Here is a 461,373-nt window from a genome sequence, read left to right as displayed (position 1 = left end):
CGCCCAGCGCCTGCATGAAGTCGTCGTAGATGCCCTTTTGCACCAGTAGCCGGCTGCCCGCAGTGCAGGTCTGGCCGGTGTTGTGGACGATGCCCTTGACGATGGCCGGAATGGCGAGCTTGTAGTTGGCGTCGTCAAAAACGATGTGCGCCGACTTGCCGCCCAGCTCCAGCACGCACTTGACCGCGTTCAGTGCAGCGGCCTGCTGAACCAGCACGCCTACTTCGTTGGAGCCGGTGAAGGTGATGAAGTTGATGCCCGGATGGCGCGACAGCGCGGCGCCGGCCTCTTCGCCCAGGCCCGAAACAATGTTCAGCGCGCCCGGCGGAAAGCCGACTTCCAGCGCCAGTTCGGCCACGCGGATGATCGACAGGCAGGCGTCTTCGGCGGGCTTGACCACTGCCGCGTTGCCCATGGCCAGCGCCGGCGCCACGCTGCGGCCGAACATCTGCGCGGGGTAGTTCCACGGAATGATGTGCGCGGTGACGCCCAGCGGTTCGCGGATGAGCTGCACCGAATAGTCTTTCTGGAACGGGATGGTCTGGCCGTGCACCTTATCCGCCGCGCCGCCGTAGAACTCGAAGTAGCGGGCCAGCACGGTGATGTCGCCGCGCGCGGTGGACATGGGCTTACCGGTATCGCGCGATTCCAGTTGCGCCAGTTCCTCGTGGTGCGCCAGCACGCTTTCGCCCAGGCGCATCAGCAGCCGGCCGCGTTCCAGCGCCGTCATGTCGCCCCATTCGCCTTCCAGCGCGTCGCGCGCGGCCTGCACCGCCGCGTTCACGTCGGCTTGCTGGCCGCGCGGGATGGTGGTGAACACCTGGCCGTCTACGGGGGAAACGACCTCGATCGTGCGCCCGTCCTGGGCGTCGACCTGGCGGCCGCCGATAATCATCTGCGTCATGGGAATGTCTCCGTGGGGTATCAGTTCAGCGTGATCGAGCCGCGCTCGATCGTCCATATCTGGTCGGGAATGTCGCCCAGCAGCTTCACGTTGGATTCGGTGATGACCACGCACAGGTCGGGCTGCATTTCCTTGAGCCGGCCCAGCGCCTCGGTGTAGTCGCGCGCCAGCTTGGGCGCGAGCCCCTGGAAGGGTTCATCCAGCATCAGGAGCCGCGTGCCGACCATGACGGCGCGCGCCAGCGCCACCATCTTGCCCTGCCCGCCCGACAGCGCGGAGCCGGACCGCTTGAGCATGGGCTCCAGCTGCGGCACCACCTTCAGCACGGTGTCCATGCGGGCCTGGATCTCGGCCTTGGACTGGCCCTGCACTTCGCACGGCAGGTGCAGGTTTTCCTCGACGGTCATGGTCGGGAAGATGACGCGGTCTTCGGGCGCGTAGCCCACTTTCATCGCGGCGCGCTTGTGACCGGGCAGCGCGGTGAGGTCGGTGCCATCGAACGCGATCCTGCCGGAGCGGATGCGCGTCAGGCCCATGATGGTGCGCAAGAGCGTGGTCTTGCCCGCGCCGTTGCGCCCGACGATGCCGATGGTGCGGGACGCTTCGAAGTTGGCGCTGACGTCGCGCAGGATGCGATTGCCCGCCAGGTCGACGTTGATGGCCGATAGATTCAACATGGTTCAGGCCCCCAGCACTTCGCTTCTGATCTGCGGATTGTTCAAGACTTCCTCGGGCGAGCCATCGGCGGCCACCTTGCCGGCGATCCACGCCGCCACGCGGGTGGCGTAGCGCGACACGATGTCCACATCGTGCTCGACGAACCAGCTCGTCACGCGGCGCTCGTCCAGCGCGTGCATCACGGTCTCCATCAGCGCGAACTTGTCTTCCGACGCGACGCCGCTGGTGGGCTCGTCCATGATCAGCAGCTTGGGCTGCAATGCCAGCGCCATCGCCACGTCCAGCAGCTTGCGCTTGCCTTCGGGCAGCTCGATGCAGGCTTCGTCGGCATCGGGCAAGAGGCCCACCAGGTCCAGCGTGGCGTCCACCTCGCGCGCGTCGATGGTGCTTTCCAGCGACCGGAACCAGCTCAGTTCCTTGTTGCGGCGCGCGGCCGCGATCTGCACGCACTGGCGCACAGTGTGCTCGGTGAACAGCTGCGGCAGCTGGAACGAGCGCCCCATGCCCAGCCGCACGATCTTGCGCGGGGCCATGGCGGTGACGTCTTTGCCGTCGAAATAGACCTTGCCCTTGGCGGGCGTCAGGTATCCCGTGCAGATGTTGATGAAGGTGGTCTTGCCCGCGCCGTTCTGGCCGATCACTGCCAGGCGTTCGCCCTCGTGCAGCTTGAAGTTGATGTTGTCGGCGGCCACCACGCCGCCAAAGGCCAGGTACAGGTCGGTGGTTTGAATCAGGGGTTTCATGTCAGTTCCTTGCCGCGACCTGCACGGGCGCCTGCGCGCGCCGCTGCGCACGTTCACGCGATTTGATGCGCTTGGTGATCTGGCCCACGAAGCCCGTGGGGAACATGAAGATGACCAGGATCAGCGTGAGGCCCAACAGGAACTGCCAGAGCCCGGGAAAGTAGGCGGCGGACACCAGCTTCACGGATTCGAAGCCCACGGCGCCCAGGAAAGCGCCGGCCGCGTGGCCCGCCCCGCCCAGGATGGTGATGAAGACGAATTCGCCCGAGCGCAGCCACGAGCCGATTTCCGGCGTGACCAGCCCCTGCATCAGCGCAAGGATCGCGCCCGAAAAGCCCACCACCACCGCCGACAGCAGATAGCCCTTCCACATGATGAAGTACGCGGAAAAGCCTAGGTATTCGATGCGCGTTTCGTTAGTCTTGATGGCCGACAGCGCCTGGCCGCTGCCCGAGCGGAAGTAACGCTGCACCCACCACGCCAGCACCAGCGACAGGACCAGCGTCAGCACCAGCAGCGCGCGTTCGAAGGATTCGCGCTCCATCACGATGCCGGCCATGGTCGGGCGCACGATGCGCATGCCATCGGAGCCGCCGGTCAGCGTGTAGAGCTTGCCCAGCAGCGCGAACAGCACCATGCTGAGCGCCAGGTTCAACATGCCGAAGAAGATGCCGCGGTAACGCACCACGAACAGGCCAATGACCACGGCGGCGACGAAGCTGGCGACGACGCCGGCCAGGATCAGCACCAGCGCATCCAGACCGGGCATGGCTTTGGCCAGGAACGCCACGGTGTACGCCGAGATGCAGGCAAACATGGCGTGGCCGAACGAAATCTGGCCGGCGCGCGCCATCACCGACACGCCCAGCGCGGCAATCGCGTAGGTCAGGCCGATGACGATGGGCGTGATGGTCCAGGAATAGGTGTAGCCAAGGAACAGCGTGAACAACGCGGCCAGCAGGCTGAGGACAGGGACTTTCATCAGATCGTCCTCGCTTGAGCAACGGTGAACAGGCCGTGCGGGCGGATGATCAGCACCAGCACCATGATGATGTAGGGCACGGCGACTTCCAGCTCCGGCGCCGCATACACGGCGATGGCGCGGATGATGCCGATGAGCAGCGCGGCGATCAGCGCGCCGGTGATCTGGCCCAGCCCGGCGGTGGCGACCACCGCGAACGACAGCACCGTCATGTCCGTGCCGGCGCCCGGCACCAGCGAGGTCGTCGGCGAAGCCAGCGCGCCGCCCAGCGCGCCCAGGATGGTCGCGATCACGAAGGTGACGTAGCCGATCTTCTTGGCGTTGATGCCGAGCGACGTGGCGACCTCGCGGTGGTGCGTGGTGGCCACGGTTTGTTTGCCGAGCTTGGTGTGGCGCAGGAAGAACTCCAGGCACACGTAGGCCAGCAGCGCCGTGGCGGGGACCACGACAAGCTGATATGTCGTGTAGGTGATGTCGCCGATCTCGATGTTTCCCAGCCGGTTGACGACTTCGCTGGCGCTGTAGGGTTGCGCACCCCACAGCATGCGCTGGATGTCTTCCAGCATCAGGAACGCGCCGAAAGTGAGCAGCAGCTTGAGGATGGGATCGTAGTTCTGGGCGCGCCGGATCAGGACGAATTCCATGATGCTGCCCAGCAGCAGCCCGACGGCGATGGCCGCCACGAACAGCGCCGCGAAAAGAAGAATGGGGGAGTCGGTCTTGGGCGCCACGAACATGACGAGGCTGGCCGCGGCATAGCCGCCAAAGGCGTAGAACGCGCCGTGGGCAACGTTCAGTATCCCCATCACACCGAACACCAGGGTTAACCCCATCGACACCAGGAATAGCAGACTGGCGTATGCCACGCCGTCCACCAAGGCGAGAGGCAGTAGATCCAAGGTCAAGCGTCTTCTCCCAATACGCTGAGCACGGACGCGACGAGCCGTCAGGATCGCGCGGCGTGCGGGCTTGCGCCCCGGGCGCGCCCGGCGCGCCCTTGTCTCGTTATCAACCTTTCCGTGCTGTCCTGCGCAGGCTGCGCAAGACGCTGGAAGGCACTTTTATGGCTGGCTTACAGGCCCGTCCCGCAACGGCTTGGGCCGGTCCGCCGTCCTATGTTTGCGAAGTATAGGTAGGGGTTCATCGGCGACCTATTTATCTTTGTGCAAGGCGGGTTTAACAAGCGATGGAGTGGCGGCTGGCGCCCCCAGCGCCGCCAGCGGCGCCCGGGTTTGATAGTCCGGGATAATCCGGATCTGCGCCTCATCCGGCAGGCGTACATAACGGCCTAATCCATCCGGCGCCAGCGCGCCGACATCCAGCGTTGCCAAGGTCGCGCCCGCGGCATCGCGCACGTCGATGCGCAGTTGCGGCGGCGCAAGGCCATAGGTTTCTCCGTCCTGCGGGGTCAGCGTGCGGTCGCTGCGGGTCTGCGAGAACAGCGCGATGAAGTCGGCCACGTCAAAGCCTGCTGCGGCGCCCGGCGGCGTGGCGGTCCAGCCCTGCGGGCCGCGCGCCAATCGAACCGATCCGTCGGGACCCGCCAGCGTCACCTGCGCAGCCATGCCGGGTTCCCAGGCGTAAAGCCGCGCGGGCTTGCCGCGATCGTCGTGCAGATGCGTGTGGCCGTCGTGATGCGCCGGCGATTCGGCGGCCTCGTGCCATTGCCACGCCGACAGCACGATGCCTGCCACCAGCAGCGCCGGCCACAGCACCGCGCGCGCGTTCACCGCCGCCTCCACCACAGCAGCAGCCCCGTCAGCAGCGCAAGCAGCGGCAAGGCCACCGTGCTGGTCCAGAACACCGCGCGCATCTGCCGGTTGGTCAGTTCCACGCGGCGGTTTTCGTAATGCCGGGGCCGAATGGTCAACAGCGCGTCCTCGCCCGCCAGCAGGGTGACGGCGTTGGTGAACAGCGCGCCGTTGCCCAGCGTGGCGAAATGCCGGTTGATGGCGAAATCGCTGTCGCCCGCAACCAGCAGCGTGGGATGCGCGGCCCCGTCCGCGTTGGCCGCCTGCGCGTTGCGCGTGGCCAGCGCCATCAGCGTGTAGCGCGAGGGCGGCTGGCCGGGCACCTGGGCATCGGCAGAGGTCTGCGCCAGCGGCGTCACCACCACGCCGGGGGGCAAGGCGTCGCCCGCCGGTTCCAGACCGGCCGCACCCGGAAAGAAACTGAGGGGCAAGCCGCGCGTCATCTTGTGGCGCGTGTAGTCGCTGACGGCCGGACTGCCGGGATCGTTGCGGTAGTGACTGCCCGCATCGGCCAGCGCGCCAGGCGCCAGCGCGATGCCGAAGTCCGACAGCAGACCGTCCAGGCCGTGCCGGGTATCGGGTTCCAGCAGCAACAGCGTCTTGCCGCCCGCGCCGGTCCAGCGGCGCAGCGCCTGGGCGTCGTCCTCGCCAAACGGCGTACGCGGACCGGCAGCCACCACGACGGCGCAGCGCGGCAACGCCTGCGCCAGACTGCCCGCGCCCACCGCGCGCGTCGAAAACCCCAGCGTCTGCAAGGCGTTGCGCGCCATCGCCATGCCGTGCTGTTCATGCACCTCGACACGCGCCACCAGGTTCTCGTCGTGGTCGTGGTCTTCCAGGTCGTCCAGCGACGTCAGGCTGTCCAGAGGCGCTTCGCGATGGCCCTGCGTGAAGCAGACCGTCTGCGCGCCGTTCTGGCTGATGCGGATGATCGCGTTGGTGAAGTCGGTTTCGGTGCCGCCGTTGATGGTGGTGCGACGCTCGCCCGAGGCCAGCACCGCGCTGCCCGCGAACTGGATGCCGGCAGCGCGCGCCTCGGCCGGGCGCAGCGCCGGGTCGACGCCGCGCACGCGGATCAGCGGGTTCTCGCGTTCGTACTGGCGCAGCAGTTCCAGCGCGTCGACCATGCTCTTGTTGCGCAGGTCGTAGAACCACGTCACCTCGACCGGCTGACGCACCTGCCGCGCGACTTCCAGGCTTTCAGGGGCCAGGCTGTACACGCGCTGCGCGGTCAGGTCGATACGGCCCAGATGGCGCGACGCCCACAGGTTCAGCGCCAGCAGCAGCGCGGCCACGGCCAGCACCGGCAGCCACAGCGACAGCCGCCGACCGGCGCGGCGCACGGCGGGGCTCATCGCAGCCTCCAGCGCTTCAGGTTGACGGCGGCCACCATCAACGCCAGCACGGCCACGCTGGCGAGCGTGACGGTGGCGGGTCCGGGCAGCACGCCCCGGATGAAGTCCACGTGCTGCGCCGACAGCGACAGGGCCTGGAAGAACGGCGACAGCGCCGGAAACGCATCCAGCGCCGCCGGATAGTCGATGAACCACAACAGCACGAGGATGCCCCACGTGGCGCTGGCGGCGACGATCTGGTTCGAGCAGGCGCTGGACACGGCAATGCCGATCGCCAGGAACAGCGCGCCGTACAGGAACACGCCGATGTACCCGCCCACGATGGGACCGTAGTCCGGTTGGCCGTACCAGGCCAGCGGCAGCACCGCCGACATCGTGCCGGCCAGCATCAGCGCCAGCATGGTCAGCCCGGCCGCAAACTTGGCCGCGACCAGCGTGAAGTCCGACAGCGGCAGCGTCAGCAGCAGCTCCAGCGTGCCCTGCCGCGCCTCTTCGGCAAAGGCGCGCATGCTGACCAGCGGCATCACCAGCATCAGCAGGATGGTCATGTTGTGAAACGCCGTCACCATCTGCCCGGTGCTGACGAAGAACAGGTTGAAGCTGAACAGATAGCCCGACAAAGCCCAGAACACCGCCACGACGGCCAGCGCCACGGGCGAGCCGAAGTCGGTGCGCAGTTCCTTGCGGTATAGCGCCGCGAAACCCTTCATGCGCGTCTCCGTAACGGGGGATCGTTAGGCGCCAGCGCCGCCAGCAGGCGGGCTTCGACCGCTTCCTGCGCGGGCAGCACGGCGCGCAGTTCCGCGTGCGCCAGCGCGGTGCGCAGGACCGCGTCGCAGGCGGCTGCGCTGGTCGGGTTGTTGGCGGCGTTGTTGGCGGCGTTTGAAGTCGCACTGGCGATATGGCGGCCGGTCACGCTTGCACCCGGGGCGTCCCACGTGACGCGCCACTTGCTGGTGCCGGCATCGAGCAGCGTGATGTCCACCGCCTTCACGCCCGGACACGCGGACAACGCCGCGTGCAATGCGGCATGCCCGGCAGCGGGCAACGCCAGCAGCAATTGCAGCGCCGACCGCGATTCGCCAAGCGGCTGGTCCTCGACCAACCGGCCCTGCCGCAGGATCGCAATGCGCGAGCACAGCGCCTCGATTTCCTGCATCAGGTGGCTGCTGAACACCACCGCGCGGCCTTCGGCGCAGCGGCGGATCATCGCGCGCGCTTCCACGATCTGCACGGGATCCAGGCCGTTGGTGGCTTCGTCCAGCAGCAGGACGGGCGGGTCGTTCAGCACCGCCTGCGCCAGCCCCACGCGCTGACGCTGCCCCTTGGACAGACGTCCGATCACCGAGCGCGCCACGCCCTGCAGATCGAAGCCGTCGATGGCGCGTTCGATGGCCAGGCGGCGCGCGCTGGCGCCGCCCTGCACTTTGACGCCCGCGCCGAACTCCAGATACTGCGCGACGGTCAGCGCGTCATAGAGCGGCGCGCGTTCGGGCAGATAGCCGATGTCGGCGTTGCCGCGGCCCGGCGCGGGCTCACGTCCGCGAATCGTGATGCGCCCGCTGTCGGGCGTGTAAAAGCCCGCCATCAGGCGCAGCGTGGTGGTCTTGCCGCTGCCGTTCGGCCCGAGCAGGCCCAGGATCTCCCCCGGCCTGACGGACAGGCTGAGGGATTCCAGAACCTGGCGGGATCCGAACGACTTGCAGACCTGGTGCAAGGCGACGGCGGGCTCCATGGCGCGCCTTTTAGTCGAAGACTTTGGTCTTGGCGTTCTGCGCGTGCTGCTCCGCGTCGTGGCTGTACCAGAGCTGGCCCTGGCGCGCATCGCGGATCTGCTTGAGACGGTCGATGGCCTGCATGGACGCCGCCGTGTTCCAGGTGATGCCGGGAATGACGCCGGCCTCGTTTTCACCCGTGTAGATGGCATCGGCCGCCAGCAGCACGACGCCGGTCTTGGGCAGCTTGACCTGCAGCGACTGGTGGCCTTGCGTGTGGCCCTTGGTGTCCAGCAGCACGATGGTGCCGTCGCCGAACAGATCGAAGTCACCCTCGACCTGGATGAAGTCGTAGTCCCGCGTGGTGTCGAAGTCCTTCATGACGTAGGCCGCGCGCTGGAATTTCTCGGGCCACCAGGCGGCGCGCAGCTCGGCCTTCTGCACCACGTGCTTGGCCTTGGGGAACATCTTGATGTTGCCGGCGTGATCCAGGTGGAAGTGCGAGTACACGACGTATTTCACGTCGCTCACGTCAAAGCCGGCGGCCTTGAGCTGGCGGTCGATGACCTCGTCGCGGCCCTGGATGGAATTGAACGCGCCGCACAGACCCTGGCCCCAATAATTGGCGCAATTGCCGTCGGCCGTGGCCTGGTTCATGCCGGTGTCGAACAGCACCAGGCCGCGCGGGTGCTGGATCACGTAGGCCGGCACCGGAATCTTGATCTTGGTGCCCACGTCGACCATCGCGGTCATGAAACCCTTGTCCAGCTCGATCTTGCCCACCGACAGCTGCATCAGTTTTACGTCCACCGGCGGCGCGTCGGCAGCATGTGCCCATCCGCCTGCCATGACCGCCACCGCCCCAACCATTGCCTTCCAGCTCTTGCTCATTGTTGTCTCCTCGGACCAACAGGGGTAAGCCGCAGCCCGGACGGCGCGGCCGATCAGCAAGCTCCCGGTGTGTCCCGGGTTCACATCGTCGACAGGGTGTTTTTTTCCGTGCGAAGGCGCCTTGCGGCGGGCCGCGATATCCATGCGCGCGGCCGGAAACGGCATCTGGCGGCCGTTTTCTCTGATGCGCACTCTGACGCAGCCCGGTTTGGCTGCCAATTAAGGATTTGTGAAGCTGGGCTTCGCGGCGCGCGAAGTGGGGGGAACCCTAGTGATCCGGACCGTCCGGCATGGCTACGCGCCGTATCGCACCTGCAACTCGGCGAACGACGCCAGTTGCCCTGCCAGCGCGCTCGCCATGACCGTTGGCGGACTGGCAAGCCACACGCTGCCGGGGCCGGATCGGCCCGGAAAATTCCGGTTGATGGCGCTGATCGTCACCTGAGACGCCTCGGTGGACGACCCCGGCCCGCAGTTCGCACACGCGCCGCACGACGGCTGCAGGATGCGCGCGCCCACGGCGGCAAACGTCTTGTCATAGCCCTGCGCCACGCAGTAATCGCGCACGGCCGTGGTGCCGTACTGCAGATACAGCGTCACGCCGTCCGGCAGCCGCAGTCCGCGCGCCACCGCCCACGCCAGCACCTGATGGTAGTAGTCGAAATCCTCGCGCTTGCCGGCGGTACAGGAGCCGCCGTACGCAATGTCGATGCGCGGCCGCGCGGTCAGGCTGGACAGCGGCACGCCGTTGCCCGGATCGCCGGGCGCCGCCACTAGCGGCGACAACGCCGCGCAGTCCACGCGCAGGACGGCGGCGTAGTCGGCGCCTGGATCGCTGCGCATCCACGGTTCCATGCCGGCATCCACGCCGCGGCGTTCGCGCAGAAAGCGCGCCGTCTCGGCATCGGGTGCGACGATGCCCGTCAGTCCGCCCAGTTCAGCAGTCATGTTGGTCAGCGTGGCCCGCTCGTCGATGGACAGGCTGGCGATGGCCTCGCCGGCAAACTCGAACACCTTGCCTACGCCCGCGCCCGCGCGGATTTCAGGCAGGGCCAGCAGATGCAGCACGATGTCCTTGGCGGTGACGCCGGGCGCAGGCGCACCGTCCAGTTCGATGCGCAGCGAGGCCGGCAGCGTCAACCGCACTGCGCCCGTGACGAACGCGTTCGCCATGTCGGTGGTGCCCACACCAAAGGCCACGCAGCCCAGCGCGCCGCTGTGCGGCGTGTGCGAGTCGGTGCCCACGACGACCTGCCCCGGCAGTGCGTAGTGTTCAGCCATCATGGCGTGCGAGATGCCGGCCACGTTGGCGCCGGTGTCGCGTGCTGCCTCGGCTTCCGTCAGCGTGCGGTGCTGGCGCAGGCCGTAGGCGTCGGCGAAGTCGCGTTGCGCCTGGCACATGGCGCGCACGTTGGGCACGATGCCCGCGCGCACGTGGTTGGGGCTTTCCTCGACGTAGGAGGTGTGGTCCTCGAACACCACGATGCGTTCGGGGTCTACCAATCGCAGGGGCCGGCCAAACCGCGCATGCAGCATATGGGCGGCCATGCCGGTGTAGTACTCATGGATGAAGCGCCAGTCCGCGCGCAGGAAGACGCCGTCGCCCTGCTGCGGGTTGGGCGCGGTCGCAGCGGTCTTCAAGAGATGGCGCCGGACGATCTTCTCGAAGAGCGTGAGCGGCGGCCCGACAGAAGGCGCGGCCGAATCGGCGGTGGAATCACTGACACCCGACACGCCGGCTTCCGGCGCGCCAGTCCCCGGACCGTCCTCCTCCAGACGTTCACCCGCCGCCGACACATCCCGCAACTGCGCCTGCCCGAAAGCCAGCAGCCCGCCCGCCTTGACGATCGCCGCCGCCAGCGCGTCGCGCCCCGCCACGATCTCATCGATCGTGATGCGCTCGCCCCCTTGCAGCCGCGCCACCAGCCCCATGTCGGTGCTGGTGTAGAGCCCGATGTTGTCGGCGTTCTGGCGGTAGATGCGCTCGAAGCTCTCGGCAATCACCAGCCGCACGCCGGCGGACTTCTCGGCCATCGGACTGTGCTCGCGCGACGAGCCCTTGCCGTACCGCTTGCCCGCGACGACTACGTTGATGCCGGCGTGCCGGATCGCATCGATGCCGATGGGCTGGGTGTCGCCTGCCCGAAAACCCGTGTACGGATACCGGCCCAGCTTCTCGTCGAAGTGGGTCAGGATCGGCACGGGTGTGATCTCGTCGGTGGAGATGTCGTCGCGCAGCGGCGCGGCCTGGGGCAGCGTCAGCGCCGCGCCGCCCAGTTGCGCGGTCACGCGGGCCGGATCCTGCGTCAGAAACAGCAGGCGGGCCGGGGCGTCGAGTACAGATACGGCAGTCATGGCAATCCGGTCATTCGATGGTGACGCCCGCCGCCTTGACGAGCGTCTGGCTCTTGGTGATCTCGGCGGCCAGCGTCTGCGCCGCCTGTTCCGCCGTGGTGCCTTGCGCCACAAAACCCTGCGGCGACAGCGCCTTGAGCACCGCCGGCTCCTGCATGGTCTTGTGCGTGGCGGCTTGCAGCTTTTGCACGACATCGGCGGGCAGCCCGGCCGGTCCGATCAGCGAGATCCAGGCATCGTACGAATAGCCTTTCACGCCGGCTTCATCCAAGGTGGGCACGTTAGGCAGGATGGCCAGGCGCTCGGGCGTGCTGACCGCCAATGCGCGCAGCTTGCCTGCCTGCACCTGCGCCAGCACGGACGGCGTGGCCAGGAAGGCGACCTGGATCTGTCCCGACATCACGTCGGTGATCAGCGCGTTGCCGCCCTTGTACGGGATATGCATCATGTCCACGCCCGCCTTGGACTTGAGCAGCTCGCCAGCCAGGTGCAGCACGCTGCCCGTGCCGGACGAGCCGTAATTGATCTTGCCCGGCTGCGCGCGGGCGGCCTTCAGCAGGTCGTCCATCGTCTTGTACGGCGAGTTCTCCGCCACCACGACCACCAGCGGCGTCGTGCCGATGACGGAAATCGGCGTGATGTCCTTGACCGTGTCGTAGGGCAGGCTTTTGTACAGGCTGGGGTTGATGGCGTGGTTGGACGACACGATGCCCAGGGTGTAGCCGTCGGGCTTGGCCGACACCAATTGGCGTGTGCCGGGGATGCCCGCCGCGCCGGCCAGGTTTTCCACGATCATCGGCTGGGCCAGCGTCTTGCCCAGGTTATCGGCCACGACGCGCGCCACCACGTCGGCGGTCGAGCCGGGCGACGTGGGCACGATCAGGCGGATGGGATGGTCCGGGTAGCCGGCGGCGGATGCGGCCGCAGCCGCGCACATGGCGCCAAGCGCGAGCGCACAGCTCGCGAGCAATCTGGTGGGGGTCATGATGTCTCCGTATAGGACGCAGCGGGGTCTGGATGCCCCGTACCGGCGATGAACGCGCTTTGACTATACGAAGACGGCCGTCAACCGCGAAGTGTCATATCGGCAGCCCCGCCATCGCGAATGGCGACGACGGGTTCCGGCGGCGGGTTCCGGCGGCGGGTTCCGACGACGGGAGGCGCCGCCGCCAACCGTCAGCCCTGCTGCGCCAGAAACCTGACCAGTTTGCCCGCCGTCGCCGACAACTGCGCCTGGTTCGGAAACACGATGCAAAGCTGGCGACGTGCCCACGCATCGGAAAGGGGCCGCACCACCACGTCCAGCGCCTGCAGATACAACTCCGCGACCTGCTGCGGCATCACGGCGATGCCCAGACCGGCGTGTGTCATCCTGCACAGCGCGTCCAGGCTGGCCACGCGGATCTTCACCGACAACGTCTTGCCCAGCGCCGCGGCTCGCGCCGCCAGCAGCTGCGTCAACGCGCTGTTCTCGCGCAGGCCGACGAAGGTCTCGTCGGCAATGTCCTGCAGGCTGAGCTGGCGCGCCGACGCCTTGGGGTGCGTGGACGGCAGCATGACGGCAAGCCGGTCGCGGCGGTAAGGCAGCTGTTCCAGCCCAACGGCGCCCGCCATCTGGTTGCAGATCCCGAAGTCGGCCGCCCGCTCGCGCACCAGGCGCAGGACATCCGGGCTGTGCTGTTCTTCCAGGTCGATGTCCACATCGGGAAACAGGCGCTGAAACGCCGCCACGTCCTCGGGCAGGAACTGCACGATGGCCGACAGGTTGGCCACCACCCGCACGTGCCCTTTCACGCCCTCATAGAAGCGCGACAGCTCCGCCCCCATCGCCTCGACGTCGCCGATGATCTGCCGCGCATGGCGCAGGACGGTCTGCCCGGCCGGCGTCACGGACACGCCGCGGGTGTGCCGGGCGATCAGCGGCAGGCCGATCAGCGCTTCCATGTCGGCGATGCGCCGGCTGACGGCGGAAGGCGCGATGAACTCGCGCTCGGCCGCCCGCGCGATGCTGTTCTCCTGGCAGACCGCCACAAAGAGGCGCAGCGAAGTCAGGTCGAGTTTGCGGAGGATGCTTTCCATGGCGAATCCAGCGGGCGGCGGGGACGGGCCCCCGCATTGACGGGGGATCGTACACCACGCTCCCGCAGCGCCAGCATGGCCGGGCGGCTCACGGCGCGGGGCCAGGTCGTCTCGCCAGCGCGGTCAGGCCGCAGCTGCGCGCGGTCGACCCATCCGCCAGCTCAGGCCGCCAACCGCGCTTTGCCTGCGCGATACCGCTCCCACAGCGCCGCCTGTTTGCCGCGCGCCTGCTCCACGCTCTTTTCCTTCACATGCCCATACCCGCGGATCGCATCCGGCACGTTGGCCAGTTCCAGCGCCGCGTCGCGGTTGCCGTCGTCCAGCGTGCGGGCGAACTCCTCGGCCAGCGCCAGATAATCCGCCGCAAGCTGACGCTCCATGCGGCGCTCGGCCGTCCTGCCGAATACGTCCAGCCACGTGCCGCGCACGCGCTTCATCGGCGCGAGCAATCGGAACGCCGTTTCCATCCACGCCCCATACGCGCGCTTCTGCGGACGGCCCCGCGCATCGCGGCGCGCCAACGCCGGCGGCGCCAGGTAGTAGCGCAGCGTGTAGTCGCGGCCCGGCTCACCTTCGAACTGCGCGCGCAGCCGGTCCTTGAACGCGGGGTCGGCATGCAACCGCGCCACCTCGTACTCGTCCTTGTAGGTCATGAGCTTGGCCAGATTGCGGGCGACGGCGCGCGTGACCTCGTGACGCTTGTCGCCCAGCGCGGTTTCGCGGGTGCGCACCGCCGCCACGGCCGCCAGATAGCGCTGCGCGTACGCGTCGTCCTGATAACCGCGCACGTGCGCCGCCAGCCGGTTGACCAGCGCATCCAGGGTTTCAGGCAGCGCCACCACCCGCTCGGCCGCCGCCGGGCGCAGCGCGTCGGCGCCGCGATGCGCGGCCTGACGGCCCAGTTCGAAGGCGGCCAGGTTCTTGTCCACCGACACGCCGTTGATCTCGATCGCGCGCCGCAGGCTGTCCAGCGACAGCGGCAGGCCGCCCTTCTGCCACGCATAGCCCAACAGCAGCGGATTGGCGTAGATGCTGTCGCCCAGCAGGGCTTCGGCCAGCGGGCCGGCCTCCAGGAAGTCGACATGGCCACCGGTGCTCTGCGTCAGCGCGGCCTGCGCCTGCGCCCCCGGAAAACGCCAGGCCGGCTGCGACAGGAACGCGGCGGTCGGCGCGGCGCTGCTGTTGACCACCGCGCGGCCATGATCGGGCCGCAGGCGCGACAGCACCTCGGGCGACGCCGACACCAGCGCATCGCAACCGATGACCAGATCCGCCTCGCCCAGCGCGACGCGCGTGGCGTGCAGGTCTTCGGGCCGGTTGGCCAGCTGGACGTGGCTGAGCACCGCGCCGCCCTTCTGCGCCAGCCCGGCCATGTCCAGCACGGTCACGCCCTTGCCCTCGATGTGCGCGGCCGCGCCGATCAGCGCGCCAACCGTCACCACACCCGTGCCGCCCACGCCCGCGACCACCACGCGATACGCGGCGCCCGGCGCAATATCGGCGCGCTCGGGCAGCGGGGCCTCGGCCAGCGCGGGCGCGCCGCCCTGCTTGCCGGGCTTGCGCGGCACCGCGCCTTCGGCCGTCACGAAGCTGGGGCAGAAGCCCTCGACGCACGAGAAGTCCTTGTTGCACGACGACTGGATGATGCGCCGCTTCGTGCCCAGCGGCGTATCCAGCGGTTCGACCGACAGGCAGTTCGACTGCACCGAGCAATCGCCGCAGCCTTCGCAGACCGCTTCGTTGATGAAGGCGCGCTTGGCCGGGTCGGGATAGTCCCCGCGCTTGCGGCGGCGGCGCTTTTCGGTCGCGCAGGTCTGGTCGTAGATCAGCACGGTGGCGCCGTCGATGTCGCGCAGCGCGCGCTGCACCTCGTCCAGCGCCTTCCGGTGGTGGACCTCGATGCCGGCCGGCAAGGTCAACGCGCCCGTGTATTTATCGGGCTCGTCCGTCACCACCACCGTCTTGACGATGCCTTCGGCCAGCATCTGCGCCGCAATCTGCGGCACGGTCAGCACGCCGTCCACGGGCTGCCCGCCCGTCATGGCGACGGCGTCGTTGTAGAGGATCTTGTAGGTGATGCGCGCACGCGCCGCGATGGCCGCGCGAATGGCCAGCAGGCCCGAATGAAAATACGTGCCGTCGCCCAGGTTGGCGAAGATGTGGCGCTCGGACGTGAAGTCCTTCTGGCCCAGCCACGCCACGCCCTCCCCGCCCATCTGGCTGAAGGTGTCGGTATTGCGGTCCATCCACATCGCCATGTAGTGGCAGCCGATGCCGGCGACCGCGCGCGACCCTTCCGGCACGCGGGTCGAGGTGTTGTGCGGACAGCCGGAACAGAACCAGGGCTTGCGCTCTTCGACCAGCGTGGGGCGGCTGGCCTCGCGTTCTTTCGCGTCGATCACGGCCAGGCGCGCCGCGATGCGGGCGCGCAGTGCGTCGGACAGATCGGCTTTTTCGAGGCGCGCGGCGATGGCGCGGGCGATCAGCGCGGGCGACAGCTCGTAGCGCGCCGGCAGCAGCCATCCGCCGCGCGGCGTAGACCATTCGCCGCCGCCGTTCTCGCGTTCGTCGAACTTGCCGAACACGCGCGGGCGCACGTCGTCGCGCCAGTTGTAGAGTTCTTCCTTCAGCGCGTACTCCAGGATCTGGCGCTTTTCCTCGACAACCAGAATTTCCTTGAGCCCGGTGGCGAACTCGCGCGCGTCCTGCGCGTCCAGCGGCCAGATGCAACCCACCTTCAGCACGCGGATGCCGGCCTGCGCACAGGCCGCCTCGTCCAGCCCCAGGTCGTTCAGCGCCTGTCGTACGTCCAGATACGCCTTGCCGGCCGTCATGATGCCGAAGTGGGCATTGGGCGAATCCAGCACCACGCGGTTCAGCTTGTTGGCGCGCACATAGGCCAGCGCCGCGTACCACTTGTGGTCCAGCAGACGCGCTTCCTGCGCCAGCGGCGAATCGGGCCAGCGGATGTTCAAACCGCCCGGCGGCATGCCGTCTTCGGGCAGCACGATCTGCACGCGCGACGGGTCCACGTCGACCGAGGCGCTGGATTCCACCACATCCGTCACGCACTTCATTGCCACCCACAGACCGGTGTGCCGGCTCATGGCCCAGCCGTGCAGGCCGTAGTCCAGATACTCCTGCACGTTGGAGGGGTACAGCACCGGAATGCCGCTGGCGATCAGCACGTGTTCCGACTGGTGCGCCACCGACGACGACTTGGCGGCGTGGTCGTCGCCCGCCAGCATCAGCACCCCGCCGTGCGCGGACGTGCCGGCCGAATTGGCGTGCTTGAGCACGTCCACCGACCTGTCCACACCCGGCCCCTTGCCGTACCACATGCCAAAGACGCCATCGCGCTGCGCGCCGGGAAACAGATTGAGCTGCTGCGATCCCCAGACTGCAGTTGCCGCCAGGTCTTCGTTCAGGCCGGGCTGAAACACCACGTCGTTCGCCTTCAGATGGCGCTTGGCCTTCCACAGCGCCTGGTCCAGACCGCCCAGCGGCGAGCCCCGGTAACCGGACACATAGCCCGCCGTGTTCAGGCCGGCCTGCTGGTCGCGCTGCTTCTGCATCAGCGGCAGGCGCACCAGCGCCTGCGTGCCGCTCAGGTAGACGCGGCCGGTGGGCTGCGCGTATTTGTCGTCCAGCGACAGGCCATGGGTATCGGCCACGCCGGGGGGTAGAGGGGCGTTCATCGGGGTTGTCTCCTGCAATCTGCGGTGCGGGCATTTACGTGTTTTCCGCAGTGTAGGAACGCGCGCAGCCATCGTATATTCATATATTCGACTAGCTGGTATGTGAAAAACACATGGCTAATGAAGTCACGCTCCGCCAACTCCGGTACTTCGCCGCCGCCGCCCGCACCGGTCGGTTTTCCATGGCAGCGGCCGACGAACATGTGTCCCAATCGGCGGTCACCAATGCCGTGCTGGCGCTGGAGGCGCAACTGGGCGTGCGCCTGTTCGACCGACACGCGCACGGGGTGACGCTGACGCCCGAGGGCCACAACTTCCACCAGCGCGCGCGCGACGTGCTCGATTCGCTGGATGACGCACTGCGCGAGCCGGGGTTTCAGCGCTATGCGCTGCGCGGTTCGGTGCGCATCGCGGCGTCGTATACGGTGCTGGGCTACTTTCTGCCCGATTTACTGGCGCGCTTTCGGCGGCGCTATCCCGACGTGGTGCTGGACCTGGTCGACCTGGACCGCCCCGAGATCGAACAGGCCGTGGCCAGCGGCGACGTGGAGCTGGGCGTGGCGCTGCTGTCCAACATCGACAAACGCGAGCGCTTCGGCCATCACGTGCTGGTGCGATCGCGGCGCCAGTTGTGGACGGCGGCGGGCCATCCCCTGACGCAGGCGGCCGCGCCCGCGCTAGCCGACATTGCGCGCTATCCGTACATCCTGCTGGAAATGGACGAGGGCGAACGTTCCACGCTGGGTTATTGGCGCAGCCACGGCCTGCAGCCGGACATTGCTTTCAGGACGCGGTCGATGGAAGCACTGCGGGGGCTGGTCGCGCACGGCTTTGGCATCACGATGCTGTCGGATATGGTCTACCGCCCCTGGTCGCTTGAAGGCCGCAAGATCGAGGCGGTGCCCATCACCGACGCCGTGCCGCCGATGGAAGCCGGTCTTTTGTGGCATCCGCGCGCGGCCATGGCCAAGCCGGCCGAGGCCTTCCGGCAATTCATGATCTATGCGTGCGGAGGGTGACGCCGGCCCGCAGCCCGGCTGACCGCTTTCCGCCTACACCAGCACCGCGCCCTTGCGGCGCGTGAACTGCGCCAGCGACCGCAGCGCCAGCGCGTGCATCGCAGCCACCGACGGCAGCAGCGTCTCTTCCTTGCGTGTCAGCACGCCGACGATGCGCTCGACCACGGGCTCCACCAGCGGCACGAAAGCCAGCCCGCTGCCCGCCGCGGGCCGCGCCAGCACCGGCAGCACCGTCACGCCCAGGCCGCCTACCACGCTGGCCAACAGCGACGCGCGGTTGGACACCACGATCGCCGGGTCGTCGATGCCGCTGCCGAGTTGACGGTTCTTCAGCGTTTCGAAGGTGGCGTTGCCGATCAGGCGTTCATCCGCCAGCGCCGCCCACGACACGGGTCCCCGCCGCCGCGCGAGCGGGTGGCTCTTCTTGCAGACCAGCCCAAAGGCGTCGCGCGCCACCGGGGTGAAGGCCACCTCGGCCGTGCGAGGGGATTGTCCAGCCACGCCCACCTGCACCTCTCCCGACAGCACCAGCCGGTGCACCTCGGGCGACGTTTCGTCCAGTGCGCGGATGCGGACATCGGGATGGCTGCGCGCATAGCGTTCCAGCAGACGGGGCAGCCATTCGTCGGCCAGCGATGGCATGACGGCCAGCGCCACGGGCCCCTGGCTGCCCATGCCGAACTGCCGCGCCGCATCCAGCACGCGGTCATGCGTGGCCAGCAGCTCGCGGAACAGCGGCGCCACCGCCTGGCCCAGCGCGGTCAGCTCGGCACGCTTGCCGGGTTCGAAGAGCGGCGCGCCCAGCTGTTGCTCCAAGTCCTGCATGGCGGCGGACACGGCCGCCTGCGACCGGAACGTGCCCTGCGCGGCGACACGAAAACTGCCGTGGTCGGCGGCCAACAGGAACTGGCGCAGGTGCTGGATTTTCAGGGGGGTGGGCATGACGGACGCCGGACTGAATTCGGATTTTCTGAAGTTAGCTCACGTTAATTTGGATTGTCAAAAACGCGCTTCGAGCCGAACAATGGACTCGTCATTCATCCCCAGCTTTTGGAGCAGCGCGTATGTCACTGCAAGTGCGCAAGGTAGTCAGCTACGTCGAGAAAACCCTCATCGAAGGCGGCCGCGCAGCCGAACGCCCGCTGGTGATGATCGTGGCCGCCGCCGTGATCCGCAATCCGTGGGCCGGCCTGCCGTTCCAGGAAGACCTGCGGCCCGGCATCCTGGAAGCCGCGCCGCCGCTGGGCGAACTCTTGGTCAGCGAGATCCTGCGCCAAGCCGGATCGGCGGACAACATCGAGGCCTACGGCAAGGCCGCCGTGGTGGGCACCGCCGGCGAGGTCGAACACGCGTCCGCGCTGATTCACACGCTGCGTTTCGGCAACTTCTACCGCAACGCGGTGGGCGGCACCAGCTATCTCAGCTTCACCAACATGCGCGGCGGCCCCGGCTGCGTGATCTCGGTGCCGCTGATGCACAAGCTGGACGAAGGCCTGCGCTCGCACTATCTGACGGTACAGACCACCATCAATGACGCGCCGGCGCCGGACGAGATCGTGATCGCGCTGGGCGCGGCCACCTCGGGCCGTCCGCATCACCGCATCGGCAACCGCTATTCGGACCTGAAGGAACTGGAACAGGAAGCGCAGGAGGCGCGCGCAAAATGAATACGCAACGGCGGCGCACCGGCCGCGGCGAACCTTTGGTCCTGCTGCACGGCGTCGGCCTGGACCACACGCTGTGGGACGATCTGGCGCCTTTGCTGGAGCCGGATTTCGACGTGCTGCGCTATGACCTGCTGGGCCACGGCGCCGCGCCCGCGTTGCGCGGCCAGGCGGACATTCAGGACTTCATTGCGCAACTGGACGCGGAACTGGACGCCGTGGGCTGGCAACAGGCGACCGTGCTGGGTTATTCCATGGGCGGCCTCATCGCGGGCGCCTATGCGGCGGCCCGCCCCGATCGCGTCAGCCGGCTGGTGCTGCTGAGCACCGTGTTTCGCCGCACGCAAGAAGAAGCCGCGGCGGTGCGCGCCCGGCTGGCGTCGGCCGCCACGCAGGATCCGAAGGAGGCCGCCAAGGTGTCCTTGACGCGCTGGTTCACGCCGGCGTTTCAAGCGGCGCGGCCCGCGCGCGTGGCGCAGATCGAACAGCGCCTGCTGGACAACGACCGCGAGAGCTTCCTGTCCGCCTACGCGCTGTTCGCGCTGGGCGATCCGCTGCTGGCGCAGGCCGCGCCGGACATCGAATGTCCTGTGCTGGTCATGACGGGCGAGAACGATGTCGGCTCCAACCCGCGCATGACGCGGGAGCTGGCGCGCGCGCTGCCTCGGGCGTGCGCTCGCGTGGCGCCCGAACAGCGTCATATGCTGCCGGTAGAGGAACCCGGCACGGTGGCGGCCGCGCTGCGCAGCTTTGTGTCGGCGCATCCGGCGCAGGCGCAATCCACGCAGACGCAAACCACGCTGACGAATTCAACGCAGGCGAACTCGGCGCAACCGGGTTCAGCGCCGACGCATTCTGCAAAGGCCTAGCTGACGACACCGCATCAACCGCATTCCCCAGAACCCGAAATCGTCCGCCCTGACAGAGACGATGCGCGACACCCCGCCACGATGCGGGGACGGAGACAAAACACATGGACCGCAGAACCCTCATCAAGACCCTCGCGGCAATGTCGCTGGCCCCGCTGGGCGCCACCGCCACCCGCCTGGCCGTCGCGCGCGAACAGCCCCTGCGCGTGATCGTGCCCTTCCCGCCGGGCGGCGGCACCGACGTGCTGGGCCGCGTCATCGCGGCATCGCTGGAAGGCGCGCTGGAGCGCTCGGTCATCGTCGAGAACAAACCCGGCGCCAGCGGCATGCTGGGCGCGGACTACACGGCCAATGGCGCCAAGGACGGCAGCATGCTGCTGTTTGCCGGCCTGGTCCCGTCGGTGCGCTACTACGCCCGGCCGCCCGAAGATGTGCTGAAACAGTTGGCCCCCGTCTGCCCCATCGCGCGGTCGCCTTACATGGTGGCGGTCAACAGCGACCTGCCGGCCAAGACGATCGCCGAACTGGTGGCGCAGGCGCGGCGCGAGCCCAAGGGGCTGACCTTCGGCACCCCGGGCAACGCGACGCCTCAGCACCTGGCCACCGAACTGCTGCAGGCCGCGTGCGGCATCGAGATGCTGCACGTGCCGTATCGCGGCACCGGCCCGATGATGACCGACCTGCTGGGCGGCCAGATCCAGGTGGTGGTGGCCACCGTCGCCGCGGTCGAGCCTTACCTGAAGAGCGGCCGCCTGCGCGTGCTGGCCGTGACCAGCCCGCAGCGCCTGCCCAAATACCCGGACATTCCCACCGTTGCCGAAAGCGGCTTTGCGGGATTTTCGGCGCAGATCCAGTTCGGCACTTACTGCGCGGCGGGAACGCCCGAGGCGACGGTTGCGGCCTTGAACCAGGGCATCAACCGCGCCCTGAAGACCGAGTCCGTGCACGCCAAGCTGGCTGAGCAAGGTTTCGAGCCTACCGGTGGCACGCCCGCGCAGTTGCAGGACGCGTTGCTGGCAGAGATCCGGGATGTCGCCGGGCTGGTGCAGTCGGGCAAGGTGCGGGTGGATCTGTAGGCCGTAGCAAGCCGACTTAAGGGGGATTCGGGGCCGGAACGCGGGGCCAGATTGCTGGGCCGGATTGCTGGGCCGGATTTGGCCCCCCGGGATGCCGGCTGCCAGGGCCGCGCGACTGCTGGATAACCAGCATTTACAGCGGCGTCTCCGCTTGGGCATGCTGCCCGTTGATCCGGCGCAGATCGGGCAAACCTGGAGACGACATGCCCAGTCAGGAATCCCTGCACTCCGCCCATATCCGCGAAATCGAACAGGTCGGCCAGGGCCTGCCCACGCAGCGAGACGCGCATGTCGTGCGCAGCTGGTTGCGCTGCCTGGATCAGTACCGCCTCGACCCGGCCCACGCCTGCGAGGCCTACATCGTCCCGGACGGCCGCCTGCGTGAACACCGCCAGCAATCCGAAGCCCTGATCGCCATCGCCCGCAGCGGGCTGGATCACCTGTTCCGGCAGGTGGCCGGCCAGAACTACGTGCTGCTGCTGGCCGACCGGCAAGGCGTCACCGTGGAATTCCTGGGCGATGCCCAGCAGACCGCCCAACTGCGCAAGGCCGGGCTGTATCTGGGGTCGGAATGGTCCGAGCAGCGCGCCGGCACCTGCGCCGTCGGCGCATGCCTGGAAACGGGCGAAGCGCTCACCATCCACCAGACCGATCACTTCGACAACACGCACACGCCCTTGTCCTGCACCGCCGCACCCATCTACAGCGCCGACGGCGAGCTGGCCGCCGTGCTGGACATCTCGCTGCTCAGTTCGCCCAGCCTGAAGGCCAGCCAGAACCTGGCGCTGCATCTGGTCAACAGCACCACGCGGCGCATCGAGCTGGCCAACCTGATGGCGCGCACGCGCAACGAATGGGTGCTGCGCTTTGCCCGCTCGCCGGAATTCCTGGATGTGGATCCGGAAGCCGCGATTTCGCTGGACGGGGCCGGCCGCGTGCTCGGCATGACGCATAGCGGCGCCAAGCTGCTGGCACGCGCCGCCGGGCTGGACTGGCGCAATCCGCATGACCTGATCGGCCTGCCGGTGACGCGCTTTTTCGACGTGCAGCTGGACGATCTGCCGCAGTACACGCGCGGCCGCGCGCCGCAGGACCGGCTGATCGTCGCGCGTGACGGCGACGCCCTCTTTGCCCACGCCATCGAACCCAACCGCCGGCCGCGCGGCGCCACCGTGGCGGTGCGCGAGGCGCCCTCGGCGCTGCGCGGCCTGGACGGCGGCGACGACCGCATGGCCGCGCTGCTGGTGCGCGCCGCCAAGCTGGCGCGGCAGGGCCTGCCCATGCTGCTGCAGGGCGAAACCGGCGTCGGCAAGGAATACCTTGCGCGCGCCATCCACGATGAAAGCCGCCGCGCTGGCCGCTTCGTCGCCGTCAATTGCGCCGCCATCCCCGAATCACTGATCGAAAGCGAGTTGTTCGGTTACCTGCCGGGCGCCTACACCGGCGCCGCCCCCAAGGGCCGCAAGGGTCTCATCGAGGAGGCCGACGGCGGCACCCTCTTTCTGGACGAGATCGGCGACATGCCGCTGGCGCTGCAAAGCCGCCTGCTGCGCGTGTTGGCGGAATCCGAGGTCACGCCGATCGGCGCCAATGCGCCGCGCGCGCTGCGCCTGTCGCTGGTGTCGGCGTCGCACCGCGACCTGGGCGCGCTGGTGCGCGAGGGGCGCTTTCGTGAAGACCTGTACTACCGCATCAACGCCGCCGCGCTCACCGTGCCGCCGCTGCGCGAACGCCAGGACCTGGACTGGCTGATCGCGCGCATGCTGGCGCGGCACCAGGACGAATCCGGCGCGCCCGCGCTGTCGCCTGCCGCGTTGATTGCGCTGAAAGCCCACGCGTGGCCAGGCAACATTCGTGAACTGGCCAACGTCATTGCGGTGGCTGCCGCGCTATGCGAACACGGCGTCATCCAGCCGCACGACCTGCCCGACACACTGGCGCTGGCGGCAGCGCCAGCGGCTCGCAGCCCCGAGGAAGCCGCGCTGCGCGCCACGCTGGCCAGCTGCGCGGGCAACGTATCGGAAGCGGCGCGTCGCATGGGCGTGGACCGTTCCACCGTGCATCGCCAGATGCGGCGCTACGGATTGGCCTCGCGCCGCTGACGCCGCAGCGTTGCGCGGATCGCGCGGGGTTGCGTCATAGGGTTGCGCCATAGGGTTGCGCGACAGCGTTGCGCCACAGGTGTGGCATCGCGCCACACCCCCACTCCCGCCTCGACCCGCGCGCGCCGGGGCTTCCCCCGTCCGACTCACCTGGCATGGCATTTGCATGTTCCTGATCGGCGACCACCTTCCGACACAGGACGGGGCCGCCGCCGGATCGCCGGATCGCCGGACCGCCGGACCGCCGGCCGCCGGACCGTGCGTCCGCCACGACAACGACCGCCCACCACGGGCAAGGAGACATGACATGCCGATCGACCACGCCGCCGACGCCGCCTTGGACGCGTTGCTCACGCAGCTGAACACTGCGCTGGGCAACAAGGACATCGACGCCGTTGCCCGGATGTTCCAGGACGAATGCTATTGGCGCGACCTGGTGCTGTTTTCCTGGAACCTGCGCACGCTCGAAGGCCAGGACCAGATCCGCGACATGCTGGAACATCAGTTGCAACAGGTCGAGCCGGTGCGCTTCACCCGCGACGAGGCCGAGGCGACCACCGAAGAAGGCGGCCTGCTGCAGGGCTGGTTTCGCGTCGATACGAATCTCGCGCGCGGCTACGGCCACATCCGGGTCAAGGACGGCAAGATCTGGACGCTGCTCACCACCATGTCGGAACTGAAGGGCCACGAAGAACCGAGCGGCGTGCGCCGGCCCATGGGCGCCCAGCACGGCCACAGCCGCGAACGCCAGACCTGGCTCGAAAAACGCGAGCGCGAAGCCGCCGAGCTGGGCTACGAGACGCAGCCCTACGTGCTGATCATCGGCGGCGGACAGGGCGGCATCGCGCTGGGCGCGCGTCTGCGCCAGCTCGACGTGCCCACGCTCATCCTCGAAAAGAACGAGCGCGCCGGCGACAGCTGGAGGAAGCGCTACAAGTCGCTGTGCCTGCACGACCCGGTCTGGTACGACCACCTGCCCTACATCCCCTTCCCCGAAAACTGGCCCGTCTTCGCGCCCAAGGACAAGATCGGCGACTGGCTGGAGATGTACACGAAGGTGATGGAGCTGAACTACTGGACCTCCACCGTCTGCGAGTCGGCACGCTACGACGAGGACAAAGAGGAATGGGAGGTCCACGTCGTGCGCGAGGGCAAGCCCGTGGTGCTGCGACCCAAGCAGCTCGTGCTGGCCACCGGCATGTCGGGCAAGCCCAACGTGCCCAGCTTTCCGGGGCAGGATGAATTCCAGGGCGAGCAGCAGCATTCCTCGCGCCACCCCGGCCCGGACGCCTACCGCGGCAAGAACGTCGTCGTCATCGGCGCCAACAATTCGGCCCACGACATCTGCGCGGCGTTGTGGGAAGGCGGCGCCAACGTCACGATGGTGCAGCGATCGTCCACACACATCGTGCGCTCCGAGACGCTGATGGACATCGGGCTGGGCGGGCTGTATTCCGAGCAGGCGCTGGCCAATGGCATGACCACGCGCAAGGCCGACCTGACCTTCGCGTCGGTGCCCTACAAGATCCTGGCGCAATTCCAGATCCCGCTCTACGAACAGATGCGCGAGCGCGACGCCGAGTTCTACCAGAAGCTGGAAGCCGCAGGCTTCATGCTGGATTGGGGCGACGACGGCTCGGGCCTCTTCATGAAATACCTGCGGCGCGGCTCGGGCTATTACATCGACGTGGGCGCATGCGATCTCATCATCGACGGCAGCATCAAGCTGCAATCGCGCACCGACGTCAGCCGCCTCACGCGCGACGCCGTCGTGCTGACCAACGGCGTCACCCTGCCCGCCGACCTGGTGGTCTACGCCACCGGGTACGGCTCGATGAACGGCTGGGCGGCGGACCTGATCAGTCCCGAGGTCGCGGACAAGGTTGGCAAGTGCTGGGGACTGGGGTCGGCCACCACCAAGGACCCGGGACCGTGGGAAGGCGAACAGCGCAACATGTGGAAGCCCACGCAGCAGGAGGGCCTGTGGTTTCACGGCGGCAACCTGCACCAGTCGCGCCATTACTCGCAGTATCTGTCCCTGCAATTGAAGGCCCGCCACGCCGGCCTCCCCGTGCAGGTATACGGAATGCAGGAGGTGCACCACAAGCGGTAGGCGCACGGGCAACGGGGCGCGCAGGGGCCGACGGCCCTTGCGCCCGCCCCCGTCCGGGAGTAAATTGTTGACACTTCGTCGCGTTACCCACGCGTTTTTCCGCTTATCACCCCAAAAACGGAACGAATTGTCGACACCATGAGCAAAGTGCTCACCCTGCCGGGCACGCCGCCCCCCGATGGCGAAACCCTGTCGGACCACATCTTCCGCAAGATCCAGTCCGCCATCGTCAAGGGCGAGATCGCCCCGGGCAGCAAGATCTCCGAACCCGAACTGGCGCGCATACACGGGGTCAGCCGCGGTCCGCTGCGCGAGGCCCTGCACCGGCTGGAAGGCCAGAAGCTGTTGGTGCGCGTGCCGCACGCCGGCGCGCGCGTCGTGTCCCTGTTGATCCAGGAACTGGTCGAACTCTACGAAATCCGCGAATCGCTGGAAGGCACCGCCTGCCGCCTGGCCGCCGACCGCATGCCGCCGTCGGAAATCGACGAGCTGCGCGGCGTGCTGGAAGCGCACGAACGCGACGAAGCCTTCCAGGCCGGACTGGGCTACTACCAGCAGGAAGGGGACTACGATTTCCACTACCGCATCGTCAAAGGCAGCGGCAATCAGATGCTGTTCCGCATGCTGTGCGACGAGCTCTATCAATTGGCGCGCATGTACCGCATCCAGTACTCGACGACGCCCAACCGCCCGCGGCAGGCCTATGCCGAGCACCACCGCATTCTGGATGCCATCGCCGACGGCGATGGCGAACTGGCAGAACTTCTGATGCGCCGGCACATCCGCGCATCCCGCATCAACATCGAACAACAGATCGCGCAAAGCACCCAACAGCGCACGGAGGCATGATGAACAAGTCGTACCGCAAGAACCTGCCCGGCACCCGCCTGGACTACTTCGACGCCCGCGCGGCCGTCGAGGCCATCGCACCCGGCGCATATGACGGCCTGCCATACACGTCCCGTGTCCTGGCCGAAAACCTGGTGCGCCGGTGCGACCCCGCGCTGCTGACCGACGCGCTCAAGCAGCTGATCGAACGCCGCCGCGACCTGGATTTTCCGTGGTTTCCCGCGCGCGTGGTCTGTCATGACATCCTGGGTCAGACCGCGCTGGTGGACCTGGCGGGCCTGCGCGACGCCATCGCCGACAAGGGCGGCGACCCGGCCAAGGTCAACCCCGTGGTGCCGGTGCAGTTGATCGTGGACCACTCGCTGGCGGTGGAATACGACGGCAACGACCCGGACGCCTTCGCCAAGAACCGCGCGGTGGAAGACCGCCGCAACGAAGACCGCTTCCATTTCATCGACTGGACCAAGCAGGCCTTCGAGAACATCGAGGTCGTGCCGCCGGGCAACGGCATCATGCACCAGATCAACCTGGAACGGATGTCGCCGGTGATCTACACGCAGGACGGCGTGGCCTTCCCCGACACGCTGGTCGGCACCGACAGCCACACGCCGCACGTGGACGCGCTGGGCGTCATCGCCATCGGCGTGGGCGGCCTGGAAGCCGAGAACGTCATGCTGGGCCGCGCGTCGTGGATGCGCCTGCCCGACATCGTCGGCGTCGAACTGTCCGGCCGCGCGCAGCCCGGCATCACCGCCACCGACATCGTGCTGACCCTGACCGAATTCCTGCGCAAGGAAAAGGTGGTGGGCGCGTACCTGGAGTTCTACGGCGAAGGCGCGTCCAGCCTGACGCTGGGCGATCGCGCCACCATCTCGAACATGGCGCCGGAATATGGCGCCACCGCGGCGATGTTCTCCATCGATCAGCAGACCATCGACTACCTGCGCCTGACCGGCCGCGAGGACGACCAGATCGCGCTGGTGGAAAACTACGCCAAGACCGCGGGCCTGTGGTCCGACAGCCTGAAGACGGCGCAGTACGAGCGCGTGCTGCGCTTTGACCTGTCGACCGTCGTGCGCACGCTGGCCGGCCCGTCCAACCCGCATCGCCGCCTGCCGGTGTCCGACCTGGCCGAGCGCGGCATCGCTGGCGTGGTCGAGAACCAGCCGGGCCTGATGCCCGACGGCGCCGTCATCATTGCCGCCATCACCAGCTGCACCAACACCAGCAACCCGCGCAACGTGATCGCCGCGGGCCTGTTGGCGCGCAACGCCAACCGCGCGGGCCTTGTGCGCAAGCCGTGGGTCAAGAGCTCGCTGGCGCCGGGATCCAAGGCCGTGCAGCTCTATCTGGAAGAAGCCGGCCTCACGCACGAACTGGAACAACTGGGCTTTGGCGTCGTGGCGTTTGCCTGTACCACGTGCAACGGCATGTCCGGCGCGCTGGACCCGAAGATCCAGCAGGAAATCATCGACCGCGATCTGTATGCGACCGCCGTGCTCTCCGGCAACCGCAACTTCGACGGCCGCATCCACCCGTACGCCAAGCAGGCCTTCCTGGCCTCGCCGCCGCTGGTTGTGGCCTACGCCATTGCCGGCACCATCCGCTTCGACATCGAGCGCGACGTCCTGGGCGTGGCCGCCGATGGTCGCGAGATCCGCCTGAAGGACATCTGGCCCAGCGACGAAGAGATCGACGCCATGGTCAAGTCGGCGGTCAAGCCCGAGCAGTTCCGCAAGGTCTACGCCCCCATGTTCGGCATCAAAGACGACCGCCAAACGGCCGTCAGCCCGCTGTACGACTGGCGCCCGCAAAGCACGTACATCCGCCGCCCGCCGTACTGGGAAGGCGCGCTGGCCGGCGAGCGCACGCTGCGCGGCATGCTGCCGCTGGCCGTTCTGGGCGACAACATCACCACCGACCACCTGTCGCCGTCCAACGCCATCCTGATGGACAGCGCCGCGGGCGAATACCTGCACAAAATGGGCCTGCCCGAAGAAGACTTCAACTCGTACGCCACGCACCGCGGCGACCACCTGACCGCGCAGCGCGCCACGTTCGCCAACCCCAAGCTCTTCAACGAGATGGTCAAGAACGCCGACGGCTCGGTGCAGCAAGGTTCGCTGGCGCGCGTGGAACCGGAAGGCCAGGTCATGCGCATGTGGGAGGCCATCGAGACCTACATGGACCGCAAGCAGCCGCTCATCATCGTGGCCGGCGCCGATTACGGCCAAGGCTCGTCGCGCGACTGGGCCGCCAAGGGCGTGCGCCTGGCCGGCGTGGAAGCCATCGTGGCCGAAGGCTTCGAGCGCATCCACCGCACCAACCTGATCGGCATGGGCGTGCTGCCGCTGGAATTCAAGCCGGGCGTCGACCGCAAGACGCTGGCTCTTGACGGCACCGAAAGCTACGACGTCATCGGCGAGCGCAAGCCGCGCGCGGACCTGACGCTGGTGATTCACCGCCGCAACGGCAGCACCGAACAGGTGCCGGTGACCTGCCGCCTGGACACCGCCGAAGAAGTGTCCATCTTCGAAGCCGGCGGCGTGCTGCAGCGCTTTGCCCAGGATTTCCTGGAAGCCGCCTCGGCGACGGACGCCGGCAAGCTGGCCTGACCGGCCGTTGTACCGAACGGCGGGCGTGTGCAGCGCCCGCCGCCCTACTCCGATATCTCAGGACCGATATCTCAGGACCGATATTTCAGGATCGACACATGGCACATGCTCCCCAAACCAAGATCGCCGCCACCTACATGCGCGGCGGCACCAGCAAAGGCGTGTTCTTCAAGCTGGACGACCTGCCGGAATCCGCCCGCGTGCCGGGCGCCGCGCGCGACGCGCTGCTCCTGCGCGTGATTGGCAGCCCCGATCCCTACGGCAAGCAGATCGACGGCATGGGCGCCGCCACGTCCAGCACCAGCAAGACCGTCATCGTCGCCAAAAGCACGCGACCCGACCATGACGTGGACTACCTCTTCGGCCAGGTCTCGATCGACCAGCCTTTCGTGGACTGGAGCGGCAACTGCGGCAACCTGTCCGCCGCGGTCGGCCCCTTTGCCATCACCAACGGCCTGATCGACCCCGCCCGCGTTCCGCAGGACGGCGTTGCGGTCGTGCGCATCTGGCAGGCCAACATCCAGAAGACCATCGTCGCGCACGTGCCCATCACCGGCGGCGCGGTGCAGGAAACCGGCGACTTCGAACTGGACGGCGTCACCTTCCCCGCCGCCGAACTGCGTTTGGAATTCATGGACCCCGCCGAGGAAGGCGACGGCGGCTCCATGTTCCCCACCGGCAACCTGGTCGACAACCTGGAAGTGCCCGGCGTGGGCACGTTCAAGGCCACGATGATCAATTCCGGCATCCCGACGATCTTCCTGGAGGCCGACGCCCTGGGCTACAGCGGCACGGAACTGCAGGATGCGATCAACGGCGACACCGCCGCGCTGTCGCGCTTTGAGACCATCCGCGCCCACGGCGCGCTGCGCATGGGCCTCATCAAGGACCTCGCCGAGGCCGCCAGCCGCCAGCACACCCCCAAGATCGCCTTCGTCGCCCCGCCCAAGGAATACATTTCCTCCAGCGGCAAGAAGATCGGCACGAGCGACATTGATGTGCTGGTGCGCGCGTTGTCCATGGGCAAGCTGCATCACGCCATGATGGGCACGGCGTCGGTCGCCATCGCCACCGCGGCTGCGGTGCCGGGCACGCTGGTGAACCTGGCGGCCGGCGGCGGCGAACGCGACAACGTGTGCTTTGGTCACCCGTCGGGCACCCTGCGTGTCGGCGCGCAGGCGCAGCTGGTGGATGGCGACTGGAAAGTGACCAAAGCCATCATGAGCCGCAGCGCGCGCGTGCTGATGGAAGGCCGCGTGCACGTGCCGCGTGAGGGGTTCTGATCCCGCTATTCGCACATTCCAGAACCGCAAACGGGGCAGATTCTGCCCCGTTCACATTTCTGCAATGAAAGCGGTCCGACAGCGCCGCGTTTGATATCGCTCGATGTTCTGATTCGACCCCCTAAAGTCGCCGCATCCGCCTGCCGTTAGCGGATTGCGGCCGGGGATTTCCCGGCCGACTAGCAACCCGCCGACTTTCCACGTCGGCGTATCCAGTACACGAGCATGAAGATAACGTCGCTGCGCAACCGCATTTTGCTTATTACCTGCTTTACGGTGGTGGGAGCGCTCACGCTCTCGGGCCTCATCACCTACCAGATCGTGCGCGACAACATGATGTCCACCATCGCCGCGACCCTGAACGCCGTGGCCTCCGGCAACGCCAGCGCCATCGAGCGCTGGTCGGCCGACAAGGCGCAGGCTGTCGACGCCACGGCGAAGGTGGTCGAGAAAGGCGATCCCCGGGGCCTGACCAAGCTCATGGGCGAGACCAACGGCTTTCCCATCACCACCATCGGCTGGTCCGACAAGACCTTCTTTTCCACCACCAAGACCGCGGCGGATTACGATCCGACCGCCCGGCCCTGGTACAAGAGCGCCGTGGCCGCCGGCAAGCTGACGATCACCAAGCCCTACGGTGATTCCAGCACCGGCGTGCTGTACGTGGCGTTTACTGCGCCGATGATCCGCAACGGCCAGACGACCGGCGTGCTGAGCGGCGCCGTGCCGCTCGACGGCGTGAAGGACATCATCAAGGCCATCCATCCCACCCCGTCCAGCAGCGCGTTCGTGCTGGGCACGGACGGCCAGGTGATTTCGCACCTGAACGACAAGCTGGCGCTCAAGCCGTCGACCGACATCTCGCCGGCCCTGACCGCCGAGGCGATTGCCGCCATGGCCCGCGACGGCGCAGCGCCCGTCGAGATTGCGCTGGACGGCGCGCAGAAGCTGTTGAAGGCGCGCCGCATTCCCGGCACCGACTGGTATCTGGTCGTGGCGCTGGACAAGACCGAGGCCACGGTCGGCCTGACGCAGGTGTTGAATGCCACCCTGATCTCGCTGGTGGTCCTGACGCTGGTGGCCGTGGGCATCGCCAGCGTGATCACGTCGCGCGCCTTCAAGCGTCTGTCCGCCGTGCGCGACGCCATGGACACCATCGGTTCCGGCGACGGCGACATGACGCACCGTCTGGCCGTGGTCGGTCATGACGAGGTCGCGCAGATTTCGGCCTCGTTCAACGCGTTCGTGGAGAAGATCACCCACGTCATGCGCGAGGTGCGCAGCGGCGTGCACTCGATGAGCGCCGCCACGCGCGAGATCGACATGGGCAACCGCGATCTGTCGCAGCGCACGGAAACGTCGGCCGCCTCGCTTGAGGAAACGTCGTCGGCGCTGACCGAGCTTGCGTCCAGCGTGCGTCAGACCGAGGAAACCGCCGAGCACGCGACGCGCCTGGCCGACGAAGCCAGCGCGGTCGCCGCACGCGGCGGGCAGGTGGTCAAGGACGCTGTCACCACCATGGACGAGATTTCGCAATCGTCGCGGCGCATCACCGAGATCATCCGCGTGATCGACGGCATCGCTTTCCAGACAAACATACTGGCGCTGAACGCGGCGGTCGAGGCTGCGCGTGCCGGCGAACAGGGCCGCGGTTTCGCGGTGGTGGCGGGTGAAGTGCGCACGCTCGCACAACGCAGCGCGGCTTCCGCGCAAGAGATCAAGACGCTGATCGAGGCGTCGGTGCAGAACGTGAAGAGCGGCACGGAACGCGTGCAGGCCGCCGGTTCGACCATGACCGAGATCGTCGACGGCATCAACCGCGTGCAGCGGATGGTGAGCGAGATCCACGGCGCCATGGCCGAGCAGAGCACGGGGTTGGGGCAGATCGACCGCTCTGTCGCCGACATGGACCAGGCCACGCAGCAGAACGCGGCGCTCGTCGAACAATCGACGGCGGCGTCGGGGATGTTGAGCGATCAGGCGCGCGTGTTGGCAGACGCCGTTGCGCGGTTCAAGCTGCGCGAGGAAGAAGCGGCCAGCGCCGGCCGGCTGATCGCACTGCCGCAGGGCTGATACGGAACCGCCGGCGGGGAGCTACTCCGCCGGCGTGCCTGCGGCTGGTTCGCCTGCCGCAGGCGAACCAGCCGCAGATTCTCCCCCCGTTTTCCGGGGCGGGCCGACCTGCTTGAGCACGGCAACCGCCGTCGCGACGACCTCCCCGTCCGCGCTCAATTCCCCCTGCATGAACACCAGCGACGACGTGGCCCGCGCCACGCGGCCGCGCACTTGCAGAAACTGTCCTTCGCGCGCCGCCGCCAGAAAATGCGTGTCCAGTTGCACCGTCACGCAGGCGCGCCGGCCCAGCGCTTCCCACGCAATCGCGCTGATGCCGTGGTCCAGCAGCGCGGTCAGCAATCCGCCGTGCACCACGCCTGCGGGATTCAGATGGTCGGCGGTGGTCAACAGGCCATAAGCCCAACCATCGTCCTCCTTGCGCACCCACAACGGCCCGATCAGGCCCGCAAACCCGGGCAGCGCGCGTTTGCGCCAACCGGGAGGAACGGCGGAATCGTCGGCGGAATGCGTGTCCATAGGTCTAGCTCCTGGCCGCCATCAGTTGCGACAACGCGCGCGCCTCCCCCTGCAGTTCCGCCGCCAGCGATTCCACGCGCGCCGCATCGAGTTGCTCGGCCAACCCCGCAGCCACCAATGCATGCGTCAGCCGCTGATGACTGTCGAACACCGGCACCGCGATCACGACGACGCCGTTGATGTAGTTGTTGCGGTCCACGCTGTAGCCCTGCCGCCGCACGGCGTCCACGTCGGCCTTCCACGCCGCGAACTCGGGCGCCTGATCCCAGCGCAGGGCCTTGAAGCGCCGCTCCAGTTCCTTCTCGGACAGATCCGCAAAAGCGGCGACCAACCGGCCCGTTGCGCTGATCAGCGCCGGAAAGCGGCTTCCCACGTCCACATGCAGGCGGAACGGCGCGTTGGACCGTGACAGCGCCAGCACCACCATGTGATCGCTGCCGGACACCTCGACGCCGATCGCGGTGACGCTGGCCGCGTTGGCGATGCGATCCAGCACGGGCTGCGCCAGCGCGGGGAACGGGTTGCTTTCGATCACGCTGCGCGCCAGCGTCAGCATGCCCACGCCCAGGCTGTAACGCTTGGCGCCGGGGTCGACCTTCACCAGGCCTTCTTCCACCAGGACGCGAAGAATGTGCAGGCACGTGCTGGTCACCATGCCCAGTTCCTGCGAGATGGCCTTCAGCGTCATGGGCTCGCCGCCCCGGCCCAGAAGGCGCAGGATCGCGATCGATCGCGTCACGGCCGGCACAGGCCGCACGCGCGGGCCGCCGGCGCTGGCAATTTCCGGGGTACCGGTTTCACTCATCGGGTTCTCCATTTTTATTGCGGCAAGCATACCGTGCGGCGCCCCCCTCGCGGGGCCGCCTCCACGCCCTTTTAATTGTCTATATACAATCAATAAACGTCATTGACAATTTATTTGGTGGCGCGCATAGTGGGTTCCACAGGTTGCCGACCCACACAGGTACGACGAAATGACGAAGCTGACCGATACCCTTTCCTACGCGGACGCCCAGGCGCTCTGTTCCTCGGACAAGCTCTGGGAGCTGTTCGATGGCAACCGCGAACACATGAACATCGCGCACGAATGCATCGACCGGCATGCGGACAAGGCCGAGCCGGCGATCATCCTGGTGCGCGCCGCCGGCGGGGACGAGACCTACTCGTTCCGCCAGATCGCCGAGGAATCCTCGCGTTTCGCGCACTACCTGGTTGAGCAGGGCATCCGCGCCGGCGACCGCGTCGCCGTCATGCTGGAACCGTCGCTGCCGTTCTACGTGGCCATGTTCGGCGCGATGAAAATGGGCGCCATCGCCGTGCCGCTCTTCACGCTGTTCGGCCCCGACGGCATCCGGTTGCGTGTTCAGGACTGCCAGCCGCGCATGCTGGTGACCAACGCCGAAAAGGCCCCGTTTGCCGCCGGCGGCGAGGACATGCGCGTGGTCATCGCCGACGACGCCTTTCTCGGCACACTGGCCGCCTACCCGCCCCATTACGAATGCCGCACGCGCGCCGACGATCTGGCCATCTTCCAGTACACGTCGGGCACGACGCGCGAGCTGCCCGACGCCGTCAAGCACACGCACCGCGCCCTGGTCACGCTGATGCTGGCCGCGCTGTACGGCACCGGCATCCGGCCCGGCGACCGCTACATGTGCCCGTCGTCGCCCGCCTGGGGACACGGCCTGTGGCACGGCACGCTGGCGCCGCTGGCGCTGGGCGTCACCATCGGCGCGTATGCCGGCAAGTTCAATGCCGAACGTCTGCTGCAGGCCTTGCAGGACCACCGTTTCACCAACATCTCCGCCGCCGCCACCCACTACCGGATGATGCGCAACAGCGGCGCGGCGGCACGCTACCGCTATCACCTGGACAAGGTGTCCTTCACCGGCGAACCCATCGACAGCGAAACCGCCGCCTTCGTCGAAGCCACCTTCGGCCGGCCCGTCTGCAGCATGTACGGCACGACGGAAATCGGCGTCTGCCTGGTCAACTATCCCGGCGCGCCGGACTTCACGGTCAAGGCCGGCTCGCTGGGCAAACCCGTACCGGGCTTGCGCGTCGAAGTGCAGGACGCCAACGGCCAGCCCTGCGCGCCCGGCGAAACCGGCGAGCTCAAGCTGTGGCGCCGCGACGCGTGGGTCGCCACCAAGGATCTCGGGCGCGTGGACGAAGACGGCTACTTCTGGCATGGGGGCCGCGCCGACGACGTCATCATCTCGGCCGGCTGGACCATGAGCGCCGTCGAGATCGAAGACGCCATCCTCAAGCACCGCGACGTAACGGAGGCCGCCGCCATCGGCGTGCCCGACCCGCTGCGCGGCCAGGTCGTCAAGGCCTTCGTGGTGTCGGCGCGCCCCGGCGACGACGCCTTCGTGCAGGAAATCCAGGACGCGGTGCGCAGCCGCCTGGCGCAGCACGAGTATCCGCGGCAGGTCGTGTTTGTGGCTGAACTGCCCAAGACGCCCGCCGGAAAGATCCATCGCAGGAAATTGCGGGAGCAAGAGCTTGCGACCGCCGACACCACGCCCGCCGGCGCCGCCCACGCCTAGGGCTACCCGGCACAGGCCACCTCTCAAACCCAGGAGACATCATGCTGACCCAGACCAAGACCGAACGCAGCTTTCCCAAGATCACCGAACGCGGGCTGGACGAGCTGCGCGAACGCATCGGCGTGAAGATCGGCGCCACCGCCGAGCCGTGGTGCTATGAAGCCACGCGCGACAACATCCGCCATTACGCCCACGGCATCGGCGACGACAACCCGCTGTGGTCGGACCCGGAGTACGCAGCCAAGACCCAGCACGGCGGCATCATCGCGCTGCCCAGCTTCCTGTTTGCCACCAGCCGCATCGTGTCCGGCTACGTGGGCGGGCTGCCCGGCGTGCACGCCATGTGGTCGGGCGCGGACTGGACCTGGCACAAGACGGTCAAGCGCAACGACATCATTTCCACCGAAGCGCACCTGAAGAACCTGATCGAACACCAGACCCGCTTTGCCGGCCGCGCCGTGCAGCAGATCTATCACGTGGACTTCTTCAACCAGGACGGCGACAAGGTCGCCGAGGCCGACAGCTGGTGCTTCCGCACCGAACGCGACCATGCGCGCGAACAGGGCAGCAAATACGCGGAAGTCCGCGCCCGCGAGCCGCGCCGCTACAGCCCCGAGGAAATCAAGGAAGCCTACAAGCTCTACGCCCAGGAAGAAGTGCGCGGCGCCACGCCGCGCTACTGGGAAGACGTGAAGGAAGGCGAGGAACTGCCCGTGATGTTCAAGGGCCCGATGACGGTCACCGGCTTCATCGCCTTCGCGCAGGGCTGGGGCGGCTTGTACATCCGGGCCAACAAGCTCGCGTGGCAGCTCATCGACGCGCATCCGGGCGTGGGCATCACCAACCGCTTCGGCATTCCCGATGTGCCCGAGCGCGTCCATTGGGAAGAAGACTTCGCGCTGGAAGTCGGCGCGCCGGGCGCCTACGACTACGGTCCCGAGCGCAACTCGTGGCTGACCCATCACCTCACCAACTGGATGGGCGACGCCGGGTTCCTGCGCAAGTCCACGTGCAAGATCCGCCGTCACAACCCCGAGGGCGACATGCTGTTCTTCAAGGGCAAGGTGGTGCGCAAGTACGTGGAAGACGGCCGTCACCTGGTCGAGATCGAACAGGAAGCGCGCAACCAGGACGACGAGCTTTCCGTCCTGGGTACCGGTGTGGTCGAATTGCCTACCCGCGCCTGACCGGCGGCAACCCCCAAGACGAGGTGGGCGATGTCTGATTCATCGGAACATGCTGCACCAAGCCCCGAGGCCCGTCCGCGGGGCGCGCTGGACGGCCTGCGCGTCATCGACCTGTCGCGCGTCCTGGCCGGTCCGCTGTGCACGCAGATGCTGGCGGACCAGGGCGCGGATGTCATCAAGGTCGAGCCGCCCGGCGGCGACGAAACGCGCACGCTGGGCCCGCCGGTCAACGCCGACGGCGACGCCGCCTACTTCACCGCCGTCAACCGCGGCAAGCGCGCCATCGGGCTGGACCTGTCCAAGCCCGCCGGCCGCGACGTGCTGCTGGCGTTGCTGGCCGACGCCGACGTGCTGATCGAGAACTTCATCCCCGGCACGATGGCCAAGTGGGGCCTGGACTACGAGGCGGACCTGAAGCCCCGCTTTCCCCAGCTCATCCACTGCGCCATCACGGGCTTCGGCGAAGACGGGCCGCTGGGCGGCCTGCCCGGCTACGACGCGGTGCTGCAGGCCATGTGCGGCTTGATGAGCATCAACGGCGAGTCCGCCGGCGGACCGACCCGCGTCGGCGTGCCCATCGTTGACCACCTGACCGGCTACACCGCGCAGTCCGGCATCCTGCTGGCGCTTTACCACCGGGCGCGCACGGGCCTTGGCCAGCGGGTCGAGGTCACCCTGTTCGACACCGCGCTCAGCCTGCTGGTGCCGCATGCCGCCAACTGGATGCACACCGACCAGACGCCGGGCCTCCTGGGCAGCGCGCATCCCAACATCGCGCCGTATGACCGCTACGCCTGCCGCGATGGCGAGATATTCCTGGGCGTCGTCAACGACCGCCAGTTCCGCCGCTTCTGCGACTACGCGGGCCTGCCATCGTTGCCGGACGATCCGCGCTTTGCCACCAACCGGGCGCGGCTGTCGCACCGCGACGCGTTGCGGGACGCCATCGAAAGCGCCCTGGCGTCGCGTGCGCGCGATGCGCTGTGCGCGGAACTGATGAAGCTTGGCGTGCCGGCTGGCCCGGTCAACAGCGTGCCCGAAGCCTTTGCGCAGGCGCATACCGCGCATCGCGGCATGCGCGTCGATCGCGATGGCTATCACGGCATCGGTCCCGCAGTCCGGCTGTCGCAAGCGCCCGCGCGCGTGGACCGGCTGCCGCCCGCCTATGCACAGCACACCGTCGAAGTCCTCCGGGAGGCCGGCTTCGGCGATTCACAGATCGCGGCGTTGCAGGAACAGGGCATCCTGCCGCGATGGCCGCCTCCCAAGCCCTAGCCGCAATCCGATGCAGCCATATATAAAAACGAGGAGACCACCATGAAGACCTTACGCCTGATCGCCGCGCTAGCGGCGCCGCTGCTGTTCGCGCAGCCCGCCGCGGCCGCCGACAGCTATCCCTCCAAACCCGTCAAGATCATCGTCCCCTACCAGGCCGGCCAGGGCACCGACGTCGCCGCCCGCTATCTGGCCGAATACCTGGCCCGCGACCTGGGCCAACCCTTCATCGTGGAGAACCGCCCCGGCGCGGGCGGCAACATCGGCGCGTCCGAAGCCGCGCGCGCCGCGCCCGACGGCTACACGCTGCTGATGGGCACCAACGGCACGCACGTGCTGAACCAGTACATGTACGCGTCCACCAACTTCGACCCGGAGAAGGACTTCGCGCCCGTCATGCTGGTCAGTTCGTTTCCCATGGTGCTGCTGACGACGCCGTCCTCGCCCTACGCCAGCCTGGCCGACTTGCGCAACAGCGCCAAGGCCAAGCCCGACAGCGTCAACGTCGGCATGCCCAGCACCACCGCGCGCCTGGTGTACGAACTGCTCAAGCAGCAGGGCGTCAACAGCGTTCGCGGCATTCCCTACAAGGGCTCGGCCACCGCCACGACGGACCTCTTGGGCGGCCAGGTGCAGGTCGGCATCGACACCGTCAGCGCCGCGCGCTCGTTCATCACCAGCGGCAAGCTGCGCCCGTTGGCGGTGACGTCGTTGAAGGAGTCGGCCCTGCTGCCCGGCGTGCCGTCGGTGGCGGGACAGGGGCTGGATGGGTTTCAGGTGATCGCGTGGAACGGCCTGTATGCGCCGAAGGGCACGCCGCCGGCGGCGATCAAGCGATTGAACGAGGACCTGGCCAAGATCCTGGCGCGGCCGGAAGTGAAGCAGAAGCTGCTGGATCTGGGGCATGAACCGGGCGGCGGCACGCCCGAGGAACTGGCCGCGTTTGCACGCAGCGAACGGCAGAAGTGGCAGCCGCTGATCGTGCAGGCGGGGTTGAAGGCGGAGTGACTTCGGCGTAACCGTCAGCGTTGAGCGGCAACGCGGCGCAGGTCGTTCCACTGCGCCGCGGGTGCGACCGGCAACCGCATGAGCCAAAGCCGCCTTACGACCGGCCCGCAGCAAGCCTCAACCCACCAACCGCCACCGCTGCCATCGCAAGCGCGCACAACACGGCGGCCATCACAAACGTCGTGTGCAACCCGGCCGACAGTTGAGCGGGCGCGGCATCAACCAGCGCCGTCGCCCCGGCGCCAACGGCAAACACCGCGCCCATCGCCGACGCACCGGTAATCAACCCTAAGTTGCGAGACAGGTTCAACATGCCAGACACGGCGCCGCGATCGCTGCTGCCCGCCCCGGCCATGACCGCGGTGTTGTTGGCTGCCTGAAACAGCGCATACCCGGCCGTCAGCATGCACAACGCGACAACATACCCCGTCACTCCGAACGCTTCCGACGCCACGGGCAGCATCGCCGATGCGCCCGTCATTGTCATCAGCGCGGCGAGCGTCATAGGCCGGGCGCCATACCGGTCCACGCAGCGGCCGGCAGGTACGCCCGCCAGGGCAGCAACGAGTGAGCCGCAAGACATCGCCATTCCGACGCGCATCGCGTCCAGGCCCAAAGCCCCTGCCAGAAAGAACGGCCCAACCACCAAGGTGGCCATCATCACCGTCGCGACCAGCGCGTTGGCCGCGAACCCGCCCGCCAGCACGGGACTGGCCATCATCGCCGGCCGCACCAGCGGGTTTGCCGTCCGCGACTGCACCCACGCAAACAGGCCCGCGCCGCCCGCCGCCGCCGCAATCAGAACACCGTTGATCTTGCCGAAGCTGCCGCGTCCGAGCGTCATGGCCAGCGCGTAGACCGCCAGCGTCAGCGACAGCAGCACACTGCCCAGCCAATCAAAACGCATCTTCCGCGCCGCAGCGCGTTGCGGATCGCGGGGCAGATGCCGCCACGCCAGCCAGAACGCCAGCAGACCGAGCGGCAGATTGACGAGAAAGATCGCCCGCCATCCCGGACCCGCGATCAGCGCGCCGCCCAGCGTCGGCCCGAGTGCGGTGCCGGCCGCCGACATCGTGCCCAACAGACCCATGGCGCTGCCCGCCCTTCCCTTCTGCGTTGCCTCGCCGGCAAAGGCCATGGCCAGCGTCATCAGCACAGCCGCGCCCAGGCCCTGCGCGGCGCGCGCGGCCACCAGGGTCCACAGTCCGGGCGCGGCTGCGCACGTCACGGAAGCGACCGTAAACCAGGCGATCCCGGCCAGCATCAGGCGCCGGCGACCGATCAGGTCGCCCAGCCGTCCGGCGCTGACCACGGCGGTCGTGATGGCCAGCAGGTAGGCCAGCACCACCCATTGCACCGCCTGAAACGACGCGCCAAATGCGTGGGTGAACGCGGGCAGGCCCACGTTGGCGATGCTGGTGCCCAGGGACGCCAGCAGCATCGACAGGGACAGGCAGGCCAATAGCGAGAGGCGGGAGGGGGATGACGATACGGGCGAAGCGGCGAGCGACATGATGGCGACGTGCAAAGGGAAAATGGAATCCCAGCGTATGCCTCTCCCATGCCTGGCGGAAGACGCAGCATTTGCAGCAAATACCTGCATGTGACGCCATGCCAAATTCAGGCGCGGATTTCGCCGGCGTGCTACGTTTGCCGCATGTCCGCGCCCGACCTCAACCTTCTCATCACCCTGGATGCGCTGCTCTCCGAGGGCAGCGTGGCCGGCGCCGCCCGGCGTCTGCGCCTGAGTCCTTCCGCCATGAGCCGCGCGTTGGCGCGGCTGCGCGACACCACGGGCGATCCGCTGCTGGTGCGCGCCGGACGAGGTCTGGTTCCAACGCCCCGGGCGCTGGCGCTGCGCGAGCAGGTCGGCGGGCTGGTCAGGGATGCGCAAGCCGTGCTGCGTCCCTCGCAAGACCTTGATCTCGCATCGCTCGTTCGCACCTTCACGCTGCGCGTCACGGATGGCTTCGTAGAGAACTTTGGCGCGCGTCTGCTCGCGCTGATTGACGACGAAGCGCCGGGGGTGCGGTTGCGCTTCATGCAGAAACTGGACAAGAACAGCGCGCCGCTGCGCGAAGGCGCTGTGGACCTGGAAACCGGGGTGGTGGGCGAGTCGGCCAGTCCTGAACTGCGCACGCGGGCGCTGTTTCAGGATCGGTACATCGGCGTCATGCGCGCCGCCCATCCGCTGGCGCGCGGCAACGTCACGCTGACGCGTTATTTGGCAGCGCGCCACATTCTGATATCGCGCCGCGGACGGGAATCAGGCCCCATGGATGAAACCCTGGCGCAGGCCGGCCGCGCGCGCCAGATCGCCACGATTGCGGGCAGCTATTCAACGGCGCTGGCGCTGGCCCGCGAAACCGACATGATCGCCACGGTGCCCGATCGGCACACCGCCGTGATGCGCGAGGGCATGCGCAGCTTTGCGCTGCCGTTCGCGATGGCGCCCTTTACGGTGTCGATGCTGTGGCATCCGCGAATGGACGGCGATGCCGCCCATCGCTGGCTGCGCGGCATCGTGCTTCAGGCTTGCGGGACGGGCGCTCTCCGATAGGTCCGCTCAGAAAGGAGCGCGCCGGCGGCGCGCACAAATTCCGCCGGCGGGCGTTATTGCTTGGGCGCGCTGGCCACCAGTGCGTCGAACTGCTTGTCCAGTTCCGCCAGCGAATCGCGGATATGCGCGCGGCGCGCCTTGATCCACTTGTCCTGCGCGGCCAGCTGTTCGCGCGCGGCCTGAATCATGCGATCCATTTCCTTGGGCTGCGGACCGCCGATGGTGGCGCGGTTCTTCACGATGGCCACAGGGTCCAGCGTCGAGCGGAACTCGGCTTCGCTCATCGGCAGGTCGGTGCCGTACTTCGAGTCCTTCATTGCGTCGGCATAGATGCGGCGCGCCTGTTCATACGGAAAATCCAGCGGCTTGATGTTGTTCGCCTTGGCGTACGACACGACCTCGGACGCAAAGTGATGGCCCGCACGGAACGGCAGCTTGTACTTGTGCATCAGCACGTCCGCCAGCTCCTGCGAGGCCGTCCAGTCGCTGTTCAGCTCTTCCAGCGCACGGTCGGGGCTGATGACCATGGCCTTGAGCACGCGATCCCAGCGCTTGAGCGCCGAAATGCCGCTATCGACCATCGCGGAATTCTGCTTCACGTCCTTGGGATCGCTCATGCCCGGCGTGATGTTGTGCGTCTGCAGGACCGGCCCCATCGCCAAGGTCACTGCGGTGGATGCGTCGCTGCGCGTGTCGTTGAGCAGGCCCGGATTGCGCTTTTGCGGCATGGCGCTGGACACGTACGTGTTGCCGCCCCCTTCTTCCAGCAGGATCCACGGGCGCGACTGGGCGTATTGGGTCATGACGTCCTCGACGAAATTACCCGTGCGCAGCGCAATGCTGGTGACGATGGAGGCGACCTCGACGGGCTGGTCCATGGACGAGATCTGCGAGGCGTCGTAGGCGTTGTCGACCAGCGCCTCGAAGCCCAGGTATTGGGCCATGCGCTTGCGGTCCAGCGGCCAGCTCGTGCCGTTCAGCACGGTGGTGCCCATGGGCGACCGGTCGATGCGGACATAGGCTTCGCGGATGCGTTGCGCGTCCCGCGCCAGACCTGCGGCCTGACCCAGCAGATAGTGTCCGTAACTGTTGGGCTGCGCGGCCACGCCGTTGGTGTAGTTGGGCACGATGGTGCCCGCGTGCTTGGCCGCCAGCTCCACCAGCGTGGTGGACGTGGCGTTCAACTGATCCGCCAGATCCAGCAGCTTGTCGCGCAGGATGGCGCTGCGATAGGTGGCGTGCATGTCCTGGCTGGAACGGCCGGCGTGCAGCAGGGTGATGTCTTCGCCCGCGGCCTTGATCAGCAGCGGTTCAAAGGTGATGACGGTGGCCGGCCGTTTGGCCCCGGGCTGGTTGCCGTCGTGGATGACTTTTGCGACGCCAGCCGCCAGCCGTGGCGCCATGGACTTGTCGAGCAGGCCTTCGTCGGCGTTGATCACCGTGGTGGCCTTGTTGATTTCTCCCAACCAGAAGAAGGGGTCGCGCGGCGGAGATTGCTGCGCGGTGGCCGCATTGCCGGCCAGCGTTAGCACCAGGGCGGCGCCCAGGGTGGGAAGAAACTGTCTCATGGCGTTCTCGTTATAGGGGTGACCGGACAGTGTATCGGAGCGCGTTTTCGCCGGACACCCGGTATTGCACGGAGGCGCGGGAGCCTGACAACGGGCTGAGCGAAGATAGGCCGCCGACGCAAAAAAAGCCGGCCTCCGAAGAGGCCGGCCTTTCGCATCCGCCGAGACGGAATGCCTTAGAAGCGCCAGCTCACGTTGACGGTGCCGGTGTTCTGACGGTTGCCGTCGCCGAATTGACCCGAGTAAGCCAGGCCCAGCGTGGCGTTCTTGCTCATTGCCAGGTCCACGCCCACTTCCATCACAGCCGCGTCACGCGCCAGCGGGTTGCCCGCCACGGTGAACGGCTGGCTGCCGTCGAACGACATCGTGGCTTCCGGATTGACGTCGCCGTAGGCATGGCGCCAGCCCAGCATGCCGCGCAGACGGCCCGCGGTGTCCTTCACGTCAAACGTGGTCTGCGCGCGCAGGCCCAGCGTGGTGGTGCCCACGTTGTTGGTGCTGCTGCGACCGCTCAGCGCGGCGTCACCGCCCGACTCCGAGAAGCCGCGGGTGCGCAGGTCGCTGAAGTCGGCGCCAAAGAACGGTTCCAGCGTGACACGGTCGTTCAGCGGGATCGCGTAGCCGACGTCGGTGAAGACCTGGCCGGTGCTGGCGCTGTAGTCAGCCTTCAGTTCCTGGTACTGGCCTGCCGCGTTGATGTTGCGCTTGCTGTCGATGTCATGCCACGTGTAGGCCAGGCCAGCGGTGAAGTTGATCTTGCCCGAGCCGGCTTCGAACGACTTGCCGCCGTACAGGATCGCGCTGTAGCTGTTCACGTCGGACTTGGCCGAACGGTCGTCCACGGTGATGCGGCTGTCGGTGTAACCGAACGCGCCACCCAGGCGCCAACCGTTGCCCACGCCGTGGTCGCCGCCAACGAAGATGCCGACATCGCGTTCACGGGACTTGGCGACGTTACCGTTGCCGTCCATCGAGCGCCAGTTGCCGAAGGCCTGCGCCCACAGCGGCTGCGCGTTCGAACGCGGCAGCATGGAGGCGTCGCCGCGGCCGACTTGCGCCGTGGGCGGGCCGGGGATGAAGCCGGCGTTCATGTTGGCGCGCAGTTGTGCCGTGGGCAGGCTGGCGACGTTGTTGCTGACGTTCTGCATCGCCGACACGCTGCTGCCGAACGATTCGCCGGACAGGTCGGCGAACACGCCGGCCGGGGCGCCGTTGGGCAGGTTCAGGACGCGGGTGTACAGGCTGCTGTTCTTGGGCAGGCTTTGCACGGCATTCGCCGCCGAACGCTGGTTGCTGGTCACGGCCAGGTCAGCAAATTCGATGGGACGGGTCTCTCCGCCATTGTTGCCGCCGGTGTTGCCGCCGTTGTCGATGGGCTTGCTGTCCGGTTCGGTCGACACCTGCTTCAGATCGACAGTCAGCACGACGTCGTTACCCTGGTGGCTCAGCGTCGGCTGCAGATAGGCCAGGTTGCTGGACAGGCTGTCGAATTGCCCGTTCAGATTGCCGGCGGACAGGATGGTGTAGCTGGTCGAGGGCGCATACGTGCCGCCCTCGCCGACGTGCACCACGGAACCCGCCAGATTCGCCGTGCCGGTGACGTTCACGCGGTCGCTCTTGCCATCGGGCGTGGCGTCGACGCGATAGGTCGAACCCGGCTTGAACGTCAGGTCGCCATTGACCGTCAGGGTGCCGATCTGCGCCCCGGTGGGGTTGACCGACATGTTGGCGCCGGGCGCGGCCATTATCATCACGTGGTTCGACGACGCGGCGGTGCCCGGCGACAGGGTCGCGCCGGATTCCAGCGTGGTCATGCCGACGTTGCCGGTGCCGGCCAGCGTGCCCTTCACCGTGAGCAGACCGTTCAATTTCTTGTCGGACAGCGTCAGCGTCTTGCCCTCGGCAACGTTCACGGCGCCGACCGTAATGGAGCCTTGCGGTGCGTAGTCGGTGTTGATGTTCACCGTGCTGCTGCCGCCGCCGCTGCTGGCCATGAGGCTGTGCTGATTGTCGTCGCCGATGATGGCGCCGTAGATGTTGCCGCCATCGATGTTCAGCGTGGAGCCACCGAGGCGCACGTCGCCCACGATGGAGCCGGTGTTCGTGATGACCATCGGCGTATAGGCGCCCTCCACATCGACCGCGACGCCGTTGGACAGCGTGGAAGTGCCCAGGGCATTGATGTAGCCGGCGTTGACGATGCCGCCCTGCACTACCGAACCGCCGCTCACTACGACGCCGCCCCAGATGTTGCCGTTATTCTCGATGCGGCCGCCGACCAAGCTGCCGTTGGAGACTTCAATCCCGTTGCCGCTCGACTGGTAAATGGGGCTGATGCTGGTGGTGAAGATATCGCCGTTGTTGACAATGTTGCCAATGACCGTGCTGTTGTCGGTAATCGTCAAACTGGAACCGATATTCACCGTGCCACCTGCGCGGCCGAAAATGATCTGCCGAGTGTTCATTTCGCCGTTGTTGACCATGTTGCCGACCGTGCTACCCGATACCAGTACTGCGTAGACCGTGCCGTCGGCTTCATTGCGGATCGCGCCGTTCAGGGTCGAGCCCGACTCAATCGTGATGGCGGCTTCGTGGTATCCCCCTTCCAGCAACGTGCGGTTGATGAAGTCGCCGTTACGCTTCGCGACGTTCTCCATGCGCATGAAAGGATAGTTCGTCGAGGACGTGTTCACGAGATCGCCGTTGTACTCGGGGATCACCTGGCCGTCGTGCCAGTTGGGGCCCGTCTGCGCCAATGCGAACGGCGCGGCGAGCGGAGAAACACTGAGGCTCAGCAATACGGCAATGCGGGTAAGCGGAAAGCGACCAGACATTTTGTGTTGACCAGGTAGGTTTCGTGTTTGAACCGGCCTCCGAAGAGGCCGGCCTTTTCTTGCGTCGAGGCGGATCGCCTTAGAAGCGCCAGCTCACGTTGACGGTGCCGGTGTTCTGACGGTTGCCGTCGCCGAACTGACCCGAGTAAGCCAGGCCCAGCGTGGCGTTCTTGCTCATCGCCAGGTCCACGCCCACCTCCATCACGGCTGCGTCACGCGCCAGCGGGTTGCCCGCCACTGTGAACGGCTGGCTGCCGTCGAACGACATCGTGGCTTCCGGATTGACGTCGCCGTAGGCATGGCGCCAGCCCAGCATGCCGCGCAGACGGCCCGCGGTTTCCTTCACGTCAAACGTGGTTTGCGCGCGCAGGCCCAGCGTGGTGGTGCCCACGTTGTTGGTGCTGCTGCGACCGCTCAGCGCGGCGTCGCCGCCCGACTCCGAGAAGCCGCGGGTGCGCAGATCGCTGAAGTCGGCGCCGAAGAACGGTTCCAGCGTGACGCGGTCGTTCAGCGGAATCGCGTAGCCGACGTCGGTGAAGACCTGGCCGGTGCTGGCGCTGTAGTCCGCCTTCAGCTCCTGGTACTGGCCCGCCGCGTTGATGTTGCGCTTGCTGTCGATGTCGTGCCACGTGTACGCCACGCCGGCCGTGAAGTTGATCTTGCCCGAACCGGCTTGGAACGACTTGCCGCCGTACAGGATCGCGCTGTAGCTGTTCACGTCGGACTTGGCCGAACGGTCGTCCACGGTGATGCGGCTGTCGGTGTAGCCGAACGCGCCGCCCAAACGCCAACCGTTGCCCACGCCGTGGTCGCCGCCGACGAAGATGCCGACGTCGCGTTCACGCGACTTGGCCACGTTGCCGTTGCCGTCCATCGTGCGCCAGTTGCCGAAGGCCTGTGCCCACAGCGGCTGCGCGTTCGAACGCGGCAGCATGGAGGCGTCGCCGCGGCCGACCTGCGCCGTGGGCGGACCGGCCACGAAGCCGGCGTTCATGTTGGCGCGCAGTTGTGCCGTGGGCAGGCTGGCGACGTTGTTGCTGACGTTCTGCATCGCCGACACGCTGCTGCCGAACGATTCGCCCGACAGGTCGGCGAACACGCCGGCCGGGGCGCCATTGGGCAGGTTCAGGACGCGCGTGTACAGGGTGCTGGTCTTGGGCAGGCTTTGCACGGCATTCGCGGCGGAGCGCTGGTTGCCGGTCACGGCCAGATCGGCGAATTCGATGGGGCGGGTGCCGCTGTCAGTGTTGCCGCCGCCATTACCGGTGTTGCCGCCGCCATTACCGGTGTTGCCGGTGTTGCTGCCGTTATCAACGGGCTTGCCCGGAATCGGCTTGCTGTCCGGCTCGGTCGGCACCTGCTTCTTGTCGAGCGTCAGCACGACCTGGTTGCCTTGATGGCTGAGCGACGGTTGCAGGAAGGCCATGTCGCTGGTCGCGCTGTCGAAGTGGCCGTTCAGGGTGTTGGCCGACAGGATGGTGTAGGCCGTCGATTCGGCATACGTGCCGCCCGAACCCACGTGCACCACGGAGCCCGCCAGATTGGCCGTGCCGGTGACCTTAACGCGGTCGCTCTGGCCCTCGGCGGTGGCGTCGACGCGATAGGTCGAGCCCGGCTTGAAGGTCAGGTCGCCATTCACCGTGATGGTGCCGATCGGCGACGGAGGGGTGACGACAACCGGCGACACCGACATCATGAAGATGTGGTTCGACTGCGCGGCGGCGTTGGGCGACAGGGTCGATCCCGACTCCAAGGTCGTCGGGCCGACTTCGCCGGAACCCGCCAGCGTGCCCTTCACGTTCACCAGGCCCTTCATGGTGTTGCCGTTCAGCGTCAGCGTCGCGGCCGGCGCGACGTTGATCTGGCCGACGCTGATCTTGGAGGTTGCCCCGAAGTCGCCATTGATGTTCATGATGGCGTCGGGGCCCACGACGCCGCCCGTAATGGTGCCGCCGGTGATGTCCAGGGTGGACGTGCCAAGCATCACGTCGCCGGCGATCGTGCCGCCGTTGACGATCGTCATCGGCGCGCTGGCGCCGGCGACGTCAAGGGCAATGCCATCCATCTTGGCATTGATGACGCCGTTGTTGACGATGCCGCCGGTGACCGTGCCGTCCGAGACAACGATGCCCGCGTCAATGCTTCCGTTGTTGATGATCTTGCCCAGGACCGTGCCCGAGGTGATCACTTCGATGCCGACGCCCGAACTGTACTCGCCCGAAATCCGATATTCGTTGATGATGTCGCCCTTGACCATGGAACCGGCCGAGATGCTGATGCCGGCGCGATTGCTGGTCAGTTGCCGGGCGGCCTGGTTGATGATCGAGCCATTCACGGTCGATCCCTGTACCTTGATGCCGCCATTGGGGCTGAAGCGCATCGGCCACATCAAGCCATCGTTCACGACGTCGCCGTCCACGATCGTGCCGCCGACCAGGCTGATCGAGGTGTAATCCCCAACGTTGACAACGGTGGGCGCATTACCCGCATGGAGGATGTAGTCGGTGGGCTGTGCAAGCGCCGACGGGGCGGAAAACGGCAAGCTCAGGCTAAGCAAAGCGGCGAGGCGAGTAAGCGGAAAGCGGCGAGACATTTTGTAGTGACCATGTAAATTTCGTGTCTGAAATGTACCGATCATTGCAAAACGGAATCTGAGCGAATCTGAGCAACTTGTAATAGGTGCAGCCGCCTCTCGTCGAATAGGCGCAAATAGGCCCAAAAAACGGCGCTTTTCCCCGATTTGCACGGTCCGCGGCCCGCGAGGGCTGGCGCGGAATGGATGCATCTACGCAACAATTGCCCCGCACTTCGCAATATTCGCGGAAGCGCCGCAGCCTTCAGTCGGCTCGCAGGTGAGGCAACGTAATGCAAAAGCGCACCGGCTCGACGCCCCCGGCCGCTTCCAGTGCCACCGAACCACCCAGCCGCGCTGCGATGGAACTGACCAGATACAGCCCCAGTCCCGCCCCCGGATGCCGGGTGGCATTCTGCCCCCGATAGTATTTCTGAAACAGCCGTTCTTGCTCTCCGGCCGGAATGGCGCTGCCGGGATTGGAAACCGTAATGCGCAGCTGGTCCCCGTCCTCGCGCACCGACACGCTGACCGTCCCGCCCTCGGCGCAATGCCGATCGGCATTGGCCAGCAGGTTGCGCAGCGCGATCCGCAGCAGGCCCGCGTCGCAGTCAAGCGTCCGGGTCTGCGTTTCGTAGGCGCATTGCACCCTGCCCGGCGGATACTCGCTTGCCAGATCCTGCAGCAGCGCGGGCAGGTCGCACCGGGTCAAGCGCAGTTCGGCGCGCGGCTCGCGCATGCGGTCATCGGTCAGGTATTCGTCCACCAGCGCCAGCAGGCGCGTGGCCGCATTGCGGATGTTGGCGCAACGCGCCAGGCTTTTTTCCAGCGGCGCGGCAAGGTTGCGGCCAAGCTGCTGCGCCGACGTCGTGATGATCGCCAGCGGGGTGCGGAATTCGTGCGACACCATCGCCACGAATTCGCGCTGCTCCGTGAACATCTGCCGTTCCTTTTCCAGCGACGTGCGCAGCTCGCCCTCCAGCGCCACTCGCCGTTCGATCTCGCCTTGCATTTCGGCCGTGCGCAGCGCAACTTCGCGTTCCAGCCAGTGGCTGTGCTGGCGTGCCAGATCGGCCGCCAGGTTGGCCTGCTGCAGTTCGCGGACGCGGCGGCGGCGTTCGTAACGGCCAACAATGAACAGACTGAGCAGCAGCATGTGCAGCATCGTGCCCAGCGTGGAAACGTATTCGGTGAAGGCGTTGACCGGAAACACCCCGAGGTTGCGCAGGAAAGCGATCAGCACGCCCAGGTAGAACACCCCGAACGCCAACGCGAAAAAGCGCGCCGGCCGCCAGCCGCGCTTGAGCAGATAAGCCGCCAGCGTGGTGAAGCCCACGATCACCAACAGCGCCAGCGCCTGAATCGGCTGCATGCCGGCGCCGTAGTGCCCCGTCACGATCAGCGCGGAGCAGATCGCGGCGATGCCCCAGAACAGCCAGTCCAGCCAGCGCACGGCGCGCGGATACAAAGCTTCCAGGTTCAATTGGCGGCACGCAACGCGCAGCGCCACCGGCAGGCTGACGGCGATGCCAACGCCCAGCAGCCTATCGCTCCAGGCTACCGGCAGGCCGGTCAACTGCTGCACCAGCCCCAGCGACAGGACCTCGTTGAAAACGCAATTGCCGATGTAGGCCAGGAACAATCCGCTCATCGGCGCACGCGTGACCAGCCAGAACGCCGCGTGCGCGCAGATCAGCAGCAGATAGAAGCCGAAATACAGCCCGAACAGCAGGCCCTCGCGGCGCGACTGGTTGTCGAACGCCAGCCGCTGCCAGACTTCCAGCCGCGTCGCCATGGCGTTCTTGCTTTGCAACCGCACCAGGATGACGTACTCGCCTGGCTTGGACGGATTGAACTGGATCACGGGGCTGCGATAGTCCACCGGCCATTTGCGCCGCGCCAGATCCTCGCCGCTGCGTCCCAGCATCGTCCAGCCGCCGCCATGGCCCACGTAGATGCGCGCGTCGTCCAGCAGTGCGTTGGTCAGGCGCAGCATCCAGCCGCCGTGCATGACCTTATCGACCTGCACGGGCAGGCGCAGCCAGATCGTCGCGGGCGTGAAGCCGGCGCTCAGGCTGCCCGGCAGCGGCGTCCAGCCGTTCGCGCTGGCGGCATTTCCCACGTCGAGCTCGCCATCGGGATCGATCAGGCGCTCAAGATGCCCGGCCGCGTCCTGGACGCTATGGAAGCCATCCAGGCGCAGCGGCTCGGCGCGCGCCGGTGCGGCCGCGGCCAGGCCCGCGAACAGGCAGGCCAGCAGCGTCAGCCACAGCGTGGCCCTGGAGTAACATTCCCGTTTCATCAATCGCAATCTACGCAGCATTTCCGTGCAACCCGGCAGATTACACCAGCCCCTCACGCTGCATTCCTCAGGCGCTTCATGCCTGAAGTGATCCTGCTCGAAGATGAACCCGTGCTGCGTCAGGAGCTCGGCGAATTCCTCGAAGAGCTGGGATACGCCCCCTCGTGCGTGTCCAGCCTGCAGGAATTCGACCAGCGTTTCGACCCCGCCCGCCATCATCTGGCCGTCATCGACATCGGTCTCCCGGATGGCTGCGGCCTGGACCTGATTCAGCGTCTGCGCCACGAAGGCCAGCAAGTGGGCATCGTGGTGTTCAGCGCGCGACAGACCGGTCCTGACCGGATTTCGGGCCTGGGCATGGGCGCCGACCATTATCTGGGCAAGGGTTGCGACCTGGACGAACTGGCTGCGACGCTGGCCGCGCTGGTGCGCCGGCTGGGGCTGCCTCAGCCGGGCCGGGATCAGCCGCCTTTGAGCTGGCTGCTTGAAATCGGCCCCCGCCGCCTGCACATTCCTGGCGCGGCGGCCATGCCGCTGTCGCAGCAGGACCTGACCGTGCTGCATTGCCTGATGAGCCAGCCCGGCGAAAACATCAGCCGCCGGCAGATCGTCGAAGCCCTCGGCGCCGATTACCTGGACTACGACCAACGCCGGCTCGATACGCAGATGCGCCGGCTGCGCCGCCGCGTCGAAGCCCTGAGCGGCCAGACGCTGCCCGTCAAGACACTGCGCAGCAGCGGCTACTGCTTCTATCAGGCTGCAAAGGTCAAGGACTGATCGCGGCCGCGCCGCGCATCAGGCTTCGGCCGCCCGGCAGAACGTGATCTGGAAACGACCCGGCAGTTCAAACGCCACGTGATGCCGCACGCCGGGTTCGATCACCACCTGCTGGCCCGCGGTCAGCACGGCTTCGGTATGCGGGGCCTCGTCCAGCACAAAACGCAGCACGCCCGCGTGCACCTTCAACAGTCCCCACGTGCCGGCCTTGGTGGAATGCGCCGCCTTCAGCGCGTCCGGCAGGTTGTCCGGCGTGAACACGGGACTGTCCTTATAGGGCTGCACGCCGGGCGGCAAGCGGTCGGGCAGGCTGGCGATGTGCGCCCGCGCCTGCCAGACGGCCCACAGCTTGGCCGCGATGCGATCGGCCATTGCGTCCGCCGTCGTCTGCAGCTGCGCGTGTCCCAGCGCCGCCGTCGTGGCGTGAAAGAGCGCCAGCCAACGTTCAAAGAGCGGCCACGACAGATCTGGAATGCGCGCATGCGCCGGGATCGGCGCTCCCTTGAAGCGGCGCGTGCCCAGCACCAGCGACGACCAGAAATCGCAGAGCAGCGACAGATGATGGTCCCAGTCCTTCACGCGCGCATTGAAGATCGGACCCAGCACCTCGTCTTCGCGCACCTTGGCGTAGAAGGTGTGGACCAGCCTGCGGATGTCGTCTTCGGTGGGGGCTGGCGTCGGGCTAGCGGGTTCGGATTGCGGCGTGAAAGGCATGAAAGGCGGGAAGCGCTTGGACGTGAGAACGCCTGCCATTCTCCGCACGCCGCGCGTCCGGTCACATGACGAAGGTCATTGGCGCGCGCGCCTTTTCACGTCACGCGACCGCATAAAAAGCGCGCCCGATCCCGGCGCACGCGTGCGTTTGAGCGTGTCAGAACGGCCGTTTGGCCGTCATCGACAGGCTGGCCAGATGGGCCGGATCAGTCACCACCCACTGGCTACGCTTACCGCTGATATAGCCCTGCGCCTGCCAGTCGTTCAGCAGCCGGCTCAGCGTTTCAGCGCGTATGCCCAAATGCGCCGCAAGCTGGCGCTGGTTCAGCGGCAGCGTCAGCGTGGCGCCCTGCCGTTCCTGCAGCCCCGTCAGGTAGTTCGCCAGCCGTTCCGCAGCGGAACTGGACGTCATCCAGTCGACCTTGTTCACCTGGTCATAAACCGCCTGGCTCATACCGGCCAGCAGCTTGAGCGCCAGATCGGGCCAGCGCCGGCACGCGTCGTGCAGCTTCGTGCGGGCCAGGCGCCAGCACTGTACATCCGTCCGTGCGCGCGCCTGCATCGGATAGCGGCCGTGCGGCATGAACATCGCGGCCTCGGCCATCAGCTGCCCTGGCTCGAAAACCCGGAACACGCGCTCGTCGCCGTTGTAGCTGTAGCGCATGACCTCGGCTTGCCCGGTTTCAACCAGCAGGTAGTGGCGCGCCTCGTCGCCTTCGCCGAACAGGATCTGCCCGGCCGGCGCCCGCAGCACACTCGCATCGAGCAGAAGATCGTCGGCCACGCCCGCCGGTAATCCGGCCAGCAGCGGATGCTGTGCAAGCAGGCGGACGGCCGCCGCGCGCGGCTCGAGCACATTGATATTTGTCATTCTGGGTCTTTCGGCTTGAGTGTGAGAATAAAACGATAATAGTTCCTATTTAGAATAATGACCTCACCTCAGCACACCCGCCGCCGCTTCTGCGCCGCGGCGTTGGGCGCCGCCCTCCTGCCGCGCCTTGCAACTGTCCGGGCCGCCACGCTCGAACGCCGGGCCCAACTGACCCTCGCGGGACCGGGCGCCGTGGTCAGCTATCCGCTGATGCACATGGCGGCCACCGGCGCGCTGGCCGATCACACCGACAAGCTGCGCTTCCGCTTGTGGCAGACGCCGGACCAGTTGCGCACGCTGCTGGTGAACCGCGACGTCGAGTTCAGCGCGGCGCCCAGCACCCTGCCCGCCCTGCTGCACAACCGCGGCATGCCGGTGCGCCTGTTGAATATCTCGGTCTGGGGCATTCTGTGGCTCGTCAGCCGCAATCCCGACATCAAGACCTTCGCCGACCTGGCGGGACGCGAACTGGTCGCGCCCTTCCAGCGCGATCTGCCCGCCGTGCTGCTGGACACGCTGCTGCAGGCCCAGGCCGACAAAGGCCTGGCGCCGGTTACGCTGCGCCGCACCCGCGACGGCCAGGACGCCATCGCCCTCATGCTGAGTGGTCAGGCGGAAAGCGTGTTGCTCGTCGAACCCATGGCCTCGCTGCTGCTGTGGCGCGCGCAACAGGCCGGCGGCATGGCGCTGCACCGCGGCCAGAGCCTGGAAGCCGCGTGGCGCGGCAGCTTTCCCGAACAGCCTTCATTGCCGCAAGCCGGCGTCATGGCCGGCGCAGGCGTGGCGGACGATACCGCGCTGTGCCGCGCGGTGGACGCCGCCTACGCCGCGTCGGCGCGCTGGTGCGCGGCCAATCCCGAGGCCTGCGCCGACCTCGTGCGCGAACACCTTCCGCACCTGCCCGCGCCGGCTGTCGTGACTGCGATTCGCGGCACGCGGCTGGACAGCCGCAGCGCCCACGATGCCCGTCCCGAGCTGGAAGCGCTGTACCGCCTGCTGGCCAGCCGCTTTCCGCAGGCCATCGGCGGCGAGCTGCCCCCTGTCGGCTTCTACGGACCATGAGCGCCCCCGCCGCAAGTCCCGCGCGCACGTCGCGCGGCTGGAGCGTGGCCGGCGTCCTGCTGTTGCTGCTGGCATGGCACCTGACCGCCCGCCATCTCGGCCCGCTGCTCATGGCCACGCCCTGGGACGCGCTGCGCGCCATCGGCCCCCTCGTGCGCAGCGAACAGTTCTTCGCCAACGCGGGCGTCAGCCTGATGCGCATCGGCGTCGGCGTGCTGGCCGGCGCCTCCATCGGCTTCACGCTCGGCGTGCTGGCCGGGCACAGCGCGCGCCTGCGTGGCCTCATCGAACCTGTGCGCTGGCTGCTGATGGCCGTGCCGCCCGTGGTGATGGTGGTGCTGGCCATGCTGTGGTTCGGCATGGGATCGCCCATGGTCATCTTCATCACGACGCTGATGATGGCCCCCGGCATGTACGTCAACACCGTCAAGGGCATGCTGCACGTGGACCGGCGGCTGATGGAGATGACGCACGTCTATCGCTACGGCCCGTGGCTGCGCCTGCGCCACCTCTACCTGCCGGCGCTCAGCGCGCCGCTCCTGGCTGCGTTGCTCATCGCCCTGTGCGGCGGCGTGCGGCTGGTGGTGATGGCCGAAGTGCTGGGCGCGGAAAACGGCATCGGCTATGCGCTCGCCAATGCCCGCAGCACGTTCGACACCGCCGAACTCTTTGCGTGGGTGCTGCTGATCTTCGGCCTGGTCGCGCTGCTTGAATTTGCACTGCTGCAGCCGTTGCAGCGCCGCCTGGGACGCTGGATGGAGCCGAGCCATGCTTGACATGCAAAACCTCGTGCTGCGCTTTGGCGCCCAGCCGGTGCTGGCCCGCATCGACCTGCAACTGGCTGCCGGAGAGCGGCTGGGCCTTGCCGGCCCCAGCGGCGCGGGCAAGAGCTCGCTGCTGCGTCTGGCGGCGGGACTGCTCGCGCCCACGGCAGGCACGCTGCGCAACACGTTCCGGCATCCGGTGCTGATGTTCCAGGAGCCGCGCCTCTTGCCCTGGCGCAATGCGCGCGACAACGTGGCGCTACCGCTGCGCGCCACCGGCCTGCGCATGGCCGACGCCCGCGCGAAAGCGGATGAATGGCTGGCCCGGGTCGGGCTGGTGGGCGCGGGCAATGCCTGGCCGGGAGAGCTGTCGGGCGGCATGGCGCAGCGGGTCTCGCTGGCCCGCGCGCTGGCGCTGGAGCCCGACCTCCTATTGCTCGACGAACCCTTCAGCGCGCTCGACCCCGCGCTGCGCCGCCAGCTCTCCGCGTGCTGCAACGAAGAAGTCGCGCGCCTGGGCGCGGCCCTCATCTGCATCAGCCACGACCCGCAGGAACTGCTGGGCCTGGTCGACCGCTGCGTCATGGTCGGCAACGGCCGCCTCGAGCCCGTCTCGCTCAGCGGGTCTATTGGCAGCCCGCAGCGCGCCGCCGACGCCGAACGCCTGCACGCCCTGCTGCTCGACTCAAGGAAGCAACCATGACCTACCTCGCCCTGCACATCGTGCATCTGTTCGCCGCGCTGATCTTCATCGGCACCGTGATCTTCGAAGTGCTGTTCCTCGAACCCGTCGCCAGACGCCTGCCCGCCGACGTGCGCCGCGCGCTGTCGCAGCAACTGGCGCCGCGCGTGCGGCGTGTGATGCCCTGGGTCCTGGTCGTGCTCTACGCCTGCGGGCTGGGCATGGCTTGGCACTACCGCGCCGTGCTCGCCAGCCCTGGCAGCTCGGCCTTCGCCGCCTTGCTGCTCTTGAAGATGGCGCTGGCCGGCAGCGTGCTGCTGCACGTCATCACGGCCATGACGCTGGCGCGCCGCCAACGCCTGCACGCCGCGCTCCGTTCACGCGTGCATCTGAGCGTGTTCTGTCACATGGCCGGCATCGTATTGCTGGCCAAGACCATGTTTCACATTTCCTGGTAACGCCCAGGCCCGTCCTTCGTGGAATCCATCTGATGTCTACCCCTGTCCTGCGCCAGCTTGCATCCACCCTCACCCTGAGCGCCCTCGGGCTGTCCGTCGCCGCGGCGCAGGATGCGCCGTCGCTGGCCCCCGTCGTCGTTTCCGGGACCACCATCCCCAATGCACTGGAACCCAGCGTGCAACGCACGCAAGCCGAACTGCAGGCCGTGCCCGGCGGCACCAACCTGATCCAGCCGCAGCAGGCGGTGCGCCTGATCACGCTGCGCGACGCGCTGGAATACCAGCCCGGCGTCATCGTGCAGGAATTCTTTGGCGGCCTGGACCAGCCGCGCCTGAACATCCGCGGTTCCGGCATCCAGAGCAACCCGCTGTCGCGCGGCATCCTGCTGATGCAGGACGGTCTGCCGCTCAACGACGCGGACGGTTCCTTCATCATCAGCCTGCTCGAACCACGCAATGCCGGCATCATCGCCGTGCGGCGCGGGGCCAATGCGCTGGCCCCCGGCGCCAGCACGCTGGGCGGCGAGGTCGACTTCCAGTCGCTCACCGGCACGCAGGGCGACTTCATCCGGCTGGGCGGCGGCAGCTTCGGCACCCGCAACGTGACGCTGGCCAAGGGCTTTCAGGACGAACGCTTCGACGGCCGCTTCGCCTTCGGCTACGACAAGTCGGACGGCTATCGCCACCACTCGTCGTCCGAACGCACCAGCTTCCAGGGCAACGTCGGCTTCCGCCGCGGCCTGTTTGAAAACCGCACCTATCTTTCGTACACCGACCTGAAGTTCGACATTCCCCAGCCAATCCCGAAGGCGCGTATGTACGAGGACCCGCGCAGCGTGCTGGGCGACGGCAATTCGCCGCAGGATATTTCCAACAACGTCTACAACCGCGACCCGCACCGCGACACCAACCAGTTCCGCCTGGCCAACCGCAGCTTCTGGGGCACCGAGGCCTTCAACCAGACCGCCGGCGTCTACTGGCAGCACACGAACGACGACTTCACCAATCCCCAGGTCGCCAACGTGACCGACAGCGACACCTATGGCATTGCCTGGCAACTGAACGGCAAGATCGGCACGGTGGACTACCGCGCCGGCCTGGATTGGCAGCGCAGCAACATGGACCGCGACCTGTACGCCATCCGCCCGTCCGATGGCCAGCGCCTGCAACGCTTTGGCAACTACGACCTGCGCGCCGAGAACCGCAGCGCGATGGTGGGCGTGGACTGGCACCTGACGCCGCAGTTCAGCGTGGTGGGTGACGTCAAATACACCGTCGCGGTGCGTGACGCGCACGAGCGCAACAGCGGCAAGACGCTGGATCAGGATTGGCGCTACGCCACGCCGAAGCTGGGCGTGATCTGGCAACCGGCCGCATCGCAGCGCTGGTACGCCAATGTCAGCCGCAGCAACGAAGTGCCGACCTTCTGGGAAATCGTCAACGGCGAAGTCGCCGCGCCGATGAACCCGGCCACGGCCAGCACCTCCATGAGCAAGCTGGACCTGCAACGCGCGCTCACGTATGAAGTTGGCGGCGACGGCACGTTCACCGTCGCCGGTCGCGACCAGCACTGGAGCGTGTCGCTGTACCGCAGCAAGGTCGACGACGAGCTGATGTCGGTCACCAACGAAAACGGCACGCCGGCGGGCACCTACAACTACAACGGCCGCACGCGGCACCAGGGCATCGAAGCCGGCCTCTACGGCACGCTACCCTCGCCCGGCGAAGGCATGTTCGACTACCGCATCGCCTACACGCTCAGCGACTTCCGCTTCCGCAACGGCCAATATGAAGGCAACCGCATCGCCGGCGTGCCGCGCCATCTGCTGAGCGCTGAAGTCATGTACCGCATCGGCGGCTGGCGCTTCGGCCCCAACGTGCGCTGGCTGATGAGCGACACGGAGACCAACCACGCCAACGCGCCCGGCACGCAGCAGGAAGCCTATGCGCTCCTCGGCTTCAAGATCGCCTACGAGCACGACGCGCACTGGAGCGGCTACGTCACGGCCGACAACCTCACCGACAAGACCTACGCAAGCAGCTACGCCATCCGCAACACGGCCACGCCCGCCATGCCCATCTTCCTGCCGGGCAACGGCCGCGCGTTCAGCGCGGGCGTGGCGTACAAGTTCTGATGGCGGACCGTTTGCCTTAGAACTCCGTGCTCACGGACAACAGCACCGTCAGCGGCGCGCCGACCGTCAGACCTTCGCGCGCCGCGGACTGCCAGTAGTTCTTGTTCAGCACGTTCTCGACCATCGCACGGATGACCACGGGCTTGCCGTTGGCGTTGAAGGCATAGCGCGCGCCCACGTCGAAGCGCGTCCAGCCCGGAATCTCCTGCGTGTTGGCGACGTCGACGATCTGCGAGCTGGTGCGCAGCATCCGCGCGGTCAGCGTCAGGCCCGGCACGAATGGCGTGTCCCATTCGGCTGCCGCGTTGAATTGCAGACGCGGCACGGCCGGCGCGCGGTTGCCGTCGTTGACGCCGCCCTCGGTACGCGTCAGGCGCGCATCGGTATAGGCCACGCCGCCCAAAAGGCGCACGCCGTGCGTCGGCTCGCCCTGCACCAGGAATTCCAGACCGCGGTTGCGCTGCTTGCCATTGGACACGTAGCGCAGGCTGGCAGGATCCAGATAGCTGCTGGGACGCTCGATCTGGAACGCGCTGAGCGTCGTTTCAAACTGGCCGAAATCGTACTTGGCGCCCACTTCGAACTGCTTGGAGATTTCAGGCGCGAACACTTCGCCCGCGTTGACGGCGCCTTCGGGCGCCGTCCCGCCCTGGCTCAGGCCCTCGATGTAATTGCCATACAGCGCCAGCCGCTCCGTGGGTTTGACGGTCAATGCAAACGCCGGCGTGACGGCGGACTCGTTGTAGTTCGACGTCTGGCGACCGCTCATCGCGTCGAAGTTGGTCGACTCCACGCGCTGGTGCCGCACGCCCGCGATGAATTGCACGCGATCGTCGGCCATCGAAATCGTGTCGGCCAGCGCAATGCTGACCAGCCGGGAATCGCTGGCCCGCGGCAGATCCGACGGCCGCGCGATGTTCGGCTTGGGCAGGTCCGCGGGGTTGTAGATGTTGGAGAACACCGTGCTGGACCGGATCCGCGCCGCCGAATAGTCGATGTCCAGCACGCTGGCGCTCAGCGCCGGCTCATGCTTGAGCGGGCCGGTCTGCAGGCGCCCCCGCACGCCGATTTCGCCCGTCTTGCTCAGCAGCGACTCGTTCAGGCGGGCCGGCACCGCGCCGATATCACCCGCTTCGTTCAGCATCAGCCAGCTGGTCTGCATGCTTTCAAAGTCGTGCTTGCGCGCGCCGACGGCGCCGTAGACGGTCCAGTCCGGCGACACGTCGTACTCGGCGCGCAGCGCGCCCGACCATTCCTTGGTCTTCCAATAGGTCCACGACGGAAAGAAATTGCGGCGCGCGTCCGGCGCCCGGCCGATGTCCACGCCCGACGGCGGCGGAAACAGCAGGCCGCTGCGCGCATCGGTAGTGCGGTTCTGGTAGTTGATGTCGCCTTCCACGCGCAGGCGCTCGCCCTGATAGTCCAGGCCCAGCGCCACGGCGCCCAGGTCTTCCTTCGCGCCGTCCATCGGCAGGTCGCCGCTGCTGCCGGCCACGTTCAGGCGCACGCCCCACTCCTGGCTCTCGCCATAGCGGCGCGACAGGTCGGCGTGCGCGCCGAACTGGCTGTCGCCGATGTACGACACGGTAAAGCGGTTCAGCGGATCGGCGCCCGCGCGCTTGGGCACGAGGTTGATCGAGCCGCCCACGGAACCGTAGGGCGCCATCCCGTTCAGCAAGGCATTGGGACCGCGCAGCACTTCGACGCGCTCCACCCCAATCAGCGAACTCGAATTGCGCGGCGACACGCCGTACAGGCCATTGAACGACACGTCGTAATTGAACAGCGTGAACCCGCGGATGTTGAACTCGTCGCGCCCCGCACCGCGCGAGTAGGTATTGCGCACGGTCGGGTCATTGACCAGCACGTCGCCGATGTTCTGCGCCTGCTGGTCCTCGATCAGCTTGGCGGTGTACTGCGTCGCGCTGAATGGCGTGCTCATGTCGTCGCGGTCGCCCAACAGGCCCAGACGTCCGCCGCGCGCCACCTGGCCGCCGGGGTAAACCGGCGGCAAGCCGCTCGCCAGCCCGGAGGCCGTCACCGTCACGGGTTCCAGCGTGGTGGTCTGGCCGGCGGGCAAAACGCTCAGCCGGTACTCGTTCGGCGCCTCGCGCGTGGCGCGCAGTCCCGTTCCGGCCAGGGCCTGCTCCAGCGCCTGATGGGGGGTGTAGCGGCCGCGCACGCCATTGCTCTGGCGGTCGGCCACCAGCGACGGCTGCGCGGCCAGCAGGATGCCGGACGCGTTCGCCAGCCGCGTCAGCACCTGGTTCAGCGGCGCGGGGGCAATGTCGAAGGTCATCAGATCCGCCACGCCGGTCGTCGCGGGCGCGGCCTGCGCGTGGGCCGTCGGCCCCCAGACGGCGGAAACGGCCATCGCCAGGGCCAACGGCAGGCCCCAGGACGGGATGCGCCGGCGACGGAAGGCCAAGGCGCGTGCGCGGGTCACGGGAAAGGCCGCGGCGGCGGAAGAAGGACGGTGGGACATGACGGGACCTGTGCTCTCGTGCGTAAGTTCTGGAAGGGAGAGCGGCGCGCCAGCCATGCGGATTGCAGGGCGCGAGCGGCTCTTACTGTCCTTATTCGAACGAGCGGGCAAAACCCGGAACCGTTTCGCGAAAATTTTTTCAGGCGCGCGCTTCGAGGCTGATCCACCAGGGCATCGTGCGGCGCACGCGCACCGGCAATACCGAGGCCAGCATGTCCAGCGCGCGGTCGGTCTCGCGGATGGGATAGCTGCCGAAGACGTGCAGCCGCGCGATCTCCGGCGCCACGGCCAGGTGGCCGAAGTGATAGCGGCGCAATTCGGCCACCACGTCCGCCAGCGGCGTGTTGTCGGCCACCAACACGCCGCGCGTCCAGGCCTCGCGGGCCGGGTCCACCGGCAGGAAGCCGTCCAACGTGTCCGCCGTGAACCGCGCCTGTCGCCCCGCCGGCACGATGCCGCTGGCGCGGCTGGCGGCCGTGTCGACGCGGACGGCCCCTTCGTGCACGGCCACCACCACGCCGTCGTCCTCCCCACGCACGGTGAAACGCGTACCCAGCGCCTGCAGCCGGCCCTGCGCGGTGTCGACCACAAAGGGACGGATCGGGTCCGCGGCGGTCTGGATCAGCAGCTCACCGGCGACAAGCTGCAGGCGGCGCAACGTGGCGCCATAGTCGACATCGAACGCGCTCAGGGCCTTCAGCCAGACCTGGGTGCCATCGGCCAGCGCGACGTGGCGCGTTTCGCCCAGCCCCGCGCGATGGTCCGCGCCCCAGGTCGAGGCCGCCAGGGGCAAGGGCGTCTGCCGCCACGCCGTCCACCCCAGGCTGGCGATGCCCAGGGCCCCCGCCATCCCCAGCAGCAGTTGCCGGCGAGCGCGCGGCCGGGCCGACGCGGCCTGCCCGAAGGCCGTCACGGCGGCGTCCCGGTCAGGACTGGATTGCAGCGGGGAAAAGCGGCGGCCGATGCGTTCGACGTAACCCCAGGCTTCGCGGTGTTCAGCGGCGCGGTCGATCCATTGCTGCCATTGCTGGCGCTCGGCGGCCGACGCATCGCCGGATCGCAGCAACGCATACCACTCGGCGGCCTGCTCCATCGCGCGATGAGAGGGCTCGCGCGCCTGCGCGGCGCTCATGAGGCGGCCGCCTGCAATGCCGCGGGCATCTGCGGCAGGCCGGCCGGCTCGTCAGCATGTCCTGCCGCCAGGCGCGCCTCAAGCTGCATGCAGCACAGCATGGCCTGGGCGACATACTTGCGGACCATGCGCGCCGACACGCCCAGCACGTCCGCCACTTCCTGGTCGGTCATTTCGCACGCCACCGCCATGACGAAGGCGTGGGCGGTCTTGGGCGGCAAACCGCGCAGCATCGCGTCGATCTCGCCCAGGGCCTGCAGCACCATGGCTTGATCCTCGGCCGAGGACACCGTAGGCTCGGGCTGCGCCGCCAGGGCGTCCAGCCACGCCTGCTCCAGGTCGCGGCGGCGCCACAGGTCGATGCACATGCCGTTGGCCATCCGGCGCAGATAGGTCCGGGCATGGCGGGCGTTGTCGAACTTGCACGGGCGCGTCAAGAGGCGCACGAACGCGTCGTGCGCCAGGTCGGCGGCGTCCGCCGCGTTGCCCAGGCGCCAGTTCACCCAGGCCAGCAGCCAGCCGTGGTGATTGCCGTATAGGCTCTCGAAGTCCTGGGATGCCCCTTCCGATCCGCTCACGATCCCGCCCGCACGCGATACCGCTCACATTGCTTATTAATGCGAACGGTTATCAATTAACAAAGCGCAGATTATGGACCGGGGTGGCGAGGTTTGGCAACGGGGTTTAGGCGATAATCCCGCTGCCCCGACGGGCCTGGAGAAGCCGGCACACAGCCGCGAAGGAAGCGATGAACTGGGACGATGCAAGGATCTTTCTGGCGCTGCAACGGGAAGGCACCCTGCGGCGCGCCGCGCGCGTGGCCGGCGTCGATCAGGCCACGATCGGGCGGCGCATCGCCACGCTGGAACACACCCTGGGCGCGACGCTGTTCCTGCGCAGTTCCACCGGATACACGCTCACGCCCACGGGTGAAAGCGTGCTGCGCGCCGCCGAACGCATGGAGCAATTTGCCCATGACCTGGTGCGGCAGGCCCAAGGCACGGACGGGCGGCTGGAAGGCGAGGTCAAGGTTGCGACGACCGACTCGCTGGCCATGGAATTCGTCATACCAGCCATCGCGGCGCTGCACGTGCAGCACCCCGCCGTGCGTGTCCGCTTGAACGTGTCGACCCAGATGGCCAATCTTGCCCGGCGCGAGGCGGACATCGCCATCCGTAACATCAAGCCCGAGAACCCGGATCTCGTCGCGCGCCAACTGGCCCGCTGGCCAGTGGGCCTGTACGCCAGCGAGCAGTATCTGGAACTGCGCGGCACGCCGTCGGAAGGCGAGGGCCTGCAAGGGCATGACCTGGTGTACTACCAGCCCTACCTCGAAGGCGGCCGCGCGCCCACCATCGTCGGCGAACCGGCCCAGGCGGGCTGCATCGTGGCCACGGCCAATTCCAGCCTGATGCTGCGCGCCATGATCGCCGACGGCATCGGCATCGGCGAACTGCCCGTGCCCATGGCCGAACGCGGCGGACTCGTCCGCCTGTGGCCGGCGCGCGAACGCGCAGGCGGCTTTCCCGTGTGGCTGGTGACGCACCAGGACCTGCGGCACACGGCCCGGGTGCGGGCATTCATCGACGCCGTCGCAAAGCAGTTCGACCCGCCGCCGCAATAGGCGGCGATAGTCAGCGACGACTGCCAGCGGTTATTGCCAGCGGTTATTGCCCAGGTTTACTGCCGCATTTTTGCATTGGTTGAATTGCAAAATGCTGCGTGATTGCAGCGCACGGGCTACCTATACTTTTTCGCAGGCCGGTCGGTTTCGCCCGGCGTTCGAAGCGTGAGGTTCCCCATGTCGCATTCATCCGCCGTCGCACCCTCCGCGACGCCAACCCCCGTGGCAACACCGCCCGTAGCAGGCACCGCTGCATGGCGGTACGTCCTTGCCGGGTTCGCCGCCAGCCTGGCCAGCATCGGCCTGGCCCGTTTCGCCTACGCGCCGCTGGTCCCCGCGCTGATCCAGGCGCACTGGTTCTCCTCGTCCAGCGTCGTGTTCCTGAGCGCTGCCAACCTGACCGGCTATCTCATCGGCGCGCTCATCGGCCAGCCGCTGGCGCGGCGCCTTTCCAGCACACAGGTGCTGCGCGTCATGATGGCGCTGGTCACGCTGGCCTTTGCGGCGTGCAGCCTGCCGCTGTCGATCGGCTGGTTCTTCGGCTGGCGTCTTGCCTCGGGCATCGCGGGCGGCGCCATCATGGTGCTGGCCGCCGCGACGATCCTGCCGCATGTGCCGCGCGCACGGCGCGGACTGGCGGGCGGCGCCATCTTCCTGGGCATCGGCGTCGGCATTGCAGGCTCCGGCACAGTCGTGCCGTGGCTGCTGGGCATGGGGCTGCAGGCGGCATGGCTGGGTCTTGCCGCCATCTCGGCCGCGCTGACCCTGCTGACCTGGCGTGCGTGGCCGGCGCATGGCGCCGCATCGCGCCGGTTGGCGGACCCGGTGGCGGATACGCTTTCCCCTGCCCGCCAGCCCTCCGATCACCGCGCCGGCGTGACCCTGCTGTTCGGCCAGTATGGGCTGATGGCGGTAGCGCTGGTCCCGGCGATGGTCTTCCTGGTGGACTTCGTCGAGCGCGGCCTGGGCGCGGGCGCCGCGGCCGGCGCGCGCTTCTGGATTCTCTACGGCGTCGGCGCAATGGTGGGCCCCCCGCTTTACGGCTGGCTGGGAGACCGGCTCGGCCCGCGCCAAGCCCTGCGCGTCGTGCTGGCTGTTCAGGCGATCGCGATGGGCGCCTTGAGCTTCAGCCACCACCATGCATGGCTGGGCGCCGCCGCGCTGGTAGCGGGCACCTTCCCGCCGGGCATCGTGCCGCTGGCGCTGGCGCGCATCCACGACCTGATTCCGCACGATGCCTTTGCGCAAAACCAGGCCTGGAGCCGCGCAACGGTCAGCTTTGCGACCTTCCAGGCGTTGGCCGGTTACGGTTACTCGGCCGTGTTCAGCGCCAGCGGCGGCCAGCACCGGACGATGTTCGTCATCGGCACGGCGGCGCTGATCATGGCGGTCCTGGCCGAGGCCAGCGCGGTGGAAAAGTTGATCGGCCGGCTGCTGCAAGGCCGTCCCCAGCCCTGCGGCCCTGCGCCCGATTGCCGATGACACGCACGCCCGGCGCCTGCCGGGCGTACACGAAGGCTCATCCCAGATACTCCACATTCCCGCACACCGAGATGCTCTGCCCGCTGATCATCGCCCCTTGCTCCGAGCACAGGAACACCACCTGATTCGCCACATCTTCCGGACGCGTCATGCGGCGCAGCGACACCTTTTCCACAAGCTGCTCTCGCATCGCGTCGTTGCTGACCCCGCCGGCCTCGGCGCGGGCGGCGATGATGCGCTCGACCCGGTCGCCCGACACCACGCCCGGCAGCACCGAATTGACGCGGATGTTCGACGGCCCGAGTTCCATCGCCCAGGTCTGGGTCAGCCCGGCCAGCCCGAACTTGCTGGCGCTGTAAGGCGAACGCAAAGAAAAGCCCAGGCGCCCCGCCACGGACGAGATATTGACGATGGCGCCGCCGCCCGCGGCCCGCAGCAGCGGCACCGCGCTGCGCGCGCACAGGAACGTGCCGGTCAGATTGACGTCCAGCGTGTTGCGCCAGGCGTCCAGCGTCGTGTCCTCGAGCCGGCTGGTCGGCCCGGACACGCCCGCATTGTTGACCAGCACATCCAAGGCGCCCCACCGCGCGCCCAGCGCCTCGAACATCGCCAGCACCTGCGTCTCATCAGACACGTCCGTCCGGCTGACGCTCAACGCAGGCAGGCTTTCTTGCGCCGCCTTGAGCGCCCCTTCGTCCACGTCGCAGATATGCACGTCGGCGCCCGCATCCACAAACCTGCGCGCGATCGCCAGCCCGATGCCCTGCGCGCCCGCGGTGACCAGCACGCGGGCGCCTTTCAATGATTCGGTCATGTCATGTCCCGATGTACAAGTGGCGGCAGCGCGGCTCGCGCGCCGCGCCGCCAGACGGTTACGTCAAAGCGCGAACTCGGGACGGATGCCGCTTTTCAGGGGCAAGCCCATGATTTCACGCGCCTCGGCGGGCGTGGCCGGCTCCATGTCCATTTCGCGGATGATGCGCACGATGCGCTCGGTCAACTGCACGTTGGTGGCCAGTTCGCCATGCCGGTAATACAGGTTGTCCTCCAGCCCGACCCGCGCGTGGCCGCCCAGCAGCAGCGCGCTGATGTTGGCCTCCAACTGCGACGGCCCGATGCCGCTGACGCAGAAGACGCTGTTCTTGGGCAGCAGGTCCACCATCATCTGCAGATGCCGCGGCGAAAACGGCATGGCGTTCTGGAAGTTGCGATGCACGTTCATGACCAGGTTGATGAAGTGCGGGCCTTCGTCCAGGTCCTCGTTGATCAGCGTCGTCACGTCCTGCAGGATGTGCGTCGGACTGAACACCTCCCACTCGGGCTTGATGCCGCGCGCCTTCATGCCGGCGGCCAGTTCGCGCCCTTTGCTGAGCGGCGTGTTCATCAGGTATTCGCGGTCGCCGAACGCCAGATTCAGCGTGGTGGCGTCCAGCGTGCACATCTCCGCGCCCGCGTCCATGCCCTTCAGACGCTCCTCCCACAGAATCTCCCACGTGCCGGGCGAGGTCTCGGCGACCATGTCGCCATGCACCCCACCGCCCGTGGAGTTGTTCAGCACGATGTCGCAGCGCTCGCGAATCAGCTGGTTCATCTTCCGGTAGACGGCGGCGTCGCACGTCGCCAGATCATCCGCACGCCGCGCATGCAGCGCCACCACGCTGGCGCCCGCGTTATAGCAGCGGTAGACATCCTCCGCGATCTCGGCGGGCTGCGTCGGCAGGTGCGGATTCTGGCTTTTCAGGGCCATGCCCCCGGTCGGGGCGATGGTCACGATGACTTTGCGTTTGGCCATGCGAGTTCTCCTAGGATTTCCACAGCGCGCAGCGGCTTTCGGACTGCTTCGTGAAGGCCTCGTTGCCGTCGATGGCCTGCACCACCGTGAAGTAATCCCACGGCTCCTTCGACTGGTCCGGGCTCTTGACCTGCAGCAGGTACATGTCATGCACCACGCGGCCATCGGGACGCACCACCCCGTCCTTGATGTACATGTCGTTCAGCTTGTTCTCGCGCAAGTAAGCCAGCACCTTGTCCGCGTCGTCCGTGCCGGTTGCCTTGACCGCGTGCAGATACTGCAATGCCGCCGAATAATCGGCCGCCTGCAGCGACGACGGCATGGCCTGCCGGCGGTCGAAGAACTTGCGGCTCCAGGCGCGCGTCTCGTCCGACGCATTCCAGTACCAGCTGTCGGTCAGGTACATGCCCTGCGCGGCCGGCAGGCCCATGGCGTGGATGTCGTTGATGAACATGATCATGCCCGCCAGCTTCATCGACTTGGTGATGCCGAACTCGTTCGCCGCCTTGATTGAATTGGTCGCGTCCGCACCCGCATTGGCCAGCGCCAGGATCTCGGCCTTGCTGCTTTGCGCCTGCAACAGGAATGACGAGAAATCGCTGGCGGCCAGCGGATGCTTCACGCTGCCCACGACCTTGCCGCCGCCGGACTCAACCACCTTGGTGGTGTCGGCCTGCAGCGCGTGCCCGAAGGCGTAGTCGGCCGTCAGGAAGTACCAGCTCTTGCCGCCCGCCTTGACCACCGCCGCGCCCGTGCCGCGCGCCTGCGCCACGGTGTCGTAGGCATAGTTCAGCGTGTAGGGCGTGCATTGCTCGTTGGTCAGCGCGGGCGCGCCGGCGCCGACCACGATGATCGGCTTTTTCTTGTCCGCGGCTACCTTCGACATGGCCAGCGCCGTGCTTGAATTGGTGCCGCCGATCAGCATGTCCAGGCCGCGCTGGTCAAACCATTCGCGCGCCTTGGCCGACGCCACGTCGGCCTTGTTCTGGTGGTCCGCGGTCAAAAGCTCGATCTTCTTGCCGTTGATCTGGCCGCCCATTTCCTCGATCGCCATCTTGATGGCTTCGGCGCCGCCAGGACCATCCGGCCCCGAGTAGACGCCGGACATGTCGGTGATGAACCCGATGCGGATCACGTCGTCGGACACTTGCGCCTGCGCAGCCGTGGCGGGCAGCAGCGTGGCGGAAATGGCGCCGGCAATGGCGGTGGCGGACAGCAGGCGTGGCATTGACAACATACCGGTCTCCTCTTATGGTTTTTGGCCCGTGGGCGTCAAACATTCTGCGGTCCGGCTGCCCCTGCGGACAGTCATCATGTTGACAAAGAACCCTAGGGTTTACCTGGGCCGCATTCCACCTCCAGACAGGGAATGAACATGCGTGAACCGCCTGCCCTGGCGGGCAACGACGCGTCCGCCGTGAATCGCAGGCCGGCGCGCAGTGCCGTGGACAAGATGCTCGACGTGGTGCCCTGGTACAAGGGTCTGCCCGAACTCGAGCGCGATGTGGTGCGCGCCGAACTGCGGACGGTGTCGCTGGCGACGGGCGAATACCTGTTTCGCGCGGGGTCCCGCTCGCCCGGCTGGTATGGCGTGGTCGAAGGCCTGGTGAAGTGGTCATCCCCTGGCACTGATGGCCGCACGTTGTCGCTGGCCGGATTCAGCACGGGAAGCTGGTTCGGCGAAGCCACCATGATCCGCCGCGAACGCTTCGAATACGAAGTCGTCGCCCTGCGCCCCAGCCGCATCGTGATCCTGCCGCGCGACACCTGCGAACGCCTCTGGAACAACAACATCGAATTCACCAAGGCGCTGATGACGCATCTGGCGCAGCGGGTGAACTGGCTGATGGGCTGCTACACGGGCAACGTGCTGCTCGACGTCGACACCACGGTGGCGCGCGCCGTTGCGGCGCAACTGGACGCCGAGGTCCATTCGGGCACTAAGGGCCGGTTGCGGATCTCGCAGGAAGAGATCGCGGGCTTATGCGGCGTCTCGCGCCAGCGCTGCAACACCGCGCTGACCCGCTTGGCGCGCGAAGGCGTACTGCAAACGCATTACGGCGGGTTGACGGTGCTGGACAAGGAGGCGTTGTACCGGTGCGCAAAGATCAGCCGCAATCCGGCATAATGCCCGGGCTGCCGCCGCTCACGCGGCGCTGACACGAACGGCAACGCCGCGGCACAGCGCAATCTTGCTTGCTTCGCAGAACTGTTCTGCAGATCGATGGGGTAATCGGCCGGTCGGATAAAAATTATCATCGGCGTATGAGACAACCCCTGGCCGGAAGTCTGATTCCGGTCAACCCAACCGCCAGCGTCAAAACATAAGAAACCGGCCTGCGGAAGGCACGGTCCCCGCATGGCGACGGGAACCTGGAGAGAGACAGATGCGCAAGCTCACGCGCCGCGGCTTCATCGCGGCCGGCACCCTCATGATGTTTGCCCGCCCGGTGCTGGCCGCGGCCAAGCCCGTGACCCTGATCGTGCCCTATGCCGCGGGCGGCCCCAACGACAATTTCGCGCGCCTCCTGGCCGAAGGCATGGGCGCCGAGCTGGGCATGAACTTCATCGTCGAGAACAAGCCTGGCGCCAACGGCATCATCGGCGCATCGCAGGTCGCACGCGCGCCCGCCGACGGCAGCATGCTGCTGATGGGCGGCTCCGGCCCCCTATCGCTGAACATCCTGCTGCGCCCCAGCCTGAACTATGGCTTCGACAGCTTCAAGTCCGTCGCCATGATGTTCGACGGCCCGCTCACGATCACCGTGCCCGCGAAGATGGGTGTCAATTCCCTCGCGGAGCTGGTGGCCTATGCAAAGAAAGAGAATCGCGCGCTCACCTACGGATCGCTAGGCCCCGGCAGCGTCACCGATCTGTACGGACTGATCATGTCCAAGACGCTGGGCATCCCGCTGACCGCCGTACCCTACAAGAGCACGCCCACCAGCCTGATCGACCTCATCACCGGGCGCAACGATCTCTCCTACATGACGCCCATCGCCCTGGCCGACCACCAGAAGGCGGGCGCGGTGAAGATCCTGGCGCTGACAACCGACCAGCGCGATCCGGCCCTGCCGGAAGTGCCCTGCGTGACGGAATTGGGTTATCCCCAGCTCAAGGCCAGCTATTGGACGGCGTTGCATGCGCCCAAGGGAACGCCCGACGCGATCGTAGAGGCCTATTCCGCGGCCGCCATCAAAACCGTCCAATCCGAGAGCTTCCGAAAGCTGCTCGTAGCCAACGGCCAGACCGAGAAGGCCGGCGGCCCGCAGGCACTGGAAGCGCAACTGGACACCGACCGGCAATATTGGGGCAAGGTCATCCAGGAAAACCACATCGTTCTCGATTGAGCCAGCCCTTCTCCCAATGACAAGCCCGCCAATTTGGCGGGCTTGTCTGTTCAGGCCGATGCGGTCATTCGTTCATTGGATCTGCGCCGGCGCGATGCCGTGCGTGGCGGACTGGAAGTTGATCACCGGACGCGCTTCCCGGCAGGCGGTCCTGCGGATCTTGCCCACGATGAGATCATGCGTGCCCAGTTTCTCGGTGCAGACGATGTCGCACTCGATGCTGGCCAGCGCATCGGGCAGCACAGGCGCGCCATGTTCGTTCATCACCCAACCGCCTTGGGCGAACCGCGCCCTGCCCTGAGGATTCTTCATAAAGGCCTCGATCACTTCGGCATGGCCTTCTCCGAGGATGTTGGCAACGAACCGGCCGTTTCGCAGCAGCGGCGCATGCGCCGACGCGGTCTGCTGCACAAAGAATCCGACCATGGGCGGATCGGCAGAGATCGACGTGAGGCTGGAAACGATCATCCCCGCCATGTCGGCGCCGTCGCCCGTGCTGACGGCGCTGATGCCCGCCGGCAGCGAGCGCATAGCCGCCTTGAAGTCATCGACCGACACCACCTCGTCGCAATCGTTGACCACCATGTGCGCGCGGATGTCGCCGCGTTCATCGACCCATCCATGCCGCGCAGCGTAATCCACCATCTTCGTGAAACTGGCCTCCCAAGCTGGATCGCCCGCGTGCTGCGACAGAAAGCGCAGCACCGACGGCGACAGCCGCACGTGCCTTTCGTCCTCGCGCCGGCCAATGCGGGCGATCGCACGTTCGAGCCTATCCGCGGGCTGCGGATCCGCCATGACATCCAGGCGGCCGAAATCAGCCGCATCGCGCAGCGCAATCGCGCCGGCATTGCTCAAGTAGATACGCATGTTGCCCTCCTTCAGGCAAGGACGGTCGTACTGCCGACTTCCTTGCGGATCGCGGGAATGATCTTGTCGCCCCAGAGTTCGATCTGCTTGAGCATCGTCTTCTGGTCGAAATCGCCAAGCTGCGTTTGCAGCGCGATGTGCTTGGGCCGCAGGATGCTGATCTCTTCCAGCATCTTGTCGATGACTTCATTGACCGACCCCACCGGCAGGTTCTTGCGAAGCTGCTCGAAGGTAGGATCGGTTTCCGACGGCACTTCCTTGACCATGTAGCCGTCGTCGCTCTGCGCGCGGCGGAACTTCAAGCTTTCGGAAATGCGGCGCTGGAAGCGTGCGCAATCCAGATAGGCGTCGATCTCGGCTTTGTTGTCCGACGCGTAGCCGCAGCGCAGGAAGCCGAACTTCACATCGCGATCCAGGTCCTTGCCATTGTCGTCCGCCACCTTTTCCAGCCGGCCTCGCAGCTCGGCGATGGCGTCGTTGCCCTTGAGCAGCGCCGTCACGAACAGGTTGTGGTTCTCGCGCACGCCGCGGCCCAGCGTCACCGGATTGCCCGACGTGATCCACAGCGGCGGCATCGGATCCTGGATGCAGCGCACCGCGATCGAGCTGGGCGGAATCTTCAGGAACTTGCCGTCATGCTCGAAGATCTTCTGCGTCAGGCCCTTGGGGATGACGTCCAGGAACTCATTGAAGATCGCGCCCGATTCTTCCAGCTGCACGCCGAAGCGCTCGAACTCGAACTGCTGATACCCGGATCCCACACCCAGTTCCAGGCGGCCGTTAGACACCGTATCCACGAAGCCGACCTCGGCCAGGAAGCGCGCTGGGTGATACAGCGGCAAAATGCACACCGCCGTGCCCAGACGGATGCGGCTGGTCTTCGCGGCCGCATGCGCCACCGTCATCAACGGCGACGGCGACAGCGAGTAGTTGTTGAAGTGGTGCTCGGCGTACCAGGCCGTGTTGAACCCGGCTTGCTCGGCCGCCACCGTCTGCTCGATGGAGTTGTTGATGACTTGCGCGGAGGACTGGTGGTAACCTCGTTGCTGCGCCAGAATGAATACGCCGAATTCCATTGTGTCTCCTCATTGATGCTTGAATCCTTGAGGAAATTCTAGAGGCCGGTAGTCATGGGCTGGAATACAAGAAAAGCGGCGTTCTGTGCTGCATAAAGTGGAGGAATGATGGACAGACTGCGCGCAATGGAGCTCTTTCTGTCGATCTCGAAGACCGAGAGCTTCTCGGAAACCGCGCGCCAGTTCGGCATCTCCGCCACCTCGGTGTCGCGCATGATCACCGACTTCGAAAACGAGCTCAACGTGAAGCTCCTGCTGCGTTCCACACGGCAGGTCGTACTGACCGAAGCGGGCCAGGAATACGCGCGCCAGCTCGAAACCATCCTCTGGAACATCAACGAGGCGCACCGCAACATCACCGAAATCCGCGCCGCGCCCAAGGGCATCCTGCGTGTGCATTCGCGCATGATGTTCGGCCTGGGCGTGTTGCCGCAGCTGGTCGCCGCGTTCCGCGAGGCCTATCCCGAGATCCACATCGAACTCGTGCTGTCGGAAGCCAAAACCGATCTGCGGCGCAATAACTTCGACATCGACTTTCGCATCTCGCCGCCCGTCGAAGCCGGGCTGAAGCGGCGCATCCTGTTCAAGAGCGAACGATACCTGGTGGCCTCGCCGGCGTACCTGGCGAATCGCGAACTGCCTACGCGGCCGGCGGACATCGCGCAGCATGACTGCCTGGCCTACCTGCTGCCAGGCGACCAGACGTGCTGGCGCTTCAAGCAGGGCGACACGATCGACGAAGTGCTGATCAAGCCCCGGCACGTCACCAACAACGGCGTGGCCTTGCTGGAACTGGCCCGGCTGGGCGAAGGGATTGCGCTGCTGGACGACTACACCGTGCACCACGACATCGAGCGCGGCACGCTGGTGCGGCTATGCCCCGATTACCGGGTCACCAACACGACGTTTGAAGAAGGCATGTACGCCACCATCCTGGACACCGCCATGATCCCCGTGAAGATCCGGCTGTTCCTGGACTTCGTGGCCTCGCACGTATCCGGCGCGGAACTGCGCTTTGCGGCGTACGGCAAGCCGGCCGCCAGCGACTAACGCGCCGGCAGGCATCAGCCTTGCGGCCGGATCCGGCAATGCGGACGCGGCGCGCCGGCATAACCCGTGCCGCGCACGCGCAGCAGTGCACCATCCATCGGGCCGTCCGCCGACAGGCGTCCGCTGTCGCTGATGGAGGTGACGTACAGGTCGGCCAGCCCGTCCCCGCCAAAACACAGCGACGCCGGATGCGCGACCGGCAGGTCGATGCGCACATCCAGCTTTCCGTCGCGGTCGAACCTGGCAATGGCGCCGGCATGCACCAACGCCGTCCATAACCCGCCGTCGCGGTCGAAACAGCAGCCGTCGGGCGCCGACCCTAGCGCGTCCGTATCGACGAAGACGTCGCGTTCCGACAATCTGCCCTGCGCGTCCATGCGGTAGCGGTAGATCTTGCGCACCGAACTGTCGCACACGTAAAAGTGCGTGCCATCCGGATGCAGGGCCGGCCCGTTGACCACCCCCAGCCCCGCGTCGATGCGGTCAAGGCGGCCGGCGGGATCCAGGCGGTACAGGCCGCCCAGCGGCGGCTCCCCGGCCTCGCGGTAGATATGCATGGTCCCCGCCACGAAGCTGCCGTCCGGCAGGGGCGTGCCGTCGTTCAACCGCAGATTCGGGTGGCTGTCCTCGATACTGGCCAGCATCCGCAGGCTGCCGTCCGCCGGCCAAAAGCGCGCAAACGACTCCTTCAGCGCCACCACCAGCTCGTCCTCGCCATTGAACGCAAAGGAACCCAGCGGCGCAGGCAACTGCCAGCGTTGCACGCTGCCAGAGTCGGGGTTCACGGCCAGGATCAGCCCCTTGCGGCAATCCGCCATCCACAGCAGCCCGCGCGCCGCATCCCAGACCGGACATTCGCCCAGGGCTGCGCGCAGCGTCCCGATTTGTTCAATCAGCATCTTCCGCCTCGCTCCTTATTAGCCGGCTTTCCACCGACTTTTTTCCCCATGGTATCGGCTTGGCGTGGGCCGGAATATGCGGCATTCCTGCAGAACACAACCACCGTTTTTGGCGTAGATCGCGCAGGAGCCCCTACTTAAAATCAAAAAAAAGTCCGGCGCCGCCCGGCACGGACTGCGGACAAGACAGGTCGATCCGACCCGAGGAGACTTCCATGCAGCACGCCCACGGCGCCCGGCGCCCCACTGTCCATGCCCAGTCGAACGAGGTGCGCGCATGAGCGACACCCCCGTCAAGTTCGAAGTCAACGAGGGCGTTGCCCTGGTCACCCTGAACAACGCGCCGGTCAACGCGCTGAACCGCAACATGCGGCGGCGCATCGTGGCGATCTTCGACGAGATCTCCGAGCGCGAGGACATCCGCTGCGCGGTGCTGACCGGCAACGGCACGGTCTTTTGCGCAGGCGCGGACCTGAAGGACCGCCCCAACGCCGACATTGCCGGCGACTTTCTGGAACACAACCGCATCACCCGCGAGACCGGCAACGCCATCAAGGAGTGCGCCAAGCCGGTCATCGCCGCCGTCAACGGCGCGGCGCTCGGCGCCGGCCTTGGACTCATGGCTGCCTGCGACATCATGTATGCGTCCGATAACGCCACGTTCGGCATGCCCGAGATCAACGTCGGCCTGGCCGGCGGCGCTTCCATGCTGCGCACGCTGTTCGGGCGCTCGACGCTGCGCCGCATGTTCTACACCGGACAGCGCTTGACCGCGCACGACCTGCTGCGCCGCAACGTGCTGGAAGACGTGCTGCCCCCTGATCAGCTGTTGCCCGCCGCGTTGGCGCTGGCGCACGAAATCGCCGCCAAGGCGCCGCTCGCCGTGCTGTACGCCAAGCGCGCGGCCAACATGGTGGACCTGATGCCGCAGCGCGACGCCTATCGCTTCGAGCAGGACTTCACGATGGCGCTGGCCAAGACCGAAGACGCGCGCGAGGCCCGCATGGCGTTCCTGGAAAAGCGCCAGCCGCAATTCAAGGGGCGTTGAGCATGACGCAGCGGAATCAACGCCCCGGTGCGGGGCTGGCCCCCTTTTTCCAGGCGTCGGGCATCGCCGTGATTGGCGCCTCCGATGAGGTCACCAAGATCGGCGGCCGCCCCGTCCACATGCTGATCAAGCATGGCTACCGCGGCGCCGTGTATCCCATCAACCCCAAGGGCGGCACCATCCAGGGGCTGCCGGCCTACACGTCGGTGAAAGACACGCCGGCAACGCCGGAACTCGCCATCCTGGCCGTGCCCGCCGCCGCCACGCCTGCCGCGCTGCGCGACTGCGGCGCGCGCGGCGTGAAGGCGGCCATCGTCCTGTCGGCCGGCTTCACCGAGGCCGGTCCGCAAGGCGCGGCGCTACAGTCCGAACTGGTGGCGATCGCTGGCGAACACGGCATGCGCGTCCTGGGCCCGAATTGCCTGGGCACCGTCAACGTCGCCGAGCGCCTGATCGGCTCATTTTCGATCGCGCTGGAAGAGAACATGCCGCCGGTCGGCCACGTAGGCATCGTGTCGCAGTCCGGCAACGTGGGCAGCCACACCATGCAGAGCGTCGCCCGGCGCGGCATGGGCGTCAGCCGCTTCATCGCGACCGGCAACGAGGCGGATGTGGACGCCGCCGACGGCATTGCCGCGCTGGCCGAGGATCCGGACACGCGCATCATCCTGTGCTGCATGGAAACTTGCCGGAATGCCGGAAAGCTCATCGACGCGTTGCGCCTTGCGCGCGGCAAGGGCAAGCCCGTCATCATCCTGAAGATCGGTTCCACGGAAAAAGGCCAGGCGGCCGCCGCCTCGCACACGGGCGCCCTTACTGGCTCGGACGCGGTGATCGACGCGGTCTTCCGCCGGCACGGCGTGCTGCGCGTGCGCTCTGTTGAAGCGTTGATCGACATCGGACACGCGGCCTCGCTGCTCATGCCCGACCGCCTGCCGGCCAACGACGCGGTCACGCTCGTTGCCGCGTCCGGCGGCTTCGGCATCATGATGGCCGACGCCATGAGCGACGCCGGCCTTGCGCTGCCCGCGCTCGCACCCGACACCCAGCGGCGCATCCTGGAAGCCGTGCCCACGGCCAGCACCGGCAATCCGGTGGACGCGTCCGCCCAGATGTCCAGCCGCCCCGACATTCTGCTCAAGATGCTGACGGCCCTGCTGGAAGATCCGTCGGCCAGTTCGCTGGCGCTGTTCATGTCGCTGTCGCTCTACAACACCCGGCTGCGCGGCATCTATCTGGAAGCGCTGGCCCGGGTGCGCACCAGCCATCCAGACCGCCTGCTGATGGTCATCAGCCAGGGCCCCGCCGACGCCGTCGAGCAGATCAACGCACTGGGCATTCCGGTGTTCTCCAGCATCGACGCCGCGGCGACGGGGCTGTCGGGCCTGGTGAAGCTGGGCAAGCTGCGCGCGGCCGCTTACGCCGACACGGCGCTGCCCGCCGCCGAACCCGTCGATCCCGCGGTATTCCGCAACGAATTCCACGCCAAGCAGGCGCTGGGCAACGCCGGCATCGACGTGCCGCGCGAATTCATCGCCCGCAGTGCCGACGACGCGGTGCGCGCGGCCGGGGCCATCGGCTACCCCGTCGTGCTCAAGATCGCCTCCGAAGACGTCGCGCACAAGACAGAAGCCGGCGGTGTGCTGCTCAACGTGGCCGATGCCGACGCCGTGCGCCACGGCCACGCCCGCATCCTGGCCAACGTCGCGCGCCATGCGCCCGGCGCCCGCATCGATGGCGTCCTGGTCGCGCCGATGGTCGCGGGCGGCACCGAACTGATCGCCGGCGTGTCGCAAGACCCCGTCTTCGGCCCCATCGTCATGGTCGGCATGGGCGGCATCTACGCCGAGGTGCTGAAGGACGTGGCCGTGCAGGCCGCGCCCGTGACCGAGGACGAGGCCGCGGCAATGATCCGCTCGCTCAAGATGTTTGCCATCCTGGACGGCGCGCGGGGCCAGCCCAAGGCCGACATCGCCGCCGCCGCGCGTAGCGTGGCGCGCCTGTCGGCGTTTGCGTACCGCCATCGCGACGACGTCGCCGAGATCGACATGAACCCCATTCTGGTCCGGCCGCAGGGCCAAGGCGTGGTCGTCCTGGACGCGCTGATGATCCCGCGGGCCGCGCCCGCCCATTGAGGACAGCCATGCAATTCGAACAACTTGCCACGGTCCCTGACCCGGGCGCAGGCCCCGAGGTCTACCGCCAGCATGCGCGCACCTGGCTGCGCGCCAACCTGCCAGATTTCATGCGCGCCGACAGCCCGGACTGGCGCGCGCCCACGCTTGCCGAGAGCAGCGCCTGGGAGGCCGCGATGTATCAGGCCGGACTCGCCGGCATGACGTGGCCCAAGGCCTACGGCGGCCACGGGTTGACGCTGCGCGAGCACCTGGCGGTGAACAAGGAGATCGGCGCGCTGCCCATGCCGGAAAGCGTCAGTTCGATCGGCAAGGAACTGGCCGGGCCGATCATCATGGCCGTCGGCACCGAGCAACAGAAGCAGGAATTCCTGCCCGCGATTCTGGCGATGCGGCAGTACTGGTGCCAGGGGTTTTCAGAACCGGACGCCGGCTCGGATCTGGCACGGCTGCGCACCAAGGCCGTTCAGGAAGGCGACACGTGGCGCATCAACGGGCAGAAGATCTGGACCAGCGGCGCGGCCAAGGCGCACTACTGCCTGCTCCTGACGCGCACCGGCACCGTGGCCGACAAGCATCGCGGCCTGCTGATGTTCGCCGTGCCGATGGACACGCCGGGCATCCGCGTCGTTCCCATCAAGTCCATCGACGGCAAGGAGTCCTTTGCCGAGGTGTTCTTCGACGACGTGGTGGTACCCGACAGTGCACGCCTGGGCGCGCCGGACGAAGGTTGGAACGCCGCCATCCGCGTGCTGTCCATCGAGCGCGCCACCAACCGCATGTATCGCCCGTGGCGCTTCGAGTGCGAATTGCGCCAGCTCATTGCGGCCTGCAAGTCCGATGCGCAACTGGCGTCCGCGCTCGACGACGGCTATGTCCAGCGCCGCGTCGGCGATCTGGTCAGCGAAATCGACGGATTGAAGGGTCTGGTTGAACTCACGGTGGCGCGCATGCTGCGTGGCGAGACCATCGGCGCGCGCGGATCGCTGACCAAACTTTATTGGTCGGAATGCCACCAGGCCTTTGCCGGCCTGGCGCTGTCTCTGCTGTCGCAGGTCGGCCCGCACTCCAGTCCCCTGGCGCGCCGCGCCCAGAAGGCCTTTACCACCGCCTACCTCTTCTCGCGCGCCGAGACGATCTACGCCGGCACCACCGAAGTGCAGCTGGACGTCATCGCGCAGCGCGTCATGAATCTGCCCAAGGACCTGACATGAGCCACGAAGAACTGCGGCCCGAGGAATTCGCGCAGGCCGCCGAAGCCGCGATCACCGACGCCCTGTCCCGCCCGGATGCCGGCGCCATGGCCCAGGTGCTGGCGCAGGCCGGCCTGACTGGCGTGATGGCAGCCGAGGAAGACGGCGGGCTGGGCCTCTCACTCGATTTCGCGCTGCCGATCGCGCACGCCGCCGGACGCCTGCGCCTGCCGCTGCCGCTGCCCGAACAGATCCTGCTTGCCAGCGCACTGGCCGGCACGCCGCAGGCCGCCGCGCTGGCCGCCGGCGAGCGCCTGGCCGGCATCGCGTGGCAAGGCAGCCTGCAGTCGGGCCATGCCCGTCTGGACAATGGCCCGGCGGACTGGGTGCTGGTGGCTGACGGCGCGGGCGCCGCGCTGCTCGATGCCAGCGCCCTGCCCCGCGACGAACAGGCGGCGCTCGATCCCGATCATCCGCAAGCGTGGATCGCGCTGGACGGCGCGCCCGTACTGGCGCGCTTGGATGCTCGGGCCTGGGACGCGCTCCAGCGCCAGGCCCATCTGCTGCTTGCCGAGTTCGCCAACGGCGCCGCCGAAGGCGCCCTGCAGGCCGCGGCCGAGTACATGGCGACCCGCGTGCAGTTCGGCCGCCCCCTGTCGGCCAAGCAGGCCGTGCGCCACCTCCTGGCCCGCATGCGGCTGCTGCAGGACGTGTCCAGCGCCGCGATCCGCCGCGCCACGCAAGCCGACGAATACGGCGCGCCGCGCGACACGCGGCCCGCGCTGGCCGGCGCGCTCGCCAACGCGGCTTTCGTCATCGAGAAAGCCATCCACCTGCACGGCGGCATGGGCTTCACGTGGGAACTGCCCCTGCATCGCGCCTTGCGCGCGGTGCGCAAGCTGGACGCCGCCTTCGCGGGTCTGGCCAGCGGCAACGGCCGCGCATTCATCCAATCGGTATAGGAAGACACCATGGCACAAGATCTCGCCGGGCGCGTCGCGCTCGTCACCGGCGCGGGCGCCGGCATCGGCCGGGCCACCGCGCGCCTGCTCGCCGCGCGCGGCGCCACGGTCGGCGTCAACGACCTCAAGCACGAGCTGGTGGACGAGGCCGTCGCCGGCATCACCGCCGAAGGCGGCAAGGCCTTTCCCGTCGTGCAGAACGTCGCCACGCGTGAAGGTATCGGCGAAGCGGTGCGACAGACCGCCGAACAAGGCTCGCGCCTGGACATCCTGGTCAACAACGCGGCCTGGGTCCGCTATCAGAGCGTGCTGGAGATCCAGCCCGATACGCTGGAACGCATGCTGGACATCGGTTTCAAGGCCGTGATCTGGGGCATCCAGGCCGCCGCCGAGGTCATGGACCCCGACCGCGGCGGCGCCATCGTCAACGTGGCGTCAACCGCGGCGCTCAAGTCCGCCCCCAGTTCGATGGTGTACTCCGGCATCAAATCAGGCGTGCTGGGCGTGACGCGCGCGGCGGCCGCCGAACTGGGCGCGCGCCGCATCCGGGTGAACGCCGTGTGCCCGTCAGCGGTGCCCACGGAAGGCACGCAGCGCAACCGCAACGCCGAGCGCGATGCGCGCCGCGTCGCAAGCACGCCGATGGGCCGCCTGGGCACGGTGGACGACATTGCCGACGCCATCGTGTTCCTGGCCAGCGACGAGGCGCGCTTCATCACCGCGCAGGCGTTGGTGGTCGACGGCGGCATCACGTTCACGACGCTCTGATGGACACCGTCCTGCTCACCGGCGCGGCCAGCGGCATCGGCCGGGCGACGGCCCGCCGGCTGGCCGATGCGGGCCATCGCTGCGTGCTGGTCGATCGCAACGCGCCGGCGTTGCGGGCGCTGCAGGCGGAACTGCCCGTCCGCGCAGGTCAGAACCATCTTGCCTGCGTGACGGACCTGACCGATGCCGGGCAGATAGCGGCGCTGGCGGACGGCATGCCTCGACTGGACGCCATCATCAACAACGCGGGCATGACGGACAGCAGCAATCGTCCCACCGTCGACCAGACGGACGAGGACTGGCAGCGGCTGCTGGACCTGAACCTGCACGCGCCCGCGCGCGTGGTCGGCGCCCTGCGCGGTTGCCTCGCCGCGGGCGCGCGTGTCGTCAACGTGGCCTCGGGCGCGGGGCTGCGCGCCATCCCATGGCGCGGCGGCTACAGCCCCAGCAAAGCCGGCCTGATCGCGCAAAGCCGCGCGCTGGCGCAGGCCGACCCCGGACTTTGCGTCACCGTGCTGTGTCCGGGGTATGTGCAAACGGAACTGGTGGACGGCCTGATCGCATCCGGCCGCCTGGACCCCGCGCGCGCGGTCGCCAAGATTCCGCTGGGCCGGCTGGCAGATCCCGACGAGATCGCCAGTGCGCTGGTCTTTGCAGCGGGTGCGCAGGCCAAGCCCCTGGCAGGCAGTCTGCTGTGCGTGGATGGCGGCTCATCGGTGTATGGCGGCAGCCAGACCTATGCGCCGGCCGCGACCGAAAACCGTATTCAAATCGACGCGCCCTTGTCGCTGACCGTGCGCGGCGATTGGCCCTCGCCACGGGACGACGCGACCGGCGACGGTTATCCCGCCGTGCTGGATGCCACGGTGCTGTCCAGCCCGCCGGGGCGACGCCTGGCGGCCGTGCTGAATGCCGCGCGCCGCTTCGACCTGGACGGACCCGCCAGCCTCACGCTGCTGCTGCCTGGCGGCGAGGACCTGGCGTGGGAGCATGCCGGGGATCACGCGGCGGCGCGGATGCTCGTGGCCTCGCTGGCCTGCGAATGGGGGCCCGTGGCTCGCCGCATCAACGCGGTGCAGGTTGCGCCGGGCGCCGCGCCCGAGGCGCTGGCGCCGCTGCTGCGCTTCGTCGCGGGCGCGCAGGCGCAATACCTCACGGGTCAGGTGCTATGCAGCCAATAAGCGATCTGGACGACATCAAGGCGCGCTTCATCGCCGCGCGCGGCTATTGGCGGCCGTGGACGGACGCGATGCTGCGCGCCAATCCGGGGTTTCTCGCGCACTATGCCGACTACGCGGGCCATCCCGCCAGCACGGGTCCGCTGTCGCCGCGCATGGTCGAACTGATCTATGTGGCGCTGGACGCATCGGCCACGCATCTTTACGAAGCGGGACTTGCCACCCATCTGCGCATGGCGCGCGAGGCCGGCGCCACGGATGCCGACGTCTTCGACGTGCTGCATCTGGTGACCCTCCAGGGGTTGAGCGCGGTCCTTCTGGCCGCCGACCTGCTGCACGAGGCCGCACCGCTACCGGCGCTGGACGCGCAGGATCCCTTGCGCGCCCGCATCGCCGCGCTGTGGCCGGAACAGGCGCCCAGCCTGTTGCGGCTGGCGGCGCAGGACCGGGGCTATGTCGCCGTCCTGCTCGACTTCCTGGAAGGCGGCGCGCCGGCCGGCGGTCTGTCGCGGACGGAACGTTTGCTGATTCGCATCGCCTTGCACGCGTGCTTCACGCAGGGCGACATGGCAAACACGCGCGCTTGCATCGGCGAAGGGCTCTCACGAGGCCTGTCGCGCAGCGATATCCTGCAAGCCATTCAACTGGGCGCCCATCTGGCCGTGCATGGCGCGGCGCTGGGCGCGACCGTCCACGCGCGTCTGCAAGACACCGCCGCGTCCCGCTGAAACGCGGACGCGCCGCGTTCACACGTGCAGCTGGTCCAGCACCGACCACCCGGCCCGCGCCTCAATGACCTCGCCGGCCGCCAGGCACAGGTCTTCGCGAAAGCGCCCGGCGACCAACTGCACCCCAACCGGCGCGCCTTCGGCGCGGCCAACGGGTACGGAGAGTCCCGGCAATCCCAGGATCGCCGTTGAAATCAACGGGCTCTGCGCCCGAAGGATGTCCGCCATCACGTCCGCGCCCTGCTGATCCCGATCCACCGGAAATGGCAGCGCGAAAGACACGGGCATCAACAGGACCGGATAGCGCTCAAAGAAGCGGCCCCACTCGCGCAGGATCGTCGTGCGCATCGCCATCGCCTGAATGAAGCCGTCCTTGTCCCGGCGGGGCGTGTGCGAAAGCATGCTTTGGTACGCGTTCTGGATGGCGCGGTCGCCGGCGCGTTCGATCTCGCGCTGCATGGACCCGGCGGCTTCGTTCATCAGCACGTCCAGCCACAGCGCGGCCGCGGTGTCGAACTGCGGCGGCTCGGCAACCTCGACGAAGTAGCCCGCGTCCTGCAGCCAGCCGGCGGCGCGCTGCAGCGCGTCGGTGACTGCAGCGTCGGCCTTGTGCTGCGCCGTGCCCGCAAACAGCGCGACACGACGGCCGCTGTTCAAGTCAGGAAATTCCAGTGGCGCCGGCACCCACCAGGGATCGCGCGCGTCGCCGCCCGACATCGCCGCCAGCCCCAAGCGCAGATCCGCCACGGTACGCGCCAACGGCCCTTGCGTGGCCGCCATCTGAGAGGCTACCGGGCGCTCGGCGCGCTGGGTCGCGTTATACGCGGGCACCCGGCCCTGCGAGGGCCGCAGCCCTGCCACGCCGCACGCATACGCGGGATAGCGGATGGAGCCGCCCTGGTCGCTGCCATGCGCAAGCGGCCCGACGCCCAGCGCGGCCGCCACCGCCGCCCCGCCGCTGGAGCCGCCCGGCGTTCGCGCCACATCGAATGGATTGACGGTGCGGCCGTGCAGATCGTTGTCGCTGAACCAGCGCCAGGAGAACGCCGGGACGTTCGTGCGTCCGATGACGATCGCCCCCGCGCGAAGCCAGTTGTCGACCGCCGGATTGTTTTCCTGCGCGATGAGGTCCCGGTAGGCCGTCACGCCGTTGGTCGTGGCCGTGCCCGCCAGATCCGCGTTGGCCTTGATCGTGACCGGCACGCCATGCAGCGCGCCCAACTCCTGCTTGCCGCGCACCGCCGCGTCGGCCGCATCCGCGGCGCGCAGCGCCTGATCGGCATAAGTCTCCGTCAGCGGGTTGAAGGCTGGATTGACGACTTGGGCGCGGTCCAGGCAGCTTTGCACCGCCTCCCGGCTGGATACTTCACCATTGCGGATGGCGCGGGCCAGGTCGAGCGCGTTCCAGCGCCAGAGTGCGTTAGTCATGTTGTCTCCCTATTCTGAAATACCGGATGTGCAGGAACCGCTGCGCGGCACGCGTTCTGCCCGCCCCATCCTGCGACGCGCGCTCAATCGGCGGACGCGCCGGATTGCTTCACCATCGCCGCCCAGCGCGGAATCTCGGCGGCGATCAGGCTGGCGAACTGCTCGGGCGTGGACGGCGTGGCGTCGACGGACAGGGTTTCGTTCTGCTTCTGCACCGCCGGGTCCAGCAGCGCCTTGGCGACTGCGGCATTCAGCTTGTCGATCACCGGCTTGGGCACACCCGCCGGCGTGACGATGCCACCCCACGACACCACCTCGAATCCCTTCAAGCCCGACTCGTCGAGCGTCGGCACGTCCGGCAGCACGGGCACGCGTTTCAGGCTGGTGGCGCCCAGCACCTTGACCTGCCCCGACCGAATGAAGGGCAGAACGCCGGCGACGTTGTCGATCATCACGTCAAGCTGCCCGCCCGCCAGATCCACCACGGCCTGCTGGCCGCTCTTGTACGGCACGTGCAACATGGTGGTGCCGGTCTCGCTCTTGAGCATTTCGCCCGCCAGGTGGGCGCTGGAACCGACCCCCAGCGATCCCACGCTGACCTTGCCGGGATTCTTTTTGGCATACGCGGCCAGCTCCTGCACGTTGTTGGCCGGCAGGCCATTGCGCGCGATCAGCACCAGCGCGTTGCTGATGGCCAGGCTGACGGGCGCCAGGCTGCGCTGCGGGTCGTAGGGCAGCTTGGCGTACATGCTCTTGTTGATCGCCAGCGTGACGATGTTGCCGAAGCCGATGGTGTAGCCGTCGGGCGGCGCCGACGCCAGGGCCTGCGTGCCGACGATGCCGCCCGCCCCGCCCCGGTTTTCCACGATGACCGGCTGCCCCAGTTCGCGGCCCAGCGCGTCGGCAATCGGGCGCAACACCACGTCGGGACCGGAGCCTGCGGCGTACGGAACGATGAGCTTGATCGGCCGTTCCGGCCAGTCGGCGCGGGCGGCGCCAGCGGCGGTGGCGGCCACAAAGACAAGAAACAAGGAAACGGCACGGCGGGCAAAGATCGGCATGGCATTCTCCTGAAGCGCTTTTTGGGCCAGGCCTCTCGGTTCTTGCCGGGCCTGATCGACGATCAGCTTAGGGATGGTCCGCGCTGCCTGTAAGGCTATATTTTTGTTAAGGTGACCACCCTAGGTTGTCAGCCGGAAAGCCGTCATGAAGGACCATCAATTGCGGGCGTGGCTGAAGGTCGCTGAACTGCGCAGCATCCGCGCCGCCGCCCGCAGCCTGCACCTGAGCCAGGCCGCCGTGACCAAGGCCATCAAGGAACTCGAAACCGAACTGGACGCGCCGCTCCTGACGCGCAGCCCCAAGGGCATCGCCGTCACCGAATGCGGCGAACACCTGACGGTGCGGGCCCGCCTGGCGCAGGCGCAGCTCGCACTGGCGCGCCAGGACATCCGCCAATTGCTCAGCGGTGCGCAGGCGCGGGTGGCGGTCGGCGTGACACCCATGGTCATGCTCAGCGTGCTGCCCGACGTGCTGACCGAATTCCGGGCCAGCATGCCGGCCGCGAAGGTCAAGGTCTCGGAAGGCCTGCTGGCCTCGGTGCAGCCAGCCCTGCGCAACGGCGCGCTGGATTTTGCGCTGGCCTCGCGCATGAACGACGGCGCTGGCGGCCAGGAATTTGAATTCGAAGAACTGCGCCCGCTGGAATTCATGATTGCCTGCCGCAAGGGCCATCCGCTGGCGCGCGCGCGGCGCTGGGAAGACATCCGCGGCAGCGAATGGCTGCTCAACGTCTCGGGCGGCAGCCATACCGAAGCCTTCCTGCGCGGCCTGCGCGCGCACGGCCTGCCCGAGCCTGCCCGCGTGATCGAATGCGACACCTTCGGCGTCATGTGGAGCCTCATGACCCGCAGCGACGCGCTCATCATCTGCCCGTCCGGCATGCTCGACATCAAACCCTATGGCGACGGGGCCCGGCGCATCCGCGCGGACGTGCCGATGCCGGTCGCCAGCATCGGCATCATGACGCTGCAGGGCGCGCCGCTATCGCTGGCGGCCGCCACGATGGCGGATATGTTCCGGCGGCGCGTGGCGGCAATGGCGTAAGGCGCGCCAACACAACCTGAATTCAAGGGCCGGATTGCCCCTCATTTTTTTGTATGCAAAAATATACAAAAAACGCGCCGAGACAATCTTGCCCATTCCGAAAAGCAATTCGCAGGCCTTTGCGGCCTACAACGAGATCAAGCGCCGCATCCTGGTGGGCATGTTCACGCCCAGCCACCGCCTGCGCGAAGTGGAAGTCGCCGACCAGCTCGAAATGGGCCGCACCCCGGTGCGCGAGGCGCTCAAGCGCATCCAGGACGAAGGACTCATCACGCACGAGCCCGGCCGCGGACTGGTCGTCACCACGATGGACCAGCAGGAGGTCGGCGAGCTCTATTCCATGCGCGAAGTGCTGGAAGGCGCCGCCGCCGCCTTCGCCGCGCGCCACGCCACCGACGCCGAGATCGCGAACATGCAGGCCATCCTGGACGAAGGCGACAACGGCGACCCCGTCGCGCAGAACCTGCGCTTTCACCAGGCCATCTACAGCGCCGCGCACAACCGCTACCTGATCCGCTCGCTGCATTCGCTGACCGAGACCACCTATCTGCTGGGACGCAGCACGCTCAGCTCATCCGAGCGGGCCGGCCGCTCCAACCAGGAACACCAGGCCATCGTCGACGCCATCCGCGCCCGCGACGTCCAAGGCGCGCAAGACGCCGCCCAACATCACATTCACCAGGCCCTGCTGGAACGCCTAAAGATGCTGCGCCAGGGCTGAGCGCGGCCGTCGATCGGAGACAAGTCGATGAAGCAGTTCAACGTATCCCCGCAGCGTCTGCTGGCGGGGCTGGCCCTTCTTTTGCCCGCGCTTTGCGCGCCGGTGGCCGCGTCCGCCGACACGTATCCCAGCCGGCCCATCACGCTGGTGGTGCCGTTTGCGGCGGGCGGCGGCACCGACAGCATTGCGCGCGACTTGGCGCGCACGCTGGCCGACAAGCTGGGCCAGTCCGTGGTCGTGGAGAACCGCGGCGGCGGTGGCGGCTCCATCGGCGCCGCGCTGGTCGCCAACGCGCGCCCCGACGGCTACACGCTGCTCTTTGCCACGTCGACCTTCGTGACCAACGCCGCCGCCGGCATCAGCACCACCTACGACGTGCGCAAGTCCTTCGCGCCTATCGCCATGCTGGGCCGCGGGCCGCTCTTCGTCGTGACGGCCAAGGACCTGAAGCTGACCTCCATCGCCGGCCTGCGCGAACTCGCCGCCAAGCCGGACGCCGACCTGAACTTCTGCTCGGCCGGCAACGGCAGCATCAACCATCTGGCCGGCGAACTGTTCAAGCAGAAGACCAACACCGCCATGACGCACGTGCCGTACAAGGGCAGCGGCCCGGCCACCGTCGATCTGCTGGCCGGCCGCGTCCAGGTGTTCTTCGCCACCGTGCCCACCATCCTGTCGCAGGTGCGCGACCAGCGCGTGGACCTGCTGGCCGTCACGGGCAAGACGCGCTCGCCACTCTTTCCCGACACGCCTACCGTGGCCGAGGCGGGTGTGTCCGACTTCGACATCACGACGTGGTGGGGCGTTTTGGCGCCGGCCGGCACGCCGCCTGAAGTCGTCGCCAAACTGAACCAGTCCATCAACGCGGCCGCCGTCGACACGCTGGTGGCCGATCGCCTCAAGCACGAGGGCGCGCAGGCCATCAGCGGGTCTCCGGACGACTTCGGCAAGGCGCTGGCCGCCGAACTGGAGATGTGGCAAAGCGTGGTGAAGAAGTCCGGCATGGCGCTGGACTGAGCCGCCGTACGCGCCCGCCGCACAGAGACAACGAGGAGACACCATGCAGCACACACCCTATTCCTTCGATCCCGCGCGCCGCCGCCTGCTGCAAGGAGCGGCGGCCGGCACGGCATTGATTTTGGCCGGCGCGGCGCGCGCGGCCGACGCTTACCCGTCCAAGCCCGTGACGATGATCGTGCCCTACGCGCCCGGCGGCCAGGGCGACGTCTTCGCCCGCATCCTGGCCGAACGCCTGGGCACGGAATTCAAGCAGACCTTCATTGTCGAAAACCGCCCCGGCGCGTCGGGCGCCGTGGGTTCGCGCATCGTGCTGCGCGCGCCGGCCGATGGCTACACGCTGCTGCTCGGCCAGACCGGCGAAATCGCCGTCAACCCTTACGCCATGAAGTCGCTGGGCTACGACCCGCTGCGCGAGTTCGCGCCGGTGATTCTGGTGGGCGATTCGCCGCTGGTGCTGGCCGTTCCGGAAAAGTCGCCCTATGCGGACCTGGCCGCGCTGATCGCCGCGGCCCGCGCCAAGCCGGACGCCCTGGCCTACGCGTCCTCCGGCACCGCCACGCCCGGCCACCTGGCCGCTGCCGCGTTGGCGCTCGGCACGCAAACCCGCATGATCCACGCGCCCTACAAGGGCGCGGGCCAGGCAATGTCCGACCTGCTGGGCGGCCACGTCGACTTCTTCTTTTCCAGCGCATCGGCCGTCATGCCCCACATCAACAGCGGCCGCTTGAAGGCGCTGGCGATATCCTCGCGGGAGCGCCTGGGCATCCTGCCCAACATCCCCACCATCAGCGAGGCCGCCGTGCCGGACTTCCAATTCAGTCTGTGGGGCGGCGTCTTCGCGCCCGCGCAGACACCCCCGGCGGTGGTCGAACAGCTCAACGCGAAGCTGAACGCCATCCTGGCCGAGCCCGCGATCAAGTCGCGGCTGGAAGGCGACGGCGCCGCCGTGCGTCCGAACACTTCGCAGGAATTCACGGCCTTCGTGCACAGCGAAGCCGCCAAGTATCAAAACCTGGTGCAAGCCACCGGGGTCCAGGTCGAATAAGCCCGGCCGATCAACCCACAGGAAAACGCTCTCATGAAAATCGTTGTACTCCCCGGCGACGGCATCGGCCCCGAAACCATGGCGGTCGCCGTCGACGTGCTTGAAGCCGCGTCGCGCCGCTTCGGCCTGAATCTGCAGTTCGACCACGACATCGCGGGCCATGACAGCCTGAAAAAGCACGGCGCCACCGTCACGCCCGCCCTCCTGGAAAAGGTCAAGGCAGCCGACGGCCTGATGCTCGGCCCCATGGCCACGTATGACTTCAAGGACGAGGCCCGCGGCGAGATCAATCCGTCGATGTACTTTCGCAAGAAGCTCGACCTGCACGCCAACATCCGCCCTGCGCGGACCTACCCCGGCATGCAGGCGCGTTTGGGCGAATTCGATCTGGTCGTGGTGCGCGAGAACACCGAAGGCTTCTACGCCGACCGCAACGTCGAGTCCGGCGGCAGCGAAATGCTGATCACGCCCGACGTCGTCGTGTCGCTGCGCCGCATTACCCGTCAGTGCTGCGAGCGCATCGCGCGCACGGCGTTCGAGCTGGCCATGACGCGGAGCAAGCACGTCACGATGGTGCACAAGGCCAACGTGCTTAAGCTGGGCGACGGCATGTTCCTGGAAATGTGCCGCCAGGTCGCCCAGGAGTTTCCGGAAGTGCGCGTGGACGACGTAATCGTCGACGCCATGATGGCGCACGTGGTGCGCGCGCCGCAGCGCTACGACGTCGTCGTCACCACCAACATGTTCGGCGACATTTTGTCCGACCTGACCGCCGAACTGTCGGGCAGCCTGGGCCTGGGCGGCTCGCTGAACGCCGGCCGCGACTACGCGATGGGCCAGGCCGCGCACGGCTCGGCGCCCGACATCGCCGGCCAGAACATCGCCAACCCGATCTCGCTGATCCTGTCGGGCGCGATGCTGCTGAACTGGCACGGCCAGAAGACCGGTAACGCTGCGTTCACGCAGGCCGCCGCCGCCATCGAGGCCACAATCGCCGACACCATCCTCGCGCAGGAATGCACACGCGACGTCGGCGGCAAGCTGGGCACGCGCGAAGCCGGCGCGGCCTTCGTCGCGCGCCTGCAGGCGGGCTGACCATGACGGCGCCGCAGCTACCCGCCGGCGCCTGCGACTGCCACGTCCACGTGGTGGCGCCGCAGGCCGACTACCCCATGCTGGCGGACCGGCACTATACGCCCGGCCCCGCGTCAGCGGATGCGCTGCGCGCTCACATGCAACGGCTGGGCCTCGCCCACGCCGTCATCGTGCAGCCCAGCATTTATGGCAGCGACAACCGCCTGCTCGTCGACAGCCTGTTGGCGCTGGACGGCGCGGCGCGCGGCGTAGCCGTGGCCGATGAAGACATCTTCGACGCGGATCTCACCCGCCTGCACGATGCCGGCGTGCGCGGCCTGCGCGTCAACCTGGAAAGCACCGGCGCCAGCGACGCCGCTGCCGTCAACCGCGCCCTGTCGGCGTGGGCGGGCCGTCTGGCGGGGCAAGGCTGGCACATCCAGGTGTACGCCTCGCTCGACGCCATCGCCAGCGCCGCCCCCGCGCTGGCGCGGCTGCCGGTGCCGGTGGTGCTGGATCACTTCGCGATGATTCCGGCGCAGGTTGCGCTGGACGATCCCCGTGTCCTGCAGGTGCTGGACCTGGTCGGCAGCGGCGCCGCCTACGTCAAGCTGTCGGCGTCCTACCGCATTAGCGCGGACCCTCATGACGGCGGCGAAGCCCAGCGCATAACCGCGCTGGCCCGCGCCTTTATCGATCGCAATCCGGAACGTGCACTGTGGGCCAGCGATTGGCCGCATACGAATCGCGAGCCGGGCAAACTTCCGACCGAGATCAGCGCGTATCGCGACGTCCCGGCCGTCCGCCTGCTGCACGAAATCGGATCCTGGCTGCCGGACGCAGCACTCCAGCGCCAGGTGCTGGCGGCCAATCCCGCGGCGCTGTATGGTTTCTAGTCCTTAGCGCAGCGGAGACCGCCGCATGAATCTTTCGCTACGCCACATGAAGGCCTTCACGGCCCTGGCGGCATTGCGCAGTTTCACGCGCGCGGCCGAGCACTGCTGCCTGACCCAGAGCGCGTTCAGCGCGTTGATCTCCAATCTGGAAAGCGACCTCGGCGTGAAGCTGTTTTCGCGCAGCACGCGCAACGTGGAAATGACCGCCGAGGGCGAAGCCTTTCAGAACATCGTCGCCCACCTGCTGCCCGAGACCGAGCGTGCCCTGGCCGAAATGCGCGACCACGTCGAGCGCCGCAAGGGCCGCGTCGCGCTCGCCGCGCTGCCGTCGATATCGTCGGGCATCCTGCCCGGTCTCATCGCCCGCTTCACCGCGGATTACCCCGGCATCAGCGTGCAGGTGCAGGACGTGGCCAGCACGGTATGCATCGACATGGTCCGCAACCGCCAGGTGGATTTCGCGCTGTGCGCGGCCGCCTATCCCAGCACCGACCTCGACATCGAGGTGCTTGCGCGCGACACGTTCCATTTCATCTGCCCCGCCAACCATCCGCTGGCGACGCGCCGCCGCCTGTCGGTGCAGGACGTGCTGGACTATCCGATCATCGGATTCGAAAGCAACAGCAGCATCCGCCAGCATCTGGATGCCGCCATCTATCCCCGGCAGTGGCTGCGCTCGCATCAGGTCAACAGCCTGTCGACTGCAGCCGGATTCATCGCGGCTGGCCTGGGCGTCACCATCGCCCCCACCTTGGCGCTCTTTCAGTTCCGGCTGGCCGGCTTGAAAGCCGTGCCGCTGACGCTGCCGATCAACGAGCGCGACATCTGTCTGGCGCGGCGCCGCGACGCCACCGATTCGCTGGCCGCGCAGGCATTCCTGGCGCTGCTGCGCGAACACCTGCAGCCCGCCGTACAGGCGCTGGCCCGCACGCTGGACTGACGCCTCCCCAACAAAAGCATGCCTGCGGGCGCGACGGCAGCTATGCCTCGCGCCCGCATTCGCGCGCCCATTACATGCCCGCGCGCATTTATCGATTTCCTCGATTTTCTTATCCAAATTATCCATTCATCGACTAAGACGGCCTGTCTATCATGGGTTCACAACAGCAGAACAATCCAAGGAGACAACATCATGAAGCGCCTTGCCCGTGTCCTCGTTGGCGGCTGCCTGTCCGCCGCCTTTGCCGCTGCCGCCCCCCTCGCCTTCGCCGAGAGCTATCCCGCCAAACCCGTGCGCCTGATGGTCGGCATGGCGCCCGGCGGCTCAAATGACACCGTGGCCCGCCTGGTCGCCGCGGAACTATCGAAGACCTGGCCGCAGCCGATGATCGTCGAGAACAAGCCGGGCGCGAACAGCACCATCGCCACGGGCGAACTGAAGCGCTCGCCCGCCGACGGCTACACGCTGATGCTGGTGATTTCCTCGCACGTCACCAACACGCTGCTGTATCCCAACCTCACCTATACGCTCAAGGACTTCGCGCCGGTCTCGCTGATCGCCGACACGCCGTTCGTGCTGGTGGCCAATCCCAAGTTCGAGCCCAACACCACCAAGGATCTGATCACGCTGGCCAAGAAGAAAGAACGCGGCATCGACTTCGGCACGCCGGGGCAGGGTTCCACGCAGCACATCTCGCTGGAGCTTCTGGACCAGATGGCCGGCATCCGCATGAACCACATCCCCTACAAGGGCGGCGCGCCCGCGCAGACCGACGTGATCGGCGGGATGATTCCGCTGATCTTCGCCACGCCCACGCAGAGCCTGCCCTTCATCAAGCAGAACAAGCTCAAGGCGCTGGCGGTGACCTCCAAGGAGCGCCTGCCGCAACTGCCCGACGTGCCCACGCTGGCCGAGTCCGGCGTGCCCGGCTACGAGGCCAACGTGTGGTTCGGCATCATCGCGCCCGCCGGCACGCCGCCGCAGGTCGTCGACTTCCTGCACAAGGAGATTTCGCGCGTGGTTCGCGAGCCCGGCATGCAGGCGCGCCTGGATGAAATGGGCCTGAAACCGCTGGATGAATCGCCCGCGCAGTTCCAGCAATTGATCGACAGCGAAAAAGTGAAATGGGCTGGCGTCATCAAGCAAAGCAACATCAAGTTCGACTGATCCCATCCAACCCGGAGCATCCCCGCATATGCCTACCATCGAATCCGTCTCTGTCTGCATTGCCCGCGTGCCGCTCGCGAATCCGGTCACGTTCTCCACACGCCAGGTCAAGGCGCGCGAATACTGCCTGGTGCGCGTGCGCGCCACCGACGGCCAGGAAGGCCTGGGCTACTGCTACGCCGTCAACAGCGCGGGACGCCTGTTGTCTGTAGCCGTGACGGACCTGCTGGCGCCCCGCCTGATCGGCCAGGAATCGTTGCGCGTCGAAGGCCTGTGGAACGAGCTATACCAGGAAGCGCTGCTGCTGGGCCGCGCCGGCGGCGTAATGCGCGCCCTGTCCGCCATCGACACGGCGCTGTGGGATTTGAACGCGCGCAGCGCCGGCGTGCCGCTCTACCAATACCTGGGCGCCACCGTGAAAGACCGCGTGCCCGCCTACGCCAGCGGCGGGTACTACCAGCCGGGCAAGACGCCGGACAAGCTGGCCGCAGAGATGGCGCAGCACGTCAAAGAGGGCTTTCGCGCCGTCAAGATTAAGGTCGGCCTGGAAAGCGTGGCCGGCGAGCGCAAGCGCATCGCCGCCGTGCGCGAGGCCATCGGCGACGACGTGCGCCTGATGCTGGACGCCAACAACGCCTGGCGCGACCTGCCCACCGCGCTGGAATACATGCGCGCGTTCGAGCCCTATCACCCCTTCTGGATCGAGGAGCCCTTCTCGCCCGACGACATCGACAACCACGTGCGGCTGGCGCGCGCCACGCCTGTCACCGTCGCCACCGGCGAAGTCGAGGCCGGCCGCTGGCGCTTCAAGGACCTGATCGCCAGCGGCGCCACCACCATCCTGCAGACCGACGCGACCGTGTGCGGCGGCATCACCGAATGGCGCCGCATCGCGGCCACGGCCGACAGCCACGGCATCACCGTGGCGCCGCACGCCTGGCACGACGTGCACATCCACCTGGCCGCCAGCGCGCCCAACGCGACCTACGTGGAATGGATGCCGGACGACCACATCGTCAACTTCCGCCGCCTGATCGACCGCCAACTGCAGGCCGAGGATGGCAACCTGCTGGTGCCTTCCGAGCCCGGCCTTGCCTTCCGGTTCGACGACGACGCCATCGCCGAGTACGGTGTGGTCTATCCCGGCGAACGCGACCGCTGGCAGGTCGTCCGTTGAACACGGCCGCCCCCGCGCTGGGCCTGCTGCTGTCGGCCAAGGTCGACCGCGCGCATGGCCCGCGCCTCGATGCCCTCGCGCAAGCTGCCGGCATGCGCCTGCAACGCCATCCGGTCGAAGACGCCGACCCCACGCGTATCGACGTGGCGTTCTTTTCACGTGATCTGTACGAAGGCAGTTCGCTGCGCAAGCCCGGCCCGCTGTCCGATGCCTTCTTTCGGGTGGCGGACGCCGCGCCGGGGCTGCGCTGGCTGCACGTGTGTTCGTCGGGGCAGGACCTGCCGCAGTATGCGCACACGTTGGCGCGCGGCGTTCCGGTCACCGCCTCCACCGGCGTCACCGCTGCCCCCATCGCGCAGACCGCCGTGGCCGCCATCCTGGCGCAGTCGCGCGGCTTCGACCGCTGGCTCGCGTCGCAGGCGCGGCGCGAATGGCAGCCGCTGACCGGCGACGCCCGGCCGCGAGATCTGTCGTCGATGCACGTGCTGGTGCTGGGCGCGGGCGCCATCGGGCAGGAGATCGGGCGCTTGTGCGCCGCGTTGGGCCTGCGCACAACGGCCGTGCGCAGGCATGCCGAGCCGCTGGCCGGCTTTGACGATGTCATCGGCATGGCGCAGCTGGACGACGCGTTGCCCCATTGCGACTGGCTCGTGCTGGCGCTTCCGTTGAATGCCGAGACGGCCGACATCATCGACGCGCGCCGGATTGCCCTGTTGCCGCGCGGCGCGCGCATCGTCAATGTCGCGCGCGGCGAGCTGGTGGATGAAATCGCGCTGACGGATGCGCTGGCAGCGGGACGCCTGGCGGGCGCTTACCTCGACACGTTTACGGAAGAACCGCTGCCGCAAGCGTCGCCGCTATGGTCGCTGCCGTCGGTGTGGATCAGCCCCCATAACAGCGCCGCGTCGCTCGGGCACGAGGACCGGGTTGTCGATTGCTTTGCGGATGAGTTCCAGCGCTGGCTGACGCGTCACGCGACGGCGTTGTCCACCACCAAAAGCTGACCTCGTCAGTCCGATTCCCTCTGCATCATCGTGCTAACGGCCGGCATCTCGTCAGCAGGCACGGATCCTTGTTGCACCACCACTCCTACGATTCTGTCGCCGCATTTCTCGGCTTCGGCCGAATGCGCTTAAATATCGCTTTAATTGGGGACTCGCTTCCCAAGGCCAGCAGCGCCAATGTGCGCCGCCACCGCGCCTCGTCGAAAGCCATATCCAGAATCCGGAGTCTCTGCCTTGTTCCGCAGATTTGAAAGCCAGCTCAATCCGTTCCCGTCCGAGAACGTCCCCCCGCCGCCCACGGGTTTCTTCGCCTTCCTGTGGTTCTGCACGCACGGTTCGCGCCGCTACATCGCCGCACTGGCGGTCCTGAGCGCGGCGGTCTCCATCTACGAAGCGTGGCTCTTCGCCTTTCTGGGACAGGTTGTCGACATGCTCACCGCCTGGAAAGCCGGCGAGGCCGCATCGGCGCACGAACGCCAAGTCCTGTGGGGCATCGCCATCGTGCTGTGCGTCAGCGTTGGCGTCGTCGCGCTACGCACACTGGTCCAGCATCAGGTCCTGGCCATCAACCTGCCGCTGCGCCTGCGCTGGGACTTTCACCGCATGATGCTGCGGCAAAGCCTGTCGTTCTTCTCGGATGAATTCGCCGGCCGCGTCACCACCAAGGTCATGCAGACCGCGCTTGCCGTGCGCGAAGTGCTGCTGACCTTCTGCGAAATCGTGCTCGGCATCGCTGTCTACTTCGTCACCATCGTCGCGCTGGCCGGGGGCTTCGACTGGCGTCTGATGCTGCCCTTCATCGGCTGGATGGCGCTCTACGGCCTGGCCATGATGTATTTCGTGCCGCGGCTGGGCAAGGTCGGCAAAGAGCAGGCGCATGCCCGCTCGTCCATGACCGGACGCGTCACCGATGCCTACACCAACATCACCACCGTCAAGCTCTTCTCGCACACCAATCGCGAGGCCCGCTTTGCGCGCGCCGCCATGGAGGACTTCAAGGAAACCGGCTACCGCCAGATGCGTCTGGTCAGCCAGTTTGAAATCGTGAACCAGGCGTTGGTGTCGGCGCTGATCCTGGCGGCCGGCGGCTACGCGCTGTGGCTGTGGCACGGCAACGAAGTCGGCACCGGCGCAGTGGCGGCCGTAACCGCCATGGCGCTGCGCGTGAACGGCATGTCGCACTGGATCATGTGGCAGATGACGTCGCTGTTCGAGAACATCGGCACCGTGCAGGACGGCATCGCCACCCTGACCCACGTCCCGAAGGTGCAGGACGCGCCCAACGCCGCCACCTTGCAAGTCACGCAAGGCGAAGTCCAGTTCGATGACGTCTATTTCAACTACAACAACGAGCGCCAGGTCCTCGACGGCCTGACCCTCACCGTGCGCCCCGGCGAAAAGATCGGCCTGGTCGGACGATCCGGCGCCGGCAAGTCCACGCTCATCAACCTGCTGCTGCGCTTCTACGACGTCGAACGGGGACACATCCGCATCGACGGCCAGGACATCTCGAAGGTCACGCAGGACAGCCTGCGCAGCGCCATCGGGATGGTCACGCAGGACACATCGCTCCTGCACCGCTCCATCTGCGACAACATCGCCTATGGCCGCCCCGACGCCAGCCGCGAAGAAATCCGCGCCGCCGCGGCCCGGGCACAGGCCGACGACTTCATCGAGCAGCTCAGCGACTCGCACGGCAACACCGGCTACGACACGCTCGTCGGCGAACGCGGCGTCAAGCTGTCGGGCGGCCAGCGCCAGCGCATCGCAATTGCCCGCGTCATGCTCAAGAACGCGCCCATCCTGCTGCTGGACGAAGCTACCAGCGCATTGGATTCGGAAGTGGAAGCCGCCATTCAGGAGAGCCTGGACGAAGTCATGCAGGGCAAAACCGTCATCGCCATCGCGCACCGCCTGTCCACCATCGCCGCGATGGACCGTCTCATCGTGATGGATCAAGGCCAGATCATCGAACAGGGCAGCCATGCGGAACTGCTGGCAATGAACGGCGTGTACGCGCGCCTGTGGCGGCATCAGAGCGGGGGTTTCCTGGCCGAAGAGCCGAGCCAGCCGGTTTGAGATGGTGGCCGGGCCCGCGCCCGGCCGCTTCATGGGTCCAGGAGTTCAGATGCTTGCCTACACAACCGGCGCAGTTGCGGCGGCCGCCTTGGCGGCCAGCGTCTACATCAGCGTCAAACGGCCTTTCCGGTTCAAGGACAACGGCTCCGGCCCGGATCACCGTCCTTCCGCAGCCGTCGCGGGCGGGCTGATGACCGTTGCCCTGCTGGGCTTTGTGCTGGCCTTCAGCCTTTGAATAAAAGGCCTCGGTGACAAGTTTGGTTGCACTTTATTAGGGACACAATAAAGACCCGATCGGATAATCCCCGCGCTATTCGAAAAGGATCTTTATTTTGAAGTTGAAAGCTGCACTCCTCATTTCCGCGCTGACCGCCGTCGTCGTTGCTCCCGCGAATGCCGCGTCTCCCCGTTCGGTCGATGCCCGCACGTTTGATGTCGCCGGCGTCAAGACGGGCATGGACTTCGACGAAGCCCTTGCTGCCACTGCCAAGAACTTCAATGTTGGCAAGAAGGACATCCGGATCGGCTACGCGACGAACAACCCCGTCACGAACACCAAGATGCCGATGAACTTCAGCTACGACAAAGATGGCGTCAGCTTCATCGTCCACTTCGAGCCGCGCGTGCCTGTCGACAAGCAACGGCCGCTGGCGGTGTCGCAGATCCGCTATGAACTGCCGTGGACGCCGGCCAACAAGGAAGCCATGGGCAAAGCCGTGCTGGAAAAATACGGCCGCCAGTCGAACTATCCCAACGACCTGAACATGGAATGGTGCACCAAACCCAGCACGAACCCCGGCATGGGCTGCTCGACGGACCTGACGCAGGCGGTATTGAAATACAGCGGCGTCAGCATCCAGATGCATGACCCGGCATGGATGAATGCGCGGATCGAGTATGTGCAGCGCAGCCAGTCCAGAAAGCCCAGCTTCTAACGCGTATCAGTAATTCTGAACGGGGCGCGCTTCGTGTTGACGGGGTGCGCCTTTCCCTGCATGACATCTTCGATGAGGGCTTGGGTGGACCAGCACCTGCCCTTCATCCTTTGAGCCGCGCGGGCAGATTCGCCACGAGCCAATCAATGAACACTCGCAGCCGATGCGTCACATGGCGGTTATGCGGGTACACCACATGAAACGGATAGGGCTGGGGCCGCCACGGTTTCAGAATCTCGACGAGCGCGCCGCTCTGCAACGCGGGGCCCGCCGCATAGGTGAAGGTCTGGACAATCCCCAGGCCCGCCAGCGCCGCCGCCAGATGCGCGTTGCTTTCGTTGACGCCGACGCGATGCTCGACCTTGACCTCCGACTTTTCCCCATCGCGCTCAAAACGGAACGGAAAGGCGCGGCCGTTCTGCGGCGACAGGTAGCTGACCAGCTTGTGGCCGTTCTTCAACTCATCCGGATAGGCAGGCGTGCCGAACTGCTTGAGGTATCCCGGTGTGGCGCAGGTGATCAGATCGGCGGTACCGATCTGCCGCGCCACCAGCGAAGAATCATCGAGCGGTCCGCCGCGGATCACGCAGTCGACGTTGTCGCTGATCAGATTGACGGGGCGGTCTGACACCCCGAAGTCGATCCGGATGTCAGGATAGCGCGTCAGAAAATCCGAGATCGCGGGGATCAGCACGTCGCTCGCGGTGGAGCCGCCCACGTCGATGCGCAGGTGTCCTTTCGGCTTGCCTTGCACAGCATTGAACGACCCGTCGATGTCTTCCAGGTCGCGTACGATGCGCAACGCTTTCTCGTAGTACTCGCGCCCTTCCGGCGTGACCGTGACGCGCCGCGTCGTTCGCTGCAGCAGGCGCACGCCCAGGTGCGCCTCCAGGTCCTGCACGATCTTGCTCAGCGTGGCATTGGGCATATCCAGCGAATCCGCCGCCCGCGTGAAACTGCCCGCCTCCACCACGCGCGCAAACCCGCGAATCGCGGTCAATTGATCCATGCCGAAGACTCCTTGAGATGAAGCGATTATCCACAAACACGCATAGTCGTTTCAATCTTTCCGAAGTTGTCCATTATTTCGGTGATCGGTTGGCAAGCTTCGTCAATGGCATCGCGCTGTTTGTCGATGGCGGGATGGCGCAGGTGTGAGCGCCTCCCGCGCCGGCTCCCTCCAATCAGGCCACCTTGCGAATCACCGCCCTGTCGTCCGCCCTGATGGCCTATGCTGATCGTTCCGGCCCGATGGGCCACCTTTCTGAAGGAGCGTTGCATGTTGGACCACATCACGATCCATGTGAGCAACTTCGAGCGCAGCCGCGCGTTTTACCTGAGCGCGCTGGCGGCGCTGGGTTATGTGGCACGCAAGACGTTCGAGACCGACATGGGCTTCGGCGTCGGAGAACCGGACAACGAGAACAACCCCGGTGGCGAATTCTGGATACATGAGGGCACGCCCTGCGCGCCACGCGTGCATGTGGCCTTCCGCGCCCGCAGCCGCGAAGCGGTCGACGCGTTCCATCGCGCCGCCTTGGCAGCCGGCGGCCGCGACAACGGCCCGCCAGGCTTGCGCACGCATTACCACCCCCACTACTACGGCGCCTTCATCCTGGACCCCGACGGCTACAACATCGAGGCCGTTTATCACCGCGTCGCTTGACGGCAAGGCGCGCTCAGGAATGCCCCTCGCAGGTCGACCCGGACATCCTCGGGCAATGCGTTGAATCGATGCGGGGAATGAATGCCGACGCCGCAGAATCAAGTGATCAGCGTCGCATGAAGGGAACTTGCCGGGATTGATGGAGCGGGTGAAGGGAATCGAACCCTCGTATGAAGCTTGGGAAGCTGCCGTTCTACCATTGAACTACACCCGCTCGGGTGTCGTGCCGCAGCCGTGGGCCGGGCAGAGCCGCGATTATAGCGCGGGTTTTTTCGGTCGGGGCGGGTCGAAAAAGCCCGCCCCTTCGACCAAAGAATCGCCGATATCAATTCGCCGTGATGTTCGCGGCCTTGACCACCTTGCCCCAGCGGTCCAGTTCGGTCTGCGTGTAGGCGCCCAGTTCCTTCGGGCCCATGAAGATCGCCTCGGCGCCCTGCTCGGCCGCCTTCTTGCGGAACTCGTCGGTCTTCATGATTTTCTGGATCTCGCCCGCGATCTTGTCGACGACCGGCGCGGGCGTGTCCTTGGGTGCGTACATGGCGAACCACGACGACACGATCAGGTCGGGGTAGCCGGCTTCGGCGGCCGTGGGCACGTCGGGCAGCGACGGCAAGCGGGCATTGCCCGTGACCGCCAGCGCGCGCAGCTTGCCTGCGGCGATCTGGCCCAGCAGCGGCGGCGGCGTGGTGATCGTCATATCGACAGCGCCGCCCAGCAAGTCATTCAGCGCGGGGCCGGTGCCCTTGTACGGGATGTGCGTGATCTGCGTGCCGGCCATCTGGTTGAGCAGTTCCGTGGCGACCTGCTGCAGCGAACCGTTGCCCGAGGACGCGTAGTTCAGCTTGCCCGGGTTGGCCTTGGCGTACGCGACCAGTTCCTTCAGGGACTTGATGGGCAGATCGGGGCGCACGACCACGACTTGCGGCGCGGACAGCACGTTGGCAACCGGGGCGAAGTCCTTGATGGGATCCCAGCCGGCGGCGGGCGTCACGTGTGGCGTGATGACCTGAAAGCCCGAGTACTGCAGCAGCAGCGTGTAGCCGTCCGGCTTGGCGCGCGCCACGGCCTGCGCAGCGATGCCGCCGGAGGCGCCGGGCTTGTTCTCGACGACGACGCTCTGGCCCAGCGCCGCACCCAAGGGCTGCGCGATCAGGCGGGCGGCGATGTCGGTGGTGCCGCCGGGTGCAGCGGACACGATCAGCGTGACGGGGCGGTTCGGAAAATCGGCCTGTGCGCTGGCGGCGCCGGCGGCGGTGATCAGGGCGAAGGCGGCGCTGACGCGCAGTGCGGTGGGCAGGCGGAAAGAGGCCATGCGTTGTCTCCTGGGTATTGTTTTATCTGTGGGTGGTTCGGGTACGGCAGGTACAGCTTGGAAAAGACAGATCAATCAGGCGTCGGCCGGAAACCGTTCGGCCAGCCACGCGGGCGGCGCATGCAGGGCCAGCCTCGGCCCCGCCTGCAGCAATGCGTTGGACAGATCGCGCTGGACCAGGCCGGGCAGACTTCGCACGATGGCCAGCAGCGGCTCCAGCGACACGCCGGTCTCCACGTCCATGCAAGCAAACATGTGGACCAGCTCTTCGGTGTTGACGTTGCCGCTGGCGCCCGGCGCGTAAGGACATCCGCCCAGGCCGCCCGCTGCGGCGTCAAAGCGGGTGATGCCGGTCTGCCAGGCCGCGATGGCGTTGGCCAACGCCATGCCGCGCGTGTTGTGCATGTGTACGGTCAGCGCGGTGGACGGCAGGCGCGCCGCCACCTGTTCGCACAGGGCGGCCACTTGCGTCGGAAACGCCATGCCCGTCGTGTCGCACAGCGTGATGCCGGCCGCACCCGCGTCGACCAGACGCGCGGCCAGGTCCAGCACCGTGTCCGCGGGCACGTCGCCGTCGAACGGACAGCCGAACGCGGTCGACAACGACACGTTGCACGGCGCGCCGGCCTTTGCCGCGGCGGCCAGAACCTGCGACAGCTCGGCAAACGACTGGTCGCGCGTCATGCGCAGGTTGGCGCGGTTGTGCGTCTCGCTGCACGACATGACGAGGTTCATCTCGTCGGTGCCGGCCTCCAGCGCGCGTTCCAACCCGCGTACGTTAGGAACCAGCGCGGTATAGATCACGCCGGGACGGCGGCGGATGCGGCGCATGACGTCGACTGCGTCGGCCAGCGCGGGAATGGCTTTGGGGGACGTGAAGCTTGTGACTTCGATGCGGGCAAAGCCGCAGTCGGACAGCGCGTCCACGAAGGCGACCTTGTCGTCCGTGGGCACCAGGGTTTTCTCGATCTGCAGGCCGTCGCGCGGCCCGACCTCGTTGATCTCGATGCGAGCGGGTCCGTGGTTCATGCAATCACTCCCTTGGCGCGCAACGCGGCACGCTGTTCTTCGGTCAGGCCCGCCGACGCCAGCACCGTATCGGTGTGTTCGCCCAGGGTCGGCGCGCGTTCGCGCACTGCGCCCGGATTGGACGACAGGTACGGGAAGACGGCGGGCATTTCCACCTGCACGCCCGCCGCGGATTCCATTGAGGTGATGGCGTTGCGGGCGCGGTAGTGCGGATCCTTGGCAATGTCGGCAACGGAATAGATGCGGCCGGCCGGCACGCCGGCTTCCAGCATCGCGGCCAGCACGTCGTCGATCCGCCGTTCCTGCGTCCACGCGCCGATGGCGGCGTCGATCTCTTCCACGCGGCGCGCGCGGCCGTCGTTGTGCGCCAGCGCCGGATCCTGTCCCAGGTCGTCGCGGCCGATGCGGGCCATCAGCCGGGTGTAGATGGCGTCGCCGTTGCCCGCGATGAGCACGTAGCCGTCCAGGCACGGGTAGGCGTTGGACGGCGCGATGCCGGGCAGCGACGCGCCGGCGGGCTCACGCACCGCGCCGAACACCGAATACTCGGGCAGCAGGCTCTCGCTCAGGTTGAACAGGCTTTCGTACAGCGCGGTGTCGATCACCTGCCCCACCCCGCCGCGCGCATCGCGCTGATACAGCGCCAGCATCACGCCTAGCGCGCCATGCAGGCCGGCGATGGTGTCGCCCAGCGACAGGCCGGCGCGCACCGGCGCGCGGCCCGGCTCACCGTTCAGGTAGCGCAGGCCCGCCATGGCTTCGCCGATCGCGGCAAAGCCGGGTTCGCGCGCCTTGGGACCGGTCTGGCCGTAGCCCGAGATGCGCAACATGATCAGGCGGGGATTCAGTTCGTGCAGGGCTTCCCACGACAAGCCCCATTTTTCCAGCGTGCCGGGGCGGAAATTCTCGATCAGCACGTCGGCCTCGCGCGCGAGCATGCGCACGATGTCCTGGCCTTCCTGCTGGCGCAGGTCCACGCAGACCGACTGCTTGTTGCGCGATTGTGCCTCCCACCACACCGAGGTGCCCTCGTGCAGCAGACGCCATTTGCGCAGCGGATCGCCCTGGCCCGGCGGCTCGATCTTGATGACCTGCGCGCCAAAGTCCGCCAGCGTCTTGGCCGCAAAAGGCCCCGCAATGAGTTGTCCCAGTTCCAGCACACGAATGCCGGCAAGAATCTGCCCTGCCATATCGCCTCCCAGGCGCGTCTTACGGTAGTGATGGACGGCAGTGTGCGCGCAAAGCGCCGGGGAGCGGAATGGACAATCGGGGAAAGGGGCATTCCCGGAACGAGAAACCCCGGGCTAACCCTCAGCCCTCGCCGCGCAGGTGGGCCAGCAGCAGCCGCGCGGCCACGGTCAGGGTGTCGGCGTCGCGCACGCCCAAAAGCAGCCAGCGGCGCGCCCACTCGTCGGTTAGTGGAATCAGCCGGATCGGCATGGACCGCGCGTGCGGCTCGGCGGCGATGCGCGGCAGGATGCCCACGCCACGCGTGGCCGCGACCATGCGGCAGATGGCGTCAAAACTGCGCACCTGGATGCGCAGCCGCATCGCCCGGCCCATGCGGCCGCTTTCTTCCGACAGCCGGGTCGCCAGCGACGTCGCGGGCGGCAGGCCGACGTAGTCGTAGGCCAGCGTGTCCGCAAAGGCGACCTGCGGCTCCGCGGCCAACGGATGGCGCTGCGGCACGATCAGCACCAGCTCGTCCAGACGATAGGGAAAGGTGGCAAGACCGTCTGCCAGCGTGCGGTCGGCAAAGACGCCGATGTCCGCGCGGTTCTCCAGCACGGCGGTGACGATGTCGCTGCTGTTCTGCTCTTCCAGGTCGATGCGCACGGCAGGATGCTCGTCCATGAAGGCGGCCAGATCCTCCGGCAGGAACTGGGTCAGCGACGAGGTGTTGGCGGCAATGCGCACCTGGCCTCGCACGCCCTGCGCAAAGTCGGACAGTGCGCCGGCCATCTGCTCGACTTCCTGCAGCACCCGCAGCGCGTGCACCAGGCACGCCTGTCCGGCGTCGGTCAGCTCCACGCCGGCGGCATTGCGAAACAGCAGGGGCGACCCCAGCGCGGCTTCCAGGTCGGAAATCCGCTTGCTGGCCGCGCCTACCGCCAGGTGCGACTGGCGCGCGCCGGCCGAGATGCTTCCCTGGCGCGCAACAGAAACAAACAGGGCAAGCGTGACGAGGTCGATCCGGGCAAAGTTCATGACAAAGGACTACGGCGCAGGGAAACCGGGCTGAAACTATAGCCGCAGGCGTCCGGAATAAATGTGTCCCTGTTTTAGTCCCTATGACCGGCTCCGCGCGGGCAGACCTGCCACTACAATCCCGCCTATGAATACGAACAACCCCGCGAACAACGCCACGAACACCCCTGCGGACACCCCCGCAGACGCGCCCGCCAAGCCGGGCGTGAGTCCTTCCGCCTCGCCCGCCGCCGACGCCGCGCCCGCCCCCGTTTCCCCGGAAACCCAGGCCGCGCTGGCCAGCGCCGCGTATGCGCCTAACAGCCCGGGCGCCGCGCACATCCGCAGCTTCGTCCATCGCCGCGGCCACATCACGCAGGGCCAGCTGGCGGCGCTGGAGCGCCTGATGGGCCAATGGTCCATCCCCTACGCTCCCCGCCGCCTGGATCCGGCCGCCGCCTTCGGACGGCAGGCCCCGACGGTGCTGGAGATCGGCTTCGGCATGGGTGAAACCACCGAAAAGATCGCGCTGGCCCGGCCTGGCGACAACTTCCTGGGCGTGGAAGTGTTCAACGCCGGCGTCGGATCCCTGCTGCGCCGCATCGAAGACTCCAGCATCCAGAACCTGCGCATCATCCAGCACGACGCCGTTGAAGTGGTGCGCGACATGATCGCCCCCGACTCCCTGGCCGGCGTGCACATCTACTTTCCGGATCCGTGGCCCAAGAAGCGCCATCACAAGCGCCGCCTGATCCAGCCCACGTTCATCTCGCTGCTGGCCAGCCGCATCGCGCCCGGCGGCTACATCCACTGCGCCACCGACTGGGAAGACTACGCGGTGCAGATGCTGGAAGTGCTGAGCGGCGAACCGCTCCTGAAGAACACCGTCGACGGCTACGCGCCGCGACCCGACTACCGCCCCCTCACCAAATTCGAGACACGCGGCCTGCGCCTGGGCCACGGTGTCTGGGACCTGATCTTCAAGCGAGCCGCCTGATGCTCTATCCGCCGATCGAACCCTACCGCCAAGGCATGCTGGATACCGGAGACGGTCACCAGATCTATTGGGAAATGTGCGGCAACCCCAACGGCAAGCCCGCCGTCTTCCTGCATGGCGGGCCCGGCAGCGGCTGCTCGCCCGTGCACCGGCAGTTGTTCGATCCGCAACGCTACAACGTGCTGCTCTTTGATCAGCGCGGCTGCGGTCGATCGCATCCGCACGCCAGCCTGGACAACAACACCACGTGGCATCTGGTCGCCGACATCGAGCGACTGCGCACCGAAGTCATGGGCGCTGAGAAGTGGCTGGTGTTTGGCGGATCCTGGGGGTCGACGCTGGCGCTGGCCTATTCCGAGACGCACCCGGCGCACACCAGCGAACTGGTGCTGCGCGGCATCTTCGGCCTGCGGCGCGCCGAGATCCAATGGTTCTACCAGGAAGGCGCATCGTGGCTGTTTCCGGACCGCTGGGAAGAATACCTGGCGCCGATCCCCGAGGCCGAACGCGGCGACCTGGTCACCGCGTACCACAAGCGCCTGACGGGCAACGACCCCGCCGAGCAACTGCGCGCCGCCAAGGCCTGGAGCAAATGGGAAGACAGCACCATCACGCTGCTGCCCAGCCCGCGCCATCAGCAAAGCCACGCTGCGGACCGCGCGGCGCTGGCCTTTGCGCGCATTGAGAACCACTATTTCTTCAACGCCGGCTTCATGGAAGAAGGCCAGTTGATCCGCGACGCGCAGAAGCTGCGCGGCATCCCCGGCACCATCGTGCAGGGGCGCTACGACGTCTGCACGCCCGCGCGTACCGCGTGGGACCTGCACCGCGCATGGCCTGAAGCGCAGTTTCACCTGGTGCCCGATGCCGGCCACGCCTTCGACGAACCCGGCACGCTGGCGCGCCTGATCGCCGCCACCGACGCCTACGCCAAACAGTGAGGAGCCCTGACATGCACATCACCCTGAACGGAGACGCCCGCGAGTTCCCGCTGGACACCACGGTCAACGAATTGCTCGAAACGCTGGGCTATGCGGGCAAGCGCGTGGCCGTCGAACGCAACGGCGAAATCGTGCCCAAGAGCCAGCACGCGCAGACGGCGCTGTCGGACGGCGACCAGATCGAGATCGTGGTCGCGGTGGGCGGCGGCTGAACTACGGTCACCGCAGCGCTCCGGCGCCGCATCGCGACACCCCCTTTAAGGCCGCTGACACCCAGCGGCCTTTTTGCATGCCGCCCCACGCACGAGGGGGCTTACGCCCCCGGATACCAACGTCCCGCCAAGATGCCAGCATTGTTGCGTAGTCTGGCAAGAGGCTAGCAACCTGTTACACCACAACCCCTCGTCGTAGGGCAAATGTGCGAGTCATAATCGTTTCTATCGCGCCGCCTTCAACCGGACAGGCGCCTTCGAGAGCACAGGTTTTCTCACCGCAATATCGATAAAGGAAACGCTATGGGTCTGCTCAATTTCATCAAGGACGTTGGAGAAAAACTCTTCGGCGCCAGCGAGGCCAAGGCCGCGACGGCAGAGGAATTGAAGAAAGAGCTGGATAAGCACGGCCTGAACGCGGATGGCCTGCAAATCACGGTGGACGGCGACAAGGTCACGGTCGCGGGCCAGGCGTTGAGCACGGAAGACGCCGAGAAGATTTCGCTGGCGCTGGGCAACACCGTCGGCGTGGCCGCAGTGGACAATCAGCTGCAGGTCAAGCAGGCCGCGCCCGAAGCCAAGATGTACACCGTGCAAAAGGGCGACAACCTGTGGAAGATCGCCGAAGCGCAATACGGCAAGGGCCAGGGCGCCAAGAACACCCTGATCTTCGAAGCCAACAAGCCCATGCTCACCAGCCCCGACAAGATCTACCCGGGCCAAGTGCTGCGCATCCCGCCGCTGTCGTAAGCGGCACCGAATTCAAACAAACCGGAGGACACCCATGCGTTCTCCGGCTTGTGTCGCGGCGCGGCGCCCCCTGCCTGCCGCGATTGCTTGGCCAGACGCAATGTCTGGCCATTTTTTTGACTGCGGACTTACAGTCCTGCGCTAGAAAAGCCGCCCGGAGGCGGGGCAGCCCCCTCGGGGGGCAGCAAGCGAGCGAAGCGAGTGCGGCGTGGGGGCCCTATTTCATTCCGAAGCGGCCCAGCCCCTTCATGCCACCCATGGCGCGCATCATCTTGGCCATGCCGCCCTTTTTCATCTGCTTCATCATGCCCTGCATCTGCTCAAACTGAGCCAGCAGACGATTGACCTCCTGAACCGGCACGCCGGAACCGGCGGCGATGCGGCGCTTGCGCGAGGCCTTGATCAGTTCGGGCTTGGCGCGTTCAGCGGCCGTCATCGAATTCAGGATGCCTTCCGTGCGGCGCAGCTGCTTTTCTGCCTGGCCGCCCTGCAACTGGCCTGCGGCCTGCTGAAATTGAGCCGGCAGTTTTTCCAGCAGCGAGCCCATGTCGCCCAGCTTCTTGACCTGACCGAGCTGATCGCGGAAGTCGTTCAGGTCGAACTTGTTGCCCGACTTGATCTTGGACGCAAGCTTCTGCGCTTCGGCGATGTCGATGTTCTTTTGCGCCTGCTCCACGAGCGAGACGATGTCGCCCATGCCCAGCACGCGCTGCGCCATGCGGTCGGGGTAGAACGGCTCGAGACCATCCAGCTTTTCCGACACGCCGACAAACTTGAGCGGCTTGCCGGTGACGTGGCGCACCGACAGGGCCGCGCCGCCGCGGGCGTCGCCGTCCAGCTTGGTCAGGACGACGCCGGTCAGGGGCAGCGCGTCGGCAAAGGCGCGCGCGGTGTTGACCGCATCCTGGCCCTGCATCGCGTCCACCACGAACAGCGTTTCCACCGGCTTGACCAGGTCATGCAGCGCGCGGATCTCGCGCATCATGGCCTCGTCGATGCCCAGGCGGCCGGCCGTGTCCAGGATCAGCACGTCGTAATGATGGCGGCGGGCGTGATCAACCGCGCCGCGCGCGATGTCTTCGGGCTTCTGGCTGGGATCGGACGGCAGGAAATCCACACCGACCTGCGCGGCCACGCTCTTCAACTGGTCGATAGCGGCCGGACGGTACACGTCGGCGGACACCACCAGCACCTTTTTCTTGCCGGTCTTGCGGCCGTGCTGCGTGTGCTGCCCTTCGCTGAGCCAGCGCGCCAGCTTGCCGGTGGTGGTGGTCTTGCCGGCGCCCTGCAGGCCCGCCATCAGGATCACGGCGGGCGGCTGGACGGCCAGCGACAGTTCATTGGCGTCGGCGCCCAGGTCGCCGCCCATGAGGGCAGTCAGTTCCTTGTTGACGACGCCGACGAGCGCCTGGCCCGGGCTGAGGCTGCCGGCGACTTCTTCGCCCAGCGCCTTTTCCTTCACCCGCGCGACAAAGTCGCGAACGACCGGCAGTGCGACGTCGGCTTCCAGCAGCGCCATGCGCACTTCGCGCAGCATCTCCTGCGTGTTGGCCTCGGTCAGGCGGGCTTCCCCGCGCAGCGTCTTGACGACGCGCGACAGGCGTTGAGTTAGGTTATCGAGCATGAGAGGCGTTTCCGCTTAAACTAGTTGATTGAACGGTGGCCGCAGGCGCGGATTCTGCGCTTTCGGGTGACGCGCACCCCAAGGCCCCATCCAGACAACGGTTTCTATGTCACTCGGCATTGTATTTCACACAGCGGCTGCCTTGGCGTACGCGGTGCTAGGGGGGTCGCTTTGGATCCGCCTGGCCGGCGCCGGGGAAGTGGAACAGACCGGCAGAATCGCCCGTCTGTGCCTGCTGGGCGCCCTGGTTCTCCATGGAATCGGGCTGCAACAATCGATGCTGGGATCCCAGCATCTTTTCATTGGATGGGCGCTGGCCCTGTCCGCCGCCATCTGGCTGGGCATGGTGGTGTTCTGGCTGGAAAGCCTGCTGGTACGCATCGACGGCCTGCAATTGCTGCTGCTGCCCTCCGCCGCCATCGCCAGCGGCCTTGCCGCCATCTTCCCGCAGGGGCAGTTCGTGCCCCATGCCGACGATCCCTGGCTGCGCGTGCACCTCTTGATCGCCCTGGCGGCCTACGGTCTGATCACCATCGCCGCCTTGCACGCCATGATGATGGCCCTGCTGGACCGCCACCTGCACCGTCCCCTGGACGCCCCCGCCGAACGCAGCATCATCGGGCGCGTGCTCGATTCGCAGCCGCCGCTGCTGGTGCAGGAGCAGCTGCTTTTCCGCATCATCTGGATCGGCTTTGTCGTGCTGACGCTGGCGGTGGGCTCGGGCTCCGTCGCCTCCCTGAAGCTGACCGGCAAGATCCTGCCGTTCGACCACAAGACCGTCTTCACCCTGCTGTCCTGGCTGACCTTCGGCGTGCTGCTGGCCGGCCGGCATATCTGGGGCTGGCGCGGCCGCGTCGCGCTGCGCTGGACCCTGACGGGTTTTGGTTTTTTGATTCTGGCCTACACCGGCAGCCGGTTCGTGCTGGAAATGATTCTGCATCGAGGCTGACGTGGGCAAGTTGCTGTTCTGGATCGTTCTGATCATCCTGGTTCTGTTTGTCGCCCGCATTGCCGGCCGCATGGCCGCGCAGCGCCAGGCCGACGCGCAAGGCGGCCAGAAGAAAAAGGCGCAGGGCGCGCAGCCCCCGCCCGCCATCGAATCCATGGTGCGCTGCGCCCATTGCGGCATCCATCTGCCCCGCTCCGAGGCCCTGCTGCAGGAAGGCCAGACCTGGTGCAGCCCCGACCACGCCCGCCTGGGTCCGGCCAAACGCTGACCGTCTCTCTCTATGCCTTTGTTCCTGGATCGACATGGCTGGCTGGCGCCGGCGCCGGGCATTAGCCTGATGCGGTCGCCCAACTGCGACGCGCGCCCCGCGGGCGAGCAGGTCTCGCTTCTGGTCGTGCACAACATCAGCCTGCCGCCAGGCCAATTTGGCGGACCTGAGGTCGCAGGCCTCTTCCTGAATACGCTCGATTACCGCTCGCATCCCTGGCTGGAACGCCTGCGCGGCCTGCGCGTGTCGGCGCACTTCTTCATCCGCCGCGACGGCCGCATCGTGCAATTCGTCTCGACGGACCGGCGTGCCTGGCACGCTGGCGTGTCGCGCTTTGCCGGCCGCGAGCGTTGCAACGATTTTTCCATCGGCATTGAACTGGAAGGCACGGACACGCTGCCCTACACTGGCGAGCAGTACGCGTCGCTGCGCCGGCTGACCCACACCCTGCGCGCGCGCTATCCCCTGGTTGCCGCCCAGGGACACGAACATATCGCCCCGGGGCGCAAGACCGATCCCGGGTCGGCATTCGACTGGACGCGCTTCGGGCGCGACAGCGGCTTTGCGCGGCGGCACCTGCCGCCGGCCTGACCCTTAGAAGGATTGGCTATGTTGAAGATCTGGGGACGCCTGACCTCCGTCAACGTTCAGAAAGTGATGCTGGCCGTACGCGAGCTGGCCCTGCCGCACACCTTTGTCCAGGCCGGCGGCCCGTTCGGGGTGGTCGACACCGCCGATTACGCGGCCAAGCTCAATCCCAACCGCCTCGTCCCCGTCATCGACGACGGCGGCTTCATCTTGTGGGAATCCAACGCCATCGTCCGCTACCTGGCGGCGCGCTACGGCGTGGGCACGCTGTGGCCCGAGGACGTCTGCCTGCGCGCCGATGCGGACCGCTGGATGGACTGGCAGGCGACCGAATGGCAGCCGGCCATGGGGCCGGCCTTTCTGGGCCTGATCCGCACCCCGGAAGACAAGCGTGACAAGGCCGCCATCGAAAATTCGATCAAACGCTCCAACGCCCGTGCGCTGATCCTTGACCAGGCCCTGCAAGGCCGCGAGTTCATCGCCGGGCGTCACCTCACCATGGGCGACATCGCGCTTGTCGCCGCCGCGCACCGCTGGCTGGCCCTGCCCATCGAGCGGCCCGACACGCCCGCCCTGTCCGCGTGGTATCGGCGCGTCATGATGCGCCCCGCTCCGCAAGGCGTCCTGACCCTGCCGCTGGAGTAACCGGACGGGGGCCGTCACGCCCCGCCACAACCGGGACAAATTGCAACATTCCTTCTGCGCGATTCGTGCAATTATTTGAAGCCTCTGAGGCGCCTTGGCCCTTGCCTTGAGCGCCTCGTTTCAATCCCCCGTCCTGCCGGGGGACGGCCGCCGCCAAGGCGTCGCAAGAAGAGGAGATGCACTTGACCCACGAGCCGCCAGATTCCGCGAGCCAAGCTGCCCTGGACCAAGAACAGCGGCAGCTTCTGCTCCTTGTCGCTTCGGGGGCCCCAACGGGGTCATGCCTGGAAGCGCTTACCGAAGCCGTCTGCCGCCTGGCGCCCGGCAGCCGGGCATGCGTCCTGTTGACCGGCTCCGATCGCGTCACCGTCGGCGACGCCTATTCCACCCATCTCCCCGCCTCGATCGCCTGCCCCCTGCGCGGCCTGCCGATCCACGATGCGCTCTTTGCGACGGATGATCCGGCAATCCGGCGGGGCAATCCCGTCGAGAGCGAAGACATCGAGCAGTCGACGACGTGGGCCGAGTCCTGGCGCACCATCTGCCGCGACAACGGCATCCACGCCTGCCACGCGCGCGCCGCGATGGCGCCCGACGGCACGCCGGTCGGCTGGTTTTTGCTCTGCCTGCCGCAGGTGCGTCATTGCACGCCGTGGGAACAGCGCGTCGCCGAGTTCGGTGCGCTGGCAACCAGCATCGTCGTGGAACGCGACCGCGCCGCGGCAGATCTGCGCAACGAGGTCAACGCGCTATCCCGGTTGCAGGCACTGAGCGCCGAACTGGTCGGCCCCGGCGAATTCGAACCGCTGCTCAAGAAGATCCTGGCCGCCGCCGCCGACATTTCCGGAACGGAAAAAGGCAACATCCAGATCTACGATCCGGCAAAGAACACACTGCGCATCGCCGTGCACCAGGGCCTGAGCGCGCGCCTGGTCGAACACTTCGCCGAAGACGGCTGGGTCGCAAGCTGCGCCGAAGCCGCCCAGCACCTGGAACGGCTGGTCGTGCCCGATGTCGAGCAACTGACGGATCTGCAAGGCACGCTGGGGCTCGAGATCGTCATGGAAGACAACATCCGGTCGATCCAATGCACGCCGCTGCTCAGCCGCAGCGGCCAGCTGCTGGGCATGCTCAACAACCATTACCGCTGGCCCGGCGGCCCCACACCCGAAGCCTTGCGCTACATCGACCTGCTGGCGCGGCAGGCCGCCGAACTGCTGGAACGCCATATCGCGGAGTCCGAACTGGCGCGCGAACGGCGGCACAAGGATGAGTTCCTGGCCGTGCTGGCCCACGAGCTGCGCAATCCGCTGGCCGCGCTGCGCAACATGCTGGAAGTGCTGAAGCGCGCCGAACGCGACCCCGGCATGACGGCGCGCGCCCGCGAAGTGATGGACCGCCAGTTGCGCCAGCTGGTCCGGCTGGTCGACGACCTGCTCGACGTCAACCGCATCAATCGCGGCAAGCTGGAACTTCGGCTGACCGCCCTCACGCTCGACTCCGTTCTGCAGCATGCCGTCGAGTCGTGCAAGCCGGCTTTGGAACAGCACGGCCACCGGCTGAGACTGGTGCAGCCCGACGCGCAGATCATGCTGCACGGCGACGCCGAACGCCTGACACAGGTCTTCGGCAACCTCCTGTCCAACGCGGCCAAATACACGCCACCCGGCGGTGACATCGAACTCTTCGTCGAGCCCGGCAAGGACAGCGTCGACATCACGGTCCGCGACAACGGGTCGGGCATTCCGCCGGATCAGCTCGACCGTATCTTCGAGATGTTCACGCAGGTCGACCGAACGCTGGAACGCGCGCAGGGCGGACTGGGCATCGGCCTGATGCTCGTCAAACGCCTGGTCGAGATGCACGGCGGCACGGTGCGCGCGCACAGCGACGGTCAAGGCGAAGGCAGCGCATTCGTCGTGCGGCTGCCGGTCACCGACATTCAGGAGGTGGCGCCGCAACTCCCTGCCGGCGCGCTGTCGCCGGTGGCAAGCAAGGTGCTCGTTGTCGATGACAACCGCGATGCGGTCGAGTCCCTGGTTGCGGTGCTCGCCATTGAAGGCCACGACGTCACCGCTGCGTACGATGGCGAAGAAGCGATCACCGTGGGCGAGCAGGTCAGGCCGCAAGTGATCCTCATGGACATCGGCATGCCCGGCATGAACGGCCACGAGGCCTGCCGCCACATCCGCACCCTGGACTGGGGCCAGCGCGCAACGATTCTCGCGCTTAGCGGTTGGGGGCAGGAAGAAGACCGCCGAGCATCGATGGAAGCCGGCTTCGACGCGCATCTGGTCAAGCCGGTGGATATGGACGTGTTGCTGGAGATGCTGTCGACCATCGAGCACCGCGGCAGCGCAAAGTAGCGGTGAGCGAGGGGCCGCTCGTCCGCGCCGAACACGCATCATGCAATGCCACGTTGCAGATCCGGGCCGACATCATCGCGCCCGGCTGTTTCCCCGCGTTTTCAGCGCCCTTGCCGACAAATATAAGAACGGTTCGATACCCAGAAATTGGCCGGTATGACGAAATGGAAGCGCATGCCATGCGAGTCCATTGCAATTCTCCGATTGCGGCGGACGCTTGCCTATAGGCGGACCTGACGCTCACCGTTGCAGGGAAAGGTCTGTCGTTGCGGGAGCACGTCATACCTATCCAATCCGATCTTCGCTTCACGTTCTCCGTCGGCGACGAATCTTTTGAGGTCGTCGAATTCACCCTGCAAGAAGGCCTGTCCGAGACCTTCCTGCTTGAAGTGGAACTGGCCAGCAGCAACGCCGCCATCGACTTCGCCCAGGTGCTGGACCGCGCCGCGCTGCTCACTCTCTGGCATGGCGACACCCCGGCGCGGTACGTGCATGGCGCGGTGTCTTCATTTGTCCAGGGCGACACAGGCTTTCGCCGCACCCGCTATCGCGCAGTCGTCGAGCCGCGGCTGGCGCGCCTGAAACTCAGTGCCGACTGGCGCATCTTTCAGGCCGTCACGGTCCCGCAGATCGCCGAAGCAGTGCTCAAAGCGCATGGTCTGACTCAAGACTACGAGCAGCGCAACACCACCGAGCACCAGGCCCGCGAATACTGCGTGCAGGCCGGCGACACCGACTACCACTTCGTCGAGCGCATCATGCGCGAGGAAGGCTTCTTCTATTCCTTCCGCCACAGCCCCGAAGGCCATCGGCTGGTCCACAGCGACCGCCTGTTCATCCATGGCCGCGTGGGCGACGAACCGGTCCAGTACAACCCCACACCCGGCGGGGATCAGCCGCAGCCCGCTCTGTGCCGCTTCGCGTACACCGAAAACGTGCGCACCGCGCGCCAGACGCAGCGCGACTACACCTTCCACCATCCGCAATACGCGCACCAGCACAGCCGCGACGGGCAAGACCTGAACCACCAGGGCCGCCGCTACGAGCGCTACGACTATCCGGCGCGCGCCAAGTTCGACGAAGCCGGCAAGCCCTTTGCCGAGAACCGCCTGCGCGGCCATCGCCGCGATGCGCGCATTGCGCTGGTCGAAGGCGACGATCCCCGCTTGCAGCCGGGCATTTCATTCACGCTGGCCGGTCATCCACGCGAAGACATGAATCGCGGCTGGCGCCCCGTACGCATCGTCCACCGGGGCAGGCAGCACACCAGCCAGGCCGAGGAAAGCGCTGAGGCGCAATCGGGTACGCATTACCGCTACGAAGCCGAACTGGTGCCGGACGATGCCGAATGGCGCGCCGAGCCGCTGCCCCGGCCTCGCATCGATGGCCCGCAGAACGCCGTGGTGGTCGGTCCGCCCAACGAAGAAATCCATACCGACGAATATGGACGCGTGAAGGTCCAGTTTCCCTGGGACCGCGTGGGCAAACATGATGGGTTCAGCTCCTGCTGGATTCGTGTCTCCCAGAACATCGCCGGCGCCACCTGGGGCCACATGGCCATTCCACGCATCGGCCAGGAAGTCATCGTCTCGTACTTCGACGGTGATCCGGACCAGCCTGTGATCACCGGCCGCGTCTACAACCGCCTGCAGTTGCCGCCATACGAACTTCCCAAGTTCAAAGACCTCGCAACCGTCAAGAGCAAGGAGCACAAGGGCAAGCGGGCCAGCGAACTGCGCCTGGATGACACGCCATCCCAAATCAGCGCCGCCCTGATGAACGATCATGGCGCAAGCCACCTGCACCTGGGTTACCTCACCCATCCGCGTCCGAGTGGCGGCGCGCCGCGCGGCGAAGGCTTCGAACTACGCACCGACTTGCACGGGACGCTGCGCGCAGCGCAAGGCCTGCTGTTGACCACGGAAGCGCAAGCCAACGCCCAGGGCGGCCAACTCGACCGCGACGAAATCGTGGCCGTCCTGGAGGCAGCGCTACAACTTGCCCGCAGCCTGGGCAACTACGCCAGTGAACATCAAGGAGCCCCGCACGACGCCGAGCCCCGCCGGGACCTGACCGCATTGGTGCGAGACCTGGGCCATGGCGCCAACGACCAGACCCGCGGCACAGGCGAAGGCGCGGCGCCTGTCATGGCGCTCTCCGCCCCCGCCGGCATCGCGGCCGGAACGCCCCTCTCCATCGCGTTGGGCGCGGGCGAGCATCTGGATGCCGTCGCCCACGCAAACCTGCAACTGACAGCCGGTGAACGCGTGGTCGTCAACGCCGGCAATGGCCTGGGCACGTTCGCGCAACGGGGAGACATGCGCCACATCGCGCATACCGGCCAGCTGCTCTTGCAGGCGCAACACAACGCCATCCGTATCGATGCCGACAAGAGCGTGGAGGTTCGCGCCAACAACAACCATGTCACGGTGTCCGCCGAAGAACACATCACCCTGTTGTGCGGCGGCGCCTATATCAAGATGGCTGGCGGCAATATCGAGATGGGCATGCCCGGCGTCTTCACCGTCAAGGCAACGGACCATAACTTGACCGGGCCGGGATCGATGGTGCCCACGCTGGGCCAATTCTCTGGCCGGCCCGGGCCGTTTGAAGAGTTCTTCGTGCTGCGCGACGCCAGCACGAACAGAGTCCTGCCGGATCACGCCTACGAGATCGTCCGCGCCAGCGGCGACATCGTGCGCGGACGGACCGACGCGCAAGGCCGTACGCAGGTCATCACCAGCGACGCAAGAGAACCTCTGGAGGCTTCGGCAATACCGGACCCTGACGATCTCTTGCATCTGGACGCCAGCTATTGGGATGGCGGTGGCAGCTATTCGCTGGATTTTCTTCGCAATCCCAACTAGGAGCCAGGCTGAATCATGGCCAACCAAACTGCACGACCCGGGCCGAAGAATCCCGGGGGCAGCACCAGAGGATCCACCAGACCTGACGCTTCGGGTCAGGTGCTGCCCGTAACTAATCCCCTCGACCTTTGGTATCTGTGCGAGAAAGCGCGCTATGCCAGCGCTAATCCGTACAGGCGCTCAGGCGATGGCGCGCCCATGTATCAACGCACGGTGGCCCTGATGATCCGGGCGGATAACGAGCTCTTTGAGGATCGCTGGCCGTACTGCGCCGAAGTCGGCTACGACATGACGAAGACGCCGCCGGCGCCGATCATGAGCAGGCAACATCCGCATCGGCCGAGTTCTTTTCCGCTGTCTCAATACAAGCGGATCAGCAGCCGGCAATTTCCGCAGTACAGCAGCGTTGAGGTTGTGGTGGACCTGTTGGGGCTGGACGAGCTTGAGGAGATGATTCCAGTGCCGTTACCGCCAGATGTCGAGAACGGGATTTGGCAGGATATTCAGGTAATGCAGAAAAGCCCGTTGCGAATTCCGGATGTCATTAGGGTCAACAACCATACGTTGGGGGGAGCGCCTCAATACAGCCAGGCGAATCTGGCCAGCGTTATTGAAATGAAGTTTGGAGCGGACTCGCTGACAAAAGAACAGAAGTTCGCTTACGAGTACATCGCGGGCCATAGCGAAAAATTTCGCCTCTCCAAACCGACAGGTGCAACAAAGCCGACAGGCGTCAGCGTCGCGATTGGATGAGCGCGGCGCAGCACGAGCCCGTCTATAAGCCCGTGTCGCAGGTCATGTCTCTCCCCTTGCGCGCTTCGGCGGATCCACACAGCCTCGTTGTCGGCTTGATCGATGCGGAGCATCAGGCCGCCCGGCAAGTGCTGGAGGTTAAGCCACCGCGAGGCACCCCCGTAATAAGCGCCGGCCCAGAGATGCGAGAGGCTGACGGGCACGCTGCACAGGTGCGCGCACAAATTGAAATTTCGCTTGCTGGCCCCTTCGTTCTTATGGGCGCTGCTGGTGTCGGCGCCGGCATGACCGCCATCGCAAGGGGCAGTTCCGCCATCGCGGGTTCGGCGCTAACCGCACGCGCCGGCTCACGCGTCGTGCAATACGACCGCCTTATTACGTGGGGCCGTATCACCGGAGGAACCGGCGCAGCAGGAGCGACTGTGGCCTATGCCCAATCAGAAGACGGAAGCTCCGCGCCCGCGCCATCTCCGGAACGTCAACGGCAATGGGAAGCCTACCAGCAGTGGGACGCCAGCCAACGCGATCAACCACGCACGGAACAGCTGTATCTGTTCTGGGCCGATTTGCCGGAGACAACACAATGAGCGATTTCTTCAAAGAGTTCGATGCCGAACGCTGGTATTTCACTTTTGGCGATGAGGAGGACAACACGCTCATCGTCCAACAAGTGGGAATCGTTGCCATCTTTCATCTTGTTGACGCCTATCTGCCGGTTCGCCGCAAGGGCATCGCAGAGGCGTTCGCTCTCTACCATGAACTTTATGGCCAAAATCTCAAGGGCGGATATCGTGCAGACAAGCGCATGATCGTTCGCCCCTTCTCCAAGATGGGGTTTGACGCTTATCGAGACTTCATCGTCAATACAAGCCCGATGGACACCGTTGAGTTCGATTGCATGTCCCGGCTTAGCTTGGAGCATGCAAGTGACTACATGTTTGGTGTTTTCTCTCCCGCCGGCTGGTATGAACAAGTTCATAAATCCCTTACCACGGTACGGTTTTACCTACCTGTAGTAGAGCTTGCGGCGGAAGGGAGAGCTCGGTTCGAGAGTTTCCTGTTGAAGTGTTGCGCGTTGCTTCGTCCTCTCCATGGCGCGGCCGGGCTTGGGATTCAGGAATGCCATGATTGGGAGGACTACCAGACCCTGGGACACGAGACAGCTTGGGCATACAGAGCGGTAGATGTTTGCGGACCGACTGGTAAGAAAAACCTGCGCGAGGGCTACAAGAATCTCAACTGGTACACCTTCCTGGCCCATCACTGGATCGCCACCCTGGGCACACCCGAGGAGTTGAAGAGCAAGCTCAATGACCATCGCATCGAGCTCCTCCCCTACGAATGGGGCACCGCCATCCGCGCAGGTGACTGGCCCGCGCTAGGCAAAGCCGAGACAGACCCGACGCCCGAACTGTACGTGAAGGTCAACAACGCCATCCGCTCATTGCGCGTGCAGGACATCGGCTCGCTCCACTACGGTTCCATCGCCGGCGAGATTCGCTTCAATCCGCTGACCAGCAACCTCTGGCTGCGCCGCTTCGATACGCCGCAGGAAATCAAGGCCGTAATCGACGAGGCGGGCAACGTCAAAGCAGACGAACGTCACTTCCTCCGCATGCCCTCGGGCACACCTTGTCCATGGCCTGGCATCTGGATCTGCGAGGAGGAGCCGTCACAGGGAAGGAAGACGTTCATGCACAACGACCTCTTGCCGGAAGTGAACGGGCAGGTGGTTACCTGGCGTCTGGTCAAAGCGTTGTAGCGGGTCAGCTTCTCGTCTGTGCGTCAGCGTACCGACAAGCATAGCCCTGCCAAACTCATCCACAACTCCATCAAGGAGAAAGGCTTAACCATGCCCACCCAGCATGTACGTACCGGGCCGAAGAATCCCGGGGGCAGCACCCGAGGCTCGACCAAACCTGACGCATCGGGCCAGGTGCTGCCCGTGACCAACCCGCTTGACCTTTGGTACCTGTGCGAGAAGGCGCGCTATGCCAGCGCTAATCCGTACCGGCGTGCCAGCGACGAAGCGCCCATGTATCAACGCACGGTGGCACTGATGATCCGGGCGGATAACGAGCTCTTTGAGTATCGCTGGCCGTACTGCGCCGAAGTCGGCTACGACATGACGAAGACGCCGCCGGCGCCGATCATGAGCAGGAAACATCCGCATCGGCCGAGTTCCTTTCCGCTGTCTCAATACAAGCGGATCAGCAGCCGGCAGTTTCCTCAGTACAGCAGTGTTGAGGTGGTGGTGGACCTGTTGGGGCTGGAGGAGCTAGAGCAAATAATTCCGGTGCCGTTACCTCCAGCTGTCGAAAACGGAATTTGGCAGGATATTCAGAAACCGCCGACAAGCCCGATGCGTATTCCCGACGTTGTTCGGGTCGTCAACCACACGATGGGAGGCGCGACGCAATACAGCCAGCCGAATCTGGCCGGTGTGATCGAAATGAAGTTTGGGAACGACTCGCTCTCTGATGACCAAAGAAGAGCATACCGAGATATTGCTGGCACCAGCGATAAGTTCCGCTTGCTTCATACGGATCGATGCAACAGAGCCGACAAGCGCCAGCGTCGCGAATGGATGACCGCTGCCCAAAACGAACCGGTCTACAAGCCCGTATCACAGGTCATGTCGCTCCCATTGAGAGCTTCGGCGGATCCTCACAGGTTGGTCGTTGGGCTGATTGATGCCGAACACCAAGCTGCACGGCACATCCTTGAAGTCGGTCCGCCGCCTCCGGGAACCCCTGTGATGAGCGCCGGCCCCGACATTCGAGAGGCCAATCGGCGGGCCGATCAGGCGCGAGCGCAAATCGAAATATCGCTTGCCGCACCGTTCTTGCTTGTAGGCGCGGCAGGTATCAGCGCCGGCATGGGAACGGTTGCTGGAGGCAGTGCAGCGATTCCCAGTTCAACGCTGACTGCAAGCGCCGGCCCAAGAATGGTTCACTACGGCCGCCTTGTCGGCTGGGGCCGTCTCATCGGAGGAACTGGTTCAGCTGGAGCCACTATGGCCTACGCACGATCTGGAGACGGAAGCTCCGCGCCAGTACTGACTCCCGAAGTTCAACGCCAATGGCAGGCCTATCAGGAATGGGAAGCCAGCCAAAGATACCAGCCGCGCACGGAACAGCTGTATCTGTTCTGGCCCGACGCCCCGGAGACAAAAAAATGACCGATTTCTTCAAAGAGTTCGATGCCGAACGCTGGTACTTCACCTTTGCGGATGAGGACGACAACACACTACTGGTCCAACAAGTCGGCATCGTTGCCATCTTCCATCTCGTTGACGCCTATCTACCGGTTCGCCGCAAAGGCATCGCGGAGGCATTCTCGCTCTACTACGAGATCTATGGCGACAAACTCAAGGGCGGTTATCGCGAAGATAAGCGCATGATCGTCCGGCCCTTCGCCAAAATGGACTTTGAGGCCTATCGAGACTACATCGTGGACACGAGTCCCATGGGAGTCGTCGAGTTCAAATGTATGTCCAAGTTAAGTCTCGGCCATGTCAGTGACTATATGTTTGGGGTCTATTCTCCTGCCGGATGGTATGAGCAAGTTCACAAACCTCTCACCACGGTAAGGGCGTATTTGCCCGTAGAAGAGCTTGCGGGAGAAGGGAAAGCACGGTTCGAGGCTTTCTTGTTGCAGTGCTGTGCATTGCTTCGTCCTCTTCATGGCGCGGCCGGACTCGGGATTCAGGAATGCCACGATTGGGAGGACTACCAGACCCTTGAACACGAAACGGCCTGGGCATACCGAGGGGTAGACGTCTGCGGACCGACCGGAGAGAAAAACTTGCGCCAGGGCTACCAGAATCTCAACTGGTACACCTTCCTCGCCCACCACTGGATTGCCACGTTGGGCACGCCGGAAGAACTGAAGACCAAGCTCAACGACGAACGCATCGCCCTTATCCCCTACGAATGGGGCACGGCCATCCGCGCTGGTGATTGGCCCGCGCTAGGCAAAGCCGAGACAGACCCCACTCCCGAACTCTACGTAAAGGTCAACAACGCCATCCGCTCATTGCGCGTGCAAGACATCGGATCACTCCACTACGGCTCCATCGCCGGCGAGATTCGCTTCAATCCGCTGACCAGCAACCTCTGGCTGCGCCGCTTCGATACGCCGCAGGAAATCAAGGCCGTAATCGACGAGGCAGGCAACGTCAAAACAAACGAACGGCACTTCCTGCGCATGCTCTCCGGCTCACCCTGCCCATGGCCCGGCATCTGGATCTGCGAAGAGGATCCTTCTCAAGGCAGGCAGACCTTCATGCACAACGATCTCTTGCCGGAAGTGAACGGGCAGGTAGTTACCTGGCGTCTGATCAAAGCGTTGTAGCGGGTCAGCTTCTCGTCTGTGCGTCAGCGTACCGACAAGCATAGCGCTGCCCAAGTCACCCGCAACCCCATCGAGGAGAAAGGCTTAACCATGGCCACCCAGCATGTACGTACCGGGCCGAAGAATCCCGGGGGCAGCACCCGAGGCTCGACCAAACCTGACGCATCAGGTCAGGTGCTGCCCGTGACCAACCCGCTTGACCTTTGGTACCTGTGCGAAAAGGCGCGCTATGCCAGCGCCAATCCGTATCGGCGTGCCAGCGACGAAGCGCCCATGTATCAACGCACGGTGGCACTGATGATCCGGGCGGATAACGAGCTCTTTGAGTATCGCTGGCCTTACTGCGCCGAAGTCGGCTACGACATGACGAAGACGCCGCCGGCGCCGATCATGAGCAGGAAACATCCGCATCGGCCGAGTTCTTTTCCGTTGTCTCAATACAAGCGGATCAGCAGCCGGCAGTTTCCTCAGTACAGCAGTGTTGAGGTGGTGGTGGACCTGTTGAGTCTGCATGAGTTGGAGGAGATGGTTCCGGTGCCTTCACCTTCAAACGTCGAAAAAGGGATTTGGCAGGATGTCGAGTCGGAGAATTTGGGGAACTTGCGAATTCCCGATGTTGTGAGAGTCACCGATCACACGATGGGGGGAGCGCCGCAATACAGCCAACCTAATCTCACCAGCGTAATTGAAATGAAGTTCGGCGGCGACCCGCTTTCGGATAGACAGCAGAAGGCCTACGAGAGAATCGTGGGCGACAGACTCAAGTTTCGATTGCTGAACAATGGCCGTTGTGACAGAGCGGACAGGCGTCAGCGTCGCGAGTGGATGACCGCTGCGCAGCAAGAACCCGTCTACAAACCTGTATCGCAGGTCATGTCCCTTCCCCTGCGAGCTTCGGCCGATCCGCACGGTTTGGTCGTTGGCCTGATTGACGCCGAGCATCAGGCGGCCCGGCAGGTTCTTGAATTCAGGCCGCCTCCGCCTGGAACCCCTGTTATAAGCGCCAGTCCAGGCATGCGAGAGGCCGCCGCACAGGCGGCACGGGCTCGCGGACAGATTGAAATGTCGCTTGTGGGACCGTTCGTCATCGTAGGCGCCACGGGCATCGGCGCTGGCATGGCCACCGTTGCTGGAGGCAGCGCCGCAGTATCCGGAACAACCTTGGCGGCGCGCGCCGGACCTCGAGTCGTGCATTACGGCCGCCTTCTTTCCTGGGCGCGTTTCACAGGCGGGACGGGAACGGCAGGAGCGACAGTGGCCTATGCGAAGTCGGATGACGGGAGCTCCGAGCCTGTACTGTCTCCTGAACTTCAACGCCAATGGAAGGCCTACCAAGTGTGGGAGGCCAGCCAACGTCATCAACCGCGCACGGAGCAACTGTATCTGTTCTGGCCCGATGCCCCGGAGACAAAACAATGACCGATTTCTTTAGCGCGTTCGACGCCGATCGCTGGTTCTTCACCTTCATGGATGAAGACGACAAAACCCTTCCAGTGCAGCAGGTGGGAATTGTTGCGGTCTTTCATCTTATCGACGCGTATATCCCAGTTCGTCGCAAAGGCATTGCGGACGCTTTCTCCCTTTACCACGACCTCTATGGCGATAAGTTGAAGGGGGGATACAGAGAAGACAAGCGGATGATAATTCGCCCCTTCTCCAAGATGAACTTTGACGCCTATCGGGACTACGTTTTGAAGACCTCCCCAATGAACGCCGTCGAGTTCAAGTGCATGTCTCAACTAAGTCTGGGGCATGCCAGTGATTACATGTTTGGCGTCTTTTCTCCAGAAGGCTGGTTCGAACAGATTCACAAAACATTTACCACTGTCCGGTTCTACCTGCCTGTGGAAGAAATCCATGGTGACGGGAAAGCCCGGTTTGAGGGCTTCTTGCTGAAATTCTGCTCGTTGCTCCGCCCACTCCACGGCGCTGCCGGACTAGGTATTCAGGAATGCCACAACTGGGGGGACTACCAGACCATCGAGTACGAAACAGCCTGGGCGTACAGAGGCGTTGACCTCTGCACCCCCACGGGAAACGAAGCATGGCGCGACGGCTATTCCAATCTCAACTGGTACACCTTCCTCGCCCACCACTGGATTGCCACGTTGGGCACGCCGGAAGAACTGAAGACCAAGCTCAACGACGAACGCATCGCCCTTCTCCCCTACGAATGGGGCACCGCCATCCGCGCCGGTGATTGGCCAGCACTCGGCAAAGCCGAGACAGACCCGACCCCCGAACTCTACGTAAAGGTCAACAACGCCATCCGCTCATTGCGCGTGCAGGACATCGGATCACTCCACTACGGCTCCATCGCCGGCGAGGTTCGCTTCAATCCGCTGACCAGCAACCTCTGGCTGCGCCGCTTCGATACGCCGCAGGAAATCAAGGCCGTAATCGACGAGGCAGGCAACGTCAAAGCAGAGGAGCGTCACTTCCTCCGTATGCCCTCAGGCACACCTTGTCCATGGCCCGGCATCTGGATCTGCGAAGAAGTTCCTTCTCAAGGCAGGCAGACCTTCATGCACAACGATCTCTTGCCGGAAGTGAACGGCCAAATAGTCACCTGGCGTCTGGTCAAAGCGCTATAGCGGAGGCAACAACCACATGCCAGAAATCATCCGCAAAGACGACACCACAGACCACGCTGGATTGGTGCTCGAGGGTTTCCCGCACACCAACCTCAATGGCAGACCCATGGCCGGCGTCGGCCATCAGGTTTCATGCCCAAAATGCGAGGGCGTCTTTCCCATCGTCGAGGGCAGCCCGACGTACAAGGTCAATGGCATCCCGGTGGCGCTGCACGGCATGCAGACAGCGTGTGGCGCCCGACTGATCGCCAGTGGCTCAAAAGCGCGCGTCGATGGCCACGCGGTCCGGGATCATCTGCCTGAGTAGCCCTCAGCCCCGCTCAACCTTCCATCCCATCTCGGCCGAAATCCCCGCAGCCGCGCCCTGCACCACCGGCACCATCTCGCGCATGCGCTCCAGCGACATATAAGGCACGGTGCTCGACACACTGATGGCGGCGACGATGCCGCTGGAGGCGTCGCGCACGGGCGCTGCCACGCAGCGGATCGAAGGCTCGTTGTCTTCCAGGTCGAACGCATAACCCTGCGACGCGTAATCGCGCATGCGATCACGGAACGCCTCCCATCCCTGCTGTCCGCCGGGCGCGCGCGACGACACCGGTGCGCCGACGCGATGCAGCGCCTTCCACTGCGGCTCATCCGCGTCCAGCAGCAATGCCTTGCCCACGCCGGTCGCGGCGAGCGGCATCCGATGGCCGACCCGCGATCGCATTTCCAATCCCTTTTTGCCCGGAATCTTCTCCAGGTACAGCACGTCGTTGTTGTCGCGCACGGCCAGGTGGATCGTGTCGCCGGTCATGTCGGCCAGGCTGTCCAGATAGGGCCGCGCCAGCGTCGCCAGCGGAAACGCCTCGCGCGCCTGAAAGCCCAGCTCGATCAGCTTGGGACCCAGCACGTAGCCCACGCCCGGCAGTGCGCGCAGGTAGCGCTCTTGCACCAGACAGCTTGCAAGCCGGTGCGTCGTGCTGCGCGCCACGCCGATACGCGCGCAGATTTCCTTCAGATCGCGTGCGCCATCGGCCACCGCCTGCACCACGGCAAGACCGCGCATCAGCGTCTGCGTGCCGGCGGGCGCGGCGGCATCGGGGTCAAGCGTGGCAGGTTGCTCGGGGGGCAGTGTGATGGCGGTCATGTGGCAAAGGCAAAGTTGCGGCGCGATGGGAAAGATCGGCAAGCATACCGGGCGCCGCGGCACGGATGCGTCGGTGATAGGGATATGCACGGCGCTTCGCCGAGCGAACAAAACACTTCGAAGGCTCAACTGAAAGCCTAATCGAAACGCACACCAAATTCCCTGTATGTGGGATTTAATTCTATATTTTGAGATTTTTCAAGCGCTGAACTAGAATTTTTGCCATCGTGCACCGCGCGCCTCCCGCGCGCGCACGGCAAGATTTCAGACAACAAGGTCCGCGACCACTCCGCCCAGTCCCGCGCGCATGACGGCGCAACGACGGCAGCCGGATGCGCGGCCAGAGACGAGACAGACTCTGATGAATACCGGATCGCCCGCCCGTGCGGCTCTCATCGCGCTGGATTGGGGAACCTCTTCACTTCGCGCCTATCGCCTGGATGCCACGGGCCGTACGCTCGATACGCGCCATCTGCCCTGGGGCATCATGCGCCTGCCGCAACCGCTGCAGGACGGCGCCGCCACCACCACACTGTCCGGCTTTGAACTGGCTTTTGATCAGGCATGCGGCGACTGGCTGCGCGCCGAGCCCTCCCTGCCCGTCATTGCCTGCGGCATGGTCGGCAGCGCGCAGGGCTGGAAGGAAGCCGCCTACCTGGACGTGCCCGTCGACCTGGAGCGCATCGGCACCTTGCTGACCGTGGTGGAACGCCCCGGCGGCACGCCCGTGCACATCGTGCCCGGCCTCATCCAGCGCCACGGCCTGCCCAACGTGATGCGTGGCGAAGAGACGCAGGTCTTCGGCGTGATGGCCGACGAGGCCAGAGCCAATGCCGACAGCGTGCTCATCGGACTGCCCGGCACGCACTCCAAATGGGTCAACGCACGCCGTGGCCGCGTCACGCACTTCGACACCTTCATGACCGGCGAGGTCTACGCGGCGCTGCGCGGCCACACCATTCTGGGCCGCACGATGGCCGACGCCCCCAACGCCGACATGGCCGCCTTCGAGCGCGGCGTGAAAGTTGCAGGCGCGCCTGCCGGCCGGGCGGGCGTGATGTCCACCATCTTCAGCACGCGCGCGCTGGGCCTGACCGGCGAACTCGCGCCTGAGTCGCAGGCCGACTATCTGTCAGGCCTCTTGATCGGCCATGAAGTCGCCGCGCTGGCCGAGATGCTGCGCCAGCAGGGCGAACTGCCCCACATCGTGCTGTGCGGCGAGCCCGCGCTGTGCAAGCGCTACCTCCTGGCCATGCAGCATTACGGCCTGGGCGCGCCCGAGCAGGCGCAGAACGCCACCGAGCGCGGTCTGTGGCACCTGGCCATCTGCGCCGGGCTTGTGTCCCCCTCCACCCCGATCCCCGCCTAGGAACCTTCGATGAACCATCCCGGTCTGCAAACCGCCATGGCCCACTGCGGCCTGATCGCCATCCTGCGCGGCATCACGCCCGCCGAAGCCGAACCCGTCGGGCAAGCGCTGTACGACGCGGGCTTCCGCCTGATCGAAGTGCCGCTGAATTCGCCGGATCCGCTGGACAGCATCCGCGCCATGCGCGCCGCGCTGCCCACCGACTGCCTCATCGGCGCCGGCACGGTCCTCAACCCCGACGACTGCGCGCGCATCCAGCAGGCCGGCGGCGAACTCATCGTCATGCCGCACAGCGATCCGGCCGTCATCCGCCAAGCCAAGAAGCTGGGCATGGCGTCCTGCCCCGGCGTCGCCACGCCCACCGAGGCCTTTGCGGCACTGGCTGCCGGCGCCGACGTGCTGAAGATGTTCCCGGCCGAGCAGCTCGGCCCGGCCGTGCTCAAGGCCTGGCGCGCGGTGATGCGCCCGCCGATCGCGCTGGTTCCCGTGGGCGGCATCACGCCCGACAACCTATCGAATTACGCCCAGGCGGGCGCCAGCGGCTTCGGCCTGGGCTCCGCCTTGTACAAACCCGGCCTGACGGCCGAAGCAACCGGCCAGAACGCGCGCGCTTTCGTCGCGGCCTGGCAACGCGCCTATCCTGCCCAGGAGACACAAGCATGAAGATCACCAAGCTCACCACCTACATCGTGCCGCCCCGGTGGTGCTTCCTGAAGATTGAAACGGACGAAGGCATCGTCGGCTGGGGTGAACCCGTCGTCGAAGGCCGCGCGCACTCGGTTGCTGCCGCCGTCGAAGAACTGTCCGATTACCTGATCGGCAAGGATCCGCGCAACATCGAAGACCATTGGACGGTCCTGTACCGCGGCGGCTTCTACCGCGGCGGCGCCATCCACATGAGCGCGCTGGCCGGTATCGACCAGGCGCTGTGGGACATCAAGGGCAAGCACCTTGGCGTGCCCGTGTCGCAACTTCTGGGCGGCAACGTGCGCGACCGCATCCGCGTGTACTCGTGGATCGGCGGCGACCGTCCCGCCGACACCGCCGCGGCCGCCAAGAGCGCCGTCGAGCGTGGCTTCACCGCCGTCAAGATGAACGGCACCGAAGAGCTGCAATACATCGACTCGTTCGACAAGGTTGAGAAGTGCCTGGAGAACGTGGCCGCCGTGCGCGACGCCGTTGGCCCGAACGTGGGCATCGGCGTGGACTTCCACGGCCGCGTCCACAAGCCCATGGCCAAGGTGCTGATGAAGGAACTTGATCCGTTCAAGCTCATGTTCATCGAAGAGCCCGTGCTGAGCGAACACTACGAAGCGCTGAAGGAACTGGCGCCGCTGACGTCCACGCCCATCGCGCTGGGCGAGCGCCTGTTCTCGCGCTGGGACTTCAAGCGCGTGCTGTCCGAAGGCTACGTCGACATCATCCAGCCCGACCCGTCGCACGCAGGCGGCATCACCGAAACGCGCAAGATCGCCGCGATGGCCGAAGCCTATGACGTCGCGCTGGCGCTGCACTGCCCGCTCGGCCCCATCGCGCTGGCCACCTGCCTGCAGATCGACGCCGGCTGCTACAACGCGTTCATCCAGGAGCAGAGCCTGGGCATCCACTACAACGCCGCCAACGACCTGCTCGACTACGTCAGCAACCGCGAGGTCTTCGCGTACGAGGACGGCATGGTCGCGATCCCGCAAGGGCCGGGCCTGGGCATCGAAGTGAACGAGGAATACGTCAAGGAACGGGCCGCAGTGGGCCACCGCTGGCGCAACCCCATCTGGCGTCACGCCGACGGCAGCTTCGCCGAGTGGTAAGCCGATAAAAGAGAGAGGAGACTCCATTGTCCACCGCCGCCCAAGCCGGCCTGCAAGGCGCTCAGCGCCCGACCCGCAGCCGCTACATCATCATGGTGATGCTGTTCATCACCGTCGTCATCAACTACCTGGACCGCAGCAACCTGTCCATCGCCGCCCCCGCCCTGAAGGACGAGTTCGGCCTGGACACCTGGCATGAAGGCCTGATCCTGTCGGCCTTCGGCTGGACCTACGCCGCCATGCAGATTCCCGGCGGCTGGCTGGTGGACCGCGTGTCCCCCCGCGTGCTGTATGCCGCCGCGCTGATCCTGTGGTCCGCGGCCACGTTCTTCATGGGCTTTGCCGGCAGCTTCGTCATCCTGTTCGTCCTGCGCCTGGCCGTGGGCGCGTTGGAAGCTCCGGCCTATCCCATCAACAACCGCGTCGTCACCACGTGGTTCCCCGAACGCGAACGCGCCACCGCCATCGGCTTCTACACGTCGGGCCAGTTCGTCGGCCTGGCGTTCCTGACGCCGGTGCTGGCCTGGCTGCAGCATCATTACGGCTGGCACATGGTGTTCGTCAGCACCGGTCTCCTGGGCATCATCTGGGGCGTGCTGTGGTTCATGATCTACCGCGAACCGCGCCAGTTCAAGGGCGCCAACGCAGCGGAAATCGAGCTGATCCAGAAAGGCGGCGGCGTCGTCGACCTGGACACGCGCGTGCGTGAAAAGAAGGCCCCGCTCAACTGGAACGACCTGGGCCTGGTCATGAGCAAGCGTAAGCTGTGGGGCGTGTACCTCGGCCAGTTCTGCCTGACCTCCACGCTGTGGTTCTTCCTGACCTGGTTTCCCACATATCTGGTCAAGTACCGCGGCATGGACTTCATCAAGTCAGGCTTCCTGGCCTCGGTGCCGTTCCTGGCGGCCTTCATCGGCGTGCTGTGCTCGGGCGTGCTGTCCGACTTCCTGATCCGGCGCGGCGCCACCGTCGGCATGGCGCGCAAGCTGCCCATCATCCTGGGCCTGTTGATCTCCACGTCCATGATCGGCGCGAACTTCACGGACTCCACGCCGTGGGTCATCTTCTTCCTGGCCTTGGCGTTCTTTGGGAACGGTCTGGCGTCGATCACGTGGTCACTGGTCTCGACGTTGGCGCCTGTGCGCTTGTTGGGCCTGACCGGCGGCGTGTTCAACTTCGTCGGCAACCTGTCGTCGATCTGCACGCCCATCGTCATCGGCTTGCTGGTGTCCAAGGACAGCTTTGCGCCGGCGATCGTGTATGTATCGTCGCTGGCGTTGCTGGGTGCGCTGTCGTATATCTTGCTGGTTGGGAAGGTGGAGCGGATCGAGGCTTGAGGACTGCACTGCGCGGTGCACCTCGCAACATCGCGAATAGTCTTAACAAAAAGGGCGTCTGGAAAGACGCCCTTTTTTTGTTTAGTCGGAGCAATCGCGGCGTCAGGCCAAGGCCGATTCCATGTAGCAAGCCCCGCCCGCCAGAACAGTTCTTCCCTCTGCCCAACCAGCCGCAAGGGGGACTTCGGTGTCCTGATTGCGGCAAGTAAATACCTCGAATTAGGGATAGTTGACCATTATTTGTGAATTTATAACGGGAGACAATCTTCAGTGGCTTCGGGTCTGAACGGCGCTGGAGTCTTTTATGCACATCCAGCGCACAGTCCGAGTGAAAATATCTCGATGGTGTCCACATGCCAGAACGTCGTAGAGGTTATGACCGTCACGCCGAAGCTGCCGCGACATATGTCCCGCCTGGCAATATTGTGCGCCGAGAGTATTTCTACCTTGGACTTTTTGGTGTCGCAGCGATCATTGCCGTGGTGACCTCGAAGGAGTGCATCAACCGGGACCAGGGATGGTTCTTGACTTTAGGTTTGGCCCTCAGCGCAGCGATGGTCGCATCTCAGTTGACCGGTTATCTGGCCGTCAAGAGCAATCTGCCCAATCAGATGACAGTCAGAGCTGGCGGCTCACTAGGCGTGCTTGTCCTGATCCTGCTCTTGAAACCGGTCCTTGTGCCTGACGGAGGACCTTCCCAGTGGATCTGTCCTGTCAAGCTACCAACAGGGAAAGAACTTCCAATAAGCGCACTTCCTACAAACCTTCGTCCGAAAACGGTCGCCACTCTGGATCCAACCATAGCGGGGGAGACTCCCCTTAGCTTTGCGTTCGATTATGCGTTTGGAACGATGGCAGGAAAGAGGACCTGGACCCAGGTCCGAAAAGGCTCGTGGATTGAGCTCTACCCTGATGGTGAGTTTTTTAGTGCATTTGAACTGATCGAAACTGCAAACCTTAAATCTTGCCACGGGTCTATTGTTGAACGCACCGATCAAACCAAACTTCAAGTCTTCATTCCGGACAGGCCTTGCCCGAGCCCTATTCTCTACTTTCGAGTAGCAAATGGCCCCTGGAACGTCTTAGGAACAATGTACGACGTTCGCTAAAAGATATTCCCCGTGTGGCCGCCTCATCGGTTCTACAGTCCGATCCAACGACTGCGGCGAGGGCAATCCGCAGCGCGTTGTGTTCACGCAAGCGATCAACCGCTCGACCTCGTTCATTCTGGCTAGGAATGCGCCGAGCCTCAGCAGCCCTGCATCGCCACCTTACGCCGCCGCACGTTCCCGGCGCGCTGCACCAGCACCAGCGCCAGTCCCGCCGTTGCGATCACCGCGCCGGCGATCGGCACCGCCGCGTAACCCAAGCCCGCCGAGATCACCGCGCCCCCGGCCGCCGCGCCCACCGCATTGCCCAGGTTGAACGCGCCCACGTTCATCGACGATGCCAGTCCCGGCGCATCGGTCGCGGCGCGCATCACGCCCATCTGCAGGGGCGGCACCACCGCGAACGTCGCGACGCCGAAGATCAGCAGCGCCACAGCCGCGCCGACCGGCGTGGACGCCAGCCACGGGAACGCCAGCAGGTCCACGATGACCAGCACCAGGAAGAAGATCAGCGTGCCATCGAGCGAGCGGTCGGCCATGCGTCCACCCACGCCGTTGCCCAATGTGAAGCCCAGACCGATCAGCACCAGCATGCCCGTCACGAACGCCGGGGACGCGCCGGTAATCTCGGCCAGCGTCGGGGCGATGTACGTGTACAGCGTGAACATCGCGCCTGCGCCCAGGACCGTGGTCAGCAGTGCCAGCAGCACCGCAGGGCTGCGCAGCACGGCCAGTTCATGGCGCACGTTGGGACGCCGGCCCGCCTCGCCCGCCGGCAGGGCGAACCACAGCGACAGCATCGCAATCAGGCCCAGCACCGCCGTCGCGAAGAACGACATCCGCCAGCCGATCGTCTGACCCAGCCACGTCGCGGCCGGCACGCCGCCCACGTTGGCGATGGTCAGCCCCATGAACATCGTCGCCACCGCGCTGGCCTGCTTATGGCGCGGCACCACGCTGGCAGCCACGAGCGAGCCCAGGCCAAAGAACGCGCCGTGGTTCAGGCTGGTCACCAGGCGGGCCAGCAGCAGCGTCGTGTAGTTGGGCGACAGCGCCGACAGGATATTGCCGATGGTGAAGATCGCCATCAGCAGAATCAGCGCCTTGCGCCGCGACCAGCGCGAGAACGCCAGCGTCATCAGCGGCGCGCCGATCATGACGCCGATCGCGTAGGCGCTGACCAGCATGCCCGCGCTGGGGATGGATACATTCACCCCCTCGGCGATGACGGGCAACAGGCCCATGGGAGAAAACTCGGTCACGCCGATGCCAAACGCACCGACGGCAAGCGCCAACAACGGCGGGCCGGCCTTCACCGGCTGGGTTTCTTGGGGATTCATGCAAGTTCCTTGGGTTCGACGGCGCCGACGGGATGTTCCTGGGGCGCGCCCGGCCAGAAATGGCCGGCGCATCGGATAGACAGGCGTGCAGTATGACGGCCGGATACTTGCAGAAAAAGGCGTCTAGCGGGCAAACACTTTTGACTTCAGGTCATTAATCCGTGGGGAAAGTACCCTCGCCAGGACAGGTCTTCAAGTTTGAAGTCCCAAGTTACCGAGCGGTAACAATTCGGCCCTCGACCCATCATTTGCCGGGATAAATTACCGCTCGGTAATCCGATGGCCCACGAAAAAAGGGCGTCCTTCCGGACGCCCCTCTTCGCACCAACCGCCGCTTACTTCAGCAGCAGCGCATTCAACCGCTTCACGAACGCCGCCGGATCCGCAATCTGCGCGCCCTCGGCCAGCAGCGCTTGATCCAGCAGCAGACGCGCCCACTGATCGAACTCGCCATCATCAGCCGCACGAATACGCGCCAGCAGCGGATGCTCGGGATTGATCTCCAGCACCGGCTTCACGTTCGGCGCTTCCTGGCCGGCGGCCTTCAGCATACGCAACAGGTGCGGGCTGAGTTCATTCTGGCCCACCACCACGCACGCCGGCGAATCCACCAGGCGCAGCGTCACGCGCACTTCCTTGACCTGCTCTTCCAGCGTCTTCTGCAGGCGCTCGACCAGCGGTTTGAAGTCCTCGGCCACTTCGGCCTGGTGCTTCTTTTCTTCCTCGTCGGCCAGTTCCGCCAGATCGAGGCCACCCTTGGCCACCGACACCAGCGACTTGCCGTCGAATTCGCGCAGGTACGACAGCATCCACTCGTCAACGCGATCCGACAGCAGCAGGACTTCGATGCCCTTCTTGCGGAAGATTTCCAGATGCGGGCTGTTGCTGGCCGCGGCGAAGGTGTCCGCCGTAACGTAGTAGATCTTGTCCTGGCCTTCCTTCATGCGCGACACGTAGTCGGCAAACGACACCGTCTGCGCCTGATCACCGGAATTCGTCGACGCAAAACGCATCAGCTTGGCGATGCGCTCAAGATTGGCCGAGTCCTCGCCCGCGCCTTCCTTCAGCACCTGGCCAAACTCCGACCAGAACGTCGCGTAGTCTTCCGGCTTGTTCTCGGCCAGGTCTTCCAGCAGCGACAGGATGCGCTTGGCCGAACCCTCGCGAATGGCGCGCACGTCGCGGCTTTCCTGCAGGATTTCGCGCGACACATTCAGCGGCAGGTCCGCCGAATCGATCACGCCGCGCACAAAGCGCAGGTACGACGGCAGAAGCTGATCGGCGTCGTCCATGATGAAGACACGCTTCACGTACAGCTTCACGCCATGACGGCCGTCGCGGTCCCACATGTCCATGGGCGCATGCTTGGGCACGTACAGCAGCTGTGTGTACTCGCTGCGGCCTTCGACGCGGTTGTGCGTCCAGGCCAGCGGATCGTCGTAGTCGTGCGAGACCGTCTTGTAGAACTCGCGGTACTGCTCTTCCGTCACTTCGGACTTGTTGCGGGCCCACAGCGCGTTCGCCTGGTTCACCGTTTCCAGTTCGTCGGTCTTGACCTGCTCGCCCTTTTCCTGATCCCACTCTTCCTTGGCCATGCGGATCGGCAACGAGATGTGGTCGGAGTAGCGGCGCAGAATCTCGCGCAGTTTCCAGCCGTTCAGGAGTTCGTCTTCGTCGGCGCGCAGGTGCAGCGTCACGTCCGTGCCGCGGCTGGCCTTTTCAGCGGCGGCAATCGTGAATTCGCCCTGGCCGTCGGATTCCCACTGGATCGCGTCCGAGGAACCGGCGCGGCGGCTGACCACCGTCACCTTGTCAGCCACGATGAACGACGAATAAAAGCCCACGCCGAACTGGCCGATGAGCTGCGCGTCCTTCTGCTTGTCGCCGGTCAGCTGCGAGAAAAACTCGCGCGTGCCCGAGCGGGCGATCGTGCCCAGGTTGGCCACCGCTTCTTCGCGCGACAGGCCGATGCCGTTGTCGGAGATCGTGATGGTGCGGGCGGCCTTGTCGTAGCTGACCGTGATGGCCAGTTCGCCGTTGCCTTCCAGCAATTCCGGCTGGTCGATGGCTTCGAAGCGCAGCTTGTCGCAGGCGTCCGACGCGTTCGACACCAGCTCGCGCAGGAAGATTTCCTTGTTGCTGTACAGCGAATGGATCATCAGATGAAGCAGTTGCTTCACCTCGGCCTGGAACCCCAGGGTTTCGGACGCGGAATTCGTGGCGGTTTGGCTCATGGTTCTACGTGGCTCGGAAAATAAATTAGGGACAAATATCCGGCGGCTGGGGCGATGCGCCCGCGCGGCCGCCCGGAAACCCTACTGATGTGGGGGCCAATGGGAACTTTTCAAGACCAGGGTGGCGGAGAAGCAACCTGACAGGCGGCTGTCCCCGGTAAAATCCCGCACTTTTCTCACCTACCCCTCCCCGGCCGGCCCTCCCGCCATGCAACCCGCCTCCCTGACCCAACCCGCCCCCCACGGCACGTCCGATGACGCCGACACCAGCCACGACCTGGTCTACGGCCCCGACGACCGCCCCGCGCCTCCCGTCGCCTTCGTCGCCGCCCTGCAGCACCTGCTGGCCATCCTGGTCCCCATCGTCACCCCCGGCCTGCTCATCTGCCAGGCCCTGGGCGTCAGCAGCCGCGACACCACCCTCATCGTCTCTATGTCGCTGGTGATCTCCGGCATCGCCACCTACGTGCAGTGCAAGCGCTTCGGGCCGCTCGGCGCGGGTCTGCTCATCGTGCAGGGCACGAGCTTCAACTTCGTCGGCCCGCTGATCGCCGGCGGCTCAGTCATGGTCAAGCAAGGCACGCCGGTCGAAGCCGTCATGGCCGCCATCTTCGGCGTCGTCATCGCCGGGTCCTTTGTCGAGATGGGCATCAGCCGCATCCTGCCCTTCGTCAAACGCCTCATCACCCCGCTCGTCACCGGCATCGTCGTGCTGCTGATCGGCCTGACGCTCATCAAGGTGGGCCTCATCAGCATGGGCGGCGGCTTCGGCGCGATGGCCAACGGCACCTTCGCCAGCGCCGAGAACCTGACCCTATCCGGCCTCGTCCTGGGCACCATCATCCTGTTGAACCGCGTGCCGGTGGTGTGGATTCGCAGCACTGCGCTGGTGCTGGCGCTGGCCGTCGGCTACATCGCCGCCGCCTACATGGGCCGTCTGGATTTCACCGGCGCCCGCGAAGCCGCCGTCTTCCAGGTTCCGGTGCCGCTCCACTTTGGCCTGGGGTTCTCTTGGGCCTTGTTCGTGCCGATGCTGATCATTTATCTGGTCACGTCCCTGGAAGCGATTGGCGACGTCACTGCCACCAGCAAGGTGTCGAAGCAGCCGGTTGAAGGTCCGCTCTGGATGCAGCGCATCAAGGGCGGCGTGCTGGTCAACGGCGCGAACTCGCTGCTGGCTGGCGTGTTCAATACGTTTCCCAGCTCGGTATTTGCGCAGAACAATGGCGTCATCCAGCTGACCGGCATCGCCAGCCGCCACGTCGGCGTGTGGATTGCGGGGATGCTGATTCTGTTGGGCCTGTTCCCGGTTGTGGCCGGTGTCCTGCAAGCCGTTCCGGAGCCCGTTCTGGGTGGTGCAGCCATGGTGATGTTCGGCGCGGTGGCCGCGTCTGGGATCAACATCCTGGCGGGCATCCAACTGGACCGCCGCGCGCTGCTCATCATCGCCGTCTCTTTGGCGCTGGGCCTGGGCGTGTCGCAAGTGCCGGAAATCCTGTCGCACCTGCCGCACTCGGTGAAGAGTGTGCTGGAATCGGGCGTCGCCACCGGCGGGATTTGCGCACTGGTGATGAACTGGTTCTTGCCTGAGAAGAAGTGAGGTTTGTGGGGGTGGGGTCGGGGTTTAGCAGCCCCAGCCTGCCCCTTGGACGGCAGGCTCGCCTAGCCGTCGCCTGACAAGATGAAAAAGACCGCATATAATCGCGGTCTTCGCATCTCCCGCAGCCGTCACCTGGACGCGCTCGCGACCCCCTAGCCCGGGTGGTGAAATTGGTAGACGCAGGGGACTCAAAATCCCCCGCCGCAAGGCGTGCCGGTTCGATTCCGGCCCCGGGCACCATGGCCTTTCTACTAAGGCCGATAGCCAACGATTCGCTAAGCGCACGGCGGCGCCTCCTACGCCCCGACATGGCTTGCCGAAATTCAGACCGGCATTAAGAGAACGCTGCCGCCGTCAACAGTCGCGCATCGCGGGCGCTAAGTCCGCACCCATCATGAACAACGCCGCCTCGACTTGCCGAGGTGACCATTTCTCCTGCCCGGCGACTGCATTCGCCCGCGTAAGCGCATCGCTGATGATCCAGTTTGCCCGGAGGTTCCAGGTTGCGTGTCGCTGATGCGCCAGCAATGGGCCAGACGCGGCGAAGTAAGGAAAAAGGGTTTCATCGGGAGAGCGCATCTTCACCTTGCTCTTGGTCGTGTTTGCCCGCATGCAGGCAAAACGCAAGTGCGCGGGGACGGCGGCATTCTGGTGGCGACTCCAACGCAGCACCAACCACGCCAACGCGCCAGCTACACGGCTGTCGTAGATGACGAACTGCGGAAGTGCAAGGGAGTGTATTTTGGTCGTGCCCGCGTTGGAGCGCAGATCGACAATGCCCAAATGCGCTATCCCGCTAGTGTCCGACAGCGCTCGCAGCACGGGCCGCAAGTACGCCGAAAAGCTCGCACGCTTGCTATCGAGCCAAGGCCCGTTACCACGCTTGGTGTACACCCCGCCCCAACGCATGATTGCAGCAGCCCAGTTCGCAAGTTCCGTCTCGTCCACCTGGGCAGCGTCCAGGCACCGACGCAGGCCAATTTCCAACTGAAGCAGGACTGCGGCATTGGCCGCAAAGCTGCCGTGCGCGGCGATGCTGAGGAGCCCCCTAGGCGTAGGGATGTCAATCCGCTTATTAGGCCACCTGTAACGCTCCAGCGCGGAACGCAAACTACGGTCTATGCCCTGCTCATGCCGAAAATCGAGCGGAAGTTTTTCGGTAATAAGATCGGCGAACCATTTCGAAAAAGGTGCTGATTGAGTGAGGAAATCAGCTTTATTCATGGGTTGCCGTCACCCTTATTGACTGGAGCTCCTGACGTTGCAACGCCGTACATACGCCTTGATTCAGTTCCACAAATTCATTCCATGACATTTGCTGAGCATAATGAAGCGCATACTGGCGGTCGACACGGCAAATGTCTGGGCGATCGTCATAGATGCCGCAAGCATTTCGATCGGCAATGAAATGGCGACACGTGCCGTCGCCCCGGTCCAGATGCTGGGTCTGGGGCGAGCGGTCCACCAACTGGCAGCACCGCCCGCATTGCGAACAGGGGAAGGTCGACGTCACTTCGCCAACGACGTGAGCCAACTGCGCGTACTGTCGGCATTACCCATTTCATAAGGCAGGGAGATTCCCTGTTGCTGAATTTCCCTTGCGATGACCACGCCACGCGAAGACTCGCTCTGGGCTTGGCTGAGGTCAATCGAAAAGTCTTCCAGTTCGTCCACGTCGATATTCAATTCGACGCGTTCGATCTCGCTCAGATATTCATCAAGCTGTGCGTTCAGCGCTTCGAACTGCCGCAGGGTCAGCGCATGGCTACTGCGATCCAGCAACGCCCACACGCGCTCCATCATCCGGCTATGCAGCAGGACATGATGCAGGCCTATCGTCAGAATCCCCGTCGTCAGAGCGCTGACAAAGGCCGCCAGCTCGCTGCCAAAGGGAAACGTCATTACTGGAACCAGCTGGGCGTAAATCAGTCCGCCCACTGCCGTCGCCACCCCAGCCGACAAGGCGGCGAGCACAGCCTTGGTCAGGTCAACGCTGGAAAGGCCATCGGGATTGAAAGCCAGCAGCTTCAATGCCGAAACCATCTGGCCCCACATTTCGCGGATGACCTTGATTGCGCTCTTGCCCGTGGTGGCCAGGATGTTGAATGCCGTGGTCGTTACGCTGCCCAGAACACCTGCGAAGACGCCGTCCTTGAAGGCCATGAGGAAGTCTTTGAAGCGTTCCTGCACCCGCGTCCATATCCCCTTAAGGAGCAGTTCAGCTTCTTGCAGGAACGTCCCTAATGCGAAGTTGGCGCGCAGCTTTTCCATCATCGCTGGCAATGCCGAGCGCAATTCGAACCAGATCTCGGCAGCCACAAGGCCCAACATCTGCCGCGTGCCCATTTGGATGCCCGCAGTGCCAGAGGCCAAGGCGGTAGCACCCCAGAACTTGCTGCTGGTGTAGTACTTCTTGTTGACGGTGCCGTCGTACTGTTTCCTAGCCTTCGCGTCCTTTTCCCGCATGGCATCGGGGTCGACAGACTCCAGTGCTTCCAGCCGCGTCTCCGACTTTTTCAGCTTGGCTTCCTGCATTTCTGCACGGTGGCGTTGCTGGGGCGTATCGCGCGGCAAAGCAGCCAATGCATCTCGGTCGGCTTGCACCGCGGCCTTCTGCTGGACGATTTTCTCGGGCAAGCCCGCCAAAAAATCATCGACCGAAGATGCCTGCTTGCTCCGGTTGATACTTCGGTGCGTGGAAACGAGGTTGGACTCATGGTTGGCCAGCTCGATGCCGTCAAGACCGGCAAGCACGCGCCCTGCGTCATCATGGACGGCCTTGGCCGCAATCACGTGATCCAGATCCCGAATACCGTTCTGTGGCGACATCGTGGCCGAGGTGTAGCCGTCTCGAAGCTGGCCGTCCTGCTGTAACGCGGCGTCGGCCTTTCCCTTGCGAATGAACTCCGGATCCTTGTGATAGGCCGCTTTAACGGCTGAGTAGCCACCGCGCTCATCGAATTTCTTCTGTTCCGCCTCGGTCGCCCAGACTCCCTTGCGGACATTCTGAACAGTATCGACCTTGCCGCCGGTCTTGTCCTCAAACAGCAGAAAATCCAGACCGAAGCTTGTGGCCAAGCTTCGGACGACGGTTTTCTCCAACTCTTGCACCCACGGATACTGAATTGCAATCGTTTGCATGTGCTGGTCCGTGTCAGCTGTGCGCAAAGCGCGCGGCGTCTTGTTTGGCGGTATCGAGAACGTCGTCGAGCTTGTCGCCGTTCAGGATCATGGAGCCATCCTTATCCTTGGCCATTTGCGGCAGACCGTTATCGTCCACTGCGACGCCCCCGCCGACTTCCTTCAGCTTGAACAACGGAGTCGTGATGACTCTGGTCAGAATGGCGGCAAGCGCATAACCATTTTCAATAATTTGAATGACCGATGTACCCAGTTTGTCCAACTCCGCGGCGACATCAACGTTACGGCCTTTCAAGTCATCGACTAGCGTGCTGACGTCTTTCAAATCGTCGAAATAGCGGTGGAACTCTCGGTAGATACGCGAGAGGCTGCGCTTGATACGGCGCGCATAATCTTCGGTATCGCCTAGGAACTCTTCGGCTTTAATGAGTTTCCTGATGGCGGCTTGAGCTTCTTCGGCGGCTCTACGTGCGTTTTTCAACGCTTCTTCGCCGTGGTTGTCGTAGGCCCAGCCGGCGATGGCGAGGATGGGAGCGGCGACGGCCGCGCCCAGGATGGCTGTGCCGCCGGCCATCCCAAGTCCGCCAGCTGCCAACGAACCACCACCAATGGCTGCCAGCGTGGCATTGGTGGCAGCGGCGCCGGCCAGCGCAGAAATGGCGGTGCCGGTGGACGCGGCGCCCAGAGCCATGACGCCGCCATATACGGCAAAGCCCGCCGCCGCGCCAGCAGCGCCCGCCCCGGCAATGCTGCCCAGCACCCCCATGGCGGAATAGGTGTAGTTTTCGATCTTTTGAAGTTCGCGCTTCGGAAACTTGATTTCCAGCTTGTCCTGGGAATTGGCGTTCAAATCCTTGATCAGCGAATCAGCCAAGGTTTTAAACTCGCCAAAGCTTTCACCGATTTGCAGTTCCAGGTTGCCCAGCTCCGTCAATGCGGTTTCAGTTTTCTTCTCCTGTGCATCGAACACGGTTCGCCGCTTGTCATAGGCCGCAGTTGCGTCCTTGACAATCTCGTCCGCTTCGGAGTGCTTTTGATAACCGTCGTAGCCTTTTTTTGCGCCATAACTGGCAGCTACCAGAGCCGCTGCACCGATGATCAAGGGAAGGGGCATTGCGTGTGACCTTTCTGCTGAGTGAATAAATGCGGTGGAGTTGCCGGCGCCTTATTACCAACTGGCTGATCCAGCAAGAAGCGATGAAGCGGGATAAAGCAGGCTCAAAACCCACGCACCCGAGATAACCGTCGAAAGAACGTGTTACAAGAAGTATATCAGGTTATTATAAAAAGAAACCATCTATGACGTTGATATGACAGTAAATGGTCGGCTTCGGCCAAAGCCACACGACACGGGTATGACCGCCCTGCACTGGGACGTTTTGGATTTAATCCATCGCGTTGGAGACTGGGTATCGTCGCGCTCGCTTTTTGACTGGCTAAGGCCTCGTTATGGGTATTCCGCGTCGACGTCCAAAGCGATGCAACGAGCGCTGCAAAGGCTGCTGGATCAAGGCGTTATTGAACGCCGGGGCCAAGCCAGTGCACGCAGTTGGCGCGTCATCCCGGGCAAGATGCCTGCCAAGGCGGAGGTCAAAAGTGTGGAACTGGCCGTTGCCCTCTTGCAGTTGGAACACTTCGCTTCCAACCAATTGCCGGCCGATGCGCTGAAAGCGCTGAGGGAGCATTGCGATCGAAGCCGTGAACTTCTGGCAAGCCACCCCACCTATCCACGGTTCTTGCAGGGCCGGGCCTGGCTGGGCAAGGCAGCGATCATTGACTCGGGCTTTCCGCTGCTGCCACCAGCCCAAGACCCGCAAATCATGCACGCGTTGACGGACGCGCTTTATCGCAACACACGTCTGTTCCTGAGTTACCGGAACGGCGCTTTGTCCACCGACGCTCCAGTCAGTTATCACGTGTCTCCTTTGGCTTTGGTCGAGCGCGGCAGCGTTTTGTATTTCGTTTCGTGCCGCCGATCCCGCCGTACAGGCCGGTTCGTGCGCTATCTGCACCGAGTCGACAGGATTTCCACCGCCGAATCCACGAGTGAGCCTGCGGACAACGACGAGGACTTTGATCTGGATCGTTTCTTGCGATACGAACATGCGCTGCTGTTTTTCCCGGAAGCGCCGCAAAAGGTCACCCTTAGGGTTCGCGAACGCGAATTTCGCAGCCGTTTGCGTGATTACCGGTTGTCCGAGGACCAAGTCATTAAAGAAAAGCGCGACGGCTTTGAGTTGGTGGCGACAGTCCGCCCCTCGCTGACGTTCAAGCAATTCGTGCTTAGCCTGGCGCCCGATGTCATGCTGATCAAACCCGCGCATTTGCGTAAGGAAATTCATGGAGTGCTTGTGGCGAGCGCATCGGTTTATCTGGCCGGCGATTTCGGACCAACATCCTCCGTCTAACCCGTGACTACCGGCCAGGGATAGCCCACCAGCGCATCGGCGCGCATCGTGCCGTCCAGCGTCATAGGCGCGACCACAGCGATGTCCAAATCATGCATGCCCGCTTCAATCCTCGTCCGATCAAAGGCATGACGAGAGACGCCCGCCGCAACGAGAGCGGTCGGGTGGGCAATTGAAGACGCGGAGACCTGACGCATCAGGGAAGGGAAATCAGCGGCAGCATGGTCCGTCGCCATGACCGCCAGCAGGTTGGCGCTCAACATAGGACGCACGCCTGCCCACCCTGACAGGTCGCGGTAACCGTTCTCGGCGTTCCACCCCGTTGCGGCGAGGGCTCGCGCCAAAGTCTGTAGCGCGTTCACCCACGCCTGACCGGTCGACGCGACCCAGACACCAAGCCGTTGGCTGGGAAGCTCGCTGAACTTGCCACGACACAACGCGAGCGCGGGTGTGCCGGCCTCGCCCGCTTGCCTCATGGCTTCAACAGGGCCATACGTGTTCCAGACAGCATGGCCCGTTGCGCCTGCAAGGGTAGAGATGTCGACCAAATGCACCACTAGCGCCTCCGAGTCGAGGGCAACCCCGGCGCGCCAGTCTATTTGGGGTAGCTGCTGGTTCAGCGTCGCGGCCACCTCGCTCGCTTCCTCGGCGGAAATGCCCCACCCTTCCAGGTGAATGACCGCTTTGTGAGGGGCCTTGAATGCGGCTTGAGGAACAAGGTGATTTGCAGACGATTGGGACACGAACAAACTCCATGCAGACTTGAGAAACTTCAGTCTGGACGGCGCTCTGGACATTCCGTGTCCAGACACGAAAATTAAAAAATCGGCCCCAACTCGTATGGCGTGGTGAACCAGCGCAATTCAAGCAGACAGACGCGCTGCTCGCGCCACCACCAACATTCATCATCCCGTCATCCGCCCTACCTAAGCTTCCCGCTTTTTCTGAAGGGCAGCACAGATGGCGAACGACAAGCACGACGGCAAACTTGAGGTTGCCAACAAACTCGCGGCACTGCCGACCGATGCGGATCCGCGTCGTCGCAGCCTGCTAAAGGCCGGCTTTGGCGCCACGCTGCTGCCCGTAGGCGGATCGCTGCTGCTATCTGCCTGCTCCAGCGACGACGATGACGACGACATCACGTCGCCCGACACGCCTGGCACGCAGCCCCAACCCCAACCGCAGCCCCAACCCGAGCCGCAACCCCAACCCGTCAACATCTCCAGTTTCGCAGTAGCAGTACTGCCGGACACGCAGTTCTATTCGCGCTACGCAACCGACGCCGAAAACCAGCAGTTCATGCGCAAGTACGGCAGCGAGCCGTTCAAGGCGCAGACGCAGTGGGTGGCCGATCATTCGAAGTCGCTGGGCATTCCGTTTCTGATCCACTTGGGCGACGTCGTCGATCAACAAGGCAAACCGGATCAATGGAAAGTGGCCGATGCCGCCATGGCGATTCTGGAAGACGCCAAGGTCCCGTACTCGATTCTGGCCGGCAACCACGACGTGATCCTGGACCGCGACTACGTCGACGCCAGCAGCCAGGCCAGCGCCACGGACGCGCAGCGCAATCTGGCCAACGAGCCCTATTTGAAAACCTTCAGTGCCGATCGCGCCAAGAACCAGGCCACGTTTGGCGGCCGCGATCCTAGCGGCTTCCACGAATATCACGTGTTCGAAGCCGAGGGCCAGAAGTTCATGGTGCTGTCGCTGTCGTGGCGCATCTCCGATGACGCGTTGACCTGGGCCAACCAGGTCATTCGCGCGAATCCGACGCTGCCGGTGATCCTGGTCAACCACCAGTTGCTGAACATCGACAAGGATGGTGTCACGCCGCTGGAAGTGCCCTACGGGCTGATGCTGTGGGACAAGCTGATCCGCGACAACGATCAGATCTTCATGACGCTGAACGGCCACTATCACGGCGCCGCGCATCTGACCAAGACCAATGCGTTCGGCAATTCGGTCGAGGAAATGGTGGTGGATTATCAGATGGCCTATCAGGGCGGCAACGGCCTGATGCGTCTGTACGAATTCGACCTCAGCAACAACGAGATCCGGGTGCTGTCGTTCTCACCGTGGGTGCCGCAGAAGCCGAAGAACACGCTCAACACGTTTGACCAGGCCATTCTGACCGGCGCGAACGAGCAGTTCACCATCAAGATGGATTTTGCGAAGCGCTTTGGCGGCTTCAATAAGGAATTCAAGGCGGCTACGCCGTCGCACACTGCGCTGATCGACCAGGCGCGCGCGTTGATTTTGGCGAACTACACGGATCCCGTCGCCGCCGAGCAGAAGCCCGCCGCCGATCCGGATGATTATCCGCAGGTGCAAGGCACGCTGGCGCACTGGCGCTTCTTTGGCGGCGCCAACGGACAGCCGGTGCCGGTGGGCGAAGTGATCGCGGACCGCGCAGGTCTGAACCCGATGCGGCGCGCGCCGCTGAATATCGACGGCGTGGCCGGTGCGCAGGTGGGCGATGTGGTCTGGTCCGACGATCACCATTACCTGTCGGCCGCGCCCGGCTCGGTGCGCTTCCTGAACACCGACAAGAACACGGCTCGTATGAGCTACTTCACGACGGATGCCGCGGCCATCATCAACGGTGAGACCGCGACCGACGGCTACACGGTGGAAGCCTTCATCAAGATCGACCGCGACTGGGTCGCGTCCAAGCACGCGTGGATGAACATCATGACGCGTGACGGCAAGCGCGGCGATCTGGCGGGATTTTCGGGCGGAGACCCCGAATCCCCGCCGCTGCTGTTCGCCGTGTCGAGCCTGCGCGAGATCCAGTGGGAAGTGGTGCCGGACGACACGGGATCGCGTAGTCCCAAGGCAAACTGGTCTGGCGAGATCATCCCCGACAAGTGGATGCACGTTGCCGTGGTGAACGATGACACCACGCACGAAACCATCCTGTACGTGGAAGGCGCGCCGGTTCTGCGCAACACCTCGGGCGCTCGCGGCCTGGCGACGCTGGCGGCCAACATGCCGTGGATCGTCGGCGCCGGTTCGTGGGATGGCGCGCGGGCCGATGGCTTCTTTGGCAGCGTCGGCGAGATCCGTATCGTCGGTCAGGCGCTCCAGCCGATCGACTGGCTGACCGCGCGTCGGCGTTGATAGGCGCACGCGCCGCGGCCGGCCTTTGCCGCGGCGCGTGAGTGAGCGAGTGAGCGCGTTAGATATCGACGTTGGTTCGTTTATGCTCATCATCAATCTTGCCTTGATCATTTTGTTCGCGCAGAGAAAAGCGAGTAATTCAGGCGCAAGACAGGCGTGCCGATTCGATTCCGGCCGCCGGGCACCAGACACTTGTCTGGACTGATATCCAGGTAGTACATCAAACCCGCACCAGCTCGCGCTCTGCGGGTTTTTGCCGTCTGGGATAATCCCGGACCTCAACCCGTCAGATCCGTCAGGAGCGCGACTCAGCGCTTCCAGACCGGTATCGAAACAATGATCATGTCCATCAAATCCCCGCTCGTGACCATCGCGTGCGGGATTTAACAGCATTTGAATAACTAAAACCTATGCCTCTCATGACCTGGATTCACCGCTTTTGGCCGGCGCGCTGCAGCTGGCTTGCCGCATTGGCCCTCTGCGTCTACCTGCCAGCCAATGCCGCGCAGGCAACGCCATCAGACGCCATCCAGCCGCCGGCCCTCGTGTGGGGCGCCGTCCCGAGCGCGGATCTCTACCTGCTGGTGGCCAGTCCGCGTCTCAGCAAGCCCGAGCTGCAACAACTGGTCGCCGACAGGATCGGTCGTGGTGTTGGCGATAACCAAACCATCACCCAGATCTGGAGCAATACGCCGGAACCCATCCAGCTATGGCTCTCGATCGATCCCGTCCGGCTTAAGGAAGCCAAGCTGTCCACGGATCAGGCATTGGAGGCGCTGGCCGCCAAACTGGATATTTCCGCCCAGCCCACCCAGGGAATCCGCCCGCCCCCTGCGTGGATCTACTCCGGCGCGACACGTGAGAAGTTGGAAGCCTGGAGCGATGCGCCCCCACGGTTGGCGGACGGCACCATCATCAACCCATCGGAATGGACGACAGTGGCATACCGGCAAGCGCCGGAATCCTGGGAAAGCTGGAACAAGGTTGGGGTAAGCCTTGCGGTGTCAGCAGAGTCGCGCCGCGATTCGTTGGACAGCATCGTCAGCGAACGCCTGAAAGCGCTGGCGTCTCACCTGCCTGATGACGTGTCGGTAATGATCCTGCTGGCGGGCCCCCGCTTGAACGAAGCCGACGGCATATTCGTCACGGTTGCGCGCGACGAGTAGCCCATCACCCGGTGCTCCTGCCTCCCTGCTCATCCGAAGACCAAGGGACCCAGCAAGCCGCCGCAAGTTTTGCCGCTAGAATCCGTCGCAGACAGGTTGGACATCACGGTCCAGCCAATCACCGGAAAGCCTCATTGGCGCAGGAGGTTCAATGGCAATCAAGGCCGTGGCATTCGACGTATTCGGAACCTTGGTCCACATCGAACGGCCGACCCGACCGTTCCGCAAGCTGGTCCGGCTGCTGCATGAAGCGGGTCGACCGCGCCAGCGCGACGACGGGGTCCGCGCGATGAGCAATCCGATCGACCTGCGACAGGCCGCCAGCCTGTTTGGCGGAGTGGTCAGCGATGCAGACCTGAACGCGCTTGAAGCCGAATTGCGTGAAGAGATCCGATCCATCTCGCTTTTCGCGGATGCCACGCCGACGTTGCTTGCATTGCGGGAACGCGGCATCAAGGTCGCGCTTTGCTCCAACCTGGCGGCGCCGTATGGCCCGCCGGTGCTGGACTTGCTGCCCATTCGGCCGGACTTCTGCGCCTGGTCGTACGAGGCCGGCGCCGTGAAGCCGCAAGCCGAGATCTACCAATACCTTTGTGATGGCATTGCGTGCCGGCCCGATGAAGTGCTGATGATCGGCGACACCATCGAGGCCGACATGATCGGGCCACGAAAATTCGGCATTCACGGCTATCACCTTGACCGGCACACAGCCACGTCAAACTCAGCGGACTCCGTTCAATCGCTAAGCGACGTGCTTACGCTGATGGCCGCGCGCCACTGACGAGCGGCCGGCGGCGAGATGAAGGAGACTTCACCCGCCCCGCCTCCGCCACGCCCACCACACCGCCCCGATCGGCGCAAAGATCGCCAACCACGACACGCCATCCCACACCCCATCGCCCAGCAGCGCCGACACCAATCCCACCACCGACGCCACGCCCAGCCAGATGGGCGCGCGGAACACCTCGCCCGCCGACTGCAGGTGTTCGGTGCGCGCGCTGCGCGCCTCGCTCGTCCTGTTCATTGCGCGGCCTCCTGACGGTCGCTCTGACGCAGCGCATTGGCGGCTTCGGCAGCATCCTCGGCCAAGGGCTTGGCAGCCGTCGCAGCCTTGGGCTTGCGCAGCCACAAGTACAACCCGCTACCCAGCACCACGATCGCAAACAGATCCAACACCGCCCAGAGGATCTTCAACGGCAAGCCGCCGTAATCCCCAAAATGCAGCGGCTGCGACAGGAACAAGGTCTTCACGTACCACGGCATTTCGCGCGTGTCGGTCAGTTCCCCATTCGTCGCGTCCACCAGCGCCGGCTTGAGCAGGCGCGAAGTCACGGGCGTATTGCCCTTCATGAAGAACGTGTAATGGTGCGGGCTGGAGAACATCGTCCCGGGAAACGCCACCAGGCTCACCGCCATGTCCGGCACCGCGGCACGCGCGGTGCGGATGGAGTCTTCCAGGTGTGCGGGTTGCGTAACCGGCGGCAGGCCGCGAAATGGCGCGGTCATTTCCGCCATCTGGTCCATTTGCCATAGGCTCAACACGACGCGATTCAAGGTGTTGATGCTGCCCGTGATGCCAACGACCAGCAGCCACACCACGGTGACGATGCCCAGCAGGTTGTGCCAGTCCAGCCATTTGACACGGGTGCTGCGCTGGGTGCGCAGCGCGCCGAACTTCAGACGTCGCATGAAGGGGTAATACAGCACCACCCCGGACACGATGGCGACCACCATCAAGAGGCCCATTGCGCCCAGAAACAGCATGCCCGGCAGGCCGGCGAACATATCCGTATGCAGCTTGAGCATGACGTACATAAAGCCTTCGTCGGTGGCCGGCTCGTCCAGGACCTTGGCCGTGCGCGAATCGATGACGACCGCGTTGTTCTCCTCGGGCGGGGCGTCGACGGCGCTGGCCATCGAGACATACGTAATGTCGGGATGCTCGTCCTGATCCCAGAACATGTAGCGGATGACTTCGCCCGGGCGGCGTTCCAGCGCGGTCTGGGCGATCTGGTCCATGCTGGCGTTGGGCGTGCCGGCGGGCATGGGCGGCGCTTCGACCACGCCTGACAGGTGCTCGATCTCTTCATGAAAGATCAGGGGCAGCCCGGTCAGACACAGCAGCAGCATGAAGACCGTGCAGATCAGACTGCTCCACTTGTGTATCCATGACCAGGCTTGCGTGGACATATCTGCCTCCTTAGAAGGCGATGCTGGTCGAGAACGTGTAGGTGCGCGGAGAGCCTACGAACAGATAACCGGCGGTGGCCGTGCCCCAGTAGTTCCGGTTGAACAGGTTCTCGACGTTGAGGCGGAAGGTGACGGGTGTGCCGCTGATCTTGGTTTCGTAGCGGGCGCCGGCGTCGACCCGGGTCCAGCTTGGCGCCGACAGGCTGTTGTCGGCGTTGGCATACGTTCTGTCGGTGTAGATGACGCGGCCCAACACCGTCAAGCCGGGGACGAAGGGGGTATCCCACTCGGCGCCAAGGTTGAATTGCCAGTCGGGCACACCGATGGCCTTGTTGCCCTGAAGGTCGGGCGTGGTGGCCTTGTTGATGACGGCGTCGATATAGCTGATGCCGCCCAACAGACGCACGCCCTTGGTGACTTCGCCGGCAAAGCTGGCTTCCACGCCGCGGTTGCGCTGTTCGCCGAACTCGCCGAAGGTGTTGCCAGAGATGCCGGAGCTGGGCCGCGTCAGCTCAAACAGCGCGACGGTGGCCAGCATGTTGTCGTTCAGGTTGTACTTGACGCCGATTTCCTTCTGCTTGGACTTGAACGGCGACAGCGTCTCGCCCGGGTTGGTGATGGCCGCGCTGGTCGGCGCGGTGTCGCCCTGGGACAGGCCTTCGACGTAGCTGGCATAGACCGACAGGTCCGGCCGTACCTTGAAGACGACGCCGGCCAGCGGCGTGGTGGCGCTCTTGTCGTAGCGCGGGCCGCTGGGCTCGCCGTTGGTGAAGTTGTAGTTCTGGCCCTGCACGTTCTGGCGGCGCACGCCAAGCGTCAACTGCAGGCGGTCGTCCATGAAGCCCAGGGTGTCGGCCAGCGCGTAGCTGGTCAGCTTGACGCTCTGGTAGCGGTTCAGGGGGTTGCTGACGCCGGAGATGGACGGCGTGTCGAAGGTGTTGCCGGCGTAGATGTTGGAATTGCCGGGCGGGAAACCGGTGTTGAAGCCCAGGTCGGAGTCCTGGTCCAGCAGCGTGTAGCTGAAGGCGACCTTGTGGCTCACGGGGCCGGTCTTGAAATTGCTGCGCAGGCCGGCTTCGGTGGACTTGCTGTCCACCGTCATCCGCTGCCAGCCGCCGAAAAATGAGTAATCGCCCTGCGAATTCTGCAGCACGGGGTTGGCGGCAAAGGCGTCCCAGTCCAGCTTGCGCTGGCCATAGCCCGCGTAGGCGGTCAGGTAGTCCGTGATGTCGTATTCGATCTTGAAGACGCCAGCGGTGTTGCGGCCATCGCTCCAGCCCAGGCCGGGATACGGATTCTTGTTGCTGGGCGCCTCGGGAATCGAGGTCAGGTCGTCGCCAAGCTGGAACTGGCGCACGACGTTGTCGATGCGTTCCTTCTGCCAGATCAGGTCCAGGGACGACCGCAGTCTTTCACCGCGATAGTCCAGCGCAACCGAGCCGAGCGCTTCGCGCGTGGATTGGTCCTTGATGGGCGTGTCGCCGTCGCGCAGCATCCCGTTCACACGAATGCCGAACGCGTTGCCTTCGCCGAAGCGGCGGCCGACGTCGGCATGCACGCCAAAGACGGAGTCGGACATGACTGAGCCCGTGAGCCGGGTGATGGGCTCATCGGTCGCGCGCTTGGGCACCAGGTTGACCACGCCGCCCACGCTGCCGCCCGGCGTCATGCCGAATAGCGCCGCCGACGGGCCCTTGATGATCTCCACGCGTTCCAGGGTTTCGACCGGTGCGCGCCAATACGGGGTCAGCCCGAACATGCCGTTGAACGCGAAGTCCGCAGTCGGCACATTGAAACCGCGGATGGTCAGGTCTTCGTTGATGTTCGAACGCGCGCTGCTCATGCGCACGGACGGGTCCATGGTGGCCACGTCGGCCACGGATCGCGCCTGTTCGTTCTCGATGGTCTGGGCGGTATAGCTGGTGACGCTGAACGGCGTGTCCATGACGGACGTATTGCCCAGGATGCCCATGCGGGCACCGCCGCCGATCAGGCCGCCGGCGATCGGTGCGGGCGCCTCGCCCAAGGCGATCGGGGCACTGGTCACGGTGACGGTGGGCAGAACGGTGATATCGGAGGGCGCCGGCGCCTGCGTCTGCGCGGTTACCGACGCGGCATAGAGCGCGGCGCTGCCCGCCAATGCCTGCTTCACTGCCAGGGCGACGCCCTTTTGCCTGCCTTGACGGCCTTTCGATGCTTTACCCACAGCCCCACCCCATGCAATCTATTATGTAAAACGCGCATGATAAGCATTCTTATTCGATATCGCTATGGGGTTTATCTTGATGTGGCGTCGACGCATCAGTCGTGGCATCGGCGCCGGCGGCCTCGGAAATCATCCAAATGGCCTCATCCATCGCTTGAGGCGATCGCCCCAAGTTTCTGCGCCGGCGTTTCACGCCCCGGGATTGCGGTCCACGTACACCAGCCCCGCCGCGGCCAGCTTCTCCCGCATGCCGTAGATATCCAGCCCCAGTTCCCCGGCGGCCAACCGCTTGCGTTTGGCCGTCTCGTTAATCAGCCGCGCCTCGCAGGCGTCAGCAACCTGCGCCGCACGCTCGCGCGGCACGATGCACACGCCGTCGTCGTCGGCGATGACGACATCTCCGGGCTGCACGAGCGCTCCCGCGCACACGACCGGCACGTTCACCGACCCGGGCGTCGCCTTGACCGTGCCCTTGGCAGAGACGCACTTGGACCACACGGGAAACTGCATGTCCTTCAGCGCCGCGACATCACGGCAGCCCGCGTCGATGACAAGCCCCTGTACGCCGCGTGCGCGCATCGAGGTGGCAAGCAATTCTCCGAACATGCCGTCCTCGCTCGACGACGAGCAGCCCACGACGACGATATCGCCCGGCCGGCAGAGTTCGATTGCAACGTGCAGCATCCAGTTGTCGCCCGGCTGCGCCAGCACCGTCACGGCGCTGCCTGCGATGGATGCGCCTGCGTACACGGGCCGCAGGTAGGGTTTCAGCAGGCCGGTGCGATGCTGCGCCTCGTGTGCGGTGGCCACGCCTGCCGACGCCAGGCGTGCGATGACCGTGCTGTCGGCGCGGTCGATGTTCCTGACGGCGATGCTCATGCAAGCTCCCCGGTGACTTGCGGGAACACGCGCTGATAGCCTTCGGCGTACTTGATCTTCAGGTTCGAGTTGCGCGATGCCTGCACGCCGCGCTGCAAGGCGACGCGGGTGTAGTACTCCCACAGGTGTTCCTGCGCGGCCATGGTCTCGAAGGCCCGGCGCTTCTGGTCCCAGACTTCGGAGATATCGAGCAGCACTTCGGGCTTCCACTCGCACTGCTCGGGCTGGTGCGGCTCGAACAGAAACACGGGCGGCGCGCCCAGCACCGTCTGCTCGGGATGGTGCCCGTGCGCCTGCGCAATCACGCGAGCTTCCTGGGCGACGTGCGTTGCAAGCGGATGGTCGAAGTTGTAGGGGTCTTTCTGCGAATGCGTCAGCACGAATTCCGGCTGCAGTTCGCGGTACACATCCACCAGTTCAAACAGCGCCTCGTCCGAGACGCGCAGCGGATAGTCGCCGCAGTCCATGAACCGGATGTCCGCGCCCAGGATGTCGGCCGCCAGACGAGCTTCGTCGCGGCGGTCGGCCTTGACGCGTTCCAGCGTCATGCCCGGCTGCTTCCACAGCTTGGCGGATTCGCCGCGTTCGCCGAACGACAGGCAGACCACGGTCATTTTCCAGCCGCGTTTGGCGTACAGGGCGATGGCGCCGCCCGCGCGCCAGACGAAGTCCGCGGAGTGCGCGCTGACCACCAGCCCGTTCTTTTGCCGTTCCATTTCAGTTCCTCTATGCATGGTTGCCGGCCGGACCCGCCCTGCGGACCCGTACCAGCGCGAGCGCGGTCAATCAGCCTTGATGCCCGCGTCCTTGATGACCTTGGTCCACTTGGTGGTTTCCGCCGCGACAAATTGTGCGAACTGCATGTCCGTACCGGGCGTGACGACCGCGCCCATCTCGCCGAAGCGCTGCTTCACGGCCGGGTCCTTCAATGCGGATTGCAGCGCGGCATTCAGCTTTGCCGTGACCTCGGGCGGCAAATCCTTGGGGCCGATCAGGCCCCACCACACCGTGGCCATCGCGCCCGGCAGGCCTTGCGACACCACCGTGGGCACCTCGGGCAGCATGCTTGCCGGCTCGTCGTCCAGCACGGCCAATGCGCGCAGCTTGCCCGCCTTCACGTGCGAGACGACTTCCAGCGGGTTGATGGACATGAAGGAAATCCGCTGCCCCAACAGGTCGGTGACCGCAGGCGAGCCGCCTTTGTAGGGCACGTGCAGCGCCTTCATGCCGCTCTCGCGCTTGAGCAGTTCGCTAGCCAAATGGCCGGAGCTGCCGTTGCCGGCCGACGCGTAGGTCAGCTTGTCGGGATGCGCGCGGCCATAGTCCGTCAGGTCCTTCAAGGTCCTGAACGACGACTCGACCGGCACCACCACGGCCAGCGGCGCGTAACCGATGGCGCCCACGGGGGTGAAGTCGCGCGCGGGATCGAAGGTCAGCTTGGAGAACAGCGCACCGTTGGCGGCCAGCGTATTCGACGCGGTCAGCAGCGTATAGCCGTCCGCCGGGGCGCGCGCGACGGTGTCCATGCCGATATTGGTGGCCGCGCCAGGTTTGTTTTCGACGATGATCGTCTGCTTCAGCGCATCACCCATTTTCTGGCTGACGAGGCGGGTGACGATGTCCACGCCGCCGCCGGCGGCGTACGGCACCACAATACGGATCGGCTTGTCGGGGAAATTGGCCTGTGCGGCAGCCGACAGCGGCGCCAGCATGGCGGCGATCAGTGCGCCCACGCCTGCGGCGGCGGCAAACGTGCGGCGGGACCGGGAGGGCTTGAAAGCCTTCATGGTTGTCTCCTGTGTCGTTATACGTGTTGGTATGCCCGAATGATGCGCGGCGTACACTCATATCGTCCAATACCGTTTTTCACGATCATCTATTTGCTTTCCAAATCAATATGGATTTCCGCCAACTGCGTTACTTCGTCGCTGTCGCCGAGGAACTGAGCTTCAGCCAGGCCGCCCGCCGGCTGCACGTCAGCCAGCCGCCCCTCAGCCTGCAGATCAAGGCGCTCGAAGAAGAACTCGGGGCGCCGCTCCTGACCCGCACGAGCCGCAGCGTGGAACTGACGCAGGCGGGCGCGCTGTTCTTGGACCAGGCGCGCCGCGCGCTGTCCCACCTGGAACGCGCCGGCGAGGTCGTGCGGCAGTCGGCGCTGGGAGAAACCGGCGAGATCCGCGTGGCATTCACGGCGTCTGTGCCGATGTTCGACGCCTTTCCCCGCATCGTGCATGCCTTTCGCACGGACTTTCCCGGCGTGGGCGTGGACTTGAGCCATCAGTCGACGGGCCAGCAATTGCGGGCGCTGGCTTCCAAAGACATCGACGTGGGATTTCTGCGGCATCCATCCTGTTCGTGCCGCCGCCCAACATCGCGACGCTGCCGCTGTGGACCGACCGGCTGATGGCCGCCCTGCCGCAATCGCATCCGCTGGCGCGCCGTGACACGCCGCTGTCAATGACGGACCTGGCGGACGAATCCTTCATCCTGTTCCCGCGCGGACTGGGCTGCGGCCTGTTCGACCACGTGAGCGTGCTGGCCAACCGGGCGGGCTTCGCCCCGCAAGTCGGCCAGGAGGCGCGCGAAGGCGCAACCATCATCGGTCTGGTCGCGGCGGGGATGGGCATTTCGATCCTCCCCGACACCTACATGAAAACGGGCATTCCCGGCGTGGCCTATCGCGAACTGGATACGCCAGACGCCCAAAGCCAGGTGCTGCTGGCGTATCGTTCGGAAGACGGCTCCCCGCTGGTGCAGCGGTTCCGCGAGACCGCTTCGGCCGTGCAGTAGACGGCAGAGGCCGCGGATCGCAGTGGTGATTCAAAGGCCCCCGCCAGGACCCTCCGCCTCTTCGCGCTCACCCTTTCCGCCATGCTGGCCTTTGCCGGCAATTCCCTGCTTTGCCGCCTCGCGCTCAAACAGACGGCGATCGATCCCACCACCTTCGTCGTCATCCGCGTTGTGTCGGGTGCGCTGATGCTATGGCTGGTGCTTGCACTGCGCCAGCAGTCCGAACGTCTGGAAGGGTCCTGGGCGGGCGCGTTGGCGCTGCTGGCGTATGCACTGGCGTTCTCCTTTGCGTACACGCATATTCCCGCCGGCACGGGCGCCCTGCTGCTGTTCGGCGCGATCCAGATCAGCATGATCCTGTACGGCCTGACTATTGGCGAACGATTGGCGCCGCTGCAATGCGTTGGCATGGCGTTGGCGATTGCCGGGCTTGTCGCGTTGATGCTGCCCGGTACGGACGCGCCACCCGTGTTCTACGGATTCCTGATGATCCTGTCCGGCGTGGCGTGGAGCATTTATTCGCTGCTGGGCCGGGGCGCACGGAATCCGGTGGCGGCAACCGCGGGGAATTTCATCCGCGCCGCGCCGGTTGCGCTGGCGTTGTTGCTTGCGCAGTTCGTCATGTCGCACGTTCGGCTCGACGCCGCAGGCGCCGCCTATGCCGCGGCGTCCGGCGCGGTGACGTCGGGCCTGGGGTACATCTTCTGGTACGCCGCGCTGAAACAGTTGAACGTGACGCGCGCCGCCACCGTGCAGCTCAGTGTCCCGGTGCTGGCGGCGTTGGGCGGGACACTGTTTCTCGATGAGCCGCTGACGGTTCTGCTGGTGGCCGCGTCCGCGCTCGTGCTGGCGGGCGTGTCGCTGGTGATTCTCAACAAGCGCGTGGCTTGAATCGCCTCGGCCATCGCCATGAAGGGCAGACCACCGCGGCCATCAACGGCCCGCATTGCAGTCTGCCCTTCAGCGTGCAGGGTTACCAGCGATACCCGACGTTCAGCATGCCGCCGTAGCCCCGCTGACCGCCGTTTCCAGCCTGGCCGAACAGCTCGCCGCCAACCTGCCACGACTCGCGGACATCTCCGGCCACGCCGATTCGCAGTTCCGCCGCGTCGCGCATCGGCGTTGCCTGGAACGTCGAGGCGCCCACGTTGGCTTTCGCGCTGCCCGAGTTATGCAGCCAATTGGCCTCGACGTAAGGCCGCACCAGCGACGTGGCGGCGTCGTTGCCAAGCGGGTACGCCCGGACACCCACGCGCGAAGTGACCGAACTGGCGGGCGAGTTTTTCAGCGTCATGCTGGGCAGGACGGCGTCCTGGGCGTTGTAACGCGTATAGGCCAGTTGTGCCTGCGGCACCACCACCATCGAACCCAATGCCGAATCGGCAGCGAAGGGCTTGAAGGCGTAGCCGGCTTCCACCGATGCGGTCCAGGTGTTTGAACGGTAACGGGCCGAGCCCAGTTCGCTATTGATTTCGTTGGAGTAGCGGCCGAACTGCAACCACGAGTCGGCGTACGCGCCCAGGCGGGTGGCATCGTCGGCGTAAGCCGTTGCATAGATGCCCACCGAATACCCGGTGACCTTGCCGCGGGCGTCAACGCGCATCGCCATGCCGGTACCGGGGTGGATGAGCTGGGAAGTGGCGTTCGTGCGTGCATCGCCCGCGCCGGCCATGACGCCTGCCTTGAGGACGCCTTGCTGACCCAGGCGCGTGCTCAACAGGTCGGCGCCCATCTGCAGCATGGCGGTGTCGGTATCGATGCTTACCCGGCCTTGCTGAAGTTCCATTCCGGTATGGCGCGCGCCCTCGGTACGTGCCCACAACTGCCGGGATGCCGCACTGGCGGGTGCAGACTGGCCGGCCGACGTTTGCGCCACGCTACGATCCGCCAGGCGATGTACGAACATGCGGGTGGCTGCGAACTGGTTGCCGATGTGCACACCGCTTTCCGGTGAGACATTCTGCAGCGTGCCCGGGGCAGGACCGGTGGCGCCACCGCCACTACCGGGAGGTGTCGTCCCCCCACTGCCAGGCGGCGTTTCGGTGCCGCTGCCCGGCGGCGTTTCGGTGCCGCTGCCCGGAGGCGTTTCGGTGCCGCTGCCAGGAGGCGTTTCAGTGCCGCTGCCGGGAAGCGTTTCAATGCCGCCGCCAGGAGGCGTTTCAGTGCCGGTGCCGGGCGGCGTTTCAATGCCGCCGCCAGGAGGCGTTTCGGCGCCACTGCCCGGCGGAGTTTCAATGCCGCTGCCAGGCGGCGTTTCGATGCCGCTGCCAGGAGGTGTCTCAACGCCACTTCCGGGCGGCGTCTGACCGCCCGGGTCCGTGGCGCCGCCTTCTTCCGGCGGCGTCGTTGAAGTCAAATACCAATCGGACGCCACGCCGCCCGTGCCGCCCTGAACCAGGAAATAGTCGTAGCCATTGAGCGCCAGGCTAATGGTTGAGGGCCGATAGCCAGTCGAATTCGCGTCCAGGTAAAACGCATTGCCTGAAATCGTGGCCCCGTTGGTGGCCTGCACGAGCCGGATGCCTTGCGTGGTCAACGCGCCTGCGCCGCCGGCGTTCAAGACTCGCAGCCCGGTCGTGCCCGTGACCGTGCCGCCGTCCACGACGAGCCGGTCGGTCAGAGACGTATCGTCGCCCAGGTGGGTATTCATGACCAAGGTGCCGCCGCCGATGTAGTCGGAGACGGTCAGCGTCTTGAATCCAGATTGCGCACCGGGAGACACGAACCGCACGACACCCGCGTTGGTCAGGGTCTTGATGGCCGAATCGCCGCGCACATTCCAGACGCTGCTGGCGTCTAACTTGACGCTGTCCACCGAACCCTGCCCCGCGCGCACCGCGCCGGTCCACTCACTGCCGCTCGCCAGCCCGATGTCGACGCGGCCGCTGTCGGCGGTCAACACGTCGCCCGTCATGAGCGCGCCTGTGGCGTTCAGGGTGACGCCTTGCGTCTGGTACGGTTGCCCGGGGACGATTCCCGCGCTGGGCGTCGCCTGCGTTCTAAGCAGGATGCCGCTGCCTTCGTCGCCACCGGCTCGGGCCACCACGGTGGCGTTCTGAACGGTGATGTCGTGATCACCGCCCCTGACGAGAAACCCCACACCGTCGTGGGTTTGCAGGTCGCTGCCGTCCGACAATACGAGCGAGTTGACGCCCTGCGGCTCGTAGCGCACGCTTTGCACGCCGTTTGCGTTCTGACCCGTCATGATGACTTGCGTGTCGCTCAGCGAAACCGTCGTTTCACCGGCGCCGATGCTGCCAAGCATATACACGCCGGTCGAGCCCGTGGATTGCCCGTTCAACTGTGAATTGACGGCGTCAATACGTGCCTCGTCGGCTGCTCGAAGCGCAGTTCCCGCGCTGCCGGATACGTCCACGGTAACGCCGTCCAATGTCACCTGCGTGCCGCGATGGTTGGCATTCACGCCTACCGCATTCGTGGCTTCGGCCAGGATATGCGTTCCCACCGCGTCGATCGTTGTTGTCGCCGTGTTATCGGTCGAGTGCGCATACAGGCCGGCCCGTCTTCCGCGTAAGGTACCGCCTTCAATCTGTACCGCCCCATTGCGGCTTCGGATCGCATACAAGTCCGCACGGATGTCCAGGTTCTGTCCCGTCATCACATGGTTGTTCATCACCGTGACGCCCTCGTTGACCGCGACGGCTTCGCTGCCGATTGTCACGTTCGTCAAAGACGCCGAAGACCCACTGTTTTGACTCGCCTCGTTATACAAGAGCACGCCGAAGTCCACCGAATGTGGACCGGCAACAACCGTATCCGTCATGGTCAGGCTGGAACCGTCGACAACGGACATCTGGCCTTCAATGGTGCTTCCTTGAACGGTGACGATGGCATTTTGCGAGATATGCACGGTTGCCGCCGAGGCATTTTCTGTGCCTCCTGCCTTGACGTGGCTGTCGGTCAGCAACAGCGTGGCCTCTTGCACCGAAAGGTCCGCCCCCGTCGCCGCGCCCATGTCATCCACGCTGGACAGAATGACGTTGGACAGTTCGACGCGGCCGCCTAACTGCACGCGCACGCCATAGCTGTTGACGCCATTGCGATCAATGCTCTTGATCTCCAGGTCGCTTGCCGTGATGACGCCCCCATCGGAAGCCCGGACGGTACCCTGGAAACCGCCCGATCCCGAGACGGTTCCGCCAAGCAGATTGATGCGGCCCCCATCGGTCGCAAGCACGGCCGTTGCCTCTGAGGAGAGCAGGGAGATGTCGGCGTGGACAAAACTATTTTCCTGGGACGCGGACAATGCAGCCCCGGCCTGCGTCTGGATCGTACTGTCCGTGATCGTGATCGAGCCACCGCCTTGAGTATGCGCACCTCGGGCGTCTGCCTCTGCGGTGACAGTGATGCCGTTTACGAAGACGCTGTTGCCCTGGTTGTTGACGCGGATTGCGTCTCCGGTGCTGACGGTGATGCTCGCTCCGGGGAACACCTCCATCGACGTGTTGCCTTCCGGGTCATCAATGAGAATCGGCGGCATCGGCCCCGCCAACGCCATCAAGGGAAAGGCCGGGATCGTGACGGCGAGAATCGCCGCGACAACCGGGGAAAGGGGGAAATGCATCGCAAGCTCCGTAACCCGTGCGCGGCCTCGGAGATGCCAAAAGCCAGATGCCAGCCAAGTGCAGCAACGCCGAACCGCCACGAAAAAAAGCGACCATTCTCTTGACGCTGCGCAACCCCGCACATCGAAAGATTTCTAAAACCGATTCCACCTCTTGCAAAAATGCAGTGGCACGCAACAATTCGGACCAATACCCGCAACAATGCACAAAAAAAAGGAATTGCCACGCGAGGCAATCCCAAAAAAAACGGGCTGCTCCGGCAAGCAGCCCGCAAACCCAGTCCCGCACCGGGACGGATACTCAAATTCAAACCATCACACGCTATCCAGCGCAGACCGGTCCACGCTCGCCGCCGCGGATGCCGCGTCCTTCATCTCTTCGATGAAGACCGGCGCGCACAGCCCGGCGACAACTGCCGCGAGGTCCGGATCGATGTCGTCATAGGCATGACGCCCGGCCAGCATGTTCAGCGAGCCGATCACACGCCCCTCATGCCGCACCGGAATGTTGAAAGCCGACTGCAGCCCGCGTTCGATCAGCATCGGCGCCTCGGAGAACACGGTGCGCACATCGTCTTCATTGCTGGCGACATACAGCCGCCCTTCTTCCAGCACCAGCCGCGACCACGGACCGTTGCCGGTGGCTTTGAAGCCGCCGAGCGGGCTGATCGATTCGTCCGACGTATGCAGACGCTTCATCAGCCGGTGGTCCTGCAGGTACAGCAACGCAGTGAACAGCTTGTGGCCAAAGCAGGCGTGCAGCAGGTTGGAGATCACGCTCCACTGCGCCTGCCGGTCCGCCGCCAGCGCCAGATCGCGCGCGTGCCCGGCCAGCGGGCGGAATGCGGAGCCCTTCGTCATGCGTTGATCTCCTCAAGCACGACGCCACGCGTGTTCTTGCCGTAGAACAGGATGCCCAGGCCGCCGACCAGCAGGATGGCGGTCATCATGGCGAACACGCCGGCAAAGCCCAGGACCGGGTACGCGACGCCGACGATGGTCGGCGATGCGATGGACCCGATGCGGGCAAACGCCGAGGCCGCGCCCATGCCGGTCGCACGGATCGACGTGGGATAGATCTCGGCGGTGTACGTGTACTGGCCGGCGATCACGCCATTCATGCCGAAGGACAGCAGCATGCTCAGCATGATGATCTGTTGCTCGCCGCTGGCCAGCGCCAGGCCCAGCGCGGACAGGCACGACAGCAGCATGTAGGCCAGGATGGTGTATTTGCGGCCGATCTTGTCGTTGAAATACGCGGCCGAAAAGTAGCCGGGAATCTGCGACAGGTAGATCAGGATGGTGTACGAGAAGCTCTTGGTGATGGTGAAGCCGCGCTCGACCAGCAGGCTGGGGATCCACACCAGGAAGGCGTAGTAGCAGAACAGCACCGTGATCCAGAACACCCACACCAGCACGGTCGTGCCCAGGTACTCCTTCGAGAACAGCTGCGCCAGCTTGGCCATCGCGGTCTGCTGCGGCGCGCTGGTGGCCGTGGCCTTGCGCGTGGCAACGGGCGTGGGCAGCGGGCGGCCGGTGCTCTTCAGGACTTCGGCTTCGATGGCTTCGCAGATGCGGTTGGCTTCCGCGGTCTGGCCGGTGTGTTCAAGCCAGCGCGGCGATTCAAACAGCGACTTGCGCCACCACAACAGGAACACGACGGGAACAGAAGCGATGATCATGATCCAGCGCCAGCCGTCGTCGCTCATCGGCACGATGAAGTAGCCCAAAAGCGCCGACATCACGAAGCCGAACGAGAAGAAGCCCGCCAGCGCGCCGGTGAAGCGGCCGCGATACTTGCTGCTGACGAATTCGGCCAGGTACGGCGCGATGATGGCGCCTTCAGCGCCCATGCCGATGCCGGCAATCATGCGCAGGATGTAGAACTCGTGATAGTTGCGGGCAAAGGCGTTGAAGAACGTGGCGACGCAGAACAGCAGGAGCGCCCACATCATGATCTTCTTGCGGCCGTAGCGGTCGCCCAGGATGCCGGAGAACAGCGCCCCGACCAGGAAGCCGACATAGGTGCTGCTGGCGATCCAGCCGATCTGGCCGGTGGTCAGACCCCACTGCGTGCGCAGCGAGGGAATGATGAACGCGATGATGCCGGCGTCCAAAGCTTCAAAGGCCAGGCCGAGGCCGCCGATCATCAGCAGCCGGAAATGAAAGCTGCTGAAGGGCAACCGCTCCAGGCGGTCGGATACGGAAAACATGATGGGGGAAATTCCGGAGTAAAGAAGAGGGGTACGAAGCGGGCGAACGTCAGCAGGCGTTCTTGTGCAGCAGGCCGCGGTTCATGATGAGCTTGATCGAATCCGGCTTGGTCAGTAGTTCGATGTCGTCCAGCGGATTGCCGTCGATCAACAGCAGGTCGGCGTAGGCGCCTTCGCACACTTCGCCCAGCAGGCCTTCCTGGTTCAGGATCTCGGCGCCGATCAGCGTGGCTTGCTGGATGACCTTGGCGTTGCCCAGCACGCGGCTGCGCAGCACCAGTTCGTCGGATTGCATGTAGTGGGTTTCGCCCAGCAGGTCGCTGCCGTAGCCCATCTTCACGCCGACGTCGTCCAGGATCTCCAGCGCGGTCAGGCCTTGCGTGCGCACGGTGGCGATCTTCTTGACCGAGTCCAGCGGCAAGCCGAAGCGCTCGCCGTCGTTGGCCAGGCCTTCGTAGGTGATCAGCGTGGGCACCATGTAGGCGCCGTGTTCCTTCATGACCTCGGCGGCCTCGCGGTCAACGAGGTTGCCGTGCTCGATGGTGCGCACGCCGCAGCGCACGGCACGCGTGATGGCGCGCGGGGTGTAGGCGTGGGCCATCACGTAGGTGTTGGCGTTGCTGGCCTCTTCCACAATGGCGATCAGCTCGGCTTCGGAGAAGCCCAGGTTCTGGATGGGATCGTTGGGCGAAGCCACGCCGCCGGACGCCATGACCTTGATCTGCGTGGCGCCCTTGAGGATTTCCTCGCGCACGGCCAGGCGGCAGTTGTCGACGCCGTCGACCACGCGGCCGATGTTGCCGATCTTGACCGAGCACGGGCAAGGATCCAGTTCGTCGTTACGCTGGCGGAAGTCGCCGTGGCCGCCGGTCTGCGACAGGGCCTTGCCCGAGCAGAAGAGACGCGGGCCGTCGATGGTGCCGTCCAGCACGGCCTGCGCCAGCGCCCAGTCTGCGCCGCCGGCGTCACGCACCGAGGTGAAGCCGCGGTCAAGCATGCCCTGCATGATGGGCAGCGCGCGCAGCAGCGCCAGCGCGTTGGGCAGGGCCGCGACGCGGCCCAGGTTGAACGACGACGCCACCACGTGCACGTGGCAGTCGATCATGCCGGGCATCAAGGTCATGCCCTTGGCGTCCACCACCTGCGCATCCGCCGGCGCCGTTGCGTCGGCGGCGATGCGGGTGATGACCCCGTCCTCGACCAGCACGGTCGAAGCGGCTTCGAGGGCCAAGGTTCGGGTATTGAGGATCCTGCAATTCTTGATGACAACCGGATTCATAAATCAACCACGTAAACAGTTCAAAACGCCGGGAAATCGCGGCATGCCGAACTCTACCGGTACAATTCCGGGGTCCGATACCGGGTCTCCCCCTATGCGCTCGACACAAATTTGAAGAGCCTTATGAGCTTTACTCATACCCCCCTATGAGACGCCGCTGCCCCACCCTGTCCGAATTGAACGCGTTTTCCGCGGCCGCACGGCATCTGTCTTTCTCGAAGGCGGGCAAGGAACTGTTCGTCACGCAAAGCGCCATCAGCCGGCATATCGCCACGCTGGAAAGCTATCTTGGCCACGCGCTGTTCATTCGGGGCACGAACGGGTTGCAGCTCACGCGCATGGGCGCCACCTACCTCAGCCTGATCCGGCCGGCGTTGCATACGCTGGAAAGCGCCACGTCGCAGGTCATGGCGACGCAGCAGTCGGCAAAATCCCTGAATGTCTCGGCCGCGCCCACGTTTGCGGCGCAATGGCTGTTTCCGCGTCTGAAGACGTTCCGCGAGGTCAATCCGGACATCTCCATCAATTTCGTGCGTTACAGCGTCGCGGATTACAAAAGCACCGAGCTGGATTTCGATGCCTCCATCCAGTACGGCTATGGCGACTGGCACGACGGCGCCGCCAAGTACCTGACGGGACGCGAAACCCGCCTGGTGTGCTCGCGGGAATACCTGGATCAGCATCCGATCAGCAGCCTGGAAGACATCAAGCAGTGCACGCTGCTGCAGCACATCGAGATTCCGCTGTCCTGGGAATACTGGTTTTCGACGTACCTGGGCGATTATGACCGCGCCCGTTTTGGCCCCGGCTTCAATCTGTTTTCAATGATTATCCAGGCCGCATCCTCCGGCTTTGGCGTGGCGCTCATGCCGCACTGCCTGATCGAAAAGGAATTGGCCACGGGGCAGCTGGTCGACATATTCGATCGCACCTTTGAAAGCCCGCTTGGCTATTATCTTTGCGCGCCGAACTGGCGCAGCAACATGGAAAGCTACGAGCGGCTGAGCCAGTGGCTGGCGCATGAGTGTTTTCATGGCGGCGGCACGGACCCTGCGGGGCAGGCGCCAGGAAAGCCGGATCTTGGCAAACCTGCCAACGGACAAGCGTGCGCGACCGATTGCCCGTATTGCGTGGCGGCCGCGTAGACGGTCCGCGCTGGATGCGCCCGGCGGTCTGGATCATGAAGGGTCCTGAAAGGGTCGCGGGCATCGCGGGCGGAATCATTGCCGCCAGTCGCGCAGGTAATCAAGGAAGATGCGGTCCACGCGCGCCTCGTTGCCGTCGGAGTGCCCAGCCGAATGCGGCGTGGCGATCACGTTTGGCAGCGTCCAGAGTGGCGACGCGGCGTCCAGCGGCTCGTGTTCGAAGACATCCAGAAAGGCGCCAGCCAGCGCGTTGGCGCGCAGTGCCTCAATCAGGTCGGCTTCGGCAACGACTTCGCCCCGCGCGACGTTGACGAGCCGGGCGTGCGGCGCCATGGCGGCCAGCACGTGGGCGTTCACCAGGCCGCGCGTGCGGTCGCTCAAGGGGCACGCCAGCACCAGCCAATCGGCACGGCCCGCAATGTGCGGCAGGTCTTCAAAGGCGTAGGTCTCCACGCCGTCCGCGGGCGGCGCGGCCGCGCTGCGCACGGCGATGACGTTCAGTCCCAGCATCCGCAGATACCCGCCCAGCGCGCGGCCGATCGGCCCCCATCCCACGATCACGGCGGTCTGCCCTGGCAGATCGCGCGGCATCCGGTCACCGATCAGCGGCGTCCAGGTTTGGGCACGCTGGGCGTCGAACAAGCGCGGAAACTCGCGCGCCAGCGCCAGAATCCCGGCCAGCGCGGTCTGCGCCACCACCTGCGCGTTGGCGCCGGACGAGGTGGTGACACGCACGCCGCGGGATTTCAGTTCGCCAAAGATCGGCCGGTCCGCGCCCGCCGAGTGCACGTGCACCCAGGCCAGCTTCGGCGATTGACGCAGCGAGACGTAGAAGGCTTCAAGCGGTTCCAGGACGCGATGCTTGGTCGACAGGCCGGTCACATCGCGCGAGATGAAAGCGACATCGGCACCGGCGGGCGCGCTGCCCTGCGTCCGCGCCGCGATGACGGGTTCGAACGCGCGTCCATCCAACGCCTGCGCGATCTCGCTGCCGATGCGGCTTAGCGTCGGTTCGGACATGAGGATCCGCAGCGGTTGTTGTGGTCTGGTCATGGGCGGCAGCCCACGCGCGAAAAGCAGGATGCGGTCTGCGATACATCTGCACTGCTCATCTCGGATTGCTCCCTCTTGCACGCGATGACGGCGGCACGGGACGCCGAGTCGAGGAAAATTCTAGAGCGCGCTTTTCTTCACTACAAATTGTTGGTTTTTACTTATTATTCGGTTTTGCCAATATATAGAGCGGTGGCGAATCATGTCGACCAAGCGCAGCATCACCCTGCGGCACTTCCGCAGTTTCGTGGCGGTGGCCAACACCGGCTCGTTCACCGTGGCGGCGTCGCAGCTCTTTCTGACGCAGTCTTCGCTGACCGCGACCATCCAGCAGTTTGAAGACGCCGTGGGCGTCAAACTGTTCGACCGCAGTACGCGCCGCGTGGCGATGACGCCGGAGGCCGCCCGCTTCAAGGCGGAGGCCGAGCGCATCCTCAGCCAGTTCGACGGCGCGCTGAGCGACCTGGAGGCGTTGTCGCAGGGCCGCCAGGGACACGTGCGGATCGCGGTGGTGGCGTCGGTCACCAACTACTTTCTGGGCGACGCCATCGCGGCCTTTCGCCAGGCCTATCCGAAGATCACGTTTTCACTGCACGACGCCGGCTCGGAACTGGTCGAGAAAATGATCGCCAACGGCGACATCGATTTTGCGATTTCGACTTCGCACCATGGTTTGGAAGAGTTGGTCTATACGCCGCTGTTCGAGGACCGCTACGGCGTGATCTGCGCCGCGTCGTATCCGTACGCGCAAGGCGCAAAGCCATTGAAGTGGGCCGACCTGGATCCGGCGCAATACGTGGGGTTTACCGAAGACACCGGCATCGGCGCGTTCCTGCGCGCACACGCCGGCAAGCCGGGGTTCTTCGAGCAGCAGCACGATGAGGTGTCGCGCACGTCGTCGCTGCACGCCGTGCTGCGTGGCGGCGGGCGATATTCGATCCTGCCGGCGCTTGCGGCCAGCTCCATCGCGCCGTCGCAGACGCTAGGGAGCGAGCCGGGGCCGTTCGTGTTCCGGGAACTGAGTTCGCCCCGGTTGTCGCGCGAGGTCTGTCTGATCACGCGACGCTTGCGGTCGCTGTCGGCAAGTTCGGAACTGTTCCTGCAGTACATCCGGGACGTCATCCACGACAAGCCGGTGCCAGCGGGGGTGAAGGTGCTGGGCAGAAGAACCAAAAAGGCGCCGCCTTCCGGGGTCTGACAGGAAGGCCCGAATGCTCATCCCGGTTGCGGTCCGCCCCCCCGCAACAACTTGCCCGGCAGCTCTCCCGTTGCCTCGCCGCGTTCGAAGATCGGCAGACCGTTGACCAGCGTGGCCGCGTAGCCATCGGCACGCTGCACCAGCCTGCGCCCGCCTCCCGGCAGGTCGAACACCATTTCCGGGCAATGCACCTTCAGCGCATCCGGGTCGATGACGTTGATGTCGGCCTTGTATCCCGGCTGCAATAGCCCGCGATCGTGCAAGCCATACACCAGCGCGGTATCGCGGGTCTGCCGGCGCACCACGTGTTCAAGCGGCAGGAGCGGACCTCGGCGGCGGTCTCGCGTCCAGTGGCTGAGCATGAAGGTCGGCATGCTGACATCGCAGATGTAGCCGCAATGCGCGCCGCCGTCGGAAAGGCTGTTCACCGTGTTGGCATGCTGCATCAGCTGGTGCAGGTGATCGAGGTTTTCGTATGAGTAGTTGAAGGACGGATAGTAGAGAATCGCCCGGCCCTCGTTCTCCAGCATCAGGTCATACACCAGTTCCAACGGAGGGCGCCCGGTGCGCGCCGCCATGGCCGCCACGCTGTCTTCCGGCAGCGGCTCGTAGTCGGGGTCCTGGCCCAGCCGGTAGATCTTGTGAAAGCTGCTGAACAAAGTCTCGGCCCGGCGGTCCAGCAGGCCACGCTGCTCGCTCATGATTTTCTGGCGGACCTGCGGATCGCGCAGTTGCGCGAGCTTTTCTGGCAGGGGCAGCGCGTGCAGCGCCTGATAGGTCGGATGGGCAATGAAGGGATGCAACGAACTTTGCCAGGAGAAAAGGATGCCCAGCGGCCGGCCGCTGATGCCGGCCATGAGCGGCACGCCTTCATCGCGCGCCTTGTCCAGCGTGCGTACGATCTGCTTCCAGACGTCAGGCGCGCCGTCGGTCTGCTGAAGGTTGAACAGCACCGGCAGACGATTGTGGCGGGCAAGCTGTTCCAGCCAGGGAATCTCGCCCTCCATCGCGGGATGGTTGGCCGTCATCTGGAACACGCCGTGGCCGACTTCGCCCATGACGGAGCCCAGCGCGCTGATCTCTTCGCCGGTGGCGAACGTGCCCGGCGGGTACTTGCGCTCGTCGTACTTGTGCAGGAACGTCCGCGACGTCGAAAAGCCGACCGCCCCCGCCTGCAAGGCGGCGCGCACGACCTCGCGCATGGCCAGCAGGTCGGCGGGCGAGGCCTCGTCGTGATGAATGGCGCGGTCGCCCATCACGTACGCGCGCACCGCGCTGTGCGGGATCTGCGCCCCGATGTCCAGCGCCTTGGGCCGCCGATCCAGCGCATCCAGATACTCGGGAAAGGTTTCCCAGTCCCATTCGATGCCTTCCGACAGCACCGAGCCCGGAATGTCCTCGACGCCCTCCATCACCTTGATCAGCCATTCGCGACGGTCGGGCTTTACCGGCGCAAAGCCCACCCCGCAGTTGCCCATGATGGCGGTGGTGACGCCATGCCATGTCGATGGGCTGAGGTACGGGTCCCACGTCGCCTGGCCGTCGTAATGGGTGTGGATGTCGACCCAGCCCGGCGTCACCAATGCGCCCGCCGCGTCGATCTCTCGCCGCGCGGCGCCCGCCTTGCCGCCCGCCTGTACGATCCGGCCGCCGTCGATGGCAAGGTCGCCCACCCGGGAGCTGGCGCCTGAACCGTCCACCAGCGTGCCGCCGCGTATCACTACATCGTGCATTGTTGTCTCCTGGGGCCCGCGGGCCCGTCAGCCTTATTCCAATACCAGCCCGATCCGGCGGATCACGTCGCCCCACCGCGCGCTGTCGCGCTGCACGATGGCCGAGAATTCCTTCGGCCCGGCGCCGCTGACCTCATTGCCTTGCGACAGAATGGTCTGGGTGATTTCAGGGGTTTCCAGCGCGGCGCGAAACACCTGGGCCACGCGTTCGGCCAGTGCGGGCGGCATGTCGCCCGGACCGAAGATGCCTTGCCAGCCCACGATGTTCAGACCCTCGATCCCCTGCTCCTCCAGCGTCGGCAATTCAGGCAGCACGCTCAGGCGCCGGTCCGTCGCCGGGCCCAGCAGCTTGACCTTGCCGGCGCGGGCGTTTTCGACCGCCGTGGCGGTGCCGTCGAAGTAGACCTGCACATCGCCCGCCAGCAGCGCGCGGCTGGCGTCGGCAGTGCCCTTGTAGGGCACGTGGACGATGTCGGTGCCCGTTTTCATCTTGAGAATCTCGCCATTCAGGTGCGAGGTCGACCCGGCGCTGTACGAGGCGTAGTTCAGTTTTCCGGGGTTCGCCTTGGCGTAGGCAATCAGCTCGGCGGTTGTGGAGAACGGCGCGTTGTTGTTGGCGACCAGCACGGTGGCCGACCTGACCGCCTGCAGGACCGGCGTGAAGTCCTTGACCGGGTCGTACGGCAGCTTTTTGTACAGATGCGGATTCTGCGTGTGCGTGACGACGATGGTGTACAGCAGCGTATAGCCGTCCGGCTTGGCGCGCGCCACGTCCTGCGCGCCGATCATCGTGCCCGCGCCCGGCTTGTTGTCGATGATGACGGAGGCGCCGGTCTGCTGCGACACCTTGGCCGCCAGCATGCGCGCCAGCGAATCCGAGCCCGACCCCGCCGGAAACGGCACGACCATGCGTATCGGCTTGCCCGAGGCAGGCCAGGCGTCGGGTTGCGGGGATGGCGCCGCGACGGCCGCCGTACAGGCCAGCATGCTCAGCGCAGCGGCTGCGCTCCAGCCCGCCAGATGGAATATCGGCTTGCGGTTCATGTTGTCTCCTCCTGCGAGGTTGGCGTGTCGCGGGGCCGCGCATCGCTCTGTATGGTGTTTTCCCGGGTGCTGGCAACATTTGCTGCCGGCCCGTGGTCAAGCTGTTTTAGTCTTGCAACTGACCCGAATCAATTGCATATTTGGCGCAATTCCGATGAGAAAAATACATGGGCCTGACGATACGTTCGCTCCAGCACTTTTCCGTCCTTGCCGAAGAGCGGCACTTCTCTCGGGCGGCCCAGCGGCTGCATCTGACGCAGTCGGCGCTGACGCGCAGCATCCAGTCCCTTGAAGAGACGCTGGGCCTGGTGCTGGTGGATCGCGCGTCGATCGGCGTGACGCCGACACAGGCGGGAAAAATGGTGCTCGACCGTTCGCGCCGCATCCTGGGCGATGTTCTCGCCCTTCGGCGCGAGGCCGAATTGATGAGGGGCCACGACACGGGACGCGTCAGCTTCGGGGTCGGGGCGTTTCCGGCGGCGGGGTTTCTGTCGCCGCTGCTGGTCCGCCTGGCACGCGATCACCCGGGCCTGAGCGTGCATGTAGAAATCGAAAGCTGGCAGCGGCTGTTGGACAAGCTGTTGCAGGACAAGCTGGACTTTGCCGTGGCGGTAACGCACAGCCTGCCGCCGCCGGCGGACTTCATCGTGCGTGCGTTGCCACCGCAGCACGGCGGCCTTTTCGTGCGGGCCGGGCATCCGCTGCAATCGGTCCGAAAGCCAAAGTTACGTGCCGCGTTGGCGCAATATCGGCTGGCTGCCACCGACCTGCCGCAGCGCGCGCGAGAGTATCTGGCAAAGCTGTATCAAGTGGCCGGCGTGGATGAACTGCCGATTGCCTTCGAGTGCGATAGCGTCAGCGCGCTGCGCGACGTGGCCGTGGGGAGCGACGTGGTGCTGTTCTGCACACGCGAGGCCATCGTCGCCGAGCTGGCGCAAGGGGCGCTCGTGCCGTTGCCCCTGCCCTATCCGGCCTCCGGCCCGCTGACCTACAGCGTCATCCACCGCGCCCGCCGCAGCTTGTCGCCTACCGCGGAACGGATCATCACATTGGTGCAGGCGTATCTGGCGGGCGAAGGGGCTGACGGGGCGGCGGACTGATCCCTGAGCGATGGCGCGGTGTCATTCCCCGCGCCATGCGATTCACACACCCGCCCCCGGATCCTGCTCGCGCCGCTCCGCGTCTTCCTGCGCGGCCACGTCTTCAAGCTTGACCTGACTGGTGCTGCCGTGCGTGGCGGCGCACTGCGCGGGATTCTGGGTGCTTTTGACGCATTCCGCGAATGCGAGCGCCGCGTCCACGGTCGCGAAGTGATACGACTGGCCGTCGGCGAACGCGACCTTTCCTTCGACAGAACAATCCATGAGTACCTCCAGGGTTTCGGAAAGCCCATGCTGCCGCGTTGGCGCGGCGGCGTCAATTCACCCGGCGGGGCAGCACCGCCCGCATCCATCGCGACAGCACGGGACGGATGCGCTGGTTGTGCAGCAGCACCGCGCCCAGCACGCCGATGAAGGCGCCCAGCACCGTGTCCACAAAGCGCGCCTCGATGACGTCGATGGGATAGCCCTGCCCCAGATGCGGCGCCTCGGCCAGGAAAATGGTCAAGGGCGTGATCAGCACAACCGCGCTGGCGTAGTGCCGCACCACCAGCGTCTCGATGCCGAAGGACAGCGCCATCATCACCAGGCTCAACGTCCAGACGTTGAGAGGCAAGCTGAGCAGCGCCCACGCCACGCACAGGCCGACCGCCGTGCCCAGGATGCGGTGCATCTGCCGGCTCCACGCCGCGCGCAGGCTGGCGCCCTGAATGATCGCCAGGCAGCTCACCGGCACCCAATAGGGCCGTTGAAGCTGCAGCAGTTCGGCCGCCAGCAAAGAGATACCGACGAAAAGGCCGATGATCACCGAGTCGTAGACCACGAAATCGAAGGTCGGCTTGGGCAGCTCGATGGGCGCGGGCGGCGGCGCGACGCGCGTCATGTGCAGCGAATAAGCAAAGGCCACCAGGCACGCAACCAGGCAGCCCAGCGCCACCATGCCCACGCGTAGCGGCACGTCGTGGACGGTGCCGGGCGTGTAGGCGGCAATCGCCGTGGCCATGATGAAGAACAGGCTGCCCGGCGGTCCCAGGCGATAGCAGCGGCACACCATGTTCACCACCATGGCAATCAGCGTCAGCGCCGCGATGGTGGCGGTTGGCCAGAATTGCGTCAGCGCGCCCAGTGCGTAGCAGGCGACCATGCCGAACGACGCGGCCAGCAGCATCATCATGCGGATCTGCAACGAGGCATTGGGCAAGCTCAGGAACACCATGCCGCCCAGGCTGGACATCAGCCCGTAGTCCATGCGCCCGAAATACGCGCCCACCATCAGCGGCAGGCCCGACGACAGCGCGGCGGCCAGGGGCATTTCCCACGGGCGGTCGCTGGCGTTGACCCGGGTCAGCTCGGTCCAAGTGCCGTGCAGCTGGTCCTTGACGAAGGCGAAGGGGCGCCTCGGGCGGTCGTCCGGCCCTGCGGGATCGTCGTGTCGTTTCATAGGCTGGCGTGGGTGCGGTCTGGCGTATTCGGCCCGCCGGCCGCCGCGGGCAAGCGCGGCGCGACGAGCCGCGCATGCCCGATTCTATTCCTCATCAAATTCCGTCTTGCGGATTTAAGGGGAATTCCCCGATTCTCCCTCCCGGACCCACTGGTACTATGCGCCGCACTTCAGCCTTCGGCTGAGCGATAAACATGCGCAACGCTGCGCGGAGACACCATGAAAGCACTCAAACTGGCTGCGGCAGGAACCGCCTTGTTCATCTCGTCCTGGACCGCCCATGCCGGCGCGACCTTCGACGCGGTCAAAAGCAAGGGTTTTGTCCACTGCGGCGTATCCACGGGCGTCGCGGGCTTTTCCGTGAACGACAGCAAGGGCGGCTGGATCGGCCTGGACGTGGACCTGTGCCGCGCGCTGGCCATCGCCCTGTTCGGCGACGCGTCCAAGGCCAAGATCCAGGCGATCAGCGCCGTGCAGCGCTTCACTGCCCTGCAATCCGGCGAAGTCGACGTGCTGACCCGCAACACCACCCTGACGCTGACCCGCGACACGACGCTGGGCTTGATCGGCGTGGGCGTCAACTACTACGACAGCCAGGGCATCATGGTGAACAAGTCCCTGGGCGTGAAAAGCGCCAAGGAACTGGAAGGCGCCACCGTCTGCGTGCAGCCGGGCACCACCACCGAACTGAACCTGGCCGACTGGTTCCGTTCGCAGAACGTCAACTTCAAGCCGGTCGTCGTCGAGCGCCTGGACGAGATCATCCGCGCCTTCGCCGTGGGCCGTTGCGACGCATTCACGGGCGACAAGTCGCAGCTTGCCGCCGCGCGCAGCAACCTGGAAAGCCCGGAAAAGTACGACATCCTGCCGGAGAACTTCTCGAAGGAACCGCTCGGCCCCATGGTCCGCCAAGGCGACGAGCAGTGGTTCAACCTGGTCCGCTGGACCATGAACGCCATGCTGGAAGCCGAGGAATACGGCGTCACGTCCAAGAACGTGGACGAGATGCTGAAAAGCACCAACCCGAACATCCAGCGCCTGCTGGGCGTGACGCCGGGCATGGGCAAGAACCTGGGCGTGGACGACAAGTGGGCCTACAACATCATCAAGACCGTCGGCAATTACGGCGAGAGCTTCGAGAAGAACCTGGGCCCCAACAGCCCCCTGAAACTGGAACGCGGGCTTAACGCCTCGTACCGCAACGGCGGCCTGATGTACGGCTGGCCGGTGCGCTAAAAAACGGGCCGCAAGGCCCGCAACGACTCCCCTAGGGTTAGCCGCAATTTGCGTGCGCTTGTGGGCCCCGTACCGTACGAGAAATATGTTTATCGTACAAAGTCCGGATCACATTTTTGGAGCAGCACGTGAAGCAGTAGGTCTATAACCCAAGGGGAAGTCGTCATGAAACGTCGCAGTGCGTTGAAGCTGATGGGGGCCGCCGCCGGCCTGCACCTGACCGGCGCAAGCTGGGCACAGAACGGGGCGTATCCGTCCCGCGTCATCAAGATCATCGTCTCATCCACCCCAGGCAGCGCCACCGATCTTGCGGGACGGTTGGTCGGCGACCTGCTCTATGCCAAGTACGGCCAGAGCGTGGTCATCGAAAACCGCGCCGGCGCCGGTGGCGTCATCGGCATGCAGGCCGCCGCCGCCTCCAAGCCTGACGGCTACACCCTCACCACCGGGGGTCTTGGCCACAACGTGCTGCCCCCCGCCACGCTGCGCGGGCTGCCCATCGACATCCCCACCGCACTGCTTCCCATCGCCCAGGTGGCCGAGTTCGTCAACGCGCTCGTCGTGCGCGTGGACCATCCGGCCAATACGGTGCCGGAGCTGATCGAATACCTGCGCGCCACGAAGCGCAAACCACTGTACGGCAGCAACGGCGTCGGCAGTTCGTCGCAGATGACGGCCGAACTCTTTGCCATGCGCACGGGGCTGAAGTTCGATCATGTGCCGTACAAAGGCGCCAGCGAGGCGCTGGTGGGCACGGCCAACGGCGACCTGGACCTCTGTTTCATGAACCTGCCGCCAACGCTGCCCATGGTGGACGGCAAGCGCCTGAAGGCGCTGGCGGTGACCAGCGCCTACCGCGCGCGGCAGTTGCCCAATGTGCCGACGATGCAGGAACAGGGCATGAAGGACTTCGACGTGACGAGCTGGCTGGGCATGTATGCGCCCGCGCAGGTGGACCCGGCGATCATCGCCCAACTGTCCAACACCATCGTCACCGGGCTGGCCGCGCCGGAATACCAGAACCGCATCATCAACGCCGGTTTTGAACCCAAGTTGCGCGACGCCGCGCAGTTCCAGGCGTTCTCCAAGGCGGAGTTCAAGCGTTGGAGCGAGGTCGCGCAGCAGGCGGGAATCGTGGTGGATTACGGCGGGAAATAGTGAAAGGCGGGACCGGCTGCATGCGCCGGCCCCGCCACGTCAGCCCCATCTTGGCGGGGCCGCGTCTATCGGCGCAGTGCCGTCAGGCGCGCGCCTGCCAGACCTCGGAATTGACCATGGCCTGCGGCTTCTGGCCTCCCAGCGCATCCATCAGATTGGCCACTGCCAAATCGATCATCGCGCGCCGCGTTTCGTGCGTGGCGCTGCCTACGTGGGCCTGCAGCACCACGTTCGGCAAGGCGCACAGCGGGCTGTCGGCCGGCAGCGGTTCCTGCTCCATCACGTCCAACCCCGCGCCCGCGATGGTGCCGGCGCGCAGCGCTTCGATCAGCGCGGCCTCGTCAATGACGGGGCCACGCGCGGTGTTGATCAGATACGCCGTGGGTTTCATCAGTTCCAATTCGCGCTTGCCAATGGAATGGCGCGTTTCCGCCGACAGCGGGATATGCACGCTCAGCACGTCCGACGTCTTGAAAAGTTCATCGCGATCCACATAGGTGGCCAGGCCTTCGGCCTGCGGGTCCTCGCGACGGTTGTGATAGATCACCTTCATGTCGAAGGCCTGCGCCGCGCGCGCCACGACACGGCCGATGCGGCCCATACCCAAAAGGCCCAGCGTCTTGCCGCGGATGTCGCGCGTCAACGGAAAGGCGCCCTTGGTCCAGGCGCCGCTGCGCACGAAGGCGTCGCCCGCCACCAGGTTGCGCGACAGGCACAGCATCAGGCCGATGGTCACATCAGCCACCGCGCCATCCAGCACGCCCGGCGTATTGCAGATCAGCACCTTGCGCCGCGTGGCGGCCGCCAGGTCGACGTTGTCGAACCCAACTGCGAAGTTCGAGCTGACCTTCAGCGCGGGCAATGCATCCAGCAGCGCCTGATCGACCTTGGTGCGCACGGTGCACACCATGCCTTCGATCTGCGCACGCTCGTCCGCGCCCAGCACCTCGGCCGGATTCTGTCCGGTGGGCACTTCGACGATGTCGCAGCGCTCAGCGAGGCGCTCGCGCAGGTCTGGCGGCACGGGTGCGGAGACGATGACTTTGGGCTTTTGATTCATTGGGGGCTCCAGTGGGGTCAGGGTTCGATTGCTTCGACGTCGGTGGCAAACACCTGTTGCTCTCCGGCGTCGACCAGCGCGGGCTCGGCGGGATGGTCCAGGTAACGGACGATCAGCCAGAAGCCGTCTTGCGGGTTCTCGACGATCTCGGCCAATGCGCCGCCCGCCATGCGCACGCGCACGCCGGGTTGCAGATCGACGAGGTTGATGGATTTGTTGTCGGCCATGCGATTGCTCCTTCGGTTCGCGTCTTGCGAGTCAGGCGCCGCGGCTACAGTTCAAGCTGCGACGAAGGCACGCGTACGCGAATGCCGTCCAGCTCGGGCGTCATGATGACCTGACAGGACAGTCGGCTGGTCGGACAGCGCTCGGGCACGACTTCCAGCAGCGCCTCCTCGGCCATGCCGGGCGGCTCCAGCCGCGCGTGCCAATCCGCGTCCACCTGCACGTGGCAGGTGCCGCAGATGGCGCCGCCCCCGCATTCGGCGACGATTCCTTCCAGGCCATCGCGCCGCGCGGCTTCCATCAGCGACCAGTCGTCGGGCACGTCCAGCACCTGTTCGGCGCCATCGGGCAATTCAAATATCGCAACGGGCATGTTGTCTCCAGGGTTCGTTTACACAGCGGCCGCAACCGCTTCGGGCGCGCCGATGCGTGGCACGCCCTTGATGAATTCCACGGGACTGTCGACCGCTTCGATCGCGGCCAGGCGCCCGTGCTGATAGCGTTCGACCAGCCAGCCCTTGGCGGTGGGCAGCAGGACGTCACGGCAAGGCGCGGCCGGGTCGACGAGGCCGGCCATCTGCAGACGGCGGCCCTGCTGTTCGGACCAGAAGGTGGGCGGACGCGCCGCTGGCGGGGCCTTGCCGGCAATGGTCGCCGCCGCCGTGCGCGCGTGCGCCAGCGCGTTCTGCACGCTTTCGATGCGGGCATAACGCTGCAGCTCTCCGCGAAAGGCGCTTGCGCAATCGCCAATGGCGTAGACGTCGGGCGCCGAGGTCCGGCAACATTCGTCGACGACCACGCCGTCCAGGCAGATCAGGCCCGCCGCTTCGGCAAGCGCCGTCTCGGCAACCGCGCCGATGGACACCAGCACGAGTTCAGCGTCGATGGGCTCTCCGCTGGCCAGATGGGCGCGCCAGCCCGTCGCCGTGCGTTCCCAGCGGCGCACCGCCGCGCCGTGGCGGATCTCGATGCCGGCCTCGCGGTGCAGGTCGCCGATGCGCGTGGCGGTGGGTTCGGACACCTTGCCCGCCATCACGTTGCCGCCTTGCTCCAACACCAGCACCTCGGCGCCCAGCTTGCGCGCCGAGCAGGCCGCCTCCAGCCCCAGATAACCCGCGCCCACGACGAGCAGCCGGATGCCGGGGCGCAGCGCCTCGCGCAGCCGGTGCGCGTCGTCCAGGCCGCGCACGGAAAACACCTGTTCGCCCGCCACCTCCGCAATGCCACGCGCGCTGGCGCCGGTGGCAAGCACGCAATGTTCATAGGCCACCTCGCGGCCCGACGCCGTGCGCAGCGTGCGCGCCGCGGTATCGATGGCGGCCACCGGATCGCCCGCCACCACGATCACACGCGACTTCTCGTAGGCGGCGCCCGCGCGCAACGCGATGCGCTCGGCGCTGGTCGAGCCGGTCAGCAGGGCCTTGGACAGCGGCGGCCGTTCATAGGGAGCATGCGTTTCCGCGCCGAACAGCGCGATATCGCCTTCAACGCCCGCGGCGCGCAAGGCCCACGCGCATTCGACACCCGCATGCCCCGCGCCGATGATGGCCGTGTGGACGCGCAGCGGGGCTGATGAGGTTTCCATGATGCTCAGGCTCCGAATTTCAGGGAAATGCTGGCTTTGGTGGCCACCTGCTTCCAGCGGGCCAGCTCAGCCCGGTTCAGCTCCGCAAAGGCGTCGGCCCCTCGCGGCTTGGGCTCAAAGCCCGCGGCGGTCAAGGTTTCCACCGACTGCGGTTGCGCCATGCCTTCCTGCAAAGCCGCGCTGAGCTTCTGCACGATGTCGGGCGGCATGCCGGCGGGGCCGTACACGCCCAGCCAGCTCGTCACGTCGAAGTCCGCCACGCCCTGCTCGGCCATCGTCGGCACACCCGGCAACTGCTTGCTGCGATAGCTGCTGGTCACCGCAATCGGGCGAATCGATCCCTTGCGGATCAGGCCCATCACCGGCGGCAGGTTGCTGAAGCTGAAGTCCAGATTGCCATTGACCACGTCCACCAGCATCTCGCCGCTCCCCTTGTACGGCACGTGCAGCAGGTTGGTGCCCGTGTGCTGCGCGAAGAAAGCGGTGGTCAGATGCACCGACGAGCCGATGCCGTTGGACCCATAGTTCAGGCCGTCCTTGCTGCGCTTGCGCGCCGTGGCGATCAGGTCGTCGACGCTGCGGATCGGCGAATCCGCCCGCACGATCAGCACGTTGATGAATTCGGCCATCTGCGCAATCGGCGTGAAGGCGCGCGCCGTGTCCAGCGGCAGTCCGGTCACGGTGGCCATCGGCAGCACCATGCCGCCCAGGCCGTTGAGCAGCAGGGTGTAGCCGTCCGGCGGCGCCGAAGCCACCTGCTGGCTGCCGATCATGCCGTTTGCACCCGGCCGGTTTTCCACCACCACCGGCTGGCCGAACTTGCGGGTGAGGATCTCGCCGGCCAGGCGACCCGCCACGTCCGTGACGCCGCCCGGCGGATACGGCACGATCAGGCGGATCGGCTTGCTGGGATACGCCGCGTCGGCGCCCCACGAGATTCCCGTCGCCGTCATCGCGGCCGCGCCGGCAATGGCCTTCAGTACAGTACGTCTTTGCATGCTGCAACTCCAGGTATGGGCGAGCGCGTCCTGTCGGCGGTCAGGCCCCGAGTGGAAGGAAAACCATCGAATCCCGGCAGGCGGGCCGGGTCCGGCATCAGCGCGCTAGAAGAAGATCGTCAGCGCCTTCGATAAGAGAACGTTCTGGTCCAGGTGGATCTCACGCGACAGAATCGTGAAGCGCCCGTCCCGCCTGCGCAGCACGTCCTCGCGCTTGCCCACGAACAGATTCACTTCGGATTGCAGGCGGTTTTGGTAGATCAGAAAGCGCGACCGCACTCGCACCAGGTCGCCGCCGCCCTCGTTGGGCGTCACGTCCAGCACGCGGATGTTGGTCACCAGATGGGACACACGCGAGGCCGGCTCTTCGGCCCAGTGAATGCCCGTCTTGATCTGCGCGACGCGCTGACGCAGCGTGTCGATGCCTTCGTCGAACCACGCGGCGTCCTGTTTGCCGGAGTATTCCTGCGCCATCGCATCGCGACGGACATTGCGCGTCAGCGGCATGCGATACGTGATGGCCTCGTCCAGGAGGGTGAGCCACTTGTCGAACTCGCGGTGGTCCAGCAGATCGGCCTCGTAGTGCAGAAAGCGGTGCGCTTCCCACCACAGCAGCATGTCGTCCACGCTGTCGTCCTGCGCAACGGTCGGCGCGCTCTCGATGGGTGCGTTCATGCCGCCTCCTCAAGGCGCACCGCGCCCGCCATCAGTTGGTCCCAGGACAGGCCGTTCATGAACTGCGCCCAGCGCCGGTAGTAGATCCGGGCGTTTTCCTCGGTGTATTCGCCGTTGACCGCACAGCCGGGAATCTCGGGTACGTCCTGCCGGTGGCCCACGCCCATCTGGTAGTTGAAGAAGAGTTCGCGCGACATCGCACCCATGCTGGCCTCGGTGGCGCCCGTCCAGTTCTCCATGTCGTCCGATTCCGTCATGCCGCCCGGTCCGGAATAGCGCAGGAAATAATGGCGAGCCGCCTCCTTGACCGCCTCCGGCGCATCCTTGTCCACCAGATACATGCGCCACATCTCCATCTCGGTCGAGCTGATCGGATGGAACACCGCCAGCGTGCGCGGCTGGCGTCCGTGGAACGACATGTTCGGAAAGATGGTGCCCACGCTGGTCTGCACCCGCATCGCCGAACCCAGCGTGCGTTCGCGCTGCTCATGGATTTCGCGGTAGTAGGCTTCCACCTCCGGGTAACGGCCGTATTGCGGCGCGTAGGGGCCTTCTTCGTAGAACGGCAAGCGGCCCAGCAGGCCGTGGCCCAGTTCCGGAAAACAGATCGCCGACCGCGTGGCCGACGCATCGCGCCGCCCTTTTCCGCCGCCCGGCCCGATGCCCACGATGTCCACCGAGCGGTGGCTGATGTCGTGGTACAGATCGCCAATGAAGTTCTCGGGCGCGAACTTCCAATTGCACTTCACGCGCCACTTCTGCACGCCGCCGATCACCTCCGAGCCGCCAGGACTACCGTTGCGATGGTCCAGCGCCGCATCCAGGTACAGGCGCATGTTGCCGATGTAGTCCAGGAACGGCGGCGCGTTCGGATCCCACGTTGCCCAGATGGCGCCCTTGTAGTTCACCACCTGCGCCACCGTCTTCAGGCCCCACTGCTTCTTGTCGAGCTCGCCCTTGTAGTGCGTCGCGTGGCCGGGCACCCCGACCAGCTCGCCGGGCCGTTCCACCAGTTTGCCGTCGGTGGAAAAGCTCCAGCCATGGTACGGACAGGTGAAGGTCCGGTTGTTGCCGTGGTCATAACGGCACAGCTTCATGCCGCGATGCGCACAGCTATTGAGCATGACCTGGATCTGCCCCTGCCGGTCGCGGGTCAGGATCACGGACTCCGTGCCCATGCGCGAGACGAAGTAATCGTCCGGCTTGGGCACCAGGCTTTCGTGCCCCACAAACAGCCACGCGCGCGAGAAGATCTGCTTCAGTTCCTGCTGAAAGATCTCTTCGTCCACGAAGATGGACCGGCTGACCAGTCCTTCCTCGGCGCACACCAACTCATCGATCGTCTTCTGACCCATCACCACTTCCCCTTGGAGGATGCCCTTATTGGGCGCCTACGGCTTCTCAGCCGTGGCCGCCGCTGTACGCAGACGTGCTTCCGTGTTGTCGACGTGCGTGCGCGCGTACTGCCGCGCCAGCTCCACGTCGCCCTTCTCGATGGCGGCAAACAGCGCTTCATGCTCCTTCTGCGCCTGCGCCCCGCGGCCCGCGATCTTGGCCGACCGCGAGCGCGACACGCGCAGGTTCTTCTTGAGCAGGACCGCCAGGAAATCGAAGAAATTCAGATAGTGTTCATTGCGCGTGGCGCGCGCCACGCAGCGGTGGAACTCCATGTCGGCATCCACGCCAACCGCCACGTCGCCCGACGCAATCGCATCGGCCATCTTGCGCAGCGCCAGCCGCATCGCGGCCAGATCGTCCTCGTCCCGCCGAGCCGCCGCCAGTGGAGCTGCTTCAATCTCGAAGCCGCGGCGCAATTCCACGATGCGCAGCACCTGATCCGCGTCGCCAATGTCCGCCGCCTGCATGCGCAGCACCGACGGCCGCGCCGTCTGCATGACGGTCAGCCCGCGGCCCTGCTTGCTTTGCACAATGCCGTCGCCCTTCAGGCGGGAAACCGCTTCGCGCAGCACGGTGCGCGAAACGCCAAGCCGGGTGGCGATGGTCTGCTCTGGGGGCAGGACCTCGCCGACTTGGTAGTCGCCACTGGTGATCTCGTCCAGCAGCATCTCGGTGACGCGGTCCGTCAGATTGGGCTCTGACGAGAACGGCGGGACCGACTCTCTTTTCAACAGTACTCGGGAAGCTGAATCAGGCATAGGAAGTCTCGTCCGAAAACGTGCATCTCATTGCCAGCCCGCGTTGCCTCGGCTGTGGACGCGTCCCGGGAGGGGAGCGTTGAAAATACGATAATCGTATAAGGATATGGGCAGGTATTAGGGGAAGTGCGGATGCTGGTCACATGCGCACACCAAGCCTGATCCGGGGCCGGATCAATCCCCGTTTATCATTGCCAACGTAGCGAGTTCACGCGAATGCGTTACTCTCCCCTCCCCAAATCAGTCTGCAAGGAGTTCCCTCATGGCACAAGCCTCCGCCCGTCACATCCTCGTTTCCACCGAAGCGAAGGCCAACGAACTCAAGACCGCCATCGAAAACGGCGCTGACTTCGCCCAGCTCGCCAAGGAAAACTCGAGCTGCCCGTCGAGCCGCGACGGTGGCAACCTGGGCACCTTCGGCCCGGGCCAGATGGTCAAGGAATTCGACACCGTCGTGTTCAGCGCCCCGGTCGGCGAAGTGCAAGGCCCGGTGAAGACCCAATTCGGCTACCACCTCGTTGAAGTGACCAGCCGCAAGGACTAAGTCCTCGCCGCCAACTGGCTCAGAAAGCCGCCGCCAGGAGCAATCCTGGCGGCGGTTTTTTTTCGCCTGGCGCCAGCGCCACCCCACGCTGCACCGCAGCACCGGATTCCCTATCAATTGATAATTTCTGTTCAGGTGACAGGACCCGAAGGCCTGCGACAGAATGGCCTACACCCGGAGGAGACAGCCGGGGCCACAAGAATCCACAGCGCAATCACACGGCGCCAGAGGCCCATGAAAAAGTCCAGGAAGGTCATCATCACCTGCGCCATCACCGGTTCGGTCCATACGCCGTCGATGTCGCCCTATCTGCCCGTCACGCCCGATCAGATCGCGCAGTCTGCGCTGGATGCCGCCGAGGCGGGCGCGGCCATCGTGCATCTGCACGCGCGTCAGCCGGACACCGGCCAGCCTACGCAGGATCCGGCGCTGTATGGGCAGTTTCTGCCGCGCATCAAGGAGGCGTCGGACGTTGTGGTCAACATCACGACGGGTGGATCGCCAGTGTTGCCCATTGCCGAGCGCATGGCGCCGGCCCTGCAGTTCAAGCCCGAAGTCGCGTCGCTGAACATGGGGTCGATGAACTTCGGGATGTATGAGCTGCTGGAGCGGTTCAAGGAATTTCAACACGCCTGGGAACGGCCCTATCTGGAGGGCAGCAACGACCTGATCTTCCGCAACACGTTCAAGGACATCGAGCACATCCTCACGTCCTGCAGTGACAACGGCACGCGCTTCGAGATCGAGTGCTACGACATCGGCCACCTGTACACGGCCGCGCATTTCGTGGACCGCAAGCTGCTCAAGCCGCCGTTCCTGATCCAGTCTGTGTTCGGCATCCGCGGCGGCATCGGCACGCACCCGGAAGACGTCATGATGATGAAGCGCACGGCGGACCGGTTGTTTGGCGATGACTACATCTGGTCGGTGCTGGCCGCCGGGCGCAAGCAGACGCCGCTGGCGACGATGGCGGCCACGATGGGCGGGAACGTGCGCGTGGGCCTGGAAGATTCGTTGTGGGACGGCCCCGGCGAATTGGCGCAGTCCAACGCAGACCAGGTACGCCGCATCCGGCGGATTCTGGAAAACCTGTCCTTGCAGGTCGCCACACCCGACGACGCACGCGAGACCCTGCAACTGAAGGGACGCGGCAACGTCGCGTTCTGAAAACACACATCCACCCAGTGGGGAGACGAGACATGAAGAAAACGTTGCGTGCGACGGCATTGGCCGCGCTGTTGGGCATGGCGGGCGCGGCCCAGGCCGATGACGGGGTCATCCGAATCGGATTCATCACGGATATGTCGGGGCTGTCGGCCGACGCCGATGGACCGGGAGGGGCCGAGGCGATCAAGATGGCGATCGCGGACATGGGCGGCACCGTGGCAGGCAAGAAGGTGGAAGTGCTGGTCGCAGACCATCAGAACCGGGCGGATATCGCGTCGTCACGCGCCCGGGAATGGCTGGATCAGCGCGGCGTGAACATGCTGATCGCAGGCGCAAACTCTGCAGCAGCGCTGGCGATGGCGAAGGTGGCCGAGGAAAAGAAGACGCCGTTCTTCGTGGTGAGCGCGGGCGCGTCCGAGCTGACGAATTCGCAGTGCACGCCCTATACCGTGCATTACGTTTACGACACGGTGTCGCTGGCGCGAGGCACGGCGCGCGCGATGATGAAGGAAGGCAACAAGGACTGGTTCTTCCTGACGGTGGACCACGCGTTTGGTCACGCGCTGGAGCGGGACGCATCGAAGGTGGTGCAGGACGATGGCGGCAACGCCAAGGGCCGGGTGCGGCACCCGTTGAACACGGCCGATTTCTCGTCGTTCATTCTGCAGGCGCAGGCCTCGGGCGCGCAGGTGCTGGGCCTGGCCAATTCCGCCAGCGACACCAGCAATGCGGTCAAGGCAGCCAACGAGTTTGGCCTGACGCCCAAGATGAAGATTGCCGGCCTGCTGGTGCTGATCACCGACGTGCATGCGCTGGGCCTGCAAGCGGCGCAGAACATGTACCTGACCACGGCGTGGTACTGGGATCAGGACGACGCGTCGCGTAAATGGGCGTCGCGTTTCGAGTCCGTGATGAAGAAGAAGCCTTCCATGCTGCAGGCCGGCGACTATTCCGCGGCAACGACCTATCTGAAGGCGGTGGAAGCCACCAAGAGCACCGACGGCGACACCATCATGAAGTGGTTGAAGGCCAATCCGGTAAATGACTTCTTCGTCAAGGACGGCAAGATCCGTGCGGACGGGCTGATGGTGCACGACATGTTCCTGATGCAGGTGAAGACGCCGGCGGAATCGAAGGCGCCGTGGGATTACTACAAGCTGGTGGCGCGGGTGCCGGGCGACCAGGTGTATACGTCGCCTGCGGAATCGACCTGCCGCTTGATGAAGCCCTGACCATGACCCGACCGGAAACCCCTATGCATACGCCCGCCGCGATCACCGCCCTGCCCGTCGACCTGTTCGGAAAGCGCGTCATCGTCACGGCCGGCGCGTCCGGCATCGGCGCCGCGCTGGCCGACGCGTTTGTGGAGCGCGGCGCGCGCGTGCATCTGTGCGACGTGGATGAACAAGCCCTGGCCGCGTGCCACCATCCCTGGGCGCGCGCAGATGTGGGCAGCCGAGCCGAGATCGACCGCTACATGCAGACCGCGCTGTCGCATCTGGGCGGGCTTGACGTGCTCGTGAACAACGCCGGCATCGCGGGGCCGACGGCGGGCATCGCCGACATCACGGAAGCGGAGCTGGACGCGACGCTGGACATCAATCTGGCCTCGCAATTTCACACCGTGCGGCACGCGCTGCCGGCGCTGCGCGAGGCGGGCGGTGGCAGCATCATCAACATCAGTTCGGTGGCGGGCCGGATGGGCCTGCCCATGCGCACGCCGTATGCCGCCACCAAATGGGGCGTGGTGGGCTTGACACGTTCGCTGGCAATGGAGCTGGGGCCGTTGAACATCCGGGTCAATGCGCTGCTTCCGGGACTGGTCGCCGGACCACGCATAGAACGCGTGATTGCGGCCCGGGCGAAGAACATGGGCTTGTCGGTGGAGGAACAGACCCGACTGGAGCTGTCGGGCGTCAGCCTGCGGCAGTTTGTGCGCGCGGCGGACATCGCCAACATGGCGCTGTTTCTGGCCAGTCCGTTCGGGGCCATGGTCAGCGGCCAGGCAATCAGCATCGACGGCGATCTGCAATCGCTGCCGTGGCAGCCGCCGGCGCAATGACGGCGTGGCGATCGCCGCTACAGCAGCGCGATCGTCTCCGCGTAAACGCCCTGCCGCCGCGCCTGCGCCGTGGACCTCAGCGCATCCAGCAGCCGCCCGGTCAGCTCGTTATTGCGGGACTCGGCGCGCGTGATGAGCAGGAAGTCGAACCACTGGCGCGAGGCGAGCGGCACCGCCACCAGATCTGGAAACGACGCGACGATATCGGACGCGGACAGCGCGTTCACCAGGCTGATGCCCTTGACCGCGCGCACCGTGCCCGGCAGCAGCGACATGTGCGCCTGCATGCCGGACCGCAGCAGCAGCGAGTCGGCGATGTCGCCCTGCGCCACGACGTAGTCGGACCACAACGGCTTGACGTAGGTGTCCGGCGGAATATCCAGCGCCGAAATGGTCTCGCGTCCGGCCAGCGGGTGTTCCCGATGCGCGATCGCCATGACGTCCGCACGCAGAAACGGGGTGAAGGTCAGCCGCGTGCTGTCGCGGCCCACGGCGCCCAGGCCGAAGTCGGCGCGCATCGTTTCCACCGCGCTGATGACCTGCATCGACGATTCCACGTCGATGGAAAACGGCCGCGTACCGTTGATGTCCAGATAGCGGCGCACGGCGTCGGGCGCGTAACCCAGCGCCAACGCGGGCGACGAAGCGATGCGCAAGCCGCGCCCGCCGAATTGTTCGATGCTGTGCAGGGCCTCGTCGATACGCACCAGTTCGTCCAGCACGAACTTGGCCTCGCTGTAGAGATACTGCCCCGCCTCCGTGGGACGCAGGGTCTTGTGCGATCTATCGAACAGCTGGACGCCAGTCGCGCTTTCCAGGCGCGAGATCGCGTGGCTGATCGCCGGTTGCGTCAGGTGCATGGCCAACGCCGCCTGCCGCGTCGAGCCAGTCATGACCACGGCATAGAAAATCCGCAGGTCGTGGATGTTGAAGTTGCGCTTCATGCGGTGCGCACCTAACGCGTTGAAGGCTGGGCTTTGGGTGGCGCCTTGGATGGCGCCTTGGTCGCACTCATGCCGCCAAACGCAAACAGCCCCATCTGCGCGCCGGTCGCCCGCGTCAGGTAGTTGTTCTTGAGTGTCTCCCTGCCGCCGAACAGTGCATCGGTGTTGGCGCCCTGCGCCGCGCGGTTCTTGTCGATGTCGTTCTGTCCGTCGTGCATGCCTTCTTGCAGCGCGCGCCGCAAGGCTGGGTTCAACGACGCCGTGTCGTAGGCATCGCCAGGCCGCAGGCCCAGGCTGGCCATGCGCTCGCGCAGCATCGTCTCGGACTTGTGCGCGGGCGCGAACCGCAGCAGGAAGGCCAGCTCGTCGTAAAACTCGAGCGACGAATACATCTGCGCGCGCGGTACGGGCGCCATCCATTCGACCTTGGCGGGCGCCGCAGGCGCGGAACGGTTGCGGAACGCCGACAGGGGCTGGACCTTGAAGCGAGACTGGATGCGCTTGGCGTTGTCCTGGTCGGCGGGATTGAAGCGCTGCGTGCGGGCGACCAGCGTGGCAAGCTCCGTCTCGGCGCGAATCACCTTGGTGATGCCCGCGGGTGTCTTGCCCTTCCAGGAAGGACCCGCCACCAGGAACACGCCGCCGCCCAGGCCGCGCGAACCCAGGTCGCCGATGTGGTGCATATACAGGTCCATCACCTGCAACGAGGCGTCGCGCTGCTTTTCCACGCGAGGCACGGTGACGACGACGGGTTCAGCGCGCAAGTCCAGGGCCGCGTACGAATACAGATAGGCGGGATCCAGCCCGGCCGCCGCAGCGGCTGCTGTGCCCATCGGGTTGATGGTGTTCAGCGGCCCTTTGTATTGCGCGCCGTTCTTGTCGATGCTGTATGCATACATGGCCTGATAACTGGCGACCATGGGCGCGCCGTACAGGTAGGATTCGCGGGCGATGGTGCGCGCCTGTTGCGCGGAGACGCCTTCGATGCCGACCCACTGCGAGCCGGAAGCGGCGTCGGGTGACCTGAAGGTGCAGCCGGCCATGGCGCCCGCCAATGCGAAGACGGCAACGAGACCGATGAACGGACGGCAGGTGGCGCGGCGAAATGCGGTGCTAATCTGGCGGTGGCGCATTCAGGGCTCCGGCATGACGGGATGGCGCGGGCGCCCAGTGACGGCGGCGTGTAATGCGCCAGGCTCGAATTCCGGGGGATTCTGGCATATTTCCCCCGCATATCAAAGAATCGGCGCACCTTGCCGACGCAACAGGAAAGACACAGCAGCATGGCAGCGCAAGACCCCAGCATGACCGGCCCGGACGGAGAGGCTTTCAACATTCGCGCGTCGACGTACTTCGTGCTGCAGGCCGAGCACCCCTGCGCGGCCTGCAGCAAACAGACGCGCGTGGCGGCGCTGGTCGTGCCGCCCGGTCATGAAAGCACCGAGGGTGAACTGGAGCTGGATGAAGACGACGCCGACAGCCCCGGCCTGGATCCGGAGGCGTTTCGGGACTGGCTGTTCGGGCCGGCGCAATGGCAGGCGATACCCGGCCCGGCGATGATCTCGTCGACCCGGGCGCTCGCCCCCGAGGTGGCGCACACCCTGCGCACGATTGCTCCGTTCTACCGCGAAAACCCGGCCCGATCCGGCGAATGGTCGAACTTTTGCGAGCATTGCGAGCAGCCGGTCTGGGACGGCGCGCTGTACCCGACGCCGGGCCAGCCCTTCTGCCCTCGGGATGCCGACGCGGCAGCGCGGATAGCCGCGCAACGGATCGATGCACCGTTTGCCGCCTTCTTCGGCATGTGCTGGACGGACAGCTACCGCAACAAGTGGCCCCTGTTCGCGCGCCTGGGCTACGAATGCAGCGAAGCGGAATGACCCTTTCTCAGGCGCTTTGCAGCAGATCCTGAGGCACTTCCAGCTGACGCGCCGGAATGGCGGTGATGGCGCTTTCGGTGGCGTTGGCGTCCGTGGTCAGATGCTGGATCAGATCAACCGTCGTGGAGCGCCGCGTCAGCATCATGCAGGTCACCTCGTCGCCCGCCACACGGGTGGCGTGCCAGCAGCCAGGCCGCATGCACACGCCCTGCCCCTGCGCCACATGAAAGGCCGCCAGCGTGGACAGGTCCGGCGTGCCGTCGGCGGCGCTGCGCGCCACGATCTGGATGATGCTGCCGGTCAGCGGAACGATCGCCTGTTGCGTCAGCAGATGCTTTTCAAGGCTGGCGACCTCAAGCGATTGGCTGCGGTAATTGACCCACAGCAGTTCGGCATCGCCGCCCGCGCCGGTGTTGAACTGGTGTTCGTGCCAGAAGTCGGTGGCCGGATGCGTGTACAACGGAACGCCGTTGCCGTCCGGCATAGGCTTGCCCAGCATCCACCCGTAGGCGTTGAAGGCATCAGGCGACAGATCGTGGATTTCAAGCTGCGTGTTGCTCGTCATGCGGGACCCTGTGATGGCTTAGCGCCGCGTTTGGGGAATTCGGCGTCGTAGTCGAAGTCCCCGCGCGCAATGGCCTCCAGGATGGCAACGCGCCGGTCGGCAGCGCGCTTGAGGTTGGCGGCGGTGGGCTTGACCCGGATACGCTCGACACAATGCCGGCCGTCGTGGAAGAACCCGATCTCGATGGACGATTCGGACGCGGGACGCACCCCTTCGAATCCCTTGCTCATCGCATGCTCTCCCTGTTGCCGATGGCAGACATGATAAACGCAACGATGTGACAGGATGCGCGCTGACATACACTGCCCTGATCCCCACACCCGAGGACCCGCAACATGGCTATCGACCTGACGTCGCACTATGTGTACCTGGACGCCTCCGGCGCCGCCGCCACCGTGACGGGCGGCGACGAGTTCTGGTCCCAATCCCCGGTAGACCTCGAACAATACGGGCGCGGCTGGCTGGTGTCCGAATACGAGTTCACCGCGGACTGGCCGCAATGGGAGATGCACCCCGGCGCCGACGAGATCGTGCGCCTGATGGCTGGCGCGGCCGAGCTGCACCTGGAATGGCCCACCGGCATTCAGGTGGTGAAGATGCTGGCCGGCGACGCCTACGTCATCCCCAAAGGGGCATGGCATACGGTCAAGGTCATGGAGCCTTGCCGCATGCTGCACATCACCATGGGCGCGGGCACGCAGCACCGGCTGGCGTAGCCGCGTCCCCGCTAGTTATCCCGCCGCGCCCGCTGGCCGTGCGCGCTGGATCTCGCGGTCGTCGATCGGCCAGTGCAAGGCGGCCGACAGCACGCCCAGCGCCATCGCGCCCAGCCAGATCAGGTCATAGGAACGCGTGGCCTCGAACACCACGCCGCCCAGCCACACGCCAAGGAACGAGCCGACCTGATGGCCAAAGAACACGAAGCCAAAGAGCGTCGTGATGTAGCGCACGCCGAACACCTGCGAGATGAGCCCATTGGTGAGCGGCACCGTGCCCAGCCACACAAACCCCATCACGGCCGCGAAAGCATAGACCGACCACGTGGATAGCGGCACGAGCACGAAGAGTGCAATCGCCGCGGTCCGCACCAGGTAGATGCCCGCGAGCAGATACTTGCGCCGATGATGCGCGCCAAGGATGCCGCAGACGTACGTGCCCATGACGTTGGTGAGCGCAATAATGGCCAGCGCCGCCACCGCGTCCGAGGCGCGCAGGCCCTTGTCCATCAGGTAGGCGGGCAGGTGCGTGCCGATGAACGCCAGTTGGAAGCCGCACGCCAGAAATCCCAGATTCAGCAGCCAGAAACCGGGGCGTGTGAAGGCCTCGCGGATGGCGTCAGACAGCGACAGGTTCGCGTCGGGCGCGGCCGCATCGCGCACGCGGTTCGCGGGCTCGCGCAGCGGAAACGCCAGCGGCAGCAAGACCATCAGCACCATCGCGAACACCAGCATCGCCGCGACCCAGCCCCAGCCGCCGATCAGCCATTGCGCCGCCGGCACCATCGTGAACTGTCCCAGGCCGCCAACCGCTCCCGCCACGCCCAACGCCCAGCTTCGGCGCTCCGGCGGCACCAGACGGCTGAGCGCGCCGTAGATGGCTGCGAATGCCGTGCCGGACAGCGCGATGCCGATGCACACGCCCGCCGTCCACATGAAGGCGGCGGGCGTCGTGGCATGCGCCATGCCGGCAAGGCCCAGCGCGTAGAACACCAACCCGCCGGCAATCACCTTGGCCGAGCCATAGCGGTCGGCAATCATGCCGGTGAAGGGCTGCACGATGCCCCACGTCAGGTTCTGCACGGCCAGGGCAATGGCGAAGGTCTCGCGGCTCCAGCCCCTGTCCATCGTGACGGGCAGGAGAAACAAGCCCTGCACATGGCGCACGCCCAGGGCAAGCCCCATGACGACGCCGCCGGCGAGGACCAGCAGCCAAAGCTGGGATGCGTCCAATGAAGGTTTTTGGGGGGTGGACATGGCGAACCTCTTGCAGGGGAACGTCGCCCCCGTCCGGGCGGGCAGTGGATGTATTACAGAACTGACGCGCGGGCGATTCAACCGATTAATTTTTGTCCGCTGCATGCGCGGGGGGAATGTGAGAGGAGCCGAAGGACCTCCACTTGCTTCAACAAATAAACAAAAATTACACTCCGTAATCCACACTAGGTATTTATGCTCAGGAGCGGCGAATGGCGGAGGTGTTTGAAAATCGAGAGGATGCCTATCAAGCCTGGCGTGAAGAAAACGCCGATGGCTTCGTACTGAACGCTCGTGCAAGCTCCAACACCCAATATGCAGTTTTGCACCTGGCCAGTTGTCGGCACATTTCGATTTATCAATCCGCGCACCAAGGTGATGCTTTTACGGGAAATGGCTACGTAAAAATCTGCTCGCCGCATGAACATGAGCTGATTCACTGGGCCGAGAATCACCGCCCCCTCGCTCGCGAAGTGCAGCGGTGCTCGGATTGTCTTGGCGTGTCGGCACGTCGCTCTTCTGAACCGCCCCGCTTCGTGGTCGGCGCGGACTATGACCGCAGAACAGAAATTCATGCTCCTTTTGGTGGTAGCGCCCAGAGCGGAATTTCCACTTCGAGCGTCTTTCCAGTGATTTTTTTATTCACTGGTGAAACGGGTGACCAATATGGATATCGCGACGGCCATACGCCCAGCGGAACATTTCTATACACGGGAGAAGGGCAAGTCGGGGACATGCAATTCGTCCGGGGCAACAAAGCCATTCAAGAGCATGCGGTTAACGGAAAGACGCTTCATTTGTTCGAAGCGCTTAGAAAGCCGCGCAAGCAACGGTACCTGGGCGAGTTCTCATTGATCCGAGCGCACACCGATAGAAGGGGGCCAGATCGCAACGGGGCCGAACGAAAGCTCATCATTTTCGAGCTTTTACCCGGAGGCAATACTGACGAACTGCCAGCCTCCTACGCTTCACCTGCCGAGGTGGGGCCGAGTTCCTCGCTTCGAGAGGCTCGCAACCTCGCTATTGCGGCGTTTGAAGCGCATCGAGGCAAAGGGACTAAGAGCACGGTTTACACCCAATATCAACGAAGCGAAGTGATTCGTTCATACGTTCTTAAGCGCGCGGATGGAATTTGTGAAAGCTGTGGTTCTCCCGCCCCCTTTAAACGAGTTGACGGATCTCCTTATCTCGAAGTGCATCACGTCCACCGTCTCTCAGATGGAGGCGTCGACCATCCCATCAATACGGCCGCGCTTTGCCCGGCGTGCCACAGGGAAGTTCATTTTGGGCGTGAAGGAACTGCAATCACAGAGCGATTAGTCAGAAGCATTGGCCTGAAAGAAGATATCTGAGCTGGTCGATGGCCCCTTACCTTCTTCTAGCGGCAAACGATCCTTATCCGACGCATAACCACGAAATCCGCTTATTTGGATGAAATTAGGCGAAATTGCGGGAAAATGCGACGCACCCGTGCTTGGTGTTAACGCTTCGTCCGCAATAGTTACATCTGCCGATCCGTCCCCGGGTACCCCTGGTTACAGTGCTGCCTTCCCAATCATTCGGCAGGCATCGAATCATGTGGCACGCCCGGTCTGGCTCTTTCATTTCCGCGGTCTTGCGCCGCGCCTGCAAGCCATGACGGCGGCGCCCTTCTTCAAGCCCTTGGCGCTGGTCGTGGCGCTGGCCGGGGTGACGCTGCTGGCGCCGGGCAACGCGCAGGCGCGGCCTGACTGGACGCAGCAGTGCTCTTACAGCAGCTATGGCGAAGGCGCGGGGACCATGTGCCACCAGCCTTACCAGGAAGGCCTGGCGGCGGTGCTCGTGGGCACCGCCGATGGCGAATCCGCGGCGTGGGGCTACATCGACAAGCAGGGCGTGATGTCGATTACGCCTGCGTATTCGGACGCCCGATCCTTCCAGAACGGGCTGGCCGCCGTCAGTCAGGATGAACGCTGGGGTTACATCGACAAGCGTGGACGCTGGGTCATCGAGCCGCGCTTTTCGGAAGCCACCGGCTTCAATGCCGAAGGCACGGCGCTGGCCGAGGAAGATGGCCGGGACGTGCTGATCGACCGGCAGGGCAAGGTCGTGAAGACCTTTCCGCTGGGCACGCGCACTGGCGGGTTCCAGCCCGGCCAAAAGCTCGCGGCGATGGAGATCCCTACCCCGCCGCGCCTTTTCAACACCGCAACCGGCAAACCGGCCACGCTGCCCGACGGCGTGATGGCGCTGGCCGAACCGACGGGCGACTATCTGCCGGCGCAATCGCGCGACTCGCGCTACGGCGGCTGGTGGGGATTGCTGGACCAAAGCGGCGCATGGGCGATCAGTCCGCAGGTGCTGCGCTCGCTCGCCCCGCCGCTGCGCGATGGCGACGTGCTGGCTGTGAACCGCGAACGCGCTTGGGAATTCGTGGATGCACGCGGCGAACCGCTGTCTGAACAGCGCTACGAACGCGTCGAATTGCTGGCGCCGGGCGTCTGGCTGGCGCGGCACGCCAAGGGCGGTTCGGTGCTGTTGGACAGCAAGCTTGAAACCCTGCACGCGTTCAAGAGCGACTATCTGGGCGTGCAGCGCCGCGACGGCTGGGGCTTTGCCGCCGAACCCGGCATGACGCTGCTGATCGATCCCGCAGGCAGCGTGCAGCTGCTCGCCCTGCGCAACGGCGACGTCAAGATTCATCAGGGACGCGCGTGGGTGTATGGCGTGCCTGTCTCTTCGGCAGGCGCTACCGGCGCCGGCATGGACGCCACCCGTGACGACATGAGCGCGGAAGACGAGGCCGCGGCGGCTGCGGTGGGTGCAGCCGTGCAGGCCGCGTCGCAAGCGGAGACCGCAGCCGCGATCCAGGATCCGCCGGTCGCAGCTGACGCCGCGGACGCCGCGAAGGAGGCGACCTACGCGGACGCAGCCCCAACCCCCGCAACGCCGTCAGAAGCGACCGCAGACGCTGCCATGGACGCGGCAATGGACGCCGCCAGCGACACCGCCACCGCAGCCGCCGACGCCGTGCAAAGCAGCGTCAACGCCGTCGCGGACGACGAGACGCTGCATCAAATCTACAACCCCGACGGCCTGGGCATCCTTGACGAAACCACCGTCGCCAAGCTGCGCGCCTACGACATCAGCGAGTTCCACTATGCGCGCAAATCCGCCGCCGATGCCGCTGCGCCGCTGGCCCTCCTGCGACCCAGCGAATATGACCAGCCGCTTGGCATCCTGACGGCGGCGGGCGATATCGTCACGAATCCAGACTGGGCAAACATCGACACCTACGACGTCACGCTGCCGATCGTGGCGCGTTCAAAGGCCGATCGGGCCGGCGCGGTCGGCGCGATCGGCGCGGACGGCACGTGGGCCATCGAGCCCCAGTACAGCGAAATGCGTCCCTTCAAAGGCCCCTACACCTGGGCCCGCACGAAGGACATGCTGCGCGGCGATGCGCTGCTCATCGATACCCGCGGCCAGACGGTGGCGGTTCCGGCCAACGTGCTGGAAGACGCATCGCGCCTCGACGGCGAACTGCTGCAATACCGTGCGGTGAACGAAAACCGCCAGCGCCGCATGGGCCTGTGGAACGTGCGCAAGGGTGCGCCCGTGCTCAAGCCCGCCTTCGATGAAGTCCAGGAGTTCGAGGACGACTGGGCCAAGGTGCGGGACAAGAATCGCTGGGGCGTGGTCAACCGCGAGGGTCAGTGGGTGGTGCCTGCCCGCTACAACGGCGCCTACGACCTGGAATACCTGGGCAACGGCATGATGCTGGCCGAAGCGCCCGAAGACACGCGCAAGCGCGGCGGCTACACCGAACGCGCCTATCGCGTCATCAACCTGCGCACCGGCAAGGCAAGCGAGCCGGTAGTAGGCAAGCCGCAGAAGCTGAAGGATGGGCGCTTTCTGGGCGAACTGGCCGACGCGAGCGCCGTGTTGTTCGACGCGCAAGGCGGCGCGATTCGTGTCTCCGACGGCCGTCCCGAAGACAAGCAGCAGTACGGCGACTGGCTTTACATCAAGTTCGACGAGCGCGAAGGCGCCATCGACGCGCGCGGCAACATGAAGGTGCCGGCGCGCTATGGAGAATTCAATCCTTTCTTCACCCAGCCCGAAGGCCTGGCGCGCGCCAACAGCGGCGCGGGCTATCGCGTGATCGACCAGACCGGCAAGACGATGCTGGAAAAATGGGGCGATGGCATGCCGCTGGCTTCGATGCAGCGCGTCGTATTCAACGACGACGAGGGCTCGTCCAGCATCCTGGTGGACCTCCAAGGACGCGAGATCGCGCGCCTGCCGGGCCGCCACGCCGTCGACTATGACAAAGCCAGCGAAGGCGTCGTGCCTTACAGCGATGGCGACAACAAGTACGGCTTCATCGACGCAAACGGCAAGCGCGTCGTGGGCGCGCACTTCAATCAGCTTGGCCCCTTGAAGGACGGCCTGGCGCGGGCCCGCCGCCTGGAACGCACCGGCAAGCTGTTCGGGTACGTCGACCTGAGCGGACGCTATGCGATTGCGCCGGCGTTCACGTGGGCCGACAACTTCCACGAAGGCCGCGCGCTGGTCCGCCGAAATCGGCTGATCGAGTACATCGACACCAAGGGCAACACGACCGCGCTGTTCGGCGTGCTGTGCGACACGATGGTGATCGTGGATGCGAAGGACCAGCAGAGCTGGCCGCCCCAGAAGCTCACCTGCCCCGAGGCCACCGGCGTCAAACCGCCCGTCGCCGAGACCGCCAACGCCAACGCAGAATAATCATGACGTCACGCGTGCTACGAACCACCCGCCTTGCCTGCGCCCTGGCCGCGCTGGGCGTATCCCTGTCCGCCCAGGCGCAGAACGGCTATATACCGTCGATGCACCTGTATTGCATGAGCGATGCGGAGTACCAGGCCTATCCGGCAGCCGACGACATTTCCTCGCGCAACCCCTTCGGCAACGGCTGCATCCGGGACCTGCACGACGGCCGCGCCGCGGTGCTGCTGCCGTCCGCCATCGAGAACATCGACCGCGTACCGCGCGACAACTCGCTGCGCCGCCACGCCTGGGGTTTTCTGGACCAGAACGGCCGCGTCGCGATCGAGCCGATCTTCGAGGCGGTTGGCGACTTCCGCCACGGGCTGGCCGCGGTGCGTTGGCAAGGCAAGTGGGGATACATCGACCGCAATGGCCGCATGGCCGTTCCGCCCCGCTTTGACGCGGTGCAGGACTTTGTCGAGATCGGACTGGCAGTTGTGACGCTGGACGGCAAGCCGCTGCTGATCGATCGCCAGGGCAATCCTGCGGGCGAACCGTTCGAGGACGTGGTGCGCGCGGTGCGCCTGTATGACGGCGTGCCCGCGCGCGCCACGGTCCAGTACAAGGAGGAATACCGCTCGGCCAAGGGCGAGCGGCGCTACGGCGGAACCGGCGTCGTGATCACGCGGCCGCTGGGCGACAAGGGCCTGTACATCGCCACCAATGGCGAGTCCAAGTACGGCGTGGTGGACAAGGACTGGAACTGGGTCGTGGAACCGGTGCTGGACGACATCTACGCGCAGGACAGCGGCAACCTGGCCACCGGCTATGGCCCGGATGGTTCCGTGCTGGTGACGGCGGACGGCAAACTGATCGGCGCGGACCAGCAATACGAAAGCATGAACCCCGTGGGCAAGGCTTTCTACAGCGCAGCGCTGCCGCGCCGCGCGGGGTTTGCGGTGCTGGACCGCGACGGCGCGGTGATTGCGACGCTGACGGACGCGGAAGGCCACGCATCCCAACGCTTTGCCGACACCATCGTGTACCCGTCCGGAGAAAACCTCGTGGCGCTGGTGCCGGGGCGCCCGCAGCCCCTGACGCTGGGCAAGGGCCTGTCGGCCGGCGACGAACGCGAAGGCTATGTGTTGTTCGTGGACGGCGCCAGCCGCACCGCGGGCGTACTGACGCCCACGGGCGCGTGGGTGCACGGCGACGCGGCGCCCGCGTGGCTGGCGGACGCCCGCCGCATGGAAACGCGCGAAGGCAATCTGTGGCTGTCCGACGCGCAAGGCGCGCTGCTCAATGTGCTGGACAAGAACGGCAAGGCGCTCCTCAAGCCCGAGATAGTGAAGACGCTTCAGAACCAGCAGCTTCAGTCACTGCCGGCCGGCGTGCCTGGCGCGCCGCTGGGCCTGCTGGGTCAAAGCCATTGCCACTGCGATGATGTCCAGGTGGGACTGCTGCTGGCCGACGGCAGCACGGTCACCGATCCGTCGTGGACCGCCGTGACGCCGCTGGACGACGCCGGCGAAGGCGCCGATCTCACGGCGGACCAGTTGCGCTATGCAGCCGAGACGGCCGACGGCATGGTGCTGCTGGATGCACGCGGCAAGCCGCTGGACCTGCCCGCGCAGCAGCACATCGGTATGTTCCGCCAGGGCTACGCGCAGGTGTATGGCGACGGCGTGGTACGCATGATCGACCGTGCCGGCAAGACGTTCGAACTGCCCGAGAACTTCGATACGCAGGTCGTCGCCCCGGGCGTGGTGCGCTATTTGAAGACGGCGGCCGACGGCGCGCCGTGGGGCCTGTACGACTTCGTCGCCGGCAAGGAGCTGGCCGCGCCGGCGTTCCGCAGCATCGGCGAGTTCCAGAACGGCCAGGCCGTCGCTTCGCTGGGCACGGGGCGCGTCGGCGTCATCGACCTGCAGGGGCGGTGGATCCTGCCGGCCAGCCATCAAGGCGCGGAACGCGTGAACGACACGCTGTGGCGCGTGACGCAGCCGGGCAAGCAAGAGAACGAATACGAACGTCCCGCCGCGGTCTTCAACACCAAGGGCAAGGCGCTGACCGCATTCATGCGCGGCTTACAGGTGGGTGATTTTGGAGACGGCTCGGTCAGCGCGGGCAATAGCGAGCGCCGCTGGATCATCTCGCCGGACGGCGAGGATGCGCTGGACATGAAGGACGCCGACTACGTCCGTCTGGGTGACTGGATGGAGATCCGCCGCGCCGACCGTCAGGGTTACCTGAACGCGAAGGGCGCCTGGCAGATAGCGCCGTCGTCCCGTATCGGCACCGCGTTCCAGGGCGCGCCGGCGCGCGCGCTGGCGACGGACGCGGCGGGCACGCACGTGATGGACGCCAGCGGCAAGATCCTCGCGACCCTGCCCAAGGGCGAATGGAGCTGGCCGTCGCGTTCCGACCTGCTGATCCGCCATTACTCGGCGGACCGCGGCACCATGACGGACTACACCGACCTCTCGGGCAAGACCCGGGTGACGGTCGAAGGCTTTGCGTCCGCGTTTTCGGAAGGACGCGCCGTGACGCAGCTGTCCGGCGGCGGGGCGCGTTGGGTGGATGCCAAGGGTGCGCTGACGGGACCGGCTTTCGACGCGCTGGGTCCGATGCGCGAAGGCCTGGCGCCCGCCAGCGAAGACCGCAGCTATGGCTACGTGAACGGCCAGGGCCAGTTCGCCATTCCAGCCGAGTTCCGGGCCTTGTCGGGCTTTACGGACCAACGCGCGGTGGTGTCCACGGAAGACGATTCGCGCATCATCGACCCCGCCGGCCAGATGCTGGCGCAGGTGAAGATGCAATGCGGCATCCGCACGCTGTACGGTGCGGCCGGCCAACGGCTGTGGCCGCTGCGCATGCCGCACGGCTGCAACCGCGCGGCGGCGTCTCGCGCCTACTGAGCGTCCAGCGCCAGATAGCGGCGGGTCTGCACGATCTCTTCGCGCTCCGCGAAGCTGGTCAGGCGATCCGCCAGCGCGCTGCTATCGCCCGTCTGCCCGATGGCCTGGAGCGTGGCCTGCATCGCGTGGATCGCCGCGCGCTGCAGGTCCGACGGGATAATCGCCAGGCGATAGCCCATCGCGGCCAGATCCGGCAGCGGCACCAGCGGCGTCTTGCCGCCGTAGAACATGTTGATGAGTTTCAGGCCCGGCAACCGTTCAGCAATGGCGCGGATCTGCGCCAGCGTCTCGGGCGCCTCGACAAAGATCATGTCGGCGCCGGCCTTCAGGTACAGCTCGGCGCGCGCGATGGCGGCGTCAAAGCCTTCGACCGCAATGGCGTCCGTGCGCGCGATGACCAGCGTGTCCGCGTCGGCAAGCGTCTGGCGCGCGATGTGGACCTTGCGGGCCATCTCGGCGGCGTCCACCAGACTCTTGTCGTCCAGATGGCCGCAGCGCTTTGGAAAGGACTGGTCTTCGATATGGAACGCCGCCACGCCCGCGCGTTCCATCGTGCGCACCGTGCGTTCAACATTGGCCGATCCGCCGAATCCGGTGTCCGCATCCGCGATCACCGGCAGGCCGCTGGCCTCGACGATCTTTTCAACGCGGTCCATGACTTCGGTAAAGCTGAGCAGTCCGATGTCCGGATAGCCGGCGGCGCGCGCAATGGCGCCGCCGCTGGCGTACACCGCTGGAAACCCGGCCGCGGCGACCAGGCGGGCCGATAGGCCGTCGTATGCGCCGGGCGCCACCACGATGCTGTCGGCAAGGTGCTGGCGCAGTCGCGCGCCGGGGGATGGATTGGCAGTCATGATGGGCGTTCCTTCATTCCGGAGATCTGATGCCTGCATGATCGGCGCGCGCCATTAGAATGTCCAATATATTGAAAATTGCTTATCAGTACTTTTTGGATATCAAAATGGAACTGCGCCATCTGCGCTATTTCGTCGTCACTGCCGAAGCCCAGCATTTCACGCGCGCGGCCGAACTGCTGAACATGGCGCAGCCGCCGCTCAGCCAGCAGATCCGCCAGCTTGAACAGGAAGTCGGCACACCGCTGTTTGACCGCATGGGCCGCGGCGTGGCGCTGAACGACGCGGGACGCGCATTCCTGGCGTGCGCCCAGGACATCCTGCAACGCGCGGACGCCGCAGTGCGCACGGCCCAGCGCGCCGCGCGCGGCGAAGTCGGTGAACTGACATTGGGGTTTACCGAATCAGCGTCCTTCAATGGCGTGGTGACCGAGCTGATCCGGCAATATCGCGAGCGCTATCCGGAGGTCGAGATGACGCTGTCTCAGGGGGATAGTGAAACGCTGGTGGCGCAGTTGCGCGACGGTACGATCGACGCCGCGTTCGTGCGTCCGCCTTTCGCGCTGGATGGCGGGTTGGCGTTCACGCAGTTGGTCGAGGAGCCGCTGGTGGCGGCGCTGCCGCTGGGTCATGCGCTGGCGCGCCGCAAGCGCGTCGCCCCCGCCGACCTGCAGCACGAGACCTTCATTCTGTATTCGCGCAAATCGGGCTATGGACTCAGCGCGGACATCATGGCGGCGTGCCGGCAGCACGGGCTGAGTCCGCGCATCGGGCAACAAGCGCCGCAGTTGTCGTCGGCGGTGAACCTGGTGGCGGCGGGCATGGGCGTGGCCATCGTGCCGGCGTCGCTGCGTCACCTGCGGCCGGATGGCGTGGTGTATCGGCCGTTTGCGCTGGAATGGCCGCGCGCGGTGCTGGGGTTGGCTTTGCGCGACACGGCGGGTGGACGGGCGGCGAATCTGCTGGCGCTGGCGCGGACCGCCCGCAAGTCCTGACGCTCAATCGTCGTGCGATTCATGCACGGCGACCGCGCCGCGCTTCCAGTAGCTGGCCGCGCGAATGCGGCTCTTGTCGATGCCGTGCTGCGCCACCATGATTTCGCGCACGGCTTTTGCCGTGGCCGATTCTGCCGCCACCCACACATAGCCTTCGCCTGACGGCAGCGCCAGTTCGCGTGCCGCTTCCAGCAGCAGCGTGCTGTAGCCGGGCGCCGTTCCGTTGCGATGCAGCCAGCGCACCGATGCCTTCGCGGCCGTTTGCAGCGGGATTTCGTTGGTCGCCCCCGGCACTTCGATCAGCACCAGCGCCTGCGCCGAGGCCGGCAGTTCTTCCAGCCGCCGTGCGATGGCGGGCAATGCGGTCTCGTCGCCGATCAGCACATGCCAGTCGAACGCCGTCGGCACCACAAACGAACCGCGCGGGCCGCCGATGCCCAGTTGCTGACCAGGCGCGGCTTGTTCGGCCCATGTCGACGCGGGGCCATCGCCGTGCAGCACGAATTCGATTTCCAGTTCCTGACGCGCCGTATCGAAGCGGCGCGGCGTGTAGTCGCGCGCCGCGGGCCGCGCCACGCCTTCAGGAAACTTGATGCCGTCGGGCCCGGCCGTGGGCAGCACGGGCGGCTGCGAGGGATCGGCGGGAAAGAAGATCTTCACGTGGTCATCAAATGATGCGGACACGAAATCCTGCAGGTCTTCGCCGGTGAAGGTGACGCGCGCCAGCAGGCCGGCAATGCGTTCGACGCGCGCCACGGTCAGCGTGCGCATCTTGAGGGTGTGGCGCACACGCGCCACGGTCAGGTCGCTTTGAGTCATGGAAACTCCAGTAGGGTGGGACGGGATCACGCGCCGGATTTGCCGGTGATCTCGTCGGTCGCACGCGCCAGGATGGCCGCGATGCGTCGTTGTTCTGCAGGCGAGGCGTCGGTACGGTCCAGAAGCGCGCGCTTGAGCGCCTGGCGCGCCTCCACGAACTCCGGCAGCCAGCCGGTGCGGGCGTCCTCGCCCTCCGGGCCGGTGGTACGCGGCTGGCCGCTCCAGGCCTGGCGCATGTAGTCCATCTTGCGCGCGACATGCTTGAGCTTGTTGAACATCAGCGTCAGGCGGTCGCGGTTGGCGTCCAGATGCGCCTTGCCCGGTTCCGCCAGGTGATAGCGCTTCTTGGCGCCCTCTTGCTCGACGGTGGCGTAGCCCAGCTCTTCCAGATACGTCAGCGCGGGGTAGACCATGCCGGGGCTGGGCGTATAGAAACCGTTGCTGAGCGCGCCCAATGCCTTGATGAGTTCGTAGCCGTGGCTGGGGTTCTGTTCCAGCAGTCCGAGCAGCATCAATTGCAGGTCGTCGCTGGATACTTTGCGGCTGCGAGCGAAGCCGCGTCCGTCGCCCCCGAACCCGTCCGCATCGCCGCGGCCGTCGGGGGAACCGGAAAACCAGTCGCCACCCGCGCTGGCGTGACGCGGGTGGCGGTGACTGGGGTGGTGGTGGCCATGGTGGGGACGATCATGGTGCGGGTGTTCGCGGAAAGCCGTTTGGCGCATAGATAGCTCTTACGATATGTCTTACGATAGCTCGTACGATATACCCGCGTCGTCTGTCGCGTCAAATCCCCTGCCAATGTCTTGTGCTGGCGCCCCCGAAAAATCCTACTCCGAGGGCGCCAGCGGCACAGCTGGACCCGCCTGCACCCATCGCGCGAAGTCGGCGGCACGGGGTTCATCCGGCGCGGGCGCATAGACGACCAATCGCAAATGCCGGCTTTCATCGACACTCAAGGTGGCGTGCTCGAACGCGATATCGCCCAGCGCTTCCACATGCAGCGTGCGCAGTCCCATGCACGTGCCATGCACGTCGTGCTCGCGCCACCACGACTGGAATTCGGGCGACACACGTTCCAATTCATCAACCAGTTCAGCGATATCGGACACGCCGGTCGCGCTGGCGAAATCGCGCCGGAACGAGGACAGCATGCGGGGCGCTTGCGCCGTCCAGTCCACAAAGCGTTCACGCATCGCGGGGTCCACGAACAGCATCCAGAGGAGGTTGCGCCGTCCCGGCGCCTGCCCGGAAAAATTGAACACCTTGTCCGCGGCGGCATTCCACACGACGACGTCCCAACGCAGGTTCAGGATGTAGGCGGGCCGCGCGGGCAGGTCATCCATCAAGCGGCGAACCTGCGCGGGCACGGTGCACCACGTGCGGCCGATCTCGGCCGGCGGGCGCTGGTGCGCCAGCAGATACAGGTGGCGGCGCTCGGCGTCGTCCAACCGCAGCACGCGCGCCAGGTTTTCGAGAAAGGTGGCCGACACGCTGATGTTGCGCCCCTGTTCAAACCACGTGTACCAGGCCAGTCCGACGCCGGCCAGCGCCGCCACTTCCTCGCGGCGCAACCCCGGCGTGCGGCGGCGGCGGCCGGGCGGAAGCCCCAGGTCAGCGGGAGTGAGCCGTTCCCGGCGCAGGCGCAGGAATTCGGACAGGTCGGCGCGGGTGCGGTCCAGACGGCGTGAAATGGCGGATTCGGTCATGACGGGGTTGCACGGAGTAATAGCATAAACAGCTAAATTGTATAAGGCTAAAGGCCCGCCCAGAATAGCGCCGATCCTGACTTTTTGGACGCTTTCATGTCGACCACCACCCTTCCCGCCACGCCGTCGGCCGCTCCTGCCGACCCCGCTTCGCCACGACTCGGCAAGCTCGGCCTGGCAGTGCTGCTATCCGGCGGCTTCATCACGATCTTCGACCTGTTCGTCGTGAACGTGGCCATCCCCAGCATGCAGGCCACGCTGTCGGCCAGCTTCGCGCAGATCAACTTCATCATCGCCGCCTATGAACTGGCGTATGGCGTGCTGCTCATCGCGGGCAGCCGGTTGGGCGACCGCCATGGCAGGCGACGGCTGTTCATGCTGGGCATGGCGGGCTTTGCGGTGGCGTCCGCGCTGTGCGGCCTGGCGCCCACGCCGGACACGCTGATCGCCGCGCGCATCCTGCAGGGCGCCGCCGCGGCCCTGCTGTTTCCGCAGGTGTATGCGCTGATCCGCGTCAGCTTCGAGGGGCATGCGCGGCGCCGGGCGTTCGGGCTGCTGGGCATGACGCTGGGCCTGGCCGCCATCGCCGGGCAGGTGCTGGGCGGTTGGATCGTCCATGCGGATCTGTTCGGGTTGGCGTGGCGTGCCATCTTTCTGATCAATCTGCCGCTGGGGCTGCTGGCGTGCTGGCTTGCCCGGCACATCCCCGAATCCGCCGAACCCTCGGGCGCGGCGATGGACTGGCCCGGCGCCGCGCTCGTGGGCCTGGGGTTGGCGTTGCTGCTGCTGGCGTTGATCGAAGGCCCCGCCCAGCAATGGCCCGCCTGGACGCTCGTCTGCGGCGGGGCATCGGTGGTTGCGCTGGCAGCCTTCGTGCGGTTGCAGCGCCGGGTCGCCGCGCGCGGCGGCGTGCCGCTGGTGGACATGGCCTTGCTGACGCAGCCGCGCTTTGCGGAGGGGTGCCTCGTCGTGATGCTGGTGTTCTCCACCGCCAGCGCCATGTTTCTTTGCTACGCCTTGCTGGTGCAGACGGGCTTTGGCCTGGATGCGTTGACGGCCGGCATGATCTTCGCGCCGGCCAGCGTCGGATTCGTGGCGGGATCGATGATCGCGCCAAGACTGGTCGCCCGCTACGGCACGCGCGCGATCGCGCTGGCCGCGCTGTTGTACGGCGGGGCGACGGCGGCGCTGATGATGCACACCGGCATCGCCGGCGCCAGCCTGTCGCCGTGGACGCTGCTGCCTGCGCTGGTGTGGCTGGGCGCGGCGCAAGGCGCGGTCAACACGCCGCTGGTCAACCTGGCGATGGGGCTGGTCGACGACCGCCAGGCCGGCATGGCGGCGGGCGTGGTGTCGACCTTGCAGCAGGTGGGCGCCGCGTTGGGGGTGTCGGCGGCAGGCATGCTGTATGGCGGTGCGTTGGAGGCTTACGCGGAAGCCAGCGCGGCCGAGCGCCATGCGCAGGCGTTCGCATCGGCCATGCAGTTCAATGTCGCAGCCATTCTGGTGGCGGCCGTCTTGCTGTGGCGGCTGGGCCGTCATCGCTGACGGCCCGTTGCCGCGCCGGGGCCTTTATCCCGCGGACAACTCGCGGGCGCGCTGCTGCGCCTTGTGCACAGCCTCGGTGATGGCCTGGGCCACGCCCGCCTGCTGCATGTGCGACAGGGCGGCGTAGGTGGTGCCGCCCTTGGAAGTGACGCGCTCCTGCAATTCGGTCAACGGCACGTCTTCGCTGGCGGCCAGTTCCGCCGCGCCGCGGAAGGCGGCGACAGCCAGCCGGCGCGCATCGGCGGGCGCAAAGCCCAATTCGACGGCGCCCTTTTCCAGCGCCGCCATGAAATGGAACACGTAACCGGGGCCGCTGCCCGTCACCGCAGTGACGGCGTCGATCATGGCTTCGGATTCGGTCCAGATGCGTTCGCCGACCGCCGCGAACAGCGCGTCGACCTGATCGCGCTGGGCCTGCTCGCAAGCCGGCGTGGCGAAGAGGCCGGTCATGCCCAGGCCCACCTTGGCCGGCGTGTTGGGCATGGCGCGAACGATGCGCGCGTGCCCGCCCAGCCATTCCGACAACGCAGCCAGCTCGACGCCCGCCGCGATGCTGACCACGGTGGCCTCGGCCGGCAGATACTGCCGGACCTGGCCGCAGGCTTCGCGCAGCACTTGCGGTTTGGTGGCCAGCACACACAGGGCGGCGTCGCCGATGTCGGCACTGACCCTTTCCTGGCAGGGCAAGCCGCGTGCGACCAGCGCCTCGCGCGTCGGCGCGTAGGGTTCGATCACCAGAAAATCGGTCAACGCCCGGCCCTGGCCGATCAGTCCGTCGATGATGGCGGAGGCCATATTGCCGCCGCCGATGAAGACAATTTTTTCACGCATGTTGCTTCAGTTCCGAAGTAGGGATTGCGGACCGGACCGGCATGGGTACATTGCCGGCGCGCGGATCATTGATGCCACAGTCTACGGGCTTTCCGGGGCGTCACGCCCCCGCCAGCGGCACGCCCGCCTGCGATGACGACCGCGTGCCCGGCAGCGGATGGCAGGACTCGGGGTGGTAGGTATGAACCACCGACAGCTTCACGCGGTCGCTGCTGTTGCCCTGCGCGGCGTGCAAGGTGCGGCAGTGAAAGAACACCACATCGCCCGCTTGCAGTTCCGAACAGACGGCGCGCGCGATCCAGTCGGCGTTCTGCGGCACGTCTTCGCGGAAAAATTTCTTGTCGTCGAACTGGTCCGGCGTAAATGCCGCCGCGTGCGAGCCCGGAATGAACGACAGCCCGCCATTGGCGCGCGTCTCCGGCCCCAGGGCCAGCCAACAGGACACCAGATCCGTATCCGAGAACGACCAATAGCGGATGTCCTGATGCCAGCCCGTCAGGCTGCCGTACGCCGGGTGCTTGGTCATCACACAGTTGTGGTGCACGGTGGACAGCACCGGCGTCTCGTTGAAATAGCGCTTCAGCCACTGGCCGATGCGCGGATCGGTGGCCCATTGGGCAAACAGGGGGTCGCGCGCGTAGGCGTTGAGCAGGCGGCGCACGGTCAGGCCGCCCTCAGCGCTGCGCGATTGCGGCGCGCCGGGATAGCGCAGGTCGGCTTCGTATTCGATGGGTGCGACGTGATCGCGCAAATGGCGTTCAGCCAGCGCACGCAGCGCGGCAACCTGCTCCGGGTTGGCGAACTGGCGCGCCACCACGAAGCCCTGCTCGCGCAGGACGGCTATCTGATCATCAGGCAATAACCCGGACATCTTGATCCTCACAGCCCGCGGCGTAGGCGGCGCGTCTGCGGGCGGGCAGGCGCGCACCGGGCAAGGCGCCGGTCACGCGGGATGGCTAGATTACCAAATGGCAAGGCCGCCGGGCGGCTCCCGCGTCCTCAGCCCGCTGGCGTCTTCTCGGGGCGGACCGGCGGCGGCGTCAGCCGGGCGGCGTCGCGCTCCTGGACCTCGTGGTGCACCCATTCGCGCCAGACGGCCACCAGCAGCGCCATCAGCACCGGACCCACGAACAATCCCACGATGCCCATGGTCTTCACGCCACCCACCAGGCCGAAGAAGGTCGGCAGGAACGGCAGCTTGACGGGACCGCCCACCAGACGCGGGCGCAGGGTCTTGTCGACGATGAAGAGTTCGACGCTGCCCCAGACCATCAGCGCAATGCCTGCGACCACATGGCCCGAGCCCACCAGATACAAAGACACCAGCGTGAACGACAACGGCGCGCCACCGGGAATCAGCGCCATGAACCCGGTGACCACGCCCAGCAGCACGGGCGACGGCACACCCGCGACCCAGTAGGCGATGCCCAGCACCACGCCTTCGCCCAGCGCGATCAGGCCCATGCCGGTGACGGTGGAATTGATGGTGGCCGGGACCACGCGCGAAAAGCGCTGCCAGCGGGCGGGCAGAATGCGCTCGCCCAGCACGTCCAGCTGCGCGACCATGCGGATGCCGTCCTTGTAGACGAAGAACAGCGTAATCAGCATGAAGAGAACGGTCAGCAGCAACTGGAACACGTTGCCCGTGGCGGCCAGCGCCATGCGGTAGATGTTGCCCAGGTGTTCGCCGCTGACGGCTTCGACCAGCGCGCCCAGCGCGTGGGGCTGGCCGATATAGGATTGCCAGTACTGTCCCAGGCGATCGCCCACCACCGGCAGAGACGAAATCCACGCGGGCACGTCCACGCCGTGGCGGTTGGCCGCGATGGCCCAGGCGACAAACGCGCTGGCTTCCTTGATGGCATAGGACAGGGCCAGCGACAACGGGACGATCAGCACCACGACGACGACCAGCAGCGCCAGCGACGCGGCAACCGCCGTGCGGCCGCCGCAACGGACGACGAGGCGTTGGTACAGGGGCCAGCTGGCCAGGCCGATGATCAGCGCCGCCAGGGCCGGAACCAGGAATCCGCTAAGAAAGTAAACCCCCGCCAACAGCACAAGCAGCAACAGCCAACGGGCGATCAGGTAGGCGGGTAGAACAGGCTGCATAGCGGATCGACTGTAAGGGCGTTGTAGGCTTTGACTGTCGGACTATACAGACGTTTCATGCAATACGAGGGACGTAAGGGCTGTATTTACTACGGGGTTTCCCGTGCTTAACGCAGATGGCGGACCCGAGGGTCCGCCATGTCGTCGTCCAGCCTGCGCGGATTTACAGCACGTATTCCGCAGCTTCCTCGCGGGCGGTGCGGCGACGCGGGGCCATGTCGGCCAGCGCCGGGATAGCGGGCACGGGCGGTTGCGCCGGAGCGGTCTGTCCCTGATTGCGCTGGTACACCGCGCAGGACGCGGCGGCCGGGTCGGTCTCGTCGCGGCCACTGAGCAGCGGACACCCGGCGAACAGTTCGGCCACCCAGTCGGTGAAGGCCCGCACCTTGGGCGACAACTGCCGGCTCTGCGGATACAGCACCGAAATTGCCGTGGAGCTGGGCTTCCACTGCGGCAGTATCTCGATCAGCTCGCCCGATTGCAGATACGGCAGCGCCATGTAGCGCGCGGTCTGGATCAGCCCAAAGCCCTTCAGCCCGCAATCCAGGTAGGCGCCCGCTTCGTTCACGGCCACCGTGCCCTTCATGTCCACTTCCTGGTGCTTGCCGTCCACCTTGAAGTCCCAGGCACAGTTGCGGCCGGTGCGGCTGGAGAAATAATGCACCGCGTGGTGGTCGCGCAACGATTCGATCGTCTGCGGCATGCCGTGGCGCGCCACGTAGGTCGGCGACGCGCAGGTCACGGTCTGCAGCGTGCCGATGCGGCGGGCGACCAGGCTGGAATCTTCGAGATCGCCGGCGCGGATCACGCAGTCCACGGCTTCCTGGACCATGTCGACCGGACGGTCGCCCAGGCCCAGCACCAGCTCGACGTCGGGGTATTTGTCGTGGAAATCACACAATGAGGGAATCAGGATCAACCGGCCGATGCAGGTCGGCACATCAATGCGCAGCCGGCCCTTGAGCCGCAGGGCCGCTTCCTGGAAGCAGGCCTCGGTCTCTTCCACGTCGGCCAGGATGCGCACGCAGTGCTGGTAATAGCCTGCGCCGTCGGGCGTCAGGCCGATGCGGCGCGTGGTGCGGTTCAACAGGCGAACGCCTAGAAGGCGTTCCAGATTCTGAATGATGGTGGTGACGGTGGTGCGCGGAAGCGATAGGCTGTCGGCCGCCCGGGTGAAGCTATTGGCGTCCACGACGCGCACAAACACCTGCATAGCCTGAAAGCGGTCCATGGCAAGGGTGTCCTTAGGCAAATAAGTCGGGGTGGACGGAGCATAACCCGATTTCGGCCTGGATTAGTCATTCTCCACGAACAGTGTTGCCGGGATAGACAGGTTTATCCGCCCGGACAAAACACTCAGAATGCAAACCATCTTGAAGTGCCCTTGCCGCCCGGCGCAAGAAAAGGGCATGTCAATCCTCAGATTCCGCCCCCGCAGCGACCCGCCCTGATCAGGCGCCCGCCGCCTCTGGATAAGCGACCCCGGTCGATGCTGCACCGCAGCATATCCATATAACGCCGGATTCTTAGGACTGGCATCCCCGCCCCGCCGACTCGTCGTCCCCGCATCCCGGGCAAGCGCGCTTCCGCCTCTAAAAGACCACTCAAGGAAACACCATGGTTTCGCGTAAACGTATTGCTGTGCTCGTCGTATTTGCAGCCGTGCTGGCGGCGGGCGGCGGATACGCCCTCACCCGCGGCCCCGCGGGCGGCAATGTCGCGATGGCGCAGGGCGCCCCCGCCGCGCCGCCCGTCGAGGTTGCGGAAGTCCTCAACAAGACGATCGTCGACTGGCAGCGCTATTCCGGCCGCCTGGAAGCCATCGACCGCGTGGACATCCGCCCCCTGGTCTCCGGCACGCTGACCGCCGTCCATTTCAAGGACGGCAGCATCGTCAAGAAGGGCGACGTGCTCTTCACCATCGACCCGCGCCCTTATGCGGCCGAAGTGGACCGCGCCGCCGCGGCGCTGACCGCCGCCAAGGCCCGCGCCGCCTACACGGCCTCGGAACTGGCCCGTGGCCAGCGCCTATTGACCGACAACGCCATCGCCCGCCGCGACTTCGAGGAAAAGCAGAACGCCGCGCGCGAAGCTGCCGCCAACCTGCAGGGCGCCCAGGCCGCGCTGGACTACGCCAAGCTCAACCTGGGCTACACGCGTATCGAGGCCCCCGTGGACGGCCGCGTGTCGCGCGCCGAAGTCACCGTGGGCAACGTGGTCGCCGCCGGCGCCGCATCGGTGCCGCTGACCACGCTGGTGTCGGTGTCCAAGATGTACGCATCGTTCGACGTGGACGAACAAACGTTCCTGCGCTACGTGAACCCCGCCCGCAACGGCCGCAATGGCGCGGTGCCGGTCGAACTGGGCCTGGCCAATGAAGACGGCTACTCGCGCACCGGCGCCGTGCAGTCGGTGGACAACCGCCTGGACGCCACCTCCGGCACCATCCGCGTGCGCGCCGAGTTCGACAACGCCGACGGCACGCTGCTGCCGGGCCTCTACGCCCGCATCCGCCTGGGCGGCAGCGAACCCCGCGAGGCCGTGCTGATCGACGAGCGCGCCATCGGCACCGACCAGGACAAGCGCTTCGTGCTGGTGCTGGACGACAAGAACCACGCCGTCTACCGCCAGGTGAAGCTGGGCGCCAATCAGGAAGGCCTGCGCGTCGTCGACGCCGGCCTGACTGCCGGCGAACGCATCGTCGTCAACGGCCTGCAGCGCATCCGTCCCGGCGACGCCGTGACCCCGACCGTTGTCCCCATGGTTGCCGCCAAGCGCAACCCGGTCAAGACCGCCTCGGCGCAGAACTGAGCCGACGCGTCGAACGAGAACGTTTATGAATATCTCGAAATTCTTCATCGACCGGCCGATCTTCGCCGGCGTGCTGTCGATCCTGGTGCTGCTGGCAGGCCTGCTGGCCATGTTCCAGCTGCCAATCTCCGAATACCCGGAAGTCGTGCCGCCGTCCGTGGTGGTGCGCGCGCAGTACCCGGGCGCCAACCCCAAGGTCATCGCCGAAACCGTCGCCTCGCCGCTGGAAGAATCCATCAACGGCGTCGAAGACATGCTGTACATGCAGTCGCAGGCCAACAGCGACGGCAACCTGACGCTGACGGTCAACTTCAAGCTGGGCGTGGACCCGGACAAGGCGCAGCAGCTGGTGCAGAACCGCGTGTCGCAGGCGCTGCCGCGTCTGCCGCCGGATGTGCAGCGTCTGGGCGTGACGACGGCCAAGAGCTCGCCCACGTTGACGCTGGTCGTGCACCTGATCTCGCCCAATGACCGCTACGACATCACCTACCTGCGCAACTACGCGATCCTGAACGTCAAGGATCGCCTGTCGCGCATCACGGGCGTGGGCGAAGTGACGGTGTGGGGGTCGGGCAACTACTCCATGCGCGTGTGGCTCGATCCGCAAAAGGTCGCGCAGCGCGGCATGACCGCATCCGAAGTCGTCAACGCGATCCGCGAACAGAACGTGCAGGTGGCCGCCGGCGTGATCGGCGCCTCGCCCACGCAGGGCGACGTGCCGCTGCAATTGAACGTGAACGCGCGCGGCCGACTGCAGACCGAAGAAGAATTCCGCGACATCATCCTGAAGACCTCGCCAGACGGCGCCGTGACGCACCTGTCCGACGTGGCCCGCGTGGAGCTGGATGCGCAGGAATACGGCCTGCGTTCGCTCCTGAACAACAAGCAGGCGGTCGGCATGGGCATCATGCAGTCGCCGGGCGCCAACGCGCTGGACGTCTCCAGCCAGGTGCGCGCCGCAATGGCCGAACTGGCGCAGGACTTCCCGCCGGGCGTGGAATACCGCATCGAATACGACCCCACGCAATTCGTGCGCTCCAGTATCGAAGCCGTCGTGCACACCCTGCTCGAAGCCATCGCGCTGGTCGTGCTGGTCGTGATTCTGTTCCTGCAGACCTGGCGCGCGTCCATCATCCCGCTGCTCGCGGTGCCCGTGTCCATTGTCGGCACGTTCGCGCTGCTGCTGATGTTCGGCTACTCCATCAACGCGCTGTCTTTGTTCGGCATGGTGCTGGCCATCGGGATCGTGGTGGACGACGCCATCGTGGTCGTCGAAAACGTCGAACGCAACATCGCGGCCGGCTTGAGTCCACGCGATGCGACCTATCGCGCCATGCGCGAAGTCAGCGGCCCCATCATCGCCATCGCGCTGACGCTGTGCGCCGTGTTCGTGCCGCTTGCCTTCATGACGGGCCTGACCGGCCAGTTCTACAAGCAGTTCGCCATGACCATCGCCATCTCGACGGTGATCTCGGCCTTCAACTCGCTGACCCTGTCGCCCGCACTGTCGGCCCTGCTCCTCAAGAGCCACCACGACAAGCCCGACTGGCTGACCCGCGGCATGAACCGCGTCTTCGGCCGCTTCTTCAACTGGTTCAACAACATGTTCGGCCGCGCGTCCGAATCCTACGGCACGGGCGTGGCCAGCGTCATCCGCCGCAAGGCCGGCGCGATGGGCGTGTACGCCGTGCTGGTCGCCGCGACCATCGGCGTGTCGTACCTGGTGCCAGGCGGCTTCGTGCCCGCGCAGGACAAGCAATACCTGATCGGCTTCACGCAGCTGCCCAACGGCGCCTCGCTGGACCGCACCGAAGACGTGATCCGCCGCATGAGCGACATCGCCCTGAAGGAACCTGGCGTGCAATCGGCCATCGCCTTCCCCGGCCTGTCCATCAATGGCTTCACCAACAGCTCCAGCGCCGGCATCGTGTTCGTCACGCTCAAGCCCTTCGGCGAACGCAACAACGCCGAGCTGTCCGGCAACGCCATCGCCGCATCGCTCAACCAGAAGTTTGCCGCCATCCAGGACTCATTCATCGCCGTGTTCCCGCCCCCGCCCGTCATGGGCCTGGGCACGCTCGGCGGCTTTAAGCTCCAGCTGGAAGACCGCGCGGCCCTCGGCTATGCCGAACTGGACAAGGCCAAGCAGGCCTTCCTGGAAAAGGCGCGCCAGACGCCGGAACTGGGCCCCACATTCTCCAGCTACGAGATTAACGTCCCGCAGCTCGACGTCGACCTGGACCGCGTCAAGGCCAAGCAGCTTGGCGTGCCGGTGACCGAAGTCTTCGACACCATGCAGATCTATCTGGGCTCCATGTACGTCAACGACTTCAACCGGTTCGGCCGCGTCTTCCAGGTTCGCGCCCAGGCTGATGCGCCCTTCCGCGCCCACGCCGACGACATCCTGCAGCTCAAGACCCGCAACGCCGCCGGCGACATGGTCCCGCTGTCCTCGCTGGTCACCGTCAAGCAGACCTTCGGCCCCGAAATGGTCGTGCGCTACAACGGCTACACCGCCGCCGACATCAACGGCGGCCCCGCGCCCGGCTACTCGTCCGACCAGGCGCAAGCCGCCGCCGAGCGCGTCGCCGCCGAAACCCTGCCGCGTGGCGTCAAGTTCGAATGGACCGACCTCACGTACCAGCAGATCCTCGCGGGCAACGCCGGCCTGTGGGTCTTCCCCATCAGCGTCCTGCTCGTCTTCCTGGTGCTGGCCGCGTTGTACGAAAGCCTGACCCTGCCGCTCGCCGTGATCCTTATCGTGCCGATGAGCATCCTGGCCGCGCTGACCGGCGTCTACCTCACCGGCAACGACAACAACATCTTCACGCAGATCGGCCTGATGGTGCTGGTGGGGCTGTCCGCGAAGAACGCGATCCTGATCGTCGAATTCGCCCGAGAGCTCGAAATGAACGGCCGCACGCCGCTCGAAGCCGCCATCGAAGCCAGCCGCCTGCGCCTGCGTCCCATCCTGATGACGTCCATCGCGTTCATCATGGGCGTGGTGCCGCTGGTGCTGTCCTCTGGCGCCGGTTCCGAAATGCGCCACGCCATGGGTGTCGCCGTCTTCTTCGGCATGCTCGGCGTGACCCTGTTCGGCCTGTTCCTCACGCCGGTGTTCTACGTCCTGCTCCGCTCGCTCGGCGGCAAGAAGCTGCACTCCGCCGCGCCGCACGAAGCGCCCGTCTGCGTGCCGCACATCGACCCCAACGCGCCGCCCGCGCCGCAACACCACGCGTAAGCCGACAGAAAAAAGAGTAGCCAGCGCGTCCCGTCCGAATTCGCACGGGACGCGCGCCAAAGAGAAACGTCATCATGATCAAAAGACTGACCCGAGGATCCGCCCTGCTCGCCATGCTGCTCGTGCTGGCCGGCTGCGCGGTGGGTCCCACCTACCAGCGCCCCACGGCCGACACGCCCGCCGCCTTCAAGGAAGCCGCCCTGCCCGCGTCCGAAGCCGGCACCTGGAAGCCTGCCGAACCTTCTGAGGACGCCCTGCGCGGCGCCTGGTGGAAGGTCTTCAACGACGAAGGCCTGAACCAGCTTGAAGAAGAAGCCCAGCGCGCCAACCAGGACCTGCAGGCCGCCGCCGCCCGCTTGAACCAGGCCCGCGCCCTGCAACGCGAAGCGCGCTCCGGCTTCTTCCCCAGCCTGGACGCCGGCTTCGGCCCCAACCGCCAACGCCCCTCGGCCGTCTCGCAAGGCCTGCCCGACGGCACGTCGACTTCCCCCGTCACCACCTGGCGCGCGCAAGGCACGGTGTCGTACGAAGCCGACCTCTTCGGCCGCGTCGCATCGACAGTGGACGCCGCCACCGCCGACGCCCAGCAAAGCGAAGCGCTCTACCGCTCCGTCCTGCTCGCCCTGCAAGCCGACGTCGCCACCACCTACTTCCTGGTCCGTGAACAGGACGCCGAATCGCGCATTTACCATCAGACCGTCAAACTGCGCACCGACACCCTTCAACTCATCCAGCGCCGCTACGACGCCGGCGACATCAGTGAACTGGACCTGGCGCGCGCCAAGGCCGAACTCGCCTCCGCGCAATCCGAGGCCCTGGGCATCGACCGCCGCCGCGCCACCGCCGAACACGCGCTGGCCGTCCTGCTGGGCCGCGCCCCGTCCGAATTCACCATGCCGCCGCAGCCCATCGAAAAGATCGCGCTGACCATCCCCGCCGGCCTGCCCTCCACGCTGCTCGAACGCCGCCCCGACATCGCCGCCGCCGAACGCGCCATGGCCGCCGCCAACGCCCGCGTCGGCGCCGCCAAGTCCGCGTTCTTCCCCCGCCTGGACATCACCGGCGCCTTCGGCTACGAGTCCTCGGAACTGGGCAACCTCTTCCAATGGTCCAGCCGCACGTTCCTACTGGGCCCCCTGGTCGGAGCCGCCCTGTCCATGCCCATCTTCGACGGCGGCCGCCGCCAAGCCGGCCTGGACCGCGCCCGCGCCGTCTACGAAGAAGACGTCGCCGTCTACCGCCAGACCGTCCTGAACGCGTTCCGCGAAGTGGAAGACAACCTCGCGAACCTGCGCATCCTCGCGGACCAGACCAAGGCCCAGAACGAGGCGGTGGAAGCGGCTGCCCGCGCCGCGAAACTCTCGCACACGCAGTACCGCGAAGGCTCGATCAGCTATCTGGACGTGATTGAAGCCGACCGCAGCGTGCTCTTGCAGCAACGCGTGTCGGTGCAACTGACTGCCGAACAGGCCCGGTCGACGGTGGCATTGATTCGCGCCATCGGCGGCGGCTGGGATAATCCGGTTCCGCCGGAAAAGGTCGCGACGAAGTAACGCAAACCAGTTTGGTGTCTGACACGCGAAGCGTTTCTAACCCGGTGTCAGACACCCCGCGTAAACCGGCTTGCACTCGTTACGGTTAAGCCCCATGGGTGTCAGACACCTAGCCATCACCAAGCCATCACCGAGCCGTCGCCAACCGACACGGCACCGCAAAAAAACCACCCGCACGCCAGCGCGCAGCGCCATCGCCCCGACGCAAGACACCGCGTAAGCCCCACCAGGCCGCCCGCGCGGCCGCAGTGGGGCGGGCCCCGCAAACCGCTCCATCCCACCCGGAGCGCCCGCAAGAACCTAAAGAACCCCACCCGCCCCAGCGGCCACCAAGTGCAAGCCACCGCAGCCCGGCGTGGCGGCGGCCTGGGTGCGCGGGGCGTGTAGATGCGCCCGACGGAAACCGAAGGGAGCCGAAGGCGGACGAGGTTGAGGCAGGGGCAGTCCGGAGCGAAGGCTCCGGACCGCAATCGTAGCCCCGCGCACCCAGGCCGCCGCCACGCCGGGCGTCAAAAGAACCCACTCCGCCCAAACGCCAGCCCCCCGGATCGACCAGCTTCTGAGAGTCAGCCAAAAAAACAGACCGAGCCAAATCCGACCCACCCGAGCCATTCCCGACCCGAATTTTTCCGCTTTGTTTTTAAAGACTTACCAAAGCACCGAGCCACAACTGACCCGAATCCCCGCAGAAAAAACCACTTTCCGGTTTTTCGAGCAATCCGTAATCTGCGAACAGCCCCGAAACCATCAATTAAGCCTTTGATAAAAAAGAGAAAACCAGCATTCAAACAAACCTTGGCACGGACTTTGCAATTAACCGGATGTCATCCCCGATGACACACCGGCCATTAAGGCCATCACGCAATAGAAACCAAACCAGGAAACAGCAAATGCCGACTCCCGCCTACATCAGCATCCAGGGCAAGACCCAGGGCAACATCACGCAAGGCGCCTTCACCGCCGACTCCGTCGGCAACGTCTACCAGGAAGGTCATGAAGACCAGATCCTGGTCCAGGAAATCGAACACCTGATCGCCACCCCCACCGACCCGCAAAGCGGCCAGCCTTCCGGCCAGCGCGTCCACAAGCCCTTCGTCTTCACCGCGCCCCTCAACAAGGCCACCCCCCTCATGTACCAGGCCCTCGCCTCCGGCGAAATGCTGCCCGAAGTCGAAGTCAAGTGGTACCGCACCTCCACCGAAGGCAAGCAAGAGCACTTCTTCACCACCAAGCTCGAAGACGCCACCATCGTCAACATCAACACCGTGCTCCCGCACGCCCAGGATCCCACCAAGGCCGAGTACACCCAGCTCGTCAAGGTCGCCATGGCCTACCGCAAGATCACCTGGACCCACGCCATCGCCGGCACCGAAGCCTCCGACGACTGGCGCAAGCCGCAAGAAGCCTGATCCCAGGCTTCTTAAATAACAAGGCCGGCGCATCACGCGCCGGCCTTGTCCGTTCTGATCCGACCTTGATCGACACGGGGCTAATCAACAGCCCCAAACATCAGGAAGCCAATCATGAAACCCATCGTTCTTGTAGGTCATCGCCATAGCTGCCCCACTCACGGCACCGGCACCGTCGTCACCGGCGCAAGCGAAGCCATCGTCAACGGCCGCGCCGTCGCCCGCATCGGCGACCGCATCAGTTGCGGCGCAATCATTCAGACCGGCTCGCCCGGCACCATCATCGAAGGACAACACGTTGCGCGCCAAGGTGACAAAACCAGCCATGGCGGCACGCTGATTGAAGGCGAGGCCGGCTGGCTGGTCGAATGATCCATCCAGGCGTGGCAGCGCGATCACGTTGCCACGCCTCCCTCACCGGACCCCGCCTACCGGCAACCCCACCTGCCGAGCCACCCGAGCAGGCATGCCACCCGGCGAGGCAGCCTGCTTCCCGCCAGCCTTGCCCCCCGCACTCTGCCCTCCTGCATCGTTACCGCGCACGCCATCCTCTAGAAGCGTCTTCGGCAAGGCAAACCCCTTGAACAACGGCTGCGTGAACGGATTGTTCGCCTTCTCCGTACTGATGCGATAGCGCATACCGCCGTCCGGCGCAGCAAAACTGATATCAACGCTCGAGCTCGTCGCACCGTTCAGGCGGGCCTGACTGAGCAGCCGGTATAGCGACCACGGACCGCGATATGCCAATCCGCTGCTGCTGCCCCCCGCATGCACCAACGTCATCCGGCTTTCATTGCTGGACGCCAGCGTATTCGGCCAGATCAACGCCGTGCTGGTCGTCGGACCGTGGTTGTAAGTCACCAACTGCCCTTCCACGCTAAGCGAGCTGCTGCGCTTGCTCGGCGCCATTCCCAACGGCTCCACATGGAACTGCACACCCAACGTGCCGCGGCTATTGAAGAACGCGTCCCGGATCTTCTCGGCCGCTTCAAGCTGCGTCAGCACGTCATTGCGCACCAGATACCCGCCCAACCGCTCCGAGTACAACGCCTCAAGGTTGTCCTCGATGAACAGATTCAGGTACTTCTCGCGAAACTGCTGCAAACGCCCCTGCGGGCCGAAAAACGCCGTGAAATCGTCCAACGCCACTTCCTCACGGCTCGCCGGATTGAACGGATAACGATTCGCCAACCGCTCGCGATAAAAGCGATACACGTCGATGTCCCAACCACGCTCAAGCTCGCGCAATGCCTCCACCAGAATCACCCGCGACGACTCGTCGGCCAACTTGCCCACCTGACGGTTCAGCGGTTCGGGCAGACCCGCAGCAATGCGCTGCAGATTGCTGATCGGATCCGGCCCTTTCAGCCCGAAGCGCTCCAGCACCACGTCTAGCGCCGTCTTGCCGCGGTCCGGGCTGTCGTGCACCGTGCGCACCTTGTCTTGCACGCTACCGATCGCCACCAGAGTTTCGTCCAGGTACGACGCCCGATCGCCCTTGGCCTGCAACAGTTGGCTCATCGGCGCAAACGCCCGCGCAATCCCGAATATCGCGCCGGTTTCGTCCTTGCCAGCTGCCACCTTTTCCGCCACGCCAGAAGCCTGCGCAACCAGTGCGCCCTTCCCGTCGAGCGCACCCGTGACGGCCGGGGTGTTGGCGCCAAGTTCACTGTTGTCGCGCACGGTTTCCACCAGCCGGCGCAACGGCGCCGCAGGACTCGTCACCGTGCCCAGCACATTGACCGCCTCGGCAAGATCATGAAAATCCCGAACCTCAAGCTGGTTGAGGTTGCGCTGCCAGGTGTCGATGTAATCACGGCCGTAGATGGCCTGGATGCGCTCGGCCAATGCGCGCTTGTCGGCCTCTGAATAATCGATATTGCGCCGCTCGCCCAACGCCCACTGATCGATCATCGCCAGTTCGGTCAGATCCTGGCTGTGCGACGCGAAGTAATTGTGAAATCCCTTGGCCGTCAACAGCGCGTCGATACGGCCATCGGAAGCGGGCTGTCCCGTTTCTGCCTTGGCCGCAGCCGCCGGCTGGTAGACCACATCAAAGGCCGGGCCGATTTCATTGCGCAGATCCAGCGGCGCCCTGAGAAATTCGCCCGCCTGACGGCGCATCGTCATGTACACGCGCTGCGGCAACGGAATCTGCCGCAGGTCGCGCTGCACGACGGACACGCGCTGCTGGAACTGCGGCAGCAGCGTGTCGGCATACTTCATCGCGTAGTCCAGATGCCGCATCAACGCACGCTGCACCTTGTCCTCGCCGGGGAAAGCCTGTGCCCACTGCCGCCCCATCCAACGCTCAACCACCGGCGGCCGGCGGTTGGGACGATCCTCAATCATGCGGTACACGCGCAACGCCTCAAGCTGCGCATCGCTGTCGATCGACGTGCCGTCAAGGTGCTCCATCACCCCATTGGCCAGCGCAGGCAGGAATCGCTGGGACAGCAGCGTCAAATAGGCCTGATCGACCTTCGGACCAATCTTCCATCCCTGATACAGACCCATGTCCGCCACAAGCGGCCACGCTTCCCGGTAATCGCCATACACCGCCACCGCGCTGCTGATCTGATCCAGCGGCTGAAGCAGATTGCGGCCTGTCGTGTCCAGCTTGCCGTCGATGGCGTGGGCGCTATAAGCGCGGCTGCGCTCCAGAACGCTCATGGCCTTGTCCAGGTTCACCGCGTAGTAGTGATACCAACCGCCGAGGATCACCGCGCTGCCCAGCGACGCCACTCCGAAGCGCAAGGCCAGCGCGCGCCGCTTCTCGGCACGCACACGCGGGTTGTCGCCCGCCAGGCCGGATTCGGGATAGATGACGCGCTGAAAAAGCTGCTGGGCGAAGTAAACCATCGCGCGGCCGCTGGGATGCGTGGCCGGAACGGGCTCGCGGATATCGTAGTTCTGCGAGGCAGACGCCACGAATGCATTGGTCAGCACGCCCTGCTGATAGACCGAGGACAGAAAGACGCCACGCGGCAGCGCCGGCGTGATGTAACGATCGCTGCCCAGCACATCGGTCAGGAACTCCATCAAGAGCGGTCGCATGCCGGTCAGCTGCCGCACCAGCGAATACAGGGCTTCCCGTTGACGCAATTCGCGGACGTCGGCCAACGCATCAAAAACCTGCTCGTTCAGGCGCGTCAGGAACTCGTCGTACCGCGCACCCAGTTCATCCCGCCACGCATCGTAACGCTGCACCGAGTCCAGCGTGAACGTAAACCCAAAGATGTCCTCGCGAGCGGACTTGGACAGCCGCGCAAACAGCGGCTCGAATCCTTCCAGCAAGTCGAATTTGCTCAGCACGACATACAGCGGCGGACGCGTGCCGAGCTGGCGGCTAAGTTCGGCCAGCCGCGCGCGCAGCAACGAGGCCAGCGCCTTGCGGTCGCTGGGTTGCTGATTCAGCAGCGTGACCAGGCTGACCATCAGCACCACACCATTGAGCGGACGGCGGCTGCGATTGCGCCCCAGCCAGCTCACAAAGCTATCCCACAGACGGGAATGAAGCGCCTCGGGCAGAAGCGCGGGTCCCGCAGCGTCTCCCGGCCTTGGCGCTTCAATATTTCCGGACGCCGCAGACGCTTCAATTTCCGCCGTCACTCGCGGCTGGCTGATCAGTTCGCCCGGCGGGTCGATCAGCACCGCGTCATCGCCGATCCACCAGTCAATGCGATAGATCCGGTCCGGGTCGTCCTGCAGGCGCTGACTGCCCGCCTTGACCTCACCGGTCAACGAAAATGTCTGGCTAGACCGATTGACGAAGCTGGTTTTGCCCGCGTTTTCCTGTCCCAGCACCAGGTACCACGGAAGTTGATAAAGCGCGTTGCGGCCCTTCAGGTTTGCCTGCAGCACGCTCAGGCTCTTGTCCAGATCCCGCTCCTGCGCCTGCACGTAGCGCAAGCAAGGATCGTCTTGCTGCTTCTGTGTCTGCGCCCGCTCGGCTTCCAGCGTGAGATTCCGTTTGCGCAGCCTGATGGCCCAGACCAGCAAGGGCAGCGCAATCAGCACGAGCGTGGCCAGCACGCGCGCGGTCAGACGTGCCAGCGGTTGGTATTCATCCCAGGTCCACATCGGCCCCAACAACCAGATGGCGGCCAAGGCGAGCGCCAGCATCAGCAGCAACGCCACTGGCATGCCCTGCTTTGTCCATTTCAGTAGGGGCTGGCCATAGCGTTTCACTGTCGACCAAATCTTAAACATGGGGTTGCTCCTGTTTCTTGCATTCGATTGCGGCGTTGACGTGGCGCCCCAGCAGGCCGAACAGACTGGGCTCCCATTGCGCCGCGGATGCGTCTTGCATGATCTGATGGGCGCGGACATACAAGCCATCGGCCAGCCACGCCAATCCCCGCGCGCCGAGCAGTTCCGCGGCGATCGTGATGACATGGCAACCATGGCGCGGATCTGCTGACGTCTTCTGGATGGCTTCCAGCCGCTTGAGCATCGACTCCACCCCGTTGGCTTCCAACACCTCGCGCAGCTCCTCACGCAACGCCGGGTACTCATGGCCGGCGCCCAGCTTCGCGGTGTCCGCATCCGCCCCGCTGATCCACGACTGCGTTTCGCCATCGACGAAAGCGCGGCCATCAGCAAATTGAAGCTTCACCAACGCGGGCAGCTTGGCCACAAAGCGCTCGGTGGACTGGCGGATCGCCTCGGCGACGTTCTGCATTTCCAGACGGCGGGCGATACCGGCAGCCAGAAAGCTGCCGCGCAGCCAGTACGGCGACGAAGTGACACTTTTTTCGACGCGCTGCAGAAGCGCCGGATCGACCGCATTCGCTTTCAGCGCGTCCCAATAGGCCTCGGCGGTCTCGGCGGGAACGGCCATCAGCTCCGTCCGCATTGTGTCCTTTCGAGTCGATGGCGCAATGCTCAGGTGCGCCCACAAGGCGAAGCGGCGCAGCAGATAGCCGGTCGGGTCATAGGCGTCTTGCTGGTTGATGAGGTCCGCCACGGCCAACAGCGATCGGCGCGTTTCACGTTCGTTGCCCTGCGCCATGGCCATCGGCGTGAAGAAGGCCTCGGTGATCCCGGTGGGTTGCGCCGACAGCTCCATGTGCGCATCGGCGAGCTCGGGCGCGCGTGTCGCCTCCGCCTTCAGCCGTAGCTGCGCCTCCAGGCGAGTCAGCGTCGGCACGTCCAGCTTGGATTCGCTTGCACAGCCCTGCAGCGTGTCCAAGGCCCGTTGGCCAGATTTGTAGAACTCGTCGGCGTATCCCTTGCCGTCCAGTTTAGCCAGCGCCTCTCCCAGGCGCTCCAGCTGCTGGGACATCAGGCGCCGCTTGGCCGTCAACCCGGCCGCGCCCGGCTTCGGATGGCTGGTGCTCCAGTACCGGCTGGTCATGCCGGCCAACACGCCCGCCGCCTCGGCCCAGCCGCGCCAACCGCCTGAACGCATGCGAGCGGTCGCCAATTGCGCGGCAATGCGCAGGTGCTTGCACTGCGACTCCAGATACTGTCGCGATGCCGAATCCACATAGCTCCAGTCGATGGTCGCCTCTTGCAGCCCGCCGAGCTTCATCATTTCGCTTTCGACACCCTGGTAGGCGTTGTCTTCCTCGTCGAACTCGCCGGCCGGCTGATGCGGCGAGATGGGTGACAGGATGGCGTCGAGGTCCAGCGTGGGAAACGTGCTCACCAATGACAAGCCTCGCGTTGTTGCGCCATCAGCTCGTGAAGCGCCGCGGTGTCGAACGACAGCCCGTGAAACGCGGCATGGTCGCTTTCAAGCTGCATCTGCTGGGACGCGCGGGTCAGATGACGAAGCTGTTCGATCGCGACCAGGCCGCGACCCGCATCCGTGACCGTGCCGTCCTCCACGACCTGCCACGGCCGGCGGTCGGAAATCGGCCGCCCGTCCAACAGCACGCGGATGCTCACGCGGCTGACGTCCAGCGGCTCGGCGGTGATGAGCTGCAAGCGAGAAATGTTCTGCAGGCAACTGATTGCCAGCAGCGGCCGCGGCTCGCTGCCCGCCAGGGCCGGCGCCGAGATGACGACCTTGTCCTGGCCCGGTATGGCATCGCCGACGCGCAACAGCAGCACGCCGGCGTGATCTGCCTTGCGGCGGGATTCGTTGCGTTGCACCAGCCCGACAATGTCCGGCACCCGAACCATGGAAGGCGCGGTGGCCGATGCCTGGGCGGTTGGCGCCACGGTGGACGGTGTCGCCATTTCCGCAGCAGGAACGGGCGGTGTACCCGCTTCGGCGTCAAAACAGGCCAACCGTTCGATTGCCGACACGATGGTCCTGCAACTACGGCCCGCCGCCACCGCGTCCGTGGCCGCGTCGCCGCCCGCGAGCACGGCGGCAACCAGCAGGAGCGCCCCGAATGGCTTCATATTGCTTCCTCTCCAGTCAGATTCATATCAAGGCACTTGCGCGCCAGGGTGCGTTTGGGAATCCCCAGGCTTTGCGCGGCTACCCGACGGGAGCCCGCGGCCTGACGCAAGCGGTCTTCCAGCAGCAAGCGCTCGAACGCGGCTAGCGCGTCGGGAAGACTTTCGGTACGCCAAAGGCGCTGCAGGCGGGCTTCGCCGGAGTCATCGATTACGGGTTTGTGCGCGCCATCTGTCAGCTCGACCAGCCGGTTGGTCTGGATGCGCTTGCCGGGCGGCGTTCGCTCCGCGGCCGCAAGCACAAGACTGCGCAGCTCGCGGACGTTGCCGGGAAACCGATGACGTTGGAGCTGTGCAATCGCGTTGTCGGAAATGCCGGCGACGCGGCCGGGGAATGCCCGGTTGTGCTCGAGCAGAATGTGCGCGACCAGCGCCGGAACGTCTTCAAGGCGCTCGCGCAGGGGCGCAATGTGCAGCGTCAGTTGGCAGACACGGAAATACAGGTCCTCTCGGAACCGCCCGTCCCGCACCAGTTCAAGCAAAGGCCGATGGGTGGCGCAGATCAGCCGAAAGTTGGACGGCAGCTCTCGCGTTGCCCCCACCGGCCGGTACTTCTTTTCGTTGAGCAGGCGCAACAGCGCGCCCTGCAGGCTCAAAGGCATATCCCCGATTTCGTCCAGAAACAACGTGCCGCCATCGGCTTCCGCGACCAGCCCCGTCCGCGCCTGCGTGGCCCCGGTGTAGGCGCCACGGGTTGCGCCGAAGAGTTCCGCTTCAATCAGGTCCTTCGGGATGGCCGCGCAGTTCACCGGCACGAACTTGCCCTTGCGCGCGGATGCCTGGTGGATCAGCCAGGCGGCATGGTCCTTGCCCGAGCCCGTTTCTCCGGTGACCAGCAACGACAAGGAAGAGTCGGCGAAACGCAGCATGTCTTCGCGTAGCCGCCGCGCAATCTGCCCGGTGCCGACAAAGCCGGTTGACAGCAGACGCCGGCGTCCGCGCGTCTCGGACTGCTGGTGGTGCATGGTCTGGCGCGTCTGCGTCAGCTCGACCGAACCTAGCCGATCGAGCAGACCATTCAAGACGGCGTCATACAACCTGCACAGTTCCTGCCACGCGGGGTCCGCCGTCCAGGACCTGAGCCCGGACGCCGTTCCCGCCAGGAACAACACCGCCACAGCCTTCTGACGCGCATCCAGCAGCGGCACCACCAGCCATGCCTCTGCGGCAGCGAGCCGCTCGCGGAGTTCCTCATAGCCGCCCGCGACGCCGAACATGCTGTCCAGACGCGCGACATGACGGGCCTGAGCGGTGGTCAGGCAGTGGGTGATGGGGTTGTCGAGATCGAGCAAGGAGTATGCCGGCAACAGGTCCAGCGCGACGCCATGACTGGCGATCGGCCGGATGGTGTCGCCGGCCGCCTCGCGCCAGTAGCAGACCCCGTAACGTATCCCCGGCGCCGAACAAACGGCTTTGAGGAACCGGTCCGCCAGGGACGCAATGCCGCTGGCCTGAACCAATGTCCGGGCCAGCGCGGCGGCGCCTTGAGCACTTAAGGACATCGCGCTTACTCCACCACGGCGTCGAAGGCCGCACCATTCCAGCTGATTGCGGAACGGCGGAAGCGCTGCCCGCTGGCCAGGCACTTCAGCACGGCCAGCGACAACGGCGGCAGCATGTCGCCGTCGATGCTGGCGTCCAGCAGGCGTGCGCCGTTCTGGTGACGCAGGCAACGCGCGCGCAATTCATCCCGTGCTGATGTCTCGATCGTCAAATGCGCGCTGTAGCGGTCGCTGAACTGTCTTTCGATGCGTTGCAGGCGGCTTTCGACGATTTCGGCAAGCGTGGCCTCGTCCAGATAGCAAAATGGCACGACCTGCATGCGCGCCAAGAGTGCCGGCTTGAAGAATCTTGCAAGGTGTTCGCGCAGCGCCTCGGTGTCGAGGTCGGCAAGCGGGCCGCCGTCCTGATCGAAGCCCAGGTTCGAGGTCAGGAAGAACAGCACGTTCTGGCAGTCGATGCGACGGCCTTCGCCGTCGGCAAGCTCGCCTTTGTCGAAGGCCTGATAGAAGATGTTGAGCACCTCCGGGTGCGCTTTCTCGACTTCATCCAGCAGCACCACCGAATAGGGCCGCTTACGGATGGCCTCGGTCAGTACACCGCCTTCGCCGAAACCGACGTATCCCGGCGGGGCTCCCAACAGGCGCGACACGGTGTGCTTCTCTTGATACTCCGACATGTTGATGGTGGTCAGGAACTGCTCGCCGCCAAACAACGCGTCGGCGACGGCCAAGCCAGTTTCTGTTTTCCCCACCCCGCTCGGCCCCACCAGCAGGAAGGCGCCCATTGGCGTCCCGGGGCGCCGCAGATCGGCCATGGCGGTCAACAGGCGCCGGTGCACCGTGTCGATGGCGGCGTTCTGCCCCTTGACGCGTTGACGTAGCGTCTCGGGCAGCTTGTCCAGGCGGTGGAACTGGTCGCTGTTGATTGTGGCGGCGGGAATTCCGGTCCAGTGCGCAATCACCTGAGCAATCTGCTCGGCGCCCACGTCTGCATGCAACAAGGCGCCGTTGCGTTGAAGGTCCGCCAATTGCGCGACCAGCGCTTCCAGCCGCTGTGACGTGTCTTCCTGGAGCTCGCCCGCGCGCAGGGAAATGATCTCGTCAATCAGCGTCTTCTGCCGCTGCCACGCGGCCTGCAACTGTTCGATGGAGTCCTGAATCTGCTGCCGCGCGACATCCAGCGCGGCCAGCCTGCCGGTATCCGGCTTTCGTCCGGCGCGGGCATCCCGCCAGAGCTGGTCGGCCTCGGCATCCACCTGCCGCAATTCGTTTTCCAGTGAAGCGAGGCGTCGCGGTGATTCGGCCAACTCCGTCGCCACTCGGGCGCATGCCGTGTCCAGAACGTCGATCGCCTTGTCCGGCAACTGGCGGCCCGAGAGATAACGTGCCGACAACGCCGCAGCCGCCTTCAGCGCATCGTCGGCGATATAGACCTGATGCGCGTCCTCATAAATGCCACGCAGGCCGCGCAGGATATGCACGGCCTGCTCCACGCTGGGCGCGTCCAGTTTCACCAGTTGAAAACGCCGCGTGAGCGCGGGATCCTTTTCGAAGTATTTTTTGTATTCGGACCAGGTCGTGGCGGCGATCGTGCGCAGTTCTCCGCGCGCGAGAGCGGGCTTCAGGAGATTCGCCGCATCGCTGCCGCCTGCCGCGTTACCGGCCCCGATCAGCGTGTGCGCCTCGTCGATAAACAGGATGATGGGCTTGGACGCATGCTTGACCTCGTCGATGACCGCCTTCAAGCGCTTTTCGAACTCGCCTTTGACAGAGGCGCCGGCTTGGAGGGCGCCTAGATCCAGCCCCCACAACGTCACGTCGCGCAGCGGCGCAGGAACGCGCTGCTCGACAATGCGCCGTGCCAGGCCCTCGACCACGGCGCTTTTTCCGACGCCAGCTTCACCCACCACGATCGGATTGTTTTTGCGGCGGCGCGAAAGAATGTCGATCATCAGATCGATCTCGGGGTCCCGGCACAAAACCGGATCGATTTTGCCCGCGCGCGCCTGGGCCGTGAAATCTTGGCCGTATTTGCTGAGCGCGCTGTCGGAGGCCGCCGTTGCCGATTGCGCTGGCGATGAATCTTCCAGGACGGGAGCTTCCGACGAACCGGCCAGCAATTCGCGAAAACGTTTGCGCAGCGTTTCGCGATTAATGGATTCGAACAACCGGATCGCGGGAAACGGCAGGTATCGCCCCGGATTCAGCAACGCGGCCAGCAGCAGCGCGCCAGTCCGTATTTCGGTTTGCTCCAATTCCACCGAGCTTAATAACCAGGCGTCCTGCATCAATTCGAGCAGCAAGGGAGAAAACGAGGGGTATGCATGCCCCAGCCCTGCGTCGAGTTTCGGAAACGTGCTGGCTAAGGCCTCGCGCAACGCATCCAGATCGAATTCCGTATTTGCCAGAACGCAGCGCACATCACATTTTGGCTGTTCCAGAAATTTATAGAGCAAGTGGGCAACCGTGACCTCTGCGCCGTGCTGGCGGATGCAGAGACTGCCGGCTTCCTCGAGCGCGTGTCGCGCCACCGGGTGCAATCGGTCAAGCAAGGCAGACAGATCAACGGAAATCATGCCGGATATTCCTCGTGGCCATGGGTTTTCTCACCATTTATGGTTTAAGCGCTACAGAAACCGAGCGCATTAAGAAACCACAGCCAGAGGAGCGCATCAATCGGACTAATTCGAATATCAGCCGGCCGACTTTCTTTTCTTATTGCCGCGCATATTTCCCATACGAATCCGAACAATCCCGACAGCTTTTCGAACTTTTCATATGTTCGCAGCTTTGACTCGCGGATCAGAATAGGCAGCTTTTTTTTGCTTCATATCTCCATGCGCTAGCGTCGTTTGAATATCTAAAAGGAGTGACCCATGGCATCGAAAGTTGGTTCAGTTGCACCAAAAGAACGGATCAATATCCGCTATATCCCCGCCACAGGCGACGAGCAAGAGGAAATCGAACTCCCGCTCAAAGTGATGGTGCTCGGAGACTTCAAGGGGCATGCCGACGAAACGCCGCTGGAAGATCGCCCCGCTGTCCAGATCAATAAGGACACCTTCAACGAAGTCATGGCCGAAGCCGGCCTCAGCCTCAAAGTCGACGTCCCGGCCACGCTAGAAGAAGGCAGCGAAAGCGACACGCTCAGCGTCAACCTGCAATTCAAGAACATCAAGGATTTCGGTCCTGACGCGATTGCCCGCCAGGTCCCCGAACTGAAGAGCCTGCTGGAACTGCGCGAAGCGCTCGTAGCGCTGAAGGGCCCCATGGGCAACATCCCGGCGTTCCGCAAGCAGATCCAGACCCTGCTGGGTGACGACAGCGCACGCGGCAAGCTGGCCCAGGAACTCGACCAACTCCTGGCGGCGCCGCAGGCGTGATGCCCGGCACCGTCTCAACCGCACTCTTCAGGTTTTCAAGGACGCACCGATGACCAAAGCCCAAACCGCCGAGATCCAGGAACACGCCGCCAGCCAGCCCCCAGGGGGATTGCTGGCGCAAATCATGGCCCAGACCCGCATCGAGCCCAGCCAGGAGGGCTATGCGGTCGCCGAGCGCGGTGTTGCCGCATTCGTGTCCGAGATGCTCAAGTCCGACTCCCGCGAGCAACCGATCAACAAGCAACTGGTGGACCAGATGCTTGCCGCGATCGACCGCAAGCTCAGCAAGCAGATGGACGCCATTCTTCATCAGCCGGAATTCCAGCAGCTTGAATCCATCTGGCGCGCCTTGTTCGACTTCGTGCAGCGCACGGACTTCCGCGAAAACATCCAGGTCGTGTTCGTGCCGGTCACCAAGGACGAACTGCTGGAAGACTTTGAAAGCGCTGCCGACATCACCCGCAGCGGCTTGTACAAGCATGTGTACACCGCGGGCTACGGCCAGTTCGGCGGCCAGCCGATCGGCTGCATGATCGGCAACTACAACTTCGGTCCCTCCGCGCCCGACATCAAGCTGCTGGGCTACCTGGCCTCCGTCGGCGCCATGGCGCATGCACCGTTCCTTGGCGCGGCCGGACCCGAAATGCTCAACCTGGAATCCTTCGAAGAGCTGCCCAACCTGAAGGAAGTCAAAGACATCTTCGAAGGCCCGCGCTTTGCCAAGTGGCGCAGCCTGCGTGAATCCGAAGACTCGCGCTACCTGGGCCTGACCATGCCCCGCTACCTGCTGCGCCAGCCGTACGACCCGCTGGAAAACCCCGTGCGCAGCTTCGCCTACGAAGAAACCATCGACGGCGATCACCGCAACTACCTGTGGGGCAACACCGCATTCCTGATGGGCAGCCGCGTCACCAACAGCTTCGCCAAGTTCCGCTGGTGCCCGAACATCATCGGCCCGCAGTCCGGCGGCGCGGTGGAAGACCTGCCCATGCACCTGTACGAATCCTTGGGACAGCTGCAGGCCAAGATCCCCACGGAAGTCCTGGTCTCCGACCGCAAGGAATTCGAACTGTCCAGCGAAGGCTTCATTCCGCTGACCATGCGCAAGGACAGCGACAACGCCGCGTTCTTCTCGGCCAATTCGGTGCAAAAGCCCAAGGTGTTCCAGAAGACGCCCGAAGGCCTGGCCGCGCAGACCAACTACATGCTGGGCACGCAGCTTCCCTACATGTTCATCATCAATCGCCTGGCGCACTACATCAAAGTGCTGCAGCGCGAGCAGATCGGCAGCTGGAAGGAACGTCAGGACCTGGAGCGCGAACTCAACAACTGGCTGCGCCAATATGTCGCCGACCAGGAAAGCCCCACCAGCGACGTCCGAAGCCGCCGTCCGCTGCGCGCCGCCCGGGTCGTCGTGCAAGACGTGGCCGGCAATCCTGGCTGGTATCAGGTTGCACTGTCGGTTCGCCCGCACTTCAAGTACATGGGCGCCAGCTTCGAACTGTCGCTGGTCGGCCGCCTGGACAAGGACTGACAGGGAGCTGAGCCATGCCCCGGTCCCCAGGGCGCGGAAGCCTGTTCGAACGCCTCGATCCGGACCTTCCGCCGCGGCGCACCCGCACCCGCCAGGAAATGGCGGCCGAGCGTATCCGCGCCATCAAGCGCCAGTTGGAATGGATCCTCAATTCCCGCCAGGGCAGCTCGCAGAGCAGCCCTGGTTTGGGATTGCGCGATCTGAACGACGCGGCCATCGGCGCCGTCGACCTGCGCCAACAGGTCTGTCTGGACATCCACGCCGCGGTGGCCGCCTACGAGCCACGCGCGCGCGTTGTCGAAGTCAGGCCGCTTCCCGGGACGGACGCGTCGCTGAACCTCGGCTTTCGGCTGGTCTGCCGGGTGCCGGTGAACAACCTGGAAGAGCAGGTGGAAATCAGCCTGCTCTTTCACCATCAAGGCCGACAGGTCAGGGTGACCTAGCACGTAGCCATGGGAGGCTGACCGGATGCCACTGAAGGGAAAATTCCGCGAGGAACTGGATTACCTGCGCCGCTTGCGGCGCGTCTTCGCACGCAACAACCCGCAGCTGGCGCCGTTTCTTGGCGAGGAAGCGACCGACCCCGACGTCGAGCGCCTGATGGAAGGCTTTGCCTTCCTGACCGCAAAGCTGCGCCTCAAGATCGAGGACGATTTTCCTGAATTGACGCATTCGATGCTGCAGATGCTATGGCCCAACTATCTGCGGCCCCTGCCCAGCGCCACCATCATGCAGTTCGAACCCACCGACCATTCCATCACCGGCCGCCAGACCGTGCCGCGCGGCACCGGCATTCAGTCGCGGCCCGTGGACGGCGTGCAGTGCCGGTTCCGCACCTGCCAGGACGTGTCGATATTCCCGTTCGACGTCGCGGACGTCAATGACGGCCATTCGCTCGAAAAGTCGATTGTCCGCGTCGACCTCGCCACCCTGAGCCAGAACCCGCCCAACACCTTTGGCTGCGACAAACTGGATTTTTATCTGAGCGGCAGCGATTACACCGCGCAAACGCTCTACCTGTGGCTGGCGAAGTACCTGGGCGAGATCCGCATGGAGTCCGCAGGTACGGTGCGACACATACCGGTCAATCAGATCGGCTTTCCCGGATTCCATTCCGACGCTGCATTGCTGCCGTACCCAAAGAACGCCATGGATGGCTACCGCATCCTCCAGGAATATTTCCTCTTTCCCAGGCGCTTCTACTTTTTCTCCCTGACGCACCTGCTCGAATTCTGGCCGGACCAGCCCACGACAAATGTGCGCATCGAGTTCCACTTCACGCGGCCCATGCCGGCGGACGTGCGCGTACGCAAGGGCGACATCGCGCTGTACTGCACGCCCGCGGTAAACCTGTTCGAACACGATGCCGAACCCGTCCGCCTGACCGGCAAGGCTGCCGAGCACCGCCTCATGCCCGGCGGGCAGCGGGGCGATGCGTACGAAATCTTCAGTATCGACAAGGTCGATGGATGGAAGAACGGCGACAGCGCGCAACCCGGCGAATGGCTGCGCACCTACGAGCCCTTCGAATCGCTGCGCCATCAGATCGAACACGAACGCGGCCGCACCACGCTGTATTACCGCACGCGCCTGTCGTCATCCCTGGTCGATTCCGGCGTCGAGCACCGCATCGCCTTCGTGCGCGGAGACGATCACCACTACATCGGGCGGGAAGAGACGGTGTCGCTCGCGCTGACGTGCACCAACCGCGATTACCCGCTGGCGCTGGGCGTGGGCGATATCCGCGAGGGGTTGCGGGACACCCCGGCGTTTGTCCGCTTCAGAAACCTGACCACGCCCACGCCGCCGTACCGTCCGGTCCTGGATGGCGATCTGCACTGGAGCCTGATCTCCAACCTCTCGCCCACTTACCTGTCGCTGCTGTCGGCCGAACCGCTGAAGGCGATCATCGGCAACTACGACTTCTCGGCACACCACGATATTCAGCGCGCCCGCACCACGCAAAAGCGCCTGGACGGCCTGCAGGAAGTAGTCAGCGAGCCCATTGACCGGATGTACAAGGGCCTGCCGATCCGGGGCACTCGCACCCTTTTGAAGCTGGACCAGAACGGCTTCTCCTGCGAGGGCGATCTCTACCTGTTCGGCACGGTGCTCAGCCACTTCCTGTCGCTGTACGCCAGCCTGTCGTCGTTCCACGTGCTGGAAGCGATCAACACCACCAATCAGGAGCACTACGCATGGCCCATGCGCAGCGGCACGCAGCCCCTGATCTAAGCGACGCATTGCTGGCCGAGGCCAAAAGGCATGACTTCTTCTGCCTTCTGGAACGCCTGCATGCGCTGCACGAGGACGATCTGGAATCGCCCGACAGCTTCGATGCCGATCACCAGCGCGTCCTGCTCGGCAATCACGCCGGGCTTGGCTTTCCGGCCTCCGACGTCGCCCTGGCCGAACGGCTGGAGAATCACGTTCCGCACCAGTACCGGGTGCAGGCCACGTTCTTCGGCATGCACGGCACGGATTCCCCGCTGCCCAGCTATTACCTGGACCGTCTGGCCTACGAGGCCGGCCAAGGCGTGGGCATCCGCCCGGCATTCCTGGACTTCTTCAATCATCGCCTGCTGACGCTACTGCACCAGGCCTGGCGCAAATACCGGTACTACATCCGCTTCCGGCGCGGTGCGGACGATCAGTTCTCGCGGCGGATCTTCGCGCTGATCGGCCTGAAGCATGACGCGACGCGCGGCGACACGCCAATAGCCTGGAGCCGGCTGCTGAGCTTCGCAGGCGCCGTGGTCCTGCGCAGCCGCTCGCCGACCATGCTGGCCGGGCTGATCGCGCATTGCTTTGATCTGAAGGACGTGCAGATCCGCGATTTCGAACTGCGCCACACGCTCATCGACGACTCCGACCGCATCCGGCTAGGCCGGCGCAACGGCCAGCTCAGCGAAAGCTTCCAGATCGGCGACAGCGTCCGTACCCGGCACTGCAGCTTCGTCATCGTGATATCGGGCCTGAGCCAGGACCGCTTCCGTGAGTTCCTGCCGGCAGGTGAAAACTTCGAACGCCTGCGCCAGCTTGTCGTGTTCCTGCTGCGAGACCCGGTGCCCTGCGACCTTGAACTTGGCCTGCGTCAGGACGAAGTTCCTCCCTTCAATCTTCGGCACGCCGACGGCACCCAATTGGGCTGGACCAGCTTTCTTGAACAGCCGGCCACGACCCTCCCGCCGCCCGTCAGAGTCACCCTGCGCACATGAAACCCACACCCTCCAATCATCGCCTTGCCCTGGTGGTCGACAATCCGCAAGCCCTGCAAAAGGGCAGCCAGCCCCGGTGCATGTTTGACACCGCCGGCGGCACGATCGGCGCTCACGGGGCGGACTGGATCCTGCATGACCGGTCCGGCCGCGTGCAGTCCATCCACTGCGAAGTCCGCTACGAAGACGGCAGTTACTTCGTCATCGACCGCTGCGGCCAGACGCGCGTGAACGACCAGACGGATCCGCTGGGCGCACTGGTCGGCGCCCGGCTGCGCGGGGGAGACATCCTTCATGTCGGCCCCTATCGCCTGACGGTCAACCTGGATGACGAGACCTTCAACCTGCCCGACCCTGCCCGGCACCTCGCTGAACATGATGTGACCGAGCTGCTGGGGACGTCGAATGAACCTATCGACGCCCTGCCCCCGCACCGCAACGATGCCCCGGCGCCAGACCAGACCCGCGAGCATGGCTGGCGGGAATTCGACGCCTTGTCGGCGACGCCGCCGCAGGGACGTCTTGATCCCTTGCTGGCGCTTGAAGAGGCGGCTCGCTCGGATTCCGCCTTGGCCAGCGACGCCGCTGTGCTGGATTCCCGCCACTACGGGCAAACCCAATTGGCCGCGCAGGCCGACCTGTCCACCACCCGATTCGAAGCCGTATCCGGCTCCCCTTTGCATGCCTTCGGAGATCCCCCCATGTCGGGACACCCCCCTTCTTCTGCAGTCCCTGGCGCATCCGATCAATGGATCCAGAGTCAGTTCAATCAGACTGGCGATGCGGCCGGCCTTGTGGGACCGCTGGTCGAGGGTCTGGGCGCGCCAGTGGGTGCGTTGGACCCGCACGCCGCGCATGCCTTGCTGTTCGAGGCCGGCACCACCCTCGCCGCGCTCATCCGCGGACTCGCCGCGCTGAACCGCACGCCGGAAGGCCAGGGACTGGCGCTGGCCAAACGCACCCTGCAGCCCATCGAAGACAATCCGCTGCGTCTCGCGCAGACCTACCCGGAGACCGTGCGCGCGCTCTTTTCCCGGGACCGCAGCATGGTTCACCTGTCGCCCACCGCCGCCGTCGAGGAATCGCTGGAGCAGATCGGCGAACAGCATCGCGCGATGCTCACGGCAGTTGCTGCGGGCCTGAACGCATTGCTGCAGGCATTCGCGCCCGACCAGCTTGAACGCCGCTTCGCCCGGTACCGGTCCGGCCAGCACCCCGAGGCGTTGCCCGGCGATTGGGCGTGGCAGATGTACCGGCATTACTACGAAGAGCTCAAATCCAGCCGACAGCAGGGGTTCGACAAACTGTTCTGGGAAGTCTTTGACCAGGCCTACGACCAGGCGCTGCGCAAGGAAGAACCATGAGGCCAGCAGTTGGACTCTTGTGCATCGTGGCGTTGCTTTCCGGCTGCACCACGGTCGGCAACGTGCTCACCAAGACGGGTCAGGTCCTGATGGATCCGAGCATTCAGGTCGGCCCGCCCGAAGATCAGCCGACGCAAGTGGCGCTGAGTCTGTACGCCGCCAAAGACGTAAATCCCAACCCCGTGGCCGAGCCGGACGTCGATCCGGCTTCGTCTATGTCGGATGAACGGTCGTTCTCGGTCAATGTGCAGGGCGAATCCCGCGAAGACCTGGTCCACAGTCTGCAGACGTTGCTAGATCACTTGCATCAAGACGCCTCGACGGCAGCGGCATCTGAAGACCGGCCAAGTACGTTGGTCAGGTCCGGATTCACCAGAACATTCAAGCCGCGCTCCGTCGCCGTCAGTACCGCGCTTGAACGCCTGTGGGCAGACAGCGTGGCGACGAGCCGGGCCCCCTTTCCTGTGCAATGGCACTTGCGCAAAAGTGAAGACGCGCAGGATTCGGCTGCCGGGATCGGCATTGGCGCGACCAGTCCCGATCTCGATGTCGCGTTGGGCCAATATCGCGATGGCGTACCCCTTGCGCCCGCCGCAGCGCTTGCGGCCAAGGATCACGTCAACGCCACGCCCATCGCCTTTCGCGTGATTCAGCTCAAGGACGATTCGCTGCTTGAGAACGCCGATCCCGACCTGGTCCGCAGCGCCCCGAAAAAGGCGTTGGGAAGCACGTACATCACGGCCGACGACTACATGCTCGCGCCCGGTCAATTCAAGTTCATCAACTATCACGAGCTGGACGAAGACACCCATTACGTCGCCGTCGTCGCAGCCTTCAACGCACCCGACGCGCAACGTTGGTACGACGTTTTCCGGGTCGAACCGCGCAGCCGCAAGTACGCCTTGCTGGTCACCCTGCAAGACACCCGCGTCGCCATCACCGACGAAAACCACCGGCCCGAAAAGACCGCTCCGCGCGCCCGCAATCAAGCGAGAAAACAGCCATGACCAGCCGCAATCCCGTCGTTTGGGGCGAAGGGCAATTCGTCAAACCCCAGCATTTCCAGCAGACAGACCGATACCTTGAGCACTACATCAACGTGCGCATGGGCAGCCGATACTGCTACGGCTTTTCCGAGCTGGAGTTGAACCAGGAGTTCCTGTCGTTCGGCAAGATCTCCATCGTGCGAGCCCGCGGCATCATGCCCGACGGCACCGCCTTCAACATTCCGCACGACCAGCCGCCGCCCGAACCGCTGTCGATTCTGGACGCAACCGCCGCCAACCAGACGGTCTACCTGACCTTGCCGCTACGTTCGGACGGCATATCCGAGGTCCGCTGGCCTGATACGCTGGGCAACGCCCGCTACATCCATCGCACGGAAGACATCCGCGACACCCATAGCCATCAGGGCAATCACACGCCCATCGCGCTGGCCGTGCCCAACCTGCAACTGGCGCTGGAGCGCGACGACCGCAGCGCCTTCACCGGCCTGGCGCTGAGCCGCATTCTGGACCGCCGCCCCGATGGCAGCCTGCTGCTGGACAGCGACTTTCACATCACGGGCATGTATCTGCAGGCCATCCGGCCGCTGGCGCACTTCATGGAAGAGATCGCCGCGCTGATGCACGAGCGCGCGAAAAGCATCGCGCACCGGATCGGATCTCCGGGCCAATCCGGGGTCGCGGATATCACAGACTTCAACCTGCTGCAGTCGCTGAACCGCTGGCAGCATCTGTTCCGGCATCTGGCCCGCGACGCGGACGTCCGTCCGGTCGATGCGTATCTGGCGTGCGGTCAAGCGTGTGGCGAACTGACCACCTTCACTGACGAGGGCCGGCTGCCGCAGGACTACCCCGCGTATCAGCACGACTCACCGCAGACCTCGTTCCGCATGCTGAAGGAGACCCTGCGCCGCGTGCTCAGCACCGTGTTGCAGCCCCGCGCCGTATCGCTCCCGCTGGACACGCAGGGTCACGGCGTCTACACCGCGCAACTCCACGACCCCAGCCTGTTGCAAAGCGCCGACTTCATCCTGGCGGTCCGTGCGCGCATGCCCCTGGAACAGATGCGGCAACAGTTCGTGCGCCAGGCCAAGGTGGCGTCGCATCAACTGCTGCAGGAGTTGATCCGCCTGCAGTTGCCCGGCGTGCCGTTGATGACGTTGCCCGTCGCGCCGCGTCATCTGCCTTTCCATGCCGGCTTCACCTATTTCCAGCTCGACCGGTCGCATCCGCATTGGCAGCGCCTGATGCCACAAGGATCATCCGGCTTCGGCTTCCACATCACCGGCGACTTCCCGGAGCTGGAGTTGCAGTTCTGGGCCATTCGGAGTCAATGAGATGAGCCAAACCGTGGTGGTCGGCAACGACCGTATCGACACGCCTTCCAATCGTTCCTCCCTGCCCGACGTGCCCGAGGACTTCATGCGCGCGCCGCGTGATCCCATCGTTCATGACCCCGAGAGTGTCCTGTACGACGGCGTGTTTCGCATCAATGCAGACGAGGACCTGCAGTTTCAATTGCGCGGCCATAGCATCAACCCGCTGGTGGACATCGCCCAGCCGCTCTTCGGTCTGGTGATTCGACTACGCCGCATGATGGACCTGCCGCAGGAAGATGTCAGCCGGCTCTATGAGAACGTGCGGGACCATATCACTGCGCTGTCCGAAGAAGTCCGGCAGCTTGGCTACGACGGGGCGACGCAACTGTCATTCCGCTATGCCCTGTGCGCCTTCATCGACGAGGCGGTGATGGCCACGCCGTGGGGGGTGGGATCGCGCTGGAAGGGCCGGTCACTGCTCAGCTACCACCACAACGAAACCTGGGGCGGCGAGAAGTTCTTTACGGTGCTGGCGCGCATGCAGATGGACGCGGCCAAATACCGCGATGCGCTCGAGTTCAAGTATCTGTGCCTGTGCCTGGGTTACCAGGGCAAGTATGGCCAGCAGCACAACAACAAAGACACGCTCAACGCCATCATCACCAAGCTGCATGAGCAGCTTCGGCAACTGCGAGGAGACGCGCCCGAACGGCTGGTGGACGCACCCGCCAACATCGCCAGGCTTCGTCGCAAGCTTCACCGCCAGTGGCCGCTGTGGACGCCTTGGGCGGTGGCGGCGGCCGTTATCGCCGGCGCCTATCTGTACTTCTCCCTGAAACTCGGCGCCGCCACGCAGATGGTGCTGGATTCGCTAGAGAGCATCCTCAAGCAGTGACCTGGCTCGCACCGAAACGGAGATAAAGACACCATGCCCACGCAATCTGATCTGCGCTTTACATTCGCCATCGGCGACGAGTCCTTTGAGGTGGTCGAATTCACGCTGCAGGAGGGGTTGTCGGAGACCTTCCTGCTGGAAGTGGACCTGGCCAGCGGCAACCCCGCCATCGATTTCGGCGCAGTCCTGGACCGCGCCGCGTTGCTTACGATCTGGCACGGCCCCACGCCCGTGCGCTACGTGCACGGCGCGGTCTCGTCGTTCGTTCAGGGCGACACGGGTTTTCGGCGTACGCGCTACTCGGCGATTGTCGAGCCGCGCCTGGCGCGGCTAAAGCTCAGTTCCGACTGGCGCATCTTTCAGTCGCTTAGCGTCCCGCAGATCACCGAGGCGGTGCTCAAGGCGCATGGTCTTACCCAGGATTACGAGCAGCGCGGCACCACCGAACATCAGGCGCGCGAATACTGCGTGCAAGCGGGCGACACTGACTATCACTTCGTCGAACGCATCATGCGCGAGGAAGGATTTTTTTATTCCTTCCGTCATGGTGCGGAAGGCCATCAACTTATCCACAGCGACCGCCTGTTCATTCACGGCCGCGTCGGCGACGAGCCGGTGCAGTACAACCCCACACCCGGCGGCGACCAGCCGCATCCAGCGCTGCGGCGATTCTCCTACACCGAGAACGTGCGCACCGCGCGCCAGACCCAGCGCGACTACACCTTTCACCATCCGCGCTACACCCACCAGCACAGCCGCGACGGACGAGATCTGGACCGTCAAGGCCGCCGCTACGAACGCTATGACTACCCCGCCCGCGCAAAATTCGACGAAGCCGGCAGACCGTTCGCGGAGAACCGCCTGCGCGGCCATCGCCGCGATTCGCGCGTCGCTTTTGTTGAGGGCGATGACCCGCGGCTCCAGCCGGGCATTTCATTCACCCTCGCCGGTCATCCACGCGAAGACCTGAACCGCGGCTGGCGCCCGGTACGCATCGTCCACCGTGGCATCCAGCACACAAGTCAGGCCGAGGAAAGCGCACAAGCCCAGCTGGGAACGCACTACAGCTACGAGGCGGAGCTGGTCCCGGACGACGCCGAATGGCGCGCGGAACCGCTACCCCGGCCGCGCATCGACGGTCCGCAGAACGCTGTGGTGGTCGGCCCGCCCAATGAAGAGATCTATACCGACGAATACGGCCGAGTGAAGGTCCAGTTCCCCTGGGACCGGCTAGGCACGGAGGACGAATACAGCTCCTGCTGGATTCGCGTCTCGCAGAACATCGCCGGCGCCACTTGGGGCCACATGGCCATCCCGCGCATCGGTCAGGAAGTCATCGTCTCTTACTTCGACGGCGACCCCGACCAGCCCGTGATCACCGGCCGCGTCTACAACCGCCTGCAATTGCCGCCCTACGAACTGCCGCGCCACAAGACCAGGATGACGATCAAGAGCAAGACCCACAAAGGCGAGGGATACAACGAACTGCGTTTTGAGGATGAGAAGGACCAGGAAGAAATCTACGTCCACGCGCAGAAAGACCAGAACATCCACGTCAACAACGACGAGTCGACGTTTGTGGGGCACGACCGCAGCGAGCAGGTCGAGAACGATGAAACCATCACGATCGGCCACGACCGCAAGGAGACCGTGGGCAACGACGAACAGGTCAACATCGGCCAGGACCGGCGGCACGACATCGGGCGGGACGACTTTTTGACCGTGGGGCGCAATCACACGATCTACACCACCAAGGACCGTACCGAGGAAGTGGGCAATAACCGCCGCGACAAGACCGCGGCGAATCATTGGGTGAGTATTGGCGGGCATCAGGAGCATACGGTCGAGGGGCACTCGGAGCTGCAGGCCGGGCAGGCAATCCGGCAGCGTACGAAGGTTTATGAGGTGCAGGCGGCGGAGAGCCTGACGTTGAAAGGGCCCGGAGGAACGATACGGATCGATGGGTCGGGGATCACGCTTGACGGGGTCGCCATCGTGATCAAGGGGCCGATGAGCCAGAAGGGGGGTGGCGGTGGTAACACCCTCGCCCTGTCCGGGGTTGCGTTTGAAGGCCTGGACGCGGATTGTGCGGAGCGCAACCGATGATAGCGGCACCTGTCGTCACGTTCGCCGAGCAAATCCGGTTGCCTGGCGATTATCTCTATCTGCTTGTTGACCCGTTGGCAGGATGCGGCATGACGCGGCCGTTAGCCATCGAGTCACTGGTGCACGAGCTGGGCGCAGACGCGGTGACCCGCGTTTTGAGGCCAGACCTGGCGCACGCGCCGGCGCTCTGTCCAGCCCTGGTGCAGCTTGGTACTCCCGGGGCTGCGGCACCGCAGCGTCTCCTGGAACTCAGTGCGCTCCAGACGCAGGAAGACCTCGATTACGGCAAGCGTTATGTCTGCGGGTGGCTGGCCAGCCCAGAACGCCTGGTGCCAACTGCACACCACATTGCCACGCAATGCCGAATCACCTCGTCCAGCGTACGAAAAGCGACAACCCCGTGGTTCGAACCCGTGCGTCTGGAGTTGTTGGCCGGCGCACTCGGACCCCAAGCGGGGGCCATGCTCGCGCCGATCAGTGTCTGGTTGTTTCCAACAAGCTGGGGGAGCTTCTCCGTACTCCGGAGCAAGTCTGCGGCGGGCGAGGATGACACGGATTTGGTTCGCCATACCCAACATGCAGCGCAATTGGTGAGCGACTTTCTGGGCATCTGGCGGCTTGTCCAACGTCAGACACTTTCGTTTGCGCCGTGGCGCTGGAATGGCTCGAGTCCACTGCCGCCGCAAGCGGGTGTGCATGCCTTTCGGCTGATCCGCGATGCCCAACAGTTAGGACTGCGGAATGAGCGCGACATCTTTGCGCTCAGCTTGTATCGGGTTTGCGTTCACCCGCTACTGCCCAAGCATCCAGACATCGAACGGGACATTCTTGCCGCAGCCAAAGGCAAGCACGCTCTGGAAAACCGCTTCCAGGCGTACGACGACGCCGCGTGGAAGCGAATTTTTGCCTCATTGCCCAGAACGGAGAACTATTCATGAGCATCAACACGACGTTGGGCAGAACGATCAGCCATGCCGCGCCCAATCCGACGGACGCATGCAAAGCATGCGAGCGCACTGGCCTACCCATTCTTCCTTTGCGCGCCGCGTACGCGCCGGCACCCGGCCAAACATACCGCCAACAGCCTAACGGCAGCGACAAGCCGGCAACGGTTCAGATAAAGTTGGACCAGCCTCGCATCTTGCGGCAGGGATACCTTTATGTACTGCTTGATGAGATGGAGTGGCAGGCCTACGAGGTTACGCCTGAAGGCGCGCTCCGCCAGTTTCGTCCCTATCAAGTCCCACGGGATGAGCCCAGCCCCCTGAGCCAGGACTGCGTCAACAAGGATCACGACGTCCCCGCATCCTTTATCAATATCGACACCGGGAAATTTTCGACCGCATGGATCGCCATCGCAAATGATCCCTGGCCCGAGAGTGTGCTGAACCAATACTTGTGTGGCAAGGCCGCCGGCGGGACGGATCCGAAGGAGCGCTTCTACAAGCTTGATCTGAAAAGTGCACGCGACGACCCAGCCAGCGTCGGTATTGCAATGACGGAAGACAACCTTGGGCTAGGCTCCGTGTTGGAGTACGCAGAGGTCAGCCCCGGCGATTTCAATAGCGTTCACGGGTTCTATTCGCGCAACCATCGGCTTGGGGCAATGGAAGGCCACGTCCGGACTATCGTCCAGCGGGAAAAACTTCAACAAGGCGTACTGGCGTTGGTTCTGCCCGATCCCATAGGGGTGGTGCAGGAATGCAATGCGCAGCGCGTCCATCTGTTTAAAGAAATGCAGGAGTGGCGCTCAGAGCCGCAGCGACGATTTGAGTTCTTTACTTCCCAGGCGCTGCTTGGCATCAAGGAACTGCAGACCGTTTGGGCTACGGCGGAAGCGGAGGAAGAGGCGAAGGAGGCAGAAGCGGAACGTCGTAAGCCCATCCTCCACCCCATAGCAGGAGCGGCGGGTCTGCTTGAACAGCGAAGTATCGCAGAGGACGCCGCGCGCAGAGCCAAATCCAAACAGGCCGAGGCGAATGAGCGCCTGGAGAAGCGCTACGACGAAAGTGCTCGAGCCAGTTTCGAGAAAACATATCTGAACGCGCAAGCCAATTGGCAAAAGTCTGTTGACCGCATTGGCGAGTTGTACGTCAAAGAATACCTATCCAGACCTTTCCAGCTTGCCGTCCAGTATGACTACAGCACCGAATCCTGGCGTTCGATGGAGGGCTTTATTCGAATGCTCGCGCTTTGCCTTGCCGGTGGCCCCACCGAAGTCATAAAGAAAGACGATGAGGAATTAGGTGCGACGCAACGGCTGTGGAAAGCGCAGTTGGAGGACCGAAAGAGCCCACTGTATCAGGCGCTGCTGGCAAAAGACACAGCATTGCTCGAACAACTGCAAACCTCGCTGACGGGCAATGATCTTGGCAAGCTCTATGACACCATCAAGAGCTTGATCGGCACAGAAGAAGGCAAGACTCTGATGGTCTCGCCCGTGCAGCAGGCCGTCGGCCAGTTGCTTGCCGCCATGACCAATGCCAGTAACACGCTGGGACAACAACTGGCCTTCCACGCGCACACGTTGGTCGGTCACGTGCACAGCGCAGCCATACTGCGATACACGGGTCAGCACATGACCCAGATCATCGTGTCCCTGAAACTCGGCGAGTATCTTTCGCTACTTAACGAGATCCTGCAGGAAGGCGTTGATAAGTTCATCGCGCATATAGACGAAAATTTCCGCAAGCCGGCAGCGCAAAAGATTCGCGCAATGGTGGTGAGCGGCTTCATTGCCATCGCTGTTCCTGGCAACCACGGGACGGTCGTCGACTTGATATTCTGGTCGCTGGAGAGTGCCGACGCGCTAGAGAAACGTCTGCAGAGGCTGCGCAGCGCCGCCAGCGGAGGCCTCGCAGACGCGATTCGCACCGTTAGCGTGGGCGCTGCCACGCTCCAGACCGGCGCCGTTCAATTGGTGGGCAAGCTCGCGATCGGCGCAGCGGAAGCAAGATCTATCGCCAGGGAGGCCATGCAACGGATGCACAATGTCGCCGTTTCAACGGCCTCTGCAGGCGCGAATCTGCTGCTTGGGCTTGGCAGCCTGTGGTTTCAGCAGGACAGCCTCCGGAAGAACTATGCCACTTTGATCAGAACACCAGACAGCGGCAGCGCTGAGGCTCTAGCAGCAGTGTGGTCGTCCTCGATTGGCGTAATGGGCGCGGGCGTAGAAGTCGCAGGTGTGGGCATCCGCGCATTAAGACCGGACATGACCGTAACAGTTCAAATCGCGGGTCGATCGCAGACAATACTGCTTGGAGCCCGCATAGCCAACTACGGGGGAGCGATCTCCGCCGTCGCAAACATTTTGGACGGTATGGAATATCACTTTTCTGCTCGCAGGGCCAACTCGGCAGGAGACACGCAAGCCGCCCTCATTTATAAATTCGCCGCCGCGGCTTCAATGGTTGCCGTTATTCCGGGAGTTTATGGAGCGGTTTTCGGCGGTAGCTTGCTTGGACCTGTGGGGTTAGCGGTGGTGCTCGGGTTGATCGCATATGGATTAAAACGGCTGGCAAGCAAACAAGAATCTTCAGCCTTTGAAAAGTGGGCTCGCCACACGCTATGGGGCGTGCCAAGACGTCAGAGATGGTGGAAGAGCCCGGCCGATATGGATTCCGCCATCGGCGAACTCAATGCAGCAGTATTGGGTGTCACCGCTGACATTTCCGTCAACTTCAGACTTGAACGGGCATCGGACATCGCAGCTTCGGGCGAAGCATACGCGTCTAATGGTGACGCCGTTTCTATCCCGATGGGCGTGTTCTTGGACTACTCAATCTGGCTTCCAGGATACTGCCTGGACAGGTCGCGTCACATATACGCGGTGACGGTATATCGGCCGGGCATGGAAGGTGAAATCATTGCTTCAGGCGGCCACACGGTTGACGGTATAGAACTAGCACCCAACGAATCAACAACCGGCCGTGATTACAACCCAAAAACCACAAAACCCACCATCCACTTTGACGAGCAACGCGCTGCCCTATTTATTAATGGTGCGATCGCACTGAATGCCAATCACGAGATAACCGCCGTAAAGCTCGAATTATCTTTCTGGCCGGACAGCTTCGATACTCTTGGCGTCGCAAAGATAATCCGCCTCCAGGACAAAACGGACATTCCAGAAAATGAATAACTATTCGAAAGGTCCGCACCTAAGGCCTCCATGCTCCGGCTGGCAGGAAGATCTGACGCACCCTGACATTGCTCCCACCGTAGAGGCATCGTTAGGAGCGGAGAATCCTAATCATATCTGCGAGACTTATTTAGAGGTTTCACGCCCACCACACCTTGCGCGGGGACTGGTCTTATATCTGACCATTTCAGTATCTGCAATGCTGATTCTGCTAGGCCTGTTCTTCATACCCGATTCAGAAACGGATGCAGTCTACAACTTTGCTGGAATTGCTCTGGATTTTGTTGTGGTATGGCTTGTGGCGTTTGGAATTCGTGTTGATACCGCGCCTCCACGCGATATGCCGCTACGCTTCAATCGCGCTCGCCGGCGAATCTACGCTTACAACTTCCAGTTTCGTTGGTGGAACCCTTTAGGCCGTTGGCACGTTGTGCCGGTGTCCTACGATTGGCCCCAAGTGCGCGCAGAGCGGTGGATGAAGCGAGCGTTCACCGCGCAAGGCTCGCTAATAATCAAATGGGGGGTTGTCTTATCCATCGTCGAGCCAGGCACGAACAACGTCATTGACCGTTTTCCGTTGAGCACAATGGGTGCCGACGAGTTCACGTGGGCGTACATCTGCACGTATATGCAGCAGGGTCCCTCGGCGCTCCCTCCGCCGGGTCCACCGCGTGACCATAACGACGTGCCTTGGTACAACATCGCACTGCGCCTAGCGCCCGCAGTGAAGTGGCCTACTGCAATGGACCTCGAATCGAGGACCGCGTCATGACTTCAAGGCCGATAGCACAACAACAAAGGCACATTCAGCGCAATCATCATCTGACTGCGATGGGTCAGGGGAATGGAAAGCCACGCTACGTGTGGCGTTAAACAACTGTTATTGGCCCAAGAGGGATTCGTGAGGGAGCCTTCAAGCACTACACAGACGGCACGTGATCGCTATCCCCTTCGAGCCAAACACCGCAGCGCCACCCGATACCCCACAAACACATAAAACCCCGAAGAGTTCATCACCAGCCATGCGCCCAATCCGCCAAGCACCGCAACCACCGGCCCCACGGCCCTGACGTCGCCCTGAGTCCAGGCGATCCCGCCGAAGCTACCCACCACAATCAACCCGATACAGACCCGCTTCAACAGCACCACGCCCTGCACCCGTCCCGCCATCATCAGCACCATCCCGATCGCTAGCGCGAGCGCGGTTCCCGCGCACACCGCCACCAGCGCGAACGCTGCCATTGCCGGTCCCACGAAACGCAGCAGCAGGCTCAACAGTTCAATCCCGACGCCCAGTCCGCCCGCCATCACCAGCACGGACAGCACCAGCGGCGACCACGTTCCTGGCGGCGCGCGGCCCTCTTCCGCTTCCATTTCCGCGACGAAGCGATGCATCGACGCCGCCGTCCCCGGGTCCTTGCCCGCGTTCAGCGCCGCTTCCAGCCGCTGGCACTGTTCGATCAGGGCATTCAGGCCGGAGGCGGGCGCGGGAGTCATAGCCGGGTCACTCCTGGCGCGTGCTCGGCGACCGTATTTCTCAGCGCCGCCATGGCCTCTTCAACGGCAACCGGCCGGAACGCATCCTCGCGCCAATACATCGCCACCGAGCCGAATCCGGACAGCCTTACGGGGATGATGCGCATCGCCCGCATCTGCGAAAACCGCAGCGCGGCACGGTGCGAGGCGACGCCGATCATGTCGCTGTTGTTGATGAGGGTCAGGTTGACCGTCACCGAGTTCGACTCGATATGGTCCGGCGGTGGCGCCTGGCCTGCTGCGGCGAGCGCGGCGTCCACCGCGTTGCGGATGGGCGTGCCTTTGGGCCACAGAATCCAGCGATAGGACAGCAGATCCTGCCAGCTTGGCTGCTCCACCGCGAACAGCGGATGGCGGGGCCGCGCCACGAGATGGATGGGCTCCAGGTAAAGCGCCTCGAAGCGGATCGCCGGATCGTGATGCTCGGGCGCCGAACGTCCCACGACAATGTCTAGATCTCCTTGTGCCAGTTGCGCCAGCAGGCGATCCGTCGTGCCCTCCACCAGCTTGACGCGCGCCTGCGGCATGCGCTCGAGCAGCTTCATCACGGCCAACGGCACCGTGTCGGACGCGGACGCGCCCGATGCGCCGATCACGACGCGCCCACCGCCGCCCTCGCGCAGCGCCGCCATGTCGGCACTGGCGCGATCCAGTTGTGATTCCACGCGCTGCGCGTGTGCGATCAGCACGTCGCCATGCGGCGTGGGGCGCAGTCCGCGCGCGTGGCGCTCGAAGAGCGGCAGTCCGATGTCGTCTTCCAGATCCTTCAGCCACTTCGAAAGACCCGGCTGCGTCGTATTGAGCATGGCGGCCGAGTGGCTGATGTTGCGGGTCTGGGCCAGGCTGAGCAGCATCTTCAGATTGCGCAGCCGCAGGCGGTGGGTCCAGTCCATGCAGGCCCTCTTGGTGGGAGGTTTGTCTCGTATGTATATGGTTATTGGTATGGATAATAAGATAATTTCATTTCAAACTGCATAGCTCCTGCTCGCATAATCGTCTCCATACCAGGACCAGCTGCGAACCCACGCGGCGGCCGCCCGTAGAAGCCGGCAATAGCCGGACATACAGGAGACAACCATGCACGACGGTCATTCCACCGGCGCGGACAGCGCTGCCTCGGACCGCGCCCTTTACTACGCGCGCATCGCCAAGAAACACATGGCGCCCCTGTGGGAGTCGCTGCACAACCTGGTGCCCCGCCAGCCCGCGCCGCGCTGCGTGCCAGCGCTGTGGAAATATGACGATGTGCGCGACGACGTCATGGCGTCCGGATCGCTGATCACGGCTGAAGAAGCGGTGCGCCGGGTGCTGATTCTGGAAAACCCTGGTCTGCCGGGCCAGGCCAGCATCACGCAAAGCCTGTATGCAGGACTGCAACTGATCCTGCCCGGCGAGATCGCACCAAGCCACCGTCACACGCAATCGGCCCTGCGCTTCATCGTGGAAGGGCGCGGCGCCTACACCGCGGTCAACGGCGAACGCACCACCATGCACCCGGGCGACTTCATCATCACGCCATCATGGACCTGGCATGACCACGGCAACGCGGAAACCGTCGAAGGCGGCGAGCCCGTGGTCTGGCTGGATGGCCTGGACATTCCGCTGCTGCGCTTTCTGGACGCGGGCTTTGCAGAGAACTATCCGTCCGCCACCCAGCCCGTTACGCGGCCCGAAGGCGACAGCATGGCCCGCTTTGGCCACAACATGGCGCCCGTGCGTCACCAGGTTTCGAGCGGCACCTCACCCATCTTCAACTACCCGTACGAACGCAGCCGCGAAGCGCTGGATGCGCTCTACCGTCACGGTGAACTCGACCCGTGGGACGGCGTCAAGCTGCGCTACCTGAATCCCGCCACGGGTGGCTACCCCATGCCCACGATGGCCACGTTCATGCAGTTCCTGCCCGCGGGCTTTCAGGGCAAGACCACGCGCACGACCGACTCCACGGTCTACAGCGTCGTCGAGGGCCGCGGCACCGCGCGCATCGGCGACCAGGAATTCCATTTCGGACCGCGCGATGTTTTCGTCGCGCCGTCCTGGATGCCTGTGCAGCTTGCCGCGCTGGAAGACGCCACGCTCTTCAGCTATTCCGACCGCCCGGTGCAGGACGCGCTGGGCCTGTGGCGCGAAGAACGCGTCGCCTGACCGGCGCGTGCCGATCACCCACCTCGCGCGCCTGACTCTCCATCCCGTCTTCAAAGGATGCTCCATGTCGTTTGTGTTTGCCCCCGCCTCCCCCGTCGCCGTGCCCATCGCCGGTAGCCAGGACAGCTTTCCTGTACGCCGCGTTTATTGCGTTGGCCGCAATTACGCTGCCCATGCACGCGAAATGGGCTTTGACCCCGACCGCGAACCGCCGTTCTTCTTCTGCAAGCCCGCCGACGCCGTCGTGCCCGTTGCCGAAGGCAGCACGCTTTCACTACCCTACCCGCCCGAAACGGCCAACCTGCATTACGAGATCGAACTCGTCGCGGCTATCGGCAAGGGCGGCGCCAACATTTCCGTCGTCGAGGCCCTGCAGCACATCTATGGCTACGCCGTCGGCCTGGACATGACGCGCCGCGACCTGCAGATGAAAATGCGCGAGGCCGGCCGCCCGTGGGAACTGGGCAAGGCTTTTGACCAGAGCGCGCCCATCGGCCCGCTGCATCCCGCGCAATCGGTAAAGGACATCGAGAACGCCGGCATCTGGCTGCAGGTCAATGGCGCGGACAAGCAGCGCAGCGACATCGGCAAGCTGATCTGGTCCATTGCCGAAACCATCGCGTACCTCTCCAAGTACTTCCGTCTTGAAGCCGGCGACCTCATCTACACCGGCACGCCCGAAGGCGTGGGACCCGTGGTGCGGGGCGACCGGATGGTCGGCGGCGTCGACGGCCTGGGCACGCTCAGCGTGCAGATGGTGTGACGATGCGCACCGACACCGATGTCATCATCGTCGGCGCGGGCGTCGGCGGCCTGGTGCTGGCGCTGAGCCTGCATCAGGCAGGCATTTCCTGCCGCGTTTTCGAAGCCGTGCGAGAGATCAAGCCGCTGGGCGTGGGCATCAATCTGCTGCCGCACGCCACCCGCGAACTGGATGAATTGGGCCTTTTGCCCGCGTTGGACGCCATTGCCGTGCGCACGCGTGAGTCCGTGTTCTACACGCGGCACGGCCAGTTCATCTATGGCGAACCGGCGGGCACCGACGCCGGTTACGACTGGCCCCAGTACTCCATCCACCGCGGCGACCTGCAAATGGCGTTGCTGGATGCCGTGCGCGAACGTCTGGGCCAGGACAGCGTCGTGGTGAACGCGCGCTGCACGGGCGTGACGCAGGACGCCGACAGCGTCACGGCCAGCTTTCAAGACAACGACGGCAATGCGCTGCCGTCCATGCGCGGCCGCATTGCCGTCGGCTGCGACGGCATTCACTCGGTATTGCGCAAGCAGCTCTATCCGCAGGAAGGCGCGCCGCGCTACTCCGGCGTGAACATGTGGCGTGGCACGACGCGCTGCAAACCCTTTCTGTCGGGCGCGAGCATGGTGCGCGCCGGCTGGCTGTCCACCGGCAAGATGGTGATCTACCCGATTCGCGACAACATCGACGCGGACGGCAACCAGCTCGTGAACTGGGTCGCCGAGATCGAAGCCGAGCAACCTGCCGTGCGCGACTGGAACCGCAGCGGCAGGCTCGAGGACTTCTTTCCGGCCTTTGCCGACTGGCACTTCGACTGGCTCGACGTGGCCAAGCTGATTCAGGACGCAGACTCGATTCTGGAGTACCCCATGGTCGACCAGGATCCGCTGCCCACGTGGACGCAGGGCCGCATGACGTTGCTGGGCGACGCGGCCCACCCGATGGTGCCGCGCGGCTCGAACGGCGCGGGCCAGGCCGTGGTGGACGCCCGCTACCTGACCGGCCAGTTCAAGCGCCTGGGCCTGACGCCCGATGCCTTGCAGCAGTACGACCGCGCCCGAGTCGAAGCCACGACGCGCGTCGTGCTGACCAATCGCAGCAACCCGCCGGACGCGATCCTGCGTGAAGTCCACGTGCGTTCGGCGGACAAGCCTTATACGCGGATCGAGGACGTCATCAGCCGCGAGGAATTGGAAGGTATTTCCCGGCGCTACAAGCAGGTGGCGGGCTTCGACCCGGTTGCCCTGAAGGAGCGCGCGCCTTACGTGTAGCAGTAGCCGGACCTCAGTGCCCCGGCGAGCGGGTCCCAAGACCCGCCGCCCTTCAAAGCCGGCGCATGACCGGCGACAAACAAGGAGACAACCCATGTTGAAGTTGCTACGTGTTCTGGCTGCCGCGGCGCTGTCCTTTGCGGCCGCGGCGAGCCACGCCGCCTGGCCCGACCGCCCCATCACGCTGGTGGTGCCCTTCACACCCGGCACCGGCATCGACCTGATTGCCCGCCAGTTGGCGGCCAGCTTGCCGCAGACGCTGGGCCAACCCGTCGTCGTCGAGAACCTGGCCGGCGCCAGCGGCAATATCGGCAGCGAAAAGGTCGCGCGCGCCACCCCCGATGGCTACACATTCCTGGTCACGGTCAACACGTTCGTCATGAACAGCAGCCTCTACAAGGGCAAGCTGCGCTTTGATCCGCAACAGGACTTTGCGCCGGTCGGCCTGACCTCTTGGGGCTCGCTGCTGCTGGTCACGCATCCGACCAATCCCGCCAACACCGTCGCCGACGTGGTGCAGGCGGCCAAGGCCGCGCCGGGCAAGCTGAGCTACGGCACCCCCGGCGTGGGCACGCCCCATCACCTTTCGATGGCGCTGTTTCTGGACCGCACCGGCGCCAGCATGCTGCACGTGCCGTACAAGGGCACGGCGGGCGCCGTCACCGACATGCTCGGCGGACGGCTCGACTACATGTTCCTGCCCGTTCACGTGGCGCTGCCGCAGGTGAAGGGCGGCAAACTCAAGGTGATCGCCACCGGCAGCCCGAAGCGCCTGCCGCAACTGCCGGACGTGCCCACGCTGACGGAAGCCGGACTGCAGGGGGCCGACGTGGACATGTGGTACGGGGTCCTGGCGTCCAAAGGCACGCCGCCTGCCATCGTCGACCGCATGAACCAGGCGATCAACGCCATCTTGCAGACGCCCGCGACCGCCACGGCATTCGATGCGCAGGGCATGGTGCCGGCCACGTCAACGCCTGCCGATTTTGGATCCCTCATCGCCCGTGACGCCAAGCGCTGGGACGACGTCGTCGCCCGAACCGGCATCACGGCCGAATGAGTGTTTCCGGCACCAAAGTTCCTGCCCTGAACGTCCCTGAAAGATCCGCCCAAGGTCAACCGTCCTCACGAAACGCCCCATCCATGCAACTGCACAACTTCTTCAACAGTTCGACCTCCTACCGCGTGCGCATCGCGCTTGCCCTAAAAGGTCTGTCCTACGAATACCTGCCCGTGAACCTGCGCAAGCAGGAGCAGCGAGCACCAGACTATGTGGCGCGCAATCCGTCGGCCGGCGTGCCGCTTCTGATCGACGGCGATGTGCAGCTTTCGCAGTCGCTCGCCATCATCGACTACCTGGAGGCCACGCATCCCGAGCCGCGGCTGATTCCGGCCGACGCGCTGGCGCGCGCGCGCGTGCTGGAGCTGTCCCACGCCATCTCGTGCGACATCCATCCGGTCAACAACATGCGCATCCTTCGCTATCTGCAGGAAGTGCTGGGCGCGACGGACGCCCAGAAGAACGCCTGGTATCACCACTGGATCCGCGAAGGCCTGACGGCAGTGGAAGCGCTGCTGGCGCGTCACGGACACGGCGCGTACTGCTTTGGTGACGCGCCCACGCTGGCGGACTGCTGCCTGGTGCCGCAGGTGGCCAACGCGCAGCGCATGGGCTGCGACCTGTCCGCCTATCCGAGCATCCTGCGCATCGTCGAACACTGCAATGCGCAACCCGCCTTCCAGCAGGCCGCGCCTGCACAGCAACCGGACTACACCCAGTGAGCAAAGAACCCGACACCCACGGCGCGCCGCTGCGCGAGTACACCGATCCGGCCTATCGCCCGCTGTGCGCCAATCTGGCCGACGTGCGCGCCAATATCGACCGGCTGGACGACGAAATCGTGCGGCTGATCGCCGAACGCGCGATGTACGTGAAGGACGCCGCGCGATTCAAACGCGACGCCTTTCAAGTGAGCGCGCCCGCGCGTCAAGCCCAGGTATTTGAAAAGGCCCGGGCGCTCGCCCAGCGCCACAACCAGGGCTTCTCCAACCTGGAGCAGGTAGTGGACGCCACCTATCGCGCGATGGTCGCCGCCTTCATCGCCAATGAACAGACCTACTTCGACACCATGAAGGACGTGGGAGACACGCATGCTTGAAGCTTCGACCTTGCTGCCTAGCCGCGCAGTGGCGCGACGCATTGCGGCACTAAGCCTTGCCGTGCTGGCGCCGCTGGCCGCCACCGCCACCGCCACCGCCGCAGATGCCTGGCCCACGCAGCCGCTCAAGGCAGTGGTGCCGTTCGGTCCAGGCTCAAGTCCGGACCAGGTGGCCCGCATCGTCACCGAAAAGGCGGGCGCAATCCTCGGCCAGACCATCGTTGTGGAAAACAAGCCGGGCGCCAGCGGCAACATCGGCACATTCGCCATCGCCAACGCCAAGCCCGACGGCTACACCTTCGGCGTGTCGATCACCGGCCCGCTGGTGAACAACACGCTGCTGTTCGACAAGCTGCCCTACGCGCCCGCCACGGACCTGGCGCCGCTGACGCTGGCGGTGCATCAGCCCAACGTGCTGGTCGTCCCGGCCTCCGCCGGCATCGGCAACATTGGACAGCTGCTGGACGCGCTGAAGAAGAATCCTGACAAGTACAACTTCCCGTCGCCGGGCGCGGGCACGGTGTCGCATCTGGCGGTCGAACTGCTGCTGCAGCAGATCGGCGCGCGCGCCACGCACGTGCCCTACCCGTCCTCGCCGGCGGCGCTGACGTCGCTGCTGTCGGGCGACACCCAGTTTGCCGCGCTGCCGCCCATTGCGGTGATGCCGATGGTGAAGGATGGCCGGTTGAAGGCGCTGGCGGTGACGTCGTCCAAGCGGTCCGCGCTGCTGCCCGACATTCCGACGCTGGCGGAAGTGGGGGTGCAAGGGATCGAGGGCTCGGCGTGGATCGGCTTTGTGGTGTCGTCCAAGGCGCCGGCCGATGTACAGAAGAAACTGTCCGACGCACTGATCCAGGCGATTCACGATCCCGAGGTCGCCAAGCGGCTGCAGGCGCAGTTCATGGATCCGGTGGGCGATACGCCCGCGCAATTCCGCGGCTACATGGATGACGAATTGAAGCGCTGGGAGCCCCTGATCAAGAAGCTGGGGATCAAGGGCCAATAACTGTGCCCATAAGCGGACCAAGAAGTGGGCCAAGAAGTGGGCTAAGAAGGACGGCGCACGCCGGCTGCAATGAACGCAAGGAGAGTCAGATGGTCATCACCGAACCCGCCCGTCAGGTGCCGCTGTATGGCGAGTACGAGGTCGTCGTCCTGGGCGGCGGCCCCGCCGGGGTGCTGGCGGCCGCCAGCGCCGCGCGCAACGGCGCGAGCGTGCTGCTGGTGGAGCGCTACGGCTTCCTGGGCGGCATGGGCACCGCCGCGGGCGTGTCCAACTTCTGCGGATTGCACGCGAACATCCACGGCGACATCCGGCAGGTGGTGCACGGCATGACCGACGACCTTCTGGACCGCATGCGCGCGATGGACGGGCTGAACGATCCGCACCTGATCCTGGGCAAGATCCACGCGCAGGCCTACGACATCTCGGCCTTCAAGTGCGCGGCGGACGGTCTGGTGCAGGACAGCGGCGCGCAGGTGCTGTTTCATGCGCTGGCCACGGGCCTGACGCGTGACGACGCGGGCCGCGTGGACGCGCTGTTCCTAGAAACCAAGTCCGGCCGCTGCGCCGTTCGCGCGAAGATCTTCATTGATTGTTCGGGCGACGCCGACATTGCGCACTGGGGCGGTCTGCCGTTTGAGAAAGGCGACGCCCACGGTCACATGCTTTACCCCACGCTGATGTTCAAGGTGGGAAATGTAGACGGCGCGCGTGCGCAAGAGGCCTGGAAAACCATCCCCGCGCTGATGGACGACGCCGCCGCCAGCGGTGAATTCACGTTTCCGCGCAAAGGCGCCATCGTGCGGCCGCAAAAGCACGATTACGAATGGCGCGTCAACGTCACGCAGCTTGCCAATGCGGACGGCAGCGCGGCGGACGGCACCGACGCGGATTCCCTGTCGGCAGGCGAGCTTGAAGGCCGCCGGCAGATCATGAACTATCTGGCGTTCCTGCGCGCCAAGGTGCCCGGGTTCGAGCAGGCCTATGTGCTGGACATCGCGCCGCAGTTGGGCATCCGCGAAACGCGCCGCATCGTCGGCGAGGCCGTGCTGACGCAGGAGCACGTGCTGGGCTGCGCGGATTTTCCGGACAGCATCGGCGTGAACGGCTGGCCGTTGGAAATGCACACGGCGGGTGACGTGAAGTGGGTGTGGCCGCCCATCCCCGAATCGCGCGGCTACAACCAGCTGCCGTTTCGCATGATGGTGCCGCGGCGCGGACCGGGCGTGGCCAGCAACGTGCTGGTGGCTGGCCGCGGCGCGTCGATGACGCATGAGGGGCAGTCGGCGGCGCGCGTCAGCGGCAGCTGCTTCGTCATGGGCGAAGCCGCCGGCACCGCATCCGCGATGGCGCTGCGCGACGGCATTGCGCCCGGCGACGTTTCCATTTCCGCGCTGCAGGCGCAATTGAAGCAACAGGGCGCCTTCCTGGGCGGCCACGACTGAACCGCGAGATTCCGACATGACTACGAACCAGGCGGCAAACCCGAAGACGCAAACCGTGATCGTCGTGGGCGGCGGCATTGGCGGGCTGGCGGCTGCGCTGGCGCTGACGCGGCAGGGCATTGCCGTGCAACTGCTGGAGCAGGCCGCGCACATCGGCGAGATCGGCGCCGGCATTCAGCTTGGCCCCAATGCCTTCGCGGCGCTGGATGCCCTGGGCGTGGGCCGCACGGCGCGCGAGCGCGCGGTCTTCACCGACCACATCATCATGATGGATGCAGTGGACGCCAGGGAGGTCGTGCGCATCGACACCGGCGAAGCGTTCCGAGCACGGTTTGGCGGCCCGTATGCGGTGATTCATCGCGCCGACATCCATCTGTCCATTCTGGAGGCCGTGCAGCAGGACCCGCTGATCCAGTTCCGCACGTCTACGCAGATCGCCAGCATGACGCAGGACGATCACGGCGTGGAAGTCGTGGACACGCATGGCAACCGCTACCGCGCTGACGCGTTGGTGGGCGCAGACGGCGTCAAGTCCGTGATCCGCGAGCGCATGGTGGGCGATCCGGCGCGCGTCACAGGTCACGTGGTCTACCGCGCGGTGGTCGAAGAGGAGAACATGCCCCGGGAGCTGCGCATCAACGCCCCGGTGCTGTGGGCCGGGCCGCATTGCCACCTGGTGCACTATCCGCTGCGCGGCGGGCAGCAATACAACCTGGTCGTCACCTTCCATAGCCGCGAGCAGGAAGAATGGGGCGTGCGGGAAGGCAGCAAGGACGAGGTGCTGTCGTACTTCCAGGGCATACACCCGACGCCGCATCAGATGCTGGACCGCCCGACGTCATGGAAGCGCTGGGCAACCGCCGATCGCGAGCCGGTGGAACAGTGGGGCGAGGGCCGCGTCACGATCCTGGGCGATGCAGCGCATCCCATGACGCAATACATGGCTCAGGGCGCCTGCATGGCGCTGGAAGACGCCGTGACGCTGGGCGAGGCCATCAGGCAGTGCGAGCACGACCTGCCCGCCGCCTTCCGGTTGTACGAATCGGTCCGCATCCCGCGCAGTGCGCGCGTGGTGTGGTCGACACGCGAAATGGGCAGGCTCTATCACGCGCGCGGCGTGGAGCGCACCGTGCGCAACATGCTGTGGACGGGGCGCAGCCAGGCCCAGTTCTATGACGCATTGCAGTGGCTGTATGGGTGGAAGGTGGAGAACTGCCTGGCGGGAAGCGCGCCGCAATAGACGGCGCGGCAATAAAGGACGCAGCAAAAGATGCAGAGAATGACGCAGCAATAGTTGCAGCAAAAGACACAGCAGGGAAAACGCCGCTTGCCAAAGAGCACGCGGCATACAAGCATCAGTACAAGAGGAGACAACCATGCACAAAAGCACCATCCGCGGCGCGGCCGCCGTCATGCTGTCATTGGCCTCGTACGCGGCCAGCGCCCAGCAGAAACCTGTGGATATCGGATTCATCGGCACGCTGTCCACGCCCGCCGGCTACATCGGCGAAGACGAGCGCGACGCCTTCATGCTGGCCGTCAAGGAAGGCGGCGGCAAGCTGGGCGGCGTGCCGGTCAACGTGCGCGTCGAGGACGACGCGCTAAAACCCGCCAACGCCAAACAGATTGCCGACAAGATGGTGCAAGGCGGCGTGCGGCTGTTCACCGGCATCAATTTCTCGAACGTCATGGCCGCCGTCGGGCCTACCGTGCTCAACGCTGGCGCCTTCTACGTCAGCCTGAACGCCGGCCCGTCCAACTTCGCCGGCAAGGCCTGCAACCCCAATTACTTCTCGGTGGCGTTCCAGAACGACTCGTACGCAGACACGGCCGGCATGGCGGCCAATGAGCTGGGCGCCAAGCGCGTGGTCATCATGGCCCCGAACTACCAGGCCGGCCGAGACGCCATCGCCGGCTTCAAGCGCACCTACAAAGGCGAGATCGCCGACGAGATCTACACCAAGCTCGAGCAGGCAGACTTCTCGGTGGAGCTGGCGCGCATCCGCTCGCTCAATCCCGACGCCATCTTCCAGTTCCATCCGGGCGGCGCGGGCATCAACCTGACCAAGCAGTTTGCCAACTCGGGCCTGGCGGACAAGATCAAGATGATCACGCCCATCTACTCGATGGACGACCGCATGCTGGCCGCCACCGGCACCGCGGGCAAGGGCTTCTACCTGAGCTCGCTGTGGAGCGCCGACCTGGACAACCCGCAGAGCAAGCATTTCGTCGAGGCCTTCACCAAGGCCTACAACCGCGCGCCTACCGCCTACGCGGCCCAGGCCTACGACACCGCCAATCTGATCGGCTCCGCCTTGAAAGCCGTGGACGGCGACATCACCGGCAAACCCGACGACTTCCGCAATGCGTTGCGGCGCGCGGACTTTCCCAGCGTGCGCGGCAAATTCAAGTTCGGGCCGAACCAGCATCCGATCCAGGACTGGTATCTGCTGCACATTGAAGCGGGTCCCGACGGCAAGCTGGTCTACAAGAACCTGAAGGTGCTTGCCCGCGACCACACGGACGTGCACGCCGCGGACTGCAAGATGCCATGACGCGGCACAAGGCACGCGGCGCCGGGCTCGCCGGCGCCGCGCGGCCTAGCCATTCAGGCTCTCCCGAGAAGGAGTCGCAATGCTGATGTTCCTGGAGCAGGTCCTGAACGGCCTGCAGTACAGCGCCTTGCTGTTTTTGTTGTCGGCGGGATTGACGCTGGTGTTCGGCATCATGAACGTCATCAACCTGACGCACGGTTCGTTCTACATGGTGGGCGCGTTCTGCGCGGCCAGCGCGGCGGCGTCCACGGGCTCGTTCGCGGCCGCCCTGCTGGCTGCGCTGGCCGGCGCGGCGCTGTACGGGCTGATCGTCGAACTGCTGGTCATCCGCCACCTGTACCGGCGCGATCACCTGGATCAGGTGCTAGCCACGCTGGGGCTCACGCTGTTCACCAATGAACTGGTGACCGTGCTGTTCGGCCGCAGCCCGCCCTTCATGGACATCCCGCCTTTTCTGTCGGGATCCGTCGCGCTGCTGCCCAGCCTGAACTATCCCATCATGCGGCTCGCCTTCATTGGTGCGGGCGCGCTGGTGGCGGTGGGCCTCTGGTTGCTGATCTCGCGCACGCGGGTCGGGATGCTGGTGCGCGCCGGCGCCGACGACGGCGAGATGGTCGACGCGCTGGGCGTGAACATCCAGCGCCTCTTCACTTTGATCTTCACGCTGGGCGCCCTGCTCTGCGGCTTTGCGGGCGTCATGGCCGCGCCTTTGCTGGCAGTGGAGATCGGCATGGGCGAGCGCATTCTCATCACCACCTTCGTCGTCATCGTGGTGGGCGGCGTCGGCTCCGTGCGCGGCGCGCTGGTGGGGTCGCTGATGATCGGCATGACCGATGCGCTGGGGCGCGCCTACATCCCCTTCTGGATGTCGCGCCTGCTGCCGCCCGAGCTCTCGGACTCCGCGAGCTCAAGCCTCGTGTCCGCCAGCATCTACATCCTGATGGCCATCGTGCTGCTGTTCAAGCCGCGCGGACTGGTGCCGGCCCAGCGCTAGGAAAGATATTCATGACCAGACCAACTTCAACGAATCCCGCTGCCGGGCCGCTATCTGACGCCGGCGGCGCGGGCGCATCGGTGTCCGACACCCGAGGCGGCGCCCCAAACCGTGACGGCGCGTCGAGGGTGTCAGACACCTCCTCGGCTGGCAGACCGCGCATCACCCGCAGCGTCGTCGTCAACGCGATCGGGCTGTTGCTCTTTGTGCTGGTGCCGGCCATCGCGCAGGCCACGGGCGAGAGCTTCCTCGTCAACCTCATGACGCGCTTTCTCATCTACGCCATCGCGGCCGTCAGCCTGGACCTGATCCTGGGCTACGGCGCCATGGTCAGCTTTGGCCACGCCGCATTCTTCGGGCTAGGCGGCTACGTCATCGGCATCGCTGCCTACCACGTCAACATGGGCGAGACGATCTTTGGCTGGAGCGGCAGCAATGCCGCGCTGGTCATGTGGCCGCTCGCCGTCGCGGTTGCCGCGCTGGCCGGGCTGGTTGTGGGCTTTCTGTCGCTGCGCACTTCCGGCGTGCAGTTCATCATGATCACGCTCGCCTTCGGGCAGATGCTGTATTTCATCCTCGTCGGACTGATGATCTACGGCGGCGACGACGGCCTGTCGATCGATGCGCGCAACACGCTGCCGGGGCTGAACGTGAACGATCCGGCTAGCTTCTACTACGTGTGCCTGGCGCTCATGACCCTTTGGATCATCGTGTGCCGGCGCATCGTCAATTCGCCCTTCGGCATGGCACTGCAGAGCATCAAGCAGAATCCGCGCCGCAGCATCGCCCTGGGCCTCGCGCCGCTGCGCTATCGCCTCACGGCGTTCGTGCTGTCGGCTGCCGGGACCGGGCTTGCCGGCGCGCTGTGGGCCAATTACGCGCTCTTTGTCAGCCCGGACATGTCCGCCTGGCAGAAGTCCGGCGAACTCATGGCCATGGTCATCCTGGGCGGTATGGGTTCGATCTTCGGCCCGGTGCTCGGCGTGGCCGTGTACCTCGGCCTGGAGCAGGTCGCCACCGGCTGGACGGAGCACTGGATGCTGATCCTGGGACCCGTGCTGGTGCTGGTGGTGCTCTTCGGCAAACGCGGCGTGTACGGCTGGCTCGTGGGAGGCAAGCAATGACCCACCCTAAACTGGAGATCCGCGGCCTGCAGAAATCCTTTGGCGCGGTACACGCCACGCAGGGCGTCGACCTCGCGGTCCGGCCCGGCGAGCTGCACGCCCTCATCGGCCCTAATGGCGCGGGCAAGACCACGCTGCTATCGCAGATCAGCGGTGAAATCCTGCCCGATGCCGGCAGCATCTGGCTCGACGGCGCCGACATCACGCGCATGCCCGCCTACCGGCGCCCCGCCGCGGGCCTGGCCCGTTCGTTTCAGATCAGCCAGCTCTACCCCGACTTCAGCGCCGAAGACAACGTCGCCATGGCCGTGCAGGCGCGCAGCCCGGGCGGTTTCAACCTGTGGCGCAATGCGCGGCGCATGGCCCGGCTGCGCGAACCGGCGCGCGATGCGCTCGAACGTGTCGGTCTGGCCGGACGCGCCGGCGTGCGCGTGTCCGCGCTGGCGCACGGTGAAAAGCGCCAGCTCGAAATTGCCATGGCGCTGTCGCTGGACGCCTCCGTGCTGTTGCTGGACGAACCGATGGCCGGCATGGGCGCCGAAGAATCGCAACGCATGACGGCGCTGCTCCAGACCTTGAAGGGCCGCTACGCCATCCTGCTGGTCGAACACGACATGGACGCCGTCTTCGCGCTGGCCGACCGCGTCACCGTGCTGGTCTACGGCAAGACCATTTTCACCGGCACGCCCGACGAGGTGCGCCGCCATCCCGACGTGCGCGCCGCCTATCTGGGCGAGGAGGACTGATGCTGCAAGTGAACCAACTGCAAGGCGGCTACGGCGCCAGCAAAGTGCTTTTTGGCGTCGACCTGGACATCGCGCCTCGGCAAGTTGTCTCGCTGATCGGCCGCAACGGCATGGGCAAGACCACGACCGTCAAGACGCTGATGGGCATGCTGCCCGCGCAGGGCGGCGCCATCCTGCTCGACGGCAAACCGATCACCGGCATGGCCCCGCACCGCATCGCGCAGCTAGGCATCGGTCTCGTCCCCGAAGGCCGCCGCGTGTTTGGATCGCTAACCGTCGAAGAAAACCTCGTCGCCACCGCCCGCAACACGCACGCAGGCTGGCACGTCGGCCGCGTCTTCGACCTGTTCCCGCGCCTGAAAGAACGCCGCACCCAATCCGCCCGCACGCTATCCGGCGGCGAACAGCAGATGCTGGCTGTCGGCCGCGCCCTGCTCATCAACCCGCGCCTGCTCATCCTGGACGAAGCCACCGAAGGCCTCGCGCCCCTGATCCGCCAGGAAATCTGGAACTGCCTGCGCCGCTTGAAGGAAGAAGGCCAGACCATTCTTGTGATCGACAAGAACCTGAAGGAAATGGCGACCCTGGTTGACCGCCACCACGTCCTGGAAAAAGGCCGCGTCGTCTGGCAAGGCAGCCCCGCCGAACTGGCCGCGCAGCCCGACCTGGCGCACCGCTATCTGGGGGTCTAGGCGCAGGCCGCTAGTCCTGTGACTCGCAAAAGCTGAGCCGATTGCCAAACGGATCGATCACCGCCATCACGCGCCCCCACGGCATCTCCTCGACGCCGGGCCGCATGTAGGCATACTGCCTGGCGCTGACCTCCGCGTGGAATTCATCCACGCCCTGCATCCGCACGAACACGGCCGACCCCGGAGTCGCGTCGCCATGATGCTCGGACAGATGCAGCACCAGATCCCCGCGATGCACCTGCGCATACAGCGGAAATCCCGCCTCGAAGCGGTGCTCCCAGTCCCAGGTGAACCCCAGGAAATCCAGATAGAAGTCGCGCGCCTTTTCCACGGAGAAAATGCGCAGGATTGGAATGGCGGCTTGAAGGTGCATGGCGGGGCCTTGGTAGTATGCGAAAAATCCAGCATAGAACAGAAGCCCACACATGCCCATCGCCACCCCAGACTCCTGGAAGCACCTGCCCGCGCCGGCGCAGCGTGAACCGCTGCATTTTCAGGGGCGTTTTACCGCCGACGAGTACGCCCGCTTGCAACAGGGCTTCGTGCCGAAGGAGATGGAAGACAAATGGTTCATCTACCTGCACGACGGCTGGCTGCGTTTGCATCGCAGTTGGACCGGCAACTGGATTTATGCACTGCGGCTTGAGCAGGACGGCGATGCGTGGACGGTGACCGATTCGTGGGTGAATCGTGATCCGGAGCAGTACCGGCTTACCGATGCGGAGTATGACCGGGATTCGCTGCAGAGGATGCTGCAGTGGCTGATCAAGGGGCCGGCGGTTTGATGCGCATCGATTGATCGACATGCCGCTGAGCATATTCAGCGCCTTACCAGGCGCGTGGCGATGCGCCGTATCGCGCCTTGAAAATCTTGCTGAAATGACTGAGGCTTGAGTAGCCCAAGTCGCCGGCCACCTGCGTGACGCTCATGCCGCTGCGCAGCAGGTCCGAGGCGCGAACCAGCCGCGCGTCGCTCAGATAGGCGTGCACCGAACGGCCGACGTTTTCGCGCATCAATTCCTGAAGCCGCCTTTCGGACAAGCCCACCATCCGCGCAACACGCCCCGGCGGCCACTGTTCCGAGCAGCGTTCCCGCAGCAGGCGGCAAGCTTGCTGCACCTGCTGGCGCTCCTCCGCGGCGGGTCCCTTCAGCACTTGCGGCACGGAAAGCAATTCCACAAAGGCAGCCAGCGTCTCGAGCGACTTGGCGCGGTACCAGATCCGGCGCGCCTCGGGCGCCGTCGGCGCGTTGCGGGAAATGTCGGTGGCCAACGTCAGCAGGCTGGCCGGCGCGTCCAGCATTGCGACCAACGATCCGTGGGTCGGCACGCTGACGTCGTGGCGAAACCGTTGGGTCAGCAGGGTGATGGGCGCCGAGTCGCCGGCCCGGGCGAGCGCATCAGGCGTGTATCGGATATCCAGCATCCGGACGCGCCGATTCGCGTAAAGGTGCGTGGTCCAACCCAACGGCTGTTCGTGGTTGAAGAGCAGCGCCGCGCCCCCGGTCACCTTCAGCGGTTTGCCGCCGTCCAACGCCAGCACGGCGTCGCCCTCCAGCCATACCTGCATGCCGAACACCGGCGCGCCCGGCGCGGGAATTGTCAGCGCCGCCGATGGGCAGCCGTCCAGCACCACCACACTGACGCCTTCCTCGACGCGCACCACGCACTGGATGACGTTTTCCCAGTCTTGCGTCGCGGGCACGGTGGGAAGTGTCCCTCGCCACCATTCGTGAGGCTTGGCGGGAGCGGTGTACGGGTCAAGCGAGAGCTCAGCGGACATGGGAAACAGGCGCAATTGCGCCGAGTGCAGCAAAACCGTCAATTGGCGCCGCGAAATCGTCAGACATCCGGCGGGCGTTCTGGAATCATGCCGTCGCACAAGAATGATTCTTGTTAATTATAAATTGATCAGGTGGTAACCCCGTGTCCTTCTCCGTCAAGCCGTTGCCGTTGGCATTGCTCGCCGCCTTTGCGGCGTCCGCGTCCGTCGGCGCGCAACCCGCTCCTTCGGCGGCCGCCGATGTCTCCACGTTGTCGCCGGTTGTGGTGCAGGGATCGAGCGATGCGTCGCCGACCTCCGGCGCCGACTTCGTCGCCACGCGCAGCCGGTCCGGCACCAAGTCGGACGCGGCCCTGATCGACACGCCCCAGACCATCAACGTCATCACCCGCAATGAAATGGACTGGCGCGGCGTCACCTCGCTGGCGCAGGCCGTCCGCTACACGCCGGGCATCTTCGCCCAGTACGGCGACAACGACGTGCGCTATGACTGGCTGACCATCCGCGGATTCACGCCGGCGCGCTATCTGGACGGCCTGCTTCTGCCCTTCGGCGCGCGGGGTTACGCGCAGCCGCGCATCGACACCTATGGCCTGGAACGGATAGAGATCCTGAAGGGACCGTCGTCCGGCCTTTACGGCCAGAGCGCCCCGGGCGGGTTGGTGAACATGACCAGCAAGCGTCCCACCGCCGAGCCGATCAATGAAGTCGTCCTGCAGGCGGGCAGCTTCAACCGGTACCAGGGCTCCTTCGACTTTTCCGGTCCGGCCGACGACGAAGGCAAATTTCTGTATCGCCTGACCGGCACCTTGCGCGATAGCGATACGCAGTACCAGCACGTCGACGATGAACGCCAGTTCATCGCGCCCAGCTTCACCTGGCGCCCGTCGTCCGACACCAGCCTGAATCTGAACGTGCAGTACCAGAAGATCACCAGTCACGGCGGCGGCGGCGCGCCCGTGTTGCCGGTCATCGGCACGCTGGAGAAAAGCAGCGCCGGCTACATTCCGCGCGACCGCTTCGTGGGCGAACCCGGCTACGACATCTTCACCAACGAGCAGACCATGGTGGGCTACACGCTGGACCACCGCCTGAACGACACCTGGAGCGTGCGGCAAAGCGCCCGCTACACCAACGTGGACACCAACACCCGTCGCGTGCAGATCGGCGCGATGGCGTCCGAGACCCAGGCGATCCGGTACGCGTGGGCCTTTCCCGAGACATCGCATGCGTTCCAGATCGACAATCAGGTGAACGCCAAATTCACGGCCGGCCCCACACGCCACGACCTCACCTTCGGCCTGGATTACCTGCGGGAAAAATCCCGCTACAACGAAAGCAGCCTGGGACTGATGCTGCCGCCGGCGTCGCCGCTGTTCGACGTGTTCAACCCCGACTACGGCACACCGGTGACGCGCCCGCCCACGGCCACCAAGATCAACATGACGCGCAGCCAGTTGGGCGTGTACGCGCAGGACCAGATCGAACTTGACCGGTTGTTGTTCACGCTGGTGGGCCGTTACGACTGGACCGAAGGCACCACCGATACCGGCGCGCGCGGCAGCGCCGGGCAATGGGCATGGACCTCGCGCGATGCCGACGCCAACCGCTTCACCGGCCGGCTCGGCGTCACGTATCGCTTTGACAACGGTCTGGCGCCCTATCTGAGCTATTCCACGTCCTTCCAGCCCGTCATCGGCGTGATGCGCGACGGCTCGGCGCTCAAGCCGACGACTGGTGAGCAGTACGAGGCCGGCATCAAGTTCCAGCCCAACGGCTACGCCAGCTTCGTGACGCTGTCGGCGTTCCAGATCAACCAGAACAACGTCAGCACGCCGGACCCGGTCAATACCAGCTTTGTCGTGCAGACCGGCCAGGTCCAGGTGCAGGGGCTGGAGCTGGAGGGCAAGGCCAGCTTCGACAACGGGTTGGATCTGACGATGTCGTATGCGCTGAGCGACAGCGAGATCACCAAGAGCAACAATCCCGCGCAGCGCGGCAATCAGCTCAACTTCGTGCCGCGCCATCAAGCGGCGCTGTGGGCAGACTACACGTTGCGCGACGGCCCGTTGCAAGGCGTGGGCCTGGGCGCCGGCGTGACGTACCGCGGCGGCTTCTATGGCGATCTGAACAACAACTACGCCATCCCGGCCGTGACATTGGTCGATGCCGCGATCCGCTACGACTTGGGCCGCGCCAGCCCCGCCCTTGCCGGCGCGCAGGTCGCGTTGAACGTGTCCAACCTGTTCGACAAGCGTTACGTGGCCAACTGCCTGGGCACGGCCGTGAGTTGCTATTGGGGCGCAGAACGCACGGTCATGGCGACGTTGCGCTATCGCTGGTAATTCCCGGCAACCCGGGCGGTCGGCCTCAATTGCGCTTGCTGATCGCCCTGGCTGCCCGGATCACCAGCGGCCCCAGTTCCTCCCGCGCACGCGCCAGCGACCAGCGCGGCTTCGGCACGGATATGTTGACCGCACCCAGCGGATCGCCGTTGTCGCCATAAATCACCGCCGCGACATTCAAATCCCCCGCAAAGAACTCTTCATCGGCATAGGCGTACTGATCCCGTCTTGCCTCGTCGATCAATGCGCGCAGCCGGTCGACGTCGGTGGTGGTGTGCGGCGTGTACTTCGCGCACGTCACGTTGCGCAACCTGAGATCGAGTTCATCCGGCGGCAGCAACGCCCATAGCGCGCGCCCCGACGCGGTCGCCACGCAGGGAATCTGCGTGCCCACCGGCAGGTACTCGGGAATGTGCCTGGCCGGCGCGACGCGCATGACGAACACCATGTTGTCGCCGTCGGGCACGGCCAGATTGACGATCTCGCCGCACTCCTGGTTGACCTGATGCAGCACCGCATGCGCATGCTGGAACAAGGGCTGCCGGTAGAGATAGCTGTAGCCCAGCCCCACGGCCTTGACCGTCATGCTGTAGCGCTTGGTGCGCGGATCCTTGAACAGGTAGCCGGTCTTTTCCAGCGTGTAGGCCACGCGCTGGGCCGAGCCGATGGTGATGCCGTTTTCGCGGGCCATCTCCTGAAGGCTCAAAGAGGCGTGCCCCCGGAAGGACTCGAGCACGGCGAGCCCTTTTTCCAGCGACTGGATCAACAAGGCGGAAGGTTCAGACATTCGGATTCGGTTTGGGTAGCAGGGACGGAGTTTGCCCGCGGAAAGCCGGAAAGTCCGGCAGCCTAGGGAAACCCTTACGTTGTAGCCGGACCCGGCGAGCAGTATAAAAATACTCGCCGTTATCGTTATACGTAGATTGTTATCGAATAGCGATATTTAATCAATCCGGATCTTCATGCAACCGCATCCGCCTCAAACGCCGGCGCCCTCCGCCGCTCAAATGCCCGCTTCAGCTTCTGGCCCGTCCGACACGGCGCTGCCCGCCTCGGTCGACGTCGCCATCGTTGGTGGCGGCATCATCGGCATCAGCACCGCCTATTCCCTCGCGCGCGCCGGACTGCGGGTCGCCGTGTTCGAGAAAGGCACGCTGGCCTGCGAACAGTCGTCGCGCAATTGGGGCTGGGTGCGCACGCTGGGCCGCGATCTGCCGGAAGTGCCGCTGGCGCAGCGCGCCAACCGGCTATGGGCAGAGATCCAGGAAAAGGTGGACGTGGGTTTCCGCCGCAGCGGCATCTTCTACCTGCAGGAAAACGACACGGACGCGGCCGGCCATCAGGCGTGGCTGGACGGGGCGCGCGCGCATGGCGTGGATGCGCGCCTGCTGGATCGCCGCACAGTGCAGGACATGCTGCCGCCGACGGGACGCGCCTGGACGGGCGCCATGTACAGCCCGACGGACGGGGTCGCCGAACCGCAGCTGGCGACGCGCGGTATCGCCTCGCTGGCGCGCGCCGCGGGCGCACACATTCTTGAGCACTGCGCCGTGCGCGGCGTGGAGCGCAGCGCGGGCCGCGTCAGTGCCCTGATCACGGAGCACGGCCGCGTTGCCACGCAGGCGGTGCTGGTGGCGGCCGGCGCCTGGTCGCGGCTCTTTTGCGGCAATCTGGGTGCCGACTTCCCGCAGTTGAAGGTGCGGGGGTCCGTGCTGCGCACGACGCCGCTCGACGCGGGACCGCAGGCGGCGATCAACGGCAAGGACTTCACCTGCCGCAAACGCGCCGACGGCGGCTATTCGGTGTCGCAGTTCGGCGCGTCGATGGCGGACGTAGTGCCCGACACCTTCCGCCTCATGCCGCATTTCTTCAGCGCGTGGCGGGCCAACAGCAGCTTCGTGCGCCTGCGCTTCGGCAAGCGATTTTTTGAAGAGCTGAAGATTCCGAACCATTTTCCGGCCGACCGCGAATCGCCTTTCGAGCGGCATCGCGTGCTGGATCCATCGCCGTCCAGTCGCGGCGTGGCGCAAGCCTGGCGCCGGCTGGTGCATGCCTTTCCCGCATTCCGCGAAGCACGCATTGCGCAGTCCTGGGCCGGCTACATCGATGTCACGCCCGACGCGATGCCTGTCATGGACGCGGTGCCCGGCCTGCCCGGGCTCTACCTTGCTTCCGGTTTCTCGGGCCACGGTTTCGGCATCGGCCCGGCGGCGGGCGAGTTGATGGCGCAGTTGATCCAGGGCCACACGCCCGCCATCGACCTGCACCCGTTCCGCTACGGCCGCTACGGGACCTGACGGGCACGCATTGAAATCATGCATACAACAAAAGGGGAGTTCTTCCATGGATAGTCACATCGCCGACCTGCATCGCCGCGCCACCGTCGTCGACGGCCTTGTCTTCTTCAGCGACGGCAGCACCCGCGACATGCTGGCCGGCGGCGTCAGCGCCATCAACGTCACCGTCAGCGACATGGGCGCGGACTTCGAGCAGGCGCTGCGCGACTGCATGGCCTGGCGCCAACGCTGCGCTGCGCCGGACTCGTCCTGGCTGCTGGTGGAAACAGCCGACGACATTGCGCGCGCCAAGCAGACCGGCAAGCTGGGGCTCATCATGGGCTGGCAGAATGGCAAACCCCTCGGCGACCAGATCGATCGCGTGGCGTTGTTCCATGAACTGGGCATGCGCGTCATCCAGCTGACCTACAACGAGGCCAATCTGCTGGGCGACGGTTGCCTGGAAAAGCGCAACGCCGGCCTGAGCGATCTGGGCGTGAAGATGGTTGCGGAGATGAACCGCGTGGGCATCGCCATCGATCTCAGCCATTGCGCGCCGCAGACCTGCCTGGACGCCGCCCGGCACAGCACCAGGCCCGTGCTGCTGACCCACGCCAACGCCAACGCCGTGATCACCCGGCCACGCAACAAGTCGGACGACGTCATCAAGGCGGTCGCCGCGACGGGCGGCGTGGTCGGATGCAGCATCCATGCCTACCTGAGCTGGCGCGGCGATCCCCGCCAGCAGCCGCTGCTGTCGGACTTCGTCGCGAACGTGAAGTACATCGGCGAACTGGTCGGCTATGAACACGTGGGCATCGGCACGGATTTTCCGTCGGTCGACACCTACGAGGCCGTGCGCCATGTGATGGTGATGTCGCGCACCAAGTATGCGAAGTCGGGCGGCGACTTTTCTGATGCCTTTGGCGATGTGATGGAAGCGCGCTACCCCGTCGAAACGCCGACGCCGGCGCAGTTTCCCGCATTTACCCACGCGCTGCACGAGGCCGGACTGACGGACAGCCAGATCGCCGGCGTACTCGGCGGCAACTTCCAACGCGCGTTCGCGCAGGCCTGGGCCACTGCCTGATTCGAATGGAGAACATCATGATCCCGCGACTGCTCCGCACCCTGACCGCCGCGCTGGCTTGCGCGGCCCGCGCGCCGCGCGCCCTCGCGCTTGCAGGCGCTGTTCTGGCAGCGCCCCTGGCCACGGCCGCGCCCTTCCCCGCGCAGCCGATTCACATCATCGTGCCCTATCAGGCGGGCGGGTCCACCGACACCGTGATCCGCAAATTCGCCGAGCTGGCCGCGCCCGAACTGGGCCAGGCCATCGTCATCGAAAACCGCGGCGGGGCCGGCGCAACCATGGGCGCACGCGCCATCAAGACCGCGCGTCCCGATGGGTACACGCTAGCCGTCCTGCCCAGCCCGGTCTATCGCATGCCGCACATCCAGGACATGGGCTACGACCCGACACGCGATTTCACCTACGTCATGATGCTCAGCGGCTACACGCTGGGCGTGGCGGTGCCCGCGGGCTCGCCGCACAAGACGTGGGCAGATTTCATCCGCTATGCGAAACAGCATCCGAATGAGGTCACCTACGGCACGGCCAGCGTCGGCAGCGCGTCCAACGTGATGATGGAAGACATCGCCGCACGCAACGGCGTGACCTGGCGCCACATCCCGTACAAGGGCGAATCCGAAGTGCTGACGGCGGTGATGGGCGGACAGGTGACGGCATACGCCGGCTCGACGACCGTGCAGCCGCAGGTGCAATCGGGAAAGATGCGCATGCTGGTGACCTGGGGCGAACATCGCAGCACCCAGTATCCGGACACGCCCACGCTGCACGAACTTGACGGCACGCCGCCCGCCAACGCGCCGTTCGGCATTGCCGGTCCCAAGGACATGCCGCCCGCCGTTGTCGCCAAGCTGCATGCCGTCTTCAAGCAGGTGGCCGAATCCGAGGCCTTCAAGCAGATCCTGACGCAATACGGCCAGGAACTGGTCTACATGGACGGCAAGGACTACGCCGCCTATGCCGCGCAGCAGTACGCGCTGGAAGCGGAGATCGTGCGCAAACTGGGGCTGGCCGCGAACAAGTAGGCCGGCCCGATCCGGCTGCGCCGCCGCAGCCGGGCCTCACGCATCAAGGCGGCGCGGGATCCGACAACGGCCGGGATCTGCAAGGGCACCGGCCAGCAAGAAGCATCCAGGAGTCATCCATGATCATTCGAGCACTCGCCACACGTCCCGCGCGCCGCCGCGCCCTCGCTGCCTTGTGCGGCCTTGCAGGCCTGCTGGCCGCCGTACTGCCCTTTGCGGCGTCGGCCGAGGTGTGGCCCGCCAAGCCGATACGCATAATCGTCGGCTACCCGCCGGGCGGCGGCACGGACACGGTGGCGCGCATGCTGGCGCAGCAACTCAGTCAGGAGATCAAGCAACCCGTCGTGGTCGAGAACCGCGCGGGGGCCAGCGGCACCATCGCTACCCAGCAGGTCGTGCGGGCCGAGCCTGACGGCTACACCGTGCTGTTCGCCACGGCGTCGCCGCTGACCGGGGCCCCGCTTACGGTCAAGGACCTGCAATACGATCCGATGAACGACCTGATCCCGGTCACTCTGGTCGGCGGCGGCCCCTTCATCCTGGTCGCGAACCCGGCCTTTCCGCCCAACACGCTGCCTGAACTGGTGGAGTACGCGCGCAGCCGTCCCGGCGAGATCAACTACGCGTCGCCGGGCATCATGACCGCCAATTTCTTCTTCTCCGAGCAACTGAACATGGATGCCGGGATCAAGACCACGCATGTCCCCTACCGCGGCAGCGCCGCGCTGCTGAACGACGTCATCGCCGGCCAGGTGCAATACACGCTGGACACGCCGGGCACCACGCTGACCTTCATCCGCAACGGCAAGCTGAAGGCGCTGGCGATCTTCAGCGAAAAGCGCCTGAACCGGGCGCCCGAGATTCCCACCGCCAAGGAAAGCGGCTATCCGAATCTGGTGGGCGGTTCCTGGTATGGACTGCTGGTGCCCAAGGGCACGCCGCCGGAGATCGTCGACGGCCTGTACAAGGCCACGAAGTCCGCGTTGTCCAGCGCGGAAGTGCGCAGCGCCATGGAAGGACGCGACGTGATCGTGCAAGGCACCTCGCCCGACGAATTCAGCCGCTTCCTGCACGCCGAGTTCAAGCGCTGGCAGGACGTGACGCAAAAGCTGGGCATCACCCCGCAATGACCGATTGAGCCCGCGCAGGCACGCGAGCCCCCTCTTCCGACCGGAGTCTTCGATGTCCCATTCCCCCTACGCCCCGGACCTGACCGCGGGAAGCGCCCCCACCTCCATGCGCCCCGCGCTCGCCGGGCTGAATCACATGATCTCGGCCGGCCACTATCTGGCCACGCAGGCCGGCATGGACATCCTGCAGGCCGGCGGCAACGCCGTCGACGCGGGCGTGGCGGCGGGCATCGCGCTGGGCGTGGTCCAGAGCGACATCGTCAACTTCGGCGGCGTCGCCCCCATCCTCGTCTATCAGGCCAAGACGCAAAAGGTGTGGAGCATTTCCGGGCTTGGCTACTGGCCACAGGCCGCGCGACTGGAGACGTTTATGGAGCTGCACGGCGGCACGATCCCGGCGGGCGTGCTGCGCACCGTCATCCCGGCGGCGCCCGACGCGTGGATCACCGCACTGGAACGATTCGGCACCATGCGTTTCGGCGAGGTCGCGGCCGGGGCCATCCGGCTGGCGCGCGACGGCTTCGTCATGTATCCGCTGATGGCCGAAGTGCTGGCTGAAAACCAGAAGAACTACGCGCGGTGGGCCTCCAGCGCGGCCATTTATCTGCCCGGCGGCAAGCCGCCCGAAGCGGGTTCGCTATTCCGCCAGGCCGATTTGGCGCGCAGCATCCAGTACATGGCGGACGAAGAGCGCACGCATTCCGGAAACAGCCGCCTGGCGGGCCTGGCCGCCGCGCGGCGCGCATTCTACGAGGGCGACATCGCTGCGGCGATCGTCAAGTATCACCGCGAGGAAGGCGGGCTGATCACCCACGAGGACTTGCGAGGCTTTGCCGTGGAGGTCGAGCCGGCGCTGTCCACCGACTTCAACGGCACGCAGGTGCACAGCTGCGGTTTCTGGTGCCAGGGCCCTTCGCTGCTGCAGATGCTGAACATCCTGGAGCCGTGTGACTTGCGCGCGCTGGGCCACAACTCCGCCCCCTATGTGCATCTGCTGACCGAAGCCATCAAACTGGCCTTCGCCGACCGCGAGGTGCATTACGCCGATCCGCGCCATGCGCGGGTGCCGCAAGCGGCGCTGCTGTCAAAGGATTATGCGCGCGCGCGGCTCGCCATGATCGCCCTGGATCGGGCGGGCCCCGACATGCCGCCTGCGGGCCGGCTTCCCCACGCGCGGGACGTCGACCTGCGCGAGGCCGGGCCCGATGACATGGCGCGCACGGATCCGCGCCTGGATACGTCTTATGTGGCGGTCGTCGACAAGGACGGCAACGCGTTTTCGGCCACGCCCAGCGATGGCTCCTACAACGTGCCCGTCATTCCCGGCACCGGCATCTGCGCGTCGGGACGCGGCAGCCAATCCTGGGCCGAGGCTGGCCATCCCTGCGCCATCGGACCGGGCCGCAGGCCGCGGCTCACGCCCAACCCCTCGCTGGCCATCCGGCCCGGCCAGTACGTCATGCCTTTCGGCACGCCGGGCGGCGACGTGCAGTGCCAGGCCATGCTGCAGACGTTCCTGAACATGGAGGTGTTCGGCATGGACGTGCAGCAGGCGGTCGAGGCGCCGCGCTTTGCCAGCTTCAGCTTCCCGTCGTCGTTCGAGCCGCACAACGCCATGCCGGGCCGGCTGATGATCGAAGACCTGATCCCAGGCAGCGCGGGCGACGCGCTCGCAGAAATGGGCCATACCGTGAAATGGTGGAACGGCCATAGCTGGCGGGCCGGCGCCGTCTGCATGGTCCGGCACGATCTGGATAGCGGCGTGCGCTGGGGCGGCGCGGACCCGCGCCGGCCGGCCTACGCGATGGGCTGGTAGGCATGCGCGGCGGCCGGCATCAACAGAAAGCGAAACGCCCGCCAGGAAAGCATCCCGGCGGGCGTTGAAAGTGCATCGCAACAGGCATCCGATTAAAGACGCCCGTTGCCAGCGCCATCAATTCAGGCTGGCGCCCGAGATCTTCACGATCTCCTGATACTTCGCCATCTCGGCCTTCACGAACGCGGCAAACGCCTCAGGCGTCATCGAGCCCGCCTCGGAACCCATCGTCAGCAGACGCTGCTTCACATCGGGCTGCGCCATCGCGTCGGCATACGCCTTGTTCAGCTTGGCCACCACTGGCGCCGGCGTGCCGCCCGTCGTGAACACGCCAAACCACGTGCCCAGGTCAAAGCCCTTCACGCCCGATTCTTCAACCGTCGGCACGTCAGCCAGCAACGACGAACGCTGCGCCGTCGTCACGGCCAGCGCCTTGACCTTGCCGTCCTTGATCAGCGGCGCCGACGCCGCCAGGTTGTCGAACATGAAATCCGACTGGCCGGACAGCAGCGCCAGTTGCGCCGGCGCCGCGCCCTGATACGGGATGTGCTCGACGTTGATGCCCGCGCGCGCCTTCAGCAGCTCGCCCGACAGATGGCCCGCGCTGCCGTTGCCGCCCGAACCGTAGTTCAGCTTGCCCGGGTTCTTCTTTGCGTAATCGATCAGGTCCGCCAGCTTCTCGATCTTGTTCTTTTCGGCGAACTCCACATTCATCACCAGCACGTTCGGCACCGCCGCCACGATCGTCACCGGCGCGAAATCCTTGACCGGGTCGTAGGGCAGGTTGGCGAACAGCCACGGATTGATCGCGTGCGTGGCCACCGCGCCCATCACCAGCGTGTAGCCGTCAGGCTGCGCTTTCGCCACCAGGTCCGCGCCGATGTTGCCGCCCGCACCCGAACGGTTTTCCACGATCACCGGCTGACCCAGCGAGCCGCGCACCTTCTCGGCCAGCATGCGCGCCATCGTGTCCAGCGGGCCACCGGGCGGGTAAGGCACGACGAAGCGGATCGGCTTCGTCGGGAAATCGGCGGCCTGAGCCAACGCCGGGGCGCTGAAAGGCAGGATCGCGGCCAGCGCCACGGCGCCTTGCAACAGGGCGCGGCGCACGGCGCTGCGGGGGGTATTCGACATGGTGTGTTCTCCTCACTCCGGATCAATGGCGGTCAGTAGCATACCCCACCGGCGTGACGGAGGTAACAAAGGGCTACCGGCAAGAACGCCCGGAATTCCCGGGATTGGCAGCCCGCACCAATGAAAAACCGCCCGAAGGCGGTTTGGCGGATCAGTGCAGGATCTGGCTCAGGAAGAGCTTGGTCCGTTCGTTCTGCGGGTTGTCGAAGAACTCGTCCGGGTTGTTCTGTTCGATGATCTCGCCGCGGTCCATGAAGATCACGCGGTTGGCGACCTTGCGCGCGAAACCCATTTCGTGGGTCACGCAGATCATCGTCATGCCGCTTTCCTGGGCCAGGCTGACCATCACGTCCAGCACTTCCTTCACCATTTCCGGATCCAGCGCCGACGTCGGCTCATCGAACAGCATGATCTTGGGGTTCATGCACAGCGACCGCGCGATCGCCACACGCTGCTGCTGGCCGCCCGACAACTGGCCCGGAAACTTCTTGGCCTGTTCCGGAATGCGCACCCGCTCCAGATACTTCATTGCGGTGGCCTCGGCTTCCGCACGCGGCTTCTTCAGCACCCACATGGGTCCCAGCGTCAGGTTTTCCAGCACCGTCAGGTGCGGGAAAAGGTTGAAGTGCTGGAACACCATGCCCACGTCCTTGCGGATCGTCTCGATGTGCTTCAGGTCATTGGTGAGCTCCGTGCCGTCCACGATGATGTGGCCCTTCTGGTGCTCTTCAAGGCGGTTGATGCAGCGGATCATCGTGGACTTGCCCGAACCCGAAGGTCCGCACACCACGATGCGCTCGCCTGGCGCGACGTCCAGGTTGATGTTGCGCAACACGTGGAACTGGCCGTACCACTTGTTCACGTCCTGCAAACGAATAATGGCATCCGACATGCCTGTACTCCCGTAAGTATCGCTTTGCGCGCCCGCCTTGCAGCGGACGCGCGGCAAATTGCTAGCGTGCGTGACCCGTGGCCAGGCGTTTTTCCAGCGCCTGGCTGTATTTGGACATGGAGAAGCAGAAGACGAAGTAGATCAGCGAAATGAACAGGTACGCCTCCACCCCGAATCCGCGCCATGCCGCGTCGGACAAGGCTGCCTTGGCCGCCAGCGTCAGGTCGAAGATACCGATGATCACCACCAGCGACGTGTCCTTGAACAGCGCAATGAAAATGCTGACCAGCGGCGGAATCACGATCTTGAGCGCCTGCGGCAGGATGATCTTGCGCATCTGCTGCCAGTAGTTCAGGCCCAGCGAATCCGCGCCTTCGTACTGCCCCTTCGGGATGGCCTGCAGGCCGCCGCGCACCGTTTCCGCGATGTAGGCCGCCGCGAACATGATGATGGCGATCTGCGCGCGCAGGAGCTTGTCGATCGAAAAGCCTTCCGGCAGAAACAGTGGCAGCATCACCGACGACATGAACAGCAGGCTGATGAGCGGCACGCCGCGGATCAGCTCGATGTACACGACGCACAGCGCCTTGATGGCCGGCATCTTCGAGCGCCGGCCCAGGGCCAGCAGCACGCCGATCGGGAACGCGAAGGCGATGCCGAACGTGGACAGGATGAGCGTCAGCGGCAGGCCGCCCCAACGCGCGTTTTCCACGTAGGTCAGGCCAAACACGCCGCCCCACATCAGCAGCGCCACGGCCGTCAGGCCCACGGTCCAGATGACGGCCAGCTTCCAGTTCCAGAAGCGGCGGATGCCGCTGCAGACGATCACCGCCACCAGGATGATGGTGGCGATCAACGGCCGCCATTGCTCATCGTAGGGATAGGTGCCGAACAGGATCAGCCGGTGTTTTTCAATGATGAACGCCCAGCAGGCGCCGCCGGCTGCGCGGCACTCCTGGGCATTGGCCGCGTCGAAGCTGGCCTTGATGAAGGCCCATTCGACCAGCGCCGGGATGGACATCAACAGGAACCACGCCAGCAGCACCGTGATGAGGATGTTCAGCGGCGACGAGAAGAGGCGCGTGCGGAGCCACGCCCACGGTCCCGTTTGATTGCTGGGCGGCGGCAGGGCTTCGCTGGGGGTATGCGTAGTGCTGCTCATATCAACGCTCCACCAGCGCGATGCGCTTGTTGTACCAGTTCATGAAGATCGAGATCGACAGGCTGACCGTGAGGTACGCGCCCATGATGATGAGAATGCCCTCGATGGCCTGGCCCGTCTGGTTCAACGTCGTATTCACCACCGACACGATGTCGGGGTAGCCGATGGCGACTGCCAGCGAGCTGTTCTTGGTCAGGTTCAGGTACTGGCTGGTCATCGGGGGGATGATCACGCGCAGCGCCTGCGGCAGGATCACCAGGCGCAGCACCTTGGCGCGCGGCAGGCCCAGCGAGCCGGCGGCTTCCCATTGGCCGTTGCTGACCGCCTGGATGCCCGAGCGCACCACCTCGGCGATGAACGCCGACGTGTAGATCACCAGACCAGCCAGCAGCGCGGCAAATTCCGGCGACAGCGTGAGACCGCCCGAGAAATTGAAGCCCTTGAGCTCCGGCATGTTCAGCGTCAGCGACGCGCCGCTGACCAGCCAGCCGATGAACGGCAGGCCGATCAAGAGACCGATGGCCCAGCGGCCCAGCGGGAACATGTGGCCGGTGGCCTCGTGGCGCTTCTTGCCGTAATGGCCCAGGATGATGATCGCGACGATCGCCAGTCCCAGTCCGCCGAGCATCCAGTCGAACGAGTTGCCTTCCAGCGCCGGGACCTTGAGGCCACGGTTGGAAATGAACACGCCCGGCAGCGGATTGTGCGCCTGGCGCGGACCCGGCATGTTCTCGGTGATCAGCGCATACCAGAAGAACAGCTGCAGCAGCAGCGGCACGTTGCGCATCACCTCGACATACACAGAGGTGATCTTGGCGACGAGCCAGTTCTTGGACAGGCGGCCGATGCCGATGAGCGTGCCGAGGATGGTCGCCAGCACGATGCCGAGGACGGCGACGCGCAGCGTGTTGAGCAGGCCGACCACGATGGCGCGGCCGTAAGTGTCTGAGGGGGAATAGGCGACAGCGGTTTCGCCGATGGCGAATCCGGCCTCGCGGTTCAGGAAGCCGAAGCCCGTGGCAATGTTGCGCACGGACAGGTTGTGGAGCGTGTTTGAAACCAGGAACCACACGGCCCAGGCTACCGCGGTCAGCGCAATTACCTGGTAGACCACGGAGCGTACGCCGGGATCGTTCCAGTTCAGACGCCGAGGGGGTGCCGAAATCGGGGCGTTTTTGTTGGGAGTCATCATGATGAATCTACAGAAGTCGGACACCGGGTGGCATGCCGGAAAAGCCGCGCCACCCACTTCTGCCGCCCGCCCGAAGGCGGGTTAGGGCCTGTCCAGAATACACGTCCTGTGCAGACAGGCCCTAGGCATGACGGAGAGCCGTACTCCGCCATGCCAGGCAGCCGCGCGTTAGCGCACCGGCCAGCCGTACATCAAGCCACCTTGCTTGTACGAAGCGTTCAAGCCGCGCTCCAGCTTCATCGCGCTGTTCTTGCCCAGCGTGGATTCGAAGCTTTCACCGTAGTTGCCCACGCTCTTGATGATGTTGTAGGCCCACTTGTCGTCCACGCCCAGGTTCTTGCCCATGCCCGGGGTCACGCCCAGGATGCGCTGGATGTTGGGGTTGGGGCTCTTGGTCATTTCATCGACGTTGGCCTTGGTGATGCCGTATTCCTCGGCCTCCAGCATCGCGTTCAGCGACCAGCGCACGATGTTGAACCACTGCTCGTCGCCCTGGCGGACCATGGGGCCCAGCGGCTCCTTGGAGAAGTCTTCCGGCAGGATGACGAACTTGTCCGGGTTCTCGAGCGTGGTGCGGGTCGAGGCGAGCTGCGACTTGTCGGTCGTGAAGGCGTCGCAACGGCCGGCCGAGAAGGCGCGGATGATTTCGTCGTACTTGTCGATCACGACCGGCTTGAATTCGATCTTCTGGCTGCGGAACCAGTCAGCGAGGTTCAGTTCGGTGGTGGTGCCCGGCTGCACGCAGATGGTGGCGCCGTTCAGTTCCTTTGCGCTCTTGACGTTCAGGTCCTTGGAGACCATGACGCCCTGGCTGTCGTAATAGTTCACGCCCACGCCGATCAGGCCGAGCGTCGTGTCGCGCGTCAGCGTGACGGTGGTGTTGCGGGTCAGCACGTCGATTTCACCGGACTGCAGCGCGGTGAAGCGTTGCTGGGTGTTCAGCGGCGTGAACTTGACCTTGCTGGCATCGCCAAACATCGTCGCGGCGATGGCGCGGCACATGTCCACGTCGATGCCCTTGTATTCGCCCTTGCTGTCGGCGATGGAGAAACCCGGAATGCCCGTCGAAACCCCACACTGGACAAACCCTTTCTTTTTGACGTTATCGAAGGTTGCGCCAGCGTTGGCAGCCGAGGATGCAGCAAACAGGGCAGCGCCAATGGCAGCGAGTTTCAGTACTTTCATCGTGATCTCCGTGTGGGATGAAGCGGAATCCAAAGCTAGGGCCGGGTTGGACCCACGCATGGGGCGGATGGTAGCGTCCGCAAAGCACGCGGCGCATCCGGGAATTCCCTTGAAATATAGGGACACTGGATGAAATGAAACGCTGTTTTTGACGAAAAACAGGGACGCGCTTTCAGCTTTGCGCACGGATGTTTCAGCCGGTGGAATGACGCCGACCCGCGCGGTCCACGCCAAGAGATGTAGGCCACCTTACTGTCCCCGAGTTACTATGGCGGCTTCATCTGACAGCCGCCATGATCGAATTCCAGCACGTATTCAAATCATATGGTCGCGGCCGCAATATCCTGGCCGACATCAACTTCCGCGTGAGCGCGGGAGAATTCGTTTTCGTATCGGGGCCGTCCGGCGCCGGCAAGTCCACCCTGCTCAAGCTGATCGGCGGGCTTGAACCCGCCAGCCGCGGTTCGATCCAGGTAAACGGCCAGCGTCTGGACAAGCTGCCCGCGCGCGCCCGGCCCTATCTGCGCCGCGCGGTGGGCGTCATCCTGCAGGACACGCACCTGCTGTTCGACCGAAGCGCGTTCGAAAACGTGATGCTGCCGCTGGCCGTCCAGGGACACCCCTGGGATTCCGCCGCGTCGCGTGCCCGTGCCGCCCTGGACAAGGTGGGGCTGTCGGGCAAGGAAGACCTCAATCCCATCGAGCTCTCGGGCGGCGAACAACAGCGCCTGGCGATCGCCCGCGCCATCGTCAACCGGCCCGCGATCCTGATCGCGGACGAACCCACCGCCAACCTCGACCACGACAACGCGCAACGCATCATGAACGTGTTCCGCGACTTCAACCGCGTCGGCGTCACCACGCTGATCGCCTCGCACGACCAGGAACTCATGGCGCGCTACGCCACCCGCACGCTGCGGATCGAGCCGGGCAAGTTCGCCGACTCCCACGGCCCCGCGACGCCTCCGGACGGCGCGGCCACCCATGGCGCGCATGGCGCAACGGCGGCGCCCGTCCGTCCCGGCCGCACCGAGCCTGGCCTCGGCCATCCGGGAGAGTCTGCATGAACGCCTGGCTGCGGCAACACCGCTACGCGCTTCTCGTCACCCTGCGCCGGCTGATCAAGCAACCCTTCTCATCGCTCGCCAACCTGCTGGTCATGGCGTTGGCGCTGGCGCTGCCGCTGCTGGGCAGCGCGATCCTGGTCTCGGTGCAACCGGTGGCGCGGGAAATGTCCGTCACGCCGGAGGTCACCGTCTTCATGCGCGTGGACGCGCCTGCGGGCGCCGCGGCCGACGTCGCCAAGCGCATCCAAGCCGACTATCCGCAAGAGGTGCGCGCGGTGCGCGTCGTGGGCCGCGAAAGCGCCCTGGCGGACCTGCGCGCCAACCCCGCCTGGCAGGAAGCGCTGGCCGTGCTGCCGGGTAACCCGCTGCCCGACGCGGTCGTCGTCACGCTGGCCGACGGCGACAACCTGGCCGGACGCGCCGACACGCTGGCCTCGGCCTGGAAGCAATGGAACCACGTGGACCTGGTGCAACTGGACAGCGCGTGGGTCCAGCGGCTGGAAGCCATTCTGCGGTTTGCCCGGATCGGCCTGGGGTTCCTGGCCGCGTGCGTGGCGGTCGTGGTGCTGGCCACCGTGTTCAACACCGTACGCATGCAGGCGCTGTCGCAACGCGAGGAAATCGGCGTGGCGCGGCTGGTCGGCGCCACCGAATCGTTCGTGCGCCGGCCGTTCCTGTACCTAGGCGCGTTGTCCGGCGCGTTGGCTTCGCTGCTGGCGATTGGCGTGGCGTCCGTTGCGCTGTCTCCGCTGAACGAAGCCCTGCTGGGGCTGGCCCGCAGTTATGGGGCCGAATTTGCCCTGCACCTGCCCGGCGCCCCCGTCCTGATCGGTGCGGTGGTGGCGTCCGCCGCGCTCGGCGCGCTGTCCGCGCGCTGGTCGGTCACGCGCAGCACGCGGTTCTAGACCGGCAGATCTGCCGGACCGGCCTGGAAGGCCGGTCCGGCTCGGGGTTCTATCGCCGCCCTATCGTTCCGCCCAGCGGGTCTAAACCTCCGTTTGAACCCCCTTCATCCCCGTGATCCGGGGAAAGACTCCGAACTTGCCTGTGTAGGATGGTTGCCTGCCATCCGCACAGGCTTTTTGCATGCGGGCGTCAGGAGGAAGTTCCAATAAACGACGCTTTGGTCGTGTTTACACAGTTTTCTCCCATTGACTGCCGGGATATGCAAGAATAAAGCGACATTTTTTTACATGTTTTGTCACAATTGTCGCTTTTTCCCGCATTTCTAGTGTCTCAATCGCCGTTTTTGCCCAGATATCAGTCCAATGGCCGCTCTTGAAGCCCGCGCGACGCGTCACTACTACGACAGCGCGTTCCAATCTCCGGCAGTGAAAGTGCTCCCGAACGAGTACTACGTCACCAACGAGAACATGATGATCTCGACCGTGCTGGGATCCTGCGTGGCGGCTTGCATCCACGACCCGGTCACGGGCGTGGGCGGCATGAACCACTTCATGTTGCCCGAGGGCGACATGCAGTCGCCCGCGTCGGCCACCATGCGCTACGGCGCCTTTGCGATGGAAGTGCTGATCAACGAACTGCTCAAGGCCGGCGCCTCGCGCGACCGCCTGGAAGCCAAGGTGTTCGGCGGCGGCGCGGTGCTGGCGGCCATGCAGCAGATGAACATCGGCGAGCGCAACGGCGAGTTCGTCCTGAACTACCTCAAGACCGAAGGCATCCCCGTCAAGGCGCAGGATCTGGGCGACGTGCACGCGCGCCGCATCAACTACTTCCCGCGCGACGGCCGGGTGATGGTGCGCAAGATGGCGCCGCACCACCAGCGCGCCGAAGAGATCATCGCCAAACGTGAGCAAGAGGCGGCGCAAAGCGCGGCCGCCAAGACGGCCACGCCGCAACGGGTCGAGCGCTTTGCACGGCCCGGCGTCGAGCGGTTTGATCGTCCGGGCGTGGAACGGATTGATCGTCCTGGCGTGGAACGGCTGGATCGCCCCGGCGTCGAGCGGCTGAACCGCCCGGGCGTCGAACGATTCGACCGCCCCGCCGCGCGCCCCGGCGTGGAACGCTTCGACCGCCCTGCCCGGCCGGGCGTTGAACGCTTTGACACGGGTGTGACTCGCCGCACGAAGCCTTGAACGGCGAGCGGCGCGATCCCCGCCCCTGAACGGCAAGCATCCTGCCGTCCCACGCGCTAATCAGCAAGCGCCGCGCCGCCCTGCCCCAGGCTGAAACTGGTCCGGTATTGGCTGGGCGACACGCCCAAACGGCGGGTGAATGCCTCGCGTAAGTGGCGCGCATCGCGAAAACCGCATTCATACGCGACCGTCTTGAGCGGCGCGCCGTCGCGCTCCAGGCGCGCCCGCGCCGCGTCCACCCGCGCGCTTTCCACGAATTCCGCCGGCGTCACGCCCGCATCCCGCCGGAACACCCGTGAGAAATTGCGGCGGCTCATCCGGGCCACGGCGGCCAGCTCTGCCAGGCCCAAGTCGCCGGACAGGTTGGTCAGCACATGCTGCTGCACCTGCGCGACCACCGAGGTTTCCTCGACGAACGGGGTCAGAAACGGACTGAACTGCGATTGCCCGCCAGCGCGCTGCGTGAACACCACGAGCCGCTTGGCCACGTTCAGCGCGACCTCTGCGCCGTGATCCTGCGCCAGCAGATACAGCGACAGATCGATGCCTGCCGTGACACCCGCCGACGTATGCAGGCGGCCGTCCTGCACATACAACCTGTCCACCTCGACCCGTAACGCCGGATACTGCGCGGCCAACGCCTGCGCATCGTTCCAGTGCGTGGTGACGACCGCGCCATCGGGCAGTCCCGCGCGTGCCAGCAAGAAGGCGCCGTTGCAGATCGACCCGTACCGCGGCGCGCGCCGGCAGGCCGCCCGCAGCCAGACCAGCGCCTCGTCGGGCTCGCGCGCAGCCGGCAGGTCCGGGCCTCCCGCGACCAGCAACAGGTCTGGGGTGTCAGACACCTCGGCGTAATGCCGCTGCGGCAGGATCGTCATCCCGTTGGAGCACGGTACCGCGCCGCGCGTGAGGCCGATGATCTCCAGCCGGTATTGCCGGGCCGGCGCCAGAAAGCGGTTCGCTTCCGCGAACACATCCATGGGGCCGCTGACGTCCAGGGCCTGCACCCCGGGGAACACGACAAGGGCGACGGTTTTCATGGCGGGTGACGGGCGTACAAAGGAAAACCGCTACGTTAGCCCAGCGCCAACCATGTGCGGCGGCCCACGCGAATCCTTGGCCTTGAAACGCGCCATGGCGGCCCGAATCCGTCCTTGCCTGCGTCGCTGGCCCGTCCACGCGCCAGCCTGGCACGATTCCGTCCCGCCGGGCGCTCGCGGGCCTGCCCTCTTCTGCCCAGACTGGCACCTGTCCGGCGCGGCATGCCGCTGCGCCAGCTACATAGGAATTCCGCCATGACGATGCCTCTTTCCCCCGCCAGCGAACGCGTTGGCCCCGCCTTCTCCGTGGACGGCATGCTGCGGGCGCGCAACAAGACGCGCCAGGCCATTGCCGACATCGCCGCCCGCATCCAGCCCGGCATGGTGGAGGAAGACGCCGTGAGGCTCGCCAAGCAGACACTCATCGACGCCGGCATGGCCCTGAGCTGGCATCCCACGCGGGTGCGCTTTGGCGCCAACACGCTCAAGTCCATGCGCCAGCCGTCCGAGCCGGGCGCGGTGCTCGGCGAAGATGACATTTTCTTTCTGGACATCGCACCCCGCCTCGACGCCTGGGAAGGCGACGGCGGCAAGTCATTCGTATTGGGTGGCAACGCCGAGCAGGCGCGCTGCGCGCGCGATGCCGAAATCCTCTTCCACGACGTGCGCGACCGATGGTTGCGCGAACGCCTGACCGGCCATGCGCTCTATGCCCACGCCGACCGCCAGGCGCGCGCCATGGGTTGGGCGCTGAACTTCGAGCTGCCCGGCCACCGGATTTCCGACTTTCCCCACGCGGCCATTCACACCGGGTCGCTTGCCGATCTGGACATCGCGCCGTCGGACATGCGCTGGATCCTGGAGATCCACCTACTGGATCCCCAACGCCGGTTCGGCGCGTTCTTCGAGGACATGCTGCTGGACGACGAGCATTACGGCTGAAGGAAAACGGTGGGCCCGCCCCTCGCAGACGCGACCTACAATCAGCGCATGTCCACCATCCGCCTCTTCTACGCGCTGTGGCCGTCTCCCCCGCTGGCGGCGTCGCTGGCCGGCTGGGCGGAAGCCGCAAAACCGGCCATGGGCGGACGCGCCATGCGCACCGAGACGCTGCATCTGACGCTCGCCTTCCTGGGGCCCGTCGACAGCGCCCTGGCCGACGAGCTGGCGGCCGCCACGCCCGAACGCCGCCTGACGCCGGGCGATGTGCGGCTGGACCGCTACGGGGTCTTCCACCGCCAGCGCATTCTCTGGGCGGGTCCCGCCGAGACGCCCCCGAGGCTGCAGCAGGCCCACGACGATCTCTGGCAGTGGCTGTCCGGCTATGGACTGACCCCGCCGACCCAGCCGTTCCGCCCGCACGTCACATTGCTGCGCAACATCACCCACGCCGAGCCGCCCGGCGACGCACCCGCGCCGCTCCACTGGCGCTACGACCGCATGGTGCTGGTCGCGTCCGAATCGCTGACCGGCGGCAGCCGTTACCGCATCGTGGCGCAATCCCGGCCGCTGGTCGGCTAGGGCACAATCCTACGGTTGCCAACGTTTGGGACCCCCATGATCATCCTGCTGGATCAAGACGGCGTGCTGGCCGATTTCGAACACGCCTTCATCGACGCCTGGCGCGAACGCCACCCGGACATCGCGCCCATCGCGTTCGAGGACCGCAAGTCCTTCTACATCCGCGAGGATTACGGCCCCGAACTACGCGGCATGGCCGAGGCGATCTACACCGCGCCGGGTTTCATCCGCAATCTGCCGCCCGTGCCCGGTGCGCTGGATGCCGTCAAGGAACTGCTGGCGCTTGGCATGGATGTGCGGATCTGCTCGTCGCCGCTGTCGCAGTTTGAAAACTGCGTCGCCGAAAAATACCTGTGGGTGGAAAAGAATCTGGGCCGCGAAGCCACCAACCGGCTGATCCTGACCAAGGACAAGACGCTGGTGCAGGGCCATCTGCTCATCGACGACAAGCCGCATATCGAAGGCGCCGTGCGGCCGCGCTGGAAGCACATCCTGTTCGACGCGCCCTACAACCGCGAGGTGACGGACCGCCCGCGCATCACCTGGCAGAACTGGCGCAACGTGCTGGCCGGCGAGCTCTATACGGCAGATGCCTGAGTCCTGTTCAGGCGTCATCGTTTGGGACTATCCTGTGGAGTCGTACGCCCCACCCAGGAGGAGCCCGCGCCATGAATCTGTACCGTCTGCTCAAGCAGCGAGAAGCCGACCACAAGCCGCTGCGCGTCGCATTGTTGGGCGCCGGAAAGTTCGGCGCCATGTTCATGAGTCAGGCCCCGCGCACCCCGGGGATGCGGCTGGTCGCCGTCGCGGACCTGGTGCCGGACCGGGCTCGCGCCGCGCTGACCCGGGTCGGCTGGCCCGCGGGCGCGCTCAACGCCAGCAGCATCAATGACGCGTACAAGAACGGCAAGGTCTATTTCTGCGACGATGCGCGCACCGTCATCGCCAGTCCCGACGTAGACATCGTCATCGACGCGACCGGCCAGGCCGCGGCCGGCATCACGCATGTGCTGACCTGCTGCGAATACGGCAAGCACATCATCATGGTCAACGTCGAAGCCGACGCGCTGGCCGGCCCGCTGCTGGCGCGCCGCGCCCGCGAGGCGGGCATCGTCTATTCGCTGGCCTACGGCGACCAGCCTGCGCTGATCTGCGAAATGGTGGACTGGGCGCGCGCCAGCGGCTTTGAAGTCATGGCCGCCGGCAAGGGCACCAAGTACCTGCCGGAATTCCATACGTCCACGCCCGATACCGTCTGGCCCTATTACGGCTTCACGGCGGAAATGGTGGCGGCGGGCGACTTCAACGCGCAGATGTTCAACAGCTTTCTGGATGGCACCAAGAGCGCCATCGAGATGGCGGCCGTCTCCAATGCCACGGGCCTGCTGCCCTCGCCGTCCGGCCTGCACTTTCCGCCGTGCGGCGTGGACGACCTGGCGCGCGTGCTGCGTCCCCGCGAAGATGGCGGCATGCTGCACCATCGCGGCCAGGTCGAGGTGATTTCGTCGCTGGAACGCGACGGCCGGCCGGTGTTTCGCGACCTGCGCTGGGGCGTGTATGTCACGCTGGCGGCCGACAGCGACTACGTGCGGCGCTGCTTCCAGGAATACGGCCTGGTCACCGATCCGAGCGGCAATTTCACCGCCATGTACAAGCCTTACCACCTGATCGGGCTTGAGTTGGGCATCAGCGTGGCCAGCGTAGGCCTGCGGCGCGAGCCGACGGGTGCGCCGGCCGGCTGGCATGGTGACGTCGTGGCGACGGCCAAGCGCGACCTGCAAGCCGGCCAGATCCTGGACGGCGAAGGCGGCTATACGGTGTACGGGCGCCTGATGCCAGCCCCCGATTCGGTCGAGGAAGGCTATCTGCCGCTAGGGTTGTCGAACAAGGTCAAGCTGAAGAATCCCGTGCGCCAGTCGCAGGCGATCCGCTGGCGCGATGTGGAATACGACGAACGCTCGACGGCGGTGCAGTTCCGGCGCGAGATGGAGCAGACCTTCGCGTAAAGGACGGCGCGCTCGTCATGGGATCAGACCGGGGCGCGCCAGACCGAGGCTCGCTAGACCGGCGCCGGGCGCTCCGCCTGAAACAATCGCAGCCGATCCGCCGCATTGCGCAGATGCTGTTCGGCCGCGCGGCCCGCCGCATCGGGGTCCCCGGCTTCGATGGCCGCGAAGATGGCCTGATGCTCGCTCTGCACCGCGGCCATGCGCTCTGCATACATCCGCGCGGTGTTATTGCGCGCACTGCGGATGACGCGCCGCACATTCGCTTCCAGATAATCGTTCAGCGCCACCAGATGCGGGTTGTGCGTGGCCTGCACGATGGCCTGGTGGAATTGGTAGTCTTCCTCGTCGCCCAGCTTGTCGTTGATGAGCGCGTACTCCATGCCCACCAGCGCCTGCCGCATCTTTTTCAAATCATGATCGGTGCGCCGCTGCGCCGCATAACGCGCCGCCGTGACCTCGATGGACAGCATCAGCTCAAGGATGTGTTCCAGGTCCTGGTTGTCGCCCGGCGTGGGCGCGGCGATGCGAAAGGCGTTCTTCTGGAAGTTCGGGTCGACGAATACGCCACTGCCTTGCTGCGAGGTGACCAGGCCTTCGGATTTGAGGCGAGCCAGCGCTTCGCGCACGACCGCGCGGCTGACCGAATGCATTTCGGTCAATTGCTTTTCGGTGGGCAGACGGTCGCCGGGGGCCAGCACGCCTTGGCGTATCTGGTCGGCCAGGGCATCCGCCACCGCCGCGGATAGCGAACTGCGAGGCGCGGCGCGCGTCGGATCGGATTCTTGACTGGGCTGCATGGGGATCTTCAAACGTGAGGGCGGCGCGCGGGTGCGGCGGCCATGTTTATAGGAATGTCTCGCGTGGGGGTCCTGACAGGCATCTTCGCGGCAGCGCCTTGGAAATTATAGATTTGCCGGTTTGTCCCGGCGCGCCGCGTTCCTGCACTTTAAGCGATATAGATCCCGCCATTGACCTGCATGACCTCGCCCGTCACAAATGACGCCAGCGGCGAGCACAGGAACGCGATGGTGCCCGCGATCTCCTCGGCCGTGCCGAAGCGGCGCAGCGGCGTGCTTTCCAGCAACTGCGCGCCCTTCTGCCCGATCAGGTCATGCGTCATGGACGTGGCGATGATGCCGGGCGCCACCGCGTTCACGCGGATCTGCGGGGCCAGTTCCAATGCCAGGCTGCGGGTGAAGCTCTGCACCGCGCCCTTGGACGCGGAATAGGCGGCGTGCGCATAGCTGCCGCGCTGCGCGGCCAGCGACGTCAACAGGACGATCGAACCGTCGTGGCGCAGATGGCGCTGGGCGGCGCGGCACACGTAGAACGTGCCGTCCAGATTCACGCGCATCAGCGTGCGCCAGGACTCGTCGCTGGTGTCCTTGACGAGCTGTTCCGGGTAGATGCCCGCGCAGTGCACCAGGTGATCCAGCCCACCGAAATGTTTGGCAGCCGCCTCGAACACCCGTTCGCAATCGTGCGACACCGACACGTCCAGCGCATACGTGTAGACGCGCTGCCCGGTGGGGTCGAGCTCTGCCGCCACCTCCTCCAGCCGCGCGTTGTCGATGTCGGTCAGCACCAGCCGCGCGCCGTGCGCGGCCATGAGTCGCGCCGTCGCCAGCCCGATGCCGTTGCCCGCGCCAGTGATGGCGGCAACCTGCCCCTCAAACGAAATCATCCTGTCTCCTGAAGCTGTTTTTAGCGGTCCGCGGCGCTGTCGCGGCAACGGTGCAAATTCTGATTGAACTGCTGAATCCGTTGCTTGACACGAGAAAAACGCCTGGCCTATGATTTATCGGACAACTTGACAAAGTTGCCTGACAACTTGTGCTGACAGCGTAAATCAACGGACGCTTTCAGGCAAGTCAGTCAGAAAAACACGGCGACACGCCGCATAAACAGGCAGGGGACAACCAGGTGAACTTCACCGGCAGCATGACCGCATCCGCGCCCTCGGCACGTCCGACGGCGCACCTTCAGACGCCCCGGCGGCTTCGTGCCCTGCCCGGCTGGCGTTCCGCCCCGGCGCCTTGTGCGACCGTGGCCGCCGCCACTTCCCCGCCTTCGCTCCCCATCGCTTTCGCGCCCTTGCGGCGCGGCGGCGATGCGGCGCGCGCGCCTGCCTGACCCACGCAATCACCACACTCCCGTTCAACGGAGGAGACACGCATGAAATTGGCTTTCACCACCGGTCTGCTGTGCCTGGCCGGACTCGCCGCCACCGCCCACGCCGCGCCCGTCAAGATCGGCCTGATCGAAACGCTGTCGGGCCCGCAGGCCTCGACCGGCCTGATGTTCCGTGCCGCCGTCAAATACGAGCTGGACCGCATCAACGCCGCCGGCGGCTGGAACGGCCAGCCGCTGGAACTGGTGGAGTTCGACAACCAGGGCGGCCCGGTGGGCGCCTCCGACCGCTTCCGCGCCGCTGCCGCCGAGGGCGTGCAAGTGCTGGTGCAAGGGTCGTCATCGGCGATTTCCGGCCAGCTGACGGAAGACGTGCGCAAGCACAACCTGCGCAACCCCGGCAAGGAAATCGTCTTCCTGAACGTGGGCGGCGAGGCGCTTGAGCTGACCGGCCAGAAGTGCCACTTCTATCATTTCCGCTTCACCACCAACGCCGACCTGCGCGTGAAGGCGCTGGCGTCGGTGATGTCGGCCGACGGCACGCTGGGCAAGCGCGTGTATGCCATCAACCAGAACTACTCCTGGGGCCAGGACATGGAAGGCGCGACCGAGCGCTTTGCCAAGGACTACGGCTACGAGGTGGTGGGCAAGACGCTGCACGAGGTCAACAAGATCCAGGACTTCGCACCGTACGTGGCGCGCATCCGTTCGGCCACGCCGGACACGGTGATCACCGGCAACTGGTCCAACGACCTGCTGCTGCTGATGAAGGCCACGCAGGCCGCCGGCCTGAAGGTGCGCTTTGCCACGGTGTTCCTGGACCAGGTGGGCAACCTGGCCAACGCCGGCGAAGTCGCAATGGGCCATTACATCGCGCACCCGTACAACATCGAGGCCGCGGGCGAGGAAGGCGCGAAATTTGCCGAGGACTACAAGTCCAAGACCGGCCACTACCCCAGCTACACCGAGCCGCAGACCGTGATCGGCGTGCGCTTCCTGGGCGAAGCCTTAAAGCAGGTCAAGCCCAAGGACGGCAAGCTGTCGGTGCCCGAACTGGCCGTCGCGCTGGAGCAGGTCACCTACAAATCCGCGCTGGGCGACTACACGATGCGCGCCGAAGACCACCAGGTGCAACTGCCGATGGTCGTGTCCAAGGTCAGCAAGAACGCCAAGTACAAGGCCGACGGCACCGACATGGGCTTTGAACCGGTCAAGGTGCTGGCCGCGGCCGACGTGTCCGCGCCGGTGCAGGCCACCTGCAAGATGCAACGTCCGAAGTGATGCCGGCGCGGCGGCCCGTGCGCTGATACGCGAACGGGCCGCCGCCGGCACATGACAAGCGCACACCCGGCGCGGGCCGGGCAAAAACAACGTGCGCAATCGCTCGCGGGACGCCCGGCGTCCCGCGCAAGAAACCTGGAGCGGACATGGAATACTTTACCGTCTCGCTGTTGAACGGCGTGATCTACGGCCTGCTGCTATTCATGGTGTCGGCAGGCCTGACATTGATTTTCGGAATGATGGGCGTGCTGAACTTTGCGCACGCCTCGTTCTACATGATTGGCGCCTACGCCGCCTACACGCTGACGCCCGTCACGGGCTTCTGGGCGGCCCTCGTGCTGGCCACGATCATTTCGGGCGTGCTGGGCATGGGCGTCGAACGCTTTTTCCTGCGCCGCGTGCACAAGTTTGGCCACGCGCAGGAATTGCTGGTGACTTTCGGGCTGGCGTTCATCGTCGCCGAGCTGGTCAAGCTTTTCTACGGCGATTTTCCCGTCGACTACCGCGTGCCGCAGTTCCTGAACTTCGCGGCGTTCCGCGTGTTCGACGCGGATTATCCGTTCTACCGCCTGCTGATGGGCGGCGTGTCGATCGCGATGTTCGCGGTGATCTACCTGCTGCTGTCGCGCACCCGCGTGGGCATCGTGGTGCGCTCGGCCATCTACCGTCCGCGCATGGCCGAGGCGCTGGGTCACAACGTGCCGCTCGTCTTCATGAGCGTGTTCGGCGTGGGCGCCGCGATGGCGGGCCTTGCCGGCGCGGTGGCGGGCGCGTTCTACACCACCAACCCGAACATGGCGCTGGAACTGGGCGTGCTGGTGTTCGTGGTGGTCGTGGTGGGCGGACTGGGTTCGCTGGAAGGCGCCATGATCGCCTCGCTGTTGATCGGCCTGATCAGCTCGTTCTCGGTCGGCATCGACGCCAGCCTTGCTACATTGTTCGGCCTGTTCGGCGCGCGTGACTGGGCCGAAAGCGTGGGTGGCCTGATGACCGTGAAGATCTCCAGCCTGGCCGCGACGCTGCCGTTTCTGCTGATGCTGGTGGTGCTGCTGGTCAAGCCGTCGGGACTGAAGGGAGAGCAGGCATGAGCCATACCGCTACCTCCACCGGCCGCGCCACGGGCGCGCTGCTGTTGATCCTGTGTGTGGCCGCGCTGTGCGCGCTGCCGTGGCTGCTGCCTGCCGGCCAGCTCGTGGCGGCCGTGCAGATGCTGATTGCCGCACTGTTCGCCTGCGCCTTCAACCTGCTGGCAGGCCAGGGCGGCATGCTGTCCTTTGGCCATGCCGCGTACTTTGGCGTCGGCACCTTTGCCACCATCCATGCGATGAATGCGCTGGGCGGCGCGGGACTGCTGCCCACACCCCTGATGCCGCTCGTCGGCGGCGTGGCCGGGCTGCTGTTCGGCGTGGTCGCCGGCTGGTTCGCCACCATGCGCTCGGGCGTGTACTTTTCGATGATCACGCTGGCGCTGGCCGAACTGCTGCACGCGCTGGCGCCGCACCTGAAAGGCGTCTTCGGCGGCGAGGCAGGCGTATCCGCCATGCGCATGCCTGCGTGGGGTTTTACCTTCGGGTCCGACATCGAGGTTTATTACCTGGTGCTGGCCTGGGTGGTGGTGTCGCTGGCCGCGCTGTACGGCCTGACGCGCACGCCGCTGGGCCGCCTGACGCTGGGCCTGCGCGAAAACGCCAACCGCCTGCGCTACCTGGGCTACCGCCCGCATGCGCTCAAGACCATGGTGTTCGCGCTGTCGGCGATGTTTGCCGGCATTGCGGGCGGCCTGCAGGCGCTGAACATCGAGGCCGGCAACTACGTGCTGTTCGAGGTCAAGCTGTCCACCGACGCGGTGCTGTTCGCCTACATCGGCGGCGTCAACGCGTTCCTGGGTCCGGTGCTGGGCGCGTCGATCCTGACGTTCCTGTCGCAGACGCTGGCCGACATCACGCGGTCCTGGCTGCTGTATCAAGGCATTCTGTTCGTGCTGGTGATGCTGTTCGTGCCCGACGGCCTGGTCGGACTGGTGCAACGCGCGACCAAGTCGCTGCGCGAGCGCGGCCTGGCCAACTGGCTGCCGCGCGCCGCGGTGTCGGTGGCCGGGGGTCTGCTGCTGACCGGCGCCACCGTCTTCACCGTCGAACTCTTGCAACGCATGTTCGCGCGCGATTACCGCGCCCTCCTCGCCATGAACCCCGAGGCCGGCTGGCCCGCCATCCCGCTGTTCGGCCAGGAGTGGGCGCCGCTTGCCGTGTCGACCTGGCTGGTGCCGCTGGCGTTGTTCGCCGCCGGCCTTGCCGCCTGCCGCTGGGCGCTGACCCTGTGGCGTGACGCCGGGGAAGCCGCCCCTCTGCTGGAGCCCGCCAAATGAGCCACGAGATCCTGACCCTGACCGACGTGCGCAAATCCTTTGGTGAAGCGCAGATCATCCGCGGCGTGAACCTGGCGATCGAAGCCGGCGAACGCCACGCCGTCATCGGCCCCAATGGCGCGGGCAAGTCCACGCTGTTTCACCTGATGTCGGGCTCGTTCGCGCCCACGTCGGGCGACATCAGCCTGCGCTCGCGGTCCATCGGCGGCCTGGCGCCCGAGGCCATCAACCGGCTTGGCCTTGCGCGCTCGTTCCAGATCACCAACGTGTTCCCGCGCCTGTCCGTGCGCGAGAACCTGCGGCTGGCGGTGCTGCGCATGCACGGGCTGGTCTACAACTTCTGGCGGCCGATTGCGCGCAACCGCGCCGTCAATGAAGACGTGGACCGCCTGCTGGAAAAGGTGCGGTTGACGGCCAAGCAGGACACGGCGGCCGGCGACCTGAACTACTCCGAGCAGCGCTCGCTGGAAATCGGCATGACGCTGGCGTCGCGCCCGAAGGTAATTTTGCTGGACGAACCCATGGCCGGCATGTCGCAGCACGAGGTCGACTACACGGTCGAACTCATCAAGGACGTAACGCGCGACTGCACCCTGCTGATCGTCGAACACGACATGCAGGTGGTGTTCTCGCTGGCCGATCGCATCAGCGTGCTGGTCTATGGCGAGATCCTGGCCACCGGCACGCCCGCCGCGATCCGCGGCGACGCCCGCGTGCGCGAGGCCTACCTGGGAGAGGAAACGGTATGACGACGCAATCCCCCCTCTTGTCGCTGCAGGGCGTGCATGCCCACTATGGCAAGAGCCACATCCTGCACGGCATCGACCTGTCGATCGGGCGCGGCGAAGTGGTCAGCCTGCTGGGCCGCAACGGCGCGGGCCGCTCCACCACCATGAAAAGCATCATGGGGCTGGTGGACGTGACCGGCGGCCGCATCGCCATCGAAGGCCGCGACATCACCAACAAGCGCCCCTTCGAGATCGCGCGCGCCGGCCTGGCCTTCGTGCCCGAGGAACGCGAGGTGTTCGCCAACCTGACGGTGGACGAAAACCTGCGCATGGGCGAGCAGCCCCGGCGCGACGATGCGCCGTACTGGACCGTGGCGCAGATGTTCGACTACTTCCCGCGCCTGAAGGAACGCAGCAGCACGAAGGCAGGCAACCTGTCGGGCGGCGAGCAGCAGATGCTGACCATGTGCCGCTCGCTGCTGGGCAACCCCAAGGTCATCCTGATCGACGAGCCCACCGAAGGCCTGGCGCCCAAGATCGTCGAGGTGATCGCCGACGTCATCCGGGATATCCACAAGCAGGGTGTGTCGGTGGTGCTGGTGGAACAGAAGCTGACGATCGCGCTGAAGGTGTCCACGCGCGTGAGCGTGATGGGCCACGGCCGCATCGTGTTCGAAGGACCGCCCGCGCAGCTCCATGAGCGCCAGGACGTCGTCCAGGAATGGCTGGCGGTCTAGCCGGCCTACGTACTCATCCATTACAGGCACACATCGTGGACAACACCACTGAAGTCATCCATCCGGAGCTGCGCGGCCAGACGGTCGTCATCACCGGCGGCGCGAAGGGCATCGGCTACAGCACGGCGCAGGCGTTTGCGCGCCAGGGCGCTCGCGTCGCGCTGCTGGACATGGACGCCGCCGCACTGGAGGCGGCTGTCGCAAGTCTGGCGGCAACGGGAACCGGCGCGCAGGCCATGGCCGTGCAGGCGTCCGTCACCGACGCCGACGCGGTCGAACGCGCCTTCGCGCAGGTTGCCGAGACCTGGGGCGGCATCGACGTGCTGGTCAACAACGCCGGCATCTCGGCCAACAAGCCCACGCTGGAAGTCACCGTGGACGAATGGCGCCGCGCCGTGGACATCAACCTGACCGGCGTCTTCCTGTGCGCGCAGGCCGCGGGCCGGCGCATGGTGCCCGCGGGCTCGGGCAGCATCATCAACCTGGCCTCCATGTACGGCGTGGTGGCCGCCCCCGACCGCGCGGCCTACTGCGCCACCAAGGGCGCGGTGGTGCTGCTGACCGAGACGCTGGCCGTCGAATGGGGTCCCGCGGGCGTGCGCGTCAACGCGCTGGCGCCGGGTTACGTCGAAACCGACCTGGTGCGCGACCTGGCGGCGCGCGGCCGGCTGGATCCCGAACGCCTCAAGCAACGCACGCCGCTACGCCGCATGGCGCAGCCGGCCGAAATGGCCGACCTGGCGGTTTTCCTGGCGTCGCGCCAGGCCGCCTACATCACCGGACACACCCTGGTGGCCGACGGCGGCTGGAGCCGCTACAGCTACCTCTGATTGCCCCGACGCTTACAAAAACACTCTGGAGATTCATTCATGGCCACCTACCAACCGCTTGAGCCCCAGGCGCCCTGGCGGCAACTGACGGCCGAGGCCTCGGACTGGCAGCAGGCTGACCCCGCGCTGCTCGGCACGATGCTGACCCAACTGCACTGGATCCGCGCTTTCGAGGAAGCCGTGCTGGAGCTGGCCGCCGAAGGCCTGGTGCACGGCCCCGCGCACTCGTCGGTGGGCCAGGAAGGCGGCGCCGTCGGTTCGGTGCTGGCCCTGGGCGCAGGCGACCAGATCAACGGCTCGCATCGCGGCCACCACCAGTTCCTGGCGAAGGCGCTGCAACACGTCGCGCCGCTTGGACTGGATCCGCGCAACCCGCTGACGCCCGCCATCGACGAAGTCCTGCACAAGACGCTGGCCGAGATCATGGGCCTGGCCAACGGCTATTGCCGCGGCCGCGGCGGCAGCATGCACTTGCGCTGGCTGGAAGCCGGCGCATTGGGCACCAACGCGATCGTTGGCGGCGGCGTGCCGCTGGCCGCCGGCGCGGGCTGGGCGCACAAGCATGCGGGCACGGACCGCGTAGCCGTCACGTACTTTGGCGACGGCGCGGTCAACATCGGGTCGGTCCTGGAAACGATGAACCTGACCGCCGCGTGGAAGACGCCGCTGTGCTTCTTCATCGAGAACAACCGCTACGCCGTGTCCACCACCGTGGAAGAATCCACCGCCGAGCCGCGCCTGTCCGCGCGCGGGCTGGCCTTCAACATTCCGTCCTGGAAGGTCGACGGGATGGATCCGCTGGCCGTGCACCTGGCCATGTCGGAGGCTGTGGCGCACATGCGTGCCGGCAACGGTCCGACCATCGTCGAGGTGGATGTCTACCGCTTCTTCCACCAGAACGGCCCCTTCCCCGGCAGCGCCTTCGGCTACCGCACCAAGGACGAAGAGGCGCAGTGGCGCCAGCGCGATCCGCTGGACCGCATCGCCTCGGAAATGATCGCGCGCAAGCTCGTCACGCAGGCGGACGTGGACGCGCTGCGTCAACGCTGCAAGGACGTGATGAAGGACGTTTCCGGCCGCCTGACTGAAGCGGCGGACGGCGGCAAGCGCCGCGTGCGCGCCGACCTGTGGCCCAGCCCCGATTTCCGCGACGTGGGCCTGCGCAGCGATGGCTCGGAACTGGAAGGCCTGCGCTATCAGGAAGCCGCCGACCACACCGGCGCGAAGGTGACGCGCAAGTTCGTCGATGCGGTGGCCGACGTGCTGGACCGCCGCATGGAAACCGACCCCGGCGTCGTCGTACTGGGCGAGGACGTGCACCGCCTGAAGGGCGGCACCAACGGCGCCACGCGCGGCTTGAAGGACAAGTACCCGGATCGTGTGCTGGGCACGCCGATCTCCGAGAACGCCTTTGCCGGACTGGGCGGCGGGCTGGCGATGGACGGCCGCTACAAGCCCGTCGTGGAATTCATGTATCCGGACTTCATGTGGGTCGCGGCCGACCAGATATTCAACCAGATCGGCAAGGCGCGTCACATGTTCGGCGGCGACATCGACGTGCCGTTCGTGCTGCGCACCAAGGTCGCGATGGGCACGGGCTACGGCTCGCAGCATTCGATGGACCCGGCCGGCATCTTCGCCACGGCGCCCGGCTGGCGCATCGTCGCCCCGTCCACCCCGCACGACTACGTCGGCCTGATGAACACGGCGCTGGCGTCCAAGGATCCGGTGCTGGTCATCGAGCACGTGGATCTGTATGCGTCGTCGGGCGACGTGCCCGACGGCGACCTGGACTACGCCGTTCCCTTCGGCAAGGCCCGCGTGCGCCGTGAAGGCAGCAAGGTCACCATCCTGACGTACCTGTCCATGGTCAGCCGCGCGCTGGCGGCCGCCGAACAGGCCGGCGTGGACGCCGAAGTCATCGACCTGCGCACGCTGGACCGCGCCAGCCTGGACTGGGACACCATCGGCGCCAGCATCCAGAAGACCAACAACGTGCTGATCGTGGAGCAAGGCGCGCGCGGCACGTCCTACGGCGCCATGCTGGCCGACGAGATCCAGCGCCGCTACTTCGACTGGCTGGACCAGCCGGTCAAGCGCGTCACCGGCGGCGAGGCCTCGCCCAGCATCTCGAAGGTGCTGGAACGCGCGGCGTTTGCCGACACCGACGAGGTGATGGCGGGCCTGGCCGACGTGCTGGCCGATCTTGGAGAGCAGTCATGAGCGCCCTGCACATGACCGTGCCGATGGAGGTCGGCATCTGCTGCGCGGATCTGGATGCGCTGGCCGCGTTCTACACCGGCGTCATGGGATTGACGCTGGTGAACCGCGTGACGGTGCCCGCCGACAAGGCGCGGGCAACGGGCCTCACGGCGCACGGCTACGACGTCGCGCGCCTGCAGACGCCGTACGGCGAGCGCATCAAGCTGCTGCAACCGACCGTTGCCCCTGAACCCGCCGTGCGCGGCGCGGCGATTCTGGACCGCCAGGGCGCCGCCTACCTCACCTTCATCGTGCGCGACCTGCGCGGCGTGGTGCGCGATCTGGAATCGAAGGGCGTCGTCTTCGACAGCGCGCCCGCGCCCATGGAAGTGCGGCCCGGCACGTGGCTCGCCTTCTTCCGCGACCCCGAAGGCAATGTGCTCGAACTCGTCGAATACGACGACCCCGCCGCGTACCGGCCCGACCTGGCCGGCGCCGCTGAATAGGAAGAACATCGTGGCAACCCTCATCAAACTCCCATCCGTAGCCGCCGACGCCTCGGGCGGCATCCTGCATCAGTGGCTCAAGCAGGAAGGCGACCGCGTTGCCGTCGGCGATGCGCTGGCGGAAATCGAAACCGAAAAGGCCATCGTCGAGATCAACGCCGAACAGGCCGGCGTGCTGGGCCGCATCGTGGTCCAGGCCGGACCGGCGTCGGTGCCGATCAACACCGTGATCGGCGTGCTGATCGCGGATGGTGAAGACGCGGCGGCGATTGATCGTGCGCTGGCTGAGCAGGGTGGCGCGGCGGCGGCGACGGAATCGGCTGCTGGAGCGTCGGCTGGAGCCTCGGCTGGAGCGTCGGCTGGGGCGGCATCGGCGGCGGGCGGAACGTCGGCTGGTGCAGCGTCGGCCGGCGGGACACCGAACGCCGGAGCGACGACAGGGCAAGCGGCTATGGCCAGCAACGTCGCGTCCGGCGCTGCCACTGCCTCGCAGCAAGCCGGCAGCGCGTCCGCATCTGCCTCAACGACCGCTGCCGTTCCCGGCGGCCGCCTCTTCGCCAGCCCCGTCGCCCGGCGTCTTGCCGCGCAATGGCACGTCGACCTGCTGGGCGTCACCGGCACCGGTCCGCATGGCCGCATTGTGCGGCGCGATGTCGAGTTGGCGCGTGACCGCGCGCCAGCCGCAGCGCCCGCCACCGCGCCGCTCGCCGGTCGCCCCGCCGCGCGCCGCGTGCCACACACCGGCATGCGCCGCGCCATTGCGCGCCGCCTTACCGAAAGCAAGCAGCACGTGCCGCACTTCTACCTGACCGTCGACTGCCGCATGGACGCGCTGCTGGCCCTGCGCGCGCAGGCCAACCACGGCGGCGCGGTGAAGTTGTCGGTCAATGACTTCATCGTCCGCGCCGCCGCGCTGGCGCTGCGCGAGGTGCCGGAGGTAAACGCGTCCTGGCATGACGACGACATCGAGTATCACGCCGGCGCGGACATCTCGGTGGCGGTCGCTACCGACGGCGGCCTGGTGACGCCCATCGTGCGCGACGCCGACGTGAAGTCCCTGACCGCCGTCGCGGCAGAGATCGTCGAACTGGCCAAGCGCGCCAAGGTCAACCGCTTAAAGCCCGAGGAGTTCACCGGCGGCTCGCTGACGGTCAGCAACCTGGGCATGTACGGCATCAGCCAGTTCGCCGCCATCATCAATCCGCCGCAGGCCGCCATCCTGGCCGTCGGCGCGGCCGAACGCCGGCCGGTGGTCGACGACGATGGTCAACTGGTTGCCGCCACCGTGATGACGGTGACGCTGTCGGCCGACCATCGCGTCGTGGACGGCGCGGTCGGCGCGCGCTGGCTGGCCGCCTTCCGCGCGCTGATCGAAAACCCCGTGCGCATCCTGCTGTGAGCCCCGCCATGACGAAGACGAGTTTTGATCTGGTGGTGGTGGGCGGCGGGCCGGGCGGTTACGTGGCTGCAATCCGCGCCGCGCAGCTTGGCATGTCGGTCGCGCTGGTCGAGCGCGCCGAATTGGGCGGCATCTGCCTGAACTGGGGCTGCATTCCCACTAAAGCCCTGCTGCACAGCGCGACCGTGCTGCGCGCCTGCCGCGAAGCCGCGCACTACGGCGTGACGGGCGCGGCAGAAGCGCGTCCCGATCTGGCCGCCATGGTCGCCCGGTCGCGTAAAGTCGCCAACCGGTTGGGTCAGGGCGTGGCGCATCTGATGAAAAAGAACGGCGTGACAGTGTTCGCAGCCACCGCCCGGCTTGCGGGCGCGGGCAAACTGGCGCTGGAAAACGGCGCCACGCTATCAGCCAAGCACATCATCCTGGCCACCGGCGCACGTGCTCGCGAACTGCCGGCGCTGCCCGTCGGCGAACGCATCTGGGCCTACCGCCAGGCGCTGGTTCCGACCGAGATCCCGAAGTCGCTGCTGGTCGTCGGCGCGGGCGCCATCGGCGCCGAGTTCGCCAGCTTCTATCGCGCGGTGGGCGCCGAGGTCACGCTGATCGACATGACGCCGGAGATCCTGCCGCAGGAAGACGCCGAGATCTCCCAGTTGGCGCGCAAGGCCTTTGAGAAGCAAGGTATCCGCGTGCTGACCCGTTGCGCCGTGACGGCCTCGTCGACCACCGCCGACGGCGTCAAGGTGACGTTGGAGCATGACGGCAAAAAGATCGAAGAGACGTTCGACCGCGTCATCGTCGCCGCCGGCATTGTCGGCAACGTCGAGGATCTTGGCCTGGAAAAGACGCGCGTCAAAGTCGAAAAGACGCACATCGTCACCGACGGCCTGTGCCGCACCGGCGAGCCGGGCGTCTACGCGATCGGCGACGTGGCCGGCGCGCCGTGGCTTGCTCACAAGGCCAGCCACGAAGCAGTGCTGTGCGTGGAGGCCATCGCCGGGTTGCCGGTGCATGCCATCGATCCGCTGCGCATTCCCGCCTGCACGTATTCCTATCCACAGGTTGCCAGCATCGGCATGACCGAAGCCCGCGCGCGCGAGCACGCCACGAAGACCGGCGGCGAGATCCGTGTCGGGAAATTCACCTTCGCCGGCAATGGCAAGGCGATTGCGATGGGCGAGGACCAGGGGCTCGTCAAGACGGTGTTCGACGCCAAGTCAGGCGAACTGCTGGGCGCGCATATCGTCCACCCCGAGGCGTCCGAGCTGATCACGGGCTATGGCGTGGCAGCGTCGTTGGAGGCCACCGAAGAAGACCTGATGCACACCGTGTTTGCGCACCCGACGCTGTCGGAAACGCTGCACGAGTCGGTGCTGGCGGCGTTTGGAAGAGCGCTGCACGCGTAGCAGTTGTCCACAGGTGTCAGACACCTTCGTCGTTCATCGGTGTCTGACACCTTTGCGGCATCGGTTCAGCCTGACGCGAATCGTCCCGGGTGTCTGACACTGGCGCACTACGCGATTTGGCTCTTAAACACCCCCACATTACGCCGCCACGCAACGCCTCAAATCCTGCCCGCGTAAAAATCCAGGAAACACGCAATACGCCGCGACAGCTGCGTGTTGCGGTGATACACCGCGTGCATCGGCTGCAGGTGATCGGTGTATTCGCTTTCCAGCACCTTCACCAGGCGCCCGGCCGCGATGTCCTCGCGCACGACGAAGTCCGACAGGCAGGCAATGCCGACGCCGCGCAGCGCCAGCTGCCGCTGCGTCTCGCCGCTGGACGTCGCAAGCGTCGGCGTTGCCTGAAAACTTGAACCGCCGGCATGGCGCAGCGGCCAGAGGTTCAGGCTCTCCGGCTGCGTGAAGCCCAACACTTCATGGCCCGCCAGATCCTCCACCGTGCGCGGCGCGCCACGCCGCGCGATGTAATCGGGACTGGCCATCATCCAGCGCGGCGACGGCCGCAGCGCGCGAGCATGCAGCGTGGAATCGGTCAGCGGGCCCATACGCAGCGCAACATCGGTGCGATGCTCCATCAAATCCACGATGCGATCGTTGCTGGTCAGTTCCAGCGAAATCTCCGGATACGCGCGCCGGAACTCAGCCACGTGCGGCACCACACAGTGCAGCATCACCGGCACCGACGCGTCCACGCGCAGACGGCCCGCGGGCCGCTGGTGGACCATGCGCATGCACTCTTCGGCCTCTTCCAGCGCCGCCACGATCTGCCGCGCCTTCGGCAGAAAATGCCGGCCCTCTTCGGTCAGCTCCATACGGCGCGTGGTGCGGTTCAGCAGCGTGACGCCCAGGTCTTCTTCAAGTCGATGCAGGCCACGGCTGACCCCCGATGCGGTCTGGCCAAGCATTTCGGCTGCGGCGCTGAGGGAGCCGGCGTCGACCACGCCAAGGAACAGGCGCAAGGCATCGGAATTCAGGGACATTGGTTCGGACTCCTTCTGGCTAATCTGCCAGTCTGTCTGCCGCGGCTTGCAGCCCCTGGAGGATGGTATCGGCCACGTGCCCGGGAAACGCGGGCGGCAAAATGTCTCGCACCGCGCGCACCACGTGCGGCGTACGCGAAACCAGATCGTCGACCACCGTCTCCACGCCCCGGCCGTCCGGCGCCACGACCCCATGTTCCGCACCGACGACAAGCCAATGCCGCCGCAGAATATCGCGCATGAGCCAGTGGGTGTTCTTGGTGCGCACAGCCATGGCCATGCGTGCCTTGAACGGCGACAGCTGGTTGGCGCCGGTACCGATGACGGGATAGGCAGACAGTACGTCATACAACGGCGTGAGCTCGTACGCGCCGCCGGGTCGCAGAAAAATGCTGAAGTTCTTCGCGTGGCCATCCGTGGCGCGCAGCATCCAGAACAGGACCTGCGACTGGAAAAACGCCCGCCGGTCGCGATCGGGGTCGCGCGAGGTGGCCAGCAGCTTCATGATGCTGCGCATGCCGGGGCCGCCGTCCGATTCGTACTTCAGATGCGGCGGCGTGCCCGTCGCCTGGCACATGTCTTCCTGCGGCAGGCGGATCAGCCAGCGCTTGCCATCATCGTTGCGCCACCACAGGCGGTCGAACCGCTCGACCGCCAGCACCTTCATGTCTTCGAACATCAACGGCTGGGTGCGCGCCACCGGCAGCCCGTACGCATGGAGAATCTCGGAACACAGCCACTCGTTCTCCACCGAATGACTCATGTCGAACTTCAAGTTGCCGACGAGGCCGAGCGGCATTTTGAAGATATGCGTGGTCGGCGTGGCGCCGTGAGGCCTGCACCAACTCCCATCGAGCCACAGCATGGCCGTCTTTTCCTGGGCCCCGGCGATCGAGATGCGGAACCCGTCATCGGCGTCCGCATTGCGCCCGCCCAAAGGTCCGGGCGTGAGGGTGCTGCGCAGCGCCTGGGCCACTTGCGCATCGCTGAGGGGAATGGCGTCGACCTGCGTCACGGGGTCAGGCGCCACGCCGCGGGGCATGACCTGAACAGCGCCCACACAATCCCGACCAACTTCGGCCAACAACGAGAACGCATCAGTGGAACCCGCCTGGAACCGCCGCGCGACGCGTTCGCGAATGTTCTGGCTGTCGGGCAGCAGATTCTCGAAATAGCTGCGCACGATCTGTCCGCGATGCGGCGGGTTGCCCGGCGTGAAGGGGAGCGAAAGCGACAGTGGCCGCCCCCGGCCCGAGGCAGTCCATGCCTCGTCGTACTGGAGCGTCTCGCCGATCTGGGGCTGGACGCTCCAGACGCCCACGAAGTCCCCGTTCATCCAGAGATCCAGAGCGCGGTGGTGTGATCGTCGGCCCATGGCTACCAATCCGGTGTGGCCGATGTTTTGGACGCGGAGGATTTTTCCCGTTGCCGCAGCACGACTTCCACGCCCAGGATGCCGAGGATCTCCAGCAACCTGTCAGCGCCAAGCTTGCCGGCGTTGCGCTCAAACGCCGAAAGCGTTTGCTGCGTGACGCCAAGACGCAGGGCAGCCTCAGCCTGGGTCATGCCCGCCTGTTTGCGGAAGGCCCGGAGCAAGGCGGGAAGCTGGTCCGCCGTGCGGACGGTGAAATCGGACATGCCAGCCCTTGAAGGTGAGGTTTACAGATTCTAGGTTGTAAAACTGCGATACGCAACGTAGGCTGTATTTTCCAAATACAATTTATAAGCTGTATTTGGACAATACAACGTGCAAGCTGTAATTGATCCTCGCCCTCCCGATGCGGGCCATAGCAAGATGCGCATCGAATATCGTCAGCTAAAAAAAAAACGGCGCACCAAGTGCGCCGCCTTTCACAACAACTCGCCATCAACCGATCAGCGCTTGCCCTTGAGCTTGAGCTGCGACAGATCGCGCACCGCGCCGCGGTCGGCCGACGTGGCCAGCGCCGCATATGCCTGCAGCGCCTGTGACACCACGCGTTCGCGGCCCACCGGCTCCCAGCCGTCGGCGCGCGCGTCCATGGCGGCGCGGCGGCGGGCCAGTTCCTCGTCGGAAACGGCCAGGTGAATCTTGCGGTTGGGGATGTCGATCTCGATCGTGTCGCCTTCTTCGACCAGACCGATCGTGCCGCCTTCCGCCGCTTCCGGCGAGGCATGGCCGATCACCAGGCCCGACGAGCCGCCCGAGAAGCGGCCGTCGGTGAAGAGCGCGCAGGTCTTGCCCAGGCCCTTGGACTTCAGGTAGGACGTGGGATACAGCATTTCCTGCATGCCGGGGCCGCCCTTGGGGCCTTCGTAGCGGATCACCACCACGTCGCCCGCCACGACCTTGTCGCCCAGGATGCCTTCGACGGCGTCGTCCTGGCTTTCGAAGACGCGCGCGCGGCCCGTGAAGACCCACTGCGATTCGTCCACGCCGGCCGTCTTGACGATGCAACCCTTTTCAGCGAGGTTGCCGTACAGCACGGCGAGGCCGCCGTCCTTGGAATAGGCGCTTTCCTTGCTGCGGATGCAGCCCGTCTTGCGGTCGGTGTCCAGCGTCAGGAACGTGGCGTCCTGGCTGAACGCGACCGTGGTCGGGATGCCGCCGGGGGCTGCACGGTAGAACTTCTTGGCTTCTTCGCCCGCGTCGCCGGCCACGTCCCATTTCTGGATGGCGTTGCTCAGCGTGCCGCTGTGCACGTTGCCGCAGGACAGATCCAGCAGGTCGGCGCGCGCCAGTTCACCCAGGATGCCCAGGATGCCGCCAGCGCGGTGCACGTCTTCGATGTGGTACTTGTCGGTGGCGGGCGCTGCCTTGCACAGGCACGGCACCTTGCGCGAGATGCGGTCGATGTCGGCCATGGTGAAGTCCACGCCGGCTTCCTGTGCCGCGGCCAGCAAGTGCAGCACGGTGTTGGTCGACCCGCCCATCGCCACATCCAGCGCCATCGCGTTCTGGAACGCGCTCTTGGTGGCGATGCTGCGCGGCAGGACCGATTCGTCTTCTTCGACGTAGTAGCGGCGGCACAGGTCCACGACCAGGCGGCCAGCCTGTTCAAACAGGCCCTTGCGCCAGGCGTGCGTGGCGACGATGGTGCCGTTGCCGGGCAACGCCAGACCGATGGCTTCGGTCAGGCAGTTCATCGAATTGGCCGTGAACATGCCGGAACAGGAGCCGCACGTGGGGCAGGCGCTGCGTTCGACTTCGGCCACTTCAGCGTCCGACACGTTGGGGTCGGCGGCCTTGATCATGGCGTCGACGAGGTCGATCTTGGCGATGACCTTGCCGTCGGTCGGCGACTTGACCTTACCCGCTTCCATCGGACCGCCCGACACGAACACGACCGGGATGTTCAGGCGCATGGCGGCCATCAGCATCCCCGGGGTGATCTTGTCGCAGTTCGAGATGCAGACCATGGCGTCGGCGCAGTGCGCGTTGACCATGTATTCCACCGAGTCCGCGATCAGTTCGCGCGACGGCAGCGAATACAGCATGCCGCCGTGACCCATGGCGATGCCGTCGTCCACGGCGATGGTGTTGAATTCCTTGGCGACGCCGCCGGCGGCTTCGATTTCCTTGGCCACCAGCGCGCCCAGGTCGCGCAGATGCACGTGGCCCGGAACGAACTGCGTGAACGAGTTCACCACGGCGATGATCGGCTTGCCGAAGTCGCCATCCTTCATGCCGGTTGCGCGCCACAAGGCGCGGGCGCCGGCCATGTTGCGGCCGTGGGTCGAAGTGCGGGAGCGGTAGTGCGGCATGATCTGTCTCAGGCTGTAGCTGTTAGCGTGGGCGGCAAAACGCTAAATAATACGCTGCTTCCGCGCCCGGCCGCCCGTGCGCGCCCTGGAAACGGACGCGCGGCGGTCGGCCGGCCACCAGCCGGCCCGCCGGCGGCCATCAGGCGGACGCCACGCCGCGCGCCGCGAAAGCGCTGGGCGACTCCCCCAGCGCCTTGCGGAACATCGCTGCGAATGCGCTGGGGCTTTCGTACCCCAGGTCCAGCGCCACATCCAGCACCCGATCACCCCGCGCCAACCGCTCCATCGCCGCCAAAAGCCTTGCCTGCTGGCGCCAGCGGCCGAATGTCATGCCGGTATGACGCACGAAGAGCCGGTGCACCGTCTTGGGATCCACGCCCAATTCCCGCGCCCAGTCCGCTGCCCCGTCCTGCCGTTCCGGATGGCGCACGATGGCGCGGCAGATGCGCGCCAGCCGGGGTTCCGACGGCTGCGGCAGATGCAGCGGCAGCACGGGTTCCTGGCGCAACTCATCCAGCAGCAGCATCATCAGCCGCCCGTCCCGCGTGTCCGGCTCCCAATCCAGCGGCACCTCGGCGGCGGCCGCCATCAATTCGCGCAGCAGCGGCGACACGGACAGCACACAGCACTGCGCCGGCAGGTGTGCCGCCGCCCCCGGCTCGACGAAAACGGTGCGCATGCGCGGTTCGCCGCTCATGCGGATGCCGTGCGACACCCACGCCGGCACCCACACGCCGCGCGTCGGCGGCACGACCCAGATGCCCGCGTCCGTATCCACCACCATCACGCCCGACATCGCGTACACGAGCTGGCCGCGCCGATGACGGTGTCGCTTGACCCGGTGACCGTCGGGATAGTCGATGGCCAGCCCCGCCAGCGGACGGCGCGAGGATTCGTAGGGATAGAGATCGGGTTCGGCGATGGGTCGGGTCGGATGGCTCGTACGGGCCATCCGGGTCTTATGCAGCGTAGGGGCTGCAGCGACCGAAGGAGTCGTAGTGGTCGTAGGAGTCGTACGCGTCGTTCGGGCCGTAGAAACGGTAGAAGCCGTAGCGATCGAAGGCGCCATACGAGTCGAGCCGGACCTGCGTGAAGCCGTCATGACGCCCGCCCCCCCAACGCCAGCAGCGCGTCCTGCAAATGCCGCAGCCCGCGGCTGAGCGGCTTGTCGCGCCGCAGGACGATCGCCAGATCGCGCGACAGCCTTGGCGTGAGCGAACGCACTTCAAGCGCGTCACGCCGTCCGGCGCCCGATACCGCCAGCCGGGGCAACACCGCGCAGCCCAGCCCCGCCCCCACGATCTCCTTCATCGCCTCCGTGCTGCCCAGCTCCATGATCGGCTTGGCCGCCACGCCCGCCGCCTCGAACCAGTCATCCACCAGCCGCCGCGTGCGCGCGCCCGGCTCGAACAGCACCAGCGGCAGCCGCGCCAGCGACTGCGGCGTCACGACCTCCGGGATGGCGGCCGGATCGCGCGAAGGAAAGATCGCCACGAACTCGTCCTCCATCACCGGCGTCGCCTGGAACATGCGGCCCGGCGCCGGCAGCGTGATCAGCACGATATCCAACGTATTGGCCTCCAGCCCGCGCAGCATGTCCGCCGTATTGCCCGTGCTGGCCACGATGTCCAGCGCCGGAAACCGCTGACGCAGATCCGCCAGCACCGGCGGCAGCAGATAGGTGCACGCCGTCGCGCCCGTGCCAAGCCGGATCCGCCCCGACACCTGCGACGCATGCGACGCCATCGCCTGCTCGGCCTGCGCGATCGCGCCGTCGATCACGCGGATATGGGCCAGCAATTCCCGCCCCGCCGCCGTCGGCCCCGCGCGGCGTCCCACGCGCTCCACCAACTTCAGCGCGAATCGCCGCTCCAGTTGACGGATCTGCAGACTGACGGCGGGCTGCGTCACACCCCCACGTTCGGCGGCGGCGGAAAAACTGCCCAGTTCGATGACCTGCGCAAACGTGCGCAGGTGGTCCAGATTCAAGCCGCGCATGATCTCACCAAAGTTTTGCTTATGAAAATCATAATAGACCAAAGCTTTATTAATGCATTCGCTTGGCCCACACTGGCGTTTTCGATCGGCCCTGCGTACTCCCACCCTCGGACACCTCCCAACTCATGTGTCCGTTGGTGCGGCGCCTTGCACACCCGATTGCCTACTAAATCTCCGGCCATTTCCATGTCGCCCCATTCGCCCACCGTCCTCATCCGCGACAGCGCGGAAGCCGATCTGCCCGCCATCAAGACCATTTACGCGCATCACGTGCAGCACGGCACCGCGTCCTTTGAACTCGAGCCGCCCTCCATCGCCGAAATGCGCCAGCGCCGCGCCGGCGTCCTCGAAAAGGAAATGCCTTACCTCGTGGCCGAGATCAACGGCGAGGTCGTCGGCTACGCCTACGTCACCCCCTACCGCCCGCGCCCCGCCTACCGGCACACCGTCGAAGACTCTGTCTACGTCAAGGCCGGCCGCGCCGGCCTCGGCATCGGCGGCAAGCTGCTCGCCGCCCTGGTCGAGCGCTGCACCGCCGCCGGCTGGCGGCAGATGCTTGCCGTCGTCGGAGACAGCCGCAACGCCGCTTCGCTTGCCCTGCACGCCAGCCAGGGCTTTCACCCCGTCGGCACCCTGCGGTCCGTGGGCCACAAGCACGGCGAATGGCGCGACACCGTCCTCATGCAGCGCAGCCTCGGCGACGGCGACTCCACGCCCCCGCAACGCCCATGATCCGTGCCCGCGCCGTCATCTGTCTGGGCCTGACCCAGCTCATCGGCTGGGGCGTCACCTTCTACCTCATCGGCGCGCTCGGCCCGACCATGACCGCCGACCTCGGCTGGAGCACCGCCACCGTCTACGGCGGCTTCTCCGCTGCCATCGTCGTCATGGCCCTCGTCTCCCCCGCCGCTGGCGCCGCGGTAGACCGTTGGGGCGGCCACCTCGTCATGCCCGCAGGCGCCGCGCTATCCGCACTCGGCTGCGCCCTGCTCGCCATCACGCACTCGCACGCGCTCTACTTCGCCGCCTGGGCCGCGCTCGGCGTCGGCATGCGCCTGTGCCTCTACGACGCCGCCTTTGCCGCGCTGGCCCGCGCCGCCGGCCCCGCCGCGCGCCAGCCCATGTCCCAGATCACCCTCTTCGGCGGACTGGCATCCACCGTCATGTGGCCCGTCGGCCACTTCCTGGCCGAATGGCTTGGCTGGCGCGGCGCCGCTTGGTGCTACGCCGCCCTCGCCCTCGCCACCATCCCCCTCTACCTGGCCCTGCCCCGCCGCCGCTACACCGCGTCAACCGCCGACCCCGGCAGGGCCGCCACCGGCCTCACCCGCACCGCCGCCGAACGCCGCCTGGCCGGCACCCTCTACGCCGTCATGGCGATGCTGACCAACTTCCTGGCAGCCGGCAACGCCGCGCACCTTTTCTCGCTGCTGACCGGCCTGGGCCTGGCCACCGCCGCCGCGGTCACCGTCGCATCGCTCTGGGGCATCGGCCAATTCGCTGCTCGTTTAGGCGACGTCCTCGTCGGCGCCCGCCTTCATCCGCTGACGCTCAACCTGGCAGTGGCCCTGGCCCTCCCGCTGTGCTTCCTGCTCGCCCTCGTCCCCGGCGGCAATCTCTACGCCACCGCCGCCTACACGCTGCTCTACGGCGCGTGCAACGGCCTCATGACCATCACCCGCGGCACGCTGCCGCTGGCGCTTTTTGACTTCCGCAGCTACGGCGCATTGGTTGGCGCGTTGTTGATTCCCAGTTTTTTGCTGACGGCTGCGGCGCCGGTTGCGTATGCGTTCGTTATCGAGTGGCAGGGCGCGAAAGCAGCAATGATCGTGTCCGCCGCGCTGGCAGCGATCATCGCTGCGGCGGCGGTGATGTTGAGATGGAAGTTCATCGGCCGGGTGAAGGAAGCTGCGGTGACAGCGGCCATCACACCCAATGTTGCGCCGGTGGCGCGGGATGGTGTTTAGCAGTGGTGTCTCAGTCAATTTGGTTCATTAATAAGACTCCTCTGATTTACACGCAGTATTGGCAGCTTCTAAAAGCGGTAGTGCCATCTAGCACCAAGGACGACCCGTGCGGTCCGTCGCTACCCGGAAGCTCGCCATGCCAACTCAAACCGATCTGCACTCCGCTAGCGCCCTCGGCGAAGCGCCCTTTCAGTTCGTCAAATTCACGCTGCCTGGATGCCTGTCCGAGACGATCCCGCTTGGAGTGGAGCTGGCCAAGGCCGAGCCAGCCGTTCACTTCGGCAGAGCGATGGAGCGCGCCAGGTGATGCGGAGCGCCGTACAGGAATTTGCCCGTAACGAACGCGCATCCAACGACCATCTTTACCTTTTGCTGGACCCGCTGTCGCCGTGTCCGCCAACAGATCCTCTAAGTATTCAATCGTTGACCCAAGCGTTGGGCGCACAGGCGATCACGCCCGTAATGCGGCCGGACCTCGCCCATACGCCAGACGCGTGTCCCGCGCTCGTACAGTTGGCGGCACCTGGCGACACAGCGAACATGTCGCTGCTCGCATCCGCTGAACGTCATGCAATTGACGACGCAAGTTATAGGAAGCGCTATGTCTGCGGATGGCTGACCAGTGATCGGCCCATCAATACCGTTGCCGATCACTTAGCTGCGCGCTGCCTGGATGTCATCAAGCCTGTAGCTGGCAAACGGATGACACCCTGGTTCGAGCCATTGCGACTCGAACTGCTCGCGGCATTGATGGAACGTGCCTTTCCTGCACTGCTATGGCCGGTAAAGCGTTGGCTATGCCCGACCAGTTGGGGTACCTACACCTTGCTTCGCGGTGCCTCAACCGAACCTGGCATGGATGCACCCGAGCTAGCTCGACGGGCTCAACAACTAGCACCGCTCGTTGGCGACTTCCTGGATGTGTGGCGCCTGGCGTTAACGCTTCCGATGACGTATGCCCCCATGCGCTGGCGTGGCGCCACGATTCTGCCGCCGCAAGCCGCCGTGCATGCATTCCGGATGATCCGCGACGCCCATCACCTTGGACTGCGCCTGAGCGCAGACATCTTCGACCTGTGCACACATCGCGTATTCATTCATCCCGGCCTGCCACTGAATCCAATAGTTCAAGCCGATATCGCGGCCGCAGCCGCAGGCCGGTCCACGTTGCAAGCGCGTTTTGAAACCTACGACGACGATGCGTGGAAGCGCATCGTTGCATCGTTATCTCCAGCGGCGAACTATTCATGAGCACCAGCAAGACTCTGACTCAGGCGCGCCGTCAGGCGGCGCCCAATCCCCCCGGAAATTGCAGCGCCTGTGAACGCTCGGGCATACCGATCCTCCCGCTTCGGCTTGCAGTCATGCCTCTTACCGACGGGCTCAAACATCATGGCGAACTGCACCACAGGTCAATCCAGACTGCGTTGCGCATCCTGCGGCAGGGTTATGTCTATGTTCTGCTGGACCGAGAAATCTGGCATGCCTATCAGGTCACCCCGGAGGGCTACCTGCGCCAGTTCAATCCATTCTCCATGCCGCGAGCGAAGCCGGAGCCGCTAGCCACCTTATGCGTGGAGGCGGGACACGATCTGCGCGCGGCATTCATCAATATCGACACCGCAACGCATAAGCAAGCCTGGATCGCGTTTTCCCAGGATCCTTGGCCGAAGGCGACGCTCGATGCTTATCGCACCGGCAAACACGCTGATGGAAAGGCACTGCCGGCTGATTATCATGAGCGGTTCAGGGTGGTCAATCTCTTGACGCTCAAGCTAGATCCGACTGGTGGCAACCAGGCGCTTGCCCTCGAGCACGGTGATGACCTCCACCAGCATGTCGCCGAGTATGCGATCGGCACCCGCGATTTCGGTAGCGTTCATGATTGGCACCCCCGTCATGCGCGCTTGGAAGCCATGCAGGCGCAACTGCGCATGCTCGAGAAGCAGCATGGGCTTCCAAAGGGAGTAGCCGGCCTCATCCTGCCCGACCCGGTTGGCATGGCGGCAGAACTCAACAGCCTGCGGCTCTCCGTCAACACGATGCGTCAGCGTTGGCGTGAAGAGCCTACAAGGCGGTATGCCTACCTCACCTCTCAGTGCCTGCTCGGCATCAAGGCTTACATCGCCCAGCAGGTCGAGGCTGCACACCCGCCCCCGCCGCCAGCCAGCGATTACTGGACCTCCAGCGAATCCGGCGTCCCGCCCGTATTCCATGACCCCGCGCAGCAACATGCAGGCATGGTCGATCGCAAGACCAAGCGTCGCATGGCCCGGCTGGAAGAGCGTTACTGGGAAACCGGCCCAGCGGGACGGAAAACCTTTCAGGATGCGTACGACAAGGAAGACGAGAATTTTCAGAAGCAGATCGACGAATATGCGTCCGACTGGGCCGACCTGGTGACGGGCGCTAACTGGCGCCGGATCATGGCCCTGGACTATGCGGACTCCGATTCTCGTTCGCAGCAATGCCGCCTGAACACCGCCGCGGCTTGTCTCGCGGGCGGCATTACGGATGCCCCGCCCCAGCAAACCAAAGCGGCGGACGAGAGAGAAGCTGGCGAGAAGCCCACTCCAGAAGTGTTGGGTCCCAGCAGTCAGGCTTGGCAAGACCTTCTGTCCGACGGTGGTAGCCCGGCCTATACCGCACTCAACGGGCAACACAGCGACTTGCAGCAAGCCTTCGAACCGCAGTTCACGGACGCAATGCCCTCCGAGGCAGGCAAAAAGTACTTTGACGCGATAAAAATGGTCGCCACCAGCAAGGAGGGTGGCGATTGGCGCAGCGCGCTTGTTGTTGAAGCCGCAGACCAGCTGTTGGCGGCCATCCACGATGCGAGCAACCGCCTCGAAAACACCCTGAGCATCGGCGCCAAGGCGGCGTTGGACAACCTCCAGTCCGGCGCCGCCTGGCTGTACGGTAAAGCCAAGTTCACCCAGATCACCATCCAGCTCACGGTGGGGGAGTGCTTCGAACTGCTGTCGAGCGAGATCCGCGAGCATGCCAACTCGGCCCAGAAGGCAACTGGCAAGCGCGCACGCGCCATGCTGCTGGGTAGTTTGATCACCATCCCCAATGCCAATGTCCGCAATGTGCTCATCAACGTCACGCTATGGGCGCATGGGGCTGCCGAAGAGGTCAGGCAACGCATCCTGGATTTCAGCCAAGAAGCCAAGGAGGGTGCGCAGGACATCAAGCAGGCGGCCGGCGCACTTGGACAGGATATCAAGCGGGAAGCCCAACATGCCTTACGTCAAGTTAATGCCGGCCTGAAAAATCTGGAACCCGCAGCGGCCGCGGTGCTAAATGGAATGCAGGTTGGCGCAGCGGGAGCTCGACGTGTCGCCGGCAGCACCTTTGCGAGCTTAAAGGGCCTGGCCGTCGGTAGCGTGGACGGCGGCTTATCTTTTATCGGGCTGTACTTTCTACGGGACAGTTTGAAAAGCGCGATTGCCGACCTGGATGCGAAGGTGGGAGCGCAGCATCCGGAGGCCGTCGCAGCGTTTTACAGCGTTTCGCTCGGATTCCTAGGAGCGAGTGTTGAGGCGGCGGGCTTGGCGATCAAGATACCGGCGGACGCTGCCAAGGATTTCGTGCTGCGTTGGGGCGCGGAGAAAACTCCTGTGCTCACTCGCGTCGTGGGGCTGGGTTCGAAAATGGTTATGGTTGGTGGAGCGATTTCGGCTTTGGCTGGGATTGCGGATGCCGGCGCCAGTTTTCGTGCCGCCGGACGCGTGTCAAAAGCTGGTGATGCATTCGTCGCAAAAGCCTACATTTTCTCAGGTCTTCTGTCGATTTTCGGGGCAGGCCTGACTGTGTGGGGCGTCGCCGGATCTCTCGCACTGTTCGGAGCGTTGGGTGCGGGTATAGCAGTCGGACTTGTTGCTTTCGCAATACTGAAAGTAGCGAAAAGCCTCGAATCCGACGCGTTAGAAAAGTGGGCTCGGCATTGCTATTTCGGCCGAACTGATCGCGAAAATCGCTGGCAATCTCCGGAAGACATGGAAGTCGCCATCGCCGCACTTAATGCCGCGGTGCTCGGCATGGACGTCGACCTTCGCTTCTCAAATGGAGACCGAGCGATATCGGAAGATGAGCTCTACAGCGAAGACATCGAAGTGCTCAAGAACCGCGGCGCATTTAAGAAAACACAGGCGCTTGTGTACAGCGCAACCTTACCCGGCTTCGATGCCGAACGATCGCGCTACCGCTTCGCCCTCACCATCGAGCGTTTTGACCTCGCACGAGACGGCAAACGTAGCCCTATTCTGTCTTCCCACGTCATGGCATCTGGGCAAGTCAACGATACTGCCCGTGCCATCCAAACTTCGACCTTAGACGATTCGGATTACACGTTGGTCGGTGAGACGAAGCCGACATCGGAACGGCCAATCCTCAGCGGCCAGTATTGGTTGGATCCCATCAACAAAATTAAAACGGCCACATTTTTTGTGGCGTTCTGGCCCGATAAGGACGACAGTACCGGCTTCGCTGCCATCGAGATCACGGAGGAACTCTGATGGCGAGACCACAGCTAAATCCCCCCTGCGCCGGATGGCAATGTGACCTCCCCGGTCCCAATGACCCTCTTATTGAGCCCCCCATGCTGCTCTGGCGAGCTCCGACGCACATGGACGAAATATACGTCGAATTTGCTCGGAGTACCTCCGTTCTGCGGGGTACGCTTCTTATCTTTTCGCTGCTGATTGCATGGACATGCCTCGAACAGACAGTTCTGATCACTAGGCATCTCAGCGCTATCACGACGACGGGGGTTGGAGCATTTGAAATTGGAATGTTCTTGCTGTTTGCAATTGCGATTGGCCTATGCGTTTGGGCAGCATGTGTTTTCTATCGCGCCGACGTCTCACCTCCCCGCGATCTTCCACTTCGCTTTAATCGTCTTCGCCGTAAGGTTTACGTTTATGGCTTCCATTCAGTCTGGTGGAATCCCTTCGAGCGCGCATACGTGACCACCGCGAGTTATGACTGGGATGATCTACGTGCGGAGAAATGGAAAGTCCGTGGCGCGACGCCAGGCGGAGGGCTCATCATCAAGGAAGGCGTCTCCATCGCGGTTGTTGAACCGGGTACCAATAACGTCATGACGCGCCTTTACCTAAATACCGACGCTGCGAATACCTCCAACTTCTGGGCCTACGTGTGCGCCTACATGCAAAACGGCATTGCAGGTCTCGACCCCGATCACGCCGAACCGCGTGACGTCAACGAAGTCGCCCCGTACAACATCGCTCTGCGTCTAGCCCCAAGAGTTCGATGGCCCGCCGAAATGGACCGTGAATCCCGAACGGCACCGTGAAAGTCCTTCGGGGCGAGGGTGTAATTCACTTCCCCGAAAATGGGCCGTTCGCCATCCCACTGCTGCTTAACAGCTCCGATGCTCTCGGTTCATGAACTCCAGCACGGCCGCCAAAGAAATTACGAAGGAACTCTGATGGCAAAACCGCAACTTAATCCCCCCTGCAGGGGCTGGCAATGCGATCTGCCAGGTCCCAATGATCCTCCAGAGGAGGCGCCCATGCTGCTCTGGCAGGCGCCCACGCACATCGATGAAACGTATGTCGAGTTTGCTCGTAACACGTCGAGCATTCGCGGTCTGATCATTTACTTCTCACTACTTATGGCATGGGTAGGTCTCAAGTATGTAGTTTTTTCCGCACCGCATTTTTATGCGAGCTCGATGGCTTCCAGCTCCACCGGTGAGATTGTTGGAATCGTCTTTCTGGACACAATGACACTTTCCGTTTGCGCTTACGCAGCATGCATTTTCTATCGCGCGGACGTAGCCCCTCCCCGCGATCTTCCACTTCGCTTCAATCGTCTACGTCGCAAGGTATACGTCTATGACTTCCATTCAGTCTGGTGGAATCCCTTCGAGCGCGCATACGTGACCACCGCTAGCTATGATTGGGACGATCTGCGTGCGGAGAAATGGAAAGTCCGTGGCGCGACGCCAGGCGGAGGTCTCATCATCAAGGAGGGCGTCTCCATCGCAGTTGTGGAACCGGGTACCAACAAAGTCGTGACACGCTTCCACTTAAATACTGACGCTGCTAACACCTCAAATTTCTGGGCCTACGTGTGCGCCTACATGCAGAACGGCATCGAAGGCCTCGACCCCGATCGCGCCGAACCGCGGGATGCCAACGACGTCGCCCCGTACAACCTCGCTTTGCGTCTAGCCCCAAGAGTTCAATGGCCTGCGGATATGGATCTGGAATCCCGAACCGCACCATGAAGGCGGGCGAGGCCGGAGATTCGATCCGTTTCCCCGAAGCGGCCGTTCGCCAGCCGACTGCTGCGGTTCCTGCGTCTGTTCCAAGCACCAGAAAATAACCGGCCGCTCAACCCTCAGCCGCAGAAGCCACCACCCACTTCTCCCACCCGATCTTCCTCAGCTTGCAAGCCGGGCACTCCCCGCACCCATAGCCCCAATCATGCCGAGCCCCCCGCTCCCCGAGATAACACGTATGGCTTTCCTCGACGATCGTCTCCACCAACGCATCACCCCCCAGCGCATAAGCCAACGCCCAGGTCTCCGACTTATCGATCCACATCAACGGCGTCTCGATCGTCACCCGTGACCCAAGCCCAAGCCCCAGCGCCACCTGCTGCGCCTTGATCGTGTCATCCCGGCAATCCGGATACCCGGAAAAATCCGTCTCGCACATCCCACCCACCAGCACGTCCAACTGCCGCCGATACCCCAGCGCCGCCGCCAGCGTCAGGAACAGCAGATTGCGTCCCGGCACAAACGTATTCGGCAAGCCATTCGCCTGCATCTCGATCGCCCGGTCGCTGGTCATCGCCGTATCGCCCACCTGCCCGAGCACCTGCAGGTCCAGCAGATGGTCCTCGCCCAACCGCGCCGCCCAGTCCGGAAAATTGGCGCGGATCTCGCGCAGCACATTCAGCCGCGCCGACAGTTCGATGTGATGGCGCTGTCCGTAATCGAACGCCACCGTCTCCACGTGCGCATAGCGTTCCAGCGCCCAGGCGAGACAAGTGGTGGAATCCTGCCCGCCCGAAAACAGCACGAGCGCGCGACGTTGATGATTTTGCATAAAGGGGGCTTCTGGAATAACGAAGGGATACCCTGCACTTTAACCGAGCAAACCGCCTCCCCCGTAAGGAACGCTGCGTAAAATCGACCGATCATTTTCAAGGTTTGCCCGCAACGCCCGCTTCGATTTAATCCCCTTCCAACCGCCGTCAGACGGATCCCCGCACGATGAATGCCAAGCGCACGCAGTCCGATTCCGCAGAACCCTTGCGTCACGATATCCGGCTGTTGGGCCGGTTGTTAGGAGAGGTCATAGAAGAATGCGAAGGCAAGCGCGTCTTCGACACCATCGAGACCCTGCGCCGCACCGCCGTCAAATTCCGCCGCGAAGGCGACGACGCCGACAGCAAACTGCTCGAACAGCGCGTCAAGCGCCTGCAAGGCAGCGACCCCAACTCCGTCGCCCGCGCCTTCAGCTACTTTCTGCATCTGGCCAACATCGCCGAAGACCGCGACCAGAACCGCCGCCAGCGCGCCCGCGCGCTCACCGACGGCACGCCCGCCCGCGGCAGCCTGCGCGAAGCCATTCAGATCCTTGCCGGACAAGGCGTCAGCGTTGCGCGCATCCGCCGCCTGCTGGCCGAAGCGTGCGTCATGCCCGTCCTCACCGCGCACCCCACCGAAGTCCAGCGCAAAAGCACCCTCGACGTCCACCGCGAAATCTCCACCGCTCTCGCGCAACGCGAAGCCCAGCTCACTCCCGACGAGCTCGCCGAACTCGACACTGCCCTGCTCGGCCGCGTCGCCACCCTGTGGCAGACCCGCATGTTGCGCTACACGCGCCTGACCGTCGCCGACGAAATCGAGAACGCGCTCTCCTACTATCGCAGCACCTTCCTGCAGGTCATCCCGCGCCTCTACGGCGACCTCTCCAAGCTGCTCAACCGCGAATCCGCCAAGCCCTTCGCCGCCCCGCCGCCGCCGCTCGAACCCTTCCTGCGCATGGGCAGCTGGATCGGCGGCGACCGCGACGGCAACCCGAACGTCGACGCCACCACGCTGGAACGCGCCCTGCTGCGCCAGGCCACCGTCCTCTTCGAGCACTACCTCCAGGAAGTCCACGCCCTCGGCGCCGAACTCTCCATCACCACCCTGCTCATCGCCGTCGACCCCGAACTGCTCGCGCTCGCCGAGCGTAGCGGCGACGACTCCCCGCACCGCCGCGACGAACCCTACCGGCGCGCCCTCGTCGGCATCTACGCCCGCCTGGCCGCCACCGCGCTGCGGCTCACCGGCCAGAACCTCGCCCGCCGTAGCACCGTCGCCGCCCCCGCCTACGACGCGCCCCAAGAGCTTGCCGCCGACCTCGCCATCATCGCCGCGTCACTGGGCGCCCATCACGGCGCCCCGCTGGCCAAGCTGCGCCTGTCCGGCCTGCAGCAGGCCCTCGAGGTCTTCGGCTTTCACCTCGCCACCGTCGACCTGCGCCAAAGCTCCGACGTCCACGAAGCCGCGCTCGCCGAACTCTTCTCGCGCGCCGGCGTCACCCACAACGGCAAACCCCTCGACTACCTCGCGCTGTCCGAAGAAGAACGCGTCGACCTCCTGCGCACTGAACTCGCGCAGGCACGCCCCCTGGCCTCCCCCTGGATCGCCTACTCCGAAGACACCACCCGTGAACTCGCCGTCCTGCGCGCCGCCGCCGCCGGCCGCGCCCGCTACGGCAAACAGGCCGTGCGCCAGACCATCGTCTCGCACACCGAAACCCTCAGCGACCTGCTCGAAGTCATGGTCCTGCAGAAAGAGGCCGGCCTCATCGCCCCCGCCGGGCAAGACATCCCCCCCGAAGACGGCCTCATGGTCGTCCCCCTCTTCGAAACCATCCCCGACTTGCAGCGCGGCGCCGACATCATGGCCGCCTGGCTCGACCTGCCCGAAATCCGCCAGCGCGTAAAGCTTGCGCAAAACGGCGCCCAGGAAGTCATGCTCGGTTACTCCGACAGCAACAAGGACGGCGGCTTCCTCACGTCCAACTGGTCGCTCTACCAGGCCGAACGCGCACTCGTCGACGTCTTCTCCACCCGCAACGTCCGCCTGCGCCTCTTTCACGGCCGCGGCGGCTCAGTCGGACGCGGCGGCGGCTCCAGCTTCGACGCCATCCTGGCCCAGCCCCCCGGCACCGTCGCCGGCCAGATCCGGCTGACCGAACAGGGCGAAGTCATCCAGAGCAAATACAAGGACGCCGAAGTCGGCCGCTGGCACCTTGAACTCCTCATCGCCGCCACCCTCGAATCCAGCCTGGCCCCCCGCGCCGAAGCTACCAGCGCCGAAGACGCCCACATGGCCCACCACGGCCCCGCCATGTCCTTCATGTCCGACACCGCGCAAAGCACTTACCGCGGCCTCGTCTACGACACCCCCGGCTTCGCCGAATACTTCTTCGCCGCCACCCCCATCAGCGAAATCGCCGGCCTGAACATCGGCTCCCGCCCCGCCTCCCGCAAGAAAGGCCAGCGCATCGAAGACCTGCGCGCCATCCCGTGGGGCTTCTCCTGGGCCCAATGCCGCCTCATGCTCACCGGCTGGTACGGCATGGGCTCCGCCATCGAGGCCTATCTCGAAACCGGCGCCCCCGACGCCCCCCGCTCGCGCCGCGGCCGCCTTGCACAACTGCGCGAAATGGCCCGCGACTGGCCCGCCTTCCGCACCCTGCTCTCCAACATGGAAATGGTCCTGGCCAAATCCGACCTCGCCATCGCCGCCCGCTACGCCCAACTCGTCCCCCAACGCGCCCTGCGCGAACGCATCTTCGGCGCCATCAGCGCCGAACACGGCCGCACGCTCGCCATGCTCAAACTGCTGACGCAACGCGAACTGCTCGCCGACAACCCCACGCTGCAGATCGCCTTGCGCGAACGCTTCGCTTATATCGACCCGCTGAATTACCTGCAGGTTGACCTCATCCGGCGACATCGCGCGGTGCAGAAGAATCCCAACGCAGAGGTCGACAAGCGCGTGCAACGCGCGATCCACCTGACGATCAACGGGATCGCGGCGGGGCTGCGGAATTCGGGATAGGCGGCAAGCCCAGGAGCGAAAAAATGTTCTCGCACATCTTCGTCGGCATCACCGACTTCGACCGCGCCCTGAGCTTTTACGACGCCCTGTTCGAGATTCTGGGCGTCGAATCTCGCTTCTGCGAACGAGACCGGCCATGGGCGGGTTGGCAAAGCGCCGGCCAGCAACGCCCCTACTTTGCCATCAGCAGGCCGCACAACGGCCAGCCCCATGAACCGGGCAACGGTCAGATGGTCGCCTTCATGGCCAACACCAGAGAGGCGGTACGCCAGGCGCATGCACGCGCGCTGAAGAACGGCGGCACCTGCGAGGGCCCGCCAGGCCTGCGGCCCGAGTATCACGCGCATTACTACGGTGCTTACTTCCGCGACCCCGACGGCAACAAACTATGCGTGGTCTGCCATCGCGCGGACGACGACGAAAGCCTGCCGCAGGCTGAGCCCGCCCCCCACCACCCATAGAAAGACTCAAGCCGCGATTCGCAGCCACATGCGCTGAATCCCCCCCCCCGCAAGCGCGAAGCGTCATCACACCGACGCAAGACACCGCGTAAGTCACCGGAGGCCGCCCGCGCGGCCAAACGGTGACGGGCACCGCAAGACGCTTCAAATACACGTCGGCCGAGATAAGAATCTCAAGAACCCCGCTCGACCCAGCGACCGCCAAGTTCATTCCACCGAGCCCGGCGCGTCGTCGGCCTGGGGTGCGCGGGGCGTGTAGATGCGCCCGAGGGAATCGGAAGGCAGTCGCCGGAGGCGACAACGACGATGACGACGGGGGGGCCCGCCTAGGGCAGTCCGGAGCGAAGGCTCCGGACCGCAATCGTAGCCCCGCGCACCCCAGGCCGACGACGTGCCGGGCGTCAAAAGAATGCAAACCCACGCCAGCCATCGATCCGCCCCGCGCCGGCCCAACAGCCGCGACCACCGTCCACCCACCGAACACCGCGAATCCCCCATTTGTCCACCCCCAGCAACTTTTAGTACTATCCCCCACAGAAATTCTATACACGCACAAATGTTCGTATATAGAACATAAAGATTTTTCTGGCCAAGCCGCGCACAGAAAGGCACCCCGGACGAGACAGCATCACCCCTGGTCCCCGGGTGTCCGCCTGCAAGCAGCAGCCGCAAGCCAAGCGAGCCATCATGGACACTCCCCTCAAGAATCTCGCCGTCATCGGCGCAGGCGCCATGGGCAGCGGCATTGCCGCGCTGTTCGCCTCGAAGGGACTCGACGTCGTTTTGATTGACCCCGTCGAAGGCGCCCTCGAGCGCGCGTTGAAGACCATCGAACGCCAGCTAAACGTCTACGCCCCCGGCCAAGTCCAGCAAGCCATCCAGCGCATCCGCCTCGAACCAGGCCTCGAAGCCGCCGCCGCCAGCGACCTCGTCATCGAAGCCGTCCCCGAAAACCTCGATCTCAAGCGCGGCATCTTCGCCAAACTCGACACCCTGTGCCCCGCGCACACCCTCTTCGCCACCAACACCTCCGGGTTGTCGATTAACGCCATCGCCAGCGCCGTCCAGCGCCGCGACCGCTTTGTCGGCACCCACTTCTTCACCCCCGCCGACGTCATCCCCCTGGTTGAAGTCGTCCGTAACGACGACACCTCCGAAGACACCGTCGCCAAAGTCATGGCCACCCTGCGCTTCGGCGGCAAGCGCCCCGTTCTCGTGCGCCAGGACATCCCCGGCTTCATCGCCAACCGCATCCAGCACGCCCTCGCCCGCGAAGCCATCTCCCTGCTGGAGAAAGGCGTCGCCAGCGCAGAGGACATTGACGAAGTCGTCAAATGGAGCCTGGGCATCCGCCTCGCCCTGTCCGGCCCCCTCGAACAGCGCGACATGAACGGCATTGACGTTCACTACGCCATCGCCAGCTACCTCTACAAAGATCTCGAAAACCGCACCGAACCCTCCGACCTGCTCAAAAGCAAAGTCGACAGCGGCCACATCGGCGCCAAAAGCGGCCAAGGCTTCTACACCTGGAGCCCCGAACGCCGCGAGCGCGTCCTGCGCGAGAAAAGCGCCGCCCTCGGCGAACTGGCCACCTGGTTGAACGGCAAAGCCAGCGGCTCCTGAGTCCGTTCTCAAGCATCCACAAAAAGGCGCGGCGGCCATGACCGACCGCGCCATCGGGCCACGAGCCCACCCACACAAAGAAAAGCAATCGTCCGGCACGCCCGCATCGTCACCCGATGACCCGCGCCGCCGGACATCAGAGAACCGCCTTACGGAGTTGTTGGAGGCACCATGAATAAATTGGCTTCATTCTTTACCGAGCTGATGCGCAAGTATCTGCCCGATCCCTTTGTCTTTGCGATCGCGCTCACCTTGCTCACCGTGCTGCTGGCCATGGGCATCGAAGGCCAGGGCATCGGCGACATCACCCGCGCCTGGGGCAAAGGCTTCTGGAGCCTCCTGGCCTTCACCACCCAGATGGCCGTCATCCTGGCAATGGGCTACGTGCTGGCCACCGCACCGCTCACCGACCGCCTGCTCAATCGCATCGTCAGCCACGTCCACAAGCCGCACACCGCCATCATCGTCGCCACCCTCGTCGGCGGCGTCGGCAGCTACCTGAACTGGGGCTTTGGTCTTGTCATCGGCGGCATCGTCGCCAAAAAGCTGGCATTGAAGGTCAAGGGTGTTCACTACCCCCTGATCATCGCCGCCGCCTACAGCGGCTTCACCATGTACGGTCTGGGCCTGTCCGCCAGCATCCCCGTCCTGGTCGCCACGCCCGGTCACCCCACCGCCGCGCAGATGGGCACCATCCCCCTGTCGGAAACCATCTTCTCCGTGCCCATGCTGCTCACCAGCCTGGTCATCATCATCACCCTGCCGCTGCTCAACGCCTGGCTGCACCCCAAGAAGGGCGAGGCCATCGTCGAAGTCGACCCCAACATCGACCGCGACGCCAACGCGTCCAACGCCGCCGAAGACATGCTCGAAAAGGGCACCATCGCCTCCAAGCTCAACAACAGCCGCCTGCTCAGCATGCTGATCGGCGCGCTCGGCGTGGCCTACGTCGTCTTTCACTTCATGGACGGCGGCTCGCTCGACCTGAACCTCATCAACTTCATCATCCTGTTCCTGGGCATCATCCTGCTCGGCACGCCCGCCGCCTACGTCGCCAAGCTGACCGAAGGCATCAAGACCATCTCCGGGATCATCCTGCAGTACCCGTTCTACGCCGGCATCATGGCCATCATGGCCGCCTCCGGTCTGGTCACCACGATCTCCGCGGTCTTCGTCGACGTCGCCACGCCCGAAACGCTGCCGTTCTGGGGGCTGATCAGCTCGTTCGTCATCAACTTCTTCGCGCCGTCCGCCGGCGGTCACTGGGTCATCCAGGGTCCGTTCATGATCGACGCCGCCAAGGAAATCGGCAGCGCGCTCAACCAGACCACCATGGCCGTCATGCTGGGCAACGCCTGGAACGATCTGGTGCAGCCCTTCTGGATCCTGCCGGCGCTGGCCCTGTCCAAGCTCAAGCTGCGCGACGTGATGGGCTATACCGTCATCATGATGCTGTGGGTCGGTGTGATCCACATCACCGCAGTTTTGGCATGGGGTTATCTCACCCATTGAGTTCTTGAACACTGAACGGAAACCGATATGACCAAACCCACCGCATATCTCGTCACCGGCGGCAGCGCCGGGATCGGCGCCGCCATCATCCGCATGCTGCTCGATGCCGGCCACAAGGTCGTCAACATCGACTACAAGCTGCCCGAGAATCCGCCGGCGGGTCTGGTCTCGTATCAGGCCGATCTGACCGATGAAGCGCGCACGCAGGAAGTCGCGCGCGAAGTCACCAGCGCGTTCAACATCGTCGGTCTCGTCAACAACGCCGGCGCCACGCGGCCCGGCACGGCCGACACCGCCACGCTGGCCGACCTGGACTACGTCGTCAATCTGCATCTGCGCACCGCGCTCATCCTGGTGCAGGCCGCGCTGCCCGCCATGCGCGAAGCCGGCTTTGGCCGCATCGTCAACATGTCGTCGCGCGCCGCGCTGGGCAAGCCGGATCGCGTGGTCTATTCGGCCACCAAGGCCGGGCTTGTGGGCCTGACCCGCACGCTGGCCATGGAACTGGGCGGCGACGGCATCACCGTCAACGCCATCGGCCCGGGCCCCATCGCCACCGACCTCTTCACCAAGAGCAATCCGGCCGGCGCCCCGCAGACTGAGCGCATCATCAACAGCATCGTCGTCAAGCGCCTGGGCACGCCCGAAGACGTCGCGCGCGCCGCGATGTTCTTTCTGTCGCCCGACAACGGGTTTGTCACCGGCCAGATGCTGTATGTCTGCGGCGGCACGACGCTCGGCGTCGCGCCCATCTGATCGCGGCCGCCATGTCCGTCCGGACCCATCCCTCTGCCGCCCGCAGGCTTGGCCTAGCGGCGCAGCAGCGCGTGGTTGATCTGGTCGGCGGCGCGGCGCAGCGGCGGCAAAAAGGCTTCCAGCATCGCCTCGCGCGAAAACCGGTTGGCGTGACCGCTGACGTTCATTGCGGCGATCACGCGGCCGCTGCGGTCGATGATGGGCACCGCCACGGATTGCAGGCCGGGTTCCAGCTCCTGCGCCACGCAGGCATAGCCGTCGGCACGCACGCCGGCCAGCACGCGCTTCAGTTCGGCGATGTCGGTGACGGTTTCCGCCGTGTAGGTCTGGATGTGGCTCATCGCCAGCACCCGGTCCAGCTCGGCTTCCGGCAGGCCCGCCAGCAACACGCGGCCCATCGACGTTACCCATGCCGGCAAGCGGCTGCCCACGGCCAGATTGATCGTCATCACCTTATGCGTCGACAGGCGCAGGATGTACACGATGTCGGCGCCTTCCAGCACCGACACGGAGCAGGACTCGCGCGTCAGCTCGGCCACTTCTTCCATGTAGGGCAGCGCCAGGTTCCACAGCGGCGTGCCCGACAGATACGCGTAGCCCAGTTCCAGGATGCGCGGGGTCAGCGAGAACTTGCGGTCGTCGGCCGTGACGTAGCCCAGGTGTTCCAGCGTCAGCAGGATGCGGCGCGCGCCGGCGCGGGTCAGCCCCGTCACCGCGGCCACCTCGGACAACGTCATCTGCGAACGGTCGGGGCCGAAGGCCCGGATCACCGACAGGCCGCGCGCGAAGGACTGCACGTAACTGTCGCTGGGTTGCTGGGGATCTTGCTCGGCCATCCGTCTGGTTCCACGAGTAAAAGGCCCGCCGCGGCGAGCCTGCGTTGCCCCTTGCGGGCGACTCCGAACGATGGAGAGTGCGGCGTGCGGGCTTGCCTTGACGCCCTCGCATTCCCCATGAAACGATGTTCTTCAGAAGAACGAAAGTTCGAAAGAAGAACAAATTATGACACGCCACCTATGAGCGAACATCATGATCTCTAAGACTGTTGCAAGCGCTGCCGCCGCCCTGGCGGACGTCCCCGATGGCGCCACCGTCATGATCGGCGGCTTCGGCACCGCCGGGCAGCCCATGGAACTGATCGACGCCCTGCTTGAACAGGGCGCCAAGGACCTGGTCATCATCAACAACAACGCCGGCAACGGCACCACGGGGCTCGCCGCCCTCTTGGGCGCCAACCGCGTGCGCAAGATCATCTGCTCGTTCCCGCGCCAGGCGGACTCGCAGATCTTCGACGGCCTGTACCGCAGCGGCAAGCTGGAACTGGAACTGGTGCCCCAAGGCAATCTGGCCGAGCGCATCCGCGCCGCCGGCGCCGGCATCGGCGCGTTCTTCACGCCCACCGGCTACGGCACCCCGCTGGCCGACGGCAAGGAAACCCGCGAGATCAACGGCCGCCAGTACGTGCTGGAGTATCCGCTGCACGCCGACTACGCGCTGATCAAGGCCGAGCGCGGCGACCGCTGGGGCAACCTGGTCTACCGCAAGACCGCCCGCAACTTCGGCCCCATCATGGCCAGCGCCGCGCGCGTGGCCGTGGCGCAGGTCCGCGAGATCGTCGAACTGGGCGAGCTCGACCCCGAAACCGTCGTCACCCCCGGCATCTTCGTCAAGCGCGTCGTGCAGATCGCAGGCCAGCAGGCCGCCAAGGAGCAGCAATGAGCACCAAACTGACCCGCGACCAGATCGCCGCCCGCGTCGCGCAGGACATTCCTGAAGGCGCCTACGTCAACCTGGGCATCGGCCTGCCCACGCTCGTCGCCAACCATTTGCCGGCCGGCCGCGAAGTCATCCTGCATACCGAAAACGGCATGCTGGGCATGGGCCCCGCGCCCGCCAAGGGCGAGGAAGACTACGACCTCATCAACGCCGGCAAGCAGCCCGTCACCGAACTGCCCGGCTGCTCGTTCTTCCATCACGCCGATTCGTTCGCGATGATGCGAGGCGGCCATCTGGACATTTGCGTGCTGGGCGCCTTCCAGGTCTCGCAGCATGGCGACCTGGCCAACTGGCACACCGGCGCGCCGGACGCCATCCCCGCCGTCGGCGGCGCGATGGACCTGGCCATCGGCGCCAAGGACGTCTTCGTGATGATGGAACTGCAGACCCGCGAAGGCCAGAGCAAGCTGGTCGAGGCCTGCACATACCCGCTGACCGGCGTGCGCTGCGTGTCGCGCGTGTACACGGATGTGGCCGTGTTCGACATCAACAAGGATGGGGTGACGGTCACCGATATCTTTGGCGACATGACCGCCGATGAGCTGCTGCGCCTGACCGGCCTGCCGCTGAAGTTTGCGAACTGAATTCCCTTAGTTTCCGCCTTAATTGCCGCTACACCGCCCCGCGCGCCGGGGCGGCATCATGGAGAGTCCATCATGTTGTTCATGGTTCAAATGCAGGTCAATCTGCCCGTCGACATGCCCGCCGAACGCGCGGACAAGCTCAAGGCTGACGAAAAGGCCCTGGCGCAGCAGCTGCAGCGCGACGGCAAGTGGAAGAGCCTGTGGCGCGTCGTCGGCCGCTACGCCAACGTCAGCATCTTCGACGTCGAAAACAACGACGAGCTCCACACGCTGCTGTCGTCGCTGCCGCTTTTCCCGTACATGGATATCGAAGTCACCGCGCTCGCGCGCCATCCCTCGGCGATCTGACAGGAGCCTCGCATGCCCTACATCATCGAAACCTTCGACAAGCCCAACCACCAGGAAATGCGCCAGCAGCACCGCGCCAAGCACCTGGAATACCTGGACGCCAACAAGCAGCTGCTGCTGGCGTGCGGCGCCAAGCTGCAGGATGACGGCAAGGATGCGGGCGGCGGGCTGTACATCGTCGACGTCGACACGCGCGAAGCCGCGCAGCAGTTCATCGACGCCGATCCGTTTGCGCAGGCCGACCTGTTCGACCGCGTAACTATCACCCGCTGGCGCAAAGCCTACGTCGACGGCGTCTGCCACCTGTAATACCCGCGCGGCCGCCTGCTTGCGCGGCCGCCGCCTTCCCCAAAGGAATTCCACATGGCTTACGCCGATCTCAGCCAGGCACGGCTGTTCTACGTCATCGATGGCCCCGCCGACGCGCCGGTGCTCGTGCTCTCCAATTCGCTGGGCACCAACGCCGACATGTGGGCCCGCCAGATCCCTGAACTGACCCGCCACTTCCGCGTGCTGCGCTATGACACCCGCGGCCACGGCAAGTCGTCGGTCCCCGAAGGCGAATACAGCTTCGAGCAGCTGGGCAACGACGTCGCCGAACTGCTGGCCCACCTGGATATCAAGCGCGCGCATTTCTGCGGCCTGTCGATGGGCGGCCCGACCGGCCTGTGGCTGGCGCTGGCGCGCCCCGAACTCGTCGGCAAGCTGATCCTGTGCAACACCGCCGCGCGCATCGGCTCGGCTGAAGGCTGGAGCACCCGCATCGCCGCCGTGGCCGAGCAGACGCTTGAAAAGATGGCGCCCACGCTGGTCGAACGCTGGCTGACCGACGGCTATCGCGCCGCCGAGCCGGGCCTGACGCAGGTGCTGATCGACATGCTGCGCCGCACGCCGGACGCCGGCTACTCGGGCAACTGCGCCGCGCTGCGCGACGCCGACTTCCGCGAGCAGGTGTCGTCCATCACCGCCCCCACGCTGGTCATCAGCAGCACGCACGACCTGGCCGCCACGCCCGCGCAAGGCCAAGAACTTGCGGCTGCCATTCCCGGCGCGCGCTACGTGGAATTGAACACCTCCCACATCTCGAACTGGGAGCAACCGGAAGCCTTCACCCGCGCGGTCGTCGACTTCCTGACGGAGTAAGCCGCATGCAACGCTGGAAGCATCGGCCCGAAGGCTCCAACTGGGGCGACTTCGGGCCCGACGACCAACTCGGCCGCCTGAATCTCATCACCGAAGAACAAGTCCTGAAAGGCGCACGCGAGATCCGCGCCGGCAAGACCTTCTGCCTGTCCCTGCCGCTGGACCTGCCCGGCGGCAACGTGCTCAACCCGCGGCGCCACCCGCCGCAATTGAGCCCCACGAAGCTCAAGGACACGCCGTACCTGAACTTCCCGTTGAAGAACGTCAACCCCGACGCGCTCGACGTGCTGAGCGACGACCAGGTGCTGCTGTCCATGCAGTACTCGACGCAGTGGGACGCGCTGGCGCACGTGGGCGCATTGTTCGATGCCGATGGCGACGGCACACCCGAGCTGCGCTACTACAACGGCTTTCAGGCGGGCGTGGACGTTGTGGGACCCAATGATGGCGATCACACCGGCTGCGGTTGCAACAGCGGCGGCCCGTCCGCCGCGCTGAAGCTGGGCGTTGAGAACCTGGCGCAGAAAGGCATGCAGGGCCGCGGCGTGCTGGTCGACCTGTTCCGCCATTACGGCCCGGGCCGCACGCTGATCGGCCACGCCGAATTGATGCACGTGCTGGCAACGGATGGCATCACGATTGAGCGCGGCGACATGCTGGTGCTGCGCACCGGCTACGCCGAAGCCGTGGTCGCGATGGACGGCATGCCGGACCCCGAGGTGCTGCACACCTACGGCGCCGCGCTGGACGGCACCGACGACGCGCTGCTGCAATGGATCACCGATAGCGGCATCGCCGCCATCTGCGCCGATAACTACGCGGTCGAGGCCTACCCCGCCCGCGAAAAGTCCGGCGCGCGTCCGATGCTGCCGCTGCATCATCACTGCCTGTTCAAGCTGGGGCTGCCGCTGGCGGAGCTTTGGTATTTGAAGGACCTGGCGGAGTTCCTGTTTACCAATGGCCGCCACCACTTCATGCTGACTGCGCCGCCGCTGCGCCTGCCGCATGCGATCGGATCGCCGGTCACGCCGATTGCGACGGCGTGACGCGCGGAGCGCCGGTGTCTGGCACCCGTACGAGACAGCCTTGAAGCTGCACCTGAGCATCTTGGGTGTCTGACACCCAACAGCATCGGTCAGCGGTCCAAAAAAAAAACGCCAGACATCGTCTGGCGTTTCTTCTTGCCGGCTATTCACCCCTTCAAGCACGTGCTCATGAACGTCTTGCGCGCGTCGCCGGCCAGTTTCTGTTCCGCGGCCTTCGCGTTGCAGTCCTTCATCTTTTGCTGCTGCGGCGTCAGTTGCTTGGCCGGCTCCTCGCCCTTCAGGCAACTGCTCATGAACGTCTTGCGGTCGTCGCCCTTCTTGCCCTCGGCGGCCTTGTTGCAGTCCGACATGCGCTGCTGCTGCGGCGTGGGCGTCTTGGCGGTTGAGGGAGCGGCGGGGGTCTGCGCCTGCGCGCCGGCAAAACATGCGGACAACAGGATGGCCGAAGCCAGCTGGCTGGTACGGGAAAGCATGAGTTCCTCCCTTGAGCGCCCCTCGCGCAATGGCACGCGCGACGCGGGCGGCACGGTCCGCCGGCCAAGGCGCCGGCTTGGCAATCATCGAACAAAGCCCCAGCATTGGCAACATCCGCCGCAACCTGTTACCCATTCATCCTTCTGGCCCGTTGTCTCTCGTGGCAGAAAGGAGTGAGATACGCCTGATCCCCGCCGCGATGCCGTACTACCGTCGCCGCCGCGGGCCGTATCAGGAGACAACCATGAAAAAACTCGTCATTGCCGCGCTCGTCGTGCTGGCCGGCCTGTCCGGCGCCGCTGCCGCGCAAAGCCTTGCCTACGGCATCACCCTGGGCAACGTCCAGGCCGTGCGCGACAGCACCCGCAACGTCTCCACCATTACGGGCTTTCTCGCCAACCAGTCGGAGCGCAACGTCAACAGCGTCCTGCTGACTTACGTCCTGTACGACGCGCAGAACCGCGAGATCGGCAGGGTCAGCGAAGATGTCGTCGGCCCGTTCGCGCCCGGCCAGATCAAGGTGGTCAAGGCGATTACGCCGCTGGAATTCGCCCGGGTGAATGCGCTGGACGTCGCCGCACGCTAGGTCAGACCGCCGCCCGGCCAGCCGCCAAAAACCCTTTTCTAATCAGGGTTTAGACAGGTGGATATCAGGCCAGTTATGGGAAAATCGCGTCTGCCGACTCGATAACAGGGGCTTCCAAACGAAGCCCCTTATTGCGTATGCCGGCGCGCCAGCATGCCTGGCCTCGATACTAGGAAGTGAAGATCATGTTTCCCAAAAGACTCTCCGAAGGCTATCAATCTTTCCTGGACGGCCGCTTCCAGACTGAAAGCAGCCGCTATCAAAAGCTGGCCGAAATCGGCCAAAGCCCGGAAATCCTGATCATCGGATGCTGCGACTCGCGCGTGTCGCCCGAAGCGATCTTCGACGCCGGCCCCGGCGAGATGTTCGTCGTGCGCAACGTGGCCAACCTTGTGCCGCCCTGTGACCCGGACTCGGAATCGTCGTACCACGGCACCAGCGCCGCCATCGAATTCGCGGTCAACGGCCTGAACGTCAAGCACATCGTCGTGCTGGGCCACGCGTCCTGCGGCGGCATCCGCTTCTTCTTCGACGACGCCACGCCGCTGAGCAAGAGCGATTTCATCGGCAAGTGGATGTCGCAGATCGAACCCGTGGCCAAGGGCATGTCCCCGGATACCGGCGACCGCCAGGCCAACCTGAAGCGTCTGGAACTGGCCACCGTTGCGCACAGCCTGAACAACCTGATGACGTTCCCGTCCATCCGCCGCCGCGTCGAAAAGGGCGAACTGGAACTGCACGGCGCGTACTTCGGCGTGGCCACCGGCGTCCTGTTCCTGCGCGATCCGGACACCGGGGAGTTCAAGCCCTGCCTGGAAACGGGCATTACGGAATAAGGCGCGTGGGCCAGCGGCCCGCGCCAACTGCCTGCGCCAGGCGCGCCGGATCGATCAGACCCGGTACGCCTGGGCAAGCCTTTCGTAGTTGTTTTTCAGGATGATGCCGGCGTAGTACACATGCTCGCGCATCAGGTCCTCGGCCCGCGCCCCATCGCGGGCGATGATGGCGCTCACGATCCGATGGTGGTCATCGTGCGAGCGCAGGATGATTCCATGGTCTTCCCACAGGATGATCCGATCCGACGCATAGGGAATCGCCTGCGCCTGCGTCGCGAACCTCCTGACCCAAGGATTGCCGGCCGCCTCCAGAATGCCGTTGTGCAAGGTGATGTTGACCTGCTGATACGGCAAGTGGTCTTCGGGCAACAGTTCGCCCTTGGCAAGAATCCGGTCGCCCTCGTCCAGGCAGTTCTTCAGCACCGCCACCGCATCGTTTGACAGCCCGCGCTGCGCCGCCTGCCGGCACGCCAGACCTTCCAGGGCGGCCCGCACCTCATACGCCGCCACGATCTCCCCGATGTCGTATGCCCGCACGGTGTAGCCGCGCTTGGGCAAGTGTTCGAGCAGGCCTTCGTTGCCCAGCGTGGCGAGCGCCGCGCGCACCGGCGTGCGCGACACCCCCAGCTTTTCGGCTAGCGGGATTTCTTCCAGTCGCGCGCCGGGGCTGAATTTGCCGTGCAGCACCCAGTCCCGAAGCGTGTCCGTGACGTGTTGAGATAGCGTATCCATGGCCGAATTGTATACATGAAGAATACATACGGCGACTCATCTCCGTCCCGCATCCGGGATTCCCTTAGTATCTCTGCTGTAAACCAAACGACGTTCAGGGTAAGCACCTATACCTGCAACACGACCATGTATACATAATCGCAAAAAAATCAGACAGGTGGCCGGCCTCATACCCAGGCTGAACGGCACGCCACGGAAGGAGACAGCATGACCAATGTATCCAAGCCAGCCACCGCTGGCCCGGCGCCCCGACTCGCGCTTGTCACCGGTGGCGGCGGCGGCATCGGCGCAACGATCTGCCGCGAACTGGCGCAGGCCGGCCTGCGCGTGGTGGTGTCGGACGTGGACGCCGGACGCGCGCGACGCGTTGCCGATGAACTGGGCGCACCGCACGCCGCTCACGCCTTCGACGTCAGCGACGAAGCGGCCGTCGAAGGCGCGTTCGAGCAGATCGAACGCCAGCACGGGCCCATCGCAGTGCTGGTCAGCGCCGCCGGATTGCTGCTGTTCCAGGAAAACGGTGAGCGCCCCCTTATCAAGGACACGTCGCTCGACATCTGGGAACGCAGTTTTGCCGTGAACGCGCGCGGCGTGTTCCTTTGCGGCCGCGCATACCTTCGACGACGCGAGGCTGCGCCTCTGGCGCATGGCCGGATCGTCACCTTCACGTCGGTCGCCGCGCAGCTTGGCGGCTACCGCTCAAGCGCCTCATACATTGCCGCCAAATCCGCCGTCCTCGGCCTGACCAAGGCGATGGCCCGGGAAGCCGCCCACCTTGGCATCACGGCCAACGGCATCGCGCCGGGCCTGATCGACACCGACATGCTGCGCAGCACCGTCACCAGCAGCGGTGCGCTGGCCGCGGCTGCCCAGGCCATCCCGTTGGGCCGCATCGGCTCGGCGGAGGACGTGGCCGCCGCCGTGCGGTTCCTGGTATCGGAAGACGCGGGCTATATCACCGGCAGCGTCATCGACGTGAACGGCGGATATCGCATGCAGTAAGGGTTACGGGCGGCATGGCCGTCAGCGCAGCAAGAGCGTCATCCACCAAAGACGCGCACTTAAAAAGAACGGGAGACAAAGCATGAACCAACGTAGTCGCTATGCGGCCGCTGCCGCGCTGTGCGTCCTGGCCTTGTCGGCCACCGCGCAGGCGCAGCAGGAACCGGGGATCACGGACAAGACCATCAAGATAGGCGTTTTTGCGCCGCTGTCGGGCAGCGGCATGGCCTACGGTTTTGACGTGCTCAATGCCGCCAAGATGTGGTACGCCAAGGTCAACAAGGAAGGCGGCGTGAACGGTCGTCAGATCGAGCTGGTCATCGAAGACGACCGCTGCAACGCCAACGATCTTGTCGCCGCCGTAAAGAAGCTGAACGAGCAGGACAAGGTCTTCCTTCTGAACGGCGGTTCGTGCTCGGCAGCTGTCGTCGCATCGCGCGAATACATCGAGCGCGAGAAGGTGCCGCTAGTCATGCTGAACGCCTCCGGCGACGGCGCGCTTTACCCACCGTCCAAGTACATCTACGGCGCCTTCTCGATCTCGCAGCACGCCGTTGGTGGATCAATGGTGCAGTTCGCATCGGAACACCTGAAGGCCAAGAAGATCGGCTACATCAATCACGACGACGCGTACGGCGGCTGGAACCTGGAAGCCGCGAAGGCTCAGGCAAAGCAGCTTGGCGATCCGGCGCTGCAGGTGCAGTCGGTCAATCCCAACATCACGGACGTGACCGCGCCCATGCTGAAGATCCGCGCGGGCAATCCGGACGTCCTGCTGCTGACCACCTATGCGCGTCCCGCCGCCCTCATAATCAAAAAGGCGCACGAACTGGGCTGGAACAAACCGATCGTGCTGGCGGTCAACGGCACGGCGGACCTCAAGCAGCTCGTAGAGAACGTGGGCAACAAGGACGCCTTCAAGAACGTCTACATCCAGGACGTTTTGGCCGACTTGCCTGGTGGCCCGAAGCTGACCTGGGTGTACGAAATGTACAAGCAGTCCTACCCCGACCTGGCGGCCAAGCCCGGGCATCCGCAGTCCTACATGCCCTACGGCATTCCACCCGCCATGGCGGTGGTGAACGCGCTGAAGGCCGCCGGCCCCCAGCCCACGCGTGAGAAGGTGCTGCAGGCGCTGGAAACCATGAAGTTCGACTCCGGCGTCATGGCGGGCCCCATCGAGTTCGGCCCCGGCGACCGCGCCGCGCAGGAAGCCGCCATCTACATCAAGTTCGACGGCACGAACATGACCCTCGTGCCGGGCGCCTTCAAGAGCACCTGGCAGTACCAGAAGTAAACCCGCGGTCCGTCACGGGCCACGCCCGCGCGATGGCGCAGCATCGCGCGGGCCGCCGGAGAACATCATGAGCTTTGCCGATACCTGGTTGTTCCTGCAGCAGGGGGTGCTGTCGGGACTGGTGACGGGCAGCGTGTATGCGTTGCTGGCCGTTGCCGTCGTCATTATCTTCAAGACCACCGATGTACCGAATTTCGCCCAGGGCGAGATCTTCATGGTGGGCGGTTACATCGCGCTGTTCCTCATCCTGGTGATGGGGTGGCCCTACCTGGCGGTCATTCCGGTCACGCTGGTCGGGGTGGCCGTCCTGTCGGGACTGTTCCAGCGCGTGGTCATGGAACGCGTCATCGCGTCCAAGGGCGTGGGGGTGCAGATGGTCATCGCCACGCTCGGCCTCGCGTACGCCCTGAAGGGACTTGTGCGAACCTCGGGGTTGGGCGATACCCCGCGATCCCTGCCACCGCTCGCCTCGACCGATGCCGTCATCATCGGCGACGCCGTGCTGACCCGGCTGGACCTGCTGATCTTCGCCGTCGCGGTCACCGTCATGCTGCTGCTCTTTGGCATGTTCACCTACACACGCGTCGGCCGGGCCATGCGGGCCGTGGGCATGAACCCCAAGGCGGCGCGGCTGACGGGCGTAAACCTGACACGCATCCGCATGATGGTGTGGGCGCTGTCTGGCCTGATCTCAGCCGTCGCCGCGCTGCTAATCACACCAAAGATCCTCATCACGCCCGACATAGGCCACATCGCCATCCTGGCCTATGCCGCCGCCATCGTGGGCGGCATCACCAGCCTGCCAGGCGCGGTGGTTGGCGGATTCGTGATCGGCATCGCCGAGAACCTGGTGGGGCTGTTCATTTCGACCAACGCCATCGTGGTGGCGCCGTTCGTGGCGATCATGGTCGTGCTGCTGTTGCGCCCGCAAGGGTTGCTGGGCGGAAAACTGCAGGTGAAAAAAGTATGAGCAACAAGATCGATCGAATCCTGCTGGCGCTCATGGCTGTCGTGCTGATGGCGCTGCCGTTCATGGCTAGCGGCTATGTCATTTACGTCGTCAATCTGCTGATGGTGTTCGTGGTGCTGGCGCTGGGCCTGCATCTGGTCATCGGCGAAACCGGGCAGTTTGCGTTGTCGCACGCGGCCTTCTACGGCGTCGGCATCTACACGGCCGGCCTCATCAACAATCTGTGGCATCCGCCCTTCTTCGTCTCCATCATCGCGGGCGGACTGCTGGCCGCCGCGTTGGGCTACCTGATTGGCGCGCTTGCGCTGCGCATGCGCGACATCTATCTGGCCCTGTCCACGTTCGCGTTTGGTGAAGCGATGCAGTGGGTGTTCCTGAACTGGCAATCGGTCACCAACGGGTCGAACGGATTCCGCATATCTCCCGCCACGCTGTTCGGCTACGCACTGGTATCGGACGTCAAGGCCTACCCCTTCGTCGTGGTGATCGCCGCGCTGCTGCTGTGGGCCACCGTCGCCTTGTCGCGTTCGCAGCTGGGATCCGCGTTCCGCGCCGTGCGTGAAAGCGACATAGCGGCGCAGGCGATGGGCGTGAACGTCAACGCCATCAAGCGCACTGCGTTCACGCTGTCGGCCGCCTACGCCGGCATCGCCGGCGGCATGTACACGCTGTTTGCGTCGTTCATCCATCCCGAAAGCCTGGGGTTTCAAACGACCATTCTGATCCTGACCATGGTCGTGGTCGGCGGGATTGGTTCCGTGCGCGGCGCCATCGCCGGGGCTTTGGCCTTCGGGTTGATTTCGGAACTGCTGCGCCAGGCGCTGTCCTTCCAGGAAATCATCTACGGCTTCATCCTGATGGGCTTCATGATGTTCGCGCCCAAGGGCCTGTTTGCCGGCCGCGCGGCCCGTCGCGCGCCGCCGCCGGCAACGCCCTTGCCCGCGGCTTCGCGGGCGGCCGCCACCGCGTCCAAGTCCCCTCAAAGGAGCGCAGCATGAGCACCCATCCCTACCTGGACGTGCAGGGCCTGACGGTGAAGTTTGGCGGGTTGACCGCCATCAACGGGCTATCCATGCAGGTGGAACGCGGCCACATCCACGCGCTGATCGGACCCAACGGCGCCGGCAAGTCGACGACTTTCAACTGCGTATCGCGCTACTACCGCCCCACGAGCGGCAGCATCACATTCAACGGCGCCGACATCACGGGCAAGAAGCCGCACGAGATGGCGGCGCTGGGCGTGGCGCGCACCTTCCAGAACCTGGAACTCTTTGGCGCCCTCAGCGTGCGCGAGAACGCACTGCTAGGCACATACGCGCACGGCGCGAACAGCGTGGGCAAGCTGCTGCGGCCCGCCGCGGCCGAGGCGCGGGAGCGCGTGGAACATCTGCTGGAGCGCGTCGGCTTGGCCGACTTCCTGGATACGCCTGCGTGCAGCCTGGACTTCGGCCGCCAGAAGATGCTGGAACTGGCACGCGCGCTGGCGATTTCGCCGCAGCTGCTGTTGCTGGACGAACCCGCCGCGGGGCTGCGCAATCGGGAAATCGAAACGCTGGACCGGCTGTTGACCGAACTGTGCGAACGCGACGGCATCACGGTGCTACTGGTGGAACACGTGATGCAACTGGTGATGTCGATATCGGATCGCATCACCGTCATGTCGTTTGGCGAGAAGATCGCCGAGGGTACACCCGGGGAGGTACGCAGCAATCCCCGCGTCATCGAAGCCTATCTGGGCAAGGGAGCAGCCGGTGGCTGAGATTCTGCTGGAAGTCGATGCGGTGTCGGCCGCCTACGGCAACATCCGCGCACTGCAGGACGTATCGCTGAAAGTCCCGCAAGGCGCCATCGTGGCGCTGCTAGGCGCCAATGGTGCGGGCAAGTCCACGACGTTGAACGTGATCTCGCGCCTGGTCTCGCCCACGGCGGGCGCCGTGCGATTCGCGGGCGAACCCATCCATCGCCTGTCCGCCGACGCGGTCGTGGGCCGCGGCATCGTGCAGGTGCCGGAGGGGCGCGAAATATTCCGCGAGATGAGCGTGCGCGAGAACCTGGAAATGGGCGCCTACCTGCGCCGCGACCGCGCCGTGGTCCGGCAGGACATGGACATGGTGTGCGACACCTTTCCGCGCCTGCGCGAACGCTTCGAGCAAAAGGCCGCCACGCTCTCCGGCGGCGAGCAGCAGATGCTCGCGACCGGCCGGGCAATGATGGCGCGGCCTCGCATGATCCTGATGGACGAGCCGTCCATGGGGCTGTCACCCCTGGTGGTCGAACAGATCTTCGACATCATCCTGCGGCTGAACCGCGAACAGGGCATCACGATTCTGCTGGTGGAACAGAACGTGAAGCTGGCGTTATCGGTGTCCAGCCACGCGTACATCCTGGAAAACGGCGAGATCGCACTCGACGGGGAATCCGCCGCGCTCGCGAGCGACGAAGGCGTGCAGCGCGCCTATCTGGGCGCCTAGGCGCAACAAGGAAAGAGCCATGATCTCGATGCAAGACAAGCGCGTCCTCGTGACGGGCGCCGGGCGCGGCCTGGGCGCCGCCATTGCCCAGGGCTTCGCGCGCCAAGGCGCGCACGTGATCGTGACCGACGTGGACGCGGCGCTGGCCACCGCCTCGGCGCAAGCCATCATCGCGGCCGGCGGCCATGCCGCGCATGCGGCGCTGGACGTGACCGACGCGGCGGCCGTTCGCGCCTTTGCCGCCGACTGCGCGGCCCGCCACGGACCGCTGGACGTCCTGGTCAACAACGCCGGCATCTCGGCGCGCGCGCCGTTCGACGATCCGCATACGCCCGAGATCTGGGAGCGCGTGATGCAAGTGAACCTGCAAGGCACCTTCAACGTCACGCATGCCTTTGTCGAGCAGCTCAAGGCCACGCGCGGCGCGATCGTCAACCTGTGTTCCATCGTGGCCTACGGCTGCGGTATTTCAACGGCAGGCTACGTCGTATCCAAGGGCGGCGTGCGCTCGTTCACGGAAGTGCTGGCCCGCGATCTCGCCCCCCACGGCGTGCGGGTGAACGCCGTGGCGCCGGGGCTGATGGAAACCGAAATGACCGCCGGGCAGCGCGCCCAGGCGAACGGCACCGACTGGTACATGGGACGTGCACCCATGGCGCGCGCGGGGCGCGCGGATGAGATCGTCGGCCCCATCCTCTTTCTGGCCTCGGACCTGGCCAGCTATGTCAATGGCGTGGTGCTGCCGGTGGACGGCGGCTATCTGGCCGTTTAAGGAGAAATCATGAGTCTGGGTACGGCGTTGGTCACGGGCGGCGCAAGCGGCATGGGCCTGGCGATCGTGGAGCGGCTGGCGCGCGACGGCTTCCGCGTCGTGATGGCTGATCGCAACGCGGCGTTGGCGGACAAGGAATCAAGGGCGCTGGCCGACCGGGGACTGGACGTCGACCATCGCGTCGTGGACCTCGCCGACGAGGCGGCCACGCGCGAACTGGCGCGGTCGTTGCCACCGCTGGCCGCGCTGGTGAACAACGCCGGCATGTTCGACGAGCGCACGTTCTTCGACGTGACGAGCGACGACTACCGCCGCGCCTTCGACGTCAACCTGCTGGCGGTCGCCACGCTGACGCAAGAGGCGGCGCGCGCCATGCTGCCGGGCGCCAAGATCGTGAACATCGCGTCGCGCGCCTATCTGGGCGCCAGGAATCACCCGCATTACGTCGCGTCGAAAGCGGCCCTGGTCGGCTACACCCGCGCATCCGCGATGGAGCTGGCCGGACGGGGCATCCTGGTCAACGCCATCGCCCCCGGCCTCATCGACACGCCATTACTGCGCAATCTGACGCCGGAGCGCATGGCCGCGCAACTGGCCCTGCAGCCCACCGGCCGGGCGGGCCGGCCGGAAGACATCGCCAATGCCGTGTCCTTTCTGGCCGCGCCGCACATGGACTTCATTACGGGCCAGGTCATCTTCGTGGACGGCGGCAAGTCGCTGGGCGGCTCAGGAGCGTAGGCAGCATGAACCACATCACCTGGGACAAGGAAGTGGACGCGCTCGTCGTGGGCTCGGGCGCGGGCGGCATGGCGGCGGCACTGACCGCGCACGAGGAAGGCCTGGAGGTATTGCTGATCGAGAAGACCGACCGCATCGGCGGGTCGACGGCGATATCCGGCGGCGCGGTGTGGATACCGCTAAACTCGCAGACGGAAGCGGCGGGCCATCCGGACAGCATGGACGACGTGTGGACCTACCTGGATCAAACGGTGGGCACGGCGGCGCCCGAGCACATGAAGCGCGCTTACCTGGATGCGGGCCCGCGCATGATGGATTACCTCGTGTCCCGCGGCCTGCTGCAGCTTGCCGCGCGGACCGCTTCGCCCGACTACTACCCTGACCGGCCCGGCGCCGCGATGGGCGGGCGCTCGCTCGACCCGGTCGAGTTCGATGGCCGCAAACTGGGCAGCCGTTTCAACCAGCTGCGCGACCCGCTGAAGGAATTCACCGTGCTCGGTGGGATGATGGTCAACATCACCGACGTGCGGCACCTGCTGCGCGCCACGCGCTCGTTCGCGGCCTGGCGGCACAGCATGGCGCTGGTGTTGCGTTTCGCCTCGGACCGCGCCCGCGGTTACCACCGGGGCACCCGGCTACTGCTTGGCAACGCGCTGGCGGCTCAGCTGTTCCATGGACTGCTGACGCGCAACATCGAATACTGGCTGCAAGCGCCAGCGCTCTCGCTGCACCGGGACGCCAACGGGCGCGTGCTGGGCGCCGCGGTGTCACGGGACGGTACGACGCTGAACGTCCGCGCGCGCCGCGGCGTCGTGATGGCGACGGGCGGCTTCCCGTGGGATGCGGAAAGGCGCTCACAAACGTATCCGCAGCCAACCGGCAGTTGGTCGATGTCCCCGCGCGGCAACACGGGCGACGGCATCCGGCTGTCGGAGCAGGCCGGCGCGGCTTTCGGAAGCGGCTACGCCAGTCCGGCATTCTGGGCGCCTGTCTCGGTTCTGGACGCCGGCAACGGAACGCCGCTCAATTACCCGCATCTGGTCTGGGACCGCGCCAAGCCCGGGCTGATCGCGGTGAACGGCGCGGGCAAACGTTTCGTCAACGAAGCGACCTCGTATCACGAGTTCGTGCAGGCCATGTATCGCAGCAACGAAACGGCGCCCAGCATCCCGGCATTCCTGGTCTGCGACCAGCGGTTCATCGACACCTGGGGTCTGGGCCTCGCCCTGCCGGGCGGGCGGCCCCGCCAGCACCTGATCGACCAGGGCTACCTGCTGCAGGCGTCCACGCTGGCTGAACTGGCCGAACGGCTTGCCATGCCCGCCGCCGCACTGCAGTCCACTGTCGAACGCTACAACCGGCACGCCGCGCAAGGACACGATCCGGACTTCGGCAAGGGCGGGACCGCCTACAACCGCTACCTTGGCGATCCGGATCACCAGCCGAATCCCTGCCTCGCGCCGCTCGGCAAGGGACCGTACTACGCGGTCAAGGTGTACCCCGGCGACATCGGCACCGCCTGCGGCATAGCAGCCAACGCGCACGCGCAGGCACTGGACGCGGCCGGCGCGCCGATCCCCGCGCTTTACGTCGCGGGCAATGACATGCAGTCCGTGATGGGCGGCGCATACCCCGCGCCCGGCATCACGCTCGGCCCCGCTCTGACCTTTGGCTGGGTGGCTGGACAGCACCTGGCCCATGCGCAACACTGACGCCTCTCACCGACAGGGAACCCCATGAAAATTTTCTTCTCGCCTGCTTCGCCGTTTGTCCGCAAGTGCATGGTCATCGCCCATGAACTCGGCCTGGTCGACCGCATTGAAAAGCTGCCAAGCGCCGCCGGTCCCGTCGCCCGCGACCAGACCATCATCCGGAGCAACCCGCTGGGCCAGGTGCCCACGTTCATCACCGATGACGGTCAGGCGCTGTTCGACAGCCGCGTCGTCTGCGAGTATCTGAACGATCTGGGCGGCGGCACGTTCTTCCCCGCCGGCAAGGCCCGCTGGCCGGTGCTGGCCGAGCAGGCGATGGCCGACGGCATGCTGGGTGCGGCGCTGCTGGCGCGCTATGAGACCGTGCTGCGCCCGGAGGCGTTGCGCTGGGATGGCTGGGTTGAAGGACAGCTTGGCAAGGTGCGCGACGGTCTCGCGCTCATCGAGAAGAACGCCGCAGGCCTTGAAGGCCGGCTGGACATCGGCACCATCACCATCGGTTGCGCATTGGGCTACCTGGACTTCCGCTTCCCGGATCTGGACTGGCGCGCGTCGCATCCCGCCACGGCCAAGTGGTTCGAAGGGTTCAGCCAGCGTCCGTCGATGCAGGCCACCAAGCCTTGAACGAACCGTCGGCGGGCAGCCGCCGATTCAGTGTGACGACACGTAGGTGGCGTCCGCGAATGCCGGCAAAGCGAAGCCATCGCGCATGCGTCGCGCCTCCGCCGCCGGCGTCAGGCCAAACAGGCGCTTGAACTCGCGGCTGAACTGGGACGGGCTTGTGTAGCCCACCGCCTGACTCGCCGACTCGGCCGTAAGGTCCTGCCGCACCATCAAGAGACGCGCCTGGTGCAGGCGCGTCGATTTCACGTACTGCATGGGAGAGACCTGCGTCACCGCCTTGAAATGGCTGTGAAAGCTGGGGACGCTCATGCCCGCCTCGTCGGCCAGCCGCATCACGTCAAGCGGCCGGGCGTATTCCGCGTGAATGAGGCGCAGGGATCTGCCGATCCGGCCAAACTGCCCGCGCACGGACAACGCTTCCCGCATCGAACCGCCCTGCGGGCCGGTCAGCACGCGGAAATACAGCTCACGCAACAGCCCCGGTCCCAGCACGGCGGCTTCCAGCGGCCGGGACATGGCCTCGATGAATCGCAGCACCGACGTGCGCATCGTGTCATCCATCGGCGTCGACAACATGCTCTGCGGCGGCTGGGCTGCCGCCGCGGCGCCGGCGGCGTCGATCTGCGACGCCAGTTCCGCGGCCAGCGCGAAATCCAGGTGCAGGTACAGCGCCAGCAGCGGGCGCTCGGGCGTTGCGTCGGTCTCCATGCTGAAGGGCACCGGGACGGACACGGCCAGGTAATGCTGCTCGTCGTACAGGTACAGCCGATCGCCGAAGTAGCCGCGCTTGCGGCCCTGACAGACGATCACGATGCCCGGGTCATACAGCACCGGCGTGCGCGCGAGCGCCCGGTTGGCGCGCAGCACGCGCACGCTGGGCAACGCGGTCAGGTTGTAGCCCTCATCAGGCGCCAGGCCGCGCAGCAGCGCGGCCATGCGGCTTTCGGCAGGATCCGCGCCCACCGCGTCGTCGGGGGCCGTGGCGTTGGTATTCATAGCTTTGTGCAAGATAAGCAGCGGAATACGGCTTATCCGCGCAGTTTGGCAAGACTACCATGCATTCTCCAATGACTTCGGAGCCCCCTCCATGACCTCCTCCAAAACCCTGCTCATCACGGGCGTCAGCAGCGGCTTCGGCCGCGCCCTGGCCGAGGAAGCCCTGGCCGCAGGCCACCGCGTTGTCGGCACGGTGCGCGGCGAGCCGGCCCGCCTCGCGTTTGAAAGCCTGTCTCCCGGCGCTGCGATCGGTCGCGTGTTGGACGTGACCGACTTCGACGCCATTGACGGCGTGGTGGCCGATATCGAGGCCAGCGTCGGCGCCATCGACGTGCTGGTCAACAACGCGGGCTACGGCCATGAAGGCGTGATGGAAGAGTCGCCCCTGCCGGAAATGCGCCGCCAGTTCGACGTGAATGTGTTTGGCGCGGTCGCGATGATGAAGGCAGTCCTGCCCTTCATGCGCCAGCGCCGGCGCGGCCACATCCTGAACATCACTTCCATGGGCGGCCACATCACCATGCCGGGCATCGCGTACTACTGCGGCAGCAAGTTCGCGCTGGAGGGGATTTCCGAAGCCCTGGGCAAGGAAGTGCAGCCGCTGGGCATTGCCGTGACGGCGGTGGCGCCGGGGTCGTTCCGCACCGACTGGGCGGGCCGATCCATGACGCGCACGCCCCGCACCATTGCGGACTACGACGCCCTCTTCGACCCTATCCGCAAGGCCCGCGAAGAGAAAAGCGGCCGTCAGCTGGGGGATCCGCGCAAGGCGGCGCGCGCCATGCTGGCGGCCATCGACGCCGATCATCCTCCCGCGCACCTGCTGCTCGGCAGCGACGCGCTCGGGTTGGTGCGGGGCAAGCTGGCCTCCTTGCAGGAGGAATTGACGGCGTGGGAGACGGTTACGAAATCCACAGATGGGTAAAGCCTTTCGCAGAGGCCTTTGCTACAGTGAACTTGCATCTCCCCGGACAGACCAACCCAAAGGTCAATCACGACAAGGAGCCCCCGCATGGCCATTTCTGCGATCTCCGCCATCCCCCACGTCGCCGCGCCTTATCCGGCGCGCGTTTCGATGCTGGATGAGAACCGCCCTGCCTGGGAAGCCGAACGCGCCGCGCAGAACTTCGCCGCCCGGCAGGCCCAGCGCACCGCGCAAGCCCAGGCCGCCCGCGACGCCCAGCGCGTGGAACGCGCTCAGGCTGACAGATTGGCAAGGGCGGAACAAGACGCCCCGCCTGTCAGACACAAAGCCGACCCTGCCGTCGCGCCCCTTGCCCTCATCGCGCCCGCCATCAATATCGATGAATTGCGCGACCTGTACGCGGACGCCCGGATGCGGCGCGCGGTCGAGGACTTTGCCGCGCGGCCGGACCCGGTGGCGCAACGCGCCGACATCGCTAACGACTGGGGCACCATCGAAGGCCTGGCGCCGCTGCAACCCTATCGCGTCGCCATGGGCAATCCGCAGGTGGAATTGCAGGCGGCGGCTGTCATGAAGGCGGCGAGCGCCGGCATCCCAGCAGTGGCCAACATCGGGCCCACTGAAAATGTGACCGACAACGCGCGCTACCGGCCGGGCCAATCACGCTGGATGTAAGCGGACGGCGTTCAGGCGTCTCCGCCCTTGAACGCCTCCACGCTCAGATCCACGAAAGTGCGCACCTTGGGATCCATATAGCGGCTGGATGCGAACACGGCATGAACGGGTGCCGGAATTTCAGCCCAGCACGCAAGCACACAGGCGAGGCTGCCGTCCGCCACGAACGGCGCTGCCATGAAACGTGGCAGCTGCGCGATTCCCAGCCCCGCGACGGCAAGATTCTTTGCCGCGATGATGCTGTTGACGGCACAACTGGGCGTCGCCGTGACCCTTTCCGCTATCGCCTCTTTGACCAGCGTCCAACTCGAGCGGCCACGGATTGTCTTCATGATCAACGCGTGGTGTTTCAAATCTCCGACTGCGGATAGCTTCGGTGCGCGCTTGAGGTAGTTCGGCGCTGCATACAGCCCGTATGACACTTCGCCAAGCCGACGCGCAGAAAGCCCTGAATCCTCCAGCGCGCCGACACGGATTGCGACGTCGAATCCTTCATGGATGATGTCCACCAGCCGGTTCGTGTATTCCGCTTCCACGGTCACCTTGGGCGCCGCGCGCAGAAACGCCGCAATCCAGTCATCCACCACCATCGTCCCGAACTCGGCGCCCGCCGTGATCTTGAGCAATCCCTTGGGCTCGCGGGACTGCTGCGCCACCGCGGCCTCAGCCGCCTCAGCAGCGGTCAGGATGCAGACGGCGCGTTCGAAATAGTCCCGCCCCACCTCGGTCACATTGAGGCGGCGTGTCGAACGGGTAAGGAGTTGGACGCCCAGCTTTTCTTCCATACGCCTGACGATGCGGCTGACGCGCGCCTTATCGGTGCCAAGCCGCTCGGCCGCGGACGTGAACGAGCCATCGGTCACCACCGCCGCGAAAACTCTCATTTCGGGCAAATCGATTGATGTATTCATGGACAACAGTATTTGCCTTTCAGCACCATTTATCAATCCGGGAGCCGAATCTACAGTGAGCTTCATGCAACACGCTGCACATCGGCCGCGACGCGGCGGGTGTGCCCTGCATGACATCTGCCGGCGAATTCCGCCGCGCTCCATCAACGGATATCTACGATGAAACAAACAATCGGAATCATTGGCGCCGGCCTTGTCGGCAAGGCTGTCGCGCGTCTGGCCGTCGCGGCGGGTCACAACGTCGTGATCAGCAATTCACGCGGTCCCGAAACGCTCTCTGCGCTGACCAAAGCCTTGGGACCCCTTGCCCGTGCCGGCTCGGTCGACGAAGCGATCGCAGCGGGAGACATCGTCTCGCTCGCCATTCCGTTGGCGACATTCGAAAGCCTGCCGGCCGACCGGTTCGCCGGAAAGGTCGTGCTCGACCAGACCAACTACTACCCCGGCATGGGCGGATTTCGCCGCCCCGATCTTGATGCAGGCGAACTGACATCAAGCGAACTCATCCAGCGGCACCTGCCAGGCGCGGCGGTGGTCAAGGGGCTTCACAACCTGAGCTGGATTCACATGGAAAGCAACGCCCGCCCCAAGGGCAATGCTGATCGGACAACGCTGCCCATTGCCGGTGACGACGCCGACGCGGTGCAGACCGTGACGCGCTTCATCGAGGCAGTGGGCTACGACGTCGTCAACGCCGGCTCGCTTGCCGACAGCTGGCGCGTGGAACCCGGTACGCCGATCTACTTCTGGCGGTATGCGCCGGTCGTTCCCGCGGGCGTGTCGGATGACGAGGCCAAGAGGATCTACCAGCAGCGGGGCGAGCCGGTTCTCCCGCAAGAGGCACGCAAGCTCATCAATGAGGCGGTGCGTCCGTCCCCGATCGGTGGAACGCTGGTGGGCATGCCGAAAGTGCACGTGGATCTTTTCCTCGAGCAGGCCAGCGCCGACACCGTCAAGCAATAACTCCCTGGCGCCCGGTGCCCGTTCGCGGCGCCGCCAGCCGCATTCATCGTTAGCGGAAAGTGCAATGAAGATAGGAATTCTGAACACCGGCAACATCGGTAGCCAGCTCGCGCGAGCCTGGGCCTCCGCCGATCATCAACTGGTGCTTGCCAAGGACGGCGAAGATCGCAAGATCTCTCCCTTGCTTGCCGAGCTGGCCGACGACGCAAGGCTTGGCACCATCAAACAGGCAGCAGACTTCGGTGAAGCGGTGCTCTTCTCGGTCTATTGGCCTCGGGTGGACGCCGTGATCGACGCGGTGGGCAATGCGCTCGACGGCAAGATCGTGATCGAAACCATGAACCCGCTTGGCGTCACCGGCGATTTCGAACACTTCCATGATCATGCCTTCATGCGAGACAGCTCGACCGCCGAATACCTGCAAAAAAAACTTCCTGCGGCGCGGGTGGTAAAGGCGTTCAGCCTGATGGCCGCGCCCGCGCTGGAAGCCGCCGCCTGGGCGTCATCGCCGTCCAGGCCCAACGTTTTCTATGCCACGGACGACCCCGAAGCCGGTCAGGTCGTGCGAAAGCTGGTCGACGACGCGGGCTTTGCGCCCGTCAACGCAGGCCCGCTGAAGGCAGCTCGCCAGCTGGAGCAGTTGGGTGTGCTGCTGCACCACATCGCGCGGCACGAATACGGCGGCGATGCGGATCTGATTCGAATGGGGCTGTCGGTTGTTTTGGCAGATCCAGGGCCCATCGTGCGCGAACGCATCGTTTGACCAAGGAGATTTCCATGTCACAGATGCTAGTTGGAAAAACCGCCCTGGTGACCGGAGGGTCCCGCGGCATCGGCCGTTCGATCGCTGAACGTCTGGCCCAGGAAGGTGCGATGGTCGCGCTGACCTACAACGTCAGCAAGGCTGGCGCGGACGACGTGGTTGGCGCCATTCAAGCAGCCGGAGGCCGCGCTTTCGCACTGCACGCCGATCTGACCGATGCAAACACCATTCCGGCCCTGTTCGAGAATCTTGACGGCAGGCTCGCTGACCTGATGGGCAGCAACGCACTCGACATTCTCGTGAACAATGCGGGAAATTCCGGCTGGGGCGGATTGGCGGAGGCCACCCCGGAGAGTTGGGACACGCTCTTCGCCGTCCACGCCCGCGCACCTTTTTTCATGGTTCAAGCCGCACTGAGCCGTCTGTCCCGCAATGGTCGGATCATCAATATCTCTTCCGGCGCCGGCGTGCGGGCAATGTCCGCCGTGCCCATCTACTCGATGGCCAAGGCCAGCATCAACAACCTGACCCACGCGCTTGCCCAGGAGCTGGGCACGCGCGGCATCACGGTGAATGCCGTGGCGCCAGGCTGGATTCGCACCGACATGAACGCCGCCGTCCGCGAAAATGCCGCCATGGTTAAAGCGATAGAAGCCGACACAGCGCTTGGCCGATTCGGCGAAACCTCGGAGATCGCCGCGACGGTGGCCTTTCTCGCCTCGGACGAAGGCCGTTGGGTGACCGCCCAGGTCATCGAGGCAAGCGGCGGCTACAAACTCTGACGCCAGCAAGGCCCAGAAAATGACAAAGCCGCCTGCAACAGGCGGCTTTTTCGCGAAGCGTGATGGATCAGTGGAAGAATTCCGCGATCATCGTGGCGCCCATGAACGTGCCGGCGTTCGCCGCCAGCGACACCACCACGATCTTCCAGCCCAGCTTGCGGAACGCAGGCAGGTCCTTCAGGATCGACAGGCCGGCCATCGCCAGGATCACCGTCGTGAACGGCAGGAAATTGACCTTGCCGACCATCGCGATGATCTGATCCGAATACGGCAGCACGCCCGGGCAGCCGGCGGTCATGGCGATCACCGACAGCACGAACACGGCCGGCAGCTTGGGCACGACGCGCAGGATCAGGTCGGTGATGACGACCAGCAGCACGATGATGGCCATGCCCGGCAGCGCGTCCGCGAACGGCACGTTGTAGCCCAGGCGATTGCCCACCAATGCGAACAGGCCACAGATGACGTAGGCGGTCAGGCGGTCGCCGAAGCCCATCTTCGAGCCGTGCGCGGGCACGTCTTCCGACACGCTGTCGTCGACCACGGCCTCGTTCTTGCCCCACGAGAAGCGGCCCAGCACGGGCTCGAGCTTGCCGTACAGGAAGATCGTCGTGGGCAGCGAGATGAACAGCGTGAAGTACACACCGACCACCGTCGTCAGCAGGTTGGCCGCGGCGGCCAGCGCAGCGACCTGATGCGCCATTTCGGGCGTCTGCTGCGAAGCGATCGCGCCCACGCCTGCGGCCATCATGCTGCCCGAGCCCACGCCGGCGCCCATGGCGAGCGAGCGCGGATCGAAGATGTTCAGGCTGGTGATGAAGCCCGCCATCAGCGCCACGAACAGCGCGCCGATCACGGTGCCGGTGATGTATTCGGCCATGACGCCGCGGCCTTCCGGCGAGTTCATGCCGTAGCGCTCGCCGATGATCGCCAGGCTGGGCTCGCGGCCCACCGAGAACGTCGCGCCAATCGCTTCACGCTTGATGCCGAGCAGCAGCGCCAGCGGCAGGCCGATGGCCATGGTGCCGAAGAAGTGGCCGAACTCCTGGAACACCAGCGCCCAGCCGGCCTCGCGCACCTGCGGCAACGCGCCGCCCACCATCAGACCCAGCTTGGCCAGGAACGGCAGCAGCGCGTATTGCAGGTAGCCGCTGATGCGGGTCTGCATCGCCTTGTCGATGCCGGCGCCTGCCGGCAGCCGCTGGCCGAACGCCGCAACCACCGCGCCGATGAAAATGGCCCACAGCATGGGCTGCAGGATGATCTTGCCCGGACCGACCGAGAAGGTGACGCTGCCGATCGCTTCGGAAATGACCACCACCAGCAGGATGGCGGCGAGCATGCGCACGCGCCCCGATAGCGGCATGGAAGGCGAAGCCAGGCTTGCGCTGGCATGAGACATTGGTTTTCCCCTGATGACGTGAATAGTGATCGTGGCGGCGGGCCGGACGAACCCGGAAACCGGCGCGCGGACGTCCAGGCAGAGCCGGCGGGGCGAGCGAATTCGGAAGGTTCGGGCGACGGCGCTTGAAGAGCGGCTCGGTCGATTCAAACGGCCAACACAGCGCGAACGGCGCGCGCAGCGGGCGGCCGATTCGGACTGCGCAATTTTCGCCCACCCCTCTGGCGGGCAACCATGACACGGGCCGCCGAGAAACGTTGCGTAAAATGCAACGAATTCGCCTTTCCTCGGAAAATTTTGCACGGGACAAATCGAAATAAGGGTAAACCCTTAATTCCTTTCGTGGAAAATCAGCCGCATTCCGCCCGGAGCCAGCCGCCATGGACGAACAACTCGACGCGCGCCGCACGCATTACTTCATGCAGGTCATGAGCCGGGGATCCGTGCGCGGCGCGGCCGAGGCCCTGGAAATGGACCCGTCCGCCGTCAGCCGCGCGATCGCCGCCCTGGAGCGCGACTGCGGCATGGCGCTGTTCGAACGCCGGGGACGTGGCCTCGTGCCCACCGATGCCGGCCACATCCTGGCGCGCTATGTAAAACGGCAGCAGGACATCCAGGAGAGCTTCTTCTCCGAAATCGACAGCCTGCGCAAAGCCGAACGCGGCCACATCGACCTGGTGTTGGGCGAAGGCTTTGTGGAGCTGATGTTCGACCGCGTGCTGCCGGGCTACTGGCGCAGCCATCCCGAAGTCACGCTGGACATCGACGTGGCCCGCACGTCCGAAATCGTCCAGCGCATCGTCGACGACCGCGCGTACATCGGGCTGGTGTTCCAGCCGCCCAACGATGCCCGGCTGCGCACGCATTACTCGCGGCCCGAGCCGATACGGGCCATCGTGCGTCAGGACCACCCGCTGACGCGCCTGCGCCGGCCCCTCTTGCTGACCGATCTGGCCGACTACCCCGGCGCGTCCATGCAGGAAGGGTTTGGCGTGCGCCAGCACATCCAGGCCGCCGAGATCAGCGAGCAGGTCCGGCTGCACAACGTGCTGACCACCTCGTCGTTCAAGGCGCTTTGGCAGTTCGCGGCGGCCGGCATCGGCTACGCGCTCACGCCCCCCATCGCCGTCACCGCCGACATGCAGGCCCAGCGCCTCGCGAGCCTGCCGCTGGCCAATCCCATCCTGAACCAGGGCAGCCTGCACGTCCTGAGCCGCGCCGGCCGCCACATCTCGCCGGCCGCGCGCGAACTGCTGGAACACATCGTGCGCGGCATCGGCGCACACGCCGCCGCGCCATCTGATACGGTCGGCTGACGCGGATCTGCATCTGTCTGCCGGACACGCCAGCGTCTACAGTGGGCCGTCAAGAATCCGCCCGGAGGCGCATATGCTCGGTTTCCTGCGCACGGTCCGCTCCGTGCTGTGGGCCTTCTTCGGCGTACGCCGCGGCCGCGGCTACGACGCCGACATCGCCCACAACAAGCCCGGCCCCCTCATCGCCACCGGCCTGCTGCTCGCGGCCTGCCTGGTGATCATTCTGGTGTTCGTGGCCCGGTGGGCGGTGAATGCGGCGTTGTAGGGGTTTAGGGGCTTGTTCTACGACAAGCCGCATATTCATATATGCGCGTACGCTCGCGGCTGGTTTCGACGACCTCCGCAAAATAGCCGACCGGCCGCCCGAAGACGGGGCAGCCCCCTCGGGAGGCTGCTAGCGCGCGCGGCGTGGGAGCCCTTATTTCTTTATTACCAGAATGACTTAGACGGTGTTCGCGGGTCGCTGTTACGGTTATGAATCCCGTTTTGCCGGCGCCGTGCGCCCGACCCCGCCCCCGGGGTTCAGACCGAAAAGACTTCCAAGGGCAGTAGACATGTACGTGTATGACCCCGTCGACCAACAGCTTGTCGAGCAGCGTGTCGCGCAGTTTGCCGATCAGACGCGCCGCTTTCTCGACGGCCAGCTAACCGAGGACGATTTCCGCGTCCTGCGCCTGCAGAACGGCCTGTACATCCAGCGCCACGCGCCCATGCTGCGCGTCGCCATTCCGTATGGCTTGCTGGCGTCGCGCCAGTTGCGCACCCTGGCGCACATCGCGCGCAAGTGGGACCGCGGCTACGGACACTTCAGCACGCGCCAGAACATCCAGTTCAACTGGCCCAAGCTGGAAGACGTGCCGGACATCCTGGCGGAACTCGCCACGGTGCAGATGCACGCCATCCAGACCAGCGGCAACTGCATCCGCAACACCACCACCGACCACTTTGCCGGCGTCGCGCCGGACGAACTCGTGGATCCGCTGATCTGGTGCGAGATCATCCGCCAGTGGTCCACGCTGCATCCCGAGTTCGCCTTCCTGCCGCGCAAGTTCAAGATCGCGGTCAGCGGCGCCGTGGAAGACCGCGCGGCCGTGGGCGTGCACGACATCGGCCTGCAGGCGGTCGAGCGCGACGGCAAGCTGGGCTTTCGCGTGTGGATCGGAGGTGGCCTGGGCCGCACGCCCATCGTCGGCAAGCTCATCAATCCGTTCGTCGAATGGCAGCACCTGCTGACCTATCTGCAGGCCGCGCTGCGGGTCTACAACCTGCATGGCCGCCGCGACAACAAGTACAAGGCGCGCATCAAGATCCTGGTCAAGGACCTGACGCCCGAGGTCTACGCGCAGCAGGTCGATGAAGAGTGGCAGCGCATCAAGGGCGGCCCCGACACCATCACGCAGGAATTCGTGGACCGCATCAAGGCGCGCTTCGTCTGGCCGCAGCACGACGCCGCCGCCGCGTCCGACATCGACAACACCGACGCGCTGGCCGCGGGCGACAAGCGCTTCGCGCGCTGGCTGCGCACCAACGTGCATGCGCACAAGGTTGCCGGCTACGCCGCCGTGACCGTGTCGCTCAAACCCACCGGCGTGCCGCCGGGCGACATCACCGCGGACCAGATGGATGCGGTGGCCGACCTGGCCGACGACTTCGGCTACGGCGAACTGCGCGTGTCGCACGAACAGAACCTGATCCTGGCCGACGTGCGCCGCGCGCGGCTGCACGAGTTGTGGCAAAAGCTTGAGGCCCTGAACCTCGCCACGCCCAACGTCGGTCTGCTCACCAACATCATCGCCTGTCCGGGCGGAGACTTCTGCGCGCTGGCCAACGCCGTCTCCATTCCCGTAGCCGAAGCCATCCAGCGCCAGTTCGACAACCTGGATTACCTGTTCGAGATCGGCGAACTTGATCTGAACATCTCGGGCTGCATCAACTCCTGCGGCCATCACCATGTGGGCCACATCGGCATTCTTGGCGTCGATAAGGCCGGCGAGGAGTGGTATCAGGTCACGGTGGGCGGCCGCCAGAACGGCGCCGCCAAGCCGCTGCCCGATCTGGAATCCACGCATGGCGGCGGCGCGGCCATCGGCCGCATCATCGGCCCGTCGTTCGCGCGGCATCAGGTGCCGGGCGTGGTGGACCGGTTGATCCGCACGTATCTGGGCCTGCGCGACAGCGACGCCGAACGCTTCATCGACGTGGTGGACCGCGTCGGCATCGATCCCTTCAAGCAGGACGTGTACGCGGACCCTGCCTTCGCCAAACCCACGCAGCAAGCGGAGCCCGCCCATGTCTGAGATCTACGCCCACGACGCCCCCGGCCCGCATCTCATCCGCAACGGCAAACTCGAGGCCGACACGTCGCGTCCGTTCGTCCCCGAACCCGAAGTGCCCGCCGAAGGCCAGGTCCCGTCCGACGAACCCGGCTGGATTGTGCCGCTGGCCGTCTGGAAGACTTCGCGCAACACGCTGCGCCGCCACAAGCATCCCGTGGCCGTGCTGCTCAACCCCGACGCCGACCTGGCGGACCTGGCGGACGCCGACGGCGTGCTGCATCCCGAGGGCATCGCGTTCATCGCTGTGGACTTTCCGGTCTACACCGATGGCCGCGGTTATTCGCTGGCGCAGCTGCTGCGCACGCGCTACGGCTGGCAGGGCGAGCTGCGCGCAGTCGGCGACGTGATGATCGACACCATCCACTACCAGGCGCGCGTGGGCTTTGACAGCTTCCTCGTCAAGCCGGGACACGACCCGCACAAGGCGCTGGACGCCTTCAAGACGTTCACGGTGCATTACCAGAAGACGTACCGCGTGCCGACGCCGGCCACGGCCTGAACGAAACGGCCCCCACCCGCCGCTGGAACGGCATCGCGGCGAGCCTCAATCCCCCTCGCCCGCCCCGTGCGGCATGCCGAATCCGCTCTGCGACACCTGCGCGCGGATCAGTTCGGCAATGCTGCGCTGGCGCGGCGCCTGCATCCGGCTGATGAGGCTGGACACGCTGACCGCCAGCCGCGGATAGCCGCCCGCATCGCACAGCGCCATGCCCACACCCAACACGCCCGGCACCGCCGCGTTTCCCACCACGGCCCAGCCACGCCCGCGCGTGTTCTCCACCAGCCGCCGCATCTGCGCCACCGTCATCCCGCCGTAGGCGCGTAGCGCCTGCTCGTTCTGCATCACCACCTCGTCGGCTTCCGCGGCCGGCAAGGCGCCCAGCAGCGCCAACCCGGCCGCGCCCACGCCCAACGGCTGGCGGTGCCCGACCGTCACGGCCAGCACCTGCACCGGGTAATTGCCGACCTCGCGATGCAGGCACAGCGAATCGTTCGCAGCGCGGCAGATGAGAAACGCCGAATCGCCGCTGACGTCGCTGATCTGTCGCAGCAATGGCCGAAGACTGCGCACGGCCTGCGCGTGCGGGTCGCCGGCCATCATCACGCCCAGTTCAGCAACGCGCCAGCGCGGCGCGCCCGATTCCCGCAGCGCGTAGCCCTCCTCGACCAGCACATCCAGGTATCGATACACCGTGGACCGCTGCATGCCCGCGGCCCGCGCGATGTCCACCACGTGCATGCCGGCCGCGCCGGCCTGGCGCAGCACGCCCAGCACCTTCAGCCCGCGCCGCAGGATGCGCGGACCGGAACCCTCGGAATCCGGTTTGTTCAATTTCTGGACACCTTGCGTTGATAGGGCCTCCATCAAAGCCGAATATGAAGGCGGACAGACGAAGAGCTGTCCAATTATTAGACAAACAGGACGGAGACAACAATGAAGACATTCGGCAAGCGCTGGACCGCTGCGGCGGTGGCCTTGAGCGGGGCGCTGATGACCGCCGCCCCGGCCTGGGCGGCCAAAACCTATCCCGATCGCCCCATCACCCTTGTCGTCGGCTATGCGGCCGGCGGCGCAACCGACATCGTGGCGCGCCTGATGGCCAAGTCCCTGGCCGAAGAACTGGGGCAGACGGTCGTGGTCGAGAACAAGACCGGGGCCAACAGCAACATCGGCGCCGAGATCGTCTCGCGTGCCGCGCCCGACGGGTACACGCTCTATGTCGGGTCGATCGCCAACACCATCAACCGCACGCTGTACAGCCAGCTGAATTACGACTTCGTCAAAGGCTTCGAACCCGTCGGGTTGCTGGCGACCATTCCGAACATCCTGGTGGTCAATCCCAAGCTGCCGATCAAGACGGTGCAGGAATACATCGCCTATGCCAAGCAGCATCCCGGCAAGCTGACGTGCGCGTCGTCCGGCAGCGGATCGTCCATTCATCTGTCCTGCGAGCTCTTCAAGATGAAAACCGGCACCGACATCCTGCACGTACCGTATCGCGGCAGCGGTCCCGCCGTGGCGGACCTGCTGGGCGGTCAGGTGGACTCCATGTTCGACAACCTGCCCTCGTCCCTGCCCCACGTGCAGGCGGGCAAGCTGCGCGCCATCGGCGTCACCTCGCCCCAGCGCCTGCCGGCCACGCCCGATGTGCCCACCTTGGCGGAGTCCGGCCTGCCTGACTTCGACGTGGAATCGTGGTTTGGCCTGGTGGCGCCGGCCGGCACGCCCCGGCCCGTCATCGACCGCCTGAACCAGGCGCTGAACAAGGCGCTCGCGACGCCAGCCCTGCAAACCTCCTACAAGCAAGGCGGCTTCTTCCCGCCCCAAGCGCCGAACACGCCGGAGACCTTCGCCAAGAAGATCGCCAGCGAGATCGACAAGTGGGGCGCGGTGGTGAAAAGCGCCAACCTCAAGGCCAATTAAGCATCCAAGGAGCATAGGTGTACCCGATTGATTTCTTCTTCCGCGCCGCCGAGCAGTACCCGGACCGCGTGGCGCTCGACGGTCCCGATGGGCAGGTGACTTACGCGCGGCTGGCGGCGGACACGCGTGCGCTGGCGGCCGCCCTGCAGGATCTGGACCCCGAGCCGCAGACGCGCGTGGCTATCTGCGCCGGCAATTCGGCGCGCCACATCCTGGCGCTGCTGGCGGTGCTGGCCAGCGGCAAGGTCTGGGTGCCGCTGAACTACCGCAGCACCGCGCGCGAGATCGGCCGCATCCTGGATGCAACCGAGCCGTCCATCGTGATCGTCGACGACGTAGGCGCGCCGCTCGTGCCCGCGGGTTCAGCACGACGCATCGTGCTGGACGAGGCGGCCGCTGACCTGGCGCTGGACGCGCTGCTCGCGCGTTTTGCCGACCGCGTTCCGGCGCGTCACGCCTTGCCGCGCGACGCCACGCAGGCGATCAAGTTCACGGGTGGCACCACCGGCCTGCCCAAGGGCGTGATGCAGCCTTATCACGCGTGGAACGCCGGCATCGTCAACCAGATCCTCAACTGGGGCCTCACCGCCGAAGACCGCTACGTCGTGTCCGCACCCATCACGCACGGCACCGGCACCTATCTGTTGCCGGTGCTGGCGCAGGGCGGCGCGCATCTGCTGCTGGACAGTGTGTCGCCCGCCACCATTACCGAGGCGTTTCGCGAGCGCGGCGGCACGCTGAGCTTCATGCCGCCCACGCTGATCTACATGATCATGGCGCAGCCCGGGGCCTCGCGCGCGGACTTCCCGCATCTGCGCAACCTCATCTACGGCGGCGCGCCCATGCCCGTGGAAAAGATCGAGCGCGCGCGCGCCTTCTTCGGCCCGGTGCTGGGCACGACCTACGGCCAGACGGAGGCGCCTCAGATCGTCACCGTGCTGCGCCCCGCCGATCTCGAAGCACCGGAAAATCGCGCGTCCGTCGGCCGGGTCACACCGCTGTCCGACGTGGCGATCATGGCGCCCGACGGCACGCTGCTGCCGCGCGGCGAAATCGGCGAAGTCGTGGTCCAGGGCGATCTGGTGATGACCGGCTACTGGCGCCTGCCCGAGAAGACCGCTGAAACCATCGTCGACGGCTGGCTGCACACCGGCGACACGGGCCTGATCGACACGCGCGGCTATCTGTTCCTGAAGGACCGCCTGCGCGACGTCATCATCACCGGCGGGTTCAACATCTATCCGGTGGACGTCGAAAACGCCTTGTCCGCGCATCCCGCCGTCTACGAATGCTCGGTGTTCGGCGTGCCTGACGACAAGTGGGGCGAAGCGGTCCACGCCGCCGTCCAGCTTCAGGCGGGCGCCGAGGCCGATGGCGACGAACTCAAGGCGCACGTGCGCGCGCTGCTGGGTCCGGTCGCCACGCCCAAACACATCCATTTCCACGACAGCCTGCCGCGCTCGAGCGTGGGCAAGGTGCTGAAGAACGCGGTGCGCGACGCCGCAATGAAGGAAACGCCATGAACAAGCCCGAAACCCGCCTCTGCGCCCATCACCTGACCGGCATGTCGTATCGCGACGTCGATCTGGTTGAAGACCTGATCGGCAAGAAGTCGTTTACCGAAGTCATGATCATGCAGATCCTCGGCCGCGACGCGCGTCCCGTGGACATGCGCATCGTGGACGCGGTGCTGGTCACGCTGATGGAGCACGGCATGACACCCAGCGCGATCGCCACGCGCCTGATCTACATGAGCGCGCCCGAGAATCTGCAGGGCGCCGTGGCGTCCGGGCTGATGGCGGTGGGCAGCCAGTTCGTGGGCACCATGGAAAACTGCTCGCGCCTGCTTGACCGCATCCGTCAGGCACCCGACGGTCCCGCGGAAGCATTGGCCATTGCCCGCGAACACCGCGCGTCGCGCAGCCCGCTGCCCGGCTTCGGCCATCACCTGCACAAGCCGGACGATCCGCGCGCGATCAAGCTGCTGGCGCTGGCCGAAGCGGAAAGCGAACTGAGCGGCGAGTCGGTCCAGGCGCTGCGCTGGCTGGCCAGCGCCATCGACGAGACCTACGGCAAGCACATCACCATCAATGCAACCGGCGCCGTGGCCGCGCTGCTCAGCGAGATCGGCGTGCCTACCGACCTGATGCGCGGCTTTGCCGTGATCTCGCGCGCGGCGGGCCTGGTGTCGCACGTGGCAGAAGAGCAGCAGAGCCCGTCCGGGCGGTACATCTGGGAAACCATCGACCACGCCATTCCGTACGTGGGCAAGGGCAAGAGCCATCAGCAAGACGGCGGGCAATCGTGAGCGCGGGGTCCGGTACGCCCGTTGCCGGCACGCCCCTTCACGCTGCCCCGCCGTCCGGCGCGCGCCTGGCCGGCAAGGTTGCGCTGGTCGCCGGCGCGGGCACGTCCGCGCCCGGCTGGAGCATCGGCAAGGCAAGCTGCGTGACGCTGGCGCGCCAAGGTGCGGCCATCATCGCCCTGGACGCCAACCTGACCGCCGCCGAAGAGGCCGCGCATGAGGCCGAAGCGGCAGGCGGCAGCGCGCTGCCTGTCCAGGCCGACGTGGCCGACCCGGACGCGATGCAGGCGGCGGTCGACGCGGCGTTGCGCCGCTTTGGCCGCATCGACATCCTGCAGGCCAACGCGGGCATCGGCAAGGTCGGCGGCCCCGAAGACATCTCGATCGCGGACTGGGACCGCATCCAGCAGGTGAACGTGACCAGCCTGCTGATCGCCACGCGCCTGCTGGCGCCGGTCATGCGTGCGCAGGGCGGCGGCGCCATCGTGGCCGTCTCTTCCATTGCGGGCATCCGGTACACCGGCTATCCGCATCTGGTCTACAGCGTCAGCAAGGCTGCGGTCATCCACTTTGCGCGCATGGCCGCGCAGCAGTACGCCGCCGACGGCATCCGCGTGAACACGGTCATACCCGGTCTGATCGACACTCCCCGCGTCACCGCCAACGTCGCCAAGATGTTCGATGCGAACGACCTGGACGCCGCGCGCGCGGCACGCGACAAGCAGGTGCCGATGCGACGCATGGGCACGCCATGGGAGGTCGCCAATGCGGTGGCCTTCCTGGCGTCGGACGAGGCGTCCTACATCACCGGCACCGAACTGCTCGTGGATGGCGGCCTGACAGGCAAGTACGCCTGAGCCGGCGCGACTTACTCGGCCTTGATGTTGCCGCGCTGGACCACGGCGGTCCACTTGGCCACGTCGTCGCGGATGCGCTTTGAGAATTCTGCCGGCGTGCTGCCGACCGGCTGAAAGCCCAGCGCGGCCAGCTTGTCGCGCAGCGCGCCCTTGCGCACGGATTCGCCCAGCGTCTGCGACAGGCGCTCGATGATCGGCTCCGGCACGCCGGCCGGCGCAATCACGCCGAACAGCGGCGAGATATCCACACCCGGCAGACCGGCCTCGGCAAACGTGGGAACGTCGGGCAACTGGCTTGTGCGTTGCGGGCTGGTGACCGCCAGCGCGCGCAGCTTTCCGGCCTTGATGTGTTCAAGCAGCGTCGGGACGGTGGCAAAGCCGAACTGCACCTGGCCGCCCAAGAGGTCGGTGATCACGGTGCCGCCGCCGCGGTAAGGCACATGCAGCACGTCCACGCCTGCCTGCTGGCGCAGTTGCTCACCGGCCAGATGCGGCCCGCTGCCCACGCCCGCCGACCCGAACGACAACGTGCCGGGCTGCGACTTGGCCAGCGCCAGGAACGATGCCATGTCGGTCGCCTTGACCGACGGGTGCACCACCATGACGAAGGGCGCCGTCGCCATCAGCGAGATCGGCGCGAAATCCTTGATGGCGTCGTACGGCTGACGGTCGCCCAGCAGCGCGGGATTGATGGTGAACGTGGAGTCGACCATGCCGATGGTGTAGCCGTCCGGCGCGGACACCGCCAGCGCGCGCGTGCCGATCGTGGTGCCGCCGCCGCCGCGGTTTTCCACGACGAAGGGCTGGCCCAGCGCCTCGGCGTACACCTGACCCGCCATGCGGCCCAGCGTGTCGGTCGCCGCGCCCGGCGGGTACGGGATGTACAGGCGGACCGCCTTGTCCGGATACTGCGCGGCCCGTGCCGCGAAGGACCACGGCAACACGGCGGCGCCCGCTGCCATAGCGGCGCTGTTGATCAGGAAGGTTCTGCGCGATGGGTGCATGTCTTTGTCTCCGGGTTCGTGTTCTTTGCGGCCTCTGCGGGCCTGTGGATTCTTGGCGGTCTGGCGTTTGGCTTTTTACGGGTCAGGGTTCAGGCGCTGTACTGGCCCTCGGCAAGTGCCGCTTCCGGATCCGCGCCCAGCCCCGGTGCGTCCGGCACGTTGACCCAGCCATTCTCGATGGGCACGCTGCGTCCGTACGGCACGTGCGCGAGTTCGACGTAAAGGCGTTCCAACGACACCTCGTCTTGCTGCGCGGCGATCAAGTGCAGGCTTGCAAGATAGCCGGGGCCAAAGAACGCCACCTGCGGCGCGCAGATGACGCTTGAGTCCGCGCACTTCTGCGCAATCCGCCACGCGGCGGTCAGGCCCAGTTTGATGACGCTGGGCTGCACGTACTGCGCGGCTTCCGTGTCCACCACGCGCTCAAGGTCGGTGGCGCTGCTGGCGTTCTCGCCCACGGCCAGCGGGATGCCGCAGGCCTGCTTCAGGCGTGCCAGCGCGCGATCGTCTTCCGGCGGCCACAAGGGTTCTTCAATCCAGAACGGATCATGCGGGCGCATGGCCTCGATGGCGGCTTCAGCTTCGCCCGGCAGCCACGCGCAGTTCGTATCGACCATGATCGGCACGCCGGGACCCGTGCTGCGGCGCACGGCGGCCAGCGCGTCGGCGGTGCGCTCGTGCAGCTTGATCTCGGTATAGCCTTCGTTCAGGGCCTGCGTGGTCACGGCGTCCAGGCGCTCGGCGTTGCCGTAATACTGCAGCAGCGATGCATACACACGGACCCGCTCGCGGCGCTTGCCGCCCAGCAGCTTGTACAGCGGCACGCCGGCGCGCTTGGCGCGCAGGTCCCACAGCGCGATGTCCAGCCCCGCCAGCGCGTGCACCACCGGACCGGACCGGCCCAGGTTGTGCAGCGTGCGCTGCATACCCGGCAGCAGCGTGTCGTCGTCCGCGTCGCGCCCGCAGGCCAGCGGTGCGATCAGCGTTTCGAAGATCGCGGGCAACGCGCGCGGCTCCACGCAATACGACTCGCCCCAGGCCACCGTGCCGTCTTCGGTCTGCACCCGCACCAGCGCGCTGTCGAGCTTGTCGCGCGGACGGCCCGCGAACAGCGGCGACGGGCTCCAGTGATGGAACGGCAGGCGCAAAGGAATGCAGGTGACGGAAACAATGGTGTTGGCGGGCATGGCGATGAGGCGTCGAGATGCGGAATGCGATGGGCTATTCTGGCGGCCGCCAGTTCATATGGTCAAATAGATGAATTGACTATTTCCATATGAATTTCATATGTTCAATCGGCGAGAACTCCTGCTGCTGCGCGCCATGTACCGGCTCGATACCGTCACCGCCGCAGCCGCCTCGGTCAACATGACGCAGCCCGCCGCCAGCGCACTCCTGCGCGACATGGAAACTCGGTTGGGCTTTGCGCTGTTCAGCCGCGAGAACCGCCGGCTGCACCTGACCAGCCAGGGGCGCGCGCTGATTCCCGAAGTGCTCAATGCGCTGGCCGGCATCGAGGCCGTCGACCGGCTGGCCGTCGACATCCGCCAGGGCGCGCTGGCAAGGCTGGACGTGGGCGCCGTCGCCATCGCCGCGTCCAGCCTGCTGCCTCCTGCCCTGGCCGGCGTACGCCGCGCACATCCGGCGGTTGCCGTGACCGTGCGCGCCGGCACCGCGCTGGAAATCATCGAGATGGCGGTGGATCACCGCATCGATCTGGGCATCATCATCGGCTCGCCGCCGGACATCGACCGGGTGTCCAGCCTGCGGCTCGCGCCGTTGGGACTGCATGCGGTGATGCCTCAGGACCATTCGTGGGCAAAGCGGACCGATCTGACGCTGGACGAGGTGGCCGAGGCGGGACCGATTGTCCTCGCCCCCGCCCTACCCGCCGGCCGCGCGACGCGCCAGGCGCTGGAGGCGCGCGGACTGCCCTATCGCCCCATCATCGAGGCGGCGCAGTCGTCGGCCGCCTGCGCGCTGGCGGCGCAGGGATTGGGTGTCGCCATCGTGGAAAGCCTGGGCGCGCATTACGCCGAGCGTCAGGGTCTGGTGACGCGCCAACTGCTGGCGCTGGAGGATCCGGTGCTGGCGGTGGTGTGGTCGCGCGACCGCGCCATGAGCGCGCCGGCGCAGGTGCTGCAGGAAGGATTGGAGAAAGAGGTGCAGACGTGGCTGGCGCGCGCGGACGCGAAGGCTGAGGGAGGCCGAACGTCGCGCGCCCGGCTTCGCAAGTCTCGATAGTCTGTTTACCAGGAGGTCGTGTAGGCGCCCGGGAACTGCTTGGCGACAAAAGCCTTCACCTCGTCGGACTGGTAGGCCTTGATGAAGCGCGCGATGCGCGGATCGTTCTTGTTGTCTTCGCGCGCGGCGATGACGACGGGCGCGAACGGCGCGTCCTTGCTTTCCAGCACCAGCGCGTCCCTGGCGGGCGACAGGCCGGCAGGGATGGCGTATGCCGAGTTCACGGCCGCGGCGTCCACGTCCTTGAGCGAGTGCGGCAGTTGCGCGGCCTCGATCTCGACGAACTTCAGGTTCTTGGGGTTCTCGGCGATATCGAAGATCGACGCCGTCACCGTCACGCCGTCCTTCAGCTTGATGAGCTTGGCGGCCTGCAGCACCAGCAGCGCGCGGGCGCCGTTGGTCGGATCGTTCGGGATGGCCACCTTGCCGCCTTGCGGCAGATCGTCCAGCGACTTCACGCGCTTGGAATAGATGCCCATCTGCTGCACCACCGCGGTCGCCACCGGCACCAGCTTGTAGCCGCGCGCCTTGTTCTGCGATTCCAGGAAAGGCTTGTGCTGGTAGATGTTCACGTCCAGCTCCTTGGCGTCCAGCGCGGCGTTGGGCTGGATGAAGTCGCTGAACTCGATCAGCTTGACCTTCAGGCCCTGCTTGGCGGCGACCTGCTGCACGACTTCGCCGATCTGCGCGTGCGGGCCGACGGTGACGCCCACTTTCAGCTCGGCGTCCTGCGCCATCGCCGAGGTGCCGGCAAAACCGAGAATGGTGGCAAAAACGGCGAGGGAATGGCGAAGGCGCATGGGAAAGTCTCTAGAGGTCTAAACGATTGAGGATTGGAACAATGACCCGGATTCTAGTGAGCGCGCTTCAAAACCGGAAGCGATGAATATTCATATTGATATGCGGATTTCGATATAAACACCGCTATGACAGCGCTGGCGCATGCGGACACAATAGAGCCTGCTTTCATCCAACCAACCCGCCAACCATGACTACCCCCGAACTCCATCCGCACGCGCGCGCGCTGCTGGCCGACCACTACGCCGCCGTCGACGCCGACCTGCCCGTCCTGCTCGACCTGCTGTTTGCACGCAGCGCGGGCGAAGACTGGCACAAGGCCGGCACGTTCAAGCATCATCTGCTGGGCGTCTACCGCACGCTGGCGCTCTGGAACCAGCCGCGCGAAGTGCGCCTCCTGGGCCTGTTCCACAGCGTCTACGGCAACGAATACGTAGACCTCACCCTGTTTGACCGCGAACGCGAGCGCAACACGCTGCGCGACGTGCTGGGCTCGGAAGCCGAGGAATGGGTCAGTCTCTTTTGCGCCATGCCGCGCACGCGCTTCGTGCAGGCGATCCTGCAAGGCCAGGGCACGGGACCGGAAGGCCTGACGCTGGAAGGCGCCGATGGACAGGTCTTCACCTTCACGCCGCGCCAGGTCGCGGCGTTCACCGTCGTGTCCGCCGCCGACATCGGCGAGCAATGGCACAGCTGGCAGGACGAGATCTTCGCGGGCTATCCGCAGCAGCAGCGCCGCGACCTGAAAACGAACTGGGCCTCGTCGCTGTGGCCCGGCCCGCTCAAGCCGCCGTCGAACATCCTGTCGATGCTGTCCCATCTGCTGGCGCCGCTGTCGCGCATGCCGCAGGACACCGGCATTCCCATCCCGCCCGCGTTCGACCACTGCCGCGCCACGCTCAGCCCGCGCGACGAAGCGGCGGCCAGCGCGCTGTACTGGCAGGTCATCACGCGCATGCACCCGCTGACCGAAATGGACAGCGCGCGGCACATGCTGGAAGCCGCGGTCGAACACAACCCCTGGGTGGGCGAGCCGCGCCTGCTGCTCGCGCAACTGGCGCTGACGGCCGGAGAATTCGAGGCCGCGAAACAGCACGCCGCCGCTGGGCTGGCCGCGCTTCAGGCGTGGGGCACCGCGTGGGATAAACGGATTGAATGGGCCGGATGGATGGCCTGGGCGCGCATCGAGCTGCAGAATGCTCGGGCGCGCAAATGGCCGGAGAATCTGGCCGCGCTGAATGGGATGGGGCTGGTGGAATAAGAACCGCCCTGATGCAGACGGCCCCGCTCAAGCGGGGCCGCCGGCGATCGTTGCACGAGGCGCGTCAAGCGCAAGCCTTGCGGCAAGGCAAAAGCGAGAACCTGCTAAGTGCCTTCCCAGTGCGGCCCGGGCACGACAATGTCGAACATTTCCAAGACGCGGGCCACGGTGTGGTCCACCATTTCATCGATGGACTTGGGCCGGTGATAAAACGCCGGCAGCGGCGGAAACACGATGCCGCCCATTTCGGTCACGGCCGTCATGTTGCGCAGGTGCGCCAGATTGAACGGCGTCTCGCGCACCATCATCACCAGGCGGCGGCGCTCTTTGAGCGTGACGTCGGCGGCGCGCGTGATGAGGTTATCGGATAGGCCATGCGCCACCGCCGCCAGCGTGCGCATCGAGCACGGCACGATCACCATGCCCGCGGTCTGGAACGCGCCGCTGGCCAGCGTGGCGCCCACGTCGCGAATGCTGTGCACGTGATCGGCCAGCGCATAGACGTCCTGGCGGCTGACATCAAGTTCATGCTTGATATTTAGCACGCCAGAAGCGGACACCACCAGATGCGACTCGACGTCTTCGACGTTGCGCAGCGCCTGCAGCATGCGCACCGCGTAGAGCGCGCCGGTGGCGCCCGTGATGCCGACGACGAGCCGTCGCATGATGGCGTTAAGCCGTGGCGCCGGATTGCTCCAGCAGCGTCTTCAGTTCGCCGGACTCGTTCATTTCATTCATGATGTCCGAGCCGCCGATGAACTCGCCGGACACGTACAGCTGCGGAATGGTGGGCCAGCTGGAGAATTCCTTGATGCCCTGGCGGACTTCGTCGTCCTCCAGCACATTGACCGTGACGAGCTTCTTCACGCCACAGCCCTTCAGGATTTGAATGGCCTTGCCGGAGAACCCGCATTGCGGGAACTGGGCGGTGCCCTTCATGAACAGCACGACGGGGTGCTGGGTAACGGTTTCGCGGATGAATTCTTGAACGTCGCTCATGGTGGTCTCTTGGACAGGCAAAACGGAATGGGTCAATTATAGGTACAGCCGGGAAAACCGCCCGATTACCCCGGCGCGGCGCCGGTATATCCGGCAGATGCAACAGCAAATGTCTGGCCGTGCGCCGCGCTCAGGCACCTGAGACCGGCAAACGCCCGCCCGAGATCCGCTCGATCCCCGCCAGATCCTGGCGGCTGTGCACATCTGCGAACCCCGCCTGGCGGAGCATGTCCCGTACCTGCTCCGCCTGATCCCAGCCATGCTCCATCCAGAGCGAGCCGCCGGGTTTCAGATGGGCGCGCGCGCCTTGGACGATGCGCGCCAGATCTTCCAGTCCGCCCGCGCCGTCAGTCAGCGCCCCCCGCGGCTCAAAGCGCAGGTCGCCCTGATCCAGATGCGGATCGTCGCTGGCCACATAGGGGGGATTCGACACGATCAGATCAAACCCTTCGCCGGCCGGCACCGCGTCGTACCAGCTTCCTTCCACGAAGCGCACCGCGGCCGTCAAATCCCACGCGTTGCCGGCAGCCACCGCCAGTGCGGCCGCGCTGACGTCCGACGCCATCACCCGCGCGTCGCGGCGCGCCAGGGCGATCGACACCGCGATCGCGCCGCTGCCCGTGCCCAGGTCCAGCACCATCGGCCCGGTGATGCCATCGATGCATTCCAGCGCGGTTTCCACCAGGACTTCCGTATCGGGGCGGGGAATCAGCACGTCGGGCGTCACGCGGAACCGGTGTCCCATGAATTCGCGATGACCCAGCAGGTAGGCCATGGGCTCCCCGGCCAACCGGCGCTGCGCGAGCGCCTCGTACGCCGCCGCCACCTCGGGCGCCAGCGGATCGGTGTCGTGCGCCAGCAGCCACGCGCGCGGCTTGTTCAGCACGTGCTCCAGCAGCATGCGCACTTCCAGGCGCGGCAGCCGCGCGTCAAGCAGCAGACTCTTGATCTGGGGCGCGGTCATGGCGTCGGCCTTAAATGTCGTCGCCCAGCGCGGCAAGCTGCTCGGCCTGATGCTCGGCGATCAGCGCGCCGGTCAGCTCTTCGAGGTCGCCTTCCATGATCTGCTGCAGCTTGTACAGCGTCAGGTTGATGCGGTGATCGGTCACGCGGCCCTGCGGATAGTTGTAGGTGCGGATGCGCTCGGACCGGTCGCCCGTGCCGATCAGGCTCTTGCGCTCGGCGGCTTCCTTGCTCTGGCGCTCGCGCTCTTCCTTGTCCTTCAGGCGCGCGGCCAGCACCTGCATGGCCTTGTCCTTGTTGCGGTGCTGCGAACGGTCGTCCTGGCATTCCACCACCAGCCCGGTCGGCAAGTGGGTGATGCGCACGGCCGAATCCGTCTTGTTGATGTGCTGGCCGCCCGCGCCGCTGGCGCGGAAGGTGTCGATGCGCAGGTCGCTGGGATTGATGACGATCTCGGACATGGCATCGGCTTCGGCCATGATGGCCACCGTGCAAGCCGACGTGTGGATGCGGCCTTGGGCCTCGGTCGCCGGCACGCGCTGCACGCGGTGCGCCCCCGATTCGAACTTCAAACGGCCATACGCGCCGTCACCGTCGATGCGCGCGATCACTTCCTTGTAGCCGCCCAGCTCGGACGCGCTTTCCGACATCAGTTCCACGCGCCAGCCACGCTGTTCCGCGTAGCGCGTGTACATGCGCAAGAGGTCGCCCGAGAACAGCGCGCTCTCGTCGCCGCCCGTGCCCGCGCGGATTTCCAGGAACACGCTGCGCCCGTCGTTGGGGTCGCGCGGCAGCAGCAGAAGCTGCAGCGCCGCTTCCAGCGATTCCAGCTTGACGCGCCCGGTCTTGATCTCTTCTTCGGCCATGGCCTTCATGTCGGGCTCGGACAGCATTTCCTGCGCGGTCGCGATGTCTTCCTCGGTGCGGGCGAACGCGGTAAAGGCTTCGACCACCGGTTCCAGTTCGGCGCGCTCGCGCGAAAGCTTGCGGAAGCGGTCCATGTCGGACGCGGTTTCCGGTTCGGCGAGCAGAGCATCGACCTCGATCAGGCGATGGCACAGATGCTCCAGCCGGCTGCGCATGGAAGATTTCATGAGGGGAGGACCAAAAGAGAAAACAGAGAAAGCGGGCGCCCACAAAGCGAACGCCCGCCAGGAGGCGGGGCGTGGGGCAGAGCCGCTAACGGCGGGAGTCGCGGCCGGGGAAGAGGCGCGGCATCCAGGCAAGCAGTTGCTTGCGGTCGTCGCCTTCGCTGCGGTTCAGCGCCGCAAGCGGGCCGTGCAGGTACTTTTGCGTGAGGCCGTGGGCCAGCTGCTCGAGCACGGCTTCGGGCGATTCGCCCCGCGCCAGCAGGCGGCGGGCGCGTTCCAGTTCGGCGGCGCGGACGTCTTCGGCAGCCTGGTGCAGGTCGCGGATGACGGGCACCACTTCGCGGGATTGCATCCAGTGCATGAAGCCCTGGACGCGGGTTTCGATGATGGCTTCGGCCTGCACCACCGCGGCGCGGCGCGCGTCGGTGCCGGTCTGCACCAGCCGGCCCAGGTCATCAACCGAGTACAGATAGACGTCGTCCAGACGGCCGACTTCGGGTTCGATGTCGCGCGGCACGGCCAGATCGATCATGACCATCGGGCGGTGACGGCGCAGGCGCGTAGCCCGTTCAACCATCCCCAGGCCGAGGATGGGCAGGGAGCTTGCCGTACAGGAAACGATGACGTCGAACTCGGACAGCCGCTCGGTCAGGTCGGACAGCTTCATCGTGCTGGCCGAGAAGCGGTTGGCCAGCAGTTCGGCGCGTTCGGCCGTGCGGTTGGCAACCACCATGCTGCGTGGACGTTGCGCGGCAAAGTGCGTGGCGCACAATTCGATCATTTCGCCCGCGCCGATGAACAGCGTGCGGGCCTGGTCCAGGTTGCCGAACACGCGCTCGGCAAGACGCACCGCGGCGGCGGCCATGGACACGGATTCGGCGCCGATGGCGGTTTGCGACCGGACTTCCTTGGCGACCGAGAAGGTGCGCTGGAACATCTGGTGCAGCAGCGTGCCGAGCGATCCGGCTTCGCCGGCGGCGCGCACCGCGTCTTTCATCTGGCCCACGATCTGGGTTTCGCCCAGCACCATGGAATCGAGGCCGCTTGCCACGCGGAAAGCGTGACGCACGGCGTCGTCTTGATGATGGCGATAGAGGTGCGGGCGCAGCGTGCCGGCGTCCAGGCGGTTGTGTTCAGCCAGCCAGGCGGGCAACTGATCCGCCACGTGGCCGTCGGCCGCGCAGTAGATCTCGGTGCGATTACAGGTGGACAGGATGGCGGCTTCGCGGACGGAGCCGCCGAATGCCGAACGCAAGCCTTCGAGGGCGGGCTTGACCAGATCAACGGGCATGGACACGCGTTCGCGGACCGACACCGGCGCGGACGTGTGATTCAGACCGAAGGCAAGGACAGCTACCGACATGTGTGAGGGATGGCGGAAAGCCACCCGCGGCTAAGCGTTAAGTACTGCCACTATAAGAACAATGCGTCGCAGCCCGCTTGTCGCGCGTCAAAGGCGGGAAAGCATCCGGCTGTAACAGCAAAACCGCTGACGATTATACTCCTGCGGGTTATCCCCAGGCCATTCCCGTCCCCAATCGCGGACAGTTGGCGCCCAATCGTGCCTTGCAGGCAACAGTTGACTGCTTTGCTGCCCCTGTACGGCGACATCGCGTGCCGGGTCACGAAAAAAAGCGACGCTTCCCCCGCCCGGCTGGCACAACGCCAAAAAATTGTGTATAGTTGCGGACTTCGTTGGCCTGGTAGCTCAGTCGGTAGAGCAGAGGATTGAAAATCCTTGTGTCGGTGGTTCGATTCCGCCCCAGGCCACCAAAAGAATTTCCGGGAGCTTCGGCTCCCACAAAAAGCCCAGCCTTGCGCTGGGTTTTTTGTTGGTGGCGTCGCTGCGCCGCCCGTATTTTTTAGTGGTGGCGCTACACGCCGCCCGTATTTTGTTAGTGGCGGCGCTACACGCAGCCACGTGTCCCGACATTTTGTGTATAGTGGCGGGCTTCGTTGGCCTGGTAGCTCAGTCGGTAGAGCAGAGGATTGAAAATCCTTGTGTCGGTGGTTCGATTCCGCCCCAGGCCACCAAAAGATTCAAGCATTCAGCCCCGCCCGGTGTTTACTGCGGCGGGGCTTTTGCTTTCTGGCGCGCCAATCGCCAGACACGCTTGCGACAACTCCCCGCGCCGGCAGCGCTCGAAGCACATGCGCCATTCGCCATTCGCGAATTGCGAATGGCGACATCCATATTGCCCTTCTGGCCCGCCGCATTTCGCGATATCGTGACATGCCGCCGTTTCGCAGTCGATCCCAAGCAACCGCAAATCCGTCCCCCATCACGGAGTCGCAACATGCGCGCACGCGCACGAATCCTATTCTGGCTGTTTGGCCTGGTGCTGGGATGGGCGCGTGTGGCGCTTGCAGCGGAAACGCCGGCGCCTGCCGCGCCGCCCGCCGCGATCCAGATGGCCGAGATTCCGCTGCGGGCGGACACGGATTTGCGATACGCCGAGGGCGTGTTGCAGCGCGCGGCGACGGCGGATCCGTTGAGCGCGCTGATGCCGCCGCTCGATGCCATCGCCAAGTCCGCGGACGAAAAGCTCTACGAATTCCAGCCGGCCCAGCTGCGCAACTTTCCCATCATGCGGCTGGAAAGCCTGGAGCGGCACTGGCTCTTTGACGTGCGGCGGCTGGCGCGCTGGCGGGCCGACATGCGGCAGGCAACGGCCTGGTACGCCAGCGACGCGGCCGAGCTGCTGCGCCGGCGCACGGCCTGGCAGGCGATCAAGGACGCGCCGGGCGCGGCGGGGCTGCCGGCGGCATTGGCCGACCGCGTCGACGTGGTGATCGCGCAGTTGCTGGCGGCCAGCCAGGCGCTGTCCGTGCCGCTGTCGCGCCAGGTCGAACTGGAACAGCGGGCCAACGCGATCGAGGAACAGATCAAGGCGGGCCAGCGTCAGGTGATGGAGGCGATCAGCTATGTCGATGCGCGGCTCCTGCGCGTGGATTCGCCGCCGCTCTGGGCATTGGACTGGTCCGGAAGATCCGACCAGGACACCATGACCCTTTTGCGCCAAGGTCTGGACATCGAGGTCCGCTTCGCGCGCGACTACGGCGCCGCCGGCGCCAGCAATCAGCGCGCGCTGCACACGTTGCAACTGCTGCTGCTGCCGCTGCTGATCTGGCTGGCCAGAAAAAGCCGCAACGCCATCCGCACCGGCGTCATGAGCGAAACCGCTGCCGGTGTGCTCGGGCGGCCCATCTCCACGTGGGTCCTGTTGTCGATGATGGGCGTGCTGGCCCTGGAGCCGGACGCGCCGTTGATGGTGCAGCAGATCGCCCTGGTGCTGGCGGCGGTGCCGGTGCTGCGCCTGCTTCCACCCGCCAGCCGACGGCATCTGGATCATTGGCCGCGCGTCATCACCGCGCTCTTCCTGGCCGAGCGGCTGGGCTTCCTGTTCCTGGCCAATACCCTCTTCTATCGTGTGTCGACCGTAGCGGCGGCGGTGGCGGCCCTGACGGCCATTCTGTGGCTGCTGGCGCGCGGACGGCGCCAGACCTATCCGCCCGGTTCCGAGCGGCTGGTGCGCGCCTTGCGCGCCGTCGCCTGGTGCGCGGCAGCCCTGCTGTGCGTGTCGCTGGGCGCGAACCTCATCGGCAATGTGTCGTTGTCCGAGATGCTGACCAGCGGCATCATCGGCAGCGGCTACTTCGGGCTGGTGCTGTATGCGGGCGTGACCGTCATCATCACGCTGCTGCAGCTTCTGCTGGCCCGTCAGGGCATTTCGCGCTTCCGGCTGGCGCGCGAACACGCGCCGCCGCTGGTGCTGCTGCTGATCCGCCTTGTCAGTGCCGCCGCGATCGTGGGCTGGGCGGTCTACACCATGGACCGGTTCCGCGTCCTGCGCGCCACATATGCCTTCGTGACGCAGGTGCTGTCGTACACGCTGGAAGTCGGCGAGGTCTCGATCAGCCTGGGCAACATCCTCGTCTTCGCGATCTCGGTCGTGATTGCCTTCTGGGCCGCGCGCGCGGTGCGCCTCATCCTGCACGACGAGGTCCTGACCCGCATGTCGCTGCCGCGCGGCGTCGGCAACAGCATCGCCTCGCTGTCTTACTACCTGGTGCTGCTGCTGGGTTTGGGCATCGCCCTGTCGGCCGCGGGTTTCCAGACCAGCCAGCTCACCATCGTGTTCGGCGCCCTGGGCGTGGGCATCGGCTTTGGCCTGCAGGGCGTGGTGAACAACTTCGTGTCGGGCCTGATCCTGATGTTCGAACGGCCGATCCAGCCCGGCGATGTCGTGGAGATCGGCGGCACGTCGGGCCAGGTAAGGGATATCGGCATGCGCGCCACCCGTATCAAGACGTTCGACGGCGCCGACGTGATCGTCCCGAACGGCACGCTGCTGTCCGACAAGCTGACCAACTGGACGATGCTGGACCGCAGCCGCAGGATCGAGATCAGCATCGGCCTGGCCTACGGCACCGACCCGCGGCAGGTGCTCGCGCTGCTGGACGACGTCGCACGGCAGACGCCGGGCGTGGTCACGGAGCCTGCGCCCATGGTGCTCTTCATGGGCTTTGGCGCCAGCACGCTGGATTTCAGCTTGCGCGCGTGGACCTACGACTTCGACCGGTGGATCGAGATCCGCAGCGACATGCTGGCGCGGATGTACGACGCGCTGCGGGACGCGGGCATCCAGATCCCCTTTCCGCAGCGGGACCTGCATTTGCGCAGTGTTTCGGAAGAAGCTGGCCGTGCGATCCAAGCGGCCTGGCCGGCCGACCCGCACAAGCCTGGCCCCGCGCGAACCGGCAGCCGGGACGGCGGCCAGCCGTCAGGGGCTTGAGCGGCCGGTTGCGCGCACGCATGAGCGCCCATGCCGCCCGGCGCGCCGGCTCACTCCCCAGCCATCACCGGCACCGTCAGCCCATTCTTCACCCGGCTCATCACCACCAGCGTCGAAAACCGCTTCACGTTGGGATTGCCCCAGAAATGGCGCTGCGCGAACACCTCATATTCCGCCATATCCCGCATGGTGAGCGTCAGCACGAAATCGACCTCGCCCGTCACCGACAGGCATTGCATGATCTCGGGCGCGGTCTGCATGGCGCGCTTGAACTGGTCGAGCTTGTCGGCGCGCTCGCTTTCCAGCGACACCAGCACCACCATCGTGATCCCGCGTCCCACGGCGGCGGGGTCCACGACGGACACGTCCGCCGTCACCACCTTGGCGTCGCGCAGCCGCTTCATGCGGCGCAGGCAGGACACCGGCGACAGGTTCACGCGTTGCGCGACCTCCTGGCTGGTTCGTTGGTTGTCTTCCTGCAGGCTTTGCAGGATCTGCAGGTCGAAATCGTCTAGTTCCATGGGGCGCTCGGAACGCTTTTTAGGTGAAACATCGGGCGGGATGCGGGTATCGGCCGATTCTAATCGTGGCTACGACTCAAACCGTCGAGAATTCGACGGGAAACTTCATTTCGCGCCCGCCGGACGCAGGAATTATTCAAGCCGCTTGCTTACACTGGGAGCCCTCCGCCCGCGCCGCCGGGAATTCCACGCTGCACCCTGCAATGCCCTCACTCCAGCTTTTCCTGCTGTTCCTGGCCGCCGACGCGGCCTTGAAGCTCACGCCCGGCCCCGACATGGCCCTCACGCTGTCGCGCGGCATGACGCAAGGGTTTCGGCCCGCCTTCCATAGCGTGCTGGGCAACGTGGCCGCTGGATTCATCCAGGTTCCGGCCGTGGTGCTGGGCCTGGCTTCCGTGCTGCGGACCTTTCCCACGCTTTTCGTCGGCATCAAGGCGGCGGGCGGCCTGTATCTGGGGTACCTGGGCATCAAGGCGATGATCCGGTGCGCGAACGCCGCCGAGGTATCGCTGGCGGCCCGGCCGGGCGACGCGCGCGACGCCTTCTGGCAGGGCTTCATCACCAACCTGCTCAATCCGAAGGTGCTGCTCTTCATGATCGCCTTCCTGCCGCAGTTCACCTCGCCGGACAATGGGCCGGTCTGGATCCAGATGCTGGTGCTGGGCATCACGATGAAAGCGCTCAGCCTGCCCTATGGCAGCTGCTTTGCGTACGGCGCGTCGCGCATCCGCGGCTGGGTCGCGCGCAATCCGTGGTTCCTGCGCGCGCAGCAGGGCATTCTGGGCGCGATCATGCTGGGGCTGGCGATCTACGTGCTGGTTTCCACCGCGATGAATCCGCAGCCCTGACCGTCCACGCCACATCCCTGACACAAGCGTTTTTGCACAAACCCCGCCTTCCATGACCGCCGCCACCTTGAACAACGGACACAACAGCGCCACGTCCACCCTGCTTCCCACCCTGTCGCTGATCGGCGCCATGGCCTCGCTGTGCGTTGGCACGTCGTTCGCGAAATCGCTGTTTCCGGAAGTGGGCGCACAAGGCACCACCGCGTATCGCATCGTCATTGGCGCCATCATCCTCTTGGCCTTCTGGCGGCCGTGGCGCTTTCCGCTGACGCGCGTCAACGCCGCGAAGATCGCCCTGTACGGCGTGACGCTGGCGTGCATGAACCTGCTGTTCTACATGGCGCTGAAAACGCTGCCGCTGGGCATTGCCATCGCCATCGAATTCACGGGACCGCTGACGCTGGCTGTGGTGCTGTCACGGCGCGCCATCGACTTTGTGTGGATCGCCTGCGCGCTGGCCGGCCTGATCCTGCTCATTCCCACCGGCCAGTCCGTCCACGACCTCGATCCGCAAGGCATCGCGTACGCGCTGGGGGCAGCGGTGTGCTGGGCGCTGTACATCATCTTCGGCAAGATGGCCGGCAACGTGCATGGCGGCCAGGCGACATCGCTGGGTCTGCTGGCGGCCGCGATGGTCGCCCTGCCCGTCGGCGCGGCGCACGCGGGCATGGCGCTGCTGGATCCCAAACTCATTCTGGCGGGCGTGGCCGTCGGCATCCTGTCCAGCGCTTTGCCCTATTCGCTGGAAATGGTGGCGCTGCGGCGGCTGCCGCAAAAGACGTTCGGCGTGCTGCTCAGCATGGAACCCGCGATGGGCGCACTGGCCGGGGTCGTCGTGCTGAACGAACACCTGTCGCAGACGCAATGGCTGGCAATCTGCGGCATCATCATCGCCTCCGCCGGCTGCGCCGCGACGGCGCAGCGCAGCCGCAAGGCGCCGATTCCTGCGCCTGACTGATCGGCACCCTTCGCGGGCGGACACTGTCTCATCAGGTGTCTGACACTACCGCGGTCAATCGCCCTTGACCCCGCCATCAACCAAAACCCGGCTCGCGCTGCGGCAGCGATAGCGGGTCGAAGTCTTCCCAGTGGTTGTTGCGCCAGCGGCCGTTGGCGTGTTCCACGTCGGCGCCACCAGCATCGCGCAGAATGCGGCATGCCAGGATCTCGCGCTGCGGCCTGACCCGCACGGCGACCATGACCCCGGCCTGACGGATCTCGGCATGAGAGTCGGGATTGAAGTGGCCGTGCTGCGTGGTGCCGTGCCCCGTCACCCAAAGCGCGCCGAACAACGACCCGAGGTACGCGCCCACACCCGCCGCGGCCAGGATTGCGGCAGTGGAGTCGCTGAGTTCCGCCGCGACGAATCCGCCGAACACCGCAAACACGGCCCCCACGCCGCCCGCGCCCAGATAGGCGCCCATGTCGGCGCGCCCCGCGTCGGGGTCGGAACGCCGGTCGCCGCCATAGGGAAAGCGGCCGTGCTCGCCGGCGGGATTGACGTAGAAGGTATGGATATCCCAGTCGGGAAAGCCGCTGGTGGCAAGGCGGCTGGCGGCGGCCTTGGCGGCCTCAAAGCCCTCGAAGCGGGCAGCTACGATCAAAGACATGGCAGTCTCCTCGCCCGCGGTCCGGGCCGGATGCGCATCGTTTCATCGTACGCCCGCGCCGCCGCCGTGCACGCCGGCGTTACACCTTGCGGCGGCTGTTACCCGGCCCTTTGCTACCCAAACCCTTCTCACCCAGCGCCGAGTCCCGTTTACGCCTTGCCCGGCAACGCGTCACCCCGGCCCCTTATTCCGCGGAAAGCCCCTTGCCCTGAATGACCGCGCCCCAGCGTTCGTGCTCCTGCCGCGCGTACGCGCGAAACGCATCGGGCGAGCTGCCGGTCGGCTCCAACCCCTGCAGCGTCAACTGCCTGACGACATCCGGCGATGTCAGCGCCTGCCGGATCGCCTGACTGAGCTTTTCCACGATGGGCGCGGGCGTGCCGGCCGGCGCGACCACGCCCTGCCAGGCCGCCGCCTCGAAGATTGGCCCGCCGGCCTCCGCAAACGTCGGTACGCCCGGCAGTTGCGCAGACCGTTTGGCGGACGGCACGGCAATCGCGCGCAGCCTGCCCGCCTGGATCAGCGGCCGGGCGGCGGCCAGGTCCGCCATCATCAGCGGCACCACGCCCGCGGCGACGTCCTGCAGCGCGGGCGGCGACCCTTTGTACGGCACCGCGGTCGCGCGGCCGCCGACGGTTTCCATGAACAGTTCCATCGCCAGATGATGCGGACTGCCCACGCCCAGCGACGCATAGCTGCCCGGCGGCTCGCGTTTAAGGTAGGTCTTCACGTCGTCCAGCGTGTGCAGGCTCGAATCAGGCGCCGCGACCAGCACGATGGGCAGCGCCACCAGCGTGGACACCGGCGTCAGTTGCTGCTGCGGATCGTAGGGCAGATCGTCGTACAGCCACGGGTTGAGCGCCAGCGTGCTCATGCCCGCGGTCAGCACCGTGTAGCCGTCCGGCTGGGCGCGCGCGGCCTCCTGCGCGGCGACGATGGTGGCGGCGCCCGGGCGGTTCTCCACCACCACCGGCTGCCCCAGCGTCTGGCCGACATGCCGGGCCACGATGCGGGTCGCCAGATCGCTGCCCCCTCCCGCGCTGAACGGCACCAGCCACCGGATGGGCCGATCGGGATAATCGGCCGCCCACGACGCAGCCGGCATGGCCGCGGCCAGCGCCGCCGAAAACAGCATGCGCAGCACGCCCTGGAACATGACGCTCACTCCTTTTGAACTTCAAATGCGCCGATTGTGGCCGATCAGGCGCGCGCGGCGCTCAGCCAGCGCAAACCGGCTGACGTGGAACCCGCAGGACGGTACTCGCAGCCGATCCAGCCGGTGTACTGCAACTCGCGCAGCACGCCGAAAACCCAGCCGTAATCGAGTTCGCCCCGGTCCGGCTCCTGGCGCAGCGGCACGCCGGCAATCTGCAGGTGCCCCACGCGCCCGGTGGGCAGGTACTCGCGCAGCTTGGCGGTGACGTCGCCTTCGACGATCTGGCAGTGGTACAGGTCCATCTGCACTTTCAGGTTGGGCGCATTGACCGCCTGCACGACGGCGTGCGCGTCCTCCTGGCGGTTCAGGAAATAGCCGGGGATGTCGCGCGTGTTGATCGGCTCGATCAGCAGCGTGACGCCGGCAGAGCGCGCCTCGCGGGCGGCCCAGTCGAGATTGGCGTGATAGTAGTCCAGCATCGCCTCGCGCGAGGCATCAGGCGGCGCCACGCCCGCCATCACATGGACATTGGAACAAGACAACGCGGTGGCATAACAGAGGGCCTGCTCGATGCCGGCCTGGAACTCGGCCTGCCGGCCCGGCAGCGCAGCCAGCCCGCGATCGCCCTGCGCGGTGATGCCGGGCGGCGCATTGAACAGCACCTGCGCCACCCCGGCGGCGTCCATGCGCTCGCGCACGAACGCGGCTGGCGCTTCATAGGGAAACATGCACTCCACGCCCGCGTAGCCGTCGGCGGCGGCCGCCGCATAACGGTCCAGGAACGCATGTTCCGTGTACATCATCGACAGATTGGCGGCGAACTTCAGCATGGCGGGCTCCTGGCGCGGGATGCCGCCGCGGACAGCGGCACCCGCCGAAAATAGCACAGCCCGCCGCCGCACCCAACCGGGTCAGTACGTCATGCGCACGCCCAGCAGCACGCTGCGGCCGGGCAGCGGCGCAACCGTCGAGATGAACGAGGCGTGGTTGTAAGCCAGCTTGTTCAGCAGGTTGGTGCCGCGCAGGAAAACCTCGTAGCCCGTGGCGCCGTACTGGCCGCGATAGGCCACCACCGCGTTGACCATGTTGTAGCCCGGCGTGGTGTCTTCATAGGCCGCAATGTCCTTCTGCGCGAATACGCGTGCGTATTCAACGCCGCCCGACCACTGCTGCCACTTGAAGTTGCCGCGCACGCCCGCGCGTCCGGCCGGAATGCGCGGCAGATTGCCGTCGCCGCCCGTGAGCTTGCCGCGCACGTAGTCGCCGAACACCGCCGCCGAGAAGATCGGCGTGAACTGGTGCCGCAGTTCGCCTTCCACGCCCGTGAATTCCGCATCCTGCTGCGTGTATTCGATCAGGCGGAAGTCCTCGTAGCGATCCAGCGTGTTGGCGTAGATGTAGTTCTTCACGCGGTTGTGGAACACGCTTGCCGAGAACGTCGTGTCGCCCGAATGCTTGCGCAGCGTCAGGTCGATGTTGTGCGACGTTTCGCGCGTCAGGTCCGGATTACCCAGTTCATACGTATTGGTGGCGATGTGGATGCCGTCCGCATACAGCTCCTGCGCGTTGGGCAGGCGCTGCGAGCGCGACAGCGACAGCGCCACGGAATACTGCGGCGCAAAGTCCCAGATCGCGGCGGCCGACAGCGACGTGCCCGACAGGCTGCTGCGCGGCGCGCCGCCCGACGGCGACACGCGCTGCCAGTCCTGACGCGCGCCCAGCTCGAAGCGCCAGTCGTTCAACTGGTATTCCTCGAGCAGGAACACGCCGTTCGAACGCGTCTTGCTCGGCGGCAGGAATGCCTCTTCGCCTTCGGCGCTGAAATCGCTGTATGCGTTCTGCAGGCCGATCACGCCGCGCCAGCCGGCGATGGGCTTGTGCTGCAGTTCCACCCGCATGTCGTAGCCCTTGTTCTTGAAACGCGTGCCGACCTCGCCGCCCTCGATCTCGTCGTGCTGGTAATCCGTCAGGCCACCGCGGAATCGGATCTTCTCGAAGCCTGCGAACGGATCCTGGTATTCGGCGCGCAGGTCCATCCGGTTGCTGCGCAGCTTCACGTAGGGCACGCCGCCATGTTCGTGATCATGGTCGTGGTCGTGGCCTTCCTCGCCTTCGTCCCCATGGTCGTGGTCATGGCCGCCGCAATGCAGATGCGTGCCGTGCGGATGGCAGCCTTCGTATTCGTGGTTGTGCCCGGGCAGGCCGTATTCGCTTTGCAGGTGCGTGAACGCCACGCCCACGTAGCCGCGCGGCGTGATCCACGACATGCCGACCGAGCCCTGCGTGGACTCGCTGTACGAGCCTTCCAGCTTGCCGCCGGGCCAGTCCGGCACGTCGTAGTCGCTGGTGCGGCGCTTCATGCCTTCGACGCGCACCGCGAACTGGCCTTCGCCCGCCGTGATGCCCACCGCGCCGGCGCGTTCCTTGGTGCCGGTGGCGCCGCGCAGTTCCGCTTCGGCCGCGATGCCCTTTTCCGGCACTTCGGTCGGAATCTTCTTGTCGATCACGTTCACCACGCCGCCGATCGCGCCGCCGCCGTAGAGCAGCGTGGCCGGGCCGCGCAGCACTTCGATGCGGTCGGCCAGCAGCGGCTCGACGGTCACCGCATGGTCGGGCGAGATGGCCGAGGCATCCATCACTTCGGACCCATCGGACAGCACCTTCACGCGCGGCGCGGTCTGTCCGCGGATCACCGGACGGCTGGCGCCGCCGCCGAACGTGTCGCTGTTGACGCCCGGCAGGTTCTTGAGCGTTTCGCCCAGCGTGCCGTTGCGCTGCTCGATCAACGCATCGCCTTCCAGCACCGAGGCCGGCAGCGTGGTGCTGTTCAGGTCCAGCCCCAGCGGATTCGCGGAGACCGTGATCGGCGCCACGGTCTGCGTGCGGGTCTCGCCTTCGGTCTGCGCCTGGGCGACGGGCGCCATCAGCATCAGCGAGCACACCAGCGGCTTCAAGGGCGCCCGGCCAACCGCTCGAAAGCGCGATGCTTTGCCGCGCGCTTTCCCCATCCCCAGCTTCTTACCGTTCATCTTTACTCTCTCGGATGTTATATCATTACAAACCAGCAGGCGGATGATATAACATTTCACTACGCATGCAGCGGCGTCCGGAAACGAAAAAGCGCGATTCCCCTGCAGGAATCGCGCTTCGGTGAAGCGGTCACTGGCGCAAACGCGGGAAACGACGTCCCGCGTCCGTATCAACCCGCCTTGAACTCCTTGTTCCAGAACTCCAGCATCTCCGCCTTCTTCTCGGTCAATCCCTTCAGGTCGTACGCGTGCAGCAGCTTGACCTCGGCATCCGAGAAGCCCACGCGCTTCAATGCCTCGGGCAGCGACGCGTTGGTGACGGTGGGCGCATAGCCCATCTTTTCCGCAAAGCCGATCTGGCCCTGGGGATCGAGCATGGCGTTCAGGTACGCCCACGCCGCGTCCTTGTTGCGGCTGTTCTTGGCGACGGCGGCTTCAAACGACACCGGCACCGATCCTTCCTTCGGAATCACGAAGCCCAGCGGCAGTCCGCTGTCCTTCCATTGCAGCGCACGCGCCTTCCACATGACGGCGATCGCGATTTCGCCGGACTTGAAGGCGGCCGCGACGGCTTCATTGGACGGGTAGATGCGCGGCGCGTTCGGCTTGAGCTTGGCCAGGAACCGCTTGCCGCCCTCGTAGTCCTTGGTGGTGCCGTCCGCGCCCAGTCCCACGAAGACCGAGTTGTAGAGATAAAGAATGTCGGAGAAGCCGACCTGGCCCTTCCACTTGGGATCCAGCAGCACCTGCAGCGAATCGGGCGGCGTCGGGAATTTCTCGGTGTTGTAGACCAGCGTCATCGCGCTGAAGATGTGCGGAATCGAGTACGGCGTCTTCAGCGTGTCGATCGCGTTGGCCAGGTTGGGCAGCTTCTTGACGTCCAGGGGCTCCAGCGTGCCGGAGCGCTCGGCGTCGTACATATCGACTTCACCCAGCAGCGCCACGTCCATGCTGCCGCGGCGCGAGTTCTTTTCGGCGCGCAGCTTGGTGACGCGGCCCACGGCGTTACCCGTGTCGTAGACCACCTTCACGTCCTGCTTGGCGACGATGGGATTGATGATCTGCTGCAGCAGGTTCTGGTAGTCGCCGCCCCAGGTGCCGACCACGATTTCCTTTTCGGCGGCGTGGGCCATGCCGGGCAGCCAGCCCAGGGCGGGCGCAAGCGCCAGGCCGGAGGCGGTCTTGATGAAGCCACGGCGATTCAGGTTTTTCTCTTGCATGACAACCTCGTATCGAAAAGAACTGACGACTAGCTACGGTGCACCGCGCGGCAGGCCAGTCTGGCCGCGCAGCCTTGGATTCAACGGTGTTCAGACCAGCATGTCGACCGGCGCATGCGGCGCGGAGGCACGGATTTCCTCGGCCTCGATGTCGCGCGCAATCACGATGATCGCGTCGCGCGCATCCGGCTGCCGCGTCAGCCGCTGCGGCAGGCTGAAGGTCGAGCCGACGGACTGGATCAAGATGGGTTCCTCGCAATCGCTGACGCGCACCACGGCTTTGACGCGCAGCAGGCGGTCGCCGCACAGCCCGGCCAGGTTGTCCAGCCATTCGGAAAAATCGGTCCAGCTGATGCCGGGCTGCGCGCGCGCCGCCATCACGCGGATGCGCGGATGCGCCGCGCCCTGTCCGCCTGCCGAGAGCATCCGCGCCGCCAACCCCGCCAGGTCGGACGTGCCTTGCGACGGCGCGAAAACGGCCCGCACGGCGCGGGTGCGATCCGGTTCCGCGACAACGACGGCCAGCGGATTCAGCGCCTCGGCACGCGCGGCACGAGCGCCCAGCGCGCCGGGCACGGCCGGCAGCAGATCGGTCTTGGTCAGCACGATGCGATGCGCGGCGCCAAACTGCGCCATGGCCTCGTCCATCTCGGCCAGCGCGTCGGGATCACGCGCGCAATCGTCGGTGCAGACCACCGTCAGCCGCAGGCCGCGGCTGGCCAGCTCGGGATCCGCGAGCGACGCGATGATCGGGCCGGGCCGCGACAGCCCGCTGCATTCCAGGATGACGCGTTGCAAGGGGCCTTCGCCTTCGGGGCGGGGCGCGTCCAGCAGCGCGCTCAGCGTGTAGACCAGGTCGCTACGCAGCGAGCAGCACACGCAGCCGTTGGCCATCAAGGTCATCGGCACGTTGTCGCTGTCGTTGGCCACGATGGCCCCGTCCACGCCGACCTCGCCGGCCTCGTTGACGATCACGCCGGTGTCACGCGATTCCGGATCGCGCAGGTAGTCCACCAGCAGCGTGGTCTTGCCGCTGCCCAGAAACCCGCACAACAGGAACAGGTCGATGGCCATCAGGGTGCGTCCTCGCCCATGTCGCATGGCGATCCCGACGGTGCGCCGCCGGTCGGCGGACGCTCGCCATCCGGATCGTCGGCCCAGCTGTCGCGGACCATCGCGCGCACGTCGGCCAGCAGCTCGGCGGTGTCGTACACCACGCCCGACTTGATGGTGGTCTGCAGGCAGCGCTGCCATTCGACCTTGGCGGTGTCGTCGTTCAGCCGCATGGCGCCCGTGCCAAACAGCAGCTTGAAGTCGGTCAGCGGATTCTGGTCGTGGATCAGCAGGTCGGCGCGCTTTTGCACGTCGATGGAGCCGGTGTCGTCATCGATGCCCAGCAGCGCCGCGCTGTGCGACGTGGCCGCGCGCAAGACCTCGATGGGATGAAAGCCCGCTTCCTGCAGCAGCTCAAGTTCGCGGACGAAGCCGAAGCCGTAGATCTGGTAGATGAAGCCCGAATCGCTGCCTGCGCAGACGCGTCCGCCCAGGTTCTTGTATTCGTTGATGAACTGCATCCACAGCCGGTAGTTCTGCTTCCACTCGATCTCGTTGGTGGTGCTCCAGCGATACCAGTAGGCGCCGTGGCCGCCGCGCTGCGGCTGGAAGTAGCGCCACACCGCCTTCCACGTGTACTCGTCGTGCCAGTCGGCCCGGCGCGCGCGCATCAGGTCGCGGTTGGCGTCGTAGATGTTGAAGGTGGGCACAAAGGTGTGGCCCAGTTCCAGGAACTCGTCCATGACCTGCCGCCACTTGGCCGAGCCGGGCTGCGCGGCCTGCATGAAGGTCTGGCCGGCCACCGCAAAGCGGTAATACTCGTCGCTGTAGTTGTAGTCCGTCGGAAACGACTGCACGACGCGGTCTTCGAACAGCGCCTCGGGCAGGCCGTAATAGTGTTCGGAACTGGTCAGCCCCCAGCGCGCGGACTTCATCGCGTTCACGCGCGTCACTGCCATCTGCGCATGATGGCAGCCCGAGCGCAGGCCCACCTTGGCCGCCTCGTCCAGCGCCGCTTCCATGATGGCGGGCGGGGCGCCAAAGAACTTGATGCCGTCCGCGCCGCGCGCGGCCAGCTTGCGCACCCATTCGCGGCCCTGTTCGGGCGTGTGGATGGTCTTGACGCGATCGTTCACCGCCGGGAACACGGAATGCACGATCATGCGCGGCGCGGCGATCTGGTTCGCGGCGGACAGCTCGCGCTGCTCCATCGTCCAGCCCAGGCCGCCCATCGCGCCCATTTCGCGCACGGTGGTGACGCCGTGCGCCAGCCACAGCTTGTAGATGTAGTCGGCGGGCGGCACGATGCCGCTCATGGCGTGATACGGCGTGCCGATGTGCGCGTGCGCGTCCACAAAGCCTGGCGTGACGAACTTGCCGTGGCAGTCGATCTCGTGGTCGCCCGGACCGGGCCGGCGCTTGGGGTCGATGGCCTTGTGCGGCGTGCCCACGTTGACCAGCGCCGTGATGCGATCGTTCTCGATCACGATGTCCACCGGCCCCCAGGGCGGCGCGCCGGTGCCGTCGATGATCGTGGCCCCGCGCAGGATCAGCCGCGGAAACGGTCCCAGGCCGCGGTCGCGCGGCGCGGGCGCCGAAGGCGGATGCCAGCCCTTGGCCGCGTTGACGTCACGCGACTCTTCGCCGACTTCCGACTGCGAAAACGTGGGATCGCTCATGGCTCCTAGACTCCCAGCTCGTTGTGTTCGATGACGCCGCCCTTCATGATCAGGCCGATGTGCTCGCCCTGGCCCAGCAGGCAAGACAGGTCGCGGTACGGATTGCCGTCCACCAGCAGCACGTCCGCCAGTGCCCCTTCCTGGATGCGACCCAGCTGGCCGACCTGGTTCAGCACTTCGGCGGCGGTCGTGGTGGCGCACTGGATGACCTCCTGCGCGGACAGCACCTCGCGGCGGATGCGGAATTCGTCGCTCTGCAGGCGCTGGGACGGGCCCAGCAGATCCGACCCGTAGCCGATCTTCACGCCCGCCTTCTTGTAGATCTCAAGCGAATGCAGGCCCGCGGTGCGCACCGTCGCGATCTTGGCGACAGAGTCCGCCGGCAGGCCGTAATCGGCGCCTTCATTGGCAAGCGCCTCGTAGGTCACCAGCGTCGGCACCACGAATGCGCCCTTCTCGGCCATGAAGCGCGCCACGCGTTCGTCGACCAGATTGCCGTGCTCGATGGTGCGCACGCCGTTGCGGATGGCGCGCTCGATGGCGTCGGCGGTATAGGAATGCGCCATCACGTAGGTCTGGCGGCTGGCCGCCTCGTCGACGATGACGCGGATCTCTTCTTCCGAATAGCCAAAGGAGGCGATGGGATCGGTGGGCGAGGCCACGCCGCCCGAAGCCATCATCTTGATCTGGTCCGCACCCATCTGCAGTTCCTGGCGCACGGCCTTGCGCACGTCGTCGATGCCGTCGGCGACGCGACCGATATCGCCCGCACGGAAGCAGCAGCCGCAGAAGCTCATGGGACGCAGGTGATCCGAGCGCGGACGCGGATCGCCGTGGCCGCCGGTCTGGCTGATGGCGCGGCCCGAGATGAACAGGCGCGGTCCCTTGACCGTGCCTTCATTGACCGCGCACTTCAGGCCCCAGCCCGCGCCGCCCGCGTCGCGCACGGTGGTGAAGCCGCGGCGCAGCATGGCGGCCATGATGGGCACCGCGCGCATCATCACCAGCGCGTCCGGCAGGACGCCCTGCGTGCTCAGGTTCAACTGCGTGGCCAGCACGTGCACGTGCAGGTCGATCAGACCCGGCATCAGCGTGCGGCCCGCGGCGTCGATCACGCGCGCCGAGGAAGCGCTGATCGGCTTGTCCGACACTTCCTTGATGACGCCATCCTCGACCAGCACGTGGTGCCCCTCCAGCAGGTCGGACTGCAGGGGATCGAGCAGGTTCGCATTCTTGAACAGCACAGCAGACATGAGAATTTCCTTATCGGGGTATCCAGGTCAGGACGCCATCGTCTTGATATAGCGCCGGTGAATCAGCCAGTTCGAAAAGAGGGCAATGACAAGCGTGCCGCACACCAATATGACTGCGAGCGCCGCGCCGAACGGCCAGTTCGAGGCCTTGGTGATCTGGTCGTATAGCGCCGGCGCCATCATGGTCAGCCCGGAACCGCCCAGCAGCACCGGCGTGGCGTACGCATTCATGCACAGGATGAACACCAGCATCGTGCCCGCGGCCACGCCAGGCGCGGCGATCGGCAGCACGATGCGGCGGAAGGTGGTGAAGAAGCTGGCGCCCACATTGCGCGCGGCCTCTTCCACCGACAGGTCCATGCCTTCCAGCACGCTTTGCAGCGTCAGGATCAGGTACGGCATGACCACCGCAGTGGTGCCGATCACCACCGCCGTTGGCGTGTACATCAGCGTCAGCGGCTTATCGATGATGCCCAGCCCCTGCAACACGGCGTTGACCACGCCCGCATTGCCCAGCGCCACCATCCAGCCGGCCGCGCGCACCACGTTGCCCACCATCAGCGGAAACACCAGCAGGATCACGAACAGGCTCTTGTACCGGCTTTGCGTGCGCGCCAGGAAGTACGCCACCGGAAAGCCCAGCACCAGCGCCAGCACCGTGCACAGCGCCGCGATGCCCAGCGTGGTGAAGAAGATGTCGCGGTAGTACGGGTCGCCAAAGAACTTGGCGTAGTTCTCGAACGTGAAGGCGGTCTGCATCATCTCGACCGGGTCGAAATGATTGAAGCTGTAGCGCGCCAGCTGAAGGATGGGGATCATGATGATCACCAGCACCACCAGCGAGGCCGGAAAGGCCAGCCCTGGGCCCAGCCAGCGGCTGGGGCGTCCGTCCTGCGTTGCGGTCGTCATCGCGCCTCCTATTGCGTGAAGGCGACGCAGTCGTCGGGTTCGAAGCACGCATACACGCGCTCGCCGGCGGCAGGCGGGGCGGCGCGCGTGCCGGCATTGACGATCTGGCTGATCAGGCGGTCGCCGCCATCAAGCTGCACCCGCACCTCCAGCACCGATCCCAGGTACAACGACGATTCGATGACGCCGGGCAACGCATTGCCGCCAGACGGCTGCGCTTGCAGGCGTACACGTTCCGGCCGCACGCCCACATGCGTGGCATTGCCGCCGCCCGGCGCGGCGATGCGCTGTCCGGCTTTGGTTTCGAACTGGTCGTTGGCCTGGCCGCGTCCCGTAAAGACATTCATCTTGCCCAGGAAGTCCGCCACGAACAGATTGGCGGGCCGCTCGTACAGCGTGTCGGGCGCGCCCACCTGCTGCACGATGCCGTCGTGCATGATGGCCATGCGGTCGGCAATCGCCAGCGCTTCTTCCTGATCGTGGGTCACGAACACGGTGGTCAGGCCCAGGCGCCGTTGCAACGCGCGGATTTCCTCGCGCACTTCCAGGCGCAGCTTGGCGTCCAGATTCGACAACGGTTCGTCCAGCAGGAACACCTTGGGTTCGATCGCCAACGCCCGCGCAATCGCCACGCGCTGCTGCTGGCCGCCGGACAACTGGCGCGGATAGCGGTCGCGCAGTTCCGTCATGCGAACCATGTCCAGCACGCGCCGGATCTTTGCATCGCGATCGGCCTTGGGCACCTTGTGCATTTCCAGGCCGAACGCCACGTTTTCCGCCACCGTCATGTGCGGAAACAGCGCGTAGCGCTGGAACACCATGCCGGTGTCGCGCTTGTGCACCGGCAACCGCGTGACGTCGGTTTCACCGATGCGGATGCGCCCGGCCGTGGGCGTGATGAAGCCGGCAATCATGCGCAGCGTGGTCGTCTTGCCGCAGCCGCTGGGTCCCAGAAAGGTGACCAGTTCGCCTTCGGCAATCTCCAGGGAAAAATCCGACACCGCGACCGCCGCGCCGAACTGCTTGCGGATGTTTTCGATTGAGACCTTCGCCATTTCTTACACCACCTGACTGAGTTTCACATAGCGGTCGGTCACAAGCATGATGATGCCCAACAGCAGGATTTGCACCGAGGCCACCGACGCGATCGTCGGGTCCAGGTTGAATTCGAGGTACTGCATGATCGCGATCGGCAGCGTGGTGCGCCCCGGGCCGACAAGCGACAGGGACAGCTCCAGGTTCTCGAATGACACGACAAAACTGAACAGCGCCGCGGCGACGATGGACGGCCGCAGCATCGGCAGTGTCACCCGCATGAAGGCCTTGGGCGCGCTTGCGCCCAGGTTGCGCGCGGCTTCCTCGATGGAGCCGTCCAGCCCGGCCATGCCCGCCGTCACAAGCCGCACGGTCCACGGGATGGTGAGGCAAACGTGCGCAATGACCAGGCCGCCGAACGTGCCGACCAGATCCTGATCCAGCACGTTTTCAGCGCGCAGATAGAAGAGATAGACGGCCACGCCCGCGACAATGCCGGGTATCAGCAGAGGTGACAGCAGCAGCGTGTTGACGCCCTTGCTGCCACTGAAGCGGTAACGCGCAATGGCCACCGCCGCCAGCACGCCCATCGTCACGCCGATGAACGCGGCCACCAGCGACACTTGCAGGCTGAAGATGAAGCCGTTGGCGAACGCGGGGTTTTCCCACGCCTTGACGTACCAGGAGAGCGTGTAGCCCGATGGCGGGAAATAGAGGATGGCGTCCTTGAAGAAGCTCAGCCAGACCACCAGCACGATGGGGCTGAGCATGAACGCATACATGAGAACCACGAAAACGCGGTGCAGCCACGTGGCCCACGGGATCACGCGCAATGGCTTTTCCCGCGAGGCTGCGACGGCTGAGTCCAAAGGAGGCGCACTATGCAAATCCGGTTCCTTTCAGCAACTGCCGGCTTGGTTTGAAACTCCTCCGAAGACTCTGCGGTCCCTACGGTTAACCAAAGCATATCGACGGGTTGCTGCACCGCTCAAGTAGGGATAACCCACGTCGCGTCAAAACTCGCGGGTTATCCCTGCGGTAGCTCCGATGACGGTGCAACCCACTGCGGCGCAACGCCGCCGCAGGTGCTACCCGTCACCCGGCGCGCTGCTACCCGGCAGCCTGCAGGCCGCACACCGCTTGCAGCATCGCCACGCGGCTCTGGCCCAGCACCATGCCTTGCCAATCTTCCTGGCCGCAGTAAAACGCGTCGCGTGTGGCCTGCAGGATGTCCTGTTGCAAGGCATCGCTGGCGTCGGGATGCGCGCGCAGCCAATTGCGTCCCCGCAGTGCGTGCACCACCTCGTCCCAAGGCTTGGTGCCGAACTCCAGCGCCATCAATGTCGGTTCCGACGCGGGGCAGGCGTCGTAGATGAGACCCGCGAGATGGCCCGTGATGTCCACCGAGGCCGAGCTGCCTTGATACGGCACGGCGATATCGCTGCCCCACCACTGCCGGGCGCGCGCCACTTCCGTGTCGTCACGCTGGCCGGCGTAGATCTTCTCGCCGTGGCCGCGCGGCCCCAGGCCCGTGTGCACGTCGATCCAGCCGATGTGCGCGTGGCGGCTGGCGTGGGTCCGCAGGATGTCGCGCAGGGTCAGCAGCGACGGCGAATGCCCCGCGCCGCCATAGAACAGGCCATCCGGATGCGTGTACTGGCCGCGCGACACCGCCTGCGTCGTGGCGGCCAGGCCGTGCGTTTCGATATGGCGGGCGATGGCCTGGCGGTTCTGCTCCGTGGGCGGCCATTCCTGCGGCAACAGCAGCTCGTGGATCTCGCCATAGCCCGGATTGGCCGGGAGCGCGCGGCCGTCGAAGGGCTGAGCATTGCGGTTCAGGTCGACGTTGCCTTCGTCCGTGCGCGCAATCCACGAGAAACCGTACGGGTTCACGGCGTGCACCAGCAGGAGCGCCACGCCCGCCTGCCGCGCGCGTTCCAGGATCGGCGCGTCATCCAGCAGCGCAAGCTGGCAACCTGATCCGCAGAAGCCCTCCACGCCGTGCGTGGCCGACGTCACGATCAGGAGCCGCTGCGCGTCGGCATCGCCGATCAGCGCCACGTCGGTGGCCAGCGGCTCGCCCTGGCTGCCCACGGCCGCGATGCCGTACGACGCAACCTGCGTAGCCAGCGGCGCGGCGGCCGCCAGGAAGCGTTCGCGCGCCTGGGCGTAGCTGCTGGAAAAGTAGCGGTCAACGGATTGCATGTCAGGGCTCCTGGCTGTCGATGTCATGGCCGGTACGGTCCTGAATCCAGAACAGCACCACGGTGGAAAGCGTCACGGTGACCATCAAGTACCACGCGGGCGCCATCGGGTTGCCGGTCACGTGCAGCAGCCAGGTCACGAAGAATTGCGCGAAGCCGCCGAAGACCGAGATGCCCAGACCGTACACCACGGACATGCCCGTGGTGCGCACGGCCTTCGGGAACAGTTCGGGCAGCATCGTGATGACGGGCGCGGTCTGCAGCGCCAGCAGCACGGCCAGCAAGGCGATGACCGTCATCAGCCGCCCGGTGCTGGGCGCCGACACCAGCCATTGGAAGCACGGCAGCAGCACGCAGACCGTCACGGCACGCGACCAGAAGATCACCCGCTTGCGCCCCACGCGGTCCGCCAGCATGCCGACGAACGGCGCCAGCGCGAAACCGATCGCGCCCAGCACGACACTGGCAAACAGCGTGGACGTGGCCGGAAGGCCGAGTTCCTTCGTGGCGTAAGCCGGCATGTAGAAGCCGATGATCTGCGCGCACACCATGCCGCCGATCACGAGCAGGATGCCCTTGACGATCGTGAGCTTGTGGTCGGCAAAGACGCGCCGCAGCGGCTGGTGGCCGGCGGCGGTGGTTCTGGCGCCGGCGGCAGGCGCGGGTTCCAGCGTTTCCTCCAGATTGCGGCGGATGTAGGCGCCCACCGGCACCGTCAGAATGCCGATCACGAACGGCACCCGCCAGCCCCAGGCCTGCATTTCTTCCTTAGTCAGCGCCGCCGTCAGGATCGCCACGGTCAGCGCGCCCAGCATCACGCCGAGCGACTGGCTGCCGAACTGCCAGCTCGAATAGAAGCCGCGTTTGCCGGGCGGCGCGTGTTCCACCAGCAGCGTGGTCGAGGCGCCGACCTCGCCGCCCGCCGCAAAGCCCTGGATCAGCCGCGCCAGCACCATCAGCACGGGTCCCAGCACGCCCATCTGCGCGTGGGTCGGCGCCAAGGCGATGAGTGCACAGCCCAGGCCCATCAGCCACAGCGTCAGCGTCATGGCCGCGCGGCGGCCGTGCCGGTCGGCGTACGAGCCGATCAGCATGCCGCCCACGGGCCGCATCAGAAAGCCCACGCCGAAGGTGGCGGTGGTCAGCAGCAACTGGCCGTAGCCGGACGCCGCGGGAAAGAAGAGCGGTCCGATGACCAGCATCAGGAACGTGAAGACGGTGAAGTCGAAGAACTCGAGCGCGTTGCCGATGGTGGTACCGGCAATGACGCGGCGGCGCATCGACGGCGTGTACAACCCCGGGCCGCCTGCGGCGATGGCAATAGACATTGTTTTCCCCTTGATGTCCGGTGCGGGGCCGCCGGTCCGTGCGTCCGGATCGCTTTGCGCGCCCCACCGCCGTGAATATACGGATGGCGCACGATAAGCAAAAGACAGTATTTTTGTCGCGATGAGCACTTTTGCTTATAGCCCTGCCCGCCCAATCCGGAACGACTTGCCCATGAACCTGCGCCAACTCCGCGCCTTTGTGCTGATTGCCGAGCATCGCAGCATCCGTGCCGCGGCGCGGGCGCTCTTTGTCACCCAGCCCGCCGCCACCCGCAGCCTGCGGGAGCTGGAGCAGAGCGTGGGCGCGGAGCTGGTGCGCCGCAGCGTCAAGGGCGTGGAACTGACCACTTACGGGGAAGCGTTATACAAGCGCGCCGTGCTGATCCTGCAGGAAGCCCGCAAGGCGCAAGAGGAGATCGGCCAGATGCGCGACGGCGAAGGCGGAACGCTGAACCTGGCCATCAGTTCCGCGGCGCTGACGGTCCTGCCCGCCGCGCTGGCCGCGTTTCGCGCACGCATGCCGCGCGTCTCGGTGGCCTTCAACGAGGTCGCGCCGCCCTACAGCCACGAGCAGCTGGAATCCGGCCGCTACGACTTCCTGGTGCAGACCGAATACGACGGCGACATCGACGACGGGTTTGCGCGGACCACGCTGTTCACACTGCCGCTGGCGGTGGGCGCACGCGCGGGCCATCCGCTGCGCGGTGCGCGCACGCTGGCCGAGCTGCACGATGCGCTATGGCTGCTGCCGGGCAATATTCAAGCCCCCGCGAACCTGCTGCGGCTGGCGTTCGATGCGCATGAGTTGCCGCCCCCGCGCGACGTGATTCCCTGCCAGTCCATCGCGGTGGCGCTGGCTATCATTGCGGAGAGCGACGCGCTGGGCATCTTCGTGCGCAATCTTTTCGATCATCAGTTGCTGCCGCGCGGGTTACGCATGGTCCGTCTGGATCATCCGCTGCCCGCGGCGCGCGTGTCGGTCCTGACGCGTGCCGACTCGCCCCCAACGCCGGCCGCGCAATGCTTCATGCATTGCCTCCTGGACGCGCAGGCAGCCCATGCCGACGGCACCTAGGCGAACCCGCCGATAGACCGGGTTACTATTGCCGATGGCCCCGCCGATGACGTCGAGACGGGCCTTTTTGTTTCTCCCCCCACTCCCCGTCCATGGCGTTTCCCCGACTTCCCGCTGTTCCCACCCTGACCGACACGGTCGCCAAACGTCTGCTCGCCGAGATCGACGAAGGACGCGTGCTGCCCGGTGAAAAGCTGCCCACGGAATCCGCGCTGGCCGAACAGTTTGGCGTCAGCCGCACGGTGATCCGCGAAGCCGTGTCGCGGCTGCGCCAGGATGGCGTGGTTGAAGCGCGGCAAGGCAGCGGCGTCTTCGTCACCGAGCACTCTGGCAACCGGGCGCTGCGAATTGATGCAGCCGAGCTCTCGTCGCTGGAGGCCGTGCTGCACATCGTGGATCTGCGCCGGGCCCTGGAAACCGAAGTGGCGGCGCAAGCCGCCGCCAGCCGCAAGAAGCAGGACATGGTGGAGATCGACGCGGCGCTGGCTGCGATCTCGCAGGCCGTGGACAACGGCGGAGATGGCGTGAAGGAAGATGTGGCCTTTCACCGCAGCATCGCGCGCGCCACCGGCAACCCGTACTTTCTGACCACCCTTGCGTTCGTCAGCCAGTTCCTGGAAGCCGCCACACGCGTCACCCGCGGCAACGAGGCGCGCCATGCAAATCTGATGCGTGACGTATTGCAGGAACACATCGCCATCGTCGAAGCCATCCGGCGCAAGGATGTGGACGGCGCCCGGGAAGCCGCCCGCATTCACATGGTCAATGCCGCCAAGCGGTTGAGCCAGGCGCACCGCTGAGCCGGACTGAAGCGCGATACCGGACTACACCGCCGCGGACTGCACCGCCCCGGACCGCACCGCTCCGGCCTGCACAGGCCGCTAGCGAAACGCCTTCGTGAAAAAATCCCGGCTGCCGAAGTTGCCGGACTTCAGCGCGATGCTGATGTCGGCCTGCGCCACCGGCGCATAACCGGCGCACCACGGCACGCCCGGATCGATCTGGTCGCCGATCGTGATCTGCTCCAGGCCCAACGCCTGCACCACCGCGCCCGAGGTCTCGCCGCCGGCCACGATCAATTGCCGCACACCGCGCGCCACCAATCCGGCTGCGATGCGCGCGATTGCCGCTTCGATCATGGCGCCCGCCTGGCTCGCGCCGAGCGCGCCCTGGGTTTGCCTGACAGCGTCAGGCTGCGCCGTGGAATAGATGAGCACCGGGCCGTCCTGCATGCGCGGCTCGGCCCAGGCCAGCGCCTGCCCCGCCACGTCCTCGCCGGCGGCCAGCTTCATGGGATCCAGCGCCAGCGCGGGCCGGCCGCTTTCAATGAAGGCCGCCACCTGCGCATTCGTCGCGGCGGAGCAACTGCCCGCCACGACGGCCTGCAAGCCTTGTGCGCGCACCACGCCGGCGGAACCCGTGACCGACAGCCCCCAGTTGCCGGGCAATCCGATGGCCACACCGGAACCGGCCGTCACCAGCGGCATGCCGTGCAGCGCCGGGCCCAGTGCCAGCAGGTCGTCGTTGGATACGGCGTCGACGATGGCGATCTCGATGCCCTGCGACATCAATTCCTGGATGCGTTCACGAATGGCGGCGGTGCCGCGCGCGACCACGCTGTAATCGATCAAGCCCACCTTGCGCGACGTTTGCGCCGCCAGCACCCGCACGAGGTTGGGGTCGGTCATCGGCGTGAGCGGGTGATGCTGCATGCCGGATTCGTTGAGCAGCACGTCGCCCGCGAACAGATAGCCCTTGAACACGGTGCGCTTGTTGTCCGGAAACGCCGGCGTCGCGATGGTGAAAGCGGTATCCAGGTTCGTCATCAGCGCATCCGTGACCGGCCCGATATTGCCCTGCGGTGTGCTGTCGAACGTGGAGCAGTACTTGAAGTAGATCTGTTCGGCCCCTTGCGCACGCAGCCACTGCAGCGCTGCGAGCGATTGCGCGATGGCCTCGTCGGGCGGCAGCGTGCGGGTCTTCAAGGCGACCACCACGGCGTCCGCGTCGTCCCGCAGCGGCTCGCCCGGCGTGCCGATGGTCTGCACCGTGCGCATGCCCGCGCGGACCAGATTGTTCGCCAGATCGGTGGCGCCCGTGAAATCGTCGGCGATGCAGCCCAGCTTGATCGTCATTTGGCCTCCGGCAGGGAAATGCCCGGGAAAATCTTGATCACCGCGCTGTCGTCTTCGCGGCCATGGCCGGCCGACGACGCCTGCATGAACATCTGGTGCGCGGTGGACGCGAGCGGCAGCGGGAACCGGGTATGTCTTGCGGTATCCAGCACCAGCCCCAGGTCCTTCACGAAGATGTCCACTGCGGATAACGGCGTGTAGTCGCCCGCCAGCACGTGGGGCATGCGGTTCTCGAACATCCAGCTGTTGCCCGCGCTGTGCGTGATGACCTCATACAAGGCATCGGCGTCCACGCCTTCGCGCAGGCCCAGCGCCATGGCCTCGGCAGCGGCCGCGATGTGCACGCCGGCCAGCAACTGGTTGATGATCTTGACCTTGCTGCCCGCGCCCGCGCGGTCGCCCAGCCGATATACCTTTCCCGCCATCGATTTCAGTACTGACCCGCAAGCCTCGTAGGCGGCCGCGCTGCCGGCGGTCATCATGGTCATCTGGCCGGCGGCCGCCTTGGCCGCGCCGCCGGAGATGGGCGCGTCCAGATACAGGATGCCCTGCTCAGCCAGGCGCCCTTCCAACGCCACGGACCAGTTGGGGTCCACGGTAGAGCACATGACGAATACCGATCCGGGCCGCAGCGCGGCGGCAAGGCCGTCGTCGCCAAACAGCACCGATTCGGTTTGCTGCGCGTTGACGACCACGCTGACGACGATCTCGCAGGCCTGCGCCATGTCCGCCAGGCTGGCGCACGCCACGCCGCCCTGCGCCGCGAAGGCCGCCGCGGCATCGGCGCGAATGTCGTACACGTGGACCGCGTACCCGGCGCGGCGCAGGCTCTGGGCAATGCCCGCGCCCATCGCGCCCAGGCCGATGACGCCAACGCGGCGCGGTGTTTCTGTGGGTTTGCTCATGTCGTTCGTTGTCCGGAAGCGGGATGCAAAAGGGAAAGGCGGCGACTCAACGCTTCAGGTCGTCGGCCATGTAGGCGCGGACGATGTCGGCAAAACTGCCATCGCCCGTCAGGCCAAGACGGGTGGCGCGCGACGTGTCCCAACGCCCCGGCCAACTGCCGACGATGCGCTCGACACGCGCGTCCGCCTGCCAGCTGATGCGGTCGGCAACCTCGTCGCCCGCGACCTCGCGCAAGGCCTGCGCCATCTCGGCCGCCGTGACTGACACGCCAGGCAGGTTGATCGGCGTCCGGTCCGCCATCGCGTCGGCATCCAGCTCGCAGCCCGCGATCAAGGCAGCGATCGCGCCGCGCGGCGACAGCAGCCACAGCCGCGTGTCCGCGCCAACTGGGCACACGGCTGGTTCGCCATTCAGGGGTTCGCGGATGATGCCGCTGGCGAACGACGACGCCGCCGCATTCGGCCGGCCGGGACGCACGCTGATGGTCGGCAGGCGCAGCACACGGCCATCGACGAACCCGCGCCGCGTGTAGTCGGCCAGCAGCAGTTCGGCGATGGCCTTCTGCGTGCCGTAGGACGATTGCGGATTGAGCGCGGTGTCGTCGCGCACCGTGTCGGGCAGATTGCCGCCATACACCGCCACGGAGCTGGTGAAAATGACGCGAGGCTTGTGGCCCAGCGCGCGGCAGGTTTCCAGCAACGCGCGCGAGGCGTCCAGATTGATGCGCATGCCCAGGTCGAAGTCCGCCTCCGCCTGTCCGCTGACAATGGCGGCCAGATGAAAAATGGCGCGCGTCTCGGAATCGATGGCTTGCCGCAGCACCGCCGGGTCGGCAATGTCGCCTTCCAGCGAGCGCACGCGCGGGTCCTGCAGATCCGCCTTCACGACGTCCAGCAGATCGATTTGCGTGATGGTCTGGGGCTTGCCGCCTTCCAGCGCCAGCGTGCCGCGCTCGAGCAGTTTGCGCGCCAGCCGCTGGCCCAGGAATCCGGCGCCGCCGGTGATCAGTATCTTCATGATGGGATGCTCAACGATGGGTGAGATAGGGTTGGGCCCAGCCCAGGCCTTCGGACGTTCCGGCGCGCGGGCGGTATTCGCAGCCGATCCAGCCTTGATAGCCCAACGCGTCGATACGCTGGAACAGGTAGGGGTAGTTCAGTTCGCCCAGATCGGGTTCGTGACGGTCTGGCACGCCCGCAATCTGGATGTGGCCAATGCCGGGCATATCGCGTTCGAGCTTCATGGCGATGTCGCCTTCGACGATCTGGCAGTGGTAGATGTCGAACTGCACCTTCAGGTTGTCCGCGCCCACGTCGTGGCGAATGGCCTGTGCATCGTCCTGCCGGTTCAGGAAAAAGCCGGGAATATCGCGCGTGTTGATGGGTTCGATCACCACGGTCACGCCAGCGGTGGCGGCCGTGCGCGCGGCAAGCGCCAGGTTCCTGACGTAGACATCCCGGTGCGCCGCGTGGTCCTGGCCGGGACGGATCAGGCCTGCCATCACGTGCAGATGGCGGTTGCCCAGCACCGCGGCGTATTCCAGTGCCTGGTCCAATCCGCGCTTGAACTCGTCTTCGCGCCCAGGCAGCGATGCGATGCCGCGCTCACCCGCCGCCCAGTCACCCGGCGGCGCATTGAACAGGGCCTGCGTCAGGCCGTGCGCATCCAGGCGCGATCGGATCTCGGCCGCCGTGAAATCGTAGGGAAACAGGAATTCCACCCCCGTGAACCCGTCATGCGCCGCGGCGGCGAAGCGCTCCAGGAAGGGATGTTCCGTGTACATCATGCTGAGGTTTGCGGCAAGGCGCGGCATGTCGGTTCCTTTGATGCTGAGGTGATTGCGGACGCCGCGCTAGCGGTTGACCAGCTTGGCCGGCGTGAACCAGACCGCGATGGCGCCAATGACGAGCACGCCCGCCAGCACGTACATGCCGGACGCAGTGGAACTGGTCAGGTCCTTCAGGTAGCCGATCATGTAGGGGCTGGCAAAGCCGGCCAGGTTGCCCACGGAGTTGACGATGGCGATGCCGGCGGCCGCGGCCGTGCCGGACAGAAACGCGGTCGGCAGCGACCAGAACAGCGGTGCGCAGGTCAGCACGCCCGCGGCCGCCATGGACAGGAACACCAGCGACACCACGGTGTTGTCGGCAAAAGAAGCCGCCGCCGAGAAGCCTACGGCGCCCGCCAGCGCCGGCACGATCAGGTGCCAGCGGCGCTCGCGCCGGCGGTCCGCGGAATGGCCCAGCAGATTCATCACGACGATGGCGCACAGGAAGGGGATGGCGCTGAGCAGGCCGATGTTGAACGCCCCCGTCACGCCCGTGGACTTGATCAGCGTGGGCATCCAGAACGTCAAGCCATACTGGCCGGCGACGAAGGCAAAGTAGATCAGGCACATCCACCACACGCGCTTGTCGGCGAACACCGCGCGCAGCGAATGCTTCTGCGTACCTGTCTCCTTCTGGTCCTGTTCGATCTCGCGCGTCAGCAGCTTCTTTTCGTCGTCGCTCAGCCATTTTGCGCTGGCGATGCCATTGTCCAGATACATCACCGTGACCACGCCGATCACCAGCGCCGGCACGGCCTCGATCAGGAACATCCATTGCCAGCCCTGCAAGCCGTGCATGCCATGGAAGGCCTCCATGATCCAGCCGGACAGCGGATTGCCGAAGATGCCCGCCACGGGGATGGCCGACATGAACAGCGCGATGATCTTTGCGCGGCGGTGGGCCGGGTACCAGTAGGTCAGGTACAGGATCACGCCGGGATAGAACCCGGCTTCGGCCAGCCCCAACAGGAAACGCAGGATGTAGAAGCCCGTCGGGGTTTCGACGAACATGAACATGCCCGACAGAATGCCCCAGGTGATCATGATGCGCGCGATCCAGATGCGCGCCCCCAGCCGGTGCATCAGCAGATTGCTGGGCACTTCGAACAGGAAGTAGCCAATGAAGAAAACGCCGGCGCCCAGACCAAAAACGGTTTCACTGAAGCCCAGGTCCTGCGACATCTGCAGCTTGGCGAAGCCGACGTTGACGCGGTCCAGGTAGGCGATGACATAGCAAAGCATCAGGAACGGCACCAGCCGCCAGAACACCTTGGCATACGCGCGAGCGGTTTCGCGGGACTCGGGCGGCGACGAAGCCGCAGGCGCGGCGTGGGACGCCAGTTCCATCGGGGGCATTACCAGTCTCCATCAAGAATGCGCCGCCTTGATCCGCGCTGTCGCGGCCGGCAGGCTTTGTACGAAAAAGCGGATCAGTAGCGGGCGCCGAACGTGGCGCGCAGGGTCTCGATGGCCTCGTCCGTCAGCGGCTCGGGACGCGGCTGAGTCATCAGCCACAGGCGGGCGGTTTCTTCCAGTTCCTCGAGCGCAAACGACGCGTGGGACACCGACTTTTCCCAGACCACCGGGCCCAGCCGCTCGAACAAGGCGCCGCGCACCTGCCCCGCCACGGCGGCGACTTCGGCTGCCGCCTGCGGGTCGCCCGGACGGCGATAGCCGATCAACGGTATGCGACCCACCTTCATGACTTGATAGGGCGTGATGGGCGGCAATACCTCGTCCGGACGCCACACGCCCGCGAGCGTCAGCGCGACCAGATGGGTGGAGTGCGTATGCACGATGCCGCGGGAATCCGGGCTGGCGCGGTAGATGCCCTGATGCAGCAGCAAGGTCTTGGACGGCTTGCCGCCGGCGACCCAGTTGCCGTCCAGATCGACCTTGGCCAGCTCGGCGGGATCCAGCCGGCCCAGGCAGGCGTCGGTGGGTGTGATGAGCCATCCGTCGTCCAGCCGGGCGCTGATGTTGCCGGCCGCGCCGACGGTATAGCCGCGCGCATAGAGGCTTGCGCCGATGGTGCAGATTTCTTCGCGGATGCGGGCTTCTTCAGTCATGGAATGTCCCCGGGCGGCAGGGACGGGCAACGAACAGCAGACGCGGCGAAGCAGGCATGACGACGATGTCTCTTGAATAAAAGTTATCGGGTCATCATACAAATTTTGGCGATGAGCGGGTATGGGGTAAACCCGCGCACCGCCGATTACGCTTGCGCGCGATCAACGCCCGCCGCGGTCGGCGCGGCGGTGTTCATCCAGGCCGTCAAGGCCATTGCCATCAGCACCAGCAGCGACGGATACAGCATGCTCAAGTTGCGCGCCTCGCCCTCGGCGGCAAACAGCAGAAAGAGCGGCACATTGACCGCCAGCGCCATCAGCACGTGCAGCCGGAACGGCGCGGGCAGCAGGCGCCAGCCGGTGACGGCCACGCCCGCGATCATCAACACCATCACGGCGCTCAGCCCTTTGGGCAGCGCGACGCCGTAGGTGCTTTCGGTGCGGAACCAGTTGCCGGGGTCCAGGAAGTAGAAGAAATTCGCGCCCGGCTGAAAACTCACCGCACCGCCCGGGTTACCCGCGTAGCGCACGCGCAGGGCCAGATACACGCAGCCGCAGACGAACACCAGCCCCGCCACGACGGTTGCAGCCTTGAGGCGCGGCAGGCTGAGCCGAAGAATGGGATACAGCGTGACTACATAGAAGAAGAACGCCTCCTTGTTCCAGGTCGCCATTGCGGCAACGACGGCCAGCAGGCCCAGCCGCCCTGCCGCGCGCACGGGGCGTTCGACCGGGATGCGCCAGGCAAGCAGAATCGCGCATGCCATGAACAGCACTTCGAAGAAGTCGTAGAAGAAGCCGCCTTCGGTCAGAAAAAACGGCAGCAGCAACGCAATGACGAGCGGCGCCGCGGTGGCGGCGGCGTCGCTGGCGCCCGCCCGCAGGCACACCGACCGCATCGCGAACAGCGAGCCGAGCAGCGCCAGGAAGGTCAGGTAATAGACGATGTGATAGCGCAGCGTCACAGGCGCCTGCATCGCTTCCGACGCGGGAAAACGCATGGCCAGTCCTGACCGGCTGTTCACGCGGCGCGGGTCGGTCAGCCGCTCGGACAGGCGCTCGACGGTCGCGGCCGGCATCAGGTCTTGAATGCCATTGGCAATGGCCGGCGCGAACTGGCGGTACACGTAAGGCCGGTACGCGGTGCCGTCGACCATGGACGCCAGCGAATGCGGGCCGTGCCCGTCGTTCAGGCGCCACTTGGTATAGAACCCATTGAAGGCCGCCGCGGCGACCATGACATAGAGCATCGCCAACAGGAATCGGCGGTAGCCCACGCTATTGAAAAAACGGATCATCGGACTTCCAGGGTGACGGCTGGTCAGGGCGCGGTCTGCGGCCCCAGCCACTTTGCCAACGCCAGCGCCAGGAGGCACAGCAGCGCCGGATACAGCATGCTCAGATTGCGCATTTCGCCGGGCGAACAAAACAACAGGAACAGCGGCACGTTGATGGCCAGCGCCAGCTTCGCGTGCCCGCGCAGGGCATCTGGCAGCCGCGGCCAGCCATTGATGGCGATACCCGCGAAAGCCAGGATGCTGAAGAGACTGAAGCCGCGGGGCAGCAGGACACCATAGGTGTTCTCGGTAAGCAGCCAGTTACGGGGGTCAACGTAGTAGCGCAGGTTGTCCCACAGCTGGAAATCCACGGTGGAGCCGGGATTGCCCGCGTAACGCATGCGCAGCGCCAGATAGACGCAACCGCTCACCAGCAGCAGCACCGTCACGACGCCCGCCGCCGGCAGGCGCGGCAGGTTTCGCCGCAAGAGCGGGTACAGGGCGGGCGTGAAAAAGAAGAAGGCTTCCTTGTTCCACGTCGCCAGCCCTGCCAGCGCCACCAGCGCGCAAAGCCGGACCGGCGTCTGGCGCGAGGCGCCCAGCGCCAGCAGCACCGCGCTCATGATGAACAGCAGTTCGACGAAATCGTAGAAGTAGCCGCCCTCGGTCAAAAAGAACGGCACCATCATCGCCAGGACCGCAGGCGCTGCCGTCGCGGCCACCGCACCCGCCCCCGCCTGCTGCGCCACGCGGCGCATGACGAACAGCGAAGCCAACAGCGCGGCAAACGTCAGGTAGTAGACGAGGTGGTAGCGCAAGGTGACTGCCGGCAGCAGGGCCTCGGACGCCGGATAGCGCATCGCCAGACCCGAACGGCTGTTCACGCGCCGAGGTTCGGCCAGACGCTCGGACAGGCGCGCCACGGTGGCCGGCGGCAGCAACGCCTGGATGCCGTTGGCCAGCGCGGGCACGAACTGCCGATACACATACGGACGGTGGGCCGTGCCCTCGACCATCTGCGACAGCCCGAGCGCCGCATGGCCGTCGTTGAGCCGCCACTTGGTGTAGAACCCGTTCATCACGGCGGCCGCCACGACGACGTAGGCGCAGCACAGCAGGAACCCGCGATACCACGCGCTTTGAAACAGGCGTTGCATGGCTGCGCCTACTTCGAGACCAGGAAGACGCCGACGGCGATGAACGCCGCGCCCGCCATCCGCATGGCCGTGATGGTCTCCGTGCCGGACAGCAGGCCGTAGACGAACACGCCCGCAATCGCGCAGGCCACCATCAGCGGATACGCCAGCGTCAGATCGAGCTGGCGCAGCGCCAGCGCGTAGAAACCAAAGCCCAGGCCGTACGCGCCGATGGCGCCCGCATAGGGCAGCGCCTGCGTCAGCAGGGATGGCGTGGGTCCGTGCGCTGCGGCGGACCCCGCCGCCTTGAGCGCCACGCTGGCCACCACGCTGCAGGCCCCGCTGAGAATCAGCCAAAGATATGCCATGTCTACGTCCTTACCAGCAAAACCACCACCGCCACCCAGGCCAGCACCGCAAGGCGGATCTGGTTGTCGGCGAGCAGATCGCGGCCCGGCTCTTCGCCCGATCCGCCCTTGTACAGCAGGTAGATATACCGGAAGACGCCGAAGGTGACGATGGGCAGCGTGACGATCAGATGCTGCGTGCCGTGCAACGCGGCGGTGATGTCGTCCACCGTATAGAGGCCATACGCCAGCAGCGTCGTGCTGGCGGTGATGCCCACCAGGATGTCCAGCAGCTGCGGCGAATAGTGGCGCAGCACGGTGCGCGTGCTGCCTTGCGATGCCGGGGCATCGAGAGGCGCCGACGCGATCTCGGCACGCCGTTTGGCAAAACCCAGGAACAGGGTCAGCATGAAACTGCACAGCAGCATCCAGCGCGACGGGATGATGCCCACCGCAAAGGTGCCGCAAGCCAGGCGGATCATGAAGCCCGCAGCAATACAGAACACATCGACCAGCACCTTGTGCTTGAGGCTCAGGGTGTAGGCAATGTTCAGGGTCAGATAGCCGGCCACGGCCAGCGCCACGGGCCAGAGCCCGCACACGAGCGGCAGGCCGAGCGCCGTGCCAAACAGCACGACGATCAGCGCGCGGGCGGCGGGCAGGCCGACCCGTCCGCTGGCAATGGCGCGCAGCCGCTTCTTAGGATGCGCCGCATCGGCGGCGCGGTCGTGATAGTCGTTCAGGACATAGACCGCGCTGGACGCGAGGCAGAACGCGACAAAGCCCACGCCCACGGCAAACACCAGCGCGGGGTTCGTCCATCCGTGGCTGAAGATCAGGCCGATCAGCACGAAGCCGTTTTTCAGCCATTGCTGCGGACGCAGCAGGGAAATCAGCGCCCTCATGGCTTGACCGCCTGCCCGCGGTACCAGGCATGTTGGGCCGCGTCGATGAGCCATTGGTCGCCGCGGCTGTCGCCGTAGGCGTGCAGTTCATATTGGTCCGGACCGCCGTAGCGCTCGGTCAGGCGCCGCAACTTTTCAGGGCCCCAGCAGTTGTGTCCGTCAAAGTCGCCGGTCAGACGGCCCTGCGCATCGACCGCCATGCGCGTGCAGATGAGGTCGTCGAACCCGAGGTAGCGGGCCACGTCGTCGAGGTAGATATCGGGCGAGGCGCTGACCAGCACGCAGCGGTCGCCGCGCTGCTGGTGCCAGCGCAGCCGCTCGATGAGCGCGGGCCGCAGCGGAATGGTGTGCACCCACGCGCGGGCGATGCGGGCCAGCTCGGTGCGCGAGCGCCCGCGCAGCGCGGCGCGGCAGAGCGACTGCTTGGCGTCTTCGTTGCTGCGCAGACGCAGCGCGAACGCCGTCAGCGCCGGCGCGGTCCGCACGAACGCCGCCAGCAAGCCGACCCACGACAGATGGGCCAGGAAGGGAATGAATGTGTCGCGCTGAGTGAGCGTGCCGTCGAAGTCGAAGGCAGCGATCACGCGCGTGGGAGCGGGAAACTGCGTTTGTGTAGCCATACTGCTATCGCGACGGAACCCGGCCGGGCCTTGCCGTCACAAACTATGCCGGAAAATGCGTCAGCGCCCAAGGCGCAAACGCGTGATGTCAGACGCAGTCTCGCCGTGCGCGCAAGCCCGCAGCGAAACATGTGCCGGTTATTTCAAAATTTTTGTACTTGTAACACATCGGATTACAAGTCATCATAGCCCGCTCCCGATGCGGGCAAGCAGGAAAGAACCGCGTGAAATCCGCCGTTCTTCCCGCCGCTTTCAGTTTTCCCCCTGCTTCAAGGGCGCCCCGGCCCAGTGCCGGGGCGAGTCATCCCTGCTGCGCCTTGAACGCGCCTTCCTCTTCCAGCACCTGGTTGGCCACCTTGAAAGCGTCCAGGCCCGCGGGAATGCCGCAATAGACCGTGGCCTGCAGCAGGATCTCCTTGATTTCCTCGACCGTCACACCGTTGTTCAGCGCACCCTTGACGTGCAGCTTGATCTCGGCGGGCCGGTTCAGCGCCGTCAGCATGGCAAGGTTGAGCATGCTGCGCGTCTTCTTCTCGAGCCCGGGGCGGCCCCAGGTGTAGCCCCAGCACCATTCAGTCGTGATGTGCTGGAACGCCATCATGAAATCGTTGGCGCGCGCGATCGAGCCATCCACATAGTCGGCGCCGAGCACTTCACGGCGCAGTTCCAGACCTTGGTCGAACAGCGCCTGGGTTTCCGCCTGGGTTGGTGTCTGGGTTTTGGGGTCAGCGTCTGCCATGGGATGTTCCTCCGGGATGGTGGCGGCGGAAATCGAAGATCCGCCTGCGGGTGGTCGTTCGGCCGATTGTGGGCGTGCGGCATCCCGCCCGTCAAATCCCGCAGCTTCACGCAAAACGAGGAAGGGCTGATGACGCCGGCGCGCGGTTTACAGCGAATACCGGTAGTCGCAGTTCAACGTGGCTTGCAGGGGCGCCGGATAACCGCTGGCCGCCTTGCCGCCGGGACGCGGACCCAGCAGCCGGGCCTGGAACGTGCCGGCCATGTCGCCATCAGCCGTCTTTTTCACAGCCACGGTGGACGGCAGCGCATACAGCGTCAGCGCCTGTCCATCCGTCGGCGCGACCAGCGTGAACACCGACTGCGGGAAATTGGCGACGACATAACCGGGCGCCTCATCCGACGTGAACGACAGCGTGGCCGTCGCATAGGTCAGCGTCAGCGCCAGTTCTTCGGAAGACGGAGAAGGAATGTCGCCCTTCAACGCCACCTTGCCGCTCTCTGATATGCACGACAGCGATGCGGGCGCGGAGCCGGCCTGCGCAGTACTGGCCAGCAGGGCGATGAACAACAGACAGGTGGCGCGTGCAATCATGGTCACTCCTCACCGGCGCCAGCGTGGCGCACGCCGGCAAAATTTCGTCAGGAATATATCAGACGGTCATCCCCGTCTGCCGCGATCCGTATAGGATGGAGCGTCGTCCATCAGAAGGAGCGTCCCCATGCCATCAATGCGACATCCTGTTCTGGCCAGCGCACTGGCCGCGGCGCTCGCCGCCGCCCTGCCCTTCGCCGCCCACGCCGAGTCCGTCACGCTGCAGGTCGAGCAGGTCACGCCCGGCGCCGATCCGCACACGAACGCGCGCGTCGTCGACATCAAGCTCAAGCCTGACAGCGTCAAGACGCTGGCGAATTTCACGCGCGAGCGCGTGGGCCAGCGCGTGCAGTTTCGCGCAAACGGCATTCTGCTGTCCTCGGCCACGCTGATGAGCCCGCTGGACGGCGACAGCCTGCGCATCACCGCGGGCGAGCATGGCTTTGCGGGCAAGTCCGCCGAAGAAATCGCGCAAGGCATCATGAAGGACGGCGCGCTGACGATGGACGACGAAAACCGGTAAGCACGCCCGCCCTTGCATCCACAGGCTGACGCCCGCGCACGCGGCGTCAGCCTTTTGTTTTGGACAAGATGGCGCAGGCGCAACAGGTTTCAGTCATCTGTCATTAACCTTTCATTTCGGACTTCTAGTATTGCTCGTCCCCATCGGGCATCAGACCCAAAGCCAGGAGTTCAAATGAGCAAGTCCATCTCCGACAAGACCGTCCGCAATCCCAGCAAGAGCACCCCGTTCAGCGAGATTCTCGAAAAGAACATGTCCCGCCGCATGGTGATGCGCGGCGGTATCGCCGCTGCGTTCGCGACGATGACCAGCCTCGGTCTTGCCGGCTGTAATGGCAGCGACGACGATGACGACGATGCCGGCAACGGTGGCCAGAACCCCGCGCCGGAACAGCCCGGCACGGAGACGCCTCCGGCGCCGGCCCCGGTCAAGCTGGGCTTCGAGTCCCTGCCCACCTCCATGACCGACGCCTGTGTCGTGCCGGCCGGCTACATCGCCCATGTGTTCGCACCGTGGGGCACGCCGTTCAACGACAACGCGAATCCGTGGGACCGCAACGGCAACAACAGCTCGACTGACTTGCTGAACTCTACCGGCATGCACCACGACGGCATGCACTTCTTCCCGATCAACGGCAGCTCCACCGAGGGCCTGCTGGCGGTCAACCACGAATACATCGACCAGAAGGCGCTGCACCCGAACGGCGCAACCACCGTCGCCGGCAAGCGCCCCATCGAGGAAATCCGCAAGGAAATCAACGCGCACGGCGTCGCAATCCTGCACGTGCGCCTTGAGAACGGCCGCTGGACCATCGTTCACAACTCGCGCTACAACCGCCGCTTCACGTCGGCCACGCCGATGAAACTGGCCGGCCCCGTCGGCGGCACGGACTGGGTCAAGACCCCGTACTCGCCCAACGGCACGATGGTGCGCGGCACCAACAACAACTGCGGCAACGGCTACACCCCGTGGGGCACGTACATCACGGCCGAAGAAAACTGGGCCGCGTGCTTCGTGAACACCGGCACGCGTCCCGCGCACCAGCAGCGCGTCGGCGTGCCGAACGACAAGGGCCGCTACGAATGGGAAACGGGCGCCAACGACCCGCTGGAAGTCCAGGGCGAATTCGCGCGCTTCAACATCACCGAGACCGGCGCCGACTTCACGCAGGACTATCGCAACGAGGTCAACGGCTTCGGCTACCTGGTCGAAATCGATCCCTACAACGAGAACAGCATTGCCACCAAGCGCACCGCGCTCGGCCGCTTCGCGCACGAAGGCTGCGCCTACGGCCTGCCCGAAGCCGGCAAGCCGCTCGCCTTCTACAGCGGCGACGATTCGCGCTTTGAATACATCTATCGCTTCGTGTCGGAAGCCGTGTGGGATCCGAAGGACGCCGAGCGCACCGATCGTCTCGCGGTGGGCGCGAAGTACCTGGACAAGGGCACGCTGTACGTCGCGCGCTTTGACGCCGATGGCACGGGCCAATGGATCGCGCTCACCGGCACGACCGTGGGCGCCGGCGGCCGCACGCTGGCCGATGAGTTCGGCAGCCTCGAAAACATCATCATCAACACCCGCGGCGCCGCGGACTTCGTCGGCGCCACGCCGATGGACCGCCCGGAATGGACGGCCACGCACCCGACCAACGGCGACATCTACCTGACGCTGACGAACAACTCCAGCCGCAACGCCAGCCGCGGCACCAACCCGGCCAATCCGCGCCTGAACAACGTCAACGGTCACATCGTGCGCTGGCACGACGAGCCGGGCTCGACCAAGTTCAAGTGGGACATCTTCGTGTTTGGCTCCGACGCCGGCGCCGACGCCGACACCAACCGTTCCGGCCTGACCACGCTGAACCAGCTGGCCAGCCCGGACGGCATCGGCATCGACCCGCGGGGCATCCTGTGGATCCAGACCGACAACGGCATCGACGGCGGCCGCAACAACAACGTGGCCAAGGCAACCAACGACCAGATGCTGGCCGTGATCCCCGGCGCGCTGGCCGACAGCACCGGCACGGGCCCCGCCATCAACGCGACCAACCAGGCCGACCTGCGCCGCTTCTTTGTCGGCCCGAACGAAGCCGAAGTCACGGGCTTTGCCTTCACGCCGGACTACACCAGCATCTTCCTGAACATCCAGCACCCGGTGAACTGGCCGGCCTACGACACGGAAGATGCAACCACCGCCACCACGGGCGTCGTCCGCCCGCGTTCGTCGACGGTGGTGATCCGTCGTGCCGACGGCGGTCCGATCGGGGTGTGATGACAAGTCATCCGGGGTGACCCGCCCACCCTGAACGCCGAAAGACAACAGCCACCCGGATCGGGTGGCTGTTTTTCATTGGCGGGCCGCGTGAGACTGCTAGCGGGCCAGCACCGCCATGCAAGCCTCGAACACACGCCCCGGATGAATCGAATTGATCGCTTTCGATCCTGCTTCCGGCACGACGTCGCGGGTGTAATCGCGCGCCCAGAACCATTCGGGATTCGATTCGTTGAACACGCCCACGTAGGGCACGCAAAGCCCCTGCGCGATATGCGAAGGGCCGCAGTCGTTGGAGACGATCAGTCGGGCGTCCTGCATCAGTGCGACCAGCTCGGCCACGGAGCGGGAGCACTCCAGGCGGAAGTCCGGCCGATTCATGTCTTTCAGGCGCTGGCGCTCGGCCGCTTCGGCCGGACCCAGGACAAACGTGAAATTGGCGGTCCCGCCCAGCCGCGCCTGCAGCAGGTCGGCTAGCGCAACATAATGATCCAGCGACCACCGCTTGAACTGCCCGGCGCCGCCGCCAGGAATCAGGACGATGTCGGCCGGCTGCACCTTGCCCGCACAGGATCGGCCGATTTCGACGAAGCACTGGCGCGCAATCGCTTCGGGATCGTGTTCCTGCAGCGTGGCCAGCAACCGCAGGTTTGCCAGGCCGATGTATTCGCGGACGTCCTTGGCGTGGGAGTGCGTCCAGACGCAGTCGCCGAGCCGGCGGTTGCTGAAGCCCAGCCGCAACGTGGGCCGGCGCAGCAGGTTGATGAGCGCAAAGCGCTCGCTGGAATGATGCAGCGTCAACGACGCGCTGGCGCGTGGGGGCAGCGCCTTGACCTGATCGCCGAATGCTTCTGCGCGGACGAACTGATCCACCCATGGCAGCTGCGTATAGAAGGCCTCCACGTCAAACCGCGAGACGACGCGGACACGCTTGTCCGGCCACAGTTTCTTGACCTGGTACAGCGCAGGAAACGCCACGATCTGGTCGCCAAAGCGTGCTTTGTTACGAACGAATACGACGATGTCGGACATGGTTCCTCACCTGATGAAATCACGCAAGAAATCCTGATTTCTTGTAGAAACGCGCACAATCAGAAAACTCCGAAATCAACGCGTGGACGAGCATACCTCAGCCCGGGCAACCCGCGCCGGTGCGCGTTGCCGGCAAGGGCGTATCGCCCGACGTATTACCGGCAAATTTGCGAATCTTCTCGGCCAGTTCGGGCGTCGCTTTCTCGTAGCCGTAGCAGTAAGGCGGCGTCGGCGCCGACTCGGGGCGATAGTCCTTGAGCACCGGCTTGGCATCGCCCAGATACAGGTTGTCCTTCAACCGCAGAAAGGCCTTGAAATCGCGGGTGTAGCCGTGATCCGCCTTGCGCTTTTCATAGGCGCCGCGATCGGAGTCGCCGTTGTCCAGTGCGCTGCGTGCCGGCGCAATCGGGATGTAGCGGCAGTAGTTGACGTTGATGCCTTCCACCGTGGGGTAGAACTCGGGCTCGACGCACTTGCGCTGCGCGTCGTTGTTGAAGATGTTGCCTTCGACCAGCGCCTTGGCCTCCAGGCTGAAACTCATGCCGTAGAAGTCCCAGTTTTCGAGCAGGTTATTGAACAGGTGGAAGGTGCCGAACTGCGCGCGCGGATTGCGCTGCACGGTGTTGAAGAAATAGTTGTGATGCAGCGTCACGCGCGCAATCGAATCGCGCTCGTAGTTCTGGAACAGATTCTTGGACGTGATGTTGTTCAGCAGCATGACCTTGTTCGAGTTGTGGAACTTCGTCCACGAGATCGTCACGTCGGTCGAGCCGTTCTTCACGTTCAGCAGGCGGTCCGACATCCGCGACAGGTCCATGTGGTCGACCCACACATCGCGGCTGTCGTTGGCCACATTCACGGCCTGCGTAAGCCGCGTGAGCCGCCCGTCGATTGTCAGATGCGTCAGGATGACGTTCTTCGCGCCATACACGCCCAGGCCGTCGTCGATCAGGGCGACACGCTTGCCGCGGCCGTCAATGGTCGTGTTGGACGGCACGCGCAACTGGGTTTTCAGGACGATCGTCATGTCGGACGCGAAGCGTATCCATGCCGGTCCCTTGCGGGCCTGCGCCAGCGCGGCGCGCAGCGTACCGGGTCCGGCGTCCTGGTCCGAAGTCACCTCGATGAATTTGCCGCCCAGACCGCCCGTGGCTTTGGCGCCATATCCTTCGCGCTGCGCCAGCAAGCTGGCTACGAACGGGCAGTGTTCATCGGGCGCCGCGCATTGCCCGCTTGCTGCCGCTGCCCCGCCATACAAGCCGGTCAGCGTCAGCAGCCACACCATCACTGTCTTTCGTAGTCGCATCGCAACCGCTCCCTCAAATTTCACGCGGACGGATCCGCCGCCGTCACATGGCGCCAGATGCCGCCGCTCAACCGCAGGTTCTCCGGCGGGCCGGCAAGATGCTCGCGCAGCCGTTCAAAGTACGCCTTTTGCCAGCGCTGCGCGTACGCGTCCGCGTCCTCGCCGGGATTGGCGGCCGGCAGCATTTCCAGCGTGTAGGCCACCTGCCCGTTCTCCCAACGGGGCGCGTAGAACACCGACGGCACGCCCATCCGGTGCGCCAGATGCGCCGCGAATCCGGAATACGTGACGTCCTGGCCTTCGAAAGTCGTGCGCGGCGCGGCGGGATTCGCCGCGCCGTCGATGGCCAGGCACAGCACAAAGCCCGAGTTGATCGCGCGCATGCAGGCCTTGGCGACCTGCGCCTCGGTCTGGTCGGCCGTCGAGATCAGCGCCTCGGCGTAACTGCTGCGGGCGATGCTGGGCGCCGACGCCAGCCAGCGCGACGGAATGCCGACCAGTTCCAGCGCCATCAGGCCCGCATACATCGGCCCGACGTGCGCAGTGGCGACCACGACGCCGCGGCCGGCGGCAAGCAGCGGCGCGAAGAAGCGCTCGCCGGTATCCAGCTCACCCAGCATGGCCATCGCCTCTTCGACGCGCTCCTCGCGGCATTCGAGCCAGTCGAACAGCAGATGGTCGATCATGTGACCCCAGCGCGCGCGGCGTTCCCACGTCGCGCGATCGATGCTGGTGTCGCCGCGCATCGACCAGGCCCAGTCCAGCCGCGCCTGCGGAATCGGCGCGGTGTCGAGTTGTTCTTCCATGCGCGCCAACGCTTCCTGGAAGGTCTCCGGCAGCCGCGCGCCACGCTTGGCGACGTATTGCTCGAACAGCGCCTCGGCCTCGTCCTTGCGCCCGGCCTGCGACAGCGCGCCAATGGCGGACCGCTGCCACAGCAAGTTGTCCGGCGACTTCTTCAGCAGGAACATCATCTGCTCGGCCGCCGCGTCGTACTGCAAGGTGTAGCGCAGCGCGCGGGCGTACAGGCCCCGCGTCTGCTCAAGATCCGGCGCCAGTTCGATGGCGCGCGCCAAGGGCGCCACGGAATCCTTGTAGCGTCCGGCGCGCAGCAGGGTTTCGCCGTGCAGCGTCAGCAGCCGCACGTCGTCGGGCGCGGCCTGCAGGCCGGCTTCGAAGTGCGTCAGCGCATGGATCTTGCGATCGTCTTCGGTGCCGCGCCGCAGATGCGCCAATCCCAGCGACGATCGCAGCGCCGCGCAATCCTGGCCCGCGCGCAGCGCGCCGTCGCCCAGACGAATTGCAGCCGCCGTGCGGCCGTCGGCCAGCAACGCGCGCACCGCCATCGTCGCCACGCGTTCATTGGGCAGCTTGTCCGGATCCAGTGACGCCGCGATGCCAGAGGCTTCGGCGACGTCCCCATTGCGCACAAAGGCCATCATCCACGCATAAGCGTCTTCGGGCGCGCTCTGCGCCAGCGACAGGGTCGTGCGGGCAACTTCCGCCGCCTCGGGCACGCGTCCCGCCTGCACACGCATCTGGATGCGCGCGGCATGCAGCGACGCATTGCCGGGCTCGATGCCGGCGGCGGCATCGGCTTCGGCGATCGCCCTGTCCCACTGCTCCAGGCGGCCAAGCAAACTGGCGAGCAGGCGCCTGTCGTCGACCCGCGCGGGATACACCGCGACAAGCGTTTCCAGCGCCGCGATGGCAGAGGCCAGCTTGCCCTCTTTCACGTCGGGCGAGACCAGCAGCCGCCGGACCTCGCGCCAGCCGTCCTTGGCCGGGCGCAGCGCCGGTTCCAGCGCGGCCATGCCGCTCGCCGGGTCTGCCGACGCGCGGATCTGTCCGATGACCTCGCGCAGGCGCGCCGTGGCGTCCTGCGGTTCGGCGCCGGCGTCCGGCCGGCGGCTTTCAATGACCGTATCAACCATGACGCAGCCCCCTCAACAAAGCCATCGCGACGCGAGCGATGAACATGAGCACAAATCCCAGTGCCAGCGCCTGCAACAGCAGGATGCCGGTGCGCGGGCTGCTGGGCCGATCCGTCGGCACCGGCTGCGCGATGATCGACAGATACCGCTGCAGGCGCAGCGCGTCCGTCATCGCCTGCTGGTACGACTGCTGCGCCAGCGTCAGGTTGGAATCCGCAAACACCTGGGCATTGCGCAGCGCCTCGTATTCCTTCAGTTGCTTGGCTTCCGTATTGCCGTCGCCGCTCAGGCGCTGGCGTACGGATGCAAGCCGCTTTTTCAGGGCCGCCACCTGCATCTGCGCAGGCTTGAGCATGAAATGGTCCTTGTTATCCAGCGCGCGGATCTTGTCCAGATTGATCTGCGCGGTGCTCAGCTCTCCTTCAAGCTGGCTGGACAGGTTCAGCAGCATCGACACCGTCGCGCTGGGGTCGATGTTGCCGTGCTTGGTGCGCCACGTGGTCAGCGCGTCGCGCGCGGCCAGCGCCTTCTCCTCGGCAAACTTGACCGACTCTTCGCTCACCTTCAGCTTGTCCGCCACGCCCTTCTCGTTCATCGAACTGACGAACTGCTCGGCCAGGCCGATCAGCTCCCGGGACAGCGTGGCCGCGTCTTCCGACGAGAACGCGCTGACGCGCAGCACGTCGATCTGCTCCAGCGCGTTGAACGACACGTGCACCGACGCCTGATAGGCGCGGTACAGATCGTCTTCGCTGGAATCCTCGGCCAGACGGTTGAACGGGTCCAGCCCATCGTTCATCAGATAGCGGCGCAGGCCGACCTTCTTGTCCAGCTGCTGCATGCTGTCGCGCGACTTCAGAAAGTCCGCAACTGCCCAGCCATCGACGAATCCGCCGAGCATGCCGCCCGAGTTGCCCGTCGTGAGCAGACTGGCGGCCGCGCCGCCGCCGCCCTGCTGGCCGGACGCCGACTGCACGAAGAACCGCGACTCCGCCTCATAGCGCGGCGTGGCGACGATCAACAGGTAGATCACCGCCAGCACCACCGGCACCAGCACGATCACCGCGTTGATCCAGCGATGGCGGCGGCGCTCGCGCAGCGCCGACTGCCGTTCGCGGCGGCGGCGTTCGATCTCGGATCCGCCGTCAGAACCCGAGTTGGCCTTCGTCGAAGCCGCCTCCGAGGACGTCGTCGCCTGTGCCGGAGTCGCTCCGTGATCGTCGCGGGGGATACCTGCGGAGGCACTGGTCGAGGTCGTCGTCGATGCTGAGCGCGCTTCGTTCATAGATCAAGCCTTTGAAGCAATAATCCGCCAACTGATTCTGGCGATAACTGGAAAAAATGAGTGTCCGGCCGACCAGGCGCTCTTCAAAAAGCGCCAGCCAGAGCCGGGTGAAACGGCAGGGCTCGAAGGGGATGCTCCCTTCGATCACGTAGACATCGAACGCGGGCGCCAGCGCCAGCGCGAACGAAAACTCCTGCCGCACATAAAGCGGCCAATGCTCCATGGGCTTGGCCAGCATCTTCGGATCGCTGATCAGGTCCGCGACCAGTTCATAAGTGGCGTCGGGGTCGATCTCGTACATTTCGCTGACGAAATCGATCATGGACAGCCCGCTGGCCTTGCCGCGGATGAAACCCTGCCGGCCGATCGCCCACGACACATTGCCGTCGTGCTTGACGAAGCCCTGCCGCGGCGGACGCAGACAGCACAGCACGTCCACGAGCTGGCGGTGCATCTCCGGCGCGGGCGACAGCAGCGCATAGCGCCCGGCCGGGATGTCGAGCGTGGCGTTGGCCAGCAGCGGCTGCCTGCTGCCGAAGGAATAGGGTTCGTCGGTTACGCCATTGAGATGGATCATCTTTCACCCTCACATTGGCTGAACGTTGGGACGGGCCAGGCGCTCTGCCACCAGCGCGATCACCATCATGAACACCAGCGAGGTCAGGAAGTAACCCAGGCTGGCATCGTGCGACTCGTACGCATGGAAGTACGCCGAGCGCAGCAACTGCATGCCGTGCGCCAGTGGCGACCACAGCATCCACGGCCGCAATTGCTCGGGAAACTGCTCCGACACGAAGAACACCGCCGCGAAGATCTGCAGGAAGCGCTCGATGATCGGCGCCAGCCGCAGGAAGAAGTGCCAGTAGGTCGCAATCGACCCGAACAGCACCCCCATCGCCGCGCCCGCCACGCCCATCAGGACCACAAAAAGAATGAAGCCGGCCCAGCTCTTGGGCAGCGTGATGAGCCCGATCGCGTGGCCCGCGGTGATCAGCACCCCAAACACCACCACATACACCGATACGTAGATCATGGCCTGCACCAGCGCGCACATCAGCGGCGTGACGCCCTGAAAATTCAGCAGGCCGCGTGCCGAGACATACGCCGTACTGCTGCGGAACGCGATCTGACGGAACATGATCCAGGTCGTCGCGCCCAGCAGCGAGAACGTCTGCACGTCCATCCCCAGGATGTAGTGCGTGCCCATCAGGATGTACAGCGACGAAATCAGGGTCAGCAGCACGACAGGGCCGACCAGCGCCCACACCAGCGCGATGCGGCTTTCGCCGTGCATCACGCGCAGCTGGTAGATGAACATCGCCATCAGCGTGCGGCCGATCGGCCGATGGCCGGCGGTGTCCTCCGAATGCCCCTTATGCAGGGAGCGCAGCCGGTCGCGCAGGATCGCGAGATCACCCGCTTCGCTCTGCGCAACCTCGATTTCCAGCGCGATGTCATTGCGTGACGCATGGCGGCGCGCTTCACGCGCCTCGTCCTGCTTGCGACGTTCCACGCGGCGGGCATGCGCGACCGCCAGCCGCTCATCCTCGGCCACCAGCTTGGCCGGCATGTAGCCCGGCGCAAACACCTCGACGCCCGCGCGGATGTCCTGCTCCAGCAGGCGCACGATGATGCGCAGGCGCCGCCGGGAGAAGTCCGCCAGGGTCTCGTCGACCTGGCTGCGCACGATCTCGGCGTCCAGCTCCGCCTGCACGGCCTCGTACACCGCCCGCCGCGCCGCGACGGAGTCGTGCGGCTCGCCCTGCAGGCGGGCCAGCAGCGGCTTGAACAGCACGCCCGGCGGAGCCTTGGCTTCGAACAGCGCGGCCGGATCCAGCCGCCAGTTGGCGACGCCAGACCCCACCGTGTAGCTGTTGTCCTTCCGGCGCGAGCGCCAGCCCTTTATCCGATCCTCGTTGCTCATGGACGCGTTATTGGGCAACGCCGGTCGAACCGCCGCCCGAATCGCTGTCGATGGCTCGCGTGGCGCTGAAGCCGGCGCTCATCGTGACGCGGAAGGCCGACAGCACCTTCTGCACCTGCGTGAACGGCGCGTCCGAGATGTAGATGGCCTGTCCTTCATGCACCGTGAACTCGCGGGCCAGCGCCACCTGCTCCGGCCGCGTGAGGTCGAACTGGTACACGACGGGCAGCAAGTCCGGCTTGCCTTCGGCCCCCGCTTGCGCGGGCGTGAACAGGAACACCGAACGCGGATCGGCCAGCTTGTCGTCCAGGCCGCGCGAGTCCGCCAGCGCGTCCAGCACGCTGTAATTGCGCTTGCTGATTTCCACGCGGCCCTGCTGGCCGGCCGCGCCGAGCACGGTCAGGAATTCCTTGGCGTCGTAGGCGGTGATCACATCGCCCGAGCGCAGCAGGATGTCGTTGTTCTGGTTGCGGTAGATGTCGGCCAGCCGCACCGAGGCCACCTGGCTGTCGCGGCGCAGGCTGATGATGAGCTGTTCGGGGTTGGTCTGCACCGGCGCGGCCTGCGCCAACGCGCTGCTCAGGCGCTGGGCGGTCTGCGTGATGGGGTACATGCCGGGCTTGGTCAGATTGCCCTGCACCGTCACCATCTGCCCGCGCGCGTCGGCCGCGCGCGTGACGCTGACGTCGGCGCCGACCACGAGCTTGCTCAGCCGCGCCACGATGGCGTCATGCAACTTGCCGAGCGTCAGGCCCTCGGCGCGGAACTTCCCGATGATGGGAAACGTAACGTTGCCGGCACTGTCGATGTCCTGGTTACCCAGATCACTGACGCCGGACGGGTCCGCGGCGAACACGCCGAGACCGCCGCGTTCCCACACTTTCACGTTGATGCCGTCACCCGGCACCAGCTTGTCGAAACCTGCCTGCGTCAGATCGCGGTAGCGCACCGGAAAGTCCGCCACATCGGGCACCCGACTCTTTCGCGCGAGTTCGCGCGACACGGGCATCACGATGACGTCCTTGTCATCGTGAGCCCCTGTCATTTCGCTAAGCATCGGGCCGGACCGTGGGAGCTGGCAACCCGTGAGTGTCAGCGCTGCAAGCAGCAGCATGGCAAGCGTCGCATGGCGCCGCGCGCCCAGGGCCGGGACGTTCATTAGCATAGGTTCCTTCAACTTCAGCACTTTTAAAAAGAGCAACTACCCGTCACGCCTGCATCAGGCGCTTGGGCGCAACGTCAATGCGCTCGTCGTTCTCGGACTCGGTCATGGCGGGCATGCAGATGCTCATGAACTTCGTGAGCATCGCGTCCAGCGAGAACAGCTTCTGCGCCCGCTGGCGGCTATTTGCCCGCATGTCCGCATTGCTGCGCACCTGGTCCACCATGTTCAGGACCTTCTCGCAGGCCTCGTGCATGTCGGGATGATCCACGCAGCTGAGCAGGTGGCCCGTCTCGTCCTCGACAAAGCACTCTTCCGCGCCGCCGGCCGGCGTGGAAATCACCGGCACGCCCAGCAACTGGGCCTCGATCAGCACATTCGGCAGGCCTTCGTAGCGCGACAACAGCACGCTGGCGTCCATCTTCGAATACCAGAAGCCCACGTGATTCGACAGCCCCACCAGCAACAGGCGCTCCAGCACGTCGTGCTCCAGCGCCAGCGCCTCGATGTTCTCGCGCAGGCGTCCGTCGCCCACGAGGAAAAAGCGCGCCTGGGGCCGTTCCTTCAGGTAAAGCGCCGCCAACTTGATGAAGAGCTGCGGACGCTTGTCCGGCTCCAGGCGGAACACGCCGCCGATCGTCTCGGTGGCGTCCTTGGTGCGCTCGTGGAAGGCTTCCCACTTGGCCTTGTCGGCGTCCGAGGCATCGGTCGCCAGATCCGGCACGCCGTTGTACAGGATGTGGAAGCGTTCCAGCGGCAGGTCCAGCCACTCGGCGTACGCTTCCGCGGCCTTGCGGCTGTTGCTCACGAACACCACGCCCGGCACGAGGGCCAGCGCCTGAAACAGCTCGGGATACTCTTCGCGGAAACGGTCTTTGCGGATGTTCGGGGGCAGGCCGCGGAACACCAGGTGGATCGTCGGCGTGCCGGCCAACAGCGCCGCCAGAGCGCCAAAGAGGCACGTGCCGTCCTGCCACAGGCTGACCACGTCGAAACGGTTGGCGCGCAGCACCGGCGCCAGGCGCGTCACGCCGTAGTGAACCGGCGGAGGCAGCTGTTCCAGCAGGCGGCCCAGGTGGCCTTCCGGCACGGACTGGTGCGCCACCGAGATGGCCGGCAGGCGGTTGATCTCCGTGACCGGAATCTGCGCCTTGATGAGCACCGGCAGGAAGAAGTCGTCCTGTTTCTTGGGCGACCCGGACGGCTCGGTGTGCTGCTTGACCAGCACCTCGACCTTCTTGGGCCGCATCAGGATGTCGGGCGGCTGCAGTTCCGGCGACGCGGCCAGGCGGGTCAGCTCGCCCGCCAGACGGGTCAGCTGGCGCTCGGCGCCGCCCGGTCCCAGGCTGCCGGTGACCAGCGCCACCGACACGGGCTTGTCCGGCGTGTTTTCGGCGATCTTGCGGTTGCGGAAGTGCAGGATCGCGTGCTTCATCGACACGATGCGCACGTCCTTGCCCGCCAGCGACTCTTCGGATTCGAAGCGCTGATAGAACGCGTAGTCGCTGGCCAGACCCTCGGCCAGTTCGGCCGCCTTGCTGCCGGGCGTCAGGTGCTTGGCCACGGGCGCGATCGCGTCCCACGCATCGGCCAGGAGGCCGCGCTTGCGCAGGCGCTTGGCGAACTCCACGCGCATGTTGCGATCCGTGTGCTGCGAGATCAGACGCCGGAACAGCGCGTCCGACTGCTCGTGCGCGCGGATGTCGCTCAGCAGCTTCGCCCGCGCAAACAGGCGGTCCGGATTCGTCGTCTCGGCCGGCAGGTGACGGTCGACCAGCGCCATGGCTTCGTCCAGGTGCCGTTCCTTCACCAGCCGCGTCGCGCAGTAGCGCACGATCTGCAGGTCATCCGGGCACTCCTCGAGCAGCGTGGCCCACTGCTCGGCCATGCCCTCGTTCAGGCCCGCCGACTCCTGCAGGCGGAGCAGGAGGAAGCGGACCTTCGAGTCTTCCATGTGATCGCGGGCAAGCTGCTTGGCCCGCGCCAGGTTGTCCTGAGCGACTTGAACCCGCCCCGATGCCGCAACGATTTCCTCCAACTGCGCTTGAACTTGCTGAAGATCGGACTTGGCGTCCACTCGCTCGGTTATCAGAGGGGGATTCATGCTGCCTTTCTCCGGTTGATCTTCTCGATCCAGACAAGGCAGCGCTCGATGTAGTGGTCGTACTGCGCCGGGTTCTCGGAACGTTCCTGCAACTGCTTCCAGTACGGCAGGGCTTGCTCGAAGCGGTGCAGACGCATGGCGCCGACCGCAGCCAGGCGCAGGCCGATGGGATCATCCGGCACCAGCGACACGATGCGTTCGCCCAGCGCCAGGCGCTCGGTCGTGCTGGACGGTTCCAGGGCGCGCGCTTCGGCGTACAGATAGGCCAGGATGCGGCGCTTTTCGTGGTCCACTTCCGGCATGCCGGGCCACGACTGCGCGACGCGGTCCAGCAGCTTCCAAGCGCCCTGATGATCGCCGTTCGACAGGATCTCGCGAGCGCCACGGATGGCGCGCGGGCCGAGCCGGCCGAGTTGGCGTTCGGCTTCGTCCTTGGCGCTTTGATCGGCGCCCGAATGACCCAGCACATCCTTGTACGCGTCGATCGCTTCACCGAACCAGCCGCCATTGAAGGCAACGCGGGCAAAGTGCAGCTTGGCGCTGAACGGGGCGGCATCGCCGGAGGCGGCCACCTCCAGGTGACGCATCGCCGTCTTCTTGTCGCCCAGCGCGTCAGCCGCGCGGCCACGCATGGCGTGCAGTTCGGGGAAGTCCACGTTGGTGTCGATGGCCAGGTTGGTCAGGTCGATCACTTCCTTGTGGTTGCCGGCCACCAGCGCGGCACGCACGCCCAGGCGCATGGCGCGTTCGAACGCGCGCTGTGCACGGGCGCCGGCCAGCGCGTCGGGGTTGAGCAGACGATGCGCGCAGATGCGTTCGGCGGCGTCGCGCAGACGTCCTTCCTCCAGCGCGCGGTTGCCTTCTTCGGCCCACGTCGCGGACTGCGATTGCAGCCATGCGCTGATTTCTTCGTTCTCGCTCTTGCCCAGGCCGCAAGAGGCTGCCAGCGTTGCCGCGGCCATGATGCAACCGCGCCACGAGGCTTCCTTGACCAGCTCCAGCGCGTCGCCCTCTTCCAGCTTGGGCTGTTCGCCGGCCAGGTCGCGCAGCGCGTCGCGGTCGCCAGCCAGCAGGCGGTCGCGCCACAGCACGGCAAAGCCGCGGCCGTAGTTCGGGATCGCCGCGCGCACTTCGTGCACCCAGCGGATCGCCGCTTCCATGTCGCCACCCGTCTGCAGCAGGGACAGCACCGTGTCGGCCGCTTCCACCGCCATCGTGTCGGTCGGTTCGGAGATGCGGAACAGCTGCTTCCAGTTGCCCAGGCTTTCGTCCACATAGCCCAGGTGGCCGGCGGACACCGCCGCGATGCGGACGATTTCCGGCGTTTCGATCTCGTCACCCAGCAGGCCTGCGGCCAGCGAGTACGCCACGTCGTAGCGGCCCAGCTTGAACTGGTTGCGCATCAGGATCTGCTCGGCCTTGCTGCCCGAGGACAGCGCATCGGCGCTGCCCAGAAGCGCCAACGACCCCTCGTAGTCGCCCAGTTCTTCCTGGATGCGTGCGAAGAGCACCACGTGATCCGGCAGGCTGGGGTAGCGGCGCAGCACATCGCGCACGCGGCGCGAGGCTTCGCGCAGCTCGCCCGAATCCCACAGCTTCTCGATGCGTTCGACGCTTTCTTCCGCGCCCAGCTTGGGCACCGAGACCTGCGGGGTCGAGGAGCTCATGCGCGGACGGATGAAGTTCTTGTACCAGTCGGTGTACAGGCGCTCGGCGAAGGCCGGCGTGTAGTGGGTCAGGTCCAGCCCGCCGTCTTCCATGGCGTCGGCCTGGCCCAGCTTGTTCATCAGCGGGGTCGGGTCATAGCACGGCACGCCGATGCGCTGCGCGGCGGCGGAGATGGCGGCGATCAGCTGCTGACGCTGTTCGATCGGCACGTTGTCCGGGGTGTGGGCGTTGACGTGGGTGACGAACACGACCTTGTCGCGGCCCAGCAGCTCGACGAGCTGGCGCATCTCCTGCTCGATCTCCTCGTCCGTCTGGTCGCGCTTGACGACGCGGGCGAGCAGGTCCCGGTCTTCATTGTTCAGGCTCTTGAAGACCGGATCCTGATCCAGCTGCGCGCGACGCTCGGCCAGGCGCTCGGCCACGGCCATCGACCAGAACGCGCGGGTGCGGGTGCGGTCGGCAAAGAACTCGCTGAAGTAGCGGACCAGGTAATTCGATTGGATGGGATGGCCGTCGATCGTCAGCAGCTTGCGCGAGGACAGCTCGACCATGTACAGGTCAGCCGGCTTGTGCGTGCCTTGGCGAGCCTGCTCGCCATTGGACGGACGGAAGATCAGGCGCTGCACGTCAGCCGGGATGTCGCTCTGGCTGAACATGAAGCGCGCCTGCTGGAGGGCTTCGGCGGCCGTGTGCACGAATCCGTAGTTGCGGCCGAGCTGAAGTTTGATCGGGTAGCGGCCCACGGCATCACGCAGGGGCGTGTGGATGCGGCAGGTTCCGATGGGAGCGATGGTAAATGCGGTCATTCAGGGTCTCTCCTGTATTGATGGATTACGAGCCTGAACTAGAGAGTCCAGTACAAAAGGTCGGCCGGGAGGCGCTTGGCATCCAGCACCGACTTCAAGTCGCAGACCATGCCGCCGTTCTTGACGAGCTGCGGCAGGTCTTCCCAGATGGTTTCCATGGTTTCGCGGTGCGGCACCGCCAGGATCAGGACGTCCATGTCGCGGAAGTCGCCGCGGTCGACGAGCTTGATCCCGTACTCGTGCTCCATCTGCTCCGGATCGACCATCGGATCGCACGCAACCGGCGTGATGCCGTACTGGCCAAGCGCGTGGTACAGATCGACGATCTTCGAGTTGCGGATGTCGGGCACGTTTTCCTTGAAGGTCATGCCCAGGATGCCGACGCGGGTGTTCGCATTCAGGCGGCCATTGCGTGCAAGCTGCTGCACCAGGCGCGAGGCGACGTGCGCGGCCATGCCGTCGTTGATGCGGCGGCCGGACAGGATGACTTCAGGGTGATAGCCCAGTTCCTGGGCCTTGGACGTGAGGTAGTACGGGTCGACACCAATGCAGTGGCCGCCCACCAGTCCGGGCGTGAACTTCAGGAAGTTCCACTTGGTGCCGGCGGCCGCCAGGACCTCCGAGGTGCGGATGCCGACCAGATCGCAGATCTTGGACATCTCGTTCATGAGCGCGATGTTGATGTCGCGCTGCGTGTTCTCGAGCACCTTGGCCGCTTCGGCCACCTTGATCGAGGAGGCGCGATGTACGCCCGCGTCGATGATCTGCTCGTACACGCCGGCAATCACTTCCAGCGATTGCTCGTCCTGGCCGGACACGATCTTGACGATCTTCTCCAGCGGATGCTCCCGGTCGCCCGGGTTGATGCGCTCGGGGCTGTAGCCCAGCTTGAAGTCGACGCCGGCGCGCAGGCCGGATGCCTTCTCAAGTTCCGGGCCGCAGATTTCCTCGGTGGCGCCGGGGTGGACGGTCGACTCGAAGACCACGATGCAGCCGGGGCGCAGCACGGGGCCGATGGCCTGGCACGCCCGAACCAGCAGGGAAAAGTCGGGATTGTTTTTCTCGTCGACGGGCGTCGGGACAGCCACTACGAAAAAGTCGCAGCCTTCCAGTTCGGACAACTGGTCGGTGAACTGCATGGGGGAGGCAAGCAATACGTCGCGTTCGATCTCGCCAGTCCAGTCATCACCCTCTTTCAGCCGTGCGATTCTCCGCTTGTCCACGTCAAAGCCGATGACATCAAAGCGCCTGGAAAATGCCACTGCCACGGGCAGGCCGACATATCCAAGGCCACACACTGCGATTCTCTTTACCACGGGGGACCTCACTGTTTTCGTCGTGTCGCAGACACTAGAAATCGACGCCCCGCAGCGAGCACTTCGACGTGAAATCGAAATACCCTTGCCGTATAGGGGCGGACGTATTGCTAAAAATGAATTTGGCTCGGTACCCGGTTAACTATCCGGTTGGCGAGCCTGGGCATCGTAGAGGGGTCGCGCAGCAAACTTTTTGCTAAATATTTTTATTGCTGCGGAAATAAATCAGGACAACCCGTAATAAACCCGGGAAATCCCTAGAAAAATTACATTCATTACACAAACCGCAACATGAGACGGTCGTTTCATGTAATCAAATATGAAAAGACGTTTTTCTTAGTCTGGTTTAACCAAACTGAAAAATCATTATCCAGATCGGTAGCTTATTTAGTAATTGCGTCAGGCAATATAAAAAAGATGCACCAAATTGGATCAGCACGCACCATTATCAGCACGAGACATGCCTGGGTTTTCATCGCCCGGTAATAAATGGACGGGCCGTGGACAACATGGAAGACCACAGGTGGTGGTGCGATGTGTGGCGCTTCTTGCAATGCGCTCCTTGGCCAATGCGCTTCTTGCCACTGCGCTTCCTGCAATGCGCTTCTTAAAAAGCAATCCGCGCAAATGCAAAAAAGCCGGCAGCGCTTGCGCGATACCGGCTTTCAGCCAGAAGGTGTCGGGAAACACCTTCTTGAATTCTCGACCACATGAAGTGGTCGGGGCGAGAGGATTCGAACCTCCGACTCCTGCGTCCCGAACGCAGTACTCTACCAGGCTGAGCTACGCCCCGATCTTGACTACTCATTTAGCGGTGCTCAGACCCACTAAACGCTTCACTGCACTTTCTTTACTGCTTTTTTCACTGCTTTTTTTCACATCAGGCCGTCTGATATTCAGACCCCCTGGATGAATTTCCAACCGCCGTTTTTTGCTAGCGATCTCTATTCACCGCGAAAGCGCAGAATTCTAACAGAGAATTTTGAAAAGGGGAAATGGGGTAGATCGAAAGGGCTTCACGGGCCCGATCTGCCTCGGCCACGGCGGCCAGGCGGGCGTGTTCCAGCGCGTCCGTCGCCTGGATGGCGGCGGCCACGGCAGCGAAGTCGGCGTCGCCCGTCTTGATGGCGTCGCGGATCAGTTGCTGTTGTTCAGGCGTACCCACTTCCATGACACGGATCAGCGGCAGCGTGGGCTTGCCTTCGCGCAGGTCGTCGCCAACGTTCTTGCCCAGCGCGGCGGCGTCGCCGCTGTAGTCCAGGACGTCGTCGACCAGCTGGAACGCGGTGCCCACGTGGCGGCCATAGGCGGCCGCGGCGGCTTCCTGCTCGGGCGTGGCGCCCGCCAGCACGGCGCCCACCTGGGCGGCGGCTTCGAACAGCTTGGCGGTCTTGTAGCGCACCACCTGCAGGTAGCGCTCTTGCGAGACGTCCGGGTCATGCACGTTCAGAAGCTGCAGCACCTCACCCTCGGCGATCACGGTGGTGGCTTCGGACAGGATGCTCATGATGCGCATCGAGTCGGCCTCGACCATCATCTCGAACGACCGCGAATACAGGTAGTCGCCCACCAGGACGCTGGCCGCGTTGCCGAACACGGCGTTGGCGGTTTCGCGCCCGCGGCGCAGGTCGGACTCGTCCACCACGTCGTCGTGCAGCAGCGTGGCCGTGTGGATGAATTCCACTACGGCTGCCAGCAGTTGGTGATGGGTGCCTTCGTAGCCCAGGGCGCGCGCCACCATCAGCACCATGGCCGGGCGCATGCGCTTGCCGCCCGCTCCAATGATGTAGTCGCCGATCGTGCGGATCAGAACCACATCGGAATTCAGCCGCTCGCGGATAACCGCATCGACGGCTTTCATATCGTCAGCTATGGGGGCAATGAGCGCGGGGAGATTCAAGACGTATCCGACAAGTGTGAAGCGAGCCGCGTGACGGCTCTTACCGCTGGGCCCGCCAGCGGTCGGCGGGGGATTCGACCGTGGATTATACGGGGAGTGCGCGGGAATTCCGGGCGCGCATGCCGCAAGCGGCAAGGCCCGGCGCCGCGGGCCCTGCCCCGGGTCGGATCCAGCGGCGGGCTCAGCGCCCGTACGGCAGCAGCCCCCGCGCGGCCAGGTTGGCGTAAAGCGCGCGCACGCCAAACGTCCAGGGCGGGATTTCGGTGGCCAGTTGTACTTCATTGACCAGCGCGCCCAGGCGCTCCGAGGCGATGACGACCCGGTCGCCGGTCACGTGGGTGAAGCCGGTGCCAGGGCCCTTGCGGTCCTTGGACGGCGAAAACATGGTGCCCAGGAACAGCATGAATCCGTCGGGATACTGATGGTGCGCACCAAAAGTCTGGCGCACCAGGTCCAGCGGATCGCGGCTGATTTCGCGCATGTGGCTGACGCCGTCCAGCTCGAACCCGTCGGCGCCTTCGATGCGCAGCGAGACGTCGGCATCGCGCACGCTGTCCAGCGTAAAGCCGCCATCGAACAGCCGGATGAACGGACCGATGGCGCAGGACCCGTTGTTGTCCTTGGCCTTGGTCAGGAGCAGCGCGCTGCGGCCTTCGATGTCGCGCAGGTTCACGTCGTTGCCCAAGGTGGCGCCCACCACTTCGCCCCGGCTGTCGACCGCCAGCACGATCTCCGGCTCGGGGTTGTTCCACTGCGATTCCGGCAGCACGCCGATCCGCGCGCCGAATCCCACCGAGGCCATGGGCGGTGTCTTGGAAAAGACTTCAGCGTCGGGGCCGATGCCCACTTCCAGATATTGCGACCACTGGCCGCGCTCGATCATTTCGGCTTTCAGGCGGATGGCTTCGGGCGATCCCGGGCGCAGTCGGGACAGATCCGAGCCGATCAGCGCCTGCATCCGCACGCGGATTTCTTCCGCGCGGCCGGCGTCGCCGCCCGCCTCTTCCTCGATCAGGCGTTCCAGCAGACTGATGGCAAAGGTGACGCCCGCTGCCTTCACGGGCTGCAGATCGCACGGCGCCAGCAGGCGCGGGCCGTCGGCGCCTTGCAGCGTGGCCGCCATGAGGGCGCGCGCGTCGCCCAGGGATTCGCCCTTGGCCTCGCGCGCCACGGCCACGCGGTCGGGATGGTCCAGCAGGTCGGATACGGTCGGCGCCGTGGCGGTGATATCGATCACCTCGCCCGCACGGACAACGACCACGCTCGGTCCGCCGGCAGGATCGGGGCGCCAGACGCGGCCCACCAACAGGGCGTCGGGCAGGTCGGCGGGCAGCAGGGTGTTGTCGTTCATGGTGTCTCCTCGCGTGATGCCCGTCCGGGTGGCGGGCGCGTGATTGTTTTGCGCCGGATTACCGCCCGGGCGTCGGTGGCACGGTCGCATGAATGGCCGGCCGGCATGGCAGCCCGACACGCGCAATCCATGCGGCATGGGCATCCCCGCAACGCGGCACACCCATCGGCATGGCGAACCAGTCTAGGAGACTTCATTTATCATGTCCAACATCTTGCTTTTACGTCCAACCTATTGGAATCATGGCTGCCGATTACGACGTCCCCGCCATCCGCCGCACCCACGACATCCTGCGCGTGCTGTCGGGCCGCCCCACGCCGGTCAAGGCCGCCGAACTCGCGCGGGCCTGCGAGATGCCCAAGAGCACGCTGTACCTGCTGCTCGACTGCCTGGAGCAACGCCGATGGGTCGAACGCCAGGACGGCGGCTACATCATCGGACTGGAATTGATGGCGCTGGGCGCCGCCTACCTGCGGCACGATGGTCTGCAAGCGGCCTTTCACCACTCGGCCGCCGCCTTCGTGGACCGCTGCAACGAGGTCGTGCAATTGGCGGCGCTGGATGGCTTTGACGTGGTGTACCTGGCGCGGGAAGATGCGCGCCGGCCCGTGCGCCTGGTGTCGGACCTGGGCTTGCGGCTGCCCGCACACGCCTGCGCGCTGGGCAAGGCGCTGCTTGCCAGCCTGCCGCCCGAGGAGCTGGCGGTCCGGCTACCCAAGACCCTGCCCCGCGTCACCGACCGCACGATCTCGGACGCCGCACACCTGCACCGAGAGCTTGAAGAGGCGCGCCGGGAGGGTCTGGCCCAGGACCGGGAGGAAGTCGCCACGGGCCTCGTATGCTTTGCGGCCTTTGTCGGCGTGACGCCGCTGGGCAAGCGGGTCGCGGTCAGCACGTCCATCCCGACCGACCGGCTGGACGACGCCCACCGGCAAGCGGCCATGGACGGCATCCGCCGGGTGGCGCGCGACATCGCGCTGCGCGTGATCCCGGCTGTCTGAAGCCTTCACGCCACACCTAAGCCCTTAGCCTGCAACAGCTTTTTGACTTTCCAAAAGTCCCAGGCTAATATCTCGGATTCGGTCAGCAATGGCCGAATTACGTCGGTTGTTCGTGTATGCCGCCTGACGCCCTGGTCAGCCCTGAATCTTCGGGCATTTGGCAAGGACGGTTCAGCAAGGCACCCTCGCCCAGCAGGGCAGGCCACACGAACGAACCCATTTACCTATTTAAGGAACACCCCATGTACGCGGTCGTAAAAACCGGTGGCAAGCAGTATCGCGTTGCCGCTGGCGAAAAACTCAAGATAGAACAGATACCGGCTGACATTGGGCAAGAAATCACCCTGGACCAAGTGCTGTCCGTGGGCGAAGGCGACCAACTGAAAGTTGGCACGCCCCTCGTCTCCGGCGCCGTGGTCAAGGCAACGGTTCTTGCGCAAGGCCGCCACGACAAGGTCAAGATCTTCAAGATGCGCCGTCGCAAGCACTATCAGAAGCGTCAGGGCCACCGTCAGAACTACACCGAAATCCGCATCGAAGCCATCACGGCTTAAGAAGCGACTCGGTACCACTTAGCAGGAGCTAAACATGGCACAGAAAAAGGGCGGCGGCTCTACGCGGAACGGACGCGACTCAGAATCGAAGCGTCTGGGCGTCAAGGCATTCGGCGGCGAACTCATTCCCGCTGGTTCGATCATCGTGCGTCAGCGCGGTACTCGCTTCCACGCTGGCGTGAACGTCGGCATGGGCAAGGACCACACCCTGTTCGCGCTGGTCGACGGCAAGGTTCAATTCGGCTTCAAGGGCGCATTGAACAAGCAGACCGTTTCGATCGTCGCTGCCGAGTAATCGGTTGGCAAGCCCGCGGACCTCACGTCCGCGGTTGCATACGATCTGGAACGCGGTCCGCCGCGTTTCCCGAACGGCAAAAGCCCTGTCGCGTGCGGCAGGGCTTTTTTGTTTGAAGGCAATTGGCGAGTAAGCTCTCGATTGCCTCCCGGCGGCTCCCTGTACGGACGCCCGCCCTCACCCACTACACGCGCAGACACCATGAAATTCGTAGACGAAGCCACCATTGAAGTGGTCGCCGGTAAAGGCGGCAATGGCGTGGCGAGCTTTCGCCGCGAAAAATTCATTCCCCGTGGCGGTCCCGACGGCGGCGACGGTGGCCGCGGCGGCACCATCTATGCGGTGGCCGATCGCAACATCAACACGCTGATCGACTTCCGCTACGCGCGCCTGCACCGCGCCAAGAACGGCGAAAACGGCCGCGGCTCGGATCAGTACGGCGCTGCCGCCCCGGACATCACCCTGCGCGTGCCGGTGGGCACGATCATCCATGACGCCGACACCGGCGAGGTCCTGTTCGACCTGAACAAGCACGAACAGAAAGTCGTGCTGGCAGCCGGCGGCCAGGGCGGCATGGGCAACATCCATTTCAAATCCAGCGTGAACCGCGCCCCCAAGCAGTGGACGCCGGGCAAGGAAGGCGAGCACCGCTACCTGCGCATGGAACTGAAAGTGCTGGCCGACGTGGGTCTGCTGGGCCTGCCCAACGCGGGCAAGTCGACGCTGATCACCCGCATTTCCAACGCCAAGCCGAAGATCGCCGACTATCCGTTCACCACGCTGCATCCCAATCTGGGCGTGGTGCGCACGTCGCCGTCGCGCAGCTTCGTCGTGGCCGACATTCCGGGTCTGATCGAAGGCGCCTCCGAAGGCGCCGGCCTTGGCCACCTGTTCCTGCGCCATCTGGCGCGCACCCGCGTGCTGCTGCACCTGGTGGACGTGTCCACGCCGGACCCGGACGCCGATCCGGTCGAGCAGGCCGTCGCGGACGCCCGCGCCATCGTCGAGGAACTGCGCCGCTATGACGCCGAACTGGCCGCCAAGCCGCGCTGGCTGATCCTGAACAAGCTGGACATGGTGCCCGACCCCGAGGACACCAAGCGCCGCTTCCTGGAACTCTACGGCTGGACGGGTCCGGTATTCGGCATCTCGGGCCTGTCGGGCGAGGGCACGCAAGACCTGATCTACGCGCTGCAGGACTACCTGGACGCCGAACGCGAAAAGGAACAACTTGCGCAGGATCAGGCCGAAGGCACCTACGTGGCGCCGGACCCGCGCTTTGACGACACGCGCACCGACGCGGACAAGCCGGCGGCGCCGCGCGGCGGTAACGAATAAGCCATAATCGCAGTCCTTTCGATTACGCTTTTTTTCGCCGCAGCCGGCCGCCATCATGTCTGCTGAATCACCCGCCGTTTCCGTCGTCACCCACGCCCAGCGCATCGTCGCCAAAGTCGGCTCGTCGCTGGTCACCAACGAAGGCCGAGGCCTGGACCGCGCCGCGGTCGCCCACTGGGCCGCGCAGATCGCCGCCCTGCACAAGCAGGGCAAGCAGATCGTGCTGGTGTCCAGCGGCGCCATCGCCGAAGGCATGGCGCGCCTGGGCTGGCGCAAGCGCCCGTCCGTCATGCACGAGCTGCAGGCCGCGGCAGCCGTGGGCCAGATGGGACTGTGCCAGGCCTACGAGGCCGCCTTCGCGGAACACGGCCTGCGCACCGCGCAGATCCTGCTGACCCACGAAGACCTGGCCGACCGTCATCGTTATCTGAACGCGCGCAGCACCCTGTTTGCGCTGCTGCGTCTGGGCGTCGTGCCCATCGTGAACGAAAACGACACGGTCGTGACCGATGAAATCCGCCTGGGCGACAACGACACGCTGGGCGCGCTGGTCACCAACCTGATCGAGGCCGACACGCTGGTCATCCTGACCGACCAACGCGGCCTGTACGACTCGGATCCGCGCAAGAATCCCCAAGCCAAATTCATTTCGCATGCCCAGGCCGGCGAACCCGCGCTGGAAGCCATGGCGGGTGGCGCCGGCAGCGGCATCGGCACCGGCGGCATGCTGACCAAGGTGCTGGCCGCCAAGCGCGCGGCGCACAGCGGCGCGCACACCGTCATCGCCTCGGGCCGCGAACGCAACGTGCTGACGCGACTGGCCCAGGGCGAGTGCATCGGCAGCGAACTGCAGGCCGTGCTGCCGGTGTGGTCGGCGCGCAAGCAATGGCTGGCCGATCACCTGCGGCTGCGCGGCCGCGTCGTGCTGGACGACGGCGCCGTGCAAGCGTTGCTGCGCGAAGGCAAGAGCCTCTTGCCCATCGGCGTGACCGACGTCGACGGCGAGTTCGGCCGCGGCGACGTCGTGGCCTGCGTGGACAGCAAAGGCGTGGAATGCGCCCGCGGCCTGATCAATTATTCGTCTGCCGACACGCGCCGCATCCTGCGCCAGCCGTCGTCGCAGATCGCGCGCATTCTGGGCAGCATGACCGAACCCGAGCTCATGCACCGGGACAACCTGGTAGTGCTGTAAGTCAGACGCCGTCCGCCACCGAAGGCGCCCTGCCCGCGCCTTCGGGCAGCAGGATGTACCCCCACCCCCGCACCGCCAATAGCGGAAGTTCGATATTGAACCGGCGCGCCTTGCTGCGCAGCCGGGACACGACGACATCCACGCGCCGCGCGCCGTCCAGGGGGTCGCGCGTTTCCGCCGGAAAGAAGTTTTCGCGATGCAGGCAGTAGCCCGGCGCATTGAACAATCGCATCAGCACGGCGCGCTCGCGCAGCGTGAGCGGCAGGCGTTGACCCGCAGGGCCCACCAGCACCCGCCCCGGCGCCACGACGCGCCACGCGCCCGGTCCGCATCGCGAACGCCGGTACAAGCTGCGCAAGAGCGCATCCCATTCCAGGGGCTCCATGCCGGCCGGCACACAAGCGTCGACGCCCGCGTCCAGCGCCGCCGCGCGCTCGGCCGCGGTGGCGCTGCCGTCCTGCCACACCACCCGGGCGCCGGGCGCGGCGTGGCGCAAATGGCCGACAAGGTCGGCAATGCCGGCGCGCGGGCCCTGCAGCGCAAGCAGATCCGGCGCCTGGTCAGGCAGGTGTTCCTGCAGCGCATCCACCGATGCGAAGACGCGGGTCTCCCATTGAAACTGGCGCAGCACGGCGGCAAGACGCCACCCCGCCACATTCTCAGATGGCACGATGAACACGCTGCCCCGCTCCCACATGCGACCGCCTCAGAAGTTATCACCCTAGTGTTACTTATATCCACCAACGTGACAGACCTGCAAGCTTCAATCGCCCTGTGAAAACATTCTCAGACCGACTGAAGCATGCGCGTCTTCTTCGTGGCCACACGCAGAAGGCGCTCGCCCGTTTGGTGCGCATCTCCCAAAGTGCTATCGGCAGCTACGAAAGTGGTCTGCGGCATTCGAGCCGATCCGCGCGCAAGCTGGCGCAGGTGTTGAAGATCGAAGTCGAATGGCTGGAGACCGGCAAGGGTCCCATGGAACTTCCCCTGGAAGCCTACGACCTGAGCAATACCTTGCCAGTATCAGGCGTGTCCGACGCCGCGCCGCGCCCTGGCGGCCGGCCCCGCCCGCAGGCGCCTTGGCCCTATCCCAACATTTCGCCCTCGCAATTCGAGTCGCTGACGGCTGACGAACGGGCAATGCTCGAAGCGTTGACCCAGACCTTCATCGAAACCACATTGCTTCGCCGCGGCGTCAAGCCGCGCGGACGCAAGATCGGCTGATTGCGATACAGGCGGGCGGTCGTCCACGCGGAACCATTCATCACGCTCTTGTTGGCCGCCCGCGATGCATGCGCCGCCCCTTCCGGACAAAAGCGCGGCGCAAAAAAAACCGGCTACATGAGCCGGTTTTTTTGCGCGCCCTGAATCAGGGCTTGGCGGCGGGCGCCGGCGCGGGGGCCGTGCCACCTGCCGCGGGAGCGGCGTCGCCACGGATGCGGGCGGCGATCTCGGAAGCGGCTTGAGCCGAAGGCACGCCGAATGCCAGCACGCCGCGGTTGAGCGGTTCGCCGATCAGCGGCGCGGCAACCAGTTCCTGATCGATCACCAGAGCCAGGACGCTGCCGACGTTGGCGGTGCTGACGGTGGTGAGCTTGCGCGTGCCGGCTTCAGAGAAACGCAGGCCAACGAAGTTCTGGCCTTGGCGGTCCACCAGTGCGGCGGCATCGGTCAGGTCGGCGCGCGTGAGGACGGGCGTTTCCTGCAGATAGAGCTTGCCGTCCGGGAGGCTGACTTCACGCAGGCCGGCGCCGGGTTCGCGCTTGGCGAGATAGAAATCCACGCGCGCGGCGGTCGCGGGCGTGGCGGCTTGCTGGCCCGCTTGAGGCGTGGTCGCGGCGTCGGACGTCTTAGTCGGGGCGGTCTTGCAACCCGCTAGCGCCAATGTCACGACAACGAGGGCGGGCGCCAAAGTGCGTAGGTTCAGTTGCATGCTCGATTCCTTCTTAAGTGGGCTGATGCCGAACGGTAAGACTCTAAGACTGTACACGCGGCGGGTGGAAAAAAGTGTACCGAACCTGCATGACGGTGTCTGCCTAGACTGAATCCAAATGTAAAGCAGTAATACCAGCCTGCTTGAAAAGCCCTATTTACGCGGCTTGCGGCATTCCCAACAGATTGATGAAGGCGCCGAGTCCGCTTGGCTCTATACTTCGCGTTCACGCAGGGGTACTCGTCCCGCTTCAGGGCGGCGACGTGTTGAGAGAGTCCCTTCGTACCAGTACGGATAATGCCGATGCTGGGAGCGTATTCCCGCCGCGCGTCTTCGCACGCCTGGACGGGAGTCCATCCCGATCGGCTCCAACCACTCGCTTGGAGCTTTCCATGAACGCCAATCCCAAATTCCTGGCCGCTACCGCCGAAGTCGACGCGGCGGCCGTCGCACCGCTGCCCAAATCCCGCCGCGTGTATGAAGTGGGCTCGCGCCCCGACATCCGCGTACCCTTCCGGGAAATCGAACAGGACGACACGCCGACGATGTTCGGCGGCGAGAAGAACCCGCCGCTGACGGTGTACGACTGTAGCGGCCCCTACACGGACCCCGAGGCCAAGATCGATATCCGCCGCGGCCTGCCGGAACTGCGCCGCGCCTGGATCGAGGAGCGCGGTGATACGGAGCTGCTGTCCGGTCCCACCAGCGATTACGGCAAGTCGCGTCTGACCGATCCCAAGCTGACGGCGATGCGCTTTGACCTGCAGCGCCCGCCGCGCCGCGCAAAGTCAGGCGCGAACGTGTCGCAGATGCACTACGCGCGCCGCGGCATCATCACGCCGGAAATGGAATACGTGGCGATCCGCGAAAGCCTGCGCCGCGAGCACTACCTGCAGACGCTGCGCGACAGCGGTCCCGACGGCGAGAAGATGGTCAAGCGCCTGCTGCGCCAGCATCCGGGCCAATCATTCGGCGCCTCGATTCCGGCCGCGATCACGCCGGAATTCGTGCGCGCGGAAGTGGCACGCGGCCGGGCGATCATTCCGGCCAACATCAATCACCCGGAAGTGGAACCGATGGCCATCGGTCGCAACTTCCTGGTGAAGATCAACGCGAACATCGGCAATTCCGCGGTGAGCTCGGGCATCGGCGAGGAAGTGGAGAAGATGACGTGGGCGATCCGCTGGGGCGGCGACACGGTGATGGATCTGTCCACGGGCAAGCACATCCACGAAACCCGCGAGTGGATCATCCGCAATTCGCCGGTGCCGATCGGCACGGTGCCGATCTACCAGGCGCTGGAGAAGGTGGACGGCAAGGCCGAGGACCTGACCTGGGAGATCTTCCGCGACACGCTGATCGAGCAGGCGGAGCAAGGCGTGGACTATTTCACGATCCATGCGGGCGTGCGACTTCCGTTCATTCCGATGACGGCAGACCGGATGACGGGCATCGTGTCGCGCGGCGGCTCGATCATGGCGAAGTGGTGCCTGGCGCATCACAAGGAGAGCTTCCTGTACGAACGCTTTGAAGAGATCTGCGAGATCATGAAGGCGTACGACGTGAGCTTTTCGCTGGGCGACGGCCTGCGGCCGGGCTCGGGCTATGACGCGAACGACGAGGCGCAATTCGCCGAACTGAAGACGCTGGGCGAGCTGACGCAGGTGGCCTGGAAGCACGATGTGCAGGTGATGATCGAAGGCCCTGGGCATGTGCCGATGCAGATGATCAAGGAGAACATGGACCTGCAGCTGGAACACTGCCACGAGGCGCCGTTCTATACGCTGGGTCCGCTGACGACGGACATCGCGCCTGGCTATGACCACATCACGTCGGGTATCGGTGCGGCACTGATCGGGTGGTACGGCACGGCGATGCTTTGCTATGTGACGCCGAAGGAACACCTGGGACTGCCGAACAAGAAGGACGTGAAGGACGGCATCATCACGTACAAGATCGCGGCGCATGCGGCTGATCTTGCGAAGGGGCATCCGGGGGCTGCGATCCGCGACAACGCGCTATCGAAGGCGCGGTTCGAATTCCGTTGGGATGATCAGTTCAACCTGGGGCTGGATCCGGATACGGCGAAGGAATTCCACGACGAAACGCTGCCGAAGGATTCGATGAAGGTGGCGCACTTCTGCTCGATGTGCGGGCCGCATTTCTGCAGCATGAAGATCACGCAGGATGTGCGGGATTATGCGGCGGCTCAGGGCGTTAGCGAGAAAGAGGCGCTGGCGAAGGGGATGCAGGAGAAGTCGGTGGAGTTTGTGAAGAAAGGAAGTGAGGTTTATCACCGGCAGTGATTTGCTGGTGTGGCTTGTGGCTTGCGGCTTGCGGCGGATCGGGTTCTTTAGACGCCCGGCGCGTCGTGGGCCTGGGGTGGGTGGGGCTCCGATTGCGGTCCGGAGCCTTCGCTCCGGACTTCCCCTTCGTCAACCTCGTACGCCTTCGGCTCCCTTCGGTTTCCCTCGGGCGCATCTAAACGCCCCGCCCACCCCAGGCCCACGCCACACCGGGCTCGAGTTGCTTAATCTTCCGGGGCGTTGGGGCGAGTCGGGTTCTTTAGGTTCTTGCCATCCGCGGGGTGGAAGAGAAGCGTCTTGCGGTGCCCGCCCCCGGCCGGCCGCGCGGGCGGCCTTTGGGGGCTTACGCGTCGTCTTGCGTGGAGGCGATGACGCTTCGCGTGTGGCGGCATCTGGTTGAGATACCGTCTGACATCGTCGGATTTGGAAGACCAAGTGAGGTGTCAGACACCGCCATCGCGACGAGGTCAGACACAGGCAGCGGCGGACGATCTCGCCAAACTCAACCAGTACCGACGCTAATCGCCACTTGAACTCAAGTGCCCGATGGGCGGCGCGCGTACGGGTCGGCAGGTTGTAGCGGACCGTTGACGCGCGCCGCCCATCACGGCCCCTCCCCCGTCGGCGAGCACCATTAGCAAACCGATCCCCGCCGGCGTGCAAGCGCACACCGTCCCGACGTCCCACGGAACAGATGCTGGGTTGCCGCCGCCCGGGCGGCAGCAACCCGGCGGCCCCGCAGATTTCCTGCCCTGAACACAGGTCTTGCAGCGCCCCATACCAAAGACCCTAGCAGCACGGCGTCGCGGTCACCGTGGGCGCGAGCGCCGTCGATGCGCCCGAGGGAATCTGAAGGGAGCCGAAGGCGGACGAAGATGACGACGGGGCAGTCCGGAGCGAAGGCTCCGGACCGCAATCGTGGGCGATCGTGCCCACGGGGACCGCGGCGTCGGGCGACCTACGAAGATCTGATGAGACCTACGAAATCCGACGCAGCCCACCAAACCCAAAAGCCATCACCGAACAACCACACCGATCAGAAAATTCCAACGATGCCTACAACAACTTCCCAGGATTCATGATCCCCGCAGGATCCATCACCTTCTTGATCTCCCGCATCAACCGCAACTCAACCGCATCCTTGCTATGCAAGAAATGCTCCCGCTTCAACTGCCCGATCCCATGCTCGGCAGAAATACTCCCGCCATACCGATTCACTTCATCCAACACCGCATCCGTGATCGCCGCCCCATGCTCTGCGACCCAGTTGCGGTCTGCGCCTGCGGGGCGGGACAGGTTGTAGTGCAGGTTGCCGTCGCCGAAGTGGCCGAAGATGAAGGGGCGGATGTCGGGGTACAGCGCGCGTACGCGGGCTTCGGCGGTCTGCATGAAGTCGGGGATGCGTTCGATCGGTAGCGACACGTCGTGCTTCAGATGCGGGCCGTCGGCGCGTTGGGCTTCGGAGATTTCCTCGCGTAGCTTCCACAGCGTCTGCAACTGCGCCAGCGACGCCGAGACCGCGGCGTCCAGGCACAGGCCGCGTTCCAGCGCCGTGCCGATGACGTTTTCGAGCAGCGTGTTCAGGGCGGTTTCGTCCGTCGTGTCGGCCAGTTCCACCAGCACGTAGGCCGGGTAGCGCTGTTCGAACGGTTCCTGCACGCCCTCGGCGTGCGTCAGCACCAGGTCCAGGCAATCGCCGGTGAAAAATTCAAACGCCTGCAGGCGCGCGCCGCATTGTTCGAACAGGATCTCGAAGAGTTGCAGCGCTTGCGCGGGCGATTCGACGGCGGCCAGCACGACCGAGCGCACGTCGGTGCGCGGGTAGAGGCGCAGCGCGACGGCGGTGATGATGCCCAGCGTGCCTTCGGAGCCGATGAGCAATTGCTTGAGGTCGTAGCCGGTGTTGTCTTTGCGCAGGGTGCGCAGGCCGTGGAAGATTTCGCCGGTGGGCAGCACCGCTTCCAGGCCCAGGACCAGTTCACGCGCCATGCCGTAGCGCACCACGTTCACGCCGCCGGCATTGGTGGCGACGTTGCCGCCGATCTGGCTGGAGTCTTCGGCGGCCAGGCTGAGCGGCAGCAGGCGGCCGGCGTCCTGGGCGGCGCGGCGCAGGTTGCCGAGGATGGCGCCGGCCTCGGCAACCATGGTGTTGGCCACGGTGTCGATGGCGCGCACGGCGTTCATGCGGTCCAGGCTGATGACGACGTTGCTGGCGCCGCCATCGGGCGTGGCGCCGCCGCACAGGCCGGTGTTGCCGCCGCGCGGCACGACCGGCACGCCGGCTTCCTGGCACAAGGCAAGGCACGTGGCGACCTCGGCCGTCGTACGCGGGCGCACAACCGCCTGGGCCTGGCCGTTGTACAGGCCGCGCCAATCGGACAGCCACGGCGCGATGTCGGCCGGGTCGGTGAAGACGGTGTCGGGGCCCAGGGCTTGGACCAGCCGTTGAGAAAAGTCGGATGCGCTCATGAGATGTGGGATGCGGCGGGAGAGAGAAGATCGAGCTGCAGGCGGCCGGCGGCTTGCTGCAGGTGGCGGATGGCGGCCTGGCGGGCACGGTCCGGATCGCGGGCGCGGATGGCCTCGAACACGGCGACGTGTTCCTGGTGCACGGCGGCGGTCAGGCCGTCTTGCAGGCGGCTGTTGGATCGGGCGGTGCTGACCGCCAGGCGCAGCTGCAGGTTCAGGTATTGCAAAAGATCCTGGTAGTAGCTGTTGTGCGTGGCGGTCGCGATGGCGACGTGGAAGGCGATGTCATGTTCGACGCCGGCCTCGGGGTGGTCCAGATGGGCTTGCAGCGAGGCGAGGGCTGACGCCATGGCGTCCAGGTCCTCCGGCGTGCTGCGGACAGCCGCCAGGGTGGCTGCGCCGCCTTCAAGTTCCATGCGCAGTTCGTAGACACTGGCGAGCTTCTTGCGGTCGACCGCGATGCCGGTGGACACCTGAAAGCCTTGCGCCCCGGTGCGCGAGACGACCGTGCTGCCCGAACCCTGCCGGCTCTGGATCAGCCCTTGTGCGCGCAGGCGCTCCGTGGCCTCGCGGATGACGGCGGCGCTGACGCCGTATTGCTCGGCCAGCACGCGTCCGGCCGGCAGCTTGGCGCCGACGGCATGGACACCATCCGCGATGTCGCTGGCGAGCTGGCGGGCAACCTGCTCGGTGAGGGTGAGGCTCTTGGTCAACATGGGCGGATTATAGGCATATTTTTCAGGTTATCTGATAACTTTGTTGTTTCGTGAGGGGGCCGGTGCAACCCACCGGCGGGATCGGGAAGTGGGAACGCGTGGCGGAGTCGAAGCTGGAATGCGGCCGAACCGCGGTGGAGTTGCGTCTGGAATGCACCCGCTGCGCAACGGGCACGCCACACGCGGCACACAGCGCTGGACCGATTCGGACCAATTCGGACAGCCGCGCTCCCAATCAAGCCGCGACGGACGCGCTCTGCAATCCTTCGCTTTCAGCGATCTGACCGCTCTGATCCACCACGCAGCAGCGGCCGCCCTGCGCCTTGGCGCGATACAGCGCGGCATCGGCGGAGTCCAGCGCGCCCTGCGGGGTGCGGTTGGCGCCGGACAGGATCGAGATGCCGATGGACAGGCCCACGCAGACGCGATTGCCGTCTGCCAGCGTGATGGGCTGCGAGACGTCTCGCAGCAGGTGTTCGCCCAGCCGCAGTGCGGCGGTGGCGTCGATGCCGGTGACGAGCACGATGAATTCGTCGCCGCCGATCCGCGCGGCGACGTCGTCCACGCGGAGCATGGCGCGCATGCGTTCCGCGATGGTCTTGAGCACCTGATCGCCCCCGGCGTGGCCGTGCGTGTCGTTGATGCGCTTGAAGTCGTCCATGTCCATGTAGAGCAGCGCCGCGGCGCTGTCATGGCCGCGTGCGCTGGCGCACACGCGTTCCAGCGCCGCCTGCAGGCCGGCGCGGTTGGCCAGGCCGGTCAACGCGTCTTCGCTGGCGCGGCGATCACTGTCGCGCTCGGCCAACATGGTCGACACCAGGATGCGGTTCAGGCGGTGCGAGGCGATGACCATGCTGATCAGATAGAACGGAATCTGGATGAACACAATCGCCATGACCCATTCGCCGGTGAAGAGCGCGCCCAGGCACATGGGGCCAAGACTCAGGAAAATCATGGCGCCCACCAGGCGGGGCGCGCCGTAGTTCCGGAAGCAGATCCCGCCGGCCATGGCGCCGCAGGACACGCCAGCCAGTGTCGCGGCCAGCCAGTCGCCGTTCAATAAGGTGATGAAGACGCCATAGCCCACGCTGAACGCCCAGAACAGCGCCAGCAGAATGTAGAGGTCGGTGTGGGTATTGCCGCCCTTGGGGGCCGCTCGCAGCGCGGATCGGAGGATGACGACGCGCACCAGCGCGAGCACCACCTCCAGGATCAGCCACGAGATATACAGCGGTTCGGGCCGCCGCCACGCGACGACGCCCGAGATCATCAGCGTGTTGATGACCCCGCCGGCAAAAATGGGAAGCGTGCCGAACAGACTGGCGATGAGCGCCGCGCGGATGTCCGCCGGCGTGTCATGCCCGGAATGCGTCAGCCAACGTGTCAGCCGCCACTTGGGCAGGCTGAACTTCAGTCCTGTATCCACGCCGTCATGTCCATGCCCCTCTACCCGAAATCAGTAGGCTGGCTGGCGTTATAGCAGGTATTTGAAACCTTTAGTATTGTTCTTGGGTTCAATACCGACAGACTTCAGGCGTGCCCCCGGTGGCCGCAGACCGAGCATTCGGGGTCACGTTGCACGTTGACGCTGCGCCATTGCATGGTGCGCACGTCCAGCCAGAGCAAACGGCCGGACAGGCTTTCGCCCACGCCGGACAGCAGCTTCAGGGCTTCGGCGGCCTGCATGCTGCCGATGATGCCGACCACCGGCGCGAAGACGCCCATGGTGGCGCAGTTGGCTTCCTCGACGTCGTCGGCTTCGGGAAACAGGCAGTGGTAACACGGCGCGTTGTCGTCGCGCAGGTCATAGACGCTGACCTGGCCGTCGAATCGGATGGCCGCGCCGGAGACCAGTGGCTTGCGGTGTTGCACGCAGGCGCGGTTGATGGCGTGGCGGGTAGTGAAGTTATCGGTGCAGTCCAGCACCAGGTCCGCCTGCGCGACGGCATCGGACAAGGCCTGGTCCTTCAGGCGCTCGACCCGGGCGTGAACGCGGGTCTGCGGATTGAAGGCGCCCAGCATGTCGCGGCCGGACTCGGCCTTGGGCCGACCAACGCTTGCGGTGGTATGCAGGATCTGGCGCTGCAGATTGCTGAGTTCGACGACATCGTCGTCGGCCAGCGTGATGTCGCCCACGCCGGCGGTGGCCAGGTAGAGCGCGGCGGGCGAACCCAGACCGCCCGCCCCCACGATGAGCACACGCGCCGCCAGCAGTTTTTCCTGCCCTTCGATCCCGAGTTCGTCCAGCAGGATGTGGCGGGCGTAGCGCAGCAGTTGCTCGTCGTTCATTTGTCCTTGCTGGGCTCGACTCCGGTCGGCGTGATCTTCATGCGCTGGGGCGTTCCGCCGCCGGCCTTGGCGTCAGCCTTGGCCTGGGCGCGGGCCGAGCCCTTCTGCACCGGCTTGCCGGCCAGCAGGTTCAGGGCCTGCTGAAGCTGGAAGTCGTCCTTACCGCCGAATTCAAACACCTTGGCCGGCAGTTCCACGTTGTCCTGGTCGGAGCTGGACTTGATTTCGTTGGTGGTCTGCTGGTTGGACAGGTGACGTTGCAGGTCGGCTTCGCGCGGCAGGCGGAACAGGTCGCCGTCGGCCGTATCGGCAACGACGTAGTCCGGTTCGATGCCGGTGGCCTGAATGGAACGGCCGCTGGGCGTGAAGTAACGCGACGTGGTGAGCTTGACCGCGGTGGTTTCGGACAGCGGCAGGATCACCTGCACGGAGCCCTTGCCGAACGTGCGGTTGCCCAGCACCTTGGCGCGCTTGTGGTCTTGCAGCGCACCGGCCACGATCTCGGAGGCCGAGGCCGAACCCACGTTCACCAGCACCACCATCGGCACCGTCTTGGTCCAGGCCGGCAGGCCGGACAGGTAGTTGCTTTCGCCGCGGGCGTATTCCGACGGCGTCGCCAGATACTTGTGGCGGGCGTCCGGCGTGCGGCCGTCCGTGGACACCACGAGCGCATCGGGCGGCAGGAACGCGCCGGAGACGCCGATGGCGCTGGTCAGGAGGCCACCCGGGTCATTGCGCAGGTCCAGCACCAGGCCCTTGGGCGGTTCCTTCGCGCCCAGCTCCTTGAGCTGGCGGGCGAGGTCGGCGCCGGTCTTTTCCTGGAACTGGGCGACGCGCACGTACGCGATGCCGTTGTCCAGCATCTTGCTGCGCACGCTGCGCACCTTGATGATGTCGCGCACGATCTTCACGACGATCGGCTGCGGGCGATCGGCGCGCATGATCGTCAGGGTGATGGGCGACTTGGGCGCGCCACGCATGAGCTTGACCGCGTCGTTCAGGGTCATGCCCTTGGTGGGCGTGTCGTCGATCTTGATGATCAGGTCGCCCGCCATGACGCCGGCGCGGGCCGCGGGCGTGTCCTCGATGGGCGAGATGACCTTCACGAAGCCGTCTTCCGCGCCGACCTCGATGCCCAGGCCACCGAACTCGCCTTGCGTCGCGGTCTGCATTTCGCGGAACGCGTCGGCATCCAGGTAGGCGGAGTGGGGATCCAGGTTCGACACCATGCCGGAAATGGCATTGTCGATCAGGGTCTTGTCGTCGACGGCCTCGACGTAGTTGTTCTTGATGGCGGCAAAGACATTGCTCAGTTGCCTGAGCTCGTCCAGAGGCAGGGGGCTGCCACGCTGGGCGACCGCAGTCACGCCAACACTCAGCAACACACCAGCCACCGCACCGATGGCAATCAGACCGAAACCGCGAAACTTACGAGTGCCCATGCACACTTCCCGAATTTTGTTTTCGCCGATGGGTTTGGTAATTTACCAACGGTATTTTTCCAACGACATTCATTTACCGACAGCGTTTACGCCGATTGCATTCCAGCAAACCGGCTGCACCAGCCGTCACATCTACTGCGCCAGCCATTGGGCCGGGTCCACTGGAGCGCCACGATGGCGAATTTCAAAGTATAGGCCGGATTCCACTTGGCCGCCGGTTGCGCCCACGGTAGCAATAGTATCCCCGCCGGCCACCGCATCGCCCACCCGTTTGAGCAGACTTTGGTTGTAAGCATAGACGGTCAGGTACTGCTGGCCATGATCCACAATGATGAGGTTGCCAAAGCCGCGCAGCCAATCGGCGTAAACCACAGTACCGGGGGCCACTACCTTGACGGGCGTGCCCTCGGCCGCGCGCAGCACCACGCCGCGCCACACGCCGCCGTCCGGACGATCCACCCCGAACCTGCCCTGCACCTGGCCGCGCACCGGCATGGCCAGCCCATGACGCAGGCCGTTGCCGCCGCCGACCGGCGGCGCCTTGGCGGTCTGCTGGGCCGATGCACTGCGCGTTGGAGTGGCGGGCTCTTCAACAGGTTCCGCCTTTTTGGGGGGATCCGCGGGTTTTGTTGAAGGCGGGGTATCGGCCGGGCCGCCGATGCGGGTCTGCCGCTGCTCGGCGGGACGCAGGCCGGCGGCGTCCGGGTCGGCCACGGCCACCGGGCCGCGGTTCTTCTGGGCTGCCGCTTCGACCTGTTCGCGCGCCTGCGCGGCCTCGCGGGCTTCGCTGTCGCGGCGCGCGCCGTCTTCGGCGGCCTTGCGGTCTGCCTCGGCCTTGCGGCGTGCGTCCTGCGACCGGCGTTCGGCCTCGGCGCGCTTTTTGGCCTCTTCGGCGGCGCGGCGGGCTTCTTCAGCCGCGCGGCGCGCTTCCTCGGCACGGCGGGCTTCTTCGGCGCGCTTGCGCGCTTCTTCGGCCTTGCGGGCTTCCTCGATCTGCTTGGCGATGGCCGCGTCCAGATCGGTGATCAGCCGCGACAGGCGCTGATCGTCGCGGCCGAGCTTGTTGGCCTCGGCGCGCTGGGCGGCGATCTGGCCTTCAAGCTGGGCAAGCAGGCTGGCGCGCTCTTTTTGCTGCGCGACCAGCGCGGTTTTCTGTTCGGAGGTTTCGGCGACCCCCTTTTCGATTTCGGCGCGGCGTTCGTCGGCCTGCGCCTGCAGGGCGGCCAGCCGGTCGATGTCCGTCCGCAGCGCTTTCACGGCGTCGGCCCGGGCACGGGACACGTAGTCCAGGTAGCCCAGATTGCGGCCCAGCACCTGGGGATCGTCGCCCGAGAGCAGCGCCGTCCAGGGCGACAGGCCGCTGGTGTATTGGGTGCGCAGCTGGTCGGCCAGTTCGACGCGGCGCTTGGCCAGCACGGCCTCCTGCGCGGTGATCTGCTTTTCCAGCGACGCGAGATCGGCCGTCGCCTTGCGGTTGGCGTCGGCCAGTTCCTTCAGGCGCAGGTTGATGCGGGAAATCGACGATTCCGACTGCTTGAGCGCGTCGGCGGCCTCTTTGCGGGCCGCCTCGCGGTCGTCGATGTCCTTTTGCAGACTCTCGATGCGGTCGCGCAAGGCGGCCTGCTGTTTTTCGGCGTCGGACTGACGCCCGGCGAGGTCACTGGGCGCGGCGCGCGCAGGCAGCGTCCCACTGGCCAACATGACCGCCAACAACAACCCCGCCGTGCGACGCATAGAGATATCAGTCCTTCTTGGCCTTGCCCTGGGCTGCGACCGCAGCCATGGCCGCCTCGATCTCGGCGGCATCGCCCAGATAATAGTGGCGGATCGGACGCAGGTCATCATCCAGTTCGTAGACCAGCGGCTGGCCGGTCGGGATGTTCAGGTTGACGATATCGTCGTCCGACACGTTGTCCAGGTGCTTGATGAGGGCGCGCAGGCTGTTGCCGTGGGCGGCGATCAAGACCTTGCGGCCCGAGCGGATGGCCGGGGCGATGGAGTCGTTCCAGAACGGCAGCACGCGGGCCACGGTGTCCTTCAGGCACTCGGTGGCGGGCAGCTGGTCGGCCGGGATCTTGGCGTAGCGGCTATCAAAGCGCGGGTGGCGTTCGTCGTCCAGCGACAGCGGCTCCGGGGCGATGGCGTAGGCGCGGCGCCAGATCAGGACCTGCTCGTCGCCGTACTGGGCGGCGGTTTCGGACTTGTTCAGGCCCTGCAGGGCGCCGTAGTGGCGTTCGTTCAGGCGCCAGTTCACGCCGACCGGGGTGTACATGGCGTCCATGGCGTCCAGGGCGATCCACAGGGTGCGGATGGCGCGCTTGAGGACCGAGGTGTAGGCCAGGTCGAAGGTGAAGCCTTCTTTCTTGAGCAGTTCGCCCGCCTTGCGGGCCTGTTCGCGGCCGGTGTCGGTCAGGTCGACGTCGGTCCAGCCGGTGAAACGGTTTTCAAGATTCCACTGGCTTTCACCGTGGCGCATCAGTACGAGTTTGTGCATGGTTTGGGGCGCCCGCCGGGCGGGTTAAAGTTGGAGGATGGTTAAGGAATGCGCTCATTTTATAATTGAGTGATTTTGCCCGTGATTTTGCCCCGGCGCACCGCGTCCATGTCCTGGACGCGTCGCATCAGGGTTCGCCCCTACCAGGCTGGCCGGAAGACTTGCCCACCCGCAAGCCGACGTAGCGCCCGCCGACGTACTACAGGAAGCCTTCGTGGACCTTTTGCAATTCTTGCTCGATAAAAACAACATCTTCATCGTCGCCGTCGCCGTGGTTTCCGGCGTGATGCTGATCATTCCCGCCCTGCGCAAGGGCCGGACCGGGTCCGCCATCAGCACGACTGAAGCCATCCAGATGGTCAACCAGCGCAATGCCGTGTGGGTCGACGTGCGCCCCGTCGAGCAATTCCAGGCCGGTCATATCGCTCAGGCACGAAACGTGCCGGCAGCCGACCTCGAGCAGAAGGCCGGCTCGCTGCCCAAGAACAAGCCGCTGGTGGTGGTTTGCGACAATGGCCGCGATTCGGCCCGCGCCGCCGCCAAGCTGCGCGCCCAGGGATTCACCGACGTCGTGCCGCTGGAAGGCGGCATGCGTGCCTGGTCGGCCGCCAGCCTGCCGGTAACCCAGAAGGGTTGAAGCAGGGGGACTCGCCCCCATCTACCTATTCTTGTACCCACAGGAGCGCCCTATGAACAAAGTCGTCATGTACAGCAAGGACTATTGCCCCTATTGCTCCCGCGCCAAGGCGCTGCTCGAGCAGCGTGGCGTGGCCGACCTGGAAATCATCCAGATCGACCGCGAACCGTCCCAGCGCGATGTCATGATCGAACGCACCGGCCGGCGCACCGTCCCGCAGATCTTCATCGGCGATACCCATGTCGGCGGTTGCGACGACCTGATAGCCCTGGACCGCTCGGGTGGACTGACCCCCTTGCTGAACGGCTAATCGCCCCTTTTTGCCTCTCCCACCAACGGAAACACTCATGGCTGATCAAGACCAAAACACCCAGCAAGAAGGCGGCAACGACGCGCCCTCGTTCAATCTGCAGCGCGTCTACCTGAAAGACCTTTCGCTGGAAATGCCGAACGCGCCTCACGTGTTCCTGGAGCAGGAAGCGCCGCAGGTCGAAGTAAGCATCACCGTGGGCGGCCAGCGCCTGGCCGAAACCGTGTTCGAAACCACGGTCACCGTCACCGTCACCACGCGCATCAACGACAAGGTCGTGTACCTGGTTGAAGGCACGCAAGCCGGCATCTTCGAAGCGGCCAACATCCCCGAAGAGCAACTCGACCCGCTGCTGGGCATTGTCTGCCCCACGATGCTGTACCCGTACCTGCGCGCCAACATCGCCGATGCGATCACCCGCACCTCGATGCCGCCGCTGCACCTGACCGAAGTCAACTTCCAGGCTCTGTACGAGCAACGCATCGCCGAACTGCAACAGCAGCAGGCCGCCGGCGCCAACGGTGCCGAATCGGGCATCATCCTGCCCCCCGGCGCCACCCGCCAGTAAGCACCCCGCGGCGCCCCATGAACCAACCCGCCGAGCCGCGCCTGCGCGTCGCCGTCCTGGGAGCGGGCAGTTGGGGCACCGCCCTGGCGGCGGCCGCCAGCCGCCGCCACCCCACCCAGCTCTGGGCGCGCGAAGCCGCGCAAGCGGCCGCCATGGCCGCCACCCACGAAAATGCCCGCTATCTGCCGGGCATTTCCCTGCCCAAGACGCTGCAATATTCCTCTGACCTGGACGCCACGCTGCGCACCCTGCAGGACGACGCCGCGCGCCGTCTGATCGTGCTGGGCGTGCCCGTCGCGGGTCTCACGTCCATCTGCGAGGCGCTGTCGCAGCGGCTGCCCGCACTGGGACTGCAAGACACGCCCATCGTCTGGACGTGCAAGGGCTTTGAGGCCGACACGGCCAGACTGCCCCACGAAATCATGCGCGAGGCCCTGCCCGGCGCGACCGGCGGCGCCCTGTCGGGCCCCTCGTTCGCGCGCGAGGTCGCCCAGGGCCTGCCCGTCGCCTTGACGGTCGCCAGCAGCAGCCCCGCCCTGCGCGAAGCCACCACCGCCGCCTTCCATGGCGCGGCGCTGCGCGTCTACGCCAGCACCGACCTGGTTGGCGTCGAAGTCGGCGGCGCGCTCAAGAACGTCATTGCAGTTGCCTGCGGCATTGGCGATGGCCTTGCGCTGGGCACCAATGCCCGCGCGGCCCTGATCACCCGCGGCCTGGCCGAGATGACCCGCTTTGGCGTCGCGCTGGGCGCGCAGGCCGAAACCTTCGCCGGGCTGACCGGCCTGGGCGATCTGGTGCTGACCGCCACCGGCGAGCTGTCGCGCAACCGGCGCGTGGGCCTGGAGATCGGCGCGGGCCGCCAGCTGGCCGACATCCTGGCCAGCGGCATCACCGCCGAAGGCGTGCGCTGCGCCCGCGCCGCGCTGGACCGCGCCAGCGCCATCAATGTCGAATTGCCGATCACCGAAGCGGTGTGCGCCGTGCTGTTCGAAGGCGTTGCGCCCATGACCGCCGTCTCGGCCCTGCTGGCGCGGGATGCGCGCTATGAAGGGCTGGGCGCCGGCTCCGGCGAGGCCATCGGCGCCGCCTAGATCGCGCCCGTCCATCCCGCTTCCACAACAAGACACGACACCCACCCCGAGGAGACATCCTTCATGACGCAAACCCGCAAGTTCCGGGTCGGCCCGCTGCTGCGTGGCCTTTGCCTGAGCCTGGCCGCCATCCTGCCCGTCGCTGCCCACGCCGACTGGCCCGAGCGCCCGATCCACATGGTCGTGCCCTTCCCGCCCGGCTCGTCGCCCGACATCCTGGCGCGCACGATTTCCGAGCCGCTGTCCCAGGCCCTGGGCCAGCCCATCGTGATCGACAACAAGCCGGGCGCCGGCGGCAACATCGGTACGCGCATGGTGTCGCAGGCCAAGCCCGACGGCTACACCCTGCTCTACACGATCAACGGCCCGCTGGTCACGGCGCCCACGCTCTATAAGAAGACGCTGGGCTACGACCCGCTGACCGACCTGGAGCCGGTATCGCTGGTCGGCACCAGCCCCAACGTGCTGGTGGTGCCGGGCAACCTCAAGGTCGACAACGTCCAGGACTTCGTCAAGCTGGTCAAGGGCCGCGGCAACTCGCTGAACTACGGATCGGTCGGTCCCGGCAGTTCGGCCCACCTGGCCATGGAGATGTTCAAGGAACGCGCGGGCGTGGACCTGGCCCACATCCCGTATTCCGGCTTTCCGCAGGTCATCACGGCCATCATCGGCGGCGACGTGCAGGCCGGCTTCATGGTGCCGGCAATCGCCGTGCCGCAGGCGCGCGACGGCAAGGTCAAGCTGCTGGCCGTGACCAGCCTGCAGCCCAGCGACGCCCTGCCCGGCGTGCCCACCATGGCCTCGCAGGGCTATCCGGACTTTGAAGCCATCTCGTGGAATGCGATCCTGGCGCCGGCCGGCACGCCCACGCCGATCATTGAACGGCTCAACAGCGAACTGGCGCGCATCATCAATAGCGAGGCCGTGCGCAAGCAGCTGGCGCTGCAATACTTCACGCCGGCCCCGTCGACGCCGGAAGCGCTGACCAACCGCATCAAGAATGAAAAGGCGCGCTGGGACCAGGTGATCGACAAGCTGAAGCTGTCGCTGGACTGATCTTCAGCCCGAGGGGCGGCGTCTATGCGCCCCCTTCGTAGCCCTGCTGGCGCCAGGCCTCGAACACCGTGACCGCCACGGCGTTCGACAGGTTCAGGCTGCGCTGGCCGGTGCGCATCGGCAGCCGCAGACGCTGCTGCGGCGGAAACATCGCCTGATGCTCGTCTGACAGGCCCGCGCTTTCGCGGCCAAACACGAACACATCTCCCGGCTTGAAACTGACGTCGGCCACGCTGCGCTGCGCGTGCGTGGTCAGCGCATAGATGCTGGACGCGACGGCGCCGGTGTCGTCCAGCGCCTCCTGCAGCGTGTCGTGCACGCGCACAGGCTGCCACTCGTGATAGTCCAGCCCCGCGCGCCGCATGCGGGCGTCATCCAGCTCGAACCCCAGGGGACGCACCAGATGCAGTTGCGCCCCGGTATTGGCGCACAAGCGGATGGCGTTGCCGGTGTTGGGAGGGATCTCCGGGCAGACGAGAATGACGTGGAACATGGTGCGGGCAGAGGTGGAAAGGTCCGTGGCCGGGAAGCGGCCGCGCGAGCGTGATTGTCGCCGATTTGGCGGCGGGGCCAGGAACCGCGACCCGACGGCGGTCCGGTGAAGGCGCGGATGCGGGCGCGGTTGCAAACGGCGGAGGCAGGCCAGGATGCATGCGGGGGCACGGGCGGGGATGCGGGCGGGAAGCCAGGCACGATCCAGACGGCGATGCAGGCAGATCATGGCGTACGCGCGGCCACCAATACCGTCACGCTGGCCGCGCCTGCCGCCATCAGGGCAGTGGCCGCCGCGCCCACGGTACTGCCGGTGGTCATCACGTCGTCCACCACCGCCACATGACGCCCGCGAACCGGGCCGGTGCAGACAAAGAGACCCGCCGCCCCCCGCTGCCGCGCCCGCCGGCCTAGCGTGGCCTGGCGGGGCGTTTCGCGCCGCCGTGCAAGCAGGAGACGCGGCGCCGGCAGCGCCAGTTCGGCGGCCAGACTGCGCGCGATCTCGGCCGCCGGGTTCATGCCCCGCTGCCGCAGCGACGCCCGGCTGGCGGGAATGGGGACCAAGAGAAGATCGGGCGGCAGGAACCCGGTGCAGCGCCCGCAGTCGGCGGCGGTGTCAGAACCGCTTGATCCGGAAATGCCGGCGGCTTGCGCGCCGGACTGCGCCGCCGCCTCCCGCACCGCCTGCGCCATCATTCGCGCCAGCACCGGCGCCATGCTGAGCCGCAACTGCGTCTTCAGCATCAGCACCAGCGCATCGCCGGGCGGCGCATAGTCAAACGCCGTGATCGTGCGGCTGAACGCCTGCGGCTGCGCCAGACACGCCGCGCAATGCTGTCCGCCCCCTTGAAGGCGCAGCGCGCATCGCGGGCATCTTGCCAAGCCCCCCGGCGGTCCGGCCATGATGTCCGTCTGACACCCGGCGCACAGCCGCGCGCCCGCGACCCGAGCCCCGCACAACGGGCAATCGCATCCCAGGCGCGACAACAACCGTCGCCCCATGTTCAGTAGGGACAATCGGAGCCTGCCGCCGGGATGGGCAATAATGTGAGCCATCCCAGATCAAACCATGCTCCGCCCCCGGGAGATCCCGCGAGCGCGACCGAAATGTCCCTGCCAGAAACCGCAACGCCCCCCTCCCTGCCCCTCGTCAGCGCCGACGTGCCGCGCCAGTTCGCGCGCCGCGGCGACCTGGCCGACGCCCAATTCCTCTATGGCGAAGTGGCGCGCCGCATGCTCGGCCGCCTGCAGTACATCCGCGTGCAACCGCAGGCCATGCTGGACGCCGGTTGCGGCGCCGGCGACAACCTGCCGCTGCTGCGCGAACGCTATCCCGACGCGGCCTACACCGGGCTGGACAACTGTGAGCCCTTGCTGGCGCAGGCGCGCCAGCGTCACGCGCCAGGCGGCCTGTCGGCCTGGATCGGCAAACTGGCGCGGCGCGGCCCGGCCGCCCCCGCGTTCGTGAACGCCGATCTGGCCAACACGGGCCTGCCGCCCGAATCGCTGGAACTCGTGTGGTCGAACATGGCCATGCACTGGCACCGCGAACCGCACGCCGTGCTGGCCGAATGGCGCCGCATCCTGAAAGTGGGCGGCCTGGCGATGTTTTCCTGTCTGGGACCGGCCACGCTGCGCGAACTGCGGCAGGCGCTGGCGGATGCCGGCCTGCGCACGGCCACGCCGTCCTTCGTGGACATGCACGACTTCGGCGACCTGCTGGTGGAAAACGGCTTTGCGGATCCGGTGATGGACCAGGAGATCCTGACGCTGACCTACCGCAGCCCCGAAAAGCTGCTGCAGGATGTGCGCGCCCTGGGCGGCAACCCCGCCGAAGGCCGCCGCGGCGGACTCGTGGGACGCGACTGGCGCGACCGCCTTTGCGCGGCGCTGGAAGCGCAACGCAATGCGGACGGCCTGATCGTCTTGAGTATCGAAGTGGCCTACGGCCACGCCTGGCGCGCCGCCGCGCATCGGACCGTGGCGGGCGAAACCCGCCTGTCCATCAGCGCGATCGGCGGCCGGCAGCGCGGAACCCTTTGACGACAGGGCCTGCAAAGCCGCCCTGAAAGATCGGTCTCCGAAAACAGGCCTGCATGCCGCGCCTCCGAAAGCAGGCCTGCATGCCTCGCCTGTGAAAAAGGCCCGCCAAGCGGGCCTCGCACGCACCCCTGCCGCAGCCTAGTGCAAGCGTTCCGGCACGGTCACGCCCGGCTCGGACGCGGACAGACCTTGCATGGGTTCGGACGTTGCCCGGATGCGGCGGCGAAGCACCGCGGTCGGCTCTGCCGGCGGCGCAACGGGCGCCGCCGTACCGCGCCACGCGTTCGACATGGCTTCCACCACCAGCGGCAAGTCGCGCAGGCGATGGTACTGGCTGCGCAGCCAGCGGGCGTCGTTGCCGGCGCGCATGGCGTCGTCGCGCAAGGCGGCGATCATGTCGCCCGTCCCCAGTTCCTCGGCCACCGGCATCAGACGCTGGAACAGCGCACGCATATGGTCGATCAGGCGCACGCGCTGCCCGTCGGGCGTGACGTAGCTGCCCTGCAGGCCAAAGCGGCAGGCCTGGAAGTGGTTGCTGCGATAGGACAGCCAGGCGTTGTCGCTGGGATCTTCCTCGCGCATCAGCAGCACGGACAGCGCTTGGGCAAACGCCGCCACCTGGCAGGCGCGCTCCACCGTCAGCGGCGTGTCGCAGACCCGGATTTCGACCGTGCCGAACTCGGGCTTGGGACGGATATCCCAGTACAAGTCCTTGATGCTCTCGGCCAGACCAAAAGCGCGAAGCTGGGACAGGTGGGCTTCAAACTGGTACCAGTCCTTGACCTCGGGCGGCATGTGGCCGGCGAGCGGGAAGCTGTTGACCGCATTCAGGCGCGAGCACGAGAACAGGGTGTCCACCCCCTCGCAGTACGGCGACGATGCCGTCAGCGCGATGAAGTGCGGCACGTAAGGCGAGAGTCGGCGCAGCAGCTTGATCGAGTCGTCGCCGCTTTTCACGCCCAGATGGATGTGTTGGCCGAACACCGTAAATTGACGCGCCAGGTAACCGTACATTTCGGCCAGGTACTGGAAGCGCGGGGTATCCGAGATGGAGCGCTCTTGCCAGCGCATGAAGGGATGGGCGCCTCCGCCCGCCACCGACACGCCGACCGCATCCGCGGCTTCAACCAGGGCGTCGCGCATCTCGCGCATTTCGGCCAAGAGGCCCATGGGGTGCTCATGCACCGAGGAGTTCAGTTCGATCATGGACCGCGTGATTTCGGGTTTTACGCGGTCGGCAATAGGATGGTTGGCCATTTGGGCCAACAGTTCGTCAGACGCTGCAGCAAGGTCAAAACTGCGGGGGTCGATCAGTTGCAGCTCGAGTTCGATGCCCAGGGTGTTGGGGGCCGACGAAATGAACGGGATTTGTTCCATCTCGGACTCCTTTGAATGTTTGATGAGGGTATGCGCCGTTCGACCTTGAAGCCCGGCAACCTCCCGGGGGGCACTAGACGGCGGCTTGTGAACGCATGATAGCCGCAGGTTTGTGGCAAAACGATTGAAAATCGTGACATTTGTGTGCAACATCGCGAATCATCCGGTTTTTCCCTCTAAGGAAAAGTAAGCAAGCGCTTACCGCCCAGGATTGGCGCGGGTTCTGGGCGAGCGCCCGGCGCGGAGCCAGAAAAGACGGGGATTTCCAAAGGGGACGGGATAACCCTAATTAGGGTTATCCCTGACGATTTAGAGGCGTGGCGGCGCCTATTTGCGCCAGAAGATCGGCGTGAAGAGCACCAGCACCGTCAGCAGTTCCAGCCGGCCGATCAGCATCGCAAAGGTGCAGACCCAGATCTGGAAGTCCGACAGCACCGCGAAGGTACCCATGGGGCCTACCGGGCCCAGGCCGGGCCCGGTGTTGTTCACGCTGGCGAAAACGGCCGAGAACGCCGTGATCGGGTCCAGGCCCGAGAGCAGCAGCAGGCTGGTGAACACAGCAATGGACAGGCCGTAGAACAGCATGAAGGCCAGCACGGACGACATGGTGCGGGTCTCAACCGCCCGGCCGTTGATCCGGACCGGGCTGACGGCATGCGGATGCAACATGGTGACCAGCTCATTGCGGGCCTGCTTGATCAGCAGGATGGCGCGGATCATCTTGATCCCGCCTCCCGTCGACCCCGCCGACGTCGCAAAGCCCGAGAGCAGCAGCATCGTCAGCGGCGCAAACAGCGGCCATTGGGCGAAATCGGTATTGGCATAGCCGGTCGTGGTAGCCATGGAGATGGTGTTGAACATCCCGTAGCGCAGCGCTTCCAGCGGATCGGTGTAGACGTCCTTGATGAAGAGGTACACCGAGATGACCAGCCCGACCCCCAGCACGACGATCAGGTACGGGATGGCCTCCGGACAACGCCAATAGGCGCGCGGACTGCGCTGGCGGAAGGCATTGAAGTGCGTGGCGAAGTTGATGCCGGCGATCAGCATGAACACCATCGCCACCATTTCGACCGCGACGGAGTCAAAGTGCGCGAAGCCGTCGTCCCAGGTGGAAAAGCCGCCCAGCCCCATGGTGGTGGCCATGTGGCACCAGGCCTCGAACCAAGACAGCCCGGCCAGCCGGTACGCGATGAAGCAGAGGATGGAGAACACGAAATAGACCGCGTACAGCGCCTTGGCCGTGCTGGCGATGCGGGGCGTCAGGCGCTCGTCTTTCATGGGCCCCGGGGTCTCGGCCCGCACCACCTGATGCCCGCCGACGCCCAGCAGCGGCAGAATGGCGACGGCCAGCACCAGGATGCCCATGCCGCCGATCCAGATCAGCGTGGCCCGCCACAGGTTGATCGACGGCGGCAAGGTGTCCAGGTTGGTCAGGACCGTGGCGCCGGTGGTCGTCAGCCCGGACATCGCCTCGAAATAGGCGCCCGTGAAGGACAGCGGCAGCCCCGCGCCATGGAAGTACAGCAGCAGCGGAATGGCCGCCAGCAGCGGCAGACCTGCCCAGACGGCCGACACCAGCACGAAGCCGTCGCGCGCCCGCAATTCGCTGCGGTTGCGCCGGGTCAGCGCGGCCAGGCCGCCGCCGATGCCGACGGAAATCAGGAAGCCGTCGCGGAAGGCGTCGCGCGCCGCGTCGCCCCCCACATAGGCGATAAACAGCGGGATCAGCATGGTGAGGGCGAACATCACCATGGTGAGGCCCAGGATGTACAGGGTGGCCAGGACGCGCTTCATGGAGGCTTATCCGGCCGCTCGCGGCCCACGCAAGGGGTGAACGGGGCGGCGCATCAGAAAAACGAGGCCGAAACCTGGAACAGCTTTTCCACGCGCGGCATCTGCTGGCGCGAGGGCACGAAGACGATGACGTGGTCGTCGGTTTCGATGACGGTGTCGGCATCCGGCAGGATGATTTCTTCGCCGCGCACCAGCGCGCCGATGCTGGCGCCCTTGGGCAGGCTGATCTTGCCCACCGCGCGTCCCACCACCTTGGACGTGGAGCGGTCGCCGTGGGCAATGGCCTCCAGCGCCTCGGCCACGCCCTGGCGCAGCCGGTGCACGGCCACCACGTCGCCCCGGCGCACGTGGCGCAGCAGTTCGCTCATCGTGGCCTGCGACGGCGACACGGCGATGTCGATGTGGCTGCCCTGCATGAGTTCGCCGTACGCGTGGCGGTTGATCAGCGCGATCACCTTGCGCGCGCCCAACCGCTTGGCCAGCAGCGACGACATGATGTTGTCTTCGTCGTCGCTGGTCAGGGCCAGCCACGTGTCCATGTCCTCGATGTTCTCGCGCTCGAGCAGCGCCTCGTCGGTGCCGCTGCCGTGCAGGATCAGCACGCTGTCCGGAAGCTGGGTCGCCAGGTATTCGCAGCGCTTCAGGTCGTGCTCGATGATGCGGACGCTGTACTTTTCCTCGGCAAGCTGGCGCGCCAGGCGCAGGCCGATGTTGCCGCCGCCGGCGATCATGACGCGGCGCACCGCGCGCTCGGCGTCGCGCAGCTTGCGCACGGCGCGCCGCGCGTGGTCGGAATCGACGACCAGCACGACTTCATCGCCCGGGGCGATGACGGTGCCGCTGCCCGCCCGCAGGGGACGGCCGTCGCGCAGGACGTCGATGACGCGCGCCTTCACGTCCGGCCAGACGTCGCGCAGCTTGTCCACGGACGAATGCGCCATCGGGCTGCCATGCCCCACGCGTACGGTCACGACACTGACGCGGCCTTCGGCGAATTCCACGACCTGCAGGGCCTCGGGGAATTCGATGAGGCTTTGCAGGTAGGTGGTGACGCTGCGTTCGGGGCTGATGAGCGCGTCGATGCAAAAGCCTTCTTCGCTCATGAGTTCCGGATGCTCGGGAAACTCAGCGGAGCGGATACGGGCGATGCGGCGGGGGATATTGAACAGCTGGCGCGCGACCTTGCACGCCACCATGTTGGCGGTGTCGGACGCCGCACAGGCGATGAAGAGATCGGTGTCGGCGGCGCCGGCATTTTCCAAAACAGAAACCTGCGAGCCGTCACCCAGGACGACACGCAGGTCAAAGTGTTCTTGCAGGTATTGCAACTGGGCGGGGTCGGAATCGATGACCGTGATGTCGTTTTGCTCGGACACCAGGTTTTCCGCCACGCTGGTGCCTACGCGACCAGCGCCCATGATCAGGATCTTCATGTGCTGCGCTTGCGCGCGGACTCGATGCCCAATTGCTTGAGCTTGCGGTAGAGGTGGGTGCGTTCCAGCCCGGTACGTTCGGACACGCGCGTCATGCTGTGGCTTTCCCTGACCAGGTGGTATTCAAAGTAGATGCGCTCGAATTCGTCGCGCGCTTCGCGCAGCGGCTGGTCCAGCGAGATGCTGCCCAGCTGGCCGTTGGACGTGGCCGGCACATCGTTGGCGGACACGGCGGCCAGCGCGGCGGGCGGATCCAGTTCGTCTTCCAGCGCCACGATCGGGCTGGCGACGGCCGGATTGACGGCGGCGGGCGCCGCATGCGGCACGCGGCCACGCGCCAGACCCGCGGCAACGGTCTTGAGCAGACGCTGCAGCGTAATGGGCTTTTCGAGGAAATCCATGGCGCCGATGCGCGTGGCTTCGACCGCCGTGTCGATGGTGGCGTGGCCGCTCATCATGATGACAGGCATGTCCAGCAAGCCTTGCGAGCCCCACTCCTTGAGCAGGCTGACGCCGTCGGTGTCGGGCATCCAGATGTCCAGCAACACCAGATCGGGACGCATGCGAAGACGGGCAGCGCGCGCTTGCGCCGCGTTTTCGGCCAGCTCGACCGTGTGTCCCTCGTCGTAAAGGATTTCCGACAACAGTTCGCGTATACCGACTTCGTCGTCAACCACCAGAATTCTGGCCATAAAGCATCCACCTATTGCGTAGCCGCATTATCCTTTTCTTGCGCGGTGGCGTCCATAGTGTCGGACCCGGGCGCGAGCCGGGTCAACAGGATGGAAATCCGCGCCCCTCCTTCCTTGCGGTTGGCAAGGTCGATACGTCCGCCATGCTCTTCCACGATCTTGCGGACGATTGCCAATCCTAACCCAGTCCCGTGGGACTTTGTGGTTACGTAGGGCTCAAATGCGCGTTGCATGACCTGCGGCGGGAAGCCGGGACCCGTGTCCGCCACCGTGAAACGCAGCGCCTGATGCGCCACACGATCAGGCTGTTCGCTGCGCATGAGCTGGGTCGTCACGCTGACGCGGCCCTGCCCGCCCAGTTCCGCGATCGCATCGCGCGCATTGGAAAGCAGGTTGTGGATCACCTGCCGGAGCTGGGTCGGATCGCCTTCGATATCGGGCAGGTCGGCGCCCAGGTTGACGTCCAGATTCAAGGCCTTTTCCGTCAGGCGCGACGGGGCGCCCTCGGGTTCCCAGCCATAGAGCGACAACACGTCCGCCACCAGCGCGTTGAAATTGATGCGCTGCATGACGGCCGGCGGCGTACGCGCATACTCGCGGAAGTCGTCCACCATCTGCTTGAGCGACGCCACCTGGTTCACGATCGTGTTGGTGGAGCGCGCCACGATCTGCGCCTCGGCGGGCGGCAGCTTGCCTTCCAGCTTCATGGCCAGGCGCTCGGCCGAGAGCTGGATCGGGGTCAGCGGATTCTTGATTTCGTGGGCCAGGCGGCGCGCCACCTCGCCCCACGCCACGGTCCGGTTGGCGGAAATCACTTCGGTGATGTCGTCGAACACCACCAGATAACCGTTGCCGCGCCCATCGACGCGCAGGTGCGTGCCCCGCGCCAGCAAGGTCAGCGGCTGGGATGCGGTCTCGCCTTCGGTCTGGGCGGGCGCAATTTCAAATTGCTGTTGCCAGTGCTGGCGCTCGGAGCCGACCGCCGCGTGCGTGGAAAACGCCTGGCGCACGATATTCGCAAATTCCAGCATGCCGTCCGCCGTTTCGAGCGGGCGGCCGATAACCGAGCGCAGGTCCGCGCCCAGGATGGTCTGGGCGCCCTGGTTCACGGTGGTGACGCGGAACGCTTCGTCGAACACCAGCACGCCGGAAGACAGGTTGGACAGCACGCTTTCCAGATAGACGTTGGAGCGTTCGAGCTGCTGGCGATTGCTTTCGACCATGCGGCGCGCTTCGTCGAGCTGGCGGGTCATGGCGTTGAACGACCGCGTGAGCTGGCCGACTTCGTCGCGTTCCGGCGGCTCGGGCAGGGGCCGGTAGTCGCCCACGCCCACCGCCTGCGTGCCGCCCGCCAGGCTGAGCAGCGGGCGCACCAGCCGCTTGGACAGGGACAGCGCCACCGCGATGGCGCCAAACGCGGCCAGCAGCAGGGCCAGCGTCAGCGTGATGCCATAGAGCTTGCGCAGGCCCAGCCGCGACAGCGCCAGTTCCTGGTAATCCCGGAAGCCCTGCTGCACCAGGTTGGCGTTGTGCGCGATCTGCTCGGGCACCGGCTGCAGCAGTTGCAGCCAGCGCGGCTCGGAGGCCGGACCCAGCAGGTTGTCGTAGCGGTCCGGACCGTTCAGCGGGATCACCACGCGCAGATGCAGGCCGCCTTCGGCGCCCGCGGTAACCGGATCGTCGGCTTCGGCCGCGGAATAACCGCGCGCCAACCGCAGCTGATTCATCACGGTGGAAGGCGGCATGGCCGGCAGCAACTGGCCGTACTGGCTGGTCGAAAACGCCACCATCCGGCCGCTGCCCGTGAACACCATGGCTTCCTGCACGCCGTTGGCCTCGCGCAGCCGGGTCAGCGCCAGCGTCACGCCGCTGTCGGTGCTGCGGTTCAGTTCCACGGCCATCGAGCGGGCGCGGGCGTCCAGGTCGGCCAGCAGCGAATCCAGCGCGGCGCGGCCCAGGTTCAGGCCGGCTTCCAGCGCCGTGTCCACGCGCACGTTGAACCAGGATTCGATCGAGCGCGACATGAACTGCACCGACACGGTGTAGATGAGCGCGCCGGGCACCACGCCGATCAGGGCGAAAGCCAGGGAAAAGCGCGCGGTGAGCCGCGCGCCGAACTGCCGGCGCCGGATCTGCCGGGCCAGCCGCACCGTCAGCGCGACAACCCAGACAAAGAGCGCCAGCGCAAAGATGCCGTTCAGGACCAGCAGCGTGTCGTAGTAGCGCGCAAAACGCGAGGCGTTTCCGGTGGACCAGGCCAAGAGGCCCAGCAGCGCCAGGCCGCTCACGGCGCCGACCATCAGCGCCAGCCGAAGCAAAAGCCTCATGAGGGATCTTTCTCCTTGTCGCCCAACATGAACGAGAAGTCCATCCACGGCGTCGCCTGCGCCCACGAGCTGCTGTTCAGGGCGTTGACCTGAAACGGCCTGGGCAACAGCGACGTATCCAGCCGGAGGCGCAACTGCCCGTTGTATTGCGACCCCGCATCAAACTCGCCGGCCTTCGCAACCCGCCAATTGCGGATATGCCGGATGGCGCTCATGGCATCGTCCAGCGAGGCCACCGGAAAGGACAGCTCGCCCACGCCCGCCCGCCACTGGCGGGTCAACGCGTTATAGACCACACGCCAGGTGCGCGATGTGTCCACCAGCGACTCGTCGAACCAGTACCAGCGTTCTCGGGTGATGGTCAGGTCAGCCGTGAAATACAGCGCGACGCCGCGCTGGGCGGCGTCGCGCAACTGCTGGTTCAGCTCGAATTCGATGTCCGCGTCGATTTCCAGGTTGCCGTCGCGCACCACCGGCTCCACGCGCGTCACGCGCGGCTCGGACGCGTGAGCCACACCACCCGGCGCAGTCAAAAGCACGGCAGATACCAGCAACAACCCAAGAAATACGCGCGAAATAATGGACATACGGCACCGGAACTACGTCATGCCCCTATTCTTCGGGATTCAGGACTGCTTGGCAAACAAGGCGTAGAAAAACCCGTCGTGTTGCGCCGCGGGTGTTGCATCGACCGCAACTGGCAGCAATTGGCCAGGCGCGTCCAGGCGGGTCGCGTCGGAATGGCGCTGCAGGAATTCCAGGGCCTGGCGCGTGCCTTCGATCGGGAACACCGAGCACGTCACATAGAGCAGCCGGCCGCCGGGGGCCACGGTGGACCACAGCGCGTCCAGGATCCGGGTTTGCAGGCTGGCGGTGCGGCGCAGGTCGTTTTCGCGGCGCAGCCAGCGGATGTCGGGGTGGCGCCGGACAATGCCCGATGCCGTGCACGGCACGTCCGCCAGCACGGCGTCAAAGGGCTTGCCGTCCCACCAGGCGTCCAGGTCGGCGGCGTCGGCCGCCTTCAGACGGACATGGCCGCCGCCCAGGCCCAGCCGTTCCAGGTTCTGTTCTACGCGGCCAAGACGGTCGGCGTCGGCATCCAGGGCGAGCAGGTCGATATCGGCAATTTCAAGCAGGTGTGCCGTCTTGCCCCCGGGCGCCGCGCAGGCGTCCAGCACGCGCATGCCGTCGGCAGGGGCCAGCAGTTCGGCCGCGAGCTGGGCGCCCGCATCCTGCACCGACCACCAGCCCTCGGCAAACCCCGGCAACTGCGTCACCGGTTTGGGCGTGGCCAGCACCACGCCCGACTGGCCCACGGCTTCTGCCGCCAGGCCCGCCTCTTCAAAGGCGGCCAGCACCTGCTCGCGGGTGGCGCGGCGGCGGTTGACCCGCAAGGTCAGCGGGGCGGGAAGATTGGACGCCGTCAGGATCTCGCGCCATTGCTTCGGATAAGCCACGGTAAGTTGCTTGACCCACCAGCCTGGATGATTGAATTGCGCCTCGGGGCTGTCGGCCACCGCGGCCTCCAGCGCGGCGCGTTCACGCAGGAAACGGCGCAGGCAGGCATTGAGCATCCCCTTGTAGGACGCCAGGGCGCGCGACCCGGCGGCCGCGGACACCGCCTGGTCGACGACCGTGTGCGGGGCGTAGACCGGCATGCCGGGCAGGGCGACGGCCGCATCGCCCTCTTCCTTGAGCAGCGTCAGCGACACCAGCAGCAGGGATTCGAACAGCACGCTGGGGTAACGCTGCACCATCTCGCGGCCGACGGCGTCTGCCCAGCCCAGGTAGCGCATCGCGTGGAACGACACGGCCTGCGTGGCCGGACGCAGCGCGCCATCGACCTCGGCCAGCGCCTCCGTGAGCGAGCGCCCGTCGAGCACGTCCTCCACCACCCCCGCGCTGGCAAGAAGTACGGAAGAAAGCGGGGGGGCCAGATTGGGGGAGTCAGGACGGGTGGACATGGTGCGAAATCAAAGAGTAAGACCGCTATGGTAGCCCGGACCTGGACGGACGGCGGCCCGCGCGGCACACTGGCTCCCTGCCCTGGAGCCCCGTCATGACCCTCGCCACGCTGCTGCTGTTTGTCCTGGCCTCCGCCGTCGCCATCGTCACGCCCGGCCCCACCACGCTGCTCGCCATGAGCAACGGCTCGCGCCACGGCGTGCGCGCCGCCTGCTGGGGCATGGGCGGCGCGGTGCTGGCGGATCTGGTCCTGATCGGCGCCGTGGCCTGCGGCCTGGGTGTGCTGCTGGCCGCCTCCGAGGTCGCCTTCCAGATCGTCAAATGGGTGGGCGCGGCGTACCTGGCCTGGCTGGGCTGGAAACTCCTGCGTTCGGACGCGGCGCTGACGCTGCCGTCCGAACACGCCCGCGATAGCCGCCCCGCCGGTCTGTCGCTGGGCTTGCGCAGTTTCGTCGTGGCCCTGACCAATCCCAAGGCCCTGCTCTTCATGTCGGCCTTCCTGCCCCAGTTCATCAACCCCGCCGCTCCCCTGCCCGCCCAATACGCCATCCTGGCCGGCGTGCTGGCGCTGCTGAACGTGGCGACGATGCTGGCCTATGCGGCGCTGGGCGCGCAGATGGTGCGCGCCTTCCGGGCAGGCGGCCTGCGCTGGCTGAACCGGATCTGCGGCGGCATGCTGATCGGACTGGCGGGCACGCTGGCGCTGTATCGCCGCACTGCGGCCTGAATCGCGGGCCCCGGTTCCACGCGGCTTTCCGTCCCCCGTTGCCGGACGGGCCCCACCATCCCGTGCTATCCCCGCCTACGGCAATGCCGTATAATCCTGCGCTGCCCCGCTATCCCCATCGGTGCGGCCGCCGGCCGAATGCCCGCCGGCGCGAATGAATGCCGCACCGCCCCCTCCCAGTGATTGAGTTATGAAGAAGGCTGTACCGCCTGCCCGGTCCGTCCGGTGGCAGGCGTCGCATATCAGCGAAGCGCGCAATCGCGTGGGCCTGCCGCAGGCGGATTTCGCGGAGTTGTTGGGCGTAAGCGTGCGCACCTTGCAGGATTGGGAGCAAGGCCGGCGCAACCCCTCCGGCGCCGCGCAGACCTTGCTGCGCGTCGCCATGCTTCATCCGGAAACGCTGCGCCACCTGTCCTCCCAGGACGCTCCGGCCTGGCCCTGAATCTTTGACGATGACCCCGCCGCACGCCGAATGCCCGTGCGCGAACCTACGGTGAATTAGATTGGAAGTTATTGAACATTCCCGCCCCGGCAAAGGCGCCGGCGCTGCCCCCAGCAACGGCAACAACGCCACGCTCGATGCCATCACGGCCGCCGCGCAAGAGGCCAACCCCGGCCGCGCGCCGCGCGTGGGCTTCGTATCGCTGGGCTGTCCGAAGGCCCTGGTCGACTCCGAACGCATCCTGACCCAGTTGCGCACCGAAGGCTACGAAGTCACGCCCGAGTACAACGATGCGGACGTGGTCGTCGTCAACACCTGTGGCTTCATCGACAGCGCCAAGGCCGAGTCGCTGGAAGCCATCGGCGAGGCCCTTGCTGAAAACGGCAAGGTCATCGTGACCGGCTGCATGGGCGTCGAAGAATCGGTGATCCGCGACGTGCACCCCAGCGTGCTGTCGGTGACCGGCCCTCAGCAATATGAAGAGGTCGTACGCGCCGTGCACAGCGCGGCGCCCCCGCGCACGGACCACAACCCCTACGTGGACCTGGTGCCGCCGCAGGGCGTCAAGCTCACGCCGCGCCACTACGCCTACCTGAAGATCTCCGAAGGCTGCAATCACCGCTGCAGCTTCTGCATCATCCCCTCGATGCGCGGCGACCTGGTCAGCCGTCCCGTGGGCGACGTGCTGAACGAAGCCGAGCGTCTGGTGAAGGCGGGCGTCAAAGAGCTGCTGGTGATCTCGCAGGACACCAGCGCGTACGGCGTGGACATGAAGTACCGCAGCGGCTTCTGGAACGGCCGCCCGGTCAGGACGCGCATGACCGAGCTCTGTATGGCCTTGTCTGAAATGGGCGTCTGGACGCGCCTGCACTACGTGTATCCGTACCCGCACGTGGACGAAGTGATTCCGCTGATGGCCGAGGGCAAGATCCTGCCCTACCTGGATATTCCGTTCCAGCACGCCAGCCCGCGCATCCTGAAGCTGATGAAGCGCCCGGCCTTCGAGGACAAGACGCTGGCGCGCATCAAGCGCTGGCGCGAGATCTGTCCGGACCTGACGATCCGCTCGACCTTCATCGTGGGCTTTCCCGGCGAAACCGAGGAAGACTTCCAATACCTGCTGGACTGGATGCAGGAAGCGCAGCTCGACCGCGTGGGCTGTTTCCAGTATTCGCCCGTCGAAGGCGCGCCCGCCAACCTGCTGGACGATCCGGTGCCGGACGACGTCAAGCAGGACCGCTGGGAACGTTTCATGGCGCTGCAGCAAACCATTTCAGCTGAGCGCCTGGCGCTCAAGGTGGGCCGCGAGATCGACGTGCTGATCGACGAGGTCGACGAAGACGGCGCCGTGGGCCGCAGCGCCGCCGACGCGCCTGAAATCGACGGCTGCGTCTACGTCAGTTCGGACAAGCCCCTGCAGCCGGGCGACATGGTGCGCGTGCGCGTCACCGACTCCGACGAATACGATCTCTGGGCCGACGTGGTCTGATCCAGGGCGACTTCAGAACAAACGCCGTCCGGCGCATCGCGCGCCGGACGGCGTTTTGCTTTGGCGGATCAGCGCCGCGTCACTTTTCCAGGAAGTCCGACAGATCGTCGGCGTGTTCCTCTTCAACGGCCAGGATTTCTTCCAGCAGACGGCGCGTGGTCGTGTCCTGTTCGCCGATGTACTCGATCATCTGGCGATAGCTGTCGATGGCGATCCGCTCGGCGATCAGGTTTTCCTTGATCATCTCTTCCAGCGTATTGCCTTCGACGTATTCCGAGTGGCTGCGCTCCAGCAGCCCCTTGGGCGACAGATCCGGCTCGCCGCCCAACTGCACGATACGCTCGGCCAGCTTGTCGGCGTGTTCCTGTTCCTGCGTCGCATGCTCGGCGAACTCGGCGGCGACGGGTTCGGCGTTCAGGCCGCGGGCCATGAAGTAGTGGCGCTTATAGCGCAGCACACAGACCACTTCGGTCGCCAGCGCTTCATTCAGGAGCTTCAGCACGGTTTCGCGGTCTGCGCGGTAGGTGTCCGTGATGGCGCCGGATTCGATGTCCTTGCGCGCCTTGGCGCGAATCGCCTGCACGTCCATGTCGAAGGGACGTTTGGTTTGCTGCGGAGTGCGGGTTGCTTGTTCCATATCGTTAGCTCCTCTAGTCAGTGAAAGCAGCACGACGCTGGACTTCCAGTCGTTTTCGCAATATTCAGTCTACCGGCCATGCCGGAACATGCTGTGTCCAAACATTGCCCGCGCCGCGCGGCCGGACCGCGCCGGCCGCAAAAAGGCTCCTGCGCAACCTTGCGTAAACTATCGGCTTCGCGAAAGGCATCGTGACGCAATCTGTAACGCGGCCGGCAATTTCCCACCGTTTTTATGACCCTGAAGAATATCTGCGTGTATTGCGGCTCCAACCCGGGCACGCGCCCGGACTACATCGAGCAGGCCCGCGTGCTGGCGCGCGAACTCGTCAAGCGCGACTTGGGCCTGGTGTACGGCGGATCGATCGTCGGCATCATGGGTGTGGTGGCCAATGAAGTGCTGGCCGGCGGCGGCCGCGTGATCGGCGTGATTCCCGAACTGCTCCTGAAGAAGGAACAGGCGCATCTGGGGCTGACGGAGCTGCACATGGTGCAGAACATGCACGAGCGCAAGGCCATGATGATGGAGAAGTCAGATGGCTTCATCGCCTTGCCCGGCGGCGCCGGCACGCTGGAAGAGTTCTTCGAGGTATGGACCTGGGCGCAGCTGGGCATGCACCAGAAGCCCTGCGGACTGCTGAACGTCGCCGGGTACTACGATGCCCTGATGCAATTCATCGACCACACCGTGGAAGAAGCATTCATCCGTCCCCAGCATCGCGACATGCTGGTGGTGGAAGAAGACCCCGCCTTGCTGCTGGATCGCTACGCCATCTACGAGCCGCCCAACGTCTCGAAATGGTTCGATCCGGTCAGAAAGCCCTGACACCGACGCTTGAGACCTGAACGGAAGCCCCCCGCAATGCCCACCGATTCGTTGTTCCCCGCCTGCACCGAGTCCGTATTGCGCGACTATTTTCACGCGAAGGACGAGAACCGCCCGCATTACATGGCCCGTGCCTTTGCGCCCGACGCCGTGCTGAAGATGGCCCTGCGTACGCAGGCCATCGCCTTTCCGCCCGAATCGCATGGCCTGGCCGCCATCACCGACACGCTGGTGCGCAAGTTCGGGCAGACCTACGACAACGTCTACACCTTTTACCTGTCGCGCCCGGACGCCGATGCGCGCCTGTCCGAGTACCACTGCGACTGGCTGGTCGGCATGACGGAAAAAGCCACCGGCAACGTGCGCGTGGGCTGTGGCCGCTACGACTGGGCGTTTCAGCCCGACCCGTATCGCGCCAAACGCCTGACCATCACGATCGAAACCATGGTCAGCCTGCCGCCCGCCAATTCGGCCGCGGTGTTCGGCTGGCTGCTGGCCCTGGACTATCCCTGGACCAGCGCGGCGCGCGTGGTCGCCGGCGCCCCGCCGCTTGAAGACCTGGCGCCGGTCGTGCACTATCTTCTTCACCCGCACGGCGTGTAGGGCTCGCGCAAGGCGCCTGTGAAACGGGCGTTCTTGACCGGCCTGCCGGCACTGGATTCAAGAATTGAAATACGACATCGCAGCCTTCGACTTTGACGGAACCCTGGCAGACACCATGCCGTGGTTCAACTCCATCCTCAACACCGTCGCGGACAAGTACAACTTCCGCCAGATCGATGCGGCCGAGCGCGAGCAACTGCGCAGCCGCGACGCGATGGAGATCCTGAAGTACCTGAACATCCCGCTGTGGAAGCTGCCCGCGATCATGACGCACGTGCGCACGCTGATGCAGGACATCGACCCCAGCGTCCAGTTGTTCGACGGCATCCCCGACGCGCTGGCCCGCCTGAAGGCGAGCGGCCTGCGACTGGCGGTGGTCAGCTCCAACTCCGTCGAGAACGTGCAGCGCGTGCTGGGCGAAGAAACCGCCGCGCTCTTTGACGACTATGAATGCGGCACCGACCTGTTCGGCAAGGCCGCCAAGATCGACCGCCTGCTCAAGCAGCACGGCACCGCGCCGGAGCGCTTCCTGCTGGTGGGCGACGAAATGCGCGACATCGACGCGGCCCGCAAGGCGGGCGTGCGCGTCGGGTCGGTCGCCTGGGGCTATAACCACCCGGACGCCCTGCGCGGCCGCGGCCCCGATGAACTCTTCCTGACGGTCGAAGACCTTCCCAACGCACTGGCGTAACGCCCAGATCCCATGCACACCGATCCCGCCCACCTGATTACCGACGCCGACGCCCTGCAAGCGCTTTACGGTTCGCCCGGCGAAGCCTCCCTGAAAAAGGAGGTTGACCACGTGCATCCGCACTACCGCGCGTTCATCGAAGCCGCGCCCTTTGCGCTGCTGGCGACCGCAGGACCGGACGGGCTGGACGCCTCGCCGCGCGGCGACCCCGCCGGGTTCGTCGTGGTGGAAGACGAAAAGACGCTCTTGTTGCCCGACCGCCGTGGCAACAACCGCGTGGACAGCCTGCTAAACGTCATCGCCGATCCGAGGGTGGCCCTGCTGTTCCTGGTGCCGGGCGTGGGCGAGACGCTGCGCGTGAACGGCACGGCGCGCATCAGCGTCGACCCCGCACTGCTGGCGCGCTTCGAGATGGACGGCAAGCTGCCGCGCTCCGTGCTGATCGTCGACGTGCACAAGGTCTACTTCCAGTGCTCGCGCGCGCTGCTGCGCTCGCGCTTGTGGGATCCGGACACGCAGATTCCCCGCACCGCGCTGCCCAGCGTCGGCCGGATGCTTTCCGACCTGACGTCCGGCACCTTCGACGGGGTGGCCTACGACCGCGACCTGCCCGCGCGCGTGGCCAGCTCGCTTTACTGAACTCCGAGGCGCCCATGGCACGCAACGTCGAAATCAAGGCGCGGGTCGACAGCCTGGACGCCATCGAACACCTGGCCGCGGCGCTGTCCGGCCAGGAACCGGCGTTCATCGACCAGGACGACACCTTCTTCACGTGCGCCAATGGCCGCTTGAAACTGCGCGCCTTCGCAGATGGCTCGGGCGAGCTGATCTTCTATCAGCGCGCCGACGACAGCGGTCCCAAGGAAAGCTTCTACGTCATTTCGCCCACGGACGAACCCGACACCCTGCGCGAGGCGTTATCGCACGCCTACGGCGTGATCGGCCGCGTGAAAAAGCACCGTACGGTCTTCATGGCCGGACGCACCCGCATCCATCTGGACCGGGTGGAAGGCCTGGGCGAATTCCTGGAACTGGAGGTGGTGCTGCGCGAGGGCGAGACCGTCGAGGCGGGAATGGAAGAAGCCCGCACGCTGATGGCCGGCCTGGGCGTCGCGCCCGAGCAGTTGCTGTCGGGCGCCTACCTGGATCTGCTGGCGGCGCGCCACAAGGGCTGATGCCTCGCGCGCTGCCGGGCGTGATCTGTCTTGGGGCGGGTTCAGGCCGGCTGCCAGCCGCGCACGAACACATCCACGGGTTGGCGCTTGCCGCCCGCCTTTTGCAGTTCAAGCAAACGTAGCACGCCCTGACCGGTGGCAATGTCGATGCCCGACGCGTCGGCGCGCAATACGCTGCCCGGCGCGGCCGTGGTGGCCTCGTCCAGCGCCTGCGCACGCCAGACCTTCACCGCATCGGGCAGTCCCGGCAGGCGGATGCTGGCGCCGGGCACCGGATTGAAGGCGCGCACGCGGCGCGCCAGCAATTCGGCCGGCTGAGTGCAATCGAGCGCGGCTTCCGCCTTGTCCAGCTTGGCCGCGTAAGTCACGCCGTCTTCCGGCTGCTTGCGCGCGGTCAGGCCGCCCTTGGCCAGCGCGTCCAGCGCCTCGACGATGGCTTCGCCACCGGCCTCGGCCAGCGCGTCGTGCAACTGCGCCGCATTGGTATCGTCCGAAATCGGCACGATGCGTTCGAGCAGCATGTCGCCCGTATCCAGGCCCTCGTCCATCTGCATGATGGTGACGCCGGTGCGCGCATCGCCCGCTTCGATCGCGCGCTGGATCGGCGCCGCGCCGCGCCAGCGCGGCAAGAGGCTGGCGTGGATGTTCAGGCAGCCCAGACGCGGCAACTCCAGCACCCATTGCGGCAGGATCAATCCATACGCCGCCACCACCATGACATCGGGCGCCACGCTTTCCAGCAGGGCGCGCGCTTCGGCGGCCTCGTCGGGATAGCGGCCATCCAGGCGCAGGCTGCGCGGCTGGGCGACGGCGATGCCGGCGTCCAGCGCGGCCTGCTTGACGGGGCTGGGCGTGAGCTTCAGGCCCCGCCCCGCCGGCCGGTCCGGCTGCGTCATGACCAAGGGGATGTCGTGGCCGGCGGCCCGCAGGGCGTCGAACGCGATACGGGCGAATTCCGGGGTGCCGGCAAAAACGATGCGCATGAATTGGACTGCTGAAGAGGTGAACGAAGGCGAGGGCGGGAATGGGCCGAAGTCAGGCCCCGGGATCAGGCGCGCAGCGCTTCCCGCTCCGCCTTCTTGAGCCTCGTTTTGATGCGGTTCTGCTTGAGGTTCGACAGGTATTCCACGAACACCTTGCCTTCAAGATGATCCAGCTCGTGCTGCACGCACACGGCCAGGAGGCCGTCGGCTTCGAACTCGAACGGCTTGCCGTCGATGTCCAGCGCCTTGCAGCGGATGCGCGACGCGCGTTCCACCTCGTCGTAGACGCCGGGGACGGACAGACAGCCTTCTTCGTAGATCTTGTAGTCGTCGCTGCGCCAGGTGATCTCGGGATTGATCAGCGTCAGCAACTGATTGCTGTCTTCGGACACGTCGATCACGACCACGCGCTCATGCACGTCGACCTGGGTCGCGGCCAGACCCACACCCGGCGCGTCGTACATGGTTTCGGCCATGTCGCGCACGAGTTGGCGGATGCGGTCGTCGACCTCGGCAACCGGCTTGGCCTTTTTGTGCAAGCGCGGGTCCGGGTAGCGAAGGATGGGAAGTAAAGCCATTGAATGGGGATGCCAGTAGGAATGCTTGTCCGAGAGTTTAATTCATTAGAGTCTTGATTTCTAATAGTTTTCGGCTAATTCCGGCATTGCGGACATTGCTTCGGCACCCTTTTTTCGAGCATTTCGGCGACAGCTCGCTGCGCGCGTATCGGTCCACCCGTCGCCCGCCGCGGCACACGACGCATGCGACACTCTCGGACCCCCGACGCGTTTTCCGCGTCCTTTTCCGCCCGTTTCATGCCGCTGACGCAATCCTCCGACGAACTCGCCGCCTGGCTGCGGTTGTCCCTCGAACCCAACATCGGTTCGGCCACCGCCTGCATGCTACTTAGCGCGCTGGGTCTGCCCGACCAGATCTACGCGCAACGCGCCACTGCGCTGTCGCGGCACGTGCCCGAAGCGCTGGCGCGCCAGCTGGCCGCGCCCATGCCGGCCGACATGGCGGAACAGGTCGAGCGCGCGCTGGAATGGGTGCAGGCGCCCGGCCGCCACATCCTCACGCTGGCCGATCCCACCTATCCGCAAAGCCTGCTGACCATCGCCGATCCGCCGATCCTGCTCTACGTCGCGGGCGACCCGGCCTATCTGCAGGGACCATCGCTGGCGGTCGTTGGCGCGCGCAACGCCACGCCCGGCGGGCAGGAAAACGCGCGTGCCTTTGCGCGGCACCTTGCCGGCGCGGGCTGGCGGGTCGTCAGCGGCCTGGCGCTGGGCATCGATGCCGCGGCGCATGAGGGCGCGCTGGACGCGGGTCCCAAGGGTGCAGGCACCGTGGCGGTAATGGGAACGGGTATCGACCGCATCTATCCGGCCAGCCACCGCGATCTGGCGCATCGCATTGCGGCGCACGGCGCGCTGGTGTCCGAGCTGCCGCTGGGCACGGGCGCACGGCCGCAACACTTTCCCAAGCGCAATCGCATCGTGGCGGGCCTGGCGCGCGGCGTGCTGGTGGTAGAGGCCGCCAAGCAGAGCGGATCGCTGATCACGGCGCGGCTTGCCGGGGAATGCGGACGCGAGGTCTTCGCCATTCCCGGCTCCATCCATTCGCCGCTGTCGCGCGGCTGCCATGCCCTG

At 65.6% G+C, this 461,373-nt stretch carries 407 protein-coding genes, 5 tRNA genes, 1 pseudogene and 1 riboswitch (2 of these 414 running past the window's edge); of the genes and pseudogenes, 227 read left to right on the top strand and 186 right to left on the bottom strand.

What is annotated here, in order from left to right; translation table 11 throughout:
- The 14 genes from KW836_RS07280 to KW836_RS07215 form a co-directional block, all read right to left on the bottom strand.
- A protein-coding gene (locus tag KW836_RS07280) for an aldehyde dehydrogenase family protein (protein ID WP_218342853.1) crosses the window boundary here: on the bottom strand, positions 1-904 show its 5' portion. It extends 533 nt beyond the left edge of the window; 904 of the gene's 1,437 nt are visible here — the first part of the coding sequence; it begins with the start codon at positions 902-904; the stop codon falls past the left edge of the window.
- Positions 905-924: 20 nt separating this feature from the next.
- Complete coding sequence (locus KW836_RS07275; protein ID WP_175137851.1) at positions 925-1,581, bottom strand: ABC transporter ATP-binding protein; 657 nt, start codon at positions 1,579-1,581, stop codon at positions 925-927.
- Positions 1,582-1,584: 3 nt separating this feature from the next.
- Positions 1,585-2,325 carry an ABC transporter ATP-binding protein gene (locus tag KW836_RS07270; protein ID WP_218342852.1) on the bottom strand — a complete coding sequence of 247 codons (741 nt, stop codon included), beginning with the start codon at positions 2,323-2,325 and terminating at the stop codon, positions 1,585-1,587.
- A gap of 1 nt (position 2,326) precedes the next feature.
- Positions 2,327-3,307: a branched-chain amino acid ABC transporter permease gene (locus KW836_RS07265; protein WP_175137852.1), complete on the bottom strand. Its 981-nt coding sequence runs from the start codon at positions 3,305-3,307 to the stop codon at positions 2,327-2,329.
- Entirely contained in the window at positions 3,307-4,212 is a 906-nt protein-coding gene (locus KW836_RS07260; RefSeq protein ID WP_175122436.1) for a branched-chain amino acid ABC transporter permease, read from the bottom strand. The genes KW836_RS07265 and KW836_RS07260 overlap by 1 nt, the downstream gene beginning before the upstream one ends.
- A 246-nt stretch (positions 4,213-4,458) precedes the next feature.
- Positions 4,459-5,037 carry a DUF4340 domain-containing protein gene (locus KW836_RS07255; protein ID WP_370632986.1) on the bottom strand — a complete coding sequence of 193 codons (579 nt, stop codon included), beginning with the start codon at positions 5,035-5,037 and terminating at the stop codon, positions 4,459-4,461.
- Positions 5,034-6,413 carry a GldG family protein gene (locus KW836_RS07250; protein WP_218342850.1) on the bottom strand — a complete coding sequence of 460 codons (1,380 nt, stop codon included), beginning with the start codon at positions 6,411-6,413 and terminating at the stop codon, positions 5,034-5,036. The genes KW836_RS07255 and KW836_RS07250 overlap by 4 nt, the downstream gene beginning before the upstream one ends.
- Positions 6,410-7,123 carry an ABC transporter permease gene (locus KW836_RS07245; RefSeq protein ID WP_175122433.1) on the bottom strand — a complete coding sequence of 238 codons (714 nt, stop codon included), beginning with the start codon at positions 7,121-7,123 and terminating at the stop codon, positions 6,410-6,412. Before KW836_RS07245 ends, KW836_RS07250 begins: the two co-directional genes overlap by 4 nt.
- Entirely contained in the window at positions 7,120-8,148 is a 1,029-nt protein-coding gene (locus KW836_RS07240; RefSeq protein ID WP_218342849.1) for an ABC transporter ATP-binding protein, read from the bottom strand. Before KW836_RS07240 ends, KW836_RS07245 begins: the two co-directional genes overlap by 4 nt.
- A 10-nt stretch (positions 8,149-8,158) precedes the next feature.
- Positions 8,159-9,019 carry an N-acyl homoserine lactonase family protein gene (locus KW836_RS07235; RefSeq protein WP_056559238.1) on the bottom strand — a complete coding sequence of 287 codons (861 nt, stop codon included), beginning with the start codon at positions 9,017-9,019 and terminating at the stop codon, positions 8,159-8,161.
- 294 nt (positions 9,020-9,313) lie between these two features.
- Positions 9,314-11,374, bottom strand: coding sequence for an aconitase family protein (locus KW836_RS07230; RefSeq protein WP_218342848.1), 2,061 nt, complete (start codon positions 11,372-11,374; stop codon positions 9,314-9,316).
- Positions 11,375-11,384: 10 nt separating this feature from the next.
- Positions 11,385-12,359, bottom strand: coding sequence for a tripartite tricarboxylate transporter substrate binding protein (locus tag KW836_RS07225; RefSeq protein WP_255595158.1), 975 nt, complete (start codon positions 12,357-12,359; stop codon positions 11,385-11,387).
- A gap of 191 nt (positions 12,360-12,550) precedes the next feature.
- The gene (locus KW836_RS07220) at positions 12,551-13,453 is read right to left on the bottom strand and encodes a LysR substrate-binding domain-containing protein (protein WP_218342847.1); all 903 of its coding nucleotides are present in this window, start codon (positions 13,451-13,453) and stop codon (positions 12,551-12,553) included.
- Positions 13,454-13,614: 161 nt separating this feature from the next.
- Entirely contained in the window at positions 13,615-17,151 is a 3,537-nt protein-coding gene (locus KW836_RS07215; protein ID WP_218342846.1) for an indolepyruvate ferredoxin oxidoreductase family protein, read from the bottom strand.
- Positions 17,152-17,264: 113 nt separating this feature from the next.
- Here KW836_RS07215 and KW836_RS07210 point away from each other — a divergent pair, with 113 nt between their 5' ends.
- On the top strand, positions 17,265-18,170 hold the full coding sequence (locus tag KW836_RS07210; RefSeq protein WP_175184715.1) for a LysR family transcriptional regulator: 906 nt from the start codon (positions 17,265-17,267) through the stop codon (positions 18,168-18,170).
- Between the two features lie 33 nt (positions 18,171-18,203).
- On the opposite strand, the gene KW836_RS07205 is transcribed toward KW836_RS07210, so the two are convergent.
- Entirely contained in the window at positions 18,204-19,112 is a 909-nt protein-coding gene (locus KW836_RS07205; protein WP_218342845.1) for a LysR family transcriptional regulator, read from the bottom strand.
- 122 nt (positions 19,113-19,234) lie between these two features.
- On the opposite strand from KW836_RS07205, the gene KW836_RS07200 reads away from it, so the two are divergent.
- From KW836_RS07200 to KW836_RS07160, 9 genes are all read left to right on the top strand, one after another.
- Positions 19,235-19,837, top strand: coding sequence for an amino acid synthesis family protein (locus tag KW836_RS07200; RefSeq protein ID WP_175122426.1), 603 nt, complete (start codon positions 19,235-19,237; stop codon positions 19,835-19,837).
- The gene (locus KW836_RS07195) at positions 19,834-20,703 is read left to right on the top strand and encodes an alpha/beta fold hydrolase (RefSeq protein WP_218342844.1); all 870 of its coding nucleotides are present in this window, start codon (positions 19,834-19,836) and stop codon (positions 20,701-20,703) included. Before KW836_RS07200 ends, KW836_RS07195 begins: the two co-directional genes overlap by 4 nt.
- 104 nt (positions 20,704-20,807) lie before the next feature.
- A complete protein-coding gene (locus KW836_RS07190) occupies positions 20,808-21,779 on the top strand; it encodes a tripartite tricarboxylate transporter substrate binding protein (RefSeq protein ID WP_175137862.1) in 972 nt (323 codons plus the stop codon).
- 203 nt (positions 21,780-21,982) lie between these two features.
- The gene (locus KW836_RS07185; protein WP_218342843.1) at positions 21,983-23,881 is read left to right on the top strand and encodes a sigma-54-dependent Fis family transcriptional regulator; all 1,899 of its coding nucleotides are present in this window, start codon (positions 21,983-21,985) and stop codon (positions 23,879-23,881) included.
- 307 nt (positions 23,882-24,188) lie between these two features.
- Entirely contained in the window at positions 24,189-25,994 is a 1,806-nt protein-coding gene (locus KW836_RS07180; RefSeq protein ID WP_218342842.1) for an NAD(P)/FAD-dependent oxidoreductase, read from the top strand.
- A gap of 138 nt (positions 25,995-26,132) precedes the next feature.
- Positions 26,133-26,843 carry a GntR family transcriptional regulator gene (locus KW836_RS07175; RefSeq protein WP_218342841.1) on the top strand — a complete coding sequence of 237 codons (711 nt, stop codon included), beginning with the start codon at positions 26,133-26,135 and terminating at the stop codon, positions 26,841-26,843.
- Complete coding sequence (gene acnD / locus KW836_RS07170) at positions 26,843-29,458, top strand: Fe/S-dependent 2-methylisocitrate dehydratase AcnD (protein WP_218342840.1); 2,616 nt, start codon at positions 26,843-26,845, stop codon at positions 29,456-29,458. The genes KW836_RS07175 and acnD overlap by 1 nt, the downstream gene beginning before the upstream one ends.
- A 98-nt stretch (positions 29,459-29,556) precedes the next feature.
- The gene (gene prpF / locus KW836_RS07165) at positions 29,557-30,741 is read left to right on the top strand and encodes a 2-methylaconitate cis-trans isomerase PrpF (protein WP_218342839.1); all 1,185 of its coding nucleotides are present in this window, start codon (positions 29,557-29,559) and stop codon (positions 30,739-30,741) included.
- 225 nt (positions 30,742-30,966) lie between these two features.
- Positions 30,967-32,814 (top strand): methyl-accepting chemotaxis protein, encoded by a 1,848-nt coding sequence (locus KW836_RS07160; protein ID WP_218342838.1) that lies wholly within the window; start codon positions 30,967-30,969, stop codon positions 32,812-32,814.
- A 21-nt stretch (positions 32,815-32,835) separates the two neighbouring features.
- On the opposite strand, the gene KW836_RS07155 is transcribed toward KW836_RS07160, so the two are convergent.
- Positions 32,836-33,333 (bottom strand): PaaI family thioesterase, encoded by a 498-nt coding sequence (locus KW836_RS07155; RefSeq protein WP_218342837.1) that lies wholly within the window; start codon positions 33,331-33,333, stop codon positions 32,836-32,838.
- Between the two features lie 4 nt (positions 33,334-33,337).
- Positions 33,338-34,138, bottom strand: a complete 801-nt coding sequence (locus KW836_RS07150; protein WP_175137867.1) for an IclR family transcriptional regulator — start codon at positions 34,136-34,138, stop codon at positions 33,338-33,340.
- Between the two features lie 169 nt (positions 34,139-34,307).
- Between KW836_RS07150 and KW836_RS07145 the strand changes: the two genes are divergently transcribed.
- The 4 genes from KW836_RS07145 to KW836_RS07130 are packed head-to-tail and all read left to right on the top strand — an operon-like array spanning position 34,308 to position 39,355.
- Positions 34,308-35,885, top strand: coding sequence for an acyl-CoA synthetase (locus KW836_RS07145; RefSeq protein WP_218342836.1), 1,578 nt, complete (start codon positions 34,308-34,310; stop codon positions 35,883-35,885).
- A 41-nt stretch (positions 35,886-35,926) separates the two neighbouring features.
- Positions 35,927-37,072 carry a MaoC family dehydratase N-terminal domain-containing protein gene (locus tag KW836_RS07140; RefSeq protein WP_175122412.1) on the top strand — a complete coding sequence of 382 codons (1,146 nt, stop codon included), beginning with the start codon at positions 35,927-35,929 and terminating at the stop codon, positions 37,070-37,072.
- Positions 37,073-37,102: 30 nt separating this feature from the next.
- The gene (locus KW836_RS07135) at positions 37,103-38,347 is read left to right on the top strand and encodes a CaiB/BaiF CoA-transferase family protein (RefSeq protein WP_218342835.1); all 1,245 of its coding nucleotides are present in this window, start codon (positions 37,103-37,105) and stop codon (positions 38,345-38,347) included.
- Positions 38,348-38,389: 42 nt separating this feature from the next.
- The gene (locus tag KW836_RS07130) at positions 38,390-39,355 is read left to right on the top strand and encodes a tripartite tricarboxylate transporter substrate binding protein (protein ID WP_175184727.1); all 966 of its coding nucleotides are present in this window, start codon (positions 38,390-38,392) and stop codon (positions 39,353-39,355) included.
- 94 nt (positions 39,356-39,449) lie between these two features.
- On the opposite strand, the gene KW836_RS07125 is transcribed toward KW836_RS07130, so the two are convergent.
- Positions 39,450-40,868: an MFS transporter gene (locus KW836_RS07125; RefSeq protein WP_218342834.1), complete on the bottom strand. Its 1,419-nt coding sequence runs from the start codon at positions 40,866-40,868 to the stop codon at positions 39,450-39,452.
- A 144-nt stretch (positions 40,869-41,012) separates the two neighbouring features.
- Here KW836_RS07125 and KW836_RS07120 point away from each other — a divergent pair, with 144 nt between their 5' ends.
- Positions 41,013-41,915 (top strand): LysR family transcriptional regulator, encoded by a 903-nt coding sequence (locus tag KW836_RS07120; protein ID WP_218342833.1) that lies wholly within the window; start codon positions 41,013-41,015, stop codon positions 41,913-41,915.
- 53 nt (positions 41,916-41,968) lie between these two features.
- Here KW836_RS07120 and KW836_RS07115 read toward each other — a convergent pair whose 3' ends face one another.
- From KW836_RS07115 to KW836_RS07100, 4 genes are all read right to left on the bottom strand, one after another.
- Positions 41,969-43,483, bottom strand: a complete 1,515-nt coding sequence (locus KW836_RS07115; protein WP_175137873.1) for an argininosuccinate lyase — start codon at positions 43,481-43,483, stop codon at positions 41,969-41,971.
- Positions 43,484-43,659: 176 nt separating this feature from the next.
- Positions 43,660-46,317 carry an autotransporter outer membrane beta-barrel domain-containing protein gene (locus tag KW836_RS07110; protein ID WP_218342832.1) on the bottom strand — a complete coding sequence of 886 codons (2,658 nt, stop codon included), beginning with the start codon at positions 46,315-46,317 and terminating at the stop codon, positions 43,660-43,662.
- A gap of 79 nt (positions 46,318-46,396) precedes the next feature.
- Positions 46,397-48,910, bottom strand: coding sequence for an autotransporter outer membrane beta-barrel domain-containing protein (locus KW836_RS07105; protein WP_218342831.1), 2,514 nt, complete (start codon positions 48,908-48,910; stop codon positions 46,397-46,399).
- A 244-nt stretch (positions 48,911-49,154) separates the two neighbouring features.
- Entirely contained in the window at positions 49,155-51,191 is a 2,037-nt protein-coding gene (locus KW836_RS07100) for a sensor histidine kinase (protein ID WP_218342830.1), read from the bottom strand.
- A 78-nt stretch (positions 51,192-51,269) separates the two neighbouring features.
- On the opposite strand from KW836_RS07100, the gene KW836_RS07095 reads away from it, so the two are divergent.
- The gene (locus KW836_RS07095; protein WP_218342829.1) at positions 51,270-51,968 is read left to right on the top strand and encodes a response regulator transcription factor; all 699 of its coding nucleotides are present in this window, start codon (positions 51,270-51,272) and stop codon (positions 51,966-51,968) included.
- Positions 51,969-51,986: 18 nt separating this feature from the next.
- Here the strand turns inward: KW836_RS07095 and KW836_RS07090 are convergent, their stop codons facing one another.
- Together KW836_RS07090 and KW836_RS07085 are read right to left on the bottom strand one after the other, a co-directional pair.
- Positions 51,987-52,721: a DUF1971 domain-containing protein gene (locus KW836_RS07090; protein WP_255595157.1), complete on the bottom strand. Its 735-nt coding sequence runs from the start codon at positions 52,719-52,721 to the stop codon at positions 51,987-51,989.
- A 118-nt stretch (positions 52,722-52,839) separates the two neighbouring features.
- A complete protein-coding gene (locus tag KW836_RS07085; RefSeq protein WP_218342828.1) occupies positions 52,840-53,553 on the bottom strand; it encodes a Crp/Fnr family transcriptional regulator in 714 nt (237 codons plus the stop codon).
- A 57-nt stretch (positions 53,554-53,610) separates the two neighbouring features.
- Between KW836_RS07085 and KW836_RS07080 the strand changes: the two genes are divergently transcribed.
- Genes KW836_RS07080 through KW836_RS07060 form a run of 5 tightly spaced genes read left to right on the top strand, consistent with a single transcriptional unit; the run spans position 53,611 to position 58,654 of the window.
- A complete protein-coding gene (locus tag KW836_RS07080) occupies positions 53,611-54,615 on the top strand; it encodes an ABC transporter substrate-binding protein (protein WP_218342827.1) in 1,005 nt (334 codons plus the stop codon).
- A complete protein-coding gene (locus KW836_RS07075) occupies positions 54,612-55,391 on the top strand; it encodes an ABC transporter permease (RefSeq protein WP_105240696.1) in 780 nt (259 codons plus the stop codon). The genes KW836_RS07080 and KW836_RS07075 overlap by 4 nt, the downstream gene beginning before the upstream one ends.
- Entirely contained in the window at positions 55,384-56,082 is a 699-nt protein-coding gene (locus KW836_RS07070) for an ATP-binding cassette domain-containing protein (RefSeq protein WP_218342826.1), read from the top strand. Before KW836_RS07075 ends, KW836_RS07070 begins: the two co-directional genes overlap by 8 nt.
- A complete protein-coding gene (locus tag KW836_RS07065; protein ID WP_218342825.1) occupies positions 56,079-56,519 on the top strand; it encodes a CopD family copper resistance protein in 441 nt (146 codons plus the stop codon). The genes KW836_RS07070 and KW836_RS07065 overlap by 4 nt, the downstream gene beginning before the upstream one ends.
- 32 nt (positions 56,520-56,551) lie before the next feature.
- Positions 56,552-58,654: a TonB-dependent receptor domain-containing protein gene (locus KW836_RS07060; RefSeq protein ID WP_218342824.1), complete on the top strand. Its 2,103-nt coding sequence runs from the start codon at positions 56,552-56,554 to the stop codon at positions 58,652-58,654.
- 16 nt (positions 58,655-58,670) lie between these two features.
- Here the strand turns inward: KW836_RS07060 and KW836_RS07055 are convergent, their stop codons facing one another.
- The 3 genes from KW836_RS07055 to KW836_RS07045 all read right to left on the bottom strand — a co-directional run bounded on the left by KW836_RS07055 (position 58,671) and on the right by KW836_RS07045 (position 62,849).
- On the bottom strand, positions 58,671-61,139 hold the full coding sequence (locus tag KW836_RS07055) for a TonB-dependent siderophore receptor (RefSeq protein WP_370632985.1): 2,469 nt from the start codon (positions 61,137-61,139) through the stop codon (positions 58,671-58,673).
- A gap of 139 nt (positions 61,140-61,278) precedes the next feature.
- A complete protein-coding gene (locus KW836_RS07050) occupies positions 61,279-62,271 on the bottom strand; it encodes a FecR family protein (RefSeq protein WP_175184740.1) in 993 nt (330 codons plus the stop codon).
- Complete coding sequence (locus tag KW836_RS07045) at positions 62,268-62,849, bottom strand: sigma-70 family RNA polymerase sigma factor (protein ID WP_218342823.1); 582 nt, start codon at positions 62,847-62,849, stop codon at positions 62,268-62,270. Before KW836_RS07045 ends, KW836_RS07050 begins: the two co-directional genes overlap by 4 nt.
- A 170-nt stretch (positions 62,850-63,019) precedes the next feature.
- Between KW836_RS07045 and KW836_RS07040 the strand changes: the two genes are divergently transcribed.
- Complete coding sequence (locus KW836_RS07040) at positions 63,020-63,895, top strand: LysR family transcriptional regulator (protein ID WP_175137885.1); 876 nt, start codon at positions 63,020-63,022, stop codon at positions 63,893-63,895.
- Between the two features lie 177 nt (positions 63,896-64,072).
- Positions 64,073-65,377 (top strand): YbfB/YjiJ family MFS transporter, encoded by a 1,305-nt coding sequence (locus KW836_RS07035; RefSeq protein WP_218342822.1) that lies wholly within the window; start codon positions 64,073-64,075, stop codon positions 65,375-65,377.
- Positions 65,378-65,414: 37 nt separating this feature from the next.
- Here the strand turns inward: KW836_RS07035 and KW836_RS07030 are convergent, their stop codons facing one another.
- From KW836_RS07030 to KW836_RS07020, 3 genes are all read right to left on the bottom strand, one after another.
- Positions 65,415-66,191: an SDR family oxidoreductase gene (locus KW836_RS07030; RefSeq protein ID WP_218342821.1), complete on the bottom strand. Its 777-nt coding sequence runs from the start codon at positions 66,189-66,191 to the stop codon at positions 65,415-65,417.
- Between the two features lie 63 nt (positions 66,192-66,254).
- Complete coding sequence (locus KW836_RS07025) at positions 66,255-67,169, bottom strand: 3-keto-5-aminohexanoate cleavage protein (protein ID WP_056559337.1); 915 nt, start codon at positions 67,167-67,169, stop codon at positions 66,255-66,257.
- Positions 67,170-67,179: 10 nt separating this feature from the next.
- Positions 67,180-68,397 carry an ABC transporter substrate-binding protein gene (locus KW836_RS07020; protein ID WP_218343283.1) on the bottom strand — a complete coding sequence of 406 codons (1,218 nt, stop codon included), beginning with the start codon at positions 68,395-68,397 and terminating at the stop codon, positions 67,180-67,182.
- A 147-nt stretch (positions 68,398-68,544) separates the two neighbouring features.
- Here KW836_RS07020 and KW836_RS07015 point away from each other — a divergent pair, with 147 nt between their 5' ends.
- A complete protein-coding gene (locus tag KW836_RS07015; protein ID WP_239211271.1) occupies positions 68,545-69,297 on the top strand; it encodes a Crp/Fnr family transcriptional regulator in 753 nt (250 codons plus the stop codon).
- A 259-nt stretch (positions 69,298-69,556) separates the two neighbouring features.
- Positions 69,557-70,519: a tripartite tricarboxylate transporter substrate binding protein gene (locus KW836_RS07010; protein WP_218342820.1), complete on the top strand. Its 963-nt coding sequence runs from the start codon at positions 69,557-69,559 to the stop codon at positions 70,517-70,519.
- Positions 70,520-70,591: 72 nt separating this feature from the next.
- Here the strand turns inward: KW836_RS07010 and KW836_RS07005 are convergent, their stop codons facing one another.
- Complete coding sequence (locus KW836_RS07005; protein ID WP_175137890.1) at positions 70,592-71,389, bottom strand: flavin reductase family protein; 798 nt, start codon at positions 71,387-71,389, stop codon at positions 70,592-70,594.
- An 11-nt stretch (positions 71,390-71,400) separates the two neighbouring features.
- Complete coding sequence (locus KW836_RS07000; RefSeq protein ID WP_175184744.1) at positions 71,401-72,465, bottom strand: LLM class flavin-dependent oxidoreductase; 1,065 nt, start codon at positions 72,463-72,465, stop codon at positions 71,401-71,403.
- Between the two features lie 108 nt (positions 72,466-72,573).
- Here KW836_RS07000 and KW836_RS06995 point away from each other — a divergent pair, with 108 nt between their 5' ends.
- On the top strand, positions 72,574-73,515 hold the full coding sequence (locus tag KW836_RS06995) for a LysR family transcriptional regulator (protein ID WP_191579074.1): 942 nt from the start codon (positions 72,574-72,576) through the stop codon (positions 73,513-73,515).
- 14 nt (positions 73,516-73,529) lie between these two features.
- On the opposite strand, the gene KW836_RS06990 is transcribed toward KW836_RS06995, so the two are convergent.
- Entirely contained in the window at positions 73,530-74,414 is an 885-nt protein-coding gene (locus KW836_RS06990) for an SMP-30/gluconolactonase/LRE family protein (RefSeq protein ID WP_175184745.1), read from the bottom strand.
- Between the two features lie 277 nt (positions 74,415-74,691).
- Between KW836_RS06990 and KW836_RS06985 the strand changes: the two genes are divergently transcribed.
- Genes KW836_RS06985 through KW836_RS06955 form a run of 7 tightly spaced genes read left to right on the top strand, consistent with a single transcriptional unit; the run spans position 74,692 to position 82,426 of the window.
- Positions 74,692-75,462: an enoyl-CoA hydratase/isomerase family protein gene (locus KW836_RS06985; protein ID WP_175184746.1), complete on the top strand. Its 771-nt coding sequence runs from the start codon at positions 74,692-74,694 to the stop codon at positions 75,460-75,462.
- A gap of 2 nt (positions 75,463-75,464) precedes the next feature.
- A complete protein-coding gene (locus KW836_RS06980) occupies positions 75,465-77,597 on the top strand; it encodes an acetate--CoA ligase family protein (RefSeq protein ID WP_218342819.1) in 2,133 nt (710 codons plus the stop codon).
- Between the two features lie 8 nt (positions 77,598-77,605).
- On the top strand, positions 77,606-78,811 hold the full coding sequence (locus tag KW836_RS06975) for an acyl-CoA dehydrogenase family protein (protein ID WP_218342818.1): 1,206 nt from the start codon (positions 77,606-77,608) through the stop codon (positions 78,809-78,811).
- Positions 78,808-79,752: an acyl-CoA dehydrogenase family protein gene (locus KW836_RS06970; protein WP_218342817.1), complete on the top strand. Its 945-nt coding sequence runs from the start codon at positions 78,808-78,810 to the stop codon at positions 79,750-79,752. The genes KW836_RS06975 and KW836_RS06970 overlap by 4 nt, the downstream gene beginning before the upstream one ends.
- Positions 79,753-79,761: 9 nt before the next feature.
- Positions 79,762-80,520, top strand: a complete 759-nt coding sequence (locus KW836_RS06965; protein WP_218342816.1) for an SDR family NAD(P)-dependent oxidoreductase — start codon at positions 79,762-79,764, stop codon at positions 80,518-80,520.
- Entirely contained in the window at positions 80,520-81,701 is a 1,182-nt protein-coding gene (locus KW836_RS06960) for an SDR family NAD(P)-dependent oxidoreductase (RefSeq protein ID WP_218342815.1), read from the top strand. The genes KW836_RS06965 and KW836_RS06960 overlap by 1 nt, the downstream gene beginning before the upstream one ends.
- Positions 81,689-82,426, top strand: coding sequence for a carboxymuconolactone decarboxylase family protein (locus tag KW836_RS06955; RefSeq protein WP_218342814.1), 738 nt, complete (start codon positions 81,689-81,691; stop codon positions 82,424-82,426). The genes KW836_RS06960 and KW836_RS06955 overlap by 13 nt, the downstream gene beginning before the upstream one ends.
- 18 nt (positions 82,427-82,444) lie before the next feature.
- Here KW836_RS06955 and KW836_RS06950 read toward each other — a convergent pair whose 3' ends face one another.
- Positions 82,445-83,854 carry an amidase family protein gene (locus tag KW836_RS06950; RefSeq protein ID WP_218342813.1) on the bottom strand — a complete coding sequence of 470 codons (1,410 nt, stop codon included), beginning with the start codon at positions 83,852-83,854 and terminating at the stop codon, positions 82,445-82,447.
- Between the two features lie 83 nt (positions 83,855-83,937).
- Positions 83,938-84,915, bottom strand: coding sequence for a tripartite tricarboxylate transporter substrate binding protein (locus KW836_RS06945; RefSeq protein ID WP_175137901.1), 978 nt, complete (start codon positions 84,913-84,915; stop codon positions 83,938-83,940).
- Positions 84,916-85,060: 145 nt separating this feature from the next.
- On the opposite strand from KW836_RS06945, the gene KW836_RS06940 reads away from it, so the two are divergent.
- The 13 genes from KW836_RS06940 to KW836_RS06880 all read left to right on the top strand — a co-directional run bounded on the left by KW836_RS06940 (position 85,061) and on the right by KW836_RS06880 (position 98,018).
- Positions 85,061-85,960 carry a LysR substrate-binding domain-containing protein gene (locus KW836_RS06940; protein ID WP_218342812.1) on the top strand — a complete coding sequence of 300 codons (900 nt, stop codon included), beginning with the start codon at positions 85,061-85,063 and terminating at the stop codon, positions 85,958-85,960.
- A gap of 88 nt (positions 85,961-86,048) precedes the next feature.
- Positions 86,049-86,681 (top strand): GntR family transcriptional regulator, encoded by a 633-nt coding sequence (locus KW836_RS06935; protein ID WP_175122377.1) that lies wholly within the window; start codon positions 86,049-86,051, stop codon positions 86,679-86,681.
- Between the two features lie 27 nt (positions 86,682-86,708).
- Entirely contained in the window at positions 86,709-87,698 is a 990-nt protein-coding gene (locus KW836_RS06930; RefSeq protein WP_218342811.1) for a tripartite tricarboxylate transporter substrate binding protein, read from the top strand.
- A 43-nt stretch (positions 87,699-87,741) separates the two neighbouring features.
- Positions 87,742-88,746 carry a tripartite tricarboxylate transporter substrate binding protein gene (locus KW836_RS06925; protein ID WP_218342810.1) on the top strand — a complete coding sequence of 335 codons (1,005 nt, stop codon included), beginning with the start codon at positions 87,742-87,744 and terminating at the stop codon, positions 88,744-88,746.
- 33 nt (positions 88,747-88,779) lie between these two features.
- Positions 88,780-89,841, top strand: coding sequence for an isocitrate/isopropylmalate dehydrogenase family protein (locus KW836_RS06920; RefSeq protein WP_218342809.1), 1,062 nt, complete (start codon positions 88,780-88,782; stop codon positions 89,839-89,841).
- 2 nt (positions 89,842-89,843) lie between these two features.
- A complete protein-coding gene (locus KW836_RS06915) occupies positions 89,844-90,716 on the top strand; it encodes an amidohydrolase (protein WP_218342808.1) in 873 nt (290 codons plus the stop codon).
- 25 nt (positions 90,717-90,741) lie between these two features.
- On the top strand, positions 90,742-91,656 hold the full coding sequence (locus KW836_RS06910) for a LysR family transcriptional regulator (RefSeq protein ID WP_218342807.1): 915 nt from the start codon (positions 90,742-90,744) through the stop codon (positions 91,654-91,656).
- A 192-nt stretch (positions 91,657-91,848) separates the two neighbouring features.
- A complete protein-coding gene (locus KW836_RS06905; protein WP_175122371.1) occupies positions 91,849-92,823 on the top strand; it encodes a tripartite tricarboxylate transporter substrate binding protein in 975 nt (324 codons plus the stop codon).
- A 28-nt stretch (positions 92,824-92,851) separates the two neighbouring features.
- A complete protein-coding gene (locus KW836_RS06900) occupies positions 92,852-94,000 on the top strand; it encodes a mandelate racemase/muconate lactonizing enzyme family protein (protein WP_218342806.1) in 1,149 nt (382 codons plus the stop codon).
- The gene (locus tag KW836_RS06895; RefSeq protein WP_218342805.1) at positions 93,997-95,004 is read left to right on the top strand and encodes an NAD(P)-dependent oxidoreductase; all 1,008 of its coding nucleotides are present in this window, start codon (positions 93,997-93,999) and stop codon (positions 95,002-95,004) included. Before KW836_RS06900 ends, KW836_RS06895 begins: the two co-directional genes overlap by 4 nt.
- 234 nt (positions 95,005-95,238) lie before the next feature.
- Complete coding sequence (locus KW836_RS06890; protein WP_218342804.1) at positions 95,239-97,083, top strand: ABC transporter ATP-binding protein; 1,845 nt, start codon at positions 95,239-95,241, stop codon at positions 97,081-97,083.
- A 49-nt stretch (positions 97,084-97,132) separates the two neighbouring features.
- Positions 97,133-97,318, top strand: coding sequence for a hypothetical protein (locus KW836_RS06885; protein ID WP_218342803.1), 186 nt, complete (start codon positions 97,133-97,135; stop codon positions 97,316-97,318).
- A gap of 97 nt (positions 97,319-97,415) precedes the next feature.
- On the top strand, positions 97,416-98,018 hold the full coding sequence (locus KW836_RS06880) for a hypothetical protein (protein ID WP_175137906.1): 603 nt from the start codon (positions 97,416-97,418) through the stop codon (positions 98,016-98,018).
- A gap of 103 nt (positions 98,019-98,121) precedes the next feature.
- On the opposite strand, the gene KW836_RS06875 is transcribed toward KW836_RS06880, so the two are convergent.
- A complete protein-coding gene (locus tag KW836_RS06875; RefSeq protein WP_218342802.1) occupies positions 98,122-99,027 on the bottom strand; it encodes a LysR family transcriptional regulator in 906 nt (301 codons plus the stop codon).
- Positions 99,028-99,044: 17 nt separating this feature from the next.
- Between KW836_RS06875 and KW836_RS27825 the strand changes: the two genes are divergently transcribed.
- Positions 99,045-99,176, top strand: a complete 132-nt coding sequence (locus KW836_RS27825) for a hypothetical protein (RefSeq protein WP_255595154.1) — start codon at positions 99,045-99,047, stop codon at positions 99,174-99,176.
- Between the two features lie 121 nt (positions 99,177-99,297).
- Complete coding sequence (locus KW836_RS06870; protein WP_218342801.1) at positions 99,298-99,684, top strand: VOC family protein; 387 nt, start codon at positions 99,298-99,300, stop codon at positions 99,682-99,684.
- A 140-nt stretch (positions 99,685-99,824) separates the two neighbouring features.
- Here KW836_RS06870 and KW836_RS06865 read toward each other — a convergent pair.
- The 5 genes from KW836_RS06865 to KW836_RS06845 all read right to left on the bottom strand — a co-directional run bounded on the left by KW836_RS06865 (position 99,825) and on the right by KW836_RS06845 (position 104,233).
- Positions 99,825-99,898: transfer RNA gene (locus KW836_RS06865), tRNA-Gly, on the bottom strand.
- Between the two features lie 111 nt (positions 99,899-100,009).
- On the bottom strand, positions 100,010-100,996 hold the full coding sequence (locus KW836_RS06860) for a tripartite tricarboxylate transporter substrate binding protein (protein ID WP_175184770.1): 987 nt from the start codon (positions 100,994-100,996) through the stop codon (positions 100,010-100,012).
- 75 nt (positions 100,997-101,071) lie between these two features.
- A complete protein-coding gene (locus KW836_RS06855) occupies positions 101,072-102,025 on the bottom strand; it encodes a hydroxymethylglutaryl-CoA lyase (protein WP_218342800.1) in 954 nt (317 codons plus the stop codon).
- The gene (locus KW836_RS06850; protein WP_218342799.1) at positions 102,022-103,215 is read right to left on the bottom strand and encodes a CaiB/BaiF CoA-transferase family protein; all 1,194 of its coding nucleotides are present in this window, start codon (positions 103,213-103,215) and stop codon (positions 102,022-102,024) included. Before KW836_RS06850 ends, KW836_RS06855 begins: the two co-directional genes overlap by 4 nt.
- Before the next feature lie 121 nt (positions 103,216-103,336).
- Complete coding sequence (locus KW836_RS06845; protein WP_175122360.1) at positions 103,337-104,233, bottom strand: LysR substrate-binding domain-containing protein; 897 nt, start codon at positions 104,231-104,233, stop codon at positions 103,337-103,339.
- Between the two features lie 127 nt (positions 104,234-104,360).
- Between KW836_RS06845 and trmB the strand changes: the two genes are divergently transcribed.
- From trmB to lysM, 4 genes are all read left to right on the top strand, one after another.
- The gene (trmB, locus tag KW836_RS06840; RefSeq protein ID WP_239211232.1) at positions 104,361-105,209 is read left to right on the top strand and encodes a tRNA (guanosine(46)-N7)-methyltransferase TrmB; all 849 of its coding nucleotides are present in this window, start codon (positions 104,361-104,363) and stop codon (positions 105,207-105,209) included.
- A complete protein-coding gene (gene pip / locus KW836_RS06835) occupies positions 105,209-106,150 on the top strand; it encodes a prolyl aminopeptidase (RefSeq protein ID WP_218342798.1) in 942 nt (313 codons plus the stop codon). The genes trmB and pip overlap by 1 nt, the downstream gene beginning before the upstream one ends.
- Before the next feature lie 11 nt (positions 106,151-106,161).
- Positions 106,162-106,362, top strand: coding sequence for a sulfur carrier protein ThiS (gene thiS / locus KW836_RS06830; RefSeq protein ID WP_056559414.1), 201 nt, complete (start codon positions 106,162-106,164; stop codon positions 106,360-106,362).
- A gap of 303 nt (positions 106,363-106,665) precedes the next feature.
- Positions 106,666-107,112, top strand: a complete 447-nt coding sequence (gene lysM, locus KW836_RS06825) for a peptidoglycan-binding protein LysM (protein ID WP_175137914.1) — start codon at positions 106,666-106,668, stop codon at positions 107,110-107,112.
- 217 nt (positions 107,113-107,329) lie between these two features.
- Here the strand turns inward: lysM and ffh are convergent, their stop codons facing one another.
- Positions 107,330-108,736, bottom strand: a complete 1,407-nt coding sequence (gene ffh / locus KW836_RS06820; protein WP_056559422.1) for a signal recognition particle protein — start codon at positions 108,734-108,736, stop codon at positions 107,330-107,332.
- Positions 108,737-108,842: 106 nt separating this feature from the next.
- Here ffh and KW836_RS06815 point away from each other — a divergent pair, with 106 nt between their 5' ends.
- The 14 genes from KW836_RS06815 (at position 108,843) to KW836_RS06750 (ending at position 124,429) form a co-directional block, all read left to right on the top strand.
- On the top strand, positions 108,843-109,685 hold the full coding sequence (locus KW836_RS06815) for an inner membrane protein YpjD (protein WP_218342797.1): 843 nt from the start codon (positions 108,843-108,845) through the stop codon (positions 109,683-109,685).
- A 1-nt stretch (position 109,686) separates the two neighbouring features.
- On the top strand, positions 109,687-109,953 hold the full coding sequence (locus KW836_RS06810; RefSeq protein WP_175122357.1) for a PP0621 family protein: 267 nt from the start codon (positions 109,687-109,689) through the stop codon (positions 109,951-109,953).
- A 12-nt stretch (positions 109,954-109,965) separates the two neighbouring features.
- Complete coding sequence (ampD, locus tag KW836_RS06805) at positions 109,966-110,544, top strand: 1,6-anhydro-N-acetylmuramyl-L-alanine amidase AmpD (RefSeq protein WP_218342796.1); 579 nt, start codon at positions 109,966-109,968, stop codon at positions 110,542-110,544.
- A gap of 18 nt (positions 110,545-110,562) precedes the next feature.
- On the top strand, positions 110,563-111,186 hold the full coding sequence (locus KW836_RS06800; protein ID WP_175122355.1) for a glutathione S-transferase family protein: 624 nt from the start codon (positions 110,563-110,565) through the stop codon (positions 111,184-111,186).
- A gap of 344 nt (positions 111,187-111,530) precedes the next feature.
- Positions 111,531-113,552: an ATP-binding protein gene (locus tag KW836_RS06795; protein WP_255595153.1), complete on the top strand. Its 2,022-nt coding sequence runs from the start codon at positions 111,531-111,533 to the stop codon at positions 113,550-113,552.
- A 266-nt stretch (positions 113,553-113,818) separates the two neighbouring features.
- Entirely contained in the window at positions 113,819-116,419 is a 2,601-nt protein-coding gene (locus KW836_RS06790) for a type VI secretion system Vgr family protein (RefSeq protein WP_218342794.1), read from the top strand.
- 15 nt (positions 116,420-116,434) lie between these two features.
- Complete coding sequence (locus KW836_RS06785) at positions 116,435-117,172, top strand: VRR-NUC domain-containing protein (protein WP_218342793.1); 738 nt, start codon at positions 116,435-116,437, stop codon at positions 117,170-117,172.
- Positions 117,169-117,759: a hypothetical protein gene (locus KW836_RS06780; protein ID WP_218342792.1), complete on the top strand. Its 591-nt coding sequence runs from the start codon at positions 117,169-117,171 to the stop codon at positions 117,757-117,759. Before KW836_RS06785 ends, KW836_RS06780 begins: the two co-directional genes overlap by 4 nt.
- Complete coding sequence (locus tag KW836_RS06775; RefSeq protein ID WP_218342791.1) at positions 117,756-118,934, top strand: type VI immunity family protein; 1,179 nt, start codon at positions 117,756-117,758, stop codon at positions 118,932-118,934. The genes KW836_RS06780 and KW836_RS06775 overlap by 4 nt, the downstream gene beginning before the upstream one ends.
- 18 nt (positions 118,935-118,952) lie before the next feature.
- Positions 118,953-120,353, top strand: coding sequence for a VRR-NUC domain-containing protein (locus KW836_RS06770; RefSeq protein ID WP_218342790.1), 1,401 nt, complete (start codon positions 118,953-118,955; stop codon positions 120,351-120,353).
- Positions 120,350-121,528 (top strand): type VI immunity family protein, encoded by a 1,179-nt coding sequence (locus KW836_RS06765; RefSeq protein ID WP_218342789.1) that lies wholly within the window; start codon positions 120,350-120,352, stop codon positions 121,526-121,528. Before KW836_RS06770 ends, KW836_RS06765 begins: the two co-directional genes overlap by 4 nt.
- Before the next feature lie 90 nt (positions 121,529-121,618).
- Positions 121,619-122,947, top strand: coding sequence for a VRR-NUC domain-containing protein (locus KW836_RS06760; protein WP_218342788.1), 1,329 nt, complete (start codon positions 121,619-121,621; stop codon positions 122,945-122,947).
- Complete coding sequence (locus KW836_RS06755) at positions 122,944-124,122, top strand: type VI immunity family protein (protein WP_218342787.1); 1,179 nt, start codon at positions 122,944-122,946, stop codon at positions 124,120-124,122. Before KW836_RS06760 ends, KW836_RS06755 begins: the two co-directional genes overlap by 4 nt.
- 16 nt (positions 124,123-124,138) lie before the next feature.
- Positions 124,139-124,429, top strand: a complete 291-nt coding sequence (locus tag KW836_RS06750; protein WP_218342786.1) for a PAAR domain-containing protein — start codon at positions 124,139-124,141, stop codon at positions 124,427-124,429.
- A gap of 3 nt (positions 124,430-124,432) precedes the next feature.
- Here KW836_RS06750 and KW836_RS06745 read toward each other — a convergent pair whose 3' ends face one another.
- Positions 124,433-125,254 (bottom strand): IclR family transcriptional regulator, encoded by an 822-nt coding sequence (locus KW836_RS06745; RefSeq protein ID WP_175122348.1) that lies wholly within the window; start codon positions 125,252-125,254, stop codon positions 124,433-124,435.
- A gap of 361 nt (positions 125,255-125,615) precedes the next feature.
- Between KW836_RS06745 and KW836_RS06740 the strand changes: the two genes are divergently transcribed.
- From KW836_RS06740 to KW836_RS06720, 5 genes are all read left to right on the top strand, one after another.
- Entirely contained in the window at positions 125,616-126,623 is a 1,008-nt protein-coding gene (locus KW836_RS06740) for a 2-dehydro-3-deoxygalactonokinase (RefSeq protein WP_218342785.1), read from the top strand.
- A 9-nt stretch (positions 126,624-126,632) separates the two neighbouring features.
- Complete coding sequence (locus KW836_RS06735) at positions 126,633-127,286, top strand: 2-dehydro-3-deoxy-6-phosphogalactonate aldolase (RefSeq protein ID WP_218342784.1); 654 nt, start codon at positions 126,633-126,635, stop codon at positions 127,284-127,286.
- Positions 127,283-128,431: a galactonate dehydratase gene (gene dgoD / locus KW836_RS06730; protein WP_056559450.1), complete on the top strand. Its 1,149-nt coding sequence runs from the start codon at positions 127,283-127,285 to the stop codon at positions 128,429-128,431. The genes KW836_RS06735 and dgoD overlap by 4 nt, the downstream gene beginning before the upstream one ends.
- Before the next feature lie 26 nt (positions 128,432-128,457).
- On the top strand, positions 128,458-129,768 hold the full coding sequence (locus KW836_RS06725; protein WP_218342783.1) for an MFS transporter: 1,311 nt from the start codon (positions 128,458-128,460) through the stop codon (positions 129,766-129,768).
- 353 nt (positions 129,769-130,121) lie between these two features.
- Entirely contained in the window at positions 130,122-130,877 is a 756-nt protein-coding gene (locus tag KW836_RS06720) for a hypothetical protein (RefSeq protein ID WP_218342782.1), read from the top strand.
- A 140-nt stretch (positions 130,878-131,017) separates the two neighbouring features.
- Here the strand turns inward: KW836_RS06720 and KW836_RS06715 are convergent, their stop codons facing one another.
- Positions 131,018-132,217, bottom strand: a complete 1,200-nt coding sequence (locus KW836_RS06715; protein WP_218342781.1) for an MFS transporter — start codon at positions 132,215-132,217, stop codon at positions 131,018-131,020.
- A gap of 335 nt (positions 132,218-132,552) precedes the next feature.
- Complete coding sequence (gene htpG / locus KW836_RS06710) at positions 132,553-134,451, bottom strand: molecular chaperone HtpG (RefSeq protein ID WP_218342780.1); 1,899 nt, start codon at positions 134,449-134,451, stop codon at positions 132,553-132,555.
- 208 nt (positions 134,452-134,659) lie between these two features.
- Here htpG and KW836_RS06705 point away from each other — a divergent pair, with 208 nt between their 5' ends.
- Both KW836_RS06705 and KW836_RS06700 read left to right on the top strand, forming a co-directional pair.
- Positions 134,660-136,051, top strand: coding sequence for a uracil-xanthine permease family protein (locus KW836_RS06705; protein ID WP_105240768.1), 1,392 nt, complete (start codon positions 134,660-134,662; stop codon positions 136,049-136,051).
- A 155-nt stretch (positions 136,052-136,206) separates the two neighbouring features.
- Positions 136,207-136,291 (top strand) — tRNA-Leu (locus tag KW836_RS06700).
- A 114-nt stretch (positions 136,292-136,405) separates the two neighbouring features.
- On the opposite strand, the gene KW836_RS06695 is transcribed toward KW836_RS06700, so the two are convergent.
- The 3 genes from KW836_RS06695 to KW836_RS06685 all read right to left on the bottom strand — a co-directional run bounded on the left by KW836_RS06695 (position 136,406) and on the right by KW836_RS06685 (position 140,306).
- On the bottom strand, positions 136,406-137,275 hold the full coding sequence (locus KW836_RS06695; protein WP_218342779.1) for a hypothetical protein: 870 nt from the start codon (positions 137,273-137,275) through the stop codon (positions 136,406-136,408).
- 285 nt (positions 137,276-137,560) lie between these two features.
- Complete coding sequence (locus KW836_RS06690) at positions 137,561-139,192, bottom strand: hypothetical protein (RefSeq protein ID WP_218342778.1); 1,632 nt, start codon at positions 139,190-139,192, stop codon at positions 137,561-137,563.
- Positions 139,193-139,205: 13 nt separating this feature from the next.
- Positions 139,206-140,306, bottom strand: a complete 1,101-nt coding sequence (locus KW836_RS06685) for a chemotaxis protein (RefSeq protein WP_218342777.1) — start codon at positions 140,304-140,306, stop codon at positions 139,206-139,208.
- Between the two features lie 241 nt (positions 140,307-140,547).
- On the opposite strand from KW836_RS06685, the gene KW836_RS06680 reads away from it, so the two are divergent.
- Positions 140,548-141,600 (top strand): YafY family protein, encoded by a 1,053-nt coding sequence (locus tag KW836_RS06680; RefSeq protein ID WP_218342776.1) that lies wholly within the window; start codon positions 140,548-140,550, stop codon positions 141,598-141,600.
- Here the strand turns inward: KW836_RS06680 and KW836_RS06675 are convergent.
- On the bottom strand, positions 141,597-142,343 hold the full coding sequence (locus KW836_RS06675; protein WP_218342775.1) for a hypothetical protein: 747 nt from the start codon (positions 142,341-142,343) through the stop codon (positions 141,597-141,599). The genes KW836_RS06680 and KW836_RS06675 overlap by 4 nt on opposite strands.
- Positions 142,344-142,560: 217 nt before the next feature.
- Between KW836_RS06675 and KW836_RS06670 the strand changes: the two genes are divergently transcribed.
- From KW836_RS06670 to KW836_RS06660, 3 genes are all read left to right on the top strand, one after another.
- Positions 142,561-144,723, top strand: coding sequence for a LamG-like jellyroll fold domain-containing protein (locus KW836_RS06670; protein WP_218342774.1), 2,163 nt, complete (start codon positions 142,561-142,563; stop codon positions 144,721-144,723).
- A 419-nt stretch (positions 144,724-145,142) separates the two neighbouring features.
- Positions 145,143-145,889, top strand: a complete 747-nt coding sequence (locus KW836_RS06665; protein WP_218342773.1) for a hypothetical protein — start codon at positions 145,143-145,145, stop codon at positions 145,887-145,889.
- Positions 145,890-146,040: 151 nt separating this feature from the next.
- Entirely contained in the window at positions 146,041-146,670 is a 630-nt protein-coding gene (locus KW836_RS06660) for an HAD family hydrolase (protein ID WP_218342772.1), read from the top strand.
- 30 nt (positions 146,671-146,700) lie between these two features.
- Here KW836_RS06660 and KW836_RS06655 read toward each other — a convergent pair whose 3' ends face one another.
- From KW836_RS06655 to KW836_RS06630, 6 genes are all read right to left on the bottom strand, one after another.
- Positions 146,701-146,913, bottom strand: a complete 213-nt coding sequence (locus KW836_RS06655; protein ID WP_218342771.1) for a hypothetical protein — start codon at positions 146,911-146,913, stop codon at positions 146,701-146,703.
- Complete coding sequence (locus KW836_RS06650; RefSeq protein ID WP_218342770.1) at positions 146,910-148,079, bottom strand: PepSY domain-containing protein; 1,170 nt, start codon at positions 148,077-148,079, stop codon at positions 146,910-146,912. The genes KW836_RS06655 and KW836_RS06650 overlap by 4 nt, the downstream gene beginning before the upstream one ends.
- Before the next feature lie 10 nt (positions 148,080-148,089).
- On the bottom strand, positions 148,090-150,285 hold the full coding sequence (locus KW836_RS06645) for a TonB-dependent receptor (RefSeq protein WP_218342769.1): 2,196 nt from the start codon (positions 150,283-150,285) through the stop codon (positions 148,090-148,092).
- A 189-nt stretch (positions 150,286-150,474) separates the two neighbouring features.
- The gene (locus tag KW836_RS06640; RefSeq protein WP_218342768.1) at positions 150,475-151,164 is read right to left on the bottom strand and encodes a 4-carboxy-4-hydroxy-2-oxoadipate aldolase/oxaloacetate decarboxylase; all 690 of its coding nucleotides are present in this window, start codon (positions 151,162-151,164) and stop codon (positions 150,475-150,477) included.
- Positions 151,161-151,880 (bottom strand): PIG-L deacetylase family protein, encoded by a 720-nt coding sequence (locus tag KW836_RS06635; RefSeq protein ID WP_218342767.1) that lies wholly within the window; start codon positions 151,878-151,880, stop codon positions 151,161-151,163. Before KW836_RS06635 ends, KW836_RS06640 begins: the two co-directional genes overlap by 4 nt.
- Before the next feature lie 66 nt (positions 151,881-151,946).
- Positions 151,947-152,951 carry a tripartite tricarboxylate transporter substrate binding protein gene (locus tag KW836_RS06630; RefSeq protein WP_218342766.1) on the bottom strand — a complete coding sequence of 335 codons (1,005 nt, stop codon included), beginning with the start codon at positions 152,949-152,951 and terminating at the stop codon, positions 151,947-151,949.
- 110 nt (positions 152,952-153,061) lie between these two features.
- On the opposite strand from KW836_RS06630, the pseudogene KW836_RS06625 reads away from it, so the two are divergent.
- Together KW836_RS06625 and KW836_RS06620 are read left to right on the top strand one after the other, a co-directional pair.
- A pseudogene (locus KW836_RS06625) lies at positions 153,062-153,954 on the top strand (LysR family transcriptional regulator).
- A gap of 81 nt (positions 153,955-154,035) precedes the next feature.
- Positions 154,036-154,845: a DMT family transporter gene (locus KW836_RS06620; RefSeq protein WP_218342765.1), complete on the top strand. Its 810-nt coding sequence runs from the start codon at positions 154,036-154,038 to the stop codon at positions 154,843-154,845.
- An 82-nt stretch (positions 154,846-154,927) separates the two neighbouring features.
- Here KW836_RS06620 and KW836_RS06615 read toward each other — a convergent pair whose 3' ends face one another.
- The 4 genes from KW836_RS06615 to KW836_RS06600 all read right to left on the bottom strand — a co-directional run bounded on the left by KW836_RS06615 (position 154,928) and on the right by KW836_RS06600 (position 162,031).
- Positions 154,928-158,539, bottom strand: coding sequence for an autotransporter outer membrane beta-barrel domain-containing protein (locus tag KW836_RS06615; RefSeq protein ID WP_218342764.1), 3,612 nt, complete (start codon positions 158,537-158,539; stop codon positions 154,928-154,930).
- A 315-nt stretch (positions 158,540-158,854) separates the two neighbouring features.
- Positions 158,855-159,400 carry a GAF domain-containing protein gene (locus KW836_RS06610; protein WP_218342763.1) on the bottom strand — a complete coding sequence of 182 codons (546 nt, stop codon included), beginning with the start codon at positions 159,398-159,400 and terminating at the stop codon, positions 158,855-158,857.
- Positions 159,397-160,752, bottom strand: a complete 1,356-nt coding sequence (locus tag KW836_RS06605) for an MFS transporter (RefSeq protein WP_175137941.1) — start codon at positions 160,750-160,752, stop codon at positions 159,397-159,399. Before KW836_RS06605 ends, KW836_RS06610 begins: the two co-directional genes overlap by 4 nt.
- 49 nt (positions 160,753-160,801) lie before the next feature.
- A complete protein-coding gene (locus KW836_RS06600) occupies positions 160,802-162,031 on the bottom strand; it encodes an amidohydrolase family protein (protein WP_218342762.1) in 1,230 nt (409 codons plus the stop codon).
- 176 nt (positions 162,032-162,207) lie between these two features.
- On the opposite strand from KW836_RS06600, the gene KW836_RS06595 reads away from it, so the two are divergent.
- The gene (locus KW836_RS06595; RefSeq protein WP_175122790.1) at positions 162,208-163,176 is read left to right on the top strand and encodes a LysR substrate-binding domain-containing protein; all 969 of its coding nucleotides are present in this window, start codon (positions 162,208-162,210) and stop codon (positions 163,174-163,176) included.
- A 75-nt stretch (positions 163,177-163,251) separates the two neighbouring features.
- Here KW836_RS06595 and KW836_RS06590 read toward each other — a convergent pair whose 3' ends face one another.
- The gene (locus KW836_RS06590; protein WP_255595151.1) at positions 163,252-164,196 is read right to left on the bottom strand and encodes a D-2-hydroxyacid dehydrogenase; all 945 of its coding nucleotides are present in this window, start codon (positions 164,194-164,196) and stop codon (positions 163,252-163,254) included.
- Between the two features lie 235 nt (positions 164,197-164,431).
- Between KW836_RS06590 and KW836_RS06585 the strand changes: the two genes are divergently transcribed.
- Entirely contained in the window at positions 164,432-165,427 is a 996-nt protein-coding gene (locus tag KW836_RS06585) for a LysR family transcriptional regulator (protein WP_218342760.1), read from the top strand.
- A gap of 17 nt (positions 165,428-165,444) precedes the next feature.
- Here the strand turns inward: KW836_RS06585 and KW836_RS06580 are convergent, their stop codons facing one another.
- The gene (locus KW836_RS06580; RefSeq protein WP_218342759.1) at positions 165,445-167,160 is read right to left on the bottom strand and encodes an amidohydrolase family protein; all 1,716 of its coding nucleotides are present in this window, start codon (positions 167,158-167,160) and stop codon (positions 165,445-165,447) included.
- Between the two features lie 33 nt (positions 167,161-167,193).
- A complete protein-coding gene (locus KW836_RS06575) occupies positions 167,194-168,204 on the bottom strand; it encodes a tripartite tricarboxylate transporter substrate binding protein (protein WP_175122277.1) in 1,011 nt (336 codons plus the stop codon).
- Positions 168,205-168,371: 167 nt separating this feature from the next.
- Between KW836_RS06575 and KW836_RS06570 the strand changes: the two genes are divergently transcribed.
- Positions 168,372-169,304, top strand: coding sequence for a LysR family transcriptional regulator (locus KW836_RS06570; protein WP_218342758.1), 933 nt, complete (start codon positions 168,372-168,374; stop codon positions 169,302-169,304).
- Between the two features lie 42 nt (positions 169,305-169,346).
- Here the strand turns inward: KW836_RS06570 and KW836_RS06565 are convergent, their stop codons facing one another.
- A complete protein-coding gene (locus KW836_RS06565) occupies positions 169,347-169,568 on the bottom strand; it encodes a hypothetical protein (protein ID WP_175137947.1) in 222 nt (73 codons plus the stop codon).
- A 52-nt stretch (positions 169,569-169,620) separates the two neighbouring features.
- A complete protein-coding gene (locus KW836_RS06560; RefSeq protein WP_218342757.1) occupies positions 169,621-170,745 on the bottom strand; it encodes an FUSC family protein in 1,125 nt (374 codons plus the stop codon).
- Positions 170,746-170,964: 219 nt separating this feature from the next.
- On the opposite strand from KW836_RS06560, the gene KW836_RS06555 reads away from it, so the two are divergent.
- Both KW836_RS06555 and KW836_RS06550 read left to right on the top strand, forming a co-directional pair.
- Positions 170,965-171,981, top strand: coding sequence for an amino acid ABC transporter substrate-binding protein (locus tag KW836_RS06555; protein ID WP_175122273.1), 1,017 nt, complete (start codon positions 170,965-170,967; stop codon positions 171,979-171,981).
- A 165-nt stretch (positions 171,982-172,146) separates the two neighbouring features.
- On the top strand, positions 172,147-173,139 hold the full coding sequence (locus tag KW836_RS06550; protein ID WP_224776933.1) for a tripartite tricarboxylate transporter substrate binding protein: 993 nt from the start codon (positions 172,147-172,149) through the stop codon (positions 173,137-173,139).
- Positions 173,140-173,221: 82 nt separating this feature from the next.
- On the opposite strand, the gene KW836_RS06545 is transcribed toward KW836_RS06550, so the two are convergent.
- The 8 genes from KW836_RS06545 to KW836_RS06510 form a co-directional block, all read right to left on the bottom strand.
- Positions 173,222-174,199 carry a 2-hydroxyacid dehydrogenase gene (locus KW836_RS06545; RefSeq protein WP_218342756.1) on the bottom strand — a complete coding sequence of 326 codons (978 nt, stop codon included), beginning with the start codon at positions 174,197-174,199 and terminating at the stop codon, positions 173,222-173,224.
- Between the two features lie 17 nt (positions 174,200-174,216).
- Positions 174,217-174,426, bottom strand: coding sequence for a hypothetical protein (locus KW836_RS06540; RefSeq protein WP_056324762.1), 210 nt, complete (start codon positions 174,424-174,426; stop codon positions 174,217-174,219).
- Positions 174,427-174,470: 44 nt separating this feature from the next.
- Complete coding sequence (locus KW836_RS06535; protein WP_056324760.1) at positions 174,471-174,797, bottom strand: 2Fe-2S iron-sulfur cluster-binding protein; 327 nt, start codon at positions 174,795-174,797, stop codon at positions 174,471-174,473.
- A gap of 18 nt (positions 174,798-174,815) precedes the next feature.
- The gene (locus KW836_RS06530; protein WP_218342755.1) at positions 174,816-176,009 is read right to left on the bottom strand and encodes an FAD-dependent oxidoreductase; all 1,194 of its coding nucleotides are present in this window, start codon (positions 176,007-176,009) and stop codon (positions 174,816-174,818) included.
- Between the two features lie 5 nt (positions 176,010-176,014).
- Complete coding sequence (locus tag KW836_RS06525; RefSeq protein WP_255595149.1) at positions 176,015-177,007, bottom strand: tripartite tricarboxylate transporter substrate binding protein; 993 nt, start codon at positions 177,005-177,007, stop codon at positions 176,015-176,017.
- Between the two features lie 105 nt (positions 177,008-177,112).
- The gene (locus tag KW836_RS06520) at positions 177,113-177,682 is read right to left on the bottom strand and encodes a 3-phenylpropionate/cinnamic acid dioxygenase subunit beta (RefSeq protein ID WP_218342754.1); all 570 of its coding nucleotides are present in this window, start codon (positions 177,680-177,682) and stop codon (positions 177,113-177,115) included.
- Positions 177,679-179,037, bottom strand: a complete 1,359-nt coding sequence (locus KW836_RS06515; protein ID WP_218342753.1) for an aromatic ring-hydroxylating dioxygenase subunit alpha — start codon at positions 179,035-179,037, stop codon at positions 177,679-177,681. Before KW836_RS06515 ends, KW836_RS06520 begins: the two co-directional genes overlap by 4 nt.
- A gap of 36 nt (positions 179,038-179,073) precedes the next feature.
- On the bottom strand, positions 179,074-179,811 hold the full coding sequence (locus tag KW836_RS06510) for a FadR/GntR family transcriptional regulator (protein WP_239216150.1): 738 nt from the start codon (positions 179,809-179,811) through the stop codon (positions 179,074-179,076).
- Positions 179,812-180,100: 289 nt separating this feature from the next.
- On the opposite strand from KW836_RS06510, the gene KW836_RS06505 reads away from it, so the two are divergent.
- From KW836_RS06505 to KW836_RS06490, 4 genes are all read left to right on the top strand, one after another.
- Positions 180,101-180,382, top strand: coding sequence for a peptidylprolyl isomerase (locus tag KW836_RS06505; protein ID WP_006385706.1), 282 nt, complete (start codon positions 180,101-180,103; stop codon positions 180,380-180,382).
- Between the two features lie 234 nt (positions 180,383-180,616).
- A complete protein-coding gene (locus KW836_RS06500) occupies positions 180,617-181,549 on the top strand; it encodes a 3-keto-5-aminohexanoate cleavage protein (protein ID WP_218342752.1) in 933 nt (310 codons plus the stop codon).
- A 32-nt stretch (positions 181,550-181,581) separates the two neighbouring features.
- Positions 181,582-182,781, top strand: coding sequence for an ABC transporter substrate-binding protein (locus KW836_RS06495; RefSeq protein ID WP_218342751.1), 1,200 nt, complete (start codon positions 181,582-181,584; stop codon positions 182,779-182,781).
- Positions 182,782-182,804: 23 nt separating this feature from the next.
- Positions 182,805-183,611: an SDR family oxidoreductase gene (locus KW836_RS06490; RefSeq protein ID WP_218342750.1), complete on the top strand. Its 807-nt coding sequence runs from the start codon at positions 182,805-182,807 to the stop codon at positions 183,609-183,611.
- Between the two features lie 17 nt (positions 183,612-183,628).
- Here the strand turns inward: KW836_RS06490 and KW836_RS06485 are convergent, their stop codons facing one another.
- Both KW836_RS06485 and KW836_RS06480 read right to left on the bottom strand, forming a co-directional pair.
- Positions 183,629-184,555 carry a LysR family transcriptional regulator gene (locus tag KW836_RS06485; protein WP_175137958.1) on the bottom strand — a complete coding sequence of 309 codons (927 nt, stop codon included), beginning with the start codon at positions 184,553-184,555 and terminating at the stop codon, positions 183,629-183,631.
- Between the two features lie 11 nt (positions 184,556-184,566).
- Positions 184,567-185,688 (bottom strand): DUF1254 domain-containing protein, encoded by a 1,122-nt coding sequence (locus tag KW836_RS06480; protein WP_218342749.1) that lies wholly within the window; start codon positions 185,686-185,688, stop codon positions 184,567-184,569.
- Positions 185,689-185,838: 150 nt separating this feature from the next.
- On the opposite strand from KW836_RS06480, the gene KW836_RS06475 reads away from it, so the two are divergent.
- Entirely contained in the window at positions 185,839-186,435 is a 597-nt protein-coding gene (locus KW836_RS06475; protein ID WP_218342748.1) for a hypothetical protein, read from the top strand.
- A gap of 7 nt (positions 186,436-186,442) precedes the next feature.
- Here the strand turns inward: KW836_RS06475 and KW836_RS06470 are convergent, their stop codons facing one another.
- A complete protein-coding gene (locus KW836_RS06470; RefSeq protein ID WP_175122261.1) occupies positions 186,443-187,000 on the bottom strand; it encodes an ureidoglycolate lyase in 558 nt (185 codons plus the stop codon).
- The gene (locus KW836_RS06465) at positions 186,997-187,230 is read right to left on the bottom strand and encodes an Arm DNA-binding domain-containing protein (RefSeq protein WP_175122260.1); all 234 of its coding nucleotides are present in this window, start codon (positions 187,228-187,230) and stop codon (positions 186,997-186,999) included. Before KW836_RS06465 ends, KW836_RS06470 begins: the two co-directional genes overlap by 4 nt.
- 105 nt (positions 187,231-187,335) lie before the next feature.
- Between KW836_RS06465 and KW836_RS06460 the strand changes: the two genes are divergently transcribed.
- Positions 187,336-187,716 (top strand): cupin domain-containing protein, encoded by a 381-nt coding sequence (locus KW836_RS06460; protein ID WP_218342747.1) that lies wholly within the window; start codon positions 187,336-187,338, stop codon positions 187,714-187,716.
- A gap of 15 nt (positions 187,717-187,731) precedes the next feature.
- Here KW836_RS06460 and KW836_RS06455 read toward each other — a convergent pair whose 3' ends face one another.
- On the bottom strand, positions 187,732-188,973 hold the full coding sequence (locus tag KW836_RS06455; protein WP_218342746.1) for an MFS transporter: 1,242 nt from the start codon (positions 188,971-188,973) through the stop codon (positions 187,732-187,734).
- A gap of 212 nt (positions 188,974-189,185) precedes the next feature.
- Between KW836_RS06455 and KW836_RS06450 the strand changes: the two genes are divergently transcribed.
- From KW836_RS06450 to KW836_RS06440, 3 genes are all read left to right on the top strand, one after another.
- Positions 189,186-190,325 (top strand): HNH endonuclease signature motif containing protein, encoded by a 1,140-nt coding sequence (locus KW836_RS06450; RefSeq protein ID WP_218342745.1) that lies wholly within the window; start codon positions 189,186-189,188, stop codon positions 190,323-190,325.
- 226 nt (positions 190,326-190,551) lie between these two features.
- Positions 190,552-193,722 (top strand): WG repeat-containing protein, encoded by a 3,171-nt coding sequence (locus KW836_RS06445; RefSeq protein ID WP_370632984.1) that lies wholly within the window; start codon positions 190,552-190,554, stop codon positions 193,720-193,722.
- Positions 193,723-193,724: 2 nt separating this feature from the next.
- Complete coding sequence (locus KW836_RS06440) at positions 193,725-196,622, top strand: WG repeat-containing protein (protein ID WP_218342744.1); 2,898 nt, start codon at positions 193,725-193,727, stop codon at positions 196,620-196,622.
- Here the strand turns inward: KW836_RS06440 and KW836_RS06435 are convergent.
- Positions 196,616-197,476 carry an oxaloacetate decarboxylase gene (locus KW836_RS06435; RefSeq protein WP_218342743.1) on the bottom strand — a complete coding sequence of 287 codons (861 nt, stop codon included), beginning with the start codon at positions 197,474-197,476 and terminating at the stop codon, positions 196,616-196,618. The two genes, KW836_RS06440 and KW836_RS06435, sit on opposite strands and share 7 nt — an antisense overlap.
- A gap of 107 nt (positions 197,477-197,583) precedes the next feature.
- Between KW836_RS06435 and KW836_RS06430 the strand changes: the two genes are divergently transcribed.
- Positions 197,584-198,471, top strand: a complete 888-nt coding sequence (locus KW836_RS06430) for a LysR family transcriptional regulator (RefSeq protein ID WP_218342742.1) — start codon at positions 197,584-197,586, stop codon at positions 198,469-198,471.
- A gap of 3 nt (positions 198,472-198,474) precedes the next feature.
- Here KW836_RS06430 and KW836_RS06425 read toward each other — a convergent pair whose 3' ends face one another.
- The 3 genes from KW836_RS06425 to KW836_RS06415 all read right to left on the bottom strand — a co-directional run bounded on the left by KW836_RS06425 (position 198,475) and on the right by KW836_RS06415 (position 200,996).
- Positions 198,475-199,290, bottom strand: a complete 816-nt coding sequence (locus KW836_RS06425) for a siderophore-interacting protein (protein WP_218342741.1) — start codon at positions 199,288-199,290, stop codon at positions 198,475-198,477.
- A gap of 26 nt (positions 199,291-199,316) precedes the next feature.
- Positions 199,317-200,012 carry a PadR family transcriptional regulator gene (locus KW836_RS06420; protein WP_255595148.1) on the bottom strand — a complete coding sequence of 232 codons (696 nt, stop codon included), beginning with the start codon at positions 200,010-200,012 and terminating at the stop codon, positions 199,317-199,319.
- A 105-nt stretch (positions 200,013-200,117) separates the two neighbouring features.
- Positions 200,118-200,996, bottom strand: coding sequence for a helix-turn-helix transcriptional regulator (locus KW836_RS06415; protein ID WP_218342740.1), 879 nt, complete (start codon positions 200,994-200,996; stop codon positions 200,118-200,120).
- Positions 200,997-201,092: 96 nt separating this feature from the next.
- Between KW836_RS06415 and KW836_RS06410 the strand changes: the two genes are divergently transcribed.
- A complete protein-coding gene (locus tag KW836_RS06410; RefSeq protein WP_218342739.1) occupies positions 201,093-202,544 on the top strand; it encodes an MFS transporter in 1,452 nt (483 codons plus the stop codon).
- Between the two features lie 24 nt (positions 202,545-202,568).
- Here KW836_RS06410 and proC read toward each other — a convergent pair whose 3' ends face one another.
- The 4 genes from proC to KW836_RS06390 form a co-directional block, all read right to left on the bottom strand.
- On the bottom strand, positions 202,569-203,375 hold the full coding sequence (gene proC, locus KW836_RS06405) for a pyrroline-5-carboxylate reductase (RefSeq protein ID WP_218342738.1): 807 nt from the start codon (positions 203,373-203,375) through the stop codon (positions 202,569-202,571).
- A 100-nt stretch (positions 203,376-203,475) separates the two neighbouring features.
- On the bottom strand, positions 203,476-204,246 hold the full coding sequence (locus tag KW836_RS06400; protein WP_218342737.1) for a phytanoyl-CoA dioxygenase family protein: 771 nt from the start codon (positions 204,244-204,246) through the stop codon (positions 203,476-203,478).
- Positions 204,247-204,374: 128 nt separating this feature from the next.
- Positions 204,375-205,487: an AI-2E family transporter gene (locus tag KW836_RS06395; protein ID WP_056559631.1), complete on the bottom strand. Its 1,113-nt coding sequence runs from the start codon at positions 205,485-205,487 to the stop codon at positions 204,375-204,377.
- Positions 205,488-205,650: 163 nt separating this feature from the next.
- Positions 205,651-206,718, bottom strand: a complete 1,068-nt coding sequence (locus KW836_RS06390) for a LysR family transcriptional regulator (protein ID WP_175122249.1) — start codon at positions 206,716-206,718, stop codon at positions 205,651-205,653.
- A gap of 386 nt (positions 206,719-207,104) precedes the next feature.
- On the opposite strand from KW836_RS06390, the gene KW836_RS06385 reads away from it, so the two are divergent.
- The 5 genes from KW836_RS06385 to KW836_RS06365 all read left to right on the top strand — a co-directional run bounded on the left by KW836_RS06385 (position 207,105) and on the right by KW836_RS06365 (position 214,873).
- Entirely contained in the window at positions 207,105-208,298 is a 1,194-nt protein-coding gene (locus tag KW836_RS06385; RefSeq protein ID WP_191579534.1) for an efflux RND transporter periplasmic adaptor subunit, read from the top strand.
- A 25-nt stretch (positions 208,299-208,323) separates the two neighbouring features.
- Complete coding sequence (locus KW836_RS06380; RefSeq protein ID WP_175122247.1) at positions 208,324-211,539, top strand: efflux RND transporter permease subunit; 3,216 nt, start codon at positions 208,324-208,326, stop codon at positions 211,537-211,539.
- A gap of 74 nt (positions 211,540-211,613) precedes the next feature.
- A complete protein-coding gene (locus tag KW836_RS06375; protein ID WP_175137973.1) occupies positions 211,614-213,092 on the top strand; it encodes an efflux transporter outer membrane subunit in 1,479 nt (492 codons plus the stop codon).
- A gap of 890 nt (positions 213,093-213,982) precedes the next feature.
- Positions 213,983-214,501, top strand: a complete 519-nt coding sequence (locus KW836_RS06370) for an Hcp family type VI secretion system effector (protein WP_175122245.1) — start codon at positions 213,983-213,985, stop codon at positions 214,499-214,501.
- A 114-nt stretch (positions 214,502-214,615) separates the two neighbouring features.
- Positions 214,616-214,873, top strand: a complete 258-nt coding sequence (locus tag KW836_RS06365) for a PAAR domain-containing protein (RefSeq protein WP_218342736.1) — start codon at positions 214,616-214,618, stop codon at positions 214,871-214,873.
- Positions 214,874-214,915: 42 nt separating this feature from the next.
- Here the strand turns inward: KW836_RS06365 and tssM are convergent, their stop codons facing one another.
- Genes tssM through tssH form a run of 5 tightly spaced genes read right to left on the bottom strand, consistent with a single transcriptional unit; the run spans position 214,916 to position 224,993 of the window.
- On the bottom strand, positions 214,916-218,713 hold the full coding sequence (tssM, locus tag KW836_RS06360; protein WP_218342735.1) for a type VI secretion system membrane subunit TssM: 3,798 nt from the start codon (positions 218,711-218,713) through the stop codon (positions 214,916-214,918).
- Positions 218,706-220,154: a type VI secretion system protein TssA gene (gene tssA, locus KW836_RS06355; protein WP_218342734.1), complete on the bottom strand. Its 1,449-nt coding sequence runs from the start codon at positions 220,152-220,154 to the stop codon at positions 218,706-218,708. The genes tssM and tssA overlap by 8 nt, the downstream gene beginning before the upstream one ends.
- On the bottom strand, positions 220,151-220,858 hold the full coding sequence (gene vasI / locus KW836_RS06350) for a type VI secretion system-associated protein VasI (protein ID WP_218342733.1): 708 nt from the start codon (positions 220,856-220,858) through the stop codon (positions 220,151-220,153). Before vasI ends, tssA begins: the two co-directional genes overlap by 4 nt.
- Positions 220,855-222,417 (bottom strand): sigma 54-interacting transcriptional regulator, encoded by a 1,563-nt coding sequence (locus KW836_RS06345; RefSeq protein ID WP_218342732.1) that lies wholly within the window; start codon positions 222,415-222,417, stop codon positions 220,855-220,857. Before KW836_RS06345 ends, vasI begins: the two co-directional genes overlap by 4 nt.
- A gap of 5 nt (positions 222,418-222,422) precedes the next feature.
- Positions 222,423-224,993, bottom strand: coding sequence for a type VI secretion system ATPase TssH (gene tssH / locus KW836_RS06340; protein ID WP_218342731.1), 2,571 nt, complete (start codon positions 224,991-224,993; stop codon positions 222,423-222,425).
- A gap of 300 nt (positions 224,994-225,293) precedes the next feature.
- Between tssH and tssB the strand changes: the two genes are divergently transcribed.
- The 13 genes from tssB to KW836_RS27820 all read left to right on the top strand — a co-directional run bounded on the left by tssB (position 225,294) and on the right by KW836_RS27820 (position 242,153).
- Positions 225,294-225,800, top strand: a complete 507-nt coding sequence (gene tssB / locus KW836_RS06335) for a type VI secretion system contractile sheath small subunit (RefSeq protein WP_105240884.1) — start codon at positions 225,294-225,296, stop codon at positions 225,798-225,800.
- A 49-nt stretch (positions 225,801-225,849) separates the two neighbouring features.
- On the top strand, positions 225,850-227,334 hold the full coding sequence (gene tssC / locus KW836_RS06330) for a type VI secretion system contractile sheath large subunit (RefSeq protein WP_175122239.1): 1,485 nt from the start codon (positions 225,850-225,852) through the stop codon (positions 227,332-227,334).
- A 14-nt stretch (positions 227,335-227,348) separates the two neighbouring features.
- Positions 227,349-227,777, top strand: coding sequence for a type VI secretion system baseplate subunit TssE (tssE, locus tag KW836_RS06325; RefSeq protein ID WP_175122238.1), 429 nt, complete (start codon positions 227,349-227,351; stop codon positions 227,775-227,777).
- A gap of 25 nt (positions 227,778-227,802) precedes the next feature.
- The gene (gene tssF / locus KW836_RS06320; RefSeq protein WP_218342730.1) at positions 227,803-229,569 is read left to right on the top strand and encodes a type VI secretion system baseplate subunit TssF; all 1,767 of its coding nucleotides are present in this window, start codon (positions 227,803-227,805) and stop codon (positions 229,567-229,569) included.
- A complete protein-coding gene (gene tssG / locus KW836_RS06315; protein ID WP_175184829.1) occupies positions 229,533-230,552 on the top strand; it encodes a type VI secretion system baseplate subunit TssG in 1,020 nt (339 codons plus the stop codon). Before tssF ends, tssG begins: the two co-directional genes overlap by 37 nt.
- Positions 230,549-231,916 carry a type VI secretion system-associated FHA domain protein TagH gene (gene tagH / locus KW836_RS06310; protein WP_218342729.1) on the top strand — a complete coding sequence of 456 codons (1,368 nt, stop codon included), beginning with the start codon at positions 230,549-230,551 and terminating at the stop codon, positions 231,914-231,916. The genes tssG and tagH overlap by 4 nt, the downstream gene beginning before the upstream one ends.
- The gene (tssJ, locus tag KW836_RS06305; RefSeq protein WP_218342728.1) at positions 231,913-232,923 is read left to right on the top strand and encodes a type VI secretion system lipoprotein TssJ; all 1,011 of its coding nucleotides are present in this window, start codon (positions 231,913-231,915) and stop codon (positions 232,921-232,923) included. The genes tagH and tssJ overlap by 4 nt, the downstream gene beginning before the upstream one ends.
- Positions 232,920-234,257: a type VI secretion system baseplate subunit TssK gene (gene tssK, locus KW836_RS06300; RefSeq protein ID WP_218342727.1), complete on the top strand. Its 1,338-nt coding sequence runs from the start codon at positions 232,920-232,922 to the stop codon at positions 234,255-234,257. The genes tssJ and tssK overlap by 4 nt, the downstream gene beginning before the upstream one ends.
- A gap of 1 nt (position 234,258) precedes the next feature.
- On the top strand, positions 234,259-235,134 hold the full coding sequence (gene icmH, locus KW836_RS06295) for a type IVB secretion system protein IcmH/DotU (protein WP_218342726.1): 876 nt from the start codon (positions 234,259-234,261) through the stop codon (positions 235,132-235,134).
- Positions 235,135-235,167: 33 nt separating this feature from the next.
- Positions 235,168-237,240, top strand: a complete 2,073-nt coding sequence (locus KW836_RS06290) for a type VI secretion system Vgr family protein (RefSeq protein ID WP_218342725.1) — start codon at positions 235,168-235,170, stop codon at positions 237,238-237,240.
- Positions 237,237-238,178: a hypothetical protein gene (locus KW836_RS06285; RefSeq protein ID WP_218342724.1), complete on the top strand. Its 942-nt coding sequence runs from the start codon at positions 237,237-237,239 to the stop codon at positions 238,176-238,178. The genes KW836_RS06290 and KW836_RS06285 overlap by 4 nt, the downstream gene beginning before the upstream one ends.
- Positions 238,175-241,381: a T6SS effector BTH_I2691 family protein gene (locus KW836_RS06280; RefSeq protein WP_218342723.1), complete on the top strand. Its 3,207-nt coding sequence runs from the start codon at positions 238,175-238,177 to the stop codon at positions 241,379-241,381. The genes KW836_RS06285 and KW836_RS06280 overlap by 4 nt, the downstream gene beginning before the upstream one ends.
- A 199-nt stretch (positions 241,382-241,580) precedes the next feature.
- The gene (locus KW836_RS27820) at positions 241,581-242,153 is read left to right on the top strand and encodes a DUF6708 domain-containing protein (RefSeq protein ID WP_255595141.1); all 573 of its coding nucleotides are present in this window, start codon (positions 241,581-241,583) and stop codon (positions 242,151-242,153) included.
- A gap of 170 nt (positions 242,154-242,323) precedes the next feature.
- Here KW836_RS27820 and KW836_RS06270 read toward each other — a convergent pair whose 3' ends face one another.
- Both KW836_RS06270 and KW836_RS06265 read right to left on the bottom strand, forming a co-directional pair.
- A complete protein-coding gene (locus KW836_RS06270; protein ID WP_175184837.1) occupies positions 242,324-242,878 on the bottom strand; it encodes a hypothetical protein in 555 nt (184 codons plus the stop codon).
- A complete protein-coding gene (locus KW836_RS06265; RefSeq protein ID WP_105240897.1) occupies positions 242,875-243,810 on the bottom strand; it encodes a LysR family transcriptional regulator in 936 nt (311 codons plus the stop codon). The genes KW836_RS06270 and KW836_RS06265 overlap by 4 nt, the downstream gene beginning before the upstream one ends.
- 184 nt (positions 243,811-243,994) lie before the next feature.
- Here KW836_RS06265 and gtdA point away from each other — a divergent pair, with 184 nt between their 5' ends.
- From gtdA to KW836_RS06195, 14 genes are all read left to right on the top strand, one after another.
- A complete protein-coding gene (gtdA, locus tag KW836_RS06260; protein WP_175122225.1) occupies positions 243,995-245,062 on the top strand; it encodes a gentisate 1,2-dioxygenase in 1,068 nt (355 codons plus the stop codon).
- 64 nt (positions 245,063-245,126) lie between these two features.
- Entirely contained in the window at positions 245,127-245,825 is a 699-nt protein-coding gene (locus KW836_RS06255; protein WP_218342722.1) for a fumarylacetoacetate hydrolase family protein, read from the top strand.
- 2 nt (positions 245,826-245,827) lie between these two features.
- Positions 245,828-247,087 carry a flavin-dependent oxidoreductase gene (locus KW836_RS06250; protein WP_218342721.1) on the top strand — a complete coding sequence of 420 codons (1,260 nt, stop codon included), beginning with the start codon at positions 245,828-245,830 and terminating at the stop codon, positions 247,085-247,087.
- Positions 247,088-247,181: 94 nt separating this feature from the next.
- Complete coding sequence (locus tag KW836_RS06245) at positions 247,182-248,147, top strand: tripartite tricarboxylate transporter substrate binding protein (RefSeq protein WP_218342720.1); 966 nt, start codon at positions 247,182-247,184, stop codon at positions 248,145-248,147.
- A gap of 83 nt (positions 248,148-248,230) precedes the next feature.
- On the top strand, positions 248,231-248,869 hold the full coding sequence (gene maiA, locus KW836_RS06240; RefSeq protein ID WP_218342719.1) for a maleylacetoacetate isomerase: 639 nt from the start codon (positions 248,231-248,233) through the stop codon (positions 248,867-248,869).
- Entirely contained in the window at positions 248,866-249,246 is a 381-nt protein-coding gene (locus KW836_RS06235) for a chorismate mutase (RefSeq protein WP_218342718.1), read from the top strand. The genes maiA and KW836_RS06235 overlap by 4 nt, the downstream gene beginning before the upstream one ends.
- Complete coding sequence (locus KW836_RS06230) at positions 249,239-250,252, top strand: tripartite tricarboxylate transporter substrate binding protein (protein ID WP_218342717.1); 1,014 nt, start codon at positions 249,239-249,241, stop codon at positions 250,250-250,252. Before KW836_RS06235 ends, KW836_RS06230 begins: the two co-directional genes overlap by 8 nt.
- 89 nt (positions 250,253-250,341) lie before the next feature.
- Positions 250,342-251,694, top strand: a complete 1,353-nt coding sequence (locus tag KW836_RS06225) for an FAD-dependent oxidoreductase (protein WP_218342716.1) — start codon at positions 250,342-250,344, stop codon at positions 251,692-251,694.
- Between the two features lie 16 nt (positions 251,695-251,710).
- On the top strand, positions 251,711-252,934 hold the full coding sequence (locus tag KW836_RS06220; RefSeq protein ID WP_175139569.1) for a 3-hydroxybenzoate 6-monooxygenase: 1,224 nt from the start codon (positions 251,711-251,713) through the stop codon (positions 252,932-252,934).
- Positions 252,935-253,070: 136 nt separating this feature from the next.
- The gene (locus tag KW836_RS06215) at positions 253,071-254,249 is read left to right on the top strand and encodes an ABC transporter substrate-binding protein (RefSeq protein ID WP_218342715.1); all 1,179 of its coding nucleotides are present in this window, start codon (positions 253,071-253,073) and stop codon (positions 254,247-254,249) included.
- A 79-nt stretch (positions 254,250-254,328) separates the two neighbouring features.
- A complete protein-coding gene (locus tag KW836_RS06210) occupies positions 254,329-255,243 on the top strand; it encodes a branched-chain amino acid ABC transporter permease (RefSeq protein ID WP_218342714.1) in 915 nt (304 codons plus the stop codon).
- Between the two features lie 161 nt (positions 255,244-255,404).
- Positions 255,405-256,367: a branched-chain amino acid ABC transporter permease gene (locus tag KW836_RS06205; protein ID WP_218343277.1), complete on the top strand. Its 963-nt coding sequence runs from the start codon at positions 255,405-255,407 to the stop codon at positions 256,365-256,367.
- Positions 256,364-257,113 carry an ABC transporter ATP-binding protein gene (locus KW836_RS06200; protein WP_218342713.1) on the top strand — a complete coding sequence of 250 codons (750 nt, stop codon included), beginning with the start codon at positions 256,364-256,366 and terminating at the stop codon, positions 257,111-257,113. The genes KW836_RS06205 and KW836_RS06200 overlap by 4 nt, the downstream gene beginning before the upstream one ends.
- The gene (locus KW836_RS06195) at positions 257,113-257,805 is read left to right on the top strand and encodes an ABC transporter ATP-binding protein (protein ID WP_175122214.1); all 693 of its coding nucleotides are present in this window, start codon (positions 257,113-257,115) and stop codon (positions 257,803-257,805) included. Before KW836_RS06200 ends, KW836_RS06195 begins: the two co-directional genes overlap by 1 nt.
- Before the next feature lie 10 nt (positions 257,806-257,815).
- On the opposite strand, the gene KW836_RS06190 is transcribed toward KW836_RS06195, so the two are convergent.
- Positions 257,816-258,178, bottom strand: a complete 363-nt coding sequence (locus KW836_RS06190) for a glyoxalase superfamily protein (protein WP_175122213.1) — start codon at positions 258,176-258,178, stop codon at positions 257,816-257,818.
- A 52-nt stretch (positions 258,179-258,230) separates the two neighbouring features.
- Here KW836_RS06190 and KW836_RS06185 point away from each other — a divergent pair, with 52 nt between their 5' ends.
- Complete coding sequence (locus KW836_RS06185) at positions 258,231-258,590, top strand: hypothetical protein (protein ID WP_175184848.1); 360 nt, start codon at positions 258,231-258,233, stop codon at positions 258,588-258,590.
- Between the two features lie 43 nt (positions 258,591-258,633).
- On the opposite strand, the gene KW836_RS06180 is transcribed toward KW836_RS06185, so the two are convergent.
- Positions 258,634-259,587, bottom strand: a complete 954-nt coding sequence (locus KW836_RS06180) for an AraC family transcriptional regulator (protein WP_218342712.1) — start codon at positions 259,585-259,587, stop codon at positions 258,634-258,636.
- 143 nt (positions 259,588-259,730) lie between these two features.
- On the opposite strand from KW836_RS06180, the gene KW836_RS06175 reads away from it, so the two are divergent.
- Positions 259,731-261,932, top strand: coding sequence for a TonB-dependent siderophore receptor (locus tag KW836_RS06175; RefSeq protein WP_218342711.1), 2,202 nt, complete (start codon positions 259,731-259,733; stop codon positions 261,930-261,932).
- 25 nt (positions 261,933-261,957) lie between these two features.
- On the opposite strand, the gene KW836_RS06170 is transcribed toward KW836_RS06175, so the two are convergent.
- Positions 261,958-262,719 (bottom strand): IclR family transcriptional regulator, encoded by a 762-nt coding sequence (locus tag KW836_RS06170; protein WP_175139560.1) that lies wholly within the window; start codon positions 262,717-262,719, stop codon positions 261,958-261,960.
- Positions 262,720-262,939: 220 nt separating this feature from the next.
- On the opposite strand from KW836_RS06170, the gene KW836_RS06165 reads away from it, so the two are divergent.
- From KW836_RS06165 to KW836_RS06145, 5 genes are all read left to right on the top strand, one after another.
- The gene (locus KW836_RS06165) at positions 262,940-264,229 is read left to right on the top strand and encodes an FAD-binding oxidoreductase (RefSeq protein WP_255595138.1); all 1,290 of its coding nucleotides are present in this window, start codon (positions 262,940-262,942) and stop codon (positions 264,227-264,229) included.
- A gap of 46 nt (positions 264,230-264,275) precedes the next feature.
- On the top strand, positions 264,276-265,298 hold the full coding sequence (locus tag KW836_RS06160; RefSeq protein ID WP_218342709.1) for a dipeptidase: 1,023 nt from the start codon (positions 264,276-264,278) through the stop codon (positions 265,296-265,298).
- Between the two features lie 17 nt (positions 265,299-265,315).
- Entirely contained in the window at positions 265,316-266,320 is a 1,005-nt protein-coding gene (locus KW836_RS06155; RefSeq protein ID WP_218342708.1) for a tripartite tricarboxylate transporter substrate binding protein, read from the top strand.
- A 119-nt stretch (positions 266,321-266,439) separates the two neighbouring features.
- Positions 266,440-267,450 (top strand): tripartite tricarboxylate transporter substrate binding protein, encoded by a 1,011-nt coding sequence (locus tag KW836_RS06150; RefSeq protein ID WP_218342707.1) that lies wholly within the window; start codon positions 266,440-266,442, stop codon positions 267,448-267,450.
- A gap of 52 nt (positions 267,451-267,502) precedes the next feature.
- Positions 267,503-269,266: a gamma-glutamyltransferase family protein gene (locus KW836_RS06145; RefSeq protein WP_218342706.1), complete on the top strand. Its 1,764-nt coding sequence runs from the start codon at positions 267,503-267,505 to the stop codon at positions 269,264-269,266.
- Positions 269,267-269,383: 117 nt separating this feature from the next.
- Here the strand turns inward: KW836_RS06145 and KW836_RS06140 are convergent, their stop codons facing one another.
- The 5 genes from KW836_RS06140 to KW836_RS06120 all read right to left on the bottom strand — a co-directional run bounded on the left by KW836_RS06140 (position 269,384) and on the right by KW836_RS06120 (position 274,831).
- Entirely contained in the window at positions 269,384-270,400 is a 1,017-nt protein-coding gene (locus tag KW836_RS06140; protein ID WP_218342705.1) for a tripartite tricarboxylate transporter substrate binding protein, read from the bottom strand.
- Positions 270,401-270,551: 151 nt separating this feature from the next.
- Positions 270,552-271,292: an amino acid ABC transporter ATP-binding protein gene (locus tag KW836_RS06135; protein WP_056559723.1), complete on the bottom strand. Its 741-nt coding sequence runs from the start codon at positions 271,290-271,292 to the stop codon at positions 270,552-270,554.
- A 61-nt stretch (positions 271,293-271,353) separates the two neighbouring features.
- Positions 271,354-272,454, bottom strand: coding sequence for an amino acid ABC transporter permease (locus KW836_RS06130; RefSeq protein ID WP_175139553.1), 1,101 nt, complete (start codon positions 272,452-272,454; stop codon positions 271,354-271,356).
- Position 272,455: 1 nt separating this feature from the next.
- Positions 272,456-273,646 (bottom strand): amino acid ABC transporter permease, encoded by a 1,191-nt coding sequence (locus KW836_RS06125; RefSeq protein WP_218342704.1) that lies wholly within the window; start codon positions 273,644-273,646, stop codon positions 272,456-272,458.
- 168 nt (positions 273,647-273,814) lie between these two features.
- Positions 273,815-274,831 carry an amino acid ABC transporter substrate-binding protein gene (locus KW836_RS06120; RefSeq protein WP_105240917.1) on the bottom strand — a complete coding sequence of 339 codons (1,017 nt, stop codon included), beginning with the start codon at positions 274,829-274,831 and terminating at the stop codon, positions 273,815-273,817.
- 293 nt (positions 274,832-275,124) lie between these two features.
- Between KW836_RS06120 and KW836_RS06115 the strand changes: the two genes are divergently transcribed.
- The 3 genes from KW836_RS06115 (at position 275,125) to cheD (ending at position 277,994) form a co-directional block, all read left to right on the top strand.
- Positions 275,125-275,898, top strand: coding sequence for a cell division ATP-binding protein FtsE (locus tag KW836_RS06115; protein WP_175139551.1), 774 nt, complete (start codon positions 275,125-275,127; stop codon positions 275,896-275,898).
- Positions 275,895-276,803 (top strand): ABC transporter permease, encoded by a 909-nt coding sequence (locus KW836_RS06110; protein WP_175122199.1) that lies wholly within the window; start codon positions 275,895-275,897, stop codon positions 276,801-276,803. The genes KW836_RS06115 and KW836_RS06110 overlap by 4 nt, the downstream gene beginning before the upstream one ends.
- 363 nt (positions 276,804-277,166) lie before the next feature.
- Positions 277,167-277,994, top strand: coding sequence for a chemoreceptor glutamine deamidase CheD (cheD, locus tag KW836_RS06105; protein ID WP_218342703.1), 828 nt, complete (start codon positions 277,167-277,169; stop codon positions 277,992-277,994).
- Between the two features lie 56 nt (positions 277,995-278,050).
- Here the strand turns inward: cheD and KW836_RS06100 are convergent, their stop codons facing one another.
- Positions 278,051-279,034: a GlxA family transcriptional regulator gene (locus tag KW836_RS06100; protein WP_218342702.1), complete on the bottom strand. Its 984-nt coding sequence runs from the start codon at positions 279,032-279,034 to the stop codon at positions 278,051-278,053.
- 255 nt (positions 279,035-279,289) lie between these two features.
- On the opposite strand from KW836_RS06100, the gene KW836_RS06095 reads away from it, so the two are divergent.
- The 4 genes from KW836_RS06095 to KW836_RS06080 all read left to right on the top strand — a co-directional run bounded on the left by KW836_RS06095 (position 279,290) and on the right by KW836_RS06080 (position 282,561).
- On the top strand, positions 279,290-279,976 hold the full coding sequence (locus KW836_RS06095) for a M24 family metallopeptidase (protein WP_218342701.1): 687 nt from the start codon (positions 279,290-279,292) through the stop codon (positions 279,974-279,976).
- A gap of 48 nt (positions 279,977-280,024) precedes the next feature.
- Positions 280,025-280,555, top strand: coding sequence for an RNA 2',3'-cyclic phosphodiesterase (gene thpR, locus KW836_RS06090; protein ID WP_218342700.1), 531 nt, complete (start codon positions 280,025-280,027; stop codon positions 280,553-280,555).
- 36 nt (positions 280,556-280,591) lie between these two features.
- On the top strand, positions 280,592-281,152 hold the full coding sequence (locus KW836_RS06085; RefSeq protein WP_175122194.1) for a 5'-3'-deoxyribonucleotidase: 561 nt from the start codon (positions 280,592-280,594) through the stop codon (positions 281,150-281,152).
- Between the two features lie 71 nt (positions 281,153-281,223).
- A complete protein-coding gene (locus KW836_RS06080) occupies positions 281,224-282,561 on the top strand; it encodes an NAD(P)H-dependent oxidoreductase (protein ID WP_056559741.1) in 1,338 nt (445 codons plus the stop codon).
- A 53-nt stretch (positions 282,562-282,614) separates the two neighbouring features.
- On the opposite strand, the gene KW836_RS06075 is transcribed toward KW836_RS06080, so the two are convergent.
- Together KW836_RS06075 and KW836_RS06070 are read right to left on the bottom strand one after the other, a co-directional pair.
- Positions 282,615-283,361 (bottom strand): FadR/GntR family transcriptional regulator, encoded by a 747-nt coding sequence (locus tag KW836_RS06075; protein WP_218342699.1) that lies wholly within the window; start codon positions 283,359-283,361, stop codon positions 282,615-282,617.
- Between the two features lie 149 nt (positions 283,362-283,510).
- A complete protein-coding gene (locus tag KW836_RS06070) occupies positions 283,511-284,248 on the bottom strand; it encodes an SDR family NAD(P)-dependent oxidoreductase (protein WP_218342698.1) in 738 nt (245 codons plus the stop codon).
- Between the two features lie 491 nt (positions 284,249-284,739).
- Between KW836_RS06070 and KW836_RS06065 the strand changes: the two genes are divergently transcribed.
- The 10 genes from KW836_RS06065 (at position 284,740) to lpdA (ending at position 296,148) form a co-directional block, all read left to right on the top strand.
- Positions 284,740-285,975 carry a branched-chain amino acid ABC transporter substrate-binding protein gene (locus tag KW836_RS06065; protein ID WP_175184861.1) on the top strand — a complete coding sequence of 412 codons (1,236 nt, stop codon included), beginning with the start codon at positions 284,740-284,742 and terminating at the stop codon, positions 285,973-285,975.
- Between the two features lie 146 nt (positions 285,976-286,121).
- The gene (locus KW836_RS06060) at positions 286,122-287,063 is read left to right on the top strand and encodes a branched-chain amino acid ABC transporter permease (protein WP_056559748.1); all 942 of its coding nucleotides are present in this window, start codon (positions 286,122-286,124) and stop codon (positions 287,061-287,063) included.
- Positions 287,060-288,340 (top strand): branched-chain amino acid ABC transporter permease, encoded by a 1,281-nt coding sequence (locus KW836_RS06055; protein ID WP_218342697.1) that lies wholly within the window; start codon positions 287,060-287,062, stop codon positions 288,338-288,340. Before KW836_RS06060 ends, KW836_RS06055 begins: the two co-directional genes overlap by 4 nt.
- Entirely contained in the window at positions 288,337-289,089 is a 753-nt protein-coding gene (locus tag KW836_RS06050; protein WP_105240929.1) for an ABC transporter ATP-binding protein, read from the top strand. Before KW836_RS06055 ends, KW836_RS06050 begins: the two co-directional genes overlap by 4 nt.
- Positions 289,086-289,805 (top strand): ABC transporter ATP-binding protein, encoded by a 720-nt coding sequence (locus tag KW836_RS06045; RefSeq protein WP_056559753.1) that lies wholly within the window; start codon positions 289,086-289,088, stop codon positions 289,803-289,805. The genes KW836_RS06050 and KW836_RS06045 overlap by 4 nt, the downstream gene beginning before the upstream one ends.
- A gap of 35 nt (positions 289,806-289,840) precedes the next feature.
- Positions 289,841-290,635 (top strand): SDR family NAD(P)-dependent oxidoreductase, encoded by a 795-nt coding sequence (locus KW836_RS06040; protein WP_175139543.1) that lies wholly within the window; start codon positions 289,841-289,843, stop codon positions 290,633-290,635.
- Positions 290,636-290,674: 39 nt separating this feature from the next.
- Complete coding sequence (locus KW836_RS06035; protein ID WP_218342696.1) at positions 290,675-292,858, top strand: thiamine pyrophosphate-dependent enzyme; 2,184 nt, start codon at positions 290,675-290,677, stop codon at positions 292,856-292,858.
- Complete coding sequence (locus KW836_RS06030; RefSeq protein WP_218342695.1) at positions 292,855-293,343, top strand: VOC family protein; 489 nt, start codon at positions 292,855-292,857, stop codon at positions 293,341-293,343. The genes KW836_RS06035 and KW836_RS06030 overlap by 4 nt, the downstream gene beginning before the upstream one ends.
- A gap of 10 nt (positions 293,344-293,353) precedes the next feature.
- Positions 293,354-294,742, top strand: a complete 1,389-nt coding sequence (locus tag KW836_RS06025) for a pyruvate dehydrogenase complex dihydrolipoamide acetyltransferase (protein WP_218342694.1) — start codon at positions 293,354-293,356, stop codon at positions 294,740-294,742.
- 8 nt (positions 294,743-294,750) lie between these two features.
- The gene (gene lpdA / locus KW836_RS06020; RefSeq protein ID WP_218342693.1) at positions 294,751-296,148 is read left to right on the top strand and encodes a dihydrolipoyl dehydrogenase; all 1,398 of its coding nucleotides are present in this window, start codon (positions 294,751-294,753) and stop codon (positions 296,146-296,148) included.
- Positions 296,149-296,306: 158 nt separating this feature from the next.
- Here the strand turns inward: lpdA and KW836_RS06015 are convergent, their stop codons facing one another.
- From KW836_RS06015 to KW836_RS05990, 6 genes are all read right to left on the bottom strand, one after another.
- On the bottom strand, positions 296,307-297,188 hold the full coding sequence (locus KW836_RS06015) for a LysR family transcriptional regulator (RefSeq protein WP_218342692.1): 882 nt from the start codon (positions 297,186-297,188) through the stop codon (positions 296,307-296,309).
- 19 nt (positions 297,189-297,207) lie between these two features.
- Positions 297,208-298,524, bottom strand: a complete 1,317-nt coding sequence (locus tag KW836_RS06010) for a type II toxin-antitoxin system HipA family toxin (protein ID WP_255595135.1) — start codon at positions 298,522-298,524, stop codon at positions 297,208-297,210.
- 41 nt (positions 298,525-298,565) lie between these two features.
- Positions 298,566-298,826, bottom strand: coding sequence for a helix-turn-helix transcriptional regulator (locus tag KW836_RS06005; protein ID WP_175139537.1), 261 nt, complete (start codon positions 298,824-298,826; stop codon positions 298,566-298,568).
- Between the two features lie 237 nt (positions 298,827-299,063).
- Positions 299,064-300,932 (bottom strand): dihydroxy-acid dehydratase, encoded by a 1,869-nt coding sequence (gene ilvD, locus KW836_RS06000; protein ID WP_218342690.1) that lies wholly within the window; start codon positions 300,930-300,932, stop codon positions 299,064-299,066.
- Positions 300,933-301,071: 139 nt separating this feature from the next.
- Complete coding sequence (locus KW836_RS05995) at positions 301,072-301,884, bottom strand: helix-turn-helix domain-containing protein (RefSeq protein WP_218342689.1); 813 nt, start codon at positions 301,882-301,884, stop codon at positions 301,072-301,074.
- Positions 301,885-302,030: 146 nt separating this feature from the next.
- Positions 302,031-302,930, bottom strand: a complete 900-nt coding sequence (locus tag KW836_RS05990) for a LysR family transcriptional regulator (RefSeq protein ID WP_218342688.1) — start codon at positions 302,928-302,930, stop codon at positions 302,031-302,033.
- 186 nt (positions 302,931-303,116) lie between these two features.
- On the opposite strand from KW836_RS05990, the gene KW836_RS05985 reads away from it, so the two are divergent.
- From KW836_RS05985 to KW836_RS05955, 7 genes are all read left to right on the top strand, one after another.
- Positions 303,117-303,662 carry a GNAT family N-acetyltransferase gene (locus KW836_RS05985; protein ID WP_218342687.1) on the top strand — a complete coding sequence of 182 codons (546 nt, stop codon included), beginning with the start codon at positions 303,117-303,119 and terminating at the stop codon, positions 303,660-303,662.
- The gene (locus tag KW836_RS05980; RefSeq protein WP_218342686.1) at positions 303,659-304,897 is read left to right on the top strand and encodes an MFS transporter; all 1,239 of its coding nucleotides are present in this window, start codon (positions 303,659-303,661) and stop codon (positions 304,895-304,897) included. The genes KW836_RS05985 and KW836_RS05980 overlap by 4 nt, the downstream gene beginning before the upstream one ends.
- Before the next feature lie 136 nt (positions 304,898-305,033).
- Entirely contained in the window at positions 305,034-305,204 is a 171-nt protein-coding gene (locus KW836_RS05975; protein WP_218342685.1) for a hypothetical protein, read from the top strand.
- A gap of 233 nt (positions 305,205-305,437) precedes the next feature.
- Positions 305,438-306,148 carry a hypothetical protein gene (locus KW836_RS05970; RefSeq protein WP_218342684.1) on the top strand — a complete coding sequence of 237 codons (711 nt, stop codon included), beginning with the start codon at positions 305,438-305,440 and terminating at the stop codon, positions 306,146-306,148.
- Entirely contained in the window at positions 306,145-309,417 is a 3,273-nt protein-coding gene (locus KW836_RS05965) for a T6SS effector BTH_I2691 family protein (protein ID WP_218342683.1), read from the top strand. Before KW836_RS05970 ends, KW836_RS05965 begins: the two co-directional genes overlap by 4 nt.
- A gap of 83 nt (positions 309,418-309,500) precedes the next feature.
- The gene (locus KW836_RS27815; RefSeq protein ID WP_255595134.1) at positions 309,501-310,217 is read left to right on the top strand and encodes a DUF6708 domain-containing protein; all 717 of its coding nucleotides are present in this window, start codon (positions 309,501-309,503) and stop codon (positions 310,215-310,217) included.
- A 219-nt stretch (positions 310,218-310,436) separates the two neighbouring features.
- On the top strand, positions 310,437-311,156 hold the full coding sequence (locus tag KW836_RS05955) for a DUF6708 domain-containing protein (protein WP_255595133.1): 720 nt from the start codon (positions 310,437-310,439) through the stop codon (positions 311,154-311,156).
- Positions 311,157-311,262: 106 nt separating this feature from the next.
- Here KW836_RS05955 and queC read toward each other — a convergent pair whose 3' ends face one another.
- Positions 311,263-311,982, bottom strand: a complete 720-nt coding sequence (gene queC, locus KW836_RS05950; protein ID WP_218342682.1) for a 7-cyano-7-deazaguanine synthase QueC — start codon at positions 311,980-311,982, stop codon at positions 311,263-311,265.
- A 167-nt stretch (positions 311,983-312,149) separates the two neighbouring features.
- Here queC and ppc point away from each other — a divergent pair, with 167 nt between their 5' ends.
- The 5 genes from ppc (at position 312,150) to KW836_RS05925 (ending at position 319,351) form a co-directional block, all read left to right on the top strand.
- Positions 312,150-314,999, top strand: a complete 2,850-nt coding sequence (gene ppc / locus KW836_RS05945; protein WP_218342681.1) for a phosphoenolpyruvate carboxylase — start codon at positions 312,150-312,152, stop codon at positions 314,997-314,999.
- A 23-nt stretch (positions 315,000-315,022) separates the two neighbouring features.
- Entirely contained in the window at positions 315,023-315,460 is a 438-nt protein-coding gene (locus KW836_RS05940) for a VOC family protein (protein ID WP_175139649.1), read from the top strand.
- Positions 315,461-316,147: 687 nt separating this feature from the next.
- Positions 316,148-317,083: a 3-hydroxyacyl-CoA dehydrogenase family protein gene (locus tag KW836_RS05935; RefSeq protein ID WP_175184881.1), complete on the top strand. Its 936-nt coding sequence runs from the start codon at positions 316,148-316,150 to the stop codon at positions 317,081-317,083.
- A gap of 171 nt (positions 317,084-317,254) precedes the next feature.
- Entirely contained in the window at positions 317,255-318,595 is a 1,341-nt protein-coding gene (locus KW836_RS05930) for a short-chain fatty acid transporter (RefSeq protein WP_175122169.1), read from the top strand.
- A gap of 27 nt (positions 318,596-318,622) precedes the next feature.
- Positions 318,623-319,351 (top strand): SDR family NAD(P)-dependent oxidoreductase, encoded by a 729-nt coding sequence (locus KW836_RS05925; RefSeq protein ID WP_056559783.1) that lies wholly within the window; start codon positions 318,623-318,625, stop codon positions 319,349-319,351.
- A 53-nt stretch (positions 319,352-319,404) separates the two neighbouring features.
- Here the strand turns inward: KW836_RS05925 and KW836_RS05920 are convergent, their stop codons facing one another.
- On the bottom strand, positions 319,405-320,187 hold the full coding sequence (locus KW836_RS05920) for an IclR family transcriptional regulator (protein WP_218342680.1): 783 nt from the start codon (positions 320,185-320,187) through the stop codon (positions 319,405-319,407).
- 193 nt (positions 320,188-320,380) lie between these two features.
- On the opposite strand from KW836_RS05920, the gene KW836_RS05915 reads away from it, so the two are divergent.
- The 6 genes from KW836_RS05915 to KW836_RS05890 all read left to right on the top strand — a co-directional run bounded on the left by KW836_RS05915 (position 320,381) and on the right by KW836_RS05890 (position 324,248).
- Complete coding sequence (locus KW836_RS05915; protein WP_056559787.1) at positions 320,381-321,070, top strand: 3-oxoacid CoA-transferase subunit A; 690 nt, start codon at positions 320,381-320,383, stop codon at positions 321,068-321,070.
- Positions 321,067-321,711: a 3-oxoacid CoA-transferase subunit B gene (locus tag KW836_RS05910; RefSeq protein ID WP_175184882.1), complete on the top strand. Its 645-nt coding sequence runs from the start codon at positions 321,067-321,069 to the stop codon at positions 321,709-321,711. The genes KW836_RS05915 and KW836_RS05910 overlap by 4 nt, the downstream gene beginning before the upstream one ends.
- A 72-nt stretch (positions 321,712-321,783) precedes the next feature.
- Positions 321,784-322,059 carry a muconolactone Delta-isomerase gene (gene catC, locus KW836_RS05905; RefSeq protein ID WP_056559790.1) on the top strand — a complete coding sequence of 92 codons (276 nt, stop codon included), beginning with the start codon at positions 321,784-321,786 and terminating at the stop codon, positions 322,057-322,059.
- A gap of 12 nt (positions 322,060-322,071) precedes the next feature.
- Entirely contained in the window at positions 322,072-322,368 is a 297-nt protein-coding gene (locus KW836_RS05900; protein ID WP_105240952.1) for a YciI family protein, read from the top strand.
- 54 nt (positions 322,369-322,422) lie between these two features.
- Positions 322,423-323,202: a 3-oxoadipate enol-lactonase gene (gene pcaD, locus KW836_RS05895; RefSeq protein ID WP_218342679.1), complete on the top strand. Its 780-nt coding sequence runs from the start codon at positions 322,423-322,425 to the stop codon at positions 323,200-323,202.
- A 5-nt stretch (positions 323,203-323,207) separates the two neighbouring features.
- Positions 323,208-324,248: a cyclase family protein gene (locus KW836_RS05890; RefSeq protein ID WP_218342678.1), complete on the top strand. Its 1,041-nt coding sequence runs from the start codon at positions 323,208-323,210 to the stop codon at positions 324,246-324,248.
- Between the two features lie 146 nt (positions 324,249-324,394).
- On the opposite strand, the gene KW836_RS05885 is transcribed toward KW836_RS05890, so the two are convergent.
- On the bottom strand, positions 324,395-324,721 hold the full coding sequence (locus KW836_RS05885) for a PsiF family protein (RefSeq protein ID WP_175139528.1): 327 nt from the start codon (positions 324,719-324,721) through the stop codon (positions 324,395-324,397).
- A 245-nt stretch (positions 324,722-324,966) separates the two neighbouring features.
- Between KW836_RS05885 and KW836_RS05880 the strand changes: the two genes are divergently transcribed.
- Together KW836_RS05880 and KW836_RS05875 are read left to right on the top strand one after the other, a co-directional pair.
- Positions 324,967-325,308 (top strand): FxLYD domain-containing protein, encoded by a 342-nt coding sequence (locus tag KW836_RS05880; RefSeq protein WP_218342677.1) that lies wholly within the window; start codon positions 324,967-324,969, stop codon positions 325,306-325,308.
- A 185-nt stretch (positions 325,309-325,493) separates the two neighbouring features.
- Entirely contained in the window at positions 325,494-326,144 is a 651-nt protein-coding gene (locus tag KW836_RS05875) for a carbonic anhydrase (protein WP_105241734.1), read from the top strand.
- Between the two features lie 54 nt (positions 326,145-326,198).
- Here KW836_RS05875 and KW836_RS05870 read toward each other — a convergent pair whose 3' ends face one another.
- On the bottom strand, positions 326,199-326,876 hold the full coding sequence (locus tag KW836_RS05870; protein WP_105240957.1) for a GntR family transcriptional regulator: 678 nt from the start codon (positions 326,874-326,876) through the stop codon (positions 326,199-326,201).
- Between the two features lie 207 nt (positions 326,877-327,083).
- Between KW836_RS05870 and KW836_RS05865 the strand changes: the two genes are divergently transcribed.
- The 10 genes from KW836_RS05865 to KW836_RS05820 all read left to right on the top strand — a co-directional run bounded on the left by KW836_RS05865 (position 327,084) and on the right by KW836_RS05820 (position 336,462).
- On the top strand, positions 327,084-327,878 hold the full coding sequence (locus KW836_RS05865; RefSeq protein WP_218342676.1) for an SDR family NAD(P)-dependent oxidoreductase: 795 nt from the start codon (positions 327,084-327,086) through the stop codon (positions 327,876-327,878).
- An 82-nt stretch (positions 327,879-327,960) separates the two neighbouring features.
- Positions 327,961-329,175 carry an ABC transporter substrate-binding protein gene (locus KW836_RS05860; RefSeq protein ID WP_218342675.1) on the top strand — a complete coding sequence of 405 codons (1,215 nt, stop codon included), beginning with the start codon at positions 327,961-327,963 and terminating at the stop codon, positions 329,173-329,175.
- Between the two features lie 67 nt (positions 329,176-329,242).
- Positions 329,243-330,145, top strand: a complete 903-nt coding sequence (locus KW836_RS05855; RefSeq protein WP_191578257.1) for a branched-chain amino acid ABC transporter permease — start codon at positions 329,243-329,245, stop codon at positions 330,143-330,145.
- A complete protein-coding gene (locus KW836_RS05850) occupies positions 330,142-331,143 on the top strand; it encodes a branched-chain amino acid ABC transporter permease (protein WP_218342674.1) in 1,002 nt (333 codons plus the stop codon). Before KW836_RS05855 ends, KW836_RS05850 begins: the two co-directional genes overlap by 4 nt.
- The gene (locus KW836_RS05845; protein WP_191578259.1) at positions 331,140-331,904 is read left to right on the top strand and encodes an ABC transporter ATP-binding protein; all 765 of its coding nucleotides are present in this window, start codon (positions 331,140-331,142) and stop codon (positions 331,902-331,904) included. Before KW836_RS05850 ends, KW836_RS05845 begins: the two co-directional genes overlap by 4 nt.
- Positions 331,897-332,616, top strand: coding sequence for an ABC transporter ATP-binding protein (locus KW836_RS05840; protein WP_218342673.1), 720 nt, complete (start codon positions 331,897-331,899; stop codon positions 332,614-332,616). Before KW836_RS05845 ends, KW836_RS05840 begins: the two co-directional genes overlap by 8 nt.
- Before the next feature lie 19 nt (positions 332,617-332,635).
- Complete coding sequence (locus KW836_RS05835) at positions 332,636-333,388, top strand: SDR family NAD(P)-dependent oxidoreductase (protein ID WP_218342672.1); 753 nt, start codon at positions 332,636-332,638, stop codon at positions 333,386-333,388.
- Positions 333,389-333,397: 9 nt separating this feature from the next.
- On the top strand, positions 333,398-334,126 hold the full coding sequence (locus KW836_RS05830; protein WP_218342671.1) for an SDR family NAD(P)-dependent oxidoreductase: 729 nt from the start codon (positions 333,398-333,400) through the stop codon (positions 334,124-334,126).
- A gap of 5 nt (positions 334,127-334,131) precedes the next feature.
- Positions 334,132-335,838, top strand: a complete 1,707-nt coding sequence (locus tag KW836_RS05825) for an FAD-dependent oxidoreductase (RefSeq protein ID WP_218342670.1) — start codon at positions 334,132-334,134, stop codon at positions 335,836-335,838.
- 24 nt (positions 335,839-335,862) lie between these two features.
- Complete coding sequence (locus tag KW836_RS05820; RefSeq protein WP_218342669.1) at positions 335,863-336,462, top strand: glutathione S-transferase; 600 nt, start codon at positions 335,863-335,865, stop codon at positions 336,460-336,462.
- Between the two features lie 27 nt (positions 336,463-336,489).
- On the opposite strand, the gene KW836_RS05815 is transcribed toward KW836_RS05820, so the two are convergent.
- Positions 336,490-337,398, bottom strand: a complete 909-nt coding sequence (locus tag KW836_RS05815) for an AraC family transcriptional regulator N-terminal domain-containing protein (RefSeq protein ID WP_370633008.1) — start codon at positions 337,396-337,398, stop codon at positions 336,490-336,492.
- Positions 337,399-337,549: 151 nt separating this feature from the next.
- On the opposite strand from KW836_RS05815, the gene KW836_RS05810 reads away from it, so the two are divergent.
- Together KW836_RS05810 and KW836_RS05805 are read left to right on the top strand one after the other, a co-directional pair.
- Positions 337,550-338,383, top strand: coding sequence for an oxidoreductase (locus KW836_RS05810; protein WP_218342667.1), 834 nt, complete (start codon positions 337,550-337,552; stop codon positions 338,381-338,383).
- An 87-nt stretch (positions 338,384-338,470) separates the two neighbouring features.
- The gene (locus KW836_RS05805) at positions 338,471-339,058 is read left to right on the top strand and encodes a hypothetical protein (RefSeq protein WP_175122159.1); all 588 of its coding nucleotides are present in this window, start codon (positions 338,471-338,473) and stop codon (positions 339,056-339,058) included.
- A gap of 11 nt (positions 339,059-339,069) precedes the next feature.
- On the opposite strand, the gene KW836_RS05800 is transcribed toward KW836_RS05805, so the two are convergent.
- Positions 339,070-340,035 carry a LysR family transcriptional regulator gene (locus tag KW836_RS05800; RefSeq protein WP_255595131.1) on the bottom strand — a complete coding sequence of 322 codons (966 nt, stop codon included), beginning with the start codon at positions 340,033-340,035 and terminating at the stop codon, positions 339,070-339,072.
- A gap of 93 nt (positions 340,036-340,128) precedes the next feature.
- Between KW836_RS05800 and KW836_RS05795 the strand changes: the two genes are divergently transcribed.
- The 3 genes from KW836_RS05795 to KW836_RS05785 all read left to right on the top strand — a co-directional run bounded on the left by KW836_RS05795 (position 340,129) and on the right by KW836_RS05785 (position 342,477).
- The gene (locus tag KW836_RS05795; RefSeq protein WP_218342666.1) at positions 340,129-340,932 is read left to right on the top strand and encodes an NADPH-dependent F420 reductase; all 804 of its coding nucleotides are present in this window, start codon (positions 340,129-340,131) and stop codon (positions 340,930-340,932) included.
- 64 nt (positions 340,933-340,996) lie between these two features.
- Positions 340,997-341,695, top strand: a complete 699-nt coding sequence (locus KW836_RS05790) for an NADPH-dependent F420 reductase (protein WP_218342665.1) — start codon at positions 340,997-340,999, stop codon at positions 341,693-341,695.
- A gap of 14 nt (positions 341,696-341,709) precedes the next feature.
- Entirely contained in the window at positions 341,710-342,477 is a 768-nt protein-coding gene (locus KW836_RS05785) for an SDR family NAD(P)-dependent oxidoreductase (RefSeq protein ID WP_175122156.1), read from the top strand.
- A gap of 67 nt (positions 342,478-342,544) precedes the next feature.
- On the opposite strand, the gene KW836_RS05780 is transcribed toward KW836_RS05785, so the two are convergent.
- Positions 342,545-343,879, bottom strand: a complete 1,335-nt coding sequence (locus tag KW836_RS05780; protein ID WP_218342664.1) for a DUF3100 domain-containing protein — start codon at positions 343,877-343,879, stop codon at positions 342,545-342,547.
- Positions 343,880-344,259: 380 nt separating this feature from the next.
- On the opposite strand from KW836_RS05780, the gene KW836_RS05775 reads away from it, so the two are divergent.
- The 4 genes from KW836_RS05775 to KW836_RS05760 all read left to right on the top strand — a co-directional run bounded on the left by KW836_RS05775 (position 344,260) and on the right by KW836_RS05760 (position 348,030).
- Positions 344,260-345,195, top strand: coding sequence for a LysR family transcriptional regulator (locus KW836_RS05775; protein ID WP_175122154.1), 936 nt, complete (start codon positions 344,260-344,262; stop codon positions 345,193-345,195).
- Between the two features lie 73 nt (positions 345,196-345,268).
- Positions 345,269-345,460 carry a DUF2970 domain-containing protein gene (locus tag KW836_RS05770; RefSeq protein WP_056559812.1) on the top strand — a complete coding sequence of 64 codons (192 nt, stop codon included), beginning with the start codon at positions 345,269-345,271 and terminating at the stop codon, positions 345,458-345,460.
- 289 nt (positions 345,461-345,749) lie between these two features.
- Positions 345,750-347,492, top strand: a complete 1,743-nt coding sequence (locus KW836_RS05765) for a nitrite/sulfite reductase (protein WP_175122153.1) — start codon at positions 345,750-345,752, stop codon at positions 347,490-347,492.
- Positions 347,485-348,030, top strand: a complete 546-nt coding sequence (locus KW836_RS05760) for a DUF934 domain-containing protein (RefSeq protein ID WP_218342663.1) — start codon at positions 347,485-347,487, stop codon at positions 348,028-348,030. Before KW836_RS05765 ends, KW836_RS05760 begins: the two co-directional genes overlap by 8 nt.
- Positions 348,031-348,075: 45 nt before the next feature.
- On the opposite strand, the gene KW836_RS05755 is transcribed toward KW836_RS05760, so the two are convergent.
- On the bottom strand, positions 348,076-348,864 hold the full coding sequence (locus KW836_RS05755; RefSeq protein ID WP_175122151.1) for an IclR family transcriptional regulator: 789 nt from the start codon (positions 348,862-348,864) through the stop codon (positions 348,076-348,078).
- Between the two features lie 102 nt (positions 348,865-348,966).
- Here KW836_RS05755 and KW836_RS05750 point away from each other — a divergent pair, with 102 nt between their 5' ends.
- From KW836_RS05750 to KW836_RS05735, 4 genes are read left to right on the top strand one after another with little or no spacing between them, the layout of a single operon-like run.
- Positions 348,967-349,956: a tripartite tricarboxylate transporter substrate binding protein gene (locus KW836_RS05750; RefSeq protein WP_218342662.1), complete on the top strand. Its 990-nt coding sequence runs from the start codon at positions 348,967-348,969 to the stop codon at positions 349,954-349,956.
- Between the two features lie 17 nt (positions 349,957-349,973).
- Entirely contained in the window at positions 349,974-351,479 is a 1,506-nt protein-coding gene (locus tag KW836_RS05745) for an AMP-binding protein (RefSeq protein WP_218342661.1), read from the top strand.
- Complete coding sequence (locus tag KW836_RS05740; protein ID WP_175122148.1) at positions 351,476-352,264, top strand: citryl-CoA lyase; 789 nt, start codon at positions 351,476-351,478, stop codon at positions 352,262-352,264. The genes KW836_RS05745 and KW836_RS05740 overlap by 4 nt, the downstream gene beginning before the upstream one ends.
- Entirely contained in the window at positions 352,261-353,118 is an 858-nt protein-coding gene (locus KW836_RS05735; protein WP_370632983.1) for an SDR family NAD(P)-dependent oxidoreductase, read from the top strand. The genes KW836_RS05740 and KW836_RS05735 overlap by 4 nt, the downstream gene beginning before the upstream one ends.
- Positions 353,119-353,129: 11 nt before the next feature.
- Here the strand turns inward: KW836_RS05735 and KW836_RS05730 are convergent, their stop codons facing one another.
- Positions 353,130-354,122 carry a tripartite tricarboxylate transporter substrate binding protein gene (locus KW836_RS05730; RefSeq protein ID WP_218342660.1) on the bottom strand — a complete coding sequence of 331 codons (993 nt, stop codon included), beginning with the start codon at positions 354,120-354,122 and terminating at the stop codon, positions 353,130-353,132.
- A gap of 89 nt (positions 354,123-354,211) precedes the next feature.
- Positions 354,212-355,309 carry a mandelate racemase/muconate lactonizing enzyme family protein gene (locus tag KW836_RS05725; RefSeq protein ID WP_218342659.1) on the bottom strand — a complete coding sequence of 366 codons (1,098 nt, stop codon included), beginning with the start codon at positions 355,307-355,309 and terminating at the stop codon, positions 354,212-354,214.
- A gap of 100 nt (positions 355,310-355,409) precedes the next feature.
- Here KW836_RS05725 and KW836_RS05720 point away from each other — a divergent pair, with 100 nt between their 5' ends.
- Positions 355,410-356,366, top strand: coding sequence for a LysR family transcriptional regulator (locus KW836_RS05720; protein ID WP_218342658.1), 957 nt, complete (start codon positions 355,410-355,412; stop codon positions 356,364-356,366).
- Positions 356,367-356,371: 5 nt separating this feature from the next.
- Here the strand turns inward: KW836_RS05720 and KW836_RS05715 are convergent, their stop codons facing one another.
- Positions 356,372-357,166 carry a MetQ/NlpA family ABC transporter substrate-binding protein gene (locus tag KW836_RS05715; RefSeq protein WP_218342657.1) on the bottom strand — a complete coding sequence of 265 codons (795 nt, stop codon included), beginning with the start codon at positions 357,164-357,166 and terminating at the stop codon, positions 356,372-356,374.
- Positions 357,167-357,354: 188 nt separating this feature from the next.
- On the opposite strand from KW836_RS05715, the gene KW836_RS05710 reads away from it, so the two are divergent.
- A complete protein-coding gene (locus KW836_RS05710) occupies positions 357,355-358,425 on the top strand; it encodes a DUF6817 domain-containing protein (RefSeq protein WP_218342656.1) in 1,071 nt (356 codons plus the stop codon).
- A 104-nt stretch (positions 358,426-358,529) separates the two neighbouring features.
- Here the strand turns inward: KW836_RS05710 and KW836_RS05705 are convergent, their stop codons facing one another.
- The 5 genes from KW836_RS05705 to hemA all read right to left on the bottom strand — a co-directional run bounded on the left by KW836_RS05705 (position 358,530) and on the right by hemA (position 362,841).
- On the bottom strand, positions 358,530-359,090 hold the full coding sequence (locus KW836_RS05705) for a UbiX family flavin prenyltransferase (protein WP_175139516.1): 561 nt from the start codon (positions 359,088-359,090) through the stop codon (positions 358,530-358,532).
- Between the two features lie 7 nt (positions 359,091-359,097).
- Complete coding sequence (grxD, locus tag KW836_RS05700) at positions 359,098-359,424, bottom strand: Grx4 family monothiol glutaredoxin (protein WP_056319914.1); 327 nt, start codon at positions 359,422-359,424, stop codon at positions 359,098-359,100.
- Positions 359,425-359,554: 130 nt separating this feature from the next.
- Complete coding sequence (gene prmC / locus KW836_RS05695; RefSeq protein WP_218342655.1) at positions 359,555-360,388, bottom strand: peptide chain release factor N(5)-glutamine methyltransferase; 834 nt, start codon at positions 360,386-360,388, stop codon at positions 359,555-359,557.
- A gap of 10 nt (positions 360,389-360,398) precedes the next feature.
- Complete coding sequence (gene prfA / locus KW836_RS05690; protein WP_175122139.1) at positions 360,399-361,481, bottom strand: peptide chain release factor 1; 1,083 nt, start codon at positions 361,479-361,481, stop codon at positions 360,399-360,401.
- A gap of 85 nt (positions 361,482-361,566) precedes the next feature.
- The gene (gene hemA / locus KW836_RS05685; protein ID WP_056559840.1) at positions 361,567-362,841 is read right to left on the bottom strand and encodes a glutamyl-tRNA reductase; all 1,275 of its coding nucleotides are present in this window, start codon (positions 362,839-362,841) and stop codon (positions 361,567-361,569) included.
- 334 nt (positions 362,842-363,175) lie between these two features.
- Here hemA and KW836_RS05680 point away from each other — a divergent pair.
- From KW836_RS05680 to KW836_RS05670, 3 genes are all read left to right on the top strand, one after another.
- Positions 363,176-363,251, top strand: a tRNA-Phe gene (locus KW836_RS05680).
- 185 nt (positions 363,252-363,436) lie between these two features.
- A tRNA-Phe gene (locus tag KW836_RS05675) sits at positions 363,437-363,512 on the top strand.
- 263 nt (positions 363,513-363,775) lie between these two features.
- A complete protein-coding gene (locus tag KW836_RS05670) occupies positions 363,776-366,274 on the top strand; it encodes a mechanosensitive ion channel family protein (protein ID WP_218342654.1) in 2,499 nt (832 codons plus the stop codon).
- A 50-nt stretch (positions 366,275-366,324) separates the two neighbouring features.
- On the opposite strand, the gene KW836_RS05665 is transcribed toward KW836_RS05670, so the two are convergent.
- Positions 366,325-366,795, bottom strand: a complete 471-nt coding sequence (locus KW836_RS05665; RefSeq protein WP_218342653.1) for an Lrp/AsnC family transcriptional regulator — start codon at positions 366,793-366,795, stop codon at positions 366,325-366,327.
- A gap of 203 nt (positions 366,796-366,998) precedes the next feature.
- On the opposite strand from KW836_RS05665, the gene KW836_RS05660 reads away from it, so the two are divergent.
- Both KW836_RS05660 and KW836_RS05655 read left to right on the top strand, forming a co-directional pair.
- Positions 366,999-367,643, top strand: a complete 645-nt coding sequence (locus KW836_RS05660) for a LysE family translocator (RefSeq protein WP_175122136.1) — start codon at positions 366,999-367,001, stop codon at positions 367,641-367,643.
- A 52-nt stretch (positions 367,644-367,695) separates the two neighbouring features.
- Positions 367,696-368,601, top strand: a complete 906-nt coding sequence (locus tag KW836_RS05655) for an EamA family transporter (RefSeq protein ID WP_218342652.1) — start codon at positions 367,696-367,698, stop codon at positions 368,599-368,601.
- 76 nt (positions 368,602-368,677) lie between these two features.
- Here KW836_RS05655 and KW836_RS05650 read toward each other — a convergent pair whose 3' ends face one another.
- The 13 genes from KW836_RS05650 to KW836_RS05590 form a co-directional block, all read right to left on the bottom strand.
- Positions 368,678-369,253 (bottom strand): hypothetical protein, encoded by a 576-nt coding sequence (locus tag KW836_RS05650; RefSeq protein ID WP_175122134.1) that lies wholly within the window; start codon positions 369,251-369,253, stop codon positions 368,678-368,680.
- A gap of 184 nt (positions 369,254-369,437) precedes the next feature.
- Entirely contained in the window at positions 369,438-370,409 is a 972-nt protein-coding gene (locus KW836_RS05645) for a tripartite tricarboxylate transporter substrate binding protein (RefSeq protein ID WP_218342651.1), read from the bottom strand.
- A gap of 44 nt (positions 370,410-370,453) precedes the next feature.
- On the bottom strand, positions 370,454-371,239 hold the full coding sequence (gene otnI, locus KW836_RS05640) for a 2-oxo-tetronate isomerase (protein WP_218342650.1): 786 nt from the start codon (positions 371,237-371,239) through the stop codon (positions 370,454-370,456).
- 81 nt (positions 371,240-371,320) lie between these two features.
- Positions 371,321-373,417: a TonB-dependent receptor domain-containing protein gene (locus tag KW836_RS05635; protein ID WP_370633007.1), complete on the bottom strand. Its 2,097-nt coding sequence runs from the start codon at positions 373,415-373,417 to the stop codon at positions 371,321-371,323.
- A 191-nt stretch (positions 373,418-373,608) separates the two neighbouring features.
- A complete protein-coding gene (locus tag KW836_RS05630) occupies positions 373,609-374,658 on the bottom strand; it encodes an ABC transporter substrate-binding protein (protein ID WP_175122131.1) in 1,050 nt (349 codons plus the stop codon).
- A 90-nt stretch (positions 374,659-374,748) separates the two neighbouring features.
- The gene (locus KW836_RS05625; RefSeq protein WP_218342649.1) at positions 374,749-375,732 is read right to left on the bottom strand and encodes a GTP-binding protein; all 984 of its coding nucleotides are present in this window, start codon (positions 375,730-375,732) and stop codon (positions 374,749-374,751) included.
- Entirely contained in the window at positions 375,732-377,390 is a 1,659-nt protein-coding gene (locus KW836_RS05620; protein WP_218342648.1) for an amidohydrolase family protein, read from the bottom strand. The genes KW836_RS05625 and KW836_RS05620 overlap by 1 nt, the downstream gene beginning before the upstream one ends.
- Before the next feature lie 5 nt (positions 377,391-377,395).
- Positions 377,396-378,643 carry an amidohydrolase family protein gene (locus KW836_RS05615; RefSeq protein WP_175122128.1) on the bottom strand — a complete coding sequence of 416 codons (1,248 nt, stop codon included), beginning with the start codon at positions 378,641-378,643 and terminating at the stop codon, positions 377,396-377,398.
- A 27-nt stretch (positions 378,644-378,670) separates the two neighbouring features.
- Positions 378,671-379,552 (bottom strand): ABC transporter permease, encoded by an 882-nt coding sequence (locus KW836_RS05610; RefSeq protein ID WP_175139508.1) that lies wholly within the window; start codon positions 379,550-379,552, stop codon positions 378,671-378,673.
- 8 nt (positions 379,553-379,560) lie between these two features.
- On the bottom strand, positions 379,561-380,607 hold the full coding sequence (locus tag KW836_RS05605) for an ABC transporter ATP-binding protein (RefSeq protein ID WP_218342647.1): 1,047 nt from the start codon (positions 380,605-380,607) through the stop codon (positions 379,561-379,563).
- Positions 380,608-380,610: 3 nt separating this feature from the next.
- Positions 380,611-381,420, bottom strand: coding sequence for an ABC transporter permease (locus KW836_RS05600; RefSeq protein WP_175122125.1), 810 nt, complete (start codon positions 381,418-381,420; stop codon positions 380,611-380,613).
- Between the two features lie 277 nt (positions 381,421-381,697).
- Positions 381,698-382,792, bottom strand: a complete 1,095-nt coding sequence (locus tag KW836_RS05595; RefSeq protein WP_218342646.1) for a M14 family metallopeptidase — start codon at positions 382,790-382,792, stop codon at positions 381,698-381,700.
- A 1-nt stretch (position 382,793) separates the two neighbouring features.
- Complete coding sequence (locus KW836_RS05590) at positions 382,794-384,119, bottom strand: MFS transporter (RefSeq protein WP_175122123.1); 1,326 nt, start codon at positions 384,117-384,119, stop codon at positions 382,794-382,796.
- 172 nt (positions 384,120-384,291) lie between these two features.
- Between KW836_RS05590 and KW836_RS05585 the strand changes: the two genes are divergently transcribed.
- Together KW836_RS05585 and KW836_RS05580 are read left to right on the top strand one after the other, a co-directional pair.
- Entirely contained in the window at positions 384,292-385,194 is a 903-nt protein-coding gene (locus KW836_RS05585; protein WP_218342645.1) for a LysR substrate-binding domain-containing protein, read from the top strand.
- 92 nt (positions 385,195-385,286) lie between these two features.
- Positions 385,287-385,994 (top strand): FadR/GntR family transcriptional regulator, encoded by a 708-nt coding sequence (locus KW836_RS05580; RefSeq protein ID WP_218342644.1) that lies wholly within the window; start codon positions 385,287-385,289, stop codon positions 385,992-385,994.
- An 81-nt stretch (positions 385,995-386,075) separates the two neighbouring features.
- Here KW836_RS05580 and otnK read toward each other — a convergent pair whose 3' ends face one another.
- The 13 genes from otnK to KW836_RS05515 all read right to left on the bottom strand — a co-directional run bounded on the left by otnK (position 386,076) and on the right by KW836_RS05515 (position 397,750).
- Positions 386,076-387,329 carry a 3-oxo-tetronate kinase gene (gene otnK / locus KW836_RS05575; protein WP_218342643.1) on the bottom strand — a complete coding sequence of 418 codons (1,254 nt, stop codon included), beginning with the start codon at positions 387,327-387,329 and terminating at the stop codon, positions 386,076-386,078.
- On the bottom strand, positions 387,326-388,234 hold the full coding sequence (gene ltnD / locus KW836_RS05570; RefSeq protein ID WP_218342642.1) for an L-threonate dehydrogenase: 909 nt from the start codon (positions 388,232-388,234) through the stop codon (positions 387,326-387,328). Before ltnD ends, otnK begins: the two co-directional genes overlap by 4 nt.
- A gap of 46 nt (positions 388,235-388,280) precedes the next feature.
- Positions 388,281-389,252: a D-erythronate dehydrogenase gene (gene denD, locus KW836_RS05565; protein ID WP_218342641.1), complete on the bottom strand. Its 972-nt coding sequence runs from the start codon at positions 389,250-389,252 to the stop codon at positions 388,281-388,283.
- 10 nt (positions 389,253-389,262) lie between these two features.
- Positions 389,263-390,048: a 2-oxo-tetronate isomerase gene (gene otnI, locus KW836_RS05560; RefSeq protein ID WP_218342640.1), complete on the bottom strand. Its 786-nt coding sequence runs from the start codon at positions 390,046-390,048 to the stop codon at positions 389,263-389,265.
- Positions 390,049-390,087: 39 nt separating this feature from the next.
- On the bottom strand, positions 390,088-391,410 hold the full coding sequence (locus KW836_RS05555; protein ID WP_370633006.1) for an MFS transporter: 1,323 nt from the start codon (positions 391,408-391,410) through the stop codon (positions 390,088-390,090).
- Between the two features lie 83 nt (positions 391,411-391,493).
- Entirely contained in the window at positions 391,494-392,132 is a 639-nt protein-coding gene (locus KW836_RS05550) for an aldolase (RefSeq protein WP_218342639.1), read from the bottom strand.
- Between the two features lie 146 nt (positions 392,133-392,278).
- Positions 392,279-393,430 (bottom strand): hypothetical protein, encoded by a 1,152-nt coding sequence (locus tag KW836_RS05545; protein WP_218342638.1) that lies wholly within the window; start codon positions 393,428-393,430, stop codon positions 392,279-392,281.
- A gap of 23 nt (positions 393,431-393,453) precedes the next feature.
- Positions 393,454-394,566 (bottom strand): hypothetical protein, encoded by a 1,113-nt coding sequence (locus KW836_RS05540; RefSeq protein WP_218342637.1) that lies wholly within the window; start codon positions 394,564-394,566, stop codon positions 393,454-393,456.
- Positions 394,567-394,574: 8 nt separating this feature from the next.
- Positions 394,575-394,913, bottom strand: a complete 339-nt coding sequence (locus KW836_RS05535) for a multidrug efflux SMR transporter (protein ID WP_175122112.1) — start codon at positions 394,911-394,913, stop codon at positions 394,575-394,577.
- 2 nt (positions 394,914-394,915) lie between these two features.
- Entirely contained in the window at positions 394,916-395,797 is an 882-nt protein-coding gene (locus KW836_RS05530) for a decaprenyl-phosphate phosphoribosyltransferase (RefSeq protein WP_218342636.1), read from the bottom strand.
- Complete coding sequence (locus tag KW836_RS05525; RefSeq protein WP_175122110.1) at positions 395,794-396,417, bottom strand: HAD family hydrolase; 624 nt, start codon at positions 396,415-396,417, stop codon at positions 395,794-395,796. The genes KW836_RS05530 and KW836_RS05525 overlap by 4 nt, the downstream gene beginning before the upstream one ends.
- A gap of 301 nt (positions 396,418-396,718) precedes the next feature.
- On the bottom strand, positions 396,719-397,156 hold the full coding sequence (locus KW836_RS05520; RefSeq protein ID WP_175139497.1) for a carboxymuconolactone decarboxylase family protein: 438 nt from the start codon (positions 397,154-397,156) through the stop codon (positions 396,719-396,721).
- Positions 397,157-397,303: 147 nt separating this feature from the next.
- Positions 397,304-397,750, bottom strand: a complete 447-nt coding sequence (locus KW836_RS05515; protein WP_218342635.1) for a hypothetical protein — start codon at positions 397,748-397,750, stop codon at positions 397,304-397,306.
- A 127-nt stretch (positions 397,751-397,877) separates the two neighbouring features.
- On the opposite strand from KW836_RS05515, the gene KW836_RS05510 reads away from it, so the two are divergent.
- Positions 397,878-398,273 carry a hypothetical protein gene (locus tag KW836_RS05510; protein WP_175139495.1) on the top strand — a complete coding sequence of 132 codons (396 nt, stop codon included), beginning with the start codon at positions 397,878-397,880 and terminating at the stop codon, positions 398,271-398,273.
- Between the two features lie 174 nt (positions 398,274-398,447).
- Positions 398,448-400,544, top strand: a complete 2,097-nt coding sequence (locus KW836_RS05505) for a PhoX family phosphatase (RefSeq protein WP_218342634.1) — start codon at positions 398,448-398,450, stop codon at positions 400,542-400,544.
- Positions 400,545-400,643: 99 nt separating this feature from the next.
- Here the strand turns inward: KW836_RS05505 and KW836_RS05500 are convergent, their stop codons facing one another.
- From KW836_RS05500 to KW836_RS05440, 13 genes are all read right to left on the bottom strand, one after another.
- Positions 400,644-401,576 carry a glycosyltransferase family 9 protein gene (locus tag KW836_RS05500; RefSeq protein ID WP_218342633.1) on the bottom strand — a complete coding sequence of 311 codons (933 nt, stop codon included), beginning with the start codon at positions 401,574-401,576 and terminating at the stop codon, positions 400,644-400,646.
- 97 nt (positions 401,577-401,673) lie between these two features.
- The gene (locus KW836_RS05495) at positions 401,674-402,882 is read right to left on the bottom strand and encodes a polysaccharide lyase family 1 protein (RefSeq protein ID WP_218342632.1); all 1,209 of its coding nucleotides are present in this window, start codon (positions 402,880-402,882) and stop codon (positions 401,674-401,676) included.
- 20 nt (positions 402,883-402,902) lie between these two features.
- Complete coding sequence (locus tag KW836_RS05490) at positions 402,903-404,816, bottom strand: tetratricopeptide repeat protein (RefSeq protein ID WP_218342631.1); 1,914 nt, start codon at positions 404,814-404,816, stop codon at positions 402,903-402,905.
- Complete coding sequence (locus KW836_RS05485) at positions 404,809-405,840, bottom strand: sugar ABC transporter (RefSeq protein WP_175139529.1); 1,032 nt, start codon at positions 405,838-405,840, stop codon at positions 404,809-404,811. The genes KW836_RS05490 and KW836_RS05485 overlap by 8 nt, the downstream gene beginning before the upstream one ends.
- A 121-nt stretch (positions 405,841-405,961) precedes the next feature.
- On the bottom strand, positions 405,962-406,678 hold the full coding sequence (locus KW836_RS05480) for a hypothetical protein (RefSeq protein ID WP_056559922.1): 717 nt from the start codon (positions 406,676-406,678) through the stop codon (positions 405,962-405,964).
- Between the two features lie 9 nt (positions 406,679-406,687).
- A complete protein-coding gene (locus tag KW836_RS05475) occupies positions 406,688-408,025 on the bottom strand; it encodes an ABC transporter permease (RefSeq protein ID WP_175139490.1) in 1,338 nt (445 codons plus the stop codon).
- Between the two features lie 7 nt (positions 408,026-408,032).
- A complete protein-coding gene (locus tag KW836_RS05470) occupies positions 408,033-409,190 on the bottom strand; it encodes a polysaccharide biosynthesis/export family protein (RefSeq protein WP_175122101.1) in 1,158 nt (385 codons plus the stop codon).
- Between the two features lie 43 nt (positions 409,191-409,233).
- Positions 409,234-411,291 carry a glycosyltransferase gene (locus KW836_RS05465; RefSeq protein ID WP_218342630.1) on the bottom strand — a complete coding sequence of 686 codons (2,058 nt, stop codon included), beginning with the start codon at positions 411,289-411,291 and terminating at the stop codon, positions 409,234-409,236.
- Entirely contained in the window at positions 411,288-413,765 is a 2,478-nt protein-coding gene (locus tag KW836_RS05460; protein ID WP_218342629.1) for a hypothetical protein, read from the bottom strand. Before KW836_RS05460 ends, KW836_RS05465 begins: the two co-directional genes overlap by 4 nt.
- Positions 413,766-413,803: 38 nt before the next feature.
- Entirely contained in the window at positions 413,804-415,063 is a 1,260-nt protein-coding gene (locus KW836_RS05455; RefSeq protein ID WP_175139486.1) for a nucleotide sugar dehydrogenase, read from the bottom strand.
- A 734-nt stretch (positions 415,064-415,797) separates the two neighbouring features.
- Positions 415,798-415,874: transfer RNA gene (locus KW836_RS05450), tRNA-Pro, on the bottom strand.
- A gap of 141 nt (positions 415,875-416,015) precedes the next feature.
- Positions 416,016-416,981: an octaprenyl diphosphate synthase gene (gene ispB / locus KW836_RS05445; RefSeq protein WP_063952160.1), complete on the bottom strand. Its 966-nt coding sequence runs from the start codon at positions 416,979-416,981 to the stop codon at positions 416,016-416,018.
- Between the two features lie 181 nt (positions 416,982-417,162).
- Positions 417,163-418,332 (bottom strand): fumarylacetoacetate hydrolase family protein, encoded by a 1,170-nt coding sequence (locus KW836_RS05440; protein ID WP_218342628.1) that lies wholly within the window; start codon positions 418,330-418,332, stop codon positions 417,163-417,165.
- Positions 418,333-418,574: 242 nt separating this feature from the next.
- On the opposite strand from KW836_RS05440, the gene KW836_RS05435 reads away from it, so the two are divergent.
- The 5 genes from KW836_RS05435 (at position 418,575) to proB (ending at position 422,712) form a co-directional block, all read left to right on the top strand.
- Positions 418,575-419,333, top strand: coding sequence for an IclR family transcriptional regulator (locus KW836_RS05435; protein WP_218342627.1), 759 nt, complete (start codon positions 418,575-418,577; stop codon positions 419,331-419,333).
- 242 nt (positions 419,334-419,575) lie between these two features.
- Entirely contained in the window at positions 419,576-419,887 is a 312-nt protein-coding gene (rplU, locus tag KW836_RS05430; RefSeq protein WP_006216228.1) for a 50S ribosomal protein L21, read from the top strand.
- 34 nt (positions 419,888-419,921) lie between these two features.
- The gene (gene rpmA / locus KW836_RS05425) at positions 419,922-420,182 is read left to right on the top strand and encodes a 50S ribosomal protein L27 (RefSeq protein ID WP_006389959.1); all 261 of its coding nucleotides are present in this window, start codon (positions 419,922-419,924) and stop codon (positions 420,180-420,182) included.
- 201 nt (positions 420,183-420,383) lie between these two features.
- Positions 420,384-421,520, top strand: a complete 1,137-nt coding sequence (gene obgE, locus KW836_RS05420) for a GTPase ObgE (RefSeq protein ID WP_175122093.1) — start codon at positions 420,384-420,386, stop codon at positions 421,518-421,520.
- A gap of 55 nt (positions 421,521-421,575) precedes the next feature.
- Complete coding sequence (gene proB / locus KW836_RS05415) at positions 421,576-422,712, top strand: glutamate 5-kinase (RefSeq protein WP_218342626.1); 1,137 nt, start codon at positions 421,576-421,578, stop codon at positions 422,710-422,712.
- A 1-nt stretch (position 422,713) separates the two neighbouring features.
- Here proB and KW836_RS05410 read toward each other — a convergent pair whose 3' ends face one another.
- Positions 422,714-423,382, bottom strand: a complete 669-nt coding sequence (locus KW836_RS05410; protein ID WP_370632982.1) for a transcriptional regulator — start codon at positions 423,380-423,382, stop codon at positions 422,714-422,716.
- 125 nt (positions 423,383-423,507) lie between these two features.
- Here KW836_RS05410 and KW836_RS05405 point away from each other — a divergent pair, with 125 nt between their 5' ends.
- Complete coding sequence (locus tag KW836_RS05405; RefSeq protein ID WP_255595293.1) at positions 423,508-423,936, top strand: helix-turn-helix transcriptional regulator; 429 nt, start codon at positions 423,508-423,510, stop codon at positions 423,934-423,936.
- Positions 423,937-424,081: 145 nt separating this feature from the next.
- Here the strand turns inward: KW836_RS05405 and KW836_RS05400 are convergent, their stop codons facing one another.
- Positions 424,082-424,645: a preprotein translocase subunit SecD gene (locus KW836_RS05400; RefSeq protein ID WP_175139481.1), complete on the bottom strand. Its 564-nt coding sequence runs from the start codon at positions 424,643-424,645 to the stop codon at positions 424,082-424,084.
- Between the two features lie 222 nt (positions 424,646-424,867).
- Positions 424,868-424,974: riboswitch (TPP riboswitch) on the top strand.
- Between the two features lie 63 nt (positions 424,975-425,037).
- Between KW836_RS05400 and thiC the strand changes: the two genes are divergently transcribed.
- Positions 425,038-426,951 carry a phosphomethylpyrimidine synthase ThiC gene (gene thiC, locus KW836_RS05395; protein WP_175122088.1) on the top strand — a complete coding sequence of 638 codons (1,914 nt, stop codon included), beginning with the start codon at positions 425,038-425,040 and terminating at the stop codon, positions 426,949-426,951.
- A gap of 1,056 nt (positions 426,952-428,007) precedes the next feature.
- On the opposite strand, the gene KW836_RS05390 is transcribed toward thiC, so the two are convergent.
- From KW836_RS05390 to gpmA, 7 genes are all read right to left on the bottom strand, one after another.
- Complete coding sequence (locus KW836_RS05390; protein ID WP_175122087.1) at positions 428,008-429,420, bottom strand: FAD-binding oxidoreductase; 1,413 nt, start codon at positions 429,418-429,420, stop codon at positions 428,008-428,010.
- The gene (locus KW836_RS05385; protein WP_218342623.1) at positions 429,417-430,136 is read right to left on the bottom strand and encodes a FadR/GntR family transcriptional regulator; all 720 of its coding nucleotides are present in this window, start codon (positions 430,134-430,136) and stop codon (positions 429,417-429,419) included. Before KW836_RS05385 ends, KW836_RS05390 begins: the two co-directional genes overlap by 4 nt.
- 235 nt (positions 430,137-430,371) lie before the next feature.
- A complete protein-coding gene (locus tag KW836_RS05380; protein ID WP_218342622.1) occupies positions 430,372-431,562 on the bottom strand; it encodes a GGDEF domain-containing protein in 1,191 nt (396 codons plus the stop codon).
- A 104-nt stretch (positions 431,563-431,666) separates the two neighbouring features.
- Positions 431,667-432,425, bottom strand: a complete 759-nt coding sequence (locus KW836_RS05375) for a molybdopterin-synthase adenylyltransferase MoeB (protein ID WP_218342621.1) — start codon at positions 432,423-432,425, stop codon at positions 431,667-431,669.
- Positions 432,422-433,867, bottom strand: coding sequence for a S41 family peptidase (locus KW836_RS05370; protein WP_218342620.1), 1,446 nt, complete (start codon positions 433,865-433,867; stop codon positions 432,422-432,424). The genes KW836_RS05375 and KW836_RS05370 overlap by 4 nt, the downstream gene beginning before the upstream one ends.
- A 132-nt stretch (positions 433,868-433,999) precedes the next feature.
- Entirely contained in the window at positions 434,000-435,601 is a 1,602-nt protein-coding gene (locus KW836_RS05365) for a peptidoglycan DD-metalloendopeptidase family protein (RefSeq protein ID WP_175186355.1), read from the bottom strand.
- Between the two features lie 7 nt (positions 435,602-435,608).
- Positions 435,609-436,361: a 2,3-diphosphoglycerate-dependent phosphoglycerate mutase gene (gpmA, locus tag KW836_RS05360; protein ID WP_218342619.1), complete on the bottom strand. Its 753-nt coding sequence runs from the start codon at positions 436,359-436,361 to the stop codon at positions 435,609-435,611.
- 214 nt (positions 436,362-436,575) lie between these two features.
- Here gpmA and KW836_RS05355 point away from each other — a divergent pair, with 214 nt between their 5' ends.
- The 5 genes from KW836_RS05355 to KW836_RS05335 all read left to right on the top strand — a co-directional run bounded on the left by KW836_RS05355 (position 436,576) and on the right by KW836_RS05335 (position 440,023).
- Complete coding sequence (locus KW836_RS05355; protein WP_175122081.1) at positions 436,576-436,998, top strand: rhodanese-like domain-containing protein; 423 nt, start codon at positions 436,576-436,578, stop codon at positions 436,996-436,998.
- 52 nt (positions 436,999-437,050) lie between these two features.
- Entirely contained in the window at positions 437,051-437,308 is a 258-nt protein-coding gene (gene grxC / locus KW836_RS05350) for a glutaredoxin 3 (protein WP_175122080.1), read from the top strand.
- 37 nt (positions 437,309-437,345) lie between these two features.
- A complete protein-coding gene (gene secB, locus KW836_RS05345; protein WP_175122079.1) occupies positions 437,346-437,876 on the top strand; it encodes a protein-export chaperone SecB in 531 nt (176 codons plus the stop codon).
- Positions 437,877-437,893: 17 nt separating this feature from the next.
- Positions 437,894-438,967 (top strand): NAD(P)H-dependent glycerol-3-phosphate dehydrogenase, encoded by a 1,074-nt coding sequence (locus tag KW836_RS05340; RefSeq protein WP_218342618.1) that lies wholly within the window; start codon positions 437,894-437,896, stop codon positions 438,965-438,967.
- Positions 438,968-439,030: 63 nt separating this feature from the next.
- Positions 439,031-440,023 (top strand): tripartite tricarboxylate transporter substrate binding protein, encoded by a 993-nt coding sequence (locus KW836_RS05335; protein WP_218342617.1) that lies wholly within the window; start codon positions 439,031-439,033, stop codon positions 440,021-440,023.
- 22 nt (positions 440,024-440,045) lie between these two features.
- Here KW836_RS05335 and KW836_RS05330 read toward each other — a convergent pair whose 3' ends face one another.
- Both KW836_RS05330 and KW836_RS05325 read right to left on the bottom strand, forming a co-directional pair.
- Complete coding sequence (locus KW836_RS05330) at positions 440,046-440,516, bottom strand: tRNA (cytidine(34)-2'-O)-methyltransferase (protein ID WP_056559971.1); 471 nt, start codon at positions 440,514-440,516, stop codon at positions 440,046-440,048.
- A gap of 224 nt (positions 440,517-440,740) precedes the next feature.
- Complete coding sequence (locus KW836_RS05325; RefSeq protein ID WP_255595129.1) at positions 440,741-441,418, bottom strand: ComF family protein; 678 nt, start codon at positions 441,416-441,418, stop codon at positions 440,741-440,743.
- Between the two features lie 204 nt (positions 441,419-441,622).
- On the opposite strand from KW836_RS05325, the gene KW836_RS05320 reads away from it, so the two are divergent.
- On the top strand, positions 441,623-442,558 hold the full coding sequence (locus tag KW836_RS05320) for a methyltransferase domain-containing protein (protein WP_218342616.1): 936 nt from the start codon (positions 441,623-441,625) through the stop codon (positions 442,556-442,558).
- 138 nt (positions 442,559-442,696) lie between these two features.
- On the opposite strand, the gene KW836_RS05315 is transcribed toward KW836_RS05320, so the two are convergent.
- The 7 genes from KW836_RS05315 to rsmB form a co-directional block, all read right to left on the bottom strand.
- Positions 442,697-443,935 (bottom strand): YbdK family carboxylate-amine ligase, encoded by a 1,239-nt coding sequence (locus KW836_RS05315; RefSeq protein WP_175122075.1) that lies wholly within the window; start codon positions 443,933-443,935, stop codon positions 442,697-442,699.
- A gap of 327 nt (positions 443,936-444,262) precedes the next feature.
- Complete coding sequence (locus KW836_RS05310) at positions 444,263-445,732, bottom strand: TrkH family potassium uptake protein (protein WP_218342615.1); 1,470 nt, start codon at positions 445,730-445,732, stop codon at positions 444,263-444,265.
- Positions 445,733-445,785: 53 nt separating this feature from the next.
- Positions 445,786-447,165 (bottom strand): Trk system potassium transporter TrkA, encoded by a 1,380-nt coding sequence (gene trkA / locus KW836_RS05305; RefSeq protein WP_175122073.1) that lies wholly within the window; start codon positions 447,163-447,165, stop codon positions 445,786-445,788.
- A complete protein-coding gene (locus tag KW836_RS05300; RefSeq protein ID WP_218342614.1) occupies positions 447,162-447,857 on the bottom strand; it encodes a response regulator in 696 nt (231 codons plus the stop codon). Before KW836_RS05300 ends, trkA begins: the two co-directional genes overlap by 4 nt.
- An 11-nt stretch (positions 447,858-447,868) precedes the next feature.
- The gene (locus KW836_RS05295) at positions 447,869-450,184 is read right to left on the bottom strand and encodes an ATP-binding protein (protein ID WP_175122071.1); all 2,316 of its coding nucleotides are present in this window, start codon (positions 450,182-450,184) and stop codon (positions 447,869-447,871) included.
- Complete coding sequence (locus KW836_RS05290; RefSeq protein ID WP_175122070.1) at positions 450,181-450,771, bottom strand: DUF4390 domain-containing protein; 591 nt, start codon at positions 450,769-450,771, stop codon at positions 450,181-450,183. Before KW836_RS05290 ends, KW836_RS05295 begins: the two co-directional genes overlap by 4 nt.
- A gap of 39 nt (positions 450,772-450,810) precedes the next feature.
- Positions 450,811-452,148, bottom strand: a complete 1,338-nt coding sequence (gene rsmB / locus KW836_RS05285) for a 16S rRNA (cytosine(967)-C(5))-methyltransferase RsmB (RefSeq protein ID WP_218342613.1) — start codon at positions 452,146-452,148, stop codon at positions 450,811-450,813.
- Between the two features lie 95 nt (positions 452,149-452,243).
- Between rsmB and KW836_RS05280 the strand changes: the two genes are divergently transcribed.
- From KW836_RS05280 to rimO, 3 genes are all read left to right on the top strand, one after another.
- The gene (locus tag KW836_RS05280; protein ID WP_218342612.1) at positions 452,244-452,876 is read left to right on the top strand and encodes a LysE family translocator; all 633 of its coding nucleotides are present in this window, start codon (positions 452,244-452,246) and stop codon (positions 452,874-452,876) included.
- A gap of 190 nt (positions 452,877-453,066) precedes the next feature.
- Positions 453,067-453,318, top strand: a complete 252-nt coding sequence (locus KW836_RS05275) for a DNA-binding transcriptional regulator (protein ID WP_175122067.1) — start codon at positions 453,067-453,069, stop codon at positions 453,316-453,318.
- Positions 453,319-453,460: 142 nt separating this feature from the next.
- Positions 453,461-454,807: a 30S ribosomal protein S12 methylthiotransferase RimO gene (gene rimO, locus KW836_RS05270; RefSeq protein WP_175122773.1), complete on the top strand. Its 1,347-nt coding sequence runs from the start codon at positions 453,461-453,463 to the stop codon at positions 454,805-454,807.
- Between the two features lie 79 nt (positions 454,808-454,886).
- On the opposite strand, the gene KW836_RS05265 is transcribed toward rimO, so the two are convergent.
- Entirely contained in the window at positions 454,887-455,444 is a 558-nt protein-coding gene (locus KW836_RS05265) for a bacterioferritin (RefSeq protein WP_175139008.1), read from the bottom strand.
- A 234-nt stretch (positions 455,445-455,678) separates the two neighbouring features.
- Between KW836_RS05265 and KW836_RS05260 the strand changes: the two genes are divergently transcribed.
- The 5 genes from KW836_RS05260 (at position 455,679) to KW836_RS05240 (ending at position 458,738) form a co-directional block, all read left to right on the top strand.
- On the top strand, positions 455,679-456,269 hold the full coding sequence (locus tag KW836_RS05260) for a TIGR00730 family Rossman fold protein (RefSeq protein ID WP_175122065.1): 591 nt from the start codon (positions 455,679-455,681) through the stop codon (positions 456,267-456,269).
- 36 nt (positions 456,270-456,305) lie between these two features.
- Positions 456,306-456,872, top strand: a complete 567-nt coding sequence (locus KW836_RS05255; RefSeq protein WP_175122064.1) for a hypothetical protein — start codon at positions 456,306-456,308, stop codon at positions 456,870-456,872.
- 64 nt (positions 456,873-456,936) lie between these two features.
- Positions 456,937-457,563, top strand: coding sequence for an HAD hydrolase-like protein (locus KW836_RS05250; RefSeq protein ID WP_175122063.1), 627 nt, complete (start codon positions 456,937-456,939; stop codon positions 457,561-457,563).
- Between the two features lie 12 nt (positions 457,564-457,575).
- Positions 457,576-458,202: a pyridoxamine 5'-phosphate oxidase family protein gene (locus KW836_RS05245; protein WP_175122062.1), complete on the top strand. Its 627-nt coding sequence runs from the start codon at positions 457,576-457,578 to the stop codon at positions 458,200-458,202.
- A 14-nt stretch (positions 458,203-458,216) separates the two neighbouring features.
- On the top strand, positions 458,217-458,738 hold the full coding sequence (locus tag KW836_RS05240; RefSeq protein ID WP_175139007.1) for a class IV adenylate cyclase: 522 nt from the start codon (positions 458,217-458,219) through the stop codon (positions 458,736-458,738).
- A 41-nt stretch (positions 458,739-458,779) separates the two neighbouring features.
- Here the strand turns inward: KW836_RS05240 and fmt are convergent, their stop codons facing one another.
- Both fmt and def read right to left on the bottom strand, forming a co-directional pair.
- Entirely contained in the window at positions 458,780-459,721 is a 942-nt protein-coding gene (gene fmt / locus KW836_RS05235) for a methionyl-tRNA formyltransferase (RefSeq protein ID WP_218342611.1), read from the bottom strand.
- Between the two features lie 65 nt (positions 459,722-459,786).
- The gene (gene def, locus KW836_RS05230) at positions 459,787-460,299 is read right to left on the bottom strand and encodes a peptide deformylase (protein ID WP_175122059.1); all 513 of its coding nucleotides are present in this window, start codon (positions 460,297-460,299) and stop codon (positions 459,787-459,789) included.
- Between the two features lie 237 nt (positions 460,300-460,536).
- On the opposite strand from def, the gene dprA reads away from it, so the two are divergent.
- On the top strand, positions 460,537-461,373 hold the 5' portion of the coding sequence (gene dprA / locus KW836_RS05225; protein WP_218343270.1) for a DNA-processing protein DprA. Its footprint extends 276 nt past the window's final position; the window shows 837 of its 1,113 coding nt (coding positions 1-837); its start codon is at positions 460,537-460,539; its stop codon lies beyond the right edge, outside the window.

The organism is Achromobacter sp. ACM05 (genome assembly GCF_019218915.1).
Taxonomy (GTDB): domain Bacteria; phylum Pseudomonadota; class Gammaproteobacteria; order Burkholderiales; family Burkholderiaceae_B; genus Achromobacter; species Achromobacter animicus.
This window is presented reverse-complemented; position numbering and strand designations above follow the sequence as displayed.

Coding starts and splice junctions, on each gene's coding strand:
- tssE (WP_175122238.1), top strand. CDS start 227,349: ATGCCCCGGTCCCCAGGGCGCGGAAGCCTGTTCGAACGCCTCGATCCG.
- KW836_RS06080 (WP_056559741.1), top strand. CDS start 281,224: ATGAATCTGTACCGTCTGCTCAAGCAGCGAGAAGCCGACCACAAGCCG.
- KW836_RS05845 (WP_191578259.1), top strand. CDS start 331,140: ATGAGCACCCATCCCTACCTGGACGTGCAGGGCCTGACGGTGAAGTTT.
- catC (WP_056559790.1), top strand. CDS start 321,784: ATGTTGTTCATGGTTCAAATGCAGGTCAATCTGCCCGTCGACATGCCC.
- KW836_RS05725 (WP_218342659.1), bottom strand. CDS start 355,309: ATGCCCGCCAACACCATTGTTTCCGTCACCTGCATTCCTTTGCGCCTG.
- proC (WP_218342738.1), bottom strand. CDS start 203,375: ATGCGTGAAAAAATTGTCTTCATCGGCGGCGGCAATATGGCCTCCGCC.
- KW836_RS06390 (WP_175122249.1), bottom strand. CDS start 206,718: ATGGACCGCTTTCAGGCTATGCAGGTGTTTGTGCGCGTCGTGGACGCC.
- ltnD (WP_218342642.1), bottom strand. CDS start 388,234: ATGAGCAAACCCACAGAAACACCGCGCCGCGTTGGCGTCATCGGCCTG.
- KW836_RS05325 (WP_255595129.1), bottom strand. CDS start 441,418: ATGGCCGGACCGCCGGGGGGCTTGGCAAGATGCCCGCGATGCGCGCTG.
- KW836_RS06490 (WP_218342750.1), top strand. CDS start 182,805: ATGCATACGCCCGCCGCGATCACCGCCCTGCCCGTCGACCTGTTCGGA.
- KW836_RS05320 (WP_218342616.1), top strand. CDS start 441,623: ATGTCCCTGCCAGAAACCGCAACGCCCCCCTCCCTGCCCCTCGTCAGC.
- KW836_RS05910 (WP_175184882.1), top strand. CDS start 321,067: ATGAGCACCAAACTGACCCGCGACCAGATCGCCGCCCGCGTCGCGCAG.
- KW836_RS06735 (WP_218342784.1), top strand. CDS start 126,633: ATGAACCATCCCGGTCTGCAAACCGCCATGGCCCACTGCGGCCTGATC.
- KW836_RS06655 (WP_218342771.1), bottom strand. CDS start 146,913: ATGAACAGGACGAGCGAGGCGCGCAGCGCGCGCACCGAACACCTGCAG.
- otnI (WP_218342640.1), bottom strand. CDS start 390,048: ATGCCGCGCCTTGCCGCAAACCTCAGCATGATGTACACGGAACATCCC.
- KW836_RS06525 (WP_255595149.1), bottom strand. CDS start 177,007: ATGCAAAGACGTACTGTACTGAAGGCCATTGCCGGCGCGGCCGCGATG.
- KW836_RS05775 (WP_175122154.1), top strand. CDS start 344,260: ATGGACGAACAACTCGACGCGCGCCGCACGCATTACTTCATGCAGGTC.
- KW836_RS06480 (WP_218342749.1), bottom strand. CDS start 185,688: ATGCGCCACCGCCAGATTAGCACCGCATTTCGCCGCGCCACCTGCCGT.
- KW836_RS05955 (WP_255595133.1), top strand. CDS start 310,437: ATGCTGCTCTGGCAGGCGCCCACGCACATCGATGAAACGTATGTCGAG.
- KW836_RS05810 (WP_218342667.1), top strand. CDS start 337,550: ATGACCTCCTCCAAAACCCTGCTCATCACGGGCGTCAGCAGCGGCTTC.
- KW836_RS06720 (WP_218342782.1), top strand. CDS start 130,122: ATGCCAGAACGTCGTAGAGGTTATGACCGTCACGCCGAAGCTGCCGCG.
- otnI (WP_218342650.1), bottom strand. CDS start 371,239: ATGCTGAAGTTCGCCGCCAATCTGTCGATGATGTACACGGAACATGCG.
- KW836_RS07200 (WP_175122426.1), top strand. CDS start 19,235: ATGTCACTGCAAGTGCGCAAGGTAGTCAGCTACGTCGAGAAAACCCTC.
- KW836_RS06110 (WP_175122199.1), top strand. CDS start 275,895: ATGAACGCCTGGCTGCGGCAACACCGCTACGCGCTTCTCGTCACCCTG.
- KW836_RS07005 (WP_175137890.1), bottom strand. CDS start 71,389: ATGCGTATCTACTTGAGCAATGCCGGCGCGATTGCGCTGCGCGATGCG.
- KW836_RS05740 (WP_175122148.1), top strand. CDS start 351,476: ATGAACAAGCCCGAAACCCGCCTCTGCGCCCATCACCTGACCGGCATG.
- KW836_RS07095 (WP_218342829.1), top strand. CDS start 51,270: ATGCCTGAAGTGATCCTGCTCGAAGATGAACCCGTGCTGCGTCAGGAG.
- KW836_RS05505 (WP_218342634.1), top strand. CDS start 398,448: ATGAGCAAGTCCATCTCCGACAAGACCGTCCGCAATCCCAGCAAGAGC.
- KW836_RS07245 (WP_175122433.1), bottom strand. CDS start 7,123: ATGAAGGGTTTCGCGGCGCTATACCGCAAGGAACTGCGCACCGACTTC.
- KW836_RS07065 (WP_218342825.1), top strand. CDS start 56,079: ATGACCTACCTCGCCCTGCACATCGTGCATCTGTTCGCCGCGCTGATC.
- KW836_RS06530 (WP_218342755.1), bottom strand. CDS start 176,009: ATGGAAACCTCATCAGCCCCGCTGCGCGTCCACACGGCCATCATCGGC.
- KW836_RS07075 (WP_105240696.1), top strand. CDS start 54,612: ATGAGCGCCCCCGCCGCAAGTCCCGCGCGCACGTCGCGCGGCTGGAGC.
- KW836_RS05605 (WP_218342647.1), bottom strand. CDS start 380,607: ATGGCGAAGGTCTCAATCGAAAACATCCGCAAGCAGTTCGGCGCGGCG.
- trmB (WP_239211232.1), top strand. CDS start 104,361: ATGAATACGAACAACCCCGCGAACAACGCCACGAACACCCCTGCGGAC.
- KW836_RS06475 (WP_218342748.1), top strand. CDS start 185,839: ATGGCAGCGCAAGACCCCAGCATGACCGGCCCGGACGGAGAGGCTTTC.
- KW836_RS06815 (WP_218342797.1), top strand. CDS start 108,843: ATGTCACTCGGCATTGTATTTCACACAGCGGCTGCCTTGGCGTACGCG.
- KW836_RS06065 (WP_175184861.1), top strand. CDS start 284,740: ATGAAATTGGCTTTCACCACCGGTCTGCTGTGCCTGGCCGGACTCGCC.
- acnD (WP_218342840.1), top strand. CDS start 26,843: ATGAACAAGTCGTACCGCAAGAACCTGCCCGGCACCCGCCTGGACTAC.
- KW836_RS07055 (WP_370632985.1), bottom strand. CDS start 61,139: ATGTCCCACCGTCCTTCTTCCGCCGCCGCGGCCTTTCCCGTGACCCGC.
- KW836_RS06925 (WP_218342810.1), top strand. CDS start 87,742: ATGCAGCACACACCCTATTCCTTCGATCCCGCGCGCCGCCGCCTGCTG.
- KW836_RS07025 (WP_056559337.1), bottom strand. CDS start 67,169: ATGGCCAAACGCAAAGTCATCGTGACCATCGCCCCGACCGGGGGCATG.
- KW836_RS05515 (WP_218342635.1), bottom strand. CDS start 397,750: ATGATTGCACGCGCCACCTGTCTGTTGTTCATCGCCCTGCTGGCCAGT.
- KW836_RS05865 (WP_218342676.1), top strand. CDS start 327,084: ATGACCAATGTATCCAAGCCAGCCACCGCTGGCCCGGCGCCCCGACTC.
- KW836_RS06985 (WP_175184746.1), top strand. CDS start 74,692: ATGAGCGACACCCCCGTCAAGTTCGAAGTCAACGAGGGCGTTGCCCTG.
- KW836_RS06505 (WP_006385706.1), top strand. CDS start 180,101: ATGGCACAAGCCTCCGCCCGTCACATCCTCGTTTCCACCGAAGCGAAG.
- KW836_RS05255 (WP_175122064.1), top strand. CDS start 456,306: ATGCCCACCGATTCGTTGTTCCCCGCCTGCACCGAGTCCGTATTGCGC.
- KW836_RS05535 (WP_175122112.1), bottom strand. CDS start 394,913: ATGGCATATCTTTGGCTGATTCTCAGCGGGGCCTGCAGCGTGGTGGCC.
- KW836_RS06870 (WP_218342801.1), top strand. CDS start 99,298: ATGTTGGACCACATCACGATCCATGTGAGCAACTTCGAGCGCAGCCGC.
- KW836_RS05850 (WP_218342674.1), top strand. CDS start 330,142: ATGAGCAACAAGATCGATCGAATCCTGCTGGCGCTCATGGCTGTCGTG.
- KW836_RS05795 (WP_218342666.1), top strand. CDS start 340,129: ATGAAACAAACAATCGGAATCATTGGCGCCGGCCTTGTCGGCAAGGCT.
- KW836_RS06365 (WP_218342736.1), top strand. CDS start 214,616: ATGAAACCCATCGTTCTTGTAGGTCATCGCCATAGCTGCCCCACTCAC.
- KW836_RS05610 (WP_175139508.1), bottom strand. CDS start 379,552: ATGACGACCGCAACGCAGGACGGACGCCCCAGCCGCTGGCTGGGCCCA.
- KW836_RS05875 (WP_105241734.1), top strand. CDS start 325,494: ATGTTTCCCAAAAGACTCTCCGAAGGCTATCAATCTTTCCTGGACGGC.
- KW836_RS06965 (WP_218342816.1), top strand. CDS start 79,762: ATGGCACAAGATCTCGCCGGGCGCGTCGCGCTCGTCACCGGCGCGGGC.
- KW836_RS05595 (WP_218342646.1), bottom strand. CDS start 382,792: ATGCAATCCGTTGACCGCTACTTTTCCAGCAGCTACGCCCAGGCGCGC.
- KW836_RS05280 (WP_218342612.1), top strand. CDS start 452,244: ATGACCCTCGCCACGCTGCTGCTGTTTGTCCTGGCCTCCGCCGTCGCC.
- KW836_RS07035 (WP_218342822.1), top strand. CDS start 64,073: ATGTCGCATTCATCCGCCGTCGCACCCTCCGCGACGCCAACCCCCGTG.
- KW836_RS06775 (WP_218342791.1), top strand. CDS start 117,756: ATGAGCGATTTCTTCAAAGAGTTCGATGCCGAACGCTGGTATTTCACT.
- KW836_RS06800 (WP_175122355.1), top strand. CDS start 110,563: ATGTTGAAGATCTGGGGACGCCTGACCTCCGTCAACGTTCAGAAAGTG.
- KW836_RS05900 (WP_105240952.1), top strand. CDS start 322,072: ATGCCCTACATCATCGAAACCTTCGACAAGCCCAACCACCAGGAAATG.
- ppc (WP_218342681.1), top strand. CDS start 312,150: ATGAATGCCAAGCGCACGCAGTCCGATTCCGCAGAACCCTTGCGTCAC.
- KW836_RS05855 (WP_191578257.1), top strand. CDS start 329,243: ATGAGCTTTGCCGATACCTGGTTGTTCCTGCAGCAGGGGGTGCTGTCG.
- KW836_RS06060 (WP_056559748.1), top strand. CDS start 286,122: ATGGAATACTTTACCGTCTCGCTGTTGAACGGCGTGATCTACGGCCTG.
- KW836_RS05500 (WP_218342633.1), bottom strand. CDS start 401,576: ATGTCCGACATCGTCGTATTCGTTCGTAACAAAGCACGCTTTGGCGAC.
- KW836_RS06570 (WP_218342758.1), top strand. CDS start 168,372: ATGGGCCTGACGATACGTTCGCTCCAGCACTTTTCCGTCCTTGCCGAA.
- KW836_RS06660 (WP_218342772.1), top strand. CDS start 146,041: ATGGCAATCAAGGCCGTGGCATTCGACGTATTCGGAACCTTGGTCCAC.
- KW836_RS06590 (WP_255595151.1), bottom strand. CDS start 164,196: ATGTCCGAACCGACGCTAAGCCGCATCGGCAGCGAGATCGCGCAGGCG.
- thiC (WP_175122088.1), top strand. CDS start 425,038: ATGAACGCCAATCCCAAATTCCTGGCCGCTACCGCCGAAGTCGACGCG.
- KW836_RS05805 (WP_175122159.1), top strand. CDS start 338,471: ATGGCCATTTCTGCGATCTCCGCCATCCCCCACGTCGCCGCGCCTTAT.
- gtdA (WP_175122225.1), top strand. CDS start 243,995: ATGCACGACGGTCATTCCACCGGCGCGGACAGCGCTGCCTCGGACCGC.
- KW836_RS05375 (WP_218342621.1), bottom strand. CDS start 432,425: ATGAACGACGAGCAACTGCTGCGCTACGCCCGCCACATCCTGCTGGAC.
- KW836_RS06975 (WP_218342818.1), top strand. CDS start 77,606: ATGCAATTCGAACAACTTGCCACGGTCCCTGACCCGGGCGCAGGCCCC.
- proB (WP_218342626.1), top strand. CDS start 421,576: ATGTCTGCTGAATCACCCGCCGTTTCCGTCGTCACCCACGCCCAGCGC.
- KW836_RS05885 (WP_175139528.1), bottom strand. CDS start 324,721: ATGCTTTCCCGTACCAGCCAGCTGGCTTCGGCCATCCTGTTGTCCGCA.
- thiS (WP_056559414.1), top strand. CDS start 106,162: ATGCACATCACCCTGAACGGAGACGCCCGCGAGTTCCCGCTGGACACC.
- KW836_RS06495 (WP_218342751.1), top strand. CDS start 181,582: ATGAAGAAAACGTTGCGTGCGACGGCATTGGCCGCGCTGTTGGGCATG.
- KW836_RS05665 (WP_218342653.1), bottom strand. CDS start 366,795: ATGGAACTAGACGATTTCGACCTGCAGATCCTGCAAAGCCTGCAGGAA.
- KW836_RS06380 (WP_175122247.1), top strand. CDS start 208,324: ATGAATATCTCGAAATTCTTCATCGACCGGCCGATCTTCGCCGGCGTG.
- KW836_RS05490 (WP_218342631.1), bottom strand. CDS start 404,816: ATGGTTGATACGGTCATTGAAAGCCGCCGGCCGGACGCCGGCGCCGAA.
- tssK (WP_218342727.1), top strand. CDS start 232,920: ATGACCAGCCGCAATCCCGTCGTTTGGGGCGAAGGGCAATTCGTCAAA.
- KW836_RS05985 (WP_218342687.1), top strand. CDS start 303,117: ATGTCGCCCCATTCGCCCACCGTCCTCATCCGCGACAGCGCGGAAGCC.
- KW836_RS06140 (WP_218342705.1), bottom strand. CDS start 270,400: ATGTCGAATACCCCCCGCAGCGCCGTGCGCCGCGCCCTGTTGCAAGGC.
- KW836_RS05465 (WP_218342630.1), bottom strand. CDS start 411,291: ATGAATCCCCCTCTGATAACCGAGCGAGTGGACGCCAAGTCCGATCTT.
- KW836_RS05935 (WP_175184881.1), top strand. CDS start 316,148: ATGGACACTCCCCTCAAGAATCTCGCCGTCATCGGCGCAGGCGCCATG.
- tssB (WP_105240884.1), top strand. CDS start 225,294: ATGGCATCGAAAGTTGGTTCAGTTGCACCAAAAGAACGGATCAATATC.
- KW836_RS05750 (WP_218342662.1), top strand. CDS start 348,967: ATGAAGACATTCGGCAAGCGCTGGACCGCTGCGGCGGTGGCCTTGAGC.
- KW836_RS06190 (WP_175122213.1), bottom strand. CDS start 258,178: ATGCACCTTCAAGCCGCCATTCCAATCCTGCGCATTTTCTCCGTGGAA.
- KW836_RS06970 (WP_218342817.1), top strand. CDS start 78,808: ATGAGCCACGAAGAACTGCGGCCCGAGGAATTCGCGCAGGCCGCCGAA.
- KW836_RS05265 (WP_175139008.1), bottom strand. CDS start 455,444: ATGGAACAAGCAACCCGCACTCCGCAGCAAACCAAACGTCCCTTCGAC.
- KW836_RS05580 (WP_218342644.1), top strand. CDS start 385,287: ATGGCGTTTCCCCGACTTCCCGCTGTTCCCACCCTGACCGACACGGTC.
- KW836_RS06420 (WP_255595148.1), bottom strand. CDS start 200,012: ATGCGCCAAACGGCTTTCCGCGAACACCCGCACCATGATCGTCCCCAC.
- KW836_RS05830 (WP_218342671.1), top strand. CDS start 333,398: ATGAGTCTGGGTACGGCGTTGGTCACGGGCGGCGCAAGCGGCATGGGC.
- KW836_RS06430 (WP_218342742.1), top strand. CDS start 197,584: ATGGAACTGCGCCATCTGCGCTATTTCGTCGTCACTGCCGAAGCCCAG.
- KW836_RS05705 (WP_175139516.1), bottom strand. CDS start 359,090: ATGCGACGGCTCGTCGTCGGCATCACGGGCGCCACCGGCGCGCTCTAC.
- KW836_RS05880 (WP_218342677.1), top strand. CDS start 324,967: ATGAAAAAACTCGTCATTGCCGCGCTCGTCGTGCTGGCCGGCCTGTCC.
- KW836_RS06005 (WP_175139537.1), bottom strand. CDS start 298,826: ATGTCCGATTTCACCGTCCGCACGGCGGACCAGCTTCCCGCCTTGCTC.
- KW836_RS06460 (WP_218342747.1), top strand. CDS start 187,336: ATGGCTATCGACCTGACGTCGCACTATGTGTACCTGGACGCCTCCGGC.
- KW836_RS05670 (WP_218342654.1), top strand. CDS start 363,776: ATGCGCGCACGCGCACGAATCCTATTCTGGCTGTTTGGCCTGGTGCTG.
- KW836_RS07185 (WP_218342843.1), top strand. CDS start 21,983: ATGCCCAGTCAGGAATCCCTGCACTCCGCCCATATCCGCGAAATCGAA.
- KW836_RS05275 (WP_175122067.1), top strand. CDS start 453,067: ATGAAGAAGGCTGTACCGCCTGCCCGGTCCGTCCGGTGGCAGGCGTCG.
- KW836_RS07040 (WP_175137885.1), top strand. CDS start 63,020: ATGAACTGGGACGATGCAAGGATCTTTCTGGCGCTGCAACGGGAAGGC.
- KW836_RS06605 (WP_175137941.1), bottom strand. CDS start 160,752: ATGTTTTCCGTATCCGACCGCCTGGAGCGGTTGCCCTTCAGCAGCTTT.
- KW836_RS05435 (WP_218342627.1), top strand. CDS start 418,575: ATGGCTGCCGATTACGACGTCCCCGCCATCCGCCGCACCCACGACATC.
- KW836_RS07235 (WP_056559238.1), bottom strand. CDS start 9,019: ATGAGCAAGAGCTGGAAGGCAATGGTTGGGGCGGTGGCGGTCATGGCA.
- KW836_RS06165 (WP_255595138.1), top strand. CDS start 262,940: ATGCCCGCTTCAGCTTCTGGCCCGTCCGACACGGCGCTGCCCGCCTCG.
- lpdA (WP_218342693.1), top strand. CDS start 294,751: ATGACGAAGACGAGTTTTGATCTGGTGGTGGTGGGCGGCGGGCCGGGC.
- KW836_RS06455 (WP_218342746.1), bottom strand. CDS start 188,973: ATGTCCACCCCCCAAAAACCTTCATTGGACGCATCCCAGCTTTGGCTG.
- KW836_RS07270 (WP_218342852.1), bottom strand. CDS start 2,325: ATGAAACCCCTGATTCAAACCACCGACCTGTACCTGGCCTTTGGCGGC.
- KW836_RS06545 (WP_218342756.1), bottom strand. CDS start 174,199: ATGAATCAAAAGCCCAAAGTCATCGTCTCCGCACCCGTGCCGCCAGAC.
- KW836_RS06990 (WP_175184745.1), bottom strand. CDS start 74,414: ATGCTGATTGAACAAATCGGGACGCTGCGCGCAGCCCTGGGCGAATGT.
- prfA (WP_175122139.1), bottom strand. CDS start 361,481: ATGAAATCTTCCATGCGCAGCCGGCTGGAGCATCTGTGCCATCGCCTG.
- KW836_RS07015 (WP_239211271.1), top strand. CDS start 68,545: ATGCGTGAACCGCCTGCCCTGGCGGGCAACGACGCGTCCGCCGTGAAT.
- KW836_RS05715 (WP_218342657.1), bottom strand. CDS start 357,166: ATGCGCCTTCGCCATTCCCTCGCCGTTTTTGCCACCATTCTCGGTTTT.
- KW836_RS06980 (WP_218342819.1), top strand. CDS start 75,465: ATGACGCAGCGGAATCAACGCCCCGGTGCGGGGCTGGCCCCCTTTTTC.
- KW836_RS06180 (WP_218342712.1), bottom strand. CDS start 259,587: ATGTCCGCTGAGCTCTCGCTTGACCCGTACACCGCTCCCGCCAAGCCT.
- pcaD (WP_218342679.1), top strand. CDS start 322,423: ATGGCTTACGCCGATCTCAGCCAGGCACGGCTGTTCTACGTCATCGAT.
- KW836_RS06425 (WP_218342741.1), bottom strand. CDS start 199,290: ATGACTCAAAGCGACCTGACCGTGGCGCGTGTGCGCCACACCCTCAAG.
- KW836_RS05770 (WP_056559812.1), top strand. CDS start 345,269: ATGCTCGGTTTCCTGCGCACGGTCCGCTCCGTGCTGTGGGCCTTCTTC.
- KW836_RS06910 (WP_218342807.1), top strand. CDS start 90,742: ATGAATCTTTCGCTACGCCACATGAAGGCCTTCACGGCCCTGGCGGCA.
- gpmA (WP_218342619.1), bottom strand. CDS start 436,361: ATGCACAAACTCGTACTGATGCGCCACGGTGAAAGCCAGTGGAATCTT.
- KW836_RS07220 (WP_218342847.1), bottom strand. CDS start 13,453: ATGGAAAGCATCCTCCGCAAACTCGACCTGACTTCGCTGCGCCTCTTT.
- KW836_RS07125 (WP_218342834.1), bottom strand. CDS start 40,868: ATGTCGCTCGCCGCTTCGCCCGTATCGTCATCCCCCTCCCGCCTCTCG.
- KW836_RS06055 (WP_218342697.1), top strand. CDS start 287,060: ATGAGCCATACCGCTACCTCCACCGGCCGCGCCACGGGCGCGCTGCTG.
- KW836_RS07180 (WP_218342842.1), top strand. CDS start 24,189: ATGCCGATCGACCACGCCGCCGACGCCGCCTTGGACGCGTTGCTCACG.
- KW836_RS07030 (WP_218342821.1), bottom strand. CDS start 66,191: ATGACCGAATCATTGAAAGGCGCCCGCGTGCTGGTCACCGCGGGCGCG.
- KW836_RS05760 (WP_218342663.1), top strand. CDS start 347,485: ATGTCTGAGATCTACGCCCACGACGCCCCCGGCCCGCATCTCATCCGC.
- KW836_RS05720 (WP_218342658.1), top strand. CDS start 355,410: ATGTTCAATCGGCGAGAACTCCTGCTGCTGCGCGCCATGTACCGGCTC.
- KW836_RS06850 (WP_218342799.1), bottom strand. CDS start 103,215: ATGGCAGGGCAGATTCTTGCCGGCATTCGTGTGCTGGAACTGGGACAA.
- def (WP_175122059.1), bottom strand. CDS start 460,299: ATGGCTTTACTTCCCATCCTTCGCTACCCGGACCCGCGCTTGCACAAA.
- KW836_RS06245 (WP_218342720.1), top strand. CDS start 247,182: ATGTTGAAGTTGCTACGTGTTCTGGCTGCCGCGGCGCTGTCCTTTGCG.
- KW836_RS06930 (WP_218342811.1), top strand. CDS start 86,709: ATGAAGCAGTTCAACGTATCCCCGCAGCGTCTGCTGGCGGGGCTGGCC.
- KW836_RS06575 (WP_175122277.1), bottom strand. CDS start 168,204: ATGAACCGCAAGCCGATATTCCATCTGGCGGGCTGGAGCGCAGCCGCT.
- ffh (WP_056559422.1), bottom strand. CDS start 108,736: ATGCTCGATAACCTAACTCAACGCCTGTCGCGCGTCGTCAAGACGCTG.
- KW836_RS05975 (WP_218342685.1), top strand. CDS start 305,034: ATGCCAACTCAAACCGATCTGCACTCCGCTAGCGCCCTCGGCGAAGCG.
- KW836_RS06160 (WP_218342709.1), top strand. CDS start 264,276: ATGGATAGTCACATCGCCGACCTGCATCGCCGCGCCACCGTCGTCGAC.
- KW836_RS06145 (WP_218342706.1), top strand. CDS start 267,503: ATGTCCCATTCCCCCTACGCCCCGGACCTGACCGCGGGAAGCGCCCCC.
- KW836_RS06210 (WP_218342714.1), top strand. CDS start 254,329: ATGCTGATGTTCCTGGAGCAGGTCCTGAACGGCCTGCAGTACAGCGCC.
- cheD (WP_218342703.1), top strand. CDS start 277,167: ATGGCCGCTCTTGAAGCCCGCGCGACGCGTCACTACTACGACAGCGCG.
- KW836_RS05245 (WP_175122062.1), top strand. CDS start 457,576: ATGCACACCGATCCCGCCCACCTGATTACCGACGCCGACGCCCTGCAA.
- KW836_RS05590 (WP_175122123.1), bottom strand. CDS start 384,119: ATGTCTATTGCCATCGCCGCAGGCGGCCCGGGGTTGTACACGCCGTCG.
- KW836_RS06765 (WP_218342789.1), top strand. CDS start 120,350: ATGACCGATTTCTTCAAAGAGTTCGATGCCGAACGCTGGTACTTCACC.
- KW836_RS06095 (WP_218342701.1), top strand. CDS start 279,290: ATGACGATGCCTCTTTCCCCCGCCAGCGAACGCGTTGGCCCCGCCTTC.
- KW836_RS05825 (WP_218342670.1), top strand. CDS start 334,132: ATGAACCACATCACCTGGGACAAGGAAGTGGACGCGCTCGTCGTGGGC.
- KW836_RS06950 (WP_218342813.1), bottom strand. CDS start 83,854: ATGACTAACGCACTCTGGCGCTGGAACGCGCTCGACCTGGCCCGCGCC.
- KW836_RS06745 (WP_175122348.1), bottom strand. CDS start 125,254: ATGACCGCCATCACACTGCCCCCCGAGCAACCTGCCACGCTTGACCCC.
- KW836_RS05655 (WP_218342652.1), top strand. CDS start 367,696: ATGACCGCCGCCACCTTGAACAACGGACACAACAGCGCCACGTCCACC.
- KW836_RS05525 (WP_175122110.1), bottom strand. CDS start 396,417: ATGGCTACACAAACGCAGTTTCCCGCTCCCACGCGCGTGATCGCTGCC.
- KW836_RS06465 (WP_175122260.1), bottom strand. CDS start 187,230: ATGAGCAAGGGATTCGAAGGGGTGCGTCCCGCGTCCGAATCGTCCATC.
- KW836_RS06740 (WP_218342785.1), top strand. CDS start 125,616: ATGAATACCGGATCGCCCGCCCGTGCGGCTCTCATCGCGCTGGATTGG.
- KW836_RS07145 (WP_218342836.1), top strand. CDS start 34,308: ATGACGAAGCTGACCGATACCCTTTCCTACGCGGACGCCCAGGCGCTC.
- KW836_RS06855 (WP_218342800.1), bottom strand. CDS start 102,025: ATGAACCACGGACCCGCTCGCATCGAGATCAACGAGGTCGGGCCGCGC.
- KW836_RS06070 (WP_218342698.1), bottom strand. CDS start 284,248: ATGATTTCGTTTGAGGGGCAGGTTGCCGCCATCACTGGCGCGGGCAAC.
- KW836_RS06860 (WP_175184770.1), bottom strand. CDS start 100,996: ATGGCCTCTTTCCGCCTGCCCACCGCACTGCGCGTCAGCGCCGCCTTC.
- KW836_RS05585 (WP_218342645.1), top strand. CDS start 384,292: ATGAACCTGCGCCAACTCCGCGCCTTTGTGCTGATTGCCGAGCATCGC.
- KW836_RS06715 (WP_218342781.1), bottom strand. CDS start 132,217: ATGAATCCCCAAGAAACCCAGCCGGTGAAGGCCGGCCCGCCGTTGTTG.
- KW836_RS05335 (WP_218342617.1), top strand. CDS start 439,031: ATGACGCAAACCCGCAAGTTCCGGGTCGGCCCGCTGCTGCGTGGCCTT.
- KW836_RS06665 (WP_218342773.1), top strand. CDS start 145,143: ATGACCTGGATTCACCGCTTTTGGCCGGCGCGCTGCAGCTGGCTTGCC.
- KW836_RS05790 (WP_218342665.1), top strand. CDS start 340,997: ATGAAGATAGGAATTCTGAACACCGGCAACATCGGTAGCCAGCTCGCG.
- KW836_RS07090 (WP_255595157.1), bottom strand. CDS start 52,721: ATGGCAGGCGTTCTCACGTCCAAGCGCTTCCCGCCTTTCATGCCTTTC.
- KW836_RS27820 (WP_255595141.1), top strand. CDS start 241,581: ATGCTGATTCTGCTAGGCCTGTTCTTCATACCCGATTCAGAAACGGAT.
- KW836_RS06515 (WP_218342753.1), bottom strand. CDS start 179,037: ATGGGTCAGAAGACGATCGATGAGTTGGTGTGCGCCGAGGAAGGACTG.
- tssC (WP_175122239.1), top strand. CDS start 225,850: ATGACCAAAGCCCAAACCGCCGAGATCCAGGAACACGCCGCCAGCCAG.
- KW836_RS06750 (WP_218342786.1), top strand. CDS start 124,139: ATGCCAGAAATCATCCGCAAAGACGACACCACAGACCACGCTGGATTG.
- KW836_RS06695 (WP_218342779.1), bottom strand. CDS start 137,275: ATGAATAAAGCTGATTTCCTCACTCAATCAGCACCTTTTTCGAAATGG.
- KW836_RS07140 (WP_175122412.1), top strand. CDS start 35,927: ATGCTGACCCAGACCAAGACCGAACGCAGCTTTCCCAAGATCACCGAA.
- KW836_RS07020 (WP_218343283.1), bottom strand. CDS start 68,397: ATGCCACGCCTGCTGTCCGCCACCGCCATTGCCGGCGCCATTTCCGCC.
- KW836_RS05330 (WP_056559971.1), bottom strand. CDS start 440,516: ATGTTCCACGTCATTCTCGTCTGCCCGGAGATCCCTCCCAACACCGGC.
- KW836_RS05295 (WP_175122071.1), bottom strand. CDS start 450,184: ATGAGGCTTTTGCTTCGGCTGGCGCTGATGGTCGGCGCCGTGAGCGGC.
- rsmB (WP_218342613.1), bottom strand. CDS start 452,148: ATGTCCACCCGTCCTGACTCCCCCAATCTGGCCCCCCCGCTTTCTTCC.
- KW836_RS06035 (WP_218342696.1), top strand. CDS start 290,675: ATGGCCACCTACCAACCGCTTGAGCCCCAGGCGCCCTGGCGGCAACTG.
- KW836_RS06905 (WP_175122371.1), top strand. CDS start 91,849: ATGAAGCGCCTTGCCCGTGTCCTCGTTGGCGGCTGCCTGTCCGCCGCC.
- maiA (WP_218342719.1), top strand. CDS start 248,231: ATGCAACTGCACAACTTCTTCAACAGTTCGACCTCCTACCGCGTGCGC.
- KW836_RS05495 (WP_218342632.1), bottom strand. CDS start 402,882: ATGCGACTACGAAAGACAGTGATGGTGTGGCTGCTGACGCTGACCGGC.
- KW836_RS06415 (WP_218342740.1), bottom strand. CDS start 200,996: ATGACCGAATCCGCCATTTCACGCCGTCTGGACCGCACCCGCGCCGAC.
- trkA (WP_175122073.1), bottom strand. CDS start 447,165: ATGAAGATCCTGATCATGGGCGCTGGTCGCGTAGGCACCAGCGTGGCG.
- KW836_RS05835 (WP_218342672.1), top strand. CDS start 332,636: ATGATCTCGATGCAAGACAAGCGCGTCCTCGTGACGGGCGCCGGGCGC.
- KW836_RS06290 (WP_218342725.1), top strand. CDS start 235,168: ATGCCCACGCAATCTGATCTGCGCTTTACATTCGCCATCGGCGACGAG.
- KW836_RS05710 (WP_218342656.1), top strand. CDS start 357,355: ATGACTACCCCCGAACTCCATCCGCACGCGCGCGCGCTGCTGGCCGAC.
- KW836_RS06085 (WP_175122194.1), top strand. CDS start 280,592: ATGATCATCCTGCTGGATCAAGACGGCGTGCTGGCCGATTTCGAACAC.
- KW836_RS06900 (WP_218342806.1), top strand. CDS start 92,852: ATGCCTACCATCGAATCCGTCTCTGTCTGCATTGCCCGCGTGCCGCTC.
- KW836_RS06565 (WP_175137947.1), bottom strand. CDS start 169,568: ATGGATTGTTCTGTCGAAGGAAAGGTCGCGTTCGCCGACGGCCAGTCG.
- KW836_RS07150 (WP_175137867.1), bottom strand. CDS start 34,138: ATGAGTGAAACCGGTACCCCGGAAATTGCCAGCGCCGGCGGCCCGCGC.
- KW836_RS07050 (WP_175184740.1), bottom strand. CDS start 62,271: ATGAGCGCCGCGCAGGCGCGCGAGCCCTCTCATCGCGCGATGGAGCAG.
- KW836_RS05240 (WP_175139007.1), top strand. CDS start 458,217: ATGGCACGCAACGTCGAAATCAAGGCGCGGGTCGACAGCCTGGACGCC.
- KW836_RS05980 (WP_218342686.1), top strand. CDS start 303,659: ATGATCCGTGCCCGCGCCGTCATCTGTCTGGGCCTGACCCAGCTCATC.
- KW836_RS06285 (WP_218342724.1), top strand. CDS start 237,237: ATGATAGCGGCACCTGTCGTCACGTTCGCCGAGCAAATCCGGTTGCCT.
- KW836_RS06635 (WP_218342767.1), bottom strand. CDS start 151,880: ATGGAACGGCAAAAGAACGGGCTGGTGGTCAGCGCGCACTCCGCGGAC.
- dgoD (WP_056559450.1), top strand. CDS start 127,283: ATGAAGATCACCAAGCTCACCACCTACATCGTGCCGCCCCGGTGGTGC.
- KW836_RS06875 (WP_218342802.1), bottom strand. CDS start 99,027: ATGGATCAATTGACCGCGATTCGCGGGTTTGCGCGCGTGGTGGAGGCG.
- KW836_RS05540 (WP_218342637.1), bottom strand. CDS start 394,566: ATGCAACGCCTGTTTCAAAGCGCGTGGTATCGCGGGTTCCTGCTGTGC.
- KW836_RS07225 (WP_255595158.1), bottom strand. CDS start 12,359: ATGACCCCCACCAGATTGCTCGCGAGCTGTGCGCTCGCGCTTGGCGCC.
- prmC (WP_218342655.1), bottom strand. CDS start 360,388: ATGACCGCGCCCCAGATCAAGAGTCTGCTGCTTGACGCGCGGCTGCCG.
- KW836_RS07080 (WP_218342827.1), top strand. CDS start 53,611: ATGACCTCACCTCAGCACACCCGCCGCCGCTTCTGCGCCGCGGCGTTG.
- KW836_RS05930 (WP_175122169.1), top strand. CDS start 317,255: ATGAATAAATTGGCTTCATTCTTTACCGAGCTGATGCGCAAGTATCTG.
- KW836_RS06940 (WP_218342812.1), top strand. CDS start 85,061: ATGAAGGACCATCAATTGCGGGCGTGGCTGAAGGTCGCTGAACTGCGC.
- KW836_RS06130 (WP_175139553.1), bottom strand. CDS start 272,454: ATGAGCAGCACTACGCATACCCCCAGCGAAGCCCTGCCGCCGCCCAGC.
- KW836_RS07115 (WP_175137873.1), bottom strand. CDS start 43,483: ATGAGACAGTTTCTTCCCACCCTGGGCGCCGCCCTGGTGCTAACGCTG.
- KW836_RS07230 (WP_218342848.1), bottom strand. CDS start 11,374: ATGACTGCCGTATCTGTACTCGACGCCCCGGCCCGCCTGCTGTTTCTG.
- KW836_RS05370 (WP_218342620.1), bottom strand. CDS start 433,867: ATGGGCACTCGTAAGTTTCGCGGTTTCGGTCTGATTGCCATCGGTGCG.
- KW836_RS06500 (WP_218342752.1), top strand. CDS start 180,617: ATGAAAAAGTCCAGGAAGGTCATCATCACCTGCGCCATCACCGGTTCG.
- KW836_RS05820 (WP_218342669.1), top strand. CDS start 335,863: ATGAAAATTTTCTTCTCGCCTGCTTCGCCGTTTGTCCGCAAGTGCATG.
- KW836_RS06385 (WP_191579534.1), top strand. CDS start 207,105: ATGGTTTCGCGTAAACGTATTGCTGTGCTCGTCGTATTTGCAGCCGTG.
- KW836_RS06955 (WP_218342814.1), top strand. CDS start 81,689: ATGCAGCCAATAAGCGATCTGGACGACATCAAGGCGCGCTTCATCGCC.
- icmH (WP_218342726.1), top strand. CDS start 234,259: ATGAGCCAAACCGTGGTGGTCGGCAACGACCGTATCGACACGCCTTCC.
- KW836_RS05545 (WP_218342638.1), bottom strand. CDS start 393,430: ATGATCCGTTTTTTCAATAGCGTGGGCTACCGCCGATTCCTGTTGGCG.
- KW836_RS07070 (WP_218342826.1), top strand. CDS start 55,384: ATGCTTGACATGCAAAACCTCGTGCTGCGCTTTGGCGCCCAGCCGGTG.
- KW836_RS05915 (WP_056559787.1), top strand. CDS start 320,381: ATGATCTCTAAGACTGTTGCAAGCGCTGCCGCCGCCCTGGCGGACGTC.
- hemA (WP_056559840.1), bottom strand. CDS start 362,841: ATGTCGGTAGCTGTCCTTGCCTTCGGTCTGAATCACACGTCCGCGCCG.
- KW836_RS05510 (WP_175139495.1), top strand. CDS start 397,878: ATGCCATCAATGCGACATCCTGTTCTGGCCAGCGCACTGGCCGCGGCG.
- rpmA (WP_006389959.1), top strand. CDS start 419,922: ATGGCACAGAAAAAGGGCGGCGGCTCTACGCGGAACGGACGCGACTCA.
- tssJ (WP_218342728.1), top strand. CDS start 231,913: ATGAGGCCAGCAGTTGGACTCTTGTGCATCGTGGCGTTGCTTTCCGGC.
- KW836_RS05925 (WP_056559783.1), top strand. CDS start 318,623: ATGACCAAACCCACCGCATATCTCGTCACCGGCGGCAGCGCCGGGATC.
- KW836_RS06010 (WP_255595135.1), bottom strand. CDS start 298,524: ATGAACGGGGACTTCGTGGGCGTCTGGAGCGTCCAGCCCCAGATCGGC.
- KW836_RS06220 (WP_175139569.1), top strand. CDS start 251,711: ATGACTACGAACCAGGCGGCAAACCCGAAGACGCAAACCGTGATCGTC.
- KW836_RS06960 (WP_218342815.1), top strand. CDS start 80,520: ATGGACACCGTCCTGCTCACCGGCGCGGCCAGCGGCATCGGCCGGGCG.
- KW836_RS06045 (WP_056559753.1), top strand. CDS start 289,086: ATGACGACGCAATCCCCCCTCTTGTCGCTGCAGGGCGTGCATGCCCAC.
- KW836_RS06585 (WP_218342760.1), top strand. CDS start 164,432: ATGTCGACCAAGCGCAGCATCACCCTGCGGCACTTCCGCAGTTTCGTG.
- KW836_RS06030 (WP_218342695.1), top strand. CDS start 292,855: ATGAGCGCCCTGCACATGACCGTGCCGATGGAGGTCGGCATCTGCTGC.
- KW836_RS06215 (WP_218342715.1), top strand. CDS start 253,071: ATGCACAAAAGCACCATCCGCGGCGCGGCCGCCGTCATGCTGTCATTG.
- KW836_RS05300 (WP_218342614.1), bottom strand. CDS start 447,857: ATGGCCAGAATTCTGGTGGTTGACGACGAAGTCGGTATACGCGAACTG.
- KW836_RS06555 (WP_175122273.1), top strand. CDS start 170,965: ATGAAAGCACTCAAACTGGCTGCGGCAGGAACCGCCTTGTTCATCTCG.
- KW836_RS06670 (WP_218342774.1), top strand. CDS start 142,561: ATGGCGAACGACAAGCACGACGGCAAACTTGAGGTTGCCAACAAACTC.
- ilvD (WP_218342690.1), bottom strand. CDS start 300,932: ATGCCGCACTACCGCTCCCGCACTTCGACCCACGGCCGCAACATGGCC.
- KW836_RS07155 (WP_218342837.1), bottom strand. CDS start 33,333: ATGGACACGCATTCCGCCGACGATTCCGCCGTTCCTCCCGGTTGGCGC.
- KW836_RS05920 (WP_218342680.1), bottom strand. CDS start 320,187: ATGGCCGAGCAAGATCCCCAGCAACCCAGCGACAGTTACGTGCAGTCC.
- KW836_RS06610 (WP_218342763.1), bottom strand. CDS start 159,400: ATGACGAAGGGCTCCGCATTCCGCCCGCTGGCCGGGCACGCGCGCGAT.
- KW836_RS06620 (WP_218342765.1), top strand. CDS start 154,036: ATGCTGGCCTTTGCCGGCAATTCCCTGCTTTGCCGCCTCGCGCTCAAA.
- KW836_RS06395 (WP_056559631.1), bottom strand. CDS start 205,487: ATGCAGCCTGTTCTACCCGCCTACCTGATCGCCCGTTGGCTGTTGCTG.
- KW836_RS06370 (WP_175122245.1), top strand. CDS start 213,983: ATGCCGACTCCCGCCTACATCAGCATCCAGGGCAAGACCCAGGGCAAC.
- KW836_RS05650 (WP_175122134.1), bottom strand. CDS start 369,253: ATGTCTTTGATCGTAGCTGCCCGCTTCGAGGGCTTTGAGGCCGCCAAG.
- KW836_RS05990 (WP_218342688.1), bottom strand. CDS start 302,930: ATGCGCGGCTTGAATCTGGACCACCTGCGCACGTTTGCGCAGGTCATC.
- tagH (WP_218342729.1), top strand. CDS start 230,549: ATGAAACCCACACCCTCCAATCATCGCCTTGCCCTGGTGGTCGACAAT.
- KW836_RS06550 (WP_224776933.1), top strand. CDS start 172,147: ATGAAACGTCGCAGTGCGTTGAAGCTGATGGGGGCCGCCGCCGGCCTG.
- KW836_RS06540 (WP_056324762.1), bottom strand. CDS start 174,426: ATGGCCGACAACAAATCCATCAACCTCGTCGATCTGCAACCCGGCGTG.
- KW836_RS06780 (WP_218342792.1), top strand. CDS start 117,169: ATGAGCGCGGCGCAGCACGAGCCCGTCTATAAGCCCGTGTCGCAGGTC.
- otnK (WP_218342643.1), bottom strand. CDS start 387,329: ATGACGATCAAGCTGGGCTGCATCGCCGACGATTTCACGGGCGCCACC.
- KW836_RS07105 (WP_218342831.1), bottom strand. CDS start 48,910: ATGTCTCGCCGCTTTCCGCTTACTCGCCTCGCCGCTTTGCTTAGCCTG.
- tssH (WP_218342731.1), bottom strand. CDS start 224,993: ATGATTTCCGTTGATCTGTCTGCCTTGCTTGACCGATTGCACCCGGTG.
- KW836_RS06265 (WP_105240897.1), bottom strand. CDS start 243,810: ATGGACTGGACCCACCGCCTGCGGCTGCGCAATCTGAAGATGCTGCTC.
- KW836_RS27815 (WP_255595134.1), top strand. CDS start 309,501: ATGCTGCTCTGGCGAGCTCCGACGCACATGGACGAAATATACGTCGAA.
- KW836_RS07100 (WP_218342830.1), bottom strand. CDS start 51,191: ATGAAACGGGAATGTTACTCCAGGGCCACGCTGTGGCTGACGCTGCTG.
- KW836_RS06560 (WP_218342757.1), bottom strand. CDS start 170,745: ATGAAACGACACGACGATCCCGCAGGGCCGGACGACCGCCCGAGGCGC.
- KW836_RS06685 (WP_218342777.1), bottom strand. CDS start 140,306: ATGCCCCTTCCCTTGATCATCGGTGCAGCGGCTCTGGTAGCTGCCAGT.
- thpR (WP_218342700.1), top strand. CDS start 280,025: ATGTCCACCATCCGCCTCTTCTACGCGCTGTGGCCGTCTCCCCCGCTG.
- KW836_RS05625 (WP_218342649.1), bottom strand. CDS start 375,732: ATGGCCATCGACCTGTTCCTGTTGTGCGGGTTTCTGGGCAGCGGCAAG.
- KW836_RS06760 (WP_218342788.1), top strand. CDS start 121,619: ATGGCCACCCAGCATGTACGTACCGGGCCGAAGAATCCCGGGGGCAGC.
- KW836_RS06450 (WP_218342745.1), top strand. CDS start 189,186: ATGGCGGAGGTGTTTGAAAATCGAGAGGATGCCTATCAAGCCTGGCGT.
- KW836_RS06520 (WP_218342754.1), bottom strand. CDS start 177,682: ATGAACGCACCCATCGAGAGCGCGCCGACCGTTGCGCAGGACGACAGC.
- KW836_RS06225 (WP_218342716.1), top strand. CDS start 250,342: ATGGTCATCACCGAACCCGCCCGTCAGGTGCCGCTGTATGGCGAGTAC.
- KW836_RS07240 (WP_218342849.1), bottom strand. CDS start 8,148: ATGGAGCCCGCCGTCGCCTTGCACCAGGTCTGCAAGTCGTTCGGATCC.
- KW836_RS07205 (WP_218342845.1), bottom strand. CDS start 19,112: ATGCCCACCCCCCTGAAAATCCAGCACCTGCGCCAGTTCCTGTTGGCC.
- KW836_RS06435 (WP_218342743.1), bottom strand. CDS start 197,476: ATGACTGCCAATCCATCCCCCGGCGCGCGACTGCGCCAGCACCTTGCC.
- KW836_RS05260 (WP_175122065.1), top strand. CDS start 455,679: ATGACCCTGAAGAATATCTGCGTGTATTGCGGCTCCAACCCGGGCACG.
- KW836_RS06580 (WP_218342759.1), bottom strand. CDS start 167,160: ATGCACGATGTAGTGATACGCGGCGGCACGCTGGTGGACGGTTCAGGC.
- KW836_RS06185 (WP_175184848.1), top strand. CDS start 258,231: ATGCCCATCGCCACCCCAGACTCCTGGAAGCACCTGCCCGCGCCGGCG.
- KW836_RS06845 (WP_175122360.1), bottom strand. CDS start 104,233: ATGAACTTTGCCCGGATCGACCTCGTCACGCTTGCCCTGTTTGTTTCT.
- KW836_RS05995 (WP_218342689.1), bottom strand. CDS start 301,884: ATGGCCCGTACGAGCCATCCGACCCGACCCATCGCCGAACCCGATCTC.
- KW836_RS05870 (WP_105240957.1), bottom strand. CDS start 326,876: ATGGATACGCTATCTCAACACGTCACGGACACGCTTCGGGACTGGGTG.
- pip (WP_218342798.1), top strand. CDS start 105,209: ATGCTCTATCCGCCGATCGAACCCTACCGCCAAGGCATGCTGGATACC.
- KW836_RS06945 (WP_175137901.1), bottom strand. CDS start 84,915: ATGCCGATCTTTGCCCGCCGTGCCGTTTCCTTGTTTCTTGTCTTTGTG.
- KW836_RS06680 (WP_218342776.1), top strand. CDS start 140,548: ATGACCGCCCTGCACTGGGACGTTTTGGATTTAATCCATCGCGTTGGA.
- KW836_RS06400 (WP_218342737.1), bottom strand. CDS start 204,246: ATGTCCGGGTTATTGCCTGATGATCAGATAGCCGTCCTGCGCGAGCAG.
- KW836_RS06255 (WP_218342722.1), top strand. CDS start 245,127: ATGTCGTTTGTGTTTGCCCCCGCCTCCCCCGTCGCCGTGCCCATCGCC.
- KW836_RS07190 (WP_175137862.1), top strand. CDS start 20,808: ATGGACCGCAGAACCCTCATCAAGACCCTCGCGGCAATGTCGCTGGCC.
- lysM (WP_175137914.1), top strand. CDS start 106,666: ATGGGTCTGCTCAATTTCATCAAGGACGTTGGAGAAAAACTCTTCGGC.
- KW836_RS06200 (WP_218342713.1), top strand. CDS start 256,364: ATGACCCACCCTAAACTGGAGATCCGCGGCCTGCAGAAATCCTTTGGC.
- KW836_RS06170 (WP_175139560.1), bottom strand. CDS start 262,719: ATGTCTGAACCTTCCGCCTTGTTGATCCAGTCGCTGGAAAAAGGGCTC.
- KW836_RS05475 (WP_175139490.1), bottom strand. CDS start 408,025: ATGAGCAACGAGGATCGGATAAAGGGCTGGCGCTCGCGCCGGAAGGAC.
- KW836_RS07215 (WP_218342846.1), bottom strand. CDS start 17,151: ATGAACGCCCCTCTACCCCCCGGCGTGGCCGATACCCATGGCCTGTCG.
- KW836_RS06995 (WP_191579074.1), top strand. CDS start 72,574: ATGGACAGACTGCGCGCAATGGAGCTCTTTCTGTCGATCTCGAAGACC.
- KW836_RS06600 (WP_218342762.1), bottom strand. CDS start 162,031: ATGAATCCGGTTGTCATCAAGAATTGCAGGATCCTCAATACCCGAACC.
- KW836_RS06440 (WP_218342744.1), top strand. CDS start 193,725: ATGACGTCACGCGTGCTACGAACCACCCGCCTTGCCTGCGCCCTGGCC.
- KW836_RS06015 (WP_218342692.1), bottom strand. CDS start 297,188: ATGTCCCTGAATTCCGATGCCTTGCGCCTGTTCCTTGGCGTGGTCGAC.
- KW836_RS06100 (WP_218342702.1), bottom strand. CDS start 279,034: ATGAAAACCGTCGCCCTTGTCGTGTTCCCCGGGGTGCAGGCCCTGGAC.
- KW836_RS06485 (WP_175137958.1), bottom strand. CDS start 184,555: ATGAAGCGCAACTTCAACATCCACGACCTGCGGATTTTCTATGCCGTG.
- KW836_RS07000 (WP_175184744.1), bottom strand. CDS start 72,465: ATGGAATTCGGCGTATTCATTCTGGCGCAGCAACGAGGTTACCACCAG.
- KW836_RS05385 (WP_218342623.1), bottom strand. CDS start 430,136: ATGTTGACCAAGAGCCTCACCCTCACCGAGCAGGTTGCCCGCCAGCTC.
- KW836_RS06920 (WP_218342809.1), top strand. CDS start 88,780: ATGAAAATCGTTGTACTCCCCGGCGACGGCATCGGCCCCGAAACCATG.
- KW836_RS05470 (WP_175122101.1), bottom strand. CDS start 409,190: ATGCTAATGAACGTCCCGGCCCTGGGCGCGCGGCGCCATGCGACGCTT.
- KW836_RS06690 (WP_218342778.1), bottom strand. CDS start 139,192: ATGCAAACGATTGCAATTCAGTATCCGTGGGTGCAAGAGTTGGAGAAA.
- KW836_RS06155 (WP_218342708.1), top strand. CDS start 265,316: ATGATCCCGCGACTGCTCCGCACCCTGACCGCCGCGCTGGCTTGCGCG.
- rplU (WP_006216228.1), top strand. CDS start 419,576: ATGTACGCGGTCGTAAAAACCGGTGGCAAGCAGTATCGCGTTGCCGCT.
- KW836_RS06915 (WP_218342808.1), top strand. CDS start 89,844: ATGACGGCGCCGCAGCTACCCGCCGGCGCCTGCGACTGCCACGTCCAC.
- grxD (WP_056319914.1), bottom strand. CDS start 359,424: ATGAGCGACGTTCAAGAATTCATCCGCGAAACCGTTACCCAGCACCCC.
- KW836_RS06705 (WP_105240768.1), top strand. CDS start 134,660: ATGCAACCCGCCTCCCTGACCCAACCCGCCCCCCACGGCACGTCCGAT.
- KW836_RS06885 (WP_218342803.1), top strand. CDS start 97,133: ATGCTTGCCTACACAACCGGCGCAGTTGCGGCGGCCGCCTTGGCGGCC.
- obgE (WP_175122093.1), top strand. CDS start 420,384: ATGAAATTCGTAGACGAAGCCACCATTGAAGTGGTCGCCGGTAAAGGC.
- KW836_RS07210 (WP_175184715.1), top strand. CDS start 17,265: ATGGCTAATGAAGTCACGCTCCGCCAACTCCGGTACTTCGCCGCCGCC.
- KW836_RS05635 (WP_370633007.1), bottom strand. CDS start 373,417: ATGGGGAAAGCGCGCGGCAAAGCATCGCGCTTTCGAGCGGTTGGCCGG.
- KW836_RS05365 (WP_175186355.1), bottom strand. CDS start 435,601: ATGCGTCGCACGGCGGGGTTGTTGTTGGCGGTCATGTTGGCCAGTGGG.
- KW836_RS06375 (WP_175137973.1), top strand. CDS start 211,614: ATGATCAAAAGACTGACCCGAGGATCCGCCCTGCTCGCCATGCTGCTC.
- KW836_RS05390 (WP_175122087.1), bottom strand. CDS start 429,420: ATGAGCGCATCCGACTTTTCTCAACGGCTGGTCCAAGCCCTGGGCCCC.
- KW836_RS07250 (WP_218342850.1), bottom strand. CDS start 6,413: ATGAGCCCCGCCGTGCGCCGCGCCGGTCGGCGGCTGTCGCTGTGGCTG.
- tssF (WP_218342730.1), top strand. CDS start 227,803: ATGCCACTGAAGGGAAAATTCCGCGAGGAACTGGATTACCTGCGCCGC.
- KW836_RS06345 (WP_218342732.1), bottom strand. CDS start 222,417: ATGTCCTTAAGTGCTCAAGGCGCCGCCGCGCTGGCCCGGACATTGGTT.
- KW836_RS05780 (WP_218342664.1), bottom strand. CDS start 343,879: ATGTCTCATGCCAGCGCAAGCCTGGCTTCGCCTTCCATGCCGCTATCG.
- ampD (WP_218342796.1), top strand. CDS start 109,966: ATGCCTTTGTTCCTGGATCGACATGGCTGGCTGGCGCCGGCGCCGGGC.
- KW836_RS05660 (WP_175122136.1), top strand. CDS start 366,999: ATGCCCTCACTCCAGCTTTTCCTGCTGTTCCTGGCCGCCGACGCGGCC.
- KW836_RS06755 (WP_218342787.1), top strand. CDS start 122,944: ATGACCGATTTCTTTAGCGCGTTCGACGCCGATCGCTGGTTCTTCACC.
- KW836_RS06150 (WP_218342707.1), top strand. CDS start 266,440: ATGATCATTCGAGCACTCGCCACACGTCCCGCGCGCCGCCGCGCCCTC.
- KW836_RS07130 (WP_175184727.1), top strand. CDS start 38,390: ATGAAGACCTTACGCCTGATCGCCGCGCTAGCGGCGCCGCTGCTGTTC.
- KW836_RS05520 (WP_175139497.1), bottom strand. CDS start 397,156: ATGGCAGACGCTGACCCCAAAACCCAGACACCAACCCAGGCGGAAACC.
- KW836_RS07195 (WP_218342844.1), top strand. CDS start 19,834: ATGAATACGCAACGGCGGCGCACCGGCCGCGGCGAACCTTTGGTCCTG.
- KW836_RS05890 (WP_218342678.1), top strand. CDS start 323,208: ATGCAACGCTGGAAGCATCGGCCCGAAGGCTCCAACTGGGGCGACTTC.
- KW836_RS06250 (WP_218342721.1), top strand. CDS start 245,828: ATGCGCACCGACACCGATGTCATCATCGTCGGCGCGGGCGTCGGCGGC.
- KW836_RS06640 (WP_218342768.1), bottom strand. CDS start 151,164: ATGAGCATCGCCGTCAGGAACATCGACCGCGCCGACAGCACGGTCATC.
- KW836_RS05815 (WP_370633008.1), bottom strand. CDS start 337,398: ATGGCCGCGCTGCTGCGCGGCCTGGCGCCTGATGAGGGCTACAACCTG.
- KW836_RS05645 (WP_218342651.1), bottom strand. CDS start 370,409: ATGTTCCAGGGCGTGCTGCGCATGCTGTTTTCGGCGGCGCTGGCCGCG.
- KW836_RS07110 (WP_218342832.1), bottom strand. CDS start 46,317: ATGTCTGGTCGCTTTCCGCTTACCCGCATTGCCGTATTGCTGAGCCTC.
- KW836_RS05615 (WP_175122128.1), bottom strand. CDS start 378,643: ATGTCTGCTGTGCTGTTCAAGAATGCGAACCTGCTCGATCCCCTGCAG.
- KW836_RS05480 (WP_056559922.1), bottom strand. CDS start 406,678: ATGATCCATCTCAATGGCGTAACCGACGAACCCTATTCCTTCGGCAGC.
- secB (WP_175122079.1), top strand. CDS start 437,346: ATGGCTGATCAAGACCAAAACACCCAGCAAGAAGGCGGCAACGACGCG.
- htpG (WP_218342780.1), bottom strand. CDS start 134,451: ATGAGCCAAACCGCCACGAATTCCGCGTCCGAAACCCTGGGGTTCCAG.
- KW836_RS05440 (WP_218342628.1), bottom strand. CDS start 418,332: ATGAACGACAACACCCTGCTGCCCGCCGACCTGCCCGACGCCCTGTTG.
- KW836_RS07175 (WP_218342841.1), top strand. CDS start 26,133: ATGAGCAAAGTGCTCACCCTGCCGGGCACGCCGCCCCCCGATGGCGAA.
- KW836_RS05620 (WP_218342648.1), bottom strand. CDS start 377,390: ATGAGCGATCCCACGTTTTCGCAGTCGGAAGTCGGCGAAGAGTCGCGT.
- KW836_RS06410 (WP_218342739.1), top strand. CDS start 201,093: ATGTCGACCACCACCCTTCCCGCCACGCCGTCGGCCGCTCCTGCCGAC.
- KW836_RS07085 (WP_218342828.1), bottom strand. CDS start 53,553: ATGACAAATATCAATGTGCTCGAGCCGCGCGCGGCGGCCGTCCGCCTG.
- KW836_RS06120 (WP_105240917.1), bottom strand. CDS start 274,831: ATGAAAGTACTGAAACTCGCTGCCATTGGCGCTGCCCTGTTTGCTGCA.
- KW836_RS27825 (WP_255595154.1), top strand. CDS start 99,045: ATGAAGCGATTATCCACAAACACGCATAGTCGTTTCAATCTTTCCGAA.
- KW836_RS05550 (WP_218342639.1), bottom strand. CDS start 392,132: ATGACTGAAGAAGCCCGCATCCGCGAAGAAATCTGCACCATCGGCGCA.
- KW836_RS05765 (WP_175122153.1), top strand. CDS start 345,750: ATGTACGTGTATGACCCCGTCGACCAACAGCTTGTCGAGCAGCGTGTC.
- queC (WP_218342682.1), bottom strand. CDS start 311,982: ATGCAAAATCATCAACGTCGCGCGCTCGTGCTGTTTTCGGGCGGGCAG.
- KW836_RS05315 (WP_175122075.1), bottom strand. CDS start 443,935: ATGGAACAAATCCCGTTCATTTCGTCGGCCCCCAACACCCTGGGCATC.
- fmt (WP_218342611.1), bottom strand. CDS start 459,721: ATGCGCATCGTTTTTGCCGGCACCCCGGAATTCGCCCGTATCGCGTTC.
- KW836_RS06630 (WP_218342766.1), bottom strand. CDS start 152,951: ATGAAGGCTTTCAAGCCCTCCCGGTCCCGCCGCACGTTTGCCGCCGCC.
- KW836_RS06280 (WP_218342723.1), top strand. CDS start 238,175: ATGAGCATCAACACGACGTTGGGCAGAACGATCAGCCATGCCGCGCCC.
- KW836_RS05785 (WP_175122156.1), top strand. CDS start 341,710: ATGTCACAGATGCTAGTTGGAAAAACCGCCCTGGTGACCGGAGGGTCC.
- vasI (WP_218342733.1), bottom strand. CDS start 220,858: ATGAAGCCATTCGGGGCGCTCCTGCTGGTTGCCGCCGTGCTCGCGGGC.
- KW836_RS07120 (WP_218342833.1), top strand. CDS start 41,013: ATGTCCGCGCCCGACCTCAACCTTCTCATCACCCTGGATGCGCTGCTC.
- KW836_RS05965 (WP_218342683.1), top strand. CDS start 306,145: ATGAGCACCAGCAAGACTCTGACTCAGGCGCGCCGTCAGGCGGCGCCC.
- KW836_RS06115 (WP_175139551.1), top strand. CDS start 275,125: ATGATCGAATTCCAGCACGTATTCAAATCATATGGTCGCGGCCGCAAT.
- KW836_RS06125 (WP_218342704.1), bottom strand. CDS start 273,646: ATGATGACTCCCAACAAAAACGCCCCGATTTCGGCACCCCCTCGGCGT.
- prpF (WP_218342839.1), top strand. CDS start 29,557: ATGGCACATGCTCCCCAAACCAAGATCGCCGCCACCTACATGCGCGGC.
- tssM (WP_218342735.1), bottom strand. CDS start 218,713: ATGTTTAAGATTTGGTCGACAGTGAAACGCTATGGCCAGCCCCTACTG.
- KW836_RS05290 (WP_175122070.1), bottom strand. CDS start 450,771: ATGTCCATTATTTCGCGCGTATTTCTTGGGTTGTTGCTGGTATCTGCC.
- KW836_RS06075 (WP_218342699.1), bottom strand. CDS start 283,361: ATGCAGCCCAGTCAAGAATCCGATCCGACGCGCGCCGCGCCTCGCAGT.
- KW836_RS06785 (WP_218342793.1), top strand. CDS start 116,435: ATGGCCAACCAAACTGCACGACCCGGGCCGAAGAATCCCGGGGGCAGC.
- KW836_RS05310 (WP_218342615.1), bottom strand. CDS start 445,732: ATGAAGCGCGTCCTGGCCACCCTGTACATCCTGGGCCTCACCATGGTG.
- KW836_RS06270 (WP_175184837.1), bottom strand. CDS start 242,878: ATGACTCCCGCGCCCGCCTCCGGCCTGAATGCCCTGATCGAACAGTGC.
- KW836_RS06195 (WP_175122214.1), top strand. CDS start 257,113: ATGCTGCAAGTGAACCAACTGCAAGGCGGCTACGGCGCCAGCAAAGTG.
- KW836_RS06470 (WP_175122261.1), bottom strand. CDS start 187,000: ATGACGAGCAACACGCAGCTTGAAATCCACGATCTGTCGCCTGATGCC.
- KW836_RS07275 (WP_175137851.1), bottom strand. CDS start 1,581: ATGTTGAATCTATCGGCCATCAACGTCGACCTGGCGGGCAATCGCATC.
- KW836_RS05940 (WP_175139649.1), top strand. CDS start 315,023: ATGTTCTCGCACATCTTCGTCGGCATCACCGACTTCGACCGCGCCCTG.
- KW836_RS07265 (WP_175137852.1), bottom strand. CDS start 3,307: ATGAAAGTCCCTGTCCTCAGCCTGCTGGCCGCGTTGTTCACGCTGTTC.
- KW836_RS07060 (WP_218342824.1), top strand. CDS start 56,552: ATGTCTACCCCTGTCCTGCGCCAGCTTGCATCCACCCTCACCCTGAGC.
- KW836_RS07135 (WP_218342835.1), top strand. CDS start 37,103: ATGTCTGATTCATCGGAACATGCTGCACCAAGCCCCGAGGCCCGTCCG.
- KW836_RS07160 (WP_218342838.1), top strand. CDS start 30,967: ATGAAGATAACGTCGCTGCGCAACCGCATTTTGCTTATTACCTGCTTT.
- KW836_RS06230 (WP_218342717.1), top strand. CDS start 249,239: ATGCTTGAAGCTTCGACCTTGCTGCCTAGCCGCGCAGTGGCGCGACGC.
- KW836_RS06650 (WP_218342770.1), bottom strand. CDS start 148,079: ATGTCCACGCAAGCCTGGTCATGGATACACAAGTGGAGCAGTCTGATC.
- KW836_RS05800 (WP_255595131.1), bottom strand. CDS start 340,035: ATGAAGCTCACTGTAGATTCGGCTCCCGGATTGATAAATGGTGCTGAA.
- KW836_RS05460 (WP_218342629.1), bottom strand. CDS start 413,765: ATGACCGCATTTACCATCGCTCCCATCGGAACCTGCCGCATCCACACG.
- KW836_RS05630 (WP_175122131.1), bottom strand. CDS start 374,658: ATGCAAGAGAAAAACCTGAATCGCCGTGGCTTCATCAAGACCGCCTCC.
- KW836_RS05340 (WP_218342618.1), top strand. CDS start 437,894: ATGAACCAACCCGCCGAGCCGCGCCTGCGCGTCGCCGTCCTGGGAGCG.
- denD (WP_218342641.1), bottom strand. CDS start 389,252: ATGAAGATACTGATCACCGGCGGCGCCGGATTCCTGGGCCAGCGGCTG.
- KW836_RS06135 (WP_056559723.1), bottom strand. CDS start 271,292: ATGTCGGATGCCATTATTCGTTTGCAGGACGTGAACAAGTGGTACGGC.
- KW836_RS05530 (WP_218342636.1), bottom strand. CDS start 395,797: ATGAGGGCGCTGATTTCCCTGCTGCGTCCGCAGCAATGGCTGAAAAAC.
- grxC (WP_175122080.1), top strand. CDS start 437,051: ATGAACAAAGTCGTCATGTACAGCAAGGACTATTGCCCCTATTGCTCC.
- KW836_RS06050 (WP_105240929.1), top strand. CDS start 288,337: ATGAGCCACGAGATCCTGACCCTGACCGACGTGCGCAAATCCTTTGGT.
- KW836_RS05730 (WP_218342660.1), bottom strand. CDS start 354,122: ATGCACCCATCGCGCAGAACCTTCCTGATCAACAGCGCCGCTATGGCA.
- KW836_RS06535 (WP_056324760.1), bottom strand. CDS start 174,797: ATGCCCGTTGCGATATTTGAATTGCCCGATGGCGCCGAACAGGTGCTG.
- KW836_RS07010 (WP_218342820.1), top strand. CDS start 69,557: ATGCGCAAGCTCACGCGCCGCGGCTTCATCGCGGCCGGCACCCTCATG.
- KW836_RS05860 (WP_218342675.1), top strand. CDS start 327,961: ATGAACCAACGTAGTCGCTATGCGGCCGCTGCCGCGCTGTGCGTCCTG.
- KW836_RS05555 (WP_370633006.1), bottom strand. CDS start 391,410: ATGGAACTGGCGTCCCACGCCGCGCCTGCGGCTTCGTCGCCGCCCGAG.
- tssG (WP_175184829.1), top strand. CDS start 229,533: ATGGCCCATGCGCAGCGGCACGCAGCCCCTGATCTAAGCGACGCATTG.
- KW836_RS06615 (WP_218342764.1), bottom strand. CDS start 158,539: ATGCATTTCCCCCTTTCCCCGGTTGTCGCGGCGATTCTCGCCGTCACG.
- KW836_RS05400 (WP_175139481.1), bottom strand. CDS start 424,645: ATGCAACTGAACCTACGCACTTTGGCGCCCGCCCTCGTTGTCGTGACA.
- KW836_RS05970 (WP_218342684.1), top strand. CDS start 305,438: ATGTCGCTGCTCGCATCCGCTGAACGTCATGCAATTGACGACGCAAGT.